A 458,528-nucleotide genomic window follows, 5' to 3' on the forward strand; every position below is an offset into this window, starting at 1 on the left:
GTCGGCCACTGGGTCGCGGCGGCCAGCAGTGCCTCCTGCACCGCGTCCTCGGCGGTGGCGAAGTCACCGAAGCGGCGGGCGAGCACGCCGAGGACCTGCGGCGCAAGCTCGCGCAGCAGGTCCTCGACGCGAGGATCGATGGTCAGTTCACAGCTCCTGTGGTGGCGCCGACATCACCGGGTGCACCTCGATCGGCATGTTCAGCGGGCGGCCACCCGGACCGGGGGCGGTGGAGATGTGCGCAGCCAGCTCCACCGCCCGCTGCGGGGTGTCGCAGTCGACGATCCAGAAGCCCGCGAGGAACTCCTTCGTCTCGGCGAACGGCCCCTCGGTGACCACCGGCGTACCGCCCTCACCGGCGCGGACGATCCGGGCCTGCTGCGGACCGCCGAGGCCCTGCCCGTCGACCCACTCCCCGGCGGCGGTGAGCTTCTCGTTGACCTCGCCCATGAACGCGATGTGCGCCTGGACCTCCGCCGGGGTCCAGGTGTCGATGCTCGGGAAGTCGGTCCCGGCGGCGCTGAACTGCATCAGCAGCATGTACTTCATCGTCTCGCTCCTCACACCTGCGCACCATCTTCGGTGCTCTCACCCTGAGGTAGAAGCAGACGGCACCGTTCTCGACACCCTGACCGAAGATTTTCAGGCGGCCTCGGCCACCTCCAGCACCAGGCTCTGCTCCGGGTGCAGTGCGGGCATCTGCAAACCCACCCGGGCCAACGCCGCCCCGGTCAGCACGACACCGTCGGTCAACCAGGCCGGCGCGGACCGGTCGATGGTCGCCGGCAACGGCACGTCCGAGACCGGCCCCACCCGGTAACGGCGCTCCGGGTCCAGGCCGGGCAGCCGGACCGCGCCGGGGGACGGCGTGGCGGAGGTGGCCAGCCGCGCCACCGCGTACACCGCTCGGGTCTTGTCGCGGTCGACCACGCCGTGTGCCCAGACGGCCGGGTCCGGGTGGTCGACCCGGACCACCCGGCCGGCGTGCAGGAGCGGGCGCAGCCGTTTGTGCAGTGCCACCCAGGCGGCCAGTTCGGTCTGCTCGGCGGCGCTGATCGAGGCGATGTCCCACTCGATGCCGTGGTGGCCGAAGAGCGCGGTGGCCGCCCGGAAACCGAGGTCGTGCACCCGGTTGGTGGTGTGCGAGCGCTGCGGGCCGATGTGCGTGCCGACCAGCTCCGGCGGCAGCAGCAGCCCGGTCCACCGTTGGATGCTGAGCCGTTCCAGGGCGTCGTTGCAGTCGCTGGCCCAGACCCGGTCGGTGCGGGCCAGGATGGCCAGGTCCACCCGGGCACCGCCGGACGAGCAGCTCTCGATCTCCAGGCCCGGATGACGGCTGCGCAGCTCGTCGAGGAGCCGGTAGACGGCCAGGGTCTGCCTGTGCACACCGGGTCGGCCATGGTGCCCGGCCTCGGTGAGGTCCCGGTTGTGGTCCCACTTGAGGTAGCTGATGCCGGGGTGTTCGGTGAGCAGGGCGTCGAGACGTTCCAGCACGTAGGCGTACGCCTCGGGGCGGCCCAGGTCGAGCACCTGCTGGTTGCGCCACGCCGGCGGCAGCCGCCCCGGTACGGCCAACAGCCAGTCCGGGTGCGCGCGGAACAGGTCGGAGTCGGGGTTGACCATCTCCGGCTCCACCCAGAGTCCGAACCGGAGGCCCCGGTCGGTCACGTGGTCGATGAGCGGTTGCAGGCCGTCGGGCCAGACACCTTCGTCGACGTACCAGTCGCCGAGGCCGGCGGTGTCGTCGCGCCGACCGCGGAACCACCCGTCGTCGAGCACGAACCGCTCCACCCCGATCTGCGCGGCCCGGTCGGCGAGGGCCCGCAGCCGCTGCAGGTCGTGGTCGAAGTAGACCGCCTCCCAGACGTTGAGGGTGACCGGCCGGGGGGAACGCGGGTGCCCGGGGCGGGCGCGCAGATGGGTGTGCAGCACCTCGCTGAGCCCGTCCAGCCCGGTGTCGGACCAGACCGCGTAGAGCAGGGGAGTCTCGTACGACTCGCCGGGGCCGAGTCGGATCTCACCGGGCGCCAGCAACTCGCCGCCGCCGAGGGTCGACTCGCCGGTGGGCCGGCGCTCGGCGACGGTGACGTGATCACCGCTCCACGCCGTGTGCACCGCCCACACCTCGCCGTGGCCGAAGCCGAACCCGGGGGTGCCCGCGACCAGTAGCAGGGTGGCGTCGTGCCCGGTCCGCCCGTGCCGGCCCTCGCGGATCCAGGCGCCGTGCTGCCACGGGTGCCGTTGCGGGGAGCGTTCCCGGCACCACCGGCCGGTGAGGTCCAGCAGTTCGGTCGCGACCGGTGGCACCGGCAGGACCGGGGTCAGCTCCCGCAGCTCGTACGCCGTGTCGCCGTCGTTGCGCAGCCGGTGCCGGATGGTCAGCAGGCCGTGCGGGTCGAGCATGATCTCGATGGTCAGGGCCAGCCCGGCGGCCGGGTCCGACGCCCGCACGCTCAGCAACGCCGCGCCGGGCTCGTCGTGCCCACCGTCGGCCGGGAGTACGCCCACCACCTCGCCGCCCGCAGCCAGGTGACCCGGTTCCGGGGCGATGTCGTGCAGGTCCCACCCGTCGAGGCGGAAGGAGGTGGACCAGTCCCGTCCGTCGCGGTGCCCGGCCAAGCCTGGGCGACCACTCCAGCCGGCGCTCGCCTCCGGCAGCAGGGACAGCACGGGCGGCTCGTCGAAGCTGCTCGGCACCACCGGCGGTACTGTCGCGTCGGTGAGCTGGCGAAGGCCGGCGTCGTCGAGGTCGCCGACGTCGCCGCCCCAGTGCACGACCCGGGGCATTCCCGGGCCGCGCGCGTCGAGCACCAGGCTGGTCCGCGCGCGGCGCAGGTGCAGGATCGTCATCCCTTTGAGGCTCCCAAGGTCAGGCCCCGGACGAAGTGCCGCTGGAGCATGAAGAAGATCACGAGGGTGGGGATCGCGACGAGGACGCTGCCTGCCGAGACCAGGTTGTTGTCGGTGAAGAACTCGCCGCGCAGGTTGTTCAGCGAGCTGGTCACCGGGAACTTGTCGCCGGTGCGCATCAGGACGGTGGCCCAGAAGAACTCGTTGTAGATCCAGGTCACCTCCAGGGTCGCCAGCGCGGCCAGGGCCGGCCGGCACAGCGGCATGGTGACCTGCCAGTACTGCCGCCAGATGCTCGCTCCGTCGACCATTGCCGCCTCGTACAGGTCGCGGGGGAGCGCCTTCATGTAGTTGCTGAGCACGAAGACGCAGAACCCGCACTGGAAGGCGACGTTGATCAGGATCAGGCCCCAGTAGCTGTCGTAGAGCAACTCGGAGTCGCTCATGAACTCCGGCAGTGGCACCTCGGTGAACATCCGGAACAGCGGGATGAGCAGCGCCTGTTGGGGCAGCAGGTTGGCCGCCGTGAACACCCCGAGCAGGATGATGTTGAGCTTCCAACTGAACCGGGCGATCACGAACGCCACGCAGGACGCGAGGAAGAGGGTCAGCAGCACCGCCGGCACGGTGATGTAGAGCGAGTTGAGGAAGTGCTGGCCGAACTCGGCCGTGCGCCAGGCGGTGACGTAGTTGTCGAAGGTCCAGCCGCCGAACGACACGTAACCGTTGGCGGCGGTGTAGTCGTACGAGCGCAGCGACGTCAGGACCGCCCAGGCGATCGGGAAGAGCCAGGCCAGCGAGACGGCGATGAGGAAGCCGTGCAGCAGCAGCCGCAGCGGGGTCAGCTTGCGCCGGCGGACCGGAGTGTCGACGCTCATTCCCGGTTCTCCCTCATCACGGTCGCCAGGTAGATGGTGATGAAGACCAGCGAGACGACCAGCATGATCGTCGCCAGTGCCGAGCCGAACCCGATCCGGCTCGCCTCACCCACCACGTTCTGGGTGACCAGCGCGGAGATCAGCTCCAACCCGTTGCGGCCCTTGTTGACCACCCAGACCAGGTCGAACGCGCGCAGTGACTCGATCACGGTCACCACCAGCACGATGATGTTGATGGGTCGCAGCACCGGGAAGACCACCCGGAAGAAGGTGCGGGCCTCGGAGGCGCCGTCGACGGCCGCGGCCTCCCGTAGCGACGGGTCGACGCCCTTCAGCCCGGCCAGGTAGAGCAGCATGATGTATCCGACGTGCCGCCACCCGGAGGCGACCAGGACCGCCCAGATGTTGACGTTCGAGTCGCCGTACCAGTCGACGTTGCTGTTGAACACCGCGTTGATCAGGCCCTGGTCGCGGGAGTACAGCAGTTGCCAGACGAAGCCGATCAACGCCAGCGAGAGCACCACCGGCAGGTAGAGCGCGGTCTGGTAGAAGCGGCTGCCGCGCAACTCCTTGTCGAGCAGGACGGCCAGGAACATGCCGAACGGTGTGGCGACCACGAACAGCGCCGCCAACCAGAGCAGGTTGTGCTGGATCGCCGGCACGAACGGCGGGTAGATGTTCACCACGTCGTCGTAGTTGCGGGCGCCGACGAACTCGATCTCGTTGAGGGGGCCGATGCCGTCCCAGTTGGTGCCGGAGAGCAGCACGGTGGCCGCCGCCGGTAGCCAGACGAAGCCGGTGACGAGCAGCAGCGGCACGAGCACCATCAGCGTGATGACCACGCGGTCGGTGCGGGACAGGAGCCGTAGCCGCCGACGACGACCACCCGTGGAGGTGGTCGCGGCCGGCGGCGGCACGGCGCGATCCGTTTGGATCAGGGGCAGGTCGGACACGATGTCCTCCCCCTTCCGCCGTCAGTCAGTGAAGATCGACTTCTTCTGGTTCTCGATGGACGAGACGAGCCCGCTGATGTCCTTCGGGTTCTTGATGAACTGCTGGATCGCCGGGATGATCACCGTGGAGGCGAAGTCCGGCCGGGTGTCCCGGTCGAGGAACTGGGCGATCTCGGTGGCCGACCCGACCAGCTCGGCTGCCTTCTTCTGCAGCGCGGTGTAGCCGCCGACGTCCGCGCCGCTGTTGGCGACGAGGACGGCCGGGTCGTTCTTGAGGTTGATGTCCGCTGCGGCCTTGCCACCGAAGTACTCCAGCAGCTTGCGCGCGTTGTCCTCGTTCTTGGGCTTGCGGGCCATCATGTAGCCGTCGATCGGGGCGTCCAACGCCTTGGCGCCGATGGCCGGGTCAATCTCGGGGAAGGTGAAGAAGTCGAGGTCGTCCTGCTCGTCGTTGCTGAACTGCTGGCCGACGAAGAGGCCGAGCAGGTACATGCCGCTCTTCTTCTGCTGCAACGACTGCGCGGCCTCCTGCCAGGTGCGCCCGAGGCTGTCCGGCTGGTGCAGCGGGAGCAGGCCGGCCCAGGTGTCGAAGACCTTCTTGACCTTGTCGGAGGTCCAGGCCTCCTTGCCGGCCATCAGGTCGATGTGGAACTGGTAGCCGTTGATCCGCAGGTTGAGGATGTCGAACGTGCCCATCGCCGGCCAGCCGTCCTTGTCGGCGAAGGCGATCGGGGTGAGTCCGTCGTTCTTCATCTGCGCGCCGAGGGCGGTGAACTGGTCCAGGGTGGTGGGCACCTGGTAGCCGTACTGCTGCCAGACCGACTTGCGGTAGAAGACCGCCCACGGGTAGTACGTCGCCGGGACGAAGTACTGCTTGCCGTCGTCGCCGGTGGATGCCTTCTTGAAGGCGTCGGAGTAGCCGGAGAGCTTGCCCCACACGTCGCTGATGTCGCCGGCCAGGCCCTTCTGGGCGAAGAAGCGCATCCGGTAGCCGGCGAACCAGGTGAACACGTCGTCCGGCTTGCCCTGCAGGTAGTTGTTGATGTTCTCCTGGAACGTGTTGTGGTCGACCGTGTTGATGGCGACCTGGACCCCGGACGAGGTCTTGAACCCGTCGGTGACCTTGACCAGGACGTCCTTGGGCTTCGGGTCGGACTGGTTCGAGCCGAGCGACACGTCCTTCGTGGACCCGCCGGAGCCGGAGTCGTCGCCGCAGCCGGCGAGCAGACCGGTGCCGAGCAGGGCTCCGGTGCCGGCCGCGCCGGCCAGCAGCGAGCGTCGGTTGATGCCGGCAACGGAGGGCGGTACGAGCCGAGCCAGGTACTCGGCCTGGGATTGGGGACGGGACATCTGTGCCTCCTGCGGATGAAGAGGGGCTAGTCCAAGGGCCATCAGAGGGTGGTGAAGGCGAATCCGTCGTCGTGATCACACATCGGGATCCACCGAGAATCCACATTGGCAAACACGAACGGCCATTGGGGCATCAAGCTACCCGTCCGCAGGCCGCTGTCAAGAGGGATGTTCGCCTCTGATAACCCAGTCGTGACACGGCTGTTACGAGGTAAACGTTGGAAAGAAAGTCGATGTTGGAACCTGTTGACTTGCGTGCTCGACCGGGTGCACCCTCAGCTGTCATGCGACGATGGCACGGCGACAGCATCTCCTTCGGCGGCGACTACAACCCCGAGCAGTGGCCCGAGCAGACCTGGTCGGAAGACGTCGAGTTGATGCGCCGGGCCGGGGTCAACCTGGTCTCCGTCGGCATCTTCTCCTGGGCGCTGCTGGAGCCCACGCCGGGCCGGTTCGAGTTCGGTTGGCTGGACCGGGCGCTGGACCTGCTGCACGACGGCGGCATCCAGGTCGACCTGGCCACCGCCACCGCCAGCCCACCGCCCTGGCTGGCCCGCGCACACCCGGAGACCCTGCCCCGCCGCGCCGACGGCGCGATCCTCTGGCCGGGCGGACGACAGGCGTACTGCCCCAGCTCGCCGGTGTTCCGGGAGCGGTCGCTGGCGCTGGTGCGGGCGGTCGCCGGCCGGTACGCCGAGCACCCGGCCGTGGTGATGTGGCACGTCTCCAACGAGTTGGGCTGCCACAACGTGCACTGCTACTGCGACGTCAGCGCCGAGGCGTTCCGTGGTTGGCTGCGGGAGCGTTACGGCGACCTGGACCGGCTCAACGACGCCTGGGGCACCGCGTTCTGGAGCCAGCGCTACGGCGACTGGGCCGAGATCAACCCGCCGCGCGCCGCGCCGACCTTCGCCAACCCCACCCAGCAGTTGGACTTCCTGCGCTTCTCCTCCGACGAGCAGCGCGCCCTGCTGCGCGCCGAGCGCGAGCTGCTGAAGACGATGGTCCGCCAGCCGATCACCACGAACTTCATGATCGGCCTGGGCGTCAAGCACATGGACTACCACTCCTGGGCGTCCGACGTGGACCTCGTCTCCAACGACCACTACCTCACCGCAGCCGACCCGCAGGCGCACCTCGGGCTGGCGCTCGCCGCCGACCACACCCGCGGCGTCGCCGGCGGTGCGCCGTGGTTGCTCATGGAGCACTCCACCAGCGCGGTCAACTGGCAGCCGCGCAACGTGGCCAAGCTGCCCGGGCAACTGCGCCGCAACAGCCTGGCGCACGTCGCCCGGGGCGCGGACGGGGTGCTGTTCTTCCAGTGGCGGGCCTCCCGGGCCGGCGCCGAGAAGTTCCACTCCGCGCTGGTGCCGCACGCCGGGCCGGACACCAAGGTGTTCCGCGAGGTCTGTCAGCTCGGCGCGGACCTCAAGGCCCTCGCTGAGGTACGCGGCAGTCGGGTCGACGCCGACGTGGCGATCCTGTTCGACTGGGAGGCGTGGTGGGGGGTCGAGTTGGATTCGCACCCCAGCGTCGACGTCACCTACGCCGACCGGTTGAACGCCCTGTACGGCGCGCTCTGGCGGGCCGGCGTGACGGCCGACGTCGTCCACCCGTCGGCCGACCTCAGCGGTTACCGGCTGGTCCTGGTGCCCACCCTCTACCTGGTCCGGGACGCCGACGTGGAGGCCCTGCACCGCTGGGTCGAGGGCGGTGGCACCGCGGCCGTCACCTACTTCAGCGGCATCGTGGACGCCAACGACCACATCCGGCTGGGCGGCTACCCCGGCGCGTTCCGTGAGCTGCTCGGCGTACGGACCGAAGAGTTCTTCCCGCTGCGCGAGGGCGAACAGGTCCGACTGGACGACGGGAGCACCGCCGACGTGTGGACCGAGTGGCTGCACGCCGAGGGCGCGCAGGTGCTCGCGTCGTACACCGATGGGCCGTTGCCGGGTGTGCCGGCGCTGACCCGGCACCGGGTCGGCGACGGCGCCGCCTGGTACGTCGGCACCCGCCTGGACGAGCCGGCCACCGACCGGCTGGTCGCCCGGCTCGTCGACGAGGCCGGAGTCCGCCCGGCCGCGCCGGCACCGACGGGCGTGGAGGTGGTACGCCGCCGTGACGGCGACCGCACCTGGCTGTTCGCGATCAACCACACCGACGCCGAGGTACGGCTACCGGTGCACGGCGTCGAGTTGTTGACTGGCGCACCGTGTGCCGGTGAGCTGACGGTGCCCGCCGGTGAGGTGGCTGTCATCCGTGAGGATCGGGCCTGATCCGCACGACGGGCACGGCGTGAAGGAGGTTCCCCAGATGCTCGCCCAGCAGCGGCAGACCGCCATCCTCGATCTGATCCGCCAGCGTGGCGGTGTGCGGGTGAGTCACCTGGTCAGCCGGTTCGGCGTGTCCGACATGACCATCCGGCGTGACCTGGAGGTGCTCGCCGAGCGCGGCCTGGTGGACAAGGTGCACGGCGGCGCGACGCTCGCCGGGCCGGGTTCGGCCGAGGAGCCTGGTTTCGCGGCGAAGTCGATCCGGCAGCAGGTGGAGAAGCGGGCCATCGCCGAGCGGGCCGCGCTGATGGTGGAGCCGGGGATGGCGATCGCCCTGTCCGCCGGCACCACCACCGCCGCGCTGGCGACGCTGCTCTCCGACGTACGCGGGCTGACCGTGGTGACGAACTCGATCCCGGTGGCCGACGCGCTCTACCAGAACCCGCGTGCCGACCAGACCGTCGTGTTGACCGGCGGCATCCGCACCCCGTCGGACGCGTTGACCGGGCCGGTCGCCGAGGCGGCGATCAGCGCACTCAACGTCGACCTGCTCTTCCTCGGCGTGCACGGGCTCAGCCCGCGCACCGGTTTCACCACCCCGAACCTGCTGGAGGCCGGCGTCAACCGGTGCCTGATCGGCGCCGCCCGGCGGCTCGTGGTGCTCGCCGACCACACCAAGTGGGAGACCATCGGCATCGCCACCATCGCCCCGTTGGAAGCCGCCGACGTCCTGATCACCGACGCCGGGCTGCCCGCCGAAGCCCGCACCACGATCGGCGAACAGGTCGGCGAGCTGGTCGTCGTGGAACCCGACTGACCGCACTCCCGCGCCTGTGCGTTTGCGTCGATCATGGAGTTGTGGTGCCCGAAAGGGGAGGCCTTTTGGACTTTGTCCAGCACCACAACTCCATGATCGATCTGGGATGGTCGACAGGGGTGCTGCTGGCCGCGCCCGTCTGGTTGATCACCGCGACGGTCTACGCACGGAGGCCGGCGCCGAGCGCGCCGGCCGAGTCGAGCGCCCCGCCCGCCTGACAGCAGCCGGCCACTCGCCTTTCGGCCACCACCTCTACCGGCGCTAGTGGTCGTTCAGCATGAACAGGAGCGTTCGATGCTCCAGATCCAGGAACACCACCCGCCACCGTGTCGACGGCGCTGTCTCGTTGTAGATCTCGCTGTGCAGCCAACGGGGCCTGGTCGGGAGGAACGGCACGAGGTCCGGTCGCACGTCCGTCGGCGTGTGTGAGTGGAGCAGTTCGGCCGGGTCGATGGAGGCGAACGGAACGAAGTCGAACTGCTCGGCCAACCTGTGCGCGTCCTCGGGACGCAGAACGATGACGCCCTGGTATTCCCAGTCCGTCGGGCCCGGAACCCGTGAGCACGGATTGCCCAACGCGCGCGCCTGCCAATGGATCTCCGAATACTCACCGACGAACGGAAGCTCCTCCGGCGACTCCCAGCGACTGACCCGTACCTTCGCCTCGTCGGCCTGCCGTTGCTCCCGGCAGCCACGCGTCTCGTCCACGGCAGCCGTGTCGCATCCGAGCACCATCAGCAGCACGACTGCCGCAGCGAGCGCGGCCGCACGTGCCCGATTCCCCGTCTTCATCGTCTACGAGGGTAGATGTCGATCTAGGGGTCGTCGACAGGCGAGCAGGCGTCGTCGTGGTCGGCCTGCCGCGCGCACCGGCGGCGGTCGGGCATGACCCGGTCGCAGAAAACCCAATGTCGTACGTGCTGCGCGTCCTCGGCCGAGACGGTGCTACCGCCGACGTCGACCTGCGGCATCGAGGCCAGCTCGCGAGCGAGCGTCCGGGCCAGGTCCAAGGCCCCGGCCAGGTCGGCGACCACCACCGGCAGATGAATCACGTACCGGGGCGTCGGCTCCACCATTTCGGTGTACGCCTCGACGGCGAAGCGCGGCAGCGGCGTGAAGAGCCCGCTGTACTGGTGCTCCCAGCCCGGGCTCATGCCTGACGCCGGTCGGACCAGGCGCTCTGCCAGTCGCGTAGCGCCCGCTTGATCCGCGCGTTCTCCTCGCCGAGCCGAGCGACATCGTGATGCAGCGTCGCCAGTTCCAACGCGACGCGGTGCAGAAACCGCCGTACCTCCCGGGGGTCGAGACCCCGGCGGCCGAAGCCGACAGTGGAGAACTGCCGGTCGCGCACCTGACTCGGGTGCAGCCGCGCCAGCCGCGTGCCGTCGTAGAGCGTGCCTCGGGTCATTCGTCACCTCGCGCGTCGTGAATCGGCGGGCGGGTCAGGGTCGCGGGAGCGCCCTTTCCCGTGGTAGTTATTCGTCAAGTCGGTTCGGAGCCGGGAATCGCACATCCCGACGCTCCAGTTGAGACCCGACGAGAGCCGGTATGCGACTGCCACTCGCGAAGCCGTCTCTCGTCACCTTCTCGGCTGTTGGCACAGCCGCGGTTGCCGTGTTAGCACCGGGCGTCCCCGGGGGCCGGCGATCACCCTCACCCGCAGGCCACGTTTCCAGTGGCTTCGGCATTGGTGCAACGACACCAACAGATTCCCTGACGGGATACTCCGAGAGGTGGTCATGGTCGCGAACAGGGAGCCGTTCGTCCGTACGCTTCGAGCTCAGTGGCTGGGCCAGCAGATGCGCGAGCTGCGCGAGCAGCGTGGGCTGACCCTCAAGTACGTCGCCCAGTACCTTGAGCGTGACTTCTCGTCGCTGGCCCGTTACGAGAGGGCAGAGTGGCCGTTCCGGCGGGATCTGGTCATCGCGTTACTCGACCTCTACGGCGTCTATGACGAGGGCGAGCGGGAGCGGATGATCCAGCTCGCCCAGGATGCCTGGCGCGTGGACCGCTGGGACAGCGGCTTCGACAAGACGATCTACGACACCTCGTTCATCGACTTCCCCTGGCTGGAGTCGAGAGCTGAACAGGTCTGCACCTATGCGTCACTGCTGATACCCGGCCTGCTTCAGACGCGTGACTACGCCGAGGCGGTCATCAGAAACGCGGAGCCAAGTTCAGCCGGCGAGGTGGAAATCCGAAGGTGGGTTCAACTACGGATCGACCGGCAGCGGCTCCTGGACGGGCCGTCACCGACCAGGCTGGCCGTCATCATCGAGGAGTCGGCGTTACGGCGGCCGGTGATGAGCAGGAGCGTGATGGCCGCGCAACTGAGCCACCTGGCGAGGTCGACGGCGAGACCAACGATCGAGATCCGCATCGTCCCACTGACCCTCGGGCTGCACGCCGGGTTGGACGGGACGTTCTGGCTCTTCAAAATGCCAGCTCCGTATCCCGATGTAGCCCATGCCGAAACGCTCGGTGGGCGCCTGTTCCTCGAATCGGGCAATGCTTTGCGATACGTCCGCGCGTACGATCGCCTGAGGGAGGCCGCACTCAGCGTGAGCGAGTCGGCGAAGCTGATAACAGCACTCGCGGAGGAGCTGTCATGAGCGAGTCCATGCCGAACGTGGCCTGGCACGTCAGCACCAGAAGTCCGGACAACGGCGGCAACTGTGTCGAGGCGGGGCCGGTGCTGGATGGGTCCGGTCGGGTGGCGGTACGCGACAGCAAGGATCGGGCGGCGGCCACCCTCGTCTACAGCGCCGATCGATGGACCGCGTTCGTCACCGGGGTGAAAGACGGCGTATTCGCCCGCACCCACCCCTGATCGACTCGGCTTCCTGGAAACCGGGGTGTCCCGGTCGCTCGGACACCGCAGTTCTCGGGAACCCGAGTTGATCACGGCGAGAACGGCCCAGCCGTCGATCATCTGGTGTGGCACCATCCGGCGGTGAAGTCGCACGAGGTGGCGGAGTTGTTCGACCAGGCGGTGCAGCGCCTACGTGGCGTCGTCGAGTCGGGCGACTCCGACGACGGGTCCGACCTGCTTCGTCGCGCCGCCGACTCGGGCGCGGAGGCCGTCGGGCTGGCTGTCGGCAAACTCTCGGATCCTGACCGTGTGGTTCGCGCGGCGGCCTGCGACCTGCTCGGCGCGACGAGTAGCCGGCACATGGACCTGCGCGAAGAGGTCGCTACCGCCCTGATCCGGTTGGCGGCGCACGAGTCCGACCCCGAGGTGCACTGGTCGATCGCGCGTGCCCTCGGCGACACCTTCGACGGCCGAGCTCTGCCGACCCTGGTGGCCCTCGCGGGCAGCCCCGACGCTGACGTGCGTTTCCAGGTCGCGGTGGCGGTGCCATCGGTGCTCGACGATCCGCCGGTGGCGGCCGGCGAGGCGGTGTTGATCACCCTCTGCACCGACTCCGATCCGCAGGTTCGGGAGTGGGCCACGTTCGGCCTGGGTTTCGTGAGCACCGCCGACGGGGCAGCCGTCCGCCAGGCGCTCTGGGACCGTACCCAGGACACCCACCCTGAGGTACGCGCGGAGGGCGCGCGGGGTCTGGCGCGGCGGCGGGACCCCCGGGCGCTTCCCCTGGTACGCGACCTGCTCGCCCAGGACGAGGTCCACCCGCTCACCTTCCGGGCCGCCGCGTACCTGGGCGACCCGTCGCTGGTACCACTGCTGGACGGCTTCGATCCCGGCGTGGACGCTGTCGCCGAGGCGCTGCGCGAGTGTGACCCGCTGCTGCGCGCCCGGCGTGACGAGTCGGCGTGGTTGCTTCTGCACGCCGTCCACCGGCGTCGGTCCGACCTGGAGGTCGCGGTCTTCGGTGAACGGTGCGACCTCGGCCTCTACCTCGACGTCACCGACGGAGCGGACCTCTCCGGCCACTGCTGGGTCGACGGGTTGCTCAGGCGGGCCGAGTACGACCCCGAGCGTGCGGCCGACCTGCTGATCGCAGACGTCACCTCGCCGATCCGGCGCGCTTCACAGCCATCTCACAGGGGTGCTGGATAGGGTGCGCGGTGAGTGAACGTCCGACTCCATCCTGGATCGGTCGGCTGTCGCACAGGAGTTCCGATGGTCTTCAAGAAGATGTTGAGCGCGTTCGGCGTGGGCGGTCCCAGCGTGGACACCGTGCTGACCAACCCCAACACCCGGCCCGGCCTGACCCTCGACGGGCAGGTCAACCTCGTCGGTGGCGATGCCGAGGCCGCCATCGAGCAGGTGGTGATCGGCCTGGTCACCCGGGTCGAGGTCGAAGGACACGACACCGAGTACGCGGGCACGATGGAGTTCCACCGGATGGTGGTCAGCGGCCCGTTGCAGCTCGCCCCGAAGCAGCAGCTCTCGATCCCGTTTCAGCTGCCGATTCCGTGGGAGACCCCGATCACCGACGTGTACGGGCAGCGCCTGCGCGGCATGACGATGGGCCTGCGTACCGAGTTGGCGGTGGCCCGCGCCGTCGACAAGAGCGACCTGGACCAGGTGGCGGTGCACCCGCTGCCGGTGCACGAGCGGATCCTGGAGGCGTTCCAGCGCCTCGGTTTCCGGTTCAAGAACGCTGACCTGGAGCGCGGTCACATCCGGGGCGTGCAGCAGACGCTGCCGTTCTACCAGGAGATCGAGTTCTTCGCCTCCCCGCAGTACGCGAGCACGATCAACGAGGTCGAGTTGACCTTCGTGACCAACCAGTACGGCGTCGAGGTCATCCTGGAGTGCGACAAGCGCGGTGGGTTCCTCAGCGCCGGGCACGACGCGTTCGGTCGCTACCAGGTGTCGCACGCCGACGTCGACCGTGTCGACTGGGCGCAGGTCGTCGACGGCTGGCTGCGTGAGACCACGTCCCGCTACGGCAGCCTCCGTTCGCAGTACGGCCCGAGCCACGGCCACGGCCACGGCCGGGGCGGCATGGGCATGGGCGGCATGGTGGCCGGCGCGGCGCTCGGCGTCGCGGGCGGCATGATCGCCGGCGAGATGATCGAGGACGCGTTCGAGGGCGACTTCGGCGACTTCGGCGGCGACGAGTAACAGCTCCACAAGCGACGACAGTGGCCTCCGGGCGTCCTCCCGGAGGCCACTGTCCTACGCGTGGCGCGTCAGTGCATGCTGCGCTCCCTGCCGGAGCGGCGCGCGGAGCCGGCCTTCGACAGACCACGGCTGACCAGGTAACCACCGGTCAGGATGGTCAGGAACAGCCACGCCTGGCTCGGGTTGTTGATGTTCAGCCCGTTGGCGGTGGTGCCCTTCCAGAACGCGGCGATGACCACGAGCGCGACCGCGGCGGCGTAGACCCAGAATTCCGTCGTCAGGAACGCCTGCTTGGTCTCCGTGCCCGGCGACGGCATCGGGTCTCGGTGCCCGTCCCGCATGGACGGCATCTGCTGGGTCTGCATGTCCCGCATCGAGGCGGGGTTCTGCGGGTCGTTCATGGGCCGGTTCATCGGCCGGGTGGAAGCAGCCTGCGTGCTCATCTGGTCCTCCTCAGGATGCGATGAGTCGTACCTGCCTTCCCTCGCCCCGCTACCGCGTTTCGGCCACGGCACGGTTCGCTTTCGTGGCGGGGACAACCCCCGACTACCCGAGGCCCCGGAGCAGGTAACACCGATCGCCGGCCGGAAAAATCCGGCCGGCGATCGGTTGTCGGGCAGGTCAGCGCAGGCCGTTGCGGATGGCCACGCTCACCAACAGGTCCGGGTCGTCGGTGATGATGCCGTCGACGCCGAGGTCGATGACCCGCTGCATCACCGTGGCGTCGTCGACGGTGTACGGGATCACCTTCAGGTCGTCCCGCGTCTGGAGGGTCTGGACGTCCGGTCCGTGGAAGTATGCCGGGTCCTCCCGCAGGTACCAGTCGGCCGAGGCGACAGTGCCCTGCTTCGGGTCGTGCACCTGCCAGTTGGCCGACACCGTGCCAGCGCCGGCGGCCCGGGTCAGCTTGCCCAGGTCCCGGTACTTCCACCAGTCCAGCCCGCCGGTCCACGGGCTCTTCACCGACGGGTTGCCGTACGCCGCCTGCAACGAGCACTCGTCGGCGACGGTCGCGCACTCGGCCGGGCCGTACTGCCAGACCAGCGCGACGGTGCCGATCCGCCGGTCGAGCTGGCGGGCGTAGGTGATGGTGCGCCAGTCGAACGACTGGATGGTGGCGCGGTTGGTGAAACCGGCGCGCTGGATCGCGTCGACCAGCTTGCGGGTGAAGCTGCGGTACGGCTCGGTGTCGTCCACCACCGGGCTGATCTTCGTCTCGATGTTCATCCCGATGTCACTGCGGCCACTGGCCTTCACCAGGGCGAAGACCTCGTCCAGGGTCGGGATCCGGGCACCCGGAGCGGGCACCTGCGCGGGCAGTTCCGGCAGCGTCTTCGTGCCGCAGTCGACGGTCTTGAGCTGCGCCAGGGTCAGCTCGTGCACGGGCTTGCCCACGTACGGGAACTTCGGGTCGTTGCGGCGCACCGGCTTGGTGTCGACGCAGTGCGAACCGTTGACCGTGCGGTCGTGCAGCACCACGAGCTTGCCGTCGGCGGTCACACCGGTGTCCAGCTCCAACGTCGAGATGGCCCGGTTGGACAGCGCGTTCGCGAACGCCGGCAGGGTGTTCTCCGGCCGGGTGGCCCGACCGCCCCGGTGCGCCTGGATGTCGAACGGTGACGCGTACGCCTTCGGCAGCCGGTAGCCGCGCTGCGCAAGCAGGCCGCGCAACCGGTCCGGGTAGTCGGTGATGATGCCGTCCACACCGTCGTCGATGAGCTTGGCCATGGTCGGCACGTCGTCGACGGTCCACGGGATCACCTTGATCCCGTAGCGGTGCGCCTGGGCGACCATCTCCTTGGTGACGTACGGCTGGTAGCCGGGGTCGGTGACAGTGCCGTTCTGCGGCATCCCGTGCACCGGCGAGAAGGCGCTGGCGCCGAAGCTGCGGATCGCCGTGATCGGGTCGCCGCCGAAGTCGTCGATGTCCAGCCCGCCCAGCCACGGCGAGGCGCCGGGCTTGCCGGTCTGCAGGAAGTCGTAGTTGGTCAGGGCGACCAGCGGCAGCTTCGGCTCGACCTGACGCATGCGCATCAGCGCACCCCAGTCGAAGCTCTGGATGGTGACCTGCTTGAGCAGGCCGGCGGCGCGGATCTCGGCCGCGGTGACCTGGACGAACTGCTCGCGGGGCGCGGTCTCGGTGGGCGCCCCGGCCTCGACCTTGGTCTCGACGTTGAGCTTCACGTCCTTCGCCCGGTAGCGGTTGACCAGCGCGAAGACCTCACGCAGCATCGGCATCCGGGCACCCGGGGCGGCAACCTGCCCCGGCTTGTCCGCGAGCGTCTTCGACCCGCAGTCCATCGTGCGCACCTGGGCCAGTGTGAGCGTGTTGATGTACTTCCCGACGTACGGGAACTCCGGGTCGCCGGGCGTCACCGGGGTGGTGTCGACGCACTTGGCGCCGCCGATCTTCCGGTCGTGGGTGACGACGGCCTGACCGTCCTCGGTGATCTGCACGTCCAGTTCGAGGGTGCTCACCCCGAGTTGGAGGGCGTTGCCGAAGGAGGCCAGGGTGTTCTCCACCCGCAGCCCGAGGCCGCCCCGGTGGGCCTGCACGTCGAATGTCCGGTCCGGCCGCGGCTTCGCCTGGGCGGGCACCGCGAGCCCGGTTGTCACCGTCGCGGCCACCAAAGCCGCGACGGCGGTACGGCGTACTGTGCGCACGCTGTCATCCCCTCCTGCCGGCGGGCATCTCCCACCGGTCGCCGGACAGCATGGACATCTCGCGCGGCGGGAAGGCGGCCAGCGGACGGCGCGACGGTGAACCGCCGTGGACGACCGCCGCTCACGTCGGGTTTGGCCGGCCGGTGGCCGGGCACGCAGTCAGTTCCACAGCTTCTGCGAGGTGATGGACGTGCGTGAGGACGACATGCGGCAGGACGCCGCCCGCGAGGCCGAGGATCGGATCGCCGGTGGCGTGTACGGCAAGGGCGCCCTCGACGAGGTGACAGTGCCCCGCACCGATGTGGAGAGCCAGATCCAGCGCGACGACCCGCTCGACCCGGCGAACGAGTGGATCGACCCACAGGTGTTGCGCGACGGTGGCCCCGTCGGCGGGCAGGGCGCGGTGACCACCACCGGTGGCACCGCCGGGCCGGCGAGCGTACGCCGGGTGGCCCGCCAACCCGAGCGGCATCCGGGCAAGGTCGCCCCGACGACCACCGGCGACGCCACCACCGGCGGCCTGAGCACTCCGATGGGTGGCGGCACCAGCGACCAGTCCACCTCGGCGACCGGCCCGGCGAAGTCCATCCGGGACAGGTCCCCGGACTGACCCGGCACAGCCCGACCAGCTGCGAATGATCATGGGGTTGACCTGGCCGTAGGAGATCGAAGGCCAGGTCAACCCCATGATCACCACAGGTGGGGTTGAAGGTCAGGCTGTTGGGCGGAGGATGCCCAGGCGTTGGGTGGCGCGGGTCAGGGCGACGTACAGGTCGCTGCGGCCCCGGGGCGACTCGGCCACCATCCGGTCCGGGTCGACGACGAGCACCGAGTCGAACTCCAGCCCCTTGGCCTGCGCGACGGTCAGCACCACCACCCGGCTCTCCAGCTCCGGATGCTCGCCGACGGCGGCCTCCGGCAGCGCAGCGGTGAGGGCCGAGCCCAACTCGCCCACCCGCCCGGCCGGCACGAGCACGCCGAGCCGGCCGTCGGTCAGCCCGGCGGCCTCGCGGGCGGCCTCGGCGACCAACTCGGCCGCCAACCGCTCGTCGGGCACCGTCCGGTCCCACGGGGGTACGCCGCTCTCGCGCACCGAGCGCGGTGGACGCAGCGCCGGGTCGATCTCGGCCAACACGTCAGCGGCGACCGCCATGATCTCGGCGGGGGTGCGGTAGCTGACGGTCAACTCGGTCAGCCGCCACCGCTGCGCCACGTACGGGGCGAGGGCGTCCGCCCAGGAGGGCGTACCGCTGAGCGCGCCGGTCTGCGCGACATCGCCGACGATCGTCATCGACCGGCTCGGGCAGCGGCGCATCAGCAGCCGCCACGCCATCGGCGACAACTCCTGCGCCTCGTCCACGATCACGTGGCCGAACGCCCAGGTCCGGTCGGCGGCGGCCCGCTGCGCGGTGGTCAGCCGGTCGGCCTCCTCCTGCCGTTCCAGCAGCCGGTCGGCGTCGATGAGGTCGGTCACGCCGAGGATCTCACCGCCCTCGGCCTCGTCCTCGACGTCAATCGAGCGGGAACCCCGGGCGATTTCCAGCACACCCTCGGCGTACTCCCGTTCCATCATCCGGATGCGGTCGCGCCGGGCGGCGGCGGCCCGTTCGTCCTCGCCGAGCAGTTCGGCGGCCTCGTCGAGCAGCGGCACGTCGGCCGGCGTCCAGCCACCCGGCTCGCGCCGCAGCAGCGCGCGCTCGTCCTCGCTCAGCATCGGCGCGGCGGTGGCGATCCGGTCCGGGTCGGCGTACAGGTCGGCGAGCAGCCGCTGCGGGGTGAGCACCGGCCACAGCCGGTCGAGGGCGGCCCGGATCTCCGACTCCTGCCGCAGTTCCCGCCGGATCTCGGCCCGGTCCGCCTCGTCGAGGAGGTTGTCCCCGCCCAGCGGGTCGGCGCCGATCCGCTCGGCGACCTGCTCGGCGAGCGCGTGCACGATCTCCACGTCGAACAGCGCGCGGGCCAGGTTGTGCGGCCGGTCGGTCCGGCGTACCCGATCCCGGGCGGCACGCACCGTCTCCGGGTCCAGGGTCAGCGTCTCCCGCTCGACCTCGATCTCCAGCGGCTCGTCCGGCACCCACTGCCGGTCCCGCACCGCCAGCGCCAGCACCTCGGCCAGCACCGCCCGCCCCTTCAGCGCTGCCGTCTCGGCGGGCTCGACGCGTTGGGCGCTCACCCCCGGAAAGAGATCGCCCTGGGTACGCAGCAGCACGCCGGTCTCGGCCAACGTCGGCAGCACCTGGGAGATGTAGCGCAGGAAGGTCGCGTTCGGGCCGACCAGCAGCACGCCCCGGCTGGAGAGTTCACGACGGTGCGTGTAGAGCAGGTACGCCGCCCGGTGCAGCGCGACAGCGGTCTTGCCGGTGCCCGGCCCGCCCTGGACCACCATGACGCCCGGCAGTTCCGCGCGGATGATCTCGTCCTGTTCGGCCTGGATGGTCTCGACGATGTCGCGCATCCGGCCGGTGCGGCCCGCGTTGAGCGCGGCGAGCAGTGACGCCTCACCGGTCAGCTCCTCGTGGCCGCCGGGGGAGGCGGTGTCGATGTCGAGCACCTCGTCGTTGAGCCCGGTGACCTTGCGCTGCCGGGTGCGCAGGTGCCGGCGTCGGCGTACGCCCTGCGGGTTCGCGGCAGTGGCGAGGTAGAACGGGCGGGCGGCGGGGGCCCGCCAGTCCATCAGCAGCGGATCGTAGTCGCCACTGGTGTCGAAGATGCCGATCCTGCCAATGTAGTGGCGGGAGTCGTCGTCGCCGTCGAGGCGGCCGAAACACAGCCCGTTCTCCACGGCGGAGAACTGTTCGACCTGGTCGGCGTACATCGCTACCGAGCTGTCGCGCTGCGAGCGGTCCTGAAGGGTGCCGCCGGTGTTGCGCAGCTCGGCCGTGAGCCGGTGAGCGGCCTGCTCACGCAGCCCGTCCAGCCGGTCGTAGAGCATCGAGACGTACTCCTGCTCGCGACCGATCTCGTCGTCGAGCGGCAATTCGCCGGAACCGCCGGAGTGCCTTGACAAGCCGTCTCCCTAAAGATTAGAATCCTTTGCAGGAACGGCTTTCAGCCGTTCTTTTTTGTGCCCTCGAACTGTTGAAGATAGCGCGCCCCGCCGGTTCGCACCAAGCCGGTCGGGTTGGCGCGCCGGTGATCGCGAGGTGGCGGCGGATGATCCTGCGGACCGGTCAACGGGTGGTCTTCATCGGCGACAGCATCACCGATTGTGGTCGACGCGACAACTACGCGCCCTACGGAAACGGCTATGTCAGCCTCGTGCGCGCCCTGGTCGACGCACGGCACCCCGAGCTGCGGCTGGAATGGGTCAACCGGGGTGTGAACGGCGACACCGTACGGGACCTGGCCGCCCGCTGGGATGACGACGCCATCGCCGAGCGCCCCGACTGGCTCGCAGTGCTGATCGGCATCAACGACATCTGGCGCCACTACGGTGACCGGCCGGATGAGGCCGTCGGCATCGAGGAGTACGAGCGCACCCTGCGCGACCTGCTCCGTCGGGCGGTCGACGCCACCGGATGCCGACTGATCCTCGGTGACCCGTTCTTCATCGAGGCCGATCGCAACGTCCCGCAGCGCGCCGACACCGACCGGTACGCGGCGGTGGTGGCCAGGCTGGCCGTCGAGTTCGACGCGGTGCACGTGGCCAACCAGGCGGCGTTCGACCGGGTGCTGGCGGTGAGCCCGGCAAAGCGCTGGGCCGACGACCGCGTACACCCGCACCTGCCCGGCCACGCGGTCCTCGCCGACGCCTACCTCGACGCCCTCGGCGCGCCCACCGCCTCCTGACCCGGGCAGCGGAACGCCGGGCCGACTGTCAGGTCGACCCGGCGTTGACACCGCAGGATCAGCTGCGGGCGGCCTCGTACAGCCGTTCCGGAGTGACAGCGCCGGCAAGCACCCGGCCGTCGTCGGTGAGCAGCACGCTGAACAGCTTGCTGGTGAGGAGCCGGCCGCTGCCCCAGTCCCCGTTGACGGCCGCCAGCCCACCGAGGAACTTCGACACGTCCACGTCCGGCGCCGAGCCGGCGGCCGGTGCCGCTGGCTTCACCGGGGCCTTCCCACCCGCGAGGGGCCCGTCGAGGCGGGCGACCAGCACTGTCGTCCAGCCGGAGCCCACCGCGCGGACCTTCGGGTCACCCGCCGGGTCGGCGCGACCGGGCTTGCCGGCCGTCGGCGGTACGGCGTGACCGGGCTTACCGGCAGTCGGCGCCTCGGCCTTCTCCTCGGTGACCGTCACGCCGGGCGGCGGGTTGAAGGTGAACTGGTCGGCGTCCGGGCGGCGGTAGTCGACCTCGGTGAAGGCCACCTCGAACGCCGGCCGGTCACTGCCCTTCGCGAGCACCTCGAAGCGCAGCGGCACGTGGCGCTTGGCGTCGATGGCGATCCGCAGCTGGTGCACCAGTGATGCCCCGTCCCGCGGTTGGAGCACCAGCTCGTACGCGTCCTGGCCGGCGACGGTGGCCGACCGGCCGACGCTGACCTCGGTGCTCGGGTCGACCGCGCCCAACGCCAGGTCGGCGGCCTGCTGCGGGGTGGCCGGCAGGTTGGCTGCCGCCTCGGGAGCCGGCTCTGCGGCCCCGGCGTCCCCGTTCAGGGTGCGGTGGGTGGCGGTGTTGGTGCGGCTCTGCCAGGTCCACAGGTCCCGGCCGTTGCGGATCACGTCCTGCTCGCCCAGGGTGTCCAGGAGCGCGACCCGTTGCCGATCCGGGCCGGAATACCACACCCGCAGGGTGTGCGTTCCGGTCAGCATGGTGGTCAGCTCGTTGCCGGGGACCAGACCGACGAGGGGCGGTAGGCCGAGGTCGGCGCGTTGCACGACGGTCCCGGACAGCCCCTCCAGCCGGGAGGTCTGCAGGTCGACCAGGAGCTGGGCTGCGGTGCGTGGTGGCAGGCTCGGCTCGGCTTCGGCGGCGAACGTGCCGATCGCCGCGCCACCGCCGATCACGGCAACGGCCGCGGTGGCCGGGACCAGCCAACGAAGGACGGGACGGCTCCTCAGGGCGGACATGGTGACACCTCCTGTACAACATCCTGCCTCCTTGGTGCTGTGAGCGTGCTGAGGAAGCCGGATCGTCCCGATTGACCCGGGTGGCACTCTTGGGTGGTGCGCTTGCTGGTGGTGGAGGACGAGGCCCGGTTGGCGGCTGCCCTGCAACGTGGGCTGCAGGCCGAGGGGTTCGCGGTGGACGTGGCGGGGACCGGCCCCGCCGGCCTGGACGCGGCCCGGTACGGCGGGTACGACGCGATGATCCTCGACGTGATGTTGCCCGGCCTCTCCGGCTACGAGCTGGTCCGGCGGCTGCGGGCGGAGCAGCACTGGTTGCCGGTGCTGATGCTCTCCGCCAAGGACGGCGAGTACGACCAGGCCGACGGCCTGGACTGCGGCGCCGACGACTACCTGACCAAACCCTTCTCGTACGTGGTGCTGCTGGCCCGACTGCGAGCGCTGCTGCGCCGAGGCGCGCCGGAGCGCCCGACGGTGCTCGCCGTCGGTGACCTGCGGCTGGACCCGGCCCGTCGACAGGTGACCCGGGCCGACGCCGAGGTGACGCTGACCGGGCGGGAGTTCGCGCTGCTGGACTACCTGATGCGCCGGCCGGGCCAGGTCGTCTCCAAGACCGAGTTGCTGGACCACGTCTGGGACGCGAGCGTGGAGACCGCGCCGAACGCCGTCGAGGTGTACATCGGCTATCTGCGCCGCAAGCTCGGCCGGGACCGGCTGGAGACGATCCGGGGTGCCGGCTACCGGCTGGCGACGTGACCGCCGACGGCCCGGCATCCACACGTCGGGCCAGGCTCGGCCGGATGCCGGTCCTCGGGCTGCGCGGGCGGCTCATGGCGATCGGAGTGCTCGGCCTCACCGTCGGGCTCGCCCTGGGTGGGGTGGTACTGCTCGGCGCGCTCGGCTTCGTGCTCCAGCGAACCGTCGACACCGAGGCGTTCCGGACCGCCGACGCGGTCGCCCTGCTCGCCGCCGAGGACGCGTTACCCGACCCGCTGCCGGTGGCCGGCGGTCAGGTGCGCGTCCAGGTCGTCGACGCGCAGGGGCGGATCAGGGCCGCCTCGATCGACGCCGACCGGCTGGTGCCGATGGTCCGCCCGGAGCGGCTGGACCACGACCGTCGGCAGCGACTGGAGGTGCCGGCCGAGCGGGTGGGGCTGGCCGGCCCGGTCCGGGTGGTCGCCGTACCCGTCGGCACGGCGGCGGACCCGCTCACCGTGCTGGTCGCCCGCTCGATGGCCGACGTGCGGCACAGCACCCACGTGGTGCGGACCATCCTGCTGGTCGCGTTCCCGCTGCTGGTGGCGGTGCTGGCCGCGGTGGCGTGGCGGGTGGTCGGCGCGACTCTGCGGCCGGTCGAGGCGCTGCGCCGAGGCGCGGAGGAGATCACTGGTCGGGCGTCCGCCGGCAGGTTGCCGGTGCCCGCGTCCGCCGACGAGATCCACCGGTTGGCGGTCACCCTCAACGGCATGCTGGACCGGCTGGAATCCGCCCGGATCCGGCAGCGGGCATTCGTCTCCGACGCCGCACACGAGCTGCGCAGCCCGTTGACCAACATCCGGACCGAGCTGGAGGTGGCCCAGCGCCTCGCCGACCGGACGGACTGGACAGCGGTGACCGCCAACCTGCTCGTCGACACCGACCGGTTGAGCCGGCTGGTCGACGACCTCCTGCTGCTGGCCCGCCTGGACGAAGCTCCACCGAGCCGAGGGGTCGACCCGGTGGAGTTGGGCGCGCTTCTGGCCGAGGTCGCCGCCCGCTACCCGTCACCACCGGTCCGGGTGGAGTCGCCGCCGGACCCGCTGTGGACGACCGGCAACACCGACGAGCTGCGTCGTGTGCTGGCCAACCTGGTCGACAACGCGGTCCGGCACGCGTACGGCAGTGTCGTGCTCGCGGCCGAGGCGACCTCTACGGCGGTGGGGCGTGTGGTCGGGCCGGGCGTCGGGGCGTACCACCTGGTGACGGTGACCGACGACGGCCCGGGGATCCCGGTCGCGGACCGGGAGCGGGTCTTCGATCGGTTCACCCGCCTGGACGACGGACGGGCCCGCGACGACGGGGGCGCCGGCCTGGGGCTGGCCATCGTCCGGGAGTTGGTGCGACGTGCGGGCGGCGGCATCGCCCTGACCGACGGGCCCGAGCAGCGTGGGCTGCGGGTGCGCCTGCTGCTGCCGGCGGCAGCCACCGAGGACCGCCGTGGGTCACATCCGGACGGACCGTGACGACATTGACAGTCCGTGACGGCGACGGACCCCCCCATCCACCCCACGACGATCCTTTGCTGTGCACCCGCGGATGCGACAGCTACGTAGTGTGATGCTTGCCGCGCGTCTGCCGGAACGCCCATCGCGACGTCTCACCTGTTCAACCGTGGTGGTGCGTATTGGTAAGCACAGCAAAGGCGGGTTGAGGCGTGCGATGGGGGTGCGTTGGGTGTGACGGGGCGTGACTGTGTGTTCGCCGGCAGGTGCGCCACGCTGAGTGAGGGCGGCAGGGGCGTGGTCGCAGGGCGCGGCTGGCAGGGCGTCGCTGGCAGGGCCGGCTGGTGAGGGCCCGGCGGCCGGGTCGGAGGTGGCCGGTCGGCGGCCGCCGGTGAGTGCGGCGGGGTCAGCGGCGGCGGGTGCAGACCTGCTCGGAGCTCGCGACGGTGTCGGTGGACCAGACGACCGCGACGGTGAAGCAGTAGTCGTTGGTGCGGTTGAGCGCGTAGATGACGTAGGTGGTGGTGCCGGCGGGCAGGGTCGCGAAGACGTTGCGGTCCTGGCCGGTGCGGCCACCCGCGATGACCACCGGGCCCTCGCTGCCGGCGGGGTAGGTCCAGTTCAGGGCGATGCTGTCCCGGGTGTCGCGCAACGTCACCGTGCCGGGTGGACTGCCTGGCGGCGCCGCGATACCGCCCGGCGTGGGCGGGGCACCGGTCGAGGCGGGTGCGGTGCTGGTCGGAGGTGCGGCGGTGGGGGAGCCGCTGGCCGGCGGCGGGGTCGGCTCGTCGCCGCCGACCCGGGCCACCCCGGCGATCACCGCGGCCGCGCCGAGTAGCACCACGACCACGCCGGCCACCAGCACCGGCACCAGCCGGTTGCGCTGCGTCGGCGGCGCCCGGTGCACCGGTACCGGCAGCAACCGGGACGGCGTGTACGGCTCGAGCGGCGCGTACGGCTCGGGCGGCCGGCGCAGCCGGTACACCCCGGACTGCTCCTCCGTGCCGCCGGCCAGCCCGACCACCGACGGGGGCACCGGAGCATCCGTGGGGTACGGCGTGGACTCGCTCGCCGGCTCCGGCGGCCACCCCGCCGACCCGACGGGTTCGTCGGCCGGCGTTCGGGGATTGGGAACGGACCCGCCCGCCGCCGTCGCGGTGTGCTGCGGCGGAGGTGTCGATGGCTGGTAGCCGGCCTCCGCCGGGCCGCTCTCGTGCGGTGGGACGCGGGCGGCCGGCACGACCGGGCTGTCCCGCGCGGTGGGTGGGTTGTGGGTGCAGGCGTGGTCGGGATTGGCCGCCGCCCGGGCCAGGGTCGCCACCTGCGCCGCCAACGGGTCGTCGGCCGGCAGGTGCTGCCGGCACAGTTCGCGGGCCAACGCCAGGTTGTCGTGTGCCTCGGCGAACTGCCCGCAGTCACGCTGCATCGCCCCGAGCCGCGCCAGCATCTTGATGCCGCTCGGATGCCCGTCGCCGTACACCTCGCGGTGCAGCTCCCAGGCGTCCTGGAGCCGGTCACGGGCCACCGTGCACTGGCCGCGGGCGTACTCGACGGTGGCCAGGTCGGCGTGCGCGGCGAGCACCCGCAGGGACTCGGGACCGTCCTGCGCGGTCAGCTCGATGATGACTTCCTGGTAGAGCCGGGCGGCGCGGGAGTGGCTGCCGACCCGGTGCAGCACCGCGGCCAGGGTCGCCGCGGCGGCCACCGTGCGCGGGTCGGAGCGGCCGTGCAGCCGGGTGGTGGCCGCGTACGCGAAGGCGGCCCAGCCTCGGGCCGAATGCGGCTCACCGAGGGCGACCAGCACCCGCGCCTGAAGGCTGGCCGCCTCGGCCAGTTCGGCGGTGGCGTTGGCCGGGCGGGGGTCGGCGTCGGTGAGCGCGTCGGCGAGAAGCTGCTGCGCGCCGGCCAGATCGCCAGCCGACACGAGGTCGTGCGCCTGATCAGTCAGTTCACCGAAGCCGGAAGACACGCCCCATCGTGCTCATTTGACGACGGTAAGTACAAGACCCGCGCCGGTGTCGATTGGTCAGGATCCGGTCAGGTGCTCGGCCAGCGTCTCGCTGATCCGCCGGAGCTGGTCCACCTGGGCAGGGCTCAACGCGTCGAACAGGTGCCGGCGTACCCCCTCGACGTGGCCGGGGGCGGCGGCCGCGAGGGTGGCGAAACCCTCGTCGGTGAGCAGCGCGATCTGCCCGCGCCGGTCGGTGGGGCAGTCCTCCCGGCGCACCCAGCCGGCAGCCTCGAGTCGGGCCACGGCGTGCGAGAGCCGGCTGCGTGACGACCCGGCGGCCTGGGCCAACTCGCTCATCCGTAGTTGGCGACCAGGCGCTTCGGAGAGCTGGACCAGGATCTCGTAGTACGCGTGCGGCATGCCCGCGTCGCGTTGCAGCTCGCGGTCGAGCGTGTCCATCAGCACCCGCGACGCGGTGAGGTACGCGCGCCACGTGCGCTGCTCGTCGGAGTCCAGCCAGCGGGTCATGACCGTCATCATAACCCAATTAGTTGAACGCTCAACAAACCCGCGCTAGCATCGGGCCATGGGTATCCACAGGCTCAACCACGCGGTCCTCTACGTCAGTGACCTCGCCCGCAGCGTCGCGTTCTACCGTGACGTGCTGGGCTTCCGGCCGGTGGCGATGACCCCGGACGGCTTCCGCGGCGCGACCTTCCTCCAGGCCCCCGACTCCACCAACGACCACGACCTCGGCCTGTTCGAGATCGGCGCCGGTGCCGGGCGGTCCACCGCAGGCCGGGCCACCGTCGGCCTCTACCACCTCGCCTGGGAGGTGGACACCCTCGACGAGCTGGCCGCCACCGCCGAGCGGCTCGCCGCCGCCGGGGCGCTGGCCGGCACCTCCGACCACGGCACGACCAAGAGCCTCTACGGCAAGGACCCGGACGGGCTGGAGTTCGAGATCGTCTGGCTGGTCCCCGCCGACCTGCTCGACGACGACGCCCTCGCTGCCCGCAAGCAGATCGGTCGGCTCCACCTGGACGCCGAGCGGCAGCGCTACGGCGGGCAGACCAGGGGCGGGGTGGGGATCTCCGTCCCGGTCTGATCGGCCTTAGGGTAGAACGGACCGATGCCGACCGACCGGACCACCGATTTCCTCCGCGAGCTGCTGGTCCGCCAGTTGACGACCTGGCTGCCCGCAGCCCTGCACCGCTCCCGGCGGGCCACCGTCGCGGTCGCGGGCGCGGACGTGGGCAGTGTGGAAGCCGCGCTGCGGCTGGTCGCCGCGCACGGCGACCAGGTGCGCGGCCGGCAGGTGACGGTGCTGGTGCTGGCCGACAACGCCGCCCTGCCGGCCCGACTCGGCCCGATCGAGGCGGAGTTGCCCGCCGAGGTCACCGTGCACCTGTTGTCCGGTGACCCCGACCGGCTTCCGGTCGCGGTGAAGGCCGCCGGGGCGGCCGGCGCCCCCCTGTTCTCCTTCGTGGACCTGCCCGGCGTGGTGACGCCGAAGCTGGTCACCGCCGCTACCAACGGCCGTGCCGGAGAGCTGCTGTTGCACGCCGGTGACAGCGCTCGCGAGGCGCTCGTCTCTGCCGGCTTCCCGCTGGTCGCCGAGGTGGCGCCGGTGCTGCCGGACGGGGAGGCGGCCGGTGTGGTCGCGTTCGGCAGCCGCTCCGACCGGAGCCTGGAGGCGGTCCGCGACGTGCTCTGGGCGGTCGGCGCGGATCTCGACGTGCACTACCGCGACCCGGCCGACCCGATGGGCGCGACTGTCGACGTGGCCGCCGAGCCCGAACTCGAACCGCTGGCCCGCGAGCTGCTTGCCGAACTGCGCCGGGGCGGTTCACGGCCGGTCACCGAGCTGCGCCGGCACACCCTCACCGCGACCGTCTACCGTGCCGCCGACGCCAACCGGGCACTCGCCGACCTGCTCGACGCCGGTGACGTGCGACGTGAACGCGAGTCCGGGCGGCTGGCCGGCGACGAGATCATCTCCCTGGCGCGCTGAGCGTCCCGCCCCACAGACGCCGAGCGGGGTGCCGGTGAATCACCGGCACCCCGCTCGACCCCCGGGATGTCTACGACCGGGACTTGTCCTGCTTCCAGGACAGCGGACCCGGCAGGTCGACCCGGTGCGCACGCGCCCTGGAGTTCCAGGACCAGCGCCCGATCTTGATGCTCCACGAGGAGAAGCCGTTCTCGGTGAAGTTCAGGATGATCGGACCGTACTTCTTGCGCTTACGAAACATGAGGCCCATCGGAGGTCTCCCCTCGTCACCGTTCCCTGCCGTGTCGCGATCGAACTTGCCCGAACGGGCAACTCTTGAAACCCTCTCGCCGTCCGCCCTGGACAGTGCCGACCCGGCATCCACAGTCCCTGTTGACCAGACGGGTGTCGCGGCACGTTCAGCGCCCCGGCGGTGGTCGCGACGTCGTGACGCGCGACGGTCAGCGGGGCTCCCAGGCGTCGGGCAACGCGGTGAGCTTGCGGACGTGGGCGGGCAGCCGACCGCTGACGATCTCGGCGAGGCTCACCTCGTCGACGACCCGCCGCACCGCGGCGCGCACTGCCACCCACAGGCCGGGCAGGTTCTCCGCCGAACCCTCGTAGCGGGTCTCCTCGGGGCGCAGCCCGCGTACCCCGGCCAGGGGGCCCTCCACGGCGCGCAGCACCGCGCCGACGGTCACCTCGCGCGGCGGACGCGCGAGGGTGTAGCCGCCCTCGGCGCCGCGCTGGGCCCGCACGATGCCAGCCCGGCGCAGGTCCGCCAGGACCGCCTCCAGGAACTTGCGGGGCATGTCCTGCTCGGCGGCGATGGCCTGGGTGGACAGCAGCGAAGGGTACGCGGTGGCGAGGCTCAGCGCTGCCCGTACCGCATAGTCGCCGCGCGCGGAGATCTGCACCCTGCCATCATGCCCGGCCGGCACCGCCTGCCGGCGCGGTGGGCGACCCGGGTCGCATGGCGTGACCGCCGTTCGTCGAGCCTCCGGCGCCGAACCGGCCTCCGTTGGCACCCGTGGGCTCGGTCGGCGGCCGGGGCCGGACCACCCGGGCGGCGGGTTGATCCCGCGCGGTGCGGAACGCGCCGGGGCTGACCCCGACCTCGCGGGTGAAGAAGCGGCCGAAGTTCGTGGGCTCGGAGAAGCCGAGATGCCGGCCGATCTGGGCGATCGGCTGGTCGGTCGCGGCGAGGAGTCGGCCGGCCTGCAACGCCACCCGCTCGTCGATGACCTGCTTGGCGCTGCGACCCCTGACGGCCAGGCAGGCGCGGGTCAGGGTCCGTACCGAGCAACGGAGGCGGGCGGCGTAGTCCTCCACCCGGCGGGTGTGCGGGTAGCCGTGCTCCACCTCCCGGCGGAACCGGTGGAACGTCTCGTCCTCGGGTCGAGGCGTCGACCGGTCGGCGTTCGCCAGGGCCAGCCGCAGCAGCAGCACGGCGAGTTGGTGGCGGAGCAGCGCACGGGCGGTGGGGCTGTGGGAGTGCCGTTGGCAGTCCACCGCCAGCTGGCTCACCTCGCTGATCACCGCGTCCTCGTCCTCACCGGCCAACTGCCGCCAGGTCACCGGTGTGTCCAACTCGACGCCGAAGCCGCGCAGCGCCTCTGGTTCCCAGGCGACCACGCTGGCGTCGAACTGTCGACCGGCGCAGCGCAGCACCTGGCCGGCGCGGACCCGCAGCAGCGTGCCGGGCCGGCAGGGCAACGGCTGGAAGTCGAGTTCCGCGTCGCCGTGCCCGCGCGTGGTGAGGATCAACAGCTCCCGCTCGACGATCACCGGCCGACGCCAGCGCGGGTCGGTGGAGAGGTCGGCCAACGCGAACGTGGCAATCTCGTCGGGGACGGGTGACGCCGTTCCGATCGGTGGCGCGGGGGAGGGACCGGTGGAGACCATCGCCTGCGACGGTAGCCCGAACCGCAGGTCATCGCATCCCGATCGACGCGCGCGGCGAAACCCGCGCGTCGATCCGGGCTTGTCGCGGTCCTGGTGACCGGGCTACGTTACCCGGCGGTAGCGCCGTCCGGTCCGCGGTCCGTCCGGCGCACCGTCGGCCACCCGAGCGGCCGGCGGCCCCGCCGACTCGCGATGGGATGGGCATGACTCAACTGTTCTCGGTCGAAGGCAAGACGGTCCTGGTCACCGGCGGTTCGCGAGGGATCGGCCTGATGATCGCCCAAGGCTTCGTCCGGGCCGGAGCGCACGTGATCATCTCGTCCCGCAAGGCCGACGTCTGCGAGGCGGTCGCCAAGGAACTCTCCGCCGAGGGGCGCTGCGAGGCCATGCCCGCCGACCTCGGCACCGATGCCGGCGCCGAGGCGCTGGCCGCCGCCGTGCGCGAGCGCTGCGACCGGCTCGACGTGCTGGTCAACAACGCGGGCGCCACCTGGGGCGCGCCGCTGGAAGACTATCCGGAGGCCGCGTTCGACAAGCTCTGGGCGGTCAACGTCAAGGCCGTCTTCCGGCTCACCACCGCGCTGCTGCCGGCGCTACGCGCCGCCGCCACCGCCGACGACCCGGCCCGCGTCATCAACATCGGGTCGATCGACGGCGTCCGGGTGCCGTTCATGGAGGTGTACGCGTACTCGGCCACCAAGGCCGCCGTGCACATGCTCACCCGCAGCCTCGCCCACCAACTGGCCAGCGAGCAGATCACCGTCAACGCGATCGCCCCCGGCCCGTTCGAGAGCAAGATGATGGCGTTCGCACTGGACGACCCGGCGAGCCGGGCCGCCATCGAACAGCAGGTGCCGCTGGGCCGCATCGGACGCCCCGAGGACATGGCCGGCACCGCCATCTACCTCGCGTCGCGCGCCGGCGCGTACCTCACCGGCGCGGTCATTCCCGTCGACGGCGGCATCACCACGCACGGCTGAACACCGGCCGGCCCGGGGCGGGCTGTCCGCGTACCCCCTGGATGTGTGCCGGGGCCGCGCGGACTCGGCAGATCCGCGCGGCCCCAGGGTTGGCCGGTGTTGCTCGTTCGGGCGGTCAGCGACCGGCGAGCAGCCGGTTCACCGCCGTGTCGACGTCCAGGTGCTCGGCCTCGCGACCGCGCGGAACGACGACGTAGGTCCGTCGAAGGAAACGCACCAGGACGCTGCGCGGCACCTCGAAGAGGGCGTTGCCGTCCGGTGACGAGAGGGCCAGCGCGACGAAGTCGCCACGCGGTGTGGCCCAGGGCCAGACCCGCACGTCCCCGATGCCGGCCGGCTCGTCCAGGCCGGTGACCAGAAGTTCGCGAGCGAACGACCAACTCACCGCCTCGCCCCCGGCCGATTCGGCATGGAACAGGACATGGACCGCATACGGGTCAGCAGGGTCGTAACGCAGACTGGCACGCACCGGCAAGGCGGTGGCGTCAGGTGCGACGAGCCTTAGCGACGTCTCGACCTCTACGGTCGTCGGTCGGATGACACTCATGGACGTTCTCCCCCCGGCACCGCTGCGGAACGCGCGTGTCCCGCTTTTCCCATACTCAGGTGCTACTCCTGGCTACGCTCCGCCATACGCTGACTTCACCCAGTGGTGGGAAGGGGGACGGAAAGGCCACGTGAATGTGAGGATTCATGTAGGATTTCCGGTTCTGCCCAGTGCGTGATCCCACCCGGTATCGGGTGGCTCAGTCGTCGACTTACTCCGGTAACGTCCAGTCGGGCGTTGCAGTGACGGGCCCGAGCGACACTGGGGGGTGAAATGGTGGCGAAGCGATCCTCAGTGGATCCGGCGACAGCGCCCGGCCCGCCGAACGTCGCGGTCCGAGTAGCCGAAAAGCGGGGGTACGAAGTGCCGATGGAGCAGCCCGAACGGGCCGATCGGCCGGGGCCCGATGCCGGCCGTGCCGGTGGGATCCTGGTCGTCGCGGACCGGTCACGCCGCCCGCGCTGGCGTGAACGGATCTCGATGACCCTCGACCTGATCCGCGCCAACCCCACCGGCCGCATCGCACTCAAGATCTTCATTGCGATCGCCGGGGCGCTCGTGGTGACCATCGGTATCGCTCTCATCCCGCTACCCGGCCCGGGTTGGCTCCTGGTGATCGCCGGGCTGGGCATCTGGGCCGTCGAATACCACTGGGCACGCCGGCTGCTCGGCTTCACCCGCCGACACGTCCACGGCTGGACGCAGTGGGTGACGCGACAGTCACTCGCGGTGCGAATCGTGCTCGGCTCCGTCGGTCTCGTCTTCGTGGCCACCGTGGTCTGGCTGTCCCTCAAGTACAGCCTCGGCATCGACGTGATCGCCGCCGCGATGCACTACCTCGCGACGCACTGACCCCCGGATTTCCGGTCCGGTTCCACGATCGGGTAGAGTCAGTGGCGCTGAGGGCGATTAGCTCAGTGGGAGAGCGCTTCGTTCACACCGAAGAGGTCGCTGGTTCGATACCAGCATCGCCCACTCTCAGTCTCTGCAGGTCAGAAGCCCGTTGCCGGAGTAGCCGGTAACGGGCTTCGCCGTATGCGCCGCTTACATTGGGAGCAGATTGGGAGCAGCGGTGTGCGGTGCTCGCGGCGATGACCCGAGGCAGGCGTGTTCTGACGCTGACCCCTTTCCGGACTGGATCGGGTCGGCGGCTTCTTGGGTTGCGGCGATGCAGGGTTTGGGGACGGTGTGGTCCGGCGGGCGGGCGGTCGCGGACCCTTGCTGGCTTTGGCCAAGGGCAGCCTCCCGGCAGAAACCACTCGATACGCCTACGTGGCGGACCTCAGTCTGGTCAAGTCGTTCAGTGGTCTCGCGGGCTACGTCTACGAAATCTCCTACGACGCCTACAGCCGGGTGCAACTGCAGACCCTGGGCGCAGGCTCGAACAGGGCCACCGTCACCAACATCTTCGACGACCACACGTCGCGGCTGAAGAACCAACTGGTGAATCGATCCACGACCCTGCCGAAGGAGGTCGACGAGCAGGCGTACGACTACGACCTCGTCGGGAACATCACCCGCAAGACCAGCAAGCGACTCGGCGCCACGACCCCGGCGGAGACGCAGTGCTACCGCTACGACGGCCTAGCCCGACTCACCGAAGCCTGGACCGGCACCGACGCCTGCGCGACCGCACCCACCGACGCCAACAAGTCAATGGTCGGCAATACCATCGGCGCGGGCAGCGCCTACTGGACCAGCTGGCAAATCGACCTCATCGGCAACCGCAGCCAGCAGATCCAGCACAACCTGACCGCCGGCGGCGCCGACACCAAAACCATCTACACCTACAACGGCAACGGACAGAACAAGCCCCACACCCTGACCTCCACCACCACGACCGGCGCGACCACCGCCACCACGTCGTACGCCTATGACAACGCCGGCAACACCACCGGACGCAACGCCGCCCAGGGCAACCAAACCCTCACCTGGGACGACGCCGGCAAACTCACCACGGTCACCGGCGGCACCAGCGGCAACAACACCTTCATCTACGACGCCGACGGCAACCTGCTGCTACAGAAGGAACCCGGCAAGAACACCCTCTACCTACCCGGGCAGCAACTCACCCTCAACACCGCCACCAACGTCGTCACCGGTAGCCGCTCCTTGGCGCTGCCCGGCGGTGGCACCGCCATCCGCACCGGCAGCGGCACGGCATATACCTTCGCCATCGCCGACCACCAGGGCACCCCGACCCTCTACCTCGACAGCACCGCCCAGAACCCCACCTGGCGGCAATACACCCCCTACGGCGCACCCCGAGGCGCCACCGTCGCCACACCCGACAACCGCGGCTTCCTCAACAAACCAATGAGCCCAACCGGACTCACCACCGTCGGCGCCCGCTCCTACGACCCCACCCTCGGCCGCTTCATATCCGTCGACCCACTCCAGGACGCTGCCCAACCACAACAGTGGAACGGCTACTCGTACGCCAACAACACACCCGTCACCTCCAGCGACCCCACCGGGCTGATCCCTGCAGACTGCTTGGAATTCGATTGCAGAGGCTACGACCCACGACCAATCGCGCCGGATGACAAGACTCGCGGTGCAGGCGGTTGCCCGCGCGGCTGCGGCACGACTGCCAACATCAACTGGGGGCGGATGAACGGGAAATCCTCCACCAAGAGTGGGCGTAGCAAGACAACGGACGCAGAAGATCTCGTGACTGCCTTCGCTGCTGGGAAGGGCGGCGAATACAGGTTCACCGACGACGACTTCTTCGCGGAGCAGTTGCGTAAGGACCGGTTCCTTCAGGACGGGTTGTCGTTGATTAGGGGTCAGATCGAGGCGGGCAAGACTGAAGGGGATTTCTATAAGAGTCTTGGCGAGTCGGATCAAATTCCAGGCGCGGTGATAGACTATTTCATTATCGCCGAGTACCTAATGGTGGGGGAGACTTCCGCGAATCTTGAACGTGCAATGGTTGGTTCCTATTACGTTACATGGACAACAAGTGGTGTCGGGTCGGATGGTCAGTTCGATGTTGAGCTTGTGATTACGAACCGCACTAGCGTAGCGTCGGGGACGCGCATTCCATACTTTGGTTACCAGGATTGGTATAATAAATACTTCTCCAACCCCATCCTTCCGATGCTTGCTAAGCACTACCGAACGCAAACCCAGACGGTCGTGCTTCACGAACGGGTGTGACCGGAATTCTGCCCAATATCGAATTGTTTGCAATCGGGAAATATTCAGAAGCGGGTCCTTAATGAGTAAGAGAGTAGTTTTCGCGCTCGCTGGCGGAACTCTGTTAATTGCGGCCACTTTTGGGATTCTTGGTCGGAACGTCTGGCAGCCCATTCGAGAAGACTCCCTGTGCGGTGTCTTTAAGTCTCCGCAGGGTGGTGCAGTGGAAATTTCCTCCAGCGGAGACGCTACGGTATCGAATGCAGTTTCCGGCCCGAGTGTCAATGGAGTCGCGAAGAGCGTTTCAGGTCGTGGGACTATCAAATTGGGAGAAAGTCCAGCTGCGGAGGGTCAACTGGCCATCGATATGGTAGATGCCAGAATGACGCTGGTGCTGAATGCTCACCGGACCTGGCGGGGTGACGTCGTTCTTTGGCATTATATCGACGATCCAGACATCAACAAGAGAGAGAATTTTTATAGGGTTTCGACATGTTGAATGACGTATTGGGTGATGAATTCTTTACACCCGCTTGCCTGAGTCGTAGTGTCGCCGCATTCACGACTAGCCTGGGAATTCGTATTCCGCATATCGCGCCGGACTGCCATTGAGGCGCGGTCTGGCGCCTTGCGCTTCTAACGCGCCAGCGGGGAAATTCTGGCGGGTGCCACGGTTGCCGGGTCAGGAAGTGTGCTGAGAGTCATGACACGGCTGACCTTCGCCTGGGAGTCGCCCGGCTCGTCAGGCTCGCGCTGACATAGCCGGTTTCCAATTCAGCAGCAGGAGCCTGATGTCGCTCTCGGGCAACGGCAGGGCCCATTTACGATGAACCTATTTGCGCACCGACCGGCCCCGGTCCGTGGATTGTCAATCCCTCGAGCGCCTCACCAATTGCTGTCGAAAGTGAGCCCCTGGCACGTTGCCCGAACGCGCGCCGACCCTCCTGTCTCCGACGCGGTGGAGGTTGCAGGGGCCTGCCGCTCTTGCCGGGAGCTGCGGCGCATCCTCGCACTGATCCTGCGTCGTCGAGGTCAACGTCGGTGCTGGCCTCGAAGACGTCCGGCGGCCATGCTGCATGGGCGTCGATCGCCGCCAGCGCCGCCCGCTCGTCCTCACTGGCCCCGTGGACCTCGAAGGACAGCGCGTCCGATCGGTCATAGCTCAGCGCGACGCAGGCGGCGGGGCCGTCGACCGCCAGCCGCGCCACGGCGTCCGAGATCAGCGTGAGGAATGCGTCCTCGATGGCCCGGCACGCTGCTCCGAGGTCGAACCCGGCCGGGGGCCGCTCATAGCGCACCTCGGACCTCCCGCCCGCGACCTCGACGACGCGGACCAGGCCGCGGTCGTCGTGCTCGGCCGTCAGGACCGAAGGTGCCCGGCCGTCGTGCTCGATTTCGACGCGGCTGATCCGCCCATCGGTGTATGCGTATGACTCCCGTCCCGAACCGTCCCGCGCGACCGTGTCGGCCGAGCGCATCAATCCTTCCGCGAGGCGGTACTCGTGCAGGTATATGGGCCCGTCCGTATCGAAGTGCGCCGCCTCGACCACGTCGCCGTCGTGGCTGACGAACGTCTCGTAGTACAGGCGACCGTGAAGAAAGCTGCTGTACTCCTCGATCACCACCGCGCGGCCCTCGGCGTCGAACCCGGTGCGCAGAACATCCCGATCCACCGGCGGCCTGGCGTGCAACCGGCGACCAGCCTTGAGCAGGTCCCGTTCGAAGTGCAACGGACGAAGATCAAGGCTCGGCCAGGTGTGCCAGTCCCAGCGCCCGACGAGCGCGGTCGCCGTGCTCTTTCGGGAGTCGTACTCGCCAGCGAGCTGGGCGAACCGCGCAGCAAGATCGGACATGTCCGGGATGCTGCTGGTCGCCTCGCCCGACTGGCTGCCGCGGACATCCGGATCTGCCGCAGGTCGCGCGCTTGCGGTGACCGTACGCTGGCCCCCGAGCGGGCCAGGCGGAAGCTCGAGGGTTGATGATCTGGCCTCGCTATCGGCCACCGCGCATCTCTGCCCAGTAGTGCCTGCGTCAGATGTAGTCCTCATCTTCGACGAAGTGCATGTCGGCGCCCGTCCCCACGTGCTTCAGGGCGGCAAACGAACTTGGTCAAGGGAGTTGGGTGCGTGCGGCGAGGGCGGGGTGCCGTTCGAAGCCGTGGACCGGGGGCAGGGGCAGCAGGCGGGCGACTTCGTCGTTCTTACGGCGGCTGCCCAATCCGGCGCTGAGCTGTTGGAGGGTGGGATGTGCTGCCAGCACGGCGACGTCGGACGGCTGCAGCTGCGGCATGTCGGCGATGGTCAGCTGAGTCAGGGCGGGTGCGGTCAGCAGCGGGGTCAGGTCGCTCAGGCCGTTCATGGTTTCCAGGTGCACCCGCGTCAGGTGCGTGCAGTTGCCGAACGACGGCAGGGCGGCGACCTGCTTGAGCGCCTGGAGGAACAGGTACTCCAACGTCGGGATGTCCGCGATGGGGGTGAGGTCGTGCAGGCCGCGAACCATCCACAGCTCCAGGTACTGCAAGGCCCCCACTTCGGGCAGCAGCGCAAGGTCGCGGGTTCCGCCGAGCTTGAGGTCCAGCGCCCGCAGCCGGGTCAACGGCACCAGCAGCGACAGGTTGGGCAGGGTGATCGAGCGTAGGGTCAGGCTGGTGATGGTGCGCAGGTGGCCGATGACTTCGATGTCCTTGCTCTGCCCCTCGAGGTAGAGGCGCTGCAGTTCGGTGAAGCGGGCCAGCGGAGCCAGCGACAGACGTTTCTTGGTCTGACCCAGTCCGAGGTACGTCAGGTCGGCGGGTAGGTGGTTCAGGCCAGCCAAGCTGACCAGGGTTCGGTAGCTGCGGTCGGCGTGGAACGCGCGGAGCGTGGGGAAGAAGCGAAGGAAGTCCAAGTCCGCCCCGGTGCCGTCAGCGAACGCCCGCAAGGTGACCGCGGGGTAATCACGCAGCCAATCCCCCAGGGTCTGGAAGTCAGCATCCGACAGAGGATGACCGAACTGCACCACTTCGCACCGTGGATCCAGCGGACGCAGCATCTCCTCGGTCAGCGGTGATTCGACCTCGCGGATCATCGGCTCAAACAAGCGGACCACGCCGACATCATGCCGCACCTGTTCCGGCCGGCTCCTGCGCACCCTCGCTCCAGACGGGCCGGCGCATATCCCCTACTGCCGCGAAGCGGATGCCATTCGTGCGCGGAAGCGACGTTGTCGGCTCCTCGTTCCGGTGTGGTCGGGATCTTGGGGTAGGTTCCGACGCCATGACAGAGGATCAACATGTACGCCGGGCCCGTCCGTTCTATTGGGGGGCCATCTACATCAGCGACGCCGATTGCGAGGCGGACTTTGATATTGATTTCCACAACGGCGAGGGCCCGGTGCTCTCAACGGCTTCCCATGTTGCTGTTGTGGTCGTTCATGCCGGGTCGGTCGACGAGGGGGAGGCTGACGTCATCCTTGATGTCCGGGTGACGTCTCTGCGGGTTAACGATTTGCCGTACGAAGTCGCCTTCGAGGTTCCGTCGGGACGGCTCTATATCGGTGATGCTGACGACAGCGACGAAATTGCGCTTCAGCCGGGTCGCTGGTTGCTGCAGTTCCAAGTAGACGACGCGGCTGAAGCGCAACACGTGGAGCTGGTGATGTCACCGCTCTGACCAGGCGTCGTCGGTTTGCAGTGCACAGATCTTGGCCCCGTGCTTCCTGATCGACCGATGCGGCTGCGGAAGCAAGCGCTGGTGCCAATCAAGGCACTGGACGGGTAACTCGCGATTGGTCGCCGGTCGCCGGTCGGTGGTCGGGTGCGGGCCCGGTTTTGGGGGAGCAGGTTGGGAGCAGCGGGGTGCCCTGAGCGGCCTTGAACTGCGCCCAACGGTGCCGAAGGGCGCTCAACCGCACCCACCGCTGCCTGCGGCTCTACGTTGCAGCAGGTCAGAACGGGTGCGGCGTCCTGTTTCACACCGAAGAGGTCGCTGGTTCGATACCAGCATCGCCCACTCTCAGTTTGTGCAGGTCAGAAGCCCGTTGCCGAGATAGTCGGTAACGGGCTTTGCCGCATGTGCCGCTTACATTGGGAGCAGATTGGGAGCAGCGGGTCTGGTCTCGGTAGTCCTACGGGGTTCACAGGGGGCAGTCCGATGCCCCGGTCGTTCGATCACTCCGTCCAGATGCCAGCTCCCGCCGCATCATGAGGGTTGCGAGTAACAGCAGCTTCGCGGCTGCACTGCAGCCAGGTGATCTGCGGCGCGCCCTGGCCGCGCGGTGCCACCGAAGTCGGCCGGGCGGAGGTCCAAGACGGGCCCGGCGCAAGGTATGGCGAAGCAGGGGCTGGCGTGCTCTGGTTGATCAGCAGGACACCCGCTGATTCGTATTGTGCATCGTGGTCATCACCTTCTCGATGTGCTGTGCGTTCGAGGATGAGGGTCCAGAGTGCGAGCGTCACAGCGTGAACCGTCCATGGTGTCTAGAAAGAAGGTGAGCCATCAGGTCCGGCCATTAGACGGGAAGTTGTGGTCCGGGCGGCGGGCGTAGATCGTGTCGGCCGTGTGCGCCAGCGTCAGTCTGCTGGCCTGACTGCACGCTCGCGGTACGACCCTCGAAGCTGGCCGGTAAGCCGACATCGACGACTGGACAACCGGCGGTCCCAGCGGCCGCCACAACGCAGCCGCGATCGTAAGCTGGGCCGTGCGCCGCCGTCATGCCCAGGGAATCGCATGGCCTTTCGAAGTGATCACCGTGCGGGTGTTGTCCGCGGCAGCTCACGAAGTTCGCGGAGGATGTCGCGGACCGCTAGTAAGCGCGGTGCGGCAGGGGCGAGTTCGTCGTGAAGTCGGTGTAGCAGAGCGACGCTGCGCACGGAGCTGACGGCGGGTAGGCGGCCAAGGGCGAGGCGGGCTGTGCTGACCGCGAGGTCGAGGTCACCGGCGGCGTTGTGGGCGAGGCTGAGCCAGGCGCCGTGGCGTAGCGCGGAGCGTTGCGGGGAGTCGGTGGGACTGGTGTGCGCGCGGGGGTAAAGCAGCCGTTCAGCTTGGCGAAGGAGTCTTGGCCGTTGAATCGGTACCCGCTCGGCCAGTACGACGAGGCCGCGACCGGTGATCGCGTCCAGTTCGACCCGATCGATGTACGACGCCCACCGGGGTAGCGGGGCGTCGGGGGCGGTGCCGAGGAGTGCGAGGGTGTTCTCGCGCATGTGGAAGAAGCTGGTGAGGTCGCCGGCGACGGCGTGGGCGAGGCTGCTGCGGGCGGCTACCAGTGAGCGGACGGCCGGCGGGGTCTTTGCCGCTGATTCTTGGGCTGCTGAGGCGAGTTGCAGGGCGTCGAGGGCGTGGCCTCGGTCTGCAGCTTGGTTGGACATGAGGGCCAAGATGCTGGCGGCGAGGCCGGGATCCCGAGCGGCGTGCGCGGCGCGTAGAGCGGTGAGGTACCAGCGTTGGGCGAGGCCATCCTCGTTGGCATCGAACGCCATGAACCCGGCGGTCTGGGCGAGCTGCGCTAGTGCGGAGGCGAGGCGGCGGCCGGCCTCCGCGTTGTAGGACGCGCGGCGCAGGAGCCGGGCTACGGCGCTGAATTGGTCACTGACGAATTCGCGGGCGGCGCCGCCCTGGTGGTCGTCGAGCTGTTGTGCGTGGGCGACGACGGTGTCGATCATGTCCAGTAGCGGCGGCGTGACGGGTCCGCCGTCTCCGGCAGCCGCGATCAGGTTTGGGTTTGGCTGGTGAAGCGCGCTCCAGGCGTGGGCGGTGAGCGCGGCGCCGGTGACAGCGATGACGGTGCAGATTGGGGGCAGGTTGGCGAAGAGGTCGCCTCGACCGAAGTGCTCACCGACGCCGGAAAGAGACGAGGACTCTGACCTGCCGTGATGAAGTTGAGCGGTGCGACGTGACCTCCCAGTAGAGGTCGAATTGGTCAGGCATGTCGTTCCGGGATCGCTGGCGTCGGCCGGTATCTCGAGTCGCCTAACGCTGTGCCTGTAGGTCTGCTGTAGATCGATCTGCGGCATTGTGGCGAGCCTGCTGGAGTCCGTCACGGTTCCGTCATCTGAGACGCCGATCCCACGGGCAGCGACGTGACGAGGCCCTTCAGTCTGGAGACCTCTTCGGCGAGTCCGAAGGCGTCAGCGCGCTGGCGCCGGCAGAGGTGGTAGAGCCGCGTCCGCTCATGTCGAAGAGCGGTCATCGACTGGAAGTCCAGCGCATGCCCCGGATACCTAAATGCTGTAGCGGCCGCCGGTGCTGCCCCGGTGGATGTGAGGGCCCGGCGTGGCCAGCCGTCGGCCTGCGGACCGGAGCCCGCGTGAGATCCACATTTGCGATAGGTACCTGGCTGTGCCAAGGTAGCAGCATGCAGTCCGATCCAAAGCTCGTTGCGTTGCGGCGCGGCCTGCTCGAACCACTCGTACTAGCTGCCGTCGAGTCCGAGCAGCGGTACGCGGCGGAGATCCTCGCCGCGCTACAGGAGGCAGGCTTCCCCGCCCAGGAGGGGACGCTGTATCCGCTGCTGAGCAAACTCCGGCGAGACGGGCTTGTGCACCACGAGTGGCGTGAGTCGCCGTCAGGGCCGCCCCGGAAGTACTTCTCCCTCACCGATACCGGCAGCGGCCAGCTCGCCGCGTTCCGCGAGTACTGGACCGAGCTGACCCGCATGATCAACACGATTGGACGATGACCCATGGACGAGCGGATATCCATCCGCCTCACCGGGCATGTCGCGGCCTTTCCAGCCACCAGCGAAGCACGCGACGCCCTGCGGCAGTACCTCGATGATGCGCGACGCGCGCTGCGATCCGACCCGGACGCTGACGAGATCGTCCGAGACCTCGAGTCCGCGATTGGCGACCGTTTGAGCACTCTCACGGGCTCGGGCGACGACTCGCTGACCGGTACCCAGATGGCAGAGATCCTGGCTGAGCTCGGGCCGGTGAGCCCAGCACGCCCCTCGCCGCCTTCCGCCGAGGGGAGGCCGCGTGGCCGGTTCTGGTGCCGGATCAACGAGGGCAAATGGTTCGGCGGCGTCTGCCTCGGCATCGCGGCATACGGCGGGTTCCGCGTCGACTGGGTACGAACCGTCGTGCTGCTGCTGACCATGCTCACCGGTGGACTACTCGCCGTGGTGTACCTGGTCCTGCTGCTCGTGCTCCCCGTCGTCCCGACGGTCACCGACTATGAGCGCCAACGGGACGCACTGCGATAGACCTGAACCGAAGCGCATGGCGAAGCGGGACTCCAAGCTCCGCTGTTGTCGATCAGCAAGCCACCTTGCCACACCCCACCAGGCCTGCCAGCGGAGCTCACCACTACCGAACATGCACTCTTCTGCCGCAGTGTGCGCGCGGATCTGCTGCAAAGCGTTCACGGGGAGGTCAGTCGAACCAGTTGAACAGCAGGTCACCAAGCCGACCCGGACGGTGGTAGGCGACATCGCGGCGTTCTTCGTCGGTAAGCAGCCGGAGGGACCGATCCTCGATCGGTTGCTCCAGCTCCGCCGGGGTGGCGACCCGCAACCCCGCTCGGCGATAGATCTCCCGGCCTGGGACGGCGGCGAACACCAGATTGATCAGATAAGGATCTCGCTGTTGAGCTGCAGCGGCCAGGGCGACGGTGGCGTTGAGAAGAACGCGCGACGGTTGGTGGTCACCGAGTCGCACACCGATCCGGTAGTAGTTCCGGCCGACTGTTGGATCCTCGACGAGGTGGTGACTGCGCCACCTGCTCCTCTGATGCTCTCGTACACCGGGGCCAGCCAGGTGGCACACAGCGCCGGGTCAGGCCGCGGTGTGGTCACTCCGGCTCTCAGCAGATCGACGATGGGCACGCAGGGCATCATCCCGCATCGCAGCCGTGTCTCCACAGCGAAGCCCGCAGACGAGCGCCTCCGGTTGGCGCCCGCTGCCGGGCATTCGGATCTGCCACAAATCGTTCGGTACCCAAGGTGAGGCGGCTACCCGGCAACCTGGGCGTCACTCGGCCCGGCGTTGACGCGGAACTGGAGTACGTCCATGGCCCGGGGCAACAGGATCGGTGGATCCGCTTCTCGCATCGTGAGGAGAGCAGAAATCGCGCCACGAGTGAGGGCCGCATCGATCGCCCGCTGCGTCTCGGGCGGAAGTGACTCCCAGGTGGCCTTGGCGGCACAGAGGTAGCAGCGCTCATCGGCATGTTCCGGGAGACAATTCGCATAGGGTTGGCCGCAGCCCGAGCATCGGTAGTCGATCATGAAGCAATTATCGTCCTGCGGGCGCGTCGAGTCGGGCTCCAGTCGCACTCGGCGCCCCGCCTGGTCCGCCTTCACGGTGGCGACCTCTTCTAACGCTGGCCCCCTAGTCAGGCTGAATCGTGAAGTAGTCACTCGATGCCCGGAGCGACGCGGACGAACGCACCAAACGGCACCACTCCGACGACCGGCCCGCACAGCACCTCGCCGACCCGCTCCGCGAACTGGACCAGAGGATCCTCCTGCAACGCCTTCAGGGACAGCCGCACCTGTCCACGGGTGGCGTCGAAGTCGAGCCCCTCGGCGGAAACCTGCCTGCGTGCACACCACCGGCGGAGGATTTGAGAAGCAGTCCCAGGTCAGCTCCGGGATCCTGATGAACCCTGTGCCAGGCGAATTGGCCGGATCTCCTTCGAGGCGGACGATGACGCTGAAGTGATGGATCTTTGAGATGACTCCCCGCACTGCCGTGCCGCGCTCCGGCTCACGTACAGACACGGCAGAGTTATAAGGCCGAGGTAGCGGTCTGCGGCGGCCCGGTGCGATCCCGGTTTGGGGGAGCAGGTTGGGAGCAGCGGGCTGCCCTGAACAGCCTTGAACTGCGTGCAACAGCTGATCGTCGTCGGACCGCCGGGGTCGGGAAAGACCGCGTGAACGGTCCTCAACTACGCCCACCACTACCTGCGGATTCTCGTTCCCGCAGGTCAGAGTCGGTGCGGCGTCCTGTTGCCCGCGGAGTGCTCCGCGGTTTTATGCAGCAGTCGGCAACGTTCTATGTCACCTGGTGGGGGTGTGCGCAGGTCAAGGCGGTAAGGAGCTGCCAGTTGCTCCGGCATTGCATGTGGGAGCAGATTGGGTGCAGGCTGGCGAAGGGGTCTCCACGCCCGAAGTGCTCACCGATGCCGGACAGAGATGAGGCGCTTTCACCTGTGGTGATTGAGATCGAGCGGTGCGGCGTGACCTCCCAGAGAAGACCGAAGTGGTCAGGGTTCGCTGCTTCCCGCCTGGCTGGTGCCAGCTGCCGTCGGGGACTCGCTGACGTCGGTCAAGAGGGGTGCCGCCGTAACGACGCATGGCTTTGACTCCCGCCGTGGTGGCGTCGATGTGGTTCCGAGGGATGAGACTCGAATCCCACCAGCAGCGCGATGACCAGTGCTTCCTGCTCGGTGACCTCTTCGGCGGATCCGAAGGCGTCAGCGTTGACGCCTCGCGGCGGCAGCAGAACGGTGTCCACACATTCCGATGAGCGTACATCGGCGCGCACGGTCAGGCAGTCGTTGCCGGCCACTGGGCGACGAATGCTGCGCCGGGAATCCTGGCGCCGATGAGCAGACCGATGAACTCGTCGAGCGTTACTTCGAGATCGTCGTGGCCGGTAAGTTCGTAGTGCTTGTTGACGATCCTGTCGTCAGCCAGGCGGACCGTGTCCAAGTCCGCCTCGCCGCTGAGCCAGATCGTGACCTGAGCGAGCCACGCCGAAGACCCGTTGTCGTCAGCGATGAGTGCCCGGATGGCGAGCGGGCGCCAGGAGATGTTCAGCAACATGGTTGCGAGCAGGTCGTCGAGGGTCAGCACACCAGGGGGATTCTCGCCGACCAAGTCGAATGACGTACCGGCGAACGGCCCGTCGGGGCTGAAGTAGGCGGCGACGAGCCCGTCGACGCCGGGAACGGCGAGCGCTTCACGGATCCGGGCTCGGACTAGATCCTCAGCCTGTACCGCGAAAGCATGCCACGTCGGAGTTCGTGGAGCAGATCACGTTCGACCGGTGATGAGGTTCGCGTAGGGTTCAACCCCTTTGTCACCGCCAGCCTCATGATCAACAGAAAAACCTTCCGTGGGGGTAAATGGATTGGGGCGCTGATGCGTAAACCCCGTGTGGAACGAGAACGGACGGACTTCGCAGACTTCTATCAGCGGTCCCGAGACAACTGCCTGCGCGCCGTACTAGCTGGTACGGGCGATCGCGCGCTGGCCGAGGATCTGGTCGCTGAGGCGTTCGCGCGAGCCTGGGCCTCCTGGCCGAAGCTGAGCCAGCATCCGGCACCGGCGGCGTGGGTGGTGCGCACCGCCCTCAACATCCGGGTGTCCTGGTGGCGGCGACGCCGGCGGGAGGTGGCCCTCGACGGCCACGAGCGACCGTCTCTCATCGAGGACGATCTCGACACGGATGACGCCCTGCTGGCGGCCGTTCGCCGGTTGCCGCGGCGGCAGCGTGAGGTGGTCGTGTTACGTATCTGGCTCGACCTGGACACCAGGTCCGTGGCTGCGGTGTTGGGCATCTCCGCCCAAACCGTAGCCGTCCATCTGTCCCGTGCCACCGCAACCCTGCGGGCGCAGCTCGCGCCCGCAGCCCGTGAGGAGATTCGATCATGAACGACGATGAGGTGTGGGACGCGGTGAAACAGACCCTTTCCGACGTAAAGATGGATCGCCCGGTCGAGGCGATCGAGCAGCGCGGCCGGGCCCGGCGACGCAAGCGCCAGGTGCTTGGCCTGGCCGCTGGCGGCGGCGTCGCGGCCGTGGCCGCCCTCGCGCTGGCCCTGCCGATGGCCACGGGATCCGGTACGGCCCCGGCTTCGACCGGCCAGGACAATCACGCCGGGGCCGCCTCCCTGGCACCGGCAGGCAACACCAAGCTCGTGTCCCTGGCAGCCAACCTCACCGCAGACAGCGCCTCACTGCCGGGCGACGCGTCGCTGATCATCGAGAAGGTCGATGTCCGTCGGGGCACCGTGCCGTCTCGTACCCGGTACCACCTGTACACCGACAGCGGCGAGTACTACTACACCGAGGTCAGGAGCGAACTCCCGCGGGTGATCGCTCGTGGCGAGAACCTCGGCAACGGCTTCCACACCCGGGGGGTGGCGGCGGCGCGGTACGCGGTAACCGGTGACCTCGCCGAGGCCCGGGAGCAAATGATCAACTCGGTGTACGACGAGGGAAAGCCCCCTGCCGACGCCGAGCAGGACCGAATGGAGATCCTTCGGCAGAAGGGGGTCGTAAACCCGTCTCCGCTTACCGATGAGGACCGGGAGAGCATCGCCGCCAACCACCTCTGGGTTAACAGCGTTGACGTGCTCTCCGCAGGGGGAGGCGACCCGAAGGTACGGGCTGGCGTGCTTCGCCTGATCTCCACTATCCCCGGTGTCACCGTCGTGGATTCGACGACCGGCGGGCAGCCCACCCTGACCATCACCGCGAGCGTGTTTGGGGACGACACCCAACAGGTGCTGACCATCAACGCCGAGAACGGGGTACCGATCAGTTCCACGATGGACTCCCCGGAGACGGGAACCTCCTTCGCGGGAACCTTCAAGGTCTCCCGCGTGACGGTGGCCGACATCAAGGCCGGCAGGTTCTGACCCTCGGTCCTGCACCGTGCGCGCCGTCCGCCCCTCTTGGACGGCGCGCACGGACCGCGCCTATCCGGGCGGCGCCGCTTGGTCGCGCTACATCTGGGCGATCAGTGGCTGTGCCTGCGCTTCGAGGCTGTACCCGTTCTCCCAGGGGAACCGGTCCTGCTGGTCGGGCCAGACGAGCTCCGCGGCGACCCGGCGCCGCGTCTTGCCGACCGTGTCACGGGGTCGGACCGTGGCCAGCAGTGCCTTGGCCTGGGCGGCGGACAGGCTCTTCTTCGCTCCACCGGGGATCAGTTCCAGCAGCAGTTGGTGCAGCTGGGACACCATCCGGGTGTGATCCTCACCAAGTGAGCGGCACCGGTCGACAAGGATCCGCAGCAGTGCCAGCTGCTCATCGTTGACCACTGGGCGCAGCCCGGCCATGCGGGTGCCGACCAGCGCGATGGAGTGGGCGTCGGTGGCATCAGTCTTGCGGCCCTGACCGGTCGCGAACACCCGCGCCCTGGCGGACAGCTTCGGTGGGACGTCGAGGACCTGTTCGCCGTCGACGAGGAGCCGGTTGGCGACGTGTCGGCCGATGCCCTGGCAGCCCTCGATCGCCCACCCGATTCGGCCATTGCCTGGCGTACTTTCTCATCGCCGCGTAACCGTCAATGCCGGTGTCGAAACGGCCACCACCGACGATGGTCTCGTCGCCGGCCATGACCTTGAACGTGGCGGAGCGCTTGTGCGGCTCCATCCCGATGACCACACGATCTGAAGTGCCACTCACCGCGTCCTCCGATGCTCGATCAGCAGTTGTCGAGCCGGGAGGGCAACGCTACTTCGAGCAGAGCAAACCCCTCTTGAGCCTCTCCCCGCCCGGGGGCGACGCCCGGGCCGCGCAGGCCAAATGAGAGCCACACGACCAGCGTGGGCAGCCGATGAGAGAGCGACAGCCCGGACGCCTGAACCGAAGCCTGGCCGGGCCACGGTCGAAGGTCAATGAAACAAGTAGCCGATGAGCGTGCGTTTCACCACGATCATTTCGGGCCGACCTGACGGCCGAGGGGAAGCGAAAAGTGCTGGCGCCCGGGCTCAGGCCCTAGTCGAGGCATCGGACGCGGACGGCGATGTGCTGTGGCTGACCGCCCGTGTCTCGGTGTATGACCTCAAGCTCGACTCGGTGCCGGTCCATTGAGACGGGGTCGTCCTTCTCGCCGGCCAGGCAGGTTGGATAGGTGCCGTCGTGGTGCGATGTCCCGTTCACGTCCTGCCAGCTTTCGGCGATCACTGAGTAGATCGTGTCGCCATCGAAAGGGCCCCGCGGGGCCCCGTCAGCCTCGAAGGCGATGAACTTGGTCTGGTCATTCGACCAGGTGACCGTCCCAGCGAGCAGCTCCGGCTTGGCGGTGTGCGGATCGTCGGCAAGCTGGGCTGCCCCGAAGCCGCCGATCAGCCCTATGGCGATCAGCGCTAGACACCAAGGGCGCCTGCGCGGTGATCTGGTTCCGGCTGGTCGACCAGCGTGGTTACGTAGCCTCGTTCTGCGAGGACGAGATCCGGCTTGGGGTCGACGAGAGCTCGGGGAATGGCTTCAACTCGGAGCAGCGGGTCGCCTCGAGCGCGTTCCAGGTCGGGCAGACGCACCGGACCGGCATCACCGTGCACAACGGCACGGCCCAGGTGACGGTCGACGGCACGCCCGCTGTGAGCATGCCTGTCACCGACCCGCAGTTGGTCGCGGGCCGGGTCGTGCTCGGAGTGCTGAACGATGCGACCGAAGGGGACGCCACAGTGGCCTTCGCGAACGTCGATCTTCGGTCACCGGTGGTGGGTCAACCGGCGCACTTCACTGATCCGACGAATGGCTCCAGCCAGTCGATGGTGGAGCTTTACTCGTACGATCCGGTCGCGCGTTCCGCGGTGGCTCAGCCGGTGCTCGTGATGGCCAGTGCGGACTACTGCAAGCAGTTCAAGATTGACGCGAGCGATATCAGGTGCAGCGACCCGTACCAGATCGTCGAGAGCCACACGAAGGTGACGATCCCGGTCCGGTCCGCGCCGAAGCTGACGTCGTGGGAGAACGTCGGCGGCGGGGACGGCATCGTCTCGGTGCACGCCGGCGCCGGTCACTCCATCTCTGCGTCCAAGTTCACCGAGTGGCTGGCCGGGAAGCAAGGTGGCCTGGTCGCGATCACGACCACCAATGGCGAGGTCACCACGCTGACCAAGATTGACAACACCTGACCCGGTTGCGTCGCGGTCCCGGTGACCGGCGTGTCTGGGTCGCCGACCCGCCCCCGTGCAGGCCACCGAACCGATCCCGCAGGAATCACCCGGCAGCGCACTCCTCGGCCCTCGCCTGGTCCTCCCGTTAGCGCGGTCGCCGTTATGGCGGCGTCAAAAGGCGGGCGGTGGCCGTAGCGGCTGCGTGAATTCGTCGATGGTGGGCAGCGGATCGGGGTTGGTATGGGCGTCGAGGGTTCGAGATGCGAGCCCTCAACGTCGCAGGAGGCGCGTGGTGACTGCCGATGGGGAATCATCGACCGCGGTAACGCGGGCACGGACACCGACCGGCGTCAGTGTCGCCGGGGGGTGGGCGGTGATGATCGCCGCAGCTCTGCTGGCCGCGGCGGCGTTCCCACCGGCCGACCTGCCGGGGCGGGCGTTCGTCATGGCCATCGCCGCCGGCGGCTTCGCGACGGTGGTGGCCGACCTGCGCGCGGTGGCGGCGGTGACCGGGCTCGGTATGGCGACGTTCGTCGGCTTCCTGGCCAACCGATTCGGCGATCTGACCGGCGCCGCCGACGGCTGGTCGTACGCCGCGGTGATTGTCTTTGCCAGCGTGCTCGGTGTCGGTTACCGGGTCATGCGGTCGGTGCCGCCGGCAACCGCCCGTGATGCGGCGGACGGCGCCGTTACGCCCGGCCCTCGGCCGCCGTACGCTGCCGTGCCGGTCGGGTCCGATCCGCGGGAGGGTGATTTCCGGATGTGACCGTGGCCGGTGACCGATGCCACGGTCACGCCGGCCTGTCAGCGGCTTGACCTTGACGCAGCGTCAACCCCGCATGCTGGTCGTCATGAGCACTCCGGTACCAACCAGCGGCATCGAGCAATCCGCGATACACGTTCACGGCCTGGAAAAGGCTTTCGGGCAGGTGACGGTGCTGCGCGGCGTGGGCTTAGACGTGGCGCGGGGCAGCATCTTCGCCCTGCTCGGCTCCAACGGGGCGGGCAAGACCACGGTGGTGAAGATCCTGTCCACGCTACTCAGGGCGGACGCCGGGACCGCCCGGGTCAACGGCTTCGACGTCGCGGCGCAGGCTGCCGAGGTGCGCGAGTCGATCAGTCTCACCGGGCAGTTCGCGGCGGTCGACGAGATCCTCACCGGACGCGAGAACCTCGTCCTGGTCGCCAAGCTCAGGCACCGCAAGAGCCCGGGCGCCATCGCGGACGACCTACTGCGCCGCTTCTCGTTGACCGAGGCGGGCAGCCGGCGGGTGGCGACGTACTCCGGTGGCATGCGCCGCCGTTTGGACATCGCGATGAGTCTCATCGGCAACCCACCGGTGATCTTCCTCGACGAGCCGACAACCGGGCTGGACCCGGAGGCACGCATCGAGGTGTGGCGGGCCGTCAAGGACTTGGCCGAGGACGGTACGACCGTACTACTCACCACCCAGTACCTCGACGAGGCGGAGCACCTCGCCGACCGGATCGCGATCCTGCACGAGGGCCGCATCATCGTGAACGGCACCCTCGACGAACTCAAGCAACTCCTCCCACCCGCGACGATCGAGTACGTCGAGAAGCAGCCGAGCCTGGAGGACGTCTTCCTCACCCTCGTAGGTGCAAAGAAGGACAAGGAACAGCGATGAACAAGCACTTTTTCGGCGACACCGTCGTTCTCCTGGGACGCTCGCTGCGCCACATCGCCCGCAGCCCGGACACCATCATCACCACCGCGATCATGCCGATCGCCTTCATGCTGCTCTTCGTCTACGTCTTCGGGGGCGCGATCGAGACCGGCACCGACTCGTACGTGAACTACCTGCTGCCCGGAATTATGGTCATCACGATCGCCTCAGGCATCTCCTATACCGCGTTCCGGCTCTTCCAGGACATGCAGGGCGGCATCTTCGAACGGTTCCAGTCCATGCCGATCGCCCGTTCGTCCGTGCTGTGGGCGCACGTCCTGACCTCACTGGTCGCCAACCTGATCTCGCTCGTCGTCGTCATCGGCGTCGCCCTGATCATGGGCTTTCGCGCGGGGGTGGGCGTGCTGGGGTGGTTGGCGGTCGCCGGCATTCTGCTTCTGCTCACCCTGGCGCTGACCTGGGTCGCCGTGATCCCCGGGCTCACCGCGAAGACGGTGGACGGAGCGGGCGCGTTCTCGTACCCGCTGATCTTCCTGCCGTTCGTCAGCTCGGCCTTCGTGCCCACCGAGTCCATGCCCGGCCCGGTGCGTGCCTTCGCCGAACACCAGCCGGTGACCTCCATCGTCAACGCGATCCGGGACCTGTTCGCGCGACAGCCGGTCGGCACCGACATCTGGATCGCCCTCGCCTGGTGCGTCGGCATCCTCGTCCTCGCGTATCTGTTCGCCAACGTCACCTACCGTCGCAGGATCTCGTGAGCTGGCGTACCGGACAGGGTGGGTGAGAGCAGGATTCAGGGCATGCTGACGATCAGTCAACTGGCCGCGTACGCGGGCGTCACGGTGCGAGCCGTGCGGCACTATCACCAGATCGGGCTTCTACGCGAGCCGGAGCGCGACGCGTCGGGCTACCGCCGCTACGGTGCCTCGGCGGTCGTGTCCCTGATCAAGATCCGCACTCTCGCCGACGCTGGCGTGCCGCTGTCGAAGATCAGCCAGTTGCTCGACGCCGATGCGGCGGCCTTCTCCGAGGCGGTGCAGCGGATCGACCAGCGCCTGTGCGAGGACATCGAGCGGCTGGAGGCCAGTCGCCGGCAGATCGCGCAGCTCAGCGCCGGGGACAGTCTGTCGCTGCCCTCGGAGGTGGTCGGGTACCTCGATCGGCTTCGGGCCATCGGGGTGTCGGAGCGGCTGGTGGAGGCCGAACGGGACGGGTGGATCCTGGTCGCGGCGCGCTGGCCCGATCAGCTCGTCGAGTGGATGCCCGCGAAACTCGCGCAACTTGACGATCCGCAGGTCGTGCGGCTTTACCTGGTCCTGTCGGAGATCTTCGACAGTGACCCGGGCGAGGAGGCGTTGTTGGAGGAGGCTGCCGACATCATGGCCGCACTGGCCGAGCAGGCGTACCGCTCCGGTGACATTCCCGCCGACGAGGACATGCAGGGCGACCTGCCGGACTTGCTCGACGCGCTCGCTGTCGAGACCGATCCACGGGCGGAGCGACTGCGGGACCTGATGCGCGCCCGCGGCTGGTCCGGGTGGACCCGGATGGAGCGGCTGACTGAGCCATCCGGCTGACCTTGCGAACAGCTTCTTCCAACGCCTCGGCCAATTCACCGGCCGCCGACCCGCGGTCGTTGCCCTGGCCGCGGGTGGAGTCATGATCGCATTGGCGCTGGGCGTGTTGGGCCTGAAGATCGACTACGACCAGGTCGCGCAGTTGCCCGCCAACACGGAGTCGGCACGCGCCCTGGACGACCTGAAGGCTGGTTTCCCCGCCGGGCCCTCAACCCGACCACCGTCTGTGTTCGCGCCGACAACAACCAGCGCCTCGGCCCAACGGCACTCACCGGCTACGCACAAGCACTGGCACAGGTGCGCGGGGTCGGGAGCCTGATGCCCGCACCCGACGGCAGTCCCGCCACTGTCAGCTCGGACGGCGCCGTCGCTCAGATCAACCTGCTGCTGAACACCAGCCCGTACTCCAATGCCGCTCTCGACCTGGCCGGTGACGACCTCCGGCGGGTGGCCCACGCCGAGGCCCCGGACGGGACGACCGCGCTGGTCACGCGCCGGCAACGACCCCCGTACCTCGGCAGCCTTGGCGGACGGAAGACCCGGGCTGGCGCAGCTTGGCGGGCCGGGCAAGGATGATCACTCGGGAAGGAGTGGGTAGGTGCTGCATCTGAGGGTGATCGTTCCGGTCGAACTGAGTGACATGGTGGTCGACCTGTTGTCGGGTGATCCCGCGGTCACGCACGTCGTCGTGCTTCCCGCGGCGGCGAAGATCCCGCCCGGTGACGTGGTGCTGTGTGACGTCGTACGGGAGGGCGCCGACCGGGTCCTGGTCGCGCTGCGAAAGCTGGGCGTCGACCGCAGCGGTGCGATAGCCGTCGAGAACGTCGACGCGGTGCTCTCCACCGCGGCCGAGCGCGCGGACCTCGCCGCCCCCGGCCTGGGCACCGACGCGGTGGTGTGGGACGAGGTCGCCCGCAAGACCGGCGAGGAGACCCGCCTGTCCGCCACCTACCTGCTCCTGATCACGCTGGCCACCGCCATCGCCGGGATCGGTGTGCTGCTGGACCAGCCGATCCTGATCGTCGGTGCCATGGTCGTCGGCCCGGAGTTCGGTCCACTCGCCGCGCTCAGCGTAGCGCTGGTCCGGTGGCGGATCGCGATCATCCGACAGTCCGCTGCGGCGCTGGTGACCGGCTTCCTGGTCGCGATGACGGCGACGGTGCTGAGCACCTGGGCGCTGACCGCCGCCGGACTGGTGAATCGGCAGACGCTGCTGGTCGAGCGCCCGATGACCGACTTCATCTGGCGGCCCGACGCGCTGTCGTGGGTGGTGGGTTTCCTGGCGGGGATCGCCGGGATTTTGTCGGTGACCTCGAACAAGTCCGGCTCGCTGGTCGGCGTCCTGATCTCGGTGACGACTGTTCCGGCCGCGGCGAACGTAGCCGTCGCGTTGGCCTACGATGTGCCGAACGAGGCGGCCGGTTCGGCTCTCCAACTGTTGATCAACCTAGCCGCGATCGTGCTCGCCGGTGTGCTGACCCTCAGCATTCAGCGGGTGTGGTGGGCGCGCGCCGCCGCACGGCGCGGCACCCCACCCGCAGACGGGCTCACGTCGGGTTGACAGAACCAGGGCATGTCGTCGCTCTGCTTCCCCACGAGCGGGTTCTCAGACTGGCCTCGCCCTGCGGTTCTGGGACTACTGGAGCATCCTGCTCTGCCGGCCGGACCCGCACGTCTGTCGCCGGACCGTCGTCTGTCGGGGTGCGGGGTATGGACCGTGAGCACAGGTTGAGGAGGTGGGGTCCCCGGGTGGCCGGGCGCCCACCATCACGGGGTACGCCCTGACCGCAGTGTGCGTGCGGTTGCTCGCGGTCGCCCCGCTACTCGGCGGAGCGGGCCTCGCGGTGGCGTGCGTGCTGATCGCGCCCGAGCGGGTCGGACAGGCGGTGCGCAGCCCGGCGAAGTCCGCGCTGCTGACGCACGCCGCCGATGCGGTCGGCCGGGGACGCGGCTTCGCCGTCCACAAGGCGCTGGATCAGCTCGGTGCCTTCACCGGACCGTTGCTGGTCGCCGCGCTGATCACCACGTCAGGAGTGGTGTGGCCGGCGCTGGCCGTGCCGGGCGCCGCGGCACTGGCGCTGTTGGTAGGGATCAGGACCAGGGTTCCCGACCCGGGCGTCTACGACCGTGGCGGCCCGACCGGAGAGCCGGCCCGCGCGGCCCGGCCCGGTGGGCGACTGCCGAGCGGCTTCTTCTGGTTCGCGGCCGCGGCGGGCGCCGCCACCGCCGGCCCGGCCACCTTCGGGCTGCTCTCCTTTCAGGCCAGCCAGAATGGGCGAGTTCGCCCAGACCAGGACCAGCACCGCCGCGCCCAACAGCAGCGCCCCGCCGACGGGCGTGAGGCCAGCGTGAAAACGGGACCAGCAGGCGTACAAGCCGCGTGAAGACCGTTGCGCCCGATCACCGGCAGGGCGTCTGCTGGTGCCAGCCGGGGTGGAGAAGCCCCGGCCTCATGGAGAAGGACGACGGTGGCCAGGTCGACGTGGCGCATCCCCGCGGGCGTGTACGCGCCTCCACCGGTTCGGTGGGCGGTCGGTGCGGTCCGGCGGCGGGGCAGGACCACCCTCCGCATCCCGGTCACGGACGCTGCTGACCCCGTTGCCTTCTCCGTCACGCGGCGGGCCTGTGACCGGTTCCGTCCCAGGCCCGCCGCGTGCACCTCATTCCAAGGACGCAGCCATGTACGACGACACCGTCGCCGGCACTGTCACTGTCACTGACCCCCGCAGATACGTCGAGGTCACCATGCGCAGCGACGGGAGCCTGAGCGCACTACGGATCGACCCCCACGCCATGTACGACCTGACCGCCCCGGAATTGGCCGACGCGTGCCTCGCCGCAATCGAGCGGGCTGACTCCATGCGCTCGCATCCGGGCCGCACCGGCCGGATCTGAGCGAGGAGTCAGATGTCCCAGCGATGCAGCAGCGAGGAGGCCGACCATGCCAAGCGCCTCAGCAGATGAGTCCCTTGCCCGTTCGAGAGGAAATGTGATGCCCGAGACCACCAGGACTGCCCTCGTCACCGGGGCCACCACCGGCATCGGCCGGGAGGTCGCCCGGCGTCTGGCCGCCGACGGCTGGCGAGTCCTGCTGCACGGCCGGACCGCTGCCGACGCGAGTGACGCCCTCGACGGCCTTGCCCAGGACGGGACCGACCCGGGACGGGTGGAGACGGTGTCCGCCGACTTCGCCGACCTGGCGACGGTCCGTGACCTGGCCGGCGTCGTCTCACCCATCCCCGGCGGACTGGATCTGCTGGTCAACAACGCCGCCCTGGTGGGCGTGGCCCGGCGTGCCGAGACCGTCGACGGCAACGAGATGTCCTGGCAGGTCAACTATGTTGCGCACTACCTGCTGACCCGACTGCTGATGCCGGCTCTCACCCGTCGCCCCGGTGCCCGGGTGGTGAACCTGTCGTCGAGCCTGCACCGCATGGGCAACCTCGACTGGGCCGACCTCAATCGCGCCGCCCGATACGCGGCGGTGCCCGCCTACGCGCAGAGCAAGCTCGGTATGACGATGCTCGCCACGGGGCTGGCCCGGCACGCCGATGCGGACCTGACAGCGGTCAGTGTCCACCCCGGAGTGGTTCGCACCCGGCTGATGTCGACGTACAGCCGCAGCGGCGCCCCCGTGGCCGACGGGGCCGAGGCGGTGCTGCACGCGGTGCGCATGGAAAATCCGGTCAACGGCGGCTATTACGAGGGCAGCCTGCCCGCCGCGCCGGCGCCGCTCGCCGCCAACCCGTCCGCGGTGCAGCGGCTGTGGCGGCTGACCGAACGGTCGCTCGACCTGGAGGTGCTCGATCGTGCGGCGTGAACCGGCTCACCTCCCCGAACGTCGATGCGGGTGCTGGCCACCGGCGCGCCCGGCGTGGCCGGCACCACGTCCGGGCGCACGACGGCGTCGCCGGTGCGCCTCTGGCCGGAGCCGGCAGTGACCCGGATGCCGTTCAGCCCTCCGTACCCGCCGGTCGAACACGTGCTTTCCCGGGAGCCGGGTACGGGTCCGACCCGGCCCGGTGCCCGGTCGACCCCGCCGGTCGGGTCCGCGCCGAACCGCGGCAGGCTCGCGACCGGTGGCTGGGGTGGCCCGGTCGGCCGGGAGTGGAGGGGCGGAGCTGTCGGCGGCTGGCCAGCGCTCGTCCCGGTCCTCGCCGTCCCGCCATTGCTGGTAGGTGTTGTGGCCTGCACGTCGATGGCCGCGACGTCGGAGCTTGCCGCCGGTGTGACGGCGGTAGCGGCGGCCGTCGTCCTCCTGGCCGCCGCCGGTGTCGCCGGCCTCTGGGCGCTGGCGATGGCGCGACTGTCCGTGCACGTCAACACCTACCAGGTAGCAGTCCGGCACCCCCTGCTGCCGGGCCCCAGCGCGACGGTGCCGCTGCGCCAGGTCCGCCGGATGTCCGCTGTTCACGTGTCGGCCCGGCCGTGGACCGTCTGGTGGTGCCCGTGGCCGGGCGGCTGGGGGAGGACGGCGGTGATCCGCACCGGGTCTGCGCTCCGGTTGGAGCTGACGTCCGGCCGCGCCTTCGTGGTCAGCGTCGACGAACCGGAGAAAGCGGTTCGGGCCTTTCGCAGGCTTCGCTGACCACCGCTGGCGCATCGGGTCCAACGACCCGACCACTCGACGGCGCGACGCTCGGGAAGGGCGTCGCGCCGTTGCGCGTGTGGCCCACGACGCGGTCACCGGCGAGGCTGACCCGGGACTGCGGCGAGGTCCGCGCGCCGCTCGCGCGCGACCCGGACGACCTCAATCTGCGCGTACGCGGGAGACGTGCGGGTCGAGGCGTGCACGCGGTGTCTCACGACACGAGCTCCGGGTCCGGCTGGTTGGTCACCTCCGCCCTGGGCAACCGCAAGGTCGAACCTCTGAGCTGACGCCAGTTCGGCAGGTGACCAGCCGTCGCCTGCCGAGCTGTACCACACGTCACGCAGCTCGGTCGGCGAGAACTGCAAATGGGGGAGCAGGTGGGGAGCAACACCGCGCCCTGAACGGCCTTGAACTGCACCCCCGCCGTCAAACGTCGCTCACCTGCACCCGCCCCTACCGGCCGCTCCACGTCTGCACAATTCAGAGAAGGTGCGACGTCCTGATGGTTCCGAGGTGGTCAGGGTTCGATCCCCCGGACGCCAACCCGTGTTGTGGATCGACCAGGACGAGTGCGGGCTGGGGCCAGAGCACGAGCGGATGAGCGAGACGCTGACGAACGCCCATCGCACGACCCTGAGCACCAGCTTGAAGCCGAGCACCTTGAGATCGTCACCGCAGGATCGACGCCGCTGCCGTGGGAACTGCGGCCCTGGCCGAATGACTCGACGCGCTTCTTCCTCGTGCCGGGCATGATCGCCGAAGTGACCGACTCCTGGCAGGGGAGGTTCTCGATGTCGATAGGGCACCGTGCACCGTGGTCTGTTACGCCCACTGAGCGGGCTCGCAATCCCGTGGATGCGGTTTGACGGCTGAGCCGACCCATCATGCGGACGTCGCCACCGTGGTGGTGGTCCGCGGACCTGCTGCGTGAGGGTCGTGTGCTTCTCCTGGGCCCCGCCGACCGCGCGGAGGTCCGCGACGCCGCGCCCGCGTGGACCGGACGGGTCAACATCGTCACCGCCCGCACGGACCGGGTGGACGTCTACGCGTAGCTGATCCGGCCCGACGGCTGCGTCGCCTGGGCCTTCCCCACGGCGCAGGATCTGGACACCACCGCGCTGGTGCGTGCGCTCGGCACCTGGTTCGGCCACCCGGCCTGAGCGGCGCATTAACGGTCGTCTCAGATTCGCTCGGTACGAAGTCGGCATCAGATAAGCGAGCTAACCCGTATGGAGGAAGCTAGTGATGGCAGTCAAGGCAGCGCCGCCGGGGGAAGCGCCGGCCGGTCGCTTGGCAGGCCGGTGGGTGCCATGGTTGGTGATCGGGTTGTGGGTGGCGCTGGCGGCGGTCATGGTGCCGCTGAGCGGGAAGTTGAGCTCGGTAACCACCGACAGAGCCGTGGATACCCTGCCGGCCAGCGCCGAGTCCACCAAGGTGGCGGTGCTGGAGGACAGCCTCCCCGGCGGTGAGGACAACACGTTCGTCTTCGTGTACCACCGCGCCGGCGGCATGACCGACGCCGACCGCGCGTCGGTCGAGCGCCACTACAACACACTTGCCAAGCGGTACCCGCCGAAGGCGGCAGCGGGCGGCGAGGACGACGAGGGCCCAGCGACGAGACCCTCCACCGACGGCGAGGCGATGATGTTCACCCTCGACGTGAGCACGACCTACGGCCCACCGGAGACCATCGTCGGCCCATTGCGTGAGGCTGCGAAGGACCGCCCTGCCGGCCTGGGACTCGACGTCACCGGACCCGCCGCGATCGACGGCGACATGGACGCCGTCTTCGACGGCATCGACCTGCAGGTCTTCCTCACCACGGTCGTCGTCGTCACGCTGCTGCTCATCCTCACCTACCGCAGCCCGGTGTTGTGGTTCATCCCGCTGATGGCTGTGGGCGCGGCCGCACTGACCGCGATGGCGACCGTCTACCTGCTCGTCAAGGGCTTCGGCATCGTGATCAACGACCAGAACTCGGCGCTGCTGACGATCCTGGTATTCGGCGTCGGCACGGACTACGCGCTGTTGCTCATCGCCCGGTACCGGGAGACCCTGCACCACCACGAGAACGTCCGGGTCGCGATGGTCCACGCGCTACGCGGCGCGGCGCCGGCCATCGTCGCGTCCGCGGCCACCGTGATCGCTGGCCTGCTCTGCCTGCTCGTCGCCGACCTGAACAGCACCAGCGGGTTGGGCCCGATCGGCGCGGCCGGCATCCTGTGCGCGCTGGTGGCCATGCTGACGCTGTTCCCGGCGGTGCTCGTGGTGCTCGGCAGGCGGATCTTCTGGCCGGCCATCCCGCGGTTCGACACGGCTGTCCAGGAGAAGCCGGGGCTGTGGGGACGGCTCGGCACCGCCATCAGTCGCCGCCGGTGGGTGGCGACGGTTGGCTCGCTCGGAGTCCTCGGCGTGCTCGCCATCGGGCTGGCGGGCAACACCGGCGCCCTGCGGGAGCAGGACCAGTTCCTGTCCGCGCCGGAGTCGGTCACCGGCTTCACCGTCCTCCGCCAGCACTTCCCGGAGCTCGGCGGTCAGCCGATGACGATCTTTACGCGGCCGGCGCACCAGGAGCGGGTGCTCGACATCGTCCAGGGCACCCGCGGTGTGGCCCTGGCCGTCCCGGGTCAGACCAGCGGAGGCTGGGCCGACATCTCCGTGTTCCCGACCGACGCGCCGGACACCGCCGCGGAGTATGACACGATCAAGCGGGTGCGCGCCGCCGTGCACGCGGTGGACGGGGCGGAGGCGATCGTCGGCGGACCGAGCGCGGAGAACCTCGACACCGAGGTCACCACAACCCGCGACGAGAAGCTGGTGATCCCGCTGGTGCTCACCGTCGTTCTGATCGTCCTCGGGCTACTGCTCCGAGCGATCGTGGCCCCGCTGGTCCTGATGGCGACCGTGATCGTCTCATTCGCCGCAGCCTTCGGCGGCAGCGTGTTCGTCTTCGACACGATCCTCGGGTTCGAGGGCGTCGACTATTCGGTGCCGCTGCTGGCATTCCTGTTCCTGGTGGCGCTCGGCATCGACTACAACATTTTCCTGGTCAGTCGGGCCCGGGAGGAGGCCGTGCGTCTCGGCACCGGAGAGGGCATGCTCAAAGCCCTCTCCGCCACCGGTGGCGTCATCACCTCGGCGGGCCTGGTCCTAGCGGCCACGTTCGCGGTCCTCGCCTCACTTCCGCTGGTGATGCTGATCGAGGTCGGGTTCCTGGTCGCCTTCGGCGTGCTGCTCGACGCATTGCTGGTGCGGTCGGTCCTGGTGCCCGCCCTCACCCTGCTGATCGGCCGGCGGATGTGGTGGCCGAGCCGGTTGTCCCGACCGGTGGAGCTGCCGGACGATCAACGGCCGCTCGTGAAGGGGCCTGCGCCGCAACGGTGAACGCGGCGGCACAGCCGAGATCCGGGACGGGCTCTTGCCCTTCCCGGATCTCGGTCGTGGCGCGGCGGCCGTCACCGTGTCTGCCGCCCTTTTTCTGCGCCGCCCGCTGCGGCGGGGCTTTGCACCGCGCGCCGTGGCGGTCCCGGCGCCGTGGCGCAGCGGGTCAGCGTGCCACCGTGTCAATCCCCGCGGTGAGCCGCGTGATCCGAGCGGGCGGGGCGGTGGCCGGAAGGATGATCCGCAGCAGCGCGCCACCGCGTGCGGACCGGGCGACGGTGACCCGGCCGGCGTGGGCGTCGACGACCCGCTGCACGATCGACAGCCCCAGACCTGATCCCGGCAGTGCCCGGGCGCTGTCGGCACGGTAGAACCGGTCGAACACCCGCGGTACGTCAGCGGCGTCGATGCCTGGCCCGGCGTCGTCGACCTCGAGGACCGCCCACACGCCCTCGGCACGGAGCCGGACCTGGACCGGCTGGTCAGCCGGCGACCACTTGCCGGCGTTGTCGATGAGGTTGAGCACCGCCCGCTGGAGCGCAGCGGGACGCCCGCTCACCCACACGGAGGTCACGTCGAGCGCGACCTCGATGTCGGGCACGCGGGAACGAGCCCGGGCCGCAGCGGCCACCACCACGTCGGCCACATCGAGGAGCTCGGTGCTCTCGTCGCTGACGTCGCCGCGCGCCAGGTCGGTCAGCTCGGCGGCAAGGGTGCTCAACTCGGCCACCTGGGCGCCGAGGTCGTTGAGCAGCCGGGTCCGGCTCTCCGCCGGCAGTGCGCTGTCCAGGGTGCCGCGACGATCGAGCCGGATCAGCAGCTCCACATTGAGGCGCAGGCTGGTGAGCGGGGTCTTGAGTTCGTGGGCGGCGTCCTCGGCGAGCAGCCGCTGGGCCCGCCGGGAGTCCCGGAGCGCGGCGAGCATGTCGTTGATTGACTGGATCAGCCGCCGGATCTCCCCGCCGCCCTCGTCCGGGATGTCGGCGTCGAGGTCCCGGGTCTGCGCGACACGAACCGCGGCGGCAGTCAGCCGGTCGATCGGTGCCAGCCCGGTCCGTGCCACGGTCCGCCCGACAAGGGCGCCCCCGGCCACGCAGAGCAGCCCGATCAGCAGCATGCCGAACCCGAACTGGTTGATCGGGCTGTCGTCGGCGACGCGTGCCACCTGAACCGCCCCGTCGCCCGCCCGAAGCGTATAGATGAGGTAGCCGTCGTCGTCGCTGTCGTTCGACTCCATCAGGTCGGCCGACGCGCCCTGCGCCACGCGCCCGGCGTGCCCGCTGACGGGGGGCAGCGCGGGTTGGCCGGCCGGCGTCCGGGTCGAACCGTCGGGCAGGATGACCCGCACCAGCCGACCGGATCCGGGATACGACGGTAGCGGGACCTGCGCCAGACCGGTCTGCTCCACGGTCGTCGCCAGGATGCGGGCGTCCGCGCGTAGCTGATTCTCGGCGTTGTCCCGCAGCTCCGAGTCCAGTAGCTCGCTGGCCACCTGGAAGGCCACGAACACGCTGACCGCGATGGCCGTCGCCGCGATCACCGTCAGCCGGGCCCGCAGGGACCGCCGACGCCACCATCGGATCAGCCGACGCGGTTCCCGGCCGGCGGGCCAGCTCACGGAGGAGTCTCCCGCAGCGTGTACCCCAGGCCGCGCAGCGTGTAGATCAATCGCGGCTCACCCCCGGCCTCCATCTTGCGGCGCAGATAGCTCACGTACACCTGAAGGTTGTTGGCGGTGGTGCTCATGTCGAAGCCCCAGATCGCCTCGAAGAGCGCGTCGCGGGTCAACACCCGGGTAGCGTTGCGCACGAGAACCTGGAGCAGGGAGAACTCGGTGCGCGTCAGATACAGCGGCCGCACACCCCGCCACGCCTCGAACCTGTCGGGATCGATCCGGACGTCGGCGAACGACAGGATCTGCGACTCGTCGTCGCCCGGCGCGCGGCGGCGCAGCAGAGCCCGGACCCGGGCCAGCAACTCCTCGGTGGCGAACGGCTTGGGCAGGTAGTCGTCGGCGCCCGCGTCCAGCCCCGCGACCCGGTCGGAGACCTGATCCCGGGCGGTCAGCATCAACACCGGCAGATCCCGACCCGCCGCCCGCAACCGCCGGCAGGTCTCCAACCCGCCGAGGCGGGGCATCATCACGTCGAGGATCAGCAGATCCGGCGCGTCTGCACCGATCCCGTCGAGCACGGCGAGACCGTTGGCGACGGTGCTAGTGCCATAACCCTCGACCTGGAGCACCCGCTCCAGCGACTCACGGATGGCCGCCTCGTCGTCGGCGATCATGATCTGCACGTCAGCCCGCCCCTCGAGGTCGATGCTTTTCGCTCATCCTCCCCGATCAACCTGAGGGCAGTATTAAAACCGCAACGTCAGTAGCTGACCGTGACTGCTTCTACCGATCATGATCCCCGGGAGGATGCCGAAGCACAGGGCGAAGGCCAGCGGGAGGAACAAGTCCCGCTGGGGCGGCCGGAATGCGGCAGACAGAGGCCGTGAGGGCGAACGACGCCTGGGCGATGCCCGCTTCGCGGATCTCGACCCTTAGGTGTCGGAGCGGGCGGTGGCGTGCCGCGCGCAGGGACCTGAGCGAGAATGGGCCAGTTCGGACTCTGCGCAACCCTGGAAGGATCCTCCCTTGGCCGGTGGACTCGTAGCCCTGCTGGATGACGTGGCGGTGCTGGCTCGCGCCGCTGCCGCGTCGATCGATGACATCGGGGCGGGTGCCGCGAAGGCCGGCGCCAAGGCCGCGGGCGTCGTCGTCGACGATGCTGCCGTCACGCCGCAGTACGTGCGGAGCCTGGCGGCCGAGCGCGAGTTGCCGATTATCAAGCGCATTGCCCTGGGGTCGCTGCGCAACAAGTTCTTCATCATCCTGCCGGCGGTGCTGCTGCTCAGTCAGTTCGTGCCCTGGCTGCTTACTCCGATCCTCATGCTCGGCGGCGCCTACCTCTGTTATGAGGGCGCGGAGAAGGTGTGGGCCAAGATCGCCCATCACGATGCCCACGGCGCGGGCGAGGAGAAGGTGCAGGACGAGACGACGCTGGTGTCCGGGGCGATACGAACCGACCTGATCCTCTCGGCGGAGATCATGGTCATCACTCTTAACGAGGTGATCGATGAGGCGTTCTGGTCCCGCCTGGCGATCCTGGCTGTCGTCGCCGTCGTCATAACCGCCCTGGTGTACGGCGTGGTGGCCCTGATCGTGAAGATGGACGACGCCGGGCTGCGCCTGTCGCAACGTTCCGGTGCCGTCGCCACGTTCGGCCGCGGTCTGGTGAGGGCGATGCCGGTGGTCCTCACCGTGCTGACGGTGGTCGGCACCGCGGCGATGCTGTGGGTGGGCGGGCACATCCTGCTGCTAGGCACGAACGAGCTGAACCTGCACTTCCTGTACGAGGCCGTGCACCACGTGGAGGTCGCCGCCCACGACGCCACGGGTGTTCTCGGCGGGCTCGTCGGCTGGCTCGTCAACACGGTGGCCAGCGCGATCCTCGGGTTGATCGTCGGAGCGCTGGTCGTGCTGGTCATGACTCTCACGCTGCACCGCCGCAAATCCACGGCTGCGGCTGCGTCTGCGACTACGACTGCGGCGGGCCCGACTCGTGCTGACGGCACCATCCCCGCGCCGCCGAGCCGTGCAGCTCGGCGGCGCGACGCTCCTGCGGACCAATCGCCGCGCGGATGACCGGAAAATCATCGCAACTCGACCACGGGGGTCAGGCGTTCTGGTGCTGAACCGCAGCGTGGAGCGCGGTGAGCCGCTGCGCGACGACGACTTGGTTGGCGGCTTCGTGTTGCGGCGCTTCGAGCGGTTTGCCTCCGCCGAGGCGCGCACATGGTGGGTCGGCGGCGTGTTCGTTCTGATCGGAGCGCATCCGGACAGCCAGACGATTCTGCCGCACCGGTCGAAATGATCCGGCCCCGATCGCACCGATGATCGCCGGGCTCGAAGAGCCGAACCTCACGGACGCGGAGTGCGCGAAAAGGGTGGCGCGGGTAGGGCGGTGATTGGGTAGCGTCCCGGGCGTGATCGAGCTTGTCGAGCGGCATACGGTTCTCGCCGTTGTGGTCGGGTCGCGGGCGTACGGGCTGCATGAACTGGCCTCCGACTACGACCGGCGCGGTGTGTATGTGGCGCCCACACGGGCGTTCTGGCACCTCGACAAGCCGCCCACTCACCTCGACGGTCCGGCGGTGGAGCAGTTCTCCTGGGAGTTCGAACGCTTCTGCGTCCTGGCCCTGCAGGGCAACCCGACAGTCCTGGAGGTGCTCTGGTCCCCGATGGTCGAGACGATCACCGTCGACGGGGAGTGGTTGCTGGCAGCACGGCAGGCGTTCCTGTCGAGGCGGGTGGCTGAGACCTACGGCAACTACGCCCGGGACCAGCTCAACCGAGTGGCGGCCCGCCGCGAGCGCACCGGCGAGACGAATCACAAGCAGTCCATGCATATGATCCGGCTGCTGGTCGCCGGGGCGCATGTGCTGCGTACCGGGGAAGTGCTGGTCGACGTTCGTCACCTGCGCGACCGGCTGCTCGCGGTGCGGCGCGGCGAGCTGCCCTGGGATGAGGTCGCCGCCTGGGCGGCGGACCTACTGGTCGAGCTTGCCGACGCGGCCGCCAGCACCGCGCTGCCTGATCAGCCCGACCGGGTTGACGTGGATCGGCTGCTCGCGGCTGTACGGGAAAGGAACCTGTAGTGACCACCGAAGTGCCGCCCTGGGCTGCCGAGGTGGCCTGCGCCCTGCCCCGTCCGCTGCTGTTCGCCACCGTTAGCGGTGCGCATCTCTACGGATTCGCGTCCATCGACTCCGATCTGGATCTGCGGGCCGTGCACCTCCTCTCGCCCGAGGAAGTCGTCGGGTTGCGCACCGGGCCGCAGACGTTGCAGCACATGGGCGTGCGCGACGACGTCGAGTTGGATGTGGTCAGCCACGATCTGCTGAAGTTCGTCAAGCTGTTGAACAGCCGCAACGGGTACGTTCTGGAGCAGCTGTTGTCACCGCTGGTGGTGGTGACCACTGTGGTGCACGCCGAACTCATTTCCCTGGCCTCGCGGCTGGTCACCCGTCACCATGCGCACCACTACCTCGGATTCGCGGCCACCCAGGAGAAGTTGTACGCCAAAACCGGGCAGCTCAAGCCTGCGCTGTACACACTGCGGGTCCTGCTCACCGGGATCCACCTGATGCGGACCGGCCGCATAGAGACGAACCTTGCCGTGCTCGGAACGAGGTTGTCGTACGTACCGGATCTCATTGCCGCCAAACGGGAGGCCGAGCATGGCGCGCTCCCCGCGGGCGTTGCAGGGTGGCTCGCCACCGACGTGTCGCGGCTGCGCGCCGAGTTGGAGACGGCCCGGGACATCTCGGTGTTGCCCGAGCGCGTAGATCCGGCAGCCGTGGACGCCCTGCACGACCTGGTGGTGCGCACCCGGCTGCACGGGCTCCCCAACCAGTGTCGTGAGTCAGCGGGCTGAGGTCCGCCGCAGGTCCGTCATCTGGGAGATCGATCCCACGGGCGACGTCCTGAGCGGGCACTTCAGGCTGGAGACTTCTTCGGCGGACCCGAAGGCGTCAGCGTTGGCGTCCCGCAGAGGCGGTAGGGCGGCTTCCGCTCGTAGCCGGTGAGCGGTTGCTCCGTGGTGTGAAGTGAACCGCCGAGGTGGCCCGGGCCTTGGTCGATGACCTCAGCCCGGGCTTTGTGTCGGACCTCAGTTAATGGCGATGTAGAGCCGCTGACCGGCAGGTCGGTAGCCGGCGCGCTCGTATATCCACCACGATTCCTCGCCAGAGGCCTCCAGCCAGGCGATTTCCGCGCCTGCGGTGAACAGCCTCCGGGTTGCCTCGGCGGTGATCGCGCCCGCCAGTCCCTGGCGGCGGTAGGGTTTGCGAACGGCGATGCCGGCCACCTCGCTTACCGCGCCGGTGGGCGGGACCGCCCCGCCACCTCCGGCGCAGGTGCCGTCGTCAGTGACGGCCATGACGGCCACGCCTCCGGCGCCCTGCTGGCGCCGGAGGCGAGCTACGTCAGCCTCGGTGGCCACCGGGTCGCCGCCGAAGGCTTCGTTCTGCGCGCTAATCAGCGCGGCGCGCTGAGAATCGGTGTCCGGTTCGTGCAGACCGAGGTGGTCGAGCGTGGGTGGTGTCTTCAACGTGTCGGGCATACAGAGCAGGTAAGTGTGCCGGGCTTCGACGCTGAAACCGGCGGCAGTCAAGAGTGCTTCCAGTCTTGGGGCGCAGCTGGTGACGTACTCCAATCGGGGTTTGCGGCCAGCCGCGTGGAAGGCTGCGACCAGGGCGGTGACATCGGCAGCTGTGATGGCAGTACCGGGACGTGGCGTCGCGTAATTGACGTAGGGACTGGTCGTTGTCGGATCCATCCCAATGACGAACGGCCCCACCTCTACGGGCGCGGGTCGGTTGGACAGGTTGGCGACGACGGACTGCTGAATGCGGACATCCATGATCAACGTGAACCTCGATGCATGAGGGAAGCTGCGGTGCGCGGAAAGAATCGTTGGACCGCTCAACCGTGATAGAGCCTCGCGACGATCATTCGTCGCGTGGTCAACACTCAGGCGGCCGCTCGGCCTACCCGGATCACAGGCGTCATTCCCTCATGCAGAGTGCCCACGCCGATCGCGTGGTCGGCTGCAAGGTTGCCGCAGCTGGCCTGAGCTTGTCAACCTTGATTACTGCCGCATCCGCAGTGCCGACGCTGAACTGATACGCGCGTTAGCTCGGCGAGAACGAGCTCCCACCTCCATCTCCGCCTCTAGCTGGTGAACGCTCGCTCTGCACTGTCCTCATCTGCCGCTGTCGCGCGTGGTAGCGCCTGGCGCGCCGTGCGCTGTCATGTCGAGAACAATCCACTAGGGCCTGTTTCATAAGGGCGGTCGAGCCGAGGCGGAGTCCGGACGGCGATCCGGCAAGGCGCGGTTTCGTCCGGATACCGGTGTTGTATCCGGACGAAACCGCAACGCCGCCGGGCGTCGTCCGGGCCCGCCGCAGGCCGGCCAGTTCTTATGAAACAGGCCCTAGATCATGTTTCTGATGCCAAGTTCGCAGACCGGCCTCAGCCGCGTCGTACACCTCAGGCTGGCGCACCGGCCGGCCGTCCTCCGCGGTCTCGCGGCAGTACGCCGCGTAGCCTCGGAGGTCGAACTTGTCACCTCGTGATGTGTTCCACCGACGACGGAAGTAAGGGTTCACTACAAAGGACCCTGTCCTGTCCTGACTTGGCCGCGCCGTCTCTGAGCGTCGAGGCTCAGCTACTGGGATCAATCCTCGCTGGGGTTGAGGAAAAGCTCGGCCAGCCGCGGCAGCCGACGTCGCATCTGGTCGTCGTTGTCGAAGTCGAAGTCCTCACCCATGTCGGGCTCGCGGGTCTCGTCGAGGCTGCCCGCAGCGTGTTGGCGGGCCTTCATCGCTTCGTAGAAGGCGTCGTCGTTACCACCCGTGACCTGCTCGTAGGCCTCGCTGGCTACGTAGTTCACCGACTCGGCGAACAGCGCGCCGTCGTCTTCCTCGGCTGCTGCTTGTCGTACCACGGGATGGTCAGCCAGTCCGTCGGGGGAGGCCAGGACACGGTCGTACCACTCGCGCCCGAGCGCGATGACTCCCGCCCGGAAATCGATGAAACTGTCGTCCGAGCATCCACCGCCGATCAGGTACGCAGCCGCCCACACGTCCCAGCGGTAGAGGGCGTCATGGAGCTGATCGAACAGCTCCTGGAACTCGAGGATGCCCTCCGGTGATGTCGCGGCCAAACGCGTCACCAGTGCCGCGGCAACGGCCTCACCGTCGTCGCCGGTCCGCCCGTCGAGACCCGCCCCGGCCGACTCCACGACCGCCCAAAACTCGTCAACGTCCACGGCGCGAGAGTCTCCCACGGCCAACCGACACAATTCATGCCCGTCGGCCCGGGCACCAGTCGCGAGCAGCCGCTGGCTTCCCGCACACGGTGACTGTTCACGTTTTCCGCGGCAGGACCGGTGCTCGGCAGCAAGATGTGGTGGTCGGTGAGGGCTGCGCGATGGTGTTCGTTCCGCCGGATGAGGTTCTCGACCGCGACCTGGCCGTGACGACCGCCGCAGTCCTGCCGCTCCACCTTGGCAGCGCCGGCGAGACGCACCGATCTGCCGCGGACGAGGTGCGGCGTTTGTGAGCGTGCTGCCCGATCGAGCGAAGTGGCCGCGGAAGCCGACACCGGTCAGGTGGCGGCGGACGGGCGGGGCTCGTCGAGGCGGGTGAGCAGGACGCGGCCGCCCTCGTAGACGCCGCCGTCGATGGCGAGGACGCGGCCGTCGGCGTACCGCAGCGCCTCGCGTACGTCGCCGGGGGCCACCCCGAAGTGCTTGGTGAGGGTGCTGTGCCCGTGCACCAGCACCTCGCCCCCGTACGTGTCGAGCATGGTGGCCACGGCGTCGTCCGGGCTGGCCGGCTCGCTGTCGCGGAACGCGCCACGGTCACTGATCAGTTGGCAGAAGGCGAGCCAGCCGGCGGCGTCCCGGCTGGTGAGCGCCGCCGCGATCCCCGCGTTGACGGCGGCGACGCTGTCGCCGAACTCCCGGTAGCGGGTGGTGTCGGAGTGCACCAGCAGGTAGCCGTCGACCACCGCCATGGCCGGCCGGGAGACGATCCACGAGATGTGCTCGTCACCGAGCCGGCGTAGGTCGTCCTCCCGGCCGCCGAAGCGCGCCCAGGCGCCCCGGAAGCCGTCCTGCTGCGGCCAACCGGGCACGGTGGTGGTGCCGAGGAGGTGCGCCGCGAGCAACTGCACCTCGTGGTTGCCCAGCAGCGCCTGCACCTCGCCGCCGGCCGAGGCGGCCTGCCCGGCCAGTCGGCGTACGTCGTCGATGACCCCGATGCCGTCGGGACCGCGGTCGACGTAGTCACCGAGCAGCCACAGCCGCGCGTCCGCGCCGGACCAGCGCCCGTCCGCGTCGGTGAGGCCGGCCCCGTGCAGCGCGTCGCGCAGCTCGGCGCGGTGGCCGTGCACGTCGGCGACCACGAAGAGCGGCGTCTGGTCCACAGTCACTCGGCGGATCCTACCCGCCACCCATCGACCGGGGTGTCCGCGCGCGGGCGAGGCGCGCCGCCTCGGGTGACGTTAGGTTGTGCGGATGACACGCATCGGATTTCTTGGTCTCGGTCGGATGGGCTCCCTGATGGCCGGCCGGCTGGTCGCCGCCGGCCACGAGGTGACGGTCTGGAACCGTACCGTCCACAAGGCGGCGCCGTTGGTGCAGGCGGGGGCCCGGGCAGCGGCGACCCCGGCCGAGGCGGTCGCCGACGCCGACGTGGTGATCACCATGCTGACCGGGCCGGCCGCCGTGGACGCGGTGCTCTTCGGCGAGCACGGTGCCGCGGCGGCGCTCGGGCCGGCCACGACGCTGGTCGAGATGTCGACCATCGGCCCCGATCACGTCGCCTCGCTGCACGACCGGCTGCCCGACGTCGACCTCGCCGACGCGCCGGTCAAGGGCAGCCTGCCGGCAGCCGCCGCCGGCGAACTGGCGATCCTCTTCGGGGGCGACAGCCAGACGCTGGCCCGGGTGCGCGAGGTGCTGGAGGTGCTCGGGAAGGTCCAGCACGTCGGGCCGCTGGGTGCCGGCGCGGCGGTCAAGCTGGTCGTCAACGTGGCCCTGTGCGGCTCGTTCGTGCTGGTCGGTGAGGCGTTGGCGCTGGGCGACCGGCTCGGGCTCTCCACCGACACCACCATGACGGCGCTGAGCGGCACCGCGCTCGGCTCACTGGTGCCGCGGGTACGGGCCAGGCTGGACGATCCGCAGGCACCCACCCAGTTCTCGTACGGGCTGGCCGCGAAGGATCTGAAGCTCGCGATCGAGGCCGGCGCGCCGGCGGAGGGCGTCATCGCCGCCGCGCACCAGCAGTTCGCCACCGAACTGCCGCGGCTCTCCGAGAGCGACATCGGGGAGATCGTCGCGGTGTTGCGGCGGGCCGCGGCCCGCTGAGGCCCGCGGGGCGGGCACGGCGGGATCATCCACGACGAGCGCTGCGACGGCGACCCCCTCGGGGGTCGCCGTCGTCGTCTCTCCCGGTCCACGGCGTTAAGTCATTGTCTAGCGAGGGTGGCCATCGTATGAATCGAAGGTGAACAACGGGGGGAAGAATCGTGGCACGGGTGCGTCTGGACGAATCCATCATCTCGCGATCGGCGCATGAACTCGTCGGCGCCTGGCTGCGCCGGAGCCCGGACGCGACCGCCGTGCGCGAGGCGGTCACCGGCCGGGAGCTGACCTACCGCGAGCTGTGGCAGGAGTCCACCCGGCTGGCCACCGAGCTCACCCGGCACGGTGCCCGCCGTGGCGACACCGTCGCGCTGGCGCTGGGGCGTTCCGCCGAGCTGATCGTCGCGATCCTCGCCGTCGCCCGCTGCGGGGCCGCCTACCTGCCCCTGGACGCCGGCAACCCGGCCGACCGCACCGCCGCCATCATCACTGAGGCCGAGGCACGCCTGGTCGTCACGGCCACCCACGGCGAGCCGACCGGCTGGACGCTGACGGCCGACCTCACCCGTGTGCCCGCCGGCGGTGCCGGAGCGACACCGACCACGTCGGGCGAGCCCACCTTCGACGAGGGGGCCCACGGCGACGAGGCGCTCTACGTGGCGTACACCTCCGGTTCCACCGGTCGCCCCAAGGGAGTGGTGGTGCCGCACCGCGCGGTGGTGGGGCTGGTCGACGGTGCCGAATACTGTCCGGTGGCGCCAGGCGACCGGGTGGTCAACCTCTCGAACCCGGCATTCGACGCGACCACCTTCGAGGTGTGGAGCACCCTGACCGCCGGCGGCACGCTGGTGGTCCTGCCCGCCGTGACCGAGGTGACCCTGGACGAGTGGGTGGAGCTGCTGCGCGCCGAGCGCATCACCACCATGTTCCTGACCACCTCGCTGTTCCACATGGTCGCGCGGGAACGCCCGGCCGCCTTCGGCACCGTGCGGAACCTGCTCGTCGGCGGGGAGCAGATGCAGCTCGCCGCCGCGCGCGCCGTGCTCGCGGCGACGCCGCCACGACGGCTGGTCAACGCGTACGGCCCGACCGAAACCACCACCTTCGCCGCGTACCACGAGGTGACCGCGGCCAACCTCGCCGACGTGGACCGGGTGCCGATCGGCCGGGCGTTGCAGCACACCACCCTGCACCTGCTCGACGACCAGCAGCGCCCGGTCGCCGCCGGAGCGACGGGCGAGTTGTGCATCGGCGGCCCGAAGGTGGCGCTGGGCTACCTCGGGCAGCCCGAACTGACCGCGCAGCGGTTCGTCCGGCTGCCCGACGGTGAGGTGGTCTACCGCTCCGGCGACCTGGCCCGCCGCACCGCCGACGGCGATGTCGAGCTGCTCGGCCGCCGCGACCGGCAGGTGAAACTTCGCGGGTTCCGCATCGAGCTGGAGGAGATCGAGCGGGCGGCCATGGCCACTGGGCTGGCCGACGTCGCCATCGTGGAGAAGGTCGGGGAGGGCCCGCAGGCTCTCCTGGTCGGCTTCGTGCTGCCCGCGCCGGGCACGGCACCGACCGCGTCGCAGTTGTCGGCGGCCCTGCTGGCCCGCGTGCCCCGCTACATGGTGCCGGCCCGGTGGATCGTCCTGGACGCCCTGCCGGTCGGCCAGACCGGCAAGGCCGATCGCGACGCGCTGCTCGCCCTCGTCAACGACGACGGCTTCGGCGGGGACGACAGCGGGGACCCGGTGCTGGCCGGGGTCACGGAAACCTGGCGTGACGTGTTGAGCCTCGGTTCGGTCTCCCGCACCGACACGTTCCTCGACCTCGGTGGCAACTCGATCCTGGCCATCCAGGCGGCGTCGCGCCTTTCCGAACGGCTCGGCGTCGAGGTGGAACCGCACGACGTGCTCCTCGCGACCTCGGCCGCCGACCTCGGCGACCGGCTGCGCGACCGTCAGCCCGTCGCCATCTGAGCGGCCCACTCCCAGCCACCGCCGTCACAAGCTCCGTCCGCGAGGCATCGCCGCGCACCGCTCCACTGTCTGTTTCCGCACCGGGGGGATGTCGTGACACCAACCACCCTGGCCCGAACCGACTCGTCGGTCGCGCCGCTGTCGTACGCGCAGGAACGCCTCTGGTACATCGAGACCGCCGCGCCGGGCACGCCCACCTACAACGTGCCGCTGCTGGTGCGCTGGACCCAGGCCGCCGACGCCGACGCCCTGGCCGAGGCGCTCGCCGCCGTCGCGGACCGGCACGAGGTGCTGCGCACCACCTACCGGCTGCACGAGGACCGGCCGGTCCAGGTCGTCGGCGACCCCGGTTCGGTGCCGTTGGAGGTCGTCGACCTGGCCGACCACCCCGAGGCCGGGAGCGCTGCCCGGCGGCAGGCCGACGAGCGGGCACGCGTCCCGTTCGACCTGGCCGGCGAGGCGCCCTGGCGGTGCACGCTGTGGCGCGGCGTGCCCGGTGGCGACCTGCTACTCATCACCATCCACCACATCGCCGTGGACGGATGGTCGCTGGCTCCGCTCTTCGAGGACCTGGCCGCCGCGTACGAGGCGGCGGTGGCCGGTGCGTCGCCCGCCTTCGAGCCGCTGCCGGTGCGGTACGCCGACTTCGCCGTCGCCGACCGCGCCGCCTTCGACGCCCGCGGCACCCGCGCGGTGCTCGCCGAGCGGGTGGCCGAGCTGACCGCCGTCCCCGGTGGACTGGTCTTGGGTAACCGCCGTGCCGGCGGTCGGGCCGGGCCGACGCGGGCCGGCGCAGAGCACCGCTTCACCCTGCCGGCGACGACCTGGGCAGCCACCTGTGAGCTGGCCGGCGCCCTGGGGGCCACGCCGTACGTCGTGCTGCTGGCGGCCTTTCAGACGGTGCTCGCCCGCTGGTCCGGGCGCGACGACTTCCTGATCGGCACGGTCGCCGCCAACCGACCCCGGTCCGAGCTGGAGCGGCTCGTCGGTTTCTTCGCCAACACCGTGCCGGTCCGCTGCCGCCCGGGTGCCGACCGCACGTTCGCCGAGCTGTGCACGGCGGTACGCACCGAGGCGTTCCGCGCCCTCAGCTATCAGCGCGTCCCGTACGACCAGCTGGTGGCGGCCCTGCCGGCCGGCTACGGCGACCCGGTGGACGTGGCGTTCGTCCTGCAGAACGCCCCCACCGCGCAGGGCCCCGCCAGGTGGGCGGCACCGCAGCAGCTCGCCACCGGGACCGCCAAGTTCGACGTGGCATTCGTGCTGGAGGAGGGCGAGGAGGGGCTGACCGGCCTCGTCGAGTACGACGTGGACCGTTACCGGCCCGACGTCGCCACGGCGCTGGCCGAGGGGTTCGTCAACCTGCTCGGTGCCGCCGTCACCGATCCGGGCCGGCCGGTGAGCGGGTTGCCGCTCTCCACTCCGGCGGCGGGGATGCCGGCCGGCACGTTGGTCGGCGAGTCCCGCACCCCGGCACACCGGACGGTGCTGGAGGCGATCGACACGCGGCTCACCGGGCTGGACCCGGACGCCTGCGCGGTCACGTGCGCCGGGGTGGACACCAGCTGGCGGGAACTCGACGGCACCTCCTGGTGGCTCGCGGACCGGCTCGCCGCGGCCGGCGTACCGGTGGGCGGCCGGGTGCCCGTCGTCGCCGACCGCGGTGGCGCGCTCGTCGCCGGCTGGTTGGGGGTGCTGCGTGCCGGTGCCGCGTACACGCCGCTCAACCCGGACACTCCCGTCGACAAGCTGGAGCACATCGTCACCGAACTCGGTGCCGCGGCGATCGTGCTCGACGCCACCGGCCGCCGCCTGGTCGACGCCGACCTGCTGGATCGGCTCGGGGTGCCGGTCGTACGCCTCGACGAGGCCACGGTCGCCGAGCCGCCGCCCGGGCGGCGCCCGGCACCGGTCGACGGCGACGACCCGGCGGTCATCATCTACACCTCCGGCACCACCGGCCGGCCGAAGGGCGCGGTCGTGCCGCACCGCAGCCTGCTCAACACCATCGCCTGGTGGAACGCCGAAACCGGGCTGGACAGCACGGACCGGCTGCTCTGCGCATTCTCGGTCTCGTTCGACCCGGCCAGCTTCGAGACCTTCCGGGCACTGGTCGCCGGGGCGCAGCTGATCATGGCCGACGAGGAGACCCGCCGCGACCCGCGCCTGCTGGCCCGGCTGCTGCACGGGCCGCACGGCGCGACCACGATGTCGCTGACGCCCAGCCTCTGCCGCGCCGTGCTGGACGCCGACGAGGAGACCGGCACCAGCCTGCGCCGGCTCTACATCGGTGGCGAGGCGTTGCCCCGGCACACCGTGGAGCGGTGCGCCCGGCAGTGGGGCGTGCCGGTGGTCAACGTGTACGGCCCGACCGAGGCCTCCTGCATCAGCACGTTCGCCCTCACCGATCCCGCCGACCCGCGACCGCCCGCGATCGGCCGGCCGTTGCCCAACACCCGCGCCTACGTGCTCGGGCCGCACCTGGAGGAGCTGCCGGCCGGGGTGGCGGGCGAGCTGTGCCTTGCCGGGGCCGGGGTGTCGTTGGGCTACCTCGGCGACCCCGAGCGGACCGCCGTCGCCTTCCCGGTGGATCCGTGGGACCCCGGTCGAAATCGGCGGATCTACCGCACCGGCGACCGGGTGGCGCTGCGCCGCGACGGTCTGCTGGAGTACCTGGGCAGGGTCGACGAGCAGGTGAAGATCCTCGGGCACCGGATCGAGCCCGGTGAGGTGGCCCGGCTGATGGAGGACCAGCCGGGGGTGCGGGCCGCCGCCGTCCATCCGGTCGGCGACCCGCCGCGGCTGGTCGCGTACGTCCAGCTCGACACCGACGGCATGGCGCTGCCCGGCCGGGACGACCTGGTCCGGCCGTTGCAGCGCTGGCTGCCACCGGCGGTGCTGCCGACCGATGTGTACGCGGTCGACGCCCTGCCGCGCACCGGTAACGACAAGGTCGACTTCGCGGCCCTCGCCGCCCTGCCGTCGACGCGGCTGGCCCACACGACAGTGGCGGCCCGCCGGCTGACCGCCGCCGAGGCGGCCGTGGCCGCGCTCTTCGGCGACGTGCTCAGCGAGAGGGGGGAGCACACCGACCCGCTCGGCCCGGACGACAGCTTCTTCACCCTCGGCGGTCACTCGCTGCTGGCGGTGCGCCTGCTCGCCGAGGCGCAGCGGCGTACCGGCCGGGCCGTGCCGCTGCGGGACTTCCTCACCGAGCCGACCGTCGCCGGCCTCGCCCGCCTGCTCGCCGCCGACGACACCGCCGTCGAGGAGGATGACGCCGAGACGAGCGGCGGCCCGGCACCCGACGAGGGCGGCTCGTACCCGGCGACGCCCATCCAGCAGCGGCTCTGGGCGATCAGCCGGTTGCCCGCGCTGGGAGCGGCGTACCTGTCGCCGCTGGTCGTACGCCTCACCGGTGCCGTCGACCGGGACCGCCTGGCGGCGGCGGTACGCGACGTGCTGGGCCGCCATCCCGCCCTGCGCTCCCGGTTCCGGCTGGTCCGCACCGAGCGGCGGGTGCGCTACCGCACCGACGGACCGCCGCCCGCCGTCATCCGCGTCGACGACGTGCCACCGGCCGAACTCGCCGCGCGGGTGCAGGACGCCTGCTGGGCCCCGTTCGACCTGGCTGTCGACGCCCCGGCCCGCGCGTACCTGCTCGGGTCCGGGCCGCGGACACTGCTGGTGCTCACCGTGCACCACATCGCCGCCGACGGCTGGTCCATGCAACTGCTGCTCGACCAGATCGGCGAGTCGTACCGGGCCGGCGTCGAAGGGCGCGCCCCGGTGCTTCCCCCACCGGTGCATCCGGCGGCGCTCGCCGGCGCGGTGGTCGGCGCCGAAGCCGACGGCCGGGTGGCCGCGGTGGTCGAGCGCCTGCGCGGCGCGCCCACCGACATCCATCTGCCACACGACCGGCCCCGGCCGTCCGTGCAGCCGGTCACCGGCGCCACCGTGTCCCGCCGGCTGACGGCGGAGCTCACCGAGCGGATCCGTGCGGCGACCCGCCCGCTCGGCGCGACCACCTTCATGACCACCGCGGCGGTGCTCGCCGTGGCGCTGGCCCACCGCGGCGACCAGCGGGACTTCCTCTTCGCCTACCCGTGGGGCGGTCGGGAGGCCCGCGAGGCCGCCGACGCCGTCGCCATGCTGGTCAACACGGCGGTGCTCCGCGTCGACCTGACCGGCGCGCCGACGTGGCGGGAAGTGTTGCGCCGGGTCCAGGAGGAGAGCCTCGCCGGCTACCGGGACGCCGATGCGCCGTTCGACGCCGTCGCCGCCGCCCTGCATCCCGACCGCGACCTGAGCCGCCCGCCGATCACCCCGGTCTACCTCGCCGCGGGCGACGTCACCCCGGCCCCGCCGTCGTTCGGCCCGGACGTCACCGCCGACGCCGTGCCACTGACCGCGACCCGGGTCAAGTTCGAGCTGGAGGTGGGCGCCGACGCCCTGCCGGACGGGCTCGTGCTGACCGCGGCGTACGCGACCGAGCTGTTCGACGAACGCTCGGTCGCCGATCTGCTGGACGACTGCGCCCGGTGTGCGTCCGATCTCGCCGCCGACCTGGATTCACCCGCACTGAAGGGAAACCCGCTGTGAACGACGAGAAGCCGGACCTGATGACCCAGGTGACCGCCGCCTGGGCGAACGCCCTGGACGTCCCGGTCGCCGACGTGCCGCTGGACACCAACTTCTTCGAGGCCGGAGGCGATTCGCTGCTGCTGATCGTCGTGCTCGAGGAACTGGAGGGGCTGACCGACCGCCCGCTGGAGGCGGCCGACCTCTTCCAGCACAACACCGTACGGGCCCAGACGGAACTGCTCGCCGACGAGGGCGGGGAACGGAAGCTGACCCTGCTCGGGGCACGCAACCGCGGCAGCCTGCTGGGCCGGCGTCAGGGCGCGGTCCACACCGACGCCGTCGCGGACCGTTGAGGGGGGACGACTGTCATGAGCGCAGACACCGATATCGCGATCGTCGGAGTGGGGTGCCGCTTCCCGGACGCCTGGACTCCCGGCGAGTTCTGGGGCAACCTCCGCAGCGGACACGTGTCCACCCGTGAGTTGAGCGACGAGCAACTGCGTGCGGCCGGTGTCGACGAGGCGACCCGGGCCGATCCCGACTTCGTCAGCGTCGGCGCGGCCCTGCCCGGCGCCGCCGACTTCGCCGCCGAATTCTTCGGCTACCTGCCGTCCGAGGCGGAGACGACCGATCCGCAGCAGCGGCTCTTCCTGGAGGTGTGCTGGGAGGCGCTGGAGTCGGCCGGGCACCCGGCCCGCCCGGACGGACCCGTCGTCGGCGTCTTCGCCGGTGCGAGCCCGAGCGCCTACATGCAGGCGTTGTTCGCGGCCAAGGCCGCCCGGGAAGGGTTGGCCGCCGCCGTCGACGACTTCGACCTGCACCTGGGCGGTCAGGTCGACTTTCTCACCTCCCGGGTGGCGTACAAGCTGGGCCTGCGCGGTCCCGCTGTCGGCGTACAGACCGCCTGCTCCTCGGCGCTGTACGCGGTGCACTACGCGGTCCTCAGCCTGCTGTCCGGGGAGTGCGACATCGCCCTGGCCGGTGGCGCGTCGGTCTCCGAGCCGGTGGCCGGCTACCGGTACGTGCCCGGTGGCCTGATGTCCGCCGACGGGATGTGCCGGGCGTTCGACGCCCGCTCCACCGGCACTTCGTTCACCTCCGGCGTCGGCGCGGTCGTGCTACGTCGGCTCGCCGACGCGCAGGCGGACGGCGACACCGTGCTCGCGGTCGTGCGGGGCAGCGCCGTCGGCAACGACGGTGGCGACCGCTCCGGCTTCACCGCGCCGAGCCCGTCCGGCGTGGCCGACGTGGTCGCCGCCGCCCTGAGCGTCGCCGGGGTCTCCGGTGACCAGCTCCGTTACGTCGAGGCGCACGGTTCCGGCACCTCACTCGGCGACCAGATCGAGCTGCGCGGGCTGGCCGACGGCATCCGTGCCACCACCACCCGCACCGGCTTCTGCGCCCTCGGCTCGGTGAAGGTCAACATCGGGCACTGCGGGTCCGCCGCCGGCATCGCCGGGCTGATCCAGGCCGTGCAGGTCGCCCACACCGGCGTGCTGCCCCCGCACCCGCTCTTCGAACAGCCGCGCAACCCGGGCACCCTCGCAGACAGCCCGCTGTACCTGTCCCGCGAGGCGGACGTGTGCGCCGATCCGGACCGGCACGTGCTGGTCAACTCGATGGGGCTGGGCGGCACCAACGTGGCGGTCGTGCTCGGGGCGCCGCCCGCGCCGACCCGCCCGGCGGCATCGGCCGGAGACGCGGTCCGTCTGCTGCTCTCCGCCCGTAACCGCACCGAACTCGACGCGATGTCGCGCCGGCTGGCCGACGCGCTGGACACCGGCGAACTGGCCGCCGCGGACGTGGCGTACACGCTGCGGGTGGGCCGGCCGGCGTTCACCGAACGCCGGGTCGTCACCGCCCCCGCCGAGCGGCTCGCCGCCGCGCTGCGGCTGCCCCGTCCGCCGGCCGTGCGTACCGTGCGGGCCGAGCGGCGTCGTCCGGTGCTGGTGCTGCCGCCCGACAACACCGCCGAGGCGGTGGTGCTCGACCGGCTCCGGGCCGCCCTCGGGTCCGCCCTGGAGATCACCGACCAGGCGGTCGTGCCGCCCCCGCCGGGACGCTTCACGCTGCTGCTCGGCGACGGCACGCCGGGCCGGGAGGGCCATCTGCTGCCCGACCGGCCGAGCGTCGACGACGTCGACGAGGCGCTCGCCGTTGCCTGGCTGCACGGGGTCGACGTCGACTGGGCGGCGGTGCCCGACCCGGCGGGCCGCCGGTTGCCGCTGCCCACGTACCCCTTCCGGCGCCGCCGCTACTGGGCGCTGGACCGCATCGGCCCGATGAACGCGCCGGCCGCGCCGGTGCCCGCGGCGGTGCCGGCCGACGGCGGCGACGCCGATCCGGTCGAGACGGAGCTGGTCCGCATCTGGCGTGAGCTGTTCGGCGTGGACGGCATCGGCCCCGACGACGAGTTCGGCGTGCTGGGCGGTTCCTCACTGCTGTCGGTGCGGATGGCGCTGGAGATCCAGCGCTCGCAGGGCGTCCTGGTCAACGTGCACCGCGCCGGCGGCAGCCAGGCGACCATCCGCCGGCTCGCGAGGATGGTCCGCGCGCTGCAGGGTGCCGGCGGCGCCGGCCGCGGGCCGGAGGAGATCGACGAGGTTGCCGACGGCGACGGTGCCCTCGTCGACACCGACCTCGAGATCGACCTCGGCCCGCTGGCCCCGGAGCCCGCCGAGCCGGGCACCGACGTGCTGCTCACCGGGGCGACGGGCTTCCTCGGCGCGTTCCTGCTGCACGAGCTGCTGGCCACCACCACCGGCCGGGTCTACTGCACAGTACGGGCCGCCGACGAGGAGTCGGCCCGCGAACGGTTGGCCGCCGCGGCGGAGAAGTTCGCCCTGCCGGTCCCGGATCCCCAGCGGGTGCACATCGTGCTCGGTGACCTGACCGACATCGCCACGACCTGTGCGAACTACCGCGACGGCCAGCTGGCCCGCCGTATCGGCTCGATCCTGCACTGCGCCGCGAAGGTGGTCTTCACCGAGCCGTACCGGGCGCTGCGCCAGGACAACGTGCTGAGCGTGGTGGACCTGGTGCGCTGGGCCCGCCGGCACGGCATCCGCGACGTCGGTTTCGTCTCGACGGTCGCCGCCACCCACTACGCCCTCGGTGCCGACGGTCGCATCCTGGAGACCCGCGAGCAGCCGCTGGACCCGCTGCAGGGCGGGTACGGCGTCACCAAGTGGGTGGCGGAGCGGATCCTCGAACGCGCCGAGCGCGACGGCATGCGGATCCGGGTGTTCCGGCCCGGCTTCATCCTCGGCTCCACCCGCACCGGCGCGTGCAACGACAAGGACCTCATCTGGGCCATTCTCGCCAGCGGCCTGGCCGTCGGCACGCACCCGCTCGACGACCGTGCGCTGCCGATGGCGCCGGTGGACCATGTCGCCCGCGCCATGGCCGAACTCACCGTCAGCAGGGGCGCGGCCGGTCGGGCCTTCCACCTGGTCGACCGGTACGCGGTCAGCCCGCGTCGCATGTTCCAGCTGCTGGCCGAGGCGGGGCTGCCGACCGCGGTGGCGCCGGCCGACGACTGGCAGCAGCAGGTCTCCGCGCAGGCCCTGGAGACGGGCAACAAGCTGCTGTCCACGGTGGCGCTCTACGAGCAGGAGGGCCACGAGCTGGGCGAGACGGGGCTCGAGGCGGAGGCCTGGCAGCCCTGGCTGGCCGAGCGTGGCCTGCGCCCCGCACCGTCGGGTGCGCTGCTGCGTACCTGCCTGACCTACCTCGCCGACCGTGACCCGGCCTTCGGCGAACTTCTGAACGACCTGCTCAAGAGGACGAACGACGGGGTGGAGGTGCGGTGACCATGACGCAGCGGGAACACCGGCTGGCGGTGCTCGGAGCCGGCACGATGGGAGTCGGCATCGCGACGCTGGCCGTCGGCTACGGCGTGCCGGTCGTGCTGGTCGACATCGGCGCGGACCGGCGGGCCGAGGCGCCCGCAAGGGTGAGCCAGCAGCTGCGGATGGCGCAGTTGATGGGGGGCCTGCGCCGCGACACGCCGACCGGTGAACTCACCGTCACCGACTCGCTCGACGCGGTGGCCGACGCGACCGTCGTGGTCGAGTCCATCACCGAGCGGCCGGAGTGGAAGGCCAAGCTGGTGGGGGAGGTCACCGCCGTTCTGCCCGCCGGTACGCCGGTGCTGACCAACACCTCCGGCATTCCCGTCGACGAACTGGCCGGGGCGGCGGCCCGCCCGGGCGACGTGCTGGGCGCGCACTTCATGAATCCGCCGTACCTGATCCGGGCCATCGAGGTGGTTCGTGGCCCGCGTACCACGCAGGCCGGCCTCGACACCGCGCTGGACCTGCTGGCCCGGTTGGAACGCGAACCGGTGGTCGTCGGTGACGGCCCCGGCTTCGTGATCAACCGGGTGTTGCAGCGAATGATCAACGAGGCGTCCCGGATCGTCCAGGACGGCATCGCCGATCCGGCGGCCGTCGACGCTCTCTTCACCGGCTGTCTCGGGCACCGCACCGGCCCGCTGGCCACCGGCGACCTCATCGGCCTGGACAACGTCGTCGACAGCCTGCAGGTCCTGTTGGACCGTACCGGCGACGAGGGCTACCGACCCAGCGAACTGTTGGTCGGCAAGGTGCGGGCGGGCGATCTCGGCCGGAAGACCGGCCGCGGCTTCCACGACTACCAAGGAGCGCGACGATGACCACCTCGACCGGGGACCGGACCACGGAGGCCGTGCAGCAGGAACTGCTGAAGTTCCTGGCCGAGCACACCCGCACCGACTGGGCGCCCGACACCGACCTCTTCGCCAAGGGTGGCGTCTCGTCGCTCTTCGCCATGCAGTTGCTGGTGCACATCGAGAGCACCTACGGCATCAGCATCACCGGCGACGACCTCAACCTGGACAACTTCCGCACCGTGCACCGGATGGCCGCCCTGGTTCATCGGCTTTGCGGGGAGGGCAGCGATGGCTGACGTACGCGCCGATCTGGAGGTCCTGGTCGCCGACCTGATCGCCGACCACGCCGGTGAGTGGGACCGGCGCGGTGAGATCCCGCTGGAGGTGATCCGCAAGGCCGGCGCCGCTGGTGTGCTCTGCGCCCAGGTCGGCGCCGAGCACGGCGGCCCGGGCCTGCGCAGCGTGGACAACGGCGAGCTGACCGCGTACGCCGGTGCCCTGTGCAGCTCGTTCCGGAGCCTGATGACCTCGCAGGGCATGGCCGCGTGGACCATCTCCCGGCTCGGGGACGCCGCTCAGCGCGGGACGTGGCTGTCCAGACTGTCCGGTGGGGAGCTGGCCGCGGTCGCCTTCACCGAGCCGAACGCCGGCAGCGACCTGTCCGCCATGGAGACGCTGATCGAGCTCGACGGCGACCAGGTCACCGTGACCGGCGCGAAGCGGTGGATCACCGGTGCCGCCTACGCCGACGTGGTGCTCGTCTTCGGCCGGTATGGAGCCGGCGCCGCCGCGGTCCTCGTCCCGACGACGGCCCCCGGGGTGACCGTGACCCGGGTGGCCCAGCCGCTGGGGTGCCGGGCCGCCGGGCACGCCGACGTGCGCCTCGACGCGGTGCGGCTCCCGGCCGCGCTGCTGCTGCGCGGCGCCGGCCAGCCGCTGTCGCTGCTGGTGACCACCGCGCTGACGTACGGCCGGATCTCCGTGGCCTGGGGATGCGTCGGCATCATGCGGGCCTGCCTGGCGGCGAGCGCCGCGCACGCCTCCGGTCGGCAGCAGTTCGGTGTCGTGCTGGCCGGGCACCAGCTCATCGCCCGGCACCTGGCGGAGCAGTACGTGGCCGAGCAGGTCGGCACCGGACTCTGCGCGCACGCCAGCGCTGCCTGGGACGCCAGTTCACCGGAGCTGGTCACCGCCGCGGTCGTCGCCAAGCACCGGACCGCCGGTGACGCGACCCGGGTGGCGTCCAGCGCCGTGCAGGTGCTCGCCTCGGCCGGCGCGCAGGACGGTCACGTCGTGGCCCGGGCGCACCGCGACGCCAAGTTGATGGAGGTCATCGAGGGCACCAGCGAGATCTGCCAGTTGATCCTCGCCGAGCACGTCCTCGCGACGAGCGGGGGTGGACGGTGACGACCGGCGACATCGGCATCGGCGCGATCCGCTGCCTGCTTCCCGAGGAGCGGACGGCGGTCACGGAGCTGCCCGAGCATGCCGCCCTGGGCGTGGCTGAGCAGGAGTTCGTCGCCACCAGCGGCGTGCGTACGGTCAGTGTCTTCCCCGACAGCGACCAGGGCGCCCATGCCGCCCGGGCGTGCCGGGAACTGGCCGCCGACCAGCCGGTCGACCCCGATGTGCTGATCCTGGTCACCGGCCGGGCCCCGGACGTGCTGCTGGGCTCGGACGCCTGCCGGGTGCAGCAGGACAGCGGTGTGCGCGCGCCGTTGGCCTTCGCCGTGGACGGGCTGGGCTGCGCGGGCTCCAGCGCGGCCTGGGCGATCGCCCGGGACCTGCTGGTCGCGGACCCGTCCCGGCAGTCCGTGCTGATCACGCACGCCAGCCTGCCGACCGGTGTCGACCGGATCCGCTACCCGGTCACCGTGATCGGCGACGGCGCGTACGCGATGACCATGGTCCGGGGTGGCCGCCCGGTGCTGCGGGCGCACCGGATGGAGACCGACGGAGCCTTCCACGACCTGTTCACTGTCGACTACAAGAGTGCGCCCTGGTACGAGTGGCGCGAGGAGTGCGCCTCGCCGGACCGGTACCGCTTCGAGCTGGCCATGCACAGCCGGGTACGGCTCGGCCGGCTGGTCGAGCAGGTGCTCGCGGACGCGGGCGTCGACCGGGGGCAGGTGGCGGCGACGGTGATGCAGAACGTGACCGCCAGCGCGTACGACTTCTACGCCGCGTTGTTGGGCCTGCCCATCCACCCGGTGTGCCGCCAGCACCTGACTGGGTTGGGTCATCTCGGTGCCATGGACGTGGTGCTCAACCTCGACCGCCTGCTCATGACCAAGGAACTCGGTGAGGGCGACCTCGTCCTGGTCTTGAACAACAGTCCCGTGGCCGCCTGGACGGCCACGCTGTGGGAAGTGTGAGGAACGCTCGTGAGCGACGTGATCAAGTGCCTCGTCTGGGACCTGGACAACACGCTGTGGCAGGGAACCCTGCTGGAGGACGGTGAGGTCGTGCTCGCCGACGAGATCCGCGATCTCGTCGTGGAACTCGACGCCCGCGGAATCCTGCAGTCGGTGTGCAGCAAGAACGATCATGACCAGGCGTGGGAACGACTGGAGAAGCTGGGCGTGGCCGAATACTTCGTCCTGCCGCAGATCGGCTGGGGACCGAAGTCCGAGGCGGTACGGTCGATCGCCGACCGGCTCCAGTTCGCGTACCGCACCATCGCGTTCATCGACGACCAGCCCACCGAGCGGGCAGAGGTCAACTACCACCTGCCCGAGGTGCGCTGCTACCCGGCGGAGCAGGCGCTGGCGCTGACCGGTCTCCCCGAGTTCACCCCCGCGGTGGTCACCGAGGACTCGCGCGGCCGCCGGGCGATGTACCAGGCGAACTTCCGCCGCGACGCCGAGCGGGCCGACTTCACCGGCCCGGACGACGAGTTCCTGCGTACGCTCGACCTGGCCCTGGAGATCCAACGGGCCCGCCCGCAGGATCTGGCCCGCGTCGCGGAGCTGACCGAGCGGACGAGCCAGATGAACGCCACCGGGGTGCACTACAGCGAGGAGGCGTTGCGGGACCTGATCGGCGAACCCGGGCACGAGGTGCTCGTCGTCTCGCTGAGCGACCGGTTCGGCTCGCACGGCGCGGTCGGGGTCATCCTGCTGGCCCGCCGGCCGCACGCCTGGCATCTCAGGTTGCTGGCCACCTCCTGCCGGGTGGTGTCGTTCGGCACGGGTTCGGTGATCCTGCGCTGGTTGACCGACGCCGCTGCCAGGGCCGGGGTGCACCTGGTCGCCGACTTCCGACCCACCGGACGCAACCGGATGATGGAGGTGGCTTACCGGTTCGCCGGCTTCACCACCGACTCGTGCGACTGCGCCGACGTGCCAGCCGCCGCCGACGTGCAGCTGCTGCACCTGCCGCCCGCCCCGCAGTCCCCACCGGGCACCATGCGGGTACGCGTCCCGGTGCCGTTCTCGACGGCCGCCGACACCGAGTGGGTGCGCGTCGATGGTTGAGCCGGGCAGGACGTTGTACGAGTGGTTCGTCGACTCGGTGCGGCGCGTGCCGGACGAGTGCGCGATCGAGGTCGGCGAGCGGCGGCTGACGTACCGGCAGCTGCGCGACGAGGCCGAGCTGGTGGCGGGCGCCATGCTCGCCCGGCACGGACGGGCGCCGGCCCGCGTCGCGCTGCTGGCCACGAGGGAGCTGTCCGCGTACGTGGGCTACCTCGCGGCCCTGCGGCTCGGGGCGGTGGTGACGCCGTTGAATCCGACCTTCCCGGCGCAGCGCAACCGCACCGTGTGCGAGCTGTCCGGGGCCGAACTGGTGCTGTCCGACGCCGAGGCCGCAGCCCGGCTCAGCGGCCTGCTGCCGGTGCCGGTGCTGCCGGTCGACCTGGCGCGCCCGGCCGGGCCGGCGCCGGTGGACCTGCCCGCCTACGACGTCTCCCCGGACGCCGTGGCGTACGTCCTGTTCACGTCCGGCTCCACCGGCCGGCCCAAGGGCGTACCGATCCGGCACCGGAACCTCGCGCCGTACATCGGCCACAACATCACCCGGTACGAGGTGGGGCCGGGGTGCCGGATGTCGCACACCTTCGACCTGACCTTCGACCCCTCGGTGTTCGACCTCTTCGTCACGTGGGGTGGTGGGGCCACCCTGGTGGTGCCGCAGCGCACCGAGCTGCTGACGCCGGTCGACTATCTGGTGGACAACCGGATCACGCACTGGTTCTCGGTGCCGTCGGTCGTCTCGGTCACCGCGGGGCTGGGCAACCTGCCGGCCGGGCGGGCCACCGAGCTGCGCTACAGCCTGTTCATCGGAGAGCAGCTCACGCTGCGGCAGGCCGAGCTGTGGCGGGCCGCCGCGCCGCACGCCGTGCTGGAGAACGTGTACGGCCCGACCGAGCTGACCGTCGCCTGTACCGAGTACCGGCTTCCCGACGCCCAGCGGGCGTGGCCGACGGTCTCCAACGACACCATCCCGATCGGGCCGGTGTACGGCTTCCTCGACCACCTGATCCTGGACCCGGACGGCCGTCCGGCCGACGACGGTGAGCTGGTCGTACGCGGTTCGCAGCGCTTCGACGGCTATCTCGACCCGGCCGACAACGTGGGCCGGTTCCTGCTGCACGACGCCGCCGGCACCCGGGTGTACGACGGCACCGGCCCGCTCACCGCGGCGCACTACTACCGCACGGGGGACCGGGTGCGCTGGGAAGGCGGTGAGCTGGTGCACCTGGGCCGGCTCGACAACCAGGTCAAGATCCGGGGCTACCGGATCGAGCTGGGTGAGATCGAGACCGCCCTGCGGCGGCATCCGGAGGTGAGCGAAGCCGTCGTGGTCGCCGAGACCCGCGACGGCGACAGCCGACTGGTGGCGTTCTACACCGGCGTCGGCGCCGAGCCACGCCAGCTACGGAGCTGGCTGCGCCAGCACGTGCCCACTCACATGATCCCGTCCCGTTTCGAGCCGCGGGCGTCGCTGCCGTTGAACGCGAACGGGAAAATCGATAGAAGTCAACTTGTGAGTGTCACCCCCGCGGCATAGGGCCACGTCACCTCACATCCGCTCCGAAAGGTGAGTTCGATGAACCTCCTGCGCCATGTCGTCCCCCCACCGGGTCCGATCCGGCGGCTGGTCAGCAGCAGCTTCGCGCGCAGCATCGGGCACGGCATCCTGCTCTCGGTCAGCGTGCTCTTCTTCCTGCGCTCGGTCGAGATTCCCGCTGCCCAGGTCGGCCTCGGCCTGACCATCGCCGCCATCGTGGGCATGCTGGCCAGCGTGCCGGCCGGACACGCGGCGGACGTGCTCGGCGCCCGCAACACGGCGGCCTTCTTCGTGGTGCTCCAGGGCGCGCTGATCTTCACGTACGCGCTGGTCGGCTCGTTCCCGGCGTTCGTGGTGGCGAGCAGTCTGGTGGTGCTCGCCGAGGCGTCGTCCAGCGCCTCCCGGGGCGCGCTGGTGGCGAAGGTGGTGCCGGCGGGTGAGCGCGTCGCGGCCCGCGCCTTCATGCGCTCGACCAACAACCTGGGCGTCTCGATCGGCGCGGTGGCCGGTGGGGTCGCCCTGCACTTCGACACCCGACCGGTCTATCTGGGGATGCTCTTCCTCAGCGGTGTGCTCTTCGTGGGCGCCGGCCTGGTCTACCTGACCTTCCCGCCCGTGCCCGGCGTCACCAAGCCGGCCGGCGGGGCGCGGCTGCCGGTGCTGCGCGACCGGCCGTTCGTGGTGATCTCGCTGCTGAACACGGTGCTGATGATGAACTCCGGCATCCTCACCGTCGGAGTGCCGATCTGGATCACGGAGCGGACCGCCGCCCCCACCTGGACCTTCTCCGTGATGCTCGTGCTGAACACGGCCATGGTCGTGCTGTTCCAGGTGCGGGTCAGCCAGGGCGCCGACGACGTCGTGGGTGGCGCCCGCGCGTTGCAGCGCTCTGGGGTGGCGCTGGCCGCCTGTTGTGCCTTCTTCGCGCTCGCCGCCGGCCGGGCGCCGTGGCTCGCGGTCGCCATCCTGATCGTCGGTGCCGTGGTGCACGTGCTGGGCGAGTTGCTCTGTGCCGCGGGCGGCTGGGCGCTGGCCTACGAACTCGCTCCCGAGCACGCCATCGGGCAGTACCAGGGGCTGTTCGCCACCACCACGCAGCTGTCGGCGGCGATCACGCCGGCCCTGGTGACCGCGCTGGTGATCGGCTTCGGCTGGCCCGGCTGGCTGGTGCTGGGTGGGCTGATGCTCGCCGCCGGCGCCCTGGTGCCCGCGGTGGCCCGATGGGGGCTGCGCACCCGACAGCGGTACGGCGTCGCTGCCGAGCCGGTCACCCCCACGCCGGCCACGTCCTGACCCGTCGCCCGGACGAGGAGTACGACCCGATGACGAGGAGTACGACGCGATGAACAACGAGTACTGGTACGAGTGTTACGGCTTCCCCGTGCGCGTCACCGCCGACCCGGCCGTCACGGCGGTGCTGGCGGACGCCTTCGGGCCGGTGCTGGCCGACCCGGACCGTCACCGGCACGCGGCCGGCCCGGTGGTCCGCCTGTCCGTGGCCGTGGTGAACAGCGACGCTCCCGCAGTGGAGCCGCCGCACAACCCGGGGGTGCTCAAGGCCGACATCATCACGATCGACGCCGGGGCCTCCCGCGCGACCGTCGACCCGGCGCGATGGACCGTCGAGCTGACCCTGGCCCGCCGGGATCTGGCGGACCCGGTCGTCTGGGGTCGCTGGATGCTGGAGCGGATCTTCCTCTACCTGGTGTGCCGGTCACCGCGGCACTACCCGATGCACGCCGGTGGCCTCCAGGTGGGTGGGCGTACGGCGTTGGTCTGCGGGCCGACCGGGATGGGCAAGTCGACGTTCACCACCTGGGCCATGCGGCGCGGCGCCACGCTGCTCGGCGAGGACATCATGGTCCGGCACCTGGACGACCCACCCGGTGTCTTCTGGGGATACCCGTACGCCGTCTATCTCGCGCCAGAGCTGCTCGACGGGCACCCGCAGCTCGCGCAGGCGCCCCGGGCCGCCGTCGACGGTGGCGCCAAGTACCGGGTCACCGTGCCGGCGGCGGTTCACCAGCGGACCGGCTCGGTGGCCGAGGTCGACGCGACCGTGGTGCTGAACCGGGGGGCCGACGAAATCCGCCGCCGGGAGTTCGACGACGTCGTCGAGCAGTGGCGCGACGACTACGCCGCGGGCAAGGACGACCCGGATGTGATCGCCGAGATCGAGGCCGACCTGCGTCGGTGCCTGGCCGACCGGCCGATCTGGGAGTTGTCGGCCTCGGCCGACCTGGACGCGGCGCACGACCTGGTCCTGAAGACCGTCTTCACGGGGAGCTGAGATGGATCTGAGCCTCTTCTACTTCGCCAACGACAGTTGTGCGGCCGACGCCGACCGCTACGAGATGCTGCGTGAGGGCGCCCGGTTCGGCGACGCCAACGGGTTCTCCGCGGTGTGGATGCCGGAGCGGCACTTCCACCCGTTCGGTGGGATCTATCCCAACCCCAGTGTCACGGCCGCCGCCGTCGCGGCGATCACGACGCGTATCGGCATCCGGGCGGGCAGTGTGGTGGCGCCGCTGCACCACCCGCTGCGCATCGCCGAGGAGTGGTCGGTGGTCGACAACCTGTCGGGCGGACGGGTCGGGTTGTCCTTCGCCTCCGGCTGGCACGCCCGGGACTTCGCGCTCCGGCCGGAGAACTACGACAACCGCCGCCAACTCATGATCGATTATCTGGAGCAGGTACGCCGGCTGTGGCGGGGCGAGGCGATCACCGCCCCCGACGGTGTCGGCAAGGAGCAGGAGCTGCGGATCTACCCGCCGCCCGTGCAGCGGGAACTGCCGGTGTGGGTGACCAGCGCCGGCGGGGTCGAGACGTTCCGTGCCGCCGGACGCAGCGGCGCGGGGCTGCTCACCCACCTGCTCGGTCAGAGCGTTCCCGAACTCGCCGACAAGATCGCCGCCTATCGGCAAGCGGCGGCCGAGCACGCCGAGCCGGGGCAGCGCCCCGGACACGTGGCGCTCATGGTGCACACCTTCGTGGGTGAGCGCGAAGACGAGGTTCGGGAGCTGGTCCGCGAGCCGCTGACCGCCTATCTGCGCAGCTCACTCGGCCTGGTGCTGGGCTCGCAGGCCGGCAGCGCCCGCAAGATCGACCCGGCGAAGCTGCGCCCGTCCGATCTCGACTTCCTGATCGACCGCTCGTTCGACCGGTACGTCGACGACGGCGGCCTGCTCGGGGCGCCGGAGAAGGCGCGCAAGGTCCTCGACCGGCTGGCGGAGGCGGGTGTCGACGAGGTGGCCTGCCTCATCGACTTCGGGGTGCCGACCCCGCAGGTCCTGAAGGGCCTGCAGTACCTGGGAGAGCTGTGTCCGTACGCGGCCGGCTTGAAGTCAGCCCTGCGATGACCGGACCGACGGCTGCGGCAACGTCCAGTGAGAGCCGGTTGAGCCCGACCCGTTTCCGGCAGGTGGCCGGGCACTTCGCCACCGGCGTGACGGTGCTGACCACCGGCTACCCCGGCGAGCTGCACGGCACCACCGTCAACTCGTTCGTCACGGTGTCGACCGATCCGCTCCTCGTGCTCGTCTCCCTCGTCACCGAGGGGCGGGCCCGGATGAGCGTCGGCAGGGCGGACGGCTTCGTGGTCAACATTCTCGGCGCGGATCAGGCCGAGACGGCCCGCCGATTCGCCCGTAGCGACCGGCCGACCGGGGCGGCGGCCTTCGCCGACCTGCGCTGGCGACCCGCTGCGGAGGGAGGAGCACCGATCCTGCTGGACGGCATCGGCTACTTCGCGTGCACCGTGACCGAGACCGCACCGGCCGGCGACCACACGCTGTACATCGCCGCGGTGCGGGACTTCGATCTGTTGTCCGACGCGGAGCCGCTGCTCTTCGTACGGAGCCGGTTGACCACATGTTGACGACACACTGTGGCCCGTCGATCGGGCACCGACCCCGTGTGGCACGGGTGTTCGGTGCCCGATCGGCGGTGCACACACCAACTGGAGGCGAAGGGCTACCGCGCCCTCAGCCGGCGAGCAGCATCGAGTTGTACGGGGCGGCGGGCCGCGTACCGTCGAGGTCGAGCGAGCTGTCGTCCCGGATGATCGCGTGGTGGAGCGCCCGCAGGTGCGGACTCGGGTCGAGACCGATTTCGTCCGCTAGGCGTGACCGGAACTGCTGGTAATTGTGGATGGCGGCGACCTTGTCGCCGACCCGGAACTGCGCGAGCATTAGTTGTGCCCGCAGTCTTTCCCGAAACGGAAATTCTTCGATCACGGAGGAGAAACGGTCGACGACGTGCGTGTATCGGCCGGCCCGCATCTCTAGTGCGATGAGATCCTCGATCGCGCCGGCCCGCTGCTGGTCGAGCCGTTGACGAGTTCCGGCCACGAATGCGCCGGCGGCGTCGACGAGCGCTGGGCCGCGCCACAGGGCCAGCCCCTCGTCGAGGAGCATCGCGGCCTCGCGGTGGTCGCCGGTGGCGGAGGCCGCCCGCGCCCGGTCGACCTTCCGCTCGAACAGGTTCGCGTCCACCTGGTCCGGGTCGAGCCGCAGTGCGTAGCCACAGGAGTTGCTGGTCAGCAGGCCCTCTGCTGACAGGGCGCGCAGGGTCCGTCGGATTGCGTGCACTCCGGTGTGGATCTGGGTCCGGGCACTGGACGGAGGCCGGCCACCCCAGAGTGCATCGATGGCCGAGTCGTACGTCACAAAAATGTTTGCATTGAGCGCAAGAAATGTTATTAGGCCCCGATTCTGAGCGCGGGTGATCCCGCCGCTTTCCTGTCCGTTTTGCAGAGATAGGGTGCCCAAGAGTGAAATACGCAACTAACCCCCCGATTCGTGGCGTCGATTCGCGTCAATCCTAGTTAAGCGCGATCGGAGTGTCGAGCGTCAGTCCTATTTCTGGCACAAGGGTGTAGCGCGGCGAAAGTCGCGGTTGGCCGATCTGTCGTGCGGGAGACGCCGCGCTGGCCGGACTCGCCTGACGGGTCGCCACGTGACCGACGAGATCGCGCCCCTCGACCGGCAGCTGGCACCGCTGGTCCGTCAGGCCGCACCCCCACCGGCGCCCTGTTCGGCGTCGGTACCGACGCCGCAGCCCAACTGCTCACGGCCGTCGGTGACAACCGGGAACGAGGCAGCCCTCCTGGTTGCGCAATCTCACTCACGTGCCGTTGGAATTCTGGCGACGCTACCGGGCGCTCGCCAGAGTCCGAGCTGCCGGGCAATCCGGCTCACCAACTCGGTGGCGACCACGTAGGCGGGGATGGACGCCTGTGGAAGGCAACGGACATCCTGCCCGGCGCAGCTGGCCGCTTGCGAAGTTCGGGAATCGACTGCCATCTGTCCAAGGCGACGGGGTCGGGTTCCGCCAGCGAGACGGCGCGGGAGGGCTGAGCCGCGCCAGGGGTTGTCCGCCGAGGGCGGCGTCGGCAAGGCGGTGGGCGCTGGCGGTGGCTTAGCCGTCGGGCCCGATGAAGCACCACGATCTGCGACCAGGCCCCGCTACAGCACTTGAGTTCAACCAACATTGAGGTCCTAGCGTCGTTGACACCAGTTCTCCAGGCGGATCCGAAGATCGGACCGCAGTCGACAGGAGTCATGCGTGCGTGCGATTCAGGTTGCCGAGTACGGAGGCCCGGAAGTCTTGATCTTGAAGGACCTGCCCGACCCGCAAGCCGGGAGGGGAGAGGTCATCGTCCGGGCGGAGGCCGTGGACACGATCTACCTGGAAACTCAGATCCGCGCTGGCTGGGGTGCGATGTTCGGTGTTACCCCGCCGTACGTACCGGGTGGCGCAGCGGCGGGAACGGTGGTCTCCGCCGGTCCGGGCGTCTCTGCGTCCTGGCGTGGCCGCCGGGTCGTTGCTGGTGCCGGGACGCGAGGCTCCTACGCTGAACTGGTTCGGACCGGCGTCGACCGGCTGGTGCCGATCCCGGACGGCCTGGGCGTGCGGGAAGCGGCTGGTCTCGCACACGACGGCGTGACCGCTCTGGGCCTGATCGACGGTGTCGGCGTCAAGCCGGGCGATCGGGTGCTGATCCTGGGGGCTGCGGGCGGCATGGGAACGCTACTCGTTCAGCTCGCACACCGTCTCGGTGCGCAGGTCGTGGGGGCGGCCCGTGGCGCGGACAAGCTCACGCTGGTTCGACGGCTCGGTGCCGACGCCGTCGTCGACTACGCCGGGGACGGCTGGACCGACGCGGTACGCGGAGCCCTCGGTGGTCTGCCTGTCGATGTGCTGCTGGACGGTGTCGGGGGAAAATTGGGCAGCGACGCCTTTCGGCTGGTGGCCGACGGCGGACGGGTCTCGTCCCATGGGGCGGCGAGTGGCGACTTCGCCACGATCGACCTTCACAGTGCACAGCTGCGCGGCATCCGTACATTCGGCATCGCGGACGTTCAGTTCGAGGCACCGCAGAAGGTGCAGCTTGCGAGCAAGGCCCTGACCGAGGCGGCAGAGGGGTGGATACGCCCGGTGATCGCACGCGAGTATCCACTGTCCTCCGCGGCTGAAGCGCACCGCGCGATGGAGGCGCGCTCGATCCCCGGCAAGGCCCTCCTCATTCCGTGAGGCGAGTAGCGGAGCACTGCCGTGGCCCTCGGCGAGCGGCACCGTGTGACTGGCTTCGATGCCGCAGCGAGGCGTTCCAGACGTCCGTGGGCCTGGGGCAGTTCCGCGCGGCGGGGAATCACCCGTTCAACGCGGGCCGGCCCGTCGCCAGCGAGCTCGCCGTACCACGTACCAGCCGCCGCTGAGGAGGAAGAGCGTGACGCTGAGTGCCAGCCAACGGGCCAGGTACGGATGTTGGTTCTGGCCGGTGGCGGCGAGATAGGTTTCGCGACCCTGCCGCAGGATGCCGGGGAGGTAGACCAGGAACAGCAGCCCGGTGGCGAGTGCCGGTACCCGGATGTGGTTCAGCGGTGATGGTCGGGCTGGCGCACGCCCGGTTCGGGGCGGCATCGGGTGGTGACGATCGGGCGGCCGGCCATCCGTACCGGTGCGGTCGGAGCGCCCGAGCGCACCGCGCAGCACCCGGTCGGCCGACGCGTAGACCGGAAAGAGGACGAGGTCGTGGGCGACGGCCGCCCCGACGAACCAGAGCAGCATCCGGCCAGCCGTGGCCTCTTCGGCGATTCGGAGTGCGACCCAGCCGGTAAGGGTGAAGCAGCCGATCATGGCGGCCAGGTGCAGTGGTGACGATCCGTAGGCCGCCCGGAATCGGGGAACGGTGTTACCCATTCACGCCGGTCCGAAAGGTGATGTCGGCGACCCATTTCGTGCAGTGCACACCGGGCAGAGCAGGGACGATCACCCGGGCGGGAAAGCCGTGGTCGGCCGAGAGATCGGCACCGTTGACCCGCAGAGCGAGCAGAGAGTCGCCGTCGAGCACCTGGTTGGCCTGGAGGATCGCCTGGTTGAACAACCCAGTCTTCTCCAGCGACCGGATCTGCGCCGACGCCGGATCGTCCACACCGACCAGGGCGGCGAGGTCGCGCAGTCGTACGCCTGACCAGGTTTGTCGCGTCGACCACCCCTCCACGCAGGCGATCGGCAGGCGGGCGGTGTGCTGGCCCATGGCCAGCAGACGGGGGCGGTCGAGGGTGACGAGGCGGTCGCCGCCCCGCACGGTCAACCGCCACCGTTGCCCGGTCTCCTCAGGCTGGATGCCCGCCGCGGCGGCGGTGCGGTTGATCGGGAAACCGTTCGGTCCGGTGCCGGGCTCACGTCCGCGGGGCAGCAGCAGCGCGGTGCGGCGCCAGCGACCGTCGAGGGTCTGCCCGATCGTGAGGGCGCCGAGAAGCACGGACAGGCCACCGACCAGGGCAACCGCGCCGCGTCGGCTCATCGTCGGTGCGCCGGGTGCGGTGGCCACCAGGTCGTCCGGATCGGGTGGCTCGGGCCGGGTCGCGGCCAGCGGGGTACGCAGCTCGGCCCACAGTGGCCCGCGCTGCCCCCGTCGGCGGCGGTCGCGCGGGGCCGGCCGGGATCGCAGTGCGCTGAGCATCCGGGGCAGCTTCAGCGTCACGTGCACCACGAACGCTGCGATGAAGACCCAGGCGCCGAAGTAGTGCGCGGTGTAGAAGTCGAAGCCGAACAGGTACGCATACTGGATGTTGAGCAGGCCGGTCGCGATCTCGAAGAGGATGCCGCCGACCAGCAGCAGCAGGGACAGCCGTTCGAGCACCTGGGCCAGGGAGCGGGCCGGCGGCCAGATGAAGAGCTTCGGGATCACCGACCAGAGCTTCGCCAGCACCACGGGGATCAGGATGATGCCGAGCGTCACGTGCAGCCCTTGGGTCACCCGGAACAGCCAGGACGGCCGGGTCGGCCAGTCGAACGGCGGCAGCCGTAACCAGCCCACCTCACGGGGCAGAGCCTGATCGAACTGAGGGCCGTAGGCGGCGTAATCGAGCAGCCCGGTGACGATCACCAGCGGCAACCCGATGAGGAGCACGGCGCCGTAGACGGCGGTGAGCCACGGACCCCGCAGCGGGCTGCGCCAGCGGTCCCCAGTCAGACCCGGGACCGGTGGGGGGTGCCGTTCCAGGGCCCGCCACCACCGCTGAGGGAAACCCGTCTGCCGGTCTGTCACACCCATACCCCGCGACGCTAGACGTGCCGGACACCCAATTTGGTGCATACGGTGATACCGATGGCCTGGCAGGCGGGCGAACCGGCCCCGCTCCGGCCGGGCGCGGTCTACGGTCACCGGGGTGCGGGTACTACTCACCGGCGCGGCCGGTTTCATCGGATCGCAGATCGCCGACCTGCTGGTCGCCGAGGGCCACGACCTGGTGGCGCTCGACGCGTTGCTGCCTCAGGCGCACGGCGGGGAACTCCCCGAGTGGTCCCGGCGGCACGACCCGGTGGTCGGTGACGTCCGGAATGCCAACCTGCTGGACCGGCTTCTGCCCGGTGTGGACGCGGTGTGCCACCAGGCGGCGATGGTGGGACACGGGCTGGATCCGTCCGACGCCCCCGACTACGTCAGCCACAACGACTACGCCACTGTGGTGCTGCTCGCCGCGATGCACCGGGCCCGTGTGACCCGGCTGGTGCTGGCCAGCTCGATGGTCGTCTACGGCGAGGGTCGGTACGTCTGCGCGACGCACGGCACCGTACGGCCCGGCTCCCGCAGCGTCGCCGACCTGGCCGCCGGCCGGTACGAGCCAACCTGCCCGGACTGCGCGGGCGCCCTCTCGCCGGCTCTGGTGCCCGAGGACGCGCTACTCGAGCCGCGAAGCACGTACGCGGCCACCAAGCTTGCCCAGGAACACCTGGCCGCCGCGTGGGCGCGGCAGACCGGCGGGAGCGTCTGGGCGCTGCGCTACCACAACGTCTACGGCCCTCGGATGCCGCGGGACACCCCGTACGCGGGGGTGGCCTCGATCTTCCGGTCCGCACTGGCGGCGGGCCTGCCGCCGAGGGTGCTGGAGGATGGCCGGCAGCGCCGCGACTTCGTCCACGTCACCGACGTCGCCCGGGCCAACCTGCTGGCGTTGACCGCCCCGCCACCGCAGGGCCTCGTACCCGTCAACGTCTGCTCCGGCGAGCCGCACACGGTCGGCGAACTGGCCGCCGCCCTCGCCGAAGCGATGGCGGGGCCGGCGCCGCTGATTCACGGTGGCGGCCGGGCGGCGGACGTCCGACACGTGGTCGCCGATCCCCGGCGGGCGGCGAAGCTGCTCGGCTACACCGCCCGGGTCGGGTTCGCCGAGGGGGTGACCGCCTTCGCCACCGATCCGCTACGGGAACCGGCCGCCCTCAGCGCTTGAGACCCGCAGTGCCGCCGGCGAGTCAGGACACCGTCCAGAGCAGGTGACTGACCGCGAGAGCGGTGACCACCTGCCCGGCCAACCAGACCCGTCGGGCGGGCGATGGAAGGTGGGCGGCGGCCACCAGCAGCCAGACCACGAACGGTAGCCAGATCCGTTCCACCTCGGCCTTGCTCAGTCCGGACAGATCAGCCGCGCCGACCGCCAGCACGGCGGCCAGCGGCAGCAGCACCGTGGGCCCGGCGCCCCGCAGGGCGTCAAGCCGGGCGATCATCCCGGCTCGGTCCGGCCCGCGCCATCGCATCGCAACGGTTCGCGCCGGACCGGCCGACGCGAGCGCGGTCCGAAGCAGTGCGGGCCCGAGCACCGGGCCCGCAGAAAGTAGAAGCGCCGCCATGTTCGCCCACACCCAGTACCCGTATGGGCGATCCGCGGCCCAGCCCTGGTGATACCGCTCAACCACCAGGTCGTACCCGTCCAGCCACCAGAAACCGGCCAGCGTGAACGTGGCCACCACCGTGCCGGCCCCGGCCAGTGCCGCGAGCGCCGCCGGCCACCGGTCCCGGGGCCGCAGCGCCACCACCGCCAGGGCCAGGACGCCGACCAGTACGAAGCCGTACGACAGGTAGAGGGCGAAGCCGAGCAACAGGCCCCCGACTGCGGCGGCGGCCGGTCCGCGCACCGCCAGCAGGGCCAGCCCCGCGGCGACCACCCCGGTGAAGATGCCATCGGCCGAGACTCCCACCCAGATCGCGCCGGGCAGCAGCACCAGAAACGGCAGCACCTGGCGGGCGGCCTCTTCCGCACCGAGGGCCCGCAGCGTCACCGGCACCGACACGGTGACGGTGGCTCCCACCAGTACGCATGCCAGGGCGGCGACGGTGGGGCCGCCGAGGCCGATCCGGTCCAACCCGACGAAGAGCAGCAGCGCCCCCGGTGGATGGCCGGCGGTGTGGGTGGACCACGCATCCGGCTGGAAATCGAGGATCCGGGCGCTGAAACCAGACAGCATGGCCGTGACGTCGGTGACCCGGGGCACCTCGTGCAGGTATTCGGCCTGCGGGGTGAGTCGCCGGGTGAAACCGGCCGACCAGCCGTCCACCAGCGCCAACGACATCGTCCACGCTACCGCCGCGAGGTAGGCCGCCATCAGTAGCCGGCCCCACCCGGCGGTGCGGGCCCATTGGACGCCCCAGCCGAGCACCCCGACGGCGACCAGCAGCGCGGCCGGTGTGCCCCAACCCAGGTGCGGACGCCAGGTGGCGTAGAGCGGCGCGGCGTCGGCATGCAGACCGACACCACGCGCGTTGAGCAGCACGCCCACCGCCACCGCGGCAGCGACCAACGCCACCTCGACGCCGAGCACCACCAGGTCGGCGTCGACGCGTCGGGCGGGCAGTTCCGGTCCCCGCCGCACGGGCGCGAGCACTTTCATGACGACCGGACGGTACGGCCACCTCCGGCCCGGTGGTGCGGGAACGGGCAGGACACCACCGTTCGAGAAGGGAGCGACGCCAGCAAGGATGCCGATGGTGTTATTTCGCCCATCTCGGGCGCCTTGGCGTCCTAGCGTTTCTGGTATGCCATCACCGATCGACGTGGTACTGCCGTGTCTTGACGAAGCCGCTGCGCTACCCGGCGTACTGACCGCACTGCCCCCCGGTTACCGGGCGATCGTGGTGGACAACGGCTCCCGGGACGGCTCACCGGAGATCGCTGCCCGGCACGGCGCCCGGGTCGTCCACGAAGCGCGCCGGGGCTACGGCGCGGCCGTACACACCGGTCTGGAGGCGGCCGAGGCCGCGCTGGTCTGTGTGCTCGACGCCGACGGCTCCTTCGACCCGAGACAACTCCCGGCGCTGGTCGCGCCGGTGGCCGGCGGATCGGCCGATCTGGTGGTCGGTCGTCGTCGGCCCGTCGCGGCCGGCGTCTGGCCATGGCATGCCCGAGCCGGCACCGCACTGGTCGCGGCGCTGCTGCGACACCGAGGCATACCGCTACGCGATCTCAGCCCGATTCGGGTGGCCCGCCGTGAAGCGCTGCTCGGCCTCGGAGTCACCGACCGCGCCTTCGGATACCCGTTGGAACTGCTCATCCGCGCCGCTGCCGCGGGCTGGAGGATCTGGGAACTCGACGTACGGTACTCGCACCGCGCCGCCGGCACCCGGAGCAAGGTCTCCGGCTCGGTGCGCGGCACGCTGCGCGCGACCCGGGACTTCGCCGGGGTCCTGCGCACGGTGGAGCGGTCGCGATGACCGTCCTGTTGGTGATGGCGAAGGCACCCGTGCCCGGGGCGGTGAAGACTCGTCTCTGTCCACCGGCCAGCCACCTGCAGGCGGCCCGGATCGCCGCTGCGGCACTGCTGGACAGCCTGGACACGGTACGCGCAACGCCCGGCGTGACACCCGTTCTCGCCCTCCAGGGTCGGCTGGCCGACGCCGAAGAGGCCGCCGAACTGACCGCGGCGATCGCCGGCTGGCAGATCCTGCCGCAGCGCGGCACCGACCTCGGCGACCGTCTCGCCAACGCCCACGCCGATGTGGCTGACGCCTACCCGGGTCGACCCGTGCTCCAGATCGGCATGGACACACCACAGCTGACCCCCGCGCAACTCGACGCGGCCGTCCACCGCCTCACCCTGACCGACGCCGTGCTCGGCCCTGCCATCGACGGCGGTTGGTGGGCGCTGGGTCTGCGCGACCCTCGGCACGCCGCCGCGCTGAGGACCGTGCCGATGTCCACCGCACTGACCGGACATCACACCATCGTGGCCTTGCGCAAGCAGGGTCTGCGCGTAGCTCGCCTACCCCTACTCCAAGACGTCGACGAGTGGCCCGACGCGCTGGCGGTGGCCGCAGGCGCTGCCCAACCGGAGAGCCGTTCAGAGCGGCACGCTACCTGCGACCGGTTCGCGCGCCAGGTCGCGGCGGTCCAGCGCAGCCTGACGCCCGGAATCCCACGATGAGCCGCAGCGTACGGGCCAGGCCGATCGAGGCATTCGGCAGCGCGTTGCGGCGCCGCACCGGCGACCACTGGCTGGTGCACGGCGACAACGGCTGGCGATGCCGCCTCCCGGTACGCCGGTGGCACGGCCCAGCCGAACCGGCGGTGGCCGCACTCGTAGCCCGGTGCACCGGCCCGGCGCTCGACCTGGGCTGCGGTCCAGGCCGACTCACACTGGCCCTCACCCACGCCGGGCTGACAGCGGTGGGAGTCGACATCTCCGCGCAGGCGGTCCGCCTGACCCGGGCCCGAGGCGCGATCGCTCTCCACGGGGACGTCTTCGCCCCGCTGCCCGCCGAGGGACGCTGGGCACACGTGCTCCTGATCGACGGGAACATCGGCATCGGCGGCGACCCCCTCACCCTGCTCGGCCGATGCCATGACCTGCTGCGCCCAGGTGGCACCGTGCTCGTCGAACTCGAACCCCCCGGTCCGGGACTGTGGCGCGGTGAGGCCCAACTGGCCCTCCAGGTCCCCGGCGATGGATCGCGCCTCGGGCCACCCTTCCGGTGGGCGCGGCTCGACACGATGGCGGTCGCCGGAGTGGCGTCGGCGGCCGGACTCACGGTCCGCGAGGTGTTCCGCCTCGATTGCCGCTGGTTCGGCGAGTTGACCGCGGACAGCCCTGGCGCGGTCGGCCCAGTTGATTGAAGTCAGTGCGGCGGCGCCCTGGCCGTGCGCATCGTTGACCTGGGCTTCTATCAGCCGCAGACATATTTCCCACGATCATCATCGGCGCTCACGCGGTGACGTGGCGGTGGAGGCGCAGAAGTCCGGTGCGGCGTCGCGACAGGCACGCCGCCATGAACCTGCGGCGATCCCGTCGAGGCCGCGCCGGCACGCCATCACATCGAGGTCGCGCGGCCGCACTACGGCAAGGACGACAAGGAATCGGCAGTGATGGCCCTCCGGCAGGCGTACGAGTCGGCCCCGGAGACATTCCGCTTCAACGGGTACGCCCGCCAGGTCACCTCGGACCTGCTCGATCGGCCCGCGTTCCAGTCGTGACGACGCCCGTGGCCCCGTGGTCAAGTCATCCGCCGGTGCGGTCGTGGCGGCTGGTGGTGATGACCGCCGCGGCGAAGCGCGACCCGATCGTGTGGGCCCTGTCCTCCTCCGGGTTCGGGTCGTGGGAGCCCCGACGGCTCGGCCATTGCTGACTCCGACGCCTCCGTGCGACCATTCATCGATGTATGTGGAACTCTCGCGCCGCGACAGATCCCGCCTATTGCTGATGGCGGCGGCTGCCATGGTCATCGCATCCCTGGGTTTCGCCGCCCCGGCGTCCGCCACGGTTCCCGACGGTCATTACTGCGGGTGGGTCACGCCGGACAGCCCACCGGGCAAGACCGACGCCAAGACCGTCGTGTACAGCGCAAGTGTCCAGTGCGACGGTCCAGTGCGTCGCGTGGACCTCACCGTGGAGTTGCTGTACCACGGGCTGGTCGGCGGCCCTGGCCAAACAGTGAACGGCCGGACAGAGGTTTGGCAGGACACCAACGTAACCCTGTTCGGTCTTGGCGTCGCCAACCCGGGCACGCTCTGCGAGTCGGGCTACTACTCGGGTCGAGCGACCGCCACCGTCCAGTTCCTCTCGGGGACTCCGGAGTTCATCACCAGAACGGCAGGGTCTCAGCCGGTATCGCTGACGTGCCCGCCACCGGATATCCCCATAACTCCGCCGAGCGGGGCGGTGACGGTCACCAACCCCGGCACCCAGAGCATGCTCAAGCCGGACACCGTGGCGTTGCAGATGCAGGCCACCGGCGGGAGCGGCTCGTACACCTGGTCGGCGACCGGCTTGCCTCCTGGGCTGGCCATCAACGCCTCGACCGGCCGGATCAGCGGCACACTCACCACCATAGGCAGCTACACCGTCACGGTCACGGCCGTCGGAGGCGGACAGGGCAGTACCACCTTCAGCTGGATCGTCAGAAAAGACTCCCCCTGCACGCGCTGCTGACCAGCTGCCGCTATCGCACCCGGCAGTCACCTCCGTCGTCGGTATCGGGCCGGTCCTGACCGTCGTTCACGCGTCCTGAGCGACCGCGTGCGGGCCGCCGCGTGATGCAGTCCCGGGCGGGGCCAGCGTTGCTCTCGCCTCGACGGCGGCCGACGGTCCGAGGATCTGTCGGAACGGCCCGTCACGAGGGCCGGGTGCACATGCTGACCCAGAAATCGACTGCTGACGATGATCGTGTTGGTGTGTTCGCTGGCGGCGTAGGCGACCAGGGGCCTGGTGGTGAGAAGCTCGCCGACGGCGATGACGCGGAACGCCCGGTCGCCGATGTCGGAAGCGCAATGGACGCAGCCCAATGCGAGCAGGGGAAGGCGCATGCGCCCGACGGGCCAGGGCAGCGCGATAGAAGGACGCGTAGACATGATCTCTCCAATGATCTGACAGAAGGCATGGGAACGAACCGACGGCGACGTCGGCAGCCCAGGCGCGGGGGAGGTGTCAGGTCTAGAGAGCAGGCGGTGTCACGCGGGGTGAGGTCCTCTCGTGAATGCGTCGGAGATGCGAACCTCGTTGCACGGTAGGCCGGAACGGGTCGGCGAGGCCATTCATTTTGGTGCGGTGTCGGGGCGGTGGCCGTCCACCGCCAGGCGGAGATGGTCGCACGCGTGCTGAAAGCGTCGCGGACGCCGACCGCGGCGGCTGAAAAATCGCGCCCAACTCGGTAACCAAATCGGTTCCCCAACCCGTCAGGTAGGTGACGGATCGCCACGGTGGGCGGTCGACCGACGAGGGGTACGGGACATGGGTGAGGTCCGTGGACGTTTCAGGGACGATCTGGCCCGCCACCCCGCGCCACCGTTGGGTGACCTGATCCAGCAGTCAGTGGTGCAGGGTCGCCGACTGCGCCGCCAGCGCCGCCTGGCGCAGTTCGGCGCCGGCGGATCGGCACTGGCGATGCTGCTGGTGATCGGCCTGGTCGCCGGGCCGCTCGGCGTCGGTACCGATGACGCCGGCCAGCCCGGCGGGCCGAACGTCGGCTCGCCGGGTGGGCTGGTCGACACCGCCACACCGCCCCCGACTGACGCCCCAGCCGGTGCCCGGCGCGGGTTTGCCGAGGGCACCGACGACGGGCAGGGGAACGTGCCCCGCCTCTCCAACCCGCCGAACCCCTTCACCAAGGTGATCGACACCGTGAGGATCGGGCCCGGGCCGGACGGTGAGCTGCGGACCACCACACCGCAGGGCGCTATGGAACTGTTGACCCGGCTTCTCCCCGAAGGGAAGACCGGCGGATACCGGAGCCTCCAGAGCAGCGGCGCAGGCCCCGGAATGCCATACATACAGCTCTTCCTCGATCGAGGCGAAGGGCTGGGCATGCTGCGGCTCTCGATCTACCAGGACAACCTCGGCGGCGACCCGCCTCCGGGGACGGTGGAGCTGACCGAGATTCCCGACAACTGCGTGCAGAACAAGATGGTTACGGTGTACCACCGCAGCGGACTCCAGATCGCTCTGGCGATCTCCACCTGTCTGGCCTGGGACGGCAAGGGATCCTCGCCGGCACCGCCCGCCCTCTCCGTGAGCGAGGCGATCGAGATCGCCGCCAACCCGAACTGGGGGACGAGACTGCCGGTCGAGTTCGTCACCAGTGGTGCCAAGAGGTTCGCGACGCTGGCCCGGTCGAATGGCTGACGAAGACTTCGTGGAGTTCGCGCAGGCGGCGGCGGGCCGGCTGCGCGACGCCGCGTTTCTGATGTGCCGCGACTGGCATCTCGCCCAGGACCTCACCCAGACGACGCTGGCCAAGGTGTACGCCAACTGGAGGCGGGTCCGTCGGGCCGACGACCCGCATGCGTACGCCCGCAAGGTTCTGCTGCGCTGCATGATCGACCAGCAGCGGCGTCGCTCCAGCCGCGAGTTGGCGATGTCGGCGCCGCCGGATCGGGGCGAGGAACATCCGGCCGAGCTGCGCATGACGTTGCTGGATGCGGTCGCCACCCTGCCGTTGCGGGACCGGGCGATCATCGTCCTGCGCTACTGGGATGACCTGAGCGTGGAGAAGACCGCCGAGGTTGTGGGCGTATCCACCGCCGTCGTCAAGAGCCAGAGCATGCGCTCCCTCGGCCGCCTGCGCGAGTTGCTCCGCGATACCCGTTCGGAGCTGTTCGCCGAGGAATGCCATTGACCGGCCGCGTCTGAGGTCGAGGTGCGGCGGATCCCGGTGGGTGTCGGGCCGCCGAGCGGCAACCATCGTGCCCGTGCTGCGGCGACGACGAGCGTGCCCCCACGCGTCGTCGCCCGAGGTGCGACCTGCGGTGGCAACTATCTGCGTCTGGAGGTTCCCGTGTCCGTGTCGAGCAGACCGTGCCACGGCCGGATTCGCGGCCGAGGCCGAGGCCCGATCGCTGTCGTGCCTGCGGTCCTGTCGGTGTTGGTGGTGATGGCCGGAGGGTGTCATCGGGCGGAACCCGGAGTCGGCCCCGGCGAGCGACACACGGCGAGCGCCGAGCCGGGCGGTTCGCACATGCTGTTGGGCGCGGGCGACCTGGGCTCGGACTGGCACCAGGACGACGCTCGAACCGGTCCGCCGCTCTGGCCGTGGGAGCAGGATGACTGCCCCGGCTATCAGAGCAGCGACTACGCGGCGAAGTCGCACAGGCGTGCTGCCACGGAGCGTCACTTCCGGCCGTCTGACGGCTCGCCGTCGGCCCACCACATCGTGGAGACGTACGAACCTGGGTGGGCGGAGCGGAGTGTCGAAGACGTCCGTCGGGTTCTCCTACGGTGCTCGAGCTACCTGGTCCACGCCTCGCGGGTGTCCTTCGACGTCGTCGATCCACGTTATCTGGGCGGCGTCGGCATCCTCGTCAGAGGCCGCATCGAGCGTGCCGGCATCACGAGTACCACCCGCTACTTCGTGATACTGAAACGAGGCGAGACGGTCTCGACGGTCAGCCTGCCCGACCCGGGCAGCCAGGCCGTGGTGGACTCGATCGCGACGAAGGCGGTGGCCCGTCTTGGCTGAGCGGGCAGGTCGGCAGCTGCCACGCCGCTGGGTCGTCTCCGCGGTCACCATGTCTCTCGCCGGCGTCGCGACCGCCGCCTTCGGTGCCACTCGCGGTCGCAACGGCGACGAAGCCGGCCCGGCGCAGCGTCCTTCTCCGGCCAGTCCGATTCCCACGACGCCGGCCGTCGACCGGATCGATGGGGCGAGAAGGCGCATCGAGGCCTACGTGGAGCGGTACGACGGCCACCTGGCGGTCGCGGCACTGGATCGACAAGGAACGGCTGCGGTGACCGTCGGTGCCAAACGGTTCGAGACGGCCAGCATCGTCAAGGTCAACATCCTCGCGGCCCTTCTGCTGCGGCAGAAACCGCCGGGCAAGGCCCTGAGTTCTGACACCAGACGGTTGGCCGAAGCCATGATCGTGTCCAGTGACAACGCCGCGGCGGTGACCCTGTGGCAGCGGATCGACGGCGCGCGTGGCCTCACCGCCGCGAACCGGTCACTGGGTCTGCGGGAGACCAAGCCCAACGCGCACTGGGGGCTCACCACGACCACTGCCGCCGACCAGCTTCGTCTGCTGACCGCGCTGACCTCGCCCACGGGACCGTTGACCCCGCAGGACCGTACCTTCGTCATGGGCCTCATGAAGAAGGTGATCCCCGAGCAACGATGGGGAGTCACCGACGCGCGGGAGCCGGGCAATCCTTCCGTCTATGTCAAGAACGGATGGGACACCGCTGACGTCGACGGTGGCCGCTGGCTCGTCAACAGCATCGGACGGATCGTCGAGGCCCGTCATGACTGGCTGATCGCCGTGCTCTCCGACCATCACGTGAGCCAGGAGGAGGGCGTCCGCGTCGTCGAGAAGGCCGCCACGTACGTACTCAAGGAGATGCGCGCCGCCACTGCGGCCGACCGTTGATCCCGGACGACGGATCAGCGACGACGGCGGGCCATCCACTGCCAGATGTGGGTGCCGTCGCGGCTCGGGTCGTTGCGGGCCACGTAGATCCAGGACCAGTGACCGGGAAACTGGTAGCCGTTCCACACGACGTGGTCGTACAGGGTGACCAGTGATCCCGGGATGAGGTTGTGGGCGTGGATCGTGTTGGTCTCGGGTGGCACGGTGTCGTCGTCGCGCGAGGTGACCAGCCAGGTCGGGGTGCGGATCGCCGCCAGCTCCGCGTCGGTGAGCAGCGGCGGGCCGTCCCCGCCGAGCGGCTCGACGACGCCGCAGATCGGCACTGACGCGGCGAACAGGTCGGGATAGGCGACTGTCATCTCCATCGACATGTAGCCGCCGTTGCTGCAACCGACCACATAGATCCGGTCGGGGTCGACCCGCTTGCGGCGTACGAGGTCCTGGACGATCTCGCGGATCAGCGGGGCGAACCGCGGGCCGTCCTCCATCCAGTACGAAGTGCTCTGCGGAGCGACGACGTACGCGCCGGAGAAGATCCGTTGAGCCTCCGGGGTGGCGAAGCCCAGCGCGCCACGGTTGGCGCGCAGCGTGGTCTCGTTGTCGTAGTAGTCGTCGGGCAGTGACGCACCCTCGCCGCCGCCGTGCAGCCAGAGGATCAACGGCAGTCGACCGAGGCGGGGTGATCGCTCGGGGGAGTACAGCCGGTACTTCATACCCGAGCGCGAGACGTGGTGGCTGAAGGCGTCCACTTCGGGGTTGGACAGCCGCCCCTGCACGAAGCGCGTGATGGTGACCGGCGAGCCGTGGCGCCGCACGAGCGGGGTGTTCTGCGTGATGGTGTAGACGAGGTCCAGCTGGACGTTGCGGCCCCTGCTGAGGATGTAGCCGAGGGTGCCACCGCCCGGTTGACCTTCGGCGTGGCTCAGCTCCAGCACGATGTTTCCGTGCCGGTCGAGCCGGGCTGCGGTCACCGTGCGGTCCAGGTCGTACTCGCTGAAGATCAGATCGTCGGGGGCGATCGGGATCGGGCTGGTGGCCTTGGCGTGCACGCTGAACGTGCCGGGGGTGAGCCCGGCGGGGTCGATCGGCCCGAGGCCGCCGGTGTCGAGGGTGACCGAGGTGACCTGCTCACCACCGTCGAGCGTCTTCGCGTCGAGGGTGAACCTCACGCTGGTGGGGTGGTGGACACCGGCGTGGGCGGCGGAGGCGGGCAGCGCCAGGCCGACAGCGGCACCGGCGCCACCGGCCAGGACGGTGCGGCGAGTGACAGACGCGGACATGCGGGCCCCCGACCTTGCGATGTCGATGTTCATCGATGGCATTTCAACCTAGCGCCGTAGAGATCCGCTGGCAACCGGCGCCACCACGGGGTGATTACGGCTTCACCGTCATTGCGGTCACTGGTCGCCTCCGTGGGGGCGGCTGCGGTAGTGAGCGGTATACCTCAGCGTCACATTCATGACTCTGAGGTATGCCGCTCAACCGCACATCGACCTTGCAGGCAGCCAATTCGGGTGGCGAGCGTGCTGCGCTGTGCCCGCAGCCCGTCTTGAGTGAGGACTTACTCGTCTAGTAGGTCGCCGTTACTGCTCGGCACGGACAAGGCTGGGCGAGTCGCCCTCTCCCGACACCTTCGCACTCACCAGCGAGGTGAGCACCGACAGCACCGCCGCACCGGATGCGATGCCACCGGCCGCAGCCCAGTCCGCCTGCCAGGCGTTGAACACGACGTCGGCGCCCCAGTAGAGCAGCAGACCCTGCGCGGCACTCTTCACCGCGCGCTCGGCGGTGGCCTTCCAGAACTTCGTGGTGAACATTGTGGTACCTCCATGGGTAGGTTCCTCGGCTGGTCCATAAGCCAAGAATGCCTGCTCAGGAGGGGTAAGTGCTTGTCGCCTTCCGGGCTCGCCGCCCTCGCCGAGGGCGGGGGTGACTCCCGTCCCGGACCGAGCGCGACCCACCGGTGGAGATCCGACGTGACGCGCCCCATCGGCGGGGCACATCTGCCGACGGACGTCACCGGAACGCGGAGCGCCTACGGTTTGCGGGCGAGGAGCCCGACGAAGGTGTGATAGGTGTCGGTCTGCGTCGGAGCGGGTGCATCCGGCTCCGGACGCCACTCGGCCAGCGGCACCAGCCCTGGCTCCAGCACCGTCAGCCCTTCGGCGAACGAGAGGATCTCCTCGTCCGTGCGCCAGCGGCCGGTGCCCAACGACTCGTTGAAGACCCGCTCGACCTCGCGGGCCTTGCGGGAGCCCTCCGGGTCCCGCTCACCCGGGTCGCGGAAGTGCGAGATCGCTACGTAGCTGCCGGAGGGCAGCGCGTCGATCAATTCCGCTGCCACCGCTCGCGGGTCCTCGTCGTCACCGAGGTGGTGCAGGATCGCGAAGAGCAGCAACCCGATCGGCCGCTCGAAGTCGAGAAACCGACGTACGTCCGGGTGATTGAGGATCTCCTGCGGCGCCCGGATGTCTGCCTGGATCACCGTTGCGGTGCCCTCCGCGGCCAGCAGAGCCCGCCCGTGCGTCAGGACGATCGGGTCATTGTCCACGTAGACCACCTGGGCCTTCGGGTTCTGCTCGGTGGCGACCTCGTGCACGTTGCCCTGGGTGGGCAGCCCTGATCCGATGTCGAGGAACTGGTCGATGCCCGCCTCGCCGACCAGGAAGCGAATCACGCGACGGAGGAAGGCCCGGTTGGCCTGGCCGGCTGCCGGCCCGTCCGGTGTGATCCGCAGCGCGTGCTCGGCGACCTTCCGGTCGACCTCGAAGTTGTCCTTGCCGCCCAGGAAGAAGTCGTAGACCCGCGCCACGCTGGGAACGCGAGGGTCGATGCCAGGGGGGACGGCATTGTCGCGGGTCACGGGCTTCTCCATTCACTTCGGATCGGCGCCGGCCGAGGTCTGTCGGCGGCGATGCCGGCGCTGCGGCGAGTGTAGCGATCGGGACGGTTGAATTTCCGCCCCGACTGGTACCGCTCCCAGCGAACCGTCCCCTCACCAGCGCACTCTTCGCGCGAAACGCTGAGCAGGCGTTCCAGCACGCATCGATCCGGTGGTGGGATGCCCGCCTCCCGGCGGACCCAGGGCTGAGCGTCACGCACGCGGTGGGGTGAGTCTGGTCGCCACGGCGTCGAGCACCCAGTCCAGGCCGGTCGCGAAGGACGTCTCGGAATCCACGTCCGTGCCGTGGTGCACCGCCTTGGCCAGTGCCGGGAAGCGGCCCGTGGCGAGCATTCTCGTCACGTGCGGGCCGGAGGCGCGCTGCCAGTCGTGCCTCGACAGGCCGGTGGCGCGCTCGGCTCGTAGGTTCGCGATTTCGCGCCTGATCGCGCCGGTGAAGTAGGCGCTGACAGTCTCCACGGCGCGCATGACGGTGTCGATGTCGGCCAGGCCGTCGAGGGTGGCAAGCGTTGCCTCGGCCACGGCCAGCCCGTTCGGTCCCAGCGTCGGGCGGCCGCCGAGCAGGTCGGCCAACCAGTTGTGCCGGAGTGCGGTCTGCCTGGTGCGGTGGGCGAGGATGCCCAGCGCCTCCCGCCAGTCACCGGGTTGCTCGCGGGGGAGGATCTCGGCGTAGATCTCGTCCACCATGAGGTCCAACAGCTCGCTCTTGGTGGCGATGTATCCGTACAGCCGCATGGGGCCGGCGTTCAGCCGGGCGGCGACCTTGCGCAACGACACCGCGTCGAGGCCGCCCTCGTCGGCCAGCGCGATGGCGGCGGCGACGATGCGTTCGCGGTCGAGCGGCACGAGGCGATTCGGCGGCTCCGGCCGGTCCCACACCGTCATGATCACATCCGTTCTCTTTGCCAGGCATCGTATGGGCCGATACGGTGTATCGCCATGAGGCACCGTATCGCCGTCGTCGGTGGGGGCCCTGGCGGCCTCACCTTCGCCCGTGTCCTGCACCGCCACGGCTTCCCCGTCACGATCCTCGAACGCGATCCCGCCCCCGACGCCCGCCCTCCGGGCGGCACCCTGGACCTGCACGAAGGGCTGGGCCAATCCGCGTTGGACAAGGCGGGGCTGCTGGCCGAGTTCCACGTGCTGTCTCGCCCCGAGGGGCAGGCCATGCGCATCCTGGACACGACCGGCACCGTCCTACGCGACTGGCGACCACGTCCCGACGACCGGGCCAATCCCGAGATCGACCGCGGACAACTCCGCGATCTGTTGCTCGGTCGTCTGGACGTCCAGTGGGGGCGGGGCGTGTGACCCAGGTGGTGCCGGGAACCCGAGACGGCGTGCTGGTGCAATTCGCCGACGGGCGAGAGGAGACGTTCGACCTCGTGGTCGGAGCGGACGGCGCCTGGTCCCGGGTCCGCCCGGCGGTCTCACCGGTGACGCCGCACTACACCGGCGTCGCCTCTGTCGAAACCTTCCTCGACGAGGTCGACATCCGCCACCCCGACCTGGCCCGACTGATCGGCGACGGCTCCGTGGCTGTGTACGGCGTGAACCGCGCCCTCGTCGCCCAGCGCAACAGCGGCGGCCACGTCAGGGTGTACGCCCAGTTCCGCGCGCCGATGGACTGGCACGCGAACCTGGACCTGGCCGACGTCGAGGCCGTGCGATCAAGCCTGCTGGCTCTGTTCGACGGCTGGGCCGATCCCGTACTCGACCTCCTCCGCCACGGCTCGGCGTTCGTCCACCGACCCCTCTACGTCCTGCCCGTGTCCCACACCTGGGCACACACCTGCGGGGTGACGCTGCTGGGGGACGCCGCCCACCTGATGCCCCCGTTGGGGGCGGGTGCGAACCTCGCGATGTGGGAAGGCGCCGAACTCGCCGAGTCCATCGCCACCGGGTCTGAAGACCTGGACGAGGTTGTCCGCGCCTTCGAGGGGCGGATGTGGGAGCGGGCCGCCAGGTGGGCGGCGATCACGACGGCCGGGCTGGAACGCCTCGTGAGCCCGGACCCGGCCGAAGCGCTCGCCCTGTTCGACCAGGTCCAGCCAGACTGACGGCCGCCCGTGCGCTCTGTCGGCTGCACCTGGACGCCGCCGGACACTATGGCGGCATGGGTAGATGGCAGCGCCCGTACTCTCTGGACGCCGCGACCGGCTTCGCGATGGTGGGCCTGGTCGGGCAGGCCGCTTTCGGCACGATCCTGTCGATCATGTACGTACGCGAGCGGCCGTTCCCCCTGCCCGTCGCGATCCTGGTCGGGGCGTGGCTGGCCGTCTGCTTCGCCGTCGGCGTACGGCAGGCGATGCTCGGGGTCTACGTCAGTGCGTTCGGTATCCGGTCCAGGACCATGCTGCGGACGACCACGGTCCCCTGGGCGTCGGTCGCGTCCATACACAGCGGTATCGCCACCATCGCGGGTCTGGACATGGGCCGCTCCGCGATCATCATCGAGCGGACCGACGGGGTGTCGGTTCAGACCGCGCTCCAGCGGGGTGACCTGCTGCGGCCGTTCACGTTCCGGCCCGAGGTGGGGCGGCTGGCCACCTGGCCCGAGCACTACGACGAGATCCTGACGACGTTGCGGGCGCACCAGCGTGACGCGCAGCCCGGACGCACCGCGCAGGCCAGTGGGCCGACTCGGTCGCTCACCGGCGGGGCCGGCACGACGAGCGCGTCCGCCCCGGTGGGTCGATCCCGCGCCGCCCGCGGTGGGCCCGGGGTCGATCGGCGGCGGGACATCCACGCGCTGGCTCGGCAACATCAGCGTGGCGCGCTCACCGACGCCGAGTACGCCGCGGCGCTGGCAAAGATCGAGGACGCAGGCGGTGCACAGTAGGCTGCCCGTCGAGGTCCGCCCCTGCCGGGTGCGCATGCCGGGGTGGCGTGAGTAGCCGCACCGCGCGGACCGTGATCGGCGTTCCGGCGATGGTAGTCACTGCGCCAGCCCGACCGGCTCTGCCCGGCGTTGTCCTTCCAGCGGGCCGGGCGCGGGTCGGATGCGTCGTTCTCCGACGGCCAGCACCAGCGCGACGACGCCGAGCAGGGCGCCGATGAGCACCGTGGCGCGCACACCGTGGTTCGGCAGCGCGAGCCCGCCAACGAACGCGCCGGCCGTGATGCCGACGTTGACCGCAGCGGAGACCGCGGCGGCGGCGAGGTCGGAGCGCCCGGGCGCCACCTGCAGCACGAGGCCGCCGAGCGCTGCGGTGAACGCGGCGAACGCCAGCCCGGCCAGCGCGATCAGGCCGACCGACACCAACGGCTGTCGGCCGAACGTGTAGAGCCCGAGCAGTGCCGCTGATTGCAGTGCGACGGTCGTGAGCAGAGCGAGCCACGGGCTGCGGTCCAGTAGTGCGCCGACGGCGAGGATGCCGAGCACGCTGGCGATGCCGCGCGCAAACAGGATGGCCCCGACTGACGAGGCGGAGAATCCGCTGACCTCGGTGACGAAGAGGGCGACGTAGGTGTAGGCGGCGATGGCCCCGGCGGTCGCCAGGATGGCCACCACCACCAGCAACCAGAAGCGTCGGACGTCGGGCGTCGCACCTCGGGCGGCGTGCCCCTCTTCCGGCCGTGTCGAGGGCAGCAGCGCGGCCACCACGACGAGCACGACTGCGCCGAGCCCGGCCACCCCCAGGAACGAGGCTCGCCACCCGGCGCGCTCACCCAGCCAGGTGCCGGCGGGCACCCCCAGGGCCAACGCGACGGTGCCGCCGGCGAACACGACAGCGACCACCCGCCCTCGTAGTGCGGGCCGGAACAGCTCGGCTGCGGCCGGCACCACCACGGCCCAGAACAGCGCGTGGGTCGCTGCGGTGACCATCCTGGCCGCCAGGAGCAGCGTGAAGGTGCTCGTCAGCACCGTGACCGCCGTGCTGAGGACGAAGCCGGCCAGGAGTGCCGACAGCAGCCACCGGCGAGGGACCCGGCGGACCAGCGCCGTCAACGGGACCGAGGCGACCATCACCACCGCGCCGTACGCGGTGACGAGCATGCCCACCTGCGACGGCGAGACGGCCAGATCCGCCGCCATCGGGAGCAGCAGCCCGATCGGCAGCGCCTCGGCGGTGGTGTAGAGGAACGTCCCTCCGGACAAGCCGATCAACGCCCCCACTGCCCGCCCACGATCCATCAGACCCTCCCGATGTTACCGGCTAAACCATCTATGATGGAAACAGGCTAGTGGTGTCCTTCGACGACGGTCAACTGGTAAAGTGGGTTTCGATGGAAACACTTGCGGGCGTCACGCGGATGCGCCTGGTGGGCGGCAACCTCGCCCTGGACTACCTCAACACCCGTACCGGGCCGCCCGTCGGGGCCCCGGACGACGACGTGCTGGCCGGCTACCCGGAGCTGGTCGCCTGGGGCTCGTACGCGGGCGGGCTCAGCGAGCCGGAGGCGAAGGTGTTGCGCCGGCTGTCCCACGACGATCCGGACGGCGCTCAGGTCGCCTTCACCCGAGCGCTGCGCCTGCGCGACGACCTCGACGAGGTGTTCCGGGCCGTGGCCTCCGACCGCAGCCCGAGCGCGTCCGTGCTGGCCCGGCTGCGAGACGACGAAGCGGACGCGCTCCGCCACGCACGTCTCGATCGAGGACGCACGTTCAGTTGGACCTGGCGAGACGACGCGTCGCTTGCCCGGCCGACGCGGCCGGTGGTGCACGCGGCCGTCCAGCTTCTCACCACCGGCGCACTGGATCGGATCAAGGGATGCGGAGGCTGCCGCTTCCTCTTCTACGACGAGAGCAAGAACCGCAGTCGCCGTTGGTGCAGCATGGACGACTGCGGAACGTCCGAGAAGATTCGCCGCTACGTCGCCGCGCGGCGTACCCGCGCGGCGGGCTGAGCTCTGCCAGACGTGGATCTCCAGGACTGGGACCAGGTGCTCGTCCTACCTGCCGTGACCGGCACGCCCCGCACATGCTGAGCGGTGCTACGCGCCGCCGACCTGCTGGGCCAGCTCTGCGCCGGGTGAGACCGGTGCGAGCTGGGGTTGCTGCCAGGGGTCTCCGGAGGCCCCGGCGGCGAGGTGACGCTCGTAGCTGGCCACCTTGAGGTCGATGAGATCGAGGCAGTCGCGCAGCTGCGCCAGCTGCTCGGTGATGCGGCACTGGTGCTCGCGTAGCAGATCGAGTCGTTCGGCCTCGTTGCCGCTGCCCTCGCGGACGAGTTGGGCCAAGCGGCTGATCGTCGCGAGTGGCATCCCGGAGTTCCGGAACTTCACGCAGTTCGTCAGCCACTCGACGTCCCAGGCGCTGTAGACGCGCCTGCCGGACGCGTCGCGCTGCACCTCGCCGGCCAGCAGACCCGCACGCTCGTAGAGCCGTAGCGTGTGCACGCTCAACCCGGTGCGCTGCGCCACCTGCCCGATGCTCAGCCCCTGGCCCACCATGGCGTCGACCGTATCTGCTTGACCTAGACCTCGGTATAGCACCTAGCGTCCGCAGCATGACCAGCGACACGGCCCACACCATGTTCGGTGCCCACAGCACGACCGGAGACGTCCTCGCCGGGATCGACCTCAGCGGCAGGACCGCCGTCGTCACGGGTGGCTACTCCGGCCTCGGTCTCGCCACGACCCTCGCGCTCACCCGGGCCGGGGCTCGGGTCGTCGTCCCGGCCCGCAGGCCGGAGGCGGCGCGGCGCGCGCTTGCCGGCGTCGCCGGGGTCGAGGTCGACCACCTCGATCTCGCCGACCTCGCCTCGGTCCGCGCGTTCGCCGAACGCTTCCTGCACCACCATTCCGTCCTCGACATCCTGATCGCCAGTGCGGGGATCATGGCCTGCGCGGAAACCCGGGTGGGACCCGGCTGGGAAGCGCAGTTCGCGACCAACCACCTCGGCCACTACGCGCTGGTGAACCTGCTGTGGCCCGCGCTCACCGCGTCCGGCCCGGCTCGCGTCGTCTCGGTCACCTCCGGGCACAACCCGACCTGGCGCATCCGGTGGGACGACGTGCAGTTCGAGCAGGGCTACGAAAAGTGGGACGCCTACACCCAGTCCAAGCTGGCGAACATCCTGTTCGCTCGCCACCTCGACCTGCTCGGCCGACCGCACGGTGTCCACGCCTTCTCGGTCAACCCGGGCTGGATCCTCACACCCCTGCAACGACACCTTCCCGTCGAGGAGATGGTCGCCGCCGGCTGGATCGACGCGGACGGGACCCCGACGCCAGGTCTGTTCAAGACCGCCGACCAGGGCGCGGCGACCCAGGTCTGGGCTGCCACGTCACCGCACCTCGACGGGTTCGGCGGCGACTACTGCGTGGACTGCGGGATCGTCGACGGCAGCCCCACCGACAGCAGCGAGGCAGCCCGACTCTGGGCGCTGTCGGCCGACCTGACCGGCCTCGACCTCGTGCACTGAGTCTCGGCCGTTCCGCCCGCTCCGCACCGGCGCACGACACTGCATGATGGCGTCCATGAACGATGGCGTACGCCGTGCCGTGGTCGCGGCGCTCCTACAGTTGGCTGACAGCACCGACTACCAGGACCGCGCCGACGCCGGCCAGGCCATGGCGAGCTTTGTGGATGTGGCCGGGACGCGCGAGCACTCCAGCGGCTTCTCCTCGACGCCGCCGACACGTTCGTCACCCACGTGACCGCGGAAGCCCTGCTGCGGCGGATGGATGTGGTCGGTCTGGAGGCGGTGGCGCGAGCCTTGGCCACCGCCGATGACAGTCACGCCCACTGGTTGGACGCCGCAGTCCGTGGGGTTTTCCTGGTCTACGCCACCCAGCGCGACACTGCGGTACAGATGTGCGGCGTGATGGTCGAGAGCGCCGACCCGGTGCTCCGCAAGGGCGCCGCTGAACTGCGTGACATCCTGACCGAGATCGACCCGATTCTCCACCCCGCAGGTGAGAACTGACCGCGAAGAGACCGACGGCGGACCATCAGGTGCGTGCCGCGCACGTTTTGCGGTCAGGCGCTCGCCGGTTGCTCGTCGGCCAGGTCGTGAACGGCGAGTTCCCGTCGGGCCGCCGCGACGAACCGCCGCTCTGCCGCCCAGAGTTCGTTGAAGCGCTCGGCGGGCAACGCGTCGGCGTCATGGGTGGCGCGGGCCGCGGCGAGCAGCCGCGCCTGCTGCACCATCGTGCGCGACGCCGCCACGATCTCCGGTCGTCCCGCGATCAGCCGAAGTTCCGTCTTGGTCGCCTCCAACTGCTCCTTGTAGCGGGTGCCCTGCTCGTCGAAGAACGGCATGAGGTCGTGCGGGCTGTGGGGGCGGGGCACGGCGGTGATTCGAGCGGAAGGCAGGAGTACGTAGGCCACGTACTCCCGGAATGCGGTCAGGAACGTGGTGTACGCGGTGAGCCTGATGTCCCGCCACTGCCGCTGATCGTCGCGGCGCCACAGCCGGTCCTGAGCGCGGGTGGTGAGCCAGCCGCCGAGGAGGACGGCGAGCAGCGTCGTCCCGGCGGCGAGACCGGCTTGAGTGAAGTCCACGAAACCTCCCCATCGACTGAGGTTCCTCACTGTCACACGCGGTGCCAAATCGCGAGGGGCCTGGCGCGTGGGGCGCGGCCTACTGCGCCGTGCCGGCGAGCAGCCACCGCCGGACGGGGATCTCCAGCAGCACGCGCTCGCCTCCGGGGCTGACCTGCCGGCCGACGTCCCATCCGTCGTACTTGCCGGCGAACGCTTCCACGACCGTGTTCGGGAATCCGTCTCGGTGCACCCGGGCGGTGCCCTCTGCCACCACCGGGGCGTTGCCGCCTTCCAGGGCCAGGGACACCCGTGGGTCGGCCGCGACGTTGCGGACCTTGACGCTGCGGCCGTCGCAGCCGACCCACCAGGTGCCGGCGACGTAGACGAACCAGACCGGCGTCAGGTGTGGGGAGCCGTCACGCCGCAACGTGCACAGCCAGACGTTCGACTCCCGGGCCAGGCGTGCCTGGACGTCCGTCGGTGGGGTGGCGAGTGGTTCGGTCACCCCATCAGTCGATCACGACCGGAGTGGGTGGGCCAGCGAAGGCGACGATCGAGGCTGCGGACGCTTGATTTGATAGAAGCCTGTGAATAGATTGGGTGCGGGCACCGCCGGGGTCCGGGTGATCGTTCCGCCGGCGGCTGACAGGTCCACCCCGAGCCGGGCACTTCGGTCGTACGCGCCGACCAGCCGCTGTGGTGCACCGCTGCGCCGCACCCACGGTGCGTTGCCGCGTCGCGTCCGTCCAGGATGCGCACTGCCGCGCCGCCTTTCCCACAGCTCGATGGCAGAAGGACCTTTCTCATGACGATTCTCCGTGCGCGCCCCGCCCTGACCCTGGCGGTCGTCGCCGGGCTGGCCGCCGCCGTGACCGTGACCGGCTCGGCCCTGCTCACCGGTCCGGCGACGGCCGCCCAGGGTTGCCGGGTCGACTACACGCCCAACCAGTGGCCCGGCGGATTCACCGCCACCGTCAAGATCGCCCCGGGGGACACGGCCGTCTCCGGTTGGACCGCCACCTGGACGTACGCCGGGGACGAGCGCGTCACGAACGGCTGGAACGCCACCGTCAGTCAGTCCGGACCGACGGTGACCGCCCACAGCCTGTCGTACAACGGCAGCATCCCGGCCGGCGGCTCGACCGAGTTCGGTGTGCAGGGCACGTTCGGATCGAGCGGCGGCGCGCCGACCGGCTTCACACTGAACGGCGTACCGTGCAACGGCGCCACGCCGCCTCCGACGACGCCGCCTCCGACGACGCCGCCTCCGACGACGCCGCCTCCGACGACGCCGCCTCCGACGACGCCGCCTCCGACCACGCCGCCTCCGACCACGCCGCCTCCGACCACGCCGCCCCCGGCCGGGTGTGCCGGCGCTGTGCTCTGTGACGGCTTCGAGAACCAGATCGGGTCGACGCCCTCCGGCGACTGGGCGGTGGTGAGCCCGGACTGTTCCGGTGCCGGCACGGCCAGCATCGACACGGCCACGACGCACAGCGGCAACCGCGCGATCCGGATCAACGGCGCGGCCGGCTACTGCAACCATGTCTTCGTCAGGTCCACCAAGAACCTCGGCAGCGTGGGCAGTGTGAGGTACGGCCGGATCTGGATGCGGCACACCACCGCCCAGCCCACCGAGCACACCACGATGGTGGCGATGGCGGACTCCGCCGACGGCAACAAGGACCTGCGGTTGGGCGGCCAGAACGGCGCGCTGCAGTGGAACCGCGCCTCCGACGACGCGACCCTGCCCGAGCAGAGCCCGGCCGGGGTGGCGCAGAGCCTGCCGCTTCCCACCAACCGGTGGGTGTGCGTGGAGTTCATGGTGGACGGGTCGGCCGGTCAGCTGCGTACCTGGGTGGACGGCGCCGCCGTCACCGGGCTGACCGCTGACGGCGCACCGACGCACGACATCGACGGCCAGTGGTACAACCGCACCTGGCGTCCGCAGCTCACCGACCTGAAGCTTGGCTGGGAGAGCTACGGCGGCGGAGCCGACACCCTCTGGTATGACGACGTAGCGCTCGGGTCCAGCCGGATCGGCTGCTGATCCGCTGACCGAGCCGGTCGAGCGTCGCGGCCCACTCGCGAGGCGTCGCGAGCGTAGGTCCGCGTCACCCGCTTGCGCGTGGTGTTGGGCTGAGTCATGCCAGGTGCGAACTCCGTCTCGGCTCGACCGTGGGCTTCGGCAGGCGGCCTAGTCGAAGCGGTCCGCCAGCTTGGTCAGCCTGCTGACGTACGCCGGCCAGTCGTAGCCGTCGGGGACGCTGGCGCTGTCGCGCCGCCGGCCGATCACCGTGTCGTGCTGCTCGCGCATCACGTCCATGTGGCCGGCGTGGCGGGCGAGATCGCACGTCACGTGGATGATGATCTGGTACAGCGTCGTGGCCTGCTTGCCGGGCTGCCACCAGGGCACGTGTCCCGGCGCGTGGAGTGGCAGCTCGTCGATCGTCTGGTCGGCGAAGACCCCGACCCGGCGATACAGGTCGATGAGCCCGTCCTTCGTCTCGTCCTCGCGGGCGTACCAGTCCGCCTGCGGGTCCTCGTCGAACGCCGACATCGGCACGAGGTCCTCGGGTGTCGGGAACTCGCGCCCGAAGGCGAGCCCGAAGTAGCCGGCTTCGACGTTGAGGCAGTGTTTGAGGGCACCGAGCAGGTTGTTGCCGGTCGCGGTGCGGGGGAGCCGGGCATCGCGTTCGCTCAGCCCGTCCAGCTTCCAGATCAGGGCCTCGCGTGTCTCCTTGAGGTAGTGGTGCAGCGCAGCCTTCACATCGCCCGGGTCAGCCATGCCGGCCAGTCTCTCGCAAGAAGGGCCAGCCCGTTGACCCGTGATCGACTCGCAAATGCGTTGGTGGCGTGCCGGGGCGGTGCCTACCATCCGGTGATGCGTTCGCACCTGCTGGCAGTGACACTCGAGGCCGCCGATCCGGTTCCTGCGGCGCGGTTCTGGGCCGCGCTGCTGAATCGGGACGTCGTCGACGACGCCGGTGCCGCCTTCCTTCCCGGCGACGACGCCCAGCTCGGTCTCCGGTTCGTCGCGGGCCGCGCGGGTCAGCTCGGCGCCAACCGGATGCACCTGCACCTGACCAGCGTCGATGTCGACGAGCGGCAGCACACGGTGGCGACCGCGTTGAAGCTGGGTGGCGACCACCTCGACGTCGGGCAGCTGCCCGAGGAGGGGCACACAGTTCTGGCCGACCCGGCGGGTTACGCGTTCTGCGTGATCGAGCCCGGCAACGCGTACCTCGCCGGCACCGGCTTCCTCGGCGAGTTGACCTGTGACGGCACGCGGGACGTGGGCCTGTTCTGGAGCCGGGCGCTGGGCTGGCCGCTGGTGTGGGACCAGGACGAGGAGACCGCGATCCAGTCACCGCGTGGCGGCACCAAGATCGCCTGGGGCGGCCCGCCCGTGGCGCCGAAGGAGGAGCCGAACCGGCAACGCTTCGAACTCGTTCCGGCCGCGGGCGACCAGCAGGCGGCGGTCGACGAGTTGGTCTCCCTCGGCGCCGCCCGACTCGACGTCGCCGAGGACGGCGCGGTCGTGCTGGCCGACCCGGACGGCAACGAGTTCCGGGTGAGGTCCCCGGCGGCGCCACGCTAGCGTCAACTCCCGCTGCGACGACCCGGACTGCGTGCGCAAGACCCTCCCCGGTTTCCCCCACACGCTGGCCGGGCTTCAGGAGGCCTGGCAGCGCCGCTGATCCGGCCTTACGCGTCTCCCGCCACGGCCGCGATCGCGGCGTGCGGGCGGACGTCGCCCTCCCCGGGCCGTCGGAGGCGTTCGACCTCCACGAAACCGGCCCGGCTGAGCCGTTCCGAGATCTCGTCGACCGGCCAGCGATAGGCGGTCACGACCTTGTGGTCGAAGGGGCCGACCTCGTCGTGGTCGAACATGCCCAGTACCAACGCTCCGCCCGGGGCCAGTGCTCGCCGGAACTCGGCGAGCACCCCGTCCAGTTCCTCGGGCGGCAGGTGGATCAGCGAGTACCAGGCCAGGATGCCGCCGACCGAGCCGTCGACGACGTCGAGGCTCTCCAACGACCCGAGGCGGAACTCGACGTCCGGGTGGGCCGCCCGCGCGTGGGCGATGAACTCCGGGACCAGGTCGATCCCCGACGCGTCGACGCCCAGCGAACACAGGTAGCCGGTGAGATGGCCGGGGCCGCAGCCCAGGTCGAGCACCGGCCCCGTCCGGGTCGCCAGGTGCCGCGCGACGAAGGCGAGGTCGTCCGCGTCGACCTGCTCGCGTGCGCCGAACAGCCCGATGTACAGATCAGCTACGGACGCGTACGCCTGCCGGACCTTCGCCTGCCGGACCTTGCCCCTGTCCACGCCCGGCACTATACGAGTCGCGCACGGCCGCCGTGCCCGACGCTCACCGTCCGGGAGTCGGGGCCGGTTCGCCTCGTCGAGCCGGCGCTTCGTCGGCGGTGCGCCACCAGCGCCGTGACGCCAGCGCGGCCAGCCCCGCCCCGGCGGCGTTGAGGAGGACGTCGTCCACCGAGGACACCCGGTCCAGCCGCAGCACGTACTGGGCGGCCTCGACCAGGACCGAGCCGGCCGCCGCGAGCGCCAGGATCCGCGGCACCGATGCCAGCGCCGCGAACCGCAGCGGGGCGAGGAATCCCAGCGCCGCGAACACCAGCAGATTGCCGACGACCTGGACCGTAGCGGTCAACGGCCCGCCGTCGGCGACGATCGTGAGCAGGTCCCGCAAGGGCACCAGGCTCATCCGACCGGGGACGACGCCGGCCTGGTCACCCGGCAGCATGATCATCCAGATCCACGGCACCGTGCCGTAGACGATGCCGACCTCGGCCAGCGACATCCGCAACGCCGCGACACCGGTGCCACGGCGACGGTAAGTCAGCGCCCACACCGTCAGCGCGGCCAACGGCAGCACGGCCATCGTGATGAGGACGACGCCGTTGAACGTACCGAACCAGCCGTGCCACCCCTCGACCATGCGGCACCCCCTTCCCCCGACCGGTGAAAGCTACCGCCCCGGATCAGGACGCGGGGCAGCGCGCCGGTGGCCCGTTTGCCGACACCGCACCGTGGGCAGAGAACCACCATGACGAATGAACGGGGCAAGGCTGTTGGCGGCTACTTCCTGCGACTTCTCGGCGGCGTGCTGGTCATCCTCGGCATACTGGGGATCTTCAGCAGTCTGGCCGAGGGCAATCCGGTGGGGTTGATCATCGCCGGCGCCTTCGTCGTCGGTGGAGCGGTCATGCTCAAGCGTTCCGGTGGGGCCACCCGGCCGGCCTCCACGACACCGGGCACCCGTTGAGACCAACTGCTAGCTCGTCATGCCGGCACGTACACCGGCGTCATCCAGCAGGCGCGGCGGCATCGGCTGCCCGGACGCGACCACCAGCTGAACAACGACCTGAGCGAGGTGGCGACCGTCATCGGGGGCGACGCCCCCGGGTCGGCTGACCGGCGCGGTCGCTGACGGCGGCCGGTCTCCGCCTCGCCCGCCCGGCTCGACAGGTGGCGAGCTCACTGTGGATATGCTCGTCGGCAGAGCCTGGTGTGTCCCGGGTGCCGGGGCGGGAGCTGATTCGAGGGCGGTCCATGAACATCGGCGAGATCGCCCGCCGGGCGGGGGTGTCCCGCAGCACCGTGTCGTACGTGTTGAGCGGGAAACGGGTCGTGTCGGAGGCGACCCGGCAGCGGATCCAGGCGGTCATCGACGAGCTGGACTACCGGCCGAACGCCAGCGCGCGGGCGTTGAAGGAGGGCCGCACCCGCACCCTCGGGTTGGTGATCCCTCCGGCGAGCCAGCGGCTGACCGACATGCAGTTGGGCTTCGTCGCCAGTGTGGTGGAGGCGGCCGCCCGCCACGACCTCGATGTGCTGCTGTCCCCGTCCGGTGGCGATCACGACCGGTCGTTCGAGCGGATCGTCACGGGTCGTCGGGTCGACGGCGTGATCCTGATGGAGATCCGACTGGAGGACGACCGGGTGACTCGGTTGTCCAAGGCCGGCCTGCCGTTCGTCACGATCGGTCGGACGGCCGAGCCGCACGGCATGAGCTGGATCGACATCGACTACGCCGGCCTGATCGCCCGGTGCGTGCACCACCTGGCCGATCTGGGGCACCGGCAGGTGGCGCTCGTGAACCGCTCCGCCGAGTTGGTGACCGCGGGTTACGGCCCCAGCCACCGCGCGCTGGCCGGTTTCCGGGCGGCTGCGGCGGAACGGGGCCTGACCGGCGTGGAGGTCTGCTGCGGCGACGACACCGCCTCCGGCGAGGCGTGCGTCGAACAGTTGCTCGCGACGCATCCGGACGTCACCGCGGTGGCGACCATCAACGAGGCCGCACTGCCCGGGATGCAGCGTGCGTTGACCAGCGCCGGGATGTCGGTGCCGGGTGACTTCTCGGTCACCGGGGTCGCCGCCCAGCACTGGGCGGAGGATTTCCGTCCCCCGCTGACCGCTGCGGACGTACCGATGGTCGAGATGGGTGCCGAGGCGGTGTCGCTGCTGCTGGAGACCATCGCCGAACGTGGAGGCGTACCCCGACACCGTCTCTACAACCCGCCCATCTCGTTGCGTTCCAGCACCGGGCCGGTCCCGGCCCGCTGAGTCCGTCCGGCCTACCCGACGGTGCTTCGCCGCTGCTCCTGCCCGGCGGCCAGGATGAGATAACTGCTGGCCGTCCAGGTGTACGCGCGGTCCCGGAGCCCGGCACCGGTCTCGGCGTCGAAGTTCTCCGCGAACCCGGACTTCTCGCACAGTGCGAGGAACCGTCGACTGATGTCGTCGGCGATCCTGGTCTGCCCGGCCCGCCGCAGGCCATCCTCGACCAGGACGGTGGAGGGCGCCCAGATCGGGCCACGCCAGTAGCCGTCGGCGACGTAGTGGGCCGAGTCGGTCGGCTCGGTGGCCAGCCCGTGCGTGGTGAGGTGGGTTTCGACGCCTCGCGCCAGGGCGGCGGCGACCGGCGCGGGCAGGTCGGCTCCGAGTGCGATGGGCATCAGGTCGAGCAGACTGCGGCTCGCCCGCCGATGGCCCGTGTGCGGGCTGCGGGCCATGAACCGTTCGCCGTCCCAGAGGTCGTGGAGCATGGCCGCGCAGATCCGGTCGGCCTCCCGGGACCACTGCTCGGCGGGCTCACCCAGCTCGGCGGCGAGGTCGGCCAGGCAGCGAAGCTGCGAGACCAGGAACGCGGCGAGGTCGGCCGTCTGCAGGACCCGGCCGTCGTCGAAGGTGGTCGCGTTGTCCCAGCCGCTGTCGTTGCCGTGCTGGTAGTGGGGCAGGTCCTGGCCGGGCGCTCGACGCGCGTCGAGCCAGAACCGGGTCCACCGGGCCAGCCGGTCGTACGTCTGGGCCAGCGCCGCCCGGTCCGGCGGCCGGGGCAGGCGTCGACGCAGGTGTCGCAGCGCCCAGCCGTGGATGGGGGGCTTGACGAAGTTGTGCAGGACCTCGGAGTGGGTGACCGAGTCGGGTAGGGCGCCTGCCTCGTCCTGGTGGTCGAAGGGCAGCTGGAACTGGTGCCAGGCCAGCTCCGGCTCCCCGGCGGCCAGGGCGATCGCGTTGAAGCAGTGGTCCCAGCTCCACACCTTGTCCATCCAGTGCTTGGACATCAGGACGGCCGGGCGGCCGACGAAGCCCGCCGGGGCGACGGTGGCCGACCACAGGACGTACGCGGCCAGTTCGGCGGCCGGCGTGTCCGGGCCACGCCATGGGGCGATCGCGTCGACGAACGCGGCGAACTCCGCGCTCCGGTCGCGACACAACTGCTCGAAGGGGACGGACCCGTCGTACGGGCGGCGGGCGGTCGCGTACTCCTCGATCGCGATCTCCCACTGTTGGTCGGCGGCGAGGTCCAGGGACCGGTCGGCGGTGCCGAGCGTCTCCACGCCGTCGGTGCGCGCGAGGGCGCCGGAGAGCACGGTGACCCGGTAGCGGCGACCGGTCTCGTACGAGGTGAACACGTGTGACCCGTCGACCGGGTCGAGGTACAGGTAGGTACCGCTGAACGGGGTCAGGGTGCCGGCGGCCGCGGCCACCCGCAGACCGAGCCGTCGCCCCCGGATCCGCAGGGTGTCCGGCCCGTCGTAGACGGCCTCGATCCGGTCGGCGCCGAGGCGCCAGGTCAGCAGCGCGGGTGTGGCGACGATCGTGGTGTCGGCGACCGTGGGGGCGAGACGCAGCACGGGGTGCAGCCCGGTCTGGTGGGAGACCAGGTGCAGATCGTCGGCGTACGTCTTCTCGGCTACCACCGGGGAGATGTTGAACCAGGATCCTCGGTAGCTGAACGGGATGTCCTGGATTCCGAACTCCGGACCGGACGGGGCGACGGTCATGGGTGGCGGGTGCCTTTCTGTGGTGCGGGTGGTCAGTCCTTGACGGCGCCGGCGGTCACGCCCATCGAGACGTAGCGCTGGGCCAGGACCAGCAGTACGGCGGCGGGGACGGAGGCGACGACGGCGGTGGCCATGATGGCGTTCCACTGCTGGTTGTTGTTGCCGATGTAGTGGTAGATGCCGAGGGTGATCGGCTGGTGGTCGCCGCCGCCGGTGAGGGTCGAGGCGAAGACGAAGTCCGACCAGGACCACAGGAACGCGAACAGCGACACCGTGACGATCGAGTTGCGGCTGACCGGCAGGACGACGGACCAGAAGGTCCGCAGTCGGCTGGCGCCGTCGACCACGGCGGCCTGGAGCAGTTCGTCGGGGATGCCGGACATGAAGGCGGTGAAGATCAGAACGGCGAACGGCACCGCGAGTGTCGTGTCGGCCAGGATCAGGCCGGGCACCGTGTTCAGGACCCCGAGACTGAGGTAGATGGCGTAGAAGCCCATCGCCATGATGATGCCGGGGATCATCTGCGCGATCAGCAGCACGAAGCTCAGCGCCGGGCCGCCGGGCGGTCGGAGCTTCGCCAGCGCGTACCCGGCGGGGGCGGCCAGCGCCACGGTCAGCGCGACAGTGCCGAGACCGACCAGGAAGCTGGTGCCGAGGTACGGCAGCTGTTGGTCGAGCACGGCCCGGTAGCCGTCCAGGGTGCCGTCGGTGGGGAACAGGTGCGGGGGACTGGCCCGCATGTCCTGGTCCCGGGTGAACGACACGTTGATCATCCAGTAGACGGGGAAGAGCATCAGCCCGGTCAGCACCAGGCCGACAGCGGTCTTCCACCAGGTCCGAGGCGTCGAGGTGGTCATCGCAGCTGCTGCCTCCGCTCGATCCGGACGTAGACGAGCCCGGCGATCAGGGCCATCACGATGAGCAGGTTGCCGACGGCCGCGCCCGGCCCGAACTCGGGCAGCAGATTGCCGAAGCCGAGCCGGTACGACCAGGTGGCGAGCGTCGCCGAGGATCCGGTCGGCCCGCCTCTGGTCATGATCCAGATGATGTCGAAGACCTTCAGCGTGTAGATCAACCCGAGCAGCAGCGTGATCGCGGAGACGGGTCGCAGCAACGGGAAGGTGATCGACCAGAACCGCTGCCACCCGGTCGCGCCGTCGAGGGCGGACGCCTCGTACACCTCGGTGGGGATGGCCTGTAGGCCGCTGTGGAGCAGCACCAGGTTGAACGGGATGCCGATCCAGATGTTCGCGATGATCACCGAGGTGAGCGACCAGCCCGGCGAGGTGAGCCAGTTGACCGGGTCGACGCCGACTACGCCGAGTGCGGAATTGACCAACCCCGAGTCGCTGTTGAGCAGCCACGACCAGGTCGACGCCGAGACGATCAACGGCAGCAGCCACGGTACGAGGAACAGCGCCCGCAGGGTGCGCGACAGCGGGAAGTGTTGGTGGAAGAAGAGCGCCAGAGCCATACCGATGGCGAACTGGAAGACGAGTGACGCGCCGGTGAAGACCACTGTGTGCGTCAGCGTCGGCACGAAGGCCGGGTCGGTCAGCACGGTCCGGTAGTTGTCCAGCCCGGCGAAGGGCGCGTCGCCCTGCACGAACGAGCGGACGGTGTACTCCCGCAGGCTCAGCTCGACGTTGCGGTAGAGCGGGTAGGCGTAGAAGGCCACCAGGTAAAGGGTCACCGGTGCCAGGAAGCCCCACGCGAGCCATCGGCCGGACCGGCGCTGTCGGGACGGGGTAGAGCCGGGTGGGGCGGCGGTCGCCGCCTCACCCTGGCCTCGTACGGCGGTGAAAGTCTCTGTCGTGGGGACCATGGGGTCGCTTCGGCTCGCCTACTTGCTCGTGGCGGCGGCCTGCGCGGCGGTCAGCGCCTCGGCCGGCGACTTCCCGCCGCTGAGCGCCGCCTGCACGGCGGTCCACAGTGATTCGGAGATCTTCGGGTACTTCGTGCCGAGGTTGTCGCCGGTGCGGCCCTTGGCCGCCCGGACCGCCTCGACCCAGACCCTGAGCTTGGGGTCCGCGGTCGCCTGCCGCTCCTGGACGTCGGCGACGGGTGCGACGTAGGAGAGGGTGGTGTCGGTGGTGAGGAGGTTGTCCGCACTGGTCAGGCAGGTGACGAGTTTCTGCGACGTGTCGTACCGTGCGGTGTTCTTCTGCACCGGGATGGAGACGAACTCGCCGCCGGTGGGCGCCGGGGCCGGCCCGCCCGCGCTGGCCGGGATCGCGATGGTGCCGTACGCGAAGCCGAGCTTCTCCGCGTTGGCGAGCTGCCAGGTGCCGTTCTCGGCGAAGGCGTAGTCGCCGGTGGCGAACTCCTGCCAACTCGTGGTCTGGGTGTTGTTGATGACCGAGTTCGGGGCGTGGCCCTGCTTGAGCCAGTCCGTCCAGAGGGTCAGCGCGGCCACCGCCTGCGGTGAGTCCAGACTGGTCAGTTGCGCGCCGGATCCCCAGAACCAGGGCAGGAACTGGAAGCTGCCCTCCTCGGTGCCGATCGCGGAGAAGGTGATGCCCTTCTTTCCCTTGGCCTTGACCTTGCCCAGCGCCTCGTTCAGCGACGTCCAGTCCTTGACGGAGGTGGGGTCGACACCGGCGGCGGTGAGCACGTTCTTGTTGTAGTAGAGAGCGAGGGTGTTCGCACCGATCGGCACTCCGTACGTCTTGCCCTCGCTCTGGCCCGCGCCGAGGAGGTTCTTCTCCATGGCCGAGACGTCCAGCTTGTTGTCGTCGGTGGTGGTGAGCGCGCCGGCCTCGGCCAGCGTCGAGATGACCGGGTTGTCGACGATCAGCACGTCCGGGGAGTTTCCCTGCTGGGCGGCGAGCAACGCCTTGTTGGTCAGATCGGTGGTGTCGTAGCCGGTCCGCTCGACCGTCACGCCCGCGGACGTGCCGCACTTCTTGAGCAGTGCGACCCACTCGGAGTCGTCGGCGAACTGGGGATACGGATCCCAGACGAGGTAGGCGCCGCCGTCGGCGGGCTTGTCCGAGGACGACGAGCAGGCGCTGCCGGTCGCTGCGGCCAGGGCTATCACGGCGACGGCGGCCAGGCGCCGCCGGCGGCTGAGTCCGGTCATGTGGTGCCTCACTTCGAGTCGATCGTCGGGGGTGGGGTGGTGTGACAGTCGCGGACCGGGCGGAGCCGGGCCATGAGGCGAATCGATTCGACGAATCGGTTCGCACGAAGATAAGGCGGTCCGTAACCGGTGGTCAAGAGACAGGCGGCCGGACGGGGAAACACAGTCTTCATCGAGCTGTCAATTCATTGACACGGTTCAGTGCCCGGTTCTACGATCCGTGCGAATCGATTCGCAAGTGCTGCCTCCGGAGAGCGTCCCCCACGCCCCACCAAGGAGCCGCCCGTGAAAACCCCGTCCCGCGGCAGGTCAGGACGAGCCGGTGCGATCGTCGCCCGACTCGTGGTCGGCCTTCTCGCCGCCACGACCGCCGTAACCGTCGTCCCATCCCCGGCCCAGGCTGCCAACGAGTCGATCAGTGTCGACTTCTCCTCGACCAGCGGTGCGCCGACCTACCGCGCCTCCGGCTGGATCTACGGCATGACCGAGAACGCCAGCGGTCCGGCCGACCACTTCTACCGCGACGTCAAGTTCCAGTACATGCGTGCCGGCGGCGCACAGCTGCCGGGGAGCGGCTGGGTCGGCGGAACCTACGACCGCCGCTGGAACTCCACGCTCGCCCAGGCGCGTCGGACCAACGCCCTCGGCGGGCAGTTCATCATCCTGCCGCACGACCTGTGGGGTGCAGACGGCGCGGGCATCTCCCGCTTCCCCGGTGACAACGGCAACTGGACCGACTACGACAACTTCCTGACCCGCCTGATCGGCGACGTCCGGGCGTCCGGCCTGTCGGTGCAGTGGGACATCTGGAACGAACCCAACATCACCATCTTCTGGAACCGCCCGATCTCCCAGTACCTCGAACTGTGGCGCCGGACCTACCAGCGCATCCGGGCGGAGTTCCCGAGCCAGCTCATCGTCGGGCCGAGCTGTGCCTGCGTACCGTCGACCACGCACACCTTCTGGAACCAGTACCTGGACTTCGTCCGCTCGACCAACACGGTGCCGGACATCGTCAGCTGGCACTCGCTGCCCGGTGACCCGGTCGCCAACGTCGCCGCCGCCAACGCCACCCTCGACCCGCGCGGCATCGCCCACCCGCGTCCGTACCAGATCAACGAATACGGCGCCCCCGACGAGCAGAACCCGGCCGACGGCGCCTGGTACATCGCCCGTCTGGAGCGGGCCAGGGCCGACGGCCTGCGGGCGAACTGGGCCAGCGGCGGCAGCCTGCACAACGACCTCGGCAACCTGTTGATCCGCAACTCGGCCGGGCAGCACCAGCCCAAGGGTGAGTGGTGGAACTACCGCTTCTACGCCTCCCAGACCGGGCAGATCGTCGGGGTGACCCCGAGTCAGTCGTACGACGCGTACGCCACGAAGGCCGCCGGCTCGGCGAAGGTGCTGATCGGTGCTGGTCGTACCACCGGGAACCTGACCGTCAACCTGCAACGCCTCGACACCACCGACGGCATCGTGCAGAACAACCAGGTCCGGGTGCTCACCCAGCGCATCCCGCACAACAACGGCGGTGCGGTGCAGGGGCCGGTGACGGTCTCGAACAGCGTGGTGAACGTGTCCGGCAACAACGCCACGGTGACACTGCCGTACACCAACCAGACCGACACCTACACGCTGACCCTGCTGCCTCCCGCCGACGGTGGCTTCCAGTCGGTGGCCGTGGCGCAGCACTCCCAGCAGTGCCTGAACAACGCCGGCCTGAGCACCGCCGACGGCAACGTCCAACAGCAGAACCACTGCGACGGCGGTGACCAGCAGCTCTGGAACTTCCGCCCGGTAGCCGGTGTGGCGAACACGTACACCGTGGTCAACCAGCAGAGTGGCAAGTGCCTCGACGTCAGCGGCGTGTCCACCGCCGACGGCGCGGCCGTGCACCAGTGGACCTGCCTGAACGGCCTCAACCAGCAGTTCAGTCTGCGCAAGGTGACCTACTCGGGCAACGACTCGCACGACTACCAACTGGTCGCCCGGCACAGTGGCAAGTGCGTCGACGTCAGCACGGTCTCCACGGCACCCGGTGCGCCGGTCCACCAGTGGCCCTGCAGGGCGGTCAGCGTGGGCAGCCCGTTGAACCAGACGTGGCGGGTCCTGGGGCGGTAGATGCCCTCGGCGGGGTGATGCGCTGACCGCGCGCCCGGCGGTCGGCGCACCTCCCACCCATGGCATTCATTGACATGAATAAAGCAAAGATCCTACCATTCGTTGCGAATCGATTCGCCGACTCCACCGCCGCCCGTCGCGTGTCGATCATCCCCCGCCTCTGCGACTCCGAGGAGCCACCTCGTGCGAACCCCGTCCCCCGGTGGGCCAGGAAAGGCCCCCGATCCCGTCCCGAGACGCCGTCGCGTCCGACGTCTGAGCGTTCTGGCCGCAGCCCTGGTCGGCGTGCTCGTCGGTTACGGCGTCACACCCGCCACCTCACCTTTCGCCACCGAAGCCGCCGCAGCCGTGTCCGCGGCGATCGAGCCGGGGCAGGCCACCACGATCGTCGGCACCCAGTCCGGTCGCTGCGTCGAGGTGCCGAACTCCAGCACCACCAACGGCACCCAGACCCAACTGTGGGACTGCAACGGCAGCGCCGGTCAGACCTGGACCTGGACGTCGAGCAGACAGCTCACTGTGTACGGCAACAAGTGCCTGGACGCCTCGGGCCGAGGCACCACCAACGGCACTCAGGCGATCATCTGGGACTGCAACGGCCAGAACAACCAACAGTGGAACGTCAACAGCAACGGCACCATCACCGGTGTGCAGTCCGGGCTCTGTCTGGACGCCAACGCCGCCGCCACCGCGAACGGCACCAAGCTGATCCTCTGGGCCTGCAACGGCGGCACCAACCAGCAGTGGACCTCGCCGAGCACGCCACCGCCCACCACCCCACCGCCGAGCGGCGCGCGCCCGTGCGACATCTACGCCTCCGGCGGCACCCCGTGCATCGCCGCACACAGCACGACGCGTGCTCTCTACGCGGCGTACGCCGGCAACCTCTACCAGGTGCGACGCTCGTCGGACAACACGACCCGCAACATTGCGGTGTCCGGCGCGGGCGGCACCGCCGTCGCGGCGACGCAGGACTCCTTCTGCTCCGGCACGACCTGCGTGATCACCGTCGTCTTCGACCAGTCCGGTCGCGGGAACGACCTCTGGTACCAGGGCTCCAGCGTCGTGCCGGGCTCGCCGCAGAGCAAGCCGGCGATCGCGACGTCGGAGTCGCTGACCGTGGGCGGAGCCAAGGCGTACTCGCTCTACATCAACCCGGGTAACAGCTACTGGCGCGACGGGCACCTCACCGGCGTGCCGACCGGCGCTGCTCCTGAGGGCATGTACATGGTCACCAGCGGCACCCACGTCAACAGCGGCTGCTGCTTCGACTACGGCAACAGCGAGACGACCAGGAAGGCCGACGCCGCCGGGGCGATGGACGCCATCAACTTCAGCAAGCAGTGCTGGTTCGGCGGCTGCTCCGGCAGCGGGCCCTGGGTGCAGGCGGACCTGGAGTGGGGCCTCTTCCCGGGCGGCAGCCAGACCTGGAACCCGAACCAGCGCGCGTTCACCAGCAAGTTCGTCACCGCGACGCTGAAGAACAACGGTACGACCCGCTTCGCCATCAAGGGCAGCGACGCCCAGTCCGGCAGTCTCTACACGCTGTACGACGGCTCGCTCCCGCCCGGATACAGCCCGATGAAGAAGCAGGGCGCGATCATCCTGGGCAGTGGTGGTGACTGCTGCAAGCCCGACGGCGGCGCGAACCTGAGCGCCGGCACCTTCTACGAGGGGGCCATGGTCGCCGGCTACCCGTCCGACGCGACCGAGAACGCGGTGCAGGCCAGCGTGGTGAGCGCCGGTTACCGCTGACCCCGGCGACGTCCGAACGAGTCGTGCGCCGGTCACCAGATGTCGTGGTGACCGGCGCACGGTGTCGACGCGGGCCCGGTCTCAGGCGATGGTGCAGGACGCGCCGTTGAGGGTGAACGAGGACGGTCTGGCGTTGTTGCCGCTGTGGGTGGCCTGGAAGCCGATGGTCACCGAGCCGTTGGCGGGGATGCCGCCGTTGTAGGAGACGTTCCGGGCCGTCACCTGCCCGGAGCTGGGCGAGTAGGTGGCGTTCCAGCCCGAGGTGATGGTCTGCCCGCTCGGCAGGGTGAAGACCAGGGACCAGCCGTTGACGGCGCTGGTGCCGGTGTTGGTGATGGTGATGTTCTCGGTCAGGCCGTTGTTCCAGGCGTTGACGGCGACGGCCACCCGGCAGGCGCCGTTGGTCGGCGGCGGCGTGGTCGGGGGCGGCGTGGTGGGCGGGGGCGTGGTGGGCGGCGGCGTGGTGGGCGGCGGCGTGGTCGGGGGTGGGGTGGTCGGCGGCGGCGTCGTGGGGTTGGTCAGACCGAAGAACTGCACGGCAGCGGCGGCCATACCGCCGGAGGGCAGGCTGTGCCCGGCGCCCTGGATGCTGTACGCCTCGACCTGGACGGTGCCGCTGGAGTCGGCGTACCGACGCCGGTTCCAGTTGGCCTGGGGTGTGTCGGTGGAGGTCGGCGTCTGGCTCAGGCCGAACACGTTCGTCCACTGCTCGATCGTCTCCTGCAGCAGTGAGTACGGGACGAGCGTGTCGCTGGTGCCGTGCCAGAGCTGCACGCGCGGGCGGGGCCCGGAGTAGCCCGGGTACGCCTGACGGACCGCGTCACCCCACTGCTGCGGAGTGCGGTTCATGTTTCCGCCGGTGCACTGGCTGCTGCCGGGCGGGTAGTCGGCCGCGTTGGCGAAGCAGTTGAACGGCACGCCCATGAACGCGGCGCCGGCCTTGAACACGTCAGGGTAGAGCGCCAGCATGTGGTTGGTCATCATGCCGCCGGACGAGCTGCCGGTGGCGTAGACCCGGTCCGGGTCGGCCGCGTACTGCTGTTGCACGTACCGGATCATCGAGATGATCGACACCGGGTCACTGCCCCCACCACGCCGCTTGGCGGCGTCCGACCAGGTGTCGAAGCAGTTGCCGAAGCCGGCCTGCTGGGTGGCGGACGGGTAGATCACGATGTAGCCGTAGCGGTCGGCGAGGCTGGCGAACTCGCTTCCGGAGTAGAAGCCGGGGCCAGATCCTCCGCAGCCGTGCATGGCCACCACCGTCGCCGGCTTGGCCGGGCGGTTGTCCGGTACGTAGACGTGCATGCGCATCCGCCCCGGGTTGTCCCCGAAGCTGGTCACCTCGGTCAGCGACGCCGCGTACGCGGGCCGGAGCGCGGGGACCACCAGGCCGGCTGTCACCAGCGGCAAGGCGAGGGCGAGCAGCAGTTTTCTCTTGATTCTCAACGGACGACTCCTTCGATTGCCGGTTCGGCTGGGATTGGTCGCGCGATCCGTCAGCGGGTGCGCCCGGTTCCCGCGTGATCGCGCCTGCCCGCTACCTGTGGCTTGCCCTGCCCGGCTCCGGACGGCATTGCGTGGCAATTAGTGTTCCCCTCGGGCCGACAAGTGTCAATCGAAACAACTCGATCGATAGCCGGTCCCGGGGGCGGGCGGGGCGGCAATCCGTCTACAGTCGTCACACCGTCCCTGAAGAGCACGGAGCGCCTGTGGCAAGCCCGTTCGACATCGACGAGATATATCCGGACGACGGAGACCACGAGCTCCGGCTGCCCCGACGACAGGTGGGCAACTCGCCCCAGGGGGTCGCCGTGACCCTGTTGGCGGACTACACGCTGCGGACTCGTGTCTCCCTCCCGTCCGCCGCCATCGTGGCGCTGCTCGGAGAGACCGGCGTGACGACGGCCGGGGCGCGCACCGCGATCAGCCGGCTGGCCCGCCGTGGCGTCCTGGAGGGCAGCCGACTGGGACGGCGCAGCTCGTACCGGCTCAGCCCCGCCGCGGCCGCCAGCCTCTCCGCCGGCGCCCACTGGATCCTCACCTCCACCACCTCGACGGTGCGATGGGACGGGTGCTGGACGGTCGTCGCCTTCTCGCTGCCGCAGGAGTTGAGTACGCAGCGCCGAGCCCTGCGGGCTCAGCTGCGGTGGCTCGGCTACGCGCCGTTGTACGACGGGCTGTGGATCTCGCCGCGCGAACTGAACGCCCCGGCCCGGGCTCGTCTCGAACAGCTCACCCTCGGTGCCGTGACGGTGTTTCGCGGCCGGCAGGCCCCGCTCGCGTCGGCTATTCATCGTGCCCCGATCGAGGCCTGGGACATCGAGGCGATCAGCCGGAGTTACGACGCGTTCCTCCGGCGCTGGACGCCGCTGCTGCCCGCTGTGGTGTCCGGGGAGGTCGACGGTGCCGCCGCGGTGCGGGCACGTACCGAGGTGATGGACACCTTCCGGCGGTTCCCCGCACTTGATCCGCAGTTGCCTGTGGAACTCCTCCCGAAGGGGTGGCTCCGGGGGGCGGCGCAGGAGTTGTTCGCGGCTGTCTACGACGGCCTCGCCGCGCCCGCCGAGCGACACGTTCGGGCGGTCGTCGCGCGGTTCGCCGACGGTACACAGCCCGACATCCGGGCACACACCACCGCCGACATGCTTGCCGGAGTACGTGTCGAGGCGAGCCTGGCGGAGCGGGGGCGCGGCGGGTCTGCTGGCTGACGACCGCCCGCTGCTGCGGCCGGTACGCGTCGTCGTCGCCCAGTCTCTCCTAGCTGTGAGCGATAACAGGACCACCGTCAGGCGTCTCCCGGTGGTCCGACGGTCCGGCCCGTCCGCAGGTGGCGCGACGAAAGGCAGAGATCCCCGCAGGCGGCCGGTGGTGGGCGATTCGAGGTGTTCCGGCGGAATGGCGTGAACGGCTCGTTACGACTTGACGAACGGCATGTTATCGCTCACTCTCGACATAGAGAGCGATCGCTGTGTTGGGTTCACCGGGCGAACCCTGCGGGTCGTGCCTCGGCTCCCGACGTCCCCTCCGGGCAGGCGGACGTCACCTCAGGGCTCCCGGCAGTGCCGGCGAACGCCTTCCCCAGCTGCGTGCGCCGGCACCAGGCGGCCGTCCTGACTGAAGTGGCACATCACCACCACCGATGCAACCACTGAGAAGGAACGACATGAAACCACGGAGAACGTTGCTGGCGGCGGCGACCCTCGCCGTCGCCCTCACCACCGGTATGACCGTGGCGCTGACTCCCGCAGCCGGCGCCGGCACGACGTTGAAGGCGGCGGCTGCGGAGAAGGGCCGTTACTTCGGTGCCGCCGTCGCTGTCAACAAGTTGTCCACCAGCGCGTACACGACGATCCTGAACCGTGAGTTCAACAGTGTCGTGGCTGAGAACGAGATGAAGTGGGCCTCCAACGAGCCGCAGCAGGGGGTGTTCAATCACTCCAGTGGTGATCGTCTGGTCAGTCACGCGCAGGCCAACGGGATGAGCGTGCGGGGTCACACCCTGCTGTGGCATGCGCAGCAGCCGGGTTGGGCGCAGGGCATGTCGGGTAGTGCGTTGCGCAACGCGGCGATCAACCACGTCACGCAGGTGGCGACGCATTACCGGGGGAAGATCCACTCGTGGGATGTGGTGAACGAGGCGTTCGCCGATGGTGGTTCGGGTGGGCGGCGTGACTCGAATCTGCAGCGGACGGGTAATGACTGGATCGAGGCGGCGTTCCGGGCGGCGCGGGCGGCGGATCCGGGTGCGAAGTTGTGTTACAACGACTACAACACCGACGGGATCAACGCGAAGTCGACGGGGATCTACAACATGGTGCGGGACTTCAAGTCCCGTGGTGTGCCGATCGACTGTGTGGGGTTCCAGTCGCACCTGGGTACGTCGTTGGCCTCTGACTACCAGGCGAATCTGCAGCGTTTCGCCGATCTCGGTGTGGATGTGCAGATCACCGAGTTGGACGTGATGACCGGTGGCAACCAGGCGAACATCTTCGGTGCGGTCACCCGCGCCTGCCTGGCCGTCTCCCGCTGCACCGGCATCACCACCTGGGGTGTGCGTGACTGTGACTCGTGGCGTGGCTCGGACAACGCGCTGCTGTTCGACTGCAACGGCAACAAGAAGGCCGCGTACACCGCCGTCCTGGACGCGCTCAACGGCGGCTCGACCCCGCCCACCACGCCTCCGCCGGGTTCCGGCGTGGACACCAGCGCCTGGTACGTCCTGCTGAACCGGAACAGCGGCAAGGCCCTGGACCTGTACGCCTCGGCGACCAACGACGGTGCGCGGATCAGCCAGTGGTCGCGGAACAACGGCAACAACCAGCAGTGGCAGTTCGTTGACTCGGGAGGCGGCTACTACCGGCTGAAGTCCCGACACTCCGGCAAGGTGCTCGACGTCAGCGGCTTCTCGACCGCCGACGGCGGCGCGATCGTCCAGTGGTCCGACCTCAACGGCACGAACCAGCAGTTCCGGATCGCCAACTCGTCCGACGGGTACCTGCGGCTGATCAACCGCAACAGCGGCAAGGCGGTCGAGGTGCAGGGCGCGTCCACCGCGGACGGAGGAAACGTCGTCCAGTACGCCGACTGGGGCGGCAACAACCAGCAGTGGCAGTTGGTCCGGATCGGATAGCGACCGGACAAGGTTGGTGCAAGGACAGCGGCCCGCCCCCACCCGGGGCGGGCCGCTGTTCGTGCCCGCTGAGGAGGTGCCGCTCGCCCGATCGGCGCCGCCCCATCGTCCATCGACTGTGAGCGATAACAACGGTGACGTCAAGTCACTGCTGCGTCCAGGCCCGAAGACCCGAGGGGCGTTGCCAGAGCCCATACCGCCAGCCGTGGGATCCCAAAGCGAATCGATGTCAATCGTTTGACGTATGACGTCGTTAGCGCTAATTTCACCCGCGGGCCAGGTGGCTGCCGGGAGCCAGATGGGCACCGCACACCCGGCGCGGGCCTGATCCCCGGTCGGTCCGTGGCCCGGGTCCAAGGTCGCTCGGCGGCGGCCAGATCCCATACCCCAGACGTGCTGACGCCACCACCAGTCGCCGGCACGCACGCCAGGGCACCCGCTTGCGTTCTGATCGTGGGTGACCCCGATCGAAGGAGTGCACCATGAAGGTCATCGGTGAGGCTCGTCCCGCCTCTCCACCAAGACGTCGCTGGCGGTCCGGGTTGGCTGCGGCGGCGGCCGCGGTCATGGCGGCCGGCGCGCTCGTCGCGGTCAACCCGGCGCCCGCGGCGGCGGCGACCGTGGACACCAACGCCTGGTACGTCCTGGTCAACCGCAACAGCGGCAAGGCGCTGGACCTGTACGCCTCGGCCACCAACGACGGCGCGCGAATCAGCCAGTGGACCCGCAACAACGGCGCCAACCAGCAGTGGCAGTTCGTGGACTCGGGGGGTGGCTACTACCGGGTGAAGTCCCGGCACTCCGGCAAGGTGCTCGACGTCAGCGGCTTCTCGACCGCCGACGGCGGCGCGATCGTCCAGTGGTCCGACCTCAACGGCACGAACCAGCAGTTCCGCCTGGCCGACTCGGACGGCGGCCACGTCCGACTGATCAGCCGGCACAGCAGCAAGGCGATGGAGGTGCAGGGAGCGTCCACGGCCGACGGTGGCAACATCGTGCAGTACGCCGACTGGAACGGCGCCAACCAGCAGTGGCAGCTCGTCCGTACCGACGGCGGCACGAACCCGCCACCGTCCGGTGGCAGCGGCTGTGGCAAGGCGCCGACGCTGTCCAGCGGCATCCACACGATCCAGAGCAACGGCAAGAGCCGAACCTTCACCCTGCGGGTACCGGCCAACTACAACAACAGCAACCCCTACCGGCTGATCTTCGCCTTCCACTGGCGGGGCGGCACCATGCAGGACGTCTCCTCCGGCGGCACCAGCGGAACGCCGTGGTCCTACTACGGGCAGCAGGAACAGTCGAACAACAGCGCGATCCTGGTCGCCCCGCAGGGGTTCGGCAATGGTTGGGGCAATTCCGGCGGTGAGGACATCACTTTCGTCGATGACATGATCAGCCGGATCGAGAGCAGTCTCTGTGTCAACCCGCGGCAGCGGTTCGCCCTCGGCTTCAGCTGGGGTGGCGGCATGAGCTACGCCATCGCCTGCGCCCGGGCCACCGTCTTCCGGGCCGTCGCGGTCATCTCCGGTGGACAGATCAGCGGGTGCAGCGGCGGGACGCAGCCCATCGCGTACTTCGGCCTGCACGGCATCTCGGACAACGTCCTGAGCATCTCCCAGGGGCGGTCGCTGCGCGACACGTTCGTCCGGAACAACGGGTGCACCGCCCAGAACCCGCCCGAGCCGGGCGCGGGTAGCCGCACCCACATCACCACCACCTACTCGGGCTGCCGGTCTGGGTACCCGGTGCAGTGGGCCGCGTACGACAACGGCCACATGCCCGGCCCGGTGGACGGCACCTACGCCGAGAGTGGCATCACGACCTGGACCAAGGGTGAGATCTGGAGGTTCTTCGCGCAGTTCTCCTGACCCTGGTCGCCGGCGAGGCCGGCGCTGACGTCGGCGGCAGCGTCCGCTCCCGTGCGGGGAGTGTGGCGCTGCCGCTCAGCGTTGCAGACGAACCGGCTTGCCCGAGCCGCTGCGGCGGACCAGCCAGGCCTCGGTGATGTGGGTGAACATCGCCTCGGCGGCACCCTCGGAGTCGTGGGCGGCGATGCGCTCGTAGATCCGCCGGTGGCCCTGGTTGGACGCCACGCACAGGGCGCGCTCGGTGCGGCCCATGTAGCTGGCGGTGTTGATGACCTGGCTCTCCAGCGCGCGTACGACACCGCGAGCGATGCGGTTGCCGGAGGCCTGCATGATCGTGTCGTGGAAGGCCCGGTCATGCTCGTGGTACGTCACGTGGTCGTCGACCAGTTCGTCCATCCCGTCGACCATGGCACGCAGCCGGTCGATGGTCTCCGCGTCGGCGAGCCGGGCGGCGACGTTCGCCATGTCGGACTCGAGCACCCGTCGGGTGACGACCAGGTCGTCGAGGATCGCGAGGCTGTCGTCCTCGGCGATGGTGGCCGCGAGGACCAGTTCGTCGAGCATGTCCCACTGTGAGGCCGGGGTGACCATGGTGCCGGCGCCCTGGCGGACCTGCACCAGCCCCTTCTCCTGAAGGATCTTGACTGCTTCTCGGACGACGGTCCGGCTCACCGAGAAGGTCTCGCAGAGGATGGGCTCAGGAGGCAGGGACGTACCCGACGGGTGTACGCCACGGACGATGCGCTGCACGAGTTCGGCGGTGACCGCCCGGGCGAGGTTTGTCGGTCGACGTACCCACGCCGGGCTTGCCGGATTGTTCAGCGCTGTCTCCTGAGCTGGCGTCATGTCCCCTCCGAATGACTCGCCGTGGCACGACGTCCCGGCCAGTCTACGGCCGAGTATTGACGTCACACGTCATACGAGTTACTTTCCGATCAACGATGGCAGACGGCAGGGTCGTCGGCCACCCCACTTTCAGAGGTGACAACTCATGAGACAGCGCGCAATATGGTCGGCCGTCTTCGTTGTTGGACTGGCCCTGACCGGCTGTGGAAGTGCTAGCGACTCGAGCTCGTCCAAGAGTTCCGAGGGCAAGTTGGTGGTGTGGGACTGGAAGTCCGGCGAGCCGTTCGCCAAATCGTATCTGGACAAGGCGAAGGCCGACTTCAAGCAGAAGCACGCGGACGTCGAGGTCGAATTCGTCGCGCAGCCCTTCGACCAGTACTACACGTTGCTCGGTGCGGCGATCCAGTCCGGTAAGGGCCCGGACGTCATGATGTTCAACGGCGGCGGCCAGATCCGCGACCGGGTGGACGCGTTGGTGCCGCTCACCGACTACGTGGCCGAGGACAAGCAGCGACTGGCCGGCTGGGAGGCGTTCACCAAGGACGGCAAGGTCTACGGCGGCCCGGTGACGCTGCAGGGTTACCCGATCTACTACAACAAGACGATCTACCAGAAGGCCGGACTCGACCCGGCCAGCCCGGCGACCACCTGGGACAAGTTCGTCGCGGACTGCGCCGCCGTCGCCAAGGCCGGCTCCAAGTGCTTCGCCCTCGGCAACAAGGAGGGCGTCGGCATCCAGTTCTGGCTCTCCAGCATGGGGTCGGTCACCCTCACCGCGGCGGAGTACGACGCCTGGATCACCGGCAAGCGCGACTGGAACTCGCCGAACGTGAAGCGGATCTTCGAGCTCTGGAAGGAGACCGGGGACAGGAAGATGAACACGGACGGGGCCAACTCCACCGCCATGTTCAACGACTCCTTCGCGGCCTTCCAGTCCGGCAAGGCCGCCCACGTCATGGGCCTCATGTCGGACGTCGGGCACTGGCAGGACTTCAACGAGTTCCTGACCCCGGAGAAGCTCGGCGTGATGAAGGCTCCGGTCGTCACCGCCGGCACCACCCCGAGTCTTCCGTACGACGGTGGCATCGGCTACGCGGTCGCCAAGTGGACCAAGGACCCGAAGGTGGCCGCCGACCTGGTGCGCTCCCTGACCTCGGCCGAGGCGCTGAAGGCCTTCTACGCCGACGCCGGGGCGATCGTCGCCGACACCACGATCGACGTGTCGCAGGCCGGCCCGGCCGCCGCCACCATCGTCGGCGAGCTGAAGACCGGTAAGCCGGCTCTGCACGTCGCGCTCTCCTCGAAGACGATCGACCTGATGGGGCGCCTGTCCCAGCAGCTGCTCAGCGGTTCGATCACCGTCGACGAGGTGGTGAAGCAGTTGGCCGCTTCCGACCAGGCCGGCTGACCCCGTGTCGATCGGAAACACGCAACCGTCGGTCCGCCTGGCTTCGGCCGGGCGGGCCGGCAGCCCGGCGCCCACACCCTCCGCACGCCGGGGTGGCACCCGTCCCCGTCGCACCCGCGGCGGTTCGGGGGCCGAGCGCTTCGCTCCCTACATCCTGGTCGCTCCGGCTGTCCTGATCATCGTGGCGCTGCGGCTCTACCCGCTGATCCTCGGCGTCAACTTCTCCTTCACCGGTGACGGTGAACAGAACGGGGAAGCGGTCGGGTTCGGCAACTACCAAGAGCTGTTCGGTGACCCGCTGTTCCGTACCGCGCTGGGCAACGTCGGTCTGCTGGTGTTGCTGCTTCCGGTGGCGGTGGCGATCCCCGGTCTCCTCGCCACGTTCATCTACCTTCGGGTGCCGGGCCACCGTCTCTACCGCAGCGTCTACTTCTTCCCCGCGGTGCTCTCACCGGTCATCGTCGGGGCGATCTTCAACCTGCTGCTCGCCTTCGACGGCCCGGTCAACGCCGTCCTCGGCTCGGCCGGGGTCAGCCCGGTGGACTGGCTCGGCGACCCGGACGTCGCGATGTTCGTGGTGGTGGGCGTACACATCTGGGCCACCTTCGGTATGGCCCTGGTGGTCTTCCTCGCCGGCTTCGCCACGCTCGACGCCGCGCTGCTGGACGCCGCCCGGGTCGACGGCGCGTCACTGCGCCAGGTCGTCTGGCACGTGATCATCCCGAGCCTCTCGCGGACCATCCAGTTCGTCTTCGTGACCACGATGATCGGGATGCTGACCTCCATGTTCGGGCTGCTGTTCGTCATGACCAGCGGTGGTCCGGAGGGCTCGACGTACCTGCCGGAGTACTACATCTGGATCCAGCAGGGCCAGATGAACCGGCCGGCGCTCGCGTCCGCCGCGTCCACGATCCTCTTCGCGATCATGCTCGTGGTGGGTCTGTTGCAGATCAAGCTGCTCGAACGATCGGGAAAGGTGGACTGATGTCCCGCGTCCGTCTGGGACGGTGGATGATCGCCATCCCGATGTCACTGCTCGCGGTGGCGACGATCTACCCGCTGCTCTTCACCGCCAACGTCGCGTTGAAGACCCGCCGGGACTACATCCTGGACCGGTTCTCCCTGACCAGCACCCTGCAGTGGGAGAACATCAGCACGGCGTGGACCAGCGTCGGCATGGGCCGATACTTCGTCAACTCGCTGGTCGTGGTGACGTCGTCGGTGCTACTGCTCCTCCTGCTCGGGTCGATGGCCGGCTTCGCGCTGAGCCAGTTGCGGTTCCGTGGCTCGTCGGCGTTGTTCCTGGGCTGCCTCGCGGGGCTCTTCATCCCGTTCCAGGTGATCATGGTGCCGCTCGCCCGGATCATGGCCGACACCGCACTGATCGACACGTATCCGGGTCTGATCCTCGTCTACGTGGCCCAGTTCCTGCCCTTCACCGTCTTCCTGATGACGAGCTACTACAAGGGCATCCCACCGGAGATCATCGACGCCGCCCGGATCGACGGCAACACCCTCTACGGCGTGTATCGCCGGATCATGCTGCCCCTGGGCACCCCGGCGCTGCTGTCGGTCGGCATCCTCAACGCCCTGTTCTGCTGGAACGACGTCCTCATGGCGCTGGTGATGATGCCGTCGGCGGAGAACCGGACGCTCATGATCGGGGTGACCTCGTTGCGAGGGCAGTACTCCGACAACATCCCGACCTTCGCCTCCGGGGTGCTGATCGCCGCGATACCCGTCCTTTTGGTCTACCTGTTCCTCCAGCGCCAAATTGCCGACGGCGTAGCCGCCGGTTCCACGAAGGGTTGACATGCGGATCACGGGATTTCGGACGCTCACCACGGTCCAGGAATGGGGGCGCCCCGTCGGCGACGCCAACGGCGTGTTCGCCGACGGGGTGGTCCCGGTCTCGATCGTCCTCGTCGACACCGACGAGGGCATCACGGGCGTCGGCCTCGGGCCGCACGTCGAGATCGAGCGGATCTTCGCTGCGATCGAGGGCGAAGACCCCCGTGCGGTGACGGCCCTGTACGACCGCATGCTGCGGCACACCTTCAAGGCCGGGCACGCGGGACCGGTGTTCGGCACCATCGGCGCCCTCGACACCGCACTGTGGGACATCAAGGCGCAGGCTGCCGGCGAGCCACTGTGGCGGCTGCTGGGCGGACGCGACCGGCGGGTCAACGCCTACGCCTCCGGCCTGGACATCGGGTTGACCGACGACGAACTCGTCGCGGCGTACGAGGTCTACGCCAGCCACGGCCTGCGGGCCGCCAAGCTCAAGGGTGGCCTCGACATCGAGCGGGACCGGCACCGGCTCGGCCTGGTCGGAGACGTCCTGACCGAGGCCGGGCACGGCCGGCGGCCAGGTCTGATGCTCGACGTCAACGAGGCATGGACCCGCAAGCAGGCCGTGCGGCACGTCTGCGAACTCGAACGCGCCCTCGACCTCATCTGGATCGAGGAGCCCGTCCGGCGTTGGGACGCCGAGGGGCACGCCGCCGTCAGCCGAGGAGTGTCCGCGTCGGTCGCCACCGGCGAGAACCTCACCGGGCTCGAACAGTACCGCCCGCTGATCGCCGCCGGCGCTGTCGACATCGTCCAGATGGCCGCCGTCTGGGGGGTCACCCACTTCCTGCGGGTGTCCGCCCTCGCCCACGCCCACGACCTGCCGGTCAGCCCGATCGGCAACAGCCCGGTCGGGCTGCTGCACGCGGCGACCTCGGTGCCGAACCACCTGACCAGCGAGCTGCAGGACCTGCACCGGCCGGCCGGTGTCTCCATCGACCTGCACGTCGAGGACGGCGCCTTCATCCTCGGCGATTCACCCGGGCTCGGTGTCCGCGTCGACGAGGAGCTGATCCGGGCCGGCAACCGCCGTCCGCAGGCGCAGACGGCCGACAGTCCCAACGTCCGGCCGGAGCGCGCCGGCCGCCGGCTGCTGGCCGGTGTCGACGGTATCGTCGCGGGCCGGCAGGTGCCCGTCGTGTCGCTGAACTCGCACAACGAGGTGGCGCCCACCGGGCGGTAGTGAGCTGAGCACCACGTCAGGAGGAGCGTGGGTGCACCGTCGCGGCGGTGCACCCACGACCATGCTCGGTCGGCACGACCGACGTACCGACCGTCGAGACGGAGGATCGATGAAGGCAGTCGTCTACCGGGGGGCGCGTGACCTCGGAATCGAAGACCGCGAACCGGTGCCACCCGGTCCCGGAGAGGTGCGGATCGACGTGGCCTACACCGGAATCTGTGGCACCGACCTGCACATCTACCACGGCGACATGGACACCCGGGTCGGTGACTCCGCGATCATCGGGCACGAGATGTCCGGGCGAGTCGCGGCGGTCGGCGCTGACGTCGACGGCGTGACCGTCGGCCAGCCCGTCACCGTGATGCCGACCCGCCCGTGCGGACAGTGCGCGGCCTGCCAGCGCGGCACGTCGCACATCTGCCACGCCATGAACTTCCTCGGTATCGACTCGGCAGGCGCCATGCAGTCGTCCTGGAACGTGCCGGCGGAGCTGGTCCTGCCACTGCCAGAGGAACTACCGCTCGACCACGCGGCGCTCGTGGAACCGGTCGCGGTCGCCGTGCACGACGTCCGGCGGGGACGTGTGTCCGCCGACGACCAGGTGGTCGTGGTCGGCGGTGGGCCGGTGGGGGTGCTCATCGCGACCGTCGCGCAGAGCCGTGGTGCGCGGGTGCTCCTGGTCGAGCCGGACCCTTACCGGCGTGAGGTGGCCGGCGGCGTCGGGATCGAGGCCGTCGACCCCGGTTCGACCGACGTCGTGGCACTCGTCAACGACCGCACCGACGGGGCGGGCGCCGACATCGCCTTCGAAGTGTCCGGTGCTGCCGCCGGTGTCACCACGGCGGTCGACGTCCTCACCACCCGGGGCCGGTTGGTGATGGTGGCGATCCACCCCAAGCCCCGCGAGGTCAACCTGCACCGGTTCTTCTGGCGCGAGCTGGAACTCCTCGGTGCCCGGCTCTACCAGCGAGACGACATGGTGGAGGCGATCCGGTTGGTCGCCTCGGGCGCGATCCCGGCACGACAGCTCATCTCCCGGGTCGAGCCGATCGACGCGGCCGCCGCCGCCTTCACGGCGCTCGAAGGCGGCGGCGTCATGAAGGTGCTGCTCGATCTACAGGGAGGTAGCAAATGACGGCGCTGTTCGACCTGTCCGGTAAGACCGCAGTGGTGACCGGGGCCCGGCGCGGCATCGGCCTCGCCATGGCCGAGGCCCTGGCCCTGGCCGGTGCTGACATCGTCGGCGTCTCCGCCCAGCTCGAAGCGAGCGGCAGCGAGGTCGAACGCCTGGTGCGGGCCGCCGGCCGCCGGTTCACCGCGCTGCGGGTCGACCTCGGTGACCGGGCCGCCGTGCACGGCTTGGCCCGGGACCTCACGGCTCTCGGGCCCGTGGACATCCTGGTCAACAACGGTGGCACGATCGCCCGCACTCCGGCCGCGGAGCACCCGGACGAGATGTGGGACCAGGTGATCGAGGTGAACCTCAGCAGCCAGTTCGTCCTGAGCCGGGAGATCGGCCGGACGATGGTCGAGCGCGGCCGAGGGAAGATCATCTTCACGGCGTCGCTGCTGAGCTTCCAGGGCGGCATCACCGTCCCCGGCTACGCCGCGTCGAAGTCGGGCGTGGCCGGCCTCACCAAGGCGTTGGCGAACGAGTGGGCGGCCCACGGGGTGAACGTCAACGCGATCGCCCCCGGCTACATCGCGACCGACAACACCCAGGCGCTGCGCGACGACCCCGACCGTAACCAGGCGATCCTCGCCCGGATCCCGGCCGCCCGGTGGGGCCGCGCCGACGATCTCGGGGGCGCCACCGTCTTCCTGGCGTCGGCCGCATCCGACTACGTCAACGGGATCGTGCTGCCCGTCGACGGCGGTTGGCTGGGCCGATGACCGGCGGGCCGGGGCCTCGGCGGGCCGGGATCGTCGACGCGCACCACCACCTCTGGGTCCGCGCCCGGCACCCCCAGTCGTGGATCGACCCGGTGACGATGGCGGCCATCGACGCCGACTTCGAGCCCGCCGACCTCGCGCCGCTGGCCCGGGCGGCCGGGGTCACCGCGACCGTGGTGGTGCAGTCCATCGCGTCGGAGGCGGAGACGGTGGACCTGCTGGGCATCGCGGCCGAGGACACCCTCGTCCGTGGAGTCGTCGGCTGGGTGGACCTGACCGCCGCCGACGTCGCCGCCCGCATCGACCGCCTGCGGGCGGCGCCCGGCGGGGAACGCCTCGTCGGCATCCGTCACCTCGTGCAGAGCGAGACCGACCCGGCGTACCTGGACCGTCCGGACGTCCGGCGGGGGATCGCCGCGGTGGGTGCGGCGGGGCTGGTGTTCGACCTGCTGGTCCGCCAGCACCAGCTACCCATGGCCACGCGCCTGGCGCACGACCTGCCGGAGGTGAGTTTCGTCCTCGACCACCTGGGCAAGCCCGCGCTGGACCGTCCGGAGATGACGGAGTGGACCCGCGACCTGCGGGCGTTGGCGGATGCGCCCAACACGACGGCGAAGATCTCCGGGCTGGTGACGGAGGTGGATCGGCCGTCCTGGACACCGGGAGACCTCCGACCGGCCGTCGAGGACGCGCTCGACGCGTTCGGGCCGGGCCGACTGATGTACGGCTCGGACTGGCCGGTCTGCCTGCTCGCCAGCTCGTACGCTCGCTGGGTCGAGGCGCTGGCGGAGCTGCTGGGAGACCACGACGCGGCCGACCAGGCGGCAGTCTGGGGCGGCACGGCACGCCGGGTCTACGGGCTGGAGGCGGCGTGAGGGCGCGGGCACTACCGCTCCGGCCGGAGGTACGCCTCACCGAGCTGGGCTTCGGCGCGGCCCAGGGCGGCAACCTGTACCGGACGACGACGGACGAGGAGTTCGCGTCGGCGGTCGACACGGCCTGGGAGGCGGGCGTCCGGTACTACGACACCGCGCCGCACTACGGGCTGGGGTTGTCCGAGCGCCGGCTCGGCGCCGCGTTGCGAGAGCGGCCACGTGACGAGTACGTGGTGTCGACGAAGGTCGGCCGAATCCTGGTGCCGTCGCCGCAGGACGCGCACCTGCGCGACTCCGACGGGTTCGACGTGCCGGCCAGCCACCGGCGGGTCTGGGACTTCAGCCGCGACGGTGTCCTCCGCTCGATCGAGGCCAGCCTGGTCCGTACCGGGCTGGACCGGGTGGACGTGGTCTACCTGCACGACCCGGACGACCACTGGGAGCAGGCGGCGCACGAGGCCGTACCCGCCCTGGTCGAGCTGCGTGACCAGGGCGTCGTGGGCGCGATCGGCGCGGGCATGAACCAGTCGGCGATGCTGGCGCGGTTCGTGCGGGAGACCGACGTCGACGTGCTGATGTGCGCCGGGCGGTACACCCTGCTGGAGCAGGGCGCGGCGGACGACCTGTTGCCGGCCGCCGAGAGCCGGGGGGTGGGCGTCGTCATCGCGGGCGTCTACAACTCGGGGCTGCTGGCACGGGAGCGGCCACCGGCCGACGCCGTCTACAACTACCGGCAGGCGCCGGCGGAGGTGATCGAGCGGGCGCGGCGGATCGCGGCGGTCTGCGAGACGTACGGGGTGACCCTGCCGCAGGCGGCGCTCGCCTTCGTACGCAGGCATCCGACAGTGGTGTCGACGGTCGTCGGGGTGCGCGACGGCGCGCAGGTGACCGAGACGGTGCGACGGTCCGAGACCGCCGTGCCCGACGAACTCTGGGGCGCGTTGGTGACGGCGGGGCTGCTCGCCGCGTCGCCAGGCCAGGACGACGCCTCCGGACGCGGCTGACAGGAAGACGTCCCGGTCGGGAGCGGCGCCGTTCATCGGACACCGGTCCCGACCGGGACGTCATTCGTTACCGCGACAAGCCGCAGCTCACAGCGCGGTGAAGCGCCACTGTTGGTTGGCGGCGCTGTGGCAGGTCCACTGCAACAGACGGGCACCGTCCGCGGTGGCGGCACCGTTGACGTCCACGCAGAGGCCGCTCAGCACGTTGCGCACCGTGTACACGCCGGAGGTTCCGGTCGCGGTCGCGGTGAACTTCTGCTGGTTGCCGTTGTTGCAGGTGGCCTGCTGGAGGAAGGCACCCGCCGCGGTCGAGCTGCCGATCACCTCGACGCACTTGCCGCTGTGCACCGCCTTGAGGTAGACCGCACCGCTACCGGCGTCGACGGCCTGCCACTTCTGGTTGTTGCCGCCGGTGGCAGCCCACTGGGTGATCTGGGCGCCGTCGGCGGTGGAGACCCCGCTGACGTCCATCAGCTTGCCGCTGTGCTGCGCCGTGAGCGTGTAGGTCTTGCCAGCCAGACCGCCGCCACCGTTGGTGGGTGTGCCGACGCCGTTGCCGCCGAACGTGTGCGAGTCCAGATCGAACGAGTTGTTGCTGTTCTTGAACACCATGTAGAGCGTGTGCGTCCCGCCGAGGGCGGCGACGCTCACCGGTGTCGTGGACTGGTAGTTGTCCCAGCCACCCGTGCTGGGCACCGTGGTGGTGGCCAGCAGGGTGCCGGTCGGCGAGTCGGCCCGCAGCTCGATCGAGCCGCCACCCGACGGCGACGACAACCGGTAGCTGACCGTCGAGATGCCGGACAGGCTCATCGGGCTGAACGAGATCCAGTCGTTGCTGGAGATGTCACCGATGCGCTTGGTGCTCTCCGCGGCGGCCTGGTCGACGACCCGGATGCCGGACTGGCCGCTGAAGTACTCGGACTGCTTGTGCTTCGGCTGCAGGATCGTCTGCGCGGTGCCGGTGAGCGGAGCCGCGCCCCCCGCACCTCCGCTGTCGGTGTAGCGGGCGTTCAGTACGTAGAACAGGTTGGCGCCGTCGGGGTGCCCACCGAGCAGGTCGGTGGAGATGGTGCCCGAGCAGCCCGGGTACTCGGTGGTCTCGTGGGCGTGGTCGTCGTGACCGAGCGCCGGGTTGAGGAACACCTTCGAGCAGTCGACGGTGCCGCCGTCCGGATCGGTCACGGTGATCTGGTACGGCACCCGGTCACCGAAGGTGAGCATGCCCCCGTTGGGCGGGGTGGTGATGGTGACCACCGGCGCGCTGTTGCCGACGGTGATCTGGACGTTGGCGAAGCCGGTCTTACCGGTGTTGTCGGTGACCTTCAGCTGCGCCGTGTAGTTGCCGTTGGCGGTGTACACCTTCGACGGGTTGGCCGCGGTGGAGGTGGTGCCGTCACCGAACGTCCACTGGTAGCTCAGCGTGTTGCCCGGGTCCGGGTCGGCCGTGCCGGCGCTGCTGAACTGGACGGTGAGCGGCGCGCTACCACTGGTCGGCGTGCCGGTGGCCTTGGCGATCGGCGACCGGCCGCCCTGGATGTAGTCGATCCGGTAGAGCCCGGAGTCGCTGTTGCCGCCACCGAAGTTGGTGCCCCACTCCAGCAGGTAGAGCGAGCCGTCCTTGCCGAACTCCATGTCCATCGGCTTGTTGAACCGCGTGTTGGGCAGGAACGGGTTGGTGCGGGTCACCGCCGAGGAGGAGTCGAAGTGCACCTCCTTGATGTAGTTCCGCGCCCACTCGTAGAAGAAGTGCACGCCGTCGTAGTAGGGCGGGAACTTCGTCGCGGACGGGTTCGACGCGTCGTACCGGTAGATCGGCCCACCCATCGGAGCGGAGCCACCGGAGCCCAGCTCCGGGAACGTCGGCGAGGTGCCGTAGCCGTACCAGATGTTGGGTGCGACGACCGGCTTCAGGCTGGTCAGGCCGGTGTTGTTGGGTGAGTTGTTGACCGGCGAGTTGCAGTTGAACTTCGAGCCGACGACGCCGGTGTCCGGGTTGAACGGCGCGTACGGCTGGTTGTCGCCGTGGCAGAACGGCCAGCCGTAGTTACCGGCCTGCTTGATCACGTTGAGCTCGACCAGGCCCTCGGGGCCCCGGTTGGTGGTGGGCGGGTTCCGGTCCGGCCCGTAGTCGGCGAGGTAGACCCAGCCGTTGGCCGGGTCGATCGAGAAGCGGAACGGGTTGCGGAAGCCCATCGCGTAGACCTCGGGCTTGGTCTGCGCGGTGCCCTGGGGGTAGAGGTTGCCGGTCGGGATGGTGTAGCCGCCGCTGGCCGAGGGCCGGATGCGCAGCAGCTTGCCGCGCAGGTCGTTGGTGTTGCCGGCGCTGCGGGCGGCGTCCAGGTTGGACTTGCCCGAGCGCCAGTCCAGCGGGGCGTAACCCTGCCAGTTGGGGTCGAGGTTCGGCGGCGTGTCGTCGCCGGTGCCGATGTAGAGGTTGCCGTCCGGACCGAACTTGATGTACCCGCCGGTGTGGCCGGGTTCGGGGAAGGTGCGGTCCCGGTACGCCGGGATGTCGATGATCGTCACACCGCTGGACGTGTTCAGCGTGTCACCGCTGACCGTGTAGCGGGAGACCCGGTTGACGTCGGTGCTGCTGCTGGCCGGCGAGTGGTACAGGTAGATGTACCCGTTGCTGGCGAAGTTGGGGTCCAGCGCCATGCCGGTGAGGCCGTCCTCGCCGCCGGTGTAGACGCTGAGCGTGCCGGCGGTGACCGTGCTGTTGGTGGAGGGCTTGAAGATCTTCACCTGGCCGCCGCGCTGGACGTAGAAGACCCGCCCGTCCGGTGCCACACCCATCGCCATCGGGTCGACGGTGTTGTCGTCCAGGGTGCGCTTCTCGAAGTTGCCCCAGACGGTGCCGCCGCAGTCCCCGGGCGCGTTGCCGGCCGCCCACTTGACACCACCGAGGACGTGGTTCTGGAAGTTCGTCTCGCTGTAGGAGGCGATGGCGTGGCCCATCGCGGTGGCCCACACCCGCCCGCCGCCGGCGTTGCGGCACCAGGAGATCGGATGATCCGGGCCCATCGCCCGGGATCCGGGGTTGTAGGTGCGCTCGTCGGCGGTCACCAGTACGTGCACGTTGCCGCGCGGGTTGGTGTCGAAGTTGTACCACTCCTCACTTCGGGTCCACCGGTCCGGCAGGCTGGTCGTCGACGGGTGCTTCTTGTCGGCGACGATGGCGGTGCCCTGCAGCACGCCGGGGGAGTGTTCGGGCATGTGGGCGCCGCCGTTGATGGTCTGGTCCCACCACGGGTACTCGGACTCGATGCCCATGTCGGTGGCGTTGTGGATGCCGACGATGCCCTTGCCGCTGGCGAGGTAACCCTCCACGGCCTGGCGCTGGGCCGCCGAGGTCCAGACCATGCCGGAGGTCTGGAACATGATGATGACGTCGAAGGTCGCCAGGTTGGCGGCGGTGAAGACGCTGGAATCCTCGGAGTGCACCACCTCGAAGTTGTTCGCGGCGGCCTGCTGCTGGAACATGCTGATCCCGGCGGGGATCGAGTCGTGCCGGTAGCCGGCGGTCTTGGTGAACAACAGTGCGCGGAAGGCCGGGGCCGCCGAGGCGGGTGGAGCGAGTCCGAGCGCCAGCAACAGGCCGGCGATCACTGAGATGAGCAATGTGTTGCGACGCATGCCGTCTCCTAGGTTGGGCGGGCGTGGGGGTGTGACCACGAGCACCACGCTGCGTCAGGTTGTGCCTCGACGCGTGGGTGGGCACGACGGTTCTGGCCTGTCCTCATGCCGTTCGCCGAAACGGCAGTCAGAGCCGCAGGACGTCACCCAGCGTGACGGTGGCGGTGGTTCTCGTCCCGTGGTCCACGAGGTCAGGATGAGCTAGAGATCCATGACTGTCAATGAATGGAGTGACGTCCGACGTCCTGCCCGGTTGGCGACGGATGCCATCGACTTCCTCGCTGCGGCATCGCTGCCGATCTGGCTGCCGGCCTTGGCGATCGGCCCCGGTCGAGGATTGCGGACCGGCATCCAAACATCTATCTTCATACGTGTGATGTTTCGTCGATGTCAAGAGAATGTTCGCGATAGAAGAACGTAAGCATCCGCCGCTACCTACGAAAGTTCGATGGCTGGCACCTCGAAGCCGCCGTAGCGTTTGATCGAACCTTATTGATGACTACTGTCTGTGAGGGCTTTCGGAATGTCAGACCCGCGGCCGGTGCCGTTACTCACCCTCCGGGGCATCGGCAAGTCCTTCCTCGGCGTACGCGTGCTCGACGGCGTCGACCTCGACGTGGCCCCCGGTGAGGTGCACGCCGTCGTCGGCGAGAACGGTGCCGGGAAGTCGACCCTGATGAAGATCGTCTCGGGCGGCTACACCCCGGACGAGGGCACCCTCGAGTTCGCCGGCGAGTCGCGCACGTTCCGTGGCCCGCGCGACGCGCAGCGCGCCGGCGTCGGCATCATCCACCAGGAGTTCAACCTTCTCCCGGAGCGCACCGTCGCCGAGAACGTCTACCTGGGCCACGAGCCGGTCCGCCGCGGTCTGGTCGACCGTCGGGCGATGCTCGACCGCACCACCCGACTACTCGCCTCGATCGGGGAGACCACGTTGCCGGCCGACGCCCGGGTGGGGCAGCTCGGCGTCGCCCAGCAGCAGGTCGTCGAGATCGCCAAGGCGCTCGCCCTGGACGCCCGACTCCTCATCATGGACGAGCCGACCGCCGCGCTGGCCGACCACGAGGTGGAGCTGCTCTACGGGTTGGTGCGGCGACTGCAGGAACGAGGCATCGGCCTGCTCTACGTCTCGCACCGGCTCGCCGAGGTCTTCGACCTGTCCAGTCGGATCACCGTCCTCAAGGACGGCCGGCGGGTGACCACCGTAGACACCGTGGACACCACCGCGGACCAGTTGGTGCGGCACATGGTCGGGCGGGAACTGTCCAGCTACTACCCGGACCGGGCCGCCTCCGAGGAGCGCGGCCCGGTGCGGCTCAACCTTCGCGATGCGGGAAACCGGAAGCTGCGTGACGTCAACCTGCAACTGCGCGCCGGTGAGGTGCTCGGCATCGGCGGCCTCCAGGGCTCCGGCCGTTCGGCGCTGGCCCGGGCGATCTTCGGGGTGTCCCCGTTCACCACCGGTGACGTGACGCTCGACGACCGGCCGGTCCGGCTGCGCTCACCGCGTACCGCGATGCGGGCCGGCATCGCCTACGTCACCGAGGACCGCAAGGGTGAGGGGATCGTCCCCCGGCAGTCGGTGCTCGACAACGCGCTGCTCGCCAGCCGCGCCGTGTTCGCGATTCGATCCGGGCATGCCGCCCGTACCGTCCGGGCGCGCGAGCTGCTCGCCGCCGTGGAGGTTCGCTCCGCCGGCGACGACCAGGAGATCCGCTTCCTGTCCGGAGGAAACCAGCAGAAGGTCGTGCTGGCCCGGTGGCTGGCGCTCAACCCGCGGATCCTGCTCTTCGACGAGCCGACCCGGGGCATCGACGTGGGTGCGAAGTCAGCCATCCACGACCTCGTCCGCCGCCTCGCCCGGGACGGTGCCGCCGTACTGATGATCTCGTCCGACCTGCCGGAGCTGCTGGGGATGAGCGACCGGATCGTGGTCATGCGCGACGGCCGTGTCGCGGGCGAACTGCCCGCCGGCGCGAGCGAGGAGGACGTCGTCGCCCTGGCGGTCGGGACCACGCGGCAGGCTGCCGCATGAGTGCCCTGTCGCTCCTGCCGGCCCGGCGTTCCGTACCGGGCGTCTTCGTGGCCCTGACCCTCACCCTGGCGATCGGCTGGCTGGTCGTCCTCGTCGACGGCGGTCAGCTCTTCAACCAGTCCACGACGGTGAGTCTGCTGCACGTCGCCGCCGGGCTCGGGCTCGTCGCCGTCGGTCAGACCCTGGTCATCCTGGGCGGTTCGCTCGACCTGTCGGTGGCGTACGTGATCAGTCTCAGCACCCTCGTCGCGGCCGAGACGATGAACGGCAGCGACGGCGCGCTGGTGCCGGCCATCGGGCTCGCGCTTGTCGTGAGCGCGGGCATCGGGCTGCTCAACGGGCTGCTCGTCACCAAGTTCCGGGTCAACGCGTTCATCGCGACGCTCGGCGTCGGGCTGCTGCTCAAGGGATACCTCGACAACGGCTACGACGGCCCGGCCGGCACCACCTCGCCCACGCTCGTGCAGTCCCTCGGCTACCAGCGCATCGGTCCGGTTCCGGTGTCGTTCCTGCTGCTCATCGCGGTGACCGCGGCGGCCTGGTTCGCGCTCTCGCGGACCCGCTTCGGGCACCACCTGGTCGCCGTCGGCGGCGACCCGGAGGTGGCCCGGCTCTCCGGCGTCCGCAACGACCGGATCCTGGTCACCGCACACGTGCTCTGCTCGATGTGCGCGGGGCTGGCCGGCATCTACCTCGCCAGTCGGCTCGGCTCCGGCGCCCCCCGGGTGGGCACCGAGGGCCTCTACGACCTGGAGTCGATCGCCGCGGTGGTGATCGGCGGGACCGCCCTCGCCGGTGGCCGCGGCGGCGTGATCGGCACCGTCGGCGGGGTGCTGCTGCTCGCCAGCATCGACGCCATCTTCAACCAGCTCGAAGTCGACGCCTTCTTCAAGCAGGTGATCCGGGGCGTCATCATCATCGCCGCGGTCGCCGTCTACGCCCGCCGGGCCATGCGAAAGGCGGCCTAGCATGCAGACCCTCCAGACCCGTTCGCTGCCGCTGCGGCTGCCCCGGGTGCGTCCCGGTGGCGTGCTGCCGATCCTCGCGATCCTCGCGGTGCTGTTGGTGCTCGTCGGCATCCGACAGCCCGACTTCCTGTCCCCGCCGTCGCTGATGTCGTTCCTCGGCCGTTCCGCGCCGATCATCCTGCTCGCCGCCGGCCAGTACTTCGTCATCGTCGCCGGTGAGTTCGACCTCTCCGTCGGCTCCCTGGTCACCGCGCAGGTCGTCATCGCCGCCCGGCTGATCGACAGCGACCCGGCTCGCACCTGGCCGGTGGTGCTGCTCCTGCTCGCCTTCGGAGCACTCGTCGGGTTGGTCAACGGCCTCGTCACGACCCGGCTGCGGGTGCCGTCGTTCATCACCACGCTCGGCATGTTCCTGATCCTGGTCGGAGCGGTCTACCTCTGGTCCGACGGTGCCCCGAAGGGCGGCCTCTCCGAGGAGTTCCGCCGGTTCGGCCGCCGCGCCTTCGAGGACGTGCCGCTGCTCGGCCGCGTGCCGTACGCGCTGCTGGTCCTGCTGGTCCTGGCGGTGGTGGCCGTGCTGCTGATGCGTTCCGACTTCGGGCGGACCCTGGTCGCCGTCGGCGACAACCCGCGCACCGCGGAGCTGAGCGGCGTACGCGTCTGGCGTACCCGGACGATCGCCTTCGTGCTCAGCGGCCTCGCGGCGGCGGTCGCGGCGATCCTCCTGGGCGGCTACAGCGGGGTGTCGTTCCAGGCCGGGGCCGGCCTGGAGTTCGGTGCCATCACCGCCGTCGTCCTCGGCGGGGTCGCGTTGGGCGGTGGGCGCGGCGCGGTCGTCGGCGCGATGCTCGGCGCGCTCACCCTCGAACTGCTGTTCGCCCTGATGAATTTCTACGGCGTCTCCGGCGCCCTCAGGTCGGCCGTCCAGGGCGGGATCATCCTGCTCGCCGTGGCGGTCTCCGCAACGCGTTCTTCGTCGAGATAAAGAGGAGCCATAGTGCGACGTTCCCTAGCGGCGCTGGCCGCTGTCACCCTGCTGTCCCTCACCGCCTGCGCCACCGACGAGCCCGCCGCCGGCCCGTCCGGCAGCGCCTCCGCCGCCGGCTCTGGCACCGGGGAGCAGTCGAAGTTCTTCGTGCAGGCCGACTACGACGCCGAGCTCGCGTTGCTCGACGCGGCACCGACGGGCCCGGCCGACAAGCCGTGGGAGCAGGTGCTCAACCCGAAGATGGTGGACACCGCCAAGTTCAAGAAGAACGGCCCGCACAAGATCTGCTTCTCCAACGCGGCCCTGAACAACCCGTGGCGGCAGGTCGGGTTCAAGACCATGCAGGCCGAGGTCGAGGCGCAGAAGAGCCGCATCGCGGAGTTCGTGCACGTCGACGCCGAAGGCAAGGACCAGAAGCAGATCGCGGACATCAACGACCTGCTCGGCAAGGACTGCGACGCGCTCATCGTCTCGCCGAACACCACCGCCACGCTCACCCCGGCCGTCGAGGCGGCCTGCCAGGCCGGGCTGCCGGTCGTCGTCTTCGACCGCGGTGTCAACACGAAGTGCCCGGTGACGTTCATCAACCCGATCGGCGGTTACGGGTTCGGCCACGTCGGCGCCGAGTTCGTCAGTCAGAAGATGAAGCCCGGTGGCGAGGTTCTGGCCCTGCGGATCCTGCCCGGCGTCGACGTCCTGGAGACCCGCTGGTCGGCGGCGAAGGTTTCGTTCGACAAGGCGAAGGTAGACGTCGTGGGTGTCGAGTTCACCGACGGCGACCCGGCCAAGACCAAGAAGATCGTCGACGACTACATCCAGCGGTACGGCACGATCGACGGGGTCTGGATGGACGCCGGCGCGGTGGCCGTCGCGGCGGTCGAGGCGTTCCAGGACGCGGGGAAGCCCGTCCCGCCGATGAACGGCGAGGACCAACTCGACTTCCTGAAGATCTGGAAGGACAAGAACCTCACCGCGATCGCGCCGACCTACCCGACCTACCAGTGGCGTACGCCGATCATCGCGGCGCTGCGGATCCTCGACGGCGAGCAGGTGTCCAACCCGTGGAAGCTGCCGCAGCCGACCGTCACGCAGGACAACCTGGACACGTACCTCGACGCGAGCATGCCGCCCCTGCACTACGCGATGTGCGGCTGCACCGACCTGCCCGGCTACCCGCAGCGCTGGAAGTAGGTTCCGATGTACGCCATCGGCGTCAACCCGTGGGTCTGGGCCTCGCCGGTCGACGACAAGGCCCTGGCCGAGCTGATCCCGCGGATCGCGTCGTTCGGCTTCGACGCGGTCGAGTTGCCGATCGAACAGCCCGGTGACTGGGACCCGGTCCGCACCCGGGACCTGCTGGCGGAGCACGGTCTCGTCGCCGCCGGCGTCTGCGCGGTCACCCCGCCCGGGCGGGACCTGGTGGACGCCCCGGCGGCGGTCGTCGAGTCGACGGTGGCGTACCTCAAGGAGTGCGTGGCGAACGCGGCGGCCGTCGGCGCGGGATGCGTCGGCGGTCCCGTGTACGCCTCGGTGGGTCGCACCTGGCGGATGTCGCCGACGGCTCGCGCCGCCTGTTACGCGGATTTCCGGCGGGCCCTGGCGCCGGTCGCCGAGCAGGCGGGCGAGTACGGGGTGAGCATCGGTGTCGAGGCGTTGAACCGCTACGAGACGAGCGTCGTCAACACGATCGAGCAGACGGTCGAGCTGATCGACGGTCTACCACCGAGTGTCGGCATCATGATCGACACCTACCACATGAACATCGAGGAGGCCGACCCCTACGCGGCCCTCGCCGCTGCCGGCCGGCACATCAAGCATGTCCAGGTCAGCGGCACCAACCGGGGCGCCCCCGGGGCCGACCACTTCGACTGGCCCCGGTTCTTCACCGTGCTGCGGGACACCGGCTACCAGGGCGCGATCTGCATCGAGTCGTTCACCGCGGAGAACGAGACCATCGCCACCGCCGCGGCGATCTGGCGTCCGCTGGCACCGTCGCAGGACCGCCTCGCCACGGACGGCCTGCGATACCTCCGGGAGATCCTCGGATAACGGCCCGGGCCCGCGTCCGTCGAGGCACAGCGCCCCCACCCCCACCACCACCCCTCACGTCAGGAGCACCGTCCCGTGTCCTCGTCCCCTCCGTCGCTACGCCGGCTGCTGGCCGGTGCCGCCGCGACAGCGTTGACGGCGCTGGTCGCGGTCGCCGTCTCGGCGTCCCCGGCCGCCGCGGCCACCACCACCCTCTACGCGTCGCCCTCGGGCACCGGCAGCAGTTGCACGGCCAGCCAACCGTGTTCGCTGACCGCCGCCCAGGCTGCGGTGCGGTCGCAGAACACCTCCATGTCCGGTGACATCGTCGTGGAGTTGGCCAACGGCACCTACCGGCTCACGTCGCCGATGCGACTCACCGCTGCCGACTCGGGCACCAACGGCTACCAGGTGATCTGGCGGGCCGCCGCCTCCGCCCGGCCGACGATCACCGGCGCCCGGTCGGTCACCGGGTGGTCGCTCGTCGACTCCGGAAAGAACATCTGGCGGGCCAACGTCGGCGCCGGCCTCGACTCCCGTCAGCTCTACGTCAACGGTGCCGTCGCCACGCGGGCTCGCACCGCGGTGAACCGCGCCGACTTCACCTTCACCACGAGCGGCATGCGGTTCAGCAACAGCGCGCTCAACTACCTCAACAACCTCGGCAACCAGAACCGGGTCGAGGTGGAGAGCGTCGGCTCGTTCACCGACCGGTACTCGCCGGTGCAGAGCATCAGCGGGAACTTCCTGACCATGCAGCAGCCCGCGTGGAACAACAACACCTTCGGGTTCGACACCCTCTCCAGCCCGCACCGCGCCGGCCCCTTCTACCTGACCAACGCGTACGAGTTCCTGGACTCACCGGGGGAGTGGTACCTCAACCCGGGCAACGGCCAGCTCAACTACATCCCGCTCGCCGGGCAGAACATGAGCTCCGTCAGCGTGGAGTTGCCGCAGCTCCAGTCCCTGGTCAACGTCGGCGGCACCTATGACGCGCCGGCCCACCACATCTCGTTCAGCGGGATCACCTTCACCGGCACCAGTTGGCTCGGCCCGAGCAGCAGCAACGGCTTCGCGGACCAGCAGACCGGGGCGCACATCACCGGTACGTGGTCCCGTCCGTCCGACGCGTTGACCTCCTGCCAGGCCGGCTGCCCCCAGTTCGAGGCCACCCGGCCGAACTGGAACCAGATGCCCGCCGCCGTGCAGGTCTCGGCCGCGAACACCATCACCTTCAGCGACTCCCAGTTCGTCAACCTCGGGCAGACGGCCATCGGCATCGGCAACGACGCCAACGCCCACGCCAGCGGTGTCGGCCTGGGCGCCAGCAACATCACCGTGACCCGCTCCGAGATCGCCCGCAACTCCGCCGGGGGCATCGTGGTCGGCGGCGTACGCGCCGACGCCCACCATCCCAGCGACCAGCGGATGGTCAACCGCAACATCACCATCAGCAACAACCGGGTGCACGACCTCGGCCTGGAGTACCGGGGTGTGGTCTCGATCCTGACCACCTACGTGAACACCGCGCTGATCTCGCACAACGAGGTCTACAACATGCCGTACACCGGTCTGTCGGTCGGCTACGGCTGGGGCGCCAACGACGCCGGCGGCAGCCAGCACTACGCGAACCGGGGCCTCTACAACTACCAGCCGCGTTACACGACGGCGACCACCGCCGCGAACAACCAGGTCATCGGCAACTACGTGCACGACGTGATGCAGCAGATGACCGACGGCGGGTGCATCTACACGCTGTCGGCGAACCCGGGCGGGACCATCAACGAGAACTACTGCCTGCGGACCAACGGCTGGTTCGGGCTCTACTTCGACGAGGGTTCGCGCTACTACACCGCCCGCAACAACGTGTTCTCCTCCACCGGCACCTGGGCCACCGCCAACTACTGGTACGCGGAGAACATGGGCAACTTCACCGTCACCAACAACTGGTCGACGAACAACAGCACGAACGTGACCAACGGTGATCGCGGCAACGTGGTCAACGGCAACGTCACGGTCTCCGGAGGCAACTGGCCGTCCGGCGCGCAGACGGTGATCAACGCCGCCGGCGTGCAGAGCGGCGGCGGCACCAACCCGCAGAACGTGCAGATCGTGGGTGTCCAGTCGGGCCGCTGCGCCGAGATCGGCAACTCCAGCACGACCAACGGCACGCAGGCCCAGATCTGGGACTGCATCGGTGGCGCCACCAACCAGCGGTGGACCCACACCGCCAGCCGGCAGCTCATGGTGTACGGCACCAAGTGCCTGGACGCCTCCGGGCAGGGGACCGCCAACGGCACCACGGTGGTGATCTGGGACTGCAACGGTCAGGCCAACCAGCAGTGGAACATCAACGCCAACGGCACGATCACGGGCGTGCAGTCGGGTCTCTGCCTGGACGCGAACGGGGCCGCGACGGCGAACGGCACGAAGTTGATCCTCTGGTCCTGCAACGGTGGTACCAACCAGCAGTGGCAGGTGCGGAGCTGAGGTAACGCGCTGTCCACGGTCCGGGCTGGGGGCCGTACCGCCCCGGCCCGGACCTGCGCGGGTCACCGCTCGTCGACCGACCCCACCGGGCGCGGGGGACGGGGCCGGAGCACGGCGTTCTCCACGCGCGGGATCGCCGTCACGTCGCGGTGAGCGTCCGCGCCGGGTCCACGACCAGCCCGGTCGAGGCGTCGTACCGTACCGGAATGGGGTCGGTGAGTTCCCCGACGAACGTCTCGTCGACGTGGTCGAGGAAACCGATGAGTGACCAGCCGTCGCCGGGTCCGGGGACCAGCCGCGGCGCGTACAGGTGCGGGTGCGTGAACGGGCGGGCGGACGCAATGTCCCACGGGCCGCGGACGGTCTCGCCGGTCGCCGCCCAGATCCGGTGGTCGTCGCGGCGAGCGCTGCTGGTGGCGTCGGTGGAGAACAACAGCAGGGGCTGCCCGTCGACGACAGCGACCTGGGGCACCTCCAGGTGGCCGAAGCCGGCCGGTGTCGACAGCGGCGGCTGGACGGTCCAGGTGACGAGGTCGGTGGAGGTGGCGTGGCCGACGACGCCACGGGTGTTCGTCGGTCCCGTGTTGGCCCGCGCGGTGATGAGCATGTGCCAGCCCTCCCCGTCCGGGTCGGGGAAGACCCACGGGTCACGCCAGGCCTGCTCGTACCACAGGTCTGTGTCGAGCAGTTCGTACCAGGTCGGGTCGGCCTGGACGACGGGTTCGGTGCCGTGCCGGTGCCAGGTGGTCAGGTCGTCGGAGACGGCCAGGCCGATGCGTTGGACGAGGCCGTCCTCGCCGCGGCTGACCCCGGTGTAGAACAGGTACCAGCGCCCGTCCGGGCCGCGGACCGTGCAGCCGGTCCAGGTCGCCAGATCGTCCCAACCGGGAGTGTCGGCGGGGACCACGGCATCGGCGACCAGGCGCCACGAGTGCAGGTCCGCGGAGACGGCGTGGCCGATCGTGGCACGGCGGTGGCGGCGGTGCGGGTCGTGCAGGGCACGGGAGGCGCGGAGGAAGAACACGTGCCAGAGGCCGTTGTCGTCCCGCGCGTACCAGCTGTCCCACACCCAGTGGTCGGGTAGACGAAGCATGGCGGGAAACCTAGCACTAAACCGTTTTAGCGTCGGCCTGGGCAGGTCCAGTGCGGTGGTCCGTGGCTGCGCGGACGATGACTCGGCGGGACCTGCGGTCATTCCGCCGGAGGGGCGAGGGACTTACGGCGGCGCAGGGGCATCGGCACGAGCGACGGCTCGGTGTCGCCGCCGTCCAGGAGCAGTTCGACCGCGCGTCGCCCCATCTGCTCGTGCGGCAGTGCCGTGGTGGCGAGACCGGGACGCAGCCATGCGGCGATCGGGTCGTCGTCGAACGAGATCACCGAGATGTCCTCCGGGACCGTCAGTCCGGCCTCGCCGAGCGCCTGGTAGGCGCCGAAGGCCAGGCGGTCGTTCATGCAGATGACCGCGCTGGGTCGGGTGGACCGGCCCAGTAGCCCGCGCATCGCGGCGTACCCGTGCTCGGGCAGCCACTCGGTGCAGAAGCACTCGGCCAGTAGTGAGACGTCGGCGTCGCCGAGCGCCTGCCGGATACCGTGCAGGCGCGCCCGGGCGGCGAGCGAGACCTCGGGGTCGTCCTCCTTGAGTCGGTTACGGCCGATGAGCGCGATCGCGTCGCGGTGGCCGAGTTCGAGCAGGGCGTTGGCGGCGGTGCGGCCGGCCCGGTCGTCGTCCGGGAGGACGCTGGGCAGGCCGTCGGAGCTGGTGGCGTTGAGCAGCACGACCGGACCGCCGAGGATGGCCGGGGGCACCGTCAGCCGCCGGGTGGCCATCGCCGCGTAGATCACCCCGTCGACCTGCCGGTCGAGCACGGCCTCGATGGCGTACTGCTCGAAGGTGGCGTCGCCCTGCGTCTCGGTGATGAGCAGTACGTGGTCCCGCTCGCGGGCCGCGTCGAGGGCGCCACGGATGAGGTCGCCGGCGAACCGGGTGGTGGCGACGATGTCGGAGACGAACGCGATGGTGGCGGTCTTGCGAGTGCGCAGGCTGCGCGCGGCGAGGTTGGGTCGGTAGCCGAGTTCCTCCGCGGCGGCGAACACGCGCTGGTGCGCCTCGGCCGAGAGTCGGGTGCCCTCCCGGCCGTTGAGCACCATCGACGCGGCGGTCTTGGACAGCCCGGCTCTCCGCGCGACGTCGGCGAGTGTTGCTCTGTTGCTGCCCATCAGTCCTCCGAATCAGGCGCGGTGCCATAGGCGCTGCTCCTGCCCATCATGATGCGTCGTCGCCCGAGATCTCGCGTCGGTCACGCCGGGAGTGGTGTGAACCCGACGTTTCCGCCCTGTTGCCAGGTTGTCCTTGACAGCTTCCCGTGCCACGCGCATGCTCTGCTAAATCAGTTTAGCGACCACTTCTGGTGCATCCAGAAGCGCCTTCGGTGGCCGTGCCGGGACCTCGTGGTGGCAGGTACGGGTGTCGTGCTCGGTCCACCGGCCGCGACGTACGCGTGGCGGCCGTCAGTCCGGCGCGGTGGTTCCGGTGGGGCCGTCGCGCGGTCGTGGGCCGCGGGGCGGGTGAATAGTCGAGGAGTCATGAAATGGCAGAACTGCTGACAAGTTTCCCGCGACGGAGAACTGTGCTCCTCGCGTCGCTGCTGTCGGTCGGGATGGCCGCGACGGCCTGCAGCGCGCCAGGGGAGGACCGGTCGTCGACCCCGAAGTCCGACGCCGCCGTCAAGACCGATCTCGGAACCGCGCCGATCACCCTGGAGATGTACGCGGAGACCGGCTTCCCCCTGGCCAAGGCGCTGGCCGACGAGTTCTCCAAGCAACACTCCAACGTCACGTTCAACATCCGCGAGGACCAGTTCACGGTGATCGTGGAGAACGCGCCGCGGGTGATGGCGTCGGACAACTCGCCCGACATCATCCGGCTCCCGACGATGGTCGACCTGGTCAAGGACGACCTGCTCAAGAACCTCGACCCGTACTTCACCGCGTACGGCTGGGACAAGTTTCCCGCCTCGCAGCTCATCCAGTTGCGCGTCGGCGAGAACACCCGGGGAACCGGGTCGCTGTACGGCATGGGGCTCGGCTACAGCGTCACCGGCGTCTTCTACAACAAGAAGCTGGCCACCCAGATCGGCATGACCCAGCCGCCGGCCACCGTCGCCGATTTCGAGCAGCTGTTGGCCAAGGCGAAGACCGCCGGGGTCCAGCCGATCATGCAGTTCAACAAGAACACGGCGGGCATCAACTTCCCGCACCAGGCGTTGCAGAACCAGTTCGGCGACCCGACCCAGGTCGCTGACTGGATCTTCCAGAAGCCGGGGGCCACGTTCGACACTCCGGCCGCGCTGAAGGCCACCCAGACCATCCAGAAGTGGGCGCAGGCCGGCTACTTCCCCAAGGACGCCAACGCCATCGACTACGCGGGGATGGTGGGGGAGTTCCAGAAGGGCAACGGCCTGTTCATGTTCAACGGCGACTGGGAGTCGGCCAACCTGGACAAGGGGATGCCCGGAAACGTGGGCTTCTTCCTGTTCCCGACGGAGGCCCCCGGTGGCAAGCACGTCGCCATGTCCGCCCCGAACACCTTCGGCGTCTCCGCCAAGGCCAAGAACCCCGACGCCGCCGCCTTCTTCCTGAACTGGGTCCACACCAACGCGAAGGCGCGCGAGATCGCGGTCACGGTCGGGGGCTCCAGCCCCGGCGGCCCGAGTGATCTTCCGGTGCCGGCCGCCGCCCCGAACACGGTGCTGGCCGAGACCCTGAAGGCGTCGCAGCAACTCGGCGCGGAGAACGGCGCGGTGGACTTCACCGCGAACGCCACCGGTGGCATCTTCGCCGCCGCGATCACCCCGGAGATGCAGAAGCTGATCGCCGGACAGCAGACTCCCGAGGGGTACGTGAAGGCCGTCCAGGCCGAGTACGCGAAGGAACTGTCCCGATGACGTCTGCCCTCGGCAGCGCACCAACCGGGCGGGACGACCGTCGCGCCCGTCCGACCCCCAAGCGGGCCCACCGACTCCGGTGGGCCCGCGCGGCCGGGACCGGCTGGTTGTACGTCCTGCCCGCCCTGGTGATGTACGCGGTGTTCGTCCTCCGCCCGCTCGTCCTGACGTTGCAGTACTCGCTCTACGACTGGAACGGGATCGGGGTGGCCCGCTGGGCGGGTCTGGACAACTACGTCACCGTGTTCACCGACAGCGACCTGCTCAAAATCATCGGCAACGCCGTCATCCTGATCGTCTTCTTCAGCTTCATCCCCGTCGCGCTCGGTCTGCTGGTGGCGAGCATGGTGCGTCGGATCACCACCGGCGCGTTCGGCACTGTCGTGCGGACCATCCTGTTCCTGCCACAGGTCATTCCCCTGGTGGCGGCCGGCATCGCGTGGAGTTGGCTGCTCTCGTCGAACGGTCTGGTCAACCAGGCGCTGCGCGCGGTCGGCCTGGGTGGCGTCGCCCGCGCGTGGCTCGGCGACTTCGACACGGCGCTGCCCGCCGTGGGCGTGATCGGGGCCTGGGTCCTGCTCGGCCTCTGCACGATCCTGTTGGTCACCGGCATGAGCAAGATCGATCCAGCGCTCTACGAGGCCGCCCGGCTGGACGGCGCGGGCCCGGTCCGTGAGTTCCTCGCCGTGACCCTGCCCAGCCTGCGCCAGGAGATCGGTGTCTGCCTCACCGTGACGGTCATCGCCGCCCTGGCCAGCTTCGACATCGTCTACATCTCCACCAGTGGCGGTCCCGGCCTGCAGACCACAGTGCCGGGCCTGGAGATCTACCGGCTGGCCTTCTCGCAGCGTCAGGTCGGGCTGGCCTCTGCGCTCGCCGTCGTGCTCATGCTGCTGGTGCTGGCCTGTGTGCTGCCGATCCAGCGACTGACCCGAGGGGAGAAGCCGTGAACCTGAGCCGCCGTGAACAGGTGACCGGTCGTGTCTTCCTGATCGCGCTGATCCTCGTCACCCTGTTGCCGTTCGTGAGCATGCTCTCGGCGGCGTTGCAGCCACGCGGCACGGTGCCCACCGGTCTGGCCTGGCCGTCCGACCCGCAGTGGGGGAACTTCGCCGACGCCTTCACCGCCGCCAACATGGGTGCTCTGCTGCGTTCCAGCCTGATCATCGTGGCCGGTGTCGTGCCGGTGTCCGTGCTCATCGCCACCATGGCCGGGTTCGGGCTTGGCCAGTTGCGGGTGCCCGGCGGTCGACTCGTCTTCGGTCTCTTCCTGCTCGGGCTGACGTTGCCGTTCGAGGCCGTGGTCACCCCGCTCTACTATCAGATGCAGGATCTCGGCCTGCTCAACACCCGTTGGGCCATCATCCTGCCGCTGATCGGCCTCTACATGCCGTTCGCGGTGTTCTGGATGCGGGCGCACTTCACCAACGTGCCGGTCGAGCTGTCCGAGGCGGCCCGGGTGGACGGCAGCAGCACGTGGCAGATGTTCTGGCGGGTCCAGATGCCGCTGGCCCGGCCGGCCATCGCCTCGCTGACGATCCTGATGTTCCTCTGGACCTGGAACCAGTTCCTCCTGGCCATCGTCCTCGTCGACGATGCCACCAAACGCACCATGGCCGGAGCGCTCGGCGCGTTCCAGGGTCAGTGGGGCACCGACCTGGTACTGCTGTGCGCCGGATCGCTGCTGATCCTCACGCCCACGCTGATCGTGTTCCTGATCTTCCAGCGACAGTTCATCAAGGCCCTGATCCAGGGGTCAGTGAAGGGGTAGGCAGTGGACACACAGCCGAAGATCCACGGCCATGTCGACGAAGGCTACGGCCGCGTCGCCGACGTGTTCAGCGACAACTTCGCCTCCCACGGCGAGGTCGGTGCCGCGGCAACCGTCTACGTGCGGGGTCGCAAGGTCGTCGACCTGTACGGCGGGGTGGCCGACACCCGCACCGGGCGGCCCTGGGACGCGCACACGCCGGTCGTCGTCTTCTCCTGCACCAAGGGAATCCTGGCGATCTGCGCCTACCTGCTGGTCCAGCAGGGCCGGCTCGACCTCGATGCTCCGGTGACGCGCTACTGGCCGGAGTTCGGGCAGCACGGCAAGGCGGACATCCCCGTGCGTTGGCTGCTCACGCACCAGGCCGGCCTGCCCGCGTTGGACCGGCCCATGACCCTGGACGAGGTTCTGGCGTGGGATCCGGTCATCGAGGCGATCGAGGCGCAGCCCCCGTTGTGGCAGCCGGGCACCGCGCACGGCTACCACTCGATGACCTACGGCTGGCTGGTCGGCGAGGTGATTCGCCGCATCACCGGTCGGCTCCCCGGCGCGTACTTCCATGACACCGTCGCGGAGCCGCTCGGTCTGCACACCTGGCTCGGGCTTCCCGCCGCCGAGAGCGACACCGTCGCCTGGGGGCTGGCACCCCCTCCGGATGCCGACCCGTTCGTGGATCCGGTCGCCGAACGCGGAATCACCATGGGAGGCGCCTTCGCCTTCCCCGCCGACGACGACGGTCTGGTCAGCTTCAACGACCCGTCCATCCGGGCCGCCGGCATTCCCGGCGCGGGCGCGGTGAGCACCGCGGACGGCCTGGCGCGCCTCTACGCGGCCTGCGTGTCGGACGTCCAGCCTGGACCCCTGCTGACGGCCGCGTCGGTGGACGACGCGGTCGTCGTCCGGTCGCGGGGCCAGCAGCGGCACGGCCCGCCGGACACCGGGCAGCGCTGGGGGACCGGCTTCCTGCTGCACTCGCCACCGGCCCGGCCACTGCTGGGCGAGCGCAGCTTCGGCCACGACGGCGCGGGCGGCAACCTGGCCTTCGCCGACGCGCAGCACCAGGTCGGGTTCGGGTACGTGGTCAACCAGATGCGCGGGATGGGCGACGAGCGGGCCAATCGACTGACCGCAGCCCTCCGCGCCTGCCTGAACTGATCCCCGGACCCCCTCCGGCCGGTCGCCGGGCGACGCCTCGCGATGATCACCGGGCGCTGGATCAGCGCTGCCGGATCAGCGGCGAGACGTCGCCCGGCTCCGCACTGTCAGTTGCCAGAGGTGGCGGGCTTTGCCTGGCCGAGGAGCCACCGCAGGATGCTGCTGTCCTCGTAGGTCGGGCCGAACGCCGCGTGGTAGTCCGGCAACGAGAACGCGGAGTCGGCGTACTCGGTGTAGCGCACGAGGTCGGCGGCCTGCTCGGGGCTCTTGCCCCGGGCCTCGTACGCCTGCCGCAGCAACGTGGTGGAGTTGCGCGCGCCCGACACGTTGAGCAGGTGGTCGTGCTCGCCGTGCGTGATCCAGACCGGCACCTCGGCGGTCGCGATGGCGGTCGCCTGTGTGGCGTTGACCGGGAAGCCGCCGGTCACCAGACCGCCGGCGAACAGGTCCGGCCGCTTGGCGAACGCCGCCCAGAGCAGTTGGGAGCCGTACGAGACAGTGGTCGCGTACACACGGCGGGTGTCCACCGCGAACTGGCCGACGAACTGGTCGAGCAGTTTGATCAGCAGATCCGCCTCGGCGGCCCCGCCGACCCGCTGGTGCTGGGGTGCCAGGACGATGACGTCCTCGGAGGTGCCGGTCCACTCCGGTTGCAGCCAGGCGGTGGCCGGGATGTCGGCGGCGAGCTGGACACCGAGGTTGTCACCGTCCCAGCCCATCCCGTGACCGGGCAGGACGACCATCAGCGGGTACGTGCGGCCGGGCTGGTAGTTCTTCGGCAGGTGGTAGTGGTACGGCAGCACCATTCCGCCACTGAGGTACGAGCCGTAGGTGAACTGGTCGACCAATTGGTTGACCGGCTTCTCGGTGACCGGCCGGGACTCGCGCGGGGTGGCCCGGGCGAGCACCGGGCCCTTGCCGGCGCCTCGGCCGGGCTGGGCGTGCACGTCCTTGCGTTGTACGACCCTGGTGGGCAGCTCGGGGTTCACCTTCACCGTGCAGAGGAAGGTCGGGCACTTGGAGACGATGACCGTCGAGCCGCCGGTGTCGGCGGGGTCGAGCTCGACGATGACGTACCTGCCCGGCGCCGACCGGCGATCGGTGCGCGTGTCGGGCACCCCGTTGGTGTAGGTGCGGGTGACGGTTCGGTCGGCGAGCTTTGGCAGGTCCTCGATGGGGTTGAAGCGGAAGTTGTAGACGGTGTCGCTCACCGAGAACGTGCCGGTGTCGAGGGTGCGGGGGTTGACCGTCGCCGCGTACTCGATCGCGACCGCGGAGACCTTCTGGCCGTACGTGTGGACGGTGGTGATCGGGGTGATGCTGCGGATTCCGTCATCGGTGCCGGGCTTGCCGCTCGCGCTGCCGTACGCCGTGCCGGAGGCGCTGGCCAGCACGAGGGTGGCGGCGAGCGGGATCAGTCCGTTTCGGAGTCTCATGCGAGTCCTTTCTCGGTGGTGGTGCGCTCAGCCGACGACCGTCGCGATGCGGCGGAGGGGATCGAGACCGTCGCTAAACTGATTTAGCAGAGCATCGATGGCGCGCCGCGCGGTGTCAATACTCGAAAGGCGCAGGGCTCGCCGCCGGGGCTGGGGCGGTCTGGGCTCCGGCACTGCAACAAACCTGCAAGCGCCAACCCTTGCCTTTGCGGAAACCGCTTTCCTACGATTGCATTACATCGATGTTTCCGTTGGAGGCCGGGCGGTCAGTGCCGAAAGTGGTGCTGCGAGCGCTCGGTGAAACCCTGATTCCACCAGGGCTTATGCGACTTCGATGAATTCTTCTGTGATTCACATCCGCCTATTCGTAAAGGTTTGGCGGTGTGGTCGCGACGACCGTCGAGGCGACGCCGTGGGCGGAACGATTGCGAAGGTGAGGCGAGATGAGACGACCAGTCGCGTTGCGACTTCAGGTGGCGCTGGCCACGGCAGCCGTGGGGATCGCGGTCGGGGTGGCCCTGCCCACCCCCCAGGCGTCGGCGGCGGTCGGCAGCGCCACCGGTTACGCCACCCAGAACGGCGGGACGACCGGCGGCGCGGGCGGTCAGACCGTGCGGGCCACCACGGGGACGGCGATCCACGCCGCCCTGTGCGGCCGGGCCAGTAGCAGCACCCCGATCGTCATCGAGGTGTCCGGGACGATCAACCACGGCAACACCAGCAAGGTCTCCGGGTCGAGCTGCAACACCGCGGCGGGCGTGATCGAGCTCAAGCAGATCAGCAATGTCACCATCCTCGGGGTCGGCAGCGGAGCCGTCTTCGACCAGCTCGGCATCCACATCCGCGACTCCAGCAACATCATCATCCAGAACGTGACCATCCGGAACGTCAAGAAGTCGGGCTCACCCACCTCGAACGGTGGGGACGCCATCGGCATGGAGAGCACCGTCCGCAACATCTGGGTCGACCACGTGACCCTGGAAGCCTCGGGTGGCGAGTCGGAGGGGTACGACGGACTCTTCGACATGAAGGACAACACCCAGTACGTGACGCTGTCCTACAGCATCCTGCGTAACTCCGGTCGGGGTGGCCTCGTCGGGTCCAGCGAGAGCGATCTGTCGAACGGCTTCATCACCTACCACCACAACCTGTACGAGAACATCGACTCCCGCACGCCGCTGCTGCGTGGTGGCACCGCCCACATCTACAACAACCACTACGTGAGCCTGCACGAGTCCGGGATCAACTCCCGGGCCGGTGCCAAGGCCAAGGTGGAGAACAACTACTTCCGCGACTCCAAGGACGTCCTCGGCACCTTCTACACCAACGAGCGCGGCTACTGGCAGGTCAGCGGCAACATCCTCGACAACGTGACCTGGTCCGGCGCCGGCAGCGACACGTACCCGGCGGGCCCCGACCTGACGTCCACCACCACCGTCAACATCCCGTACCCGTACAGCCTCGACGGAGCGAGTTGTGTGCCGGAGATCGTCCGGCAGACGGTGGGCGCCAACACGGGCCTGCGGGTGTCGAACGGCAGCTGCTCTCCGCAGACCCCACCGCCGACCACGCCTGCGCCGACCACGCCTCCGCCCACGACGCCCCCGCCGACCACCCCACCGCCGTCCGGCGGGACCAACCTGAGCCTCGGCGCCGGTGCTGACGGTTCCAGCAAGGCCAGCGGGACGAGCTACGGCAACGTGCGCGATGGCGACATCAACACCTACTGGTCGCCGGCCGGATCGACCGGCACGATCTCGATCAAGTGGGGCTCGGCCACCCGGGTGTCCCGGGTGGTCATCCGGGAGCCGTCCGGCACGCAGGGCTCGATCGGGTCCTGGCAACTGGTCAACAACGACAACGGGGCCGTGCTGGCCTCCGGTAGCGGGGCGGGCTCGATCACCTTCTCCGCGACGACGTTGAGCAAGGTCAATTTCAAGATCAACAGCTCCGGTGGTACGCCCCGAGTCGCCGAATTCGAGACGTACGCCAGCTAGGTCCCCCTTCGAACGGGGCTGGTCTGTGTTGAGCGGTATACCGCAGAGGTATGAATATGACTCTGCGGTATACCGCTCACCGCCGGCGGCCGCTCGCGCCTGCCTGCCCGTCAGGAAGCCTCGACCGAGAGGGTGTCCATGAAGGAGCTGACCGAGAAGACGGCTCGGCCGGGCCCCGCCGGGCCGTACCCGGGTGGGCTGGACAGCCCGTGGGCGTCCATCGTCGCCCGGTAGGCCTCCAACAGGCGGACGTGGTATTCGAGCGGTGCGCCTTCGGGGTTGGTCCGGCCGAGCGGTGTGGTGGGCTCCGGGCACCAGGTGGTGAACCTCGGAGTGATCCCGCGCGACATGAAGTAGTCGAGCCCTTCGGTGGTGGAGTCGATCGCCTCGCCCACGCTCGTGAAGCCGTGCGGGGCGGCCATCTCGACGCCCGCCACGAAGTTCGGGATCACGTTGCGTGGACCGAACACCTCGGCGGAGTCGAGGATGCGACGGTGCCACTCCTCCCGGCCGACGTAGCGCTCCTTGCCCGGGCAGTACAACTCGAACAGCCGCTTGTCCCACACCTCGTAGTTGGGGTGGTAGATGCGGATCCCGTAGTCGCGGAAGCGCTGCACGTCGGCTCGGGGCAGGGCCTGGGCGACGACCTTGCCGATCCACCGCCCCGGGAACCGCTCCTCGATGGCCTGCGCGTACCGGCCGTAGAAGTCCGCCTCGGCCAGCCCGTCGACCTGCGACGTGATGCTGCCGCCGGTCAACGTGTACGCCTGCGAGGCACGTTCGGTGTCGTACCGGTCGATGATCTCCAAGGCTTCCAGCACCTCGTCGACGGGTTTGACACCGGTGTACGGCCGACCGGCCTGTTTGTGCTGCCGCCAGTTGTGGTTGATGTCGCAGTACTGGCACTCCTCCTTCGCGCCGAAGTACTGGCAGACCCGGAACGCGGTGAGATAGATCAGATAGCCCCACTGGATCGTCGGGGCGACCTCCATCACCGACTTTCCGTTGGCGAGCGTGTGGCGGTAGTAGGCCGGCATCGGGGGCAGCCCGACGTCGGCGATCGCCCGCCCGTCCAGGAACAGGCGCAGCCGGCCGTCGCTGTCGGTTCCGACGCGGTACGGCGAGCTGGGGTTGGTGCGGACCGACACGACGGTACGACGAAGCTCGTACGGGCCGCCGGTGAGCACGATCTCCTCGGGCGGTCGGCGCAGCGCGGCCGTCCCCAACTCCGGGAGCGTCCGATGGTCGAAGGAGAAGATGAAGTACGACTTCGGTTTGACGCTGCCGTTCTCGTTGTCGGTCAGCGCCGCGTCGTCGAAGGCGAGCCCGCCGCGCAGCAGGTCCTCCTTGATGACCGCCTCTCGCGGCACCTGCGGAAAACGGCTCATCAACTCTTCGACGAGATCGGTGCGCGACGCCATGCGGTCCTCCTGAAGCGTGGTGCGCCGAACCGGGTGGCCGACGCCACCCGGTTCCGCCGGGTCAGCTCTGCTTGGTCTCCCAGAAGATCTTCGAGATCTCCTCGATCTTGCCGAGGAGCCGCTCGGCGACCTCCGGGTCGGCGGCGCCCTTCGCGCCCCCGGCGCCGGCCAGTTTGGTGGCCTCGTTGAAGAGGTCGTGCAGCTGGGGGTACTTCTCGAAGTGCGGTGCCTTGAAGTAGTCGGTCCAGAGGACCCAGAGGTGGTGCTTGACCAGCTCGGCGCGCTGCTCCTTGATGACCAACGCGCGGGTGCGGAACTCCGGATCGTCGCTGGCCTGGTATTTCTGCGAGATCGCCTTGACCGACTCGGCCTCGATCCGAGCCTGGGCCGGGTCGTAGACGCCGCAGGGCAGGTCGCAGTGCGCGCTCGCGACGGTGCGCGGGCGGAGAAGGCGTGGCAGGTGCATCAGATTCCCTCCGACAACAGGCTGAGGCGACGGACGGGAGGCTAAGACCTCAACCGTACTTCATGTCAAACGTCACGTCGTCGCGGTGCGTTGTCTCCGGACGAGGGTCAGCAGGGCGGCGTGGGTCCGCTCGTCGGCGGCGACGACCAGACCGTTCCCACCGGTGTGCAGCGGCTCGCCGTCGAGCCCGGTGACCACGCAACCGGCCGCCCGGCACGCGTCACTCCGGCAGTTCGGTGATCGCGGACCGACTGACCACCGCTGTCATGATCATCGGGGCGTCGCCGTCGCACTGGTTGACCGAGACCGCGACCCATCGACCATCGGCCGGTGTCGGCCCCCAGACCGTCAGGTCGCCGTAGCAGTCCATGTCGGACAGCGATTGGAAGAGAACCGGCATCGGTGTGCCGGCCTGCTTCCGGAACATGGGTACGTGCATGGACACCCTGCGGTGCGGGCCCCACCGGCGGTCCAGCTCACCCGTGACGAGGGCGAGGTTCGCCATCGCGGCATCCTCGGCCTCGTTCCAGTCGGCGCCGTACACACCGACGAGGTCGTCGCTCTCCCAGAGCGGAACGATCCGGAAGCCCGCCCCCCGGGTGCCGGTCCACTCCCCGGTGGCCGGGTCTCCCTCGCTGGCAGGGTCGCCGTCCGTGGGCAGCTCGGCGGCGAGCAGCGACTCGATGTCGGACACCGCCCGACCGACGTCGAACGCCTGGCCTGCCTTCGCCGTCATCGGGCGACTCGTCTCACCGCTCGCCCGTGCCCCGTTGTCCGCACTGTCCGCCTCCCCCAGCTCCGATCTCGGTCATCGCGCACCGCAGGCCGACCGTGCCAGGGCGGTTGCCCCTCTGCGCGCAGAGATCAGGAGACCGCCGCCCGCACCAGAGCGGTGATCTTCTTCTCCACCTCGGGGCTCCAGTTCTGCAGCGCGTACGCCACCGGCCACAGGTCTCCGTCGTCGAGGTTGGCGGAGTCCTGGAAGCCCAGGGTCGAGTACCGGTAGTTGAACTTCCCGGAGTCCTGGAAGAAGACCACGATCTTGCCGTCCTCGTTCGCGTAGGCGGGCATCCCGTACCAGGTCTTGGGCGACAGCTCCGGGGCGGCGGCGGTCACCGTCACGTGGACGCGCTCGGCGAGCACGCGATCTTCCGGCTCCATCTGTGCGATCCGGTCGAGGACCGCCTGCAACCCGTCGGCCTTCTTGGCGCCCTTCCTGCCCTCGGCGCGCAGCTCGGCGGCGCGCTCCTTCATCGCGGCGCGCTCCTCGGCGGTGAAGCCGTCGGAATCGGTGGTGGTGGTCTTCGCGGCCATGCTCGGGCTCCCTCTCGTCGGCCGGCTCGATGTGCTGCCGGCTGCCTGGGAAAAGGCTAGGCCGGACGTGCGTCCCAGGGCTTCTTGATTCCTGATCGGTGCGGCGCGTCGCGAACTGCCCGGATCGTCACGTTTGCTCACGTAAGAGGGCGCTGGCTAGGTTGGCGCTTTGCAGGACGAGCGTTCTACGGGGAGAGCAGGCATGAGCACCACCGCCGACCGGTTGGCGACCGCGTACTTCGACGCCATCGCGGCCCTCTGCCAGGTGACCCCGAAGGGCTGGTACGCCGAGCGGGGCACCGCCCGTGCGGGGATCACCCACGCCGGTCTCGCGTCGCTCAACGGCGTCTTCGACCTGACCACCGACCCGGATCTCGAGTCGCTCGACGAGTTGGCGACCGAGGTCGCCAGGCAGATTCCGCACTGGTCGATCATGGTTCGGGGTGAGGCGAGCACGGCAGTCGTCGACCTGGCGGCCCGGCACGGGCTGCGCGGACGCAGCGTCATGCCCTTCCTGGCCTGCGCCACTGACGACATCGCGTTCCGGCCTGACCCGCCGCAGCGGACTCCGGTGCGTCGGGTTGGCGCCGCCGAGAACGACAGGTACACCGACGCTCTCACCGAGAGCTTCGAGGCGCCCGAAGGCGCCTTCGGCTCGTTGATGGGCGGGGCGGTCCTCGACACCGACGGCATCACCGGCTACCTGGCCGAGGAGTCCGACCGGCCCGTCGGCACCGCCCTCGGAATGCTGACCTCCGGCGTGATCGGCGTGTTCAACATCGGCGTCGTACCGTCCGCCCGGGGTCGTGGCCTTGGCCGCACGCTCACCGAAACGGTGCTGCGCGATGGCATCGCGGCCGGCGCGGACGCCGCCTACCTGCACACCAGTCCGATGGGCCGGCCGCTCTACGAGTCGATGGGGTTCGTGCTCGTGGAGGACTGGACGATGTTCGCGACGCAGTGACGGCGCGATCGAACTGTTTCCTGATGGGGGAGAAGGCCATGAGCTTCAGCGAGAACGTGCGTTCGGCCTTCCGCCGGGGCGAGACCGACGCGGTGGTGCGGATGAGCGAGGCCGAGATCGAGCGGGCGCAGGCGGTCGGCGACCCGGCAGGTGAGGTGGAGGCCCGTTACAGCCTGGCCCGGGTCGCCATCCGCGGAGGCGACCTGCCGGGAGGGGAAGCCCGCGCGCGGGAGGCCCTGGAGGTGGCGCTGCGCTCCGGCGACCGCAGCCTCGAGGAACGGCCGAGGCACGTGCTGGCCGGCGTCGCGCGGATGTCCGGCGACCTGGCCCGCGCTCGGGACCTGTATCGGGAGAGCATCGCGCTCAACGAGGCGCTCGGCCAACCCCAGACGGTCAACTCCGAGTATCACAACCTGGCGTTCTGCGAGCTGGGGCTGGGCAACCTCGACGCGGCGCGGACCCTGTTCGCCGAGAACCGCGAGCGGGTGTTCCGCAACGGCTGGGCCGACTTCGTGCCGTACGTCTGCGTCGCCGGGGCCGCGCTCGCGTCGGCCGAGGGCGACCACTCGCGGGCGGCGCGGACGATCGGTGTCACGGACGCGGCGTTCGCGGCGATCGGCCAGGTGCCGGACCCGGACGACGCGGCCGACCTCGCCAGGATGCGCTCCGCCGCGATCGAGGCCCTCGGCGCCGCCGCGTTCGAGAAGGAGTACGCCGAGGGCCAGCGGCTCGAACCGCAAACAGCCTTCGGGTACGACAAGCGCTGACGCGAGCGATCCCGGCCGCGCCCCTATGACGCGTTCCGGGCGGCGGCGATGATCCGCCCACGCTCCGACTCGGGGAAGCGGTCGAGCATGGTCCGCGCGTCGTCGGCGCTCACGTTCGCGCCGAACAACTCGCTACCGGGTTCGAGGCGTACCCCCTCGCCCAGCCGGCCGGCGACGACCGGGTCGAAGCCGAGTGCGTCCACCAGGGACGCGACGGCGCTGACGTCGGTGGTGTCGTCACCGGCGATCACGATGGCCTTGCGGTCGGTCGTGCCCGCCGGCCGGGCCTCGTCCTCGAGATCGTGGTAGCCCATGTGGTTGAACGCCTTGACGACGCGTGAGCCGGACAGGAAGGCCTGCACTGTCTCACTCGACGAGGTACGCGGGTCGGTGAGGTCGTCGCGGATGCCGTCGATCTCCCACCAGTAGTTCATGGCGTCGACGACGAGCTTGCCGCGCAGAGCGTCGACGGGGACGCTGCGGTACTTACCCAGGGGCAGGGCCAGGATGACGACGTCGGCACGTGCCGCCGCGTCCACCGCCGTGGTGGCCTCCGCCCCCGGGGCGAGGACCTCGACGGTGAGCGCGATCTTCGCCGGGTCGCCGGAGCCGGCCACCAACACCCGGTAGCCGGCGGCGACGGCGAGGCGGGCCAGCACCGTTCCCACCTTGCCGGCCCCGAGGATGCCAAGGGTCGCGGGCCGGCTCCGGTCGTTGTCGTTCATGTCGTCCTCTCGGTGCTGATTGGTCTGATCAGGCCAGGATGTCGCGGACCATGGGGATCACCCTGGAGCCGTACAGTTCGACGGCGCGCATCCGGGCGCTCGCCGGTTGCGCTCCGGCCGAGTAGATGAGGTCGAACCGGCCGACACCGAGGCTGCGGATCGCACGGGCCATCCGGCGGGCCACGGTCTCCGGGGAACCGATGTAGAGGGAACCGTTCTCCACTTCGGAGTCGAACTCCTGCCGGCGGATCGGCGGCCACCCCCGCAGTTTGCCGATCCGGTCCCGCATGACGCGGTAGTGCGGCCAGAAGATCTCCTTGGCCTCCTCGTCGGTGTCGGCGATGAAGCCGGGCGAGTGCATCCCGACCGGGTGCGCGGTCGTGCCGAGTTGGTCGGCCGCCCGGCGGTACAGGTCGATGTAGGGCGCGAACCGTTCCGGGGCGCCACCGATGATGGCGAGCATGAGCGGGAGGCCGTACTGGGCGGTGCGGACGACCGACTGCGGCGAGCCGCCGACGCCGACCCAGGTGCTCAGGTGACCCGACTCGGTCTTCGGGAAGACGTCGGCGTTGTCCAGCGGTGCCCGCAGGGTGCCGCTCCAGGTCACCGGCTTCTCGTCCAGCAACTTCACGAACAGTTCGATCTTCTCCTCGAACAGCGTGTCGTAGTCGCGCAGGTCGTAACCGAAGAGGGGGAACGACTCGGTGAACGAGCCGCGACCGAGGATGACCTCGGCCCGACCGTTCGACAGCGCGTCGACGGTGGCGAAGCGCTGGAACACGCGGACCGGATCGTCCGAACTCAGCACTGTCACGCCGGAGGCCAGCCGGATCCGGGAGGTACGGGTGGCGATGCCGGCCAGGACCGTCTCCGGCGTCGACACCGAGTACTCCGGCCGGTGGTGCTCGCCCAGGGCGATGACGTCGACGCCGAGTTCGTCGGCGAGCACCGCCTCGTCGACGACCTGCCGGATCGCCGCGGCGTGGGAGACGAGCTTGCCGGAGTCGTCCTGCGGTACGTCGCCGAACGTGTCGAGGCCGAACAGAACGTCAGACATTGGTGGGCTCCTTTGCCAACAACTCGCGGACCCGCGGAGCGACCTCGCTGCCGAGCAGTTCGATGGTGCGCGCGCGTGCGTCGCGGGGGAGGTGCATGATGTCGTACTTCAGGTCGAAGCGGCTCAGCCGCAGGTCGCGGGCGACTCTGGCGATCTTCTGCGCCACCGTCTCGGGCGATCCGACGAAGAGCGCCCCGTTGTCGATTTCCGCCTCGTAGCGTGCGCGGTCCGGTTTGTAGAAGCCACGCTCCCGGGCGAGCGCCGCCGCGACCGGCTGCCAGTACCGCCACCACGTCTCCACCGCCTCCTCGTCGGTGTCGGCGACAAGGCCGAGAGAGTGCTGCCCGATTGGCTGCGGGGTATGCCCGAACTGTGCGAGCGCCTTGGTGTAGAGGTCCACGTGGCCGGCGAACCGCTGGGGTCGCCCGCCGATGATCGCGAGCATGAGCGGGAGGCCGTGCCGGGCGGCGCGGATCACCGAGTTCGGGCTGCCCCCGACGCCGATCCAGGTCGGGATGCCGCCGGGCCGCATCCGGGGATGCAGGCGCTGCTCGACCAGAGGGGTCCGCACGGTCCCGGACCAGGTGACCGGTTCGTCCCGCTGAAGTCGTAGGAAGAGATCAAGCTTCTCCTCGAACAACCGCTCGTAGTCGGCCAGGTCGTAACCGAACAGCGGGAACGACTCGGTCGCCGAGGCGCGGCCGAGGACCATCTGGGCGCGGCCGTTCGAGACGGCGTCGAGGGTCGCGAACTCGTGGTACAGGCGTACCGGATCGTTCGTGCTGAGCACCGTGACCGAGGTGCCGAGGCGGATCCGCTCGGTCGCCGTCGCGGCTGCCGCGAGCAACACGGGTGTCGCGGAGTCGTTGTGACCCTCCCGGTAGTGCTCACCCACGCTGAACACGTCGAGTCCGACCGACTCGGCGAGTCGGGCCTCGGTCACGAGCAGCCGTACGGTTTCGGCGTCGCTCAGGACGCGGTCGCCGTCGGTGGCCACCTCGCCGAACGAGTTGAGCCCCAGCTCGAAGTCCGCAGCTGCCATCGTCTCCTCCTCGGTGCAATCCGCCGGTGATCCACGAAGCGGACCTACCGGTTGACGTGTCAATGATGCTAACTTGGCGATTGACGCGTCAATTCCCGGGAGGGTGAGATGACGGACACCACACCGGGTCGGCGGGGCGGACGCCAACTCCCGACCGCGGAGGAGTTGCGGATCTGGCGGGACTTCATCGAGACGACGGCAGCGCTGAGCTCCCGACTCGAATCCCGTCTCCAGGGTGACTCCTCGCTCTCGACAGGGGACTACGCCGTGCTCCTCGCTCTCAGTGAGGCGGAGGGCCAGGCGATGCGCTCCTCCGAACTCGCCGCACACATCGGCTGGGAGCGCAGCCGCCTGTCTCACCACCTGGGGCGGATGGAACGACGCGGTCTCATCCGTCGCCAGGAGTGCGCGACAGTGCCCCGCGGGGCGGAGGTGCTGCTCACCAAGGCCGGCGCCGAGGCGTTCGGAGGGGCCACCTTTCCGCACCTGCGCGCCATCCGCGAGCTGTTCGTCGACGCCCTCACGCCGGATCAGATCGTCGCGGCGGGCGAGATCGCGGCAGCGCTCAAGAGGAATCTGGACGCCTTGAACGGGCTCACTGGAAACCGCAACCCTCAATAACTGCCAGTGATCGTAGGATTGCCTACAGCAACATCAGGGTGGTCCAATCCTCCAGAAACCCGCCACTCCGACTGACCGGCGGACTGGCGACGGCTGCGCCGCTCGGGAGGTACGCCCATGATCGAGACCGCCACCGCAGGAACCCGACCGACCCCACCGAACCAGCGGGCGGAGTCGGTGTTGCCGGAGCTGCGCGAGATGTGGTGGGAGACGGGGGTGCGGGCGCGGGCGGAGGCCGGTGTCTTCGCCGTGTTCGCGGAACTGCCCAGGCTGGTCCGGACAGCGCTGGGCATCAGCTGGCGCGCGGACCGACTCCGCACCGGCGTGGTGGCCGCCGCGACGGTCGGCGCGGGGGTGATGGCGGCCTTCGGGTTGTTGGCCACGCAGCGGGTGCTGGTGGAGTTGTTCGCCGGCGGACCGACCGCCGACAAGGTGCGGGCGGCGTTACCCGCACTGGCCGTGCTGGCGGCGACCGTCGCGCTCCGCGCCGGCATGGGCATCGCCACCGGGTACGCGCAGAACGGGCTGACGCCCCGGGTGAGCCGCGAGGTGGAGCGGGGCCTGTTCGAGGTGTCGACGGCAGTCCGGCTGGAGGCGTTCGACGCCGACGCGTTCGCCGACGACATGGAACGGGCCTCCCGGGGGACCGAGTCGACGATCGAGCTGGTGCAGGCTTCGATGAACCTGCTCGCCGGGTTGGCCGGGCTGCTCGCCGTGGCGGCCGCCGTCGTCATCATCCACCCGTTGCTGCTGCTGGCGCTGGTGGTCGCCACGATGCCCAACGCCTGGGCGTCGTTACGGTCCGGACACCTGCGGTACCAGACGTACACCGCCGGATCGGTGCGCCGGCGTCGACTGTGGTTGCTGCACAAGCTGATGGCCGAACGCGCCTCGGCCCCGGAACTGCGCTCGTACGGGCTGCGCGGGTTCCTGCTCGACCAGTACGACCGGGTGATGCGGGTGGAGACCGACATCCAACTCGCCCTCGCCCGCCGGGTCACCACGACCACCACCGTCGGGGCGATCATCGGCGGTCTCGCCACCGGCACCGTCTACGTCCTGCTGGGGTTGCTGCTCCTGGACGGGCAGATCCCACTCGCCGCCGCGGCGACCTGCGTCATCGCGGTGCAGTCCGCCCAGCGGTCCCTGGCCATCGCCACCTTCCAGGTCGACCACGTCTACACCCAGGGGCAGCACTTCGGTGACTACACGGGCTTCATGGCGCGGGCCGCCGCGTACCTACCACCGACCAGCACCGGACCCGTAGCCGCAGCCGACCCGGATCGGCTGCGGGAGTTGACCGTCAACGAGGTGAGTCTGCGCTACCCCGACCGGGACACCCCGGCCGTGGACGGCGTCACGTTGACGGTCATCGCCGGGCAGACGGTGGCGTTCGTGGGGGAGAACGGCTCGGGCAAGACGACCCTCGCCGCGATGATCGCCGGCCTCCGCGCCCCCAGCGAGGGCACCATCGAGTGGAACGGCCGACAGTTGTCGGACTGGGACGTCGGCGGGCTACGCGCCCGGATCGCCGTGGTGACGCAGGAATACCACAAGTGGCCGTTCACCGCCGCCACCAACATCGCCATCGGCGACGTCGACACCGAGGCCCGGCAGGACCGCATCGAGGCCGCCGCCGCACGCGCGGTGGCCCATCAGATGATCAACGAACTGCCCCACGGGTACGAGACACTGCTCGACCGCACCTTCGCGCGTGGCCAGGACCTCTCCGGTGGGCAGTGGCAGCGGATCACCGCGGCACGCGGGTTCCTGCGCGACGCCGAACTGCTGATCATGGACGAGCCGTCCTCAGCGCTCGACCCCCGCGCGGAGGACGCCCTTTTCCAGGCCATCCGGGACCGGAGAGGTCGTGCCACCACGATCCTCATCACGCACCGGCTCGCCAACGTCCGGCACGCTGACCGGATCTTCGTCCTGCACCACGGCCGGCTGGTCGAGGCCGGCACACACGACGATCTCGTCGCCACCGGCGGCAGGTACGCCGAACTGTTCGCACTCCAGGCCGCCGGCTACGACACCAACCCGGCCGAGGATTCCCGGCCGCCGTCGGCCTCCCGCTGACCACCAACGCCAGGACGGGCGGGCCGTCGCACCGGCCCGCTCCCCAGCGGTTGGTGGCTCGCCGTGACGGGCTGATCCCGCCGTCGGTCACCGACGGCGGGCAGCCCGGCGAACCCGTGGGGAACGGGCTCCCGAGGTGCGCCATCAACCCCCGGAGTCGCCATCCGATCTCAACTCCAGCACCACCACTGTGGTTTCGGACGATCGCCGTGCCGCGTGGGCCTCGAAGTTCTTGTCGGCCTCGCGAAAGCGTGGCCACAGTCGTGACCGCTCGTCGGCGGTGGCGGGCCGACCACGGACCAGCCGCTGCCCGTCGGCCAGCTCGACGGACGCGTCCGGGTGGGCCTGGAGGTTGAGCCACCAGGCGGGGGCACCCTCACCCCACCCGTTCATCGCCACCCCGACCAGATTCGGGCCATCCTCGAAGTACGCGATGATGACGCTGCGCTGCTGACCGGTGCGGCGGCCGGTCGTGCTCAGCCGCAGCATGCCCCAGCGGTGCTCGCGTGGTCGCCACAGCCCGACCCGGCGGCCGGTGAACCGGTACAGGCCCCGGTGCACCGACCAGGCCAGCCGGATGAACCACCGCGGCGGAAGCCACGGAGCCTTCGTGCCCTGGCCATCGGACATGACGACCTCCTCCGCCGACCGACGCTGATGGCCCGCAGGCATGCCGCGTGCGATTGATGACCACCACTGTGGACCGGGATCCTAAGTCTCCCGGCGCGAGCGCGGCTTGCGTCCTGTTGTCCGTGATCCGACCAAGGATCGAACCGATCGGTGCAAGCCTGGCCTCGGCGGCCGGGTGAGCTACCGCTGCCAGGCGTCGACGGTGCGTACGCCGTCGCGGACGACCCGGTCCAGGGTGGTGGGGTTGCCGCTGGTGCCCTCCCACCCCTGGTCGTTGAAGACCGTCACCGCCTTGTCGACCCGCGCGACGGCAATCTGGCTGGTCGCGGTCCTGCCGGTGCGGTCTCCGTTCAGGTTCGTCTCGGCCCACGTCCGGGTCAGCAGCAGCGCCTCGTCACCCACGCCGGGCAGGGCCTCGTTCTTGACGGTGCCCGGGCTCCCGGAGTGGTCGTAGGAGGGACACGCCTGCACCGCGGTGCGCAGACGGCTCATGTACGCCGAGGCGCCATCGCCGTCGAAGGTGAAGATGACCTGGTGGATCATCCCCTGCGGCGTGTTGCTGGTCGGCGCGCCGGCCTTCTGGTAGGTGACGGTCATCGCGGCGCTCGCGGTGACCTGCCGGCCCCCGGTGCCGAACTCGTTGCCGCACAGCTTCGGCAGGGCCTCCTCGACGGGCGTCGTCCGCCGGGGAGACTTCTGCAACTCGGTCGGCAACTCGACGAACGCCGACGTCGGGATCGTCACCGGAGTGCTGGCGCTCGGCGCGGGTGCGTCGGTCGGGTTCGCCGATGCCGAGGTGATCGTCGGTGCCGCCATCGACGGGGTCGAGTCCGGCGGGTCCTCGGTGGACGTGCAGGCAGCGGCGAGTGCGACACCACCCAGCAGCGGGATCAGCGCCAGGACGCTGCTCGTACGGGTGGTCGGTATCGATCGGAATCGGCTCATGATCCTCCCTCGGCTGTCCCTGGGCAGTTCCCGGCGACGAGCCGTCCGAAACGACCACACACCGCCATCGGACGCTAACCGGCCCGGCGGAAATCGGGGTGTCGCCACACCGGTCCGGCCGCTAGTCTGCCGCCATGACCAGCGTGATCGTCCTCTGCACCGGATCGTCGTGCGACGTCCAGGTTGGTGCACGGCGACGCCGGCGATCCGTCGCCCGCCCGCGCTGACCTGTTCTGCTGCGACCGGCGGATCGAGCCGCCGGTCATCAACTGGTCGCTCCCGGTCCGCCCGCATCTCCCCGTTCAACGGCTCGCGTGACAGCGCGGGTCCGAGGAGATCGGCGTACTCATGGATCTTGAAAGGTTGTTGTCCGACCGGCTGGCACCGGCGTTCGCGGAGGTGGCCGGTGCTCCGGTCGACCCGCTCGTGCGGCGGTCTCCGCGCGCGGACTTCCAGTCCGACGCGGCGCTGGCGCTGGCGCGGCGGCTCGGCCGCCCGCCGCGCGACATCGCCGCCGCGGTCCTGGAGCGCGCGGTGCTCGACGACGTCTGCGCGTCGGCGGAGGTCTCCGGGCCGGGTTTCCTCAATCTGACCATCGCCGACCGGGCGCTGGCCGACCTGGCCGCCGGGCTGGCCGGCGACGCCCGGCTCGGGGTGCCGTCCACGACCGCGCCGCAGACCGTGGTGGTCGACTACTCGGCGCCGAACGTGGCCAAGGAGATGCACGTGGGGCATCTGCGGTCGACGGTCATCGGCGACGCGGCGGTACGGCTGCTGGAGTGGCTGGGGCACCGGGTGGTGCGGGTCAACCACCTGGGGGACTGGGGTACGCCGTTCGGCATGCCACCGATCGGACGAAGGACTACGTCCTGGACTGGGAGCGGATGCTGTCGCTGGAGGGCAACACCGCGCCCTACCTTCAGTACGTTTACGCCCGAGTCCGGTCGTTGTTCCGGCGGACCGGAACGGACGCCCGGCTGGACGCGCCGGTCGTGCTCGCCTTGCCGGCGGAGCGGGCGCTGACGGTCGAGTTGCTCGGTTTCGCCGGGGTGGTCACCGAGGTGGAGCGGAGCCTCGAATTCCACCAACTCGCCGGTTACCTGCACCGACTCGCCACGGCGTTCAACGCGTTCTACGCGCACTGCCCGGTGCTGCACGCGCCCGACGAGCTGCGGGAGAGCCGGCTGCTGCTGGCCGAGCTGACCGCGCGGACGCTTCGGCAGGGGTTGCACCTGCTCGGCATCCGGACCCTGGAGCGGATGTGACGAGGCGGCCCGGTCAGCGGGCCCTCTTCGTCGCCCGTTTCCGGGGCGGCGTCAACAGGTCGGCGATCTGCGCGATGGCGGAGGGCACCAGGCGGTAGTACGCCCAGACCCCGCGCTTGTCGCGCTCCAGCAGGCCGGCCTCGGTGAGGATCCGAAGGTGATGACTCACGGTCGGCTGGGAGAGGTTGAGCGCCGCGGTGAGGTCGCTGACGGAGGCTTCACCGTCCGGTGCCGACTGGATCAGGCTGAGCAGCCGGAGTCGCGCCGGATCGGCGAATGCCTTCAGCACCCCGGCGAGGCGCTCGGCATCGGCCCGCTTGATCGGGTCGCCGGCGAGCGGCGAGATGGCAGGCATGGCAGTTTTCGCAGTTCCCACGCCTGCCATAGTGACACCAACACCATCGATAAGCCGGTAGAACCGACACCAGTACTCCGATGGCGTCCAGATGGCTGAACGGACCAGCCGAACGTGAGTCGAATCTCGACGTCCGTGGTGACGTAGGGACCGTGTGGGGCTCCGCCGCGCCCCACACGGTCCCTACGCCGGCGTACGCGTCGCCGGATCAGCCGGGCCGTCGGGTCAGCGGCGCGGCTTGGGTGCGATCCGAGGCAGCACGTACGGCGGCCCAGCAAAGATCAGATCGGACTTCAACTCGTTGTACGCCCGCTTGGGCTGGTAGTTCTCGTCGTAGATGGTGGCCAGGCCCTCCGGCGGGTCGTTGAACCAGTCCGGCACCCAGGAGTACTTGTCGCTGAAACCCCAGACCGTGTACGAAAGGCAGCTCCGCACGGCGAGGCAGGCCTTCATCAGCACGCTGAAGTTGGCGGCCGACGCCTGCAACCGGGGGTTGATCTCCTCCGAGTTGCCGGCCCGGACGGCCTCCGTCATCTGACTACGGACGTCGACCTCGGTGAACGCGGTGGCGACTCCGAGCCCGCTGAACTTCTTCAACGCGGCGGTCACCTGGAGGGTGTCGAAGTTGCCGTACTGGGTGCCCAGGTGACCCTGGGCGCCGACGCCGTCGATCGGGACACCCTGGGCGCGCAGGCCCTTGGTCATGTCGTAGACGAACTGCGTCTTGTCGTCGGCCGGGTTGCCGGAGCCGAAGGCCTCGATGTTGTAGTCGTTGTAGAACAGCAGGGCCTTGGGGTCGGCCGCCCGCGCCCAGCGGAACGAGTCGGCGATGTAGCCGGGCCCGAGGTTCTGCGCCCAGAAGCCCTTGTAGTGCAGGGTCGACGGGGTGTCCCACGGGTCGCTGACGGCCTCGTTGACCACGTCCCACTGCCAGATCTTGCCCTTGTAGCGGTTGACGACCGTGGTGATGTGCTTGCGCAGCAGCTCGCGCAGCTCCTGCTTGCTGATCGAGCCGTCGGCGACGCCGCTGGTCAACCAGGCGGGCAACTGGTTGTGCCAGACCAGCACGTGACCGCGCACGCTCTGCCGGTTGCGCTTGGCGAACTCCACGAACTGGTCGGCCGCAGCCCAGTTGTAGGTGCCGCGGGTGGGCTCCAGCACCTCCCACTTCATCACGTTCTCGGCGGTGACCGAGGCGAACTCGGAGGAGGCCAGCGCCCGGTACTGCGGGTCACCGGCGTCGTTGAGGGCATCCATGTTCACCGCGGTGCCGACGTGCAGGCCGTGGCGGAGACCCAGGGCGCCGAGGCTCTGCGCCGTCGGGTCGTACGGCCGACCGGCGGTGGCCGGCACGGTGTTCAACGCCGCGACGGTCGCGACGGCGACCACTCCGACGGTGGTCCACTGTCTCAGCTTCATGTGCCTTCCCTTCCAGACCCTTGATCGACAAATGTCGATCAATAAGGTGCGGGTCCGGTCTTGGCGGATGGGGGAGCGGGTTCAGGGTGGAGCGGCGGATGCGGGCCGGAGGGCCGGTAGTTCCGGCCGGTGACCGGAAACCTGCTCGAAACGTTAAGGCCGTCTATGTCCGGGCGTCAACGCTGAAAACTTCCGGAAATTCGTCATATGACCTGGGCGGGCTTGCGTGACAGCGCCGCGAAACTTTCGGCGGCCGGAGACGCGCTGCTCTCGGCGCCTTATCGGTCGGTCCGATGCCGTCGTCGAGCGGCGCACGCAGGCGTGCCGGCCGGGTGGCCGACGACGCCTGACGTCGCTACCGGGAGTTGATCGCTAGTCAGCGCAGGCCGGCGAAGAGGTCGTCCTCGGGCGTCGGCGCGCCCGTCCGGTCGCGGACCCGCAGGAAGGTCTCCACGCCCATCAGCTCGGTGAACCGGTCGCGGCCCAGTTGCAGGAAGAAGATGTTCTCGGTCTGACTGGCGTGGGCGGCCAGCGCGTCGAACTTCTGCCCGCCGTAGCTGTTCGCATCGACCCAGGTGGTGATCTCGTCGTCCGGCAGGCCGAGCTGCGGCATCGGCTCCGCCGCCTCGTCCGGCTCGGCCCAGTCGACGCCGAGCTCCCGCATGATCCGGCCGAACTGCTCGAACGCCGTACGCGGCACGGTGGTCCAGTAGACCTTCGCCGGACTGTCGGTCAGCTCGACGGCGGCCATGGTGATCCGGTGGGCCTGGATGTGGTCCGGGTGGCCGTAGAAGCCGTTCTCGTCGTACGTGACGATGACATCTGGTTGGTACTGCCGGATCAACTCGGCGAGCCGGCCCGCCGCCTCCGCCACCGGCGTCGTCCAGAACGCGCCGGGCTGGTCGTTGGTCGACCACCCCATCATCCCCGAGTCGGCGTAGTCGAGCGTCTCCAGGTGGCTGACCTTCAACACCGCGCAGCTGGCCTCCAGCTCGGCCCGACGCATCGCCACCACGGCGGCCGGGTCGTGCCCCGGGTCGCCCGGCTTCACCCCGCCGGGGCCGTCGCCGCACCGCCCGTCGGTGCAGGTCACGAGCACGGTCGTGATCCCCTCGTCGGCGTAGCGGGCCAGCACGCCGCCGGTGCTCGTCGCCTCGTCGTCGGGGTGGGCGTGCACCGCCATCAGGGTCAGAGGTCGCTCAGCCATGCCATCACCCTACGGTCAGGCACCCACGGCCCGCCGGGCCCTCTCGGACCTGACCGGGGAAGCGGGCCCGCATCCTATCCAGCTCGGCATCGGTCCAGCGAAGCTTGGGCAATCCGCCGTCCGGTACGGCACCGGCTCCTACATTCGACAGGACCAGCAGGTCGCAACAGTTCGGGACGTGGGAAAGGGGTCGATGACGGTGGCCGGTGCGGGATCGTTCACCGACGTGCGGCAGATCGATGCCGGGGTCCTGAACGTGGGGTACGTGGACGCCGGGCCGCCCGACGGCCCCGCCGCGATCCTGCTGCACGGCTGGCCGTACGACATCCACAGTTTCGTCGACGTCGTGCCGCTGCTCACGGCCGCCGGTTACCGGGTCGTCGTGCCGTACCTGCGAGGCTACGGCAGCACCCGGTTCCTCTCCGACGACACCAGGCGCAACGGCGAACCGGGTGCCATGGGGCTCGACCTCATCGCACTCATGGACGCCCTGCACATCGACAGCGCGAAGCTGGCCGGGTTCGACTGGGGTGCGCGTACGGCGGACGTCGTGGCCGCGTTGTGGCCCGAACGTTGCCGGGGGCTGGTCTCGGTGAGCGGTTACCTGATCGCCGGCCAGGAGTCGGGCCGGGCGCCGTTGCCGCCGAAGGCGGAACTGGCGTGGTGGTACCAGTACTACTTCGCCACCGAGCGTGGCCGGGAAGGCTACGACAAGAACCGTCGTGACTTCAACAGGTTGATCTGGCACACCGCCTCACCACAGTGGACCTTCGACGACGCGACGTTCGACCGCAGCGCCCCGGCGTTCGACAACCCCGACCACGTCGACATCGTGGTGCACAACTACCGGTGGCGGTTGGCCCTCGTCGACGGCGAGCCACAGTACGACGAGGTGGAGAAACGCCTGGCCGCCCAACCCAAGATCACCGTACCCAGCATTTCCATGGAGGGGGACGCCAACGGAGCGCCGCACGTGGAGCCCAGCGTCTACGCCAAGCAGTTCACCGGGCGCTACGAGCACCGGACCGTCGGCGGCGGCGTCGGACACAACCTGCCGCAGGAGGCGCCGCACGCCTTCGCGGACGCCGTACTGGACGTCTGACGGAGCCCGTCAACCTGGGCGGCCCGGCCGCTGCGGTTCCGGACGCTCCACGCGGACGGGATCGCCGCGAACGAGGTCGTCGTGGATGCGCCAGCGGGCGGTGGTGACGGCACGTCGTGCCACCTCGTCGCTGTGCTCGACGCGTTGCCGCAGCAGGTTCAGCGCGAGCCGCCGGTTGAGGCTGAACTGCCGGTGCTCGTCCGGTAAGGGCTGGGGGCCCGCCAGCAGAGCGTGCCGGTCCACGAGGCTCACGACCGCTCCCGCCCACCACGGTGGCCCCGCCGGTCGGTCCGGGTCGCGGGCCCGAGGTCGGCCGTCTTGTAGGTGACCAGCGGAATCGTGCTGGCGACCGGCGTGGCCAGTCGGTGCTCGACGAGGTCGGCGATCACCTGCTCGATACGCTTGTACGCGGTCGGCGCCTCCTCGAAGAGGAGTTGACGGTCACCACACACCACGAGTGAACCCAGCGGCGTGCGGCGTAGCTCCTCGACAGTGTGCTTGGCCCGACCCCGCCGCAGCGCGTCCGAGCGCGACATCTTGCGGCCGGCGCCATGCGCGACCGAGTGGTTGGCGTCCGGTCCGGCATGGGCGGCCACCAGGTAGGACGGCGTTCCCCGGGTACCGGCGACCAGGACGTCGCGGCCGTCACCCGGCGCTGCGCCCTTGCGGTGCAGGTAGACCCCGTCGCGGATCTCGACCAGGTTGTGGCACTGGTCGACGACCGGATCGGAGGGTTCGGCACCCAGCGCGTACGCGACCCGGGCGGCCAGGACCCGGCGGTTGAGCGAACCCCAGCGCACGGCGTCGTCGTGCATCGCCAGGTAGGCGGCGGGATCGGGAGCGGCACCGGCGCCATGGGCCTCGGTGTGCGTCCGCAGGATCCGCTCGCCCAGACCACGGGAACCGCTGTGCACGACGAGCACCAGATCGCCGGCGTCGAGCCCGAGACGACCCGCGTGATCCGGGTCGAGGACGGTGCCGACCCGGGCCAGCTCCACGAAGTGGTTACCTCGACCGACCGTACCGAGACCGTCGAGGTGACCGGCCGGGACGTCGCCGTCGACCAGTGCCCAGGCCGGGTCGTCGGCGTCGGGCATGCGATCGAGGTCGGGAAACCGTGCGGCCAGCCGCTCCGGTACGGCCCGCTTGAGCTTGATCGGAAACACGGCGATGCCGCAGCCGATGTCGGACCCCACCAGGAACGGGTACAGCACCGTCGACGCCATGGCCGCACCGATGGGAGCGCCCTTGCCCGGGTGCAGGTCCGGCATCCCGGCGACGTGGACCATGCCGGCGAGGGCGGCCACCTGCTGGCACTGGTCGAGTGCGTCGGACTCGATCCAGCTCGTGGGGGAGGCGAACACCGTGACGGTGGCGGGGTTGGACGAGGGCAGAGACTGGTGCTGGATCAAGGAGAGCTCACTTCTGACGGAGAGAACGTGGCAACGGACGAGTCACGCCGCCCGGGAAGGCGTCACCGGGGGCGGAGGGGGAGTGGTCCGTCAGTACGTCATGGGAGTCACTCTCGCGGAGCGCGCCGCGTACGACAAACGACTTTTCCTCGCGTCGTACGCTGCCGCGATGAGCGCACCGCGTCGCATCCTGATCTACGGCGTGTACGGCTCCGGCAAGTCCACCCTCGCCGCGCGGATGGCCGAACACCTCGGGCTGCCCTGGTACCCGGTGGACGACCTGCTCTGGGAGCCGGGCTGGGTCGAGGTGCCCGTCGCGCGGCAACGCAGCCGGATCGAGGAGATCTGCCGGCGGGACCGCTGGATCGTCGACGGGGCTTACCACGGCTGGCGGGATGTGCCGTTGGCTCGCGCGGACCTGGTCGTCGGCCTGGACTTCCCCCGGTGGTGTTCGTTCGGGCGGTTGCTGCGGCGCACCGTCCGCCGGGTGCTGACGGGCGAGCAGATCTGCAACGGCAACCGCGAGACGCTGGGCAGCGTGCTGTCTCCGGACTCGATCCTGGTGTGGCACGTCACCGCGTTCGGCCGGGCGCGGCGACGGATGCGCGCCTGGCGATCCGATCCGTCCGCGCCGCCGGTGGTGTTGCTGCGCTCCCCGGCGGAGCTGGACGACTGGCTGGCCGGTCTGCCTCGCCGATGAAGCCGGGTGGCACGGCACCCGCGATCAGGCGTCCTGGCCGTGCTTCGGGCCGGCCATCCCCGGCCAGGTCGCGCGCCCGTGGACGCAGGGCGAGGACGGGCTGTTGCTGGTGGCCGGGAAGCGGAAACGGCGCAGTTCCTCGATGACGAACCCCGAGGACGTGATGGCGGCGACGGTGTCGCGGTTGGTGTGGCACCCGGCGAACAGCTTCGGCCACAGTGTCGCGTCGACCAGTCGCTGCGTCCGGTGTAATCTGCCGGGCTTGTCGGCGGCGACGTGCTCGAAGAACCGCAACCCGCCGCCGGGGCGCAGCACCCGGCCGACCTCGGTCAACGCGCTCGCCTGGTCGGGCACTGTGCACAGCACCAACGCGACCACGGCGGCGTCGAACTCGCCGTCCCCGCCGGGCAGCCGGTCGGCCAACCCGTCGACGACAGTGACCGGAACCGGTGCGGTCGACGCCGCGCGTTCGGCGGCGGCCCGCAGACGCCGTTCCGGTTCGACAGCGAGGACCTGGGTCACCCCCGGCGGGTAGTGCGGGAACATCCGCCCGTTGCCCGCACCGATCTCGATCACCCGGCCGGACAGACCGGCGACCAGGTCCCGCCGGTAGGCCGCCGTGCCGGCCCGGTCCATGGCGGCGCTCAGCCGTTCGTAGACCCGGGCGAACACCGGGTGCGACACCTCGGCCACGGCCACCTCCAGGTCTCCGTCGAACTGTTCTCCGGCGATTGTCCTGCACCGGCGCACGCTTTCCGTCTTACTGGGTGGTGGTGGTGGTACGACCCAAACCCAGGGCAGACAGGACGTGGTTCGACCATGAAGATCGTCGTCATCGGGGGCAGTGGCCTCATCGGTTCCACGCTCGTGGACAGCCTCGGCGCCCAGGGCCACGAGGTGGTGCCGGCATCACCGAAGACCGGCGTGAACACCCTGACCGGTGAAGGGGTGGCCGACGCGCTCACCGGTGCCGACGTCGTCGTCGACGTGTCGAACTCGCCGTCGTTCGAGGACAAGGCCGTGCTGGAGTTCTTCGAGACGTCCACCCGGACGCTCCTCGCCGCCGCGTCCGACGCCGGGGTGGGCCACTACGTGGTGCTCTCCATCGTGGGTTGCGACCGGATCCCGGACAGCGGCTACATGCGGGCTAAGGTCAGCCAGGAGAAGCTCGTCGTCGCGTCCGGAACCCCGTACTCGATCGTGCACGCCACCCAGTTCTTCGAGTTCCTCCAGGGCATCGTCGACGCCGGCACGGACGGCGACACCGTGCACCTCGCGCCGGTGCTCATCCAGCCGATGGCCGCCGCCGACGTCGCGGCCGCGGTGGCCGGGGTCGTGGTCGGCGCGCCGACCAATGCCGTGGTCGAGGTCGCCGGCCCGGAGCAGTTCCGTCTGGACGAACTGGGCCGAGACCTCCTCGCCGCCCAGCAGGACCCTCGACCGGTGGTGGCCGACCCGGACGCGCGGTACTTCGGTGCCAAGCTGGGCGAACGTTCCCTCGTCCCCGCCGGCGGCGCCCGCCTCGCCGATACCCGGCTCGACGACTGGCGTACCCGGGCGTCCGGTGGCCGGTGACGTCACGTCGGTGTGACGGGCGGGTCGACCCGCCCACCGAGGCGCTGCACCAACTCCCGGGCCGCCTCGGTGAACGGCTCGTCGGATTCGCCCGGCAGATGCCCGCGGATGGGCGGGGGAACGCTGTCACTGGGCGGCGTCACCACGTCGCGGGGATCACGGTATCGGCGATCGACCCGGGCGGCCGGGCAGTCGACGTCGTCCGGAACCGACGGCCGGTGTGCGGAGAAGATCCAACCGCCGATGGGGTCGGTGTCGCTCCACAGGTTCACCCACCGCCAACCGACCCGGTGGCCGATCTCGTGTAGCGCCACGTCGTCCACGTACGCGGGGAAGAGCCGCGCGTAGAGGCGACGCAGCGGCGACCCGTGGGTGAGGAGGGCGATCTGGTCGCCGACCTGCGGAGGCAACTGGAGCACCGTCGCGGCGAGCAGAACCGAACCGTGGCTGTGCCCGGTGAGCAGCACCGCGTCGCCGCGCTCGACGAGGTACGTGATGCGACGGGCCAACTCCGGCACGGCTCGTTCGGAGTAGCAGGGCGGCGCGAACGGGTGGGCGGCCCGGGGCCAGAAGGTGCCGAGGTCCCAGAGGACGCCGATGTGCCGGCGGAACGGGGCGGTCCGGTAGGCGAAGATCCCCCCGATGATCAGGCCGAGGATGACCGCTGCGATCACCCAGCTCCCGAACGCGATGCCGAAGGTGATCGCGTCCGCCGGCAGCCCGAGGTTCCGTTCGAGAACGTCACTGGGGAACTGTCCCAGCAGGCCGATGGTGGTGGTGGCAGTGGTGAGTCCGGCGAGGCACCCGTAGAACACGGCCAGCGGCACCAGTTCCTCGGTGAAGCGGGCCCGGGCCATCGCGTCGCGGACCTGCCGCAGTCGGGGTCCGGCCTCGGCCGGGGCCTCCGGATAGTCGCGTGCCACGATCGCCGCCGCGGCGCGACGCCGGCTGCGGCGCGTGATCAGGATGACGAGGCCGGCGACGACCAGCGTGGCCAGCAGCGCACGGAGGAAGCCGTAGATCACCCAGGTGTACGCCCGGGGCGGGCCGGTGGCGATGCCCTCGCCGGTCGGCACGTCGCGGTCGAGGAAGTCGGCCACCCGGTAGACCAATTCGGCGGAGTACGCCACGGCCAGGCTGATCCCGGTGGCCGCAACCACGAGGGCACCCAGCCCGAACATCGGGGTGCCACCGCGCTTCCGATGGAGGAGCAGCACCACGCCCAGTGCGAGCAGCAACGCCGTCTGTACGCCGAACAGGCCGGCCAGGGTCGCCTCGTACCCGGGAAGCCCGTGTCCGTCGTCCCACCGGCGTGGCCCGGTCGGCAGGTGGGCCACGACGGCGATGGTGACGACGATGGCGACGGTTCGCAGCGCACGGGTGACCCGGTCGAGTCGCCGGTCGTCGGCGGCCCGGTCGATCACCGGCGGCGTGCACAGCAGGACCGCACAGCCCGCCAGGATCACCCCGGTAGCCACGGTCAGCGTGACCGTGATCGCGGTGGCGCCGCTCGCGGACCGGGCCAGCAGCAGGGTGAGGTCCAGCGTCGCGAACGCGGCAGCGACGTGGATGGCGCGCAACCGTCCTACCAGCGGCTCGGCATCCCACTGGCCGACCGTGCCGAGCCGCGATCCGCCGATCCCTTGATCGGGTGCGCGAAACCCTTCGAAGGTCCGCCCCGGGCGGTTGCTGATCCGCCAGATCAAGCCGATCGCGGCGACCGGTACCAACGCGAGCAACGCCAGTTGCGCCCCGACCGGCCGTCCTCCCAGCCACGACAACCAGCTGCGCCCCGCGAGGCAGCGCGTCGAGGGCAGGCACTTCCAGCCGACCAGATCCAGGGCGACGCCGGCCACGGCGAGCACATACAGCACGGTGAGGGTCAGCGCCAGCAACCGGCACAGGGACTTGACCAACGCCTCGGATCCTGGCCCCGCCGGGCGCATCCAGGTCGCGAGGTTGACCAGCATGAACGGCAGCAGGAAAACCACGGCGAGGGTACGGGCGACAGTTCCGGAGGGCAGGTCACCCCAGCGGTACGCCTCCAGGGTCACGCCGCGCGGGGCGGTGCTGTCCGAGCCCTGTGGTCGCGGCCGGTAGAAGCCACCGCTCTGGTCACCCGCCACCTGCGCGGTCTGCTGCAGGTCGAGCACCTGCGCGGCGCTCGCGCCGGAGACTCCGTGCACCCGCAGCTCCACCACGTCGCGGGGATTGTCCGGCCCGCTCAACCGTGCTGATCCATGCGACGTCCCCCCGGAGGCGCTCGGCCGCTGTTTGCCCCCGCGACCCGACCGGGGTGCGCCCCGCTGTCGGATGCCGGTGCCGCCGCCCGAACGACGGCGGACCGGTCTACCCGATCCGGACGGACTCAACCGCGGTGGGCGAAGAGGAGCTAGCGTTCAGGCACCTCGACCGGTCGCCGCCGCTTCGCGTCCGCCGGTCTGGGCCGTCCTCGCCACCTCGGTGCGGTAGGCACGTGGCGACAAGCCGGTGGCGCGCTTGAATGCCACGCTGAGGGCGCTCTCGGAGCCGTAGCCGACAACCTGGGCGATGCGGGCGACAGTGTCGGAGCTGTGCCGGATGCGATCCGCCGCCAGTTCGATCCGCCAGCCGGTCAGGTATTCCAGCGGTCCCACGCCGACCACCCTCTTGAAGCGGGCGGCCAGTGTCGACCGGGAGACGGCGGCCGCCCGCGCGATGGCGTCCACCGTCCACGCCTGCGCGGGCCGCGCGTGCAGCGCCCGCAGTGCGGGGGCGATCACCGGGTCGGCGAGGCCGGCCAGCCAGCCGGAGGTGAGCTGGGGGTCGCGGGCCAGGTGCAACCGCAGGACCCGGATCAGCAGGACGAGCGCCAGGTGCTCGGCGACGAGCGTGGATCCGAGTCGCGTCTGCCGTAGTTCGGCGTCGATCTCGCTGAGCGCCCACTGGACGGTGCTGGCCTCCGGGGTGTCGGCGGGCACGTGGATGACCGTCGGGAGGTTGTCCAACAGGAGGCTGCGCGCCCGTTCGCCCAGGGAGAAGGCACCGCCGATGAGGAAGACATCGTCGCCGTCACCGACGTGCGCCACACGGCCGTCGGCGGCGGCGAAGAACGGGTACGCAGGCTCGACGGGTACGTCGGGATCGCTGAAGAGGGTGTAGGCCACCGGCCGGGTCAGCAGGAAGCAGTCCCCCTCGCGGAGGCTGATCGACTCGACGTCGCCGGCGACCCGCAGCGAGCAGCGGCCGCGCCGGACGGCGTTGAACTTGGCCCCGGCCGGTGCCTCGAATGCGACGGCCCAGCGGCCGCCCGCGGCCAGGCCGGCGGACAGCTGACTCGTGGTGCCCAGTAGCGCCAGGACGTCTTCGAGGGGATCCATCCCTGCCTCCTGGACGTTCTCAAAAGTATGAAGGACTCTAGGCTATAGGCAGTCCGAGTCGGATGTTCCTAGCCTGGATTCCATGACAGCGAACCCACGCCTCACCACCCCGTTCACCGCCCGCAGCACCGCCGCCGAGATCCTCGACGACGTCGACCTGGCCGGGCGTCGGATGATCGTCACCGGGGGAGCTTCCGGCATCGGTGTCGAGACGGTGCGCGCGCTGGCCAGGGCCGGGGCCGAGGTCACCATCGCGACCCGTGATCCCCGACGTGCCGACGCGCTCGTCGAGGAGTTCGCCACAGCTGCCACCCGGGGCGTGGTCAGCGCCTCCGCGCTCGACCTCGCCGACCTGGCATCGGTCGACGCCTTCGTCGCGGGCTGGCAGGGTCCGCTCGACGTGCTGGTCGCCAACGCGGGGATCATGGCGATCCCGACCCGTCAACTCACCGCCCAGGGCTGGGAGCTTCAGCTCGCGACCAACTACCTCGGTCACTTCGCGCTCGCCCGGGGGCTGCACGACAACCTGCGGGCCGCCGGGGCGGCACGGGTCGTCGTGGTCAGCTCCGGCGCACACCTGGCCGCACCGTTCGACTTCGACGACCCGCAGTTCGAGCGGCGTCCCTACGACCCGTGGTCGGCGTACGGCCAGTCGAAGACCGCCGAGGTCCTGCTCGCGGTCGGCGTCAGCCGGCAGTGGGCGAAGGACGGGATCACCGCCAACGCCCTCAACCCCGGGTACATCTTCACCAACCTCCAGCGCCACATCGACGACGACACGATGCGCGCGATGGGCGCCATGGACGAGGCGGGGAACCTCATCGAGGCGGACTACTACAAGAAGGCCGACCAGGGGGCGTCGACCACGGTGCTGCTCGCCGGCTCGCCCCTGCTCGACGGCATCACCGGCCGGTACTTCGACGACAACCAGGAGGCGGAGGTCGTCCCCGGGGGCCCCGACGCCACCGGTGGGGTGGCCGCCCACGCGGTGGACCCGGCCGCCGCCGACCGGCTGTGGGCGTACGCCGAGAAGACGCTCGCCTCGCGCTGAGCACTGCATCGGCAGGATTGATCCGGCCAGGGCGGGGTAGGCGCCGCCATGGTCGCTGCCGGTCGGCGCGGGGCGGACGCGGGCGCTCCGGCCCGTGGCGGCGACGCCCGCGGGGGTGGTCTGGCGGGCAGGGCGGCCGGTCTGCGGGATCGTGCGGTGGACACGGTGCGGGAACGGTTCCGTCGGGTACGGGCCATCGGCGGCCTCGCTGTGCAGGCCGGGCTGGCGGCGGCGCTGTCCTGGTTCGTGGCGCACGAGCTGCTGCACATCTCGCAGCCGGTGTTCGCGCCGCTCTCCGCCGTCTCGACCCTTGCCGCGTCGGTCGGTCAACGGCTGCGTCGGACCGTCGAGCTGATCCTCGGTGTCACCGTCGGGGTGCTGATCGGCGATCTGCTGCTCGTGGTGATCGGCACCGGGTGGTGGCAACTCTCCCTGATCGTCCTGCTGGCGATCGTGGTGGCGCTGTTCCTCTCCGGCAGTGCTGCGGTGGTGATCCAAGCCGGGGCGACGGCGGTGCTCATCGTCACGTTCAGCCCGTCGATCCGCGACCTGGAGATTCCCCGGTTCGTGGATGCGCTCGTCGGGGGCGGGGTGGCGCTGCTGGTCACCGCCGTGCTCCTGCCGTTGAACCCGCTGCGGGTGCTCAACCGCGCCGCGCGGCCGGCGTTGGATCTCCTGGTCACCCAGCTCGACGCCACCGCCGGCGCGTTGGCCGAGCGGGATGCCGCTCGTGCCCGTGTCGCCCGGGGCAGGCTACGGCAGAACAAGGGCCAGCTGAGCGCGTTCGTGGAGGCGACCCAGGGTGCCCGGGAGGCCAGCACCCTGTCGCCGGTGCGTTGGCACCACCGGCACGGGCCGGTGGGTCTCTACGCGCAGGCGGCGGAGCCGATCGACCGGGCGATGCGCAACAGCGGAACGTTGATCCGCCGGGCGGTGACGTTGATCGAGGACGGCGAACCGGTTCCGGAGCCGCTGCCGAAAGCGGTGGCGGATCTCGCCGAGGCCGTCCGCGTGCTGAAGCGGCAGTTCGCCGCCGGTGCCGAGCCGGAACGTGCGCGGGAGCAGTCGCTGCGGGCGGTGCAGATGGCCGGGCGGGCCTACCGGGAGGGAGTCGGCTTCTCCGGCGCGGTCGTGGTGGCGCAGATCCGCACCACTGTCAGCGACCTCCTGGTGGCCACCGGGCTGACCCAGGAGGAGGCGAATCGCCTGGTCAGGCGCACGTTCGGTGAGCTGTGAGAGTCGGCGTCGACCTCGCTTGTGCCATCCTGAGCCATTAAGGGTTGCGCGCTGAGCCAAAGTGATGCCATCATGGTGTCATGGAGCTGAGGTCATACGTCGAGAACCTGCGTAACGAGTTCGCCGTGGCCGCGGAGGGCGTCGATGCGGACGGCCGCGCGCTGGCCGAGCGGCTTTTCGCCCAACTGGAGGCGGCCACCCGTCTCACCCTGCTGGAGGCGCTGTCCGACGCGGCCGACGAGATCACCCGCGACCTCGCGCCGGGCTCGGTGCACGTCCGACTGCGCGGGCGCGAGCCCGACTTCGTGGTGACCCCGGCCAGCCCGCCGGTCGACGAGGTGCGCGAGGTCAGCGCTCCGCCGACGCTCTCGGCGCCACCGCCCGCGCCGGACGGCGAGGACGGCGGCACCTCGCGGATCAACCTCCGGCTTCCTGACCACCTGAAGGCCAGCGTCGAGGAGGCCGCCGGGCGCGCCGGGCTCTCGGTCAACGCCTGGCTGGTGCGCGCCGTTGCCGGTGCCGTCGGGGCGGGCGACACCGAACGTCGTCCCTCCCGCCGGGTGGAGCCGCGCTCCGGCCAGCACTTCACCGGCTGGGCGCGCTAACTCCCCGTACCTCTTCCTTCTCCGCGCCGCCGACCAGCGGCGACATTCACCGACCACCTTTCGGGAGACCACCATGCCTGTTTTCGAGACGCCAGAGCCCATCTCCGTCCAGATCGAGGTGCCCGTCGGGGACGTCTGGATCAGCGCTACCGACCGCACCGACACGGTGGTGACGGTCCGGCCCCGGGACCCGTCGAGCAAGACCGACGTGAGCACCGCCGAACAGGCCACCGTCCAGTACGCCGCCGGAAAACTGCTGATCAGGGTGCCGAAGACGTGGCGGCGCTACGGCTTCGGGCCGGGGCCGTCGGTCGACGTCCTGATCGAGCTACCGACCGGGTCGCGGGTGCACGCCGAGTCGTCGTGGGCGGCATTCCGCTGCGAGGGCCAACTGGGCGAGTGCCGGATCAAAACCGGAAGCGGGATCCGGCTCGACGAGACCGGTCCGCTGGACATCGACAGCAGCCACGGTGAGGTCGCGGTGGAGCGGGTCGCCGGCTCCGCGCGGGTGAAGGCGTCGTCCGGCAAGGTGCGCATCGGCGCGGTCGACGGACCCGTCGAGATCAAGAACTCCTCCGGCGACTGCTGGGTCGGCCGAAGCGGCGGCGACGTCCGGGTCAACACCGCGTACGGCGACATCACCCTCGACATGACGACGGCCTCGGTGACGGCACGCACCGCCTACGGCAACCTCCGGCTGGGCGAGGTCGTCCGGGGAGCGATCGACCTGAACACCTCGTACGGGGCCATCGAGGTCGGCATCCGTCGCGGGACCGCTGCCTGGCTCGACGTCAGTTCCAAGCACGGCCGCGTGCACAACGCCCTGGAGAGCACCGACAGCCCGGCGCAGACCGACGAGACGGTCGAGGTCAGGGCGAACACCGCCTACGGCGACATCATGATCTGCCGCGCCTGACCCGCCATCACACCGACCGCGAAAGAGGAGACCATGACCAGCTCCACGAAGCCCGCGATCGTCGCGACCGACCTGCGGAAGTCCTACGGTCACAAGGTCGTGCTGGACGGTATCGACCTGATGATCACCGAGGGGACCATCTTCGCGTTGCTCGGCCCCAACGGCGCCGGCAAGACCACCACCGTGCAGATCCTCTCCACACTGGTCCACGCCGACGGTGGGCAGGCCCGTGTCTTCGGCCACGACCTGAACCGAGAGCCCGACGCGGTACGCGAACTGATCGGTGTCACGGGCCAGTTCTCCGCCGTCGACAACCTGCTCACCGGCCGGGAGAACCTGAGCCTGATGGCCGACCTGTGCCACCTGGACAGGGCGTCCGGCCGACGGCGGACCGACGAGTTGCTCGACCAGTTCGACCTGGCCGACGCGGCGGGCAAGCCGGTGTCCACGTACTCCGGCGGCATGCGCCGACGACTCGACCTCGCCATGACGCTGGTCGGTGACCCCCGCGTCATCTTCCTCGACGAGCCGACCACCGGCCTCGACCCGCGTAGCCGCCGGGCCATGTGGGAGATCATCCGCAACCTCGTCGCCGAGGGCGTCACCATCCTGCTCACCACGCAGTACCTGGAGGAGGCCGACCAGCTCGCCGACCGCGTCGCCTTCCTCGACCATGGCCGGCTGATCGCCGAGGGCACGCCGCGCGAGCTCAAGCGGCTCATCCCGGGAGGTCACGTCGTGCTGCAGTTCGCCGACCAGGACGGCCTCGACTCGGCCGCCCGTGCGCTGCCGGCCGCCAACCGGGACGACGCCGCGCTCACCCTCCAGGTGCCGAGCGACGGTGGGGTGGGGGCGCTGCGCTCCCTGCTCGACCAGCTCGACCGCGCCTCGATAACGGTGGCCGGGCTCTCCGTGCACACGCCCGACCTCGACGACGTCTTCCTCACCCTCACCGGTCAGCCCGACACCCGCGCCGGCCGACCCGACCACGAAAGGGCCTCCGCGCGATGAGCACCATCTCCCTCGCCGTCCGTGACTCGAGCACCATGCTGCGGCGCAACCTCCTGCACATGCGGCGTTACCCGTCGATGACCTTCCTGCTCATGGGCATCCCGGTCATCATCCTGCTGCTCTTCGTCTACGTCTTCGGCGGCACGCTCGGCGCCGGACTCGGGCCGTCCGGCGGCAGGTCCGAGTACGCCAACTACGTCACCCCGGGCATCCTGCTCATCACCGTGGTCAGCGCGGCGCAGGGCACCGCCATCTCGGTCGCGATGGACATGACCGAGGGCATCATCGCCCGCTTCCGGACGATGGCGATCTTCCGGCCGTCGGTCCTCACCGGTCACGTCCTGGGCAGCCTCGTGCAGACCCTGCTCAGCCTCGCGGCCGTCATCGGCGTGGCGCTGCTCGTCGGCTTCCGACCCACCGCGAACCCTGTCGAGTGGCTGGCCGCCGTCGGTGTCCTCGCCATGGTCACCTTTGCGCTCACCTGGTTGTCGGTCGCCCTCGGCCTGGTCAGTGACAGCGTCGAGACGGCCAGCAACCTGCCCATGCCACTGATCCTCCTGCCCTTCCTCGGCAGCGGGTTCGTGCCGACCGACTCCATGCCCACCGTGGTCCGGTGGTTCGCCGACTACCAGCCCTTCACCCCCGTCATGGAGACCCTTCGCGGTCTGCTCCTCGGCACCGGGATCGGTGCCAACGGGATCATCGCGGTCGTCTGGTGTTCCGTCATCACCGTCGTGTGCTTCCTCTGGGCCAAGACCCTCTACAACCGCAACCGGGCCGTCTGACCCGAGCGGCGCTCGACGTCCCGCCACCGCGCCAGCGCCGGCGGTTCGGCCCACCCGGGCCGGGCCGCCGGCTCTGCGTGTTCGGGCGATGCCCGCCGGTCGGCGGTGCGAGCGCGCGACCGACCCGGATTGCCGGAGATCGGTGTCCAGGTGCCTCGGAGCCGGCGACGTCACGGGACACGAGTGGATCGACCAGACGTGGGGCCGCACGAGCGAGCGGCGGGCCGGCAACGTCGAAACGTCGAATGTTATCGATAACACGGCTGCTGTGCCCAGTCGCGAGATCCGCCGGAATGCTCAGCTATGAGCTGTCGCGGTCGCCTGCGGCCGTTTCGCGGATCTGACCGTCGAAGCGGGGTGGCCCGATGATGTTATCGCTGACATCATGATCGAACGCGACACGGTCGCGGTCGGATGATCGTCTCGCGGCGTCCGATGCGTTGTGCCTGTCGCCCGGCCTGCCGAGGTTCCTCTGTTCGACGCCGGATCCGCGCGGCACTCCGTCCGGGGCCTTCGTGCCCTGGTCGAGGCCGCATTTGCGCGTTTTACCCCGGTCCGTTATCGACGCGCCCGAGTCGGCCCGCCTTCGCTGTTCCGTTACGGAGCTGTTGCGGGGGGATGTCTTGACGAGGATATATGTGAGCGTTAACACTATCCCCGTTAACGGTGGAGGTGAACATGAACCGTGTGGACGGAGCAGGCGACCGCTATGTCGTCGGTGTCGACTATGGCACCCTGTCCGGGCGAGCTCTGGTGGTCCGTGTCGGTGATGGTGCCGAGTTGGGGACCGCGGTGCACGAGTACGGCGACGGAGTTATCAGCACGGCGCTTCCGGGAGGTCGACAGCTACCTCCCGACTGGGCCCTGCAGAACCCGGAGGACTACCGCGACGTGCTGCGGTACGCCGTCCCGGCGGCGTTGTCCGCCGCCGGGGTGGATCCTGCCGCGGTCGTCGGCATCGGCATCGACTTCACCGCCTGCACGGTGCTGCCGACCAGCGCCGACGGCACCCCGCTCTGCGAGGACCCCGAGCTGCGCGATCGACCGCACGCCTGGGTGAAGCTGTGGAAGCACCACGCCGCGCAGCCGCACGCCGACCGGATCAACGCGTTGGCCCACGAGCGGGCAGAGCCGTGGATCGGCCGGTACGGCGGCAAGATCTCCGCCGAGTGGCAGTTCGCCAAGGGGCTCCAGATCCTGGAGGAGGACCCCGAGGTCTACCACCGTGCCGAGCGCTTCATCGAGGCGGCCGACTGGATCGTCTGGCAGCTCTGTGGCACCGAGACCCGCAACGTCTGCACGGCCGGTTACAAGGGCATCCTGCAGGACGGTCAGTACCCTTCCGAGGGCTTCCTGACCGCGCTCAACCCCGACTTCGGCGACTTCGTGGCCAAACTGGACGGTCCCCTGCTGCCTCTGGGCGCACGGGCCGGCTCGCTCACCGGGCGCGCCGCCGCCTGGACCGGCCTGCCGGAGGGGATCGCGGTGGCCGTCGGCAACGTCGACGCGCACGTCACCGCGGCGTCGGCGCAGGCCGTGGAGCCGGGCCGACTCGTCGCCATCATGGGCACCTCGACCTGCCACGTGGTCAACGGCGCGGAGGTCGCCGAGGTGGCCGGGATGTGCGGTGTCGTGGACGGCGGCATCAGCCCCGGCGCATGGGGTTACGAGGCCGGGCAGAGCGGTGTCGGCGACATCTTCGGCTGGTTCGTCGAGCACGGCGTCCCGGCCGGCCTCGCCTCGCACGAACGCCTCACCGAGCTGGCCGCGAGCCAGCCCGTCGGCGCGCACGGCCTCATCGCGCTGGACTGGTGGAACGGCAACCGGTCGCTGCTGGTCAACCACGACCTGAGCGGAATGATCGTCGGGATGACCCTGGCCACCCGGCCCCCGGACATCTACCGGGCTCTGTTGGAGTCCACCGCGTACGGCACCCGAATGATCATCGAGGCGTTCGTCGAGGCCGGAGTTCCGGTGAACGACCTGGTGATCGCCGGCGGTCTCACCAACAACGCGCTGCTGATGCAGATCTACGCCGACGTGACCAGGCGACCGCTGAACATCATCGCCTCGGCGCAGGGCCCGGCGCTGGGGTCGGCGATCCACGCCGCCGTCGCCGCCGGCGAGTTCCCCTCGGTCCACGAGGCGTCGCAGGCGATGGGCCGGGTGCACGAGGCCGTCTACCGCCCCGACCCCGACCGGGCACGTGCCTACGACGCCCTCTACGCCGAGTACCGGGCACTGCACGACCACTTCGGTCGCGGGGGCAACGACGTCATGCTCCGCCTGCGGGCGATCCGCAACGCGGCGGTCGACAGCGCCGTGGCCACACCCGAGACCGCGTTGGAGGTGGTCGCGTGAACGCCGAGGTGACCCGACAGATCCGTGAGCTGCGCGAGACCGTCGCCCGCCTGCACGCCGAGCTGACCCGTTACAACCTGGTCGCCTGGACGTCCGGCAACGTCTCCGCCCGGGTTCCCGGCCAGGACCTGCTGGTGATCAAGCCGAGTGGGGTGAGCTACGACGACCTCACCGCCGACACGATGGTGGTGTGCGACCTCGACGGCGTTCTCGTCGAGGGTGACTTCGCCCCGTCCAGCGACACCGCCGCCCATGCCTACGTCTACCGGGCCATGCCCGAGGTCGGCGGTGTGGTGCACACGCACAGCTCGTACGCCACCGCCTGGGCCGCCTGCGGGGAGTCGATCCCCTGCCACCTCACCGCGCAGGCCGACGAGTTCGGCGGGGAGATCCCGATCGGTCCGTTCGCGCTGATCGGCGGTGACGACATCGGCAAGGGCATCGTCGCCACGCTCTCCGGGCACCGCTCGCCCGCGGTGCTGATGCGCAACCACGGCGTGTTCACCATCGGCCGGGACGCCCGCGCGGCGGTCAAGGCGGCGGTCATGTGCGAGGACGTGGCCCGCACCGCGCATCTGGCGCACACCCTCGGGCAGCCGGTGCCGATGGCCCAGGCGGACATCGACGCCCTCTACGACCGTTACCAGAACGTCTACGGTCAACAACCAGTCGCACCGGCGGGTTCCTGACTCTTCCCCGATCACCGGGACCCGTCGGTCTGCACCACGACGCACCAGCACGCACCACCCGCGTACGCCGCTCTTCGGGCACCTTCGGCGGTCGACGCGGTTACCCACCACATCCAGCCAAGGAGATTCGATGGGAAAGATGCGAACGCAGTCCGTCCGGTGGCGCGCTGTCGCGGTCCTCGCCAGCGCGTTGCTGGTCGGCGGCGTGGCGGCCTGTGGCAACAGTGACACCGGTGGCGGCGGGTCCACGGACGATGGCAAGATCACGATGGGCTTCTCGCAGGTCGGTGCGGAGAGCGGGTGGCGTACCGCGAACACCACCTCGATCAAGGATGCCGCCGCCGCGGCCGGGATCGAGCTGAAGTTCGACGACGCGCAGCAGAAGCAGGAAAACCAGATCAAGGCGATCCGTAACTACATCCAGCAGAAGGTCGACGTGATCGCCTTCTCGCCGGTGGTGGAGTCCGGTTGGGACACCGTGCTCAAGGAGGCCAAGGACGCCGGCATCCCGGTCATCCTGACCGACCGCGCGGTCGACTCGGCCGACAAGTCGCTCTACAAGACCTTCCTCGGCTCGGACTTCGTCAAGGAGGGCCGGCTCGCCGGTGAGTGGCTGGTCGAGCAGAAGAAGACCGCTTCGGGCCCGGTGAACATCGTCGAGTTGCAGGGCACCACCGGCGCGGCACCCGCCAACGATCGCAAGCAGGGCTTCGCCGAGGCGATCGCTGCCAACCCGAACCTGAAGGTCATCGCTTCCCAGACGGGCGACTTCACCCGGGCCGGCGGCAAGCAGGTCATGGAGCAGTTCCTCAAGGCCAACCCGAAGATCGACGTGCTGTTCGCGCACAACGACGACATGGGTCTGGGTGCGCTCGAGGCGATCACCGCCGCGGGCAAGGTGCCGGGCAAGGACATCACCATCATCACTGTCGACGCCGTCAAGGACGGCATGCAGGCTCTCGCCGACGGGAAGTTCAACTTCATCGCGGAGTGCAGCCCGCTGCTCGGCCCACAGCTGATGGACCTGGCCAAGAAGGTCCACGCTGGCGAGGAGGTGCCTGCTCGGATCGAGACCGAGGAGACCACCTTCACCCAGGAGCAGGCGAAGGAAGCGCTGCCCAACCGTAAGTACTGATCGACGCCGGGGTCGCCGCGTTCGCGTGGCGGCCCCGCCGCGTCGCCCCCCAGCCGCAACGGACCGGGCCTGGCCCGCGACCCCGTGCCACGCCCGCCCGGACGACCGGGCGGGCGCACGGGAGCGTAGCGGCCCTTCCGTGTCGACAACCCAGAAGAGGTCTGATGGGATGACGGATAGCCCTCCGGTCCTGACGATGACCGGGATCAGCAAGTCCTTCCCCGGGGTGCGCGCACTCCATGACGTCAACTTCCGGCTCTTTCCCGGCGAGGTGCACGCCCTGATGGGCGAGAACGGCGCCGGCAAGTCGACCCTCATCAAGGTGCTGACCGGCGTCTACGACACCGATGAGGGCACGATCACCCTCGACGGCGAGCCGGTGTCCTTCACCGGCCCGATGCAGGCGACCGCCGCCGGGGTGAGCACCGTCTACCAGGAGGTCAACCTCTGCACCAACCTCTCGGTGGCGGAGAACATCTTCATCGGCCGCGAACCCCGGCTCCTCGGCGCCGTCCGATGGGGTGAGGTTCGCCGTCGCGCCCGAGCGTTGCTGACCCGCCTCGACCTCGATCTCGACGTCAGTGCGCCGCTCGGCTCGTACTCCCTGGCGATCCAGCAGATGGTCGCCATCGCCCGTGCGATCGACATCCAGGCCCGGGTGCTGATTCTGGACGAGCCGACGTCCAGCCTCGACGCCGGCGAGGTGGCGCAGTTGTTCCGCATCATGCGGCAACTACGCGACGAGGGCATCGCCATCCTGTTCGTGACCCACTTCCTCGACCAGGTCTACGAGATCGCCGACCGCATCACCGTGCTGCGCAACGGCGGGCTCGTCGGTGAGTACCTGACCACCGAGCTGCCCCAGCTCACCCTCGTCGAGAAGATGATCGGCAAGGAACTCGACGTGCTCGAGGGGCTGGAGGAGCACTCGCGACGGGACTTGGCCGCGCTGGAGGAGGGCACTCCGCTGCTGGCGGTGTCGAAGCTCGGCCGGGCGGGTGCGGTCGCGCCGTTCAGCCTCACCATCCACGCCGGCGAGGTGGTGGGCCTGGCCGGCCTGCTGGGCTCTGGGCGTACCGAGGTGGCGCGGTTGCTGTTCGGCGCCGACCGGGCAGACGGTGGTCAGGTCGCTGTCGACGGCACCTCGGGCAACCTGCGTACCCCCGCGCGGGCCATCGACCAGGGCGTCGGCTTCTGTTCGGAGAACCGCCGCGCCGAGGGCATCGTCCCCGACCTGTCGGTCCGCGAGAACATGATCCTCGCCATGCAGGCCGCTCGCGGCTGGATGCGGCCCATTCCGCGTCGTCGCCAGGACGAGCTGGTCGAGAAGTACATCAAGGCACTCAACATCCGGCCCGCGGACCCGGAGGTGCCGGTACGCAACCTCTCCGGCGGCAACCAGCAGAAGGTGCTCCTGGCCCGGTGGTTGATTACCGAGCCACGGCTGCTGATCCTTGATGAACCGACCCGAGGCATCGACATCGGCGCGAAGGCCGAGATCCAGAAGCTGGTGGCCCAGTTGTCCGACGGCGGCATGGCGGTGCTGTTCATCTCCGCCGAGCTGGAAGAGGTGCTGCGCCTGAGCCACAAGGTGGCCGTCATGCGGGACCGGCAGATGGTCGCGCAGCTCGCCAACGACGAGAGCCTGGACGCCGATCGCATCATGCAGACCATCGCCAGCGGATCCCACCGGGAGGAGGCAGACCGATGAACGCCACCATGGGCCGCTACCGGGCGGTGACCGGTCACCGCCTGTTCTGGCCCGTCGCCGTGCTCGTCGTCATGCTCGCCGCGAACACGATCTACCGGCCCGGGTTCCTGTCCATCGAGCTCAAGGACGGGCACCTGTACGGCTCACCGATCGACATCCTGCGGCTGAGCGCGCCGCTGATCCTCGTCGCGCTGGGGATGACCCTGGTCATCTCGACCGGGGGCATCGACCTGTCGGTGGGGTCGATCTGCGCGATCAGCGGCGCGATCGCCTGCATGTACATCAGTCAGCAGCCCGACCAGAACAGCCTCGCCGTGGTGCTGACCGCCCTCGCGATGGCGATGGGGGTCTCGCTCGTGCTCGGCGCCTGGAACGGGGTGCTGGTGGCCGTGATCGGGATCCAACCGATCATCGCCACGCTGATCCTCATGGTGGCTGGCCGGGGCCTCGCCCAGCTGATCACCCAGGGCCAGATCATCACCATCAACTCCGGGCCGTTCCGGGCGATCGGGTTGGGCCACCTGTTGACCCTGCCGCTGGCCATCTTCATCGCCCTCGCCGCGGCTCTGCTCGTCGCCGCGTTCACCCGCCGCACCGCGCTCGGCATGATCGTCGAATCGGTGGGCGGCAACGCGGAGGCGAGTCGACTCGCCGGCATCCGCTCCGGCCGGGTCATCTTCCTCGCGTACGTGATCAGCGCCGCCTGCGCGGCGGTCGCCGGTTTCATGATGACGGCCAACGTCTCCAGTGCCGACGGCAACGCGGTCGGCCTCTGGGTGGAACTGGACGCCATCCTCGCGGTGGTCATCGGCGGCACGTCCCTCGCGGGAGGCCGGTTCTTCCTCAGCGGCACGATTCTCGGCGCGTTGATCATCCAGACCCTTACCACTTCGGTGTACGCCATGAACATCTCGCCGCAGACCTCGCTGCTGTTCAAGGCGGTCGTCGTCATCGCCGTCTGCCTCATCCAGGCGCCGGCCTTCCGGGCCCGGTTCTCCCGCCGTCGGCGCCACGCCCCGCCGCCCACCAGCATCGCCGACAAGCCGAAGGAGCAGGTGCCGGCATGACCACTGGATCGCTCACCGCTGGGCGTACCCGGTTCCGCCTGCCACGGCGGCAGATACCGGTCCTGGCCACGCTCGCCCTCCTGCTGGTCATGTACGGCATCGGCGTATCGCAGTACACGGCGTTCTCGAACGTCCAGGTCATCTTCAACGTCTTCATCGACAACAGCTTCCTGCTGGTGGTCGCGATCGGAATGACCTTCGTGATCCTCACCGGCGGCATCGACCTGTCGGTCGGGTCCGTCGTCGCGATGACGGCGATGGTGTCGGCCTGGCTGCTCCAGGAGGGCCTGCCGGCGGCGCTGGTGCTCGTCATCGCCCTGCTCATCGGGCCGACACTCGGCCTGCTGATGGGTTGCGTCATCCACTTCTTCGAGATCCAGCCGTTCATCGTCACACTCGCCGGGATGTTCTTCGCCCGCGGCATGTGCACGTTCATCTCGGGCTCGTCCATCCCGATCACCGACGGGTTCTGGACCAGGATGTCGCAGGAGCGCATCGGCGACCCTCGGGGCAACTTCGTGTCGATCAGCGTGCTGATCGCCTTCGTCGTCGTCGCCGTCGCCGCGTACACGCTGGCCTACACCCGGCTGGGACGCAACGTGTACGCCATCGGCGGCAACCCCCAGTCGGCCCTGCTGATGGGCCTGCCGGTGGGGCGGACCCGGATCGCCGTCTACACGATCAGTGGCCTGTGCTCGGCGATCGGCGGGATCCTGTTGTCCTTCTACACCCTCTCCGGCGCGCCGTTGATCGCCGTGGGGATGGAGTTGGACGTCATCGCCGCCGTCGTCATCGGTGGCACGGTGCTGACCGGGGGCGGTGGCTACGTCTTCGGCACGGTGCTCGGCGTGCTCGTCCTGGGCGTGATCCAGACCCTCATCACCTTCGATGGGAGCCTCAACTCCTGGTGGACCAAGATCGTGATTGGCGGTCTGCTCTTCGCGTTCATCCTCCTCCAGCGCCTCATCGGCATTCGTTACAAGTGACCGTTCCTCTCCCGGAAGGCAACCCCATGGCACCACACAACGCACCCGAGATCTGGTTCCTCACCGGCAGCCAAGGCATGTACGGCGAGGAGACGCTCCGGCAGGTGGCCGAGCAGTCTCGCCAGATCGCGGCCGCGCTCGACGACTCGCCGCAGATTCCCGCCCGGGTGGTCTGGAAGCCCGTCCTGACCAACAGCGGCGAGATCCTGCAGGTCTGCCGGGACGCCGCCGCTCAGGGCGCCATCGGGGTCATCGCGTGGATGCACACCTTCTCGCCGGCGAAGATGTGGATCTCCGGCCTCGACGCGTTGCAGACGCCGCTGCTGCACCTGCACACGCAGGCCAACGTCCTGTTGCCGTGGAACGACATCGACATGGACTTCATGAACCTGAACCAGGCCGCCCACGGCGACCGTGAGTTCGGGTACATCCAGACCCGTCTCGGTGTGGCCCGCAAGACGGTGGCCGGACACGTCAGCGACCCTCGGGTGAGTGCCCGGGTCGGGGCGTGGGCCCGCGCCGCGCTCGGCTGGTCGGCGATGCGGTCGTTGCGCCTGGCCCGCTTCGGCGACAACATGCGCGACGTGGCGGTGACCGAGGGTGACAAGGTCGAGGCGGAGCTGCGGTTCGGGGTGTCGGTCAACACCTACGGCGTCAACGACCTGGTCGAGGTGGTCGACCAGGTCACCGACGCGCAGGTGGACGAGCTGGTCAAGGAGTACGAGGGCACGTACCGCGTCGTCGGGGAGCTGCTGTCCGGGGGCGAGCGACACGACTCCCTGCGGTACGCGGCCCGGCTGGAGCTGGGTATGCGTGCCTTCCTGGACGAGGGTGGGTTCCGGGCCTTCACGACGAACTTCGAGGACCTCGGGGGCCTGCGTCAGCTGCCCGGCATCGCCGTACAGCGGCTGATGGCCGATGGTTACGGCTTCGGTGGCGAGGGTGACTGGAAGACCTCGGTGCTGGTCCGGACGCTCAAGGCGATGTCGGTGGGTGTGGACGGCGGCACGTCGTTCATGGAGGACTACACCTACGACCTCACCCCGGGCGAGGAGTTGGTGCTCGGTGCGCACATGCTGGAGGTCTGCCCGACGATCGCCTCCGACGTGCCGAACGTGGAGATCCACCCGCTGAGCATCGGCGGGCGGGAGGACCCGGTCCGTATGGTCTTCGACGCCGCGCCCGGCCCGGCGGTCGTGCTCGGCCTGGCCGACATGGGGGAGCGCTTCCGGCTCGTGGCCAACGAGATCGACGTGGTCACCCCGCCGCAGCCGCTGCGCCGGTTGCCGGTGGCCCGCGCCGTCTGGCGCCCGCGCCCGGACCTGCCCGGCTCGGCCGAGGCGTGGATCACCGCCGGAGCGCCGCACCACACGGTGCTGTCCCAGGCGGTGGGGGTGGAGGAGTTGCACGACCTGGCGGAGATGAGCCGCACGGAGTTGGTCGTCATCGACGCCGACACGCAGACCCGCCGCTTCGCTGACGAGCTGCGCTGGAACCAGGCCTACTACCGGTTGGCACGCGGCTTCTGACCCATTCGCTTGGAGCGTCCGGAAACGGGTGGTCCATCCCTGCCGGCGGGCGGGGGTGGACCACCCGTTCGCGCGTGGCCCTGATGGGGAACGCGCGTCGGCCGTGTTACGCCTTGACTAACAGCATGTTATCGCTCACAGTCTATAGCCAAGATGGTCGATGTCTTGACTGTCCGGCCAGGCGCGCGTTCCACCCCCTCGGTTGCGGCACCTCGTCGCCGCGATGGTCGGGCTGGCGGTGTTAGCGATCACAAGGTCGGACGCGAGTCAGCTCGGTGCCCCGCCCGGTGCCGCGGACGCCGACCCAGACCGCTCGATTCGCGTCAGCAGAGGAGGATCATGCTTTCCATCGGTCGGGTTCCCCGGGGTGCGCCACGTCGACGCGGGTGGCTGTCGAGACTCGCTGTCGTCGCCATGACACTGGTGGTCGGTGGCGCGGCCGTGGCCGTCGCCGCGGCGCCCGCGTCAGCGGCGACTGTCGACACCAGCGCGTGGTACGTGTTGGTGAACCGCAACAGCGGCAAGGCCCTGGACGTGTACAACCTGGCGACGAACGACGGCGCGCGGATCACCCAGTGGGCGCGCAACAACGGTAACCAGCAGCAGTGGCAGTTCGTGGACTCCGGCGGTGGCTATTACCGGTTGAAGTCGCGGCTGTCGGGCAAGGTGCTGGACGTCTACCAGCGCTCGACCGCCAACGGTGCGGCGATCGTGCAGTGGTCCGACAACAACGGCACCAACCAGCAGTTCCGGCTTGCCGACTCCGACGGTGGCTACGTCCGGCTGATCAACCGCAACAGCAACAAGGTGATGGAGGTGCAGGGCGCCTCGACCGCCGACGGCGGCAACATCGTGCAGTACGACGACTGGAACGGCGCCAACCAGCAGTGGCAGCTCGTCCGCGTCGACGGCGGCACCGACCCCACCACGCCGCCGCCGACCACGCCGCCGCCGTCGAACGGCACGTACTCGAACCCGGTCGTCTGGCAGGACTTCGCCGACGTCGACATCATCCGGGTGGACAACGCCTACTACATGTCGGCGTCCACCATGCACTACTCACCAGGAGCACCGGTGCTGCGCTCCTACGACCTGGTCAACTGGGAGTTCGCCGGTCACTCCGTACCCCGCCTGGAGTTCGGCTCGAAGTACGACATGAGTGGCGGTAACGCGTACGTCGACGGGATCTGGGCGTCGACGTTGAACTACCGGCCCAGCAACCGGACGTACTACTGGGCCGGGTGCATCGACTTCGCGCAGACGCACATCTACACCGCGTCCGCCGTCGACGGCACCTGGAGCAAGCACACCACCATCCCGAACTGCTACTACGACGCCGGCCTGCTGTTCGACGACAACGACACCCCGTACATCGCGTACGGCAACGGCACGATCAGCGTGGCCCAGCTGTCCGCCGACGGGAAGTCCCAGGTCCGTGCCCAGCAGGTGTACCAGACGCCGTCGAGCATCGGGACGCTGGAAGGCGCCCGCTTCTACAAGCGCAACGGCGCCTACTACATCTGGCTCACCCGCCCGGCCAACGGCCAGTACGTGCTGAAGTCGACGAACGGCCCGTTCGGCCCGTACGAGCAACGTCAGGTGCTGCTCAACCTGCCCGGCCCGATCTCGGGTGGCGGTGTGCCGCACCAGGGCGGGCTGGTGCAGACCCAGAACGGCGACTGGTACTACATGTCCTTCGTCGACGCGTACCCCGGTGGTCGCATGCCGGCCCTGGCGCCGATCACCTGGACCGGCGACGGTTGGCCGGTCCTGCAGACCGTGAACGGCACGTGGGGCAGCTCGTACCCGAAGCCGAACCTGCCCGCGCCGCCCCGCGCGGTCAAGCCGCTCACCGGCACCGACACGTTCGCCGGCACCACCCTCGGCCCACAGTGGGAGTGGAACCACAACCCCGACAACAACAGGTGGTCGGTCAACAACGGGCTGAACCTGCAGACCGCGACCGTCACCGGCGACCTGTACGCCGCCCGCAACACGTTGACCCACCGGATCCAGGGGCCAACCTCGACCGCCACCATCGAGCTGGACTACTCCACCATGCGCGACGGTGACCGCACCGGCCTGGCGGTGCTGCGCAACTCGTCGGCCTGGATCGGAATCAAGCGGGACAACGGGTCCACCCGACTGGTCATGCAGAACGGCCTGACGATGGACGGCAACTGGAACACCACCAGCACCGGCAGCGAGGTGGCGAGCACCGCCGTCTCGGGTGGCCGGATCTGGTTGCGCGCCAACGCCGACATCAGACCCGGCTCCGGCCGGCAGGCCCGCTTCTCCTACAGCACGGACGGGGTCAACTTCACCTCGTTCGGCAACGCCCTGACCCTGGCGAACAACTGGCAGTTCTTCATGGGCTACCGGTTCGCCATCTTCAACCACGCGACCCAGGCGCTCGGCGGCGCGGTCACCGTGCGCCGGTTCGACCTGACGACACCGTGACACCACTCACACAACGAATGGTCTGACCAGCGGCGCTGGCAGACACGTGCCCGCCGGCACGTCGAGTCGGCGCCACCGCTGGTCCTCGCCGGCCTGCTCCACGCTCTGTCCAAGGGCGTAGGGCAGGCCGGCGTGCCATCGGGCATCGGCGCAGGACGACGGCCGGCGGCGTACCCCAGACAGGGGTTCGGTCGGGTGTCTCTGGTGCGTCGCGCGGTCCACCGACAGGCATGCCGTGTCCGGGGCGGTGGCTGGCGTAGACTGTCGGCGATCCAGCGCTGGTCACCTGGGATTCAGCACCGGCGTGGTGGCTGAGCGAGGGGGATCGGTCCGGGCCGCTCCAGTCGACGTCGACGAGCTGCGGCCCGGAGATGTAGCGGGGGGAGCGAAATGGCCGTCCACGGTCCCGCGATGACGGATGTTGCTCGTCTCGCCGGTGTCTCCCATCAGACGGTGTCGCGGGTGCTCAACGGGCACCCCAACGTCCGTGAGCAGACCCGGCTACGGGTGCGGGCGGCGATCGCCGAACTCGGCTACCGCCCCAACGGCGCGGCGCGCGCGTTGGTGACCGGTCGATCACAGGTCATCGGCGTGGTCGCACAGAACACCACGCTCTATGGTCCGGCGTCCCTGCTGGCCGCGTTGGAGCAGACCGCCGCCGAGGAGGGGTTCGCGGTCAGTGTCGGCAGCGTCCGCAACCTCGACCATCGGTCCATCTCGGCGGCCGTCGAGCGGCACCTGTCGCACCGGGTCGCCGGCATCGTGGTCATCGCGCCCGTGGAGTCGGCGGGTGAGGCGCTGGAGCGTCTGCCGAAGGACGTCCCGTTGGTCACCGTCGACGGTGACCCGAGCCGACCGGTGCCGTTGGTGACCGTCGACCAGGTGGCGGGCGCCCGTGCGGCGACCCAACACCTGCTCGACGCGGGGCACCGCACCGTCTGGCACGTCTCGGGGCCGTCCGACTGGTTCGACAGCGTCGGTCGGATCGACGGCTGGCGGGAGGCGCTGCTGGGCGCCGGCCTGGTGCCGCCGCCGCTGATGCCGGGGGACTGGTCCGCGTCCTCCGGTTACCGGTGCGGGCAGATGTTGGCGCGGATGCCGGAGGTCACCGCGGTCTTCACCGCCAACGACCACCTCGCGCTGGGCGTGCTGCGGGCATTGCACGAGTTCGGCCGGCGGGTGCCCGACGACATCAGCGTGGTCGGCTTCGACGACGTGCCGGAGGCGGCGTACTTCATCCCGCCGCTGACCACCGTCCGTCCGGACTTCGACGCCGTCGCGCGGGCGAGTCTGCAGATGCTGCTGGCCCAGATCGAGTCGGGCACCGGCGGCGCGTTGCGGCAGACGGTCGCCCCGACCCTGGTCGCCCGCGAGAGCGTCGCCCCACCGCGGCGCTGACGTCCGGCCGTGCCGCGGCGCTGACGACGTCCGGCCGTACCGCGCCGCATCCCTCCGGTCCGACGGCCGCCGTGGCTCGGGCCCGGCCGCAGTTGGGTGGCTCGCCCTGTCCCAGTGCGCCGCAGTCGGGCCTGCCCGCTGCCCGCCGGGTGCGGCCGATAAGACCCGGCTCAATCGCTCCGCAATCTCATCTATCGATGAGTAGCAATGCGATGCGGGTCAGGTATTGAACCTCGTGAAATGTGACCGTAACATGATGGACGTCTCTGTTAACGCTAACAACAATTGGCGTCCAGCTATCGGTCCACCGACCGGAGATCGTAGTCAGGGGCGGACGCCACCGACAAGGAGGTTCGATGAACCGCATCACACGAGGTCGACGCTGGGGGAGCGTACTGGCGGCCGGCCTGCTCCTCGCCGGCACCCTGGTCGGCCTCCGCGCCCCAGCGGCGCAGGCGCTGGACAATGGCGTGGCGCGTACTCCCCCCATGGGTTGGAATTCGTGGAACTCGTTCGGCTGCAACATCAACGAGGCGCTGATCCGGAGCACGGCGGATGCGATCGTCAGCAGCGGGATGCGGGACCTGGGCTACGAGTACGTCGTGGTCGACGACTGCTGGTTCAACCCGAACCGGGACTCTTCCGGCAACATCCAGGGCGACCCGACCCGGTTCCCCAGCGGAATGAAGGCGCTCGGCGACTACCTGCACGCCCGGGGCCTGAAGTTCGGTCTCTACCAGGTGCCGGTCGACAAGACCTGCGCGCAGTACTTCGGGTCCTACCCCGGAGCCACCGGCAGCCGGGGTCACGAGGTGCAGGACGCCCGCCAGTTCGCCGCCTGGGGTGTCGACTTCCTCAAGTACGACTGGTGCTCGCCGGAGGGCAGCATCAACGACCAGGTGACCACCTTCGCCAAGATGCGGGACGCGCTGGCCGCCACCGGCCGACCCATCGTCTACAGCATCAACCCGAACAGCATCCACGCCAAGACCGGCCCGCAGCGCAACTGGGGCGACGTGGCCAACATGTGGCGGACCACCGAGGACATCACCAACGCGTGGGACACCGGTCAGAGCAACGGCTACCCGATGGGCATCCAGAACATCATCAACGTGACCGTTCCGCTGGCCTCCTACGCGCGCCCGGGTGGGTTCAACGACCCGGACATGATGGAGGTCGGCCGCGGCGGCATGAACGACACGGAGATGCGCAGCCACTTCGCGATGTGGGCGATCATGGCGTCGCCGTTGATCGCCGGCAACGACGTCCGGAACATGAACGCCGCGACGCAGACCATCCTCAAGAACGCCAACCTGATCGCGATCAACCAGGACTCGCTCGGGTTGCAGGGGACGCAGGTGTCGTTCGACGGTACGCGTCGGGTGCTGGCCAAGCGGCTCGCCAACGGGGACGTCGCCGTCGCCCTCTTCAACCAGGGCGGCTCGACGACGACGATCTCGACCACGGCTTCCGCCATCGGTAAGTCCGGCTCGTCCTTCACGCTGGTGGACGCGTGGACCGGTGGCACCAGCTCCAGCAGCGGCACGATCAGTGCCAGCGTCCCGGCGCACGGCACGGTCGTGTACCGGGTCAGCGGTGGCGGGACGACTCCTCCGACGACTCCGCCGCCGACCACGTCGAGCGCGTACGCCAGCGCCGCCTCCGGCCGCTGCCTCGACGTGCCGAACAGCAACACCGCCAACGGCACCCAGCCGGTCATCTGGGACTGCAACGGCGCCGCCAACCAGCGCTGGACCAGGACCGGTCAGACCCTGCAGGCGCTGGGTAAGTGCCTGGACGCCCCCCTCAACGCCACGGCCGGCGCCAAGGTGCAGATCTGGGACTGCAACGGTGGGACCAACCAGCAGTGGACCCTCAACGCCAACGGGACGATCAGCGGGGTCCAGTCCGGGCTCTGCCTGGACGTCAACAACAACGGCACGGCCAACGGCACCACGGTGATCCTCTGGACCTGCACCGCGGCGGCCAACCAGCGGTGGTCGCAGCGGTAGCTCACCGAACCGGCGCTTCTACCGGTGCCCGCGGACGACTACGGTCGTCCGCGGGCATCAGCGTGTGAGGCGCCAGGCTGACCTCGGAGAGTGGTCGAGCGCTCACTCCCGGGAGATTGACTGCATGGCTACGCTCGCCTGGATGCTCCGTTACGAGACCGTGACACCGGTATTTCGAACCAGGTGTTGACGCAACCTATGTGAGCGCTAACACTACCCGAAAGATGACAGTTGGCCCCGGCAGTCGGCGGGGGAGTCCAGAGAGGAGAACCCCGTGCGCAGGAAATTCCTGGTTGCTCTCGGCAGCGCGGCGCTGGCGCTGAGCCTTGCGGCGTGCAGTGGCGAGGGCGCGGGCAGCGACGGCGACAAGAGCGGTGAGAAGCCCAGCGACCTCACCATTGGCGTGTCGATGCCGACCCAGACCTCGGAGCGGTGGATCGCCGACGGCAACGCGGTGAAGTCCAAGCTTGAGGCGAAGGGCTACAAGGTCGACCTCCAGTACGCCGGCGACGACATCCCCACGCAGTCGCAGCAGGTCGACCAGATGATCACCCAGGGTGCGGATGTCCTGGTGATCGCGGCGATCGACGGTACGGCGCTCAACAGCCAGCTGCAGGCCGCCGCGGCCGCGAAGATCCCGGTCATCTCCTACGACCGGCTGATCCGCGGCAGCAAGGACGTCGACTTCTACGTCAGCTTCGACAACTACAAGGTCGGCGTCGCCCAGGGCACCGCGCTGCTCGTCGGTCTCGGGCTGCTGAACAAGGACGGCTCGAAGGGCACTGCCAAGGGTCCGCTGAACGTCGAGCTCTTCGCCGGGTCGCTCGACGACAACAACACCCAGTACTTCTACGGCGGTGCGATGGACACGCTGAAGCCGTTCATCGAGGACGGCACGCTGGTCGTCAAGTCCAAGCAGACCACCCCCGAGCAGATCGCCATCCTGCGGTGGCAGCAGGAGACCGCGCAGAAGCGGATGGAGAACCTGCTCACCTCCAGCTACAACGACGGCTCGAAGGTCGACGGGGTGCTGTCCCCGTACGACGGCATCTCCCGTGGCATCATCACCGCCCTGCAGAACGCCGGCTACGGCAGCGGCGCGAAGAAGCTCCCGGTGGTGACCGGCCAGGACGCGGAGATCGCCTCGATCAAGCTGATCAACGACGGCGTGCAGAACTCGACCGTCTTCAAGGACACCCGACTGCTGGCCGAGCAGGCCGTCAACGCGTCTGAGGCGTTCCTCCAGAAGAAGCAGCCGCAGGCCAACGACACCCAGACGTACAACAACGGCGTCAAGGTCGTCCCGGCGTACCTGCTGCCGATCGCCACCGTCTACAAGGACGACATCAAGGCGACGCTGATCGACTCGGGCTACTGGACGGCGGAAGAGGTCGCCGCCGGCCAGGCCAAGAAGTAAAGCCAGTCGTCGGGCCCGGCGGTCTCCGCCGGGCCCGACGCCGTGGCGTACCACGTCCGACCTGACAGAGGACAGTGACCATGGACGACACCATCCTTGAGATGCGCCGCATCACGAAGACCTTCCCCGGCGTGACCGCGCTGGAGGACGTCACCCTCTCCGTCCGTCGCGGGGAGATCCACGCCATCTGCGGGGAGAACGGCGCCGGAAAGTCAACCCTGATGAAGGTGCTGTCCGGCGTCCACCCGTCCGGCTCGTACGACGGCGAGATCCTCTTCGACGGCAAACCGATGCAGTTCCGGGGCATCCGCGACAGCGAGGCCAACGGCATCGTCATCATCCACCAGGAGCTCGCCCTGGTGCCGTACCTGTCGATCGCGGAGAACATCTTCCTCGGCAACGAGCGGCGTGGCCGCAGCCGGCTCATCGACTGGAACCTGGCCAACGCCGAGGCGACGAAGCTGCTGGAGTCCGTCGGGCTGCACGAGAACCCCGTCACCCCGGTCATCCAGCTCGGCGTCGGCAAGCAGCAGCTGGTGGAGATCGCCAAGGCGCTGTCGAAGCAGGTGAAGCTGCTCATCCTCGACGAGCCGACCGCCGCGCTCAACGACGTCGACTCCGCGCACCTGCTCGACCTGCTACGGGCACTTAGGGACCAGGGCATCACCTGCATCATGATCTCGCACAAGCTCAACGAGATCATGGCGATCGCCGACGCGACGACCGTCATCCGGGACGGGCGCACGGTGGAGACCCTCGACATGAAGTCCGACGACGTGACCCAGCAGCGGATCATCCGGGGCATGGTCGGACGTGACCTGGACAGCTTCTACCCCGACCGTGAGTCGTCGCCCGGCGAGGAGGTCCTCCGCGTCGAGGACTGGACGGTGCGGCACCCGGTCCAGGACCGGATGGTCGTCGAGGGCGTCAACCTGTCCGTGCGCGCCGGTGAGGTCGTCGGCATCGCGGGCCTGATGGGCGCCGGGCGCACCGAACTGGCGATGAGCGTGTTCGGTCGGTCGTACGGGCGGGACATCAGCGGCCGGCTGTTCGTGCGCGGGCGCGAGGTGCAGGCACGTACGGTGGCCGAGGCGATCGACAACGGCATCGCGTACGTCACCGAGGACCGCAAGCACTATGGCCTCAACCTCATCGACGACGTCCGGCGCAACGTCTCCGCCGCCGCGTTGGACCGCCTGTCCCGCCTGGGCTGGGTGAACGGCAACGAGGAGATCAAGGTTGCCGAGGCGAGCCGCCAGGAGATGAACATCCGGACGCCCAGCGTCATGGCGGTGGTCGGCAAGCTCTCCGGCGGCAACCAGCAGAAGGTCGTGCTGTCGAAGTGGCTCTTCACCGACCCCGACGTGCTGATCCTGGACGAACCCACCCGCGGGATCGACGTCGGGGCCAAGTACGAGATCTACACGATCATCAACCGGCTGGTGGCCGCCGGCAAAGCAGTGATCGTCATCTCCTCCGAGCTGCCGGAGCTGCTCGGGATGTGCGACCGCATCTACACCCTCGCCGCCGGCCGGATCACCGGTGAGATGCCGGTGGCCGAGGCGACTCAGGAGAGCCTCATGGAGCTGATGACCAAGGACAAGGAGCTCGTCGGATGACCGACATCAAGACCCCTTCGACGGAGCGCCCGACGCCCCCGGACAGCGCGCCCGGCGCCGCCCTGCGCAGCGGGACGAGCGACCTGCGGGCGTTGGTGTTGAACAACCTGCGGCAGAGCGGGATCTACGTCGCCCTGGTCGTCATCGTCGCGCTCTTCGCGATCCTGACCGACGGGGTGCTGCTGAGCCCCGGCAACATCACCAACATCGTCCTCCAGTACTCGTACATCCTGGTGCTCGCGATCGGGATGGTCATCCTGATCATCGGCGGGCACATCGACCTGTCGGTCGGATCGGTCGTCGCGCTGACCGGAGCGGTCTCCGCCGTGCTGGTGATCCAGCAGGGCCATCCCTGGTGGGTGGGTGTCCTGGCGGCACTCGCCGTCGGCGTCGCGGTCGGTGCCTGGCACGGCTTCTGGGTGGCGTACGCCGGTATTCCGGCCTTCATCGTGACCCTGGCGGGCATGCTGCTGTTCCGGGGCCTCACCCTGCGGGTGCTCGACAACATCTCGCTGTCGCCGTTCCCGGCCGAATACCAGAAGGTCGCGGCGGGCTTCCTCAACGGCCTGCTCGGCGGGAACGGCTTCGACGCCTTCACGTTGCTGATCGGCGCCGTCGCCGTGGCGGGCTACGCGGTGAGCGGTTTCCGCACCCGCGTGGCGCGCATCCGCTACCAGCAGCACGTCGAGTCGTTCCCGCTGTTCGTCGCCCGGGTCGTGCTGGTCGGCGCGGTCATCATGTACTTCGCCTGGCAGTTGGCGCACGCCCGCGGTCTGCCGATCGTGCTGATCATCCTCGCGGTCCTCGTGCTGATCTACGGCCTGGTCACCCGGCGCACCGTCTTCGGTCGCCAGGTCTACGCGATCGGCGGCAACCTGTCGGCGGCGGCGCTGTCCGGCGTGAAGGTCCGGACCGTCAACTTCTGGATGTTCGTCAACATGGGCTTCCTGGCCGCGGTGGCTGGCGTCATCTACTCCTCGCGGTCGAACGGCGCCCAACCCGCCGCCGGCAACATGTTCGAGCTGGACGCGATCGCCGCGGCCTTCATCGGCGGCGCGGCGGTCACCGGTGGCGTGGGCACCGTGGTGGGCGCGATGGTCGGTGGTCTGATCATGGCGGTGATGAGCAACGGCATGCAGCTGATGGGCATCGACCAGTCGACCCAGTCGGTGGTGAAGGGCCTCGTCCTGCTCGTCGCGGTCGCCTTCGACGTCTACAACAAGCGTCGGGCCGGCACCGCCCGCTGACGCCTGGACCGTACGCACGTGTGCCCCCGCCCGTGATCCGGGCGGGGGCACAGTCGCTTGGCGGGGTGCCGTCCCTTGCGGTGCCGTTCCTCCAGCGGTGCCGAGGCCGACCGTCCGAACCGTTTCGACCGAGGGCGTCGCAGGCGGCCGGATGCTGGTCGGGGGGATGCCGCAACTGGCTCGCCGGGCTCGGGTACACCCTTCCCGGTGCGGCCCTGTAGAGCTGCCCCATATCTGGGCCGCGACCCCGCGAAGGGCTTGACCGGGACCGGCCCTGCGTTGGCCCGGGGGCCGGCCCGCCATGCGGGCGTCCAGAGCCGGCCCGCCATGCGGGCGTCCAGAGCCGGCCCGCCATGCGGGCGTCCATCGCCGGCCCGCCGTGCGTCCGCCGGGGGTGACCCAACGCGGGGCCGGCGCGCCGACCCGCCGTCGGGTATCCGTGGACGGGCCCACCGTCCGCCCGCCTGGGGAGCGGTCGGCGTCGTTGGGCGTGGCAGTTTCCGTAGATCTTGGACAGTTCCCGTTCGGGCTGAACGGAAACTGTCCAAGATCTCGCCCTGAGTGGCGCGGATGACCGTGATCGAGTGGGCCGTTTCGATTGACTGCCTGGTATATCCCTTTCCGGAGCGACCGGCAGTTGAACCGCGACCGCCCCACGAGTGGGGCAGGTCTACAGCGAGCCGCGCACGTCATCACCGCCCACCGCTACCCCGGTGTGGGGCGCTCGCCGGACTTCCGCGCTGGGGCTCGAGGTCGTCAGGCCCGAGGGCACGTCGTGGGCGCAGAGCCATGTGGTTACGGGGCCCTGGGGTCACAGTGTCGCAGGGCCGCGGGCCCCGGGCCCCGGGCCTCGGGCCCGAGATCGTGGGCCGGGGCCGGGGCCGGGGCCGGGGCCGGGGCCGGAGCGGGAGCCCGGGACGCGGGCGTCCGCGTGGAGCGGAGGCGTGTGGTGCGGTGTCCAGGGTCGGCGTGGGTCGTGGCGGGAGGGGATCCCGCTGCACCGCGAACGACGCAGCGGGATCACCCGGTCAGTGGCAGTTGCCGGTGCCGCTGTCGTTGTAGGTCTGCCCGGCCACCGGCACGAACTGCCAGTCGTAGCTGCCGGAGTGCAGGGTGAACTTCAGGACGCCCCACGCCGAGCTGTTACGTGCCTCGCTGTTGGGCTGGATGGTGCCGAAGCTGTAGTGTCCGGCGCCACCCATGCCGGCGACGAAGCTGCGCAGACCCCGGCTGGAATCTGCGCCGCCGGAGGGGTTCATCGGCGCGAACCGCTCGTACACGTGGTTGTGCCCCCACACCACGACGTCCGCGTTGTAGTCGTAGAGCGCCTGGTACAGCGGGCGCGTCGACGTCGACGGCGCGTGGTTGGAGCTGGACGTGAACAGCGGGTGGTGCCAGTACGCCAGCGTGCACGGCTTGCTGCTGGCGGCCAGGTCCGCGCGCAGCCACTGCTCCTGCGTCGATCCGGCCGACATGCTGATGTTCGAGTTCAGTGAGACGATGTGCCAGTTGCCGAGGTCGAATGAGTAGTAGCCGCGACCGCTCGGGCCGGCGGACGTACCGAAGTAGTTGTAGTAGCCGGTCGCGCCCGACGTGTTGTAGTCGTGGTTGCCCGGTGACGGCCGGGTGCGCGACTTGTGCCGGCCCCAGGTGGGCGCGTAGTAGTTGGTGAACTGCGACGCGGTGCCGCTGTCGTAGACGTTGTCGCCGGTGGTGAAGACCGTGCCGGAGATGGTGTCGAGCAACGCGGCGGTAGCGCTGTCGCCGGAGCCGGAGTCGGCGATGTCGCCCGCGCCGACGAACACCGGGTCGCCGGACGGAGGCGTCGTGGTCCCGGTGGTGACCACCAGTTGCGGGGCGTCCGCGCCACTCTCGCGGGTGTCGTAGTACGCGCCGTCGCCGCTGGCGGAGGTCGCACCGAAGCTGTACGTGCCGTTGCCGGTCACCGCCGAGGTGACGTCGACCTCGTACCAGGTGTTGCTGCCGACCGCACCGATCGTGCCGAGCGTGGCTCCGTCGATGGCCGGTTGGTTGTTCCAGGTCGTGCCGGTCTCCGACCAGGTCGTGTTGGACATCCGGCGGAACGTGCCACCCGCGTCGCTGCCGCTGTTGCCGCTGATCGTGCGCAGCCGCAGCTTGGCGGTGGTCACCGTGCCGCTGACGCCGCTCACCGTGAAGCGCAGGAACGAGCGCCGCACGGGCGAGTTGTCGACCACGATCTGCGTGGACGTGCCATAGCTGGTGGAGGCCGTGTCGCTCTGGACGTAGGTGTCGGCGACCGGCGTGAACGTCACGCTCGCTGCCGACGCAGCGCCAGCGCCGGTCACGACGACGGCGGCGGTCGCGGCGAGGACCACCGTGACCACCCCCAGCGTCACCGGCGGACGGGGGAATCGAATGTCCATCCAGGACTCCTTACCTCGTGGGAAGAGCGCAAGGAATGTAGGAATATCGATCGGCTGGCGGGCGACGGGCGGATGAACAGTACGTCCCGACAGGCGAACACCTCGCTGTTGGGAGCTCGTTCATCCGTCGCTCGCCCGGATGCCACCCGCGGTCCGTTGTGTCCTCTGCACCGAGTACGGACGATGGCTGCCCGTCGACCGTCGATCCGAGGAGATGCTCGTGTACCTGTCGACCGTCTCCCGGCCGGCCGCCGACCCACCGGAGTCGGGGCCACGGCGTCGACGGTTGGCGATGGTCAGCGGCAACGTCGTCGCCCTCGGTACGGTCAGTTTGATCACCGACGTCTCGGCCGAGATGGTGGCCGCCGTCCTGCCCCTCTATCTGGTGCTGGGTCTGCAACTCAGCCCGGTGGCGTTCGGCGTGCTCGACGGCCTGCACACCGGAGCGACGGCGCTCCTGCGGGTCGTCGGTGGCTACGCCGCCGACCGGTTCCAGCGACGCAAGCTGATCGCGGGTGTCGGCTACACGCTCTCGGCCGTCGCGAAGCTCGGGCTGCTGCTCGCCGGCCGGTCGATACCGGCGATCGGCGCCGTCATCGCCGTCGACCGGCTCGGCAAGGGTGTCCGCAGCGCTCCGCGCGACGCCCTGATCACGCTCTCCACCCCACCGGAGGCGCTGGGTAGGGCGTTCGGGGTGCACCGGGCGATGGACAGCGTCGGCGCCTTCCTCGGGCCCCTCGCCGCGTTCGCGGTTCTGCTGGTCGTCGGGCAGTCGTACGACGCGGTGTTCGTGACCAGCTTCTGCATCGCGGCCCTGGCGGTCGTGGTGCTCGTGCTCTTCGTCCGGGAGCGGCCACCGGGCGACGTGAAGGACGAGCCGAAGGTCTCCGTCCGGGAGGCTCTCGGGCTGTTCCGTGGCGGACCCGCCCGTCGGCTCGTGCTGGCCGCGGCGATGCTCGGGCTGGCCACCGTCGGCGACGGATTCGTCTACCTGTTGCTGCAGCGTCGGGAGGACCTCGGCCTGCGCTGGTTCCCGCTGCTCGCGGTGGGCACCAGCCTGGCCTACCTGCTGCTCGCCGCGCCGCTCGGCGTACTCGCCGACCGGATCGGTCGACTGCCCGTGGTGCTCGGCGGCTACACCGCCCTCGGTGCGACGTACCTGCTGCTGGCCGGTCCGGTCGACGGTTGGCCGCTGATCGTGCTGACGCTGACGCTCTACGGCGCGTTCTACGCGGCCACCGACGGCGTGCTCATCGCGCTCGCCGGTCCGGTCCTGCCGGCGCGGCTGCGGACCACCGGGATCGCGCTCGTGCAGACCGGGCAGGCACTGGCGTACCTCGTCTCCTCGGTCCTGTTCGGTCTTGCCTGGCAGGCGTTCGGCCCGGAGACCGCGATCCGCGCGGCGGCCGTCGCCGTCGCCGGAGTCCTGGTCCTCACGCTGCTCCTGCTGGTCTCCCCGTCCCGCCTGAACACCCGGAAGGTGCTCCGATGACCGCGATGTCGAGCCGGGCGAAACTCGCCGTGCTGACCGCCTCGGCCGTGCTGCTGGGCAGTGTGGCGGCCGGCTACGTGGCCATGGCGGCGGAAACCACCCCGACGCCGCCATCCGCCACCGGCGCCCAGACGGTCACCCTCACACCCGGACCGCGCCTGCTGGCGATCACCGACCGGCACCTGTCCACCGTCGCGACGGCCGATCCCGCGGGGTCGCGTACGGTCTCCGGCCTGGAATGCCTGCGGGTGTACGCCGCCGCCGGCACCGGTGTCTGTCTGAAGCCGGAGACCGCGTGGTCGTACCAGATGGTCGTGCTGGACGCCGCGCTGCGCGAGACCCGGGCGATCAGCGTGCCGGGCCTGCCGAACCGGGCCCGGGTCTCGTCCTCCGGACGGATGGTCTCGTGGACGACGTTCGTCGGCGGCGACTCCTACACCTCCAGCGGCTTCTCCACCCGCACCGGAATCCTCGACACCGCCAGCGGTGCCACGGTCGCCTCGCTGGAGGAGTTCGCGATCACGAAGGACGGTCGGAGCTACCGCCACCCGGACGTCAACTACTGGGGTGTCACCTTCACCGCCGACGACAACCGCTTCTACGCGACCATGTCGACCGGGGGTAAGAGGTACCTCGTCCGGGGTGACCTCGCCGCCCGTACGGTCGAGACGCTGAAGGAGAACGTCGAGTGCCCGTCGCTGTCACCGGACGGCACCCGGCTCGCGTTCAAGGAGGCGGTAGACGTCGACCCGGCGAAGGGCTGGCGGCTCTCGGTCCTCGACCTGGCGACCATGCGGGTCACCGCGACGGCCGAGACGACGAGCGTCGACGACCAGGCCGCCTGGCTGGACGGCGGCACGCTGGCCTACACGCTGCGGCAGGACGACGGTCGGCCGGACGTGTGGAGCGTCCCGGCGGACGGGTCCGGCGCGCCGAAACTCGTGATCCCCGGCGCCGAGTCGCCGTCCCCGCTGACCTGACGGTCCGGCCTCGTCGGGTGGTCAGGACACCTGAACGCCTTGGCGCGGACAGCATTCCGTCATGTCGGATTCCGCCTCGCAGCCATCGCCGTTCATCGACGTTACCGAGGCTCTTGACCATGACAAGGCTCAGCCGTCGCATCTTCGTCCTCAGTGGACTGGTCACCGCCGGAGTCGCGGTGACACCCCGCCAGGGTGCCCGCGCCGCGGCGCCGTACCCCTTCAAACTCGGTGTGGCGTCCGGTGATCCGGCGCCCGACAGCGTGGTCCTCTGGACTCGCCTGGCACCCTCCCCGCTCAACGCCGACGGGCAGGGCGGCATGGCCAACGCCGACGTGACAGTCGAGTGGCAGGTGTCCACCACCGACCGGTTCACCTCGCTGGTCGCCTCCGGCTCGGTGGTCGCCCGGTACGCCGACGCGCACTCGGTGCACGCGATCGCCGGTGGCCTCGCGGCGGACTCCGACTACTACTACCGGTTCCGGGCCCAGGGCCAGATCTCCCCGGTCGGGCGGACCCGGACCGCCCCGGCACCCAGCGCCTTCGGCCGCGACCTGGTGATGGCGTTCGCTTCGTGCGCGCACTACGAGGCCGGTTACTACACCGCGTACCGGCGGATGGCCGAGGACAATCCAGGGCTGATCCTGCACCTCGGGGACTACATCTACGAGGGAGGTGTCAACACCTCCGCGGTGCGCCAGCACGTCGGCGCCGAGATCGTGTCGCTGGCCGACTACCGCCGCCGGTACGCGCTGTACAAGTCCGACCCGGACCTGCAGGCAGCGCACGCGGCGGCACCCTGGCTGGTGGTGCCGGACGACCACGAGGTGGAGAACAACTACGCCAACATGGTCCGCAACGACAGCAGCCCCACGCTGACCGCCGCGCAGTGGACCGCCCGGCGGACCGCCGCGTACCGGGCGTACTACGAGAACATGCCGCTGCGCCCGGCCTCGGCCGCGAACGGCAACAGCATCCCGCTGTACCGGCGCGTCCGGTGGGGCCAGCTCGCCACCTTCCACATGCTCGACACCCGGCAGTTCCGCGACGACCAGGCGTGCGGGGACGGCTGGAAGGTCTGCGCCGACGCCGACCTGGCCTCCCGGTCGCTGACCGGGGCGACCCAGGAGGCGTGGCTGCTCGACGGGCTGGCCCAGCGCTACGGCACCTGGGACATCCTCGGCCAGCAGGTCTTCTTCGCCCAGCAGCTCGACGCGAACGGGGCGGCGAGCATGGACGCCTGGGACGGCTACCGGGCCTCCCGCAGCCGCATCCAGACCGGTTGGCAGCAGCGCGGGGTGCGCAACCCGCTGGTGCTCACCGGCGACGTGCACCGGTCGTGGGCCAACGACCTCAAGGCCGACTACGCCAACCTCTCCTCGGCCACCATCGGCACCGAACTGGTCTGCACCTCGATCAGCTCGACCGGCAACGGCAGCGGCAGCACCACGGTCCCGAACGCGGCGGCCAACCCGCACCTGAAGTTCTACTCGGACCGGCGCGGCTACGTCCGTACCACCATCAGCCGCAGCCAGGTCCGGGCCGACTTCCGCGCGGTTAACACGGTGACCGAGCACGGCGCGCCGGCCTCCACAGTGCGTTCGTTCGTCATCCTCGACGGCCAGCCCGGCCTGCAGGCCGGGTAAGAGAGAGAGCCACAATGAGCGCGATCACCGCACTGCTCACCGCGTCCCTGCTGATCCCGATCGTGGTTCCCGGACCGACCGCGATGACCGCCGAGGCGGTCACCTGGACCACCGCGAACAGCGTCGCCACCGGCGACCAGGACCTGCCCTCCATCGCCATGAACCGCAACGGTCAGGTCGCCGTGGTGTGGGAGGACGACCGGGACAGCAGCGCACCGGAGGACGACACCCACAGCGAGATCTACCTGCGACTGTTCCGCGACGGAACGCCCGCGTACGAGCTGAAGCTCTCCAACGCCGGCACCAGCGGGGCCGCCTGGCGGCACATCAGCCCGGACGTCGGGCTCGACGACAAGGGCAACGCCGTGGTGGTCTGGGCCGCCGACGGCGACGGCAACGGCTACTACAACATCCAGTACCGGGTGGTCTCGCCGACCGGCGCGGTGCTCGGCTCGGGCCAGGCCAACGCCTCCGACGCCGGGCAGCAGATCTGGCCGAAGGTCGCCGTCGACCCGGACGGCGCACCGACCACGGGCGCGGTCGGCTTCGCCGTGGTGTGGGAGGACGTGCAGGGGACCGCGCCGGCCACCGTCAAGGCCGCCGGCTTCACCGCGCCCACCACCAAGGGGTACGAGGTGACGGCCTCGCAGACGACGGGCAGCCACCATCGCCCCGACGTGGCGGTGTCCGCCTCCGGAGAGGCACTTGTGGTCTGGGACGAGGACGCCGACGCGAACGGGTCGTACAACATCGGGCTGACCCGGCTGGCCCGGTCCACCGGCGCGGTGGTGCTGTCCCGGCGGACGGCCAACGCGCAGAGCGGCGGCCAGCAGCGGCGTGCCTCGGTGGCGGCGAACTTCGCCGGTGACTTCACCGTCGGCTGGGAATCCGACCACACCGGCACCCGGGGGGTCTGGGCCCGGTCGTTCACCGCGGCCGGCACGGCCCGGCACGGGGAGGTCGAGGTCTCCACCGGGTCTGGTGCCATCGTGCCCAGCGTGGGCATCGACGACCAGGACAACGCCGTGGTGGGCTGGACGCTGTCCGGCACCAACCTGGACGTCTGGGCCCGGGGCCTCAACCCGGACGGCACGGCCGACGGTCGGCTGCCGGCCCAGGCGCTGAGCCAGACCACGACGGGTCGCCAGGAGCACTTCGCGCTCGCCGCGTCCCCCTGGGGAGAGGTGAGCGTCTGCTACACCGACGACAACGACGGGAACACCTTCGACCAGGTGCTCCTCGGCCTGGGTACGACGAACTCCACCTGGCTGATGTCCGCCGACGAACTGCGTCAACTGAAGGCGCGGGCGGGCGTCACGACGCACTGAGCCGACGGGCTCGATCGGTCCGGCTCAGTCGCTCGTACAGCACCAGGGCGGCGAGGGAGGCCGCCAGCAGCCCGAGTGCGGCCAGCGCGGGCAGGATCCGGGCCACCGGCAGCAACAGGAGGACGACGCCGATCGGGACCAGCTGACCCGGCGAGCCTCCGACGGTCAGCCGGAGGAACAGCAGACGGCCGACGAGGTAGAGCGCGGTTCCGCCGTAGAGCGCAGCAGTCGCCGGCCACCCCATCGGCTCCCCGCTGGGGTGGCCCGGCTGATCGGTCAGGCTCGCGAGGACCAGGTGGATGCCCAGGGCGAAGTAGACGACGCCGGCGACCAGCGGCAGGTGCGCCAGCGTGTACGCGTCCGACGCCAGCTGTTGGCGGCGTCGGGAGCGCGGCGACGCCGAGGTCAGCACCTTCGCGGCAGCCGGGGCGACGCCCACGAAGTAGAGCCACCACAGGGACACCGTCGCGGCGAAGCCGAACACCGCGGCCAGCAGCACCGGCCAGGCGATCATGGCCAGGCCCGTGCCGGCCCCGGCCGACAGCAGGGACTCGCCGAGCACGATGATCAGCACCAGGCCGTGGCGTTCGGCGAAGTGGGCCCCGCTGCGGACCTCCCCGGAACTGGCGGCGGTGACGATCCGGCCGCCGCCGTAGTCGACGACGAACGCCACGGTCCACAGCACGGTCTGCGCGGTCCCGCCGAGGACGGCTCCCAGCAGCAGCGGGATCCAGGCGAGGGTGGTCGTCGCGGCGAAGCGCCAGGCCTGCCGGCGGTACTGCGGGTTGCCGGACGAGGCGTAGAACATCAGGGTGAGGTGCAGCCCGCGGACCACGATGTAGGCGACGGCCAGGGTGAGCGGCGGGCTCAGCGCGCCGTCGTGGCGCTCCCACGCCTGCGGTATCACCAGCGCGGCCACGAAGATGGCGGCCATCGCCACGAGCATCCCGGCCAGCACTGGCTCGTTGTCCGCGCGGACCTGATTGCCGAGCCAGGCGTAGCAGCTCCACGCGTACCAGAACCAGAGCAGGAGCAGCAGCCCCTGGTAGAGGGTGAGCGGATCCAGCGACTCCGCCATGAAGCCGATGAGCCGCGTCAGCGCGAAGACCAGCACCAGGTCGAAGAAGATCTCGAAGGTGGTGGCCCGGTGTGCCTCCTCGACCAGCACCGGCCGGGACCGGTGGACGCGGCTCATCCGCTCATCCTGGTCTGCTGACCACCGTGTCCGGGGGCCAACGGCCAGCTACGACCGGATCAGCCGAAGAGCAGGTCGAGGTGCGCGTCCAGCGCGTCCAGCGCCTGCTCGGCCGTGTACTGCCCGCCGAGCAGGTAGACACCCAGCCCTTCCATCAGCGCCAGCAGGCCGGCCGCGGCGGCGTCGCCCCGGCCGGCGGGCAGGACGCCGGCGACGAACTCGGTGAGCTGTCGAGTCCCCTCGCGAAGGCCGGTCGCGGCGGCCGGACGCACCGCCGTGTAGGCGAGGAACGCGAGTGCCACCCGCCCGTCGTCGCGGGTGTGCTCGTCCAGCGGCAGCAGCGCGGCGAGCATCGTGCGCAGCAGCAGCCGGGGCGGCGGGTTCTCGCCCAGCCGGGCCACCGCCTCGGTGACCCGGATCTGGCTGCGCTCGCGCACCACGCTCAACGCGAACGCCATCATCTCGTCCTTGGTCCGGAAGTAGTGCTGGACCATCCCGGCGGACACGCCGGCCGCCGCGGCCACGTGTCGGAGGCTGACGGCCTCCAGGCCCTGATCGGCGGCGACCCGCATCAACGCGTCCGCGATGAGGGTGCGTCGCTCCTGGTGGTCGACCTTCTTCGGCATGGCCTCGATCGTCTCAGAGTGGGTGGCCCGGACACCCCGCCGGCGCGGCGGTCACCGGCTGGCGGTGGTGCTCGCCGGGGTGCCCCGGGCGCTGCGCAGCAGGCCGTCCGGGTCGTCGGCGTACAGTCGCAGCTCGTTCATCGGCATGGACCCGGTCTTCGGCAGGTCGAAGGTGAGCGGGCGACGCAGCAGGACGTCGATGCTGGTCTGGCTGCCGACCGAGATGGACACCACCCGCCGGTCGCCCTCCTGTTCGACCTGCACCGACCTGCTCGACGGCAGCGAGCGGTAGCGCTTGCGCAGGGCCTCGACGTCCTTCCATGGGATCCAGATGTCGATGCCCGAGCTGAGCCGCACCCGCAGGCCACGGTCGCCCACGACGTGCGGGTGGATCGTCATGCTGGCGTACAGGCCGATCATCCAGAGCAGACCCCAGATGCCGAGGCCCAGCACGATCCAGCGGGCGGGCCGCCAGGGCACCACATGGGTGACCACCACGTCGAAGATCGGGATCTCCACGACCGACAGGCCGATGAAGATGCCCAGGATCGGCTTGACCACGCCGAGGTAGCCGAACGGTTCGTCGCCGGGCCCCAGCGGCAGTGGGCGGCGTCGCGCCCACACGTACAGGCTGCGCCACGTCGCGGCCTCGGCCTTGGCCGCACGGCGCAGCAGCTGGCCCACCCGCGCCCTGGTCGGGGCCTTCGTGTCGCTCATCGTCGTCCTTCTCGATAGCTGTCGACGGTCAGTGGAGCGTGACGGTGCCGGCGCCGCCGTCCACTGTGACGACCTGCCCCGTGGAGATCGTCCGGGTGGCGTGGGGGACGCAGATGACGGCGGGAATGCCGTACTCGCGGGCCACCGTCGGACCGTGCGCCATGATCGCGCCGGTCTCGGTGACCAGCGCCGCGGTGGTGAGGAACAGCGGGGTCCAGCCGGGGTCCGTGGTCGCGGCCACCAGGACGTCACCGGGCTCGACGTGGGCGGTGCGCGGGTCGTGGACGACCCGGGCGGGTCCGGTCACCCGGCCCGCCGACGCGCCGACGCCGGCCAGCGTCCCGTCGCCGGCGGGCGCAGCCGGCAGGACCGCCTCGACATCGGTGCCGTCGGAGAGCAGCGCCACGGGCACCGTCCGGCGCCGTAGCTCCCGGCGGTGGGCGGCCCGCCGGGACGCGACGGTCGCACGCGGATCGACCCCCTGGTGTACGGCGGTGTGCACCTCGTCGAGGGTCAGGAACATGATGTCGTCGGGCTGGTCCAGCAACCCGGAGTCGTGCAGATCGGCCCCGATGAGCAGCAGTTGACGGCGCGTCTCGCGCAGGGGGTAGAGCCCGGCGAACTTGCCGGCCTCGCGCAGGCCGGCCAGGGACCGTGCCCGGCGCAGCAGGAAGGCGGCGATGGTGCCCCGCACCGGCCGCCGGCGGCGGGCCCGCCGGGTCAACTCCTCCAGCGCTGTCTGCGCTGCGGAGGCGGCCCGTTGGAAGCGTCGGTCGGGGCCCTGCTGTGCATCGGTGACCCGGAGGTAGTTCGCTACCGCCGCGAAGACCGGAGTGGGGTCTTCCTCCCAGCGCGGTACGCCGAGGTCGACCTCGGCGACGCCCCGGTGACCGTAGACGTCCAGGAAGGCGGTCATGCCGATGTCGGGCAGGGTTCCGCGCAGGTGGCGCGCGGCCAAATCGGCCGGCGGGGTGTCGAGGAGGAGTTGCCGGTGGTCGCCCGCGTGCTGGGCGAGCCGCCACAGTGCCAGGTCCATCTCGATGGTGACGTTGTGCGGCATGCCGCCCAGCACGGTGTGGATCTCGTCCGGGCCGGCGAGACCCTTGAGCAGCGCGGCCGGTAGCGCGGCGGCGAGCATGCCCGCGACGATCGGCCACATGATCGCGTCAGCGCTGTCGTCGGCGTCCTGCGCCTGCACGAAGCGCAGCCGATCGGCGGCGGTCCGCAGGTCGGCGGGGGCGGCCGATCGTGTTCTCAGCTGCTCGATCGCCTCGAACATCCGAATCCGCGCGGTGTCCGGGCGGGCCAGGGCCCGCACGATCCCCACCACCGCGCGCCGGGCCGTCCGCAGCGACCCGGCGCCCGACGCCCCGCCGCTCCTGGTGCCGCCGCTGGTCGGGGCGAAGCGGGGGTCGGCCAGTACGTGCTGCATCACCGCCTGGGCGCGCGGCCCGAAGTCGACCGCCATGAGCTTGACCAGCCGCCTGCGGGACGACCGGTCCCGAGCCAGGTCGGTCAGGTCGCCGTAGAGCCGGCCACCGATGTCGACGATCTCGACCCGCACACCCAGCGAGGCCAGCATGGCGGCGATCTGTGTCCGCAGGGTCGACATCCCCATCGGGGTGACCGGTTGCACCATGCCCTGGACGTGACCGAACTCCAGGTAGACCCGGGGGAGAGGTTTGTCGGTGGCCGGCGGTTGCGGAAACAGGCTGGTGATCGGACGGGACTGGAGGAGCCACTGGACGTCGTGCGCGTCGATCGCCCACTCGATGTCCTGCGGGCGGCCGAAGTGGGCCCGCAGCCGCTCGCCGGTGGCTCGCAGGTCGGCCAGGTGCGCGGACGTCAGGCACCCGGTGTCGTCCCGGGTCACGCCGTCGAGGACGTAGTGGTCCACGCTCGCCGCGCCGTCCACCACTGCCGTGCCGAGACCCGGCGCGGCGTCGACAGCCATCTCGTCGCGCCGGCCGGTCAGCGGGTTCGCGGTGAACAGCACCCCGGCCACCTTGGGTGTGATCATGCGTTGCACGACGACGGCCATCCGCGCCTGCCGATGGTCCATCTGCCGGGCGTCGCGGTAGGCGGTCGCGCGGTCGCTGTGCAGCGAATCCCAGCACTTTTCGATGGCGGCGATCAGTTCGGGGGTGCCGACGACGTCGAGCACGGTGTCCTGCTGCCCGGCGAAGCTCGCGTCGGGCAGGTCTTCCGTGGTGGCGCTGGAACGCACCGCGACCGGGCCCGCCCCGAGCCGCTCGTACGCGGCGGCGATCTCGGCGGTGGGTATCACGCCGAGCCGGTGTGCCTCGGTGGTGACGCAGAAACCTTCGGGGACCCGTTCGCCGCGCCGGATCAGCTCGCCCAGCCCGGCGGCCTTACCGCCGACCAGGTCGAGCAGTTCGGTGGTCGCCTCGGACAACGGGATCACGTGCATGGGCCCTACTCTCGTTGCAATACGACTGCATTGCATCTGACGGTACCCGGGTTGCGATGCGACTGCAATGCCACCCGTTCGGTGCCCGGTCCGCCGCCGAGACGTTGCCGGCGTCTGCCATGCTCGGGCCGGTGACGACCGGCCGCCCCGCCAGAGCCCGCACCCATCGCCGCCCGCGAAGCCGCATCCTCCTCGTCCTGCTCGCGCTCGTCGCGGTGGCAGCCGTCCTCGGCGTCGCGTTGGTCGTGGTGCCGATGCTGCGACCGGCGGGTCCGCGCCCGCTCTTCCAGATGCCCGTCGCCTGTGGCGAGACCTGGCAGCTCAGCACCTATCCCGGCCACGACGACTACGACGTCGACTTCTTCCCTGTCGAGGGCGAGGCGTGGGGGCGTCCGGTGCTCGCGTCCTATGCCGGAACGGTCACCGTGGCGGGCATCAACGGGTCGCTCGGTGGTCGTACGCCGGAGAACCCGGAGGGTCCGCGCGGGCGCGGCGGCGGTTACTGGGTGAAGATCGACCACGGCGGCAAGTGGGAGACGCAGTACCTGCACCTGCTCGAACCACCGCTGGTCGAGGTGGGTCAGAAGGTCGCCCAGGGCGAACAGATCGGGAAACTCGGCAGCACCGGCAACTCCGGTGCGCCGCACCTGCACTACGAGCAGCGGCGCGGCTGGGAGAAGGTCGAGACCCACTTCGACGGCACGCCGTCGGGGATCACCACCGACGACCGTGAACAGATCCTGCGGCGGGTGAGCAACAACTGCCCGGCCGTCTCGTGAGGACGGCGGTTTGCCCGGCGCGTCTCGGGGCACTGATTCGGGGAACAGTTCGGACGCAGGGAGGAGCTGGCCATGGCCAAGGGTGACGTCGACACGTACCACGAGGACGGGCAGTGGAAGAACAAGCCGGAAGGCAACGAGCGGGCCAGCAGCACGCATGACGTGAAGGCCGACGCGCAGGCCCAGGGCCGCGAGATGGCGGCCGACCGGGGCGTCGAACACGTGGTCAAGAAGCAGGACGGCACGATCGGGGAGAAGAACACCTACCCGCGCAGCCGCGACCCCCGGGACATCGAGGGCTGAGCGCCCTCGTCCCTCGTTTCTTCGGATCGACCCCCTCGGCAGGAGCCGACGGGGGTCGATCCGTTTCTGCTGGAGGCGTCGTCGCCTTCCGGCCGTTGTCCGCGTAGCGAGAAAATGGTCGTTTTGCGGGTTATAGTCCGAATCGGTACTGGAGTGAAGCCTGGGAGTGGTCATGTCGTTGTGGGGCCGGCACCGTCCGACCAGTGCCGGCGTGCTGCTCGTCGTTTTGATCGCGGGGGTGCTCGCGTTCGGACCACTGCCGGCGTCGGCGGCCGGCTCCGTCCTGTTCGACCAGCCGTTCCACAACAACACCGCGAACGGCATCGGCGCGGTGGCGGTGCCCGCCGTGCCCGGCACCGTCGCCACCAACGCCGCCTGCCTGAGCGCGGCTGGCAACCCCACCACCGGCCCGCTGCTGAGTTGCACCACCTCCACCGATCCGCAGGGGGCGGGCAAGCTGCGGCTCACCCCCGCGACGATCAACCGGCAGGGCGGGGTGTTCGGCGCGGTGAGCGTGCCCACCTCGCAGGGCCTGCACCTGACCTTCAACACCTACCAGTACGGCGGCAGCAACCCGGGTGCGGACGGCCTCGCCTTCGCGCTGGCCGCGGTGGACCCCGCCGACCCGAGGTCCCCGTCGACCCTCGGCCCGTCGGGCGGCTCGCTGGGCTACTCGGCGGCGTTCAACGGCGTGTCGGCAGGGCTCTCGAACGGCTACCTCGGTGTCGGCCTGGACGTCTTCGGCAACTTCAGCAACAGCACGTACCAGGGCACCGGCTGCACGAACCCGCCGTACATCTCCACCACGAACGGGCGCGTGCCCGGCCAGGTCGTGGTCCGTGGGCCGGGCCGAAACGGCGTCGGCTACTGCGCGCTGAACAGCACCGCCGGAAGCACCTCGGCTCCCGCCCTGCCGTTGCGGGCCAGCACCCGGGCCGCGTCAGTGGTGCCGGTCGAGGTCGTCATCAACACCACCTCGTCGCCATACACCACCGACTCCGGTATCACCACTCCCGCCGGCCAGTACCGGGTCAGGTTCACCCCGGTCGGAGGGCAGGCACGACTTCTGCAGGGCATGCTCCCGGTCGTGTCACCCAATCTGTATCCGTCGCCGACCTGGCTGAACGCCAGCGGCTACCCCCGGCAACTCGCCTTCGGCTGGGTGGGCTCCACCGGCTCGGTCACCGACTTCCACGAGGTCGACGAGGCCCGGGCGGTCAGCTTCAACCAGGTGCCGGACCTGAACGTCTCGCAGACCAGTGCCGTCGGGGCCACCCCGCAACCCGGCGATCCGGTCACCTACTCGATCACCGCGGGGGTCGACGCCGGGGCCACCGAGACGGCACCGATCTCGGTCACCCAGACCGTCCCCGCCGGTGTCGTACCGCGCGGCGCGTTCGGCTCCGGCTGGGTCTGCGCCGCGCCATCCGGGCAGACCATCACCTGCACCAACAGCAACGGCCCGTTCGCCGGCGGCACCTTCCTGCCGCCCATCACCGTCGTCGCGACCGTCACCGGCACCGGCGTGACCCCGGCGCAGATCCAGACCGCGACCGTGGCGACCTCGTCGTCGGTCGACGCGAACCCCGGGCTCGCCACCGGCACCACGCCGGTCGCCCCGGCGACCGCACCGACCGGCGTCACCGTCACCCCGGCCCAGAGTTCGGTCTCCGGTGGCCTCCCGGTCACCGTCGGCGGCAGCAATCTCACCGGCGCGACAGCGATCACCATCGGTACGGCCGCCGAGCAGCAGGCCGGCACGGCGGTGCTGCTGTTGCCGTGCACCTCCGGCCCGGCCGCCGGCTGCTTCACCGTGAACCCCGACGGCACGCTCGGCATCTCCGTCATGCCCGCCCGGTCCAGCCCGGCGACGGTCACGGTCAGCGTCGTCACCCGAGGTTCCGCCGGAGCGGCGAACTACGTCTACGCGTCCGCCCCGGGTACCCCAGCCACACCCACCGCCGTCGCGGGCGTCACCAGCGCGACCGTGAACTGGACCGCCCCGGCCAGCAACGGCAGCCCGATCACCGGGTACCTGATCACCCCGATCCGGGACGGCGTCACCCAGCCCACGCTCACCTTCGACGCCTCCACCACCAGCCGCACCCTGACCGCACTGACCGCCGGCTCGTCGTACGCCTTCCGGGTGGCGGCGGTGAACGCGTACGGCACCGGGGCGGCCAGCCCGGCCTCGGCGGCGGTGGTCCCGTACAGCCTGCCGGCGGCACCGACGATCACGTCGGTCAGCGCGGGGACCACCGCCGCCAGGTTGAGCTGGACCGCCCCGGCCAACGGCGGCTCGGCGATCACCGGGTACACCGTGACGCCCTACCTCGGCGGCGCGGCGCAGACCCCGCAGACCTTCAGCGGGACCGCCACGACCCAGACCGTCACCGGGCTCACCGGCGGCGCCACCTACACGTTCCGGGTGGCCGCGACCAACGCCGCCGGGACCGGCCCGCAGTCCGCCGCCTCCGCGTCGGTGACCGTCAACCCGGCACCGACGCTGACCTTCGCGCCACCACCGCCCGGCAAGGCGTACGACCCGTACGAGTACCAGTTCACCGTGACCGGCGGTACGGCTCCCTTCGCCTGGTCGGTCAGCGCCGGGAGCCTGCCCGCCGGGCTGACCCTCGACCCGGTCACCGGTCTACTCTCCGGCACGCCCACCGTGTCCGGGACCTTCCCGTTCACCGTGCGGGTGACCGACTCGTTCAACCAGTCCGCCACCCGAGGGGTCGAGCTGGTCATCAACCCACTCGGAGGGCTCTCCATCAGCGTCCCGGTGATCTCCACACTGGGCACCGTCGCCTCGGGTACGACAGGCGTCTCGGGCCAACTCGGCCCGGTGACCGTCACCGACGATCGAGGGCCGTTCTCCGGGAACTGGGTCAGCGTCGTCTCCAGCACCAGCTTCACCACGGGTTCCGGCTCGGGCGGCGAGACCATTCCCAACAGCAACATCACGTACGCCTCCGGAGCGGCCCTCGCCGCCACCGGGGTCGGCACCTTCGTCCCGCAACCCGGCGCGGTGCTGAACACCCCGCGTACGGCCGCCGGGTGGTCCGGCCAGAGCGGCGGGCCGAACTCCGCCACCTGGAACCCCACCCTGTTGCTGACGCTCCCGTCCGAGGTGGTGGTCGGCGACTACGTGGCGGTCGTGACCCATTCGGTCATCTAGGCCGTCGTGAAATCCGGTGGTGTCCGTCGTCGCCGCTTGCGGTGAAGTGGGCTTCAACAGCGATCCTTCATCAGGCGCCTGGCAGGCGGGAGATCCGCGAGCGCCTCGAAGGGGGACTCGAACGTGCTACCCGAACCACCGCGCACCGCTCAGCAACGGAAGCGGGACACGCTCGCCCGCTTCGACCACGACCTGGACGCGTGGGTCGCCTCGGCGGACCGGAGCGGCAACCCGTACCTGGTGCCGCTGTCCTTCCTCTGGGACGGTACGGCCTTCACCATGGCCACGGCCGAGTCTCGGCCGACAGCGCGCAACCTGCGGGCCTCCGGACAGGTGCGGATGTCGGTCGGTTCGACGCGGGACGTGGTCCTCATCGACGGCGTCGTGGAGACGTTCTCCAGCGAGACCGTGCCCGGCGAACTGGCCGACGCGTTCGCCGCGAAACTCTGGGATGCGCGGATCGGCCCGACCCCCTATGCGTACTTCCGGGTGACACCTCGTCGGATACAGGCGTGGCGGGAGGAGAACGAGATCGCCGGCCGTGAGTTGATGCGCGACGGTCGGTGGCTGGTCTGAGGGTGGCCGACGCGTCACCGCCCGGCCGTTCCGAGCGGAACGGCCGGGCGGTCTCCGAGGGCTCAGGCCGGCCGGCGCCGACGGACGAGATGCCGGCCACCGAGGGTGAGCAGCACCAGCGCGGCGAACCCGCCGACCGTGTAGACCAACCACCTCGGCCCTGCCGACGTCGCGACAGTCATCGGTGCCGCGACGGGCAAGCTGATCTTCCCGGTCGCGGTGCGCTCCACGATGCCGCTGGCGAGTTTCGCCTCCACGTCCCAGGTCCCCGCGGGCAGAGCCTGGTTGACCTCGATGCGGACCTGGCCGCTCTGGCCGGGCAGGATCGTCACACCGTTGGTCACCTTGAACGGGCCGGCCCGGACCGCGGCCTTGCTCAGCGACAGGGTGCCGGTCATGTCCAGCGCGCGTTGGCCGGTGTTGGTGACCTGCGCGGTGACCACCGGAAACTCGCCTGTTGCGGGCTCCGCGGCCAGCCCGTCGATGCGGAAGTCCGTCGGTGGCTCACCCCCCGGACCGACGTCCAGGTAGACGCGGATGCCCACCCGGTGGATCTGGGTGACATTGCCGGTGCGTTCCTTCGGGCTGGTGACCTGCGCCCAGATCGCCGCGTACCGCTCGCCCTTGGACGCCTTCTTCGGCACGGCGATCTCGACCGCGACCGGCCGTCGCTCGCCCGGGTCCAGCTCCATCGTGGCGGTGGTCAACCGGATCCATCCGCTGAGTTCGTTGCCGGTGCGTCCTTCGGGCACGGTGAAGGAGTTGTGCTCCACCGACGCCGCGCCGGAGTAGAACTCGATCTTCTGTGGCTCGCCGGAGGTGTTCCGCACCTCGACCCGGCGGTTGATCGTCGTGCCGGGGTTGAGGTGGTCGACGATGTAGACCTGGGCACGGGGGTCCTGCACCCGGCTCGCGGGGATGTCCAGCATGCGGATGCTGATCGCAGCTTCCTCGGCGGGTTCCTGTCGTTGCTCCCGCACGGCGACGGCCGGCGCCGCCGAAACCCCGAGCGCCACGACGGCGACCGAGGCCAGCAGCGCCAGCCGGCCGAGCGGCTCAGACCACCGAATGTGTCACCGTCCCGGTGTAGACACCCTGGACGGTGCCGACGGGCACGTTCACCACCAGGGTCGGGTTCCAGGTGGCGAAGTTGTTGCCGGTGCCGCCGGTGTGGGTCATCGCCGTCTGGGGCACGTTGATGATCACCTGTTGGGCCGCGGTCGGCTGGCCGGGCGTGAAGGTGCCGCCGCCGGCGGTCGCCGTCGGGGGACCGGACCAGTAGAGGACGTTGATGTTGGGGATCGTCTCTCCCGAGCTGCCGCCGCCGGTGGTGAAGTCTGTGGAGATGACGCTGGCGGTCCAGTTGGGGGTGAGCGACCCGCGCTGGTCGAGTACCGTGACCGGGCCGAGTTGCCCGGAGATGGTCGAGCCCTCGACACCGTGCCCGATGTTCGCCGTGGCCGGCACGGTGATGGACAGACCACCGGCGGCGTCGACGGTCAGGGTCACGATCGTGTCGCCGGTCGTGTCCGCGGCGGCCGGTCCGGCGAGCGCGACGACGGCGGCGACACCGGCCAAGCCCGCGAGAAGTTTCCTGCGCATCGAATCTCCTAATCCTCAAATCGCCCATACGGCTCTATTGAAGACTAACTACGCAGAACACGCATTAAGGGGCGAACTTCTCAGAGGTCACCCGGTGGCTTGGCGGTCATCGTCCGGGCGAGTGGACAAGCCGGCTTGCGGGGTCTCCGCGCACGGGTGCGGATGGGGCCAGGCGTCCGAGGTGCGCGACGCACCGGCGTGTCGCCGCCCGGGCGCGTGACAGTGGTCAGCCCGGCAGTGGACGGCGACGGGCGGTACGGTGCGGCGGACCGTCAGGCCGGCACGACGTAGGGGAAGGTGCTCGTACGGGCGGTCTTGGTGACCTCCGGGGTGAGGCCCGAGGTGGTGCCGGTGTTGAGGACCAGGGAGAACATCACCTCGGGCGCGTTGTCGGCCATGGCACGCCCGTTGCGGATCGCGAAACCGTAGTTCGCGGCCGTGCCGACCCGGTACGTCAGGAGGTCGGGATAGAGCTGCCGGGCGACGCTCCAGCCGTACGCCTGCGGGTCGGGTGCGGTGCCGTTCGCCGCGACGACACCCGCGACCGCATTGGCGATCTCCTCGCCGTCCTCGGCGAGGTCGCGACTGGGGTGGCGGACGTTGGCGGGGTCCGAGAAGTCGGTGTCGTGCGGCCAGAAGATCGGCCACATCATGGGGTGGCCGGCGCGGTTGATCTGGCGCCACCCCCCGGCGTCGGTGGCCAGGAGGGTCCGACACCACACGCCGATCTCGGTGCCGTCGCGCAGCAGTGGCTCGTCGTGGGACACCTCGAGGACGATCGACTCGACGGTCGTGCCGGCGAAGCTGTTCTTGGCCTGGTCGACGCGCCACGCCGAGTGGTTCACCCTCGACCCGTCCTTGACCGCGCCGTTGATGGTGGCGAGTTGGTCGAGGTCGACGTAGAACGGGTCGGTGATCCGCCCGGCCCAGATCCGGACGTTGCCACCGGTCGACACCTCGCCGGTCCGCCCCTCGGCGATGGGAGTGCCCATCGCGGCGTCGTCGCGGGCGTCCGATCCGGTCAGTTCGTACAGTTGGAAGGCCTGCTTGCCGTCGCCGTCGAGCTCACCAAAAGCGAACCGGTAGGTCAGGTCCTCCAGCTCCGTGCCGTTGATGTGGATCTTGAATTCGTAGCGGCCCTCGGCGTGGAAACCCCGCTTGATGTCAGCCCTGGTCACCGAGCTGTTGACGTCCATGACGAACACCGTGGCGCGGTCGCCGTTGAAGACGTAGAGGTCGTCGATGTACAGCTGGCCGCCCTGGGCGGCGAGCGGGGTGTCGAGGTGGTGCGACATGAACTCACTCCCGGAACGGCCGGACATCTGGTTTGTCCGAACGTAGCGGGCACAAGACTGACTGCGGCGACGGTTGGCCGCGCAGTCACCCGGGTGGCGGAGCGGCCCGGGCAGGGCGATGGGCCGCCCGAGACTGTGCTCGAACGGCCCACGTGGTGCCGGTGCCGTCAGATGCGAGACCACTTCTGGTTGGCTGCGCCGAGGCAGTCCCACAGGTGCAGCTTGCCGCCGTTGTTGGGGTTGGCCTCCCGCACGTCCACGCACTTGTTCGCGTTGAGGTTGACCAGGTCGCCGGCCCCGTTGAGGGTGAAGCGTTGGGCCGTGTTGCCGTTGCAACTGACCAGGTTCACCTCGGTGCCGTTGGCGGTGCCGGCCCAGGCCGGGTCCATGCACTTGCCCATCGCGCGGACCGTGCCGTCGGAGGCGAAGGTCCAGGCCTGCGCGGCGGTGGTGTTGCAGTCCCAGATCTGCAACTTGGCGCCCTCGACCGGGTTGGCGCTGGGGATGTCGATGCAGCGACCGCTCTGCGCGCCCCGGATCCGGCTGGTGCCGGGAGCGGGGTCGCCTCCGCCGGAGGTGTAGCTGGACACCCGGACGTAGTCGACGAGCATCTGCTGCGGGAACTGCGTGGAACCGTCCGGGTAGCCGGGCCAGTTACCGCCGACCGCCACGTTGAGGATCATGAAGAACGGGTGGTCGAACACCCACCGGTTGCCGCCGAGCCGCGCGGGGTCGACCCGGTGGTACTGCACCCCGTCCAGATACCAGGTGATGACGTTCGGCTCCCAGTCGACCCGGTAGGTGTGGAAGCCGTCGGCGAGGGGGCTGCCCAGCGTGCGGCTGCCGGTGATGCCGCCGCCGCCGGAGTAGCCGGGACCGTGCACGGTGCCGTAGACGGTGTTGGGTTCCCGGCCGATGTTCTCCATGATGTCGATCTCGCCGGCGTCGGGCCACCCGCCGCCGGTGCCGAGCATCCAGAACGCCGGCCAGATGCCCTGACCGCGCGGGATCTTGATCCGGGCCTCGAACCGTCCGTACGTCTGGGTGAAGGTGGCCGCCGACAGCAGTCGGGCCGACGTGTACTCGCAGCGCCCGTAGTGGCACTGGTAGTTGGCCGGGTTGTCCCGGCGGGCGGTGATGACCAGGTTGCCCTGGCCGTCGTGGACGGCGTTGCTGGTGCTGCTCGTGTAGTACTGCCGTTCGTTGTTGCCCCAACCGCCGCCGCCGATGTCGAACCGCCACTTGTTCTGGTCGACGGGCGTGCCGGCGGGCGAGTTGAACTCGTCCTGCCAGCTGATCGGGCCGATGGCCGCTTCGGCCCGATCGGGGTGCGGCGGGACGACGAGTGCCGTGGCGGTCGCGACCAGGGCGGCTGCCGCGAGTACGAGGGGGCGGAAGCGGAGTCTGGGGCGGGCTGTGAACACGGGAGGCTCCTCAGCGTGGGGGTGGTGGAGACGCGGAGAGCGCTCTCCATGCTGAAGCATGTCGATGCCCAATCCTTTCTGTCAAGAGTGTTTCCAATACGACGACCGTCCGTTACCGCCCGATGCCGCCCAGTGGGCGGCGGGATGTCGGAGTGCGGCGAGGACGCGAGGTCGATCGATGCCTCCGAGGTGGACGGCGGTGGCCCATCGATCGAGCTCGGCGAGGTCGACTGTTACTCGATGGCGGTCGAATCGACCTTTCCTATTGCCGTGGGGCGTCCAACCGGGACAGGATGGCGAGGCGTGCCGGAAACCTCCTCGTAACCTGCGCGCTGCTGGTCTCTGTCACAAGGAAGTGGGAGTCAGTCATGAGCGACGCTTCGACGGCGCTGGGTGTGCGCCTCTACCCGGACCTGGTCGAGCACGGTGGGCTGGCCCCCGCGCTCATCGAGACCGCCACCCGCCACGCGCTCGACATCGGCCGGGTGACCGCCCCCGAGCAGGGGCGCAGCCGGTTCACCTGCGCCGAACTGCACTCCGACCAGGGAGTGGTCTGCGTCAAGCTGGGCTCGCAGGCCCGATACTTCATGATCGACCTGCGGATCTCCGGCGAGGTCCTCGCCCGCGGCGACGTCATGGACCTGTTGCAGGTCGCCCAGGTGGCTGCGGCCTGGCGGGCCGGGCTGCCGTTCGCCGAGCTCACCGCCCGGTTCCCGTTCATGGAGGAGATCACGCAGCGCGCTGCCCCGGTGGCCCAGGTCAGCTGAACCCGCGCTGTCCTCAGCACCGCAGTCGGGGTGGCAGAGGTGACTCCACCCCGACGTCGGTCGCCGTACGCGGCTGAGCAGCTCCAGCAGGGTGGTCTTCCGGCACCGCTGGCAGCCTGGACGGTCGGCGCTGGTCGCCCAGTCAGTCGATCGTGGTCCGTGCCTCCACCGGCACCTGGAGGAGATCCAGGCAGTTGCGCCACAGCATCTCCAGCTGGGTCGGATCGTTGAGCAACTTCGCGAGCAGGACCCGCCCTTCGATCTGGGCCACGATGGACCGGGCGGCCTCCCGGACGTCGACCGACGGGCCGGCCAGGCCGCGATCCTTCGCCTCCACGACGACCTGCTCGATGAGGGTGATCTGCTCCTCGAAGATCTCCTGGAGCCGGCTGCGGATCTCCTCGGTCTGGTTGCTGAGTTCGAGGGCGAGGTTGCCGAACAGGCAGCCGGCGACCACGCCGGACTTCTGTTGGCCGACGCGCTGGATCTCCTCGGTCGCCACGAACAGGTCCCGTAGCCGCCGTAGTGGATCGTGTTCGGTGCCGAGCAGTTGCTCCCACTGGCGCCGTTGGGTGACCCAGTGCTCGTCGATGACGGCGCGGGCGAGGGCCTGCTTGGACTCGAAGAAGTAGTAGAAGCTGCCCTTCGGTACGCCGGCCGTTGCACAGATCTCGGCCACGCCCAGCGCCGAGTAGCCGCGCTGCTCGATCAGCGTGGCGGCAGCGTCGAGGATCTTGTTCCGCGCGTCACTGGTCCGTCCCATGCTTTGACGATACACGACCGGTCGGTTAGTTTTTAGTAGACCAGTCGCCTAGTTGGTCGTCCGGCCGGGCCTCCAGGTCCGGCCCCCAGGGCTTCGGCCAGTCAGGAAGGGCTTTCATGAGCACCAGTCAGGTACAGAAGGTCGTCGTGGTCACCGGTGCGTCCCAGGGCATCGGCGCGGGCCTCGTCGACGCCTACCGCAAGCTCGGATACGGCGTGGTCGCGACGTCGCGCTCGATCGGCCCGTCCGACGACCCGCAGGTCGTCACCGTCCGGGGAGACATCGCCGACGTGGACACCGCGCAGCGCGTGGTGGACGCCGCCCTCGACCGCTTCGGGCGTGTCGACACCCTGGTGAACAACGCGGGCGTCTTCGTCGCCAAACCGTTCACCGACTACACCGACGAGGATTTCGACCAGGTGACCGGGATCAACCTCGCCGGGTTCTTCCACCTCACCCGGCGCGTGATGCCGCACCTGCTGGCCAGCGGCGCCGGCCATATCGTCAGCATCACGACCAGCTTCGTCGACCAGCCCAACTCCAACGTGCCGTCGGTGCTCGCGTCGTTGACCAAGGGCGGGCTCAGCTCGGCCACCAAATCCCTGGCCATCGAGTACGCGGGTCGCGGCGTACGGGTCAACGCCGTCGCGCCCGGGGTCATCAAGACCCCGATGCACCCGGTCGAGACGCACGAGACGCTCGCCGGCCTGCACCCGGTGGGCCGGATGGGCGAGACCAGCGACGTGGTCGACGCCGTCGTCTACCTCGAGTCCGCCCCGTTTGTCACCGGCGAGATCCTGCACGTCGACGGCGGTCAGAACGCCGGTCACTGACCCGACACGATCCCAGAAAGGGGCAGACGATGCCGATCGTCACCATCCAGATCACCCGCGAGGGCAGCACGCCCGGCGCATCCGCGGCGACCGCCGAGGAGAAGGCCGCGCTGATCAAGGGCGTCAGCGAGTTGCTGCGCGACGTCCTGAACAAGCCGTTGACCTCGACCTTCGTAGTGATCGACGAGGTCGCGACCGAGAACTGGGGCCGCGGCGGCCTCCCGGTCGACCAGTTCCGGCAACAGCAGGGCGTCCAGGCGTCCGAGTAGCCCCGGCCCCTCGCCGGTGCGGCAGAGCTGCCCATCGGCGAGGGCGGGCCGCGTCGTCGGTGGACCGCACCGGCTGTTCGGAGGTGGTGAGCCAGCCACCCTTGATCACGATCCGCCGCCTCGGTGGCATGAACGGCGTGGTGCGGGGAAGGGTCACCCGTCACCGAACAGGAGGGCCGGGATGAGGGCCGTCGTCTACGCCGACGTTCGAACCGTCGCCGTGCGGGAGGTGCCCGACGCGACGCTGGAGGCGGAGACCGACGCCCTGGTGCGCATCACCTCCACCGCTCTCTGCGGCACCGACCTGCACATGTACGACGGACGAACCGGCGCGGACCCCGGGCTGGTGCTCGGTCACGAGCCGCTGGGCGTGGTGCAGGAGGTGGGCGGCGCGGTGCAGACCGTACGGCCGGGCAGCCGGGTGGTGATCCCCACGCACCTGTTCTGCGGAACGTGCGTGATGTGCGCGCGCGGATTCTCGGCGGCCTGCCTACGGGCCCGAGCCGAGGCGCCGGGCGCGGCCTACGGCTACGCCGGAATGGGCCCGTACCGGGGTGCCCAGGCAGACCTGCTGCGGGTGCCGTGGGCCGACGCGAACTGCGTACCGGTGCCCGGCGAGCCGGGAGACGCGTACGAGGACGACTTCGTGCTGCTCGCCGACGCGTTCGTCACCGGGTGGCACGCCGCCGCCACCCTGGCCGCGGTCGAGGCAGGGGACACCGTGGCCGTGTTCGGGGCCGGCACCATCGGTCTGTTGGGCGCCTACTCGGCGCTGCTGAGAGGCGCCCGCAGCGTCTACTGCGTCGACGGGATCGACGCCCGGCTCGACAAGGCGGGCGAGATCGGCGCCGTGCCGATCGACTTCCGCCGAGGTGACCCGGTCGAGCAGATCCGCGTCGACCGGGCCCGGGCCGGGTTGCCGCTCGGCGAGGAGAAACTGGGCGGAGTGGACAAGGTGATCGACGCGGTCGGGTTCCAGGCCCGCGACCGGGAACACCCCGAGCGGGAGCGCCCGGGTCAGGTCATCGCCGACGCGGCGCGGCTGGTCAACCCGGTCGGCGCGATCGGGGTCGCCGGCGTGTACCCGGACCGGGGCCTGCATCCCCGCCCCGGCGCGGACAGCCACGAAGACCTCGTCGCGCCGTGGGGGACGCTCTTCAGCAAGGGTGTCGCGGTGCGGTTCGGCCGCACCCACGACCGCCGCTACACGGTGCTGCTGCGCGACCTGGTCGTCGCCGGTCGTGCCCGGCCCAGCGTCGTCGTGACCCACCACGGCACTCTGGCCGACGCGCCGGAGCTGTACCGCCGCTTCGACCGCCGGGAGGACGGAGTGATCAAGGCGGTGCTACACCCGACCTGACCGCGCGGGTCGCCGCCGACTGCCGAACCTGACCGCGCGGGTCGCGGCCGACAGCCTGAGCTGACCGCGGGGGCGCGGGGCTCACTGTCCCAAATTCGCCCTGACGGGCGTTAAGTCGCGGCTCTCTCTCCTGGTGGCGGGCGTGTCGAGACGATCGCCGTCGATCCGGCTGTTCGGTAGAGGCGTGCGTCACATCGCGCGTCGAGGGGCGCGGCGGTGACCCGGAGTCGGAGCCGGGGCCGCCGCACGACCACGATCCTTCGATGGCGGCGAGCGCGCGGCTGCGTCATCATTGGCTCGGCCGGCGCGAATCGTCCCTGGTGGCGGGGCTCGTCAAGGCCGCTCGGCGGCCAGGACGCCCGGACCAGCATTTGACAACGTTGCCATCGGCGGGCGAAGGTGCCGTGAGTGGCTACGGGGGCGGCTGTGACGGGCGAATAGTGCGGCCCGTCTATATTTCCGGATTGTTACCTTTTCAACAGTCTCTCGCCTTGCGGATGACCCTCCGGCCGCAATACGTTGCCGTCAACAACAAAACCAAGTGAAGGTTCAACCTTCCGGAGGCAACCGATGACGTTGGCGAGGTGGTACGAGCTATGAGCGACGTGCCGATCCTCCTTGAGATGCGCTCCATCACCAAGGAGTTCCCCGGAGTCAAGGCCCTCTCCGACGTCAACCTGGTGGTGCGCGCCGGCGAGATCCATGCCATCTGCGGCGAGAACGGTGCGGGCAAGTCCACGTTGATGAAGGTGCTCAGCGGGGTCTACCCACACGGCAGCTACGACGGCAAGATCGTCTACCAGGGGTCGGAGAGCAAGTTCTCCGACATCCGGGCCAGCGAGAACGCCGGCATCGTGATCATCCACCAGGAGCTCGCGCTCATTCCAGGGATGTCGATCGCCGAGAACATCTTCCTCGGCAACGAACCGCGCAAGCGGGGCGCGATCGACTGGAAGGCCGCGAACCGGATGGCGCTGGACCTGATGGCCCGGGTCGGTCTGGAAGAGGACCCGGACACCCTGATCAAGGACATCGGGGTCGGCAAGCAGCAGCTCGTGGAGATCGCCAAGGCGTTCGCCAAGGACGTGAAGCTGCTCATCCTCGACGAGCCCACCGCGGCTCTCAACGAGGCCGACTCCCGGCACCTGCTGGACCTGCTGCGCGGGTTCCGCTCCCGCGGCATCACCTCGATCATGATCTCGCACAAGCTGAACGAGATCGAGGCGATCGCCGACCAGATCACCATCCTGCGCGACGGCCGGACCGTGGAGACCCTCGACGTCAAGGCGGACGGGGTCGACGAGGACCGGATCGTGCGGGGCATGGTCGGCCGCGAGCTGAGCAGTCGGTTCCCGGACCACACCCCGAAGATCGGCGACGTCTTCTTCGAGGTCCGCAACTGGAACGTCCGGCACCCGATCTCCGCTGAGCGACAGGTCTGCAAGAACGAGAGCTTCGTGGTGCGCCGCGGCGAGATCGTCGGCTTCGCCGGACTGATGGGCGCCGGCCGCACCGAACTCGCGATGAGTGTGTTCGGCCGCTCCTACGGGGTGTACGAGTCGGGCACCATCATCAAGGACGGCAAGGAGATCGTGCTGAAGTCGGTGGCGGACGCCATCGACAACGGGCTCGCGTACGTCAGCGAGGACCGCAAGGCGATCGGCCTCAACCTGCTCGACGACATCAAGTCGTCGACGGTGGCGGCCAAGCTGTCCAAGATCTCGCACCACGGTGTGCTGAGCGAGGTCGAGGAGTACCAGGCGGCCGAGGCGTACCGCAAGGAGTTGCGGACCAAGGCCCCGACGGTCGACGAGAGCGTCTCCAAGCTCTCCGGCGGCAACCAGCAGAAGGTCGTCCTGGCGAAGTGGATGTTCACCGACCCGGACCTGCTGATCCTCGACGAGCCGACCCGCGGCATCGACGTGGGCGCCAAGTACGAGATCTACGGCATCATCCAGCGGCTCGCCGACCAGGGGAAGGGCGTCATCGTCATCTCCTCGGAGCTGCCTGAGCTGATCGGGCTCTGCGACCGCATCTACACCGTGTTCGAAGGCGCCATCACGGGCGAGATCGCCCGGGCGGACGCGAACCCGGAGACCCTCATGAAGCAGATGACCTCGACCAAGAAGTTGGCTACCCGATGAGCCGTATCAAGGACCTTCAGAAGAACCTGTTCGGCGGCAGCAGCTCCAACGCCCGCCAGTTCGGGATGATCTTCACCCTGGTGGCGATCGTCGTCCTGTTCCAGATCCTGACCGATGGCCTGACCCTGCAGTCGAACAACCTGATCGCGCTGTTCCAGCAGAACTCGTACATTCTGATTCTGGCCATCGGCATGCTCATGGTGATCGTCGCCGGGCACATCGACCTCTCGGTCGGCTCGATCGCCGCCTTCGCGGGCATCCTGGTGGCCAAGTCGATGGCCGAGTGGTCGCTGCCCTGGCCCGCCGCCATCCTGTTCGGCCTCGTGATCGGCGCGATCATCGGCGCCTGGCAGGGCTTCTGGGTGGCCTATGTGGGGGTGCCGGCGTTCATCGTCACCCTGGCCGGCATGCTGCTCTTCCGCGGCGGCAACCAGTTCATCGGTAACGCCAGCACCATCCCGGTGCCCGAGGGCTTCCGGCAGATCGGCGCGGGCTTCCTGCCCGAATTCGGGCCGAACACCGGCTACAACAACGCGACGCTGCTGCTCGGCCTGGCCGCCGCGGTGGCGGTGGTGTGGCGGGAGCTCCAGGCCCGCAAGACCCGCCGGGAGATGGACGCCGACCCGGCCCCGATGTGGATCTCGATCCTGCGGATGGCCATCATGGTCGGGGTTATCGCCTTCGCGTCGCTGCGCTTCGCCAGCGGTCGGGTCGGCACCAGCTTCCCGATCTCCGGCATCATCCTGCTGGTCCTCGTGATCGCGTACTCCTTCTACACCCGCAACACGGCCGGTGGCCGGCACATCTACGCGGTGGGCGGCAACTCCCGGGCAGCCGAGCTGTCCGGCGTGAAGCTCAAGCGGGTCAACTTCTTCGTCATGATGAACATGTCCGTCCTGGCCGCCCTGGCCGGCATGATCTTCGTGGCCCGCTCGGCGGCCTCCGGTCCACAGGACGGCAACGGCTGGGAGTTGGACGCCATCGCCGCGGTCTTCATCGGTGGCGCGGCCGTCTCCGGCGGTATCGGCACCATCAGCGGCTCGATCGTCGGTGGTCTCGTCATGGCCGTGCTCAACAACGGCCTGCAGTTGATGGGTGTCGGCACCGACCGCGTCCAGATCATCAAGGGGCTGGTCCTGCTGCTGGCCGTCGCGATCGACGTCTACAACAAGAGCCAGGGGCGCTTCTCCGTCATCGGGAGCCTGATGCGACCGTTCCGTCGCGAGGACTCCGCCCCACCCGCCTCACCGCCGGACGCGGAGCGCGAGCCCGCCAAGGCAGCGGTGTCCGGCTGACGGCCACCGACCTCACCACCCGTCTCACCTCAAGAAAGGCAAGTCCTCACCATGCGTAAATTCTTTGGCACGTCGGTGGTCGCGGTCAGCGCCGCCGCCATGCTGGCCCTAGCGGGTTGCGGCTCCGGCCGCGACGGCGACAGCGGCTCCAACGGCGAGGCCGCCAAGGGCTTCGCGGCGAACTCGCTGATCGGCGTGGCCCTTCCGGCCAAGACCTCGGAGAACTGGGTCCTCGCCGGTGACCTGTTCACCAACGGCCTCAAGGAGGCCGGTTTCCAGGCTGACGTGCAGTACGCCGGCGCGTCGACCACGGTCGCCGACCAGCAGGCCCAGATCACCGCCATGACCACCAAGGGCGCCAAGGTCATCGTCATCGGCGCGACCGACGCCGCGCAGCTGTCGACCCAGGTCGCCGCGGCGCACGCCGCCGGCGCCAAGGTGATCGCGTACGACCGCCTGATCACCAACACGCCGGACCTCGACTACTACGTCGCGTTCGACAACTTCAAGGTCGGCCAGCTCCAGGGCCAGGCCCTGCTGGACGGCATGAAGGCCAAGAAGCCGAACGGCCCGTACAACATCGAGCTGTTCTCCGGCTCGCCGGACGACAACAACGCCGGTGTCTTCTTCAACGGCGCGATGGACGTGCTCAAGCCGGAGATCGACAAGGGTAACGTCGTCGTCGCCTCGGGCCAGAAGGACGTCAAGCAGACCGCCATCCAGGGCTGGAAGGCCGAGGGTGCGCAGGCCCGCATGGACCAGCTGCTGACCTCGACCTACGGCAACAAGGAGCTGGACGGCGTCCTCTCCCCGAACGACACCCTGGCCCGCGCGATCCTGACCTCGGTCAAGGGCGCTGGCAAGCCGATCCCGGTCGTCACCGGTCAGGACTCCGAGGTCGAGTCGGTCAAGTCGATCGTCGCTGGCGAGCAGTACATGACGATCAACAAGGACACCCGCAACCTGGTGAAGGAGACCATCAACATGGTCAAGGCTCTCCAGGCCGGTAACACCCCGCAGGTGAACGACACCAAGTCCTACAACAACGGCAGCAAGGTCGTCGACACGTACCTGCTCCCGCCGGTCGCCGTCACCAAGGCGAACGCGGCTGAGGCGTACGCCAACGACCCGAAGCTCGCGCCGCTCACCAAGTAATCACCGCACGGTAGGTAGCAACGCCGATGGGTCCCGGGTCTTCACGTCCGGGACCCATCGTCGTCCCTGCACCCCCGCACCAACCGGCATCGACCCGGAAGGAGGTCTGACCGTGGCGACACCAGTCCGGTCCAGGCCAACCGGCGTCGGCCGTAGCACCGACTCACCCTTGCCGTCGGTCCCCGGCGCCAGCCAGGAGGAGATCCGGCGGCAGAACCTCGGCGCTGTGCTGCGCTACGTCCACCTGCACGGGCCGACCTCCCGGGCCGAGCTGACCGGCCGCCTCGGCCTCAATCGCAGCACCATCGGCGCCCTCGCCGCCGACCTGGTCGCCAGTGGCCTGGTCACCGAGGACGTACCCACCACGGCCCGTCGCGCCGGCCGCCCCTCGCTGGTGGTCAGCCCTCGTTCCGACCGGGTCTACGCACACGCCCTGAGCATCGACGCGGACCGGCTGCGCGCAGCCCGGGTCGGCCTCGGCGGGCAGATCCTCGACCTGCGGGAGATCCCCCGACCCAGCGGCATGTCGGCGATCGACGCCGTCCGGCCGCTCGCCGACCTGGTCCGGGACATGGAACGCGCGATGGCCCCCGACGCGCTGCTGGTCGGCGGCGCGGTCGCGGTGACCGACACCACCCGCAACCCGGACGGCAGGATCAGGGTCGCGAGCGTCGAGGCGACCCTCGGGGCCGCACTCGAGGCCGAGCTGAGCACCTGCCCGAGCTTCGTGGCCGGCGACCTGGCCGACATCGCCGGCCTGGCCGAGCACGTACGGGGCGTGGCCGCCGGCGTCGACGATCTCATCTACCTGCACGGCGACGTCGGGATCAGCGCCGGCATCATCGTCGGCGGCCGGCTGATGATCGGCCACCGGGGCCACAGCGGCAAGGTCGGCCACATGGTCGTCAACCCGAATGGTCTGCCCTGCGGCTGCGGGTCACGTGGCTGCTGGGAGACCGAGATCTCCGAAGCCGCGTTGCTGCGGCACGCCGGCCGGGACCCGAGCGACCGCGCGGCGGTGGCCGAGGTGCTGCGCGCGGCGGCGGACGGCGACCGGACCGCCCGTGCGGCCGTCGCGCAGGTCGCCGACTGGCTCGGCTTCGGTGTGGCCAACCTGGTCAACGTGGTGAACCCCGACGCCGTGGTGTTCGGTGGGTCGCTTCGCGACATCTTCACCGCCGGCGCCGACGTGGTCCGCGAGCGACTGGACACCATGCCACTGCCGGCCTCCCGCGAGCACCTGCGGCTGCGCGCGGCGGCACTCGGCCGCGACGCCGTCCTGATCGGCGCCGCCGAGTTGGCCTTCGACAAGCTGTTGGCCGATCCGCTCAACGTCGGGGTCGCCGGTCAGCTGGATCCCGCCGACCGGGTCTGAACGGTTCCGACGGATGAGCGGCTGAGCCGCCGACGGACGCGCCCCCGGTGGCCGCAGCCACCGGGGGAGCGGTCGGTCAGCCGCCCGGACGCAGCACCCGGCCGGGGCCGGCGGCGTTGTCGGCGGCGGCCTGGGTGCGTTGCGCTCCGGTGACGCACACGTCGTCCCCGATGAACGCCTCGCGCCACACGTAGCCGGCGACGCAGGTGTGCGGGCCGTACGGGCCGCTGACCCAGCGACTCGCGGCGACCGCGTTGTCCGCGAGCACCTGGGATCGGGTCGTGCCGGTCACGCAGACGTAGTCGGACTGGTCGGCGTCGCGCCACACGTACCCGCTGACGCAGGTGTTGGGGCCGGACACCAGCCGGGCCGGGTTGCGACGGGACGCGGCGGCGGCGTTGTCGGAGGCGGCCTGGGTGCGCTGCGCTCCGGTGACACAGACGTCGTCCCCGGCGTACGCCTCGCGCCACACGTAGCCGGCGACGCAGGTGTGCGGGCCGTACGGGCCGTTCACCCAGCGGCTCGCCGCGGCGGCGTTGTCCGCCCACACCTGGCTGCGGGTGGCTCCGGTGACGCAGACCAGGTCGCCCGCGCGGGCCTCGCGCCAGACGTACCCCTGGAGGCAGCGGTTGACCACGTCGGTGGTCACCGTCACCGAGGCGGCGTTGCCGGAGAGCCAGTTCACGCCGATCTGCACGCCGCCCGCGTTGAGTGACTGGGCCGGACCGCCGCCGGGGCCGGTACGCAGCAGGGTGGGGGTGCCGTTGCGGACCTCGTGCAGCAGCACCGTGTCGGCCGGGATGCCGGCGCTCCAGCCGGTCTTCCGGCGGAACTCGACGGTGTAGTAGTGGAACAGGTCGGCCGGGTCGAACGGGATCCGGATCAGCTGCGGACCGCTCGCGGCGGGCACCTCCAACGGGGCCAGGGTGAGGGTGCGCGAGCCGACCCCGTCGGCGCCCATGGTGAAGATCCGGTTCTTCGGCAGCCAGCCCAACTCGTCACGGTTGGGTCCGTTGAGCCCGACCGCGCTGGTCCCGTAGTTCGCCGTCCCGAAGGCGTAGATGTGCATCGCGCTCATCTCGTCCCACGGGTCGTCGTACTCGCCCGGCTGGGACCACGGCGCGTTCTGGTAGGTGGTGTCGTTGGAGAACGAGTGGCCCAGGTTGTAGCCGTGCAGCATCTCGTGCGCGGCGAAGCCGACGTTCCAGGCGCCCGGGTCGAGCAGCACCCGACCGCCGGCCGCGCCGGAGTCCACCCAGTCGTTGAGCATGACCGCGATCCGGTTGCCGGCCGGCACCGCGTATCCGGCGGCCGCCGCGGTGTCCACGCAGCGCTGGGTCCGGGTCCACCTGTCGATCGACTGGAACTGCGCCAGGGTGTACGGCATCGTGTACCAGCCCCGGACCACCGAGCCGGCCAACGACACCCGACCGCCGGACTGGTCGGCCAGGTAGTCCGCCACCCCGCCGGTGCCGACGCCGGCCGCCGTGAGGAAGTTGGCGAAGTGCGACGGCGGCTGTGGCTGCGCCGGCTTGTCGCTGAACTTGCACAACAGCACCGACCAGGGTGTGGCGTTGCGGATCGGGCTGGCACTCGCCGGCGCGGCCGGCAGTGCCACCGCCCCCAGCACGGCGCAGGCGAGTGCCACGGCGGACGCGGCGACCCGACGGAGGACTCTGGACTTCACACGCACGCTCCTATCGCTACGGCCCACCGGACGTGGGCCCTGCGGTCCACATCGGAGCACTGTGGGTGAGTGGAACGGCACGTTGAGTCGCGTTGGCGACGGGCCGGAATCCGACTTCGCCGGCCGGCGTGGTGTCGGTGGTCGCCGTTAGGCTCGGCGACGTGGTGGTGCACCAACTCGATCGGGCCCAGGCGCGGCGGATCGCCATCCGTGCCCAACTGCTGGCCGCTCCGCGTCCGACCGACCTGTTGGCGGTGGTGCGGCAACTGACGTTGCTGCAGATCGACCCGACGGCTGCCGTGGCGCCGAGCGCGGACCTGGTCTGTTGGAGCCGGCTCGGCTCGTCGTACCAGCCCGCGCAATTACGTCAGGCCCTCGAACGGGACCGGACCCTCTTCGAGCACCAGGCCATGCTGCGACCGATGGAAGACCTGGGGCTCTACCTCGCGGCGATGGCCGCCTGGCCCGCTTACGAGCGGGCGCGCGAGTGGCTGCGCGCGAACGACTCGTTCCGGCGCGACGTGCTCGACCTGCTCGGTCGCTCCGGGCCTCTGCTGTCCCGCGACATCCCGGACACCTGCGTGGTGCCCTGGCCGTCGTCGGGCTGGACCAACAACCGCAACGTCACCCAGATGCTGGAGTTCCTGGTCGCCCGCGGCGAGGTCGCGATCTCCGGTCGTCAGGGCCGGCAACGGCTGTGGGACGTCGCCGAGCGGGTCTATCCGGCCGGCACCCCCGTCGTGGCGTTGGAGCAGGCGCTTCGGGTCCGTAACGAGCGCCGGCTACGCGCGTTGGGCATCGCCCGGGCGAAGACACCGATCCTTCCCGGGGAGCCGGCGGAGGTCGGCGACGCCGGTGAACCGGCGGTGGTCGAGGGAGTCCCGGGGGTCTGGCGGGTGGACCCGGCCGCGCTCGGGCAGCCGTTCACCGGGCGTACGGCGTTGTTGTCGCCGTTCGACAGGTTGGTGCACGACCGGGTCCGCCTCGAAGAGCTCTTCGAGTACGAGTACGTGCTGGAGATGTACAAGCCGAAGGCGAACCGCCGGTGGGGCTATTTCGCGTTGCCGATCCTGCACGGCGACCGGCTGGTCGGAAAGGTGGACGCCACGGCCGACCGCCGGCGTGGCACGTTCACCGTGCACGCCGTGCACGAGGACGTGCCGTTCACCGGGCAGGTGAGCCGCGCCGTGCACGACGAGCTGCGTGACCTGGCGTCCTGGCTGTCGCTGACTCCGGAGGGCCTGCCCTGACGGGTGATCGCCGAGGCCCCCGCGCCCCGACGAGCACCCGTCGTTGTCCACGCGGTCCGCGGTCGCCGCCTACGCGATCCGGCGGACCCGGCGCACGGCGAGATAGAGCAGCAGCAGGGCGAGGGCGACGAAGATGCCCGTCTCGATGCCCTGGAACAGCCAGAACCGGTCCGCAGGCTGGTACAGCTGCCAGTTGTACGCGCCCGGTTCGAGGCCCAGCTCGGCACCGCAGGCCCGACCGTCCGGGCCCTTGCCGCCCGGCGGGCACTGGATCCGGGTGTCCTCCGCGATCATCGTCCCGTCCGGGTTGCGGACGCCCTGGGTGAGGATCCAGTCTCCCCGGCTGATCTCTGGTGGTCCGTCCCCCTCGATCGGGAAGGTCTGGGTGCGGGCGGGCTGGTAGTGCGGCCGGGCCAGAAGCGCCACCGCCGCTCGTACACCGATGAACCCGGCGAGGGTGATGCCCATGGCGGGCAACATCCGCTTCCAGACGGTGCCGGCGAAGACGCCCAGCGCCACGGCGAAGAGCGTGTAGCCGATCGGGACGACGCCCTGGAGGTCGAAGACGATCATGCCGAGGCGACCTTCGTAAGCGGCCTGGGTCAGCGGCTCGACCCACCACGACATGCCCAGCCCGTAACCGATCGCGAGGAGCAGCACGGCGGCGGCGACCAGCCCGAACTTCGTCAGCGCCCAGCGGGTGCGGCCGACGCCCTGGGTCCAGACGAACCGGTGGGTGCCCTGCTCCACCTCCCGGGCGACCAGCGGGGCGCCCCAGAACAGGCCGACCAGCACCGGCAGGGTGATCAGCAGGACGGCCAGCAGGTTGAGGCTGCCGTACTGGTTGCTGAAGCGGTGGAAGCCCGCGTCGCATGCCTCGCGGGTCGTCACGGCCACGTCGGCGCGGGCAAGCTGGGCGACGCAGTCCGTCAGCCCGAGGTCGGCGAAGGTGTTCCGCATCGACAGGCCGATCGGCACCAGCGCGGCCGCTAACACGGCGAACGCCAGCAGTGTGAAGAGGGCCTGCTTGCGGTGTTGCCGCCAGGTCAACCAGATCATGCTGCCACCCCCCACGCGCTGTGACTGGTCTGCGCGGTGCCCTCGGCGAGATAGGCCAGGACGACGTCCTCCAGGCTCACGTCGCGCAGGGTCCAGGCCGGGTCGGTGACCGGCCCGTCGGTGCGCACCAGCAGTGTCGACTGCCGGTCGGTGTGGCTGGCCCGGACGACGGCGGCGACGCCCCCGATCGGGCCGCCGTCGTGCCGTGGCCCGACCAGTTGGCGGTGCTCGGCGACCAGGTCGTCGACCGCGCCGGTGAGCTGCACCTTGGCGGCGTTCAGCACGATCAGGTAGTCGCAGACGCGCTCCAGGTCGGCCAGCAGGTGCGAGGAGAGCAGGACGGTGGTGCCGGAATCCGCGACGCTGCCCATCAGCGACTGGAGGAACTCACGCCGGGCCAGCGGGTCGAGGCTGGCGACCGGCTCGTCGAGCAGCAGCAGCCGGGGCTGCTTGGCCAGCGCCAGGGCCAACGCCACCTGGGCCCGTTGCCCGCCGGAGAGCTTGCCGACGGGTCGGTCCGGTGGGATGCCGAGCTGCGCCAGCCGGGTGCGGGCCAGGTGCGCGTCCCACCGCTTGTTCAGCTTGCCGCCGGCGACGACCAGCTCGGATGCCGTGAAGTCCCGGTAGAGCGGGGTGTCCTGGGCGACGAAGCCGATGTCGGCGAGGCCGTCCGTGTCACCGTACGGGGATCTGCCGAAGACCCGGACCGCGCCCGCGTCGGGCTTGAGCAGGCCCACGGCCAGGTGTAACAGCGTGCTCTTGCCCGCACCGTTCGGCCCGACCAGCGCGGCGATCCGGCCGGCCGGCAGGTGCAGCGAGCAGTCCCGCAGCGCCCAGGTGCTGCCGTACCGCTTCCCCAGCCGGTCTGCCTCCAAGACATGGTCCATTCTCTGTCCTCTCGTTCCGCTCACGCGGGTTCCTTCTGCGGGGTGTCCTCGGCGAGGGTCGCGCGCAGCGTGGTCTCCACCAGGGCGATGACGTCCTCGGCGGTGAGGCCGGCGGCCTGCGCCCGGTGCAGCCAGGCGACCAGGTCGTCGCGTAGCTCGGCCTGGTTGGGCAGGGACGCGCCGGCCAGGGTGCGCTGGACGAACGTGCCCACCCCGGGTCGGCCACCGACCAGACCCTCGATCTCCAATTCCCGGTACGCCTTCAGCACCGTGTTCGGGTTGATCGCCAGGGATTGCGCGACGTCCCGGACCTTCGGCAGCTGGTCGCCCGGTGTCAGCAGGCCGACCCGCAGAGCCTGTTTCACCTGCTGCACGAGCTGCATGTAGGTGTTCACCTTCGACCGGCTGTCCAGTACGAACTCGATCACTCGCGCTGATCCTTCCTGTTGTCCTACGACAGTAGGACTAATAGACAGCTTCACCGGCGAGGTGGCCGCTGTCAAGGCCGGCGCGGCGCGCCCTGCCGGGACCGGCGCGACACCGGCGGCTGCCCGGCGTGCCGGCCGAGGTGGCACCGGTAGGCCACGAATTGGCACCGAGGGGTCAGCCGCCCCGGGGAAGGAACCGGCGGCAATTCAGGCGGAAAGGGGGAGGTGGGCGATGGTCACCAACGACCTGACGACGCCGGAGCCACTCCACTACGGGCACCCTGCGCCCGTGGGCGGGTGCGCCGCGTCCCTGGGGCGATGACGTCTCGGCCCGGTCCCGGAGCAGGCGTCCTCGTCAGCCCTGGCGCCGGGCGACCCGCAGCCGCATCACCGGCCGCCAACCCCCGAGGGATCTACGACCTCACGAACTAAGTCCGACGGCCCTCGTCGCGGGCGGGAATCTCCTGGCGTTGTTCGAGAGCGTCCGCCGGGTTGGCGTCGGCCGGCAGGGACGTCACTTCCTCCAGCGAGCCCGCCGGGAGTGCGCCCTGCTCGGCCAGGTCCGCCTCGGCCGCTTCGGGGTCGACGTCACCCGACACCCGGTCCGGCGGCCCGTCGTCGACGGCGCTCTGCCGTTGCTCCTGGGCATCCGCCTCCGGAGGAGGGAACGTGTCGCCCTGATCATCCCGGTACGTGCTCATCGGAGCCTCCTGCCCGGCGGGTGTCGACATGCCGCCGGGCTGCTGCCTACCCGCCGCGGCCGCCGACACGCGTAGCGGCTGCGTCATCTCAGCCGGCACCGGTCAGGCGGTCCCGAGCCACCGCGACCATCTGCGTACCGCGACTACCACCGTCGCCGGTCGGGATCGGACAAGATGGGCAGGCGGCCGGGGCGCGGCCGCGACGAGGAGGACGGGCGATGCGGGTACGCGGGCGGTTGAGCTGGGGGCGGCGTCCCCGGGTGGGGGCGGCGCTGGGGGCTCTGCTCACCGGCGTGGTCGCACCGGCGGTGGTGCTGACGCCGGCGGCGGGCGCAGCGGCGGTGGTGCTGACGCCGGCGGCGGGTGCACCGGCGATCGGTGCGCCGGTCTGCCAGATCCGCGACGACCGGCTCCGCGAGATCTCCGGAATGGTCGCCACCGACGACGGGTACGTGGTCGTCAACGACGGCGCCGACGACGAGGCCCGTCGCCGGATCTTCTTCCTCGACCAGCGGTGCGCTGTGGTCCGGGCGGTCTCCTACCCGTCCCGGCCCCGGGACACCGAGGACCTGGCCGTCGGCCGGGACGGCACCGTCTGGGTCGCCGACATCGGCGACAACGATCGTTCCCGTACGACGGTCGGGGTGTGGCGGCTGGCACCGGGGGCGGAGCAGCCGGTGCTGCACCGGATGACCTACCCGGATCGCCCGCACGACGCCGAGGCGGTGCTGCTCGACGCCGACGGCCAACCGCTGATCATCACCAAGGGTGGTAGCGGCACCGTCTTCCTGTACCGGCCGACCACCGCGCTGCGACCGGGGGCGACGACGCCGCTGGCCCCGGCCGGCCAGGTGGTCCTCCCGACGACCAGCACCAGCAACCCGTTCTCGTTCCTCGGGCGGGGTGTGGTGACCGGCGCGGCGACCGCGCCGGACGGGCGTCGGGTGGTGCTGCGCAGCTACGCCGACGCCTTCGAGTACGACGTCCCCGATGGCGACGTGGTCAAGGCGTTGACCTCCGGCACCCCCCGGACCACCCCGTTGCCGGACGAACCCCAAGGTGAGTCGATCACCTACAGCCGCGACGGTGGGTCACTGCTCACCGTCTCCGAATCCGCCGACCAACCCCCGGGAACCCGTCCGACGATCCTGCGCTACCCGGCCACGGCCGAGACGGCACCGGCCACGGCCCCGACGGGCTCCATCGGCCCGGTGTTGCCCACCAACGTCCGTCCGATCGCCGAGGACACCATCGGCCTGGGCGGCCGCACGTGGCCGCTGGTCGCCGTCGCCGGGACACTGCTCGCCCTGCTCGGGCTCGCGGGGGTGCTGCGGTGGAGGCACACCGCACGCCACTGAGCGGACGGGCCGGTGCGGCAGGATGATTCCCATGTCCACGCTGTCCGCGTTGCGTCACCCGATCATCGCCGCCCCGATGGCCGGCGGCCCGTCCACACCCGCGCTCGCGGCTGCCGTCTCCGCAGCCGGTGGGCTGGGCTTCCTGGCCGCCGGGATGATCGACACCGGCCGGCTGGTCGCCGACGTGGCCGAGGTCCGCGCCCGCACCGACCGGCCGTTCGGGGTCAACCTCTTCCTGCCCGACCCGGGCGGCGTCGACGAGGTCGCCATCCAGGCGTACGCCGAACGGCTCGCCCCGCAGGCCGCCCAGCGCGGGATCAGCCTGGGTGAACCGGTCGGCGGCGACGACGCGTACCCGGAGAAGCTGGCCGCCCTGCTCGCGGACCCGGTCCCGGTGGTGTCCTTCGTGTTCGGGCTGCCCGATCGGGCGGCGGTGGCCGCCCTGCGCGAACGGGGCACCGAGGTGTGGGCCACGGTCACCCGCCCGGACGCCGCGACGGCCGCCGCCGACCTCGGCGTGGACGCGGTCGTCGTGCAGGGCACCGAGGCCGGTGGGCATCGTGGCGGCCTGCCGGACGACGACGACTACGCGCTGCTGCCGTTGCTCCGGCTGACCGCCGCCCGCTGTGACCTGCCGTTGGTGGCGGCGGGGGGCATCGTCGACGGTCCCGCACTGGCCGCCGTGCTGGCTGCCGGCGCCACCGCCGCGCAGCTCGGCACGGCCTTCCTGCGGTGCCCGGAGGCGGGTAGTTCGCCGATGCACCGGGAGGCGGTGGCCGGCACCGCGCCGACCGCGTTGACCCGGTCGTTCACCGGCAAACGGGCCCGTGGCGTCGCCAACGACTTCCTGCGTCAGCACGACGCCGCGGCACCGAGCGGTTACCCGCAGGTGCTACATCTGACGCGTCCGCTGCTCGCCGCCGCCCGCCGCGACGGGGACGCGTCGGTCGCGAACGCGTGGGCCGGGCAGGCGCACGCGCTGGCCCGGGACCTGCCGGCGGCCGAGGTCGTCGCCGAGGTGAGCGCCGCTGCCCGGGCGGCGCTCGTCGGCCTGGTCGAGCGGTCGACCCGCTGGGGGTGACCAGCGCGCCGACAACCGGCCCGGGCGGGCGGGGCGGGACGGGCCGGAGACCCGTTAGAGTCTCGCCGTGATCGAGATCGGCGCGCAGGTCGACCTGTCCCACCCACCCGAGCGGGTCTGGCTCGCACTGACCGATCGGGAACTGCTCGGCCGGTGGTTCGCCGAGGCCGAGACGCTGGAGGGCATACCGGATCGGCTGCTGCTGCACACCGACGGGTTGCCCGGCTTCGAGGCGAACGTCGAGGTCGAGGTGACCGACCGGCAGGAGCCGGAACGTCTCGTGCTGGCCTGCGACGAGGCCGGCCGGCTCAGCGAGCTGACCTGCCTCGTCACGGCCACCACGCAGGGCTGCCGGCTGGAGGTGCGGGAGGTCACCACGCACGGCGGGTGGTCCGTCGAGCAGCAGAAGCCACGCGAGCAGCAACTCCGGCAGGCGCTCACCGTGCGACTGCCGGCCATCCTCGACTGGCTCGCCTTCCAGCAGGTCGACCTGCGGCGCGGCGACGGTGGGATGACCGCCGAACTGCCGCTGGTCGGCGCTTCCCGCAACGGGCCCGCCCGTGCCCGTCGGCGGACGGTGGTCGCCGTGCTGGTCGGGCTGGCCGTCCTCGGCGGGTCGGTGGCGTGGGTGGCGCTCCCGGTCGGCGGGAAGCAGAGCGCTGCGCCTCCCGCCCCCGCGTCCCCGTCGCCGTCCGTGACGGCCGTCGAAGTCGCCACCACCCCTCGCGCGACAGCCTCCGTGCGTCCGTCGCGGACGGCCACGTCGCCGACCGTCCGTCCGAGTCGGACCCCGTCGGTGAAGCCGACACCGACCGCCACGGCGGCGGTGCCACCACCACCCCCGCCGCCGTTGACCGCCCGCTACGAGACCGACTCCAGCCGGCTGTTCGGCTACACCGGCGAAGTGGTGGTCGGCAACCCCGCAGCCACTCCGGCGGCGAGTTGGGCCGTGGTGGTCACCTTCGCCGACGGCAGCATTGTCGACGACGTCGAGGGCGCGGAGGCGCGACAGGACGGCAGGACGATCACCTTCACCGGTGGGGCGCTGCCGGCGGGCGGAACGCAGACGTTCCGTTTCGACGTGCGCGACAACCGCCCCAAGGCCCGGGAGCCGGAGAGCTGCACGGTGGGTGGCAACCCGTGCGCCTAGGCTGCGGTCATGGCACTGCTGCACCGGGCCACACTGCGCCCCACGAAGCTCGACCTGCTGGCTGCCTGGCTGCCGGCCCAATCCTGGTTCGCCGGGCCGATCGGCGAACCCGCCGCGTTGACCGGCGCCGACCTCACCGGCCGGGGCGCATACCGCTTCGACGACCCGGCCGGTGAGGTCGGCATCGAGACGATGCTGGTCGGCACCGCCGACGGGCCGGTCCACCAGGTCCCGCTCACCTACCGCGCCGCGCCCCTGGACGGTGCCGAGGACTGGCTGGTCGGCACCACCGAGCACTCGGTGCTCGGCACCCGCTGGGTGTACGACGGCTGCGCCGACCCGGTGTACGTCACCGCGCTCGCCCACGCGATTCTCGCCGGCGGTGGCCAGGCGGAGCAGTACTTCGAGGTCGACGGCCGACGCGAGGTGCGCGAGCCGACGGTGACCATCGTGGTCAGCGGCGCCGGCGCGGCCGAGGTGCCCGCGATCGGCGCGGTGCGCCGGGTGGTCGACGAGGACCACACGCTCATCGACACCGAGGCCGTCGAGTTGGTCGTCGTCCGACGGCCGGGCACCGGGTCCGACGGGTCGGCCGGGGCCGTGCTGGCCGGTAGCTGGGACGGTCAGCCGACCACGGTGCCGCTGGCGTACGCCACGCTGCTCTGATCTGTCTTCGGGTGCGGTGGGCGGCCCGAGAGCGCCGGGCCGCCCACCGCGTTCACCACTGGGCCGGAGGCGGGGGCGGCGACACGGGTGGCCGGTCGTCGCAGGTGATGGTGTTGGGCAGCAGCCACGGTGCGAGCCAACCGCCGTCGTTGCCGCCGAGGTCGGTCACTGTGAACTCGGAACCGGCCGGGGTGAAGTGGAACGAACCGCAGTTGTTGACGCCGACCGCGCCGACGTTGCGGGCGTCCACGTTGGCGAACGAGGCGGACCCGGCCGTGCGGGCACTGACCACCGAGGTGCCGGTGCCGTCGACCCGGATGTCCCGGAACTGCACGTTGGTGATCGAGTAGAGGTCCTTCACCGGCCAGTCACTGACCAACATGATCGCGTTGTACGTGCTGTCGAGGTACGCGTCGCCGGTCACCTGGATGTTCGCGTCGATGCTGCGGTCCAGCGCGAAGATCCAGATCGCGCCCAGTCCGATGTTCCAGTTCAGCTCGTACGTGCCGGCGCGGGCGGTGGTGTTGTTGGTGATCCGCAGGTGCCCGGTGAACGGTTCCGCGCCGAAGCGGGAACCGGCGTGGATGCCGCTGCCCTCGCGGACCGGGTCGGCGACCAGGTTGTGCGAGACGGTGGTGTCGGTGCCGCCGTAGATGGCGATGCCGTTGGCCAGGGTCGGCGACTGCACGGTGTTGTGGTCGAAGGTGTTGCGCGCGTTCGCCGTCTTCTCCGACCACATCGCCAGGCCGTCGTCGCCGGTGTTGCGGACGAAGTTGTGTGCCACCACGGAATCGGTCACTCCGGTGTGGAAGTTGAGCGCGTCGGCGATCTGGTCGACGATGATGTTGTTGGTGATCCGGACGTTGCGCATCGGCCCGTCGAACCACACACCCACCTTCGTGTGGTGCAGGTAGAGCCCGTCGATGGTCGAGTCACTCATCGCGCCGCCGATGGCGTTGACCTGGTCGGTGTCGATGCGCTCCCGGACGTCGCCCTCGATGGCGAAGCCGGAGAGGTGGACGTTGCGGCTGCCGCCGTCGGCGGCGTCCCGGCCGTAGAACCCGACGCCGGTGTGCACCGAGCCGTCCGGGGCGGGCGTGGGCAGGGCGACCTCGCGGCCCTTGATGACGGTGTGCCAGTTGCCGGCGCCCTCGATGGTCACGTCGTCGACGATGACGTGCCGGTTGACCTGGTAGGTGCCGGGCGGGATGTAGACCTTGAGGTGGGTGCGCCGGGCGAAGGCGATGGCCTTGTCCAGGGCGTCGGCGGAGTCCCGTCGGCCGGTCGGGTCGGCCCCGAAGGCCAGCACGTTCGCCGCGAGCAGCCGGATACGCGGTGGGGCGACCAGTTCGGAGTCGAGCAGGTCGATGACCGTCCAGGCGGCGGCGGTGCCGGGTGGCGCGGTGAGCCGGATCCTGTCGCCGGCCCGGTAGGTGCGTCCGAGCAGGAGTCGCTGCTCGTCGTAGAAGTGGGTGGGCCTAAACGGCGTGCTGATGCTCGGGTACGGCGTGGTGGCCGCCGGCACGCACTGGCACTCGGTGATCCACCAGTCCGGGTGCAGCAGGCCGGCCTGCGGGTCGTTGGAGAACGGGTACTGGTTGTAGAGCCACGAGTACTGCGACGTGAGCGTCATGGTGCGCAGGTGCTTACCGTTCACGGCGACCCGTAGCGGCGCGGTGATCCCGCCGCCCTGCGGCGCGTCCGGGATGCTGTACCGCACGGTGATCCCGTTGGCCGCGCTGGGCAGGACGAACTCCACGTACTCCCCGGGGGTGAGCCGGACCGCCCGGCGGCCGGAGGCTTCCGCGGGCAGCGTGTAGGCGGACCGGTCGGGGCCGATGATCTCGCCGTTGGTGCGGGCGTTCTCGGCTTCCTGCTCGACGAAGCCGACGTTCGCGCCACGCCCGGCGACCAATGCCGGGTCGAGGGCGGCCCGGGTGACGACGGGCGTTGCGCCGGGCGAGACGGTCGGGCCGGCGACGGCCATGGTGGGTGTGACGACCAGCAGGGTGAGGCCGGCCGCGAGCGCGGCTGCGGTGGCGGCCGGACGGCCGGGGCGTCCCCGCGCCGGCATGATGGTCCGAAACATCGGTGACCCTCCTGGGTGGATGGTGGTGGGAGGTACGCCCGTGCGCCCCCGACGCCCGGCATTGATCGTCATGATGTCAGCACGAAACACCGTGCTGCAAGGTTGCAAGCGAACAACGAAAAGAAGCGACAATCAGGCCGCAAGAAATGGACGGTCGTCGAGTTGAGGTGTCGCGCGTCGTCTGCCTCGGCCAGCTCACGGCGGGCGTAGGCTGACCCCGTGGATCAAGAAGACCGGATCGCCCTGTTCCTCGACTACGAGAACCTCGCGCTGGGCGCGCGCGACCACCGTGGCGGCGCGGACTTCGACTTCCGGCCCATCGCCGACGCGCTGGCCGAACGAGGTCGGGTGGTGGTCCGTAGGGCGTACGCCGACTGGTCGTACTTCGACGAGGACCGTCGGATGCTCACCCGGTCGCACGTCGAGCTGATCGAGATCCCGCAACGGATGGGCGCGTCCCGAAAGAACGCCGCGGACATCAAGATGGCCGTCGACGCGATCGAGTTGGCGTTCGAGCGCGACTACATCTCCACCTTCGTGATCTGCAGTGGGGACAGCGACTTCACGCCGCTGGTCCACAAGCTGCGCGAGCTGAACAAGCGGGTCATCGGCGTCGGGGTCGAGGGGTCCACGTCGGCGCTGCTCCCGCCGGCCTGCGACGAGTTCCTCTACTACGACCGGCTGGAGGGTCTGGACATCCCGCCGACCCGCAGCCAGCGGGCCCGTCCCTCCCGGCAGGCCAGCGCGGACCAGCGCCCGCCCGAGCCCGAGCCCGAGGTGGACCGCCGTCCCGCCGGTGAGGAGCCCGGCCGGGACGTGGACACGCTCGCCGTGCTCGTCGCCCAGACGGTGGCCGGGTTGCAGGGCAGCGCCAACGGCGAGGTCACCGCGTCCCGGCTCAAGCGCACCCTGCTCCGTAAGGACCCGACGTTCAGCGAGTCCGACTACGGCTTCCGCACCTTCGGCGAACTGCTGCGCCACCTCGCCGAGCGCACCGTGATCGAGTTGGCCGAGGGGCCGGCGAAGGGCGACCCCGAGGTCTCGCTGCCCGAGCACGGCGACCGGGAGGTGGCGTTCGGTCTGCTCCGGGGCGTCGTGGCGGAACTGGGTAGTGGCGGTAACCCGGTGGCGTTGTCCGGGCTGAAGAACCAGGTGCGCCGGGCCCGCCCGGACTTCAGTGAGAAGAAGCTCGGCTATCGCAGCTTCCTGCAGTTCTGCAAGGCCGCCGCCACGGTTGGCGCGGTCGACCTGCGCTGGAGCCCGGAAGCCGACGACTACCTCCTGACCACGCAGACCTGACCGCCCACCGCCCTCTTCCGGCGGCCTTCGCGCGTTGATCAAGAAATGTGCGTCATCGGGAGCGCGGTTCGTGATGCGAACCTCTTGATCAGCGAGGTTCGGGGGTAAGGGTGGCGGGTAGGGACAGAGTGGGTTCCTGATTCGTTGGTCAGGAGCGGGAGAACCGCCCGTTATGGTCTCGAACCGTCAACACTTGGCCTGAAGTGCGCCTGAGTTGTCCCGCTTGCCCCGGTCCAGGCATACCTGCGCCGTACCCTCGGCGCGGGAATTGCTATACGGTCGGCGAATGAAGGTGGAGGAGCACTGGTGGAACGGAGACACGACCCCGCGCGGGCGCCGGGACGTGTACATCCGTACTGACGGGCAGGGTTGGGAGGTCCGCGCCCAGATCGGTGGGGCGTCGGGTCGTGAGCGGGTGCAGCAGTGCCCCAGCCGGGCCTCGGCGGCCATCCTCGCCGACGCCTGGCGCGGCACCCACCCATCCTGGCGCGAGCTGAAGCAGCGCTGATCCGGCACCGGGCCGGGTCGGCAACGCTCCCGGGCTTCAGCCCGGCGCGCCCGCCGACCGGCCCGGCGCTCGGTAACGTCGGTCCCGCAAGCGCTCAGCGGTAGCCGAGGATTTCTCATCTCCGTGATCAGGTGATGAGAAATAGGTCCCGGGGAGCGGATTCAGCTACTTTCCATCACTTGATCAAGGGCGACCGGCATGCCTCCGTGTCTCCGTCGACAGTCCGGGTACACGGAGGGCTGCCGGTCGCGCTCGATGGAGGTCGCCCATGTCGCAGGGCCCCGCTGAGGAGAACCCCAGGCTCGACGAGGAGTTCCGGGAGGCCGAGCGCCAGCTCGCCAACCTCACCACCACCTCGCCGGACGACGCGCTGACCGACGACGACGCGCGAGCACCGGACGACGCACCCTCCGAGGAAGACCCTCGCCCGGAGTGACTGCTCGCGACATCCTCGCGCTCAGGGGCGGGAGATCTCCCTGCGGCTGTGTGCGCCAGCGGTGGCCGGCTCCCGCCGGTGCGCGCCACGGGGGCGGGCGGACGAAGCCGTTTCCGGCCCGCGGCTCACCGACAACTCGTTGCCGCGCGACCCGAGGAACGGCCGTTCCAGCAGGTGGTAGCTGAGGGCGGTGCCGGCCAGGGCGATACCGATGCCGATCACGCCGACCGCGATGCTGGGCAGACCGAGCCAGTTGCTGCTCAGCAGCACGATGGGGAGGGTGTGCCAGAGGTAGAGGCTGTAGCTGATCCGCCCGGTCACCACCAGCGGTCGCCAGGACAGCAGCCGAGCCGGGCCCGGGCGGGCCTCGTAGCCAGAGATGATGAACAGCACGGCACACCCGACAGTCAGCGGGAGTGCGACGAGGCGGTAGGCCGGCGAGTAAGGATCACTGCCGAACACCGTCCACAGCGCGACGAACGTGAACGCGGCCACCAGGGCCGGGCGCCCACCGGTCCGGAGCCTCGGGATCGAGCCCCGGGCCAGCGGAAAGGCGATCGCGGCGCCGACCAGCAATTCACCGGTGTGGGCCAGCGGGCCGTAGTAGAACCACCAGGCGGGTTGGACAGCCGCGACGAGGTAGAGAGCCCCGGCGGCGAGCAGCGCGAGGTGTGCGGCGCGCGCCGCCGGCATGCGGCGGAGCCGCAGCACCGCCAGGGGCCAGAGCAGGTAGAAGTACCACTCCACCGAGAGAGACCACGTCATCGAGAAGGGGTCGATCGGGGTGCCCACCAGTGTGATCCACAGCGAGGACGCCTGGACCGCCGCCACGAGGGCGTGGCGCAGGGACGTCTCCGGCGAGAGGGCGCTGTCGGGTAGGAGCCAGGCCAGCGCGGTGATGCCCACCAGCGTCCCGACCAGCGGTGGGTAGAGCCGTCGTACGCGGTTCCGTAGGAAGCGCCCGTACGGCGGCACCCGCTTGACGAGCAGTGTGGTGATGATGAAGCCGCTGAGGACGAAGAAGAGGTCGACTCCGATGTAGCCACCCTCGAAGGCAGGGAATCGCTGCCCGATCCAGTGGACCGCACATACGGCCAGGATGGCGATGCCACGGATGCCGTCCAGGTGGTCCACGCGAGCCCGCACAGCAGGTGTGCTCCTCGGGGAGTCGAACCTGGTGACCCTGACATCGTTCACCGGAGGAGAATCGCACACTTTTCAGGCCCTATGGTGACTTATGCGTCCTTCTGTCCATTGGCGACCGCGCCTCACCTCACGCCGTGACACCGACGTCGACACCCGCCCCGTGGGCCTGCCCGGCCGGTACACGCCGGGCAGGCCCCCGGTCGCGAAGAGGGCTCAGCGCTTCAACGTGAAGGTGGAGTCGCCGGAGAGCCTGCCGCTCAACCGGGCCACCGAAACGATTTCCCCTCGGTGATCAGTCGGTCGACCTCAGCCCGCGCCAGACCGAAACCGTCAGCGATCAGTCGTGTCGGCCGGACCGGGATCCGTGCTCCGAAGCGGACCGCGACGTCGATCACGTCCCGGTCCAGGTGATCCGGTCCGCCGGTGTCGAGACGCCAGCGGTTGACGGCACGTCCTTGCCTAGACGACCTGGTTGGGCAGCACGCTAACGGCGCACGGCGGCACCGCTCCACTGGTTTTCGCGCGCACACCTCAGCAGCCCGGGTGGCGGGACACGCCTACCGGTCGGGTGTCAAGGCCCAGGTCAGGCGGCCGGGACCGGCAGCACCGCGCCCTCGGCCGCCGACCGGTGCGCCAGCTCGATCAATTCGACCGTGTAGACCGAGTCCCGGGGGTCCACCGGCATCGGCACACCGTCGCGCAGCGCCGCCGCCACCTGCGTGTAGAAGCTCTGGTACGACCCGGGCTCGGTGGTCACCTGCCGCAGATCACCGTCGACGCCGAGCATGCCGTACCGCTCCGGCGGGACCTCGCCCCAGCCCGGCTGGTCCGGCCGGCCGCCGTCGTGCAGCGCCGCCTCCTGCACGTCCAGCCCGTAACTGGTGTAGCCGGCCCGGTCGCCCAGCACCCGCAGACGGGGCCCGAGCTGGGCGGTCATCGCGCCCATCCACAGGTGCGAGTGCACCCCGTTGGCGTGGGTCAGGGCCACGAAGGCGTCGTCATCGACAGCCGCGCCCGCGCGGCGACGGTCCACCTCGGCGTAGACGCGGTCGACCCGACCGAAGAGCTGCACCGCCTGGTCGACGAGGTGGGCACCCAGGTCGAAGAGGGCGCCACCGGCCTCCTCGGGCCCGGCCAGCTCCCGCCAACCCGGCCTGATCGTCGGACGGAAGCGCTCGAACCGGGACTCGAAACGCAGCACCCGCCCCAACTCGCCCTTCTCCACCAGACGGCGGGCGGTCAGGAAGTCACCGTCCCAGCGCCGGTTCTGGAACACCGTCAGCGGCACCCCACGCTCGGTCGCCTCGTCGACCAGCGCGCGGCCCTCCGCGGCCGTCGCGGCCAACGGCTTGTCCACCACGACCGGCAGGCCGGCCGCGAGCGCCGCCCGCGCCATCGGCACATGCTGCCGGTTCGGTGTCGCCACCACGACCAGGTCCAGATCATCCGGCGTACGCCAGAACCCTTCGGCGTCGTCGACCAGGCGGGCGTCCGGGAAGAGCTGCCCGGCCTGCTCGCGCCGCTGCGGATCGCGGGTCACGATGGCGTCGAGCCGCAGCCCGGGCGTCGCGGCGATCAGCGGTGCGTGGAACACCCGACCCGCCAACCCGAACCCCAGCAGACCAACCCGCAGCTCCTCCGCCATGACCGTGCCCCCATCTCCCCGGCCCGCGCCCCGATGCGGCGGCGGTACCGCGCAGGAGAATCTACGCCCCGAGCGGGCCGGCCCGATCTCGGCCCGGTGCTGGTCAGGCCGGTGGGTCGGCCCGTAGGTAGGTGAGGACCGCGAGCACCCGGCGGTTGGTGTCGTCGCTGGGCGGTAGGTCGAGCTTCAGCAGGATGTTGCCGACGTGCTTGCCCACCGCCGCCTCGGTGACGTGCAGCCGGGCGGCGATCGACGCGTTCGACCGGCCCTCGGCCAGCAGCGCCAGCACCTCGCGTTCCCGGGCGGAGAGCGCGGCGAGCGGATCGCGCGGGCGGTGCAGAAGTTGCCGGACGACGTCCGGGTCGATGGCCGTGCCGCCGGTCGCGACCCGACGCAGCGTGTCGACGAACTCGGTGACCTCGGCCACCCGGTCCTTGAGCAGGTACCCCACCCGTTGGCCGTCGCCGCTGTCCAGCAGCGCCGCCGCGTACCCGGTCTGCACGTACTGGCTGAGCACCACGACCGGCAGGTGGGGTCGCTCGGCGCGTAACGCGACGGCGGCGCGCAACCCGTCGGCACGGCAGCCGGGTGGCATCCGGATGTCGGTCAGCACCAGGTCCGGTTCGTGCTCGCGGGCCGCATCCAGCAGCTCGGGCGCGGAGCCGACGGCGGCGCACACCGTGAAGTCGAAGCGGGTCAGCAGCGCGACCAGGCCCTCCCGCAGCAGCACCTCGTCCTCGGCGAGCACCACCCGGGTCAGCGACGGCACGGCAGCTCCACCCGGACCAGGGTAGGCCCGCCGGGCGGACTCGACAGCAGCAGCCGGCCGTCCACGGCGGCGACCCGGTCGGCGAGACCGGTCAGGCCCGTACCCAGGCTCGGGTCGGCGCCGCCACGGCCGTCGTCGGACACCTCGACCACCAGGTCACCGCCGCGCCGGCTGAGGCGTACGTCCGCGCGGGTCGCCCCGGAATGCCGGACCACGTTGCCCAGCGCCTCGGAGACCACGAAGTACGCGGTGGTCTCGACGATCTCCGGTAGCTCGGCGTCGAGGTCGGCGTGGACGGTGACCGCGACGGTGGACGCGTCGGCCAACTCCTGTGCGGCGCCGGCCAGACCGAGGTCGGTGAGGCTCTGCGGGCGGATGCCGTGCACCAGTTGCCGCAGCATCACCATCAGGCCCCGGGCCTGGTCGTGCGCCACCGCGAGGGGTCGGGCGGCGGGGGAGTCCTCGGGTACGTCCAACCGGGCCAGGCCGAGCTGGAGGGTGAGGCTGGTCAGCCGCGGCTGCGCCCCGTCGTGCAGGTCCCGCTCGATCCGGCGCCGTTCGGCCTCGTACGCGCCGACCAGGCGGGTACGGGAACGGGCGACCTCGCGCAACGCCGCCGCGTCGACCGGCCAGGCCAGCGCCCACCGGGCCGCGGTGGCCTGGACCGCGGCGATCAGACCGGCCGCGTAGCAGAGGACCGGCAGGAGCAGCACACCCACTATCGCGTACGGGACGGCTTCCCCGCTGGTCTCGATCGGCTGCCAGATCACCACCGGCTCGTTCGGGTCGCCGGCCAACCACGGGCTGGTGATCAGCCCGAGGTCGAACACCAGCAGCAACACGAAGACCCAGTACGTGATCGGGGTGACCCCGCCCAGCCAGAACAGGTACGCCACCTCCCGCCACCCGGCGGCCGTGCGGTACCGGGCGGCCAGGCCCGGCCACGGCGACGGGGGAAGTGGGCGGCCGTCCACGAGCCGCAGTCGCCACCGCTCGACGGCGGCCACCGGGAGGCTGACGATCGGCGCGAGCGCGAGCAGGCTGAGGCTGCCGACCGCCAGGAACAGCATGAGCGGAACGCCCGGCGGCCGGTCGTGCAGCAGCAGTCCGTTGACGGCGGCGAGCAGGGGTGCGCCGATGACGAGCAGCCCGACGGCGAGCACGCCCGCGATCGGCACCGTGCTGACCAGGTAGGCCAGCGCCCGCCAGGGCCAGGCACAGACCAGCCAGTCGCGGCGACGCAGCGCCTCGGACAGGTGCGAAGGACGTTCCGGGGTCATGCCACAGACGCTAATCGTGGGCGAGCGGCCACCCCAGCCGTCCAGATCCACTCTCCGAGGTATGCCCAGCACTACCGGCGAACGGTGGTGCCGGGTGTTCGGGAGACCGCTGGCGCGAATGCCGCGTCCGGCCGGCGTACGCCGTACGCCGGCGTTGTTAGGATGGCCGCACCATGGCGAGTGAGCGCAAGGCGACAGCGGACCCGGCCCGAAGTCTGGCCATCCTCTGGCGCACCAGGGAACCAGCCAGCCGCAGCGCCGGGCCCGGGCTCAGCGTCGACCGGATCGTCCGGACCGCGACCGACATCGCCGACGTGGAAGGGCTCGACGCGTTGACCATGCGTCGGGTCGGCGAGGCGTTGGGCGTCGGCACCATGTCGGTCTACACCTACGTGCCAGGCAAGGCCGAGCTCGTCGCCGTGATGATCGACAGCGCGTACGGCGAGATGCCGCGCCCTGCCGTCGAGGGCGACTGGCGGGCCCGGCTGGAACGGGTCGCCCGCGACAACCTGGCGCTCTACCAGCGGCATCCGTGGATGCTGCGGGCCGAGACGACCCGACCGGTGCTCGGCCCGCACCTGCTGGCGAAGTACGACCACGAGCTCGGCGCGGTCGCCGACATCGGGCTCACCGACGTCGAGATGGACGCGGTGCTCACCCTCGTGCTCGGCCACGTGAAGAGCGCGGCGCGGGCCGCCTCGGAGGTGGTCGACCTGGAGCGCGAGACCGGCATGACCGACGGTCAGTGGTGGCAGTCGCACGCGCCCTGGCTGGAGACCTTCATGACGGCCGACGCCTACCCGACCGCCTCCCGGGTCGGCACCGCGGCGGGCCAACAGCACGGTGCCGCGTACGGCCCGGAGTACGCCTTCGAGTTCGGTCTGCAACGCGTCCTCGACGGGATCTCGGTGGTGGTCGCCGAGCGGGCGACCGCCGGCTAGCGCGGCACCGCGGTCGGGGCCAGCCGGGCCAGGGTGCGCGCCGACGGGCTGCCCGGCTCGGCGTGGTAGACGACCAGCGACTGGGTGGTGCCGCTGATCGTGAACTTCTCGTAGCGCAGCTCCAACTCACCCACCTGTGGATGCTGGAACACCCGCAGTCCACCGCCCGCCCGGGCGCCGACGTCGTGCCGTGCCCACAACCGTCGAAACCGTTCGCTGCCGGCGGTCAGCTCGTCGACCAGCTCGGTGAGGCGTGGGTCGTCCATCTCGGGGCCGACCTGCGCACGCAGTCCGGCCACCGCGTTCGCCGCGACGGCCGTCAGGGCGGGGTAGAGCGCCGGCACGCTCGGGTCCAGGAAGACCGCGCGTAGCAGGTTCACCCCGCTCGTGAAGATGGGTGCCAACGCGGTCGCCAGCGGGTTGGCGAAGAGCACATCCAGATGCCGGCCGTGCACGAACGCCGGTGTCTCGGTCCACGACCCGACCAGTTGCCGGACTCCCGCCGGCACCCGCTCCGGCCGTCGCGCCGGACGGCGGGCCGGGGCCGGACCGCCCAGGCGGTGCAGATGGGCCGTGGCCTCCGCGTCCAGCAGCAGCGCCCGGGCCAGCGCGTCGAGCACCTGCGCCGACGGGTGCCGGTCCCGGCCCTGCTCCAACCGCAGGTAGTAGTCGGCGCTGATGCCGGCGAGCAGAGCCGCCTCCTCACGCCGCAGGCCGGGCACCCGCCGACGGCCGTGCGCGGGCAGCCCGACGTCGCCCGGCCCGATCAGCTCGCGCCGGGCACGCAGGTACTCGCCGAGCGGGCCGGCCGTGCTCATCAACCCATGGTAGGGGCGGGCCTCGGGGAACGCGCCCGCCCCCGGCTGCCAGGTGGTACGACTGGGGCGGCAGTTGACGTCAGGGAAGGCAGGCGATGACGAACGGGTTTGCCGGTCGGCTGCTCCAGCGACGCGAGAACCCCCGCCGGACGTCGTTCCTGGAACTCTTCTTCGACCTGGCGTCCATCTTCGCGCTGACCCGGCTGTCCCGGGCGTTGCTCGACGACGTCACCGTGGCTGGTGGCATCCAGACGCTGATCATGCTGGCGGCGCTCTGGTGGGTGTGGTTCGTGACGGCGTGGTCGGCGGACTGGTTCGACCCGCGTGCCCCGCTGATCGTCGTACTCCTGCTCTGGGTGATGTTCGGCGGCCTGCTGATGGCCTCCGCCGTGCCCACCGCGTTCGACTCGCACGCACTGGTGTTCGCCGTCGCCTACGTCGCCATCCACCTGGGCCGGGGCGCGCTGTTGCTCCCGGCGCTGCGGGGGCATCCGCTGCAGGTACGGAGCGCGCGGGTGGCGATCTGGTTCGCGATCTCCGGCGTGCTCTGGATCGTCGGGGCGGTCGTCGCCCCGGCCCGGGAGATCCTCTGGGCGCTCGCCCTGTTGCTGGAGTACGCCCTCGCACGACTGCGTTGGCCCTTGCCGTGGCTCGGGCGCAGCACCTGGCCCGACCTCCAGGTGAACGGGGAGCATCTCTCCGAGCGCTACCAACAGATCTTCATCATCGCGTTGGGTGAGCTGATCCTGATCGCCGGCGTGACGTACAGCGATTCTGGTCTGGACCGGGAGAGCACCCTGGCGTTCGCCCTGGCGTTCGTGACCGCGGTGGCTCTCGCCCGTCTCTACCTGGTGCCCGCCGGCACGCGGCTCGGGGCCGCCATCGTGGCGGCCGGGCCGCCCGGCAGCAAGCTGGCGCTGACGGCCGGCTACCTGCACCTGGTCATGATCGGAGGGGTCCTCGCCACCTCGGTCGCGATGGAGATGACGATCGACGATCCCGGCATCCGCGACCAGGGACAACTGGCCGTGGGCGTGATCGGTCCCGCGCTGTTCCTGACCGCCCGGATCCTGCTCGCGGCCGCGGTCGACAGCGGCCTGCCCTGGGCGCGCCTGATCGGCGTGCCGGCCCTCATCGTGGCCGGGCTGGCGACCTGGAACCTCCCGCAGCTGGTCAGCAGCGCGGTCGTCGCCGGGGTGTTGCTGCTGATCGTCCTGGTCGACGCGATGCCCATACCGTGGCGGGTTGCCGAACGGGCCGACGCGGCCAGCCGGCAGCAGGGGTAGCCGCCCCGATGTCGGAAGGAGCAGGACAGCACGGTGACGCACCGCGCGAGCACGACGTGGTGGAGTTGCGGGTGCACGGCGTCTCCGGGGCAGAGCCGAGAGTCATTCTGGACCAGGCACCGGTCCGGCAGGTCGCCGGCGACGACAGCGGGGGCTTCCACCGCGCCGAACGGTCCGACGGCGGCGGCCCGGACGGGGTGACGCTTGAGGCGTACCGCTGGGGTGACCTCCCCTCGGGCACCGTGGCCCGGACCGTCTCCCTGGTCTTCCTGCTGCCGTTCATGCTCAGCAACCTGGCGGTGTGGATGCGGCCCACGGCCCGCCACAGCGCCGCCGGGGTCACCGTGCTGTGCCGGCTCCTCGCGCTCGATCTCACCGTGCTGTACGTGGTGTCCGTCGCCGGGGTCGCTCTCGACCTGCTCGCCTGGCGGTGCCTCGGTCCGACCCGCTGCAGAGGCCCGTTCGACACGGTGTTCGGTCTCGACGGGCGACAGGTCGGGCTGCGGCTGGCCGTTCTGGCGCTCCTGCCGATCGCCGCCGTGGCGTTGCTCCGGCTGCTCGGCAGCCGTCGGCCCCGCCCGGCCGGCAAGCCCCTGTGGGTCGTCGAGCCACTGGTGGGGCGGCTGCGGGCGATCCACGTGGCCGCCGCGCTCGCCGTGCTCAGCCTGATACTGCTGGCGGCCCGTACGGCGGGCGGCGCGACGGCCATCACGACGGTGCTGCTGACGCTCAGCGTCGCGGTGCTGCTGGCCTGCGTCGGACTGGTCGTCGTCCCGGGCCTGCTGGACCGGGCGGCAACCATGTGGATGGTCACCCGCACCGCCAGCACCGTGCGCGCGGTGGCCGTCGGCCTGGTCGTGGCCACCCTGGCCACCGTCGCCCTGGACGAACGGGCCTGGCCCTCGTCGGTGGAACTGCCCGGCTACGACGGCATCGCGACCTGGGCGCTGCTCGGGGAGATGGCGCTGCTGGTGGCGCTGAGCGCGCTGGTGCTGTGGCATCACGGTCGCGGGGAACGCCGTAACGCGCTACCCCGAGGGCTGGGCGCCGCGGTGGTCGCGGCCTTCGCGGTCGGCCTGGGCGGAGCGTTCTCCGCCAACCTCGTCTACCAGAGCGGCAACGTGCTGGGCGGCTACCGCGGCGACGGCGGTCCGCCGCTGCCGTACCAGTGGACGATCTTGGCGTTCTTCCTGCACGTCATCGTCGGCGTGGTGGTGTGCGTCGCGTTGACCCTGCTGACCCGGCGACGGCGTCGGCGGGCGGCGGAGGCGATCACGGCCCGCGACTTCCCCACGGTGCCGCCGCGGGGTGTGGGGCGGCTGCGGCAGGTGACGGAGGCGGTCGCCCGGGCGAGGTTCGCCGACTGGGTGGGACTACTCGCCGTGGCGTGGGCCGCGCTCACCGTGATCGGCCTGGCCGCGGGTCTGTCGAGGCTGTTCGACCTGGCGCCGGACGAACTGGCGACGCGGATTCTCGGGCTTCCGGCCGGTGTGGTCGGCATGGGGCTCGCCCTGGGTAGCTACCTCGTGGTGGCCCTGGTGGTGGCCCTGCTCCTGGGTGGGGTGTTCGCCTACCGCACGACGTGGTTTCGCCGGCACGTCGGCATCCTGTGGGACCTGGGGACCTTCTGGCCCCGGGCGGCGCACCCGTTCGCGCCGCCGAGCTACGCCGACCGGGCGGTACCGGAGTTGGCGGACCGGATCACCCAGTTGACCGAGCGGCACGACGGGGTGCTGCTCTGTGGGCACAGCCACGGGTCGGCCCTGCTCGCCCTCGCGGTGCTGCGGCTGCCTCCGCGCGTCCGTGACCGGGTCGCGCTGCTCACCTACGGATCGCCGCTGGACCGCCTGTACGCCCGGCTCTTTCCCGCCTACCTCAACGAGGAGGTGCTACGGCAGGTCGGCAAGCGGGTCGAGTGGCGATGGCTCAACCTGTGGCGCGACACCGACCCCGTCGGCGGCTGGATCTTCGCCCCGCACCGGCCCGGTGATCCACTCCCGGACCCGACCGATCCGGCCGGCCGCGTCGACCGGCGGCTGCGGGACCCGACGGATCTGCTGCCAGCGCCGGGGGAGCGCCGTCCGCCGCCGATCCTGGGGCACCATCCGGGCGAGTCCGACCCGGAGTTCCGGGCGGCGGTGAGCGAGCTCGTGGGCCGCCTCCGTCGTTCTGGCTGAGGCTTCCTGACCAGAGGCCACAGCGCGTGGACTCGATGCGGCTCAGGGATTTTCGGGTGAGCGGTCGGTCTCCGCCACCGTCGCGCGCACCTTCCGCAGGGTGGCGTCCGGGGCGCGGATCGCGGCCCGCCAGCGGTCCAGCGTCCGGGTGAGCACCCGCACGACGAACTGCAACTGGTTGACCTGCTCGCGGAGCACGCCCAGCTCGGATCGGGCGCTCAACGCCTCGCCCTCCAACTGGGTGATCCGGGTCTGCAACGGCTGTACCAGGGTGAGGGCGGCCTCGGTGAGGGTGTCGGCGGCGTCGGCCTTGAACTTGCCGCGCTGCACCACCACGGTGGCGATCGCGGCGAGGCCGGTGCTTCCGCCGAGGATGCCGAGCACGCTGAGCGCCATCTGCACCCAGTGGGGTGCGGCTGGCGCCGGGGAGGCAATCACGTGACACCTGCCTGCAGGGATTCGCAACTTACGACTTCGCAGGCCCGGGCCAGGCGGCGCAGGTCGATGGCGATCTGCGTGGCCCGCCAGAGCGATCCGACCATCACCGCCATGACGAACGACGTCGCGACGAGGGATTGGCGACCCGACATGGCCACCAGGGCCACCGCGTACATGCCGGTGATCGTGCCGAGCACCAGCACCGACGCGAGTTCGAGGCCGAGCCCGGTGGAGAGCCGGCCGGGCCACAGGATGCCCAACATCCCGCCCACACCCACCGCGATCAGCCCGAGCTCCCAGGCCATCTGGATGGGCCCGGGCATGGCCGTCTGCACGGAGATCGGCCGAACGTCGAGGGTCATCATCAGAACGCCACAGACGGGCGCCGCGGCGAGGGCAGCGATCTCGTACGGTTCGTGTCGGGATCGGATACGGGAGATTCCCACGGCAACTCCTTGGTCGGGGACCGGCCTCTCGCGACGGCAACGGGCCCGTGCCGTCCGATCGCGACTGTGGAGCGGCATGCGGCGCTGGTGCGTTGCGGCTGGTCTGTCGTGAGGCGAGGAGGGAGCGACTCGACGTCGTTGGCTGCCGGTATCTGCCTGTTTAGCACCGATGACCAGTCATCGTCCACCATGGGTCAAGTCGCATTACCGCAGGTCAACCCCGCTCAGGCCCGGTTTCTGCGGATCGGGCCCGAGGGAGTGCGGCGACCCGGCCGCAGCACCAGCTCGGTAACCATGAGTGTCGTAAATTTTACCGAGGGTGATTGTGTTGCGGCCGGGTCGCCGATCGGTCAGCGGTCGAGCAGCGTCCGCAGCGCCTGGACCACCTCGGCCGGTGCCTCCTCCGCCATGAAGTGCCCGCAGGTGACCGTCCGGTGCTCCAGGTCGGGCGCCCAGGCCCGCCACACCCCGGCTGCGTCGTAGCCCAGCGCGGCACCCCAGTCCTGTTGGAGCACGGTCACCGGCATGCGCAGCTTGTTGCCGGCCTCGCGGTCAGCGGTGTCGTGGGCCACGTCGATGCCGGCCGACGCGCGATAGTCGGCGACGATCGAGGTGACCGCGTTACGGGACGCCCGCAGGTACGCCGCCCGCACGTCCGCCGGCAGGGACTCCGGATCGCGGGTCCAGGCGTCGAGGAAGTGGCCGAAGAAGGCGTCGGGGCTGCCACCGATCAACTCCTCGGGCAGTCCGGGTGGCTGCGCCATGAGGTACAGGTGGAACGCCACCGCCGCGGAGGCACCGTGCAGCACCTCCCACATGTCCAGGGTCGGCACCACGTCCAGCAACGCGAGCCGGCTGATCGCCGCCGGGTGGTCCAGGCCGGCGCGGAAAGCGACAAGCGCACCCCGGTCGTGGCCGGCCAGCGCGAACCGTTCGTGACCGAGCGCGCCGGCCAGTTTCACGACGTCGGCAGCCATGGTGCGCTTGGCGTACCCGGTGCCGTCGGTGTCGACGGGCTTGTCGCTGTCACCGTAGCCGCGCAGGTCGGGGCAGATGACCGTGTGGTCGGCGGCCAGGTCGGCCGCGACGTGCCGCCACATGAGGTGGGTCTGCGGGAAACCGTGCAGCAACACGACCGCTGGTCCGGACCCACCCACGGCGGCGTTGAGCGTCACACCGTCGGCGACGCTCACGCGCCGGTAGTCGAATCCGTTGATCTTGGGGTCCACGGGAGAACCTCTCTGCTGAGAAGTGCCGGCTGGGGCGGTGACCCCACGCCGTCGTACGTCGTCGAGCCTGCCCCGCGCTGATCAGCGGGCGGTCAGCGTCGGATCAGTGCGGGCCCGCCGCCGCGCCTAGATTGGTGCCATGACCAGGCAGCCGACGGCACCGGACGCCGTGACCTTCGGCGTCCTCGGGCCGGTGACCGCCGTGACCGGGCGTGGACCGGCAGCGCTGCGCGGGCACCGACACCGCCTGGTGCTGGCCCGGCTGTTGATCGCCCACGGGCGGGTGGTGCCGGTGCAGCGTCTGGTCGACGACCTGTGGGAGGTCGCGCCGGACGGCGCGGTGGGCGCGATCCGGACCTTCGTCGCCGACCTGCGCCGGGCCCTGGAGCCCGATCGGCCACCCCGACAGCCGCCCCGGACCCTGGTCACCGAACCACCGGGGTACGTGCTGCGGGTCGCCCCGGACGCGGTGGACGCCGGCCGGTTCGAGGCAGCCGTCGGCGAGGCGGGCACGCTGCTCACGGCGGGACGCCCCGCGCCGGCCCTGACCGCCCTGGACGAGGCACTGCGGCTCTGGCGAGGGCCGGCGTACGCGGACTGCGCGAACGAGGTCTGGGCGGCTGCGGAGATCAACCGACTGGACGAGTTGCGGATGCTGGCCGTCGAACGGCGGGCGGAGGCGCTGTTGGCGCTGGGTCGGCCGGACGAAGCCGCCGCTGACCTGCCGGCTCACCTGGCCAGCTATCCACTGCGAGAGGACGCCTGGCGGTTGCTCGCGGTCGCCCGGTACCGCGCCGGTCGGCAGGGGGACGCGCTGGCCGCACTGCGTGCGGCACGCAACGTCCTGGTGACCGAGCTGGGCGTGGACCCGGGGCCCGAGTTGCAGAGGCTGGAAGCCGACGTCCTGGCCCAGGCGCCGCATCTCACCCCGACCCTCGACAGCGTCGCCACTCCCCGGCTCCGACGGCCCGCTGGGCCGGCCCCGGCGCGGCAGCGCCCGTTCGTCGGCCGGGACGTGGAGCTGGACCGCCTGCGGCATGCCGCCGAGGCAGCGCTCCGACGGCGCAGGCCCACCCTCGCGCTCCTCAGCGGCGACCCGGGTGCCGGGAAGACCGCGATGGCCGAGACGTTGGCCCGGCGGCTCGCCGTCGAGGGCTGGACCACGGCATGGGGACGCAGCCCGGAGTACGAGGGTGGCCCGCCGGCCTGGCCGTGGACCCAGGTCACCGACGCGCTCACCGGGCTGACCGGCGAGGTGGCGGCCTCCGGGCCGGTCGACGAGTCGAGCGACCCCGCCGGCAGGCGGTTTCGTCGGCACCGGGCGGTGGCGTCGTTGGTTGCCGCGGTCGCCGACCGGGGGCCGGTGCTGGTGGTCCTCGACGACCTGCACCGCGCCGACGGTGACACCCTCGACCTGCTGACCGCCCTGCTCACCGGACCACATCCGACCACCGGACCGGTGCTCATCCTCGGCACCTACCGGGCCACCGAGATCAGTCCGGAGCTGACCGCCGCCCTGGCCCGCGTCGCCGGGCTGGAGCCGACCCGGGAGTATCTCGCCGGCCTGTCCGCGTCGGCGACGGGCGAGTTGGCCCGCGCCGTCGTCGGCGCGGCACTCGCCCCGGACTCCGCCCGGTTGATCCACGACCGCAGCGGCGGCAACCCGTTCTTCGTCCGCGAGCTGGCCCAGTTGTACGCGAGCGAGGGGGAGGCCGCGCTGGCCTCGGTGCCGCCCGGGGTACGCGACGTGATCCGGCACCGGCTGGCGCAGCTGCCCACGCCGACGCGCACCGTCCTGCGGCAGGCCTCCGTGCTCGGCCGGGATCTCGACCCGGAGGTTCTCACCTCCCTGGCGGGCGACTCCGCAGTCGTGCTGGACGCCGTCGACCGCGCCCTGCAGGCCGGTCTCCTCACCGAGCGGGAGCCCGACGGGCTGCTGCGCTTCACCCACATCCTGGTCCGCGACACGCTCTACGCCGACCTGTCCACGCCGCGCCGCGCCGCCTGGCACGCGGCCATCGCCGAAGGGCTGCGACAACGAACACCCGTCGAGCCCGCCGCGATCGCGCACCACCTGCTCCGCGCGGGCGGACGGGCCGCTGCCGCTCGTGCCGGGGTGTACGCCCGCACGGCTGCCGAGCAGGCCGAACGCGGCGGCAACCCGCACGAGGCGGCCCGCCTGTGGGGGCAGGTGATCGAGGCGTACGACCGCGCCGGCGACGTCGAGCAGCGCGAGCGGTTGACCGCACTGCTCGGTCTGGGGCGCGCGCTGGCCGTGACCGGGCGGCTTGCCGAGGCGCGAGGGCGACGTGCCGAGGCGATCACCGCCGCCGAGTCAGCCGGCGATCCGCTGCTGATCGAGGAGGTGCTGGCCGGCTTCGACGTACCCGCGATCTGGACGCGCAACGACGACGACAGGCTCTCCGGGCACATCGTCCGAGCCGCCGAGCAGGCCCTGACCGCTCTCGGCCCGACCGGCTCGGCGCGGCGCAGCCGACTGCTGAGCACCCTCGCGCTGGAGTTGCGGGGCACCCCCACCGACCGTGGTCGCCGGGCGGCGGACGAGGCCGAGACGATCGCCCGGACGGTCGACGACCCCGGGCTGCTGGCCTTCGCGCTCAACGCCCGCTTCCTGCACACCTTCCAGCACGTCGGCCTGGCCGCTGACCGGGCCCGCATCGGTGGTGAGCTGGTCGACCTGGCCGCCCGGCACCGGCTGGTGACCTTCGAGGTGCTCGGTCACCTCGTCCTGGTCCAGGCGTACTGCGCGCTGGCCGACCGGCCCGCCGCCGACGAGCACGCCCGCGCCGCCGACCGCCTCGCCGAGCGGTACGAGCTGCCGTTGGTCGCGGTCTTCACCAGGTGGTTCGCCGCACTGCGCCTGGCTCTCGACGGCGAGTCGGCCTCGGCGGCGGACGCCTACCGATCGGCGGCCGGCCACCTGCCCGCCGACGCCATGCCGGGCCTGACCCGTGGTCTGCTTCCGCTCGCGCTGCTCGGCCTGCGGTTGGCCGAGGCCGTCGACGACGACCGTCCGCGCTCCGAGGCCGACGGTCTCGACCGACCGGTTCCCAGCCTGGACGGGGCCGACTGGGCGGATGTGGACTGGGGGCCGCACGAGCCGTGGGTCCGGCCGTTGCTGCTGCTCGCCGACGACGACCGGGTTGCCGCGGCAGCGGCCGTGCGGGCCCTTCCGGACGGGCCGCACGATCTTCTCCGGGAGGTGCGTCTCTGCCTCGTCGGTCAGGCGGCGCGTGCCCTCGGTGACCGCCCCACGATGCAACGGGTCTACGCCGAGCTGCTGCCGGCGGCGGAGGAGGTGGCTGCGGGCAGCGGCGTGCTCACCTTCGGCCCGGTGGCCGGGCACCTCGCCGCCCTGGCTGGCGCGCTGGGCCGTGCGGAGGAGTCGGCCGCGCTTCGCCGGCGCGCCCGTGCGGTCACAGCTCGGGCCCGGGCCGCCAACCTCGCCCGATGATCGCCACCCGCCGCCGACCGTGACTTGCCGATTCTCCTCGGAACCCACCGGTGGGTGCGGTCAGATGGAACCACCGGCGCGTCCACCGCCGGGGGCGATCAAGGGGGGTACGCCGTGCAGGCGCTCGTCATGGTCGTGGTGCTGGGCGCGACTGTCCTGATCGGCACCACGCTCGGCGGACGGTACCGGGTGGCCCCGCCGATCCTGCTCATCGCGTTCGGGGTGCTGCTCGGCCTGACGCCTCCGCTGTCCGAGGTGACCCTGGAACCCGAGCTGGTACTGCTGATCTTCCTACCGGCGATCCTGTACCGGGAGAGCCTCACCCTCAGTCTGCGCGAGATCCGGGCGAACCTTCCGGTGATCGGGTCGCTCGCCGTGGTGCTGGTGCTGCTCACCATGGTCACGGTGTCGTTCACCGCGCAGGCGTTCGGGGTGAACCCCGCCGCCGCCTGGGTGCTCGGCGCGGTCCTCGCCCCGACCGACGCCGCGGCGGTCACCGGGCTCGCGAAACGGCTGCCCCGAAAGCTGCTCACCACCCTGCACGCCGAGAGTCTGATCAACGACGGCACCGCCCTGGTGATCTTCGCGGTGACCGTGGGTCTGCTCACCCAGAGGGCGGAGCCGGGCCCGCTGGGCATCGGTGAGGAGTTCGTCGGCGCCAGCCTCGGCGGCGTGCTGGCCGGTGTGCTGGTGGGGGCGGCCGTGGTGCTGGTCCGCAAACGGCTCGACGACCCGCTTCGGGAGGGCGCGCTGAGCGTGCTCACGCCGTTCGGCGCGTTCCTGCTGGCCGACTCGGTGCATGCCAGCGGTGTGCTGGCGGTGGTGGTCGCCGGGTTGGTGCTGTCCTACGCCGGTCCACGGGTGATCCGCGCCCGGTCGCGGGTCCTGGCGTTGGCGTTCTGGGACCTCTCCACGTTCCTGATCAACGGTGGGCTGTTCGTCCTTCTCGGCACCCAGATACCCCGCGCGGTGCGGGGCATCACCAGCACCTCGCCCGGTCGGGCACTGGTGGTCGTGCTCGTGGTCACGCTCGTCGTGATCAGCGTCCGCCTGTTCTTCGTCTACCTGATCTCGCAGGTCGCGAGGCTGCGGCGTCGCCGGCTCATGGACCCGAGCCAGGGGCCCTCGGCCTGGCGGGTGGGAACCGTGGCCGGCTGGTCCGGTTTCCGGGGTGCGGTGTCGCTCGCCGCCGCCCTGGCTGTCCCGACGGTGACGGTCGCCGGCCGACCGGTGGTCGAGCGCGACCTGATCATCTTCGTCACCGCGCTGGTGATCGTGCTGATCATGCTGCTCCAGGGCACCACCCTGCCGCTGGTCGTGCGCTGGGCGGGGCTGGTCGGCGACCCGGAACGCGCCCACGAGACCCGGCGCGCCCGGCGGCGGGCCACCGAGGCGGGTCTGGCCGCTCTGCCCCAGGTCGCCGCCGAGATCGGCGCCGGGGCGGAACAGGTCCGTCGGCTGCAAGCCGAATACCAGAGGCACCTTGCGGACGTCGACGAGAGCGGAGGGAGCACCGCCGAGGAGCGCCGACTGGAACGCCAACTGCGCCTGAAGGTCCTCGCCCACAAACGTCGGGAGGTCACCCGACTGCGCGACAACCGGGAGATCGACGACCTGGTGCTGCAGGAACTCCAGGCCGCCCTGGACAACGAGGAGATCCGGCTGCTGGGGCGCGGAGCCAACGAGTGAGCGTCAGCGGCTTCCGGCAGCAGCGGCTCAGAGCACCTGGGCGAGGAACCGACGGAGCCGAGGATGCTCGGCCCGTTCGAAGACCGCCTCGGGCGGGCCGGCCTCCAGCACCACGCCCCGGTCCATGAAGGCGACGGTGTCGGCGACCTGCCGGGCGAAGCCCATCTCGTGGGTGACCACCACCATGGTCATGCCCGCGGCGGAGAGGTCGGCCATCACCCCGAGCACGCCCTTGACCAGCTCCGGATCGAGCGCCGAGGTGGCCTCGTCGAAGAGCATCACCTCGGGCCGCAGCGCCAGCGCCCGGGCGATCGCCACCCGCTGCTGCTGACCGCCGGAGAGCTGCGCCGGTCGGGCGTCGGCCTTGGCGGCCAGACCCACCAGGTCCAGGTGGGCCCGGGCGGCGGCCTCCGCCTCGTCCTCGCCGAGTTTGCGGAGCCGGCGCAGCGCGAGGGTGACGTTGCGCAGCACGCTCATGTGCGGGAAGAGGTTGAACTGCTGGAAGACCATCCCCACCCGCTGCCGCAGGCCGTCCGGGTCGTCGCCCAGCACGCTGCGCCCGTCCAACAGCACGTCGCCACGGTCCGGCTCGATCAGCCGGTTGATGGTGCGCAGGAGGGTGGACTTGCCGGACCCGGACGGACCGATCACGCAGGCCGTCGCGCCCCGCGGCACCGTGAGGTCGACGCCGCGCAGTACCCGGTTCGGCCCGAAGGCGAGATGCACGTCGCGTACGTCGAGGCTGACCGAGGTGGTGGTGTCGGTGGTGGTGGTCATCGCCGGTCTCCCTGGATCGTGGCGGGCAACGGCAGTTCGTCGTCCTCGTCGTCCGGTGCGGTGGCTGGCCGGCCGTGGCGCAGCCGCCGGTCGATCCAGTTCACGACGTGCGTCAGCGGAACGGTCAGCGCCAGGTAGAAGAGCCCGGCCAGGAGCAGCGCGGACTCGTTGCCGGTGGTGGCCGCGTAGTCCTGCCCGATCCGGAACAGCTCCCGCTGGCTGGCCACCAGGCCGAGGAAGTAGACCAGGCTGGAGTCCTTGATCAGCGCGATGAGCTGGTTCACCCAGGCCGGCAGGACCCGCCGGATGCCCTGCGGAATGATCACCAGCCGCATCGCGTCGCTCCAGGAGAAGCCGAGCGCACGCGCGCCCTCCAACTGGGCGGCCTCCACCGACTGGATGCCGGAGCGGAAGATCTCCCCGATGTACGCGGCGGCGATGAGTGACAGCGCGAGGATCCCCAACGGATAGGGGTCCGGTCCCCAGACCTGCATGCCCAGCGGTGCCAGCCCGACGCCGATCAACAGGATCGTCGCCGCGGCCGGCAGCCCCCGGAACACGTCGGTGTAGACCCGCGCCGGCCAGCGCAACCACCGGCTGCGGGAGATCCCGGCGACGGCCAGCAGCAGGCCCAGCACCGAGCCGAGCAGGGCGGCGGAGACCGCCAGGATCAGCGTGTTCGGCAACCCGACGGTCACCATCTCGGGCAGCGCCTCGCCCATCGCGTCCCAGTCGAAGAACGTCTCCCACAGGGTGCTCAACGGATCCATCGGTCGTCTCTCCTACCGTCCTGCTCGCTCGTCACCGGGTACTCAGGAGGCGGGCGACGCGGACGCCACCGCCACCGTGCCGCTGCCCGGCGTGAAGTCCGCCGGGATCGGCCGGCCGGGGTAGTACTGGGCCTGCAACCGGCTCCAGGTGCCGTCCGCGATGACCTCGTCGAGGCCCTTGTTCAGTGCCTCGCGCAGCTTGTCGCCGCCCTTGGCGACGGCGTACGCGGTCGGTGCCGGGCTGAGCTGCTTGGCCGCCACGGTGATCTTGCCGTTGCTGTCCGCGGCAGACTTCTCGCCGATCTCCGCCGGGGCGATCCACGCGTCGGCGGTGCCGGCCTTGAGCTGGTTGATCGCGCCGTTGTAGTCCGGCACCCGCACCGGGTCGAGCTGCTTGCCGGTGGCGTAGTCGTCCTGCACGGTGCCCTGCACCACCACGACCCGCTTGCCGGCGAGCTGGTCGAAGCTGGTGATCGGCGAGCCGGCCGGGACGTCCAGGCCGAAGTAGCCGAAGTCGTAGCCGTTACCGAAGTCGACGGTCTTCTTCCGCGCCTCGGTGATCGTGATCGAGGAGCTGCCGACGTCGAACTTGTGGTTGTTGACCTGGGAGAGCAACGCGGAGAAGTCCGTGCCGACGAACTCGACGGTGAGGCCGAGCTTGCCGGCCACGGCGGTCAGCAGGTCGTTGTCGAAACCGGTGAACGTGCCGTCCTTGAGGTACACGTTCGGCGGGGCGTCGGTGAGGGTGCCGGCGCGCAGCACCCCCGGCCGTGCCAGGCCGTACGGGTTGGCGGTGGCGTCGGAAGAGTTGTCGTCGCCGCAGGCGGTGAGCGCGGTGGCGGCCAGGATCGTGGCCGCGCCCAGGGCGGTGGCACGGGTCAGGGCAGGAAGAAGTCGCACGGGTGTCTCCGAAAAGGTCGCGTCCCGGCGAGCACGGGTGTGCGTCGCCGACGGTGCGCCCGATGGGCGTACCGGTGGGGGAGGTTCGGGAAGAGCGCTGCGCTAGTGCGTGGTGCCGCGACGACACGCGGCGCTGCACATTCGCATCATGTCCACGTGCCGTCGCCGGGTCAGTGCCGGTGAGGGCCAACCGGCGTGGACATCCGCGACGTCGGTCGGTGGGGTGGTGTTGAGGATGCGCATGGCTCTCCCGGGTCTGTGCTGACCTGGGTGCCAGGCCACGCTTGCGCCGACGTCCTGTCGGTGCCTGGTCTTCACCCGGGGCACCCCACCGCGGAGGAGGGTTGCCGGCCAGCGAGCCGGGGCTTCGCGCTGGCACTCATGACCAGCGCCGAGGCTAGCAGCAGGCACGGGTGGGTCGTCCAGTCGTTATGACCACGCTCACCAGCGGAGACGGCCGACCGGCCCGCGCTGGTCGTCGTGAGTATCCGCACCGGCGGCGCGCCCGTCCGCCGGTGCGGCGAACCCACCCCGCGTCGGGACGGGTTTCGGGCCCGGAACAGGGGGGAAGCAGCGCCCCCGGGTTGGCGGGGGTGTGCCGGACCGGGCGTCACCGGGGGAGGGGACAGGGCATGGTCGGTGGCCGTCGCTTCCGCCCGGGTGGTGGCTTCGGTCGCCAACTCGACGAGTACGAGACCAGGGTCGGCGTGCCACCGTCCACGGAGTCACCCGCTCCACCCGCCGGCGGCCTGGTGGACAGCGCCGTCTACATCCGTGGGCACCGGTTCGCCTCGCCGTCCGGCCTCGCCGAGACGTACCGCTGCCTGCAGGAGCAGGACGGCGCGATGGCCTGGATCGGGTTGTACCGGCCCGACATCGAGCAGATCACCTCGCTGGCGCGGGAGTTCCGGCTGCACGACCTGGCGGTCGAGGACGCGATCAACGCGCACCAGCGGCCCAAGCTGGAACGCTACGGGGAGACCCTGTTCGTGGTGCTGCGCGCCGCTCGCTACGACGACCTTCGGGAGGAGGTCGAGTTCTCCGAGTTGCACCTGTTCATCGGGCCGGGCTTCGTGATCACCGTCCGGCACGGTGAGGCACCGGATCTGGCCGCCGTGCGGCGGCGCATGGAGGTCGAGGCGCAGGTGCTCGCCCGGGGGCCCGAGGCGGTGCTGTACGCGATCCTCGACCAGGTGGTCGACGGGTACGCGCCGGTCGTGGCCGGGCTGGAGAACGACATCGACGAGATCGAGACCCAGGTGTTCGGTGGCGACCCGAACGCGAGCCGGCGCATCTACGGCCTGAGCCGCGAGGTGATCCAGTTCCAGCGCGCCGCGCGACCCCTGCTCGCGGTGCTCGGCGCACTGGCCGACGGCGCGGGCAGTGCCGACACGGACGAGGAGCTACGCCGCTCGCTGCGGGACGTGACCGACCACCTGACCCAGGTGGTGGAGCGGGTGGACGGGTTCCGGCACCTTCTGCAGAACATCCTCACCGTCAACGCCACGCTCGTGTCGCAGCAGCAGAACGAGGAGATGCGGAGCCTCACGGCGGCCAGCTACGCGCAGAACGAGGAGCTGAAGAAGGTCTCGTCCTGGGCGGCGATCCTGTTCGCTCCCACGCTCATCGGCACCGTGTACGGGATGAACTTCGTGCACATGCCGGAGTTGAACTGGCGCTTCGGCTACCTGTTCGCGCTGCTGTTGATGCTGCTGGTCTGCGGCACCCTCTATCTGATCTTCAAGCGGCGCGGCTGGCTGTGAGCCGTCCGGCCGGGCTCACTCGATGCCGCGCAGGATGTGCCGTTCGTCCTCGACGTCGTCGTCGCCGGCACTGATCCGTCCGAGCAGGACGGCGGCGGCCCAGATCGTCAGGGGCGTGGCCGCCCCGGTCATGCCGCCGGCGGTCCGGTCGTCCCGGCTCTGGCTCCGCTCCGCTCGCGGTGGCCTGCGCTGAGCCTGCATAGGCACTGCCCCTCCTCGTCGAAGCCGCCGTGGGGCGGCGCGGCGTGAGCCCGCGCCGCCGGCCGGGCGAATCGCGCTCGGCAGGACGGCATCCATGTCGAACCATCCCACGTCAGAGCGCACAACCACCGCTTGTTTTCGGTTTCCCGACTGTCGCCCGCCAAACCGGACATTTTTGTCGAGGGTCAGGGCAGCGGGTGGGCGATGCCGCGGGCGTGGTCGGTGAGGGCCGCCCCGACCACGGTCGCGGCCAGCGGCAACACCTCCAGGCAGCGGCGCACCGCGGCGGCCATCAGCGCGTTCGGCACCCGCATGGAGAGCGTGCAGTGCGGCACCCAACGACCCGGCTGGTAGTGCTCGGTCAACGGGATGCCGGCGGCGGCGAGCCGGTCGTAGACCGTGCGGTGGTGGGCCAGCAGCTCCGGGGTGGGCGTCGGGCCGAGCCAGAGCACCCGACCGACGAACTGGCCGGCGTGTTGGAACTCGAGCCGCAGGGGAGCGGCCACCACCGTCCCGTGCAGGGCCGCGGCGACCTGTCCCGGGTCGAACCGGGGAGCCACCGCCAGCGAGACGTGCGGCCGGTGACGTTGCTCCAGCAGGGAACGCATGCTCTGCACGCCCTCGGTCTCCAGCGCGTCCCACAGCACCCGGATCCGGCGGGTGGCGTCCGGGTCCAGATACAACTCCACCGCCGCGACCATTCGATCACGGTAGCGGCCGAGGTTTGGGCGCCCGTCCGCGGCGGTATGTGTTCGGAAACCGACCAGGAGGCGTGCCCGGTGGACGTGAGTGATCTGTTGACCGAGACGTTCGACCGGCTGCCCGACCTCGTCCGCGCGGCGGTGGAGGGCCTCAGCCCGGAGCAACTGCGCCACCAGCCCGCACCGGGCCACAACTCGATCGGTTGGCTGGTCTGGCACCTCACCCGCGTGCAGGACCAGCACGTCGCCGAGGTGCTCGACGCCGAGCCCGTCTGGGTGAGCGGCGACTGGGCGGGTCGGTTCGGGCTCACCGCAGACCCCGCCAACACGGGCTACGGGCACTCGCCCGAGCAGGTCGCGGCGGTGCGGCCGGAGAGCGCAGCGGTGTTGATCGACTACTACGGGGCGGTCGCGTCGCGTACCGGCGAGTTCCTGGCCGGGCTGCGCCCGGCGGACCTGGACCGCATCGTCGACGAGGGGTGGGACCCGCCGGTCACCCTCGGCGTCCGGCTGGTCAGCGTCGCCGAGGACGACCTGCAACACGTGGGTCAGGCCGCCTACCTGCGCGGTCTGCTCGAGACCGGCTGACCGCACTGCGCCGGCTCACGGCACGATGACGGCCCGGCCCTCCAGCGTTCCGTCGCGCATCTGCTGGTACGCGTCGAGAGCGTCGTCCAGCGAGAACCGGGTGGTCTTCGGGCGGACCAGAGCACGGGCGCCCAGGTCCAGCACCTCGACCAGTTCCCCGCGACTACCCCAGTAGGTGGTCGCGATGCTCACCTCGTAGGGCACGGCGAAGAACGACACCGCCACGGTGCCCCCGCCGAGACCCACGATGGTCAGGTCGCCCACCGTGCGGGCCGTCGCCACGCCCAGGGCGAGGGTGGCGTCCGTACCGACGAAGTCCAGCACCACGTCGGCGCCGCGACCGCCGGTGGCCTGTCGGATCTCCTCCGCGGCGTCCGGACCGGACATGATCGCCCGGTCGGCACCGCACTCCTCGGCCAGCCGCAGCGCCTCGGCGCGGTTGTCCACCGCGAGCACGCGGGCGGCGGTGGTGGCCTTGAGGATCTGCACGCCCACGTGCCCCAGCCCGCCGACTCCGATCACCACGGCGGTGCTGCCGGGCGGCAACTTCGGCCAGGAGCGGCGGATCGCGTGGTACGGGGTGAGCCCGGCATCGGTCAGCGGTGCGGCGTCGGCCGGATCCAAACCCTCCGGCAGAGGTACGACGTGCCGCGCGTCCGGGACCAGCTCGAACTCGGCCATCCCGCCGTCCAGTCCGAGGCCCCCGCCTCCGCTCGGCACCGGCGCACCGGACGGGTTCTCGCAGTACGTGTCGACACCGACCCGGCACCGGGCGCAGGTGCCACAGCCCCACGCGCCGAAGACGGCCACCGGTTGCCCGACGGACAGCCCGGTGACCCCGTCGCCGAGGGCGTGCACCCAGCCGGCGTTCTCGTGGCCGAGGGTGAATGGTGGGTTCCAGGGCATGGTGCCGGGCTCGAACTCGTCCATCAGATGCAAGTCGGAATGGCAGGCGCCGGCGCCGCCGACGCGGATCACCACCTGACCCGGCCCGGGCGTCGGGTCGGGAACCTCGACCAACTCCGGCGTCGACTTCCAGTCCGGCAATCGCAGCGCGCGCATCCGGTGCTCCCTCGCTCGACGGCACCGTTGGCTGCCCACCCCACCGACGGCCAAACGGCCGGCGTCGTACACCCCCGGCACCTCACCCGTTTCGGGTGAACCGGCCTCACCCGGGCGCGGGTGATCCTGCGGAGAACCGTGGGGGAGGGGAACTGATGGGCGTGACGGCAGAGGAGTACCTGCAACAGTTGGACGCCGGCCGGCGCCCCGACCTGCCGGAGACGACAGCGGGCACGCTGCGGCTGGACGTGCGCGGCGACGGTTGCACCGACCACTGGTTTCTGACCGTCTCCGACCAGCACGTCCAGGTGAGCCGCTCAGCTGACGACGCCGACCTGGTGGTCCGTATGGACCGCTGGGTGTTCGACCGGATGGTCAAGGGTGAGCTGCATCCCGGCGCGGCCATGCTGCGCAACGAGCTGACCATGCAGGGCGACATGCGCCTGCTGCTGGTGCTACGGCGAATCTTCGCGGGGCCGGCCGACGCCCGCCATCCTCGGGAGCTGGGTCGGGCCGCCCTGGCGGCCCGGACCGCGCCTGCCGCTCGGGAGGGTAGGTCGTGAAGCAGGAGTTGCTGCACGTGATCGCCGGCAACGTGTTCGCGATCAGCGACGCCCAGGGCGACATCGAGGCCGACCCGCGAACACCCGTCGGCCTCTTCGCGTACGACACCCGTTTCCTGTCCCGCTGGGTGCTCAAGATCGACGGTGAACGGATCAACGCCCTGTCCCGTGACGACATGACGTACTTCGAGACCCGGTTCTTCCTGGTCCCCGGAGCGGCAAGCCACTACGTCGACGCCGACGTGTCGATCATCCGGCACCGTTCGATCCACGACTGTGCGCACGAGAGGATCACGGTGCTCAACCACTCGGCCGAGCCCGCCGAGTTCACCGTCCGGGTGGAGATGGGTAGCGACTTCACCGACATCGCCGAGATCGGCCACCTCCGGCGGCGGGTCGTCAAGGTCACGCCGGACTCGGCCAACCGCCGGTTGATACTGCGCTACCAGCGGCAACGGTTCGTCCGCCAGACCACCGTGCAGAGCACCGCCCCGGTCGAGGTGGACGAGGAGGGAATGACGTTCCGGATCCGGGTCGCCCCGGAGGGCACGTGGGAGACCGACCTGCACATCGCCATGACCATGGGCGGCGAAGGCGGCCAGGACGTCCGCGCCTCCCTGAAGTCGCACCAGCGGGCCGTGCGGGTGGGGATGCGCGAGGACCTGGCGGGCTGGATGGACCGGGCCCCGACGCTGGTCGCCGAACGCGACGGGCTGGAGGAGCTGTACCGGGGAACGTTGGCGGACCTCGCGGCACTGCGGTACAAGCCGTGGTCGTCGCGTGACCAGGTGCCGATCGCCGGTCTGCCGTGGACGATGTGGCTGTGTGGACGGCACAGCATCATCACCTGCCTGCAGACGATGGCGTTCACCCCCGAGCTGACCCCCGCGACGCTGCGGATGCTGGCGTTCCTGCAGGGTGCTCGCCTCGACGACGACCTGGACGAGGAGCCGGGCAAGATCCTGGCCCACCTCCGCTACGGCGAGTCCGGCGCGTTCGGCGAGCGGGCGAACGCGTTGTACTACGGCGCGGCGGACACCACCCCGCTCTTCGTGGTCCTGCTCGACGAGTACGAGCGCTGGTCCGGTGACGCGGACCTGGTGCGCGAGCTGCGCCAACCGGCCCGCATGGCGTTGGACTGGATCGACGAGTACGGCGACCTGACCGGGGACGGTTACGTGCGCTACCAGCGTCGCAACGAGCGCGACGGCGCGATCAACCAGTGTTGGAAGGACACGCCGGACGCGATCACCAGTGCGCGCGGCCAACAACCGGCCTTTCCCCGTGCCACCTGCGAGTTGCAGGGCTACGCGTACGACGCGAAGAGGCGCGGCGCCCGGCTGGCCCGGGAGTTCTGGGGCGAACCCGCGTACGCCGACCGGCTGGAGCGGGACGCCGCAGCTCTCAAGGAGCGCTTCAACCGGGACTTCTGGCTGCCCCACCAGGAGTACTACGCGTTGGCGCTCGACCCGTACGGCGAGCCCGTCGACGCGCTGGCGTCCAACATGGGGCACCTGCTGTGGAGCGGGATCGTCACGGACGACCGCGCCGGAGCCGTCGCCGAGCACCTCGTCGGGCCGCGGTTGTTCGGCGGTTGGGGGGTGCGAACCTTCGCCACCGGGCAGCGCCCATTCAACCCGATGGGCTCACATCTGGGCGCGGTGTGGCCGGCGGACAACGCCCTGATCGCCGCTGGGCTACGCCGCTACCGGTACGACGCGCAGGCGGCCACGATCACGGCCGGCATCTTCGACATGGCGCAGACCCTGGGTGGGGCCGTGCCGGAGATGGTTGCCGGACATGATCGCCGTCTGACGAAGTATCCCGTCCAGTTGCCGGCGGCCGGTCGTCCGCAGGCGTGGTCCTCCGGGGGGCTGCTGATGCTGCTGGCCACCATGCTGGGGCTGCGGCCCACCGGCGACAACCTGCTGGTCAACCCGGCCGTGCCCGAGGGATTCGGCCGGCTGGAACTGCTCGACATCCCGGGCCGTTGGGGTCACTCCGACGCCTACGCCAGGGACCGGACCACGGCGCACCGATCCGGCTCACGCGTGCACTGAGCGGCCGAGCAACGGCGCTCAGCCCATGGTCCGGGCGCCGTCGATCGACTCGCGCAGGATGTCGGCATGCCCTGCGTGTTGGGACGTCTCGGCGATCAGGTGCAGCAACACCCGGCGAACCGTCCAACTCGCGCCCGGCTCGAACCAGGGCGCCTGCGGCAGCGGGTGCGCCGCGTCCAGGTCGAGGGTGGCGAGCAGCTCGTCGGTGTGGTCAGCCACTTCCTGGAAGCGCTCGACCAGCCCGGCCAGGGTCTCGCCGGGCGCCATCCGGAACTGACCGACCCAGTCGATCTCGGCGCGCTCCATCGCCTCCGCGCCGCCCACCGCGAAGAGCATCCATCGGTGCTCGACGTTGGTCACGTGCTTGACGAGGCCACCGAGGCAGAGCTCGCTGGCGGTGGGGCGGGCTGCCGCCTGCTCGTCGGTGAGCCCGTTGACGGTGTGCAGGAGGAAACCCCGATGCTTACGCAGTGTCTCTAGCAGGTCGGCCCGCTCACCGGTGAGCTGCTCGGTGCTGGTCATGGCGCCACCCCTCGTCGCTGTGCGTTCGAACCTCGAAAGCCCGCTCGGTGTCACCGTAGGACGAGACACCGACACTTCCCGGCCCCGACACCCTCCGGTCCGACCGGAGGCGCACCAGCGGTTGCCGATCCACGTCCGTGGCTGTCCACTGAATGACATGGGTGTCATCAAGGTGGGCTCGTCGTCCTGGGCGGACCAGTCGTTGCTGCGGTCGGGGTGGTACCCGCGCTCGGCCAACACGCCGGCCCGCCGGCTCGGCTTCTACGCCGGCCGGTTCCCACTGGTCGAGGTGGACACGTCCTACTACGCGGTCCCCGTGCCCGAGACCACGCACGGGTGGGTCGACGCCACGCCTGACGACTTCACGTTCGACGTCAAGGCCTTCAGCCTCTTCACCGGCCACCCGACCCCGGTCGCCGCGCTGCCCCGGGACCTACGCCCGGCTGCCGGCCCGAGCCGGATCCGCCGACGCGACCTGCCGCCGCAGGCGTACGACGAGCTGTGGGCCCGTTTCCGCGCGGCTCTCGACCCGATCGCGGCGGCCGGCAAGCTCGGCGCGGTGATGTTGCAGTTCCCCCCGTGGCTGGTGCGCAGCGACGCCGCCGAGCGCCGGATCGTGGAGTTGGCGCAGCGCTGCCGGCCGTGGCGGGTCGGCGTGGAGGTGCGGCACCGGTCCTGGTTCGACGGCCCGGCGGCACCGGACACCCTGGATCTGCTGCGTGCGCACGACCTGTCCCTGGTCTGCGTGGACATGCCGCAGGGGCACCCGTCGTCGGTGCCACCGATCCTGACCGCGACGGCGCAGCCGGCGATCGTCCGGTTCCACGGCCACAGCGGGGCCTGGGGAGGCGGCGACAAGCAGGAGAAGTTCCGCTACGCGTACGCCGATGACGAGCTTCGGCACTGGGCCGGGCTGCTGGCCGAGTTGGCCACCGAGGCCGACGACCTGCACGTGCTGTTCAACAACTGCTGTGCCGGGCAGGCCCAACGCGACGCCACCCGGCTGGCGCAACTGCTCACCGAGACGATGATCGGTGACCGCGCCCGGGCCACGTCGGCCACCGGCTGACTGCCCCGGCGGTCAGGTCAGGAGCGCCGGCCCCGGGTGCGCAACGCGTCCTGCGTCGACTCTTCGATGTCGGCGTCGTCCGGGAAGGTCCTCCCGCTGGGCGCCGGATCGGGTGGCGCGCCCGGTCCGGCCATCGGCGTACGGGTTGGTTCCACCGGGCCGAAGCCGTGCCGTCCGGCGGGGTCGGTACGGCCCGTCGGGGCACCCGCGCGTCGCTCGCCGCGCCGGCCCTCGGGCACCGCGGTCTCCTCGCTGCCCTCGTCCATCGGCGAGTCCTCGTCCGTGCCCCAGGGCGCGTCGGCGGCGAAGCCGTCGCCGGTGCCCCACGGATGCACCGCCTCCGGTTCCAGCCGGTCGTTGTCGCCGCTGCGTCCCCTGTCCGCCGCCATGGCCACCCCGCTCGTCGGTCCGCCGCCGTCGGCGGACGGTGTGCCGTGCCTGTGCGCCCGCGCGTCGCCGCAGGCCGTCGTCGTCAGGCCGATGGCCCGCACGCTGCCGGAGAGCGCCCCGCCGTCGAGGTGGCGGCGGGACGCCCACCGGCCCGACGTTCAGCGTCCGGCCATCGCCATCGGCCGCTTGCCGTTGCTCATCCCGGCCATCTTGATCATGGTCTTCGAGGCGCCCCTCATCCCACCGGCCCGGCCGAGCATCCCCCGGAACACCTGTCCCGGCTTCTGCTGCTCGCCCATGTACGCGGTGACCACCACCAGGGTCCCGGTCAACGCCGGAATGGCCCACTGGAGCAGCTTCATCTGCCGCTGCGAGGAGGCCACGCTGGCCGGCGTCTGGTGGTTCGGCTCGGTGGCGCCGCTCACCGACGGGCCGCCCGCCTTCTCCAACCGCATGCCGACCAACCGGCTGTAGCCGGTCACCGCCAGCGCGCCGATCGTCAACGCGGTCTTGAGGGCGCTGACCCGGCCGACGCCGGCCTGGGCCGCCACCCGTGGGCTCTCGGTCACCAGTTCACCGACCGCGCCGGCCAGGTGAGCGCCGATCGCCGCCGCGTTGACCGGGGTCCACTTGGACCATCCCGCCGACGCGACCGGGAGTCGCTGAGTCGAGTCGCTGATCTTCGCCGCTGCGCCGTTGACGCCGAAGGCACCCATGAGGGAGCCGCCAAACCAGGCCGCCAGGCCCAGATCGTGCATCGAGCGCAATGCGGTGTGCCGTTCGGACATGTGATCCCCTTCCGCCGTGTCGGGCGGTGCGGCTTACCCGCCGCTCGCGCGGCTAACCCCGCCCCGGGCGGGCCGATCCGCGCCGTACCGGCAGGTGGGGGACGTTGCGGGCGTCGGTGGGTCGCCTCGCCGTCAGCAGGAGTCCTTCGCGCCATGGCGGGTACCTCCGCAAGCGACGCCGACGAGAGGGGAACGCGATGTCGCAGCCGGACGAGAGCCGGGAGAAGACCCCCAAAACAGACGCCGTGCTCATGCACCCCGACGACGACCCGCACCGGAACACCGCGGAGGTGGCGCCGCGCAAGGACCACGCCGCGATCCAGGTGGAGCGCGACGACGAACTGGTCCCGCTGGACCAGGACGAGTGAGCCGCCCGGTCGGGACGTCTCAGCGGGGCGGCAGGTCGTCGACGAACTCGGCGATCCGCCGCGCCAGCGGCGCGCCCGCCCGGACCCAGCTGAAGTGGTCCAGTGGCGCACCGGCCCGCTCCACTGTGTAGCGCTCCCGCATCACCGAAGCGCCGGTGAGCTTCGCGCAGAGATGGTCCATGGTCTCGTGCGGGGTGAACTGGTCGTCGTCCACACTGACGGCCAGCACCGGGGTCCGCACCGCGCGTACCGCCGCCTCGGTGTCCGTACCGTCGAGGCGTGGGAATCGGCCGGTCCGCGCGGTGTGGGCCCAGTCGCGGATGACGCCGCGCGCCTGCCGGCCGCCGAAACCCCAGCCTGGCCAGACCCGCAGCAGCGCCGCGGTGGCGGCGATCCCCTGGGTGTACGGCAGCACGCCGAGGCCCCGCCGGCCCGGGTAGCTCCGCCAGTACGGGATGCCGACCGCGATCAACGCCAGCCCGTCCACCCCGTCGTCGCCGTGCAGGGCGAGATGCAGCAGCGCGGCCTGCCCGCCCAGTGAGTGCCCGACCAGCAGCCGGCGGCGCCCGTCCAGCCGGGGCTTGAGCGCGGCCAGGACGGCGTCGACGTCGCCGGCCAGTTCCCGGTAGCCGTACCGGTCGGCCCGGCTCGGCGCGGGGGTGCTCGTTCCGGTACCACGCAGGTCGGCGACGACCACGGCCAGCCCGGCGGCGCGCAGTTCGGCGGCGAAGGGCCGGTAGTAGCGGGCACGGACCCCCATCGCGGGCCAGATCACCACCACTGGCGCGTCCGTCGTCCCGGTCGGCTCCGGATGGACCTGCACACCCAGCCGCCCGCCGTCGACGTCGACGAACTCCTGCGCGTACTCCGGCTCCCCGCTCATCGGCTCAGCTTACGACCCGACCCTACCGACGGGTAGCCATCGGTGGTCGGACGCGACGGAGGGCCCCGCCGGGTGGCGGAGCCCTCCGAGTGGGAACCGGTTCAGGAGACGGAGATCGTCCCGTTGCCGGCGCGTACGCAGGTCACCGCACGTGCGCTGGTGACGGCCGCGCCGCTCAGGCACTGGCCGAGCACCTGGTGCCCGGTGGCGTTCGGGTGCCACGACTCCTGGCAGGTCTGGAAGTAGCTCACGCAGGTGTTGGCGATCCGCTGGATGGCGATCTTGTCCTTGCCGGCGAGGCTGGTGACGAAGGTGCCGGTCGCGCCGTCCTGGAGCCGGATCGGGGTCGCCAGCGCGCCCGACGGGCTGCTCGTCTGCTCACACAGCCGGGCGCCGTTGAAGGCCTGCTGCACGTTCAGGTACACCAGGTCGTCGGCCGGGAACTCGGCGGCCAGAGCGTCCCGGGTGGACTTGACGATGCCGCCCAGACCCTGGGAGAAGCGGTGCCCCGGGGCCAGGCTGGCCCGGTGGATCGGGCACCCGGCCGCGTACCGCTCGGCGCCCAGGTCGCGGAACTTGTCCCGGGTGTCGTCCCGGCTGTCCTCCTCGTGGAACTGCTGGTTCAGGTCCAGCGGCAGCGGGTTCGTGTAGTCCTGGAACACCACCCGGTGCTGCCCGTCCGCGTCCACCTCGTCCAGGGTGGTCAGGATCTGGCGTACCGCTGCGGTGGTCTCCGCGGTCGCGGCGCTGAGCTGCGCGGCGGTGGCCAGGTCGGCGTCGCTGCACGGCTTCTGCTCGACCGGGCCGTTCAGGTACGCCCAGAACTCCCACCAGCCGGTCCAGGCGTCGGCGATGAAGCGGTTGGCGCACTTCTCCGCGACGCTGCCGAAGGTGAACGAGCTGTTGTTGGAGCCGAGGCCGATCAGCACCAGGTCGATGTCCTGGGTCTGCGCGACGGCGCGCAGCTGGCTCAGCTGCGAGGCAACGGTGCGACCGTTGGTGCGCGCCTGCGAGGCGTTGGCGATGTCGTGTGGCTGGCCGCCGGAGCAGGCCAGGTTGAACCGGTTCTGGATGCCCGGCAGGTTGGCCTGGTGCAGCGAGGCGTTCGCCGAGCGGTGGCAGAAGAACGCGTTGTTGTTCGCCGCCGTCCAGCCCGGGAAGCCCTGGCTGACCCCGTTGGCGTCGACCACCGGGGTGTACGCCCCGGCGCCCTCGCCGCTGATGAAGCTGTCGCCGAGTGCCACCGCTGCGGTGGGCAGCGCGGCGGACGCGGGTGCGGGCAGCGCGACGGCGGTCGACAGCGCCGCCATGGCGATCGTCAGTCCCGCGGCGAGCGCGGTACGCCGGAACCTGGGCATGGGCCCCCCATCCATCGAAAGATGAAAGATTCTCTGAGAGCGAGATCACATCACCCTCGTGCAACGGGCGTCAATGGCCCGTAACAGATTCGTTCGATGAAGGACACGCGCGCGGGCGCGGGCCCGCCTCGCCGAGACGGACCCGCGTACGCCGGGTGAGGGACGCCGGGCTAGCTGCCGGCCGGGCCGCCGCGGCGCTTCAGCGCCGTCGCTCCGGCGAGGTTCAGGCCGACACCCCACAGCAGCAGTACGCACAACCACTGCCCCCACCGCAGCAGGCTCATGTCCCCGGAGAGCAGGTTGCGCACGCTGCCGAACGGGGTCAGCCACGGCTGCGCGGCCGGCACGACGCCCAGCAGCGCGAACAGGCCCAACGGCAGCACGATCGTGCCGGTGAACGCGGCCACCGGCGACCGCAGCAGCAGGCCCAGCCCGGTGCCGACCAGGCCGGCGACGATCTGCACCAGCACGCTGCCAACGGCGACCGTCCCGGCGTGCCGCCACGGCTCGTCGGCTACGCCAGCCGGAGTGAGGGCCAGCGTCGCGGCGCAGATCAGCACTCCGGCGACGGCGATGACGACGGCCGGCAGCCCCACCGCGAGCACACTGGGCAGGACCCGGACCGGGCCGGGTTGGGCCGGCGATCCCGGTCGGATGCCGGGGTCGGCCCGCGCCCCGCGCAGGTCGCGGACGAGCAGGATGCCGAAGAGCGGCGTCACCACTGACATCAGGCTCTGCACGGTCTCGGAGAGCGCGGCGAACGTCCGGTCGGCGGGAGCCGCCGCCGCGACCAGCGCCACGGCGGCCAGCAGCCCCGCCAGCAGGGTGCCGGCCAGCAGCCAGCGCCGGGCGCGCGTGCCGAGGGAGCGCCGCAGAGCCGCACGTGTCGTCTCGTCCACCCTGATCGCCTCCCGATCCGTGCGCTCGACGGCAGCGATGATCGGGAGCGTACCGGCGACGGTGTCGCTGTGTGGTCCCATGATCACCCGATGGTTGTTTCCTGGCTCACGCCCGTGGGCCGACGCGCGGCGGGTCGCGCGGGGCCTCCGACAGTTGTCCTAGCCTCGGGCTAGGCTCGCTGCGGCGCGCCACGCCGGCTGATGTCGCCGGTGACCGGCAGCACACCGCCGAGACCGGGGAGTACGACCAGTTGACCGCAGAGCCTGACACCCTGTACGGGGCCGATGACCTCACCCACCTTGAGGGGCTGGACGCCGTCCGCAAGCGGCCCGGCATGTACATCGGTTCCACCGACAGCCGTGGCGTGGGTCACCTCGTCAACGAGATCCTCGACAACTCCACCGACGAGGGTGTCGCCGGTCACGCCAGCCACGTCGAGGTGATCCTGCACGCCGACGGCTCGGTGCAGGTCGACGACGACGGCCGGGGCATCCCCACCGACGTGCACGCCAAGTCCGGCATCTCCGGCGTCGAGCTGGTGCTGACCCGGTTGCACGCCGGCGGCAAGTTCGGCGGCTCCGGCTACAAGACCTCCGGCGGCCTGCACGGGGTGGGCGCCTCGGCGGTCAACGCGCTGTCCCGCCGGTTCGACGTGACCGTCCGCCGCGCCGGCAAGATCCACACGATGTCCTTCCGGCACGGCGTACCGGGGATCTTCGACGGCGACGGGCCCGACGCGCCCTTCACCGCCGGCCCCGGGCTCCAGGTCGTCGGCGCCGTGAAACGCGGCCAACGCACTGGCACGTCGATCCGCTGGTGGCACGACGCCCGCTACTTCGAGACCGGCGCCGCGCTCGACGTCGACGCGGTCCGGATGAAGCTGCGCAACACCGCGTTCCTGGTGCCCGGCGTGACCTACCTGCTCCGCGACCTGACCGGCGAGACACCCGCCGAGGAGCGGTTCCACTACCCCAACGGGCTCAGCGACATGGTGGAGTTCCTCGCCCCGGCCGGCGACCGACCGGTCTCCGGCACCCTGCTGGTCAACGGCGAGGGCACCTACCGGGAGAACGCCGCCGACGCCAACGGCGTCATGCAGTCCAACGTGCAGCGGCGCGCCGAGGTCGAGGTGGCGTTCCGGTGGGGCACCGGCTACGAGCGCACCGTCGAGTGCTTCACCAACACCATCCGCAACGCGCACGGCGGCACCCACCGCAAGGGCTTCGAGCGGGCCCTCGTCCGTTCCCTCGCCGACGCGGTCCGCAACACCCGCGGTCTGCTCAAGGCCAAGGAGGAGCCGCCCACCCTGGACGACGTCCTGGAGGGGATGACGGCGGTGGTGCACGTGCGGATCCCGGAGCCGCAGTTCACCTCGCAGACCAAGGACGAGCTGTCCACCACCGGCATCACCAAGGTCATCCAGACGCTGGTCGACGCGCACGTCAAGGCCTGGTTGGAGGACCGGCGCACCAAGGCCGAGGCGCGCACCGTCCTGCAGAAGATCGTCGACGCGGCCCGGGTCCGGCTCACGCAGAAGCAACAGAAGGACGCCGCCCGGCGCAAGACCGCCCTGGAGGGCGCGTCCATGCCGCCGAAGCTGGTCGACTGCCGCGCGACGGGCATCGACCGCAGCGAGCTGTTCATCGTGGAGGGTGACAGCGCCCTCGGGACGAGCCGCATGGCGCGCTCGTCGGAATACCAGGCGTTGCTGCCGATCCGGGGCAAGATCCTCAATGTGCAGAAGGCCAACCTCCAGCAGGTACTGGACAATGCCGAGTGCGCGGCCATCGTCCAGGTCCTCGGGGCCGGCTCGGGGCGTACGTTCGACCTCTCCGCGCTCCGCTACGGCCGAGTGCTGATCATGGCTGACGCCGACGTGGACGGCGCGCACATCCGTACGCTGCTGATCACCCTCTTCGCCCGCTACATGCGGCCGTTGATCGAGGCCGGTCGGCTCTATGCCGCGATGCCGCCCCTGCACAAGATCACCACCAAGGGGCGCAACCCGCAGACGGTCTACACCTACACCCAGGTCGAGATGGAGACGACGGTCGGCAAGCTGGAGAAGGCCGGCAAGCAGATCGTCACCCCCATCCCGCGCTTCAAGGGTCTCGGCGAGATGGACGCCGACGAGTTGTGGGACACCACGATGAACCCGGCCACCCGCGCGGTCCGGCGGATCACCCTCGACGACGTCGACGCCGCCGAGCGGATCCTCGAACTGCTGATGGGCGAGAAGGTCGAGCCGCGCCGCAACTGGCTGATCGACTCCGCCGACCGGGTCGACCGGGAAGCGATCGACGCATGATCACCTGTTGTGTTCTAGGGGAGAGCTGAGTCATGGCACGCCGCAAGGAAAACAAGGTCGACCTCTCCTCGTTCGACCAGGCCGGCGCGCGGGTCTTCGACAATCCGCTGGTCACCGAGGTCTCCGACTCCTACCTGGAGTACGCGTTCTCGGTCATCCACTCCCGCGCCTTGCCCGACGCCCGCGACGGCCTCAAGCCCGTGCACCGGCGCATCCTCTGGTCGATGTACGAGCAGGGCTACCGCCCGGATCGCGGGCACGTGAAGTCTGCCCGAATTGTCGGGGATGCGATGGGAAAGTACCATCCACACGGCGACACGGCGATCTACGACGCGATGGTCCGCCTCGCGCAGGACTTCTCGCTCAACGTGCCCCTCATCGACGGGCATGGAAATTTTGGATCTCCAGACGACGGCCCGGCTGCCAGCCGATACACGGAAGCCCGGATGTCCCGCGAGGCCATGCTGCTCGTCGGTGAGCTGGGCGAGGACACCGTCGACGTCGAGCCCAACTACGACGGGTCGCTGACCCAGCCGACGGTGCTGCCGGCGGCCTTCCCCAACCTGCTGGTCAACGGCGCGTCCGGGATCGCTGTCGGCATGGCCACCAACATGATCCCGCACAACCTCGCCGAGGTCGTCCAGGCCGCCCGCTGGCTGATCAACCACCCGGACGCCACCCTGGACAAGCTCATGGAGTTCGTCCCCGGCCCCGACCTGCCCACCGGTGGTGTGCTGCTCGGCCTGGACGAGGTGCGCCGGGCGTACGAGACCGGGCGCGGCGTGGTGCGGATGCGCGGCAAGGTGGAGATCGGCCCGATCGAGGGCAGCCGGGGTCGCCAGGCGATCACCGTGGTCGAGCTGCCCTACGGCGTCGGCGCGGAGAAGGTCATCGCGGCGATCACCAACGAGGTCACCAAGACCAAGCGGCTGACCGGCATCGCCGACGTCAAGGACCTCACCGACCGGGAGAGCGGCACCCGCCTCGTGGTCGAGTGCAAGGTGGGCGTCAACCCGCAGGCACTGCTCGCCGACCTCTACCGGCTGACCCCGCTGGAGCAGTCGTTCGGCGTCAACAACCTGGTCCTCGTGGACGGGCAGCCGCGCACGCTCGGGCTGAAAGCGCTGCTGGAGGTCTTCCTGGCCCACCGGTACGAGGTGGTCACCCGGCGCACCTCGTACCGGCGACGCAAGCGGCAGGAGCGGCTGCACCTGGTCGACGGTCTGCTGATCGCCTTGCTGGACATCGACGAGGTGGTCCGGCTGATCCGGGGCAGCGACGACGCGCAGGCCGCGAAGGACGGGCTGATGAGTCGCTTCGGGCTCTCCGACATCCAGGCGACCTACATCCTGGACACTCCGCTACGCCGGTTGACCAAGTTCGACCGGATCGAGCTGGAGGCCGAGCAGGAGCGGCTGCGCGCCGAGATCGCCGAGCTGAGCGCGATCCTCGACGACGAGCGGGTGCTCAAGAAGGTGGTCTCCGACGAGCTGGCGGCCGTGGTCAAGCAGTTCGGCACCGAACGGCGTACGACGCTTGTCGACGGCGACCTGAAGGAGGTGCTGGCCGCGTCCGCGCCGGCCGGCCCGCTGGAGGTCGCCGACGACCCGTGCCAGGTCATCCTCTCCGCGAGCGGGCTGGTCGCCCGGACCGCAGCCGAGTCGGAGGAGAGCGCCGAGGGGCGTCGACGCAACGGCCGGGTCAAGCACGACACGGTACGCGCGATCGTGCACTCCACCGCCCGTGGCCGGGTGTTGCTGCTGACCAGCGCCGGTCGGGCCTTCAAGGTCGACGTCCTGCCGCTGCCGGTGTTGCCCGAGCAGGCCGGCACCGTGTCGTTGCGGGGCGGCATGTCCGCGGCCGAGTTGGTGCCGTTGGAGGCGGGGGAGACCGTCGTCGGCCTAGCCCCGCTGGGCGGGCAGGCGGAGGGCTCGCCGGGGCTCGCCCTGGGCACCCGGCTGGGCGTGGTGAAGATCTGCGCGCCGGAGTGGCCGGTGCGTTCCGACGAGTTCGAGGTCATCGGTCTTCGCGACGGCGACGAGGTGGTCGGGGCGACCTGGCTGACCGACGGCAACGAGACCCTGACGTTCGTCACCTCGGACGCCGCACTGCTGCGCTTCTCCGCCGGGCTGGTCCGTCCGCAGGGCCTGAAGGGCGGCGGGATGGCCGGCATCAACCTGCCGGCTGGGGCGCGGGTGGTGTTCTTCGGGGCCGTGCGTACCGACGACCCGGGGCATGGCGAGCCGATGGTGGTGACCTCCACCGGGGCGACGGTCAAGGTGACGCCGTTCAAGGCGTACCCGGCCAAGGGTCGGGCGACCGGCGGCGTGCGCGCGCACCGGTTCCTCAAGGGTGAGACGGACGTGGCGGTCGCCTGGGTGGGCCCGCGACCGGTAGGCGCGACCGGCACGGGTGAGCCGGTCGAGCTGCCGGCGGCGGACCCCCGCCGCGACGGCTCCGGTTTCGCCGTGATGCTGGGCCCAACGGTGGTAGGCCACCTCATCGAACGCGACTGACCCCACCCCGGCCGCGCAACGTCGGGGACGTTGCTGCCTCCGACGTGCGGCAGGCAGCAGGTTCCCTGAAGCTGCGCGGATCTCGGCGCTCACAGCGTCGATGATCGTGCTCGATCCTGGATGGAGTGGCATCACCGACGTGGCGATACCACTCGATCCTTGATCGAGCACGATCATGCGGAGGCGCCGGCCCGCGGCACCGAGGGGAATCAGGCGACGTTGATCGGGCGGAACTGGACGCTTACCCGGGGGCCGACGGGTCGGGCGGTCTTCGGGATGGCGTGTTCCCAGGTGCGTTGGCAGGAGCCGCCCATCACGATCAGATCACCGTGGCCCACCGGGAAACGCAGGCTGTCGCCGCCGCCGCGAGGGCGCAGCAGCAGTGGCCGGGGCGCGCCGAAGGAGACGATCGCGACGACGGTGTCGGTATGCGCGGAGCGGCCGATGGTGTCGCCGTGCCAGGCCACGCTGTCCCGCCCGGAGCGGTAGAGGCACAGGCCGGCGGTGACGAAGGGTTCGCCCAGCTCGGGCGCGTAGTGCCGGGTCAGCTCCGCGCGTGCCGTGGTGAGCACGGGGTGGGGGAGTTGCCGGTCACCGTCGTACCAGCAGAGCAGGCGGGGCACGTCGACCTCGTTGTCGAACATGGTGCGGCGCTCGGCCCGCCAGGGCACCTCGGTGAGCAGGGTGTCGAGGACCGCGTCGGAGCCGCGCACCCAGCCGGGGAGGTGGTCGACCCAGGCACCCCGGGTGAGGTGGTGCCGGCGGATCTGACCGGGCAGCGGCCCCAGGGTCGGCCCGGCGTCGGTCAGGTCGAGCATCGACGGCTGGTAGGCGGCCTGCGTCATACGACCACCCTAGCAGCACTTTCGTACACCCGTTCTAGATTTGTGTCGGTCCGTCGGGCCGAGCGTGACCAGCGCCATCAGCCGCAGACGGCGGCCTGGCGTACCGCGTCGAACACCGCGTCCACGACCCGGGCCCGGCCCCGCCCGTCGATGGTCGACCATGCCTGTCCGGCGAGCGTCGCGCGCCGCTGCGCCGAGTTGAGCAGCCCGAGCAGGGTCCGCGCCGCCGCCGCACGGGTGGCCCGTCCGGCTACTCCGGCTGCGGTCAGCTCCGGCAGCTCGCCGAGACCGGCGGCCAGGCCGTGCCGCACCACGCGGGCGTACGACTCGCGTTGGTTGTCGACCACGCAGACCAGCGCGGCGGGTGCGCCGAGGCAGCAGAGTTCCCAGGTGGACGTGCCGGCGGCGCTGACCACCAGGTCGGCTTCGGTGATCAGGGTCGGTAGCGAGGTGGTGGGCGGGACCGGTCGGATGATCTGCCCACGGCCGGGGGTGACGTCCTCCACCTCCGCCTCGATCTCCGGTCGGCCGACGATGACCGTCAGGTCCATCGGGTGACCGGTGGCCACCAGCACCCGGGTCAGCACCGGAGCCGCACCGACGGCGTCCGTTCCGCCGAAGAAGGCCAGCACCCGGGGGCGGCTGACCGCCGTGGCGGGCGGGGGGACAGGCGGTCGGGCGGTGATCACGGAGTCGCGCAGCAGGGCGTAGGCGCTGCCGGCGAGCAGTCGGCCGGGCAGCTCCGGTAGCTGCGCTCCGAAGTTCTGGTCGAGGTAGAGGTCGGCGACCTGTCCGCGGCTGTCCCCGTCGATCACGGCGAGGGTGAAGACGCCGGCGGCGCGCAGGGCGCCTGCCCCGGCCGGGTCCAGCTCGTAGGAGTCGAGGACCATCACGTCCAGCTCGTGCCGGCGGGCTGCCTCGACCAGCCCGTCCGGCGTGTCCGGGCCCGGGTGCAGGGGGATGCCGCGTGCGGCAAGCTCGGCGGTGGCCCAGCCGAGCCGTTCGACGGTGCCGAACACCGCCACGTGGGCGCCTCGGGCGAGGAACTCCTCGGCGAGCGCCAGGCAGCGCGCGAGGTGGCCGACGCCTCGTCGTGGGCCCGCGTCGCAGCGCAACCCGACCCGCAGCGTGCTCAGGACTCCTCCAGCTGCTTCTGCCGGACGTCGGCGTTGAGCGCGCGCAGCTCGGGCTGCTCGTCGAGCCAGTCGGTGAGCTTGGCCAGCGGCACGCTGACGTCACCGAAGTGGTCGGTGATCGCGCTGACCACCGCCCAGTCCTGCTCGGTGTCGAGGGTCAGCCGCAGCGCGGAGCGGTCCGGGGTGAGTGTCACGCCGAGCACCCGGAACAGCTCCGGATGGGTGTACGCGTACGACGTCACGTGTACCCGGTGGTGGTCGGTGGCGAGCCGGCCGACGGTGCGCAGCGTCTCCGCTCGGATGATCTCGACGTCCAACCCTCGGGGCAGGGTGCGGGCGATGGACGTGCTGGCGTAGTCCAGCCCGGGGACTGCCCGGTACACCGAGGCGACCAGGGCGATGATCTCCGGGTCGAGCAGTGGGCAGTCGGCGGTGAACCGCATGACCGCGTCGCCCGGGTGCGCCGCGAGCGCGCCCAGGAACCGGTCCAGCACGTCGTCGACCGGCCCCCGGTGGCACGGCACGCCCAGCCGCTCGCACTCGGCCACCACGGCGTCGTCGACCGTGTCGGTGCTGGTCGCGACCACCAGGTCGGCCAGTACCCCGCTGTCGCGGGCGGCGCGGACCACCCGGCCCAGCACGGAACGCCCGGCGAGCGGGCGCAGCACCTTTCCGGGCAGCCGGGACGACCCCATTCGTGCCTGCACGATGCCGGTGATCCGGGGCACCGCCCCGGCCCGTTTCGTCGCCGCCGTCCCGGTCACTGCTGCTCCTCCTGCTTCGGCGCGAGCACGGCGGTGGCCCGCCGTCTGGCGGCACGGGCACCCCGCTTGGCCAGCCGCGCCGGGGTGATGGCGAGTCGGCCGACCCGGTAGCTGATCGAGCCGCTGAGCAGACCGATCGTCGTCTCGGCTCGGCGTAGCGCGCGTTCCCGTGAGGTGAGCAGTTCCTCGGTCCACGCGGTCAGCGCGGCCAGCCGGCTGATCTCCTCGCGCTGGCGCAGCCACGCCTCGCGTAGCTGCTGGTAGCTGCGCGAGCCGACCGGCGGGTCGGTCGGTGCGATCGTCTGCAACTCGGTGGCGAGGTTGACCCTGCCGTCGAGGTCCAGCCCGTGCAGCGCGGCGGTGACGGCGGCCTCGGTCTCCACCGCCTCGGTCACGGTCGCGCGGTCCAGGTCGTGACCGGCGAGGCCGCCGAGCACCACGGTCAGACCTGCCACGTCGAGAGTGGACGACCACGGGTGGGCGTACCCGCCGGTGAGCAGACCCGCCGCGAATCGCCACAGGCCGCGCGCCAGCACCACGTCCGCCGGCAACGTGCCGGTGGCCCGCCAGCTCGAGTCGAGCACCGCGTACCGCCGGCCGTCGACCACCACGTTGTCGGCACCGGCCAGCGCCGCCGCCCCGGCGATCCGGCCGTCGGCGTCGGCCTGGTCGGCGAGCCAGCCCGCGTACCCCTGCAGCAACGTGCGCAGGGTCGCCAGGTCGCGGCGCAGGGCCGCGTCGAGCAGCAGGGTACGCAGCAGCCGGCCGGACGGCACCGGCCCGGACAACGCGTCCGCGTCCCGGTACGCGGCCTCGCGGCTGGCGAACGGCGCGGCGACCGTGATCTGCGTTCCGCTGGTCGAGGCGAGCCCCCACCGCCAGCCCGACGGGCCGTGCAGCACCTCCGACACACCGATCCCCGGACGCCCGGTCTGGATCAGCGCCACCGGCAGGTCAATGTCGACGGCCGGGGGGTGGTCCCCGGTGTCGGGTGGCCGGTGGGCGAGCACCAGCCAACCCGGCGCGAGGTCCGCGGCGCGTCCGGCGTGCAGCGCGTCCACCGCCAGTCGGGCCGGGTCCTGAAGCACCGTGTCAGGTGTGGAACCGCCCGTGCACGCCCCGTGCAGCGCGGCGTCGAAGAGGCCGGAGCCGGCGTCCCGGTCGAGGTGGTCGGCGTCGAGCAGGGCGGTCGGGCTGCCGGCATCGGGGTACGCGGCCCAGCACGCGGTCGGCCGCAGCCCCGCCTCGGTGAGCCGTTCGCCCAGCTGGGTCCGGTTGGCCGGGTGGCCGCGATCCAGCACCCCGCCGATCACCCAGGCGGAGTCGTCCCGGGCGGCGTACCAGGGGGTGGTCGCGACGAGTCGGTGCAGGCCGAGCGGGTTGTCCAGGCGCAGGAGCAGCGCGCCACCGGGCCGTACGGCGGCGACCAGTCGGGCCAGCACACCGGCCCAGCCGAGCCGGGCGCCCTCCACCGACTCCACCGGGTCCAGTCCGGCCGCGGCGATCACCACGTCGTACGTCTCGTCGTCGGGCAACCCGGCCGGGCCACCCACCACCACGTGGGCGGCTCGGTGGGCCAGCGCGACCGCGTCCGGGTGGCTGCGTAGCAGGCAGGTCACCTCGGCGTGACCGAGTTGGTCGAGCAGGGCCGGATCGTGTGGCCCGGCCACCAGGACCCGGGCACCGGGAGGCACGAGCCGGGTGGCGAGCGCGGCGAGGGGCCCACCGTCGGCCAACCGCTGCTGCGGCAGGTCGGACCAGGCCAGCATCTCGCCGCCCGGCAGGGTGATGCGGCCGGCGGGTGCCGTCTCAGTCGTCACGGTCGTCCTCTTCCTCCTGGAGGTTCGCCCAACCGAGCAGCTCGCGCAGCTCGGCCGGCGTGCAGCGGTGGTCGGCGCCGAGTTCGGCGCGGGCGATCTGGACCGCGGTGGGCAGGTCGACCTCGGTGCCGTGCAGTTCCGGCCACTGGCGGCGGATGCGGGCGGTGCCGCCGAAGGTCGGGTCCTCGTTGGACAGGATCATCGGGTCCCCGTAGACCGCCGGTTCGCAACCCGCCGCGATGCCGTAGAAGATCGCGCTGGTCAGCCGGTTGGATGCTACCCGTCGATGCCGACGTAGCTCGGTCAGCTGCTTGTCGAGGAACTCCGGGTCGGTGTCCTTCCACCAGTGACCCCGGTAGCCGTGGCAGATCACCCGGAATCCGGCCCGCTCGTAGAGCCGGCGGACGTTGCGCATCCGGTACTCGTGCCAGTACAGGCAGACCGTGACCGGGCCCGGCTCGGTGGCCTGGATGAGGGCGATCAGTTTCCGGTGGTCGCCCTTGACGTGCTGCCCCTCCCAGCCGTGGAACGGGTACCAGATGGTTCCCTCCCGCTCCGCGGCCGGTGGCTCCTCCGGCCGCATGGCCAGCAGGTAGGTGAACGGCGCCCCGATGACGACCACGTTGCGTCGCCCGACCGACCAGGCCCGTCGGCGGGTCTGCTCCGACCAGAGCAGGCTCGGGGTGCGGTCGGCGTACGGGTGGCCGGGGGCCAGGCCGTCACCGATGTTCCAGCCGTGCTGCACGTACCCGTTGATCCGCGGCGGGTGCCGGTCGCCGAGGCCGGCGTAGCGGGCCAGCACGTGCGCGTGGCCGTAGAAGTGGTTGGCGTGGTGCATCAGGTTCCCATCAGGCGGCGGAACGCACCGGACCGACCCGCAGGGCCGCGGTCAGCGCGTCGATGACGCGATCCTGGTCGGTGTCGCTGAGTCCCGGGTAGAGCGGCAACGACAGCTGCTGCGAGTAGAACGACTCGGCCACCGGGCAGGACCCGCGCCGGTAGCCCAGGTCGGCGAAGACCGGGTGCCAGTGCACCGGGACGTAGTTGACCTGGACGCCGATGCCGGCCGCCCGCATCCGGTCGTACACCTCGCGGCGACGGCCGTCGAGCACCCGGATCGGGTAGAGGTGCCAGACCGGGTCGGCCCACGACTTCCGGTTCGGCAGCAGCACACCGTCCAGGTCCGCCAGCGCCTCGTCGTAGCGGGCGACCAGCGCGGTCCGTCGCGCCTTGAACTCGTCGAGGCGGCGCAGTTGACTGCGGCCCAGCGCGCAGAGCACGTCCGGCAGGCGGTAGTTCAACCCGAACTCGTGCACCTCCTGGTGCCAGCCGCCCTCGTCCGGGTAGCGCAGCTCGTCGCGGTCGCGGACCACGCCCACGCTGCGGAAGCGGCGGGCCCGCTTCAACACGGCCGGGTCGAGCGCCGCGACCGCACCGCCCTCGGCGGTGGTCAGGTTCTTCGTGGGGAAGAACGAGAACGTGGTCAGGTCGGCCAGCGAGCCCACCGGCCGGCCGTGGTACGTCCCGCCGATCGAGTGCGCCGCGTCGCCGAGTAGCAACGCGTCGGTGCCCACCATGGACTTGCGCAACGCGTCGTAGTCGGCCGGGTGGCCGGCGTAGTCGACCGCGGCGACGACCTTCGTCCGCGAGGTGACCGAGTCGGCGACCGCGGCCGGATCGAGGCAGAAGGTCTCGTCGTCCACGTCGGCGAACACGATCGTCGCGCCGAGGGCGACGGCGCTGCTGGCCGTCGCCACGAACGTCATCGGCGAAACGACCACCTCGTCGCCCGGGCCCACCCCCGCGGCCGCGTACGCGACGTGCAGCGCCGCCGTGCCGTTGGAGACGGTGGTGACACCCACCCCGCCGGTCCATCGGGCGAGGTCGGCCTCGAAGGCGTCCACCTGTGGTCCGGTGGTGAGCCAGTCGCCGCGCAGCACGTCGGCGACGGCGGCGATGTCCTCCTCGCTGACCGACTGCCGGCCGTACGGGAGCATCCCCGTCATGCGGTGATGCCGAGCATGTCGCGCAGTTGCTCGACGGTGAGCCACTCGTCGTTGGTGTCCGACTGGTAGGCGAATCCGTCCGGGACCGGGTCGCAGTCGACCGGCGGCTGGTAGCCCCAGGTGGCGATGGTCGGCTGGACGATGAACCGGCCGTCGGCGCGCAGCGTCCGCCGGCTGTCGTCGGGCGCGATCATCTCCTCGTGCAGCTTCTCGCCCGGACGGATCCCCACCTCGTGGGTGGTGGCGTCCGGGGCCACGGCCTCGACCAGGTCGAGGATGCGCATGCTCGGGATGCGCGGCACGAACAGCTCGCCGCCCTGCATCTGGTCGAACGAGTCCATGACGAACTGAACGGCCTGGTCCAGGGTGATCCAGAAGCGGGTCATCCGCTTGTCGGTGATCGGCAGGCTCTTGCCCTCGGCGGCGAGCCGGCGGAACAGTGGGACGACCGAGCCGCGGCTGCCCACCACGTTGCCGTAGCGCACCACGGCGAACCGGGTGGGGTGCTGGGCGGCGTAGTGGTTGGCCGAGACGAACAGCTTGTCGCCGACCAGCTTCGTCGCGCCGTACAGGTTGATCGGGCTGGACGCCTTGTCGGTGGAGAGCGCGATGACCTTCCGGACGCCGGCCTCGATCGCCGCGTCGACGACGTGCTGCGAGCCGGTGATGTTGGTGGCGATGTACTCGGAGGGGTTGTACTCCGCGGTGTCCACCTGCTTGAGGGCGGCGGCGTGCACCACGTGGTCGACACCGTGCATCGCCCGGGTGAGGCGGTGCCGGTCCCGGATGTCGCCGATGAACCAGCGCAGTCGCGGGTCGTCGCCCAGTTGCTGGCGCAGCTCGTACTGCTTGAGTTCGTCGCGGGAGAACACCACCACGCGGGCGGGGTCGGCCTCGGTGAGGATGTGCTGGAGGAAGGTCCTGCCGAAGGAACCCGTTCCTCCGGTGATCAGAATGGACGATCCATTCAACTCACTCAATTTGGTGCTCCCGTGTTCGTGGATGAACGAGCGGCCCTCGGCCGGCCGACCGGGGTGCGACGGTAGCCACGGCGGGTTAACTTCCCGGCGCTCGCCGGTTAACCGCGACCCCTGCCCCCGTGAATGCCGGGCACCGTCCAGGCGAACACTTCCGCGTAGCGCGCAACCGGCCTGACCGGTCCGGGTCGGGCCGTTACAGTGGCCGCGCGGGAGACTCGGCAGCCGTGTTCGTGGCCGGTTCCCGCGTTCATCCGACATCCGCACCGCCTGGTGCGGGCGGTTCATCCCGAGCGTCACCGACGCGGGCCCACCTGCCCGCGGAGTCCGCGCGGGCCGGATCCGGCTGGCAATTCTGGAGGCGTTGATGGCATCCGGTAGCGACGTGATCGAACGGCCGGAGGTGGCAGCGGCGACACCGGACGCCGCACCCGCTCGGCGCTGGGTGGTGCCGCTGCTGCTGGTCGTCGGTTGGGTGCTCAGCGTCGCCTGGCGGATGTGGCTGTCCCGGCACATCGTCCTGCCGATCGCACACACCGACGAGGACAGCTACCTCAACACCGCCCGTGCTCTGGCCGGCGGGCCGGGCGGCTTCAGCAGCGAGAACGACCTGCTGCGTCGGGTCGGCTACCCGATGCTGATCTCGCCGGCGTTCCTCGGGGACCGGGACTTCTCCGACAGCTACCGGATCGTCCAACTGATCAACGCGATGATCAATTCGACGCTGCTGCCGCTGGCGTACCTGCTCGGTCGCCGCCTGCTCCGGCTGCCCCGGTCGTACGCGCTGCTCGGTGCGGCCGCGGCGGCGACGCTGCCGGCCACCGCGTTCTACGCCGGCGTCGCGATGATCGATACGGTGATGGCGCCGCTGGTGGTCGCCTGGCTGCTCGCCGTGCACCGCTGGATCGACCGGCCCGGCCCGCTCGCCGCCGCCACCGTCGGTCTGCTGGTCGGCGGGTTCCACCTGCTGCACTCCCGGGGTCTGGTGATCGTGGCGGTGCACGCCGGGTTGGTCCTGCTGCTGTTCGTCCGCCGTCGGATCAGTCCGCCCGCGGTGCTCGCGGCGCTGCTGCCGGTGCTCGCCATGGCGCTGGTCAACGCGGCCGCCATCCGCTACCTCGGCGACAAGGTCTACCTGCTCGGCAGCACCCCCGGCGGTGGCACGGTCGAGGCGGTCGCCTCCGCGCAGGGTGTGGTCCGGGTCGGTGCCGCCGTCGCCACCCAGCTCTGGTACCTCGTGGTGATCACGTTCGGCATGGCCGGGGTGGCCTGGGCCGCCGCCGTCCGCGAGCTGTGGCGGCCACGGCACGGCGACGCGACCCGCTGGACGATGGGTGTGGCGCTGGTGGTGACCGTCGGGGTCGCCGGTGGCGCGTCGGTGATCCTGGCCGGCATCACCGGCAAGCCGCTGGACGCGATCTACGGCCGCTACGTGCAGATGCTGGCGCCGTTCTGGCTGCTGGTGGGGCTCGCGGTGCTCCTCACCGCCGGCCGCCGGGTGGTCCTGCGTCGGGCGGCCGTCGCGGTGGCCCTCCTGGTCGGCGGCGGTGCCCTGATCGCCGTCCGGCTCGCGTACGTGGCCAGTCGCGGCCACTACCTACGCTACGGCGGTTTCGGCGCACCGGACCTGATGGCGTTGACCGGGAGTTGGCGGGAGATGCGACCGGTGGTCGGGTCGCTGGTGGGTATCGCCGGCTGCCTGCTGCTGGTCGCCGCCGTCCTGGTGCCCCGGCTGCGGATGCCGGTGCTCGGCGTACTCGTCGTGGTCAACCTCGCGACCATGCAGGTGATCGACCAACACACGGTGCGGCCCGCCGTCGCGAGCAGCGCGCCGACACCCCAGGTCGCCGACCTCGGCGTACGCCCCGGCGAGCGGGTGTGGGCCTCGACCGGCGTCCACTACATCATGCGGTTCAACCTCAGCCACCAGGTGACCTGGACCGACGTCCGGTGGTTCGGCGACCAGGAGCCGCCGGCGGCGGCGCAGGTGGTGTTCGCCCGGTGGGCACCCGGCCAGGCCGACGACTGGGACGGCACCGCGTACGGCTTCGTCCGTCTCGGCGGCAACCCGGTGCAGCACTGGGCGGCCTGGCGGCGCGCCTGACCCGCCCCGACCCGGTGGACACCGTTGTTCGTGAACAGCGGATGTCCACCGGGAGCATGGCCGGTTAATGAATTCGGTCCGCCCTGGAAATATGTGCGCCAATCAGCGTTGGCGGCGGTCGGCTCGGGCCAGGGAAATCGGGATGATAGTGATTTCCCGACCGTCGGACAACTCCTGTCGTGGGGTGCCCTCGACAAAACGGAAACGCCGGTTCATCTGTCGTACGACGGTATTGTGCCCGAGTACCTCCCCGTCTAGGCGGTCCAGGTGCAGCCCGTCGAAGGCGTACTCGACGGCCTCCCGCATGACCCCCAGCCAGGCGGGCAGCGTCTCGCCCCGACCGTCCAGCCCGTCGGCGTCCAGGTAGAAGCCCCACGCCCCCGTCCGTGGGCCCTCCAACCGCAGGTCGAAGAAGGTGACCACGCCGCAGGGGCGGTCGTCTCGGACGTATATCAGAACCCGCCGGGACGGGTCGTCGCGGACCGCCGACCACCACCGGGCGTGCTCCTCGGCGGTGATCTCGTGGCTGGTCTTGCTGACCTGACGGTTGGTTTCCTGATTACGCCAGAACAACATCAGGTGAACGTCGTCCGCTGTCGCTTCGCGCAGCACGTGCGTCTCTCTTTCTTAGCTGTTCACGTCCGGTCCCGGCACCCTACCCGTGCCTACCGGCACCGCAGATATGCATTCGTTGGGTTGTAGACTCCGGCGCATGAACGAATTGAGTCGCGCGCAGATTCGCGACCTCATGGCTCAGGTGTTGAAGAACCAGGACAAGGAACTGCCCGCGGACGACGCGGCGCAGTTGCGGGAGATCGGCTTCCGGTCGCTGGACTTCTCCGAGCTGGCCCTGCGGGTGGAGGACGAGACGGGGGAGGAGCTCAACTTCGACGCGCCCGGCCTGCGCCGCATCGCCACCGTCGGAGACGTGCTCGACTTCCTCGTCGAGCTGCAGCACCAGTGACCGTCGCGACGGCGGGCCACCGGACACCGGCGGGCCCGGAGCCGGCTGGCGTCGACAACCGGCTCGTCGTCGGCGGCGCCACGCGGACCTGGCGCACGCTGCCGCTGCCGACGCTTCCCGACCCGGCCGCGGTGCTCGCCCACTCCGCCGTGCACGCGCTCACCGCGGCCCGGCAGCACGCCGTGTACGGCACCGAACTGCTGCTGAGCAGCGCGAGTCGGGTCGACGCGGCGATGCGTACCGAGCTGCTCGACGCCGGGTTCACCGTCAGCGTCCTCGACGACGATGGGGTGCACCCCAGCGTCCCGGCCCGGCCGCGAGCCGCCGAGCCCGGCCGGCTCTGGTTGCTGACCTCGGGTTCGACCGGGCGTCCCAAGCGGGTCGGGCACACCCTCGACACGTTGACCACGGTGCGGGCCGACCAGCCCGACCGGACGTGGCTCTGCCCGTACGCCCCCGGCACGTACGCCTGGTGGCAGGTCGTCACCCTGTCGCTGACCCAGCCCGGGCAGCATCTGGTGGTGGTCGAGCCCGACGAGTTGGACGACTGGCCCACGATCGCCGCCGCGCACGGCGTCGACGCCGCCTCCGGCACCCCCACCTTCTGGCGTCGCACCCTCTACCGCGACGCCGCCGCGTTGGCCCGGGTGCCGTTGCGCCAGATCACCCTCGGCGGCGAGCCGGTGGACCAGGCGATCCTGGACCAGCTCCGGGACATCTTCCCCGCGGCCCGGATCTCCTGGATCTACGCGTCCTCGGAGGTGGGGGCGTCCATTGTGGTGCACGACGGACGGGCCGGGTTCCCGGTCGACTGGCTGGACCGGGAGACCCCGGGCCGGCCAACGCTCTCCGTGGTGGACGACGAGCTGGTGGTCACCTCCCCGTTCCACGGGGCCGGTTTGGCCGGCCCGGTCCGTACCGGGGACCGGGTGCAGGTGCGCGACGACCGGGTGCTGATCACCGGCCGACTGGACTCCGACGAGATCAACGTGGGCGGCAGCAAGGTCTCCGCCGGCGTGGTCCGCGGTGTGCTGGCCGAGCATCCGTCGGTGGCGTGGGCCCGCGTCACCGGCCGCCGCGCACCGGTGCTCGGCCGGATGGTGGTCGCCGAGGTGGTCCTCGCCCCCGCCGACCAGCCGGACACCGACGAGGCCGCGCTGGTCCGCTGGTGCGCCGACCGGCTTCCCGAGCACGCCGTGCCACGTCGGATCCGCGTGCTGACCGAGATTCCCGTCAAGGAGACCCTGAAGAGCGATGTCTGACACCCAGCTCGTCCCACCCAGCTCCGTGGTCCTCGTCTCCGGGGGCTCCCGGGGGCTGGGCCTGGCCATCGTCACCGACCTGCTCGATGCCGGCGTACGGGTGGCCGCTTTCGCCCGCAGCGTCACCCCGGAACTGGAGAAGCTCGCCGCCGAGCACCCCGACCGGGTGCATGTCGGCTCGGTGGACGTCACCGACCTGCGCGCCGCGCAGAGCTTCGTCCGTGACGCCGAACAGCGTCTCGGCCCGATCGACGGTGTTGTCAACAACGCCGCGATGGGCCAGGACTCGCTGCACGCGCACACCGCCGCCGACGACATCGCCCGGATCATCGAGACCAACCTGACCGCCCCGCTGCAACTGACCCGGCTGGTGATCCGCCGGATGCTCGCCAAGGGGCTCCGCGGGCGGATCGTCAACATCACCTCGATCTGCGGGCAGCGGGGTTTCCCGGGTCTGGTCGCGTACTCGGCCACCAAGGGCGGCATGGATGCCGCCACGCGCTCGCTGGCCCGGGAGTTGGGCGGCCGGATGCTGGTGAACTCGGTAGCCCCCGGCTTCTTCGCCTCGGAGATGTCCGCCGTGCTCGGCCCGACCCAACTCGACCAGATCGTGCGCCGCACCCCGACCGGTCATCTGACCGAGCCGGAGGAGGTCACGCCGGTGGTGCGGATGCTGCTGCGCGAGCACACCAACATCAACGGCCAGGTCATCGTGGTGGACGGTGCCGCCGCCAGCTGACCTGCGGCCGGGTCTCCTCGCGGCTGAACCGGCGATGCCGGTCGGCGGCGCCCCGGCGGCCGCGTCGCCGGGGGCGGGCGGCACCGCCCTGCCGCGTCCGGTGCCGGGCCTGTTGGCCACCGCGGAGCAGCACCTCCGCATCGGGTCACCGGCCGCCCTGGCCGACGCGGTGACCCGCAGTCACCTCGATGACGGCCGCTGTGTCGGCTGGTACGGCCCACCGGTCCCCGGCTGGCGGGTGGCGATCGACGCGGAGCGCGCCGACGCGCCGGTGCCTCCGGCGCTGGCCCGCCGGTTCGGCACGGGTGAGTTCTGGGCCCGGTGGACCCGAGCCGAGTGCTGCTGCAAGCTGGCCGACGTGCCGATCGCGACCTGGTGGCGCTGGCACGGGCTGGGCGTCCCGGCGCACGGCGGCGCACTCTGGCGAACCCTGCGGCTTGCCGACCTGGTGCTCACCGTCGGCTTCGCCCCCACCCCCACCCCACCCCGCCCCACCCCCAGCTCCGTCGATCATGGAGTTGTGGTGCCTCACAAAGCGGATATTTAGTGTCTAAAAGTCCACCACAAGTCCATGATCGACGCGGCAGGGTGGGGCGGGGTGGGGTGCGGGTGGGGCGGGGTGGGGTGGGGTCAGATTTGATTCCAGCTCAGCGGGGTGCCGCGTGGGACGTCGGTGGTGAAGGTCCGGCCCAGCACCCGGTCGATCTCCACCGGCGCCAGCCCGCCGGCCGGTCGGATCGACCTGACGTTCTGGGCGGTCACCGGGTCGCCGGCCCGCACGTCCTCGACCACGAACAGCGAACGGCGGAACCGCAGCCCCTCCCGCTCGGCCGGGGTCGGGCCGATCGCGGTGCCACCCAGCGCCGCGTACGCGCGGCCCGACTCGGCGACGAGGGCGGTCAGCTCCGCCGGGTTCAGCGAGAAGTCCGAGTCCACACCGCCGTCAGCCCGGTCCAGCGTGACGTGCTTCTCGATGAAGCACGCGCCGAGCGCCACCGACGCGACCGCCACCCCGATGCCGGGCGTGTGGTCGGACAGCCCGACCGGCACGTCGAACGCGCCGGCCAGCACCGGCAGTCGGCGCAGGTTGCTGTCGGCCGGCGGCGCCGGGTAGGACGCGGTGCAGGCCAGCAGGACGATGCCCGCCGCACCACCATCCCGGGCGGTCCGCACCGCGGCGTCGATCTCGGCGACCGTCGCCATACCCGTGGAGATCACCATTGGTTTGCCCGTGCCGGCCACGAGCCGGATCAGCGGCAGATCCACCAACTCCGAAGAAGCGATCTTGTACGCGGGCGCGTCCAGCGACTCCAGCAACTCCACGGCGGTCGCGTCGAACGGTGACGAGAACACGGTCAGACCACGCTCGCGAGCCCGTTCGAAGATCGGGGCGTGCCACTCGTACGGGGTGTGCGCCCGCTCGTAGAGGCGGTACAGGTTCTCCCCGCCCCACAACTCGTGCCCGCTGGAGATCCGGAACGCCGGGGTGTCGACGTCGATCGTGATGGTGTCCGGCCGGTACGTCTGGAGCTTCAGCGCGTGCGCCCCGCTCGCGGCCACCGCGTCGACGATGGCCAGCGCGCGGTTCAGGTCGCCGTTGTGGTTGCCGGACATCTCGGCGACCACGAACGGTCGTTCCCCGGCCCCGACCGCGTGCGGTCCGATCTTGATTGTCGCCGTCATTCCGACCTCTGCTCGGGTACGCCCGCACCGTGGTGCGGTGGTGCTGTCGTCGTCCGCCCGGCGGGTGGACGACCTGGAAAACCAGGGCGCCGGGAGCCGACCCGGCTCCCGGCGTGTGGTGCGGTGGAGGCGTTCACGACAGGCGGCTCCCGGCCAGCGCGTCGCGCCGCTGCGTGGTCGTGACGCCCTCATCCGTCGTCGCGGCGCCCGCCCCCCGACCCGGGTCGTCGTCGGCGGTGACCGAACCGCTGCCGGTGTCGACGTCGCCCGCGGGGCTGGGGCGACGCAGGCGACCGGCGACCCGGTGCGCCTGGCGCAGAGCCGAGTACGCCAGCCAGTCGCCGCGCCCCACGAGGCGGTGCTTGAGCCCGGTCACGCCCGACGGCAGCGGATAACCGCCGGCGGGCAGGTACCGGCGGTAGTGCTCGGCGGCCCGGTGGAAGAAGTCCCGCCGCAGGTGTGGGTGCAGCCGGCCGTCGTTGCCCACCACCACCAGATAGTGGTTGATCATCAGTTGGAACAGCTCGGCCTGCAACCGCTCGTCCGGGTGCTTGCGGGCGACCCAGTCCAACAGTCGCTCGTACTGGGTGAACGCGTCGAAGTGCCGGCCGCTGCGGGTCGAGGTGATCGCGCCGTGCCGACCCTGCCGGTACAGGTAGCAGACCCGGTCCAGCACGGAGATCTTCTCGGCACCGATCAGCAGGGGGTGACTGAACGGGATGTCCTCGTACCAGCCGGGGAAGAAGCGCAGCTCCAGGTGGTCCAGGAAGTCCCGCCGGACCACCTTGTTCCAGGCGGTGTGCTGCACCCGCAGCAGCTGCGGCTGGTCGTCGAGACGGGTCACGCCCCCGATGCCGCGCAGCAGATGACTGCTCGCGTCGACCTCCCGCCGACCGTCCTCGTGCACCCGCAGGTGGTCCAGCATCAGCACGTCGGGCTGGTGCTGACGCAGCCGGTCCAGCACCGCCGCGATCGTGCCCGGCGGCAACCAGTCGTCGCTGTCGACGAACCAGACGTACCGGCCGGTGGCCACGTCGAGCCCGGCGTTGCGGGCCAGGCCCAGACCCACGTTGCTGCTCAGGTGCACGACGCGGACACCGTCGCGGCCGGCGGCGTAGGAGCGCAGCATGTCGCCGCAGCCGTCCGGGGAGGCGTCGTCGACGGCGATCATCTCGACCGTGTCCGACTCGCCCGCCGGGATGTCGGCCCGAATCGACTCCAGGCACTGGTACAGGTACGCCTCGACGCCGTACACGGGCACGACGATGCTCAGCAGCGGTGCGTGCGTCGGCTCATTGACCACGCCCGCCACCTTTGACGGTCCGGGTGGCCGAACCCGGAACCTGACGTGACCGCCGATGGTGGAGTCCCTGAACTCCCGCCCAGCGGAAGGTTAACGGCGGCCGGCCCGCAGTTCACCAGTCCGGCGGCCCGGGGCGCCGTCGGCGGGCGGGACGCGTCCGGTTCACCCGGGAGTGACCCGGTAGGGTGCCTCGGTGCGGCCCTGCCGGGCCGTCGCGGGCGTCGCCGTCGCGCCGTCCGACGCCGCGCCGAGGAGGATACGGACGTGCTGGTGACCCTGCCGAACTTCGGGATCCCGGCATGACCAGCGCCGCTGCGGTGTCGACCGCCCGGCCCGCCGCGCCCGCCCGGCTGCCCTCGCTGACCGGGCTGCGGTGGATCGCCGCGTTGCTGGTCTTCGGCTTCCACGCCGGCACCATGCGGATCATCGCCGAGCCGGACTACAAGGCGGTGGTCGACGCGCTGTTCACCCTCGGCCTGTCCGGGGTGCAGTTCTTCTTCATCCTCAGCGGGTTCGTGCTGGTCTGGTCGGCCCGGGTCAGCGACTCCCGGCGCACCTTCTGGCGGCGTCGAGTTGCCAAGATCTACCCGAACCACCTGGTGCTGTGGGGAGCCGCGCTGCTGGTCGCCTGGTGGTTCGCCGACCCGGTCCTGCCGACGGTCGCGCTGGAGAACCTGCTGCTGTTGCAGGCTTGGGACCCCCGGATGGGCTGGTTCTACAGCGTCAACACGGTGAGCTGGTCGCTCTCCTGCGAGTTCTTCTTCTACCTGTGCCTGCCGTTGGCGCTGCCGCTGCTGCGCAAGGCCCGTCCGAAGCTGCTGTGGGTGCTGATCGTCGCGCTGCCGCTGCTGATCCTCGCGCTCTGGCCCGCCCAGCAGTTGGTGCCGGAGGTGAGCCGGTGGTGGTTCACCCAGATCTTCCCGCCCGTACGGTCGCTGGAGTTCTGGTTGGGTGCGGTGGCGGCCGAGCTGATGCGCCGGGGCCTCTGGCGCGGCCCGGGGCTGACCGTCGCCAGCGTGATCTTCGTGGGTACCTGGGTGGCAGCCGCGCAGTGGATCCCCGCGGAGTTGTGGACCACGCTGCTCGCGGTCGCGTACCTGTTGGTGATCACCGCCGCCGCGGACGCCGACGTACGGGACAAGCGGTCGCCGTGGCGGTCCCGGCCGCTGATCTGGCTCGGCGAGGTCTCCTTCGCCTTCTACCTGGTCCACGTGCTGGTGATGACCAGCGTGCTGCGCTGGAGTGGTGACTGGGGGACCGGCTTCACGGGCTGGCGCGGCCCGGTCGTGGTGCTCGGCTTCCTGGTGGTGAACCTGGTCCTCGCCGGGCTGCTGCACCGCTTCGTCGAGACGCCGATGATGCGTCGGCTCGCACCGCGCCGCCCGGCCCGTCCGACGGCTGTCCCCCGACAACGCGCGGCCGAACCCGACGCCGTCGGCGCGCGGACCGACGCGGCCGGCGAGAGCGGGCAGACCAGCGGTCGATCAACGTACGTCGACTCGCGCTGACACCGTCCACCCTGCTCAGTGGGGGTTCGGCGCGGCGTGCGGCGACACGCCCGTGATCGGTGCGCGGAGGTCGGCACGACGGTAGCGTGGGGTCGTGCTCCCGGTCGCGTTCACCTGTCCGTTGTGGTGGGTGGCGCGCTGGGCGACGCGGGTGCTGACCAGCCTCGCCGTCGTCGCGGCCCTGGCGCTCGGCGCGGGCCCGGCCTCGGCCGCCGTGCCACCTCCGTTCGCCCTCGGCGCACTTCCGGCAAGCTGCCCGTGCACCTGCGCGCAGGAGGCCGTGCACGAGGCGCAGGGGGCGACCGAGGGGCCGGTCGAGGAGGCCTCCGCGGCGTGGTCGGTCGCCGCGCAACCCGCGCCCCCCGAGGCCGGCGTCGCGAGCGGGTCGTTGCCGGTGCGCACGGCCGGGTCCGACCGGCTGCCCCTCGTCCACGGCCCGAGCGGCCGGGCACCCCGGGCGCCACCCGGGCGCTGAGTCGCCTGGGCGCCACCCGGGCGCCGAGTCACCTGGGCGCCACCCGGGCCTGAGTCACCCCGGGCGCCACCCGGGCCTGAGTCGCTCGGGACGAGCGTCCCGCCGCCGCGCCTGTCGACCCACCAACTCCGCGCCCCACCGGCCCGTGCTCCGCCGTGGCCCGGTGGCCGGCGCGACTTCCCATCGCACTGCTCTCTCCCCGAGGTGCCGACCATGGAGACCGCTGTCTTCTACCAGTTCGTGACCGAGGTGCCGCAGGCCGCCGCCATCTGGTCCACCCTGTTCCTGCTCGCCCTGGGCGTGCTCGCCCTGTTGGTGGCCCGCCCCGAACGGGACCGGCCCTCGGACGATCCGCGCCCGGCCGCCCCCACCGCCCGGGAGGTGGCCGCCGCGGAGGCCGTCGACCGGCGTCGGTACGCCGAGGAGGTGGCGGTCGCCGCAACCGGCGCGGCCAGGACCGCGCAGCGGCGACGCGCTGCCTGGCTGACCGCTCAGGAGGAGATGGAGCGGGCCTGGGGCGGTTACGAGGAGGCGGACACCGCCGCCCGTCGCTTCGCCGGTGCCGGGGCGCTGCCCACCCCGTACACGCCCCGAACCCCGGCCGAGTACGCCGCCCGGGAGCGTTATCTGCACCGGGCGGCGATGGCGGCGTACTGGCGGGGCGACCTGACCATGACGCAGCTCGGCGACGTGTTCGCGCACCGGCGCGGCTGGGACCCCCGGCGGCACCCGGTCGAGCAGGAGGTGCTGCTCAGCCGGGCGATCCGGGACGCGAGGCTGGCCGACTACGAGACCGCGGCGGCCCGGGAGCGGGCTGCCTGGCGGGACGCGGAACTGGCTGCCGACTCAGCGTGCGTCCTCGCCACCGAGGCCTACGCGGCGGCGGCCCGGCTGCGACCGAACCCGCTATCCGCCCGGCGATCGGTGACCGGTGCGTTCCGACCGGCTGTCGTGGCACGGTGGCGCCCGGCCCGGGTGAGTTGAGCCCGATCCGTGACGTGAGCCGGCTCACGCTGACGGGGAATCGGGCGTCCGGCGCGATCGGCGCGATTCTTCCGGTGATTCTGGTCGCGTTCTCGGCGGCCTGTCCGGTTATCGCCCACAGGCGTCGCCGCATCCGCTTGTCCCATCGAGTCACGTCATCGGCAATACGCGCAGAAATTGCCGCCCCGATTTAGGTTTACGCAGGTGAACCTGGCTTGGCAGGGCGTGGAGTGACCAGTAGTGTCGTCCCGTCCGGTGCGGTAACCGATCGCAAGAGGCGACGCCGCGCCGACCCGCTCAATCGTGATGAACGAACCGGGGACCCACTAGTAAGTCCGGGGTGAATCCGCGAGCCACGGCCCGCGGTAGGGCGATCTTCCCGCCCGAATCCGTCAGCTAACCCGGTAGGCGGTGTCGGAAGGAGTTCCATCCTCGTGCAGCACCTTTCCACCCCTCGGTTGTTCCCTCGCCTCCACGGCGCAGCGGTGCCCCCGCTCATTCGTCCAGTGACGGTGAGCTGACCCCCCGGGTCATCGCCTGACCGCCCGGCCGCGCCGGGCGTTCCCCTGAGCGGTTCACCATCCGCGGACCACGGTCCGCGCGCTGGCGCCTGCCCGGATGCCGGTCCGGTCGCCGGTGTGCCGCTCTCCCCCCGATCCGTGGAGGACCCCGTGAAGCACACCCTGCAGCGTCAGCTCCGCCGTTTCGCCACCGAGCGCCCGTACCAGATCGTCGCCGCCTCCGCCGCGGCCCTCGCGATCGCCACCACCACCGGCGCCCTGCTCACCACCGCCGACGACGCACCCGCAAACCAGCGCACCGCGACCACGGTCGCCGAGATGCGCAGCGACGTCGCCGCCTCCCGCAGCGAACTGCGCGAGGCGTCCCCGTCGGCCAGCGCCGCGCCGACCACCGCCGCCCCGGCCACCAGCGCCGCCGCGCCGGTGGCCAAGGCCAAGGCCAACCCGGACCTGACCCGCAAGCCGACGCCGCCGAAGCCACCCGCGACCAAGGTGCTCGACTACGACTACGAGGCGCAGAACACGTACTACAACTGCGGTCCGGCGGCCACCCGTAACGCGCTCAGCGCCGCCGGTATCGACCGCACCCAGGAGGAACTCGGCGCCGAACTGGGCACCACCGAGATGGGCACCAACTCGGCCGAGGACACCACCCGGGTGCTCAACGCCGAGGTGAAGGGCTCCCCGTACCGGACCCGGATGTTCGCCGGCGCGCCCAGCCCGGCCCAGATGGACCGACTCCAGGCCGATGTCGTCAAGGCCATCACCGACGGCCGTGGCGTGGTCGCCAACGTCGTCGGCGACGCCACCGACACCGACGGCGGTTGGCACTCCTACGGCGGCGGGCACTACATCGCCGTCGTGGGTTACAAGGACAACGGCCGCACCGTCCGGATCGCCGACTCGGCGAACGCGGCCGACCCGTCGTACTGGATCACCACCATCGACCTGGCCAACTGGATCGCCAGCCGGGGCTACTCCGCCTGACCCGGGCACGCTGGATCGCCGCGGGCGCCGTCCCCCACAAGGGGCCGGCGCCCGCGGCGTCTTCGTCGGTGCCGTCGGTGTCTCGCCGGGAGTTGCGGGGATGACGACTCTCGTACCGGGCCGTGAACCGTGGGAGACTGCGGCCGTGGTGGATGAATCGGGTGGTCAAGCCGGTCGCGGGCCGGTCCTGCTGCTCCTGCACGGGATGGGTACGACCGGGGACGTCTGGTTGCCGTGGGCACCGTTGCTGGAGCAGCGCTGGACGGGGCGGTGGCTGGCACCGGACCTCGCCGGCCACGGCTGGGCGGGGCCGCTGCCGTCGTACACCTTCGCGGGGTTCGCCGACCGGATAGCGCGCGGCCTGGCGGCCAGTGACCGGCTGGTCGTGCTCGGGCACTCGCTGGGCGGTGTGGTCGGCCTCGCGCTGGCCGCCCGCGCCGCCGGCACGCCGGTGGACGCGGTGGTCGGGCTGGGCATCAAGGCCGTCTGGTCACCCGACGAGCTGACCCGCGCCGCCGACCTCGCCACCCGCCCGGTCAGCTGGTTCGCCACCCGAGCCGAGGCGGCCCGCCGCTACCTGCGGGTGTCCGGCCTGGCCGGCCTGGTCCCGCCGGACCACCCGGTGGTGGACGCCGGCCTGCGTCAGGTCGACGGCCGGTGGCGCCTCGCCATGGACCCGACCGCGTTCGCCGTCGGTGAGCCCGACCTGGCCGCGCTTCTCGCGGCGACCGACGTGCCGGTCGTGCTGGCGCGCGGGGAGCACGACCCGATGGTCACCGACGAACAGCTCAAGGAGTACGGCGTACCGGTCACCACGCTGCCCGGTCTCGGCCACAACGCCCACGTGGAGGACCCGGCGGCGGTGCTGGCGCTGCTCGACCCGTACCGCTGAGGAGCTACACCGGTGTGGGCGCGGCCAGCTCGTCCGTCGCCGTCAGCTCCCGGCGCGCGGCGGTGAGGAATGCCTCGGCGTACGACTCGGCCGGGAAGTCGCCCAGGTAGCGGCGGCGGGTGGCCCAGCGCGCCTCGGCCAGCGGGTCGGTGTCCAGCAGGTCCGTCAGCACACCGTCCACGTTGGACATGTCCCGGCGCAGCACGTAACCCGAACCGGCCAGCGGGAACCGCTGCACGAACCGGTCACCCGCGTCACCCATGTCGGTGACCGCGTACGGCTTGCCGGAGTAGAGGTAGTCCGAGATCACCCCGGACACGTCGGAGACCAGCGCGTCGGAGGCGTTGACGCACTCGGTGAGGCTCAGCTCCCGGGCCGCCGCACCGAACACGTGCTGCCGGCCGGTGCGGGCCCGGTCGGCGGCCAGCACCTCGGTCAGCCGGCCCAACTGGCGCGCCGACGCCGGGTTCTGCGCGGTGTACGGGTGAGCCCGCAGGATCACCGTCGCACCGCGCTCCAGCAGCCGGCGCAGCAACTGCTCGGCCACCGGCAGCGAGCAGTAGTCGGCGTCGGCGTGGTGCCCGGTCCAGGTGGGGGTGTAGAGCACCGTGGGGTGGGCCAGGCCCCGGGCGGGCTCCGGGCGTACCTGGATCGACTCGACCTGCGGGCGACCCACCACCACGAACTTCTCCGCGGGGATCTGCACCCCGGCGCGGGCGTACCTGTCGATCGCGGCCGGGCCGGCCACGAAGATCCGGTCGAAGATCCCGGACACCGGGTTGGCGCTCGGCGCCTTGTCGCTGTCGCCGTGGTGCAACTGCACGTGGGTGAGCTGGGTGAAGCGGATGCAGTGGCTGTTCTTCGCCCCGTGGTTGACGTAGAACGCCGCCCGAATGCTCGGCACCAGGGCCTCGTCCATGGCCCGCAGGGTGGGGCAGTAGACCACCGGAGCGTCGGTGGCCGCCGCGATCGGTGCCAGGAACTCCGGCTCGCGGAGCACGACCAGGAAGGGCCGGCCGATCCGTTGCAGGTACGGCAGCCACATGGTGACCTGGTATTCCGAGCCGGGCGGGGCGGAGAAGTAGAGCACGAACTCCGGCTGGTGCCGACGCAGCGCGCGGCCCACCGCCCCACCGCCGACGCCCGGCCGGAACCGCCGCCGAGCCAGGTCCAGGGCGACCGTCCCGGCGCCCGCACCGACCAGCAGACTGGCGACCAGTGGCACCACGGCAGGCACTGTCAGCGCGGCGGCGAGGGCCACCACGGCGAGCAGCCCGAGTAGCGCGGTGCCGAGCTGGTCGGCGACCAACGGCGTCCAGGCGCGAACCGGCAGGTTCGCCGTCCGCATCTCCAGATTGCCGGCGGTACGCAGCGGCCCCACCAGCAGCACCAGCCCCAGCAGGACCAGTGCGGTGGCGACCAGCGCCAGGTCGACACCGTCGTCCAGCCGACGCCAGTAACCCACCAGGACCGCGGCGGCGATCAGCGTCGTCTCCGCGACGAGGTCAGCACCGGGCCGGATGCGCTGCTCGACGGCCGAGGCGACCACGGCCGCGACGGCCAACGCCAGGCCCCAGCCGGTGCCGTCGGTGAGCGCCAGCACGACGAAGGCCAGCACGGCCAACCCGGTGCTCAGGCAGCGGGCAGCCAGCTTTCGGACCAGGTCGCCGCGCATGTCGCTCCGTTCGTGGTTCCGCAGCCGTGGGCGTCAGTTGGCCGACGCCACGTCGGCCGGCGTCTCGACCTGACCCGGCCCGGCCTGCGCCGGCACGCTCGGCGTGGCCCCGTCCCCGGGCGCCCGGCGTACGTCGATCACCTGGCCGGTCAGGTCGGAGATCAGCACGTCCAGGGACGACTGGGCGACGGCCTCCGCGGCGAGCAGCGTGTGCTCCGGCTCCTCGCCGAAGGCCCGCGTCCGCATCGGGGTGGCGGTCCGCTCCGGGTTGATGCAGTTGACGCGTACGCCGACGTCGGCCCACTCGTCGGCGAGCGCCTGGGTGAGGTTGACCAGGGCGGCCTTGGTGGCCGAGTAGAGCGCGTAGCGGGCCCGCCCCCGGGTGTAGGAGCTGGAGGTGTAGAGCAGCAACTGACCCTTGGTCTGCTGCAGATAGGGCAGCGCCTGGCGGGCGATGGTCACCGGGCCGACGAAGTTGACCTGGAGCACCCGGTCCATGGTCTCCTCGTCCATCTCGGCGAGTTCGCCCCGCTCCAGGATCCCGGCGGTGACCACCACGTGGTCGATCCGACCGGTGGCCTCGAACGCGGTCGTCAGCGCGGCCTCGACGTCCTCGGCCCGCTCCACGTGGGTGCCGGTGCTGGAACGGCTGAACGGGAAGACCTGGGCGCCGAATCGACGGGCCAGCTCGGTCAGCTCGTGGCCGATGCCGTAGCTGCCGCCGAACACCACGATGGTGCGGCCGGTCAGCTCCTCGCTGTAGCTGCGGTGGTCGGTCAGCCGGGGTGCCTGCGCCGCCGCGAGCTGGAAGAGCTTGTCGGCCAGGTGCACGTCGACCGGGTGGGTGACCTTGATGTTCTCGTCCGAACCGTCGATCACCTTGATCGGGGTGCCGGGCAGGTAGCGCAGCACCACGCCGCAGTCGTCGGTGGCGGCGAAGTTCGGGTCACCCTCGGCGATGCGGTACGCCTCGCGGATGGTGGGGGAACGGAACGCCTGCGGGGTCTGCCCCCGGCGCAGCCGGGACCGCACCGGGATGTCGGTGATGCAGTCGTTGTCGTCCACCTGGATGATCGTGTCCGCGGACGGGATGGCCACGTCCACGGCGTCGTAGGTCCAGAGCGCGTTGACGCACTCACGCACGATCCGTCCGCTGAGCAACGGGCGCACCGCGTCGTGGAAGAGGATGTTGCAGTCCGCCGGGCCGACCGCGTCCAGCGCGATCCGGGTGGTGGCGTTGCGGGTGTCACCACCCTCGATCACCTTGGTGACCTTGCGCAGGCCGGCCTTCTCGACGATCTGCTGGGCGTCGTCGACGTGACCGGACGCCATCAGCACGATGATCTCGTCGATCTCCGGTGCCGCCTCGAAGACCGCCAGGGTGTGCTCGATGATCGGCTTGCCGGCGATCTTCAGCAGCTGCTTCGGGATGCCGAGGCCCAGCCGCGTGCCGGTGCCGCCGGCCAGAACCACGGCCACCGTCCGCGAGGGCCGCCACGGCGTCGGGGTCTCCGCTTCGGCGTCCGGGCCAGTGGTCTGGTCCTGCGTCATTGCCGGATCCTCACTCTCAGGGATGCGTAAACGGAAGGTTCCGCCCGAGCGGCGACGGGATGAACCTTAACGCGCGGACCGCGCCGCCCCAACGCGGGCGACGCGGTCCGTGGCGTCGTGTCGATGCCGAAGGTGCTACTTGCTGTTCGCGTACGCCTCGTAGGCGCGGACGACCTCGTCGGTGGGGCCGTCCATCCGCAGGACGCCCGATTCCAGCCAGATCGTCCGCTCGCAGGTGTCGCGTACGGAGGAGAGCTGGTGGCTGACCAGGAACACCGTGCCCGCGCCCTCGCGCAACTCCCGCACCCGCTGCTCGCTGCGCTTGCGGAAGCCCTTGTCGCCGGTGGCGAGCGCCTCGTCGATGAGCAGCACGTCGTGCTTCTTGGCAGCGGCAATGGAGAACCGTAGCCGGGCCGCCATGCCGGAGGAGTACGTCCGCATCGGCAGGCTCGCGAAGTCGCCGCGCTCGTTGATCCCGGAGAACTCGATGATCCCCTCGGCCTGCTTGGCGACGTCGTCGGGATGCATGCCCATCGCCAGGCAGCCGAGGGTGACGTTCCGCTCTCCGGAGAGGTCGTTGAGCAGGGCGGCGTTCACGCCCAGCAGAGACGGCTGCCCCTGGGTGTAGATCGCGCCCCGGTTGACCGGCAGCAGACCGGCGATGGCCCGCAGGATGGTGGACTTGCCGGAGCCGTTGGTGCCGATCAGCCCGATCGCCTCGCCCCGGTACGCGGTGAAGGAGATCCCCTTGACCGCGTGCACCTCCCGGATGTTCGGCGCGGAGGTGCGCTTGACCAGTCGGCGCAGCGCGGCCACCGGCGTGGTGCCACCGCCGGCGCCCTGGTGCACCCGGTAGATGATGTGCGCGTCGTCCACGACGACGGTCGGGATGCGCTCCTGCGTCGAGGTCATCGTCGCGGTCGCCTCGATGGGCATGTCGAAGTGCTCAGCCACGGCCGTACTCCTGTTCCCCGCGCCAGAAGTAGATGAAGCCGCCGACCCCGGCGACCAGCGCCCACCCGGCGCCGACCAGCCAGAGCTGACCCAGCGACTCGTTGAGCAGCGGCGCCTCCTCGAGCAGCGTGTACCGCGCCAGCTCGATGTAGACCAGCAGCGGGTTGTACTGCACCAGCGTCGTCGCCCAGGCCGGCAGCCGCTCGAAGAGGCTGACGCTGTAGAGGACGCCGGAGCCGTACATCCAGGTACGCAGGACGAACGGCATGACCTGCTTGAGGTCGCTCGACTTGGAGCCCAACCGGGCCACCACCAGCACCACGCCGGCGTTGAACACCGCCTGCAGGATCAGGGCCGGCACCAGCAGCAACCACTCCAGCGTGATCGGCTCGCCGGTGACCAGCACGATGCCGATCAACACCACCATCGAGGCCAGCAGTTGCTGGAACTGCGTCATCGTGGTGGACAGCGGCAGGCTGGCCCGGGGGAAGTGCAGCGCCCGGATCAGCCCCAGGTTGCTGCTGATCGACTGGGTGCCGGCCAGGACCGCGCTCTGGGTGAAGTTGAAGATGAACAGCCCGGTGGTCAGGTAGGCGATGTAGTTCGGGATCTCGTTCTGCGCCAGCACCACCCCGAAGATCAGGTAGTAGACCGCCGCGTTGGTGAGCGGGGTGAGCACCTGCCAGAGCTGACCCAGCTTGGCGTTGCTGTACGAGGCGACCAGTTTGGCGTTGGCGTACGCGGCGATGAAGTGGCGGTACGCCCATAGTCGGCGGCTGTACTCGACGACGCTGGGGCGCTCACCGGCGACCCGTAGCCCGTGTCGAGCGGCCAGCTGCGCCTGGGTCAGGCCCGTGTCGGGGTCGACCAGCGCGGTGGTGGCCATGGAAATGGCGCTCCGATCTCTGTGCAGACGGGGTGGCTCGCGACGATGGGATCCTAGTGGGAAATGTGCGCGGGGCGCCGCCTCGTCGCTGCGAGGACAGTAGTCCGAAACACGTCGGGACGCAACCGTATCGTCGTTGCGTTACTCTGGTCCCCGTGACCTGCGATAAGAGCCCTGGATGACGACCGAGAAGAGGCGGGCCCCGGCCGGAGCGGCGGTGCTGCGCGACGAGATCACCGCAGCGATCCGGCGTGCGCTGATGCAGGAGCTCGCCGCCGTCGGCTACGGCCGGCTCTCCATCGAGGCGGTGGCCCGGCGGGCCGGCGTCAGCAAGACGGCGATCTACCGCCGGTGGAGCTCGAAGCTCGACCTGGTGCTGGAGATCGTCGCCGCGACGGCACACGGCAAGCTGCCGGCGCTGGACACCGGCACCCTGCGCGGTGACCTCGCCCTGCTGTTCCAGGCGGTGGCGCACGCGCTGCGGCACCCGCTGGCGTCGCAGATCATCCCCGACCTGCTGGCCGAGGCCGCCCGCAACCCGAGCATCGACGAGATCCTGCGCCGGGTGCTGCACGCGCGCCAACAGGAGATCGGCGGTCGCCTGGTCACCCGTGCGGTCCAGCGCGGCGAGCTGCCCGCTGACACCGACCCGGACGCGGCGATCGACCTGATCGTGGGTCCGCTCTACTGGCGGCTCGCCATCGCCCGGCTTCCCCTCACCGACGGATACCTCGACGACCTGGTCGAATCCGTGGCCGCCGGGCTCGGCGCCGACGGTGCCCTGTCCCGCCCTCGGGCGGCCCCGATCTCGGGTTGACCAGTCACCCGACACTCGGCCGCCTGCCGCGGCGGTCCGTCTGTCCGATTCCGCTAGGCTGCCCACTTGGCACCCGGCTGTCATCGATCAGACATCCGCTTTTCGCCCTCAATTCGCCGCCGGACGACAAGGACGCCCCGTGACGCAAGTCGAAGACGCTGTTGCGACTCCAGCGCCAGCCGACCAGAGGAACACCGCGAGCGCGGGTGCTCGACCCGGCGGTGGCAGTCGGCGCGGTCTGATCGGGCGGCTCAACGCCGCGGTGGCCGGCACACCCGTCGTGTTCACCGACGCGGCGGTGGTCAGCTTCGCCATCTGGACGCTGCTCTACCACCTCAACCTCGGCCTCAACCTGCGCCCGTCCGTCATCTTCCTGGTCTGGGTCGTCCTGCAACCGGTCGCGGCGTACGTGGCCTGGAAGCTGCGCCGTCGTGACGTGGCCCCCCGGCCCTCCGACGACGAGGCGGTGGCCAGCCCCGCCGACGCTTCCGTCGACCGTGCGTCGCTGCTGCGTCGTTACGCCCTGCCGGTCGTCAGCGCGGTCGGCGCCGCGAGCTTCGCCGCCTTCGGCAAGGGGGCGTTGAGCTGGTGGTTGGCGGCCGGGATCGGTCTGGTGTCGGTGGTCTCCGCCTGGCTGGCGCTGCCCCGGGCCGCCGGTAGGTCGGCCGGCGCGGTCGCCGCCGCGCCCGTCCGGGCCACCACCCCGGTGCAGGGGTACGTGGTCCTCGTCGTCTCCCTGGCCGCCGCGTACTTCGGCACGTTGATCAACCGGGTGTCCCTCGACGACGTCTTCTACGTCGGCAAGTCGGTCTGGGTGGCCGAGCGGGACACCATCCCGTTCAAGGACTTCCTGTTCACCGAGGGTGTGTTGCCGGGCGGTTCGGCGAACCCGCCGCTGCCCTCGTTCGAGGTGTTCGTCGGGGCGCTGGCCCGTGCGCTGCACGTGCACACCGCGTCGGTGCTGTGGTACCTCCTGCTGCCGGTGCTGGCCGTCTTCGCGGTCCTCGCCCTGTGGCGTCTCGTGCAGCGGTGGGCCCCGCGACGCCCGCTGGTCGCGTTCGGCGTCGCGGCAGCCTACATCCTGCTCGTGGCGTACTACGCCGACGCTCTGAACACCTACCACCTGCCCCGGCTCACCCAGGGCAAGAGCGTCTTCCTGCACGCTCTGATCCCCCTCACCTGGGTGTACCTCACCGACTACCTGGAGCACCGCTCACGGCGGGCGCTGGTCCTGCTCACGTTGCTCTCCGTCGCCAGCGTCGGCTACACCACCACCGCCGTGTTCCTCCTGCCGCTGCTCGCCGGGGCGGCCGGGGTGGCGCTGCTGGCGACCCGGCGACTGCGGGAGGCCGTCCTGTGCTTCCTGGCCGCCTCGGCCTACCCGCTGCTCTCCGGCGTGCTCGTCCAGGTGCTGCGCGGTGGTGTGGAGGAGGCCGCCGCGACGTACTCGCCGCTGCAGGAGCTGCGGACCATCTACGAGCTGACCCTGTGGCTCGGCGTCCTCGGTCTCATCGGCGGGCTCGCCGTCTGGTGGTCTCCCCTCCTGCTCCGCCGGGGTGTGCCACAGCAACTCGCCGTCGGTGCCGCGCTGGCGGTGACGGTCCTGATGGTGCCCGGAGTGTTGAAGCTCGGTGGTGACCTGAGCGGTCTCACGGCGGTGCTGTGGCGGGTGCCGTGGATCCTGCCGGTGCCGGCGCTCGTCGGCATCCTCGCGGTCATCCGCCTGCCCGGGCCGGCCCGGGTGAACCAGGTCCTCGCCGTCGCACTGCCCGTGCTCCTGGTGTTCGTCTTCTACACCCAGGGCAAGCCGATGTGGTACGGCGGGAAGGCCGTCGAGACCAGCCCGACCTGGCGGATGCCGCCCAACCGCAAGGCCGCCTCGTTCTGGATCAAGCAATTGGACCGTCCCGCCGGCCTGGTGCTCGCCCCGTCGTCGGTCATGCGGTCGCTTCCGATGGTCACCACGGAGGTCCGGGTGGTGCTGCCGCGGGACCTGTACCTCACCGACTACGGCCCGACGACGCCGTTCGCAACGGACCGTCTGCTGCTCGCGCAGTTCGCCGACGGCGAGCCCGTCGACAGCTCCGCGGTGGCCGGGGCGATGGACCGGGTGGGCGTGGGCATGGTCTGCGTGTGGAAGGGCAACACCGCCGTCCCCGCTGTCGCACCAACCCTGGGGCTGGAGCCCTTCGCGTCGCGCAAGGCGCCGGGGGCGATGGTCTGCTACCGCGTCGGCGCACCCGGCTCGGCAACCGGTGGATCCTGAGGACAGTCGCGTTGCAGGGTTTTGACCGGAATGGTGCTCGGATACCCGCTCGATACCACCGCGCCCGTTCGCGTTAAGGTCGCAGTCACGTCCGCCAGCCTCGCGCTGGCGTGACGTGGCGAGCGCCCGCCAGGCCCTTCAGTCTCGGCTCCTGGTGCGCGTGCAGACCCGAGCCCAGCCCGACACGAAGATCGTAGGGAGCGAACTCGCTTGTTCGGCACGTTGTCAGGTCGTATCGGAGCGGCCGCCAGCGCGGCGCTGCTGGTGCTGGCCTACCTGGTCATGCTCGTCGCCGGCGCATTCGGCTGGGTCGCGCTGTTCGCAGTCGCCGGGCTGGCCGCCGTGTTCGGCGACTTCTTCCTCGCCCGTCGGTCCCCGACATCGCACGTGCTGCTGGAGAAGGCGGGCCTGCACTGGTCGTACCGGCAACTGACCCGGGACCTCGCTGCGGTGCTGCTGGTCGTCGCCGAGGTGCAGCTCAGTGGCGGCGAACTGACCCTGCTGCTGGTGTTGCCGGCCGTGGTCTGGGTCGCGTCCGTCTTCGCCGGGGCGCTCTCCATCATGGTCGAGCGTCGTAACCCGACGTCCGCCCTGGTACGCAACATCGAGCTGGGTCCGCTGCGCTCCGCTCCCCGGCCGCCGGGCTGGGTGACGGCCGTCACCGGCGAACGGATGCCGCTGCTCAACCTGCTGCTGGTGCCGGCCGCCGTGGCCGCCGCGGTGCAGCACGACGCGACGCCGTTCCTCGCCGCCGGCGCGGTGGCGGTCGTCGCGACCGGTGCGGTGGCCGCCGCGCTCGCGCTGACCTGGCTGCGGGGCCGGGGTGCGCCGCAGGCGCCGCTGCTGCCCGCCGTCCAGCGCTGGCTGGACACCCACCGGCCCGAGGTCGCGCTCTACTTCGCCGGCCCGGCCAAGGACGTCTACCAGGCCAACATGTGGCTCGCCCCGACCGAGGCGCTCCAACAGCGCGCCGTGGTGCTGATGCGCAGCCGGGAGGCGTTCCAGGAGTTGGCCGACACCCGGCTGCCGGTGATCTGCGTACCGGCGGGGGTCGACTTCATGAACCTCGACCTCAGCGGCGTCCGCGCGGCGCTCTACGCCGCGAACGTCGGCGCGAACATCCACATGCTTCGCGAGCCCACCACGAAGCACGTCTTCGTCGGGCACGGTGACAGCGACAAGCAGGCCAGCGTCAACCCCTACAGCAAGGTGTACGACGAGGTCTGGGTCGCCGGTCTGGCCGGCCGGGAGCGGTACGCCCGGGCCGGCGTGGGGGTGCTCGACTCGGACATCGTCGAGATCGGCCGACCGCAGCTCGCCGGGGTGCACACCTTCGGCGCGGAGTCGGTGGACCGGCCGTTCACCGTGCTCTACGCCCCTACCTGGGAAGGTTGGCTCGACGACGACCCGTACCACACCTCGCTGGTGCTGATGGGTGAGCGGATCGTCAAGGGGCTGCTGGCCACGAGTCCCCGGGTGCGGCTGGTCTACAAGCCGCACCCGCTCACCGGCTCGCGGTCCAACGCCGCCAAGGCGGTGCACGAGCGGATCGTCGCGGCCATCCGCGCCGCGGGCGGCAACCCGGATGCGTCCTCGCTGGACGGCACCGCGCATCTGGTGGTCACCGGGCGTACCCCAGCCCTGTTCGACTGCTTCAACCAGACCGACCTGCTGATCAGCGACGTGTCCAGCGTGGTCTCCGACTTCGTGCAGAGTCAGCGCCCGTACGTGGTGGCCAACCCGGCCGGCCTGTCCGAGGACGAGTTCCGCCGGGAGTACCCGACGGCGCGGGCCGCGTACCTGCTCTCCAAGGACTGCGGTGAGCTGGAGAAGATCGTGTCGGTGACCCGGGCCGGCGACGACCCGATGACCGATGCCCGCCGGGACCTGAAGACCTACCTGCTCGGCCCCGCCGAGGCGAACCCGATGGACCGGTTCCAGGAGGAGATCAGCCGCCTCTGCCGCTGAACCGCACGGATGGCGTCGCGCGCCCGGCCCGACACCTCTCGGGCCGGGCGCGACCATGTCAGCCCAGCAGTGCGGCCACCGCCTCGGCGGCCGGGGTGTCCGCGGGCAGCGCCTGCGCCGCCACCACCGCGGCGACCGGCAGCGGACCGTACACGTGCGGGAAGAGTTGCCCGCCGCGCGACGGCTCCCAGCGCAGCGCGACGCCCAACCGGTCCTCCGCGACGCTGAGCAGCGTCAACCCGGTGGCGCCGGCGAAGTGCCGCCGCGCCGTCTCCACCACCTGGTCGCCGCCGGAGAGGTGGATGAACCCGTCCTGCCGGTCCACGGCCGAGCCGGCGAAGGCGCCGGCGGCGCGGGCGTCGTCCCATTCCGTGCTGGTCAACAGCTTGTAGATCACCTCGGCAGCCTACGGTGCCGGGGCGGGCGCGCCGAGCCGGTTTTCGTCGGTACCGCCGCGCTCGTCGCCCCCCGCCGGGCATGCTCAGGTCAACGGCCGCGGAGGGGATGGGCGATGCAGAGCTACGACGACGACTGGACCGACAGCCAGCGCGCGCTGTACGACGAGTGCTACCGGGCGGGCAGCGAGTGGGCCGAGGACCCGGACACCCCGTCCGACGACGTCCAGCACGTGATCAACCTGGCCGAGGCGGACGACGACGCCCTCCAGGATGCCGAGATCGACTATCCGCCCCTGGTCGACGCGGTCACCCAGGCCGGCGGCGTCACCGTCACCAGCGTGCCGGCCAGCCACGAGGACCCGGGCTTCCGCGGCTTCACCGACGGCGTCCGGGACGCCACCGCCGACGACGTCTTCGGCTTGTAGCGGCACATCGCGGTACGCGGCCTCCCGCTTCGCACGCGCTTCTGCCACCATTCGCAGAACGGCGTTGCGACGGACGGAGGCACTGGTGCGGATCCTGCTGGTGGAGGACGACCGCCGGGTCGCCGGTGCGCTCTCCTCCGCCCTGACCCGCCGTGGGTACGAGGTCGAGCACGCGGCCACCGTCGCGGCCGCGCTCTCCGCAGCCCCGTGTGACCTGGTGTTGCTCGATCTGACCCTGCCCGACGGGGACGGCACGGACCTGTGCCGGGAGCTGCGCCGCCGCAGCAGCCAGCTCGGCATCATCGCGGTGACCGCCCGGGGCGAGGAACGGGATCGGGTGCTGGGTCTGCGCCTCGGCGCGGACGACTACGTCGTCAAGCCGTTCTCGATGGTGGAGTTGCAGGCCCGGATCGAGGCGGTGCTGCGCCGGGCCGCGAACGCCGCGCCGGAGCGGCACCTCATCGAGGCCGGGTCGGTGCGCATCGACGTGGCCGCGCGGACGGTGACCGTGGACGGTCGCGCCGTCACGTTGACCCGCAAGGAGTTCGACGTGCTGCTCTCGTTGGCCCGCCAGCCCGGGGTGGCGGTGCCCCGCGATCGGATCCTGCTCGACGCGTGGGGCACCACCTGGGCCGACCGGCACACGGTCGAGGTGCACGTCGGGTCGCTGCGCGGCAAGCTCGGTGACGCCCGCCTGGTGGAGACCGTCCGCGGCGTCGGCTACCGACTGCGTGACGCGTGAGGGGCTGACGTGCGCCGTCGACTGGTGATCAGCTATCTGCTGCTGATGGTGCTCGTCCTCATCGCGTTGGAGACACCGCTGGCCGTGACCATGGCCAGCCGCGAGACCGAACGGGTCCGTGCCGACCGGCTCGCCGACGCCACCCGGTTCGCCTCGCTGGCCGGGCCGGCGTTACGCGACGGTGGGCCGGGCCCGATCGAGTCGGAGCTGACCAGCTACGACAACCTGTACGCGATCGCCGTCGCGGTCGTCGACCGGGACCGGAGCACCCCGGTCGCGTCGCCGAGGTGGCAGCCCGACCCGGGAACGGCGACGGTTCTGGACATCGCTCTGTCCGGGCAGCAGACCAGCGCGCCCGAGTCGGTCTGGCCCTGGACGACAGGCCCGGTGGTGGTGGCCGCCCCGATCAACGACGGTGGTGAGGTGCTCGGTGCGGTGGTGATCGTGACCCCGTCCGACCAGATCCGCCGAGCTGTCGTCGCGTGGTGGCTGCTGCTCACCCTGGCTGGTCTGCTCGCCGTGCTGGCCTGCGTGCTCACCGCGTTCGGGTTGGCCGGTTGGGTGCTGCGCCCGGTCACCGAACTGGACGCGGTCACCCACGAGATCGCCGAGGGTGACCGGGGTGCCCGGGTCCAGCACCGCCTGGGCCCTCCGGAGCTACGCCGCCTCGCCGCCAGTTTCAACCACATGGCCGACGTGGTGTCCGACGTGATGGACCGGCAGCGCGCCTTCGTCGCGCATGCCAGCCACCAGCTGCGCAACCCGCTCACCGCGCTCCGGCTGCGGGTGGAGGAGTTGGGCCCCAGCCTCACCGACCCGGACGGCCGGTCCGAGCACCAGCTGGCCCTGGAGGAGACCGACCGGCTGGCGTTGGTGCTCGACGCGCTGCTCACCCTCGCCCGGGCCGAACGGGAGGAGAACGAGCGGGTCACCGTGGACGCCGCCGCCGTGGCCGCGTCCCGGGTAGCCGCGTGGGCGCCGTTGGCCCGGCACCGTTCGGTCGCGTTGCGGTTGGCCACGACCGACGCGCCGGCGTACGCCCGGACCGTGCCGACCGCCGTCGACCAGGCGCTGGACGCGTTGATCGACAACGCGGTGAAGTTCAGCGGGGCCGGCGGGGCGGTGACGGTGACCGTGTCCCGCCGCGACGACGGGGTGGCGCTGGAGGTGCGCGACTCCGGGCCGGGCATGACCGAGAGTCAGCTCGGCCAGGCGACCGAGCGGTTCTGGCGAGCGCCGGACGCCCAGAACGTGGACGGCGCGGGGTTGGGCCTCACCATCGCCGCCGTGCTGGTGGACGCGTCCGACGGGCGGCTCACCATGCGCCCGGGGGAGTCACGCGGGCTGGTCGCCGCCCTGTGGTTCCCGGCGGCGGAACCCGACCTGTCGGCGGAGCCCCTGGACGAGGAGTCGACCGCCGACCTGCGGCCCGCCCCGGCGCGGTGACGGCCGGTCGTCAGGGTTTCGCCGCGCGGTACCAGGCGGCGGCCCCGGGGTGCAGCGACAGTGGCGCGGTGACGATCGCCGAGCGAGGGCTCATCCGCCCCGCCGCCGGATGCGCGGCGGCCAGTTCGGCCCGGCGTTCCATCAACAACCCGGTCACCTCGCGGACCAACCGCTCCGGCAGGTTGGCCCGGACGATGAGGTAGTTCGGGTCGGCGACGGTGGTGACCGCGTCCACCCCGTACACCGAGCGGGGGATGTCCCGGGAGACGTAGACCTGGCCGTAGCGGTCGCGCAGCGGCTCGGTCCACTCGCTGAGGTCCACGATCCGGGTGGCGCTGCGCCAGGCCAACTCCTCGATGCCCCGCACCGGCAACCCGCCGGAGAAGAAGAACGCGTCGATCCGTCCGGACCGCAACGCCGCCACCGAGTCGTCCAGCCCGAGCCGCTCCCGACGCACCTCGTCGCCGCCGAGCTGGGCCACCTCCAGCAGCCGGGTCGCGGTGATTTCGGTGCCCGAGCCGGGTGCGCCGACGGAGACGCGACGACCGCGCAGGTCGGCGACCGTGCGCACCGGACCGCCGCCCGTGGTGACCAGGTGCAGTTGGTCGTCGTACACCCGGGCGATGGCCTGGACCGTGGGGTTCTCCGCCGTGCTGGTGGGCAGCACGTCGGCCTGGGTGAAGCCCAGCTCGGCCGCGCCGGAACCGACAAGTTGGACGTTCTCCGCCGAGGCGGCGGTGATCACCACGCTGGCCCGCACGCCGGGGAGTTCCCGGTTGAGGATGGCCGCCAGCGACTGGCCGAACGCGTAGTAGACGGCGGTGGGGCTGCCGGTGGCGATCCGGATCGTCGTCGGCGCGGTCGGCGCGTCCCGGCAGCTGGAGACGGCCAGGTTCGCGATCAGCAGCACCGTCATCAGGGCGGCCGGCCCCGCGCGGTGTCGGCCGGGCCGGCTGGACGAGGTACTACTCACGCGGTGCACTGTGCGCCGTCGCACCGGCGTGCGCAAGCCCTCTGTGGGCCGTCGCACCGGCGTGCGCAAGCCCCCTTGCCGCGTTGCGCTCGGCGGGTGTGGGCCGGCGCCTCGGTCAGCAGGCCGGCCGACGTGCCGGCGGCGCGACCGCGGCCTGTGCCGTCGCCGGCCCGCGCGCCGGCTCCAGCGCCGCGCTGCTCAGGATCCGCGCCCGGTCCGGACCGTCGGCCACGCTGACCAGAAAGCAGCCGGTGCCCGGGCGGAGCCGGGCCGGCACGTCGAGCACGGCGGCGCCGCGGATCAGCACTGCGGCCAGCTCGCGGTCGGTGAGCCGCACGCCGAGGATGTGCCGGCGGACGTGCCGCCCGGCGGCCAGCAGCGCCGAACGCCAGGCCGCCGCCGCGAGTCGGGTCACCAACCGCCGGCGCGCCGGCGAGGCGCCGGGCAGCGGCCCGCCGAGCAGCTCACGCCGTCCCTGCCGCCAGCCCGCGTCCAACACCCGGGTGTACGCGTCCTGGTGCTCCTGGGGCACCCAGAGCCGGTGCAGCTCGTAGCGGCGGCGCAGACCGCCGACGACGACCTCGTGGGTGACGGGGACGTCTAGTCGGGCGAGCAACTGGCGCATCCGTTGCGCCGCGTCCTCCCGGTTGAACTCCACCCCCGGTGCGTGCGCCGGGCGTGCCGCCTTCGGCCGGGCGGTGGTCGGGGGTGGCGTGCACCGCAGCAGGCAGGCGGCCTCGAACGCGTCGCCCAGGGTCAGCCAGTCCAACGGAGATGGCGGCGCCGGGGAGCGGAGCCGGTCGAGCACGGCGGGTTCGGGGGTCAACGGAGGCTCCCTTGTCGGAGTCTGGGTGCCCCTACCGTGGCCCCTGCGCCGCCGTTACGGAACTGCTCCGGCCCAGGCTTGAGCAAATCTTGCGGCTGCCGGCCCTCAGAGGTCGGTGACCACCAGGTCCACCTGCCGTATCCGGCCTGGCGCGGTGGCCTGGTCCACGATGGTGTACTTCAGCTCGCCCAGCGTGCCGATCAGTTCGTCGGCGGTGCGCGGTCGGGCACCGGCGACGAGCAGGTCGCGTACCAGACGACCCTTGGTCGCCTTGTTGAAGTGGCTGACCACCGAGCGGACCGGCACGCCGTCGACCTCCCGCTCGTGCAGCACCCGCACGGTGACGGTCCGCTCGGCCAGCGTCCCGCGCGGCGTCCAGGTGGCCGCGTACGCGCCGGAGCGAAGGTCCAGCACCGGGCCTTTGCCGGCGGCGGCGTCCAGCACCGGCGTCAGCTCCCGACGCCAGTACGCCGACAACCTCCCGATGCCCGGCAGGCGAGCGCCGATCGGGCAGCGGTACGGGGGGATCCGGTCGGCCAGCCGGACCGCGCCCCACAGCCCGGAGCTGATCATGATCGACCGACGGGCGGCCCGCTGCGCCGCGGCCGGCAACGAGGCCAGCTCCAACGCCTCGTAGAGCACCCCGGTGTAGAGCCGCTCGGCCGGCGCGGTGGCCGCCTCCCGCAGTCGAGCGTTGCGGCGCAACTCGCCCCGCTGACCCTCGCTGAGCCCGAGCGCGTCCCGTGCGGCCTCCTGGTCCGGCCCGGCGCAGAGCGCCACCAGCGCGTCCAGCACCCGCTCCCGGGCCGGGTTCAGCTCGGGCAGCGAGACCCGGTCGGGGGACCAGCGTCGTCCGGTGCCGGCGTCGGCCTTCCCCTCGGAGGGCGGCAGCAGGATGAGCATGGGTCTCCTCGGCGGTGCAACGGCGGCGGCCCGGCCAGCGTACGACCTGCCACTACCGCCAGGGTCGTACCGGGGTGTCGGGGTGGTACACGCGATAGCCGCCGACCTCGCGCATCGGTGCGGCGTCGGCCCGGTCGGCGAGCAGTCGGCGCAGCCGCCGATCCATCGGCGAGTCGACCTCCACCACGTAGCCTGGCCGATCGGCCCGCCCGACCTGCCGCCAGTACGGCAGGTAGCGGTTCTGCCCGGGGGACAAATCGCCGTCGAGCACCCCGCAGACCACCGTCTCGTCGGTGTTGAAGATCAACCGGTTGCAGGTCCAGTAGTCCCCGTACACCTGGTGGGGGCCGTCGGCGCGCAGCGCGGCAGCCAACTCCCGGGCCTGGCGTTCCTCGGTCCGCGACGCCGCGGTGCCGGTTGCCGCGAAGAGCCCGGTGATCGCCAGCGCGGTAGCGGTCAGGGCAGCCAGCACGGCGGTGGACAGCGCCCCGGTGAGCCGGCCGAGCGCGCCGACAGTGCCCCGCCAACAGGCCACCGCCACCACCCAGAGGGGCCAGAGCACCGCCGGCAGCGACAGTTGCAGCACCGACAGGTACCGCGCGTTGTCCAGTGGACTGGTCGCGGCGAGCGGGCTGCGCACGTACGACAGCAGTGTCAACGTGGCACCCACGACCAGCGCGAGCTGCACGATTGGTCCCACCCGCGCCCCGCGCGCCGCCCCGGCCGCCCGGCGGTACGCGACCACCGCGACCACCGCGCCGGCCACCAGCAGCACCGGGTACAGCACCCCGAACCACTGTTGCCACCGCCCGCAGCCGTCGACCGGGCAGAGCCCGTGCGCCAGCGGTACCCCCTCCAGCAGGCCGCCCCGGATCCGGTCGGACCACGGCGGCAGCGGCCCGTCCTTGGTGCTGATCTCCCGGAACACCGACAGCGAGTCGTCACCCGGCCCGGCCCGCAGGTTGTCCAGCAGCATCGGGGCCACCCCGACGACGGCTCCCGCCACCAGCAGCAGACCGGACCAGCCGAGCAACTCCCGCCGCACCGCCCAGACCAGGGCCAGCCCGGCCACCGCCAGGTACGGCAGGATCAGCCAGTCCGACCAGAGGGCCAGCCCGACGAGCAGACCGAACGCGGTGACAGCGAATCGGCGGCGGCGGATCGTGCCGGCGGCCAACCCCACCGCGATCAGCAGCATCACCAGCACCGCCGGCTTCACCTCGGGCCGACCGCCGACCACGGTGAGCTGGTCGCGCACCACCCGCTCGCCGCCGAGCACCAGCAGGCCGACGACGAAGGTAGCGAACCAGGGTGTGCAGATCCGGCGGGTCAACCGGTGGATCAGGTAGAGGAACAGCGCGTACAGCACCAGCATCGGCAACCGCAGCACCGGCCAGCTCGGCCCGGCCACCGCCACCAGGGGCGCCGCCAGGTACGACTCCAGCATCCCCATGTAGTGCTGGCCGTACAGGAAGACCGGGCGTTCCCGGCCCTGCCCGATGTGCAGCGCGGCAAGACCGAACGTCGCCTCGTCGCTGTTCGACACCGGCACCGTGAACACTGTCAGGACCAGCCGGTAGACCACGCCGGCCAGCCCGAGCAGCAGCGCGACGAGCGCCGGCCGGTCGAGTCGTGGACGCCATCGCCCACGGTGCTGCTCTGGTTGCGACACGACCAACGCCCCCGTCGTCGTCCCGACCGGAGTGTTTCACGTCCGGCCGGGTCGCCGAGGTGGATCGGCGCAGCCGGGGCCGGGTCGGTTCGACGGTGGGCGGGCTGGTCGGCGCAGCCGGGCTGGCTCGCGTGGCCGTGGCTGTCGACGTGTGGCAGGGTTGGCGCGTGCCACCCACTCCCGCCGGCCAGTTGGCCGTTCCGAACCTGCACCGGGCTGCGCGGATCGAGGACGCCGTTCACCAGCTCGTGCAGCGTCGGCTGCGGCGCACCGGCTGGCGGGTCAACATCGTCGCGTACACCGGCTACGGCGCGCCGGGCTGGGTGCGGGTGATGTGCCGGGTGCTGCTGGGGCGTCCGGACACTCGCCAGCGGGGTCGGCTGGACAAGGTCCGCGGCTGGCGCAGCTTCACCACCCTGCCCAACAAGCACGTCACGGTGACCATCGAGGCCGGCGGGGTGCGGCACGAGACGCAGGCCGACCGCAGCGGCTTCGTCGACACCCTGGTCGAGGCCGACCTGCCGCCCGGCTGGGGCACCGTCCGGCTCAGCGTCCCGGACGCCGAACCGGTCGACGCACCGGTGCGCATCCTCGACCCGGAGGTCAAGTTCGGCATCCTCTCCGACATCGACGACACGGTGATGGTCACCGCGCTGCCCCGGCCGCTGCTCGCCGCCTGGAACACGTTCGTGCTCGACGAGCACGCCCGCGCCGCCGTGCCGGGCATGGCGGTGCTCTACGAGCGGCTCGTCACCGCGCACCCGGGCGCGCCGGTCTTCTACCTCTCCACCGGCGCGTGGAACGTGGCCCCCACCCTGACCCGCTTCCTGTCCCGGCACCTGTACCCGGCCGGGCCGCTGCTGCTCACCGACTGGGGCCCGACCGCCGACCGCTGGTTCCGCAGCGGCATGGAACACAAGCGGTCCACCCTGGCCCGGCTGGCCAAGGAGTTCCCCGACGTGCGCTGGCTGCTCGTCGGCGACGACGGCCAGCACGACCAGGAGATCTACCGGGAGTTCGCCGCCGCCCACCCGGAGAACGTCGCCGGGGTGGCGATCCGCCGCCTCTCCCCGACGCAGTCGGTGCTGGCCGGCACCCTGCCCGCCCCGGCCGGACGCCCGTCATCGGGGCCGGTGGGGCAGAAGTGGCTCTCCGCGCCGGACGGCGCCGGCCTCTGGCAATTGCTGCGCGACGCAGGCCTGGTCTGACCCCACCGGCCGGCGCGTGCCCGACGCCGAGATCCGTGCAACATCAGGGTTGTTGGTGTCTCCCGCATGTCGGAGGCAGCAACAACCGGGAAGTTGCTCGGATCCCCATGCCGTCGATCACCCAGGGCCGGGTCTGCCTGCCGGCGGCCGAGGGTTGCCGTACGGTCCCGTCGCGCCGCGGTGAGGTGATCTCGCACGGCGGGGACGCGACGGGTCAACCAGTCGTGCCGGCTCTTCGATCCAGCGGCGGGCTAGCCTACCGGCGGTGTCTCGAACCGCGCGAAGGAGTTGATGCTGGGATGACGGCACGGCGACCGATGCCCACCCAGGACGACGTGCTCGGCTACTTCGACACGCTGTCGAACTGGGGACGGTGGGGTGACGAAGACCAGCTCGGCACCCTGAACCACATCACCGACGAGGTCCGGCTGGCGGCGGCGCGGGCCGTCCGGCACGGCAGGAGCGTGTCCTGCGCGTGGGAGGTCGCCGTACCGAAGGACATGGAGCGGTCGACCACGACGTGCCCGTGCACTGCCGACATGCCGGGTGCCGAGAACATGCCGCCCGCCTTCCACGCCGACCGGCGCTGGGGGTTCTCGTCCGAGCGGATCGGCATCACGTTCCACGGCAACACCCTCACCCACGTCGACTCGCCGTGCCACATCTTCTGGGACGGCACCATGTACAACGGGCGATCGCACTCAATGGTCGACGCCGCGACGGGATCGGCGTGGGCGGCTGTCACGGCGGCGGCGAACGGCATCATCACCCGGGGCGTCCTGCTGGACGTCGCGAGGGCCCGCGACGTGCAGTGGTTGGAGCCGGGGCAGGGCGTGTTCCCCGACGATCTCGAGGAGGCCGAGCGTCGCCAGGGCGTACGGGTGCGACCCGGCGACGCGGTACTCCTGCGCACCGGCTACGGCCGGGCCCGGCACGAGGCCGGCGAGACCGGCGGTTTCACGCAGGCCGGGTGGCACGCGTCCTGCCTGCCCTGGCTGCGTGAACGCGACGTCGCGCTGATCGGCGCCGACACACCCCAGGACGTTCAGCCGTCGGGGTACGACGACGTGCTGATGCCGGTGCACGCGGTGAGTCTCGTCGCGATGGGTCTGTGGCTGCTCGACAACTGCGACCTGGAGGCGTGCGCGGCAACGGCTGCGGAGCTGGGCCAGTGGGACTTCCACCTCGCAGTCGCACCGGTCCGCTTCGCCGGCACGTCGGGCAGCCCGGTCAACCCGATCGCCACGTTCTGACCGCGGTTCGCCAGGGCATGCGAGGTAGGGGTGATCATGCCCAGCGGCCAGCGAGACGACATCCGTGGGCGCAGGTCGTACCGCTTGCAGGTGCTGTCGTGGCGGGCGGTGTTCCTGTCGCTCGAAGTCATCGCGGCGACTCAGGTCCTAAGGGCTTCCCACCTGGTCAGCCATGAGGTGTCGGTGGGCGAGCGAGGGGTCGCCGCGCTGCGCTACGGTCCGATCCGACCCGAGAGGCGGGGGATGGTGAGGGTTGCAGGACTCTGATGCCGATGAGGAACTGGGGCGTGTGGTTCGGCGGTGTGATGCTGTGGGCCCTGTTCGGCTTCATGATGGTGATGATCAGCAGGAACCCGGCGAACGGCTGGGGTGGGTTGTTGCTGGTCGCCGCGTTCTTCGTCGGCATCTGTCACCTCGTCACGCTCGCCACCATGTTCTCCTACGTGAAGGTGACCCCGTCCGCCCTCTTGGTGGTCAACCCGGGACTGTCGACAGTGATCCCGTGGAGTCGCGTGCAGCAGGTGGACGCCGAGCACGGTCTCGTCGTGCGAGTGCGAGACGCGGACGATGTGCACTGCTACGCGTTTCAGCCCTCCCTTGTGGGCCGGCTGGTGGGGTATCCCGGAGCCCATCGGGCGGTCGAGAAGATCGAGAGCTACGCGAATGCCCGGACAGCCGCCGAGGACCACCTGGAGCGAGCAGTTGCCTGGAAACGGCACCTCCTGTTCCTGGTGGGCGGCTGGTCGCTCTTCGCGCTACTCGTACCGTCGTTGGTCCGTGTCCTTTGAGGAGAAGTAGATGTCCCACGAGCAGGTGGCCGCGACCAGGGGCCGCATGTCCTATCGACTGCTCGTGCTGTCGTGGCGGGTGATCTTCGTGTCGATCGCCGTCATCGCTTCGACTCAGGTCCTCAAGGCTCATCACCTGATCAGCCATGGCGTTTCGGTGGGCATCGTCGCCCCCCTTGTCGCGGTCTTCGTTGTCTCTGTCTTAACGGCGATCGTGACGATGGCGATCCAAGCTGCCCACTTCTCGGTGAGCCCTCTCGGCAGAGGCATTCTCGAGCGGCAGATGCGGTTCAGCCGCATGTTTCTGGTGGATCTGGTGACCCTGCCGTGGAATCCGAGCGCCCGCCGGAAGTGACGTGAAGCCCCGGCCGTAGCGAGCCCACGGCAGCCGCCGTGTGTGGTTCCCCTTCGGCGGAGCACCGCCAGTCGACCCCGCTGCCTCAGACCATTCAGCCCTGGCGGAGCCAGATGACGCCCAACGGCGGGACCTGGAGCGCCGCCGACGCCACCATCCCGTGCCACGGCACGTCCTCGGCCCGTACCTCACCGAGGTTGCCCACCCCCGACCCGCCGTAGTGGTGCGCGTCGGTGTTGAGCACCTCGGTCCACGTCCCGCCGGCCGGCAGGCCGATCCGGTAGTCGTGCAGCGGCAACGCGGAGAAGTTGGCCACGCACACCAGCGTCGAGCCGTCCGGGGCGATCCGGACGAACGACACGGTGTTGTTGGCGACGTCGTCGCCGGCGATCCAGCGGAACCCGGCCGGGTCGGTGTCCTGTGCCCAGAGCGCCGGGGTGTCCCGGTAGACCCGGTTGAGGTCGCCGACGAGGCGCTGCACGCCGGCGCGGGCCGGGTCGTGCAGCAGGTACCAGTCGAGGCCGCGTTCCTCGCTCCACTCCCGGTCGTCGGCCAGCTCGGAGCCCATGAAGAGCAACTGCTTGCCGGGGTGCGCCCACATGTACGCCAGCAGCGCGCGCACGTTCGCCAGCCGCTGCCAGGTGTCGCCGGGCATCTTGCCGGCCAGCGAGCCCTTGCCGTGCACCACCTCGTCGTGGCTGATCGGCAGCACGTAGTTCTCGCTCCAGGCGTACGCCAGGGAGAAGGTGAGCTGGTGGTGGTGGTGCTGGCGGTAGATCGGGTCCTTCGAGGTGTAGAGCAGGGTGTCGTGCATCCAGCCCATGTTCCACTTGAAGCCGAAGCCCAGCCCGCCGTTCGCGGTGGAGCCGGTCACGCCTGGCCAGGCGGTGGACTCCTCGGCGATCATCATGACCCCGGCGTGGTGCTTGTAGACGGTCGCGTTCACCTCCTGCATGAGCGCGATGGCCTCCAGGTTCTCCCGACCGCCGTACTGGTTGGGCGCCCACTCGCCGTGGTTGCGGGAGTAGTCCAGGTAGAGCATCGAGGCGACGGCGTCCACCCGCAGCCCGTCGACGTGGAACTGGTCGCACCAGTAGAGCGCGTTGGCGACCAGGAAGTTGCGCACCTCGCTGCGGCCGAAGTCGAAGACGTACGTGCCCCAGTCGGGGTGTTCGCCGCGGCGCGGGTCGGGGTGCTCGTAGAGCGGCGTGCCGTCGAAGCGGGCCAGGGCCCACTCGTCCTTGGGGAAGTGCGCGGGCACCCAGTCGAGGATCACGCCGATGCCGGCGGCGTGCAGCCGGTCCACCAGGTAGCGGAAGTCGTCCGGGTCGCCGAAGCGGGACGTCGGCGCGTAGTAGCCGGTCACCTGGTAACCCCAGGAACCACCGAACGGGTGCTCCATCACCGGCAGGAACTCCACGTGCGTGAAGCCCAATCCGGTGACGTACTCGGTGAGCTGCTCGGCCAGCTCGCGATAGCCCAGCCCGGGCCGCCACGAGCCGAGGTGCACCTCGTAGACGCTCATCGGCTCCTGGTGCGGCTGCCGCTCGGCCCGGCGGGCCAGCCAGTCCGCGTCGTTCCACCGGTACGTCGAGTGGTGCACCACCGAGGCGGTGGCCGGCGGCACCTCCGCGTACGCGGCCAGGGGGTCGGCCTTGTCCCGCCACCGCCCGTCGGCGCCGAGGACCCGGTACTTGTAGCGGGCCCCGACCCGTGCGTTGGGCACGAACAGCTCCCACACGCCGCTGGAGCCGAGCGACCGCATCGGCCAACCGTCGTCGGGCGCCCAGCCGGTGAAGTCGCCGATCACCCGGACACCGCGGGCGTTGGGCGCCCACACGCTGAACGCCACGCCCTCGTCGAAGACCCGTGCGCCCAGCGCGTCCCACAGCCGCTCGTGCCGGCCCTCGCCGATCAGGTGCAGGTCCAGCTCACCGAGGGTCGGCGGGTAGCGGTACGGGTCGTCGTGGGCGACGCCGTCGACGTCCACCCGGTAGTCGAGCACGGTGCCCTCGACGGTGGCCTCGAAGACGCCCACGTCGTGCACCCGCTTCATCGGGTACCGCTCGTCGCCGACGAGCAGCACCACGTCACCGGCTCCCCGGCGCAGCGTGCGGATCGTGGTCGACCCGTCGGCGGGGTGCGCGCCGAGCAGCGCGTGCGGGTCGTGCGTCGCGCCGGAGATCAGCTGGTCCATCGGTCGTCCTTCGAGGCGGGAGCGGTCGGCGCGGAACGGGACGGGCGGGTGGCGGCCGCACGGGCCGTCGCCCGGGACGCCAGGGTGGCCGGCGTCGCCGCCACGCTGGCCGGGGTCTCCGGCGCGGTGGCGGGGGCCGACGGCGCGGTGGCGGGGGCCGACGGTTCGGTGGCCGGGGCCACCGGGGCGGTGCCGCCGGACAGGTCGTCCGGCACGTCGGCGACGGTGAGGTCGGCCGGCTCCGCTCCGGCCGGCTGCGGCACGGTCGGCGGGGCCGGGCGGCGCACGGTCAACACGTGCGCCGGTTGCAGGTACGGGTCGAGCCGTACCGCGTTGCGTTGACCCCAGTCGTAGCTGGTGCCGGTCAGTTCGTCGTGCACCGTGAACCGTTCGTGCCAGTCGAAGCCGAGCGCTGGCATGTCCAGCGTGGTGTTGCCCCACTGCACCTCGCGCGAGTCGAACGAGCAGACCACGATGACAGTGTTGCCGGTCTCCGGGTCGTGCTTCGACCAGCACAGCAACGCCGGGTTGTCGATCTCGTGGAACCGCAGGTTGCGGAGCTGGTGCAGCGCCGGGTTGTCCCGGCGTACCCGGTTGAGGGTGGTCAGGAACGGTGCCAGCGAACGGCCCTGCGCCTCGGCTGCGGCCCAGTCCCGGGGCCGCAGCTCGTACTTCTCGTTGTCCAGGTACTCCTCTGCGCCCGGCCGGGCCACGTGCTCGAACAGCTCGAAACCGGCGTACATCCCCCAGGAGGGGGAGAGCAGCGCGGCCAGCACCGCCCGGATCTTGAACATCGGCGGGCCGCCGTGCTGCAACGACTCGTGCAGGATGTCCGGCGTGTTCGGCCAGAAGTTGGGCCGCATGTGGTCGGCCGACGCGACCAGCTCCTCGCAGTACTCCCGCATCTGCGCGGCCGTCGTGCGCCAGGTGAAATAGGTGTACGACTGGGTGAAGCCGATCTTGCCGAGACCGTGCATGATCGCCGGCCGGGTGAACGCCTCGGCCAGGAACAGCACGTCCGGATCGACAGTCTTGACCTCGGCGATCAGCCAGTGCCAGAAGTCGAACGGCTTGGTGTGCGGGTTGTCCACCCGGAAGATCCGGATGCCCTCGCCGACCCAGTGCAGCACCACCCGCAGCACCTCGGCCCGGATGCCCTCCGGGTCGTTGTCGAAGTTGACCGGGTAGATGTCCTGGTACTTCTTCGGCGGGTTCTCCGCGTACGCGATGCTGCCGTCGGCCCGGGTGGTGAACCACTCCGGGTGCTCGGTGACCCACGGGTGGTCCGGCGCGCACTGCAGCGCCAGGTCCATCGCCACCTCCAGGCCCTGCGCCGCCGCCGCCTGGACGAAGGCCCGGAAGTCCGCCGGCGTACCCAGATCGGGGTGGATGGTGTCGTGGCCGCCCTCGGCGGCGCCGATCGCCCACGGCGAGCCCACGTCGGTCGGCCCGGCGGTGAGCGCGTTGTTGCGGCCCTTGCGGTTCACCCGGCCGATCGGGTGGATCGGCGGCAGGTAGAGCACGTCGAAGCCCATCGCGGCGACGCCGGGCAGCCGGTCGGTGGCGGTCGCGAACGTGCCGGACCGGCCGCCCGAGGCCCCCTCGGAGCGCGGGAAGAACTCGTACCAGGCGGAGAAGAGCGCCCGCTTGCGGTCGACCCAGATCGAGTACGTGTCACCGGCCGTGACCAGCTCCCGCACCGGGTGCTCCCAGAGCAGGTCGGCCAGGGCGAGCGCCGGGTCGACCCGTTGCGCCAGCGGCAGGTCGGTCTCGACCAGCGCGGTGAGCGCGTCGGCGACCTGGGGGCGGTCGGCGGCCGGCACGAGGTCCCGGGCGGCGGCGAGCACCCGCGCGCCCTCGGCCAGGTCGTTGGCCAGGTCGGTTGGCCCCTGCCCGGCGGCGATCTTTTTGGTCACCGCGTTCTGCCAGGTCAGGTACGGGTCCTGGAACGCCTCGACGGAGAAGGTCCATTCGCCGACGGCGTCCGGCGTGATGGTGGCGTGCCAGCGGTCCTGGCCGGGCTCACCGGGGCGCATCCGGGTGAACGGCCGGCTCGCGCCGTCCGGACCAGCCCACACCACGTTGCAGCCCAGCGCGTCGTGCCCCTCCCGGTAGGCGCGCGCCGACACCGGAACCGGCTCGTCGACCACCGCCTTGGCCGGGTACCGCCCGCACGAGACGACGGGGGAGACGTCTTCGATCGGGAACCGTCCAGTCACCCCGCCAACCTACTGCGCGAGATCCGTTCGCGCGCGGCCAAGCACCCCGTCGGTCCCCGCCCGCTCGTGCGCACACCAAGATCCGCGTACTTTCGGGGAAGCTGCTGCATCGCGGCGTGCTGAGACAGCAGTTTCCCCGAAGTTGCGCGGATCTCCGCAGGTTAGGGCCATCTGACCGGCCTCCTTGCCTTGATCCACTCGCGTTCCGTGAAACTGCGGTCTCGATGCGCCGTGGATGCCGCGGTTTCCTGCGAGGTGAGTGGATCAAGGCCGCCTGGGCGACTCGAACGGATCCGGCAGGCGGTTCCGGAGCGCGAACGGGTGGAGCGGTGGTCTCGGTCGAGCGGCCGAAGATCGTTGGCGTATCAGCAGCACCGCGCCCGGCGTGTCGCACCGCTCAGCAGCCAACGATCGCTCAGCCTTTGCGTGATCCGGGTTGACGCGAGAGTCAGGCGGGCGGGTCGGGGGCCACGGAAGGGCCCTTGCCCTGGTGCACCTCGATCCAGCCCCGCTCATCCAAGATGCGCACTGCAGATCTGATCGGCGTCGCACTGGCCTGGTACTGCTCGCCGAATTCCGCGATCGACGGCGCGATGCATCAACGTTCGCCGGATGGGCCGCTGTTCCCGGCCAATCCCGTTGCCGGCGCGCGCCCTCGGCTGGCGAGGAGTGGCGGTGGCTGCCGGCCGAGCACCGCGCCGCGTACCTCCGCGATGTGGCCCGCGCATGCGCCCTGGCCGGCGACATGCTGCGGGCTGGCCGGACGCTGCTCGACGCGGAACGCACCGTCCGCAGCGAGGTGCACGACCGTCCGGCGGTACGGAAGCTGGTCGCCGTCGTGTGGCGGTCCGCCGACGCGCCCGCCGGCGTCGTCCAGCTCGCCACCGCCCTCGGCGTCGCCTGACGGCCGTCACCTGTCCCGGTGCGGGATGGTGGCGCGCCGGTCCGGAAGAGTCAGTCAGCGTGGTGGCCGTCGGGACCGAGCACGGAGTCGACCAGCGCGGTCAGTCCCGCGTGCCACCGGGCTTCGGGCCAGTCGCGCAGGTGCTCGACCAGGTCGCTGCGGACGGCGGCGAGCAGGGCGTGGGCCAGATAGTCCGCCGCGTGCGGGCCGCGTACGTCCGCGACGAGGCCGGCGAGCAGGGTGTGCCAGTGGTCGTACGCCTCATTGCGGTACGGGCTGCCGCCTCCCGCGCTCTCGAGTGCCAGCGTGAGCACCCGGTTGTCGAGCTTGAAGCGCAGCATGGCCCGCAGCAGTTCGACGGTCTGCTCCGCCGCGGGCCGGGTGGGTGACGCCGTGAGCGCATCCTGCAACCGCAGCCCCCGTTGCTCGTAGAGGGCGCGGATGAGCCCGATCCGGTCGCCGAAGCGCCGGAACAGGGTGCCCTTGCCGACGCCGGCGGCGGTGGCGATGTCGTCCATCGACACCTGATCGGGGTCGGCTGCGGCGTCGAAGAGGCGCCCGGCGGCGGCCAGCACCGACTCCCTGTTGCGTAGCGCATCGGCCCGCACCGGGCCCCCTCTCGCCAAACGGACTGGCGGTCCGTATAGTCGAAGCGGACCGGCGGTCCGAATCTTATCGCGACCGTCCCGGACGACGAAAGGACGATCATGTCGGACAACCCCGCCGCGGTGTTCCACCGCGGCATGGAGCTGCTGCTCGCCAAGGACATGGCCGGGTTCATCGCGCTGTTCGCCGAGGACGCGGTGCTGGAACTCCCGTTCGCGCCGCCCGGCCAGCCGCGCCGCGTAGCCGGACGCGCCGACCTGCACGAGTACCTGATCAACTATCCGGACCTGCTCGACGTCCGCGAGATCCACGATCGCACCGTGCACGAGACCAGGGACCCCGAGGTCGTCGTCGTCGAGTTCGTCGCCTCCGGTGTCGTCGTCGCCTCCGGTCGGCCGTACGAGCTGCGCTACATCGCCGTCCTGACCATCCGTGCCGGGAAGCTGGTGCACTACCGCGACTACTGGGATCCGATCGCCGCACAGGAACTGCTCGGTGGCGGCCTGGTGCGCTCATGATGCTGGTCATCGGTGGCACCGGGACCACCGGCCGCATCGTCGCCGCCAAACTTGCCGAACGCGGTCATCCCGCCCGGATCGCCAGCCGACGCCCCTCCGCCGGAGGATTCCGCTTCGACTGGTACGACCCGACCACCCACCCGGACGCTCTGGATGGCGTGCGCGCGATCTACACCATCCCCCCGGTCGGCGAGGTCGACCCGGCACCGGTCATGCTGCCCTTCCTCGAGCGGGCACGTGCCGCCGGTGTCCGCCGGGTGGTGCTGCTCAGCTCCTCGGCCGTCCCGCCCGCCGAGCACGGACTGGGCCTGGTGCAGGCGCGGCTGGGTGAGCTGTTCGGGGAGTGGGCGGTGCTGCGGCCCTCCTGGTTCATGGAGAACTTCGTCGGTGAGCAGCCCTACGCGGTCAGCGCCCGCGATCATGGCGAGATCGTCAGCGCCACCGGCACCGCCCGGGTCGGCTTCGTCGACCCGGCCGACATCGCCGAGGTGGCGGTGCGGGCTCTCACGGACCCGACGCCGCACAACACCGACCACATCATCACCGGACCGGAGGCGCTCAGCTACGACGCCGTCGCCGCCGTCCTCACCGAGGTCGGTGGTCGGCCGGTCCGGCACCGTGCGATCGACGCGGCGGAACTGGCCGTCCGCCACAGCGCGAACGGCATTCCGGTGGACTACGCCCACTTCCTCGCCAGCCTGGACACCGCGATCGCGGCGGGCGCGGAGGACCGGACGACCTCGACCGTGGCGGACGTGACCGGTCGTACGCCACGATCCTTCCGCGACTTCTGCCGGGACCGCCTGCGCGGCGACGGTCTCGGTGCCTGACCGACGCTCCGTGGGCCGTCTAGCTTGATCTTCAACCTGCGGGGCGGTGCCATCGACCCTGGTCGATCATGAGAACAGCCGTCGACACTCCCGAAGATCAAGCTAGTTGCGTCGGTGGTAGTGGTTGCGGCGGGGGAGTTGTTCGGGGTCGAGCCAGGCCGGCGGGACGAACTCGGGGTGGCCGTCGCCGCCAAGCTGGGCGGCCCAGTCGCCTCGGTGCAGGTGGCGGTGGTGGTGGCCGCAGAGCAGCACGGCGTTGGCGAGGGTGGTGTCGCCGCCGTCGGCCCAGTGGTGGATGTGGTTGAGTCGGCCCGGGGCGCGGTGGCGGCGTTGCCGCTGCCCCGTTTCCCCGGGCCGCTCTCCGAACCCGGCGTGCGACTTTCACCGCACCGGGCTCTCCACGAGGTCATGCCATCTGGTCGGTGATCTGTAAGGGCCAAGGGGATGGGATCGTGTTGCCTCGCAGCCGGTATCGGCTGACTCGTGTTGAGGCGATGTTGAACAGTTCGATCCCGTCCAGGGCGATGGGACGCCAGCCAGTAGGGCCGCGTAACCATCGCCGGACGTCTCTCCAAGGCATGCGTTGGCGGCGCATCACCCAGTGCACGACGCGCCACCAGACGAAGGTCTGGAGTTTGTCGAAGGTGTGTTTGGCCACCGCGTGTTTGAAGTAGTTCGCCCAGCCACGCTGGATCTGGTTGATCCGGATCAGCGTTGCCCGGTACTCGGCCTGGGACAATCTGCGGGTCAGAGTTCGGATCTTTGCCTTGAAATCGCGGACTGGCCTGTCTGCGATGAAGGTGTAGACGTAGCTCTTATCCGTTCCCCGTTTACGCATCCACTTGATATGGAAGCCGAGGAAGTCGAACCCGTCGCTCATGTGCACCACCTGGGTTTTCGCCACGGACAGGCGAAGTCCCACAGGTGCCAGCACCCTGCTCACCTCCTCGCGCACCGTTTCGGCGTTGGTTTGGGTACCGAACACCAGCACGACGAAGTCGTCCGCGTAGCGGACCATCCGCCAGGTGCCCAGCCCGTTGCGACGCCGGGTCTTGCGGCGCTCGTGGCTCCATGACCGCCACTGAGCGTCGAAGTGCTCATCGAGCACGCTCAGAGCGATGTTGGCCAGCAGCGGTGAGAGAATGCCCCCTTGAGGAGTGCCGGTGAGGCTGTCCTCCCGATCACCGGATCTGGTCATGACTCCGGCTTTCAGGAACGCCTTCACCAGGGCCAGTACACGTTTGTCCGAGATCCGTAGACGCATCCGATCCATCAACGCGGTGTGGTCGATGGAATCGAAACACGCTTCGATGTCGGCATCCAGGACCCACTGATAACCCTTCGTGCCCAACATCTGAATCTCGGCAATCGCGTCGTGCACTCGCCGGTTGGGCCGGAAACCGAACGATGACGGCTTGAAGTCCGCCTCGAAGATCGGCTCCAACACCAGCTTCAGCGCCGCTTGGACCACCCGGTCGGTAACCGTCGGGATCCCCAACTTGCGGACCTTGCCCGACCCGCGCTTCGGAATCAGTTGCTGCCGCACCGGCAACGCCTGAAACTCTCGCGCTTTCAACCGCTCTCGAATGCGTTCCAAGAACGCCTGTTCACCGACCCGCTCCCGAATGTCAAAGACGGTTGAGCCGTCCACACCCGCAGAACGGGCCCCGGCGTTGCCCGCGACCCGGTCGAACGCCATCATCAGCGTCGCCGGGTCATACACCAGGTTGTACAGATCATCGAAGCGACGGCACGGATCGGCCGTCGCCCATTGGTGCAATTTGGTCTGCATCCGTCGTACCCGCGCCTGCGCCAACCCGGCGTCAGGCCACGCGCCCGGAACATTCACTCCGGGATCTTCGACCATCACAGTCCCTTCCTTGCTGACCTCGCTGTCGCCCTTCGCCATGCGGCCGGCTCTCCCGACCTCGGACTACTACGGCGACTCCGCCCCGTCACGGCCGGATCGGCCGACGGTGGACCCAGCCCCACCCGCGTTGGCCACGCGGTATCAGGCACGTCCGTGACGGTTCCCGTGTTCACTGACCGATCGATCGTCGAAGGAGGCGCCTGGCTCTACCCCCGCGGCATCGCCACGACTACCCCGCGGCACTTCGTCGTGGCCTCCAGCCGGCCGTCCACATCACCGACCCGGAGTTCCCCGCCCATCAGGGGCGGGTACGCACCGCGCCCAGCCATCTGCCAGATTCCCAGCTGGTGGTCCATTAGGGGGCTTCACACACCAGTTCCTCACGTACACCTCTCCGACTCGCTAGCCGAACCCGCACCATCTGGCAGTACTGGCACGCCTCGGCGTCGTCAGGGGCCGCTTGCCGCCAGGCCCGGCACCTCCCGAACCCGGCTGCCCCTCAGCTTCACCGTCCTGCCGCGACAGGACGGCGGTGGTGGTCTCTCACCTCCACTCGATCAATCAGCGCCTCACGGCGCACGTGGCCGTCGCACCAACGCGGCGGGCGGTCGCAACCGGGGAACGCGCAACCCCGGTCGCGCAGCACCAGGGCGCGGCGCAGCGGGCCGGTGATGAGCCGGCGTTGCCGGCCGACGTCGAGGACCTGGCCGGTGCCGCCGAGCACGGCGGGCAGAATGCTTGCGTCGCAGGCCAGGCGGCGCACGGTGGCGGGGGTGAGGTGCTGGCCGATGTCGAGAGCGCCGGTGCCCAGCTGTCGGGTCAGCTCGTCGTAGCTGGTGGTGACGACGACCTGGGTGAGGTCGCCGCCGCTCTCGGGTAGCTCACCGGTTCGCAGGGCCAGTCGGCAGACGTCGGCGAGGGCGTCGTGGCGGCGCTGCCCGGCGGTGCGGGTGTCGTCGGGGCCGGTGGGCCCGGTCAGCGGGTCGATGGCGGCGCGCAACGCGGCGGCGGCCTCGGTGTCGAGGATGCCGGCGAGGCGCAGCCGGCCGTCGGACTGCTCGCTGATCGTGACGTGCCGGTCCCCGGCGGCCCGCGACTCCTGCGCCCGCAGCGCGGCCTCGGCGGCGGCGTCGGCGACGTCCGGGGCGACGTGGTCGAGGATGCGGGTGCCGAGCCTGCGCAGCAGGGCGGCGTCGAACTGCGCCGCCCACCCGACGAGGACGCCGACGGCCTTGTCGGCAGCCTCCGTGCCGGCGCTGACCCGGACGGTCTCAACCGTGTTGGCGATGACCCGGACCTGCTCCACATCGACCGACCCGCCGGCCAACGCGTCCCGCACGCCGTTCGGCGCGGATTCGAGCGTCGCGGCCAGCTCGACCAGCCGGCGGGCGACACCGACGCCGAGGCGTAACCGGTCACGTAGCCACACCGCCGTCGAGGAGGCGCCCTGCGCCGTCGCGGTGCCGCGACCGTCCAGCTCACGCACGAGGCTCAGCTTGACCGCGGCGAGCCGTTGCTCGATCCGGTGCGCGGCGTCCAGTGCGGCGACGAGATCGTGCTCGGTCGCTGCCCAGGCGGACGTGTCGAAGCAGGCCGCGACTGCCGCCTCCGCCTGCTCCAACGCATCGATCACCATTAGATACTAGAACATCTGTACGACACTTTCCGACGCTGACGCTGACGCTGACGCTGACGCTGACGCTGACGCTGACGCTGACGCTGACGCTGACGCTGACGCTGACGCTGACGCTGACGCTGACGCTGACGCTGACGCTGACGCCGACGCCGACGCCGACGCCGACGGCGGTGCGCCGGAGCGGGTCGCCCCACCGCCGAACGCGCCGAGGTGACGTAGCCTCGGACCATGATCAAACCGGTGAAGCTCGCGGTTGTTGGTGTCGGGAACAACACCTCGGCGCTGGTGCAGGGGCTTGCTCTCTACCGCCAGAGCGGCAGCCTGGTCGGGGTCCGCAGCCCGATGGTCGACGGGCTCGGGGTGGGGGACATCGACGTCGTGGCGGCCTTCGCCACCTCCGAGGAGAAGATCGGTCGGGACCTGACCGAGGCGATCTTCCTGCCGCCGAACAACTTCCCCCGGCTGGACTGCGACCTGCCCAGCGCGGGTGTGCCCGTCACGAAGGGCCTCGTCGACGCGAGCGAGGTGCCGCGGGTGGCGGCGGCGCTGGCCGGGGCGGAGGTGCTGCTCTACTCGGCACCCAGTGGCCGGCCAGCGACCGCCCTGGCGTACGCCGAGGCCGCCCACCGGGCGGGCGTCGCCTTCATCAACACGACCTCCGACCCGGTCGCCCGGGATCCACACCTGCTGGACAGCTTCGAGGCGGCCGGGCTGCCGCTGATCGGCGACGACCTGGCCAGCCAGTTCGGCACCTCGGTGCTGCACGACGCCCTGCTGCGGCTCCTGCAGGAGCGGGGCCTCACGCTCGTCAGCTCCTACCAGGTCAACCTGGGCGGCACCGAAGACTTCCGCAACCTGGTCGAGAACCCCAACACCAAGAAGCAGTCCAAGCTCAACGCCCTGTCGGACGCTGCCAGCGTCGAGGTGGCCCCGCTCGGGTATCTGCCGCATCTCGGTTCGCAGAAGGTGGCGCACCTCAACCTGGAGGCGCAGGGCTGGGGTGGGACGGCCGTGAGCCTCGACGTGAAACTGACGGTGCACGATCCGAGCGGTGCCGCCGGGGTCAACATCGATCTGATTCGGCTGGCGGCCATCGCCCTGCGCACCGGGCAGGGCGGCTATCGTGCCGAGGCGGCTTCGCTGCTCAAGTCCCCGCCCGGTACGGCGATCTGAGGTGAGTTCCGCGGCACGCGGCTCAGCCCGACCGGATCGGCCGCGATGCGGTCACGACGCGAGTTCGCGCGCGGCCCGCCACAACCAAAACGGGTCCGGGACCACTCCTAGTGTTTCGGGAGGCCGGGTTGCGCACTGAACGAGAGTACGTCGAGTACGCGCAGGCACGCATGCCGTGGCTGCGACGACTGGCGTACCGGCTGTGCGGGCAGTGGTCGGCCGCCGACGACCTGTTCGCCACCCTGCCGGACGATCCGCCGCCGTTGCCGCCCGGTCACCTGGACGGCGCGCTCACCCGGGCCCGCCGCTCGGTTCGGCGCCGCCGGCTCGGCGTCGCCTCGGTGTGGGTGGTCGCCGCGCTGGTCCTGGCCGTCCTGATCGTGCCCGGTGTGCAGGGTTCCGTCCAGCCGGCGGCCCCGTCGACGAGGCCGAGCCTGCCGGACCGTCTCGCCGGGTACTCACTCCTCACCAGCACCGTCGCGAAGGCTCCGCCCGGCCGCGCGATCGCCCTCTACGGCTACGGCAACGGCGAGACGTTCAGCATGTTCCAGTCACTGGTCGTCGGGGCCGACGGAAACACCTATCGGCGGGTCGACGCCAGTGAGCAGCGGAACCGGCCCTCGGCGCTCCTCGCCCCGGACGGCACTCACGTGCTGCTCGGCGACGACCGCGGTGCGACCGACGACCTGATCCTCGAGGACCTGACCACCGGGAGGCGTCGATCCGTCCCGCTCGGCGAAGCGGTCGGCGTGCGGCTGCTGGCGTGGTCCCCCGACGGCGGTCACGTCGCGTACAGCGCGGCGCCGCTCACCAACTCCGGTGAGTTCGGCAGCGTCAACGTCGTCGAAGCCGAGGTGGCCCGCACCGGCACGCTCTGGCTGCTCGACCTGTCGACCGGACGCCGCACCCAGGTGCCGACGATCAAACCGGCGTGGACGGCGGCGTTCGCGCCGGACAGCCGCCGCCTGGCCGTGCAGGTCGGCCAGACGGCCCACCTCATCGACCTGGACGGGCGCGAGTACGGCAAGGTCCGGATCCCGGCCGGACGTGAACTGGCGGCCGGGGTCGGCTGGTCGCCGGACGGCCGGTTCCTCGCCACCGAGCAGTGGATCACGGATGGACCGTTCAACGGCACCACCGGCGGAGACACCGGCCGCCACGGCACCTTCCTGTGGAAGGTCGGCGACGTCGACTTCCTGCCCGTCACGGACGCCCGCACACCACCGGCGGCGGTCCAAGACGTCGTGCGGCTGCTCGGCTGGCGCTCGGCGGACACGATGGTCGTCGCGACAAGTGACTCAGCGGGTCACCTGGCCCTGGCCGAGGTGCAACTCGGCACCGGTACCCGACGGACGCTGTCCCGCTTTGACACCGGCCGTACCTGCGAGTTGGGCATGCAGAACTGCGAGGTCTTCGACCTGCACCTAGCTGCCGGCCTGCTGCCCGAGCTGACCGTCCGCGGCGCCGGCCGTCCACAGCGCGGCCCCTGGCCGACGCCGGTGAACGTCGTGTTCGCCGTCGCCGTCCTGGGTGCCGGGTACCTGCTGTGGCGTCGGACGGGTCGCTGAGCGCTAGCCCGTCGCCCCGACCGAGCGGTACACCTCCAGGGTCTGTCGGGCGATGGAGTCCCAGGAGAAGTGCTGCACGGCGCGCTGCCGGCCGGCCAGGCCGAACCGCTCGGTACGCGCCGGGTCGGCGAGCAGCGTGTTGATCGCCGCCGCCAGGTCGGCCACGAAGCGGTCCGGGGCCAGTGGAGTTCCGGACCCGTCGGTGGCCTGCTCGATGGGGACCAGCAGGCCCGTCTCGTCGCCGGCGACGACCTCGGGGATGCCACCGGTGGCGGTCGCCACCACCGCCGTCTCGCAGGCCATCGCCTCCAGGTTGACGATGCCCATCGGCTCGTACACGGATGGGCAGACGAAGACCGTCGCGTGGGTGAGCACCTGGATCACCTCGGGCTTGGGCAGCATCTCCGCCACCCAGACCACGCCGGAGCGGTTGGCCCGCAGCTCCGCGACCAGTTCTTCCACCTCGGCGGCGATCTCGGCGGTGTCCGGCGCGCCGGCGAGCAGCACGAGCTGGGTCTCCGCCGGCAACTCCCGGGCCGCCCGCAGCAGGTACGGCAGCCCCTTCTGCCGGGTGATCCTGCCCACATAGACCACGCTGGGGCGGGACGGGTCGATGCCGAGCCGATCCAGCACGTCGGTGCCGGCGTCCGGGGCGTACTGCACGGTGTCGATGCCGTTGTAGACCACCCGGACCTTCGACGGGTCGATCTGCGGGTAGGCGGTCAGCACGTCGGTGCGCATCCCCCCGCTGACCGCGATGATCGCGTCGGCCGCCTCGTACGCCGTGCGCTCGATCCAGGAAGAGAGCGCGTAACCGCCGCCGAGCTGCTCGGCCTTCCACGGCCGCAGCGGTTCCAGGCTGTGCGCGGTCACCACGTGCGGCACCCCGTGCAGCAGCTTCGCGGTGTGTCCGGCCAGGTTCGCGTACCACGTGTGGCTGTGCACCACGTCGCTGCCGGCCGCGCCGGCGGCCATCTCCAGGTCCACGCCCATCGTCCGGAGCGCGGCGTTCGCGTCGGCCAGGCCGGGCGGTTCGGCGTACGCGGTGACGCCCGGCTCGGTGCGCGGCAGGCCGAAGCAGTGCACGCGTACGTCGGTGCGGCGGCGCAACTCCCGGGCCAGGTATTCGACGTGCACGCCCGCGCCGCCGTAGACCTCCGGCGGGTACTCGCGGGTGAGCAGGTCGACGCGCAGCGGGGTGGGTTCCGTCATGACCCCGCACCCTAGTGCAGAAGAGTCCCCGTACGAGTGGTGAAGTGCGACGCGGGTGGATAGCGTCGGGGCATGGCTGCCAAGGTGCTCGCGATCGTCCTGGCGGGTGGGGAGGGCAAGCGCCTGATGCCGCTCACCACGGATCGGGCCAAGCCGGCCGTCCCGTTCGGCGGGATGTACCGCATGGTCGACTTCGTCCTCTCCAACCTGGCCAACGCCGGCTATCTCAAGATCGTCGTGCTGACCCAGTACAAGTCCCACTCCCTCGACCGACACATCACCAAGACCTGGCGGATGTCCACCCTGCTCGGCAACTACGTCACCCCGGTGCCCGCGCAGCAACGTCGTGGCCCGTGGTGGTTCGCCGGCTCGGCCGACGCCATCTACCAGAGCTTCAACCTCATCAACGACGAGCAGCCCGACTACGTGATCGTCTTCGGGGCCGACCACATCTACCGGATGGACCCCCGGCAGATGGTGGAGGACCACATCGCCTCCGGCGCGGCGGTCACCGTCGCCGGCATCCGCCAACCACTGTCGATGGCCGACCAGTTCGGTGTCATCGAGGTCGGCGAGGACGGTCGGAAGATCCGCGCGTTCCGCGAGAAGCCCACCGACGCGGTCGGCCTGCCCGACGCGCCGGACGAGATCTACGCCTCGATGGGCAACTACGTCTTCACCACCCGGGCGCTCTGCGAGGCGGTCGAGCGTGACGCCGCCGACAAGAGCAGCAAGCACGACATGGGCGGCAGCATCATCCCGATGCTCGTCGAGCGGGGCGAGGCCAACGTCTACGACTTCCGCGACAACGAGGTGCCGGGCAGCACCGACCGCGATCGCGGCTACTGGCGCGACGTGGGAACGCTCGACTCGTTCTACGACGCGCACATGGATCTGATCAACGTGCACCCCGTGTTCAACCTCTACAACTTCGACTGGCCGATCTACACCGAGCAGCCGCCGTGGCCGCCGGCGAAGTTCGTCCACCAGTGGGGTGAGCGGGTCGGCCGGGCGGTCGGCTCGATGGTCTCCCCGGGCGTGGTGATCTCCGGGTCGCTGGTGGAGAACTCGATCGTGTCGCCGAAGGTCCGGGTGCACTCCTGGGCGCACGTCGAGGGCTCGGTGCTGATGGAGGGTGTGGAGATCGGCCGGCACGCGGTGGTCCGGCGGGCCATCCTGGACAAGAACGTGTTCGTCCCGGAGGGCGTCGAGATCGGCGTCGACCTGGAGAAGGACCGGCAGCGCTACACCGTCTCCGACAACGGCATCGTGGTGATCGGCAAGGGCCAGAAGGTCGAGCCGTGACCGATTCGCACTTCCCGAGGAGGATCCCGCAGTGACCCACCCCCGTGCCGGCCAGCCCGCCGAGCCCGCCGATCTGGTCGACGTGCCGCGCCTGGTGACCGCCTACTACGCCGAGCACCCGGATCCCACGGACCCGGCGCAGCAGGTCTCCTTCGGCACCTCCGGCCACCGCGGCTCCAGCCTGCGCAACGCGTTCAACTCCGACCACATCCTGGCGGTCACCCAGGCGCTCTGCGACTACCGGCGGGAGCAGGGGCTGGACGGCCCGCTCTTCCTCGCCCGGGACACCCACGCGCTGTCCGCGCCGGCCGCCGTGGACGCGTTGGAGGTGCTCGCCGCCAACGGGGTCACCGTGCTGGTCGACAGCCGTGACGGCTACACCCCGACCCCGGCGCTGTCGCACGCGATCCTCACCCACAACCGGGGGCGGACCAGCGGGCTCGCCGACGGCATCGTGATCACCCCGTCGCACAACCCGCCCGACGACGGCGGTTTCAAGTACAACCCCACCAACGGCGGTCCGGCCGACACCGACGTCACCCGGTGGATTCAGGACCGGGCCAACACCATCCTCGCCGCGGGGCTCAAGGAGGTCCGCCGGATCACCCACGCGCGGGCCAGGGCCGCGGACACCACCGGGGAGTACGACTTCCTCGCCCACTACGTCGACGACCTGCCGGCGGTGATCGACATCGACGCGATCCGCGACGCCGGGGTGCGGATCGGAGCGGACCCGCTCGGCGGGGCGAGCGTGGCGTACTGGGGTGAGATCGCCGAGCGGCACCGGCTGGACCTGACCGTGGTCAACCCGACCGTCGACCCGACCTGGCGGTTCATGACCCTGGACGGCGACGGCAAGATCCGGATGGACTGCTCCTCGCCGAACGCCATGGCATCACTGATCGCCGCCCGTGCCGACTACCAGATCTCCACGGGCAACGACGCGGACGCCGACCGGCACGGCATCGTCACCCCGGACGCCGGCCTGATGAATCCCAACCACTACCTGGCGGTGGCGATCGGTCACCTGTTCCGTACCCGTACCGAATGGGGTCCGGCCGCCGCGGTGGGCAAGACCCTGGTCTCCTCGTCGATGATCGACCGGGTCGCCGCCGACCTGGGCCGACCGCTGCTGGAGGTGCCGGTGGGCTTCAAGTGGTTCGTGCCCGGTCTGCTCGACGGCGCGGTCGGCTTCGGCGGCGAGGAGAGCGCCGGGGCGTCGTTCCTGCGCCGCGACGGTTCCACCTGGACCACGGACAAGGACGGCCTGCTGCTGTGTCTGCTCGCCGCCGAGATCCTGGCCACCACCGGGCGTAGCCCGAGCGAGCACTGGGCGGAGCTGGCCGAGCGCTTCGGCGCGCCGTCGTACGCCCGGATCGACGCCCCGGCCACCCGGGAGCAGAAGGCCGTGCTCGGCAAGCTCTCCCCGGAGCAGGTCACCGCCACCGAGTTGGCCGGTGAGCCGATCACCGCGACGTTGACCACCGCCCCCGGCAACGGCGCTGCCATCGGTGGACTCAAGGTCAGCACCGAGTCCGGCTGGTTCGCCGCGAGGCCTTCCGGCACGGAGGACGTCTACAAGATCTACGCCGAGTCCTTCCAGGGCCCGGACCACCTGAAGAAGATCCAGGAAGAAGCCAAGAACCTGGTGGACCAGGCCCTAACCCAGGCCTGACCCCACCCACCACCCCTGCGCACGCCTCCACCTCCGCCCCACCCAAGTCGACCATGAAGTTATTGCCATGTGACGCGGCGTGTCGTGGCAATAACTTCATGATCAACAAACTCGGGTGGGGCTGGGGTGGTGCTTCAGCAGGGTGGGGCTTCAGCAGGGTGGGGGGTCGGCGGGTGATGGTAGTTCCGTGCCGCTGCGTCGGCGTAGCTCCTCGGGGAGCAGTTCGCGGAGCTGCTCGGGGAGGAACGGCAGGTCGAGCAGCGTCATCTTCAACTGGTTGCGCTCCTGGTAACGCAACGGGTCGAAACGGACCACCAGACCGGCGTCGCGGCGGTACGAGATGTCCACCGTCCCCTCCGTCGCCGCGTCGCGGAACACCAACCCGTCCATCTCCACCACGACCGGCGACGAGTTGGGCTGCAACTCCAACCGGATCTTCTCGTCCGGCGAGAGCACGACCGCCCGGGAGATGCCGGCCATCGGCGCCGCCGGAGTGATCACCAGCGAGTCCGCGGCGGGGGAGATCAGTGGGCCTCCGGCGGCGTAGCTGTACGCCGTCGAGCCGATCGGGGTGCTGACCACCACGGCGTCGCTGCGGTAGTAGCCGTACTGCTGGCCGTCGATGGCGAGCGTGACGCTGACGAAACCGGCCCCCGGCTGGCGGACCAACGCGATGTCGTTGAACGCCACGACGTCGTCACCGCACACGTCACAGGCGAGGCAGGCGTGCGACTCGACGGTGAAATCCTTCGACAGCAGCCGGCTCAGCGCCTCGGGCAACTCCGGCGGCTCGATCTCCACCAGAAACCCCAGACGACCCAGGTGTACGCCGAGCACCGGCTTCGGGTCGCGGATGGCGGAACGCAGCGCACCCAGCATGGTGCCGTCACCGCCGATGCTGATCAACGCGTCGGCGCGGGTCGCGACCTCGTCCGCCGGCACCGGCTCGACGCAGGACGGGACGCGGTGCTGGTCCTCCTCGCGCACCATCAGCGTCTTGTGATGGCGGGTGGCCCACCGTTCGATGATCCCGACCACCTCGGTGACATCCCGGGTGGGGTGCAGCACAAGTCCCAGCCCCGACACCCGTACAGCTCATCACATCGGTGGCGGGCGCACCCGGCGTACGCCGAAGGTGCGCCGACGGTCCGCAGACCGCCGGCGCACCTCTCCGCCGTCAGGGGCGGGGTTGACCGGTGAGGTGGGTCAACGAGCGGGCGACCAGGTCATCGCGGGCCGCCGGGGGGAGGCCCTCCAACCCGAAGCCCAGGTACACCGTGTCGCCGGTGACCACCACCGAGCCCTCTTCGAACGCCTGCTGGCTGCGCGACCAGTCGTTGGCGTTGCCACCGGAGCCGGCCGGCGGCCCGGCCACCGTCCAGCCTCCCAGGTCGGCGGACTCGAACGAGGTCTCCGCGACGGTCGACCCGTCGACCACCACCCGGGCGTCGTCCAGGAAGACGCCAAGGCCCTGGGTGGCCCAGTCCGAGGTGTACGTGATCGACACCTCGACCTGCTTGCCGGCGTACGCGGTCAGGTCGACCACGAACTCCTTCCAGCCGCTCGACGTCCCGGTCGCCGCGTTCCAGCTTCCGGTGCTGCCGGTGGGGGAGCAGTCCGCGCCCTGGTAGTGGGCCAGGAACGGGTGCAACTCGTCCCAACCCGAGGCGCAGCTCTCCCCGGTGACCGTGCTGGTCTTGCCGTTCACGTCCGGCAGGGTCGTCCAGTCGTCGCTGCCCACTTCGTGGGCCTCGACGAAGAGGAAGTCCCAGTTCTGCTCGATCTCGTACGAGGTGAAGAAGCGCAGCTCCCCGCTGCTCGCCCCGCTGAGGTCGACGGTACGGGTGAGTCGCTTGTACGACTCGTCGGCCTGCCCGCTGTGCAGGTACCACTCACCCGTACGCGGATCGAACGGCGCGCCACCCGGTCGCGTCCAGCCCACCGGCGCGGAGCTGGCGAACTGCGGGAACTCGTCCGGAGGCAGGAAACTCGACGTGGTCAGGAACGACGCGGTGTGCCCCTGGTTCTCCGCCGAACCGGGCGCGTTGAGCTGCCCGTCGAAGCCGGCGAACGCGTCGTCGCGTCCGGCGACCGGGAACGGGTCGCCCTCTGTTGAGGTGCCGCCGTCGCTGACGTAGGTGTACGCCCCCAACCAGTACTGCTGGAAGTCGTTGAGCAGCGGCAGGCAGATGGGATCGTCGGCGTCGGTGCACTCCGGCGGCGCGTCGGGGTGGTAGACGTACGAACCGTTGGCGCCCTGGGCGAACAACGCGTACTGGCCGCTGACCAGGAGCTTCCCACCCTCGTTCAGGTAGTCCCGGACGGCCAGTTCGGTCTCCAGCGCCGCCTTGGCCGTGGTGCCGGCGACCTGGCCGGGGGAGCGCAGGATCACGTCGTCACCGGTCTCCCACACCACGGCCTTGTAGTGCGACAGCACACCGAGCGGGTGTGGTGCCTTGCGGCCCATGGCGTCGAAGTCGTACACGTCGCTGCTGCGCCCGGCGGCGCTCAGCGACGCCGCGACCTCGTCGGCGTACTTCGCGGTGGTGCCGGTCTGTGCGGGGCTGAGACCGGTGACGTCCTCCATGGCGAGGACCAGCACGTCACCGCCGACGTCGGTGTGCACCTGGTAGGTGAAGTGTTCGCTTGCGACCACGCCGGACCGGGGTTTGTTGCCGGTGAACCAGACCTCCACCCGGTCTCCCGGCTTCGTGCCGCCGACCGTGCCGCGAAGCTCCGCGTAGTAGTCGTCGTGCGTGTCGCCGTACCGCTCACCGCCGCGCCACTCGCGGACCGCGACGGTCTTCGGTCGCCCGCCGTTGACCGTGTAGTGCATCTTGACGTTCTTCAGCGCCCGCCGGGTGATCGCGGCGACCTGCTGGGTGCGCCCGTACGACGTGTCGAAGGCGTCCACCACGAAGTCCGGGGTGCTGCGGCCGACCACCGAGACCGGCTCGTCCGGGTCCGCCGCCGACTTGGCCACGGCCAGCGCGAAGGGCAGGTTCTTGTTGACCTCGCCGGCGATCAGTTCCTCGTCGTCGGGGAAGATGAACCCGCTGACGCAGTCCTCCGGGCGCCACTCGTCGTCCGGGTCGACCGCCGAGGCGGCCTCACAGGTGGACATCTCGGGGGTGAAGCCCAGCGTGCCATACCGGATGGTGGCGTGGGTGTCGGTGTCACCGTTGGTGGTGTACAGCTCGGCGGAGATGTCCGGGTCGTAACCGGGCACCGCCGGGTGCGCGTCGTCCCCGACCATCGCCTTGTAGATCTCGTCGTCCGGGCTGGGAGTGCTTACCTGCCAACCGATGCCGTAGAGCAGCAGCTCGGCCGCCGAGTGGTAGTTGACGAGGAACTCGAACCCGACCCGCTTGAAGAGTCGATCCAGGGCTACGGTCTCCGGCTCCGAGTTGGGCCCCGGCCCCCGGTAGGTCTCGCTGTTGGGGTCGGGCGACGAGCCCTCGTTGTCGTACCCCCACTTGTAGGCGAAGTTGCGGTTCGGGTCGACGCCGTCGCCGGGGCCGATCTGGCCGTCGCCATCGTTGTCCCGCAGGTTCTTGCGCCACAGCCGGTTGCCGGGCGTGAAGGTGTAGTCGTAGCCGTCCGGATTGGCCACCGGGATGAACCACAGCTCGGTCGTATCCAGGAGTTTGGTGATCTCCCGGTCGCTGCCGTAGCTGTCCAGCACGTGGTGCATCAGCCGGCGGGTCATCTCCGGCGTGATCCACTCCCGGGCGTGCTGGGCGCCGACGTAGAGCACCGCCGGTCGCTTCCCGTCCGCGACGGTCCGCGCGTTCTTGGTGACCTTCACGGCGAGGATCGGCTGCCCCTGATGGCTGCGACCGATCGTCTGCACCTTGGTCAGCTTGGGGTAACGGGCCGCGGCGGCGTTCAGTTCGTCCCGGATGCCGCCCGGCTCCCCGTAGGGGCGAAACGACGACCAGCCGGCCGCCGCCTGCTCCCGCAGCGCCTGCGACGCGTCCTTGCCGCGCACCTTCTTCACCGACAACGGGACGCCCTGGTCGGTGAGCCGCTTCGCCTGCCGGCGGCTGAGCACCGTCTCGACCGCTGTGCGGCCGGCCGCGTCCGTCTTCGCGTCGTGGCCGAGGTCGACCCCCGCCGCGCGTAGCTGGTCCCGCTGTTTCGCGTCGACCGTGCCGACGTACACCTCCAGGCCGTCGCGGGCGGTCGGTTCGGACGGTGGCTTCGCGCTGGCGGGTGGGGTCAGTGCCAGTGCGCCGAGCAGGGTGACCACGCTGGCGATCGCCAGTCGTCTCGGTCTCATCGCGCCTCCTTGGGTGAAGGACCTGTAGGCGCGAGCCTTCTGCTGCGGGGTGATCGATGTCAATAGGTCGAGAGGCGCGAGGTGGCTGACCGTGTCGGCGTCGATGCCTCGCGTGACGATCCTGGCGTCGGGTTGGTGCGGTCGGCCGGCCGGCCGATTCAGGACCTTGGCGCGCGCGATGGTCCGGAGTCGACAAGGGTGCGGGTGGAAACGGCAGGCCAAGAATGTGAATCAGGCATCGAGCGGTGACTGTTCCGATACGCTCCGCTGCCATGGGGACAATCCATGTACCGGTCACCCGATCGGCGCCGCGCTCCCGTCCGCGCGCCGACGGGGTGCCCCAGTTCGTGCAGAACCTGGCCGCCGGTGCCGCCTGGCTGACGGCCGGTGCCGCCTGCTTCGTTCTCGACCCGGCCCTGGAAACCGACTGGCACCGCGAGGCCACCGTGGCCCTGAGCCTCCTCGCCATCCTCTTCGGCACCTGGGTGTTCTGGCGACACGGGGGCACCCGGATCACGGCGGTGGGGATCTACAACCTCGCCTTCGCGGTCTTCGTAGGATTCGGCGGCTTCTACCACAGCATCAATAACGTGATGACCGATCCCGGTATCCCGTTGTTCACCATTGTCGCCGTCTGTTTCTTCGGCAACGTGCTGACGTGGATGCTGTTCTGGGGGGACGGCGGCCCGGCCCTGAAGGCGCGCTTCGACGCTGCCCGGGTGGATGCGGGCACCGCAGGGTGGGCGTTCACCTTCGGGCTGGTCCTCCTCGCCGTCGCCGTCATCGCCTCGCTGGTCGCCGCCGAGACCGAGTTCACCGCGAAGCCGGTCGGCTTCGTCGGCGTCGTGTTACTGGCGGCCGGTCTGCTGCGCGGCCCGCTGGGTCGATGGAAGGTGCTGTGCGGTTCGGTGTGCGCCGTAGCCTTCACCGTCTATTTCTTCTATCTGTTCAACGGATTCGGACGCATCGTCCTCGGGTCCCTCGCCCTGGCCCTGCTGGTCATCCTTGCTCATGGCGACAGGCGGCGTTACACCAAAGCGCTCGTGGTCCTCGGCGGAATACCGGCCCTGCTGTTTCTCGCCGCTCTTCGCGCCGGTGGGGCGGCCTCGGATGTCGACAGCGATGGCTTCGGATCGGCCGTCAGCCCGATGTCCGCGTTTGCCGAGCTCTGGCAGATGAACACCATCGGGATCCTGCCCCGAGGGTGGGGCGAAACCTTCTTCGCTGCCGCGGTCGCCCTGGTGCCCCGCGCGTTCTGGCCCGACAAGCCAGTCGGCTTCGGTTATGAACTGGTGCCTTACCTCGCGCCCGGACTGGCCGGCACCGGCCATTCGGTGGCGGCCCTCTGGTACGGCGAGTGGCTGTTCAATTTCGGTGTCGTCGGCATGGCGGCGATGATTCCGGTGACCGGTCTCGCCGTGTCTGCCATCGATCGGCTTCTGGCTCGTGCGTCGTCGCGGCCGTTGACCACGCCCAAGGCGCTCGGCAGCTACGTCGCGGGAGTTCTTCTCGCCGTGGGCCTCTTCGATCTGGTCTGGGTGGGTGGCTTCACCTACATGACCCGCACCGGGCCTCGGTTGGTGGTTCTGGCCATGCTGGTAATGGCGACGGCGTGGCTCGCCCGTCGGCCGACCGAGCCGGAAATGATGCTCGGGACGATCGCCCGCGCCCGACGTGGATACGCCAACATTGAACGCCCGGCCAAGTAACTGATCGTACGGAAACTCGTTGTTTTATTGCGCCAGCGCATGCCGTAATGCATATTCTTACCCAGGGGAGTAATTGTGTCAGGCCGCCTTTTCACGTCCGAGTCAGTCACCGAGGGGCATCCTGACAAGGTTGCTGACCAGATCAGCGACGGCATCCTGGACGCGTTGCTCACCATCGACCCCCGTAGCCGGGTCGCCGTCGAAACCCTCCTCACCACCGGTCAGGTGCACGTTGCCGGCGAAGTGGCGACGACGGCGCAGGTGGACATACCCGAGATCGTCCGCCGGCTTATCATCGACATCGGATACGACTCCTCGGCCAAAGGATTCGACGGCGCTTCCTGCGGTGTGAGCGTCTCGATCGGCAAACAGTCTCCGGACATTGCCCAGGGCGTTGACAGCGCGATCGAGATGCGATCCGGTTCGTCCAGCACACTGGACACCCAGGGCGCCGGTGACCAGGGCATGATGTTTGGCTTCGCCTGCTCGGAAACCCCGGAGCTGATGCCTCTGCCGATCGCGCTCGCGCACCGACTGGCACGTCGACTCGCTGCCGTACGTAAGAACGGCACCATTCCCTATCTTCGTCCCGACGGCAAGACGCAGGTCACGATCGAGTACGAGGGAATGCGTCCGGTCCGTCTGCACACGGTGGTCGTCTCCACCCAGCACGCCCCGAACATCGCCCTGGAGTCGCTGCTCACGCCGGACATCCGGGAACAGGTCATCGCCCCGGAACTCGAGGGTCTCGACCTGGACACGGACGGATACCGGCTGCTGGTCAACCCGACCGGCCGGTTCGAGGTCGGTGGGCCGATGGGCGATGCCGGCCTGACAGGGCGAAAGATCATCGTCGACACCTACGGCGGCTACGCCCGGCACGGCGGCGGCGCGTTTTCCGGAAAGGACCCGTCCAAGGTGGACCGGTCCGCGGCGTACGCCACGCGGTGGGTGGCCAAGAACGTGGTGGCCGCGGGTCTGGCCGAGCGCTGTGAGGTGCAGGTCGCCTATGCCATCGGCAAGGCACACCCCGTCAGCCTCTCCGTGGAGACCTTCGGCACGGAGAACGTGTCCGTGTCGACGATCAGAAAGAGCATCACCGAGGTCTTCGATCTGCGTCCGGCGGCGATCGTCCGAGACCTGGACCTGCTCCGCCCGATCTATCGACAGACTGCGGCGTACGGACACTTCGGCCGTGAGTTGGCCGATTTCACCTGGGAAGGTGCCAGCCGTGCGATCGCCCTCAAGTCCAGTGCCCTCTGAGCACGGCTACCGGGTGCTGGCTACGTCGGCGTACTTCGAACCCGGTTATCGGGCCGGCGGTCCGGTGCGATCCCTGACCTCCATGGTCGACGGGTTACCGTCGGACGTACGCCTGACGCTGGTCACCAGTGATCGTGATCTCGGTTGTCGGGAGCCGTATGCGGGCCTGTCCGGACTGTGGACGACACGGTCCCGGTCCCGGGTCTTCTATCTGAACCGCCGTAGCCCGCGGCACTGGTTGCGCATCTGGCGCGATCAGCGGTCGGCCGGCCCGTTCGACCTGCTCTACGTCAACAGCGTCTGGCAGCCGACCTTCTCGTTGCTGCCGGTGCTGGCGACCATCCTGGGGTTGGTTGCCGCGAAGCGGATCCTCATCGCACCGCGCGGAGAGTTCTCGCCCGGGGCACTCCGCATCCGGTCGCACAAGAAGAGGCTGTTCCTGGCCCTCTGGCGTCGGCTCCTGGTTCGGCGCGACGTCCTGTGGCACGCGACGAACGATCGCGAGGCCGCCCACATCCGCGCGCTCGTTCCCGGCGCGCGGATCGTGCTACGCGAGAACCAGACCCTGCTACCGGTGGACCCCGCACCGCCGGTGCAGCACGAGGACGCTCACCTACGACTCGTCTTCATCAGCCGCATCACGCCGATGAAGAACCTCGATCTGGTGCTGCGGGCCCTGAGGTCGGTCACCCGACCGCTGAGTCTCGACATCCACGGGCCGGTGGACGACCCGTCGTACTGGCGGGAATGCCAACGGCTGTGCGATGAGCTACCCGCCACGGTGACGGTCCGGTACCGCGGTCCGGTGCCTCCAACCGAGGTCCGCGCCACGTTCACGCGATACGACGCCTTCGTCCTACCCACCCGTGGGGAGAATTTCGGGCACGTCATCGCCGAGAGTCTGTCCGCCTCGTGTCCCGTGGTCTGCTCGGCGGAGACACCGTGGACGGATGTGCTCGAAGGCGGCGGCGGTGTCGTCCTCCCCGCGAACTCCGCCGCCGAGCTGAGCCGGGTCATCGAGCGCATGGCGGCCGACGGTGTCGCCGAGCGTCACGCGAGGCGGGTCGCGGCCGGCGAGGCCTACCGCGCCTGGCGGGCCGGGCAGTCGACGCACAGCGTGATCGATCTCGTACGCACCGACACGCTCGCCGAGGTGACCGGTTCACCAGCGCAGGAGCGCGCTGTACGCGTACCGGGCGGCACGACCGCCGTCCGGGAGAGGAGCTGACGCATCGTGGCGGAGGTGCTCTTCATAGTGGAGGTGCCCACTCCCTACCGGAATCCGGTCCTCGACCATCTGCACCTCACGGGTCTGGACGTGCACGCTCTCTATCACCGGGGCGACGCGGGTCGTGGTTGGGGCGCGGCCGTGCCGGCTCATCCGCACGAGGTGGTCAATGGCGGGGCGGCGTCGAGATGCGTGACTCTGGTGCGTGCCGCGCTCCGTTCCGACCTGAGAGTCGTCTGCTGCTTCGGCTACGCCCGGCTCGCGAACGTTCTCGCCGTACTCGCCGCCCGGCTGCGCGGCGCCCAGGTGGTGCTCCGGTCCGACAGCAACTGGCTCGACGAGCGGCGACGGCCCGCAGTGCGACGATGGGGAAAGCGACTGCTGCTGCAGGCGATCTTCGGACGGCGGGCCCGGGTGTGGACCGTGGGAGCGCAGAACGACCGGTACTGGGCGGCGTACGGCTTCGGCAACCGACACCTGATCCCGTTCGGTCTGCCCAGGCCCCCCGTCGCGAGCCAGGAGCAGGCCGCGGCGCTGCGGACCCGGCACGCCCTCGGCGGCGGTCTCGTCATCCTGTTCGTGGGGCGACTCGCACCTGCCAAGGGACTGGATACCCTGCTGTCCGCCTTCGCGCTGTTCGCCGATTCCGCGGCGCGGCTGGTGATCGTGGGACAAGGGCCGCAACGACCTCTGGTCGACCACGCCGCCGCCGCTGATCCGCGCATCCGCGTCCTGGGCGCGCTGCCGCAGGACGAGCTCGGCCCGATCTTCGCGGCGGCCGATCTCTTCGTGCTGCCGTCGCGCTACGAGCCGTGGGGTCTCGTTGTCGCGGAGGCACAGGCCAACGGCGTGCGGGTCGCCGTCAGTGACGTCGTCGGATGTCATGCCGATCGCGTCACCACGGACAACGGTTGGGTGTTTCCCGCAGGTGCGGCCGACCGGCTCGCGGAGGTGTTCGTCGAGGCCCGCGACCTGAAAGGTCTCCGCCGGATCCGCGTGCCGGCGACCCCGGCCTTCAATGCCGGCCCGGCCATGGCCGCTGACCTCGTGGCGATGGGCGCCCAGGTGACTTCGAGAAGGGCACGCCCCGTGCCGGAGTACGAGAACGAAAGGTGTTGAGTTCGATGAGACGTCCGTCGGTGCTGGACAGGGTTCGCGCGCGTGTGCCCGGCGTACCACGCAGCGGCCGGGAGGTGCTGACCTCGCTGCAGGTGCTGTCGACCCTGCGGGCGAAGGGTTGGCACAGGTCGGTCGCGGGCGGGGCGCCGAGCGGGTCGGACGGCGGGCCACGCCCCTGGTTGACCTACGCGGCGATGCACTGGCTCGCCACGCACGTCGGCGCCGATCGCCGCGTGTTCGAGTACGGTGCGGGCTCCTCGACCGCATGGTTCGCCGACGCGCTGCGGGTGCGGGAGATCGTGGCCGTCGAACACGACGCCGAGTGGTTCCGCCGGGTCCCGCAGCCTCGCCACGGGCGGGTGGTGCACGTGCCCTGCGACGGGACCTGGTGGGAGGCGGACGGCGCCGCCCCCTACGTACGGGCCATCGAGGCAGGCGCACCCTGGGACGTGATCATCATCGACGGGATGGCGCGGACGACCTGCTCCCGCCTGGCGCACGAGTACCTGACGCCCTCGGGACTGGTGGTGCTCGACGACACCGATCGCCCGACGACACGTCCGGCGGACGACGCCCTGACCGCTCAGGGTTTCGGCCGGCTGGACTTCTGGGGCTTCAAGCCCGGGTTGGGTGTCGACGCCTGCACGACGGTGTTCAGCCGCGACTTCAACGCGTGGATGGTGCCGGCGACAGACGCCGTCCGCTAGTGCTGGCCCGGCTCGGGGGAAGGAGGCGGCGAGAATGGCTGAACGGGTACTGATCGTGTCGCAGGACCACGAGGGGCATCGGTTGATGTACGTCCGGCTCCTGGCGGCCGCTGCTCTGGACCGCGGCGACAGCGTGGTGCTCGCCCTCACCCGGCCCGGCCTCCGGTCCACGGAGCATCGGCTGCACCTCGCCGCCGTGGCCGACCGCTGCCGACAGGTGACGCTGGCGGATCCGTCGCTGACCGTCACCGGTCTGCGCCGCCAGGCGAGGCGGTACGGCTGCACCCGGGTCCTGGTTCCCGACGGCGACCGGTTCGCGCTGCGCCTCGGGATGCGGGGCTGGCCGGCGGGCCCGCCGATCGTCGTACTGGTCACTCAGGACCCGCGCTGGAACACCGACAACCGGCCGTTGGTGCGGGCCCGGTTGAAGGCGAAGGATCTCATCCTGCGGCGCACCGAACGGCTCCCCGGTGTCCGGCTGCTGTACCTGTCGGACCACTCGGAAGCGGGTCGGAAGGCTCGTCCGGCCGTCGCGCCCGACCCGGTGTTCTTCGACGCGGACGACCAGGACCCGGCTGCTTTGCGCGGCGAGCTCGGTCTCCCCGAGCACCGGTTCGTCTTCCTCGTGGCGGGCAAGGTGTCGGCCCGCAAGAACCTGCCCCTGGTGCTCCGCTGCCTGCTGCGACTGGCGGACCGGCCGGTGGCCCTGTTCGTGTGCGGGCAACTGGATCCGTCGGTGCGTGCGGAGGTGGAACCGCTGCTCGGCAGGGCCCGAGCCGCGGGGCTGCCGGTGATTCTGGACGACCGGGTGCAGACCGATCACGGCATCAACTGCGCGGTGCAGGCGAGCGACTGTGTCATGGTGGCGTACTCCAGCGACCAGCCCAACTCGATGATGGTCAAGGGCATTCGAGCGGGACGGCAGGTGGTCGTCGCGGGGTCCGACCAGTTGGTGACCTGGGCGCAGCATCTCGGGCTGAGCCTCTGCGGGCCGCTGACCGAGGAGTCCGTGACGGGGCTGATGGAGAAGGCGATGGCCGCGCCGGCGCCTGCACCGCGGGTGGACCTGGGCAGCGACGCGTTCGTCGAGGCGTTCCTGTCATGATCGGCCGCGGCGGCCTCGCGGCTCAGACCGTGACCCTGGTCGTCGCGGGAGCCGGTTCCCAGGCGCTGTACGCGGTCCTCGTCGCGCTGGTCGCGAGTCGGGCGGGACCCGCCGCGTTCGGCATGGCCGCCGGCGCGATGGGCATCGGGGGGATGCTGGTCGGAGTCGTGGACTTCGGCTTCAACGCCTTCTCGGTGCGGGAACTCGCCGCTGGTCGGATCAGTGAGGAGAGCTACTGGAATCGGCTGCGGGTGCTGTTCGCCGTGGCCGTCGCCGGCGCACTCGTCATCTCGGTAGCGGCATTGGCGACTCCGTGGCCGGAACTCGGTCTGGTGGTCGCCCTGGTCCTGCTCAGCCGGACGGCGATCAACGGCGTGGTCGTGCCGCTACGAGCTACCCGTCGGGTGCTGAAGGTCGCCGCGGTTCTCCTGTTGGAGCGCCTGGTGGCGCTCGTCCTGGCGGTCGTGCTCCTGGTGACCACCGGCGTCGGCGCGCTGCCGACGCTGTGGTGGTCACTGGTCGGCGGTGCGTTCGCCGCATTGGCTGCCGGCATCCTGCTCGGCGGACCACGCCGACTTCGCTGGGTGCCCACCGGCCTGACCGCACCGTGGCGGGCGACGGCGGGGTACGGCAGGTTCTCGTTGGCCGTCAGCGCCACCTCGCTGGACGTCACGTTGCTCGCGGCGACCGGCGGCAGCGCGCAGGCGGGCATCTACAGCGCGGTGTCCCGCTGGACCCAGCCCGTCCAGTTCTTCGCCCAGGCATATTCGTCCGCCGCCGCACCCGCCATCGCCCAGGCGCCCTCCTCCCGGGTCGCGCTGCAGGCGGTGCGCAGATCCCTCTGGCTTCTCTGCGGAGCAGTCGTCACGTGTGCCGTTCTGGTCCTGCTCGCACCCACCGCGGTCTCACTGGTGCTCGGTGACACCTACCGGCAGTCCGCCGAGGTGTTGGTGGTGCTGTCGATCGGTGCCGCGGTCGTGGTGGTGAACCAGCCACTCGCGACGTTCCTCCAGGCCCGGGGCCACGAGAACGTGGTGGGGATCTGCACGGTCGGCACGGTGTCGCTGCAGTTGGTCGGGGTCTGTGTGACAGCCGGCCCGTTCGGCGCACAGGGCGCCGCCTGGTCGTACGGGGTGGGTCAGATCGCGCTGACCGTCCTGCTCGCCACGTACGCTTCGCTGCTGGTCCGGCGGCATCGGCGCGACGGCGCCCAGCAACCCGACCCGGGCGTGCGTGAGCCGGTACTGGCGGCGGATGCTCGGGGCACCGGCACCTGAACCCGCCTGGTGTGTCGACATTAGCCCTTTTGGTGACGTTTCGAAGCATCCTGCTCGCTCGTTGGGCCGAGTGCGGCCATCGACACCGCCGGCAGCGGCCGGCTGCACGCGAGCCACCAGTAACGAACGGAGCGACAGTGACTTTTTTGACCACCGGACGGCGGGTCCTCATCACCGGCGGAACGGGTTCGTTCGGCCGGACGATGGTCCGCCGACTTCTCGATCGGGACGTCGCTGAGATCCGGGTGTTCAGCCGGGACGAGGCCAAGCAGGACGAGATGCGCCGACTCCTCGGCGACGAACGCGTCCGCTACCACGTCGGGGACGTACGCGACTACGACTCGGTGTTGCGGGCCAGCCGTGGCATCGATCACGTGTTCCACGCGGCTGCCCTCAAGCAGGTGCCCTCCTGCGAGTTCTTTCCGCTCGAGGCGGTGCGGACGAACATCCTCGGCAGCGCGAACGTCGTCGAGGCAGCCGAGCGCAACGGTGTCGGCTCGGTGGTGGTGCTGAGCACGGACAAGGCCGTCTACCCGGTCAACGCGATGGGCATGAGCAAGGCGATGATGGAGAAGGTCGCGCAGGCGCACGCCCGCAACAATCCGAACAGCGCCACCACCGTCTCCTGCGTCCGGTACGGCAACGTCATGTACTCCCGCGGCTCGGTGATCCCGCTGTTCATCGAGCAGATCAAGGCCGGGCGGGCACCGACAGTCACCGACCCGACGATGACCCGCTTCCTGATGTCCCTCGGCGAGTCGGTGGAGCTGGTGGAGCACGCCTTCCAACACGCCCGCCCGGGTGACATCTTCATCCGCAAGGCGGCTGCCTGCACCATCGGTGACCTGGCCGAAGCGGTCTGCGAACTCTTCAACGTGCCGGCGAAGCTGGACGTCATCGGCGTCCGGCACGGCGAGAAGCTCGACGAGACGTTGGCCAGCCGGGAGGAGCTGACGCAGGCGGAGGATTTCGGCGAGTTCCTCCGGGTGCCGCTGGACGCCCGCGATCTGAACTACTCGCTCTACGTCTCCGAGGGAGAGCTGGACGAAGGGCCCGTCGAGGACTTCAACTCGTCCAATGCGCCTCGGTTGGGCGTACCGGAGATCATCGAACTGCTGAAGAGGTTGCCGGAGGTCCGCGCCGAGCTGGCCCTGCGGGACCCGGTGCTGGCGTGCTGAGACTCGCGTTGACCGGGGCCGGCGGATTCCTCGGCTGGCACGTGCGGGTGCTCCTGCGGGCGCTCGGTTGGCCGGAGCCGGTAATCATCACGCGCGCGGACCTGGCCGACCCTCGGGTGGTCGGTGCCAAGCTCTGCGGTGTCGACCGGGTGCTGCACCTCGCCGGCGTGAACCGCGGCGATCCGGCAGAGGTCGCCGAAGGTAACCGCCGCATCGCCGCGCAACTCGCCGCCGGCCTACGCGCCGCCGCGGATCCGCCGACCTGCGTCGTGTACGCGAACTCGGTGCAGGCCGGCAACGGCACACCGTACGGCGACGCCAAGGCGGACGCCGCGCGGATCCTCGCCGACGCCCGGGTGCCGCTGGACGACGTGCTGCTGTCCAACCTCTACGGCGAGCACGGCCGCCCGCACTACAACTCGGCGGTGGCGACGTTCTGCCGCGTGCTCGCCGAGGGTGGGCAGCCGGACGTCCACACCGATCGTGAGATCGCGCTGGTGCATGTGACCGACGCCGCGGCCCGGCTCGTCGGCGTGCCGGCGGGTGGTTCCTGGGATCCGGCCATGCCGGCGTTGCGGCTCGGCGTTCGTGAGCTGGCCGAACGTCTGGCCGGGCTGGCCGCCACCTACCGCACCGGCGAGATCCCGGTCCTGACTGACCGGCATCTCGTGCGGTTGTTCAACACCTACCGCTCGCACTGCTTCCCGACGCACTACCCGCTGGTACTGCCGCGCCGCGCCGACGTCCGCGGGGAGTTGGTGGAGACGGTCAAGGTGCACGGCGGCGCCGGGCAGACGTTCAGCTCCACCAGTCACCCGGGCGTTACCCGGGGCGAGCACTTCCACCTGGCGAAGGTGGAGCGGTTCGTGGTGTTGCGCGGCACCGCGGAGATCAGCCTGCGTCGGGTCTGCGACACCGACGTGGTGCGCTTTCCGGTCTCCGGCGACGCGCCGGTCGCCGTCGACATGCCCACCATGTGGGTGCACAAACTGGTCAATATCGGCGACGACGAACTGGTCACCCTGTTCTGGACCAACGAGCTGTTCGACCCGGCGCGTCCGGACACCTGGCCCGAACCGGTGGAGTCGCGGATTCCGAAACCCGCGGTGGTCGCCGCGTGAGGGTCGGCCTGGTCAGCCAGTGGTATCCGCCGGAGGGTGTGTTCATCCCCGGCAACCTGGCACAGCACCTGGCCGCGCGCGGCCACCACGTCCGGGTGCTCACCACCTACCCGAGCTATCCGCACGGGCGGCTCTACCCGGGCTGGCGGCAACGCTGGCGGCATGTCGAGATGCAGGGCGCCGTCGCGGTGCGACGGGTGCCCGCGTACCCGAGCCACGACACGTCGGCGCTGCGCCGAGCGGCCAGCCACCTCACCTTCGGCCTGAGTAGCGCGCTCGCCGGCCCGAGCTGGCTCGGTGGGGTCGACGTCACGTACGTCTACCATCCGCCGCCCACGGCGGTCGCCGCGGCAGCGCTCGTCCGGGCCGCCCGGCGTACCCCGATCGTCCTGCACGTGCAGGACATGTGGCCTGATTCAGTCCTGCATTCCGGGATGTCCCCGACCGGTCTCGCCGGACGAGCGGTGGCGGGTGGTCTGGACGTCCTCATGCGGTCGGCCTACCGGTTGGCGGCCGCGATCGTGGTGATCTCACCGGCGATGGCAGCCCTCGTGGTGGAGCGGGGTGCCGATCCGAGCCGCGTGCGTGTGGTGTGGAACTGGACCGACGACGTTCTGTTCCGGCCCGTGGCACCGACGGACGCGGCCCGCGCCACGCTCGGACGACGGGACCGGTGCACGGTGATGTTCACCGGCAACCTCGGTCTGCTTCAGGGCGTGGACACGGCCATTCGCGCGGCGTCCGCCGTCCGGGACCGGGTGGACCTTGTTCTGGTCGGATCGGGTGCCTACGAGGACGAGGCCCGCAGGCTCGCTACCGAGCTGAACGCTGACAACGTCCGTTTCGTTGGTCGCCGCGCCCCGACGGAGATGGCAGACCTGTACGCGGCGGCCGACTGGCAGCTGGTGTGCCTGCGGGATCTGCCGGCGCTACGCGGCACCGTCCCGTCGAAGCTGCAGGCCGCTTTTGCCTGCGGCGCTCCGGTGATCGCCGCGCTGGGCGGGGACGCCGCCGCTCTGGTGGATTCGGCGGGAGCTGGGCTGGTCTGCCCACCGGGGGACTGGGCGGCGCTCGCGGACCGCATGCGGCAGGCGGCCGACACGGCCGCGGCCGACCGCGCCGCGATGGGCCAGCGAGCACGCCTGGCCTACCAGGAGCGGATGTGTGTGCGGGTCGGCGTCGACCAGTTCGAGGACATTCTGACGAAGGTGGCAGCAGGGAAAGGACGGCCATGACCCGTGTGATGACGCTGGTGGGTACCCGGCCGGAGATCATCCGGCTCTCGCGCGTGATGGCGAGGCTGGACGACGTGGTGGAGCACGTGCTGGTCCACACCGGCCAGAACTGGGACAGCTCGTTGTCCGAGATCTTCTTCAAGGAGTTGCGGATCCGGGAGCCGGACCGGTTCCTGCGCGTGGACACCTCGACGCTCGGTCGGGTGCTCGGCGGCGTGCTGGTCGGTGTGGAGGAGGCAATCGCTGAGCTTCGGCCGGACGCGCTGCTCGTGCTCGGTGACACCAACAGCTGCATCGGCGCGCTGATGGCCCGCCGGCTGCGGGTACCCGTCTACCACATGGAGGCCGGCAACCGTTGTTTCGACCTCAACGTGCCGGAGGAGACGAACCGACGTCTGGTGGACCACGTCGCCGACTTCAATCTCGTCTACACGGAGCACGCCCGGCGGAACCTGCTGGCCGAAGGGCTGCACCCGCGCCGGATCCTGCACACCGGTTCACCCATGCGAGAGGTGCTCGAGCACTACCGGACGGACATCGAGGCCTCCGCGATCCTGCGGCAGCTGGAGCTGACGCCGGGCCGGTACTTCCTGGTCAGCGCGCACCGCGAGGAGAACGTGGACAGCCCGGACCGGTTGGCCCGGTTGCTGGAATGCCTCCGCGCTGTTCGTGACCGCTGGCACTTCCCGGTCCTGGTGTCCACCCACCCCCGGACCCGCAAACGGCTGGAGTCGTTGGCGCCCGGCGCGGCGGCGCTCGACGGGATCGCCTTCCACGAGCCGTTCGGTCTGCTCGACTACGTGCACCTGCAGACGAAGGCCTACTGCACGTTGTCGGACAGCGGCACGATCAGCGAGGAGTCGGCGATCCTCAACTTCGCCGCGGTGACGCTGCGGGAGTCGATCGAACGCCCCGAGGCGTTGGACGCCGGCGGCATCATCATGACCGGTCTCGACCCGCATGGTGTGGTGGAGGCGATCCAGGTGACCGTCGACCAGGTCCGCGCCGAGGGAGTCCCCTGTCCGGTCGACTACCAGGTTCGGGACACGTCCCGCCGGGTGGTCGACTTCGTCCTGTCCACGGTCCGCCGGCACCACGACTGGGCGGGCATCCGCCGCTGAACGGCGGGACACGCAGCGGGCCGGCGACCAAGGTCGCCGGCCCGCTGCATGTGTGACACAGCCCTACCGGGCCAGCGGCACGTGGATCGTTCCCTCCCTGGTGCCTGCCGGGGTGCACAGCGCCGCCAGGTGGGCGATCAGCTTCTCCGCGTCGTCGTACGGGTCGAGTCCGCCCACGTCGAGCGGGTCGAGTGCCGGCACGGTGACGTGTGAGATGAGCGGATGGAGCGGACGGTCGTCGACCTCGCCGGTGCCGAGCAGGTCCTCGTGGAGTTTCTCGCCGGGCCGAAGCCCGGTGTAGACGATCGGCACCCGACTGTCGGCCTGCTCGGCCATCTGCCTGGCCAGGTCGGCGATGCGTACCGGCGCGCCCATGTCCAGTACGAGGGCCTCTCCGTCCCGGCCGATCTCGGCGGCCTGGAGCACCAGCCGTACCGCCTCCTCCAGCGTCATCAGGTAGCGGGTGACGTCCGGATGGGTCACTGTCAACGGACTGCCCGTCTCGATCTGGCGTTGGAACGCGGTGACCACCGAGCCGCGGCTGCTGAGCACGTTGCCGAAGCGGACACTGAGGAAGGTGCCGGGGAACCGGCCCGCGGCGTGCGCGGTCAACCGTTCGGTGATGCGCTTGGAGTAGCCGAGCACGCTGATCGGGTCGGCGGCCTTGTCGGTGCTGATGTTGACGAACTTGGCGACGTCGCGGCAGGCGTCCAGCACCGAGAGAGTGCCCCACACGTTGGTCATCACCGCTTCGCCGGGATTGCGCTGCAGGAGCGTGAGGTGCTTCAGCGCCGCGGCGTGGAAGATGACGTCCGGCCTACGCTCTCGGATGATGCGCCGGACACGCTCGTCGTCGCGCAGGTCGGCAAGGATCAGCTCGGGGCCGTCGAGCATGGCCCGCCCGTTCAGCGACATCTGTAGGGCGTGCAGGGCGGACTCGTCGCGGTCGAGCATCATCAGCTCGCCGGGGTCGGTCTTCAGGACCTGACGACACAGTTCCGAACCGATCGAGCCGCCGGCGCCGGTGACCAGCACCCGCAGACCGGCGAGACCGTCGCCGTTCAGCGTGAGGTCGCCGACCACCTGCCGACGTCCCAGCAGGTCACTGATCTGCACGTCCCGTACGTCGGTGACGGTGATCCGGTGGTCGACCAGTTCGCGGACCGGCGGCAGCACCTTGAAGGCCGCTCCGGTCTGCAGGGTGGCCTCGCGGATCTGGCGGATCAGCGCGGCGTCGGCGCTGGCCACCGAGAAGATGACGGTGGTGGCGCCGGTGCGGCGGACCGCCTCGGCGAGGTCCGCCCGGCCGCCCAGCACGCGGACGCCACCGAAGCGCAGGTTGCGCTTGTCGGGGTCGTCGTCGAGCGCGCCGACCGGCAGGTACCGGCCGCGTGGATCGCCGAGCATCGCGCGCAGGAGCCCCTGACCGGCATCACCGAGGCCGAACAGCAGCACCGGCGTGGCGGAGCGCACGTCGGGCCGCATCGCGAGGTCGTGCCGGTGCCGGTACGCGGAGCGGGCGGCGAGCATCAGCAGCAGCGTCAGTGCTCCGCCGATCAGCGGAGTGCTGGCCGGCACCGGTCGGTTGGCCGACGGCAGCAGCCCGATCAGCAGGATGGCGATGGGGGTGGCGACGTTACCGGCGAGCCCCCGCACCTCCTGAAGGCTGCCGAGCGGGTGCCGGCCCGAGTGGAGCCGGCGTACCGCAGCGATCGCCACGTACATCAACGCCGCGACACCGCCGATGCTGGCCGCGCGGCTCAGCTGTCCGGTCGGCGGGTGGAACTCGTAGCGGGTCCAGACGGCGGCGACGAAGCCACCCACCCAGGCTGCGGTGTCGGTGGCGAGGAAACCCAGGGCGCGGCGGCGCGCCCTGACCCGACGGACCCGTTGTTCGGCAGGCTCGGTCCTCTCGGTGTCCTGCGGCATGTCTGACTCCCGTCTCCGACCGGTTGGCCCCGCAGAGCAGGGGGTTTGAGGCTCTTTATCCTTTTTACACTTCTATGGAATGATTTGCGGAGTAAACGGCCGGAGATGGAGCTGCGGACCGACCAGCTCAGTGCGCCGGTACGCCCTTGACCACCACTCCGTCGGGTACGTCCCGCACCACGCAGGCGCCAGCGCCGACGGTGCTGTCCCGGCCTATCCGGCGGCCCTGCAGCACCGCCGCCGTGGTCCCCACCAGCACGCCCTCCTCCAGGTGGCAGTCACCGGAGATCGCGGCGAGTGGATTGACCGAGACGAAGTCGGCCAGCACCGAGTCGTGCCCCACCGTGCTGTTCTGATTGAGGTGCACGTGCCGGCCCACTGTCACGTTGGTGGTGATCCGGGCACCGGCGAAGACGACCAGGCCGGGCCCGTACCGCGTGTCCGGCCCGAGCGTCGCGTCCGGATGGACCAGGCTCCCGGCCGGCGTGCCGTATGCGTCGACCCGCGCGGCGACCGCTCGTCGCACCTGTGGGTCGCCGATCCCGATGACGTGGTGGAGATCCGCCGGCGCGTCACGTAGCCACGCGAGCCCACCCAGGTACGGCGCCTCCAGGCGCTGAACCCGCTTCAGGTTCTCCTCCGACGGCCGGTCGTCGACGAAACCGACCAGGTCCCACTGTGGCCCTCCGGCGAGCGCGGCCGCCCGTGCGATGGCCAGCGCCTCCCGGCCGTGGCCGCCGCAGCCCACGATGACCAGTGGCGTCACCCGCAGGTCGCTCCCGTCCGAACGGCCAGGAACCCTTCGATCGCGCCGAACACGGTGGCGACCTGTTGCTCGGTGAGGCCGCTGCCGCTGGGCAGGGTCAACCCCTCGGCGAAGAGATCGTCCGCCGCCCCGGTGAGCAGGCTCTCGAAGTCGGCGTACGCGGGCTGTCGGTGCATCGGCTTCCACACCGGCCGCGTCTCGATGTTCTGAGCGGCGAGGTGGGCGGCGAGATCGGCGGCCCGCCAACCGGAGCTATCCGGCCGTACCCGGATGACGGTGAGCCAGCAGTTGGACTCGACGTCCTCGGCGCCGACCAGTTCCACGCCGGGCACCGAGGCGAAGAGCTTCGCGTACCGGTCCCGCAGCAGGCGACGGCGACCGATCATTCCGTCGAGCCGGGCAAGTTGGGCCCGGCCCAGCGCGGCCAGCAGGTTGCTGAGGCGGTAGTTGTAGCCGGTCTCCCGGTGCTCGTAGTGCGTCACGGGCTCCCTGGCCTGGCTGGCCAGGTGTCGGGCGCGGGCCAGCAGCGACAGGTCGTCGGAGACGAGCATCCCGCCGCTGGACGTCGTTATGATCTTGTTGCCGTTGAACGACAGTGCGCCGACCTGACCGAACGAGCCGGCCGCCCGGCCGTGCTCTGTCGCCCCGAGCGCCTCCGCCGCGTCCTCGACGACCGGCACGCCCGCATCCCCACACACCGGCAGCAACGCCGGGTAGTCGGCGCAGCTACCGAACATGTCGACAGGCACGACCGCGCCGACTCGCTCGCCGCGGGCGCGCAGCCGGTGCAGCAGCTCAGTCAAGAGCGGCACGTCGATGTTGCCGGTGCGCGCGTCACAGTCGACGAAGACCGGCCGGGCGCCGGTGTAGCGCACGGCGTTCGCGGTGGCCACGAACGTCAGCGTCGGGACGACGACGGCGTCACCGGGCTGGACGCCCACCCCGAGCAGGGCCAGGTGCAGCGCCGCGGTGCCCGAGCTGACCGCCACCGCGCCGTTGGTGCCGACCCGCGCGGCGACCTCGTTCTCGAAGGCATCCAGGTCGGGACCGACGGGTGCGACCCAGCCGGACCGCAGCGCCGCGATGAGATACGACTCCTCCAGGGGCCCGACATCGGGATGGGAGAGGTGCACTCTGTCCGTCATCGGCGTTCGCCCTGCCGTACCGTCACCGCGGTGCGAAGCCCCGTCGGGACGGTCCGCAACGAGGCCGTGGCACCGCCCGGACTGCCGAGAAATGTCGGAGCAGTGGCCACACCGGCGGCCGAGATCCCCTCCCGGCGCAGCACAGTGCGGACCGTCGCGGCCAGGATCGTCAGGTCGAGTCCGAGACAGCGGGTGTCGACGTACTCCACGTCGAGGTCGAACTTCGTCTCCCAGCTCAGCCCGTTTCGGCCGCGTACCTGGGCCAGGCCGGTAACGCCCGGACGCACCTCGTGCCGGCGAGCCTGCTGAGGTGAGTAGCGGGGCAGGTACTCCGGCAGCAGCGGGCGAGGGCCGACGAGGCTCATCTCGCCCCGCAGCACGTTCCAGAGCGTGGGTAGCTCGTCGAGGCTGGTGGCACGCAGCCAACGTCCGAGCGGCGTCAGCCGGTCGCCGTCTTCGACGAGGCCGCGGCGCGGGTCGGGCGCACGCATCGTGCGAAACTTGATCAGCTCGAACGGCACGCCGTGACGGCCTGTGCGGAGCTGCCGGAACAGCACGGGACGCCCCAACCCGACGGCGATCAGTAGCGCCACCGTGGCGATCACCGGCACGAGCAGTACGAGCAGGATGACAGCCGCGACGACGTCGATCACCCGCTTGCCGCGATCGGGTCGAACCCCCCGCCGAGGACCTTCGACGGTACTCACGCCAGGAACCGGCACCTTCCCCACCTCCTGCTCGGACAAACGCCACTTATGGGTTTACCAGCCACACGAGTGCGATATAGCGCAAACAATCACAGTCGGTGTTGATCCCGTCGGAACAACGCAGACCGGGACGGGAAGACACGGGTGTCAGCTGGTGGTGGGGTGGAACGGCTCTCCAGCGCGAAACTGTCGACCAGTCGGCCCAAACTGTTGGCCAGTCGGCGCGTCAACTGCCGCGCTTGCGCACGGCGGCGAGCGCGCTGTCGAGCCGCGGCGCCAGCGTCCGGGAGTAGGTGGCGGTGAGGTGGTTGCCGTCCCGGTAGACCAGCACGCCGCCGATGACGGCGGCGCAGCGGTCGGTGGGGCAGATCGCGTCGTTGAGGTTGACGAGATGCACGCCCTGCTGACCCTCGGCTGCCTGCTCCTGAGCGACGCCCCCACCGGCCGCCAGCACCTCCGCGCGGGACGGGGCGCACCGGGTGAGCTTGTCCGGGTTGGCCGAGACACACTCGACAGGGTCACGACGGTGGTACGGCGTGTCGCGCAGCACCACCACCGGGATCCTGGCCTCGGTCATCTCCTGCCAGGTTTCGCGTAAACCGTCCGCCAACGTCTCGTTGACCCGCTGCGTGATCGGTTTTCCGTCGCGCACCGGCAGATAGAGCGAGTTGCTGACCAGCAACAGCTCGGGCGGGTCGGCGCGCAGCTGGTCGCGGACACGCCGGTTCCACTCGGTGCAGCTCTCGTACGGCCGCCCCGCCAGCGCTACCTCCGCCTTGAGGAACGGGCATGAGGACTTGGTGTGTGAGACCACCCGCCACTTCTGCTTGGCGGCGACCTCCTCAAGGGCGGGCAGCCACTGTGCGGCATGGGAGTCGCCGGCGAGGACGACGGTGAAGGTCGCGTCTCGGACGCCGTAGACACACGTCAGCGGGGTACTGCTGTTCTGCTGGACGTGACAGCCGGTTCGCGCCGTGGTCGGCAGGTCCTTCGGCGCTACCAACGGGTTCGGAACGATGGACGCGACCTGGTCGACGGGTTCGCCCGCTTTGTCTCCTCTGGGTGACTGGCCGAGGACGGCGGCGCCGGCCGGCCCGACCGGCGCCGCGTCCGCTGATGGGCTGGGCCCAGCCACCGTTGGCAGCGCCGAGACGGGCGGGGGCGGTTGTGCCGCGGGCCAGACGGTGAGTTGGAAGAGGAGCCCGGCGATCACGGCCACGCCCGTGCAGACGGCCCCGACGCGCAGCGCCTGCGCCGGTTGCCATTGCAGCGTCTGCGACCGGCGGATCGGGTTCTCCACGAAGTGGTAGGTGAGGACCGCCGGCACGACCGAGGCCGTCACCACGGCCAGGCGCGCGGTCGCGCTCAGCTCACCGAACCGGTAGTCGGCAATGACCAGCAGCGGCCAGTGCCACAGGTACAGCGAGTAGGACAGCGCGCCGACCGCGCGCATCGGCGGCAGCCCGAGCAGCCCTGCCGGCCCGGCGCGTCCGGCCGCCACCGCGAACGCGATGATCACCGCCGTGCCGCCGGTGGGCAGCAACGCGACGTACCCGGGGAACGCCGACGTGGCGTCCAGCAGGAACGCCGAGGCGACCACGGCGGCGAGGCCGGACCAGGCGAGCAGGACCGCCAGCACGCGCGGGGTGCGATGCAGAACGCCGCCGGCGATGGCCACCGCGCCGCCAAGCGCGAGCTCCCAGAGCCGAGTGGTGGTCACGAAGTAAGCCGGCGCGGGATCGGTGGACGTCAGATAGATCGACCAGGCGAAGGACGGCACGGCCACGACGGCGAACCCGAGCATCAGCACGCCCCGGCGCAGCCGTCGCCGGCCGCCGAGGACGGCCAACCCGAGCAACAGCAGCGGCCAGATCAGGTAGAACTGCTCTTCGACGCTGAGTGACCAGTAATGCTGCAGGACGCTGGGGGCTTGATCGACGAACATGTAGTCCACGGACTGCTCGGCGAGCCGCCAGTTCATCACGTACAGGGCGCTGCTCACCACATCCCACGCGGTGTTCGAGTAACGCACCCTCGGCAGGAACAGGTACGTGAGCAGCAGGGTGACCAGGAGCACCAGGCCGGCGGCGGGCAGCAGCCGTTTCGCGCGTCGGGCGTAGAAGCCGAGCAGCGAGATACGCCCGGTGCTGTCGAGTTCATTGACGAGCAGACCGGTGATCAGAAATCCGGAGATCACGAAGAAGACGTCCACGCCGACAAAGCCGGCGGGAACGAACTGACTTCCGGCGTGACCCGCGAGTACCAGGATGACCGCGAGAGCCCGCAGCCCTTCTATGTCGCCCCGGAAGGACGCCGCCCGTGCTGGGGCCATCGGTCGGCTTCGTGTCTGCGTCATCGTCCCAACCAGAAATAGAGTATTGTTCCCTTTTGACGTCGAATCGAGGCCAACGTCCGGTATGGTTCCGCTGCGGATCAACGAGGCGGGCCGCGCGAGGGTGCGCTCAGCAGGCAGTCCGGGTTCGTTGCGCGGACTGTCTCGTCCGTCGAGCGGTGGCGCGTCGGCCACCCCATGGGCGGCCGGAGTGGTGACGTGACGCGGGTGTCAGCCGTCAGAACCGGCATCGAGCCGGCGGGTGAGCAGAATCCGCAGCGGGATCGACTCCCCGTCCCGGCCGCCCTCGCCGACGATCAATGGCGCCGGGCTCGGCTCGGTCTGTGCGCCGAACAGCCGGGCTCGTAGACCTCCCGGCACGGTCAGCAGGTGGAACCGACCGTCCACGTCGACCGCCCGACTGCGGGCCTGGTCGACGTACCAGCCGAACAGCCGGGTCCGGTACCGGCCCCGACCGTCGTAGGAGCGCGCGACGAGCCGGGTCGGCCGCAGCCCTCGTCGATTCGCCTCGGCCACGAACCAGCTGACGATCTTCGCGGCCTCGGCGTGCTCGGCATCCCGCCGACGGGCGTCGGCCGCCGCGTGCGCCAGCACCGCCTGCCGCTGCCGATCCCGCCACTCCCGGCCGTCGCCCTCACCCACGACGCCGACGGTACGCGACCCGACTCAGTCGAGTACGGCCCGCAAGGTGTGCCGCGCGATGTCGGCCATCACCGGGTTGGTCTCGACGTAGTACGGCAGCGCGTTGATCGCCTGCGCCAGGGCCCAGCCGCGCCCCCGCTCCCAGGTCGCGTCGTCCACGTCCAACGCCCGCCGGTACGTCTCCCGAGACCCTGCGTCGAGCAGGTTCCACGCCGGCATCAGGTCCACCGCCGGGTCGCCCACGCCGACCGTGCCCAGGTCGATGACCGCGACCAGCCGACCGTCGCGGCACAGCAGGTTGCCCGGCATCAGGTCGGCGTGGATCCACCTGTCGGTGGGATCGTCCCGGCGCGCGTGCCGGCACCGGTCCCACACCGCGGCGAGCGCGGCGGTGTCGGTGAGTGCGCCGCTGACGGCCAGCGCGGTCCGCACACCGGCATCCTGGTCGGCCAGGGGCCCACCCCGACCGGATCCCGTCCAGGACCGCCCCCCGGTGTCGATGCCGCGCAGAGCCGTCACCACGTCGGCCAGACTGCGGGCGAAGGCGTCGAGGTCGCCGACCCGGTCCCGCTCGGCCGTCTGGCCGGGGATGAACCGGTACGCCGCCCACGACCCCGCGTACCCCTCGCCCGGCTCACCGAGCCCGAGCGGTTCGGGCACCGCGACCGGCAGGTGCGCGGCGAGCATCCGGGCGTGCTCCTGCTCCCTCCGTAGCTCGCCGCGCAGATCCGGATAGGCGCTCGGCCGCAACGGAAACCGCAGCACGAGATCGGGGCCGAGGCGGAACAGCGCGTTGACCGTGCCGGCCGAGGGGAGTGGACGGACCGGCAGGCCCCGCCACCGGGGAAACTGCTCGGCCACCAGCGCGGCGACCGCGTCCACGGCGACGTCGACCTGATCCGCGTGCATCTTCACCGCGAGATCATCGCCCCACACCCCGCCAGCACGCGAGCCAGTTTCATCCTCCTGCTCCACTGGTCGCTCTCGCCGCCCGGATTGCTCCGGCCGCCCTTTGGAGCTGAATCGTTGGCGACATCAACGCGCGATTCGTTTACGGCATCAGCTCCAAAGGGCCAGCCAACCGGCTTGGCTGCCTGGCCGCTTGGCTGCCTGGCTGCCTGGCCGCCTGGCCGCTTGGCTGCCTGGCTGCCTGGCCGCTTGGCCGCTTGGCTGCCTGGCTGCCTGGCCGCTTGGCCGCTTGGCCGCCTGGCCGCCTGGCCACCTGATCGAGGGCCGAGTGTGTTGATCAGTCAGGCCAGCCCGGCGCGGCGCAGGGCTTCTGCCATCGCGTCGTTGGCCGGCGCCGGCCCGCCGCCGTGACCCTGCTGCTGACCGCCGCGTCGGCTCTGACCGTCGCGTCGGCTCTGGCCGCCGCGCTGGCCCTGCGTACCAGGTCCGCCCTGCTGGCCACCGCGACCACCCTGCGGTCCGCGCTGCGCCGACCCGCCGCGGCCCTCCTGGCTCGTCCGACCACCACCACCGGCGGCAACGGGCTCGTCGTCCAGGCGCAGGGTCAGCGAGATGCGCTTGCGGGGTACGTCCACGTCGAGCACCCGGACCTTGACCACGTCACCGGACTTCACCACCTCGCGGGGGTCCTTCACGAAGGTCCGCGACATGGCCGAGACGTGCACCAGTCCGTCCTGGTGCACCCCGACGTCGACGAACGCGCCGAACGCGGCCACGTTGGTGACCACGCCTTCGAGCACCATGCCCGGCGTCAGGTCGCTGATCTTCTCCACCCCCTCCACGAAGGTGGCGGTGCGGAACTCCGGCCGAGGGTCGCGGCCCGGCTTCTCCAACTCGGCGAGAATGTCGGTGACGGTGGGCAGACCGAACCGGTCGTCGACGAAGTCGGTGGCCCGCAGCCCGCGCAGGATCCCGCTCTTGCCGATCACCGAGCGCAGGTCCTGACCGGTGCTGGCGAGGATGCGGCGCACCACCGGGTACGCCTCCGGGTGCACGCTCGACGAATCCAGCGGGTCGTCGCCGTCGGGGATGCGCAGGAAGCCGGCGCACTGCTCGAACGCCTTCGGCCCGAGCCGGGCCACCTTCTTCAACTCGGTACGCGAGCGGAACGGCCCGTTGGCGTCGCGGTGCAGCACGATGTTCTCGGCCAATCCTGCCCCGATCCCGGAGACCCGGGTCAGCAGCGGCGCGGAGGCGGTGTTGACGTCCACCCCGACGGCGTTGACGCAGTCCTCCACCACCGCGTCCAGCGAGCGGGACAGTTTCACCTCGGACAGGTCGTGCTGGTACTGGCCGACGCCGATCGACCGTGGGTCGATCTTGACCAGCTCTGCTAGGGGGTCCTGGAGGCGGCGGGCGATGGAGACCGCGCCGCGCAGCGACACGTCCATCCCGGGCAGTTCCTGCGAGGCGTACGCGGAGGCGGAGTAGACCGACGCGCCCGCCTCGGAGACCATCACCTTGGTCAGGTTGAGCTGCGGATACTTCTTGATCAGGTCGCCGGCCAGCTTGTCGGTCTCCCGCGACGCGGTGCCGTTGCCGATCGCCACCAGCTCCACCCCGTGCGCCCCGGCCAGCCGGGCCAGGGTCTCGATCGAGGCGTCCCACTGCCGACGGGGCTCGTGCGGGTAGATCGTGTCGGTGGCGAGCACCTTGCCGGTGGCGTCCACCACGGCCACCTTCACACCGGTGCGCAGACCCGGGTCCAGACCCATCGTGGGTCGGGTACCGGCCGGCGCGGCCAGCAGCAGGTCACGCAGGTTCGTGGCGAAGACGCGTACCGCCTCCTCCTCGGCCGCCTGCCACAACCGCAACCGCAGGTCCGCGCCGAGGTGGATGAGGATCCGGGTGCGCCACGCCCACCGCACGGTGTCGGCCAGCCAGCGGTCGGCCGCTCGACCGGCGTCGGACACGCCGAACCGTCCGGCGATGGCCGCCTCGTACCGGCTGGGGCCGGTCGGTACGGCGTCGGAGTCGCCGGCCTCCTCCGGATCCATGGTCAGGTCGAGCACGCCCTCCTTCTCGCCCCGGAACATGGCCAGGATCCGGTGCGAGGGCAGCTTCGGGTACGGCTCGGAGAAGTCGAAGTAGTCGGCGAACTTGGCGCCGGCGGTCTCCTGACCGTCGCGTACCCGGGAAACGAGCCTTCCCCGCGACCACATCTGCTCCCGCAGCGTGCCGATCAGGTCGGCGTCCTCCGCGAAGGTCTCGATGAGGATCGCCCGCGCGCCCTCCAGCGCCGCGGCGGCGTCCGCGACGCCCTTGTCCTCGTCGACGAACCCGGCGGCGGTGGCGCGCGGGTCCTGGGTGGGGTCGGCCAGCAGCGACTCGGCCAGCGGGGCCAATCCGGCCTCGCGGGCGATCTGCGCCCGGGTCCGCCGCTTGGGCTTGTACGGCAGGTAGATGTCCTCCAGGCGGGACTTCGAGTCGGCGGCCATGATCTGCGCTTCCAGGGCCTCGTCGAGCTTGCCCTGGGTGCGGATCGACTCCAGCACCGCGGCCCGCCGCTCGTCCAACTCGCGCAGGTAGCGCAGCCGCTCCTCCAGGGTGCGCAGCTGGGTGTCGTCGAGCAGGCCGGTGGCCTCCTTGCGGTAGCGGGCGATGAACGGCACTGTGGCGCCGCCGTCGAGCAGCTCCACGGCTGCCCGCACCTGACGCTCGGCCACGCCGAGCTCGTCGGCGATCCGCTGATGAACAGACTGGGTCACGATCTCGATCCGCCTTCGGGAGTGGGTACCGCCTGCATTCTGCCGGGCGGCCCCGGCCGCTGTCGCCGCGCCCGGCCGGAGCGGAGGAGCGAACCGCCGCGCCCGGCCGGGTGACCCGGCGGCGGTCCCGCCCGGCCTGCGCTAGCGTGGCGATCATGGAAACACCTGCGGAGCCGCGCGCCCGGCGGCTCTTCGGCGGCAGCGCCCGGGCCCTCGGCGACCTGACGGCCAACCCGTTCCGCGCCGACCGGGACCGGATCGTCGGCTCACCGTTCTTCGCCCGCCTCGGCGGTGTCACCCAGGTGATCAGCCCGGTCGGCTCGGGGCTGCTGGTGCACAACCGGCTCACCCACAGCCTGAAGGTCGCCCAGGTGGCCCGGGCGATCGCCGAGCGGCTGACGGCCGATGACCGGTGGCGCGGCCTGCTGGACAAGCTCGGTGGCTGCGACCCCGACGTGGTGGAGGCCGCGGCGCTCGCCCACGACCTCGGCCACCCCCCGTTCGGGCACCTGGGGGAGCGGGTGCTGGACCGGTTGGCCCGCCAGCGACTCGGCCTGAACGACGGGTTCGAGGGCAACGCCCAGTCGTACCGCATCGTCACCAGCACCGAGATCCGCGGCGCGGCCACCACCGGGTTGGACCTGACCGCCGCGGTCCGCGCGGCGATGCTGAAGTACCCGTGGACCCGGCTGGACCACCCCGACCCGCACCCGCGCACGATGGACCCGCCGCCGCGCGGGGCCACCCCGCCGCCGGACGACCCGGACAGCGGTTCGTCGAAGTTCGGCGCGTACCGGACCGAACTGGACGACCTGCGCCAGGCCCGGGAGCCGTTCGCCGGGCGGATCCCGGACTGGCAGCAGACCGTGGAGGCGTCGGTGATGGACACCGCCGACGACATCGCGTACGCCATCCACGACGTGGAGGACTTCTACCGGGTCGGTGTGCTCCAACAGGGTTCGGTGTCCGCCGAGTTGATGGCGTGGCAGCGCGAGAGTGGGCACTTCCGGGCGATCACCGATGCGGCGTTGGCCACGGCGGCGCGGCGACCCGGAGCGGCGATCGAACGGTTGCGGCGGCAACTGCACCGCAAGGACGCCTGGATAGCCGACGACGACGCGTTCGCCGCCGCCGTGGAGCACGTGCGCGAGGAGTTGGTCGACGGGCTGCTGGCGATGCCGTTCGACGGCTCGATCGAGGCCGAGCAGTACGTGGCGCGGTTCTCCGCCCGCTGGACCACCCGCTTCGTCGAGGCGATCACCGTGACCGACCAGCCGTCGGTGCGCTCCGGGTACGTGCTGCTGGGCTGCGCGCAATGGCACGAGGTGCAGGTGCTCAAGTTCGTCCACCACCGGTTCGTGCTGGCCCGCCCGGACCTCGCCCTGCACCAGCGCGGCCAGGCCCGGCTGCTGGGCACCCTGGTCGAGGCGCTCTGGGAGTGGCTGCTCGACCCGGAGGAGGAGTCCCGGCTGCCCCGCCGACTGCACGACCTGGTCGAGTTGGCCGAGGCCGAGCTGCACCCGCGGATCCCGGACCGGATCGGTCGCGCCCGGGGACGTGCCATCGTGGACTTCGTCGCGCAGCTCACCGACGGGCAGGCGGTGGCCATGCTGGACGTGCTCTCCGGCCGCTCCGGCGCCCTCTGGACCGACGCCTTCGTGCTCTAACCCCAGCTCAGCTGAAAGGAAGGGCCCCTTATTAACGCTAGGCGTTAATAAGGTGCCCTTCCTTTCAGCTCAGGCGACGGCCTGCCACCAGCCGTCGACGGCGGGCGGCTCGTCGACCACCACCCGCTCGCCGGGGCGGGGCACGGCGAGCCGTACGTCGCGGGCCTTCGCCTCGGCCCACAGTCGGTCGACCGGCTCGGACCAGTCGTGCAGGGCCAGGTTGAACGTCGCCCAGTGCACCGGGACGAACAGCCCGCCGCGCAGGTCGACGTGGGCGTCGACCGCCTCCTCGGGGAACATGTGGATGGTCGGCCAGGCCCGGTCGTACGCGCCGATCTGCATCAGCGTCACGTCGAACGGCCCGTGCTCGGCGCCGATCGCCGCGTACCCGTCGAAGTAACCCGAGTCGCCGGTGTAGAAGGCCTTGCGGCGGGTCCCGGCTACCACCCAGGAGCTCCAGAGCGTGCCGTCGCGGCGCAGCCCCCGGCCGGAGAAGTGCTGGGCGGCGGTCGCGGTGATCTCCAGCCCGGCGACCCGGTGCGACTCGGACCAGTCCAGCTCGATGATCCGCTCGGCGGGTACGCCCCAGCGGTCCAGGTGCGCCCCCACCCCGAGCGGTACCAGGAACGGCGCGGACTGCGAGGTGAGCAGCGCCCGAACGGTGGGCATGTCGAGGTGGTCGTAGTGGTCGTGCGAGATCAGGATGGCGTCCAGCGGGGGTAGTTCGTCGATGCCCACCGGTGGTTCGTGCAGTCGGCGCGGACCCACCAGCCCGGAGGGGGAGCACCGCTCGCTCCACACCGGGTCGAGCAGCACCCGCCGCCCCTCGATCTCGATCAGCGTGGAGGCGTGCCCGTACCACACGATGTTCAGCTCGTCGGCGGCGTCAGCACCCGCCCGTTCGCTGGGCCGCAGCAGCGGCACGGGTGTGGTCGGACGTCGTTTCTGCTTGCCGAAGATCAGCTCGCGGAGCAGGTTGCGGCCCGGCTCGGCGACCATCGTGCGGGTGCCGGCCTGGTTGTGGAATGTGCCGTCGTGAAACTGGGGCGAGCGGGCCGCGCGTTCGGCTCGGGCCCCGCTGAGCCGGCCGCCCAGCGCGGCCGGTACGTCCCGGGCAACCCAGGCCAGGCCGGCCAGTGCGGCCAGCCCGGCCGCGCCCCGCATCCGCCGTCCGAGTGACCGTTCGACGTCCGTGTTCTGCGCTCGTGCCATTGCCGTCCCTCCGACGTGTCCGCCCTACACGGTAGTCACCCGGACCGACCCGTGCCCCGGCGGTCGCCACGCCGGGCCGGTCGCCGGCGCCGGCGACCGACCCGGGACGGTCGCTAGCCGCCGTTGCTGGGCCGCCGTGCGGTGATCCCGAACGTCGTGCCCACGCCCGCGATCCGGTCCACCGCGGCCAGGAACTTGGGGCCCATGGAGGCCCGGGCCTGCACCGCCGGGTGGGTCGCGCCGAAGTCCTCCGGGTTGGCCTGCCCGTCGGCGAAGAGCGCGTACGTGAGCACCGCCGCCCCGGAACGGTCGAAGATCACTCCGGCCTCGTGCCGGGCGTCGGCGAACCAGCCGGCCTTGGTGGCGATCCGCGCCCGGTCGTCCGACGACATGGTGCGCCGGATGCCGTCGGTGAACGCCACCGGCGAACGAAGGAGCCCCAACAGGTACGTGGTCGAGGCGGGGGAGAGCAGCGTGCCGGCGACCAGGGCGCGCAGCAGGTCGTGCGTTTCCCGAGGGGTGCTGGTGCCGAGGAAGAACCGGTTCGGGTTGGCCACCGGCTCGACCTGGGTGTTCGGGAAACCCTTGGCGACCAGGATGGAGTTGATCTCGGCGGCCGGGGCGACCAGACCGCACAGCCGTACCGCCGTGTCGTCCGAGACGGTCAGCAGGTTGGCCAGCACGTGCCCGAGGGTGACCAGGCTGGGGTACGCGCCGTCCAGACTGAAGATGCCGTCGCCACCCGGCACGACGATCGCGGCGCTCACCTCGACCTGCTGGTCCAGGGTGAGCAGCCCCCGGTCGACCTTGTCCAGCACCGCCGTCGCGACAGCGATCTTGTTGACGCTGTACGCCTCGATCCGCCGGTCCGCGTCGGCCTCCACCGCGACCACCGGCGGGCCCGCCGGGTCGGCGACGCTGACGTACGCCTGCCAGTTGCCGCCGGCCTCGGCGCTGTGCTTGGCGAAGACGGCGGCCACCCGGCGGGCGGCACGGGCGGGAGTGGTCGGGGAGGCCTCGGTGCTCTCGGCGGCGCTGGCCGTGCCGGCGGTGCCCAGCACCGTGCCGGCGGTGGCCACCGTGCCCAACCCGAGCGCGGTCCTACGGTTCAGTCGCATGGTCAATCGTCTCCCCCATCGTGGTACGCCAGGGCGCTTGCTGGCCCACCACACTAGGCGAGTTGATCGATGCACGATGCCCCCGAACGCAGTCCCGAACAGGTCAGCCGAACCGTCGGCGCAGCACGGCGCCGACCGGACCGGGCACGTGTCGGGCGAGCTGCCGCAGGTCAGGCAGATGGCCACCGCGGACCGCTTCACCGGCCGGATTCGGCGCGAAGACCGAGCCGTCGTGCGCGGCGACCGGCCGTCCACTCAGGCCCGCCGCCCGCATCATCGGCCCGACCAGAACGTCGTAGACCCCCGGCAGTACGGTGAAACCGGCTCGCAACAGCACGTTGAGCCGGCCCACGGAGACCTCCCGGCGGGGCCGGTCCACACAGTGCACGATGGCCCGGGCCACCCGCTGCGGGCTCGCCACCGGTGGCGGAGGCCGCCCGATCCGACCCAGATAGTTGGCCGCCTGCTGGTACACGGGAGTGTCCACGCTGCCCGGGTTGACCAGAGACAACCGGATCCGAGGGTTGTCCCGCAACTCCTGCTGCACCGTCCGGAGCAGACCCTGCAACCCCCACTTGCTCGCCACGTACGCGCTCATGTAGGGGGCGGTGATGTGCCCGAGCACCGAACCGGTGACGACGACCGTACCGGCGCCGGCCGCCCGGAAGTGCCGCAGCGCCACCCGTACCGACTCGGCGGTGCCGAGCAGGTCGGTGCGTACCACCTGGTCGAAGACCCGCCCGGGCAGTTCGTCGAAGCGCCCGTAGGCCATCACCGCGGCCGTGTGCACCCACACGTCGACGCGCCCGAAGCGGTCCAGTGCCGCGTCCGCGAGCGCGTCCAGCGCGCCCGGTTCGGTGACGTCGGTCGGCACGGTCAGCACGTCGACGGCGGCGCACTCCCCGCGTACCTCGGCCAGGGTCGTGGTGGCGCGGGCGGCCAGCACGAGACGGTCGCCGCGCTCGGCGAACGCCCGGGCCGCCGCCCGGCCGATCCCACTGGTCGCGCCGACGACCACCACCACCCTGCTCACGGTGCCAGCACGACCTTGATGCAGCCGTCCTCCTTCTTCTGGAACATCTCGTACGCCTGCGGCGCCCGGGACAGCGGCAGCCGGTGGGTACGCAGGTCCTCGACGCCCAGCGGGTCGTCGTCGCGGGCCAGCAGCGGCAGGATCTCGTCGGTCCACCGGCGCACGTGGCACTGCCCCATCCGCAGTTGGATGCCCCGGTCGAACATCTCCATCAGTGGCATCGGGTCGGCCTCCCCGCCGTACACCCCGGAGACCGACACGGTGCCACCGCGGCGAACCCCCTTGACCGCGGCATGCAGAACGGACAGCCGGTCCATGCCCGCCCGGTCGGTCATCGTCTGGGCCAGCTTGTCGGGCAGCAGCCCGACGGCGGCGTGGGCCAGTTTGCCCACCGGTGAACCGTGCGCCTCCATGCCGACCGCGTCGATCACCGCGTCCGGGCCGCGCCCGTCCACCAGGTCGATCAGCGCGCCCGGTACGTCGGACAACTCGCGGACGTCGAGCACCTCGATGCCGTGCCGCCGCGCCAACTCCAGCCGCTCCGGCACCAGGTCCAGCCCGATCACCCGGCCGGCGCCGAGGTGACGACCGATCCGTGCGCAGAACTGCCCGACCGGGCCCAACCCGAAGACGGCCAGGGTGCCGCCGGGCGGGGTGTCGGCGTACCTCACCGCCTGCCAGGCGGTCGGCAGGATGTCGGACAGGTACAGGTAGCGCTCGTCCGCGCCGGTCTCCGGGATCTTGATCGGCCCGAAGTGGGCCTGCGGCACGCGCAGGTACTCGGCCTGCCCGCCCGGCACCGACCCGTACAGCGACGTGTAGCCGAACAGGGCCGCGCCCTTGCCCTCGCCGGTGACCTGGGTGGTCTCGCACTGGGCGTAGAGCTGGCGTGAACACATCCAGCAACTCCCACAGGCGATGTTGAACGGCACCACCACCCGGTCGCCGGGCTTGAGGCCGGTCACCTCCGACCCGACCTCCTCGACGATGCCCATCGGCTCGTGGCCCAGCACGTCACCAGGCTTGAGGTACGGCCCGAGAACCTCGTACAGATGCAGATCAGAGCCGCAGATCGCCGTCGAGGTGATCTTCACGATCGCATCGGTCGGCGCCTCGATCCGAGGGTCCGGCACCTCCTCGACCCGTACGTCCCGCTTGCCCTGCCAGGTCAGCGCCCTCATGTCCGTCGTCCCCTCTCCACGCCGTCTCAGGGGACTGCTACCCGGCGCTGGGCACTTGAACCGGAACTCCCGGACGAGCCGCGACGGGGTCAGCGCCGGGGTGAGCGTCCCCGGCGGAGGGATCAAGCCTGACCGCCCGGAGCCGGGGACGATCGCCCCTGCCCCACCGCAACCAACGACCGCCGTACCCCCGGGAAAGCGCGGGATACGGCGGTCGGTACGGCGGACCTCAGGAACCGGGGGTGTTATTGGCACCCTTCGTGGTGGCCGTGAGGTAGTCGCGGTTGAGTCGGCCGATGGTGTTCAGCGGGATGCCCTTCGGGCAGGCCGGGGTGCACTCGCCCGCGTTGGTGCAGCCGCCGAAGCCGGCCTCGTCGTGCGCGTCGACCATGCCGATCACCCGGGTGTACCGCTCGGGCTGGCCCTGCGGCAGCAGCGAGAGCTGGGTGAGCTTGGCGGCGGTGAAGAGCATGCCGGAGCCGTTCGGGCAGGCCGCCACGCAGGCGCCGCAGCCGATGCAGGCCGCCGACTCGAAGGCGGCGTCGGCGTTGGCCTTCGCGACCGGGGTGGAGTGGGCCTCGGGGGCGCTGCCGGTCGGCGCGGTGACGTAACCGCCCGCCGCAATGATCTTGTCGAAGGCGCTGCGGTTGACCACCAGGTCCTTGACCACCGGGAAGGCGCTGGCCCGCCACGGCTCGATGTCGATCGTCTCGCCGTCCTTGAACTGCCGCATGTGCAGCTGGCACGCCGTCGTGCCGCGCTGCGGCCCGTGCGCGTCACCGTTGATCATCAGACCACACATGCCGCAGATGCCCTCGCGGCAGTCGTGGTCGAACGCCACCGGGTCCTCGCCGGCGAGGATCAGCCGCTCGTTGAGCACGTCGAGCATCTCCAGGAACGACATGTCCGGGGACACGTCGTCGACCGGGTAGGTCACCATCCGACCCTTGTCCTCAGGGCCCTTCTGGCGCCAGATGCGCAGGGTCAGGTTCACTTGTAACTCCGCTGCGTGGGGTGGACGTATTCGAACTTCAGGTCTTCCTTGTGCAGCACCGAGGGCGCACCGTCGGCGGTGAACTCCCAGGCCGCCACGTACGCGAACCGGTCGTCGTCGCGCTGCGCCTCACCGTCGGGGGTCTGGTGCTCGGCCCGGAAGTGGCCGCCGCAGGACTCCTCGCGGTGCAGGGCGTCGATGCACATCAGCTCGGCCAGTTCGAAGAAGTCGGCGACGCGGCCGGCCTTCTCCAGCGACTGGTTGAGTTCCTCGCCGGTGCCGGACACCTTGACCCGCTGCCAGAACGCCTCGCGCAGGTCGCGGATCTCGCCGATCGCCTTGCGCAGGCCGGCCTCGCTGCGCTCCATGCCGCAGTGTTCCCACATGATCTGGCCCAGCTCCCGGTGGAACGAGTCCACGGTCCGGTCCCCGTTGACCGCCAGGAGCCGCCGGATGCGGTCCTCGACGTCGGTGCGGGCTTCGATCGCCGCCGGGTGGCTGGCGTCGACCTTGTCGAGACTGCCGGAGGCCAGGTAGTTGGCGATGGTGGTGGGCAGGACGAAGTAGCCGTCGGCGAGGCCCTGCATCAGCGCCGAGGCGCCGAGCCGGTTCGCGCCGTGGTCGGAGAAGTTCGCCTCACCGATGACGAACAGGCCGGGGATGTTCGACTGGAGGTCGTAGTCGACCCACAGGCCGCCCATCGTGTAGTGCACGGCGGGGTAGATGCGCATCGGCACCTCGTACGGGTCCTCGCCGGTGATCCGCTCGTACATCTCGAAGAGGTTGCCGTACTTGGCCTCGATGGCCTTGCGGCCCAGCCGGTTGATCGCGTCGGCGAAGTCGAGGTAGACGCCGAGCTTGGTCGGGCCGACGCCCCTGCCCTCGTCGCAGACGTTCTTGGCGGCCCGGGAGGCGATGTCGCGGGGGACCAGGTTGCCGAAGGAGGGGTAGATCCGCTCCAGGTAGTAGTCCCGCTCGTCCTCGGGGATGTCCCGCGGGCTGCGGTCGTCGCCCTTGGCCTTCGGCACCCAGACCCGGCCGTCGTTGCGCAGCGACTCGCTCATCAGGGTCAGCTTTGACTGGTGGTCGCCGGAGACCGGGATGCAGGTCGGGTGGATCTGCGTGTAGCAGGGGTTGGCGAAGTACGCGCCCTTGCGGTGTGCCCGCCAGGTGGCGGTGACGTTGCAGCCCTTGGCGTTGGTGGAGAGGTAGAAGACGTTGCCGTACCCGCCGGAGGCGAGCACCACGGCGTCGGCCATCTCGGTGCTGATCTCGCCGGTGACCATGTCGCGGACGACGATGCCGCGGGCCTTGTCGTCGACGATGACCAGCTCCAGCATCTCGTGCCGGGTGTTCATCTCCACGTTGCCCAGGCCGATCTGCCGCTCCAGGGCCTGGTACGCGCCGAGCAGCAGCTGCTGGCCCGTCTGGCCCCGGGCGTAGAAGGTGCGCTGCACCTGGGCGCCGCCGAAGGAGCGGGTGTCCAGCAGGCCGCCGTACTCGCGGGCGAACGGCACACCCTGGGCGACGCACTGGTCGATGATGTTGACCGAGACCTCGGCCAGGCGGTGCACGTTCGACTCCCGGGAGCGGAAGTCGCCGCCCTTGACGGTGTCGTAGAACAGCCGGTGTACGGAGTCGCCGTCGTTGCGGTAGTTCTTCGCCGCGTTGATGCCACCCTGTGCCGCGATGGAGTGTGCCCGGCGTGGGCTGTCCTGGTAGCAGTAGGACTTCACGTGGTAGCCCTGCTCGGCCAGGGTCGCCGCGGCCGAGCCGCCGGCCAGGCCGGTGCCGACCACGATCACCGTCATCTTGCGGCGGTTGGCGGGGTTGACCAGCTTGGCCTCGAAGCGCCGGGTCTCCCAGCGCTTCTCGACCGGGCCGGCGGGAGCCTTGGTGTCGGCGATCGGGTCGCCCTCGGTGAAGAGTTCCATGTCAGGACACCAATCCGGTGAGTACGGCGAACGGGACCACCAGGTATCCGGCGCAGAGCAGCACGGCGAAGACCAGCGCCGCGACCCGGGCCCGACGCTCGCCACGCGGCGTCTGCTGGCCGAGGCTGCGGAACGCGCTGAACGCGCCGTGGCGCAGGTGGAAGCCCACCGTGACGATGGCGAGCGTGTAGAAGAGCGTGACGTACCAGCGCTCCGGCGCGAAGTCGGCGACGACGTTGCCGTACGGCTTGCTCTCGTCGCCGACCGGGTTGAGCGTGCCGGTGGTCAGGTCCAGGATGTGGTAGATCACGAAGAGCAGGATGATCACTCCACCCCAGCGCATCGTGCGGGCCGCGTAGCTGCCGTTGACCTTCTTGCGGTGGGCGTACTTGACCGGGCGGGCGGCACGGGCGCGCCGGGCCAGCACGGTGGCGGCGACGATGTGGGCGACGACCGCCACCACCAGCACGCTGCGCAGGATCCAGAGGAACCAGACCCCGGGCAGCAGTGGCTTGCCGATGTCGCGCAGCCAGTGCGCGTAGTGGTCGAACGAGGTCTCCCCCGTGAACACCTTGAGGTTCCCGAGCATGTGGGCGATGAGGAACAGCGCCAGCACGATGCCCGTCACCGCCATGACGGCCTTGAGGCCGACGTTCGAGCGGATGGGCGACCGAGTTTTCGTCATTACCACGAGACCGACGCTAGGAGCACTTTGATCAGTCGTCCAATGCATCAAACTCGTAGTGTTGATAGCCGTAAGCTATTTAGATGCAGCTCCATCAGCTCCGGTACTTCGTCGCGGTGGCCGAAGTACGACATTTCACCCAAGCCGCCGACATCGTCGGCATCACTCAGCCTTCTCTCAGTAAGCAAATTCACGCTCTGGAGGCCGACCTCGGGGCACCTCTGTTCGAGCGGCTAAGGGGCAACATCGCGCTCACCGCGGCCGGCGAGGTGCTGTTGCCGTTGGCCACCCGGATCCTCGCCGACGTGGAGACCGCCACCCGGGAGGTGCAGGAGTTGGCCGGGCTGCGTCGCGGCCGGGTCCGACTCGGGGCCACCCCGAGCCTGGCCACCTCGCTCGCCCCGCCGGTGCTGCGCCGGTTCCGCGACGCACACCCGACCATCGACCTGCGTGTCGAGGAGGGCGGCTCCCAGGACCTGGTCCGGGACCTGCTCCGCGGCGACCTCGACCTGGCGTTGATCATCATGCCGGCGCAGGGGGCCGACCCCGGGCTGCGGGTCGACCCGATCCTGCGGGAGAGCCTGGTGGTGGCCTCGGTGGACGAGGTGCCGACCGCATCACCGACCGGCGAGCTGCGCATCACCGACCTGCGGGACCAGCCGATGGTGATGTTCCGGGAGGGCTACGACCTGCGGGACGCGACCATCCAGGCGTGTCGGGACGCGGGCTTCGAGCCCAGTTTCGCGGTGGACGGCGGCGAGATGGACGCGGTGCTCAGTTTCGTCGAGGCGGGCCTGGGCATCGCGCTGGTGCCGGGCATCGTGCTGGCCCGCCGACCGGGTGTGCGGATCACCCCGCTCGCCCCGCCCGGGGTGCGGCGGACCATCGCGGTGGCCCGCCGCCGCGACATCGTGCCCACCCACGCCGGGCGGGAACTCCGGCGCATCCTGCTCGACTACATCCAGTCCGCGATCGACCGGGGCGAACTGCCGCCCGGCGTCGAGCCGCTGACCTGACACTGCCCCGGCCGCCGCAGGCCGCCGTCGCGACCGGGGCGCCGCGACCGAGGCCCGGCCCGCCGCGACGGGGGGACCGGCCGACCCGGTCAGCGGCCCTCGGCGTCGTCCATCGCGCGGTAGATCCGCTGCTCCGAGACGGGGTACGGGGTGCCCAACGCCTGGGCGAACACGTTCACCCGCAACTCCTCGATCATCCAGCGGATCTGCCGGACGGCGGTCTCCTGCCGGCGGGCCGGCGGCAGCGCGGCGAGCAGGTCGGCGTACTCCTTCTGCACCGCCGCGATGCGGTCCTGCTGTTGGCGGTCGCGCTGCGGGTTGCCGCCCAGCCGCTCCATCCGGCGCTCGATGGCGGTGAGGTAACGCAGCAGGTCGGGCAGGCGCGCGTACCCGGTCTCGGTGACGAAACCGCGGTGCACCAGCCCGGCGAGCTGGTTGCGGATGTCGGCCAGCGCGGCCACCACGGCGAGGTTGCGGGTGGCGCCGAGGCGCTGCTCGACGGCGTACGCGGCGGCGAGGACCTTGCGGACCCGGTCCATCACCTCGACCACTGTGTCGACCAGGTCGGCGCGGACCTTCTCGCGGAGCGCCGCGAACCCGTCGGCGTCCCACGCTGGGCCGCCCGCCGCGCCGATCAGCCGGTCGATGGCCGCGCCGGCCGCGTCCTCGATCAGCTCCTGCACGCCGCCGTGCGGGTTGCGGCTCAGCGCCAGCTTCGCCTCGTTGGTGAGCCGCCCCTGCAGGAACCGCGCCGGGGACGGCACGGTGAGCCGCAGCAGCCGGCGGGTGCCGGCCCAGTGCGCGGCCTCCGCCTCGGCGGGGGAGTCGAACACCTTCACCCCGACCGTGGCGCCCTCGTCGACCAGCGCCGGGTACGCGGTCACCGCGTAGCCGGCACGGACCTGCTCGATGGTCCGGGGCAGGGTGCCGATGCTCCACTCGCGCAGCCCGGTGCGGGCCACCTCCGGCGCGGCGGCCGCCACGACCTGGCGTACTTCCTGGCGGAGCTGGCGTTGCAGGGCGGGTAGGTCCTTGCCCTCGGCGACCGGCTTCTCGTCGTCGCCGAGGACCCGGAAGGTCACCCGCAGGTGCGCCGGGAGCTTGCCCGGTTCCCAGGCGTCGCGGGGCACCGTCACACCGGTCATCCGGCGCAACTGCCGGGTGAGCGCGTCCAGCAGCGACTCCTCGCCGGGGGTGATCGCGGCCAGGGCGGCCCGGGCGTAGTCCGGCACCGGGACGAAGTTGCGGCGGATCGCCTTCGGCAGCGTACGGATCAGCGCGACCACCGTCTCCTCGCGCAGCCCCGGCACCTGCCAGTCGAAGCTCTCCGCCGGCACCTGGTTGAGCAGCGGCAGCGGGATGTCCACGGTGACGCCGTCGTCCGGCGTGCCCGGCTCGAAGCGGTAGGTCAGCGGCAGGGTCACCCCCTGCGTCAGCCACTCGTCCGGGTAGTCGCCCTCGTCGACTCCCGGTCGGCCGTCGTTGACCAGCAGGTCGCGGGTGAAGGTGAGCAGGTCGGGCTGCTCACGGCGGGTCTTCTTCCACCAGCTGTCGAAGTGCCGGCCGGAGGACACGTCGGCCGGGATCCGCTGGTCGTAGAAGCCGAAGATGGTTTCGTCGTCGACCAGGATGTCGCGGCGTCGAGCCCGGCTCTCCAACTCCTCGATCTCGGCGAGCAGCCGCTTGTTGTCCGCCCAGAACTGGTGGTGGGTCTGCCAGTCGCCCTCGACGAGGGCGTGCCGGATGAACAGCTCCCGGCTCAACGTCGGGTCGATCCGCCCGAAGTTGACCTTGCGGGAGCTGACCAGCGGGACGCCGTACAGGGTGACCTTCTCGTAGGCCATCACCGCGGCCTGCTTCTTCTCCCAGTGCGGCTCGCTGTAGCTGCGCTTGACCAGGTGCTGCGCCAGCGGCTCGACCCACTCCGGCTCGACCCGGCCGGCGATGCGGCCCCACAGTCGGGAGGTCTCCACCAGTTCGGCGGCCATCACCCAACGCGGCGGCTTCTTGAACAGCGCCGATCCGGGGAAGACGGCGAACTTCGCGCCCCGCGCGCCCAGGTACTCGTGCTTCTGGGCGTCCTTGAGGCCGATGTGCGACAGCAGGCCGGGCAGCAGCGACTGGTGCACCTTCGGGGTGTCGATCTCCTCCGGCAGGTCCGCGCCGCCCCGTCGGCCGGCACCCCGGCCGGCGTCCGCGCCGTCGGAGGTGTCGCGCGCCGGCCGCCCACCGCGCCTCTCGTTCTCCGCCGGGGTACGCAGCACCTGCCGCAGTTGGCTGACGATGTCCTGCCACTCGCGGATCCGCAGGTAGTTCAGGTACTCCGCCTTGCACATCCGGCGGAACGCGCTGGAGGACAGCTCCCGCTGCTGCTCGCGCAGGTAGCGCCACAGGTTGAGGTAGGCGACGAAGTCCGACTCCTTGTCGGCGAACCGGGCGTGCGCCTGGTCGGCCTGGGCCTGCTTCTCCGCCGGCCGCTCGCGCGGGTCCTGGATGGAGAGCGCGGCGGCGATCACCAACACCTCGGTGGCGCAGCCGTTGCGTTCGCCCTCGACCACCATCCGGGCCAGACGGGGGTCGACCGGAAGCTGGGCCAGGCGTCGGCCCAGCGTGGTGAGCCGCTTCGCGGGGTCGGTCTCGGTCGGGTCCAAGGCGCCCAGCTCGTGCAGCAGGTTGACGCCGTCGGTGATGTTGCGCTTGTCCGGCGGGTCGATGAACGGGAAGGCGGCGAGGTCGCCAAGCCCGATCGCTGTCATCTGGAGGATGACCGACGCCAGGTTGGTCCGCAGGATCTCCGGGTCGGTGAACTCGGGTCGGGACAGGAAGTCCTGCTCGTCGTAGAGGCGGATGCAGATGCCGTCCGACGTACGCCCGCAGCGGCCCTTGCGTTGGTTGGCCGACGCCTGCGAGATCGGCTCGATGGGCAGCCGCTGCACCTTGAGCCGGCTGGAGTAGCGGGAGATGCGGGCGGTGCCCGGGTCCACCACGTACTTGATGCCGGGCACCGTCAGCGAGGTCTCCGCGACGTTGGTGGCGAGCACCACCCGCCGGTTGGCGTGCGCGGCGAAGACGCGGTGCTGCTCGGCGGCGGACAGCCGCGCGTACAGCGGCAGGATCTCGGTGCCGAGCAGGGACCGCTTCTTCTGCACCAGCTTGCCCAGCGCGTCGGCGGTGTCCCGGATCTCGCGTTCACCGCTGAGGAAGACCAGGATGTCGCCGGGGCCCTCGGCGGCCAACTCCTCGACGGCGTCGCCGATTGCCTGGATCTGGTCGCGGACGTTCTCCTCGTCGCCGTCGCCGTCCTCCTCGCCCTCGGCGACCTCCAGCAGCGGGCGGTAGCGCACCTCCACCGGGTAGGTGCGTCCGGAGACCTCGACCACCGGTGCCGGCACCCCGTCCGGCTCGTCAGCGGTGGGCGGCCCGGCGAAGTGCCGGGCGAACCGGTCGGTCTCGATGGTCGCCGAGGTGATGATCACCTTGAGGTCGGGTCGCCGGGGGAGCAGCTCGCGCAGGTACCCGAGAATGAAGTCGATGTTGAGGCTGCGCTCGTGTGCCTCGTCGATGATCAGTGTGTCGTACTGGCGCAGCATCCGGTCGGTCTGCAACTCGGCCAGCAGGATGCCGTCGGTCATCAACTTCACCAGGCTGCGCTCGCTGACCTGGTCGGTGAAGCGCACCTTGTAACCGACCACGTCGCCCAGCTCGGTGCCCAGCTCGTCGGCGATCCGGTCGGCCACCGTCCGGGCGGCCAGCCGCCGGGGCTGGGTGTGCCCGATCAGGCCGTGCACCCCGCGCCCCAGCTCCAGGCAGATCTTCGGTAGCTGGGTGGTCTTGCCGGAGCCGGTCTCGCCGGCCACGATCACCACCTGGTGATCGCGGATGGCGGCGGCGATGTCGTCCTTGCGCTCACTGACCGGCAACCCCGCCGGGTACGTGATCACGGGCACTGCCGCCCGACGGGTGGCGAGTCGCTGCTCGGCCCGGGCCACCTCGGCGGTGATCTCAGCGAGGGCCGCTTCCCGGCGCTGCGGGTCGCGCAGCTTGCGGGCACCGTCGAGGCGCCGCTGGAGCCGGCGCTGGTCGCGGAACATCAGAGGGGTGAGGCGGCGGTGCAGCTCGCGGACCGGGTCGGTCGCGACGGAGGCGGTTGGATTCTGCATGTCGTGCCCAAGGATAGGCAGCCCGGCGGCGCACCGCCCCTGGGTTACCGCGCTGCTGGTCCGTCGGCGGGCCTAGAGTGGGCGACCGACACCGAACGCTGGGGGGCGGAATGGGCATGCGGGACACCGACCGGGCGTTGGTGCAAGCCGCCACGGCGGTCGCCAAGCTGCGCTGCCGCAGCCAGCAGCACACCGTCGCCTCGGCTGCCCGCAACGCCGACGGGCGGGTCTTCACCGGAGTGAACGTCCGCCACGCGTCCGGTGACGTCTGCGCCGAGCTGGTCGTGATCGGCACGGCCGCCACGCAGGGCGTCACCGAGCTGGAGACGATCGTCACCGTCGCCGACCGGGGCCGCGAGGTGACAGCGCCGTGTGGCAGCTGCGCGCAGGTGCTGCGCGACCACTTCCCGGCGCTGCGGGTGATCGTCGGCCCGGTGGACGACCTGCGGGTGGTCCCGCTCGCGGACCTGCCGACAACTGCCGGGAGCGGCACGGCCGGCTGACCGGCGCGCGCCTGCTGACCGGCGCGCGCCTGCTGATCGGCGCGGCGTCAGTCTCCGGAGGCCGCCTCCAACATCGACCGGGGCACCGGCACGCCCTCGAACCGCAGGTTGCCCTCCGGCAGCAGCCAGGTCGTGACCCGCGCGACGAGGTGGCCGGCACGTACGGCCGGGTCGCTGGCGTAGAGGGTGCGCGCCTCGTCCGGTGCGATGGACAGCACGACGAACCCTCGTAGGTGCTCGTCGTCGCCGTGCAGGAACGGCCCGGCGGCGAGCACCAGCCCTTGCTCCACGAGGCCCGCCTGGTGGGCGAGGTGTGCGTGCTGCAGCCGATCGATCGCGTCCTGCGGCAGCTCCGGCGGATCCGACGGTCGGGCCAGGAGCACGACCGTGTGCTGGTCGAATCGCATACTCACACCCTATGGCCCGAATGTCCCTCTTCTGGTTGTCAACCGCCATCTGTCCTCCGGCGGCCGGTGACGGCGGTTCGCCGGGTATGCCGTTCGGGCTCGCGGCACCTTCTCGTTCGCTCGTCGGCTGCCCGGGGCGGCATCGACACCCACCGGTTAGGTCCCTTTCCGCAGGTCGGCTAAGGTTAGGCGAACCTAAGCCCGATCGTGCAGGAGATTCGTGACCGCCCTCGCCAGCCGGCCGACCCGGAGTCGGGCCAGCACTCGAAACGGGCGTCGGGTGGCCGTCACCGCCGGGGCCGCGCTGGTCCTGCTTCTCACCGTGCTGGCCAGTTTCGCGTTCGGCAGTCGGCAACTCGGCATCGACCAGGTCTGGCACGCCCTCGTCGCACCGGACGGCGGTGACGCCAGCACCATCGTCCGTGAGCTGCGGATGCCGCGTACCGCGCTCGGCCTCGCCGTCGGGCTCGCGCTCGCCGTCGCCGGCGTGCTGTTCCAGGCGCTCACCCGCAACCCCCTCGCCGAACCCCGCATCCTCGGCATCAGCGCCGGCGCGTCGTTCGGCGTGGTCCTCGCCATCTCCGTCTTCGGCATCAGCACGCTCGCCGGGTACGTCTGGTTCGGTATCGCCGGCGCACTCATCGCCGGGCTGCTGGTCTTCGCCATCGCCACCAGGGCCCGCGAGGGCGCCAGCCCGGTCACCCTCGCGCTGGTCGGTGCGGCGCTCGACGCCAGTCTCGCCTCCGGGGTGTACGCGCTGCTCAGCATCGACGCCCGCACCTTCGAGGAGTACCGGTTCTGGGTGGTCGGCGGCCTGTCCGGCCGGGACCTGTCGGTCAGCGCGCAGGTGCTGCCCTTCGTCCTCGCCGGGCTGGTGCTGGCCGCCCTGGCGGCCCGAGGCCTGGACGCGCTGGCCCTCGGCGACGACGTCGCCCGAGGTCTCGGCCACCGGATCGGGCTGGTCCGCCTCGGTGGTGGCCTCGCCGCCGTGCTGCTGACCGGGGCCGCGGTGGCGGCTGCCGGGCCGGTCGCCTTCGTCGGGTTGGCCGTGCCGCACCTCGCCCGCGCCCTGGTCGGCGCGGACCACCGCTGGACCCTCGCCGTCTCCGCCCTGCTCGGGCCCGCGCTGCTGCTCGGCGCCGACATCGTCGGCCGGGTCGTCGCCCCACCCGGCGAGATACCGGCCGGGATCGTCACCGCACTGGTCGGCGCGCCGCTGCTGGCCGTGCTGGTCCGCCGCGCCCGGGTGGTGACCGCGTGACCACCACCCACCGTTCGGCCGCCCCCGCCGACCCGCCCGGCCAGTCGGGCTCGGCTGGCTTGCCTGGCGCGGCCGGTCCTGCGGGTCCCGCGGCCGCTCCTGCTGGCCCTGCGGGTCCCGCGGCCGCTCCTGCTGGTTCCGTCGGCGCGGCTGGCCCCGCAGGGCGCGCTGGCTTGTCGGCCGTCGCGGCCGCCGGCTCGGCTGCGGACGACCGGGCCCGGCTGCCCGGGCGGGCGCTGCTGCGGATCGGCCCGGTCAGCCTGCTGATCCGCCGCCGCGCGGTGCTGGTGGCCGCCGTGCTGACCGTGCTGCTCCTGCTGGCCGTCGTGCTCAGCCTCTCGCTGGGTACCCCGTACGTCGCCCCGGCCGACGTGCTGCGTGCCCTCTCCGGGGCCGGCACGCCGTACGACCTCGTGGTCTTCGATCTTCGGCTGCCCCGGGTGGTGCTGGCCGCGGCGGCGGGCGCGGCGTTCGGCGTGGCCGGCACGCTCATCCAGAGCGTGGCCCGTAACCCGCTCGCCAGCCCGGACGTCATCGGCATCACCCAGGGTGCCGGCCTCGCCGCGACGGTGGCCCTGACCAGCGGCATGGCCGCGGTGCTGGTCGCACCCACCGCGCTGCTGGGCGGGCTGCTCGCGGCGGTGCTGCTGTTCGCCCTCGGTGCCCGGCACGGGCTGGCCGCCCAGCGGTTCGTGCTCGCCGGGGTGGCGGTCGCGTTCGCCTTCCGGGCGCTCACCGAAGTCGTCATGCTCACCGCCGACCCGATCGACGGGCTGCGCGCGCAGATCTGGCTGATCGGCACCCTGGCCGGCAAGGGCTGGACCGAGGCGGCCTGGATCGCCGGCACCCTGCTGGTGTTGCTGCCGGTGCTGGCCTGGGCCGGCTGGGCGTTGAACAGCACCGCCCTGGACGACGACACCGCCCGGGGCGTCGGGCTGCGCCCGGTGGCCCGCCGGATCGGCCTGGCCGGCACCGGAGTGCTCGTCGCCGCGATGGTCACCGCCCAGGTCGGTGCCGTCGACTTCGTGGCGCTGGTCGCCCCCCAGGTGGCCCGCCGGTTGGTACGCGCCGAACGGCCACCGCTGGTCTGCGCCGCCCTGCTCGGTGCGTTGCTGCTGGTGCTGGCCGACCTGGCCGGTCGACGTCTGCTCGCACCCACCCAACTGCCCGCCGGTGTGCTGACCGCCGCGATCGGCGGCCCGTACCTGATCTTCCTGCTGCTGCGCGGCCGTCGGCGGTCGTCGTGACGCCTGAAGGAGTCGTGTGATGCTCTCCACCCGCGACCTGGTCGCCGGCTACGACGAGCGGACCGTGCTCGACGGGCTCGACCTGGACCTGCCGACCGACGCGTTCACCGTGATCGTCGGCCCGAACGCGTGCGGCAAGTCCACCCTGCTGCGCACGATGGCCCGGCTGCTCACCCCGCGCAGCGGCACGGTGCTGCTCGACGGCACCGCGATCCGCGACCTGCCGACCCGGGAGGTGGCCCGCCGCCTCGGCGTCCTGCCGCAGAGCCCGCTGGTGCCCGAGGGTGTCACCGTGGCGGACCTGGTCGGGCGCGGCCGGCAGCCCTACCAACGCTGGTGGCGACAGTGGTCGTCGGAGGACGGCGCGGCGGTCGACCAGGCGATGGCCCTGGCCGACGTGACCGACCTGGCCGACCGCCCGGTGGACAGCCTCTCCGGCGGTCAACGGCAACGCGTCTGGATCGCCATGACACTCGCCCAGGACACCGACGCCCTGCTGCTGGACGAGCCGACCACCTTCCTCGACCTGGCCCACCAGGTGGAGGTGCTGGACCTCCTGCACCGGCTGCGCGTCGAGCGGGGCCGCACCGTGGTCGCCGTGCTGCATGACCTGAACCAGGCCGCCCGCTACGCCGACCACCTGGTCGCGATGCGCGCCGGCGCCGTGGTGGCCGCCGGACCGCCCCGGGAGATCCTCACCGCCGACCTGGTCCGCGACGTCTTCGGGTTGGCCTGCGTGGTCGTGCCCTGCCCGGTGACCGGCGCGCCGCTGGTGGTGCCCGCGTACACCGGCGGCTCGGTCCGTGCGACCGCCGAAACGGAGGGCTCTGTTGCCGGGCCCGCTGGCGGCGGCTATGTTGCCGGGTCCGCTGGCGGCGGCTATGTCGCCGGGCCCGCTGGCGGTGGTGGCTCTGTTGCCGGGCCCGCTGGCGCGGGAGACCGTGATTCGTCGACGGCGTCCGTGCCGGACGCCCGACCCGCCATCGGCGACGCGGCCACCCCGCTCGCCGACTCGTACCCCTCGAAAGGACTCTGATGCGTCGTCTCGTCGCCGCTCTCGCCGCGGCCGCCGCCCTCGGCGTCGGACTCACCGCCTGCGGTGAGAGCGACCCGGTCGCCGGCTCCACCACCGGGGAAACCCGGGAGATCACCCACGCCATGGGCACCACCAAGGTCCCGGCCGAGCCCAAGCGTGTCGTCGTTCTCGACACCGACAAGATCGACACGGCGCTCTCGTTGGGCATCACTCCGGTAGGCGCCGCCACGGCCGGTGAGGCCAAGAGCTGGCCCACGTACTTCGGCGCGGACAAGCTTGCCAGCATCAAGGAGGTCGGGGTGCTCACCGAGCCCGACCTGGAGGCGATCAACGCACTGAAGCCGGACCTCATCCTCGGCAGCAAGTTCCGCCAGGAGAAGTTCTACGACGAGCTGGCCGCCATCGCCCCGACGGTGTTCACCGACAAGGTGGGCATCACCTGGAAGGAGAACCTCCTCCTGGACGGCAAGGCACTCGGCCGCGAGCAGCAGGCCAAGGACCTGCTCGGCGCATACGAGAAGCGGGCCAAGGAGTTCGGCGCGACCCTCGGCGACGCCGCCACGCGCAAGATTTCCATCGTGCGGTTCCTGCCCGGCAACATCCGGGTGTACGGGCCGGACTCGTTCTCCGGCATCGTCATCGGCGACACCGGCCTGGGCCGCCCCGAGCGTCAGTTGCTCGCCAACAAGGAGGACAAGCGCTTTGACCTGGTCAGCCCCGAGCGGGTCAACGAGGTCGACGGCGACGTCATCTTCGTGACCGCGTACGGCGAGAAGGCCGCAGCCGAGCAGAGCAAGGTCACCGGCGGGACCCTCTGGAAGGGCCTCAACGCGGTCAAGGCCGGCAAGGCGTACCCCGTCTCCGACGAGATCTGGATGACCGGCATCGGCGTCGGCGCCGCCAACAAGATCCTCGACGACCTGGCCAAGTACGTCCCCGCCGCCTGACCCAGCCCAGGCACCCCCCGCGACACCCACGAGATGGTGGCCTCCCGCACGTGGGAGGCCACCATCTCGTGGGTGTGCGGATCTCGTGGCGCCTGGCACCGCCCGCGTCCTGGCGGCCGTCGGTCGGCCCGCCCACGTCATGGCGGGGAACATGGCCAACCAGGCCAATACGGATCGTAACCACCCACGCCTTCGCCCCGTTGTGTCAGCGACGCGAATTCGGCATGGGGTGGGGAGCGAATGACACGAACGGCCGTGCGACCGGAAGCCAATCCCCGGGCCGCATTCCGAGGTGATGTGGAAGGGCTACGTGCCCTCGCCGTCGTTCTGGTGCTAGTGGGACACGCCAGCCAGCAACTGGTGCCCGGCGGCTTCGTCGGCGTCGACGTCTTCTTCGTCATCTCCGGATTCCTAATCACCGGCCTGCTGGTGGCCGAGGTGAACCGGACGGGCCATCTCTCGCTGATCGGTTTCTACGGCCGGCGTGCCAAGCGACTGCTTCCGGCCGCCGTCGTGGTCCTCATCGGAACCCTGCTGCTCACCTTCGCCTTCCTGCCGCGCACCCGCTGGTCGGCCACCGGCTGGGACGTGGTGTTCAGCGGGCTGTACGCCATGAACTGGCGGCTCGCCGAACAGTCCGTCGACTACCTGGCGGCCAACCGGGCGCCCAGCATCCTGCAGCATTTCTGGTCTCTCGGCGTCGAGGAGCAGTTCTACCTCGTGTGGCCACTCTTGCTGGCCGCTGCGGTGTGGCTCGGTCGGCGCCGGTACGCCCGCACCGGATACCTGCTCATCGCTCTGACGCTGGTCGCGGTGCCGTCCTTCGCTTGGTCGGTATGGCTGACCGAAGACAATCCCGCCCGCGCATACTTCGTGACCACCACCCGGATGTGGGAGCTGGCCCTTGGCGGCTTCCTGGCCCTGCTCGCCGGACACCTAAAGGCTCGCCGGACACCTAAAGCGCCTGCCTCGGCTGGCAGCGGCCGCGCTCGCCTGGTGTGGCCTCATTGCGATTGTGGCGTCCGCCGCACTTCTGACGGAGAGTTCCGCGTTCCCCGGGTATCTGGCGTTGGCCCCCACCCTGGGGACGGCAGCGGTCATCGCCGGCGGCTTGGCCGCCGGCGGCATCGGCCCGGCCGTGCTGTTGGCGCTAGGGCCGGTACGTGCCATCGGAGCGATCTCCTACTCCCTCTACCTCTGGCACTGGCCGCTGCTCGTCGTCGCCGAGGCCCGGTTCGGAGAACTCAGCACCGTCACCGGCCTCGCCGTTGCCGCGCTTGCGGTGGTGCCGGCCGCGCTCACCTACCGGTTCATTGAGAACCCGATCCGGATGTCGACGACGCTCGCTTGGGAACCTGCGCGGTCACTGCAACTCGGGGCTCTCTGCACCGGAGTGGCCCTTCTGGCGGGACTCGCCTTCCAGTTGACCGTTCCACCGACGAGTTCGCCGATGCCACCCAGCTTGGCCGTGCCGACGGTGGGCGGCACCGGGGTCCCCGTGGCCGCGTCACCCGCGGTTCTCGGTGCAGCCGCTCTGGGCGGATCCCCGGCCAGCAGCGACGCCGGGCTTGCGGTGGACCGCGTGGGCCCGTTCGTGCCGGATCCGTTGGTGGCCGGCAAGGACGGCCCCGACGCGTGGCGTGACGGCTGCCATACGGATCAGCGCAGCAGCGCGGTCAGGGCGTGCCAGTACGGGGACCCGAGCGGATCGTTCACAGTGGCTCTCGCTGGGGACTCCCACGCGGCCCAGTGGCTTCCGGCGTTGCAGCGGGTAGCCGATTCGAAGAAGTGGCGTCTCAAGAGCTACACGAAGTCGTCCTGCCCGTTCATCGACGGCGTTGTCGCCTTGGACAATCGGCCGTACCCCAGTTGTACTGAGTGGAACGACAAGCTCCGTGCGCAACTGACCGGGGCTGAGCGACCCAACGTACTTGTGGTGAGCACATCTTTCTATGTGATGATCCAGAACGGCGAGAGGGTCACGAGTCAAGCGCAGGCCGCCTTCGCGGAAGCGCTCCGGCGGACGTGGGCCGCGATGGCGGCAGCCGATATCCCCGTGATCGTGTTACGCGACACCCCCTACCACGACCGGGACATCGCAGAGTGCGTGTCCGCCAATTCGAAGAACTTGACCCGCTGCGCATCCCCCCGCGACAAGGTCCTCGCGGGAGGCGGTGGCCCGGCCCACGAAACGGCCGCTCGTGACAACAACAAGGTGTACCTGGTGGACCTGAACTCGGCTATCTGCCCGCGCGAGCGGTGCTCGCCGGTTATCGGCGGCGTGCTCGTCTATCGCGACAACAACCACATCACCGCCACGTACGCCGCCACCCTCGCGCCACGGTTGGCCACGGCGCTCGACCGCGTCCTTGGCTGAGACTGAAGCTCAGGCTCGCCGCAATCTCCGCGGCGGCCGGAGAGACGAAAGTCGTCGACAACGGCGACATCGCCCGTGTCGAAGTGGGGTCTGGTCCAAGCTGGACGCGGTCGGGCTGCGTCGACCACCAGACCGCCGCCCGAGCGACATGCCGGACCGGTTCAACGGCGGCAGACGCTCAGGCGGCGGTGGGTGTCAGGCGGCGGTGGACCAGATGGCGCGGAACGCGGCTGCCTCGCCCGACAGCCATCGCTCGATCTGGTCGGGCTTGGCGTCGGCGGGCATGCGGTGTGCCTGGCCGCGACGGACGTCGACCAGGACTGGCTCGGCGTGTGGCAGCACCGCGTCCATGTGCCGGGCCATCAGGTGCAGGGTGGCGAGCACCGACTCCTCACTCGGCGGAGTCTCGTCGAAGTGCAGGCGGATGGCTTCGGCGCGACCGTCGGAGTGGCGTACCCCGAAGTGGGGGTTGATCTTGACGGGGAGGTCTCCCAGCATGGCCAGGGCGTCGCGGGTCTGGGCGAGGTCGACGGCGGCTGGCTCGCCGAGGGAGTGCAGCCAGGCCGTGGCGCCGGGGACGAGCGCCTGGTAGAGCGGACGCCACCGTGGCTTGACCACGTCGACCACCCCGGTCAGGTGCGTGCCACCGGTGTGGAAGGCGATGTCGGCCTTGAGCGCCTTGACGAACTGGCCGTGCGGGTTGAAGCCGGACCGGCTCGCGCGCTGCTTGCGCAGCCCTCCCACGAAGGTCGCCTTGGTGGGGCCGGTGCGGTCGACGTAGCGGGTGAAGCCGAGCAGGGTCGCGTAGGGGGTGAGGGGGGTGGAGGCGGGCGCGGTCATGGGCGTCCTCCCAGGTCAAGAACTCGATTAGTACATACATTCTAATCGACACCCCTGACATCGCCCAGCGAATCTGGACGCTGGAAGTGTCCGGTCCGGCCGAAGGTGGCCAGTCCACGGGAAGTTGGCCAACGGCGTGGCCACGTCCGGCTGAAGATGGCCAGCGGTACGGTGCCGGGATGCTTCGCGCGGTGCCTGGCTCCGGTGGTCCGCTGACGGCTGAGTTCGAGATCGGCTACGTGGGCGCCGACGGAGCCGAGCCTCGTGCCCCCTTGATCAACTCGGCTGAGGTGCGGTTTGAGCTAGGTAAGCCGGTGCGAGTCTTCTCGTCGCGTAAGCGGCAGCGGCACTTCCCGGGCCTGTGGTGGTCGTCAACGACCGGTGGGCATGTCGGCTACGAGTCCTGGCTGGAGCGGGACCACCTGATGTTGTTGGATTTCGATCCTGCGGTGGTCGGCATCGCTTCGCAGCCGTTCTGGCTGTTCTGGGACGAAGATGGCCGCCGTCGTTCGCACGCGCCGGACTACTTCGCTCGTCTCGTCGGAGGCCGTGCGATGGTTGTCGACTGCCGTCCAGCGGAGCGGATCAAGCCGCGCGACGCCGTAGCGTTCGATGCGATGCGGCGGGCATGTGAGCTGGTCGGATGGGACTATCGCCTCGTTGGAGTGCCTGACCCTGTGCTCAGTACCAACGTGCGCTGGCTAGCCGGTTACCGGCATCCGCGTTACCGCGTGCCCGGCATCGTAGCGGCGCTGCGCGAGGTGTTCGTCAGTACCGCGCCACTGATGGCCGGGGCGGAAGAGGCCGGTGATCCGATCGTGGTCCTGCCGGTCCTGTTTCACCTGCTGTGGTGTGGTGACCTAACCGCCGGCCTGGGCACGGTGCTGCACGACGCCACGCCGGTGACCACTGTTGGAGCGCGGTGATGGCATCCGGACGGATGCCGATGCTACGCATCGGTGAATGGGTGCGCTTCGACGGCGATGAGCACCAGGTGGTCGCGTTGGCGGGCACCTCGGTGCGGCTGCAGTCCAGGTCCGGAGCGGCGCAAGTCATACTCTTGCCGTTCCTGCTTGCCGCGCCGGACTTTGAGCTTGTCGATGGACCTGCAACACCGGTGGTGGAGCCGTTCGGGCTGCTTGACAGCTTGCCGGATGACGTGGCGGAACGGGCCCGCTGGTGGCAGCGGCATGTGGTCGAGGTGATGACCGGGCTACCGTCCGGCGCGGAGCCACGCAGCCTCCCACGGCCCGGATTCGACCCAGCGATTTCGACCCTGGCCCAGCGCGAGCAGGCCAAGGCGGAGGAGTTGACCGCCGCCGGCAGGCCGGTTTCGGCGCGCACGGTGCGCCGGATGCGGGTTCGCTATGCCGAGCAGGGAGTCTGGGGCCTGGTCGACCAGCGCGCCATCAGGACGAGAGACATCGTTGGCAGAGCGGATCCGCGTCTTGTCACGGCGATCCGCGCGGAGTTGGATGCGCAGACGCATGCCTCGACCGGCACCCGGGACCGGTTGATGCTGCAGGTCGTCGCCGCACTGGCCGCCGAACACGGCGGCGCCGTGGTGCCGGTTCCGGCTCGCAGCGCCTTCTACGAACTGATCGCGGCGTTGTCGGTGGGTCGGCACTCGTTTGGCGCGGCGACTACCCGCCGGTCGTTGGCGAACCGGCCCGATGGGCCGTTCACACCGACGGCCGCCACCCGGCCGGGTCAGCTGGTGCAGATCGACTCCACGGTGCTGGACGTGATGGTCGTGCTGGACTCTGGGGTGCTCGGTCGGCCCGATCTGACGATGGTCATCGACGTCGCCACCCGCACCATCGCCGCGGCGGTGCTGCGCCCGTCCGGCACCAAGGCCGTTGACGCGGCGCTGCTCCTGGCTCGGATGCTCGTCCCGGAACCGATGCGGCCCGGCTGGTCAACGGCGCTGCGTATGTCTGCGTCCAGACTGCCTCACGCCCGGCTCGTCGGCGTTGACGCACGGCTGGAACTGGCGGCGGCCAAGCCCGTGATCGTGCCGGAGACGATCGTCATCGACCACGGGCGAGTGTTCGTCTCCGAGGTGTTCACCCGGGCCTGCGCCAACCTAGGAATCTCGATCCAGCCGGCCCGCAAGGGCACCCCGACAGACAAGCCAATCGTCGAGCGGCAGTTCTCCTCGATCAACACCTTGTTCTGCCAGCACGTCGCAGGCTACACCGGGGCCAACGTCACCCGGCGCGGCGACCGGGTGGCCGACGAAGCGGTCTGGAGCCTCGCCGAACTGCAGGACCTGCTCGACGAGTGGATCGTCGCCGGATGGCAACGCCGCCCGCACGAGGGCCTGCTCGATCCGCATGTCCCGGGCCGGGCGATCAGCCCGAACGACGCCTACGCCGCGTTGGTCGCCACTGCCGGCTACCTGCCGATGACTCTCTCCGGTGAGGACTACCTGGAGCTGTTGCCGGTCGAGTGGCGGCAGATCAACGAGTACGGCATTCGCATCGAACATCGCACCTACGACAGTCCCGACCTGGCGCCCTGGCGGCGCCAGCATTCCGGCAGAACCGAACGCGGCGGCCGATGGGAAGTGCACTATGACCCCTACGACCTATCCCACGTCTTCGTCCGTACCCCGAACGGGTGGGTCACCGCATCATGGACCCACCTGCCAATGATCTCCGCGCCGTTCGCCGACTTCACCTGGCGGCACGCCCGCCGCCTGGCCGCTTCCCGGGGGCTGCCCGACGACAACGAGACCGAGGTCGCCCGCGTCCTGGACGAACTGCTCACCCGCGCCGCCATCGGACCGGCACCGGACCGGGCCAGCGCCCGCATCACCGCCCGCACCCGTGCCGCCAGGCGGCGACTACCCGACGCGCAGATCATCGAGCTGCCTACCCCACTGAACGGCGAGGAACAGGCCAGCGCCGAAGTCATTCCGTTCGGCATCTTCGACGCCGACGCCGAAGCCGAAAGGTGGCCATGAGCCAACGTCAGCACCTGCGTCTCGGCCCCGCCCTCGACGACTCCGGCGAGGCAGCCGATGAGCCGCTGACCACCAAGGAAGGCTGGTCCCGCTTCGTCGGCCATCGGCCTACGCCACCGACCAGCGACGACGACGCCCGCATCGAATACCTGTCCGAACTGGTCATGGTCAACACCCCGACGATCATCGAGGTGATCGCCTGCGCCCGCCGGCTGGTCATGCTCAACCGGCGACAGGTCTCCGCACGCCGCGGACTGATCGTCACGGGCGTCCCGGGCACCGGCAAGACCACTGCCATCACAGCACTGGGACGCACCCACGAACTCGCGATCCGGCGCAAACACCCCCGTGAACTCGGGCGGCTGCCGGTCATCTACGTCACCGTCCCGCCCGCGGCCACCCCGCGCATGCTGGCCGTCGAGTTCGCTCGCTTCCTCGGCCTGCCGCTGACCAACCGCGCGAACCTCACCGAGGTCGTCAACGCCGTTTGTCTCACCGCGACTCACGTCGGCGTCGACCTGGTCCTCGTCGATGAGGTCCACAACCTCAACCTCGCGACCCGGTCCGGGGCGGAAGTCTCCGACCAGCTCAAATACTTCGCCGAACGGCTGCCCGCGACGTTCGTCTACGCCGGCGTCGACGTCGAACGCGCCGGCCTGTTCGCCGGCCCCCGCGGGCGGCAGATCGCCAGCCGGTTCACCACGATCCCGACCGCCGGATTCGCCTACGGCACACCGGAACAGCGCGCTGCCTGGCGGGCCCTGGTTTCCGGGATCGAAACCACCTTGCCGCTGCGCAAGCATCCGGCCGCCAGCCTCGCGAAGCTGGACGAATACCTGCATCGGCGCACTGCCGGAATGATCGGTAGCCTGTCGCACCTGATCCGAGGCGCCGCCATAGACGCGATCCTCGACGGCACCGAACACATCACTCGGGCACATCTTGCCGCGATCCGGCTCGACCATGCCGCCGAAACCTACGCCAGCACCCGCCCCAGCCCAGCGACCTCGGCCGGCGCGGCCGCGACCGCTTGAGATCCCGGCTGCCCCGGCTGCCCATCCCGCTGCGGCCTGCACACCACGAGACGCTGGTCTCCTACGTCGCCAGGCTCGCCGCCGTCCACGCCCTGCCCCACGAAGACCTATGGACCTGCCTCAGCGCACCAACGGGGTCCGGCAGGCGACGTTTGATCGTGCTCGACCGACTCGTCGCCGCCACCGGCTACCCGGCCACTGGCCTCGAACACGCACTACCCGAACTACGCGACCCTGCGCCGGACTGGAAACAATGGCGGCACTACCCACAACGAGCCTGCCCGCTCTGCACCGCCAGCCACCGCGGCGGCATCGTCCGCCGCCTATTCGCCCACCACGAGATGCTTTGCGCCCGCCACGGCTACTGGATCGGCTCCACCGAGTTCGGCATCGACCACCAGCCCCGCCCGGTCGGCACGCTGCTGCCCGAACTCACCGCCGCCCAGCAACGACACAACCGGCTGGTCCGCCGGCGCGGCTGGAAACTCGCCCTGCACGCCATCGCCGCCTCTCAGAACGTCTGCGTCGACCTGCGTTTCTACGGTCCATCACCGCAGCACACCATCCACGACCAGCGCATCAAGACCCTCATCCCGACCGCCCACGCCTTCACCGGACCCCGCTACATCGCCGCGTTTTACCCCGAGATCGTTCGTCTCGCCGAACTGTTCTGCACACCCGGTTGGCGCCCGACCGCCCGCACCGCAATCGACCAGTTCGCCGCCACAACCTCATCCGGCACCCGTGGTCACACCGGCGACCGCGACGCCATAGCGTCGAAGATCGCGGACGCGATCGGGTACCCGCTCGATGCGATCCTCAGCAACAACGGTCACCTGATCAGTTCTGGCTGGCCGGCAGCATGGGCTACGGCCCCTACTACGAACCTGACAAGACCTTCCCGGATACCCGCGCGCAGACCCTCGACGGCACCCCGCCACCCAACCTGAAGCAGCGCGAGGCCACACACCTCCGACGAGCCGTCCGTGAGTTCGCCAAGAACAACCTGCTCGTCGCCGCCTGGAACCTTCCACCCCTCAACATCCGCGAGATCCGAACACCAGACATCCCGCCGATCCTCAGTCGGGCGTCAGAACCAACCCTCGCCGAACTCCTCGACCTTCCGAAGGGCGAACGGAACCAGGCAGCGATCGCCTCCCGCCGAGCCGATGACAGCCGATCGGAACGCCACGAGTCATAACCGAACGGCGGGCCGACCCTCTAGAAGCCCAGAACCTGCTTGGCGTCGGTCGTGACCTGCGCGGAGGCGACCTGAGCCCAAGAGGTGAACAGCGAGCGGAAGTAGGCGCCATACTTCTCCGCCACTGCCGGGTCCTGCTCGACGACGTCCAGTTCGTTGACGATGCTCAGGTCGACGAAGGGCTGCAGCGCCACGGGGTCCAAAAACTCGACCTCATTGGTGAATCGGTTCCAAACCTCACCAGTGTCGGGTAGCCGCCGCCAGGTCCGGTCCCGGTCGCAAGCGCCATACAGGTAGACCAGCTTCTCCGCCGGCGCGCCGATGAGATCCCGCAGCGTCATGCGGTCGGCTGGGTCAAGCAGCACGAGATCGAAACCGTCCGTGCCGTACACCGCGTGCGCCAAGCCGGCCAACTGCACGTCTGCGCCCAATCCCAGCCCGCCGAGGCGGTCGTGGACACGCGACAAATGGGCGTAGAGTGTGCCGCCCGGATGACCGACCGTCTCGGCTCCGTGCTGACGCAGCCATGCCCGCATGTCCTGCTCGGCACTCATGCCATGATCGTAGGACCGTTCGTCAGCGTCGTTGCTCCGTCCGCCTGCGTGGTTCGTCACAGCTGCCGACCACATCCGCACTACAGTCCGGGCGGGGTGCTGATCGGCTTGGAACACAGCACGTCTGGAAGCGGCAGGTATCCCAGCGCCTGCCAGAACCGCAGCGCCTCCACATTGTCCGGCATGACCAGCAGGTTCACCCTCGGACACCCCAGGGCCGCGAAACGGGTCTCTAGCTCACCGATCAGGCGGCTGGCGATGCCGTGGCGACGATGCGCCGGATCTACCGCCAGCCGAAGGACCCATCCCCGCCGACCGTCGAAGGTGCCCAGCACCACCCCCGCCACAGTGTCGTTGTGCTCGGCGACCAGGAACAGCTGCGGATCGCGCACCAGCTTGGCCGCAAGCTCTGCGCGGGGCAGCACGTCACGGCCCGCCGATTTCCATACCTCGGTGACGCCGTCGTAATCCGCCCAGGTGAACTGCCGTATGTGAATCACAGCATCCATCCTTGCCGCAGCCGGCACGGAAGCGGTTGGGTCAGTGACATGGCTCGCATCGCCTACAACAGCCACGACGCGGCAGCGTTCGAGGCCACCCGCCACCTGTCCGACCAGGCGCTCGCCGGCTGGCGTGAAGCGGTGACCCGTCACCTCAACCCTCAGCCCGGCACCCGCCTGCTCGACCTCGGCGCGGGCACCGGCGCGTGGGCGCAGACCTTCACCGACTGGTACAACGACATCGACGTCATCGCCGTCGAACCGGCCGAGGCCATGCGAGCCCGCTGCCTGCACCCTCAGGTGCTGGCCGGAGACGCTGCCAACGTCCCGTTGGCCGCCAGCAGCGTCGACGCGGCCTGGCTGTCCACCGTCATCCACCACGTGCCAGACCTGACCGCTGCCGCACGTGAGCTGCGCCGCGTTTTGCGTCCCGGCGGCCCGGTGCTGATCCGTTCCGCATTCGGTGGCCGCCACCACGCAATCACGCTGTTCCGATTCTTCCCCGAGGCCATCCGCGTGTTGAACACCTACCCCAGCGTGCACGACGTCGAAGCCGCCTTCGCCACCGCTGGCTTCACCACGACCTCACTCGAACAGGTCCCGCAGACCACCGCACCGTCGCTTCGCGACGTCGCGGCCACCATGCGCCGGGAAGCACACACGCCCCTACAACTGATCACCGACGATGAGTACGCCGCCGGTCTGGCTCGACTCCACCTCGCCGCTCAAACCGAATCCGGCCCGGTCATCGACGCACTCGACCTTCTCGTCCTTCGATAGAACGCCGTCCTCAGCGGCCAATCCAAGATCCGGCGACTCGGAGAAAGGAATTGGCCAGGTTCGTCCGGACGGTCGTCTCCGAGGCTCTCCGGACAGACTTGTCCCGCCCCAGATCAGCCTCATAGGCAGTGGCCAACTTCGAGCGGACCGGACAGGAAGTTCTCTCTCGAAGGGGCCGTCGACCCGGTCAGCGGGCGGTGACCGGATCGCGCACGGTGACGCCGGTCAGGTCGGCGACGACCCAGTCGGCGTCCAGCGCGTCCAGCGTGTCCGGGGCGAAGGTGGTGGCCACCGCGATGACCCGCATGCCCGCCGCGCGACCCGACTCGATGCCCGCCGGGCTGTCCTCGATCACGACGCAGTCGGCCGGCGGGCAACCCAGGCGCGCCGCCGCCATCCGGTAGCCGTCGGGGGCCGGCTTACCGCGAGCCGTGTCGTCGGCGGTGATCAGCACCTGAGGGACCGGCAGTCCCAGGTGACGCAACCGGATCTCGGCGAGCCGCTGCCACGCCGAGGTCACCACCGCCCACCGTCGCGGGGGCAACGCGGCCAACAGCCGCGCTGCCCCCGCGACCGGCCGGAGGCCGGCGGTGTCCTGCTCCTCGCGCCGGACCAGGTCCGCCACCTCCGCCGCCAGGTCGAGGTGGGGAGCCATCAACCGGACGGTGTCGGCCAACTGGAGGCCGTGGGAGACGCGCAGCAACTCGTCGACGTCCAGCCCGTGCCGGCCGCACCAGTCGCGCCACTTGCGCTCCACGCAGACCTGGGAGTCGACAAGGGTGCCGTCCATGTCCAGCAACAGCGCGCCGCAGGCGACGGTCACCGTACCGCCGGCCGTGGTGATCGTGAGCTGCACCGTCGTACCGATCCCCGCGGTCAGCGCTCGGCGCCGACGAACCGTTGACCCATTCCGCGGGTCTGCACGAGCTCGGGGTACGCCCGGCTCGGGTCGCCGTACGTGTTGCCGGCACGGTCCGTGCCGCGGGCCAGGAAGATCTGGTGCTTCTGCCCCACCCCCTCGTGGTTGAACCGGACACTCGTGCTGATGTAGCGCATGGTGAACCCACACCGCCGCAGAGCGCTGCGGTTGACCTCGCTGCTGTGTACGAGGGCCCCGGAGTGGATGCTGAACTGGTTGGGCTGTAGCTGCACCGGGACGGCCCGGGTGGCGTCGACGCGACTCTGGTCCAGTTCCTCGTCGAAGACGCTGGTGTCGTCCGTGACGCGCCGGTAGTTGCCCGTGCCGTCGACGTGGCTGCCGGGGATGACCTTCATGCAGCCGTTCTCCAACGTGGACGGGTCGATCGCCAACCAGATGGTCATGGCCTGGCCGGCCGGCTCGATCATCTCCCGCCAGAAGTATCCGTCGGTGTGCCACGGCACGCTCTTGCCGTCGCCCGCCGGTTTGCAGAAGAAGTGGGACGTGAACAGGGCGATGTCCGGCCCCACCACGCTCTCGACCACGTCGAGCACATCCGGGTCGAGCAACCACCGGAACAGTTCCGGGTCGGTGAAGTGGGGCACGTCCATGTCCTCCGGCCGTTCCCCTTCGGGCAGGGCGGCGAGCTTGCGTTCGAAGTGGTTCTTGAGATCGAGAAAGGTGTCCGGCTTGAGTAGTCCGTCGCCGATGACGTATCCGTCGGTGCGGTACGCCGCCACCTGTTCCGGGTTGAGCCCTCGCTTGCTGGTGCTCATCGCGTTGCCATCCTCTCTGGCGCCAGCATCGACGCCGTCGTCGTCACCTCCCGGTCTGGGAGGAAGTCGTCGCGCACCCGTCGGTGCGCCCGTTCCCCGATCTCCCGGCGGTCCACCGCGTCGCTCAGGGCGGTGGCGATGATCTGGCCCAGGCCCCGCAGGTCCGCCGGATCCGTCAACAGGAAACCGTCGACCCCGTCGGTGATCTGCGCTCGGATGCCGCCCACGGCACTGCCCACCACCACCCGTGACTTCCACATCGCCTCCGCCACGGTGAGGCCGAAGCCCTCGGCGAGGCTCTTCTGCACGACCACGTCGGATGCGCGCTGGACCGCGTTGACCAGCAGCGCGTTCTCCGTCGGGTCGGTCATGGGCAGGCTGACCAGACTCACCCGTCGCCGCTGCGCCGGCGACAGCTTCCGCCAGTGGTCGAGGCAGTCCGCGTACCAGAAACCCTGCTCGACGTCGTCGGCGATCGCGGCGGGGTCCGGGCCGACCAGGGCGAGGTGTCCCACCGGTACGTGGTCGGTGACCGCGGTGAGCACACCGGCCATGTCCTTGAGCCGGTCCCACCGGGACACCTGGGTGACCAGCGGCTCGCCGAGTTGACGGGCGCCGTCGGAGATCACTGTCGGCATGGACCGGAGTCGGACGTCTCCCGCGGCGGTCTCCAGCAGCAGCGGCGACCTCGCCGGTTCGCCGGCCGGGTCGAGACCGCACTGCGCCAGGCAGGCGCGGACGGTGTCGGCCGGGAGGTCGACGTTCTTGGCGTCGAACGGGGAGATGAACGGCGGTTGGACGCGTACGGCGTGGTCGCGCAGCCGGGCCGGGACGTGGTCGGCCACCGAGAAGATCAGCGAGTCGACCTCGTCCAGCAGTTCGGTCAGGAAGTCCCACCCGCGCTCCGAGGCGTCGGTGGGCTCGTCGACGCCGACGTGGCAGCGCCAGTGCACCGACGCGACCCGGCCCGCCAGCGACGGGACCAGGCCGGCGGTCTGGTGGTCGTGCAGGATCACCACGTCACGGTGGTCGACGGCCTGGACGAGGCGGTCGGCGGCGGGCGCGAGGGCACGCAGGTACGCCGCACGCTCGGCCGGCCCGAGCGGACCCCCGTCGCCGTCGCTGCCGTACAGGGCCACGCCGAGCCGTTTGGTGATCCGGAAGAACGCGTCGTCTCCGCTGACCACCGCCCACTGGGAGCGCACACCCAGCTCGCCGTAGAGGGGCAGCAACGTCCGCAGCATCTCGGCCACGCCACCGCCGGTCGGGGTGGAGTTGACGTGCCAGAGCGTGCCGCCGTCGAGCCGGTCCTGGATCTCCGCGGCGGCCCGCCGGAGCCGGTCGGCCCGCTGTGGACCGATGAGCCGTTCGAGTGAAGCGAGCACCGGCCTCGACCGGACTGGGTTGATCGTCAACATCGGGCCACCTCCGTTCGGCTACGCGGTCAGCTGGACCGGTTGGGCCGCCTGCCCGACGCGTTGCTTGAGCAGGCCGACCAGGATGTGGTTGACCGAGAGCATCAGGTCCTCGAAGTGGAAGTTGTTGTCGTTGCGGCCCGTCTGCCCGGGGAACCGGGAGGTGCCGGGCACGACGAGGCACACGTCGGCCAGTTCCCGGCAGCGACCGCCGTCGCCCTTGGTCATCGCGAAGGTGCGCGCGCCGGCCTTCGTCGCGGCCTGCAGGGCCCGCACCACGTTGGGGGAGTTGCCACTTCCGCTGTACGCCATGACCAGGTCGCGCTCGGTGGCGAACGGTTCGAGCGACGCGGAGAACATGCTGTCTGGGCCGAGGTCGTTGACCAGCCCGCTGAGCTCCGCCGAGGAGCCGCACAGGTTGACGAAGGTGAGCCGTCGTACCGACGCCGACACCGGCCGGCTCTTGTCCTCGGAGACGAACGGATGGTGTTTGAAGTCGCAGTAGGCGTGGTCGAGGGTGCCGGCGTTGCCGCCGTTGCCCATCGCGTACACCGTGCCGCCCTCGTCGTAGGTGCGGAACAGCATCTCCGCGGCGGCCACGACGGCGTCGACCGGGAACTGGTCGATGATGGCGCGCTTCTCCGCCAGGTAGAGCTGGATGTCGTCGACGGTGCTCATACCCGCGCCCCCGCGTGCTCGACCTCGATGCGACCGTTGCCGCGGTTGGTGTCGTCCGCCCAACGGATCACGTCGTCCAGCTCGGGGGTGGAGACCTCGACGGACGTGTAGTCCGACTCGGCGATCACCCGGTGCAGCACGTTCGCGGCCGAGGACCAGCCCGACCTGCGGGAGTGCACAGCGCGCGGCAGGGTGTCGGTGTCGATGACGGCGTCGGTGTCCGCCGGGGCCAGCGTGCCGTTGAGGACCGTCGCCTGCCCGTCGACGACGTAGTTGGTCTCCACCTTCTGCTGGTGCGACTGCAACGACGACTGGTGCCCGGCGGTCATGTGGATCTGCTTGAGGGCGTACGGGATGTCGCCGAGGTTGTTGGTGTACCAGACCTCGTGCCCCCACGGCTTGTCGACGCGGTAGGAGTCGACGTCGCGGCAGTGGGCAGTTGTGGTCGGGGAGACCGGGACGTCCCAGGACTCGTGCACCGGACCGGTGGTGGATCCGGCCTCCACCACCACCGCCGGCTCGACGCCGACCTGGGCGAAGCGGTAGGTCGCGCCCGGCTCCGCGTGCCAGCCCCGCAGGTAGCCGTACTCGCGGTGGCCACTGCCGTCGGCGTGCCGTGACTCGACGCGGACCCGTCCGCCGATCACGATGAAGCTGCGGTGGTCCGCGGGGTGGCACCGGTACGGCGAGCTGGCGCCGAGGACCAGTTCGTGTTCGACGAAGAGGTAGGGGGCCCGGGGGAGGTCGTGGGCGAGATTCTTCGGCGGGTCGAATCGCGTCATCGCTGGCTGTCTCCGATCTCGGGGGAGTTGGTGGTCGCGGCCCGGATCCGGCTGGCCACACCGGTCGCGTCCAGTTCGTAGCGTTCGTAGAGTTCCTCCGGGGAGCCGGCCTGTCCGTAGTCGTCGACTCCCCAGGCGTGGAACCGGACGTGCCGGTCGAGGCCCAGCACGATCCGGCCGACCTCGTCGATGAGGCCGCCGCGGTTGAAGTGGTCCTCGAAGACGAGGACGTGCCGGTGCTTCTCCAGGAGGTCGGTGGTGGCGGGCACGTCCAGGGGGAGGGACGAGGCGTTGACCACGGTGGGCCGCGGACCGGTCGGGGCGAGCAGTTCGACCGCGTCGAGCACCACGGGCACCATTCCGCCCATCGTCACGACGGCGACGTCCGTACCGTGGCTCAGGACGTCGGGATGCCCGGACCGGAACTGGTAGTCCTGGTCGTGCACCTCGCGTTGGGGCTGCCGGCACAGCCGCAGATAGATGGGCCGGTCATGGGTCACCGCGTACGCCAGCATGGCCCGCGTCTCCACGCCGTCGGCCGGTTGGAGCACCTCCACGTTGGGCAGGCTGCGGATCAGGGCCAGATCGCGCAGGCCCATCTGGGTGGGGCCGTCCTTGCCGATGGCGAGCCCGGCGTGTGTGCCGACCAGCACCACACCGGCGTTGTTGAGCCCCACCGACTGGAAGATCTCCAGGAACTTGCCGGTCAGGAAGTGACCGAAGCTGGCGACGAACGGCCGGTACCCCTCCTGGGCCAGGCCCGCCGCTACGCCGATGGCGTTGGCCTCGGCGATGCCGATCTCGAAGAACCGGTCGGGGAAGGTCTTCTTGAACTGCGTCGTCTTGGTCGCCGAGGCGAGGTCACAGTTGACGACCAGGACTTTCTCGTGGTCCGCGGCGACGTCCACCAAGGCGTCCCCGAACCAGTCGCGCGTCGCTTTCACACGCTCACCCGCCCCAGGTAGCCCATGGCGTCCTCGTACACCTCGGGCGTCATGGTGCCGCTGTGGGAGCCGTTGAGCAGGATCTGTCCGGGGCCGAGATGGCCCTTGCGGGTGTGCGCGATGATCACGGACGGCTGCATCCAGTTCTCCCGTGCGTTGGCGACGGCGTCCCGGATAGCCAGGTGGGAGTGGCCGTTGACCTCCTGCACGTGCCAGTGGAACGACCGCAGCTTCTCCGGTAGCGGATGCAACGGCATGATTTCTTCGAGCGTCCCGTCGTTCTGGCTCCGGTTGTAGTCGACGAGCAGCACCACGTTGCCCAGGCCTCGGGCGCCGGCGTACATGATGGCCTCCCACATCTGCCCTTCCTGCAGCTCTCCGTCGCCGACGAGGCAGTACACGGTGGAGCCGTCGCCCCGCAGGCGTCGCGCCTGGGCTCGTCCCAGGCCGACCGACAGGCCCTGGCCGAGCGCGCCGGTGCTCACCGCCACGAGATCGAGCCGGGTGCGGTCGGGGTGCCCCTGCAGTCGGCTGTCGATCCGGCGCAAAGTGCCGATCTCCGCGGTGTCGAGGTCACCGGCGACCATCAGGGCGGCGTACCAGGTCGGTGCGGCGTGACCCTTGGAGAGGATGAAGACGTCGTTGCCGGTGGTGTCCATCTGGTCGAACTTCAGCACGCTGACCAGGTCCGCGCAGGAGAGTGACGAGCCCACGTGGCCGGAACCGGCGAGGTGGATCATCTTGAGCAGATGTGCCCGCACGTCGTTGGACAACTGCGCGAGACGGGAGAGTCGATACGGCAGTTCGAATTCGTCGTCCACCAGATTCGGGTGACGGTCCGGTGGTAGAGCGTCGAGATAGGTCATGCTGGCAGTCAACGGATTCCGCCCTTCGCAACGAGGTGAGGCAAGGTCGTCGGACCTCCCCGATATTCCGATTTCGGGCAGCATTCGACGCGCTTTCCGGTTCGGGAAAAAGTGTCGCCAGAATGCGTGCCGAATTGGCCGCGCGGATGATGCGCAGCTCTGTCGGTCGCATGGTTTCCGTGCGGTTGCCAGGCGGTCGTGGCGCCCGCCCAGCGCTATGAAGAGGCGAATCAGCGCCTCGTAGTGCGAAACTTAATGACACCCCCGGCATAGACATTGTTGAGTATCTTCCGGTCACGAGATTTCCACAGAGCGCCATAGGCGTCAAGCGCTCGGCCACAAAAACATCGCCCGATCGGCTATTTTTCCTCAAACAGTGATCCGCGTCACACTGGCATTGGCGCAATTCCCATTGGATCCCCCAGTTGTTTATCCAGGGATACATCGACGTCATTTTCTGGAAACACGGGCCACGCCGAGGAGATCAATTCGACAGGGCTTTACGCGCAATGTTCGGCGAACGCCAAGAATGGTGTCGGGCCGCTGTGCTGCGGCCTGGGCGCACACCCTGTTCACGACCGCCGGCATGCTCCACGACGGTCCTTGATGGTCAGTCCAGAGCCACCACGGCGTGCGGCGCGTAACACTCCTCAAGCTGGTCGACCTCGTCCGGTGACACCTCGATGTCGAGAGCGCCCAGCGCCTCGTCGAGCTGCCGCACGTCCGTCACGCCGATGATCGGGGCGCTCACCACGGGCTGCCGCAGCAACCATGCCAGCGCGATCTGCGCCCGAGGCACCCCACGTCTCCGGGCGACCTCGCCGAGTCGGGCCGCGACCGCCCGGTCCGAATCCTCGGTCCGGGCGTACAGGCTGTGGCCGAAGGCGTCGTCGGCCGTGCGCCGGGTGGTGGCCGTCCAGTCCCGGGCCAGCTTTCCCCGAGCCAACGGACTCCACGGCAGCGTGCCGACTCCCCGGGCCCGGCAGAGCGGGAGCATCTCCCGCTCCTCCTCGCGGTAGATCAGGTTGTGGTAGTTCTGCATGCTGACGAACCGGGACCAGCCGTGCTGCTCGGCGACCTGCAACGCGGTGGCGAACTGCCACGCGTACATCGAGGACGCGCCGAGATAGCGAACCTTGCCAGCTCGTACGACGTCGTGCAGGGTCTCCAACGTCTCCTCGATCGGGGTCGCCGGATCCCAGCGGTGGATCTGATACAGGTCCACATAGTCGGTGCGGAGCCGGCGCAGGCTGTTGTCCAGTTCGGCGAGTATCGCCTTGCGCGACAGCCCACGCTGGTTGGGCCCCGGACCCATCGGGCCGAAGACCTTGGTGGCGATGACCACGTCGTCGCGCCGCGCGTACTCGCCGAGGGCGCGGCCGAGGATCTCCTCGCTGGAGCCGTCGGAGTAGACGTTGGCGGTGTCGAAGAAGGTGATGCCGGCGTCGAGCGCACGGCGGATCACCCGCCGGCTCTCCGGCTCGGGCAGCGTCCACGAGTCGGCCCCACGGTGTGGTTCGCCGAAGCTCATTCCGCCCAGGCAGAGCTGGGAGATGGTGAGCCCGGTCGAGCCGAGCCGCGCGTACCGCATCGTCGAACCTCCTGTCACCGTGCCCGTGGACCGTGTCGCGCGGGCCGCCGGGTCACCGCACCGCCCGTGGCAGCGCGCCCAGCACGAGCGCGGCGCCGACCGCCATGATCGCGAAGACCATCGCCATTCCGAACGCGTCGGTCAGCGGCCCCACCACGATCGGCGCCGAGATGGCACCGACCCGGGACAGCGCCGAGACCATGGACGCCGTCCGGGCCGGGGGGATGCCGTGCCGCGCGCTGAGCTGGTCGGCCGAGCCGAACAGCAGGGGGAAGGCCGGCCCGGCCCCGAAGCCGGCCACGGCGACCGCGGCCAGCGCCCACCACACCGGAGCGCCGACGAGTGTGCACACCAGGCCGGCGCCCACGGCCGCCACCATGGTGGCCCCGCTGACCGCCGCGACCTTCGCCTGGCCGACCCGGGACACCGCCACGTCCAGCAGCAGGCGGGAGGCCAGCAGGCCGGCGCCGAAGAGCACCGGTGCGGCGGCCGCCACCTGCGGTGTCGCGTCGAACCCACGGCTGAGCAGGAGCCCGGTCCACTCCTGCCCCGGACTCTCCACGTAACTGGCGGCCACCGCCGCGAGCCCGAGCACCGGCAGCACGTACCGCAGCCGGCCAAGGGATCGCCCCGGACCGTCGCCCGTCGGGGCCGGCGTGGACGGGCCGTTGCCCGTCGGGGCTGAGTCGGACGGGCCGTCGACCGGCGGGGTCGGCGTGGGCGGGCCCCCGGCCACCATGCCCTTGCGGCCGAGGGCGATCGCGAGCTGGGCGGCCAGCGCCACCGTGGCGGCGATGCCGACGTGCAGGGCCACCGGCACCCGGAGCCCGGCGGCGACCGTTCCGAGCACGCCTGCCCCGGCCAGCGAGAGCGACCAGGTGGCGTGCATCCTGCCCATCAGGGTCGTCGCGCGGTGCTGCTGCACCCGGACCGCGAAGGCGTTCATCGCCACGTCGTGCGCGCCGTCGAGGACGCCCAGCAGTAGCAGGGCACCGCCCAGCAGGATCAACTGCGGGGCCCACGCCACGCCGACCGCGAGCAGCGCGTAGCCCGCGCCGGCGAGCAGCGTGGCCGACCGCTCGCCGAAGGCGCGGGCGAGCAGGGGGGCCACCAGCGAACCGAGCAGCCCGCCGATCGCCGCAGCGAAGAGCACCACACCGAACTGGGTCTCGCTGGCGGACACCCGGTCGGCGATCTCGGGAAAGCGGGTGAGCAGGCTGCCGTAAAGTGCGCCGTTGACCGCGAAAGCGACCGCCGGCACGCGCCAGTCGCTGCTGGTGCGGCCGTGCAGGCCGTCCGCGACATCGACGCTCATGTGGCTAACTTATACGTATCAGAGGACCGGCACAACGCAGGGAGGTTCTCCAGTGCCCAGCGACCCACCCCCACGGATGCGAGACGTCGCACGAGCCGTCGGTGTCAGCCAGGCCACGGTGAGCAACGCGTTCAACCGGCCCGACCAGCTCAGTCGCGAGCTGCGCGACCGGATCCTGGCCGCGGCACGGGACCTCGGTTACCCCGGCCCCGACCCGATCGCCAACACGTTCCGCCGGGGCCGGACCGGCGCGGTCGGGCTGATCATCCACGAGCCGCTGCAGTACCTCTTCGAGGACCCCGCCGCGCGCCTGACCATGGCCGGCGTCGCCCGGGTCTGCGGCGAGCACGGCTCCTCACTGGTGCTGGTTCCCCGCGCCGAGCCGGGCCTGCCGGACGTCGTCCCCACCGCGCTCGTGGACGGCTTCGTCGCCTTCTGCGACCCGCTGGAGCCCGAGCGGCGGAAGCTGCTGCGGGCCCGGAGGCTGCCGGTCGTCGGGCTCGACGCCCCAGTGACGCCGGGGGAGCCGTACGTCGGCATCGACGACCGGGCCGCGGCCCGCGCGGCGGCGGCCCATCTGGTCGACCTCGGCCACCGCCGGATCGGCGTGATCAGCTTCGCGCTGGCCCGCGACTCGAAGACGACCGTGGTGTCCGCCGGGCTCGACGCGCCCACCGGGTACGTCGCCAACCGGGCCCGCCTCGACGGCTACCGGGACGCGCTCGGCCCCGCGCTCGCCGACGGTGGCGGCGGGATCGTCGTCGTGGCGGCGCGCGGGGTCGAGGAGGCGGACGGGGCCGCCGCCGCGGTGCCTCTGCTCGAACACGCCGAGCCGCCCACGGCGATCCTGGCGATGAGTGACCGGCTGGCGCTGGGCGTCATCGCCGAAGCCACCCGTCGCGGTATCGACGTTCCCGGTGACCTCTCCGTCGTCGGCTTCGACGACGTGCCGGCAGCGGTGGCGGCCAGCCCGGCCCTGACCACCGTGCGGCAACCGCACGCCCGCAAGGGGGCGGAGGCGGTCCGCATGCTCCTGCGACCGGCGCCCACCCGTACGGCCCTGATCCTGCCGACCGAGATCGTCGTCCGTGCCTCGACGGCGCCACCGAAGACGTAGCCGCTGCCGACTCAGAGTTGGCCGACGTCGGTGATCCGGACGACCGCGGCACCTACCTCGTCCGACGCGACCAGGTCGATCTCGGCGCTGATGCCCCAGTCGTGGTCACCGTCCGGATCGTCGAAGATCTGCCGTACGGTCCACCGCTCCCGACCCTGCTCGATCATCAGCAACGCCGGCCCACGGGCGTCCGGACCGACCCCGATCGAGTCGTACGCCTCGAAGTACGGCCCCAGCGCGTCGGACCACGCGTCGTAGTCCCAGCCGTCCTCGGCGTCCAACTCGGCGAGCAGATCCCAGCGGCGCAGCGCGGCCAGCTCCACCCGGCGGAACAACGCGTTGCGCACCAGCACCCGGAACGCCCGCGCGTTGCGGGTCACCGCCGGTGGCCGATCGGTCAGCGCCGCGTGCGCCTGGGCCACCTCGGCGACGTCGGACGGGTTGCGCAGCCGCTCCCACTCGTCGATGAGGCTGGAGTCGACCTGGCGGACCAGCTCGCCCAACCACTCGATGAGGTCGATCAGTTCCTCGGTCTTGGCATCCTCGGGCACGGTCTGGCGCAGCGTCTTGTACGCGTCGGCGAGATAGCGCAGGACGAGACCCTCCGAGCGGGTCAGCCCGTAGAACTGCACGTACTCCGTGAAGGTCATGGCCCGCTCGTACATGTCGCGGACCACGGCCTTGGGGGAGAGCTGGTGGTCGGCTACCCACGGGTGGCCCTGCCGGTACATCTCGTACGCGGCCTCCAGCAGCTCGGCGAGCGGCTTCGGGTGGGTCACCTCCTCGAGTAGTTCGAGGCGGGCCTCGTACTCGATGCCCTCGGCCTTCATCGCGGCGACCGCCTCGCCGCGCGCCTTGAACTGCTGCGCGGAGAGGATCTGCCGAGGGTCGTCGAGGATCGACTCGATCACGCTGAGCACGTCGAGCGCGTACGACGGGGACTCGGCGTCGAGCAGCTCGATGGTGGCCAGCGCGAGCGGGGACAGCGGCTGGTTGAGCGCGAAGTCGAGCTGGAGGTCGACGGTGAGTCGGATCCGCCGGCCGGTCTCGTCCGGCTCGGGCAGCTCCTCGACGACCCCGCCCGCCCGCAACGCCCGGTAGATGGCGATCGCCCGACGGATGTGCCGACGCTGCGCGGCCGGCTCCTCGTGGTTGTCGGTGAGCAGGTGACGCATCGCGCTGAACGCGTCCCCGGGCCGGCCGATGACGTTGAGCAGCATCGAGTGGCTGACCTGGAAGCTGGAGGTCAGCGGCTCCGGCTCCGCGTCGACCAACCGGTCGAACGTGGGCTGGCCCCAGCCGATCGAGCCCTCCGGCGGCTTCTTGCGGACCACCTTGCGGCGCTTCTTCGGGTCGTCGCCGGCCTTGGCGAGGGCCTTCTCGTTGTCGATGACGTGCTCGGGGGCCTGCACCACGACCCGGCCGATGGTGTCGTAGCCGGCCCGACCGGCCCGCCCGGCGATCTGGTGGAACTCCCGGTTCTTGAGCAGCCGGGTGCGGACCCCGTCGTACTTGGACAGGCCGGTGAACAGCACGGTGCGGATCGGCACGTTGATGCCGACGCCGAGGGTGTCCGTGCCGCAGATGACCTTGAGTAGGCCGGCCTGGGCGAGGGTCTCCACCAGTCGGCGGTACTTGGGCAGCATGCCGGCGTGGTGCACGCCGATGCCGTGCCGGACCAGCCGGGAGAGCGTCTTGCCGAAGCCCGCGGTGAACCGGAAACCACCGATCGCCTGGGCGATCATGTCCTTCTCGGCGCGGGTGCAGACGTTGACGCTGGTCAGCGCCTGGGCGCGTTCCAGCGCGGCGGCCTGGGTGAAGTGCACCACGTACACCGGAGCCTGCTTGGTCTCCAGCAGTTCCTCGAGCGTCTCGTGCAGCGGCGTCATCGCGTACGAGAAGATGAGCGGGACCGGCCGCTCCGCCGAGCGCACGACGGCGGTCGGCCGCCCGGTGCGTCGGGTCAGGTCGTCGACGAACCGGGTGGTGTCCCCCAGGGTGGCGGACATCAGGATGAACTGGGCCTGCGGCAGCTCGATGATCGGCACCTGCCACGCCCAACCCCGGTCGGGTTCGGCGTAGAAGTGGAACTCGTCCATGATCACCTGGCCGACGTCGGCCTTCGCACCCTCGCGCAGCGCCAGGTTCGCCAGGATCTCGGCGGTGCAGCAGATGATCGGGGCGTCGGCGTTGACGCTGGCGTCACCGGTCAGCATGCCGACGTTCTCGGCGCCGAAGACCTCGCAGAGCGCGAAGAACTTCTCCGACACCAGGGCCTTGATCGGCGCGGTGTAGAAGGTCGTCCGGTTGTCGGCGAGGGCCGCGAAGTGCGCCGCGATCGCCACCAGGCTCTTACCCGAACCGGTCGGAGTGTTCATGATCAGGTTGGCGCCGGAGACGATCTCGATGACCGCCTCCTCCTGATGGGGGTAGAGGTCGAGGCCGCGCTCCTTCGCCCAACTGGCGAACGCGTCGAAGAGGGTGTCGGGGTCGGCGCTTCTCGGTAGCGCGGCGGTGAGCGTCATAGCCTGTCCATGGTGCCTGGATCATGCCCCGGTACGCCAACCCGGCCTCGGCCGGCCCCTGCGCGGGGTGGCCTTCGCCGGTCAGCGCCGCCGGTAGATCAGGTCGGCGACCGGTCGGCCGGCCCTGATCGCCCGCCGCTCGAACTTCGTCACCGGGCGGTGCGCCGGACGTGGCGCGAAGCCACCGTACGCGTCCACCAACTCCGGATCCGCCTCCAAGGTCTCCCGCATCGCCTCGGCGTACTCGGCCCAGTCGGTCGCGCAGTGCAACGTGCCGCCGGAACGCAGCCGCGACCGCAGTAACGCCACGTGCGCCGACTGGATGATCCGCCGCTTGTGGTGGCGCGTCTTCGGCCACGGGTCCGGGAAGAAGATGTGCACGGCGTCCAGCGCGCCCTCGGGTAAGCCCTTGACCAGGGACAACGCGTCGCCCTCTGCCACCCGTACGTTGCTCAGGCCGCCCCGCTCCACCAGGTCGAGCAGGTTGGCGATTCCCGGCGTGTGCACCTCGACCGCAAGATAATCTCGGTCCGGGTCAGCGGCGGCCATCGCGGCGGTGCTGTCGCCCATGCCCGAGCCGATCTCCAGCACGACCGGCGCCCGGCGACCGAACAGGTCGGCTAGGTCGACGGGTACGACCGGTCCGTCCGGCACATCCAGGCCGTACGTGGGCCAGAGCCGGTCCAGCGCGTCGGTCTGCCGGTCGCTCATCCGACCCCGGCGGGGGTGGAACGTGCGGATCGTCCGGCTCACGGGCGGGACGGCGGGGTCATGGTCGGTGGTGGTCACAGCGACCCGAGCGTACGCGACGCCGTCGGCGGATCGGATGTGATGTGCGACCGGAAATGAGAGGATCCAACTGGTACGGCAGGTCGGGTGCTCCGCTGCCCGACACGGCCGCACGGCGTCGAGAGGGGGCATCGTGACAGTGACCCGTGGCGGCGTGATCCTTTCCGTGCTGACCATGCTCGCCGGTCCTCTGCTCGCCGCTCCTGCGGCTGGTGCTGCGGTGCCTGCCCAGCCCGTTGCCGTCGCGCCCGCACCGCAGCCCGGAGGGCCGCCGGGTGGCGCGCCCCAGCCGGCGCCGGTGGACATCTTCGTCGAGGTGAGCCCGAGCACGGTGCAGCCCGGCTACCTGGTCGGCATCCGGGCCAGTTGCCGGGACAACTCGGTAGGTGCCACGGTCGTCTCGGACGCGTTCGGCGCGGTCGGTGTGCAGCCGCAGCACGGGGTGCTCACCGCCGCGCCGATGGTGCGCGAGCGCACCCGCCCCGGCAACTACCGGATCAAGCTGGAGTGCCGCGACGGCGAAACCGCCTCGACCATGCTCCAGGTCGTCAAGAAGGTGCCGTCCCAGCCCAGTCGGGGTCCGGCCACCGGCTTCGGTGGGGGCGCCGGCGGAGTCACCGGCAAGCTGCTGTTGCCCGTCGGTGCGGCGCTGACCATCACCGGGTTGATCCTCGCCGTGGTGGCACTGCGTCGGCCGCGTCTGGTCCGTGGCGCTGGGCGCTGAGCCGGCCATGGCGATCTTCCGACCCGCGTCGCCGCCGCCCGGTCCCCGCCCGTCCCCCGGGCCGCGCCCGTCGTCGGGCCCACGCCCGTCCGCCAACCCTCGCCCAACGCGCGACGATCGCTTCGACGTCCGCCGGCTACCGCTGGACGACAGTCCGCTGAACCCCGAGCGTCCCAATGTGGCTGCTCGCCCGCCGACCGCAGTCACGCCCCGGCGCAGCCGACCCTCCGGCCGTAGCCCGTGGTCGGTGCCGCTGGCCGTGGTGCTGGTGCTGGCCGGGGTCTTCGCCACCGGGGCAGGGCTGGGCCGTTCGGTCGGGCCGTTCGACTTCGCCCCGGCCGGCGGCGACCGACCGGCCCGCAGCGAGTCCGTCGGGTTGTCGGCCAGTCGTCCGGTGCGCCTCAGCGTCCCATCGATCAAGGTGGCGGCGCCGGTGGAACCCGTCGGGCAGGCACGGGACGGCTCGATCGCCGTACCGCCGTTGGAACGGCACAACGAGACCGGCTGGTACGACCGTGGGCCGACGCCCGGCGAGCCCGGCCCGGCCGTGATCGTCGGGCACGTGGACACCAAGACCGGCCCGTCGGTCTTCTACGACCTGGGCAAGCTGAAGCCCGGCGACCTGATCGAGGTGGCCCGCGCGGACGAGTCGGTGGTGGTGTTCCGGGTCGACACCGTCGAGCACTTCCCGAAGGACCAGCTGCCCGCCGAACGGATCTACGGCCACGACGGGCCGCCCGGCCTGCGGTTGATCACCTGTGGCGGGCAGTTCATCGGCGGACGCACCGGCTACGCCGACAACGTCATCGCCTTCGCCACCTTCCAGTCCACCCGCAAGTCCTGAGGCCGCGCTCAGCCTGAGTGGGCGGCCCCTGGGGTGCAGCGCGCTACTCGGCCTCGGCGACGAACACGCCTTGGCCTTGCTGTCCGTAGACGAGGTTGCGGTCATGCAGCTCTTTGACTGCGCGGTACGCGGTTGACCGTGCGACGTTGTAGATCTCGCCGATCTCCGACACAGATGGCAACTGGTGCCCAGGTCGGTATTCACCGGAGCGGATCTTCTGCTCGATGTCGTCCGCAACGCGGCGGTAGTGCGGTGGTCTGGTTGGCATGATCGACTCTCCTGGACTTCAGCGGAGATCATGTTTCCAGCCCGGGCCCGAACAGGACAAGGCGACAATCCAGCAAAGTGGATACAGTGAGAACTTGACTACACTGAGACAGTGGATACAGTGAGACAGTCGGGTAGTTCTGGACTTCAGCACTCCGAGGTATCCGGCACGTCCCGGGGAGCACGACGTCGGGCTCTGCCCCCGGGGCGGCTACTTCGGGACGCATGGAGGTGTCGCACATGCCCATCGACGAGCCGGTGTCCAGGGCGACCGAGTTGTTCGTGGCGAAGCGCGTGCTCGACGCGCATTGGACTCGGACGGTCGATCGGCCCTGGCAGGCAGGTGGCTGCCGAGAGTGCCGAGGTCACGGTGACTGTCCGCAGCTAGATTGGTCGCTGGAGCTCCTGGCGGACGTCGCCGCAGTCATGTTCCAGAAACAGTGACCACTCGGCCCCGCAGTCTGCCGGCACACGTCAACGCCTTCGCAGTCTCCGGTCCTCCCGCGAGTCCTGAGGCCGGCTCAGCCGCTTGATCCACTCGTCTTCGCCGAAGTCGGGGTATCCCAGCCGCCCGGACACCCCCAGTTCGGCGATCCCGAGTGGGTCAAGCGCCGGGGCGAGCGGCCTTGGGGATGGTGGACTGGCAATCGCCGGGCATCAGCTCAAGAAGCCCAGGAGTTGACGGGTGGTCTCGTCGGGGGCCTCTTCCGGGATGAAGTGCCCGACCGGCACCGGCTCGCCGCGAACGTCGTCGGCCCACTCCCGCCAGATCGCGAGCGGGTCGTCGTAGAGCTTTGCGACCTGGCCGCGTTGACTCCAGAGAAACAGCACCGGGCACCCGATCCTGCGGTGTCCTCGATCCGCTTCGTCCTGCTGGTAGTCCAGGGTTGCGGCGGCGCGGAACTCCTCGCAGATCGCGTGTGCGGGTGGGTGGTGCGCAGGGCTCGGGAGCGGCCAGGGCTGGGTGACGTGGCGCGGCGGTGTCAGGGCTGGGGGACCTGTAGCGCGACGTCGAACTCCAGGAGGCTGGCACCCGTGGCGACCGGAGGGCGGGGCTTGTCGCCGGGCGCGCTGGCGTGGGCGGCCCGAGCGGGGCCGGCGGCCCACGCCTGGTACGCCTCTTCGCTCTCCCACTTGGTGTAGACGAAGTAGCGGGTCTCGCCGGCCACGGGGCGGAGCAACTCGAAGCCGAGGAAACCGGGGGAGTTCTCCACGGTGCCGGCTCGGGCGGCGAACCGCTTCTCCAACTCGGCGCCGCCACCGGGCGGGACCTCGATTGCGTTGATCTTCACGACTGCCATCTGCCCACCCTAGCCAGGCTCAGAACGTCTCGACCGCCGGGACCAGGTCCACGTCGACAACGATCGGCGCGTGGTCGGAGGGGCCCTTGCCCTTGCGAGCCTCCCGGTCCACGTACGCCGAGCGGACCGCACGGGCGAACGGCGCGGACGCGTACACCAGGTCGATTCTCATGCCCTTGTTCTGGTGGAACATCCCGGCCCGGTAGTCCCAGTAGGTGAACGGGTGTGGCCCCTTCATCGGGGTGGGTACGACGTCGCTGAGACCCAGGTCGCGCAGCGCGGCGAGGGCCGCCCGTTCGGCCGGGGTGACGTGCGTGGAGTGGGTGAACACCGCCGGGTCCCAGACGTCGGCGTCGGTCGGGGCGACGTTGAAGTCGCCGCTGACCGCCAGTGGGAGGCCGCCGGCCAACTCCGCCGCCAGCGCGTCGCGCAGCGCCGCGAACCAGGCCAACTTGTACGCGTAGTGCGGGTCGTCCGGCGTCCGGCCGTTGGGCACGTACACCGACCAGACCCGGACCCCGTCGCAGGTCGCGGAGATGGCCCGGGCCTCCGGGGCGGGGAAGCCGGGCTCGCCGGCGAACCCGACCCGGACGTCGTCCAGCCCGACGCGGGACAGGATGGCGACCCCGTTCCACCGGCCGTCGCTGTGGCTGGCCACCGAGTAGCCCAACTCGCCCACCTCGGTCACCGGGAAGGCACCGTCGGGGCACTTGGTCTCCTGCAGGCAGACGACGTCCGGCCCGGTGTCGGCCAGCCACTCCAACAGTCGGGGTAGGCGGGCCTTCACCGAGTTGACGTTCCAGGTCGCCAGGCGCATGCCCCCAGCCTGCCGCATCCGCCGCCGCGACGCCGGGTCAGCCGGCCGGGGTGTCGCCGGGACGGGTCTGTTCGGCCAGGAACCGCTCCAGTTCCGCGCCGAGTTCGTCGGCCGTCGGCAGTGGTCCGGCGTCCGGGGCGAGCAGGCTCTTCTCGCCCCGACCTCGGGCGAACGCGTCGTACTGCTCCTCCAGGGCCTGAACGAGAGCGGCGGCGTCGTCGGTCTGGGCGACCTGCCGGTCGATCTCCACCCGGACCACCTCGGCGGCCGAGCGCAGCCCGTCGCCGGGCAGCAGCAGGCCGGTGCTGCGCGACACCGAGGTGAGCAGCACCTCGGCAGCGGCCGGATACTCGGTCTGCGCCACGTAGTGCGGCACGTGGGCGGCGAAGCCCAGCGCGTCGCGACCCTGCTCGCCGAGGCGGAACTCCAGCAGGTGACCGACGCTGCCGGGCACCTGGACGCGTTGCAGCCAGGGCTCGTAGCCCGCGATCAGCTCCGGTCGGGTGGCGTGCGCGGTCACCCCGGTCGGACGGGTGTGCGGCACCGCCATCGGGATCGAGTTGAGCCCCACGGTGAGCCGGACGTCCAACCGGGCGGCGAGCCCGGCGACGGCGGCCACGAACCGCTCCCACTGCAGGTCCGGCTCGGGGCCGGTGAGCAGCAGGAACGGGGTTTCGTCGTCGTCGTGCAGCAGGTGCAGCTCCAGCTTGGGCGCGTCGACGCTCTCCCAGTGGTCCTCGACGAAGGTCATCACCGGTCGTCGCGATCGGTAGTCGAAGAGCTGGTCGACGTCGAAGGTGGCGATCGGCCGACCCTCCAGCGAGGTGAGCAGTTGCTCGCGCGCCAGCCGGCTGGCGTTGCCGGCGTCCACGAACCCGGTGAGGGCCTGGATCAGGACCGGTTGCCCGAGGTCGGGCAGATCGTCGGTGAGCTGGTAGAGCTCGTGTGGGTCGAGCACCGGTGCGGACCTCCCTGAAATGTGCCTGCGGGGCGCCGTCGCGACGGAGGGCACCCGTTCGGGCAACGTACCCGCCATCCTGGTGCATTCCTTCTCCGGGCGATCCGTTGGCCGGGTGGTGGACCTGACCGGACTAATCGCCTGTTTACGCCGCTAGGCCGAGCCTGGCAGCCGATCGGCCGAGGAATGGTTCGGCCCAAAGGCCGAGTTTGTCGATCATGTCAGGCTCGGAGAGTGAATGTCCTATCCTGTCGCGAGCCGTGTCGGTCCGCGCGCTACGCCAGCTTCATCCGGTACGCGAGGTACGCCCCCCGGGCGCGTCGACCCGCCCAGGTCGTCCACCAGTACGGGTCCGATCTGTGTCGAGCGCCACGTGATCACCGTGCGTGATCAGGGTTTTCACCTGCCTAGCCTCGGCTGATGCGTGACGACGGCACCCTCGACGACCCGTACGCCCCGAGTACGCCCACTGCCGATACGGAGGATGGCACCTCAGCCGAACGGACAACCGCCGCGAGCCGGCTCCGGGCATACGCCCGGGACCTGACCGGTCGACGCCGGGCCCAGGTGGCACTCGCCACCGGAGTGGTCTGCTGCCTCGGCCTGGCCGCCGTCGCACAGGTCCGCGACGAGACCGCGGACGCCGCGACGCGGAGCGGGTCGCCCTCCAGCACCGAACTGGCGCAGCGCGCCGAGCCGCAGGGTGCCTCCCGTGGCCTCGACCGGGCGGCTGCGCCGAGCACCCCTGCCGCGGCCTCGTCCACAACGGCGACCCCTGCCGACCCGGACACCACCACAGGGGCCCGCAAGGCCGCCCCCGCTCGCCCCACCAAGCCGGCACCCGTCGTGGGGCTGGACGAGGACCAGATGGAGAACGCCGAGGCGATCGTCCGTACCGGCCGCAAGATGGGGGTGCCCCGCCGAGGGCTGGTGATCGCGGTGGCCACCGCCATGCAGGAGAGCAACCTCTACAACGTGGCCAGCGGCGTGCTGCCCGAGTCGCAGGACTACCCGCACCAGGGCGTGGGCTGGGACCACGACTCGGTCGGGTTGTTCCAGCAGCGGTCGAGCAGCGGTTGGGGCCCGGTGGGTCGGCTGATGGACCCGGAGTTCGCCACCCGGCAGTTCCTCACCGCGCTGGAGCAGGTGCCCGGCTGGGAACGGATGCGGCTGACCGACGCTGCCCAGGCGGTGCAGGTCTCTGCCTACCCCGAGCACTACCAGCAGCACGAATGGCGGGCCACCCGGGTCGTCGACTCCATCGTGCCGGCGGGGCGGTAGCCTACCGACCACTGTGGACGGTCAGGGTTGAGGCTGTCGGATCCTGGGTACATGTGTTGCGGGTTAGGGGTACACATGACGCAGGGGATCATCGACAGGAGGACGCCATGTCACTGATGCAGCGAATCACCACGTTCCTGAGATCGCCGAAGGGGCAGCAGTTGGTGGAGCGAGGCCGTCGGGAGATGGCCAAGCCGGCCAACCAGCAGAAGCTCAAGGGGCTGGCGGCCCGGCTGTCCAACCGCCGCCGCTGACCGCCCCATCGGCCGCCCTGTCCGCCATCTCCATCCCTGGGGAGACCCGGTGACCGACACCCCACCCGTCGGCGGCCAGCCCGCCGCCCCCACTCCGCAGCCGTCCGTCAGCCTGCCGGCCGGGCCGGTGGACGCCCCCGAGGGTCCGCCGGCCCGCCTCTGGGACCGGATGCGCGACGACCCGCAGTACGCGCCGGAACACCTCGCCCTGGAGGCCGTACGCCGGCTCGGGCCGGAGGCCGCGCAGTGGGCCGCCCGGGCCCGGGCCGAACAGCCCGGCGTGTCTGCCGACGTCCTCGCCGACCAGGCGGTCCGCAAGTTCGTCAACCTGGCCCGGTTGTCGGGCGCGGTCTCCGGAGCGGCCGGCCTGCCCGGAGCCGTGATCGACGTGGGCGTGCTGGCCTGGACCCAGGCGCGGATGGTGCTGCACATCGCCGCCGCCTACGACGTCGACCCACTGCACGGCGACCGGGCCACCGACCTCTTGGTGCTCCAACGCGTGCACAAGGTCGCCGAGAGCGCCCGGCTGGCCCTCGGCGTGGCCGCCGGCCGCGAACGCGCCGACGCGCTCTTCGGCCTGGGCGGCCAGCGCCCGATCGGTCGGGTCATGGTGCAGCTCGGCATCCGGCTGGCCCAGATGGCGGGTGTCCGGGCCGCCAAGCGGATGGTCGCCAAGGTCATCCCCGGTGCCGCCATCGTGCTGGGCACCTGGGCCAACTCGTCGGCCACGAAGGACCTCGCGAAGCGGTCCCGGGCCCTCTACCGCTCCCGGGGCGTCGCCGTCCCGGAACCCCGCAGGCGCTGACCGTCGACCGGGCTGGTCAGTTCGCCAGGCCGGAGGAGCGCCAGGTGACCTCGGCGATGCGGCCCTGGCCGGTGGCGTTGGGGTGGAACCAGTCCAGCGGATTGAGCAGGTCCAGAGTGAACCGGACCTTGTGCACCGCGCCGCCGTCGTGCCGGCAGCGCGAGCCGTACGCCCGGCAGGCCGCCACCAACTCGGTGTTGTACGCGTCGATCCGCTCCCGCACGGCGGCCCGGCGCGCCCGGTCGGCGGGCGCCGTCGAGGTCGCCTCGGCGAGCAGGGCCGGGCAGATGCCCCGTCGCCACGCGCGAACCGCTCGGGAGTCGCCGTGCCCGACCTCCCACAGCCGGTACAGGTCGGGGATGCTCACCACCAGCACCCGGGCCTTCGGGCGGCCGGTCTTCAGCACCCGTAGGCCCCGGTCGACGTCGGCACGGAACTCGGCGACCGGCGTCATCGCGTCCACCCCACCCCGGCAGACGTCGTTGGCGCCGATCAGCACCGTGACGTAGTCGGCGCGGTCGCGTACCGCCGCCTGGGCCTGGCCCTCCAGCGCGTCCGCCCGGGCGCCGGGACGGGCATGGTTGTACGTCCGGTCGCGGATCGCCGAATTCTGCTCCAGCAGCCGCCGGTAGTGGCTCTGCACCCGCAGGCCGTCCCCGGTCGACCAGGAGTTGCGCTCGCAGGACGTGAGCACCAGGCAGGACGCGAAGCCGGTGGTGATCGAGTCTCCGAGCGCGGCGATGCCGCCCGGCCCGCTCGACGGCGGGGCGCTCTTGGTGGGGCGGGGTGTCGCTGAGGTGCCACCCTCGCAGGCCAGCGCGACCAGCGCCGCGAGACAGGCCAGGGCGGTGACCCCCCGTCGAGGCATGACGTCCCCTCCCGCAGCGCAGAGCGACAGCGCGGTAACTCTATGCGTAGGACGCGGTTTGGCGGGAAGCAGCTGTCGGGTATGCGGCAGAGCGCCGACAGCGGTGCCAGCGAGGTGCTATAAGCCCCGCCAGGGTGCCCGCTGGCCGTGCAGCCACCAGTGCAACGCCCGGGTGATCCGGGGCAACACCAGATAGGTCATCAGCGGGGTCAGGCAGAGCGTCATCAGCAGCACCCGCGCCGCCAGCGGCACCGCGCCGAGGAAGTGACTGGTCAGCACTGTGGCGCTGAGGCTCAGCGGGAAGAACGCCAGCCAGATGGTCACCGCCTGCTTCCACCTCGGCGGCGACGGCGGGGCGATCGGCGCCACCGGGTCCACCGAGTGTTCCACCGGAGGGTCGAACCAGCCCTCGATCCCGGTACGCCGTTCGACCCGGGTGTGCTCGACGATGCCCTGCGCCGAGCTGAGCCACCAGTGTCGCTGCGGGGACTCCTCCCACCGCCGCAGCGTCTCTGCGTCGGCGAAGCGGTAGAGCATGTGCCAGTCCGGCGAACCGGGGCCGCTCTGCACCCAGCCGGCGCCGAGGAACCCGGGGAACGCCTCGGCGAGCGCGGTGCCGGCCCGCATCCAGGCCACCATCTCGCTCGACCGGCCCGGGTCGACGCGACGGGCGATGGCGACGGTCACCGGCACGGCGAGGGTCATTGACATAGGCCCATCCTGCGGTTGGCGGAGCCGCGACGCGAACGGATGTAATCGAGCACACCGACGCACTCCGGTGCCGCCCGGCCGTGCAGGGCATCGGGCGGTCGCTGTCGGGGGTCGATGCTCTACTCGGAGCATGGACGACGACAGTGCGATCCTCGTGCTCGGCGCGACGGGCACCACCGGGCGACGGGTGGCCGACCGACTGCGGGCGCTGGGCGCCCCGGTCCGCGCCGCCTCCCGCAAGGGCCCGGTGCGCTTCGACTGGTCGATCGAGTCGACGTGGGCGCCCGCGCTGGCCGGCGCGTCCCGGGTCTACCTGATGGCACCGGACGGCCAGCGGGTCGAGCCGGCCCTCGTTCGGCTGGCTCTGGACCAGGGGGTGCGGCACGTGGTGTTGCTCTCCAGTCGCGCGATCGAGGCGATGGGTGACGAGCGTCTGCTGGCCGCCGAGCGGACGGTGCGTGAGATCGGCGTCGACTGGACGATCCTGCGGGCGGACTGGTTCGACCAGAACTTCGACGAGGGGGTGTTCCGGGAGTCGGTGCTGGCCGGTGCCATCACCGTTCCGGTCGGTGCGGCACGCCAGGCGTTCGTGGACGCCGACGACATCGCCGCCGCCGCGGTGGCGGCCCTCACCGAGCCCGGGCACGCCGGCCAGGTCTACGAGGTCACCGGGCCGCGGGCGATCACCTTCGCGGAGGCTGCCCAGATCATCAGCCGGGCGGCGGGCCGGCCGGTGCGACACCTCGGCGCGGCTGACGACTACCGGGCCGCGTTGGCTCCGCTGGGCATCCCCGCCGAGGAGATCGAGCAACAGATCGTGGCCTTCACGGCCCTGCGCGACCTCGGCCACGCGGAGCCCACTGACACCGTGCGTCGGTTGACCGGTCGTGACCCGCGCGACTTCTCGGCGTACGCCGCCGAGGCGGCGTCGCGCGGCGCCTGGCGCGACTGACCGAGGTGTCCGAGGCCGGTTAACGCCGACGATCGGGGGTAGGTCCCTGGGCATGACGAGATCGCAGCCTCGGCGTGCCCGTGGCACGGTCGGGCACGCTTACAGCGCGCTGAACCTCCGGCTCACCCTCGCTGGCTTCGGGCTGGTGATCATGGTGGTCTTCGCGGTGTTGGCGTTCTGGGCCGGCATCGCCTGGCTCGGCGTGGTCTGCGCGATCTTCGCTGTGGTCGCCGTGGTCGACCTGGTCGTGATCCAGCGCCGCCGCGCCGCCCGCCGCCGCGAGGAGCCGGGCGTACGACACTCGTTGTTCGAGTGACAGGAGGACGAGATGCCCCACATCGCCACCACCAACCCCGCCACCGGACAGGTGCTCAAGACCTACGAGGCGATGTCCACCGAGCAGCTCGACGGTGCCATCGAACGCACCGACCTCGCGTACCAGCAGTTGCGGGCGACGACCGTGGACCAGCGCGCCCGGTGGATGAACGCCGCCGCGGACCTGCTCGACGCCGAGCGCGACGAGACCGCCCGGATCATGACCACCGAGATGGGCAAGACCTACGTGGCGGCGCAGGCCGAGGTGACGAAGTGCGCCACGGCCGCCCGCTTCTACGCCGACAAGGCCCCCGCGTTCCTCGCCGACGAGCCGGCCGACGCCGCCGCCGTCAAGGCGACCCGGGCGTTCATCCGTTACCAGCCGATCGGTGTGGTGCTCGCGGTGATGCCGTGGAACTTCCCGCTCTGGCAGGTGATGCGTTTCGCGGCACCGGCCCTGATGGCCGGCAACACCGGCCTGCTCAAGCACGCCTCGAACGTGCCGCAGACCGCCCTGCTGCTGGAGGACCTGTTCCGACGCGCCGGCTTCCCCGAGGGCGCGTTCACCACCGTCCTGGTCGGCTCCGACGCCGTCGAGGTGATCCTCAGCGACCCCCGAGTACGCGCCGCCACGCTCACCGGCAGCGAGCCGGCCGGTCGCTCCATCGCCCAGATCGCCGGACGGGAGCTGAAGAAGACCGTCCTCGAACTCGGCGGCAGCGACCCCTTCGTGGTGATGCCCTCGGCCGACGTGGACCGGGCCGCCGAGGTCGCCACCACCGCCCGCTGCCAGAACAACGGTCAGTCCTGCATCGCCGCGAAACGGTTCATCGTGCACACCGACGTGTTCGATGCCTTCGCGGAGAAGTTCGCCGCGAACATGGCCGCGCTACGGGTCGGTGACCCGATGGACCCGAGCACCGACGTGGGGCCGTTGGCCAGCGAGCGGGGCCGCGACGAGGTGCACGCCCAGGTCCGCGACGCGGTCGAGAACGGCGCCACAGTGCTCTGCGGCGGCGAACTACCGGGTGGCGACGGGTGGTTCTACCCGCCGACCGTGGTCACCGACCTCACCCCGCAGATGCGGATGTGGACCGAGGAGGTCTTCGGCCCGGTCGCCGGGCTGTTCCGGGTCTCGTCGTACGAGGAGGCGATCGAGGTCGCCAACGGCACCAGCTTCGGGCTCGGCTCGAACGCCTGGACCCGGGACCCGGACGAGCAGGAGCGCTTCGCCACCGACCTGGACGCCGGGAACGTCTTCGTCAACGGCATGACCACGTCCTATCCGGAGTTGCCGTTCGGTGGGGTGAAGAACTCCGGTTACGGGCGGGAGTTGTCCGCGCTGGGTATGCGGGAGTTCTGCAACACCAAGACGGTCTGGGTGGGCGAGGGCGCCGCCTCGGCCGGAGCCGGCGCGCACGCCGAGTAGCCCGCAGGCATCAGCCGACGCCGTCGTGGGTAGGAAGTGCGCCCATGACGTCGTTCGGTTTTCACGCCTCCCACGAGCAGATCGGTCCGCGCGCCCTCCTCGAGGCGGTGATGCACGCCGAGCGGGCCGGCTTCGACGCCGCCATGTGCTCCGACCACTTCTCCCCGTGGAGCGCCCGGCAGGGCGAATCCGCCTTCGCCTGGTCCTGGCTGGGGTCCGCGTTGCAGGCCACCGGCCTGCCGTTCGGGGTGGTCAACGCGCCCGGCCAGCGGTACCACCCGGCGATCATCGCGCAGGCCATCGGCACTCTCGGCGCGATGTACCCGGGCCGCTTCTGGGCCGCGCTGGGCACCGGCGAGGCCAGCAACGAGCACATCACCGGCGACCCGTGGCCGCGCAAGGACGTCCGCGCCGCCCGGCTGCGCGAGTGCGTGGACGTGATCCGCGCGCTGCTGGCCGGCGAGGAGGTCAGCCACGACGGCCTGGTCCGGGTGGACCGGGCCCGGCTGTGGACCCGCCCGGAACAGCCGCCCGCGCTGGTCGGCGCTGCCGTCAGCGTGGCCACCGCCCGCTGGTGCGCCGAGTGGGCGGACGGGTTGATCACCGTGAACGCGCCGACGGCACACCTGCGCGAGATGATCGACGCGTACCGGGACGCCGGTGGGCGCGGACCGCTGCACCTGCAGGTGCACGTCTCCTGGGCGCCGGATCAGGCGCAGGCCGAGGCCATCGCGTACGACCAGTGGCGCAGTAACGTCTTTGCCCCGCCGGTCTGCTGGGACCTGGAGACCGTCGAGCACTTCGACGTGGTCTCCGCCGACGTACCGGCGCAGCGGGTCGCCGAGGTGGTCAACGTGTCAGCGGACCTGGGCCGGCACGTCGGGTGGCTGGAGGAGTACCTGGAGCTCGGCTTCGACCAGATCGCCCTGCACCACGTCGGGCAGGAGCAGCGCGGCTTCATCGACGCGTTCGGCACCGAGGTGTTGCCGAAGCTGCGCCCGACCGGCTGATCGAGGCTCGGATCCGTCGGGCCCCTAGGCTCGTACCCCATGGAAAGCCTGTTTCCGGTCGTCGTCTTCCTGGCGATCGCCACCCTGGGCGCCGCGCTGGCCCGCCGGCTCGGCCTGCTCGCACCGATCGTGCTGGTCGTGGTCGGTCTGGCGCTCTCGTTCGTGCCGGGCTTCCCGCAGATGCACCTCGAACCCGAGTTGGTGCTGATCGGCATCCTGCCGCCGTTGCTCTACGTGGCCGCGCTGGAGACCTCGGTGCCGGCGTTCAAGAACAACATCCGGCCGATCCTGCTGCTCGCGGTCGGCCTGGTGCTGTTCACGGCGTTCGTGGTCGGGTTGGTACTGCACCTGCTGCTGCCGCAGCTGCCGTTCGCGATCTGCCTCGCACTCGGCGCGGTGGTCGCCCCACCGGACGCCGTGGCCGCCACGGCCGTCGCCCGCCGGGTCGGGCTGCCCCGCCGGGTCGTCACCATCCTGGAGGGCGAGAGCCTCATCAACGACGCCACCGCGCTGGTGCTGCTGCGGGTCGCGACGATGGCCACCGTCGGCTCGGCCGTCGGCACCACCGAGGTCGCCCTCGAGGTGCTGCGGGCCACCGGCGGCGGCATCCTGATCGGAGCGCTCGGGGCGGTGGTGTTCGGCTTCCTGCACCGGCGGATCAGTGACCCGCTGCTGGACAACGCGCTGTCGCTGATCATCCCGTTCGCGGTGGTGTTCACCGCCGAGCATCTGCACGCCTCCGGGGTGGTCGCGGTGGTCGTCACCGGTCTGGTGCTCGGCCACCAGCTGCCGCAGCTGATGTCGGCGGCGTCCCGGTTGCAGGTCGGGGCGTTCTGGCGGCTGGTCCGTTTCCTGCTGGAGGGTCTGGTCTTCCTGCTGGTCGGGCTCCAACTGCGGGAGGTCCTGCGCGATCTCGACGAGCCGGTCGGCTCACTCATCCTGATCACCTTCGCGGTGCTCGCCACCGTCTTCCTGAGCCGGTTCGTCTGGCTCTTCCCGGCCACCTATCTGGCTCGGCTGGTGCCCCGGGTCCGGCAGCGCGACCCCCGGCCGTCCCCCAAGGTCCCGATCGTCATCGGCTGGGCCGGCATGCGCGGTGTGGTGACCCTGGCCGCCGCACTCGCGTTGCCGCTGACCCTCGCCGACGACGAGCCGTACCCCCGGGCGTTGCTCATCTGGTTGGCCTTCGCGGTGATCGTCTTCACACTCGTCGGCCAGGGTGCCACGCTGCCGTTGGTCGCGCGTCGGCTGCGGCTGCCCCCGGACGACCCGGTGCAGGACGCGTTGTCCGCGGCCGGCGTGCAGCAGCAGGCCAGCCGGGCCGCTCAGGAGCGCCTCGACGAGCTGGCCGACAGCGCGCCGGCGGCGGTGGTGGACCGGCTGCGTCGAGCGGTGGAGGACCGCACCAACATGGCGTGGGAACGGCTCGGTGGCACCGAGCGGGAGACGCCGTCGCAGGCGTACGGTCGGCTACGGCAGGAGATGATCGACGCCGAGCGGGAGGTGTTCCGGGCCGCCCGGGACTCCGGTCGGATACCCGAGGAGGTGCTGGTGCAGGCCTATCGTGACCTGGACCTGGAAGAGTCGTTGCTGCGGGAGGTCGAGAAGTGAGTTGTCAGCACCTGACCGAGGCGGGTGCCGTCGAGGCGCGTACTCCGGACGAGTGCGCGGACTGCGTCGCCGTCGGCGACACCTACTGGGTGCACCTGCGCACCTGCCTGAGCTGCGGGCAGGTCGGCTGCTGCGATTCGTCGCCGAACCAGCACGCGAGCAAGCACTACGCGTCCACCGGACACCCGGTGATCCGCTCGGCGCAGCCCGGCGAGTCGTGGCGCTGGTGCTACGTCGACGAGGAGATCGGCTGACCGCTGGCCGGGAGCGGCCGGACGCGGTTCGCCAGGGCCCGTCGGGTCAGCGGCGGCACGGCCAAGCCGGTGCCGGCGAGCATCCCGGCCAGGGCCAGCCAGCCGACCGGACCTCCGTCGAGGATCAGCCAGGTCAGCAATGCCGGCCCGGCCGCGCGGGCCAGGCCGGAGAGCAGTGTGTCGACCCCCTGGTAGGCGCCGATGGCGTCCGGGGCGGCGAGGTCGTAGGCCAGCGCCGCCCCGGCCCCGCCGTGCCACAGATCACCGAGTGTGTAGACCGCTGTCGCGCCCAGTAACAGGCCGATCGCGGCCACGGTGGGCACGACGGCGGTCGTGGCCCAGAGCAGCATCCCGGTCGCGAGCACCAGGCCGGCCCGACGCATCGTCGCCGCCGCCGGCAACGCGTGCCGGGCGCTCCCGCTCAGCCGTACCGCGAACAGCACGGTGAGCAGCGTGTTGACCAGCAGCACGGCGGCGACGGTCACCGGGGGCGCGTCGGTGCGGGTCACCACCCACAGCGGCAGAATCAGCGTCAGCGCCACCCAGTGCAGGGAGAGCACCGCCGAAGCGCCGGCGACCGCGAGGAAGCGCCCGTCGCGCACCGCACGGCCCGGTCGCGGCCGGACCGGCCGCCGGACCGGCGGATACGACGGCAGTCGCATGATCAGCGCCGCCGACAGCAGATACGTCGCGACGTTGCCGAGCACCAGCAGTCGGTACGCCCACCCGGTGTCCGCCACCAGCGCGAACGCGGCCAGCCCCGCGCCGAGCGTCACGCCCAGGTTCGCCACCGCGCGAAGGGTGGCAAAGGCGTGCACCCGGCCCTCCGGGCCGCCGACCGCAGCGACCAGCGCGGCGCGGACGGCCAGGTTGCCGGAGACCAGCAGCGCGTCCACGGTGGCCACCAGCAGGAAGACCGGGAACGAGCCGACCAGCAGGTACGCGGCCGCGACAGCGGCCTGTGCCAGTTGGAGGACCGCACGCAGCGCCCGGGGATCACGCCGGTCGGCGAGGCCGCCGAGCGGCACGCTGGCGGTGAGCCCGACCAGGCCGGCGACAGTGAGCCCCAACCCCACCTCGGTCGGAGTCAGCCCCACGGAACGGGTGAGGTAGAGCGCCGCAGCGGTCACCCACAGCCCGGTGCCGACCGTGTTGGCCAGGGTGGCCAGCGACAGGGTGCGCAGCCGACCGGGCGGCGGTAGCGGCGACAGCGACCGCCGTCGGCCACGAAACCCCGCCCGGATGCCCATCCACCGACCGTAGGGCCGCCGCTCGCGCACCGATGCCCCGTACAGTGCGGCACCTGTCACATTCCGTGTCCTGGTCATCGACTGGTGTCGGGCGGACCGAGCCCGAAAGCTACGTCGCCTCGGCACGCCGATCGCCCGCCGCCGGGCGTCGTTCGGCTGGGGCGGTGTCCGCCCGGACCCAGACCGCAGCCGTCACCTGGCGTCCGTGATCGGTGCCGGCCGTCCTACCTGGCGGCCTGAACGGAGCTGACGAACCAGGCGCCTGATCCGACATCGACAGGCTCGTCGACCCAGGGCTGCACGATGACGGCGACGTCCGAGGTCACCGGCCACGCGTCCGCAATCCACCCCTGTGGCGTGACGTCGACGTGTGCGCGCAGTGGCTCAACGACGCCCGGCGGCAGAACCCACGAGTTCTCCAGGAAGCCGTCCGCGCCGAACTTCTCGATCATGGTGACCACCACCATTCCACCCTAGCTGCGACGACCTGCCGCCTGCTGGCCGTCCAGCCCTTGCCGCCTGCTGGCCGTCCAGCCCTTGCCGCCTGCTGGCCGTCCAGCCCTTGCCCCCTGCTGGCCGTCTGGACCCGGACCGGTGGGCTCAGCGGGTCACGTGGTCGGCGAGGCGTTCGGTGGCGAGACAGGAGACGAGGCAGCGTTCCTTGGTGTCGCCGCTCAGCCGGGCGGTCCAGTCGGTGAGGCCGCCATCGCCGATCTCCAGGCTGCCGTCCAAAAGGGTGATCCGTAGGGCGCAACCGATGTAGTAGCCGCGACCGCGCCGGCGCTCCGGCTCGTCCACGAGCGGCACCACACCGGCATCGAGTGCCGGTCGGACGGTGTCGGCCAGCCGTTCCCGGACGACGTCGTCGTCGAAGGTGGTGACGTGCAGCCGGGGCGCGGCCGCCGGCACCAGCTCGCTGAGGACGGTCTGCCAGTAGGTGAGGTGGCGGTTCAGCAAGCGGGCCTGGGTGTCACCGGAGCCGGTGTCCCGGGCGCTGGACACCAGGGCGAAGAGCCGGAAGTGCGCCGACGCCCCGCTGCCGAAATCCTGCGCCCGCAGCACGCGATGGGCAGCGGCCAGGTGCACCTCGCGCTGTCGCCGGCGACGCAGTGCCGCCTCGACGGCGAGGGCATTGGTGGGATCGCTCAGCACCTCGCTGGCACGCATCGTGGTGACGATCCTGTTCTGGCTGATCGGTGCGACCGCCGAGCAGGTGCCGACCGGTACCACCGGCGACAGCTCCACACCGGAGACGTCGGCGGGCAGCAGGTGCCACATCCGGGCCTCCACCCGAGCGAGTACGCCCGGATCCACGCCGGCCGGGCGGACGAACCGATCCTCGCGCCAACGGCGTACCACCTCGGACGGGCGCACAGTCGCGGCGCGGTCGCGGGCCACGCCCAACAGCAGACTGCGCAGGTCCGCGCCGGACAGCCCGGCCAGTGCGGTCCGCGTTCCCGCCGGCATCGCCGCCCACACCCGACGCTCCGCGTCGGTCAGTTCGCCGCGATCCATGGCCATCACCCTGGACGGTGTGGCGGGGCGGGTCCACCGGTTTAAGAGTGCGGGCGTTCAGCCGAGCCGACGGATGAGGAGTTGCCCGGGCCAGGGGTCACGTCCCGGTCGCGCGACAGTGAACGCCTCGGTGGCGGTGAAGCCGCAGCCCTCGTAGAAGCGGACCAGCGCCCGATCGTCGCCGCCGTAGCAGTCCACCCGCAACAGTCCCAGCCCTCGCGACCGGGCCAGGTCCGCGGCGTGCCCCAGCAGCCGCGCCCCGATCCCCATGCCGGCATACTCCCGGTCGGTGACCAGCAGCCGCACGTACAGCTCCGGCTCGGCAGCCGGGGGCACGGTACCGCTGGCGGAGCCGACCACCAGCGCACCGACCGGGCGGTCAGCACACATCGCCAGGTGCAGGCCGCCGCCCGATGCCCAGTCGTCGGCCTGGGCGATGCGCCGCGGATCTGTCGAGGCCGGCTCGGTGCCCCACTGGCCGGTCCGGCCGCGCGCAGCCAGCCAGGCGGTAGCGCTGTCGAGTAGCCGCAGCACGGTCCCGGCGTCGTCGGGGCCAGCGGGGCGGATGGTGATGCTCTGCTGGTCGGTCATGCCCGCCATGCTGCTACACCCTGCCCGGGCGGGTGCCGACCTGGGTCCTCGCCGTGGTGGATCTGCCGACCCGGGTCGGACGCGCACCACATGATCATGTTAGATCCGCAGTCGGGCCAGCGGTTGCGCGAGGGCGCGTTGCGGTGTCGGGCGGGCTGCGGTGTCGGGCGGGTAGCGGTGTCGGGCGGGTAGCGGTGTCCGGTCAAGGGTGATTGCGGCGTCCGGTCAAGGGCGGGTTGCGGCGTCCGGTCAAGGGCGCGTTGCGGCGTCGGTTGGGGTGTCGTGTCCCGGAACTGTTGTGTGACCTGGTGATTGCCGCCCCCGTGGTGGCGGGCTCATGCCGGGTGCGTGGAGTGTGGTCACGTCCGTCGGTGGTAGTGATTTCGGCGGGGAAGCTGGTCTGGGTCCAGCCAGGCGGGTGGCACGAATTCGGGGTGGCCGTCGCCGGCGAGTTGGACGGCCCAGTCACTGTGATGGAGATGGCGGTGGTGGTGGCCGCAGAGCAGAACGGCGTTGTCGAGGCTGGTCGGGCCGCCGTCGGCCCAGTGCCGGATGTGGTTGAGTCGGCCCGGGGCGCGGTGGCGGCGTTGCCGCTGCCCCGTTTCCCCGGGCCGCTCTCCGAACCCGGCGTGCGACTTTCACCGCACCGGGCTCTCCACGAGGTCATGCCATCTGGTCGGTGATCTGTAAGGGCCAAGGGGATGGGATCGTGTTGCCTCGCAGCCGGTATCGGCTGACTCGTGTTGAGGCGATGTTGAACAGTTCGATCCCGTCCAGGGCGATGGGACGCCAGCCAGTAGGGCCGCGTAACCATCGCCGGACGTCTCTCCAAGGCATGCGTTGGCGGCGCATCACCCAGTGCACGACGCGCCACCAGACGAAGGTCTGGAGTTTGTCGAAGGTGTGTTTGGCCACCGCGTGTTTGAAGTAGTTCGCCCAGCCACGCTGGATCTGGTTGATCCGGATCAGCGTTGCCCGGTACTCGGCCTGGGACAATCTGCGGGTCAGAGTTCGGATCTTTGCCTTGAAATCGCGGACTGGCCTGTCTGCGATGAAGGTGTAGACGTAGCTCTTATCCGTTCCCCGTTTACGCATCCACTTGATATGGAAGCCGAGGAAGTCGAACCCGTCGCTCATGTGCACCACCTGGGTTTTCGCCACGGACAGGCGAAGTCCCACAGGTGCCAGCACCCTGCTCACCTCCTCGCGCACCGTTTCGGCGTTGGTTTGGGTACCGAACACCAGCACGACGAAGTCGTCCGCGTAGCGGACCATCCGCCAGGTGCCCAGCCCGTTGCGACGCCGGGTCTTGCGGCGCTCGTGGCTCCATGACCGCCACTGAGCGTCGAAGTGCTCATCGAGCACGCTCAGAGCGATGTTGGCCAGCAGCGGTGAGAGAATGCCCCCTTGAGGAGTGCCGGTGAGGCTGTCCTCCCGATCACCGGATCTGGTCATGACTCCGGCTTTCAGGAACGCCTTCACCAGGGCCAGTACACGTTTGTCCGAGATCCGTAGACGCATCCGATCCATCAACGCGGTGTGGTCGATGGAATCGAAACACGCTTCGATGTCGGCATCCAGGACCCACTGATAACCCTTCGTGCCCAACATCTGAATCTCGGCAATCGCGTCGTGCACTCGCCGGTTGGGCCGGAAACCGAACGATGACGGCTTGAAGTCCGCCTCGAAGATCGGCTCCAACACCAGCTTCAGCGCCGCTTGGACCACCCGGTCGGTAACCGTCGGGATCCCCAACTTGCGGACCTTGCCCGACCCGCGCTTCGGAATCAGTTGCTGCCGCACCGGCAACGCCTGAAACTCTCGCGCTTTCAACCGCTCTCGAATGCGTTCCAAGAACGCCTGTTCACCGACCCGCTCCCGAATGTCAAAGACGGTTGAGCCGTCCACACCCGCAGAACGGGCCCCGGCGTTGCCCGCGACCCGGTCGAACGCCATCATCAGCGTCGCCGGGTCATACACCAGGTTGTACAGATCATCGAAGCGACGGCACGGATCGGCCGTCGCCCATTGGTGCAATTTGGTCTGCATCCGTCGTACCCGCGCCTGCGCCAACCCGGCGTCAGGCCACGCGCCCGGAACATTCACTCCGGGATCTTCGACCATCACAGTCCCTTCCTTGCTGACCTCGCTGTCGCCCTTCGCCATGCGGCCGGCTCTCCCGACCTCGGACTACTACGGCGACTCCGCCCCGTCACGGCCGGATCGGCCGACGGTGGACCCAGCCCCACCCGCGTTGGCCACGCGGTATCAGGCACGTCCGTGACGGTTCCCGTGTTCACTGACCGATCGATCGTCGAAGGAGGCGCCTGGCTCTACCCCCGCGGCATCGCCACGACTACCCCGCGGCACTTCGTCGTGGCCTCCAGCCGGCCGTCCACATCACCGACCCGGAGTTCCCCGCCCATCAGGGGCGGGTACGCACCGCGCCCAGCCATCTGCCAGATTCCCAGCTGGTGGTCCATTAGGGGGCTTCACACACCAGTTCCTCACGTACACCTCTCCGACTCGCTAGCCGAACCCGCACCATCTGGCAGTACTGGCACGCCTCGGCGTCGTCAGGGGCCGCTTGCCGCCAGGCCCGGCACCTCCCGAACCCGGCTGCCCCTCAGCTTCACCGTCCTGCCGCGACAGGACGGCGGTGGTGGTCTCTCACCTCCACTCGATCAATCAGCGCCTCACGGCGCACGTGGGCGGCGCACCAGCGGGGCGGGCGGTCGCAGCCGGGGAACGCGCAGCCACGGTCGCGCAGCGCCAGGGCACGGCGAAGTGGGCCGGTGATGAGCCGGCGCTGCCGGCCGACGTCGAGTGGTTGACCGGCGCCGCCGAGCACGGCTGGTAGGACGGCGGCGTCGCAGGCGAGCCGACGCACGGCCTCGGGGGTGAGCTGAAGGCCGGTGTCGAGGGTGCCGGCGCCCATTTGCCGGGTCAACCCGTCGTAGCTGGTGGTGACGACGACCTGGGTGGGGTCGCCGCCGTGCTCAGGTAGCTCACCGCTGCGGAGCGCGAGGCGGAACACGTCGGTGAACGCGTCGTGGCGGCGCTGCCCAGCGGTCCGGTTGTCGTCGGGCCCGGTGGGCGCGCTCAGCGGGTCGATGGCGGCACGCAGCAGGGCGGCCGCCTCGACGTCGAGGATGCCGGTGAGGCGTAGCCTGCCGTCAGTCTGTTCGGAGAGGGTGAGGTGCCGGTCGCGCGCGCTGCGGGATTCCGCTGCTCTCAGCGCGGCTTCGGCCGCGGCGTCGGCAATCTCGGGGGCGACGTGGTCGAGGATCCGGGTGCCGAGTCTGCGTAGCTGGGTGGCGTCGAACTGCGCCGCCCAGTCGACGAGGACACCCACGGCCTTGTCGGCGGCCTCAGGGCCAGCGGCGGTGTGCACGGTCTCGACCGTGTCGGCGATGACCCGGACCTGATCCACGTCGACCGCACCGCCGGCCAACGCGTCCCGTACGGCGGCGGGAGCGGCGTCGAGCCCGGCGGCCAGCCCGACCAGGCGGCGGGCGGCACCGACCCCGAGCCGCAGACGGTCCCGTAGCCACACGGCTGTGCAGGACGCGCCCTGGGCGTTCGCGGTGCCGCGACCGTCCAACTCACGCACGAGGCCCAGCTTGACCGCGGCCAACCGTTGTTCGATGCGGTGCGTGGCGTCCAGCGCCGCGACCAGGTCGCGTTCGCTGGCGGCCCAGGCGGCCGTGTCGTAGCAAGCCGCCACTGCGGCCTCGGCCTGCTCCAACGCATCGATCACAACCAGAGACTAGAACAGGTGTACGACAACTTTGGCGCTTCTCGGGTGGGTAGGGGACTGCTCTCAGCGTCCGCCCGCTGCCGCCCGCCGCCCGCTGGCCCGCTGCCGCCCGCCGCCCGCTGGCCCGCTGCCGCCCGCCGCCCGCTGGCCCGCTGCCGCCCGCCGCCCGCTGGCCCGCTGCCGCTGCCGCCCGCTGGCCCGCTGCCGCTGCCGCCCGCTGGCCCGCTGCCGCCCGCCGTCACCGCCCGCTGCCCGCCGCTGCCCGCCGCTGCCCGCTGCCGCCGGCCACAGAGCGTCGACCCCGCCGTTGACTGGCGTCTATGATCCACCGAATCTTGTACCAGGATGGGGGCTGGGCATGATCAATGCGGTCTTCTTCGATGTCGGCGGGACGATTCTCGACGAGTCCCGCGAGTTCGCGGCCTGGGCGGATTGGCTCGGTGTTCCACGGCACACGTTCTCGGCGGTCTTCGGTGCGGTGGTCGCCCGAGGTCTGGACTACCAGGAGACGTTCCGGGCCTTCCGCGCCGACTTCGATCTCGCCGCCGAGATTGATCGCCGGGCGAGCGCTGGTCAGTCGGAGACGTTCGGCGAGGAGGACCTCTACCCGGACGCGCGAGGGTGCCTGGCCGCGTTGCGGGACCAGGGTCTGTTGGTGGGCCTGGCCGGTAACCAGCCGGCCCACGCCGAGTCGATCCTCCGCGCTCTCGACCTCGGTGTGGACGTGGTCGGCACCTCGCACGGTTGGGGTGTGGCGAAGCCGGCGCCGGCGTTCTTCGAGCGGGTCGTCCGCGAAGGCGGCGGCGACGCGTCGTCGATCCTGTACGTGGGCGACCGGCCGGACAACGACGCCCGTCCGGCGCTGGCGGCCGGGATGAAGGCCTGCCTGATCCGGCGCTCCCCGTGGGGTCACATCCTCGACATCCCGACCGTGGCCGAGCAGTGCCTGTTCCGGATCGACTCGCTCGACGAACTGCCGGGTCTGGTCGCCAGGCACAACGCGGCAACTGCTTAAGGGCGCAAGGCACAACGCGGCACGTGTCTTGGGGTGCGAGGCACAACGCGGCATGCGCTTAGGGGCGCAAGGCACAACGCGGCACGCGTCTTGGGGTGCGAGGCACAACGCGGCATGCGCTTAGGGGCGCAAGGCACAACGCGGCACGCGTCTTGGGGTGCAAGGCACAACGCGGCATGCGCTTAGGGGCGCAAGGCACAACGCGGCACGCGTCTTGGGGTGCCAGGCGCAGCGCGGCACGCGCTTGGGGCGCGAGGCCTGTGGTGGCCGCCCTCGGGGGGAGGGGCGGCCACCACAGGAGCGGCGTCAGGTCAGCGAGCAGGCCGAACCGTTGACGGTCACCAGGCCGGGACCCGGGTTGGCGCTGCCGGCGGTCGTCGCGTTGAAGCCGAACGTCACCGAACCACCGGGTGTGATCTTGGCGTTGTACGACTCGTTGCGCGCGGTCACCGTCGCGCCGGACTGGGTGACCTTCGCCAGCCACGCCTCGCGGACCCGCTGGTCGCCGGTGAACGCGAAGCGCACGTTCCAGCCGTTGACGGTGGTGGCCCCCGTGTTCTGCACGGTCAGCTGGGCGGTGAACCCGGTGCCGCCCTGCCAGGTGCCGTAGTTGGTGTAGCGCACCGAGCAGGTGGTGGCCGGCACCGCGCCGGAGTCACCCTGGTCGGCCAGGAACGAGGCGATCCAGGTCAGCGCCGAGTTCCAGTTGATCGCCACCTCGTTCGTCGAGTACGAGTTGATGTCGTCGACGTAGCAGAACATCGGTTCGCAACCGGCCAGCAACTGCGCCACGAACGGGTCCTGGAGGGCCGCGTTCGGGCCACCGGCGATCGAACCGGCTGGCGGCCGGGGCAGGCTCGGGTCGAGCTGGTGGCCGAAGATCCGGCTGTGCTGGTTCTGCGCGGCGTGTTCGCCCCAGCCGGTGACGTACGAGATGTTCAGCGCGTTGCGACCGAGGATGTAGTCCATCGCCTGCACCGCGCCGTCGCGGTAGACCGGGTCGCGGGTCAGGTCGAACGCGGTGGCCAACACGACGGCGTTGTTGATGACGTTGCTGTTGCCGCCCCAGAAGTAGCTGTTGGCGTCGCCGGGCATCGGCAGCCCGTACGCCTGCCGGCGCAGCTCGGCGAGGTACGCGTCGGCGGCGGCGGTGACCGAGGCGCGGACCCGGGCCAGGTCGGCGGCGGGCAGCCCGTTCGGCACTGTGGCCAGGTCGAGGCGGCCCAGCGCGGCGACGCTCTGCCAGCCGAAGCCGCGCGGGTCGAACACGTCGCCGGTGT

General features: G+C 70.5%; 409 protein-coding genes, 1 tRNA gene, 9 pseudogenes and 2 riboswitches (2 of these 421 running past the window's edge). Of the genes and pseudogenes, 233 read left to right on the plus strand and 186 right to left on the minus strand.

Annotation, left to right across the window (positions count from 1 at the left end; all coding sequences use genetic code 11):
- The 6 genes from O7614_RS10220 to O7614_RS10245 all read right to left on the minus strand — a co-directional run.
- A protein-coding gene (locus O7614_RS10220; protein WP_278142211.1) for a sigma-70 family RNA polymerase sigma factor crosses the window boundary here: on the minus strand, positions 1-146 show its 5' portion. The gene continues 1,126 nt to the left of window position 1, outside the view; only the first 146 of its 1,272 coding nucleotides appear in the window; the start codon lies at positions 144-146; the stop codon falls past the left edge of the window.
- Position 147: 1 nt separating this feature from the next.
- A complete protein-coding gene (locus O7614_RS10225; protein ID WP_278138218.1) occupies positions 148-549 on the minus strand; it encodes a YciI family protein in 402 nt (133 codons plus the stop codon).
- 93 nt (positions 550-642) lie between these two features.
- The gene (locus O7614_RS10230) at positions 643-2,850 is read right to left on the minus strand and encodes an alpha-galactosidase (protein ID WP_278138219.1); all 2,208 of its coding nucleotides are present in this window, start codon (positions 2,848-2,850) and stop codon (positions 643-645) included.
- Positions 2,847-3,728 carry a carbohydrate ABC transporter permease gene (locus O7614_RS10235; RefSeq protein WP_278138220.1) on the minus strand — a complete coding sequence of 294 codons (882 nt, stop codon included), beginning with the start codon at positions 3,726-3,728 and terminating at the stop codon, positions 2,847-2,849. The genes O7614_RS10230 and O7614_RS10235 overlap by 4 nt, the downstream gene beginning before the upstream one ends.
- Entirely contained in the window at positions 3,725-4,681 is a 957-nt protein-coding gene (locus O7614_RS10240; protein WP_278138221.1) for a sugar ABC transporter permease, read from the minus strand. Before O7614_RS10240 ends, O7614_RS10235 begins: the two co-directional genes overlap by 4 nt.
- 21 nt (positions 4,682-4,702) lie before the next feature.
- Positions 4,703-6,031 (minus strand): ABC transporter substrate-binding protein, encoded by a 1,329-nt coding sequence (locus O7614_RS10245; protein ID WP_278138222.1) that lies wholly within the window; start codon positions 6,029-6,031, stop codon positions 4,703-4,705.
- Positions 6,032-6,315: 284 nt separating this feature from the next.
- Here O7614_RS10245 and O7614_RS10250 point away from each other — a divergent pair, with 284 nt between their 5' ends.
- From O7614_RS10250 to O7614_RS10260, 3 genes are all read left to right on the plus strand, one after another.
- Positions 6,316-8,307, plus strand: a complete 1,992-nt coding sequence (locus tag O7614_RS10250) for a beta-galactosidase (RefSeq protein WP_278138223.1) — start codon at positions 6,316-6,318, stop codon at positions 8,305-8,307.
- 37 nt (positions 8,308-8,344) lie between these two features.
- Entirely contained in the window at positions 8,345-9,121 is a 777-nt protein-coding gene (locus O7614_RS10255; protein WP_278142212.1) for a DeoR/GlpR family DNA-binding transcription regulator, read from the plus strand.
- A gap of 92 nt (positions 9,122-9,213) precedes the next feature.
- Positions 9,214-9,339: a hypothetical protein gene (locus O7614_RS10260; protein WP_278138224.1), complete on the plus strand. Its 126-nt coding sequence runs from the start codon at positions 9,214-9,216 to the stop codon at positions 9,337-9,339.
- Positions 9,340-9,382: 43 nt separating this feature from the next.
- On the opposite strand, the gene O7614_RS10265 is transcribed toward O7614_RS10260, so the two are convergent.
- The 3 genes from O7614_RS10265 to O7614_RS10275 form a co-directional block, all read right to left on the minus strand.
- Positions 9,383-9,913, minus strand: a complete 531-nt coding sequence (locus O7614_RS10265; RefSeq protein WP_278138225.1) for a hypothetical protein — start codon at positions 9,911-9,913, stop codon at positions 9,383-9,385.
- A gap of 23 nt (positions 9,914-9,936) precedes the next feature.
- The gene (locus O7614_RS10270; RefSeq protein ID WP_278142213.1) at positions 9,937-10,197 is read right to left on the minus strand and encodes a hypothetical protein; all 261 of its coding nucleotides are present in this window, start codon (positions 10,195-10,197) and stop codon (positions 9,937-9,939) included.
- Between the two features lie 74 nt (positions 10,198-10,271).
- The gene (locus O7614_RS10275) at positions 10,272-10,529 is read right to left on the minus strand and encodes a DivIVA domain-containing protein (protein ID WP_278138226.1); all 258 of its coding nucleotides are present in this window, start codon (positions 10,527-10,529) and stop codon (positions 10,272-10,274) included.
- A gap of 331 nt (positions 10,530-10,860) precedes the next feature.
- On the opposite strand from O7614_RS10275, the gene O7614_RS10280 reads away from it, so the two are divergent.
- From O7614_RS10280 to O7614_RS10295, 4 genes are all read left to right on the plus strand, one after another.
- Positions 10,861-11,733: a helix-turn-helix transcriptional regulator gene (locus O7614_RS10280; protein ID WP_269683640.1), complete on the plus strand. Its 873-nt coding sequence runs from the start codon at positions 10,861-10,863 to the stop codon at positions 11,731-11,733.
- A complete protein-coding gene (locus O7614_RS10285; protein ID WP_278138227.1) occupies positions 11,730-11,951 on the plus strand; it encodes a DUF397 domain-containing protein in 222 nt (73 codons plus the stop codon). Before O7614_RS10280 ends, O7614_RS10285 begins: the two co-directional genes overlap by 4 nt.
- Before the next feature lie 123 nt (positions 11,952-12,074).
- Positions 12,075-13,142, plus strand: coding sequence for a HEAT repeat domain-containing protein (locus tag O7614_RS10290; RefSeq protein WP_278138228.1), 1,068 nt, complete (start codon positions 12,075-12,077; stop codon positions 13,140-13,142).
- 63 nt (positions 13,143-13,205) lie between these two features.
- Complete coding sequence (locus O7614_RS10295; RefSeq protein ID WP_278138229.1) at positions 13,206-14,156, plus strand: sporulation protein; 951 nt, start codon at positions 13,206-13,208, stop codon at positions 14,154-14,156.
- 68 nt (positions 14,157-14,224) lie between these two features.
- On the opposite strand, the gene O7614_RS10300 is transcribed toward O7614_RS10295, so the two are convergent.
- Together O7614_RS10300 and O7614_RS10305 are read right to left on the minus strand one after the other, a co-directional pair.
- A complete protein-coding gene (locus O7614_RS10300) occupies positions 14,225-14,599 on the minus strand; it encodes a hypothetical protein (RefSeq protein WP_278138230.1) in 375 nt (124 codons plus the stop codon).
- Positions 14,600-14,777: 178 nt separating this feature from the next.
- Positions 14,778-16,820: a glycerophosphodiester phosphodiesterase family protein gene (locus O7614_RS10305; RefSeq protein ID WP_278138231.1), complete on the minus strand. Its 2,043-nt coding sequence runs from the start codon at positions 16,818-16,820 to the stop codon at positions 14,778-14,780.
- A 190-nt stretch (positions 16,821-17,010) separates the two neighbouring features.
- Here O7614_RS10305 and O7614_RS10310 point away from each other — a divergent pair, with 190 nt between their 5' ends.
- Positions 17,011-17,430: a hypothetical protein gene (locus O7614_RS10310; RefSeq protein ID WP_278138232.1), complete on the plus strand. Its 420-nt coding sequence runs from the start codon at positions 17,011-17,013 to the stop codon at positions 17,428-17,430.
- A 102-nt stretch (positions 17,431-17,532) separates the two neighbouring features.
- Here O7614_RS10310 and O7614_RS10315 read toward each other — a convergent pair whose 3' ends face one another.
- Complete coding sequence (locus O7614_RS10315) at positions 17,533-19,827, minus strand: ATP-binding domain-containing protein (RefSeq protein ID WP_278138233.1); 2,295 nt, start codon at positions 19,825-19,827, stop codon at positions 17,533-17,535.
- A 146-nt stretch (positions 19,828-19,973) separates the two neighbouring features.
- On the opposite strand from O7614_RS10315, the gene O7614_RS10320 reads away from it, so the two are divergent.
- Positions 19,974-20,609 carry an SGNH/GDSL hydrolase family protein gene (locus O7614_RS10320; RefSeq protein ID WP_278138234.1) on the plus strand — a complete coding sequence of 212 codons (636 nt, stop codon included), beginning with the start codon at positions 19,974-19,976 and terminating at the stop codon, positions 20,607-20,609.
- Positions 20,610-20,667: 58 nt separating this feature from the next.
- Here the strand turns inward: O7614_RS10320 and O7614_RS10325 are convergent, their stop codons facing one another.
- Positions 20,668-21,831: a sigma-E factor regulatory protein RseB domain-containing protein gene (locus tag O7614_RS10325; RefSeq protein WP_278138235.1), complete on the minus strand. Its 1,164-nt coding sequence runs from the start codon at positions 21,829-21,831 to the stop codon at positions 20,668-20,670.
- A gap of 96 nt (positions 21,832-21,927) precedes the next feature.
- On the opposite strand from O7614_RS10325, the gene O7614_RS10330 reads away from it, so the two are divergent.
- Together O7614_RS10330 and O7614_RS10335 are read left to right on the plus strand one after the other, a co-directional pair.
- Positions 21,928-22,584, plus strand: a complete 657-nt coding sequence (locus O7614_RS10330) for a response regulator transcription factor (RefSeq protein ID WP_278138236.1) — start codon at positions 21,928-21,930, stop codon at positions 22,582-22,584.
- 74 nt (positions 22,585-22,658) lie between these two features.
- Positions 22,659-24,050: an ATP-binding protein gene (locus O7614_RS10335; RefSeq protein WP_278142214.1), complete on the plus strand. Its 1,392-nt coding sequence runs from the start codon at positions 22,659-22,661 to the stop codon at positions 24,048-24,050.
- Between the two features lie 385 nt (positions 24,051-24,435).
- Here the strand turns inward: O7614_RS10335 and O7614_RS10340 are convergent, their stop codons facing one another.
- Positions 24,436-25,998 (minus strand): tetratricopeptide repeat protein, encoded by a 1,563-nt coding sequence (locus tag O7614_RS10340; RefSeq protein ID WP_278138237.1) that lies wholly within the window; start codon positions 25,996-25,998, stop codon positions 24,436-24,438.
- A gap of 57 nt (positions 25,999-26,055) precedes the next feature.
- Positions 26,056-26,517 carry a MarR family transcriptional regulator gene (locus O7614_RS10345; protein WP_278142215.1) on the minus strand — a complete coding sequence of 154 codons (462 nt, stop codon included), beginning with the start codon at positions 26,515-26,517 and terminating at the stop codon, positions 26,056-26,058.
- A 49-nt stretch (positions 26,518-26,566) separates the two neighbouring features.
- Here O7614_RS10345 and O7614_RS10350 point away from each other — a divergent pair, with 49 nt between their 5' ends.
- Both O7614_RS10350 and O7614_RS10355 read left to right on the plus strand, forming a co-directional pair.
- Positions 26,567-27,088 carry a VOC family protein gene (locus O7614_RS10350; protein ID WP_278138238.1) on the plus strand — a complete coding sequence of 174 codons (522 nt, stop codon included), beginning with the start codon at positions 26,567-26,569 and terminating at the stop codon, positions 27,086-27,088.
- A 24-nt stretch (positions 27,089-27,112) separates the two neighbouring features.
- Positions 27,113-27,994, plus strand: a complete 882-nt coding sequence (locus O7614_RS10355; protein WP_278138239.1) for a hypothetical protein — start codon at positions 27,113-27,115, stop codon at positions 27,992-27,994.
- Between the two features lie 70 nt (positions 27,995-28,064).
- On the opposite strand, the gene O7614_RS10360 is transcribed toward O7614_RS10355, so the two are convergent.
- The 3 genes from O7614_RS10360 to O7614_RS10370 all read right to left on the minus strand — a co-directional run bounded on the left by O7614_RS10360 (position 28,065) and on the right by O7614_RS10370 (position 29,878).
- Entirely contained in the window at positions 28,065-28,244 is a 180-nt protein-coding gene (locus O7614_RS10360; protein ID WP_124770697.1) for a DUF4236 domain-containing protein, read from the minus strand.
- Positions 28,245-28,434: 190 nt separating this feature from the next.
- On the minus strand, positions 28,435-28,890 hold the full coding sequence (locus O7614_RS10365) for an Rrf2 family transcriptional regulator (protein WP_030333674.1): 456 nt from the start codon (positions 28,888-28,890) through the stop codon (positions 28,435-28,437).
- Between the two features lie 7 nt (positions 28,891-28,897).
- A complete protein-coding gene (locus O7614_RS10370) occupies positions 28,898-29,878 on the minus strand; it encodes an AraC family transcriptional regulator (RefSeq protein WP_278138240.1) in 981 nt (326 codons plus the stop codon).
- A gap of 203 nt (positions 29,879-30,081) precedes the next feature.
- Between O7614_RS10370 and O7614_RS10375 the strand changes: the two genes are divergently transcribed.
- Complete coding sequence (locus O7614_RS10375) at positions 30,082-30,858, plus strand: glucose 1-dehydrogenase (RefSeq protein ID WP_278138241.1); 777 nt, start codon at positions 30,082-30,084, stop codon at positions 30,856-30,858.
- A 115-nt stretch (positions 30,859-30,973) separates the two neighbouring features.
- Here the strand turns inward: O7614_RS10375 and O7614_RS10380 are convergent, their stop codons facing one another.
- Complete coding sequence (locus O7614_RS10380; protein ID WP_007457244.1) at positions 30,974-31,405, minus strand: SsgA family sporulation/cell division regulator; 432 nt, start codon at positions 31,403-31,405, stop codon at positions 30,974-30,976.
- Positions 31,406-31,678: 273 nt separating this feature from the next.
- On the opposite strand from O7614_RS10380, the gene O7614_RS10385 reads away from it, so the two are divergent.
- From O7614_RS10385 to O7614_RS10395, 3 genes are all read left to right on the plus strand, one after another.
- Positions 31,679-32,257: a TIGR02611 family protein gene (locus O7614_RS10385; RefSeq protein WP_278138242.1), complete on the plus strand. Its 579-nt coding sequence runs from the start codon at positions 31,679-31,681 to the stop codon at positions 32,255-32,257.
- A 51-nt stretch (positions 32,258-32,308) separates the two neighbouring features.
- Positions 32,309-32,380 (plus strand) — tRNA-Val (locus tag O7614_RS10390).
- 252 nt (positions 32,381-32,632) lie between these two features.
- The gene (locus O7614_RS10395; RefSeq protein WP_278138243.1) at positions 32,633-34,567 is read left to right on the plus strand and encodes an RHS repeat-associated core domain-containing protein; all 1,935 of its coding nucleotides are present in this window, start codon (positions 32,633-32,635) and stop codon (positions 34,565-34,567) included.
- A gap of 800 nt (positions 34,568-35,367) precedes the next feature.
- Here O7614_RS10395 and O7614_RS10400 read toward each other — a convergent pair.
- Both O7614_RS10400 and O7614_RS10405 read right to left on the minus strand, forming a co-directional pair.
- Complete coding sequence (locus O7614_RS10400; RefSeq protein WP_278138244.1) at positions 35,368-36,399, minus strand: hypothetical protein; 1,032 nt, start codon at positions 36,397-36,399, stop codon at positions 35,368-35,370.
- 256 nt (positions 36,400-36,655) lie between these two features.
- Positions 36,656-37,633 (minus strand): hypothetical protein, encoded by a 978-nt coding sequence (locus O7614_RS10405; protein WP_278138245.1) that lies wholly within the window; start codon positions 37,631-37,633, stop codon positions 36,656-36,658.
- A 167-nt stretch (positions 37,634-37,800) separates the two neighbouring features.
- On the opposite strand from O7614_RS10405, the gene O7614_RS10410 reads away from it, so the two are divergent.
- A complete protein-coding gene (locus O7614_RS10410) occupies positions 37,801-38,196 on the plus strand; it encodes a hypothetical protein (RefSeq protein WP_278138246.1) in 396 nt (131 codons plus the stop codon).
- Positions 38,197-39,269: 1,073 nt separating this feature from the next.
- Here O7614_RS10410 and O7614_RS10415 read toward each other — a convergent pair.
- Entirely contained in the window at positions 39,270-40,538 is a 1,269-nt protein-coding gene (locus O7614_RS10415; RefSeq protein WP_278138247.1) for a hypothetical protein, read from the minus strand.
- 341 nt (positions 40,539-40,879) lie between these two features.
- On the opposite strand from O7614_RS10415, the gene O7614_RS10420 reads away from it, so the two are divergent.
- Both O7614_RS10420 and O7614_RS10425 read left to right on the plus strand, forming a co-directional pair.
- Positions 40,880-41,203: a PadR family transcriptional regulator gene (locus tag O7614_RS10420; RefSeq protein ID WP_278138248.1), complete on the plus strand. Its 324-nt coding sequence runs from the start codon at positions 40,880-40,882 to the stop codon at positions 41,201-41,203.
- Between the two features lie 3 nt (positions 41,204-41,206).
- Positions 41,207-41,728: a PspC domain-containing protein gene (locus O7614_RS10425; protein ID WP_278138249.1), complete on the plus strand. Its 522-nt coding sequence runs from the start codon at positions 41,207-41,209 to the stop codon at positions 41,726-41,728.
- 169 nt (positions 41,729-41,897) lie between these two features.
- Here the strand turns inward: O7614_RS10425 and O7614_RS10430 are convergent, their stop codons facing one another.
- From O7614_RS10430 to O7614_RS10440, 3 genes are all read right to left on the minus strand, one after another.
- Positions 41,898-42,182, minus strand: a complete 285-nt coding sequence (locus O7614_RS10430) for a hypothetical protein (protein WP_278138250.1) — start codon at positions 42,180-42,182, stop codon at positions 41,898-41,900.
- A gap of 697 nt (positions 42,183-42,879) precedes the next feature.
- Positions 42,880-43,017 (minus strand): hypothetical protein, encoded by a 138-nt coding sequence (locus O7614_RS10435; protein ID WP_278138251.1) that lies wholly within the window; start codon positions 43,015-43,017, stop codon positions 42,880-42,882.
- 997 nt (positions 43,018-44,014) lie between these two features.
- Positions 44,015-44,437, minus strand: a complete 423-nt coding sequence (locus O7614_RS10440; RefSeq protein WP_278142216.1) for a DUF6308 family protein — start codon at positions 44,435-44,437, stop codon at positions 44,015-44,017.
- A gap of 126 nt (positions 44,438-44,563) precedes the next feature.
- On the opposite strand from O7614_RS10440, the gene O7614_RS10445 reads away from it, so the two are divergent.
- The gene (locus O7614_RS10445) at positions 44,564-45,124 is read left to right on the plus strand and encodes a sigma-70 family RNA polymerase sigma factor (RefSeq protein ID WP_278138252.1); all 561 of its coding nucleotides are present in this window, start codon (positions 44,564-44,566) and stop codon (positions 45,122-45,124) included.
- Between the two features lie 11 nt (positions 45,125-45,135).
- Positions 45,136-46,113: a hypothetical protein gene (locus tag O7614_RS10450; protein ID WP_278138253.1), complete on the plus strand. Its 978-nt coding sequence runs from the start codon at positions 45,136-45,138 to the stop codon at positions 46,111-46,113.
- 87 nt (positions 46,114-46,200) lie between these two features.
- Here the strand turns inward: O7614_RS10450 and O7614_RS10455 are convergent, their stop codons facing one another.
- The gene (locus tag O7614_RS10455; RefSeq protein WP_347404397.1) at positions 46,201-46,719 is read right to left on the minus strand and encodes a transposase; all 519 of its coding nucleotides are present in this window, start codon (positions 46,717-46,719) and stop codon (positions 46,201-46,203) included.
- 391 nt (positions 46,720-47,110) lie between these two features.
- Between O7614_RS10455 and O7614_RS10460 the strand changes: the two genes are divergently transcribed.
- The 14 genes and pseudogenes from O7614_RS10460 (at position 47,111) to O7614_RS10525 (ending at position 59,522) form a co-directional block, all read left to right on the plus strand.
- Complete coding sequence (locus O7614_RS10460; RefSeq protein ID WP_278138254.1) at positions 47,111-47,290, plus strand: hypothetical protein; 180 nt, start codon at positions 47,111-47,113, stop codon at positions 47,288-47,290.
- Positions 47,291-47,754: 464 nt separating this feature from the next.
- On the plus strand, positions 47,755-48,339 hold the full coding sequence (locus O7614_RS10465; protein WP_278138255.1) for a hypothetical protein: 585 nt from the start codon (positions 47,755-47,757) through the stop codon (positions 48,337-48,339).
- 358 nt (positions 48,340-48,697) lie between these two features.
- Entirely contained in the window at positions 48,698-49,087 is a 390-nt protein-coding gene (locus tag O7614_RS10470; protein ID WP_278138256.1) for a hypothetical protein, read from the plus strand.
- Between the two features lie 85 nt (positions 49,088-49,172).
- Positions 49,173-49,970, plus strand: a complete 798-nt coding sequence (locus tag O7614_RS10475; protein ID WP_278138257.1) for an ATP-binding cassette domain-containing protein — start codon at positions 49,173-49,175, stop codon at positions 49,968-49,970.
- A complete protein-coding gene (locus tag O7614_RS10480; RefSeq protein ID WP_278138258.1) occupies positions 49,967-50,728 on the plus strand; it encodes an ABC transporter permease in 762 nt (253 codons plus the stop codon). The genes O7614_RS10475 and O7614_RS10480 overlap by 4 nt, the downstream gene beginning before the upstream one ends.
- Before the next feature lie 42 nt (positions 50,729-50,770).
- Positions 50,771-51,547, plus strand: a complete 777-nt coding sequence (locus O7614_RS10485; protein WP_278138259.1) for a MerR family transcriptional regulator — start codon at positions 50,771-50,773, stop codon at positions 51,545-51,547.
- Between the two features lie 318 nt (positions 51,548-51,865).
- Positions 51,866-52,123, plus strand: coding sequence for a hypothetical protein (locus O7614_RS10490; RefSeq protein ID WP_278138260.1), 258 nt, complete (start codon positions 51,866-51,868; stop codon positions 52,121-52,123).
- A gap of 22 nt (positions 52,124-52,145) precedes the next feature.
- Positions 52,146-53,108 carry a DUF389 domain-containing protein gene (locus O7614_RS10495; protein WP_278138261.1) on the plus strand — a complete coding sequence of 321 codons (963 nt, stop codon included), beginning with the start codon at positions 52,146-52,148 and terminating at the stop codon, positions 53,106-53,108.
- Positions 53,109-53,310: 202 nt separating this feature from the next.
- Positions 53,311-53,817 (plus strand): annotated as a pseudogene (locus O7614_RS10500) (MFS transporter); the annotation flags it as partial.
- 409 nt (positions 53,818-54,226) lie between these two features.
- Positions 54,227-54,442 (plus strand): YbaB/EbfC family nucleoid-associated protein, encoded by a 216-nt coding sequence (locus tag O7614_RS10505; RefSeq protein WP_278138262.1) that lies wholly within the window; start codon positions 54,227-54,229, stop codon positions 54,440-54,442.
- A 97-nt stretch (positions 54,443-54,539) separates the two neighbouring features.
- Positions 54,540-55,367 carry an SDR family NAD(P)-dependent oxidoreductase gene (locus tag O7614_RS10510; protein ID WP_278138263.1) on the plus strand — a complete coding sequence of 276 codons (828 nt, stop codon included), beginning with the start codon at positions 54,540-54,542 and terminating at the stop codon, positions 55,365-55,367.
- A 24-nt stretch (positions 55,368-55,391) separates the two neighbouring features.
- Positions 55,392-56,135 carry a hypothetical protein gene (locus O7614_RS10515; RefSeq protein ID WP_278138264.1) on the plus strand — a complete coding sequence of 248 codons (744 nt, stop codon included), beginning with the start codon at positions 55,392-55,394 and terminating at the stop codon, positions 56,133-56,135.
- 887 nt (positions 56,136-57,022) lie between these two features.
- Positions 57,023-57,298: pseudogene (locus O7614_RS32215) on the plus strand (hypothetical protein).
- Positions 57,299-57,383: 85 nt separating this feature from the next.
- On the plus strand, positions 57,384-59,522 hold the full coding sequence (locus O7614_RS10525) for an MMPL family transporter (RefSeq protein WP_278138266.1): 2,139 nt from the start codon (positions 57,384-57,386) through the stop codon (positions 59,520-59,522).
- A gap of 163 nt (positions 59,523-59,685) precedes the next feature.
- Here O7614_RS10525 and O7614_RS10530 read toward each other — a convergent pair whose 3' ends face one another.
- Positions 59,686-61,137, minus strand: coding sequence for a HAMP domain-containing sensor histidine kinase (locus tag O7614_RS10530; RefSeq protein WP_278138267.1), 1,452 nt, complete (start codon positions 61,135-61,137; stop codon positions 59,686-59,688).
- Entirely contained in the window at positions 61,134-61,808 is a 675-nt protein-coding gene (locus O7614_RS10535; RefSeq protein ID WP_278138268.1) for a response regulator transcription factor, read from the minus strand. Before O7614_RS10535 ends, O7614_RS10530 begins: the two co-directional genes overlap by 4 nt.
- 352 nt (positions 61,809-62,160) lie before the next feature.
- On the opposite strand from O7614_RS10535, the gene O7614_RS10540 reads away from it, so the two are divergent.
- From O7614_RS10540 to O7614_RS10555, 4 genes are all read left to right on the plus strand, one after another.
- Positions 62,161-63,210 (plus strand): DUF808 domain-containing protein, encoded by a 1,050-nt coding sequence (locus O7614_RS10540; protein ID WP_278138269.1) that lies wholly within the window; start codon positions 62,161-62,163, stop codon positions 63,208-63,210.
- Between the two features lie 43 nt (positions 63,211-63,253).
- Entirely contained in the window at positions 63,254-63,439 is a 186-nt protein-coding gene (locus O7614_RS10545; RefSeq protein ID WP_278138270.1) for an ATP-grasp domain-containing protein, read from the plus strand.
- A gap of 112 nt (positions 63,440-63,551) precedes the next feature.
- Entirely contained in the window at positions 63,552-64,223 is a 672-nt protein-coding gene (locus O7614_RS10550; RefSeq protein WP_278138271.1) for a nucleotidyltransferase domain-containing protein, read from the plus strand.
- Positions 64,223-65,002, plus strand: coding sequence for a nucleotidyltransferase domain-containing protein (locus O7614_RS10555; protein WP_278138272.1), 780 nt, complete (start codon positions 64,223-64,225; stop codon positions 65,000-65,002). Before O7614_RS10550 ends, O7614_RS10555 begins: the two co-directional genes overlap by 1 nt.
- 234 nt (positions 65,003-65,236) lie before the next feature.
- Here O7614_RS10555 and O7614_RS10560 read toward each other — a convergent pair whose 3' ends face one another.
- The 3 genes from O7614_RS10560 to O7614_RS10570 all read right to left on the minus strand — a co-directional run bounded on the left by O7614_RS10560 (position 65,237) and on the right by O7614_RS10570 (position 68,565).
- Positions 65,237-65,989 (minus strand): GNAT family N-acetyltransferase, encoded by a 753-nt coding sequence (locus O7614_RS10560; RefSeq protein WP_278138273.1) that lies wholly within the window; start codon positions 65,987-65,989, stop codon positions 65,237-65,239.
- Between the two features lie 816 nt (positions 65,990-66,805).
- The gene (locus O7614_RS10565) at positions 66,806-67,399 is read right to left on the minus strand and encodes a DUF4240 domain-containing protein (protein ID WP_278138274.1); all 594 of its coding nucleotides are present in this window, start codon (positions 67,397-67,399) and stop codon (positions 66,806-66,808) included.
- 338 nt (positions 67,400-67,737) lie between these two features.
- Positions 67,738-68,565, minus strand: a complete 828-nt coding sequence (locus tag O7614_RS10570; RefSeq protein ID WP_278138275.1) for a metallophosphoesterase — start codon at positions 68,563-68,565, stop codon at positions 67,738-67,740.
- An 85-nt stretch (positions 68,566-68,650) separates the two neighbouring features.
- Between O7614_RS10570 and O7614_RS10575 the strand changes: the two genes are divergently transcribed.
- The 15 genes from O7614_RS10575 (at position 68,651) to O7614_RS10645 (ending at position 89,585) form a co-directional block, all read left to right on the plus strand.
- Entirely contained in the window at positions 68,651-69,502 is an 852-nt protein-coding gene (locus O7614_RS10575) for an NAD(P)-dependent oxidoreductase (RefSeq protein WP_278138276.1), read from the plus strand.
- 161 nt (positions 69,503-69,663) lie between these two features.
- Positions 69,664-71,463: a non-ribosomal peptide synthetase gene (locus O7614_RS10580; protein ID WP_278138277.1), complete on the plus strand. Its 1,800-nt coding sequence runs from the start codon at positions 69,664-69,666 to the stop codon at positions 71,461-71,463.
- A 93-nt stretch (positions 71,464-71,556) separates the two neighbouring features.
- On the plus strand, positions 71,557-76,065 hold the full coding sequence (locus tag O7614_RS10585; RefSeq protein WP_278138278.1) for a non-ribosomal peptide synthetase: 4,509 nt from the start codon (positions 71,557-71,559) through the stop codon (positions 76,063-76,065).
- A complete protein-coding gene (locus O7614_RS10590) occupies positions 76,062-76,400 on the plus strand; it encodes an acyl carrier protein (protein WP_278138279.1) in 339 nt (112 codons plus the stop codon). Before O7614_RS10585 ends, O7614_RS10590 begins: the two co-directional genes overlap by 4 nt.
- Positions 76,401-76,415: 15 nt before the next feature.
- Complete coding sequence (locus O7614_RS10595; RefSeq protein WP_278138280.1) at positions 76,416-79,859, plus strand: thioester reductase domain-containing protein; 3,444 nt, start codon at positions 76,416-76,418, stop codon at positions 79,857-79,859.
- 2 nt (positions 79,860-79,861) lie between these two features.
- The gene (locus O7614_RS10600; RefSeq protein ID WP_278142218.1) at positions 79,862-80,722 is read left to right on the plus strand and encodes a 3-hydroxyacyl-CoA dehydrogenase family protein; all 861 of its coding nucleotides are present in this window, start codon (positions 79,862-79,864) and stop codon (positions 80,720-80,722) included.
- Positions 80,719-80,994: a phosphopantetheine-binding protein gene (locus O7614_RS10605; protein ID WP_278138281.1), complete on the plus strand. Its 276-nt coding sequence runs from the start codon at positions 80,719-80,721 to the stop codon at positions 80,992-80,994. Before O7614_RS10600 ends, O7614_RS10605 begins: the two co-directional genes overlap by 4 nt.
- Positions 80,987-82,105, plus strand: coding sequence for an acyl-CoA dehydrogenase family protein (locus tag O7614_RS10610; protein ID WP_278138282.1), 1,119 nt, complete (start codon positions 80,987-80,989; stop codon positions 82,103-82,105). The genes O7614_RS10605 and O7614_RS10610 overlap by 8 nt, the downstream gene beginning before the upstream one ends.
- On the plus strand, positions 82,102-83,073 hold the full coding sequence (locus O7614_RS10615; RefSeq protein ID WP_278138283.1) for a 3-oxoacyl-[acyl-carrier-protein] synthase III C-terminal domain-containing protein: 972 nt from the start codon (positions 82,102-82,104) through the stop codon (positions 83,071-83,073). The genes O7614_RS10610 and O7614_RS10615 overlap by 4 nt, the downstream gene beginning before the upstream one ends.
- 9 nt (positions 83,074-83,082) lie before the next feature.
- On the plus strand, positions 83,083-84,174 hold the full coding sequence (locus tag O7614_RS10620) for an HAD-IIIC family phosphatase (protein WP_278138284.1): 1,092 nt from the start codon (positions 83,083-83,085) through the stop codon (positions 84,172-84,174).
- Positions 84,167-85,708 (plus strand): amino acid adenylation domain-containing protein, encoded by a 1,542-nt coding sequence (locus O7614_RS10625; RefSeq protein ID WP_278138285.1) that lies wholly within the window; start codon positions 84,167-84,169, stop codon positions 85,706-85,708. The genes O7614_RS10620 and O7614_RS10625 overlap by 8 nt, the downstream gene beginning before the upstream one ends.
- 39 nt (positions 85,709-85,747) lie before the next feature.
- A complete protein-coding gene (locus O7614_RS10630) occupies positions 85,748-87,001 on the plus strand; it encodes an MFS transporter (protein WP_278138286.1) in 1,254 nt (417 codons plus the stop codon).
- 49 nt (positions 87,002-87,050) lie between these two features.
- Positions 87,051-87,998, plus strand: a complete 948-nt coding sequence (locus tag O7614_RS10635) for a hypothetical protein (RefSeq protein WP_278138287.1) — start codon at positions 87,051-87,053, stop codon at positions 87,996-87,998.
- Between the two features lies 1 nt (position 87,999).
- Positions 88,000-89,067, plus strand: a complete 1,068-nt coding sequence (locus O7614_RS10640) for a MupA/Atu3671 family FMN-dependent luciferase-like monooxygenase (RefSeq protein ID WP_278138288.1) — start codon at positions 88,000-88,002, stop codon at positions 89,065-89,067.
- Between the two features lie 38 nt (positions 89,068-89,105).
- Complete coding sequence (locus O7614_RS10645; protein WP_278138289.1) at positions 89,106-89,585, plus strand: flavin reductase family protein; 480 nt, start codon at positions 89,106-89,108, stop codon at positions 89,583-89,585.
- 106 nt (positions 89,586-89,691) lie between these two features.
- Here O7614_RS10645 and O7614_RS10650 read toward each other — a convergent pair whose 3' ends face one another.
- The gene (locus O7614_RS10650; RefSeq protein WP_278138290.1) at positions 89,692-90,492 is read right to left on the minus strand and encodes an AfsR/SARP family transcriptional regulator; all 801 of its coding nucleotides are present in this window, start codon (positions 90,490-90,492) and stop codon (positions 89,692-89,694) included.
- A gap of 781 nt (positions 90,493-91,273) precedes the next feature.
- Here O7614_RS10650 and O7614_RS10655 point away from each other — a divergent pair.
- A complete protein-coding gene (locus O7614_RS10655; RefSeq protein WP_278138291.1) occupies positions 91,274-92,242 on the plus strand; it encodes a zinc-binding dehydrogenase in 969 nt (322 codons plus the stop codon).
- Positions 92,243-92,368: 126 nt separating this feature from the next.
- On the opposite strand, the gene O7614_RS10660 is transcribed toward O7614_RS10655, so the two are convergent.
- Together O7614_RS10660 and O7614_RS10665 are read right to left on the minus strand one after the other, a co-directional pair.
- The gene (locus O7614_RS10660) at positions 92,369-92,911 is read right to left on the minus strand and encodes a hypothetical protein (protein ID WP_278138292.1); all 543 of its coding nucleotides are present in this window, start codon (positions 92,909-92,911) and stop codon (positions 92,369-92,371) included.
- Complete coding sequence (locus O7614_RS10665) at positions 92,904-94,271, minus strand: molybdopterin-dependent oxidoreductase (protein ID WP_278138293.1); 1,368 nt, start codon at positions 94,269-94,271, stop codon at positions 92,904-92,906. The genes O7614_RS10660 and O7614_RS10665 overlap by 8 nt, the downstream gene beginning before the upstream one ends.
- A gap of 115 nt (positions 94,272-94,386) precedes the next feature.
- Here O7614_RS10665 and O7614_RS10670 point away from each other — a divergent pair, with 115 nt between their 5' ends.
- Positions 94,387-95,448: an NAD-dependent epimerase/dehydratase family protein gene (locus O7614_RS10670; protein ID WP_278138294.1), complete on the plus strand. Its 1,062-nt coding sequence runs from the start codon at positions 94,387-94,389 to the stop codon at positions 95,446-95,448.
- Between the two features lie 22 nt (positions 95,449-95,470).
- Here the strand turns inward: O7614_RS10670 and O7614_RS10675 are convergent, their stop codons facing one another.
- Entirely contained in the window at positions 95,471-96,883 is a 1,413-nt protein-coding gene (locus O7614_RS10675; RefSeq protein WP_278138295.1) for a hypothetical protein, read from the minus strand.
- Positions 96,884-97,028: 145 nt separating this feature from the next.
- Between O7614_RS10675 and O7614_RS10680 the strand changes: the two genes are divergently transcribed.
- From O7614_RS10680 to O7614_RS10720, 9 genes and pseudogenes are all read left to right on the plus strand, one after another.
- Complete coding sequence (locus O7614_RS10680; protein ID WP_278138296.1) at positions 97,029-97,703, plus strand: glycosyltransferase family 2 protein; 675 nt, start codon at positions 97,029-97,031, stop codon at positions 97,701-97,703.
- The gene (locus tag O7614_RS10685) at positions 97,700-98,413 is read left to right on the plus strand and encodes a TIGR04282 family arsenosugar biosynthesis glycosyltransferase (protein WP_278138297.1); all 714 of its coding nucleotides are present in this window, start codon (positions 97,700-97,702) and stop codon (positions 98,411-98,413) included. Before O7614_RS10680 ends, O7614_RS10685 begins: the two co-directional genes overlap by 4 nt.
- Positions 98,410-99,102: a class I SAM-dependent methyltransferase gene (locus tag O7614_RS10690; protein ID WP_278138298.1), complete on the plus strand. Its 693-nt coding sequence runs from the start codon at positions 98,410-98,412 to the stop codon at positions 99,100-99,102. The genes O7614_RS10685 and O7614_RS10690 overlap by 4 nt, the downstream gene beginning before the upstream one ends.
- Before the next feature lie 42 nt (positions 99,103-99,144).
- A pseudogene (locus tag O7614_RS10695) lies at positions 99,145-99,469 on the plus strand (XRE family transcriptional regulator); the annotation flags it as partial.
- A 171-nt stretch (positions 99,470-99,640) separates the two neighbouring features.
- Positions 99,641-100,414 carry an Ig domain-containing protein gene (locus O7614_RS10700; RefSeq protein ID WP_278142219.1) on the plus strand — a complete coding sequence of 258 codons (774 nt, stop codon included), beginning with the start codon at positions 99,641-99,643 and terminating at the stop codon, positions 100,412-100,414.
- A 798-nt stretch (positions 100,415-101,212) separates the two neighbouring features.
- Entirely contained in the window at positions 101,213-102,103 is an 891-nt protein-coding gene (locus O7614_RS10705) for a hypothetical protein (protein ID WP_278138299.1), read from the plus strand.
- On the plus strand, positions 102,096-102,596 hold the full coding sequence (locus tag O7614_RS10710) for a SigE family RNA polymerase sigma factor (protein WP_278138300.1): 501 nt from the start codon (positions 102,096-102,098) through the stop codon (positions 102,594-102,596). Before O7614_RS10705 ends, O7614_RS10710 begins: the two co-directional genes overlap by 8 nt.
- A gap of 630 nt (positions 102,597-103,226) precedes the next feature.
- Positions 103,227-103,436, plus strand: coding sequence for a hypothetical protein (locus O7614_RS10715; protein WP_278138301.1), 210 nt, complete (start codon positions 103,227-103,229; stop codon positions 103,434-103,436).
- The gene (locus O7614_RS10720; RefSeq protein WP_278138302.1) at positions 103,429-104,340 is read left to right on the plus strand and encodes a serine hydrolase; all 912 of its coding nucleotides are present in this window, start codon (positions 103,429-103,431) and stop codon (positions 104,338-104,340) included. The genes O7614_RS10715 and O7614_RS10720 overlap by 8 nt, the downstream gene beginning before the upstream one ends.
- A gap of 14 nt (positions 104,341-104,354) precedes the next feature.
- On the opposite strand, the gene O7614_RS10725 is transcribed toward O7614_RS10720, so the two are convergent.
- The 4 genes from O7614_RS10725 to O7614_RS10740 all read right to left on the minus strand — a co-directional run bounded on the left by O7614_RS10725 (position 104,355) and on the right by O7614_RS10740 (position 108,127).
- Positions 104,355-105,620: a PHB depolymerase family esterase gene (locus O7614_RS10725; protein ID WP_278138303.1), complete on the minus strand. Its 1,266-nt coding sequence runs from the start codon at positions 105,618-105,620 to the stop codon at positions 104,355-104,357.
- Positions 105,621-105,923: 303 nt separating this feature from the next.
- Positions 105,924-106,157 carry a holin gene (locus O7614_RS10730; RefSeq protein ID WP_278138304.1) on the minus strand — a complete coding sequence of 78 codons (234 nt, stop codon included), beginning with the start codon at positions 106,155-106,157 and terminating at the stop codon, positions 105,924-105,926.
- A gap of 218 nt (positions 106,158-106,375) precedes the next feature.
- Positions 106,376-107,203: an SAM-dependent methyltransferase gene (locus O7614_RS10735; protein ID WP_278138305.1), complete on the minus strand. Its 828-nt coding sequence runs from the start codon at positions 107,201-107,203 to the stop codon at positions 106,376-106,378.
- A 231-nt stretch (positions 107,204-107,434) separates the two neighbouring features.
- Entirely contained in the window at positions 107,435-108,127 is a 693-nt protein-coding gene (locus tag O7614_RS10740; RefSeq protein ID WP_278138306.1) for a TetR/AcrR family transcriptional regulator C-terminal domain-containing protein, read from the minus strand.
- Positions 108,128-108,181: 54 nt separating this feature from the next.
- On the opposite strand from O7614_RS10740, the gene O7614_RS10745 reads away from it, so the two are divergent.
- Genes O7614_RS10745 through O7614_RS10755 form a run of 3 tightly spaced genes read left to right on the plus strand, consistent with a single transcriptional unit; the run spans position 108,182 to position 110,084 of the window.
- Positions 108,182-108,553 carry an NAD(P)-binding protein gene (locus O7614_RS10745; protein ID WP_278138307.1) on the plus strand — a complete coding sequence of 124 codons (372 nt, stop codon included), beginning with the start codon at positions 108,182-108,184 and terminating at the stop codon, positions 108,551-108,553.
- Positions 108,554-108,582: 29 nt separating this feature from the next.
- Complete coding sequence (locus O7614_RS10750; RefSeq protein ID WP_278138308.1) at positions 108,583-109,302, plus strand: FAD-dependent monooxygenase; 720 nt, start codon at positions 108,583-108,585, stop codon at positions 109,300-109,302.
- A gap of 56 nt (positions 109,303-109,358) precedes the next feature.
- On the plus strand, positions 109,359-110,084 hold the full coding sequence (locus O7614_RS10755) for a hypothetical protein (protein ID WP_278138309.1): 726 nt from the start codon (positions 109,359-109,361) through the stop codon (positions 110,082-110,084).
- Between the two features lie 96 nt (positions 110,085-110,180).
- On the opposite strand, the gene O7614_RS10760 is transcribed toward O7614_RS10755, so the two are convergent.
- Positions 110,181-111,380: an MFS transporter gene (locus O7614_RS10760; protein WP_278138310.1), complete on the minus strand. Its 1,200-nt coding sequence runs from the start codon at positions 111,378-111,380 to the stop codon at positions 110,181-110,183.
- 92 nt (positions 111,381-111,472) lie between these two features.
- On the opposite strand from O7614_RS10760, the gene O7614_RS10765 reads away from it, so the two are divergent.
- On the plus strand, positions 111,473-112,093 hold the full coding sequence (locus O7614_RS10765; RefSeq protein ID WP_278138311.1) for an ABATE domain-containing protein: 621 nt from the start codon (positions 111,473-111,475) through the stop codon (positions 112,091-112,093).
- An 87-nt stretch (positions 112,094-112,180) separates the two neighbouring features.
- On the opposite strand, the gene O7614_RS10770 is transcribed toward O7614_RS10765, so the two are convergent.
- A complete protein-coding gene (locus O7614_RS10770) occupies positions 112,181-112,639 on the minus strand; it encodes a MerR family transcriptional regulator (RefSeq protein ID WP_278138312.1) in 459 nt (152 codons plus the stop codon).
- Between the two features lie 56 nt (positions 112,640-112,695).
- Between O7614_RS10770 and O7614_RS10775 the strand changes: the two genes are divergently transcribed.
- The 3 genes from O7614_RS10775 to O7614_RS10785 are packed head-to-tail and all read left to right on the plus strand — an operon-like array spanning position 112,696 to position 114,117.
- Entirely contained in the window at positions 112,696-113,613 is a 918-nt protein-coding gene (locus O7614_RS10775) for an oxidoreductase (protein WP_278138313.1), read from the plus strand.
- 55 nt (positions 113,614-113,668) lie between these two features.
- The gene (locus O7614_RS10780; protein ID WP_278138314.1) at positions 113,669-113,848 is read left to right on the plus strand and encodes a hypothetical protein; all 180 of its coding nucleotides are present in this window, start codon (positions 113,669-113,671) and stop codon (positions 113,846-113,848) included.
- Positions 113,845-114,117, plus strand: coding sequence for a hypothetical protein (locus O7614_RS10785; RefSeq protein ID WP_278138315.1), 273 nt, complete (start codon positions 113,845-113,847; stop codon positions 114,115-114,117). The genes O7614_RS10780 and O7614_RS10785 overlap by 4 nt, the downstream gene beginning before the upstream one ends.
- Positions 114,118-114,170: 53 nt before the next feature.
- On the opposite strand, the gene O7614_RS10790 is transcribed toward O7614_RS10785, so the two are convergent.
- Positions 114,171-114,695 (minus strand): hypothetical protein, encoded by a 525-nt coding sequence (locus O7614_RS10790; protein WP_278138316.1) that lies wholly within the window; start codon positions 114,693-114,695, stop codon positions 114,171-114,173.
- A gap of 79 nt (positions 114,696-114,774) precedes the next feature.
- Complete coding sequence (locus tag O7614_RS10795; protein WP_278138317.1) at positions 114,775-115,182, minus strand: TIGR03618 family F420-dependent PPOX class oxidoreductase; 408 nt, start codon at positions 115,180-115,182, stop codon at positions 114,775-114,777.
- A 300-nt stretch (positions 115,183-115,482) separates the two neighbouring features.
- Between O7614_RS10795 and O7614_RS10800 the strand changes: the two genes are divergently transcribed.
- Complete coding sequence (locus O7614_RS10800) at positions 115,483-116,727, plus strand: cellulose-binding domain-containing protein (protein WP_278138318.1); 1,245 nt, start codon at positions 115,483-115,485, stop codon at positions 116,725-116,727.
- 147 nt (positions 116,728-116,874) lie between these two features.
- Here O7614_RS10800 and O7614_RS10805 read toward each other — a convergent pair whose 3' ends face one another.
- The gene (locus O7614_RS10805; protein ID WP_278138319.1) at positions 116,875-117,465 is read right to left on the minus strand and encodes a DinB family protein; all 591 of its coding nucleotides are present in this window, start codon (positions 117,463-117,465) and stop codon (positions 116,875-116,877) included.
- 96 nt (positions 117,466-117,561) lie between these two features.
- Here O7614_RS10805 and O7614_RS10810 point away from each other — a divergent pair, with 96 nt between their 5' ends.
- On the plus strand, positions 117,562-118,278 hold the full coding sequence (locus O7614_RS10810; RefSeq protein WP_278138320.1) for a VOC family protein: 717 nt from the start codon (positions 117,562-117,564) through the stop codon (positions 118,276-118,278).
- 107 nt (positions 118,279-118,385) lie between these two features.
- On the opposite strand, the gene O7614_RS10815 is transcribed toward O7614_RS10810, so the two are convergent.
- A complete protein-coding gene (locus tag O7614_RS10815) occupies positions 118,386-119,009 on the minus strand; it encodes a class I SAM-dependent methyltransferase (RefSeq protein WP_278138321.1) in 624 nt (207 codons plus the stop codon).
- Between the two features lie 43 nt (positions 119,010-119,052).
- Complete coding sequence (locus O7614_RS10820) at positions 119,053-119,643, minus strand: VanZ family protein (protein ID WP_278138322.1); 591 nt, start codon at positions 119,641-119,643, stop codon at positions 119,053-119,055.
- A gap of 108 nt (positions 119,644-119,751) precedes the next feature.
- Here O7614_RS10820 and O7614_RS10825 point away from each other — a divergent pair, with 108 nt between their 5' ends.
- Together O7614_RS10825 and O7614_RS10830 are read left to right on the plus strand one after the other, a co-directional pair.
- Positions 119,752-119,970, plus strand: a complete 219-nt coding sequence (locus O7614_RS10825) for a hypothetical protein (RefSeq protein WP_278138323.1) — start codon at positions 119,752-119,754, stop codon at positions 119,968-119,970.
- Positions 119,971-120,257: 287 nt separating this feature from the next.
- Complete coding sequence (locus O7614_RS10830) at positions 120,258-121,271, plus strand: LacI family DNA-binding transcriptional regulator (protein WP_278138324.1); 1,014 nt, start codon at positions 120,258-120,260, stop codon at positions 121,269-121,271.
- 11 nt (positions 121,272-121,282) lie between these two features.
- Here O7614_RS10830 and O7614_RS10835 read toward each other — a convergent pair whose 3' ends face one another.
- The 4 genes from O7614_RS10835 to O7614_RS10850 form a co-directional block, all read right to left on the minus strand.
- Positions 121,283-122,995 (minus strand): trehalase family glycosidase, encoded by a 1,713-nt coding sequence (locus O7614_RS10835; RefSeq protein WP_278138325.1) that lies wholly within the window; start codon positions 122,993-122,995, stop codon positions 121,283-121,285.
- 32 nt (positions 122,996-123,027) lie between these two features.
- Complete coding sequence (locus tag O7614_RS10840; protein ID WP_278138326.1) at positions 123,028-123,852, minus strand: carbohydrate ABC transporter permease; 825 nt, start codon at positions 123,850-123,852, stop codon at positions 123,028-123,030.
- Positions 123,849-124,688, minus strand: a complete 840-nt coding sequence (locus O7614_RS10845; protein WP_278138327.1) for a sugar ABC transporter permease — start codon at positions 124,686-124,688, stop codon at positions 123,849-123,851. Before O7614_RS10845 ends, O7614_RS10840 begins: the two co-directional genes overlap by 4 nt.
- A 150-nt stretch (positions 124,689-124,838) precedes the next feature.
- The gene (locus tag O7614_RS10850) at positions 124,839-126,077 is read right to left on the minus strand and encodes an extracellular solute-binding protein (RefSeq protein WP_278138328.1); all 1,239 of its coding nucleotides are present in this window, start codon (positions 126,075-126,077) and stop codon (positions 124,839-124,841) included.
- Positions 126,078-126,362: 285 nt separating this feature from the next.
- Between O7614_RS10850 and O7614_RS10855 the strand changes: the two genes are divergently transcribed.
- Together O7614_RS10855 and O7614_RS10860 are read left to right on the plus strand one after the other, a co-directional pair.
- The gene (locus O7614_RS10855) at positions 126,363-128,198 is read left to right on the plus strand and encodes an RICIN domain-containing protein (RefSeq protein ID WP_278138329.1); all 1,836 of its coding nucleotides are present in this window, start codon (positions 126,363-126,365) and stop codon (positions 128,196-128,198) included.
- A 183-nt stretch (positions 128,199-128,381) separates the two neighbouring features.
- On the plus strand, positions 128,382-129,953 hold the full coding sequence (locus O7614_RS10860; protein ID WP_278138330.1) for an arabinofuranosidase catalytic domain-containing protein: 1,572 nt from the start codon (positions 128,382-128,384) through the stop codon (positions 129,951-129,953).
- Between the two features lie 81 nt (positions 129,954-130,034).
- Here O7614_RS10860 and O7614_RS10865 read toward each other — a convergent pair whose 3' ends face one another.
- Entirely contained in the window at positions 130,035-131,399 is a 1,365-nt protein-coding gene (locus tag O7614_RS10865) for a PHB depolymerase family esterase (protein WP_278138331.1), read from the minus strand.
- Between the two features lie 263 nt (positions 131,400-131,662).
- On the opposite strand from O7614_RS10865, the gene O7614_RS10870 reads away from it, so the two are divergent.
- From O7614_RS10870 to O7614_RS10880, 3 genes are all read left to right on the plus strand, one after another.
- A complete protein-coding gene (locus O7614_RS10870; protein WP_278138332.1) occupies positions 131,663-132,661 on the plus strand; it encodes a PaaX family transcriptional regulator C-terminal domain-containing protein in 999 nt (332 codons plus the stop codon).
- A gap of 455 nt (positions 132,662-133,116) precedes the next feature.
- Positions 133,117-134,583 carry an endo-1,4-beta-xylanase gene (locus O7614_RS10875; protein WP_278138333.1) on the plus strand — a complete coding sequence of 489 codons (1,467 nt, stop codon included), beginning with the start codon at positions 133,117-133,119 and terminating at the stop codon, positions 134,581-134,583.
- A gap of 482 nt (positions 134,584-135,065) precedes the next feature.
- Positions 135,066-136,454: an RICIN domain-containing protein gene (locus O7614_RS10880; RefSeq protein ID WP_278138334.1), complete on the plus strand. Its 1,389-nt coding sequence runs from the start codon at positions 135,066-135,068 to the stop codon at positions 136,452-136,454.
- Between the two features lie 75 nt (positions 136,455-136,529).
- Here the strand turns inward: O7614_RS10880 and O7614_RS10885 are convergent, their stop codons facing one another.
- Positions 136,530-137,300: a FadR/GntR family transcriptional regulator gene (locus O7614_RS10885; RefSeq protein ID WP_278138335.1), complete on the minus strand. Its 771-nt coding sequence runs from the start codon at positions 137,298-137,300 to the stop codon at positions 136,530-136,532.
- 253 nt (positions 137,301-137,553) lie between these two features.
- On the opposite strand from O7614_RS10885, the gene O7614_RS10890 reads away from it, so the two are divergent.
- The 8 genes from O7614_RS10890 to O7614_RS10925 all read left to right on the plus strand — a co-directional run bounded on the left by O7614_RS10890 (position 137,554) and on the right by O7614_RS10925 (position 145,514).
- Positions 137,554-138,708 (plus strand): extracellular solute-binding protein, encoded by a 1,155-nt coding sequence (locus tag O7614_RS10890; protein ID WP_278138336.1) that lies wholly within the window; start codon positions 137,554-137,556, stop codon positions 138,706-138,708.
- A gap of 4 nt (positions 138,709-138,712) precedes the next feature.
- Entirely contained in the window at positions 138,713-139,693 is a 981-nt protein-coding gene (locus tag O7614_RS10895; protein ID WP_278138337.1) for a sugar ABC transporter permease, read from the plus strand.
- Positions 139,693-140,520 (plus strand): carbohydrate ABC transporter permease, encoded by an 828-nt coding sequence (locus tag O7614_RS10900; protein WP_278138338.1) that lies wholly within the window; start codon positions 139,693-139,695, stop codon positions 140,518-140,520. Before O7614_RS10895 ends, O7614_RS10900 begins: the two co-directional genes overlap by 1 nt.
- 1 nt (position 140,521) lies before the next feature.
- On the plus strand, positions 140,522-141,742 hold the full coding sequence (locus O7614_RS10905; protein ID WP_278138339.1) for a mandelate racemase/muconate lactonizing enzyme family protein: 1,221 nt from the start codon (positions 140,522-140,524) through the stop codon (positions 141,740-141,742).
- 109 nt (positions 141,743-141,851) lie between these two features.
- The gene (locus O7614_RS10910) at positions 141,852-142,877 is read left to right on the plus strand and encodes an alcohol dehydrogenase catalytic domain-containing protein (RefSeq protein WP_278138340.1); all 1,026 of its coding nucleotides are present in this window, start codon (positions 141,852-141,854) and stop codon (positions 142,875-142,877) included.
- Positions 142,874-143,635 (plus strand): SDR family NAD(P)-dependent oxidoreductase, encoded by a 762-nt coding sequence (locus O7614_RS10915; protein ID WP_278138341.1) that lies wholly within the window; start codon positions 142,874-142,876, stop codon positions 143,633-143,635. Before O7614_RS10910 ends, O7614_RS10915 begins: the two co-directional genes overlap by 4 nt.
- Complete coding sequence (locus O7614_RS10920; RefSeq protein ID WP_278138342.1) at positions 143,632-144,510, plus strand: amidohydrolase family protein; 879 nt, start codon at positions 143,632-143,634, stop codon at positions 144,508-144,510. The genes O7614_RS10915 and O7614_RS10920 overlap by 4 nt, the downstream gene beginning before the upstream one ends.
- On the plus strand, positions 144,507-145,514 hold the full coding sequence (locus O7614_RS10925) for an aldo/keto reductase (RefSeq protein ID WP_278138343.1): 1,008 nt from the start codon (positions 144,507-144,509) through the stop codon (positions 145,512-145,514). The genes O7614_RS10920 and O7614_RS10925 overlap by 4 nt, the downstream gene beginning before the upstream one ends.
- Positions 145,515-145,601: 87 nt before the next feature.
- On the opposite strand, the gene O7614_RS10930 is transcribed toward O7614_RS10925, so the two are convergent.
- A complete protein-coding gene (locus tag O7614_RS10930) occupies positions 145,602-149,150 on the minus strand; it encodes a ThuA domain-containing protein (RefSeq protein WP_278138344.1) in 3,549 nt (1,182 codons plus the stop codon).
- A gap of 523 nt (positions 149,151-149,673) precedes the next feature.
- Between O7614_RS10930 and O7614_RS10935 the strand changes: the two genes are divergently transcribed.
- The 6 genes from O7614_RS10935 (at position 149,674) to O7614_RS10960 (ending at position 157,659) form a co-directional block, all read left to right on the plus strand.
- A complete protein-coding gene (locus tag O7614_RS10935) occupies positions 149,674-151,185 on the plus strand; it encodes a sugar ABC transporter ATP-binding protein (RefSeq protein ID WP_278138345.1) in 1,512 nt (503 codons plus the stop codon).
- Positions 151,182-152,153: an ABC transporter permease gene (locus tag O7614_RS10940; RefSeq protein WP_278138346.1), complete on the plus strand. Its 972-nt coding sequence runs from the start codon at positions 151,182-151,184 to the stop codon at positions 152,151-152,153. The genes O7614_RS10935 and O7614_RS10940 overlap by 4 nt, the downstream gene beginning before the upstream one ends.
- A 1-nt stretch (position 152,154) precedes the next feature.
- On the plus strand, positions 152,155-153,138 hold the full coding sequence (locus O7614_RS10945; RefSeq protein ID WP_278138347.1) for an ABC transporter permease: 984 nt from the start codon (positions 152,155-152,157) through the stop codon (positions 153,136-153,138).
- 12 nt (positions 153,139-153,150) lie between these two features.
- Positions 153,151-154,332 carry a substrate-binding domain-containing protein gene (locus O7614_RS10950; protein WP_278138348.1) on the plus strand — a complete coding sequence of 394 codons (1,182 nt, stop codon included), beginning with the start codon at positions 153,151-153,153 and terminating at the stop codon, positions 154,330-154,332.
- A 6-nt stretch (positions 154,333-154,338) separates the two neighbouring features.
- Positions 154,339-155,190: a sugar phosphate isomerase/epimerase family protein gene (locus tag O7614_RS10955; protein ID WP_278138349.1), complete on the plus strand. Its 852-nt coding sequence runs from the start codon at positions 154,339-154,341 to the stop codon at positions 155,188-155,190.
- A gap of 75 nt (positions 155,191-155,265) precedes the next feature.
- A complete protein-coding gene (locus tag O7614_RS10960; RefSeq protein ID WP_278138350.1) occupies positions 155,266-157,659 on the plus strand; it encodes a ricin-type beta-trefoil lectin domain protein in 2,394 nt (797 codons plus the stop codon).
- Between the two features lie 139 nt (positions 157,660-157,798).
- Here the strand turns inward: O7614_RS10960 and O7614_RS10965 are convergent, their stop codons facing one another.
- Both O7614_RS10965 and O7614_RS10970 read right to left on the minus strand, forming a co-directional pair.
- Positions 157,799-158,854 (minus strand): family 43 glycosylhydrolase, encoded by a 1,056-nt coding sequence (locus O7614_RS10965; RefSeq protein WP_278138351.1) that lies wholly within the window; start codon positions 158,852-158,854, stop codon positions 157,799-157,801.
- Complete coding sequence (locus O7614_RS10970) at positions 158,851-159,876, minus strand: LacI family DNA-binding transcriptional regulator (RefSeq protein ID WP_278138352.1); 1,026 nt, start codon at positions 159,874-159,876, stop codon at positions 158,851-158,853. The genes O7614_RS10965 and O7614_RS10970 overlap by 4 nt, the downstream gene beginning before the upstream one ends.
- Before the next feature lie 371 nt (positions 159,877-160,247).
- On the opposite strand from O7614_RS10970, the gene O7614_RS10975 reads away from it, so the two are divergent.
- The 4 genes from O7614_RS10975 to O7614_RS10990 are packed head-to-tail and all read left to right on the plus strand — an operon-like array spanning position 160,248 to position 164,529.
- Positions 160,248-161,603, plus strand: a complete 1,356-nt coding sequence (locus tag O7614_RS10975) for an extracellular solute-binding protein (protein WP_278138353.1) — start codon at positions 160,248-160,250, stop codon at positions 161,601-161,603.
- The gene (locus tag O7614_RS10980) at positions 161,600-162,553 is read left to right on the plus strand and encodes a sugar ABC transporter permease (protein WP_278138354.1); all 954 of its coding nucleotides are present in this window, start codon (positions 161,600-161,602) and stop codon (positions 162,551-162,553) included. The genes O7614_RS10975 and O7614_RS10980 overlap by 4 nt, the downstream gene beginning before the upstream one ends.
- Positions 162,550-163,374 (plus strand): carbohydrate ABC transporter permease, encoded by an 825-nt coding sequence (locus tag O7614_RS10985; protein ID WP_278138355.1) that lies wholly within the window; start codon positions 162,550-162,552, stop codon positions 163,372-163,374. The genes O7614_RS10980 and O7614_RS10985 overlap by 4 nt, the downstream gene beginning before the upstream one ends.
- A gap of 3 nt (positions 163,375-163,377) precedes the next feature.
- Positions 163,378-164,529: a serine hydrolase domain-containing protein gene (locus O7614_RS10990; RefSeq protein ID WP_278138356.1), complete on the plus strand. Its 1,152-nt coding sequence runs from the start codon at positions 163,378-163,380 to the stop codon at positions 164,527-164,529.
- 107 nt (positions 164,530-164,636) lie between these two features.
- Here the strand turns inward: O7614_RS10990 and O7614_RS10995 are convergent, their stop codons facing one another.
- Positions 164,637-165,965 (minus strand): hypothetical protein, encoded by a 1,329-nt coding sequence (locus tag O7614_RS10995; RefSeq protein WP_278138357.1) that lies wholly within the window; start codon positions 165,963-165,965, stop codon positions 164,637-164,639.
- 443 nt (positions 165,966-166,408) lie between these two features.
- Between O7614_RS10995 and O7614_RS11000 the strand changes: the two genes are divergently transcribed.
- Entirely contained in the window at positions 166,409-167,962 is a 1,554-nt protein-coding gene (locus O7614_RS11000) for a pectate lyase (protein ID WP_278138358.1), read from the plus strand.
- A 110-nt stretch (positions 167,963-168,072) separates the two neighbouring features.
- Here O7614_RS11000 and O7614_RS11005 read toward each other — a convergent pair whose 3' ends face one another.
- From O7614_RS11005 to O7614_RS11025, 5 genes and pseudogenes are all read right to left on the minus strand, one after another.
- Positions 168,073-169,383, minus strand: a complete 1,311-nt coding sequence (locus tag O7614_RS11005; protein WP_278138359.1) for a radical SAM protein — start codon at positions 169,381-169,383, stop codon at positions 168,073-168,075.
- A 61-nt stretch (positions 169,384-169,444) separates the two neighbouring features.
- Complete coding sequence (gene sodN, locus O7614_RS11010; RefSeq protein WP_278138360.1) at positions 169,445-169,849, minus strand: superoxide dismutase, Ni; 405 nt, start codon at positions 169,847-169,849, stop codon at positions 169,445-169,447.
- 72 nt (positions 169,850-169,921) lie between these two features.
- Positions 169,922-170,079: pseudogene (locus tag O7614_RS11015) on the minus strand (phosphatase); the annotation flags it as partial.
- A complete protein-coding gene (locus O7614_RS11020; RefSeq protein ID WP_278138361.1) occupies positions 170,070-170,585 on the minus strand; it encodes a hypothetical protein in 516 nt (171 codons plus the stop codon). The gene O7614_RS11020 and the pseudogene O7614_RS11015, both read right to left, overlap by 10 nt.
- 128 nt (positions 170,586-170,713) lie before the next feature.
- Entirely contained in the window at positions 170,714-171,163 is a 450-nt protein-coding gene (locus O7614_RS11025; RefSeq protein WP_278138362.1) for a hypothetical protein, read from the minus strand.
- A gap of 202 nt (positions 171,164-171,365) precedes the next feature.
- Between O7614_RS11025 and O7614_RS11030 the strand changes: the two genes are divergently transcribed.
- Positions 171,366-172,127: a GNAT family N-acetyltransferase gene (locus O7614_RS11030; RefSeq protein ID WP_278138363.1), complete on the plus strand. Its 762-nt coding sequence runs from the start codon at positions 171,366-171,368 to the stop codon at positions 172,125-172,127.
- Between the two features lie 38 nt (positions 172,128-172,165).
- The gene (locus O7614_RS11035) at positions 172,166-172,894 is read left to right on the plus strand and encodes a tetratricopeptide repeat protein (RefSeq protein ID WP_278138364.1); all 729 of its coding nucleotides are present in this window, start codon (positions 172,166-172,168) and stop codon (positions 172,892-172,894) included.
- 23 nt (positions 172,895-172,917) lie between these two features.
- Here the strand turns inward: O7614_RS11035 and O7614_RS11040 are convergent, their stop codons facing one another.
- The 3 genes from O7614_RS11040 to O7614_RS11050 are packed head-to-tail and all read right to left on the minus strand — an operon-like array spanning position 172,918 to position 175,718.
- Positions 172,918-173,619 (minus strand): NAD(P)-binding domain-containing protein, encoded by a 702-nt coding sequence (locus O7614_RS11040; protein WP_278138365.1) that lies wholly within the window; start codon positions 173,617-173,619, stop codon positions 172,918-172,920.
- A gap of 28 nt (positions 173,620-173,647) precedes the next feature.
- Positions 173,648-174,676: an LLM class flavin-dependent oxidoreductase gene (locus O7614_RS11045; protein ID WP_278138366.1), complete on the minus strand. Its 1,029-nt coding sequence runs from the start codon at positions 174,674-174,676 to the stop codon at positions 173,648-173,650.
- Positions 174,669-175,718 (minus strand): LLM class flavin-dependent oxidoreductase, encoded by a 1,050-nt coding sequence (locus tag O7614_RS11050; protein ID WP_278138367.1) that lies wholly within the window; start codon positions 175,716-175,718, stop codon positions 174,669-174,671. The genes O7614_RS11045 and O7614_RS11050 overlap by 8 nt, the downstream gene beginning before the upstream one ends.
- 108 nt (positions 175,719-175,826) lie before the next feature.
- On the opposite strand from O7614_RS11050, the gene O7614_RS11055 reads away from it, so the two are divergent.
- Both O7614_RS11055 and O7614_RS11060 read left to right on the plus strand, forming a co-directional pair.
- Positions 175,827-176,339 (plus strand): MarR family transcriptional regulator, encoded by a 513-nt coding sequence (locus O7614_RS11055; protein ID WP_278138368.1) that lies wholly within the window; start codon positions 175,827-175,829, stop codon positions 176,337-176,339.
- A gap of 198 nt (positions 176,340-176,537) precedes the next feature.
- Positions 176,538-178,421, plus strand: coding sequence for an ABC transporter ATP-binding protein (locus O7614_RS11060; RefSeq protein ID WP_278142220.1), 1,884 nt, complete (start codon positions 176,538-176,540; stop codon positions 178,419-178,421).
- A 144-nt stretch (positions 178,422-178,565) separates the two neighbouring features.
- Here O7614_RS11060 and O7614_RS11065 read toward each other — a convergent pair whose 3' ends face one another.
- Positions 178,566-179,051, minus strand: a complete 486-nt coding sequence (locus O7614_RS11065) for a nitroreductase/quinone reductase family protein (protein ID WP_278138369.1) — start codon at positions 179,049-179,051, stop codon at positions 178,566-178,568.
- Between the two features lie 180 nt (positions 179,052-179,231).
- Positions 179,232-179,996, minus strand: a complete 765-nt coding sequence (locus tag O7614_RS11070; protein ID WP_278138370.1) for a hypothetical protein — start codon at positions 179,994-179,996, stop codon at positions 179,232-179,234.
- A gap of 348 nt (positions 179,997-180,344) precedes the next feature.
- Here O7614_RS11070 and argS point away from each other — a divergent pair.
- Positions 180,345-181,261 (plus strand): annotated as a pseudogene (gene argS / locus O7614_RS11075) (arginine--tRNA ligase).
- 13 nt (positions 181,262-181,274) lie between these two features.
- Here argS and O7614_RS11080 read toward each other — a convergent pair.
- The 3 genes from O7614_RS11080 to O7614_RS11090 all read right to left on the minus strand — a co-directional run bounded on the left by O7614_RS11080 (position 181,275) and on the right by O7614_RS11090 (position 184,242).
- Positions 181,275-181,616 carry a metalloregulator ArsR/SmtB family transcription factor gene (locus tag O7614_RS11080; protein ID WP_278138371.1) on the minus strand — a complete coding sequence of 114 codons (342 nt, stop codon included), beginning with the start codon at positions 181,614-181,616 and terminating at the stop codon, positions 181,275-181,277.
- Positions 181,617-181,841: 225 nt separating this feature from the next.
- Positions 181,842-183,035, minus strand: a complete 1,194-nt coding sequence (locus tag O7614_RS11085; RefSeq protein WP_278138372.1) for an endo-1,4-beta-xylanase — start codon at positions 183,033-183,035, stop codon at positions 181,842-181,844.
- A 376-nt stretch (positions 183,036-183,411) separates the two neighbouring features.
- Positions 183,412-184,242: a PIG-L family deacetylase gene (locus O7614_RS11090; RefSeq protein WP_278138373.1), complete on the minus strand. Its 831-nt coding sequence runs from the start codon at positions 184,240-184,242 to the stop codon at positions 183,412-183,414.
- Positions 184,243-184,420: 178 nt separating this feature from the next.
- Between O7614_RS11090 and O7614_RS11095 the strand changes: the two genes are divergently transcribed.
- Positions 184,421-185,344: an alpha/beta hydrolase gene (locus O7614_RS11095; protein WP_278138374.1), complete on the plus strand. Its 924-nt coding sequence runs from the start codon at positions 184,421-184,423 to the stop codon at positions 185,342-185,344.
- Positions 185,345-185,353: 9 nt separating this feature from the next.
- On the opposite strand, the pseudogene O7614_RS11100 reads toward O7614_RS11095, so the two are convergent.
- Positions 185,354-185,536, minus strand: a pseudogene (locus O7614_RS11100) (peptide chain release factor-like protein); the annotation flags it as partial.
- 56 nt (positions 185,537-185,592) lie between these two features.
- Positions 185,593-186,756 carry an RNA ligase RtcB family protein gene (locus O7614_RS11105; protein WP_278138375.1) on the minus strand — a complete coding sequence of 388 codons (1,164 nt, stop codon included), beginning with the start codon at positions 186,754-186,756 and terminating at the stop codon, positions 185,593-185,595.
- A 169-nt stretch (positions 186,757-186,925) separates the two neighbouring features.
- Between O7614_RS11105 and O7614_RS11110 the strand changes: the two genes are divergently transcribed.
- On the plus strand, positions 186,926-187,456 hold the full coding sequence (locus O7614_RS11110) for an adenylate kinase (RefSeq protein ID WP_278138376.1): 531 nt from the start codon (positions 186,926-186,928) through the stop codon (positions 187,454-187,456).
- A gap of 24 nt (positions 187,457-187,480) precedes the next feature.
- On the opposite strand, the gene O7614_RS11115 is transcribed toward O7614_RS11110, so the two are convergent.
- Positions 187,481-188,149 carry a class I SAM-dependent methyltransferase gene (locus tag O7614_RS11115; RefSeq protein WP_278138377.1) on the minus strand — a complete coding sequence of 223 codons (669 nt, stop codon included), beginning with the start codon at positions 188,147-188,149 and terminating at the stop codon, positions 187,481-187,483.
- A 126-nt stretch (positions 188,150-188,275) separates the two neighbouring features.
- Between O7614_RS11115 and O7614_RS11120 the strand changes: the two genes are divergently transcribed.
- Complete coding sequence (locus O7614_RS11120; RefSeq protein WP_278138378.1) at positions 188,276-189,031, plus strand: NAD(P)H-binding protein; 756 nt, start codon at positions 188,276-188,278, stop codon at positions 189,029-189,031.
- A gap of 2 nt (positions 189,032-189,033) precedes the next feature.
- Here the strand turns inward: O7614_RS11120 and O7614_RS11125 are convergent, their stop codons facing one another.
- On the minus strand, positions 189,034-191,259 hold the full coding sequence (locus O7614_RS11125) for a hypothetical protein (RefSeq protein WP_278138379.1): 2,226 nt from the start codon (positions 191,257-191,259) through the stop codon (positions 189,034-189,036).
- 171 nt (positions 191,260-191,430) lie between these two features.
- Positions 191,431-192,390, minus strand: a complete 960-nt coding sequence (locus tag O7614_RS11130; protein WP_278138380.1) for an AraC family transcriptional regulator — start codon at positions 192,388-192,390, stop codon at positions 191,431-191,433.
- 82 nt (positions 192,391-192,472) lie between these two features.
- Here O7614_RS11130 and O7614_RS11135 point away from each other — a divergent pair, with 82 nt between their 5' ends.
- The 19 genes from O7614_RS11135 to mmsB (O7614_RS11225) all read left to right on the plus strand — a co-directional run bounded on the left by O7614_RS11135 (position 192,473) and on the right by mmsB (O7614_RS11225) (position 217,625).
- Complete coding sequence (locus tag O7614_RS11135; RefSeq protein ID WP_278138381.1) at positions 192,473-193,441, plus strand: SDR family NAD(P)-dependent oxidoreductase; 969 nt, start codon at positions 192,473-192,475, stop codon at positions 193,439-193,441.
- A gap of 48 nt (positions 193,442-193,489) precedes the next feature.
- Positions 193,490-194,677, plus strand: coding sequence for an FUSC family protein (locus O7614_RS11140; protein ID WP_278138382.1), 1,188 nt, complete (start codon positions 193,490-193,492; stop codon positions 194,675-194,677).
- Positions 194,678-194,757: 80 nt separating this feature from the next.
- Complete coding sequence (locus tag O7614_RS11145; protein WP_278138383.1) at positions 194,758-195,282, plus strand: hypothetical protein; 525 nt, start codon at positions 194,758-194,760, stop codon at positions 195,280-195,282.
- Positions 195,283-195,355: 73 nt separating this feature from the next.
- A complete protein-coding gene (locus O7614_RS11150; protein WP_278138384.1) occupies positions 195,356-196,198 on the plus strand; it encodes a DUF4097 family beta strand repeat-containing protein in 843 nt (280 codons plus the stop codon).
- A 33-nt stretch (positions 196,199-196,231) separates the two neighbouring features.
- Entirely contained in the window at positions 196,232-197,209 is a 978-nt protein-coding gene (locus O7614_RS11155) for an ATP-binding cassette domain-containing protein (RefSeq protein ID WP_278138385.1), read from the plus strand.
- Positions 197,206-197,994, plus strand: coding sequence for an ABC transporter permease (locus O7614_RS11160; protein WP_278138386.1), 789 nt, complete (start codon positions 197,206-197,208; stop codon positions 197,992-197,994). Before O7614_RS11155 ends, O7614_RS11160 begins: the two co-directional genes overlap by 4 nt.
- A 678-nt stretch (positions 197,995-198,672) precedes the next feature.
- Positions 198,673-200,355 (plus strand): ribulokinase, encoded by a 1,683-nt coding sequence (araB, locus tag O7614_RS11165; RefSeq protein ID WP_278138387.1) that lies wholly within the window; start codon positions 198,673-198,675, stop codon positions 200,353-200,355.
- Positions 200,352-201,044, plus strand: a complete 693-nt coding sequence (locus O7614_RS11170) for an L-ribulose-5-phosphate 4-epimerase (RefSeq protein ID WP_278138388.1) — start codon at positions 200,352-200,354, stop codon at positions 201,042-201,044. Before araB ends, O7614_RS11170 begins: the two co-directional genes overlap by 4 nt.
- Positions 201,045-201,183: 139 nt before the next feature.
- A complete protein-coding gene (locus tag O7614_RS11175) occupies positions 201,184-202,179 on the plus strand; it encodes an ABC transporter substrate-binding protein (protein ID WP_278142221.1) in 996 nt (331 codons plus the stop codon).
- A 169-nt stretch (positions 202,180-202,348) separates the two neighbouring features.
- Positions 202,349-203,890 (plus strand): sugar ABC transporter ATP-binding protein, encoded by a 1,542-nt coding sequence (locus tag O7614_RS11180; RefSeq protein ID WP_278138390.1) that lies wholly within the window; start codon positions 202,349-202,351, stop codon positions 203,888-203,890.
- Positions 203,887-204,957 carry an ABC transporter permease gene (locus tag O7614_RS11185; protein ID WP_278138391.1) on the plus strand — a complete coding sequence of 357 codons (1,071 nt, stop codon included), beginning with the start codon at positions 203,887-203,889 and terminating at the stop codon, positions 204,955-204,957. The genes O7614_RS11180 and O7614_RS11185 overlap by 4 nt, the downstream gene beginning before the upstream one ends.
- The gene (gene yjfF, locus O7614_RS11190) at positions 204,954-205,943 is read left to right on the plus strand and encodes a galactofuranose ABC transporter, permease protein YjfF (RefSeq protein ID WP_278138392.1); all 990 of its coding nucleotides are present in this window, start codon (positions 204,954-204,956) and stop codon (positions 205,941-205,943) included. The genes O7614_RS11185 and yjfF overlap by 4 nt, the downstream gene beginning before the upstream one ends.
- A gap of 26 nt (positions 205,944-205,969) precedes the next feature.
- Positions 205,970-207,472, plus strand: a complete 1,503-nt coding sequence (gene araA / locus O7614_RS11195) for an L-arabinose isomerase (RefSeq protein ID WP_278138393.1) — start codon at positions 205,970-205,972, stop codon at positions 207,470-207,472.
- A 339-nt stretch (positions 207,473-207,811) separates the two neighbouring features.
- Positions 207,812-209,932: a family 43 glycosylhydrolase gene (locus O7614_RS11200; protein WP_278138394.1), complete on the plus strand. Its 2,121-nt coding sequence runs from the start codon at positions 207,812-207,814 to the stop codon at positions 209,930-209,932.
- A gap of 411 nt (positions 209,933-210,343) precedes the next feature.
- Positions 210,344-211,330: a LacI family DNA-binding transcriptional regulator gene (locus O7614_RS11205; protein ID WP_278138395.1), complete on the plus strand. Its 987-nt coding sequence runs from the start codon at positions 210,344-210,346 to the stop codon at positions 211,328-211,330.
- A 356-nt stretch (positions 211,331-211,686) separates the two neighbouring features.
- Positions 211,687-213,342 carry a ricin-type beta-trefoil lectin domain protein gene (locus tag O7614_RS11210; RefSeq protein ID WP_278138396.1) on the plus strand — a complete coding sequence of 552 codons (1,656 nt, stop codon included), beginning with the start codon at positions 211,687-211,689 and terminating at the stop codon, positions 213,340-213,342.
- A gap of 274 nt (positions 213,343-213,616) precedes the next feature.
- A complete protein-coding gene (gene chvE, locus O7614_RS11215) occupies positions 213,617-214,759 on the plus strand; it encodes a multiple monosaccharide ABC transporter substrate-binding protein (RefSeq protein WP_278138397.1) in 1,143 nt (380 codons plus the stop codon).
- Positions 214,760-214,839: 80 nt separating this feature from the next.
- The gene (gene mmsA / locus O7614_RS11220) at positions 214,840-216,378 is read left to right on the plus strand and encodes a multiple monosaccharide ABC transporter ATP-binding protein (RefSeq protein ID WP_278138398.1); all 1,539 of its coding nucleotides are present in this window, start codon (positions 214,840-214,842) and stop codon (positions 216,376-216,378) included.
- On the plus strand, positions 216,375-217,625 hold the full coding sequence (gene mmsB / locus O7614_RS11225; RefSeq protein WP_278138399.1) for a multiple monosaccharide ABC transporter permease: 1,251 nt from the start codon (positions 216,375-216,377) through the stop codon (positions 217,623-217,625). Before mmsA (O7614_RS11220) ends, mmsB (O7614_RS11225) begins: the two co-directional genes overlap by 4 nt.
- A gap of 1,028 nt (positions 217,626-218,653) precedes the next feature.
- Here mmsB (O7614_RS11225) and O7614_RS11230 read toward each other — a convergent pair.
- Positions 218,654-220,030, minus strand: coding sequence for a DNRLRE domain-containing protein (locus O7614_RS11230; RefSeq protein WP_278138400.1), 1,377 nt, complete (start codon positions 220,028-220,030; stop codon positions 218,654-218,656).
- A 220-nt stretch (positions 220,031-220,250) separates the two neighbouring features.
- On the opposite strand from O7614_RS11230, the gene O7614_RS11235 reads away from it, so the two are divergent.
- From O7614_RS11235 to O7614_RS11250, 4 genes are all read left to right on the plus strand, one after another.
- Positions 220,251-221,522 (plus strand): MFS transporter, encoded by a 1,272-nt coding sequence (locus tag O7614_RS11235; protein WP_278138401.1) that lies wholly within the window; start codon positions 220,251-220,253, stop codon positions 221,520-221,522.
- Complete coding sequence (locus tag O7614_RS11240) at positions 221,519-222,502, plus strand: hypothetical protein (RefSeq protein ID WP_278138402.1); 984 nt, start codon at positions 221,519-221,521, stop codon at positions 222,500-222,502. Before O7614_RS11235 ends, O7614_RS11240 begins: the two co-directional genes overlap by 4 nt.
- Positions 222,503-222,621: 119 nt before the next feature.
- Positions 222,622-224,148, plus strand: a complete 1,527-nt coding sequence (locus O7614_RS11245) for an alkaline phosphatase D family protein (RefSeq protein WP_278138403.1) — start codon at positions 222,622-222,624, stop codon at positions 224,146-224,148.
- A 14-nt stretch (positions 224,149-224,162) separates the two neighbouring features.
- Complete coding sequence (locus tag O7614_RS11250) at positions 224,163-225,476, plus strand: hypothetical protein (RefSeq protein ID WP_278138404.1); 1,314 nt, start codon at positions 224,163-224,165, stop codon at positions 225,474-225,476.
- On the opposite strand, the gene O7614_RS11255 is transcribed toward O7614_RS11250, so the two are convergent.
- The 4 genes from O7614_RS11255 to O7614_RS11270 are packed head-to-tail and all read right to left on the minus strand — an operon-like array spanning position 225,463 to position 230,445.
- On the minus strand, positions 225,463-226,671 hold the full coding sequence (locus O7614_RS11255; RefSeq protein WP_278138405.1) for a low temperature requirement protein A: 1,209 nt from the start codon (positions 226,669-226,671) through the stop codon (positions 225,463-225,465). The genes O7614_RS11250 and O7614_RS11255 overlap by 14 nt on opposite strands.
- Positions 226,672-226,730: 59 nt before the next feature.
- Positions 226,731-227,297 carry a TetR family transcriptional regulator C-terminal domain-containing protein gene (locus tag O7614_RS11260; protein WP_278138406.1) on the minus strand — a complete coding sequence of 189 codons (567 nt, stop codon included), beginning with the start codon at positions 227,295-227,297 and terminating at the stop codon, positions 226,731-226,733.
- Positions 227,298-227,348: 51 nt separating this feature from the next.
- The gene (locus O7614_RS11265) at positions 227,349-228,014 is read right to left on the minus strand and encodes a hypothetical protein (protein ID WP_278138407.1); all 666 of its coding nucleotides are present in this window, start codon (positions 228,012-228,014) and stop codon (positions 227,349-227,351) included.
- A 28-nt stretch (positions 228,015-228,042) separates the two neighbouring features.
- The gene (locus O7614_RS11270) at positions 228,043-230,445 is read right to left on the minus strand and encodes a PEP/pyruvate-binding domain-containing protein (protein WP_278138408.1); all 2,403 of its coding nucleotides are present in this window, start codon (positions 230,443-230,445) and stop codon (positions 228,043-228,045) included.
- A 119-nt stretch (positions 230,446-230,564) separates the two neighbouring features.
- Between O7614_RS11270 and O7614_RS11275 the strand changes: the two genes are divergently transcribed.
- The 4 genes from O7614_RS11275 to O7614_RS11290 all read left to right on the plus strand — a co-directional run bounded on the left by O7614_RS11275 (position 230,565) and on the right by O7614_RS11290 (position 235,284).
- Entirely contained in the window at positions 230,565-231,224 is a 660-nt protein-coding gene (locus O7614_RS11275; RefSeq protein WP_278142222.1) for a M23 family metallopeptidase, read from the plus strand.
- A 72-nt stretch (positions 231,225-231,296) separates the two neighbouring features.
- The gene (locus tag O7614_RS11280; protein ID WP_088990612.1) at positions 231,297-231,527 is read left to right on the plus strand and encodes a DUF2188 domain-containing protein; all 231 of its coding nucleotides are present in this window, start codon (positions 231,297-231,299) and stop codon (positions 231,525-231,527) included.
- A 172-nt stretch (positions 231,528-231,699) separates the two neighbouring features.
- Positions 231,700-234,708, plus strand: coding sequence for a fibronectin type III domain-containing protein (locus O7614_RS11285; protein ID WP_278138409.1), 3,009 nt, complete (start codon positions 231,700-231,702; stop codon positions 234,706-234,708).
- Between the two features lie 123 nt (positions 234,709-234,831).
- Entirely contained in the window at positions 234,832-235,284 is a 453-nt protein-coding gene (locus O7614_RS11290) for a pyridoxamine 5'-phosphate oxidase family protein (RefSeq protein WP_278138410.1), read from the plus strand.
- 62 nt (positions 235,285-235,346) lie between these two features.
- On the opposite strand, the gene O7614_RS11295 is transcribed toward O7614_RS11290, so the two are convergent.
- From O7614_RS11295 to O7614_RS11310, 4 genes are all read right to left on the minus strand, one after another.
- Complete coding sequence (locus O7614_RS11295) at positions 235,347-236,300, minus strand: hypothetical protein (RefSeq protein WP_278138411.1); 954 nt, start codon at positions 236,298-236,300, stop codon at positions 235,347-235,349.
- Positions 236,301-236,340: 40 nt separating this feature from the next.
- Complete coding sequence (locus O7614_RS11300) at positions 236,341-236,886, minus strand: hypothetical protein (RefSeq protein ID WP_278138412.1); 546 nt, start codon at positions 236,884-236,886, stop codon at positions 236,341-236,343.
- A gap of 272 nt (positions 236,887-237,158) precedes the next feature.
- Positions 237,159-238,181 (minus strand): DUF4331 family protein, encoded by a 1,023-nt coding sequence (locus O7614_RS11305; protein WP_278138413.1) that lies wholly within the window; start codon positions 238,179-238,181, stop codon positions 237,159-237,161.
- Positions 238,182-238,348: 167 nt separating this feature from the next.
- Positions 238,349-239,605, minus strand: coding sequence for a family 16 glycosylhydrolase (locus tag O7614_RS11310; RefSeq protein WP_278138414.1), 1,257 nt, complete (start codon positions 239,603-239,605; stop codon positions 238,349-238,351).
- Positions 239,606-239,973: 368 nt separating this feature from the next.
- On the opposite strand from O7614_RS11310, the gene O7614_RS11315 reads away from it, so the two are divergent.
- Entirely contained in the window at positions 239,974-240,372 is a 399-nt protein-coding gene (locus tag O7614_RS11315; RefSeq protein WP_278138415.1) for a hypothetical protein, read from the plus strand.
- A 142-nt stretch (positions 240,373-240,514) separates the two neighbouring features.
- On the opposite strand, the gene O7614_RS11320 is transcribed toward O7614_RS11315, so the two are convergent.
- Positions 240,515-241,135: a TetR/AcrR family transcriptional regulator gene (locus O7614_RS11320; protein WP_278138416.1), complete on the minus strand. Its 621-nt coding sequence runs from the start codon at positions 241,133-241,135 to the stop codon at positions 240,515-240,517.
- 116 nt (positions 241,136-241,251) lie between these two features.
- Here O7614_RS11320 and O7614_RS11325 point away from each other — a divergent pair, with 116 nt between their 5' ends.
- The 8 genes from O7614_RS11325 to O7614_RS11360 all read left to right on the plus strand — a co-directional run bounded on the left by O7614_RS11325 (position 241,252) and on the right by O7614_RS11360 (position 249,566).
- Positions 241,252-241,968, plus strand: coding sequence for an SDR family oxidoreductase (locus O7614_RS11325; protein ID WP_278138417.1), 717 nt, complete (start codon positions 241,252-241,254; stop codon positions 241,966-241,968).
- 29 nt (positions 241,969-241,997) lie between these two features.
- Complete coding sequence (locus O7614_RS11330; RefSeq protein ID WP_278138418.1) at positions 241,998-242,237, plus strand: 4-oxalocrotonate tautomerase family protein; 240 nt, start codon at positions 241,998-242,000, stop codon at positions 242,235-242,237.
- A gap of 181 nt (positions 242,238-242,418) precedes the next feature.
- Positions 242,419-243,597 carry an alcohol dehydrogenase catalytic domain-containing protein gene (locus O7614_RS11335; RefSeq protein WP_278138419.1) on the plus strand — a complete coding sequence of 393 codons (1,179 nt, stop codon included), beginning with the start codon at positions 242,419-242,421 and terminating at the stop codon, positions 243,595-243,597.
- Positions 243,598-243,860: 263 nt separating this feature from the next.
- Positions 243,861-244,142: a hypothetical protein gene (locus tag O7614_RS11340; protein WP_278138420.1), complete on the plus strand. Its 282-nt coding sequence runs from the start codon at positions 243,861-243,863 to the stop codon at positions 244,140-244,142.
- A gap of 51 nt (positions 244,143-244,193) precedes the next feature.
- Positions 244,194-245,741 (plus strand): multiple monosaccharide ABC transporter ATP-binding protein, encoded by a 1,548-nt coding sequence (gene mmsA / locus O7614_RS11345; RefSeq protein ID WP_278138421.1) that lies wholly within the window; start codon positions 244,194-244,196, stop codon positions 245,739-245,741.
- Positions 245,738-247,036 (plus strand): multiple monosaccharide ABC transporter permease, encoded by a 1,299-nt coding sequence (gene mmsB, locus O7614_RS11350; protein ID WP_278138422.1) that lies wholly within the window; start codon positions 245,738-245,740, stop codon positions 247,034-247,036. The genes mmsA (O7614_RS11345) and mmsB (O7614_RS11350) overlap by 4 nt, the downstream gene beginning before the upstream one ends.
- A 51-nt stretch (positions 247,037-247,087) precedes the next feature.
- Positions 247,088-248,191, plus strand: coding sequence for a sugar-binding protein (locus O7614_RS11355; protein ID WP_278138423.1), 1,104 nt, complete (start codon positions 247,088-247,090; stop codon positions 248,189-248,191).
- 169 nt (positions 248,192-248,360) lie between these two features.
- Complete coding sequence (locus O7614_RS11360) at positions 248,361-249,566, plus strand: ROK family transcriptional regulator (RefSeq protein WP_278142223.1); 1,206 nt, start codon at positions 248,361-248,363, stop codon at positions 249,564-249,566.
- 76 nt (positions 249,567-249,642) lie between these two features.
- On the opposite strand, the gene O7614_RS11365 is transcribed toward O7614_RS11360, so the two are convergent.
- Positions 249,643-251,253 (minus strand): hypothetical protein, encoded by a 1,611-nt coding sequence (locus O7614_RS11365; protein ID WP_278138424.1) that lies wholly within the window; start codon positions 251,251-251,253, stop codon positions 249,643-249,645.
- Between the two features lie 137 nt (positions 251,254-251,390).
- Between O7614_RS11365 and O7614_RS11370 the strand changes: the two genes are divergently transcribed.
- Positions 251,391-252,503 (plus strand): crosslink repair DNA glycosylase YcaQ family protein, encoded by a 1,113-nt coding sequence (locus tag O7614_RS11370; RefSeq protein ID WP_278138425.1) that lies wholly within the window; start codon positions 251,391-251,393, stop codon positions 252,501-252,503.
- Positions 252,504-252,572: 69 nt separating this feature from the next.
- Here O7614_RS11370 and O7614_RS11375 read toward each other — a convergent pair whose 3' ends face one another.
- The 4 genes from O7614_RS11375 to O7614_RS11390 all read right to left on the minus strand — a co-directional run bounded on the left by O7614_RS11375 (position 252,573) and on the right by O7614_RS11390 (position 255,578).
- Entirely contained in the window at positions 252,573-253,562 is a 990-nt protein-coding gene (locus O7614_RS11375; protein WP_278138426.1) for a transporter, read from the minus strand.
- A complete protein-coding gene (locus O7614_RS11380) occupies positions 253,559-254,449 on the minus strand; it encodes an ABC transporter ATP-binding protein (protein ID WP_278138427.1) in 891 nt (296 codons plus the stop codon). The genes O7614_RS11375 and O7614_RS11380 overlap by 4 nt, the downstream gene beginning before the upstream one ends.
- A gap of 20 nt (positions 254,450-254,469) precedes the next feature.
- Positions 254,470-254,877, minus strand: a complete 408-nt coding sequence (locus O7614_RS11385) for a GntR family transcriptional regulator (RefSeq protein ID WP_278138428.1) — start codon at positions 254,875-254,877, stop codon at positions 254,470-254,472.
- A 428-nt stretch (positions 254,878-255,305) separates the two neighbouring features.
- Positions 255,306-255,578 (minus strand): hypothetical protein, encoded by a 273-nt coding sequence (locus O7614_RS11390; protein WP_278138429.1) that lies wholly within the window; start codon positions 255,576-255,578, stop codon positions 255,306-255,308.
- A 218-nt stretch (positions 255,579-255,796) separates the two neighbouring features.
- Here O7614_RS11390 and O7614_RS11395 point away from each other — a divergent pair, with 218 nt between their 5' ends.
- From O7614_RS11395 to O7614_RS11410, 4 genes are all read left to right on the plus strand, one after another.
- Positions 255,797-256,936: a hypothetical protein gene (locus tag O7614_RS11395; RefSeq protein ID WP_278138430.1), complete on the plus strand. Its 1,140-nt coding sequence runs from the start codon at positions 255,797-255,799 to the stop codon at positions 256,934-256,936.
- 31 nt (positions 256,937-256,967) lie between these two features.
- Positions 256,968-258,017: a nitronate monooxygenase gene (locus O7614_RS11400; RefSeq protein ID WP_278138431.1), complete on the plus strand. Its 1,050-nt coding sequence runs from the start codon at positions 256,968-256,970 to the stop codon at positions 258,015-258,017.
- Positions 258,018-258,084: 67 nt separating this feature from the next.
- Positions 258,085-259,167 (plus strand): SRPBCC domain-containing protein, encoded by a 1,083-nt coding sequence (locus O7614_RS11405; protein ID WP_278138432.1) that lies wholly within the window; start codon positions 258,085-258,087, stop codon positions 259,165-259,167.
- 9 nt (positions 259,168-259,176) lie between these two features.
- Positions 259,177-259,833, plus strand: coding sequence for a hypothetical protein (locus O7614_RS11410; RefSeq protein ID WP_278138433.1), 657 nt, complete (start codon positions 259,177-259,179; stop codon positions 259,831-259,833).
- 52 nt (positions 259,834-259,885) lie between these two features.
- On the opposite strand, the gene O7614_RS11415 is transcribed toward O7614_RS11410, so the two are convergent.
- Positions 259,886-261,922 carry a glycosyl hydrolase family 28-related protein gene (locus O7614_RS11415; protein ID WP_278138434.1) on the minus strand — a complete coding sequence of 679 codons (2,037 nt, stop codon included), beginning with the start codon at positions 261,920-261,922 and terminating at the stop codon, positions 259,886-259,888.
- Between the two features lie 219 nt (positions 261,923-262,141).
- On the opposite strand from O7614_RS11415, the gene O7614_RS11420 reads away from it, so the two are divergent.
- The 3 genes from O7614_RS11420 (at position 262,142) to O7614_RS11430 (ending at position 264,165) form a co-directional block, all read left to right on the plus strand.
- Complete coding sequence (locus O7614_RS11420) at positions 262,142-263,221, plus strand: NYN domain-containing protein (protein ID WP_278138435.1); 1,080 nt, start codon at positions 262,142-262,144, stop codon at positions 263,219-263,221.
- Positions 263,222-263,507: 286 nt separating this feature from the next.
- Positions 263,508-263,729 carry a hypothetical protein gene (locus tag O7614_RS11425; protein WP_030335934.1) on the plus strand — a complete coding sequence of 74 codons (222 nt, stop codon included), beginning with the start codon at positions 263,508-263,510 and terminating at the stop codon, positions 263,727-263,729.
- A 268-nt stretch (positions 263,730-263,997) separates the two neighbouring features.
- Positions 263,998-264,165, plus strand: a complete 168-nt coding sequence (locus O7614_RS11430) for a hypothetical protein (RefSeq protein WP_278138436.1) — start codon at positions 263,998-264,000, stop codon at positions 264,163-264,165.
- Positions 264,166-264,186: 21 nt separating this feature from the next.
- Here the strand turns inward: O7614_RS11430 and O7614_RS11435 are convergent, their stop codons facing one another.
- The 5 genes from O7614_RS11435 to O7614_RS11455 form a co-directional block, all read right to left on the minus strand.
- On the minus strand, positions 264,187-265,311 hold the full coding sequence (locus O7614_RS11435) for an acyltransferase (protein ID WP_278138437.1): 1,125 nt from the start codon (positions 265,309-265,311) through the stop codon (positions 264,187-264,189).
- A 257-nt stretch (positions 265,312-265,568) separates the two neighbouring features.
- Positions 265,569-265,841 carry a DUF1062 domain-containing protein gene (locus O7614_RS32220; RefSeq protein ID WP_347404344.1) on the minus strand — a complete coding sequence of 91 codons (273 nt, stop codon included), beginning with the start codon at positions 265,839-265,841 and terminating at the stop codon, positions 265,569-265,571.
- A 53-nt stretch (positions 265,842-265,894) separates the two neighbouring features.
- Positions 265,895-266,956 (minus strand): Gfo/Idh/MocA family oxidoreductase, encoded by a 1,062-nt coding sequence (locus tag O7614_RS11445; protein WP_278138439.1) that lies wholly within the window; start codon positions 266,954-266,956, stop codon positions 265,895-265,897.
- A gap of 103 nt (positions 266,957-267,059) precedes the next feature.
- Positions 267,060-267,725, minus strand: a complete 666-nt coding sequence (locus O7614_RS11450; protein WP_278138440.1) for a response regulator transcription factor — start codon at positions 267,723-267,725, stop codon at positions 267,060-267,062.
- On the minus strand, positions 267,713-269,005 hold the full coding sequence (locus tag O7614_RS11455; RefSeq protein ID WP_278138441.1) for a sensor histidine kinase: 1,293 nt from the start codon (positions 269,003-269,005) through the stop codon (positions 267,713-267,715). Before O7614_RS11455 ends, O7614_RS11450 begins: the two co-directional genes overlap by 13 nt.
- Before the next feature lie 173 nt (positions 269,006-269,178).
- Here O7614_RS11455 and O7614_RS11460 point away from each other — a divergent pair, with 173 nt between their 5' ends.
- The gene (locus O7614_RS11460) at positions 269,179-269,946 is read left to right on the plus strand and encodes a TetR/AcrR family transcriptional regulator C-terminal domain-containing protein (RefSeq protein WP_278138442.1); all 768 of its coding nucleotides are present in this window, start codon (positions 269,179-269,181) and stop codon (positions 269,944-269,946) included.
- Here O7614_RS11460 and O7614_RS11465 read toward each other — a convergent pair.
- Positions 269,943-270,764, minus strand: a complete 822-nt coding sequence (locus O7614_RS11465) for a helix-turn-helix transcriptional regulator (RefSeq protein WP_278138443.1) — start codon at positions 270,762-270,764, stop codon at positions 269,943-269,945. The genes O7614_RS11460 and O7614_RS11465 overlap by 4 nt on opposite strands.
- Positions 270,765-270,859: 95 nt before the next feature.
- On the opposite strand from O7614_RS11465, the gene O7614_RS11470 reads away from it, so the two are divergent.
- Positions 270,860-272,050: a low temperature requirement protein A gene (locus O7614_RS11470; protein WP_278138444.1), complete on the plus strand. Its 1,191-nt coding sequence runs from the start codon at positions 270,860-270,862 to the stop codon at positions 272,048-272,050.
- Positions 272,051-272,058: 8 nt separating this feature from the next.
- Positions 272,059-274,227, plus strand: a complete 2,169-nt coding sequence (locus tag O7614_RS11475; RefSeq protein WP_278138445.1) for a hypothetical protein — start codon at positions 272,059-272,061, stop codon at positions 274,225-274,227.
- Positions 274,228-274,269: 42 nt separating this feature from the next.
- On the opposite strand, the gene O7614_RS11480 is transcribed toward O7614_RS11475, so the two are convergent.
- The 3 genes from O7614_RS11480 to O7614_RS11490 all read right to left on the minus strand — a co-directional run bounded on the left by O7614_RS11480 (position 274,270) and on the right by O7614_RS11490 (position 276,340).
- Positions 274,270-274,665 carry a hypothetical protein gene (locus tag O7614_RS11480; protein WP_278138446.1) on the minus strand — a complete coding sequence of 132 codons (396 nt, stop codon included), beginning with the start codon at positions 274,663-274,665 and terminating at the stop codon, positions 274,270-274,272.
- On the minus strand, positions 274,662-275,111 hold the full coding sequence (locus tag O7614_RS11485; RefSeq protein WP_278138447.1) for a hypothetical protein: 450 nt from the start codon (positions 275,109-275,111) through the stop codon (positions 274,662-274,664). The genes O7614_RS11480 and O7614_RS11485 overlap by 4 nt, the downstream gene beginning before the upstream one ends.
- A 350-nt stretch (positions 275,112-275,461) precedes the next feature.
- Positions 275,462-276,340: an alpha/beta hydrolase gene (locus O7614_RS11490; protein ID WP_278138448.1), complete on the minus strand. Its 879-nt coding sequence runs from the start codon at positions 276,338-276,340 to the stop codon at positions 275,462-275,464.
- A 139-nt stretch (positions 276,341-276,479) separates the two neighbouring features.
- On the opposite strand from O7614_RS11490, the gene O7614_RS11495 reads away from it, so the two are divergent.
- Both O7614_RS11495 and O7614_RS11500 read left to right on the plus strand, forming a co-directional pair.
- Positions 276,480-279,815 (plus strand): AfsR/SARP family transcriptional regulator, encoded by a 3,336-nt coding sequence (locus O7614_RS11495; protein WP_278138449.1) that lies wholly within the window; start codon positions 276,480-276,482, stop codon positions 279,813-279,815.
- 114 nt (positions 279,816-279,929) lie between these two features.
- Complete coding sequence (locus O7614_RS11500) at positions 279,930-281,504, plus strand: Na+/H+ antiporter (protein WP_278138450.1); 1,575 nt, start codon at positions 279,930-279,932, stop codon at positions 281,502-281,504.
- A gap of 27 nt (positions 281,505-281,531) precedes the next feature.
- Here O7614_RS11500 and O7614_RS11505 read toward each other — a convergent pair whose 3' ends face one another.
- From O7614_RS11505 to O7614_RS11515, 3 genes are read right to left on the minus strand one after another with little or no spacing between them, the layout of a single operon-like run.
- Positions 281,532-282,281, minus strand: a complete 750-nt coding sequence (locus tag O7614_RS11505) for an amino acid ABC transporter ATP-binding protein (protein WP_278138451.1) — start codon at positions 282,279-282,281, stop codon at positions 281,532-281,534.
- Positions 282,278-283,051 carry an amino acid ABC transporter permease gene (locus O7614_RS11510; protein ID WP_278138452.1) on the minus strand — a complete coding sequence of 258 codons (774 nt, stop codon included), beginning with the start codon at positions 283,049-283,051 and terminating at the stop codon, positions 282,278-282,280. The genes O7614_RS11505 and O7614_RS11510 overlap by 4 nt, the downstream gene beginning before the upstream one ends.
- A 42-nt stretch (positions 283,052-283,093) precedes the next feature.
- Complete coding sequence (locus tag O7614_RS11515; RefSeq protein ID WP_278138453.1) at positions 283,094-283,951, minus strand: ABC transporter substrate-binding protein; 858 nt, start codon at positions 283,949-283,951, stop codon at positions 283,094-283,096.
- A 275-nt stretch (positions 283,952-284,226) separates the two neighbouring features.
- Positions 284,227-284,338, minus strand: a riboswitch (SAM riboswitch).
- 245 nt (positions 284,339-284,583) lie between these two features.
- On the opposite strand from O7614_RS11515, the gene corA reads away from it, so the two are divergent.
- A complete protein-coding gene (gene corA, locus O7614_RS11520) occupies positions 284,584-285,714 on the plus strand; it encodes a magnesium/cobalt transporter CorA (protein WP_278138454.1) in 1,131 nt (376 codons plus the stop codon).
- Between the two features lie 15 nt (positions 285,715-285,729).
- Here the strand turns inward: corA and O7614_RS11525 are convergent, their stop codons facing one another.
- Positions 285,730-285,921 carry a hypothetical protein gene (locus tag O7614_RS11525; protein WP_145784350.1) on the minus strand — a complete coding sequence of 64 codons (192 nt, stop codon included), beginning with the start codon at positions 285,919-285,921 and terminating at the stop codon, positions 285,730-285,732.
- Between the two features lie 179 nt (positions 285,922-286,100).
- Complete coding sequence (locus O7614_RS11530; RefSeq protein WP_278138455.1) at positions 286,101-286,616, minus strand: 2'-5' RNA ligase family protein; 516 nt, start codon at positions 286,614-286,616, stop codon at positions 286,101-286,103.
- A gap of 78 nt (positions 286,617-286,694) precedes the next feature.
- On the opposite strand from O7614_RS11530, the gene O7614_RS11535 reads away from it, so the two are divergent.
- Positions 286,695-287,204 (plus strand): DUF664 domain-containing protein, encoded by a 510-nt coding sequence (locus tag O7614_RS11535; RefSeq protein ID WP_278138456.1) that lies wholly within the window; start codon positions 286,695-286,697, stop codon positions 287,202-287,204.
- Between the two features lie 15 nt (positions 287,205-287,219).
- Here O7614_RS11535 and O7614_RS11540 read toward each other — a convergent pair whose 3' ends face one another.
- Positions 287,220-288,266: an NAD(P)-dependent alcohol dehydrogenase gene (locus O7614_RS11540; RefSeq protein WP_278138457.1), complete on the minus strand. Its 1,047-nt coding sequence runs from the start codon at positions 288,264-288,266 to the stop codon at positions 287,220-287,222.
- A 155-nt stretch (positions 288,267-288,421) separates the two neighbouring features.
- Here O7614_RS11540 and O7614_RS11545 point away from each other — a divergent pair, with 155 nt between their 5' ends.
- Positions 288,422-288,829 carry an SCP2 sterol-binding domain-containing protein gene (locus O7614_RS11545; RefSeq protein WP_278138458.1) on the plus strand — a complete coding sequence of 136 codons (408 nt, stop codon included), beginning with the start codon at positions 288,422-288,424 and terminating at the stop codon, positions 288,827-288,829.
- Positions 288,826-290,889, plus strand: coding sequence for a glycogen debranching N-terminal domain-containing protein (locus tag O7614_RS11550; RefSeq protein WP_278138459.1), 2,064 nt, complete (start codon positions 288,826-288,828; stop codon positions 290,887-290,889). The genes O7614_RS11545 and O7614_RS11550 overlap by 4 nt, the downstream gene beginning before the upstream one ends.
- A gap of 18 nt (positions 290,890-290,907) precedes the next feature.
- On the opposite strand, the gene O7614_RS11555 is transcribed toward O7614_RS11550, so the two are convergent.
- Entirely contained in the window at positions 290,908-291,411 is a 504-nt protein-coding gene (locus O7614_RS11555; protein ID WP_278138460.1) for a DinB family protein, read from the minus strand.
- A 157-nt stretch (positions 291,412-291,568) separates the two neighbouring features.
- On the opposite strand from O7614_RS11555, the gene O7614_RS11560 reads away from it, so the two are divergent.
- Positions 291,569-292,480 carry a DUF72 domain-containing protein gene (locus O7614_RS11560; RefSeq protein ID WP_278138461.1) on the plus strand — a complete coding sequence of 304 codons (912 nt, stop codon included), beginning with the start codon at positions 291,569-291,571 and terminating at the stop codon, positions 292,478-292,480.
- Positions 292,481-292,497: 17 nt separating this feature from the next.
- Here the strand turns inward: O7614_RS11560 and O7614_RS11565 are convergent, their stop codons facing one another.
- Both O7614_RS11565 and O7614_RS11570 read right to left on the minus strand, forming a co-directional pair.
- Positions 292,498-292,869 carry a hypothetical protein gene (locus tag O7614_RS11565; RefSeq protein WP_278138462.1) on the minus strand — a complete coding sequence of 124 codons (372 nt, stop codon included), beginning with the start codon at positions 292,867-292,869 and terminating at the stop codon, positions 292,498-292,500.
- Positions 292,870-293,028: 159 nt separating this feature from the next.
- Positions 293,029-293,658 carry a hypothetical protein gene (locus O7614_RS11570; RefSeq protein ID WP_278138463.1) on the minus strand — a complete coding sequence of 210 codons (630 nt, stop codon included), beginning with the start codon at positions 293,656-293,658 and terminating at the stop codon, positions 293,029-293,031.
- 197 nt (positions 293,659-293,855) lie between these two features.
- Here O7614_RS11570 and O7614_RS11575 point away from each other — a divergent pair, with 197 nt between their 5' ends.
- Positions 293,856-294,026: a hypothetical protein gene (locus O7614_RS11575; RefSeq protein WP_278138464.1), complete on the plus strand. Its 171-nt coding sequence runs from the start codon at positions 293,856-293,858 to the stop codon at positions 294,024-294,026.
- Positions 294,027-294,045: 19 nt separating this feature from the next.
- On the opposite strand, the gene O7614_RS11580 is transcribed toward O7614_RS11575, so the two are convergent.
- The 3 genes from O7614_RS11580 to O7614_RS11590 all read right to left on the minus strand — a co-directional run bounded on the left by O7614_RS11580 (position 294,046) and on the right by O7614_RS11590 (position 297,247).
- The gene (locus tag O7614_RS11580; RefSeq protein ID WP_278138465.1) at positions 294,046-294,909 is read right to left on the minus strand and encodes an alpha/beta fold hydrolase; all 864 of its coding nucleotides are present in this window, start codon (positions 294,907-294,909) and stop codon (positions 294,046-294,048) included.
- A 101-nt stretch (positions 294,910-295,010) separates the two neighbouring features.
- The gene (locus tag O7614_RS11585; RefSeq protein ID WP_278138466.1) at positions 295,011-296,267 is read right to left on the minus strand and encodes a hypothetical protein; all 1,257 of its coding nucleotides are present in this window, start codon (positions 296,265-296,267) and stop codon (positions 295,011-295,013) included.
- A 170-nt stretch (positions 296,268-296,437) separates the two neighbouring features.
- Complete coding sequence (locus O7614_RS11590; protein WP_278138467.1) at positions 296,438-297,247, minus strand: hypothetical protein; 810 nt, start codon at positions 297,245-297,247, stop codon at positions 296,438-296,440.
- A 170-nt stretch (positions 297,248-297,417) separates the two neighbouring features.
- On the opposite strand from O7614_RS11590, the gene O7614_RS11595 reads away from it, so the two are divergent.
- Both O7614_RS11595 and O7614_RS11600 read left to right on the plus strand, forming a co-directional pair.
- Positions 297,418-299,475, plus strand: coding sequence for a DNA topoisomerase IV subunit B (locus O7614_RS11595; RefSeq protein ID WP_278138468.1), 2,058 nt, complete (start codon positions 297,418-297,420; stop codon positions 299,473-299,475).
- A 32-nt stretch (positions 299,476-299,507) separates the two neighbouring features.
- Positions 299,508-301,991 (plus strand): DNA topoisomerase IV subunit A, encoded by a 2,484-nt coding sequence (locus O7614_RS11600; RefSeq protein WP_278138469.1) that lies wholly within the window; start codon positions 299,508-299,510, stop codon positions 301,989-301,991.
- 209 nt (positions 301,992-302,200) lie between these two features.
- On the opposite strand, the gene O7614_RS11605 is transcribed toward O7614_RS11600, so the two are convergent.
- From O7614_RS11605 to pseB, 7 genes are all read right to left on the minus strand, one after another.
- A complete protein-coding gene (locus O7614_RS11605; RefSeq protein ID WP_278138470.1) occupies positions 302,201-302,836 on the minus strand; it encodes an alpha-ketoglutarate-dependent dioxygenase AlkB in 636 nt (211 codons plus the stop codon).
- 77 nt (positions 302,837-302,913) lie between these two features.
- Positions 302,914-303,972 carry a spore coat protein gene (locus tag O7614_RS11610; protein ID WP_278142224.1) on the minus strand — a complete coding sequence of 353 codons (1,059 nt, stop codon included), beginning with the start codon at positions 303,970-303,972 and terminating at the stop codon, positions 302,914-302,916.
- On the minus strand, positions 303,969-304,700 hold the full coding sequence (locus O7614_RS11615) for a glycosyltransferase family protein (protein ID WP_278142225.1): 732 nt from the start codon (positions 304,698-304,700) through the stop codon (positions 303,969-303,971). Before O7614_RS11615 ends, O7614_RS11610 begins: the two co-directional genes overlap by 4 nt.
- Before the next feature lie 32 nt (positions 304,701-304,732).
- The gene (locus O7614_RS11620; protein ID WP_278138471.1) at positions 304,733-306,556 is read right to left on the minus strand and encodes a class I SAM-dependent methyltransferase; all 1,824 of its coding nucleotides are present in this window, start codon (positions 306,554-306,556) and stop codon (positions 304,733-304,735) included.
- Positions 306,546-307,394 carry a hypothetical protein gene (locus tag O7614_RS11625; RefSeq protein WP_278138472.1) on the minus strand — a complete coding sequence of 283 codons (849 nt, stop codon included), beginning with the start codon at positions 307,392-307,394 and terminating at the stop codon, positions 306,546-306,548. Before O7614_RS11625 ends, O7614_RS11620 begins: the two co-directional genes overlap by 11 nt.
- A 10-nt stretch (positions 307,395-307,404) precedes the next feature.
- The gene (locus O7614_RS11630; protein WP_278142226.1) at positions 307,405-308,553 is read right to left on the minus strand and encodes an aminotransferase class I/II-fold pyridoxal phosphate-dependent enzyme; all 1,149 of its coding nucleotides are present in this window, start codon (positions 308,551-308,553) and stop codon (positions 307,405-307,407) included.
- A 5-nt stretch (positions 308,554-308,558) separates the two neighbouring features.
- The gene (gene pseB / locus O7614_RS11635) at positions 308,559-309,542 is read right to left on the minus strand and encodes a UDP-N-acetylglucosamine 4,6-dehydratase (inverting) (protein WP_145784310.1); all 984 of its coding nucleotides are present in this window, start codon (positions 309,540-309,542) and stop codon (positions 308,559-308,561) included.
- 364 nt (positions 309,543-309,906) lie between these two features.
- Here pseB and O7614_RS11640 point away from each other — a divergent pair, with 364 nt between their 5' ends.
- Positions 309,907-311,643 (plus strand): hypothetical protein, encoded by a 1,737-nt coding sequence (locus O7614_RS11640; RefSeq protein ID WP_278138473.1) that lies wholly within the window; start codon positions 309,907-309,909, stop codon positions 311,641-311,643.
- 102 nt (positions 311,644-311,745) lie between these two features.
- On the opposite strand, the gene O7614_RS11645 is transcribed toward O7614_RS11640, so the two are convergent.
- Positions 311,746-312,255, minus strand: a complete 510-nt coding sequence (locus tag O7614_RS11645) for a GNAT family N-acetyltransferase (RefSeq protein WP_278138474.1) — start codon at positions 312,253-312,255, stop codon at positions 311,746-311,748.
- A 100-nt stretch (positions 312,256-312,355) separates the two neighbouring features.
- Between O7614_RS11645 and O7614_RS11650 the strand changes: the two genes are divergently transcribed.
- The 4 genes from O7614_RS11650 to O7614_RS11665 are packed head-to-tail and all read left to right on the plus strand — an operon-like array spanning position 312,356 to position 315,155.
- A complete protein-coding gene (locus O7614_RS11650) occupies positions 312,356-312,607 on the plus strand; it encodes an acyl carrier protein (RefSeq protein ID WP_091401397.1) in 252 nt (83 codons plus the stop codon).
- Positions 312,604-313,869, plus strand: a complete 1,266-nt coding sequence (locus O7614_RS11655) for an AMP-binding protein (RefSeq protein WP_278138475.1) — start codon at positions 312,604-312,606, stop codon at positions 313,867-313,869. The genes O7614_RS11650 and O7614_RS11655 overlap by 4 nt, the downstream gene beginning before the upstream one ends.
- The gene (locus tag O7614_RS11660) at positions 313,862-314,608 is read left to right on the plus strand and encodes an SDR family NAD(P)-dependent oxidoreductase (protein WP_278138476.1); all 747 of its coding nucleotides are present in this window, start codon (positions 313,862-313,864) and stop codon (positions 314,606-314,608) included. Before O7614_RS11655 ends, O7614_RS11660 begins: the two co-directional genes overlap by 8 nt.
- Positions 314,592-315,155 carry a hypothetical protein gene (locus tag O7614_RS11665; protein ID WP_278138477.1) on the plus strand — a complete coding sequence of 188 codons (564 nt, stop codon included), beginning with the start codon at positions 314,592-314,594 and terminating at the stop codon, positions 315,153-315,155. Before O7614_RS11660 ends, O7614_RS11665 begins: the two co-directional genes overlap by 17 nt.
- Positions 315,156-315,238: 83 nt before the next feature.
- Here O7614_RS11665 and pseI read toward each other — a convergent pair whose 3' ends face one another.
- Positions 315,239-316,291 carry a pseudaminic acid synthase gene (gene pseI, locus O7614_RS11670; RefSeq protein WP_278138478.1) on the minus strand — a complete coding sequence of 351 codons (1,053 nt, stop codon included), beginning with the start codon at positions 316,289-316,291 and terminating at the stop codon, positions 315,239-315,241.
- Between the two features lie 133 nt (positions 316,292-316,424).
- On the minus strand, positions 316,425-317,594 hold the full coding sequence (locus O7614_RS11675) for a glycosyltransferase (RefSeq protein WP_278138479.1): 1,170 nt from the start codon (positions 317,592-317,594) through the stop codon (positions 316,425-316,427).
- Positions 317,595-317,893: 299 nt separating this feature from the next.
- Between O7614_RS11675 and O7614_RS11680 the strand changes: the two genes are divergently transcribed.
- From O7614_RS11680 to O7614_RS11700, 5 genes are all read left to right on the plus strand, one after another.
- Positions 317,894-319,102, plus strand: coding sequence for an acyltransferase (locus tag O7614_RS11680; RefSeq protein WP_278138480.1), 1,209 nt, complete (start codon positions 317,894-317,896; stop codon positions 319,100-319,102).
- Between the two features lie 94 nt (positions 319,103-319,196).
- Entirely contained in the window at positions 319,197-319,577 is a 381-nt protein-coding gene (locus O7614_RS11685) for a hypothetical protein (protein WP_278138481.1), read from the plus strand.
- Positions 319,578-319,790: 213 nt separating this feature from the next.
- The gene (locus O7614_RS11690) at positions 319,791-320,561 is read left to right on the plus strand and encodes a hypothetical protein (RefSeq protein ID WP_278138482.1); all 771 of its coding nucleotides are present in this window, start codon (positions 319,791-319,793) and stop codon (positions 320,559-320,561) included.
- A 284-nt stretch (positions 320,562-320,845) separates the two neighbouring features.
- Positions 320,846-320,987: riboswitch (cyclic di-AMP (ydaO/yuaA leader) on the plus strand.
- A gap of 233 nt (positions 320,988-321,220) precedes the next feature.
- A complete protein-coding gene (locus O7614_RS11695) occupies positions 321,221-322,069 on the plus strand; it encodes a C39 family peptidase (RefSeq protein ID WP_278138483.1) in 849 nt (282 codons plus the stop codon).
- A 145-nt stretch (positions 322,070-322,214) separates the two neighbouring features.
- On the plus strand, positions 322,215-322,961 hold the full coding sequence (locus O7614_RS11700; protein ID WP_278138484.1) for an alpha/beta hydrolase: 747 nt from the start codon (positions 322,215-322,217) through the stop codon (positions 322,959-322,961).
- A 4-nt stretch (positions 322,962-322,965) separates the two neighbouring features.
- Here O7614_RS11700 and O7614_RS11705 read toward each other — a convergent pair whose 3' ends face one another.
- The 4 genes from O7614_RS11705 to O7614_RS11720 all read right to left on the minus strand — a co-directional run bounded on the left by O7614_RS11705 (position 322,966) and on the right by O7614_RS11720 (position 328,027).
- Positions 322,966-324,636 (minus strand): CDP-glycerol glycerophosphotransferase family protein, encoded by a 1,671-nt coding sequence (locus O7614_RS11705; RefSeq protein WP_278138485.1) that lies wholly within the window; start codon positions 324,634-324,636, stop codon positions 322,966-322,968.
- A gap of 33 nt (positions 324,637-324,669) precedes the next feature.
- Positions 324,670-326,187, minus strand: a complete 1,518-nt coding sequence (locus O7614_RS11710) for a bifunctional cytidylyltransferase/SDR family oxidoreductase (RefSeq protein ID WP_278138486.1) — start codon at positions 326,185-326,187, stop codon at positions 324,670-324,672.
- A gap of 135 nt (positions 326,188-326,322) precedes the next feature.
- Entirely contained in the window at positions 326,323-327,123 is an 801-nt protein-coding gene (locus O7614_RS11715; RefSeq protein ID WP_278142227.1) for an ABC transporter ATP-binding protein, read from the minus strand.
- Positions 327,124-327,133: 10 nt separating this feature from the next.
- Positions 327,134-328,027, minus strand: coding sequence for an ABC transporter permease (locus O7614_RS11720; protein ID WP_278138487.1), 894 nt, complete (start codon positions 328,025-328,027; stop codon positions 327,134-327,136).
- 178 nt (positions 328,028-328,205) lie between these two features.
- Between O7614_RS11720 and O7614_RS11725 the strand changes: the two genes are divergently transcribed.
- The 3 genes from O7614_RS11725 (at position 328,206) to O7614_RS11735 (ending at position 333,078) form a co-directional block, all read left to right on the plus strand.
- A complete protein-coding gene (locus O7614_RS11725) occupies positions 328,206-328,844 on the plus strand; it encodes a TetR/AcrR family transcriptional regulator (RefSeq protein ID WP_278138488.1) in 639 nt (212 codons plus the stop codon).
- 139 nt (positions 328,845-328,983) lie between these two features.
- Positions 328,984-331,110: a DUF6077 domain-containing protein gene (locus tag O7614_RS11730; RefSeq protein ID WP_278138489.1), complete on the plus strand. Its 2,127-nt coding sequence runs from the start codon at positions 328,984-328,986 to the stop codon at positions 331,108-331,110.
- 210 nt (positions 331,111-331,320) lie between these two features.
- Positions 331,321-333,078 carry a CDP-glycerol glycerophosphotransferase family protein gene (locus tag O7614_RS11735; protein WP_278138490.1) on the plus strand — a complete coding sequence of 586 codons (1,758 nt, stop codon included), beginning with the start codon at positions 331,321-331,323 and terminating at the stop codon, positions 333,076-333,078.
- A 58-nt stretch (positions 333,079-333,136) separates the two neighbouring features.
- Here O7614_RS11735 and O7614_RS11740 read toward each other — a convergent pair whose 3' ends face one another.
- Entirely contained in the window at positions 333,137-333,475 is a 339-nt protein-coding gene (locus tag O7614_RS11740) for a DUF952 domain-containing protein (RefSeq protein WP_278138491.1), read from the minus strand.
- A gap of 114 nt (positions 333,476-333,589) precedes the next feature.
- Here O7614_RS11740 and O7614_RS11745 point away from each other — a divergent pair, with 114 nt between their 5' ends.
- The 3 genes from O7614_RS11745 to O7614_RS11755 all read left to right on the plus strand — a co-directional run bounded on the left by O7614_RS11745 (position 333,590) and on the right by O7614_RS11755 (position 336,089).
- Positions 333,590-333,901: a hypothetical protein gene (locus O7614_RS11745; RefSeq protein ID WP_278138492.1), complete on the plus strand. Its 312-nt coding sequence runs from the start codon at positions 333,590-333,592 to the stop codon at positions 333,899-333,901.
- Positions 333,902-333,986: 85 nt separating this feature from the next.
- The gene (locus O7614_RS11750) at positions 333,987-334,643 is read left to right on the plus strand and encodes a response regulator transcription factor (protein WP_088990531.1); all 657 of its coding nucleotides are present in this window, start codon (positions 333,987-333,989) and stop codon (positions 334,641-334,643) included.
- A 9-nt stretch (positions 334,644-334,652) separates the two neighbouring features.
- Positions 334,653-336,089, plus strand: coding sequence for a HAMP domain-containing sensor histidine kinase (locus tag O7614_RS11755; RefSeq protein WP_278138493.1), 1,437 nt, complete (start codon positions 334,653-334,655; stop codon positions 336,087-336,089).
- Positions 336,090-336,099: 10 nt separating this feature from the next.
- Here O7614_RS11755 and O7614_RS11760 read toward each other — a convergent pair whose 3' ends face one another.
- The 4 genes from O7614_RS11760 to O7614_RS11775 form a co-directional block, all read right to left on the minus strand.
- Positions 336,100-337,005, minus strand: a complete 906-nt coding sequence (locus tag O7614_RS11760; RefSeq protein ID WP_278142228.1) for a TAXI family TRAP transporter solute-binding subunit — start codon at positions 337,003-337,005, stop codon at positions 336,100-336,102.
- A 172-nt stretch (positions 337,006-337,177) separates the two neighbouring features.
- Positions 337,178-337,888, minus strand: a complete 711-nt coding sequence (locus tag O7614_RS11765; RefSeq protein ID WP_278138494.1) for a hypothetical protein — start codon at positions 337,886-337,888, stop codon at positions 337,178-337,180.
- A gap of 105 nt (positions 337,889-337,993) precedes the next feature.
- Positions 337,994-338,791 carry a peroxide stress protein YaaA gene (gene yaaA / locus O7614_RS11770; protein ID WP_278138495.1) on the minus strand — a complete coding sequence of 266 codons (798 nt, stop codon included), beginning with the start codon at positions 338,789-338,791 and terminating at the stop codon, positions 337,994-337,996.
- A gap of 52 nt (positions 338,792-338,843) precedes the next feature.
- Positions 338,844-340,463 carry a hypothetical protein gene (locus tag O7614_RS11775; RefSeq protein ID WP_278138496.1) on the minus strand — a complete coding sequence of 540 codons (1,620 nt, stop codon included), beginning with the start codon at positions 340,461-340,463 and terminating at the stop codon, positions 338,844-338,846.
- A gap of 167 nt (positions 340,464-340,630) precedes the next feature.
- Here O7614_RS11775 and O7614_RS11780 point away from each other — a divergent pair, with 167 nt between their 5' ends.
- From O7614_RS11780 to O7614_RS11795, 4 genes are all read left to right on the plus strand, one after another.
- Complete coding sequence (locus O7614_RS11780; protein WP_145784254.1) at positions 340,631-341,671, plus strand: phosphatase domain-containing protein; 1,041 nt, start codon at positions 340,631-340,633, stop codon at positions 341,669-341,671.
- 299 nt (positions 341,672-341,970) lie between these two features.
- A complete protein-coding gene (locus tag O7614_RS11785; protein ID WP_278138497.1) occupies positions 341,971-342,924 on the plus strand; it encodes a cyclase family protein in 954 nt (317 codons plus the stop codon).
- A 272-nt stretch (positions 342,925-343,196) separates the two neighbouring features.
- Positions 343,197-343,712 (plus strand): hypothetical protein, encoded by a 516-nt coding sequence (locus O7614_RS11790; protein WP_278138498.1) that lies wholly within the window; start codon positions 343,197-343,199, stop codon positions 343,710-343,712.
- Positions 343,713-343,722: 10 nt separating this feature from the next.
- Positions 343,723-344,067 carry a hypothetical protein gene (locus O7614_RS11795; protein ID WP_278138499.1) on the plus strand — a complete coding sequence of 115 codons (345 nt, stop codon included), beginning with the start codon at positions 343,723-343,725 and terminating at the stop codon, positions 344,065-344,067.
- A 94-nt stretch (positions 344,068-344,161) separates the two neighbouring features.
- Here O7614_RS11795 and glgB read toward each other — a convergent pair whose 3' ends face one another.
- The 3 genes from glgB to O7614_RS11810 all read right to left on the minus strand — a co-directional run bounded on the left by glgB (position 344,162) and on the right by O7614_RS11810 (position 349,078).
- A complete protein-coding gene (gene glgB, locus O7614_RS11800) occupies positions 344,162-346,264 on the minus strand; it encodes a 1,4-alpha-glucan branching protein GlgB (RefSeq protein ID WP_278138500.1) in 2,103 nt (700 codons plus the stop codon).
- Entirely contained in the window at positions 346,252-348,483 is a 2,232-nt protein-coding gene (locus O7614_RS11805; RefSeq protein ID WP_278138501.1) for an alpha-1,4-glucan--maltose-1-phosphate maltosyltransferase, read from the minus strand. The genes glgB and O7614_RS11805 overlap by 13 nt, the downstream gene beginning before the upstream one ends.
- A 448-nt stretch (positions 348,484-348,931) precedes the next feature.
- Positions 348,932-349,078 carry a GntR family transcriptional regulator gene (locus O7614_RS11810; RefSeq protein ID WP_347404398.1) on the minus strand — a complete coding sequence of 49 codons (147 nt, stop codon included), beginning with the start codon at positions 349,076-349,078 and terminating at the stop codon, positions 348,932-348,934.
- Between the two features lie 120 nt (positions 349,079-349,198).
- Between O7614_RS11810 and O7614_RS11815 the strand changes: the two genes are divergently transcribed.
- The gene (locus O7614_RS11815) at positions 349,199-349,387 is read left to right on the plus strand and encodes a hypothetical protein (RefSeq protein WP_278138502.1); all 189 of its coding nucleotides are present in this window, start codon (positions 349,199-349,201) and stop codon (positions 349,385-349,387) included.
- A gap of 50 nt (positions 349,388-349,437) precedes the next feature.
- Here O7614_RS11815 and O7614_RS11820 read toward each other — a convergent pair whose 3' ends face one another.
- Complete coding sequence (locus tag O7614_RS11820; RefSeq protein WP_278138503.1) at positions 349,438-349,995, minus strand: TetR/AcrR family transcriptional regulator; 558 nt, start codon at positions 349,993-349,995, stop codon at positions 349,438-349,440.
- A 99-nt stretch (positions 349,996-350,094) separates the two neighbouring features.
- Here O7614_RS11820 and O7614_RS11825 point away from each other — a divergent pair, with 99 nt between their 5' ends.
- Together O7614_RS11825 and O7614_RS11830 are read left to right on the plus strand one after the other, a co-directional pair.
- Positions 350,095-350,511: a nuclear transport factor 2 family protein gene (locus tag O7614_RS11825; protein ID WP_278138504.1), complete on the plus strand. Its 417-nt coding sequence runs from the start codon at positions 350,095-350,097 to the stop codon at positions 350,509-350,511.
- Entirely contained in the window at positions 350,508-351,341 is an 834-nt protein-coding gene (locus O7614_RS11830; protein ID WP_278138505.1) for an NAD-dependent epimerase/dehydratase family protein, read from the plus strand. Before O7614_RS11825 ends, O7614_RS11830 begins: the two co-directional genes overlap by 4 nt.
- Before the next feature lie 102 nt (positions 351,342-351,443).
- Here O7614_RS11830 and O7614_RS11835 read toward each other — a convergent pair.
- The 3 genes and pseudogenes from O7614_RS11835 to O7614_RS11845 form a co-directional block, all read right to left on the minus strand.
- Positions 351,444-351,644 (minus strand): annotated as a pseudogene (locus O7614_RS11835) (HNH endonuclease); the annotation flags it as partial.
- A 103-nt stretch (positions 351,645-351,747) separates the two neighbouring features.
- Positions 351,748-353,250, minus strand: coding sequence for a group II intron reverse transcriptase/maturase (ltrA, locus tag O7614_RS11840; RefSeq protein WP_278137201.1), 1,503 nt, complete (start codon positions 353,248-353,250; stop codon positions 351,748-351,750).
- Between the two features lie 466 nt (positions 353,251-353,716).
- Entirely contained in the window at positions 353,717-354,844 is a 1,128-nt protein-coding gene (locus O7614_RS11845; protein ID WP_278138506.1) for a DUF222 domain-containing protein, read from the minus strand.
- Between the two features lie 231 nt (positions 354,845-355,075).
- Here O7614_RS11845 and O7614_RS11850 point away from each other — a divergent pair, with 231 nt between their 5' ends.
- Together O7614_RS11850 and O7614_RS11855 are read left to right on the plus strand one after the other, a co-directional pair.
- The gene (locus tag O7614_RS11850; protein ID WP_278138507.1) at positions 355,076-356,020 is read left to right on the plus strand and encodes an inositol-3-phosphate synthase; all 945 of its coding nucleotides are present in this window, start codon (positions 355,076-355,078) and stop codon (positions 356,018-356,020) included.
- Positions 356,021-356,148: 128 nt separating this feature from the next.
- Entirely contained in the window at positions 356,149-357,588 is a 1,440-nt protein-coding gene (locus tag O7614_RS11855) for a hypothetical protein (protein ID WP_278138508.1), read from the plus strand.
- Positions 357,589-357,591: 3 nt separating this feature from the next.
- Here the strand turns inward: O7614_RS11855 and glgA are convergent, their stop codons facing one another.
- Positions 357,592-358,800: a glycogen synthase gene (gene glgA / locus O7614_RS11860; protein ID WP_278138509.1), complete on the minus strand. Its 1,209-nt coding sequence runs from the start codon at positions 358,798-358,800 to the stop codon at positions 357,592-357,594.
- Positions 358,801-358,872: 72 nt separating this feature from the next.
- On the opposite strand from glgA, the gene glgC reads away from it, so the two are divergent.
- Together glgC and pgm are read left to right on the plus strand one after the other, a co-directional pair.
- On the plus strand, positions 358,873-360,105 hold the full coding sequence (glgC, locus tag O7614_RS11865) for a glucose-1-phosphate adenylyltransferase (RefSeq protein ID WP_278138510.1): 1,233 nt from the start codon (positions 358,873-358,875) through the stop codon (positions 360,103-360,105).
- A gap of 31 nt (positions 360,106-360,136) precedes the next feature.
- On the plus strand, positions 360,137-361,780 hold the full coding sequence (gene pgm / locus O7614_RS11870; RefSeq protein ID WP_278138511.1) for a phosphoglucomutase (alpha-D-glucose-1,6-bisphosphate-dependent): 1,644 nt from the start codon (positions 360,137-360,139) through the stop codon (positions 361,778-361,780).
- A gap of 150 nt (positions 361,781-361,930) precedes the next feature.
- Here pgm and O7614_RS11875 read toward each other — a convergent pair whose 3' ends face one another.
- A complete protein-coding gene (locus O7614_RS11875; RefSeq protein WP_278138512.1) occupies positions 361,931-362,866 on the minus strand; it encodes an NAD(+)/NADH kinase in 936 nt (311 codons plus the stop codon).
- Between the two features lie 91 nt (positions 362,867-362,957).
- Positions 362,958-366,062 carry a M14 family metallopeptidase gene (locus tag O7614_RS11880; RefSeq protein WP_278138513.1) on the minus strand — a complete coding sequence of 1,035 codons (3,105 nt, stop codon included), beginning with the start codon at positions 366,060-366,062 and terminating at the stop codon, positions 362,958-362,960.
- Between the two features lie 272 nt (positions 366,063-366,334).
- On the opposite strand from O7614_RS11880, the gene O7614_RS11885 reads away from it, so the two are divergent.
- The 11 genes from O7614_RS11885 to wecB all read left to right on the plus strand — a co-directional run bounded on the left by O7614_RS11885 (position 366,335) and on the right by wecB (position 379,125).
- Complete coding sequence (locus O7614_RS11885) at positions 366,335-367,771, plus strand: hypothetical protein (protein ID WP_278138514.1); 1,437 nt, start codon at positions 366,335-366,337, stop codon at positions 367,769-367,771.
- Between the two features lie 75 nt (positions 367,772-367,846).
- Positions 367,847-369,034: a methionine adenosyltransferase gene (gene metK, locus O7614_RS11890; RefSeq protein ID WP_278138515.1), complete on the plus strand. Its 1,188-nt coding sequence runs from the start codon at positions 367,847-367,849 to the stop codon at positions 369,032-369,034.
- Positions 369,024-370,262 carry a glycosyltransferase gene (locus tag O7614_RS11895; protein WP_278138516.1) on the plus strand — a complete coding sequence of 413 codons (1,239 nt, stop codon included), beginning with the start codon at positions 369,024-369,026 and terminating at the stop codon, positions 370,260-370,262. The genes metK and O7614_RS11895 overlap by 11 nt, the downstream gene beginning before the upstream one ends.
- Before the next feature lie 6 nt (positions 370,263-370,268).
- A complete protein-coding gene (locus O7614_RS11900; protein WP_278138517.1) occupies positions 370,269-371,381 on the plus strand; it encodes a glycosyltransferase family 4 protein in 1,113 nt (370 codons plus the stop codon).
- Positions 371,382-371,386: 5 nt separating this feature from the next.
- Positions 371,387-372,088 (plus strand): class I SAM-dependent methyltransferase, encoded by a 702-nt coding sequence (locus O7614_RS11905; protein ID WP_278138518.1) that lies wholly within the window; start codon positions 371,387-371,389, stop codon positions 372,086-372,088.
- A 34-nt stretch (positions 372,089-372,122) separates the two neighbouring features.
- Positions 372,123-373,193 (plus strand): hypothetical protein, encoded by a 1,071-nt coding sequence (locus O7614_RS11910; RefSeq protein WP_278138519.1) that lies wholly within the window; start codon positions 372,123-372,125, stop codon positions 373,191-373,193.
- Positions 373,190-374,470 (plus strand): oligosaccharide flippase family protein, encoded by a 1,281-nt coding sequence (locus tag O7614_RS11915; RefSeq protein WP_278138520.1) that lies wholly within the window; start codon positions 373,190-373,192, stop codon positions 374,468-374,470. The genes O7614_RS11910 and O7614_RS11915 overlap by 4 nt, the downstream gene beginning before the upstream one ends.
- A 137-nt stretch (positions 374,471-374,607) precedes the next feature.
- Positions 374,608-375,648: a polysaccharide biosynthesis protein gene (locus tag O7614_RS11920; protein ID WP_278138521.1), complete on the plus strand. Its 1,041-nt coding sequence runs from the start codon at positions 374,608-374,610 to the stop codon at positions 375,646-375,648.
- Positions 375,642-376,769, plus strand: a complete 1,128-nt coding sequence (locus O7614_RS11925; RefSeq protein ID WP_278138522.1) for a capsular biosynthesis protein — start codon at positions 375,642-375,644, stop codon at positions 376,767-376,769. The genes O7614_RS11920 and O7614_RS11925 overlap by 7 nt, the downstream gene beginning before the upstream one ends.
- Complete coding sequence (locus O7614_RS11930; RefSeq protein WP_278138523.1) at positions 376,766-378,004, plus strand: glycosyltransferase family 4 protein; 1,239 nt, start codon at positions 376,766-376,768, stop codon at positions 378,002-378,004. The genes O7614_RS11925 and O7614_RS11930 overlap by 4 nt, the downstream gene beginning before the upstream one ends.
- The gene (gene wecB / locus O7614_RS11935) at positions 378,001-379,125 is read left to right on the plus strand and encodes a UDP-N-acetylglucosamine 2-epimerase (non-hydrolyzing) (protein WP_278138524.1); all 1,125 of its coding nucleotides are present in this window, start codon (positions 378,001-378,003) and stop codon (positions 379,123-379,125) included. Before O7614_RS11930 ends, wecB begins: the two co-directional genes overlap by 4 nt.
- A gap of 63 nt (positions 379,126-379,188) precedes the next feature.
- On the opposite strand, the gene O7614_RS11940 is transcribed toward wecB, so the two are convergent.
- The 8 genes from O7614_RS11940 to O7614_RS11975 all read right to left on the minus strand — a co-directional run bounded on the left by O7614_RS11940 (position 379,189) and on the right by O7614_RS11975 (position 390,344).
- Positions 379,189-381,054, minus strand: a complete 1,866-nt coding sequence (locus tag O7614_RS11940) for a nucleoside-diphosphate sugar epimerase/dehydratase (RefSeq protein ID WP_278138525.1) — start codon at positions 381,052-381,054, stop codon at positions 379,189-379,191.
- 127 nt (positions 381,055-381,181) lie between these two features.
- Positions 381,182-381,820 carry an acetyltransferase gene (locus O7614_RS11945; protein ID WP_278138526.1) on the minus strand — a complete coding sequence of 213 codons (639 nt, stop codon included), beginning with the start codon at positions 381,818-381,820 and terminating at the stop codon, positions 381,182-381,184.
- Positions 381,817-382,965 carry an aminotransferase class I/II-fold pyridoxal phosphate-dependent enzyme gene (locus O7614_RS11950; RefSeq protein WP_278138527.1) on the minus strand — a complete coding sequence of 383 codons (1,149 nt, stop codon included), beginning with the start codon at positions 382,963-382,965 and terminating at the stop codon, positions 381,817-381,819. The genes O7614_RS11945 and O7614_RS11950 overlap by 4 nt, the downstream gene beginning before the upstream one ends.
- A complete protein-coding gene (locus O7614_RS11955; protein WP_278138528.1) occupies positions 382,962-383,672 on the minus strand; it encodes a sugar transferase in 711 nt (236 codons plus the stop codon). Before O7614_RS11955 ends, O7614_RS11950 begins: the two co-directional genes overlap by 4 nt.
- Positions 383,673-383,898: 226 nt before the next feature.
- The gene (locus O7614_RS11960; RefSeq protein ID WP_278138529.1) at positions 383,899-386,199 is read right to left on the minus strand and encodes an acyltransferase family protein; all 2,301 of its coding nucleotides are present in this window, start codon (positions 386,197-386,199) and stop codon (positions 383,899-383,901) included.
- Between the two features lie 36 nt (positions 386,200-386,235).
- Positions 386,236-386,667, minus strand: coding sequence for a hypothetical protein (locus O7614_RS11965; RefSeq protein WP_278138530.1), 432 nt, complete (start codon positions 386,665-386,667; stop codon positions 386,236-386,238).
- A gap of 24 nt (positions 386,668-386,691) precedes the next feature.
- The gene (locus O7614_RS11970) at positions 386,692-387,576 is read right to left on the minus strand and encodes an aminoglycoside phosphotransferase family protein (RefSeq protein WP_278142230.1); all 885 of its coding nucleotides are present in this window, start codon (positions 387,574-387,576) and stop codon (positions 386,692-386,694) included.
- A 341-nt stretch (positions 387,577-387,917) separates the two neighbouring features.
- Entirely contained in the window at positions 387,918-390,344 is a 2,427-nt protein-coding gene (locus O7614_RS11975; RefSeq protein WP_278138531.1) for a Tex family protein, read from the minus strand.
- A gap of 155 nt (positions 390,345-390,499) precedes the next feature.
- Between O7614_RS11975 and dgt the strand changes: the two genes are divergently transcribed.
- Positions 390,500-392,011, plus strand: a complete 1,512-nt coding sequence (gene dgt, locus O7614_RS11980) for a dGTP triphosphohydrolase (RefSeq protein ID WP_278138532.1) — start codon at positions 390,500-390,502, stop codon at positions 392,009-392,011.
- Positions 392,012-392,080: 69 nt separating this feature from the next.
- Here dgt and O7614_RS11985 read toward each other — a convergent pair whose 3' ends face one another.
- From O7614_RS11985 to O7614_RS12015, 7 genes are all read right to left on the minus strand, one after another.
- Positions 392,081-393,223 (minus strand): MBL fold metallo-hydrolase, encoded by a 1,143-nt coding sequence (locus tag O7614_RS11985; protein ID WP_278138533.1) that lies wholly within the window; start codon positions 393,221-393,223, stop codon positions 392,081-392,083.
- A gap of 113 nt (positions 393,224-393,336) precedes the next feature.
- Positions 393,337-394,341, minus strand: coding sequence for a serine hydrolase (locus O7614_RS11990; RefSeq protein ID WP_278138534.1), 1,005 nt, complete (start codon positions 394,339-394,341; stop codon positions 393,337-393,339).
- A 103-nt stretch (positions 394,342-394,444) separates the two neighbouring features.
- Positions 394,445-395,374 (minus strand): SDR family NAD(P)-dependent oxidoreductase, encoded by a 930-nt coding sequence (locus tag O7614_RS11995; protein WP_278138535.1) that lies wholly within the window; start codon positions 395,372-395,374, stop codon positions 394,445-394,447.
- The gene (locus tag O7614_RS12000) at positions 395,371-396,555 is read right to left on the minus strand and encodes a zinc-dependent alcohol dehydrogenase (RefSeq protein ID WP_278138536.1); all 1,185 of its coding nucleotides are present in this window, start codon (positions 396,553-396,555) and stop codon (positions 395,371-395,373) included. Before O7614_RS12000 ends, O7614_RS11995 begins: the two co-directional genes overlap by 4 nt.
- Before the next feature lie 229 nt (positions 396,556-396,784).
- Positions 396,785-397,549: a succinate dehydrogenase/fumarate reductase iron-sulfur subunit gene (locus tag O7614_RS12005; RefSeq protein WP_278138537.1), complete on the minus strand. Its 765-nt coding sequence runs from the start codon at positions 397,547-397,549 to the stop codon at positions 396,785-396,787.
- Positions 397,546-399,483 carry a fumarate reductase/succinate dehydrogenase flavoprotein subunit gene (locus O7614_RS12010; RefSeq protein WP_278138538.1) on the minus strand — a complete coding sequence of 646 codons (1,938 nt, stop codon included), beginning with the start codon at positions 399,481-399,483 and terminating at the stop codon, positions 397,546-397,548. The genes O7614_RS12005 and O7614_RS12010 overlap by 4 nt, the downstream gene beginning before the upstream one ends.
- Position 399,484: 1 nt before the next feature.
- On the minus strand, positions 399,485-400,168 hold the full coding sequence (locus O7614_RS12015) for a succinate dehydrogenase cytochrome b subunit (RefSeq protein WP_278138539.1): 684 nt from the start codon (positions 400,166-400,168) through the stop codon (positions 399,485-399,487).
- 83 nt (positions 400,169-400,251) lie between these two features.
- Between O7614_RS12015 and O7614_RS12020 the strand changes: the two genes are divergently transcribed.
- Positions 400,252-401,184 carry a LysR family transcriptional regulator gene (locus O7614_RS12020; RefSeq protein ID WP_278138540.1) on the plus strand — a complete coding sequence of 311 codons (933 nt, stop codon included), beginning with the start codon at positions 400,252-400,254 and terminating at the stop codon, positions 401,182-401,184.
- A gap of 89 nt (positions 401,185-401,273) precedes the next feature.
- On the opposite strand, the gene hrpA is transcribed toward O7614_RS12020, so the two are convergent.
- The gene (gene hrpA, locus O7614_RS12025; RefSeq protein ID WP_278138541.1) at positions 401,274-405,344 is read right to left on the minus strand and encodes an ATP-dependent RNA helicase HrpA; all 4,071 of its coding nucleotides are present in this window, start codon (positions 405,342-405,344) and stop codon (positions 401,274-401,276) included.
- Positions 405,345-405,460: 116 nt separating this feature from the next.
- On the opposite strand from hrpA, the gene O7614_RS12030 reads away from it, so the two are divergent.
- Positions 405,461-405,847 carry a cytidine deaminase gene (locus O7614_RS12030; RefSeq protein ID WP_278138542.1) on the plus strand — a complete coding sequence of 129 codons (387 nt, stop codon included), beginning with the start codon at positions 405,461-405,463 and terminating at the stop codon, positions 405,845-405,847.
- 47 nt (positions 405,848-405,894) lie between these two features.
- On the opposite strand, the gene O7614_RS12035 is transcribed toward O7614_RS12030, so the two are convergent.
- Positions 405,895-406,254, minus strand: a complete 360-nt coding sequence (locus O7614_RS12035) for a YciI family protein (RefSeq protein ID WP_278138543.1) — start codon at positions 406,252-406,254, stop codon at positions 405,895-405,897.
- A gap of 220 nt (positions 406,255-406,474) precedes the next feature.
- Here O7614_RS12035 and O7614_RS12040 point away from each other — a divergent pair, with 220 nt between their 5' ends.
- The 6 genes and pseudogenes from O7614_RS12040 (at position 406,475) to O7614_RS12065 (ending at position 413,122) form a co-directional block, all read left to right on the plus strand.
- On the plus strand, positions 406,475-407,515 hold the full coding sequence (locus O7614_RS12040; RefSeq protein WP_278138544.1) for an iron ABC transporter permease: 1,041 nt from the start codon (positions 406,475-406,477) through the stop codon (positions 407,513-407,515).
- A gap of 173 nt (positions 407,516-407,688) precedes the next feature.
- Positions 407,689-408,762, plus strand: a complete 1,074-nt coding sequence (locus tag O7614_RS12045; RefSeq protein ID WP_278138545.1) for an iron ABC transporter permease — start codon at positions 407,689-407,691, stop codon at positions 408,760-408,762.
- Positions 408,763-408,781: 19 nt separating this feature from the next.
- Positions 408,782-409,546: pseudogene (locus O7614_RS12050) on the plus strand (ABC transporter ATP-binding protein); the annotation flags it as partial.
- 251 nt (positions 409,547-409,797) lie between these two features.
- Positions 409,798-410,745 carry an iron-siderophore ABC transporter substrate-binding protein gene (locus O7614_RS12055; RefSeq protein WP_278138546.1) on the plus strand — a complete coding sequence of 316 codons (948 nt, stop codon included), beginning with the start codon at positions 409,798-409,800 and terminating at the stop codon, positions 410,743-410,745.
- A 240-nt stretch (positions 410,746-410,985) separates the two neighbouring features.
- Complete coding sequence (locus tag O7614_RS12060; protein ID WP_278138547.1) at positions 410,986-412,062, plus strand: acyltransferase; 1,077 nt, start codon at positions 410,986-410,988, stop codon at positions 412,060-412,062.
- Positions 412,063-412,195: 133 nt separating this feature from the next.
- On the plus strand, positions 412,196-413,122 hold the full coding sequence (locus O7614_RS12065; protein ID WP_278142231.1) for an SGNH hydrolase domain-containing protein: 927 nt from the start codon (positions 412,196-412,198) through the stop codon (positions 413,120-413,122).
- 195 nt (positions 413,123-413,317) lie between these two features.
- Here the strand turns inward: O7614_RS12065 and O7614_RS12070 are convergent, their stop codons facing one another.
- Complete coding sequence (locus O7614_RS12070; RefSeq protein WP_278138548.1) at positions 413,318-413,962, minus strand: hypothetical protein; 645 nt, start codon at positions 413,960-413,962, stop codon at positions 413,318-413,320.
- 179 nt (positions 413,963-414,141) lie between these two features.
- Here O7614_RS12070 and O7614_RS12075 point away from each other — a divergent pair, with 179 nt between their 5' ends.
- The 4 genes from O7614_RS12075 (at position 414,142) to O7614_RS12090 (ending at position 418,914) form a co-directional block, all read left to right on the plus strand.
- Positions 414,142-414,888, plus strand: a complete 747-nt coding sequence (locus tag O7614_RS12075; RefSeq protein ID WP_278138549.1) for a TnsA-like heteromeric transposase endonuclease subunit — start codon at positions 414,142-414,144, stop codon at positions 414,886-414,888.
- A gap of 14 nt (positions 414,889-414,902) precedes the next feature.
- Entirely contained in the window at positions 414,903-416,930 is a 2,028-nt protein-coding gene (locus O7614_RS12080) for a Mu transposase C-terminal domain-containing protein (RefSeq protein WP_278138550.1), read from the plus strand.
- A gap of 164 nt (positions 416,931-417,094) precedes the next feature.
- The gene (locus tag O7614_RS12085) at positions 417,095-417,964 is read left to right on the plus strand and encodes an ATP-binding protein (RefSeq protein WP_278138551.1); all 870 of its coding nucleotides are present in this window, start codon (positions 417,095-417,097) and stop codon (positions 417,962-417,964) included.
- Entirely contained in the window at positions 417,961-418,914 is a 954-nt protein-coding gene (locus O7614_RS12090) for a TniQ family protein (RefSeq protein WP_278138552.1), read from the plus strand. Before O7614_RS12085 ends, O7614_RS12090 begins: the two co-directional genes overlap by 4 nt.
- 271 nt (positions 418,915-419,185) lie before the next feature.
- On the opposite strand, the gene O7614_RS12095 is transcribed toward O7614_RS12090, so the two are convergent.
- Both O7614_RS12095 and O7614_RS12100 read right to left on the minus strand, forming a co-directional pair.
- The gene (locus O7614_RS12095; protein WP_278138553.1) at positions 419,186-419,719 is read right to left on the minus strand and encodes a DUF6817 domain-containing protein; all 534 of its coding nucleotides are present in this window, start codon (positions 419,717-419,719) and stop codon (positions 419,186-419,188) included.
- An 80-nt stretch (positions 419,720-419,799) separates the two neighbouring features.
- On the minus strand, positions 419,800-420,228 hold the full coding sequence (locus O7614_RS12100) for a GNAT family N-acetyltransferase (RefSeq protein ID WP_278138554.1): 429 nt from the start codon (positions 420,226-420,228) through the stop codon (positions 419,800-419,802).
- A gap of 39 nt (positions 420,229-420,267) precedes the next feature.
- On the opposite strand from O7614_RS12100, the gene O7614_RS12105 reads away from it, so the two are divergent.
- Positions 420,268-420,999 (plus strand): class I SAM-dependent methyltransferase, encoded by a 732-nt coding sequence (locus O7614_RS12105; RefSeq protein WP_278138555.1) that lies wholly within the window; start codon positions 420,268-420,270, stop codon positions 420,997-420,999.
- 187 nt (positions 421,000-421,186) lie between these two features.
- Here O7614_RS12105 and O7614_RS12110 read toward each other — a convergent pair whose 3' ends face one another.
- From O7614_RS12110 to O7614_RS12150, 9 genes are all read right to left on the minus strand, one after another.
- On the minus strand, positions 421,187-421,855 hold the full coding sequence (locus tag O7614_RS12110) for an HAD-IA family hydrolase (RefSeq protein WP_278138556.1): 669 nt from the start codon (positions 421,853-421,855) through the stop codon (positions 421,187-421,189).
- 20 nt (positions 421,856-421,875) lie between these two features.
- A complete protein-coding gene (locus tag O7614_RS12115; protein WP_278138557.1) occupies positions 421,876-422,694 on the minus strand; it encodes a phytanoyl-CoA dioxygenase family protein in 819 nt (272 codons plus the stop codon).
- Positions 422,691-424,112 carry a glycosyltransferase gene (locus tag O7614_RS12120; RefSeq protein ID WP_278138558.1) on the minus strand — a complete coding sequence of 474 codons (1,422 nt, stop codon included), beginning with the start codon at positions 424,110-424,112 and terminating at the stop codon, positions 422,691-422,693. The genes O7614_RS12115 and O7614_RS12120 overlap by 4 nt, the downstream gene beginning before the upstream one ends.
- An 18-nt stretch (positions 424,113-424,130) precedes the next feature.
- Positions 424,131-424,787 carry an SIS domain-containing protein gene (locus O7614_RS12125; protein ID WP_278138559.1) on the minus strand — a complete coding sequence of 219 codons (657 nt, stop codon included), beginning with the start codon at positions 424,785-424,787 and terminating at the stop codon, positions 424,131-424,133.
- Entirely contained in the window at positions 424,784-425,569 is a 786-nt protein-coding gene (locus O7614_RS12130; RefSeq protein ID WP_278138560.1) for a hypothetical protein, read from the minus strand. The genes O7614_RS12125 and O7614_RS12130 overlap by 4 nt, the downstream gene beginning before the upstream one ends.
- Positions 425,566-426,513 carry a transketolase C-terminal domain-containing protein gene (locus tag O7614_RS12135; RefSeq protein WP_278138561.1) on the minus strand — a complete coding sequence of 316 codons (948 nt, stop codon included), beginning with the start codon at positions 426,511-426,513 and terminating at the stop codon, positions 425,566-425,568. The genes O7614_RS12130 and O7614_RS12135 overlap by 4 nt, the downstream gene beginning before the upstream one ends.
- Positions 426,510-427,379, minus strand: a complete 870-nt coding sequence (locus O7614_RS12140) for a transketolase (protein WP_278138562.1) — start codon at positions 427,377-427,379, stop codon at positions 426,510-426,512. The genes O7614_RS12135 and O7614_RS12140 overlap by 4 nt, the downstream gene beginning before the upstream one ends.
- Positions 427,380-427,989: 610 nt before the next feature.
- Positions 427,990-428,970 carry an aldo/keto reductase gene (locus O7614_RS12145; protein WP_278138563.1) on the minus strand — a complete coding sequence of 327 codons (981 nt, stop codon included), beginning with the start codon at positions 428,968-428,970 and terminating at the stop codon, positions 427,990-427,992.
- Positions 428,971-429,022: 52 nt separating this feature from the next.
- On the minus strand, positions 429,023-430,285 hold the full coding sequence (locus tag O7614_RS12150; RefSeq protein ID WP_278138564.1) for an MFS transporter: 1,263 nt from the start codon (positions 430,283-430,285) through the stop codon (positions 429,023-429,025).
- Between the two features lie 52 nt (positions 430,286-430,337).
- On the opposite strand from O7614_RS12150, the gene O7614_RS12155 reads away from it, so the two are divergent.
- Positions 430,338-431,402, plus strand: a complete 1,065-nt coding sequence (locus O7614_RS12155; protein ID WP_278138565.1) for a LacI family DNA-binding transcriptional regulator — start codon at positions 430,338-430,340, stop codon at positions 431,400-431,402.
- Between the two features lie 11 nt (positions 431,403-431,413).
- On the opposite strand, the gene O7614_RS12160 is transcribed toward O7614_RS12155, so the two are convergent.
- Positions 431,414-433,927 (minus strand): DEAD/DEAH box helicase, encoded by a 2,514-nt coding sequence (locus O7614_RS12160; protein ID WP_278138566.1) that lies wholly within the window; start codon positions 433,925-433,927, stop codon positions 431,414-431,416.
- An 81-nt stretch (positions 433,928-434,008) separates the two neighbouring features.
- Positions 434,009-434,638, minus strand: a complete 630-nt coding sequence (gene trmB / locus O7614_RS12165) for a tRNA (guanosine(46)-N7)-methyltransferase TrmB (protein ID WP_278142232.1) — start codon at positions 434,636-434,638, stop codon at positions 434,009-434,011.
- A gap of 208 nt (positions 434,639-434,846) precedes the next feature.
- Between trmB and O7614_RS12170 the strand changes: the two genes are divergently transcribed.
- Together O7614_RS12170 and O7614_RS12175 are read left to right on the plus strand one after the other, a co-directional pair.
- On the plus strand, positions 434,847-435,440 hold the full coding sequence (locus O7614_RS12170; RefSeq protein WP_278142233.1) for a hypothetical protein: 594 nt from the start codon (positions 434,847-434,849) through the stop codon (positions 435,438-435,440).
- 178 nt (positions 435,441-435,618) lie between these two features.
- Positions 435,619-436,284, plus strand: coding sequence for a class F sortase (locus O7614_RS12175; RefSeq protein WP_278138567.1), 666 nt, complete (start codon positions 435,619-435,621; stop codon positions 436,282-436,284).
- Between the two features lie 43 nt (positions 436,285-436,327).
- On the opposite strand, the gene O7614_RS12180 is transcribed toward O7614_RS12175, so the two are convergent.
- Positions 436,328-436,552, minus strand: coding sequence for a GntR family transcriptional regulator (locus O7614_RS12180; protein WP_269680043.1), 225 nt, complete (start codon positions 436,550-436,552; stop codon positions 436,328-436,330).
- 239 nt (positions 436,553-436,791) lie between these two features.
- Here O7614_RS12180 and O7614_RS12185 point away from each other — a divergent pair, with 239 nt between their 5' ends.
- On the plus strand, positions 436,792-436,995 hold the full coding sequence (locus tag O7614_RS12185) for a hypothetical protein (protein ID WP_278138568.1): 204 nt from the start codon (positions 436,792-436,794) through the stop codon (positions 436,993-436,995).
- A 213-nt stretch (positions 436,996-437,208) separates the two neighbouring features.
- Here the strand turns inward: O7614_RS12185 and O7614_RS12190 are convergent, their stop codons facing one another.
- From O7614_RS12190 to O7614_RS12205, 4 genes are all read right to left on the minus strand, one after another.
- Entirely contained in the window at positions 437,209-437,382 is a 174-nt protein-coding gene (locus O7614_RS12190) for a hydrolase (protein WP_278138569.1), read from the minus strand.
- Positions 437,383-437,534: 152 nt separating this feature from the next.
- Positions 437,535-437,852: an antibiotic biosynthesis monooxygenase gene (locus tag O7614_RS12195; protein ID WP_278138570.1), complete on the minus strand. Its 318-nt coding sequence runs from the start codon at positions 437,850-437,852 to the stop codon at positions 437,535-437,537.
- A 19-nt stretch (positions 437,853-437,871) separates the two neighbouring features.
- On the minus strand, positions 437,872-438,669 hold the full coding sequence (locus O7614_RS12200; protein ID WP_278138571.1) for an exodeoxyribonuclease III: 798 nt from the start codon (positions 438,667-438,669) through the stop codon (positions 437,872-437,874).
- A gap of 37 nt (positions 438,670-438,706) precedes the next feature.
- The gene (locus O7614_RS12205) at positions 438,707-439,627 is read right to left on the minus strand and encodes a PAC2 family protein (protein ID WP_278138572.1); all 921 of its coding nucleotides are present in this window, start codon (positions 439,625-439,627) and stop codon (positions 438,707-438,709) included.
- A gap of 420 nt (positions 439,628-440,047) precedes the next feature.
- On the opposite strand from O7614_RS12205, the gene O7614_RS12210 reads away from it, so the two are divergent.
- From O7614_RS12210 to O7614_RS12220, 3 genes are all read left to right on the plus strand, one after another.
- Complete coding sequence (locus tag O7614_RS12210; RefSeq protein ID WP_278138573.1) at positions 440,048-440,908, plus strand: peptidase M23; 861 nt, start codon at positions 440,048-440,050, stop codon at positions 440,906-440,908.
- A gap of 107 nt (positions 440,909-441,015) precedes the next feature.
- Entirely contained in the window at positions 441,016-441,162 is a 147-nt protein-coding gene (locus O7614_RS12215) for a hypothetical protein (protein ID WP_165435705.1), read from the plus strand.
- A gap of 49 nt (positions 441,163-441,211) precedes the next feature.
- On the plus strand, positions 441,212-441,967 hold the full coding sequence (locus O7614_RS12220; protein ID WP_278138574.1) for an EcsC family protein: 756 nt from the start codon (positions 441,212-441,214) through the stop codon (positions 441,965-441,967).
- A gap of 16 nt (positions 441,968-441,983) precedes the next feature.
- Here O7614_RS12220 and O7614_RS12225 read toward each other — a convergent pair whose 3' ends face one another.
- Both O7614_RS12225 and O7614_RS12230 read right to left on the minus strand, forming a co-directional pair.
- The gene (locus O7614_RS12225; protein WP_278138575.1) at positions 441,984-442,835 is read right to left on the minus strand and encodes a GDSL-type esterase/lipase family protein; all 852 of its coding nucleotides are present in this window, start codon (positions 442,833-442,835) and stop codon (positions 441,984-441,986) included.
- A 117-nt stretch (positions 442,836-442,952) separates the two neighbouring features.
- Complete coding sequence (locus tag O7614_RS12230; protein ID WP_278138576.1) at positions 442,953-443,546, minus strand: antibiotic biosynthesis monooxygenase; 594 nt, start codon at positions 443,544-443,546, stop codon at positions 442,953-442,955.
- Between the two features lie 130 nt (positions 443,547-443,676).
- Between O7614_RS12230 and O7614_RS12235 the strand changes: the two genes are divergently transcribed.
- From O7614_RS12235 to O7614_RS12260, 6 genes are read left to right on the plus strand one after another with little or no spacing between them, the layout of a single operon-like run.
- Complete coding sequence (locus tag O7614_RS12235; RefSeq protein WP_278138577.1) at positions 443,677-444,498, plus strand: NmrA family NAD(P)-binding protein; 822 nt, start codon at positions 443,677-443,679, stop codon at positions 444,496-444,498.
- A 52-nt stretch (positions 444,499-444,550) separates the two neighbouring features.
- Positions 444,551-444,814 carry a DUF6343 family protein gene (locus O7614_RS12240; protein WP_088990477.1) on the plus strand — a complete coding sequence of 88 codons (264 nt, stop codon included), beginning with the start codon at positions 444,551-444,553 and terminating at the stop codon, positions 444,812-444,814.
- 12 nt (positions 444,815-444,826) lie between these two features.
- Positions 444,827-446,242, plus strand: coding sequence for an NADP-dependent succinic semialdehyde dehydrogenase (locus O7614_RS12245; RefSeq protein WP_278138578.1), 1,416 nt, complete (start codon positions 444,827-444,829; stop codon positions 446,240-446,242).
- A gap of 44 nt (positions 446,243-446,286) precedes the next feature.
- On the plus strand, positions 446,287-447,252 hold the full coding sequence (locus tag O7614_RS12250) for a TIGR03885 family FMN-dependent LLM class oxidoreductase (RefSeq protein ID WP_278138579.1): 966 nt from the start codon (positions 446,287-446,289) through the stop codon (positions 447,250-447,252).
- Positions 447,253-447,291: 39 nt separating this feature from the next.
- Complete coding sequence (locus O7614_RS12255) at positions 447,292-448,863, plus strand: Na+/H+ antiporter (protein ID WP_278138580.1); 1,572 nt, start codon at positions 447,292-447,294, stop codon at positions 448,861-448,863.
- A complete protein-coding gene (locus O7614_RS12260; protein ID WP_278138581.1) occupies positions 448,860-449,117 on the plus strand; it encodes a UBP-type zinc finger domain-containing protein in 258 nt (85 codons plus the stop codon). Before O7614_RS12255 ends, O7614_RS12260 begins: the two co-directional genes overlap by 4 nt.
- Here the strand turns inward: O7614_RS12260 and O7614_RS12265 are convergent.
- From O7614_RS12265 to O7614_RS12295, 7 genes and pseudogenes are all read right to left on the minus strand, one after another.
- On the minus strand, positions 449,093-450,367 hold the full coding sequence (locus O7614_RS12265; RefSeq protein ID WP_278138582.1) for an MFS transporter: 1,275 nt from the start codon (positions 450,365-450,367) through the stop codon (positions 449,093-449,095). The two genes, O7614_RS12260 and O7614_RS12265, sit on opposite strands and share 25 nt — an antisense overlap.
- A gap of 224 nt (positions 450,368-450,591) precedes the next feature.
- On the minus strand, positions 450,592-450,819 hold the full coding sequence (locus O7614_RS12270; protein ID WP_278138583.1) for a hypothetical protein: 228 nt from the start codon (positions 450,817-450,819) through the stop codon (positions 450,592-450,594).
- 148 nt (positions 450,820-450,967) lie between these two features.
- Positions 450,968-451,882, minus strand: a complete 915-nt coding sequence (locus O7614_RS12275) for a hypothetical protein (protein WP_278138584.1) — start codon at positions 451,880-451,882, stop codon at positions 450,968-450,970.
- Between the two features lie 57 nt (positions 451,883-451,939).
- Positions 451,940-452,473 carry a GNAT family N-acetyltransferase gene (locus O7614_RS12280; protein ID WP_278138585.1) on the minus strand — a complete coding sequence of 178 codons (534 nt, stop codon included), beginning with the start codon at positions 452,471-452,473 and terminating at the stop codon, positions 451,940-451,942.
- Positions 452,474-452,832: 359 nt separating this feature from the next.
- Positions 452,833-453,033, minus strand: a pseudogene (locus O7614_RS12285) (HNH endonuclease); the annotation flags it as partial.
- A gap of 103 nt (positions 453,034-453,136) precedes the next feature.
- A complete protein-coding gene (ltrA, locus tag O7614_RS12290) occupies positions 453,137-454,639 on the minus strand; it encodes a group II intron reverse transcriptase/maturase (protein WP_278137201.1) in 1,503 nt (500 codons plus the stop codon).
- Between the two features lie 466 nt (positions 454,640-455,105).
- On the minus strand, positions 455,106-456,233 hold the full coding sequence (locus tag O7614_RS12295; protein ID WP_278138586.1) for a DUF222 domain-containing protein: 1,128 nt from the start codon (positions 456,231-456,233) through the stop codon (positions 455,106-455,108).
- Between the two features lie 18 nt (positions 456,234-456,251).
- Here O7614_RS12295 and O7614_RS12300 point away from each other — a divergent pair, with 18 nt between their 5' ends.
- A complete protein-coding gene (locus O7614_RS12300) occupies positions 456,252-456,557 on the plus strand; it encodes a hypothetical protein (protein WP_278138587.1) in 306 nt (101 codons plus the stop codon).
- Between the two features lie 34 nt (positions 456,558-456,591).
- A complete protein-coding gene (locus tag O7614_RS12305) occupies positions 456,592-457,248 on the plus strand; it encodes an HAD family hydrolase (RefSeq protein WP_278138588.1) in 657 nt (218 codons plus the stop codon).
- A gap of 306 nt (positions 457,249-457,554) precedes the next feature.
- On the opposite strand, the gene O7614_RS12310 is transcribed toward O7614_RS12305, so the two are convergent.
- Positions 457,555-458,528 carry the 3' portion of a glycoside hydrolase family 9 protein gene (locus tag O7614_RS12310; protein WP_278138589.1) on the minus strand. Its footprint extends 1,636 nt past the window's final position, so 974 of the gene's 2,610 nt are visible here — the last part of the coding sequence; the start codon falls outside the window, past its right edge; it ends in the stop codon at positions 457,555-457,557.

Source organism: Micromonospora sp. WMMD961 (assembly GCF_029626145.1).
Taxonomy (GTDB): domain Bacteria; phylum Actinomycetota; class Actinomycetes; order Mycobacteriales; family Micromonosporaceae; genus Micromonospora.

Bases quoted from the DNA above. Each gene is read 5' to 3' on its own strand.
- O7614_RS11080 (WP_278138371.1), bottom strand. From the start codon at position 181,616: ATGCCTGCCATCTCGCCGCTCGCCGGCGACCCGATCAAGCGGGCCGAT.
- O7614_RS11305 (WP_278138413.1), bottom strand. From the start codon at position 238,181: ATGTCGCACCACCTCGACACCCCGCTCGCCGCCCAGGGCGGCCAGCTG.
- O7614_RS10490 (WP_278138260.1), top strand. From the start codon at position 51,866: ATGCCCGCACCCGACGGCAGTCCCGCCACTGTCAGCTCGGACGGCGCC.
- O7614_RS10675 (WP_278138295.1), bottom strand. From the start codon at position 96,883: ATGAAAGTGCTCGCGCCCGTGCGGCGGGGACCGGAACTGCCCGCCCGA.
- O7614_RS11495 (WP_278138449.1), top strand. From the start codon at position 276,480: ATGACCAGGCAGCCGACGGCACCGGACGCCGTGACCTTCGGCGTCCTC.
- O7614_RS11505 (WP_278138451.1), bottom strand. From the start codon at position 282,281: ATGACCACCACCACCGACACCACCACCTCGGTCAGCCTCGACGTACGC.
- O7614_RS11785 (WP_278138497.1), top strand. From the start codon at position 341,971: ATGACGGCACGGCGACCGATGCCCACCCAGGACGACGTGCTCGGCTAC.
- O7614_RS11950 (WP_278138527.1), bottom strand. From the start codon at position 382,965: ATGACGGACAGAGTGCACCTCTCCCATCCCGATGTCGGGCCCCTGGAG.
- O7614_RS11400 (WP_278138431.1), top strand. From the start codon at position 256,968: ATGTCCACGCTGTCCGCGTTGCGTCACCCGATCATCGCCGCCCCGATG.
- O7614_RS12055 (WP_278138546.1), top strand. From the start codon at position 409,798: ATGCGTCGTCTCGTCGCCGCTCTCGCCGCGGCCGCCGCCCTCGGCGTC.
- O7614_RS11000 (WP_278138358.1), top strand. From the start codon at position 166,409: ATGAGACGACCAGTCGCGTTGCGACTTCAGGTGGCGCTGGCCACGGCA.
- O7614_RS10510 (WP_278138263.1), top strand. From the start codon at position 54,540: ATGCCCGAGACCACCAGGACTGCCCTCGTCACCGGGGCCACCACCGGC.
- O7614_RS12065 (WP_278142231.1), top strand. From the start codon at position 412,196: ATGCCACCCAGCTTGGCCGTGCCGACGGTGGGCGGCACCGGGGTCCCC.
- O7614_RS11355 (WP_278138423.1), top strand. From the start codon at position 247,088: ATGCGTAAATTCTTTGGCACGTCGGTGGTCGCGGTCAGCGCCGCCGCC.
- O7614_RS10375 (WP_278138241.1), top strand. From the start codon at position 30,082: ATGACTCAACTGTTCTCGGTCGAAGGCAAGACGGTCCTGGTCACCGGC.
- O7614_RS10680 (WP_278138296.1), top strand. From the start codon at position 97,029: ATGCCATCACCGATCGACGTGGTACTGCCGTGTCTTGACGAAGCCGCT.
- O7614_RS12215 (WP_165435705.1), top strand. From the start codon at position 441,016: ATGTCACTGATGCAGCGAATCACCACGTTCCTGAGATCGCCGAAGGGG.
- O7614_RS11630 (WP_278142226.1), bottom strand. From the start codon at position 308,553: ATGCTCCCGTACGGCCGGCAGTCGGTCAGCGAGGAGGACATCGCCGCC.
- O7614_RS12140 (WP_278138562.1), bottom strand. From the start codon at position 427,379: ATGACCTATCTCGACGCTCTACCACCGGACCGTCACCCGAATCTGGTG.
- O7614_RS11005 (WP_278138359.1), bottom strand. From the start codon at position 169,383: ATGGCGTCGCGCACCGATCTCGTCGAAGAGTTGATGAGCCGTTTTCCG.
- O7614_RS11050 (WP_278138367.1), bottom strand. From the start codon at position 175,718: ATGGCAGCTGCGGACTTCGAGCTGGGGCTCAACTCGTTCGGCGAGGTG.
- glgA (WP_278138509.1), bottom strand. From the start codon at position 358,800: ATGACGGAACCCACCCCGCTGCGCGTCGACCTGCTCACCCGCGAGTAC.
- O7614_RS11725 (WP_278138488.1), top strand. From the start codon at position 328,206: ATGACGACCGAGAAGAGGCGGGCCCCGGCCGGAGCGGCGGTGCTGCGC.
- O7614_RS11060 (WP_278142220.1), top strand. From the start codon at position 176,538: ATGTGGTGGGAGACGGGGGTGCGGGCGCGGGCGGAGGCCGGTGTCTTC.
- O7614_RS12030 (WP_278138542.1), top strand. From the start codon at position 405,461: ATGCGGGACACCGACCGGGCGTTGGTGCAAGCCGCCACGGCGGTCGCC.
- yjfF (WP_278138392.1), top strand. From the start codon at position 204,954: ATGACCACTGGATCGCTCACCGCTGGGCGTACCCGGTTCCGCCTGCCA.
- O7614_RS10345 (WP_278142215.1), bottom strand. From the start codon at position 26,517: ATGACGGTCATGACCCGCTGGCTGGACTCCGACGAGCAGCGCACGTGG.
- O7614_RS11825 (WP_278138504.1), top strand. From the start codon at position 350,095: ATGTCGGACAACCCCGCCGCGGTGTTCCACCGCGGCATGGAGCTGCTG.
- O7614_RS11320 (WP_278138416.1), bottom strand. From the start codon at position 241,135: ATGGGACGGACCAGTGACGCGCGGAACAAGATCCTCGACGCTGCCGCC.
- O7614_RS10875 (WP_278138333.1), top strand. From the start codon at position 133,117: ATGAAACCACGGAGAACGTTGCTGGCGGCGGCGACCCTCGCCGTCGCC.
- O7614_RS11410 (WP_278138433.1), top strand. From the start codon at position 259,177: ATGGCACTGCTGCACCGGGCCACACTGCGCCCCACGAAGCTCGACCTG.
- O7614_RS11745 (WP_278138492.1), top strand. From the start codon at position 333,590: ATGCAGAGCTACGACGACGACTGGACCGACAGCCAGCGCGCGCTGTAC.
- O7614_RS11210 (WP_278138396.1), top strand. From the start codon at position 211,687: ATGAACCGCATCACACGAGGTCGACGCTGGGGGAGCGTACTGGCGGCC.
- O7614_RS12145 (WP_278138563.1), bottom strand. From the start codon at position 428,970: ATGCGGTACGCGCGGCTCGGCTCGACCGGGCTCACCATCTCCCAGCTC.
- O7614_RS10910 (WP_278138340.1), top strand. From the start codon at position 141,852: ATGAAGGCAGTCGTCTACCGGGGGGCGCGTGACCTCGGAATCGAAGAC.
- O7614_RS10780 (WP_278138314.1), top strand. From the start codon at position 113,669: ATGAACGATGGCGTACGCCGTGCCGTGGTCGCGGCGCTCCTACAGTTG.
- O7614_RS11910 (WP_278138519.1), top strand. From the start codon at position 372,123: ATGGCTGAACGGGTACTGATCGTGTCGCAGGACCACGAGGGGCATCGG.
- trmB (WP_278142232.1), bottom strand. From the start codon at position 434,638: ATGAGCGACCGGCAGACCGACGCGCTGGACCGGCTCTGGCCCACGTAC.
- O7614_RS11565 (WP_278138462.1), bottom strand. From the start codon at position 292,869: ATGGCGGCGGACAGGGGACGCAGCGGCGACAACGACCGGCTGGAACCG.
- O7614_RS10830 (WP_278138324.1), top strand. From the start codon at position 120,258: ATGAACATCGGCGAGATCGCCCGCCGGGCGGGGGTGTCCCGCAGCACC.
- O7614_RS10285 (WP_278138227.1), top strand. From the start codon at position 11,730: ATGAGCGAGTCCATGCCGAACGTGGCCTGGCACGTCAGCACCAGAAGT.
- O7614_RS11180 (WP_278138390.1), top strand. From the start codon at position 202,349: ATGACGGATAGCCCTCCGGTCCTGACGATGACCGGGATCAGCAAGTCC.
- O7614_RS11300 (WP_278138412.1), bottom strand. From the start codon at position 236,886: ATGCGCAGGAAACTTCTCGCGGGCTTGGCCGGTGTCGCCGCCGTCGTC.
- O7614_RS10755 (WP_278138309.1), top strand. From the start codon at position 109,359: ATGGGTAGATGGCAGCGCCCGTACTCTCTGGACGCCGCGACCGGCTTC.
- O7614_RS11795 (WP_278138499.1), top strand. From the start codon at position 343,723: ATGTCCCACGAGCAGGTGGCCGCGACCAGGGGCCGCATGTCCTATCGA.
- O7614_RS11530 (WP_278138455.1), bottom strand. From the start codon at position 286,616: ATGGTCGCGGCGGTGGAGTTGTATCTGGACCCGGACGCCACCCGCCGG.
- O7614_RS10710 (WP_278138300.1), top strand. From the start codon at position 102,096: ATGGCTGACGAAGACTTCGTGGAGTTCGCGCAGGCGGCGGCGGGCCGG.
- O7614_RS10300 (WP_278138230.1), bottom strand. From the start codon at position 14,599: ATGAGCACGCAGGCTGCTTCCACCCGGCCGATGAACCGGCCCATGAAC.
- O7614_RS11250 (WP_278138404.1), top strand. From the start codon at position 224,163: ATGAGCGCGATCACCGCACTGCTCACCGCGTCCCTGCTGATCCCGATC.
- O7614_RS11990 (WP_278138534.1), bottom strand. From the start codon at position 394,341: ATGCGACTGAACCGTAGGACCGCGCTCGGGTTGGGCACGGTGGCCACC.
- O7614_RS10940 (WP_278138346.1), top strand. From the start codon at position 151,182: ATGAGTGCCCTGTCGCTCCTGCCGGCCCGGCGTTCCGTACCGGGCGTC.
- O7614_RS10665 (WP_278138293.1), bottom strand. From the start codon at position 94,271: ATGGGTGTGACAGACCGGCAGACGGGTTTCCCTCAGCGGTGGTGGCGG.
- O7614_RS10470 (WP_278138256.1), top strand. From the start codon at position 48,698: ATGATCGCCGCAGCTCTGCTGGCCGCGGCGGCGTTCCCACCGGCCGAC.
- O7614_RS10325 (WP_278138235.1), bottom strand. From the start codon at position 21,831: ATGTCCGCCCTGAGGAGCCGTCCCGTCCTTCGTTGGCTGGTCCCGGCC.
- O7614_RS11375 (WP_278138426.1), bottom strand. From the start codon at position 253,562: ATGATCTGGTTGACCTGGCGGCAACACCGCAAGCAGGCCCTCTTCACA.
- O7614_RS11130 (WP_278138380.1), bottom strand. From the start codon at position 192,390: ATGGATCCCCTCGAAGACGTCCTGGCGCTACTGGGCACCACGAGTCAG.
- sodN (WP_278138360.1), bottom strand. From the start codon at position 169,849: ATGCACCTGCCACGCCTTCTCCGCCCGCGCACCGTCGCGAGCGCGCAC.
- O7614_RS10505 (WP_278138262.1), top strand. From the start codon at position 54,227: ATGTACGACGACACCGTCGCCGGCACTGTCACTGTCACTGACCCCCGC.
- O7614_RS10625 (WP_278138285.1), top strand. From the start codon at position 84,167: ATGGTTGAGCCGGGCAGGACGTTGTACGAGTGGTTCGTCGACTCGGTG.
- O7614_RS12070 (WP_278138548.1), bottom strand. From the start codon at position 413,962: ATGACCGCGCCCGCCTCCACCCCCCTCACCCCCTACGCGACCCTGCTC.
- hrpA (WP_278138541.1), bottom strand. From the start codon at position 405,344: ATGCAGAATCCAACCGCCTCCGTCGCGACCGACCCGGTCCGCGAGCTG.
- O7614_RS12210 (WP_278138573.1), top strand. From the start codon at position 440,048: ATGCGTGACGACGGCACCCTCGACGACCCGTACGCCCCGAGTACGCCC.
- O7614_RS10975 (WP_278138353.1), top strand. From the start codon at position 160,248: ATGGCAGAACTGCTGACAAGTTTCCCGCGACGGAGAACTGTGCTCCTC.
- O7614_RS11660 (WP_278138476.1), top strand. From the start codon at position 313,862: ATGTCTGACACCCAGCTCGTCCCACCCAGCTCCGTGGTCCTCGTCTCC.
- O7614_RS10575 (WP_278138276.1), top strand. From the start codon at position 68,651: ATGACACGCATCGGATTTCTTGGTCTCGGTCGGATGGGCTCCCTGATG.
- O7614_RS10915 (WP_278138341.1), top strand. From the start codon at position 142,874: ATGACGGCGCTGTTCGACCTGTCCGGTAAGACCGCAGTGGTGACCGGG.
- O7614_RS11245 (WP_278138403.1), top strand. From the start codon at position 222,622: ATGACAAGGCTCAGCCGTCGCATCTTCGTCCTCAGTGGACTGGTCACC.
- O7614_RS12200 (WP_278138571.1), bottom strand. From the start codon at position 438,669: ATGCGCCTGGCGACCTGGAACGTCAACTCGGTGAAGGCCCGCCTACCC.
- O7614_RS11885 (WP_278138514.1), top strand. From the start codon at position 366,335: ATGGGGACAATCCATGTACCGGTCACCCGATCGGCGCCGCGCTCCCGT.
- O7614_RS10745 (WP_278138307.1), top strand. From the start codon at position 108,182: ATGAGGCACCGTATCGCCGTCGTCGGTGGGGGCCCTGGCGGCCTCACC.
- O7614_RS11240 (WP_278138402.1), top strand. From the start codon at position 221,519: ATGACCGCGATGTCGAGCCGGGCGAAACTCGCCGTGCTGACCGCCTCG.
- O7614_RS11140 (WP_278138382.1), top strand. From the start codon at position 193,490: ATGGTCGCTGCCGGTCGGCGCGGGGCGGACGCGGGCGCTCCGGCCCGT.
- O7614_RS10730 (WP_278138304.1), bottom strand. From the start codon at position 106,157: ATGTTCACCACGAAGTTCTGGAAGGCCACCGCCGAGCGCGCGGTGAAG.
- O7614_RS10355 (WP_278138239.1), top strand. From the start codon at position 27,113: ATGCCGACCGACCGGACCACCGATTTCCTCCGCGAGCTGCTGGTCCGC.
- O7614_RS10255 (WP_278142212.1), top strand. From the start codon at position 8,345: ATGCTCGCCCAGCAGCGGCAGACCGCCATCCTCGATCTGATCCGCCAG.
- O7614_RS10805 (WP_278138319.1), bottom strand. From the start codon at position 117,465: ATGGCTGACCCGGGCGATGTGAAGGCTGCGCTGCACCACTACCTCAAG.
- O7614_RS11540 (WP_278138457.1), bottom strand. From the start codon at position 288,266: ATGCGCGCGCTGCGATTGCCGGACTGGAAGTCGACGCCGGAGTTGGTC.
- O7614_RS10935 (WP_278138345.1), top strand. From the start codon at position 149,674: ATGTCAGACCCGCGGCCGGTGCCGTTACTCACCCTCCGGGGCATCGGC.
- O7614_RS11940 (WP_278138525.1), bottom strand. From the start codon at position 381,054: ATGCCGCAGGACACCGAGAGGACCGAGCCTGCCGAACAACGGGTCCGT.
- O7614_RS11555 (WP_278138460.1), bottom strand. From the start codon at position 291,411: ATGACCAGCACCGAGCAGCTCACCGGTGAGCGGGCCGACCTGCTAGAG.
- O7614_RS12275 (WP_278138584.1), bottom strand. From the start codon at position 451,882: ATGGATCGCGGCGAACTGACCGACGCGGAGCGTCGGGTGTGGGCGGCG.
- O7614_RS11205 (WP_278138395.1), top strand. From the start codon at position 210,344: ATGACGGATGTTGCTCGTCTCGCCGGTGTCTCCCATCAGACGGTGTCG.
- O7614_RS10260 (WP_278138224.1), top strand. From the start codon at position 9,214: ATGATCGATCTGGGATGGTCGACAGGGGTGCTGCTGGCCGCGCCCGTC.
- O7614_RS11150 (WP_278138384.1), top strand. From the start codon at position 195,356: ATGCCTGTTTTCGAGACGCCAGAGCCCATCTCCGTCCAGATCGAGGTG.
- O7614_RS10235 (WP_278138220.1), bottom strand. From the start codon at position 3,728: ATGAGCGTCGACACTCCGGTCCGCCGGCGCAAGCTGACCCCGCTGCGG.
- O7614_RS10335 (WP_278142214.1), top strand. From the start codon at position 22,659: ATGGCGATCGGAGTGCTCGGCCTCACCGTCGGGCTCGCCCTGGGTGGG.
- O7614_RS11035 (WP_278138364.1), top strand. From the start codon at position 172,166: ATGAGCTTCAGCGAGAACGTGCGTTCGGCCTTCCGCCGGGGCGAGACC.
- O7614_RS10380 (WP_007457244.1), bottom strand. From the start codon at position 31,405: ATGAGTGTCATCCGACCGACGACCGTAGAGGTCGAGACGTCGCTAAGG.
- O7614_RS12280 (WP_278138585.1), bottom strand. From the start codon at position 452,473: ATGACCGACCAGCAGAGCATCACCATCCGCCCCGCTGGCCCCGACGAC.
- O7614_RS12240 (WP_088990477.1), top strand. From the start codon at position 444,551: ATGACGAGATCGCAGCCTCGGCGTGCCCGTGGCACGGTCGGGCACGCT.
- O7614_RS12150 (WP_278138564.1), bottom strand. From the start codon at position 430,285: ATGAGCGTCGATGTCGCGGACGGCCTGCACGGCCGCACCAGCAGCGAC.
- O7614_RS11135 (WP_278138381.1), top strand. From the start codon at position 192,473: ATGACAGCGAACCCACGCCTCACCACCCCGTTCACCGCCCGCAGCACC.
- O7614_RS11265 (WP_278138407.1), bottom strand. From the start codon at position 228,014: ATGAGCGACACGAAGGCCCCGACCAGGGCGCGGGTGGGCCAGCTGCTG.
- O7614_RS11145 (WP_278138383.1), top strand. From the start codon at position 194,758: ATGGAGCTGAGGTCATACGTCGAGAACCTGCGTAACGAGTTCGCCGTG.
- O7614_RS11155 (WP_278138385.1), top strand. From the start codon at position 196,232: ATGACCAGCTCCACGAAGCCCGCGATCGTCGCGACCGACCTGCGGAAG.
- O7614_RS11460 (WP_278138442.1), top strand. From the start codon at position 269,179: ATGGCGAGTGAGCGCAAGGCGACAGCGGACCCGGCCCGAAGTCTGGCC.
- O7614_RS10725 (WP_278138303.1), bottom strand. From the start codon at position 105,620: ATGTCCGCGTCTGTCACTCGCCGCACCGTCCTGGCCGGTGGCGCCGGT.
- O7614_RS11905 (WP_278138518.1), top strand. From the start codon at position 371,387: ATGAGACGTCCGTCGGTGCTGGACAGGGTTCGCGCGCGTGTGCCCGGC.
- O7614_RS10360 (WP_124770697.1), bottom strand. From the start codon at position 28,244: ATGGGCCTCATGTTTCGTAAGCGCAAGAAGTACGGTCCGATCATCCTG.
- O7614_RS10690 (WP_278138298.1), top strand. From the start codon at position 98,410: ATGAGCCGCAGCGTACGGGCCAGGCCGATCGAGGCATTCGGCAGCGCG.
- O7614_RS10945 (WP_278138347.1), top strand. From the start codon at position 152,155: ATGCAGACCCTCCAGACCCGTTCGCTGCCGCTGCGGCTGCCCCGGGTG.
- O7614_RS11880 (WP_278138513.1), bottom strand. From the start codon at position 366,062: ATGAGACCGAGACGACTGGCGATCGCCAGCGTGGTCACCCTGCTCGGC.
- O7614_RS11445 (WP_278138439.1), bottom strand. From the start codon at position 266,956: ATGGCGGAGGAGCTGCGGGTTGGTCTGCTGGGGTTCGGGTTGGCGGGT.
- O7614_RS12000 (WP_278138536.1), bottom strand. From the start codon at position 396,555: ATGAGGGCGCTGACCTGGCAGGGCAAGCGGGACGTACGGGTCGAGGAG.
- O7614_RS11055 (WP_278138368.1), top strand. From the start codon at position 175,827: ATGACGGACACCACACCGGGTCGGCGGGGCGGACGCCAACTCCCGACC.
- O7614_RS12305 (WP_278138588.1), top strand. From the start codon at position 456,592: ATGATCAATGCGGTCTTCTTCGATGTCGGCGGGACGATTCTCGACGAG.
- O7614_RS11690 (WP_278138482.1), top strand. From the start codon at position 319,791: ATGGAGACCGCTGTCTTCTACCAGTTCGTGACCGAGGTGCCGCAGGCC.
- O7614_RS11185 (WP_278138391.1), top strand. From the start codon at position 203,887: ATGAACGCCACCATGGGCCGCTACCGGGCGGTGACCGGTCACCGCCTG.
- O7614_RS12020 (WP_278138540.1), top strand. From the start codon at position 400,252: ATGCAGCTCCATCAGCTCCGGTACTTCGTCGCGGTGGCCGAAGTACGA.
- O7614_RS12230 (WP_278138576.1), bottom strand. From the start codon at position 443,546: ATGTCAATGACCCTCGCCGTGCCGGTGACCGTCGCCATCGCCCGTCGC.
- O7614_RS10225 (WP_278138218.1), bottom strand. From the start codon at position 549: ATGAAGTACATGCTGCTGATGCAGTTCAGCGCCGCCGGGACCGACTTC.
- araB (WP_278138387.1), top strand. From the start codon at position 198,673: ATGAACCGTGTGGACGGAGCAGGCGACCGCTATGTCGTCGGTGTCGAC.
- O7614_RS10515 (WP_278138264.1), top strand. From the start codon at position 55,392: ATGCGGGTGCTGGCCACCGGCGCGCCCGGCGTGGCCGGCACCACGTCC.
- O7614_RS10900 (WP_278138338.1), top strand. From the start codon at position 139,693: ATGTCCCGCGTCCGTCTGGGACGGTGGATGATCGCCATCCCGATGTCA.
- O7614_RS10835 (WP_278138325.1), bottom strand. From the start codon at position 122,995: ATGACCGTCGCCCCGTCCGGTCCGGAGTTCGGAATCCAGGACATCCCG.
- O7614_RS11270 (WP_278138408.1), bottom strand. From the start codon at position 230,445: ATGCACGTGATCCCGTTGTCCGAGGCGACCACCGAACTGCTCGACCTG.
- O7614_RS10685 (WP_278138297.1), top strand. From the start codon at position 97,700: ATGACCGTCCTGTTGGTGATGGCGAAGGCACCCGTGCCCGGGGCGGTG.
- O7614_RS12130 (WP_278138560.1), bottom strand. From the start codon at position 425,569: ATGACGCGATTCGACCCGCCGAAGAATCTCGCCCACGACCTCCCCCGG.
- O7614_RS10965 (WP_278138351.1), bottom strand. From the start codon at position 158,854: ATGACCGCAGGTCCCGCCGAGTCATCGTCCGCGCAGCCACGGACCACC.
- O7614_RS11970 (WP_278142230.1), bottom strand. From the start codon at position 387,576: ATGCACGCGGATCAGGTCGACGTCGCCGTGGACGCGGTCGCCGCGCTG.
- O7614_RS11465 (WP_278138443.1), bottom strand. From the start codon at position 270,764: ATGAGCACGGCCGGCCCGCTCGGCGAGTACCTGCGTGCCCGGCGCGAG.
- O7614_RS11510 (WP_278138452.1), bottom strand. From the start codon at position 283,051: ATGGATCCGTTGAGCACCCTGTGGGAGACGTTCTTCGACTGGGACGCG.
- O7614_RS11715 (WP_278142227.1), bottom strand. From the start codon at position 327,123: ATGCCCATCGAGGCGACCGCGACGATGACCTCGACGCAGGAGCGCATC.
- O7614_RS12250 (WP_278138579.1), top strand. From the start codon at position 446,287: ATGACGTCGTTCGGTTTTCACGCCTCCCACGAGCAGATCGGTCCGCGC.
- O7614_RS11455 (WP_278138441.1), bottom strand. From the start codon at position 269,005: ATGACCCCGGAACGTCCTTCGCACCTGTCCGAGGCGCTGCGTCGCCGC.
- O7614_RS10445 (WP_278138252.1), top strand. From the start codon at position 44,564: ATGATCAACAGAAAAACCTTCCGTGGGGGTAAATGGATTGGGGCGCTG.
- O7614_RS10880 (WP_278138334.1), top strand. From the start codon at position 135,066: ATGAAGGTCATCGGTGAGGCTCGTCCCGCCTCTCCACCAAGACGTCGC.
- O7614_RS11985 (WP_278138533.1), bottom strand. From the start codon at position 393,223: ATGGCACGAGCGCAGAACACGGACGTCGAACGGTCACTCGGACGGCGG.
- O7614_RS11230 (WP_278138400.1), bottom strand. From the start codon at position 220,030: ATGGACATTCGATTCCCCCGTCCGCCGGTGACGCTGGGGGTGGTCACG.
- O7614_RS11340 (WP_278138420.1), top strand. From the start codon at position 243,861: ATGGCGGCGAGCGCGCGGCTGCGTCATCATTGGCTCGGCCGGCGCGAA.
- O7614_RS11020 (WP_278138361.1), bottom strand. From the start codon at position 170,585: ATGACGGCGAAGGCAGGCCAGGCGTTCGACGTCGGTCGGGCGGTGTCC.
- O7614_RS12195 (WP_278138570.1), bottom strand. From the start codon at position 437,852: ATGGCAGTCGTGAAGATCAACGCAATCGAGGTCCCGCCCGGTGGCGGC.
- O7614_RS11025 (WP_278138362.1), bottom strand. From the start codon at position 171,163: ATGGCCGCGAAGACCACCACCACCGATTCCGACGGCTTCACCGCCGAG.
- wecB (WP_278138524.1), top strand. From the start codon at position 378,001: ATGACCCGTGTGATGACGCTGGTGGGTACCCGGCCGGAGATCATCCGG.
- O7614_RS10770 (WP_278138312.1), bottom strand. From the start codon at position 112,639: ATGGTGGGCCAGGGGCTGAGCATCGGGCAGGTGGCGCAGCGCACCGGG.
- O7614_RS10265 (WP_278138225.1), bottom strand. From the start codon at position 9,913: ATGAAGACGGGGAATCGGGCACGTGCGGCCGCGCTCGCTGCGGCAGTC.
- O7614_RS10425 (WP_278138249.1), top strand. From the start codon at position 41,207: ATGGACGAGCGGATATCCATCCGCCTCACCGGGCATGTCGCGGCCTTT.
- O7614_RS10820 (WP_278138322.1), bottom strand. From the start codon at position 119,643: ATGGTCGAGGGGTGGCACGGCTGGTTCGGTACGTTCAACGGCGTCGTC.
- O7614_RS11850 (WP_278138507.1), top strand. From the start codon at position 355,076: ATGATCAAACCGGTGAAGCTCGCGGTTGTTGGTGTCGGGAACAACACC.
- O7614_RS12015 (WP_278138539.1), bottom strand. From the start codon at position 400,168: ATGACGAAAACTCGGTCGCCCATCCGCTCGAACGTCGGCCTCAAGGCC.
- O7614_RS12120 (WP_278138558.1), bottom strand. From the start codon at position 424,112: ATGTTGACGATCAACCCAGTCCGGTCGAGGCCGGTGCTCGCTTCACTC.
- O7614_RS10460 (WP_278138254.1), top strand. From the start codon at position 47,111: ATGAGCGTGCGTTTCACCACGATCATTTCGGGCCGACCTGACGGCCGA.
- O7614_RS11315 (WP_278138415.1), top strand. From the start codon at position 239,974: ATGAGCGACGCTTCGACGGCGCTGGGTGTGCGCCTCTACCCGGACCTG.
- O7614_RS11760 (WP_278142228.1), bottom strand. From the start codon at position 337,005: ATGACGGTGCTGCTGATCGCGAACCTGGCCGTCTCCAGCTGCCGGGAC.
- O7614_RS10705 (WP_278138299.1), top strand. From the start codon at position 101,213: ATGGGTGAGGTCCGTGGACGTTTCAGGGACGATCTGGCCCGCCACCCC.
- O7614_RS11090 (WP_278138373.1), bottom strand. From the start codon at position 184,242: ATGGCTGAGCGACCTCTGACCCTGATGGCGGTGCACGCCCACCCCGAC.
- mmsA (WP_278138421.1), top strand. From the start codon at position 244,194: ATGAGCGACGTGCCGATCCTCCTTGAGATGCGCTCCATCACCAAGGAG.
- O7614_RS10905 (WP_278138339.1), top strand. From the start codon at position 140,522: ATGCGGATCACGGGATTTCGGACGCTCACCACGGTCCAGGAATGGGGG.
- O7614_RS11110 (WP_278138376.1), top strand. From the start codon at position 186,926: ATGAGCGCACCGCGTCGCATCCTGATCTACGGCGTGTACGGCTCCGGC.
- O7614_RS12225 (WP_278138575.1), bottom strand. From the start codon at position 442,835: ATGCCTCGACGGGGGGTCACCGCCCTGGCCTGTCTCGCGGCGCTGGTC.
- O7614_RS11470 (WP_278138444.1), top strand. From the start codon at position 270,860: ATGACGAACGGGTTTGCCGGTCGGCTGCTCCAGCGACGCGAGAACCCC.
- O7614_RS11030 (WP_278138363.1), top strand. From the start codon at position 171,366: ATGAGCACCACCGCCGACCGGTTGGCGACCGCGTACTTCGACGCCATC.
- O7614_RS11710 (WP_278138486.1), bottom strand. From the start codon at position 326,187: ATGACGCAGGACCAGACCACTGGCCCGGACGCCGAAGCGGAGACCCCG.
- O7614_RS11160 (WP_278138386.1), top strand. From the start codon at position 197,206: ATGAGCACCATCTCCCTCGCCGTCCGTGACTCGAGCACCATGCTGCGG.
- O7614_RS10295 (WP_278138229.1), top strand. From the start codon at position 13,206: ATGGTCTTCAAGAAGATGTTGAGCGCGTTCGGCGTGGGCGGTCCCAGC.
- O7614_RS10800 (WP_278138318.1), top strand. From the start codon at position 115,483: ATGACGATTCTCCGTGCGCGCCCCGCCCTGACCCTGGCGGTCGTCGCC.
- O7614_RS11045 (WP_278138366.1), bottom strand. From the start codon at position 174,676: ATGTCTGACGTTCTGTTCGGCCTCGACACGTTCGGCGACGTACCGCAG.
- O7614_RS12100 (WP_278138554.1), bottom strand. From the start codon at position 420,228: ATGGATGCTGTGATTCACATACGGCAGTTCACCTGGGCGGATTACGAC.
- O7614_RS11545 (WP_278138458.1), top strand. From the start codon at position 288,422: ATGGGCGTGACGGCAGAGGAGTACCTGCAACAGTTGGACGCCGGCCGG.
- O7614_RS10245 (WP_278138222.1), bottom strand. From the start codon at position 6,031: ATGTCCCGTCCCCAATCCCAGGCCGAGTACCTGGCTCGGCTCGTACCG.
- O7614_RS10955 (WP_278138349.1), top strand. From the start codon at position 154,339: ATGTACGCCATCGGCGTCAACCCGTGGGTCTGGGCCTCGCCGGTCGAC.
- O7614_RS11680 (WP_278138480.1), top strand. From the start codon at position 317,894: ATGACCAGCGCCGCTGCGGTGTCGACCGCCCGGCCCGCCGCGCCCGCC.
- O7614_RS11640 (WP_278138473.1), top strand. From the start codon at position 309,907: ATGGCATCCGGTAGCGACGTGATCGAACGGCCGGAGGTGGCAGCGGCG.
- O7614_RS12255 (WP_278138580.1), top strand. From the start codon at position 447,292: ATGGAAAGCCTGTTTCCGGTCGTCGTCTTCCTGGCGATCGCCACCCTG.
- O7614_RS10595 (WP_278138280.1), top strand. From the start codon at position 76,416: ATGAGCGCAGACACCGATATCGCGATCGTCGGAGTGGGGTGCCGCTTC.
- O7614_RS11255 (WP_278138405.1), bottom strand. From the start codon at position 226,671: ATGAGCCGCGTCCACCGGTCCCGGCCGGTGCTGGTCGAGGAGGCACAC.
- O7614_RS10775 (WP_278138313.1), top strand. From the start codon at position 112,696: ATGACCAGCGACACGGCCCACACCATGTTCGGTGCCCACAGCACGACC.
- O7614_RS11605 (WP_278138470.1), bottom strand. From the start codon at position 302,836: ATGACGCAGGCCGCCTACCAGCCGTCGATGCTCGACCTGACCGACGCC.
- O7614_RS11590 (WP_278138467.1), bottom strand. From the start codon at position 297,247: ATGGGACCACACAGCGACACCGTCGCCGGTACGCTCCCGATCATCGCT.
- O7614_RS10370 (WP_278138240.1), bottom strand. From the start codon at position 29,878: ATGGTCTCCACCGGTCCCTCCCCCGCGCCACCGATCGGAACGGCGTCA.
- O7614_RS12080 (WP_278138550.1), top strand. From the start codon at position 414,903: ATGCCGATGCTACGCATCGGTGAATGGGTGCGCTTCGACGGCGATGAG.
- O7614_RS10610 (WP_278138282.1), top strand. From the start codon at position 80,987: ATGGCTGACGTACGCGCCGATCTGGAGGTCCTGGTCGCCGACCTGATC.
- O7614_RS10635 (WP_278138287.1), top strand. From the start codon at position 87,051: ATGAACAACGAGTACTGGTACGAGTGTTACGGCTTCCCCGTGCGCGTC.
- O7614_RS11830 (WP_278138505.1), top strand. From the start codon at position 350,508: ATGATGCTGGTCATCGGTGGCACCGGGACCACCGGCCGCATCGTCGCC.
- O7614_RS10250 (WP_278138223.1), top strand. From the start codon at position 6,316: ATGCGACGATGGCACGGCGACAGCATCTCCTTCGGCGGCGACTACAAC.
- O7614_RS11475 (WP_278138445.1), top strand. From the start codon at position 272,059: ATGTCGGAAGGAGCAGGACAGCACGGTGACGCACCGCGCGAGCACGAC.
- O7614_RS10885 (WP_278138335.1), bottom strand. From the start codon at position 137,300: ATGACGCCAGCTCAGGAGACAGCGCTGAACAATCCGGCAAGCCCGGCG.
- mmsB (WP_278138399.1), top strand. From the start codon at position 216,375: ATGACCGACATCAAGACCCCTTCGACGGAGCGCCCGACGCCCCCGGAC.
- O7614_RS10810 (WP_278138320.1), top strand. From the start codon at position 117,562: ATGCGTTCGCACCTGCTGGCAGTGACACTCGAGGCCGCCGATCCGGTT.
- O7614_RS10350 (WP_278138238.1), top strand. From the start codon at position 26,567: ATGGGTATCCACAGGCTCAACCACGCGGTCCTCTACGTCAGTGACCTC.
- O7614_RS12180 (WP_269680043.1), bottom strand. From the start codon at position 436,552: ATGCCAACCAGACCACCGCACTACCGCCGCGTTGCGGACGACATCGAG.
- O7614_RS12125 (WP_278138559.1), bottom strand. From the start codon at position 424,787: ATGAGCACCGTCGACGACATCCAGCTCTACCTGGCGGAGAAGCGCGCC.
- O7614_RS11335 (WP_278138419.1), top strand. From the start codon at position 242,419: ATGAGGGCCGTCGTCTACGCCGACGTTCGAACCGTCGCCGTGCGGGAG.
- O7614_RS12235 (WP_278138577.1), top strand. From the start codon at position 443,677: ATGGACGACGACAGTGCGATCCTCGTGCTCGGCGCGACGGGCACCACC.
- O7614_RS10535 (WP_278138268.1), bottom strand. From the start codon at position 61,808: ATGATCGCCGACGACGAGGCGGCCATCCGTGAGTCGCTGGAGCGGGTG.
- O7614_RS11425 (WP_030335934.1), top strand. From the start codon at position 263,508: ATGAAGGTGGAGGAGCACTGGTGGAACGGAGACACGACCCCGCGCGGG.
- O7614_RS10995 (WP_278138357.1), bottom strand. From the start codon at position 165,965: ATGAGACTCCGAAACGGACTGATCCCGCTCGCCGCCACCCTCGTGCTG.
- glgB (WP_278138500.1), bottom strand. From the start codon at position 346,264: ATGGACCAGCTGATCTCCGGCGCGACGCACGACCCGCACGCGCTGCTC.
- O7614_RS10660 (WP_278138292.1), bottom strand. From the start codon at position 92,911: ATGGGTAACACCGTTCCCCGATTCCGGGCGGCCTACGGATCGTCACCA.
- O7614_RS12185 (WP_278138568.1), top strand. From the start codon at position 436,792: ATGCCCATCGACGAGCCGGTGTCCAGGGCGACCGAGTTGTTCGTGGCG.
- O7614_RS10280 (WP_269683640.1), top strand. From the start codon at position 10,861: ATGGTCGCGAACAGGGAGCCGTTCGTCCGTACGCTTCGAGCTCAGTGG.
- O7614_RS11325 (WP_278138417.1), top strand. From the start codon at position 241,252: ATGAGCACCAGTCAGGTACAGAAGGTCGTCGTGGTCACCGGTGCGTCC.
- O7614_RS11705 (WP_278138485.1), bottom strand. From the start codon at position 324,636: ATGCGCGGCGACCTGGTCCGAAAGCTGGCTGCCCGCTGCCTGAGCACC.
- O7614_RS11415 (WP_278138434.1), bottom strand. From the start codon at position 261,922: ATGTTTCGGACCATCATGCCGGCGCGGGGACGCCCCGGCCGTCCGGCC.
- O7614_RS11175 (WP_278142221.1), top strand. From the start codon at position 201,184: ATGCGAACGCAGTCCGTCCGGTGGCGCGCTGTCGCGGTCCTCGCCAGC.
- O7614_RS10760 (WP_278138310.1), bottom strand. From the start codon at position 111,380: ATGGATCGTGGGCGGGCAGTGGGGGCGTTGATCGGCTTGTCCGGAGGG.
- O7614_RS12105 (WP_278138555.1), top strand. From the start codon at position 420,268: ATGGCTCGCATCGCCTACAACAGCCACGACGCGGCAGCGTTCGAGGCC.
- O7614_RS11390 (WP_278138429.1), bottom strand. From the start codon at position 255,578: ATGAGCACGTACCGGGATGATCAGGGCGACACGTTCCCTCCTCCGGAG.
- O7614_RS10270 (WP_278142213.1), bottom strand. From the start codon at position 10,197: ATGGTGGAGCCGACGCCCCGGTACGTGATTCATCTGCCGGTGGTGGTC.
- O7614_RS11575 (WP_278138464.1), top strand. From the start codon at position 293,856: ATGTCGCAGCCGGACGAGAGCCGGGAGAAGACCCCCAAAACAGACGCC.
- O7614_RS10480 (WP_278138258.1), top strand. From the start codon at position 49,967: ATGAACAAGCACTTTTTCGGCGACACCGTCGTTCTCCTGGGACGCTCG.
- O7614_RS11720 (WP_278138487.1), bottom strand. From the start codon at position 328,027: ATGGCCACCACCGCGCTGGTCGACCCCGACACGGGCCTGACCCAGGCG.
- O7614_RS11790 (WP_278138498.1), top strand. From the start codon at position 343,197: ATGAGGAACTGGGGCGTGTGGTTCGGCGGTGTGATGCTGTGGGCCCTG.
- O7614_RS11085 (WP_278138372.1), bottom strand. From the start codon at position 183,035: ATGAAGCTGAGACAGTGGACCACCGTCGGAGTGGTCGCCGTCGCGACC.
- O7614_RS10600 (WP_278142218.1), top strand. From the start codon at position 79,862: ATGACGCAGCGGGAACACCGGCTGGCGGTGCTCGGAGCCGGCACGATG.
- pseI (WP_278138478.1), bottom strand. From the start codon at position 316,291: ATGACGGCGACAATCAAGATCGGACCGCACGCGGTCGGGGCCGGGGAA.
- O7614_RS10630 (WP_278138286.1), top strand. From the start codon at position 85,748: ATGAACCTCCTGCGCCATGTCGTCCCCCCACCGGGTCCGATCCGGCGG.
- O7614_RS10385 (WP_278138242.1), top strand. From the start codon at position 31,679: ATGGTGGCGAAGCGATCCTCAGTGGATCCGGCGACAGCGCCCGGCCCG.
- O7614_RS11625 (WP_278138472.1), bottom strand. From the start codon at position 307,394: ATGCACCACGCCAACCACTTCTACGGCCACGCGCACGTGCTGGCCCGC.
- O7614_RS11260 (WP_278138406.1), bottom strand. From the start codon at position 227,297: ATGCCGAAGAAGGTCGACCACCAGGAGCGACGCACCCTCATCGCGGAC.
- O7614_RS12115 (WP_278138557.1), bottom strand. From the start codon at position 422,694: ATGAGCACCAGCAAGCGAGGGCTCAACCCGGAACAGGTGGCGGCGTAC.
- O7614_RS11280 (WP_088990612.1), top strand. From the start codon at position 231,297: ATGGCCAAGGGTGACGTCGACACGTACCACGAGGACGGGCAGTGGAAG.
- O7614_RS10970 (WP_278138352.1), bottom strand. From the start codon at position 159,876: ATGGGCAGCAACAGAGCAACACTCGCCGACGTCGCGCGGAGAGCCGGG.
- O7614_RS11430 (WP_278138436.1), top strand. From the start codon at position 263,998: ATGTCGCAGGGCCCCGCTGAGGAGAACCCCAGGCTCGACGAGGAGTTC.
- O7614_RS10560 (WP_278138273.1), bottom strand. From the start codon at position 65,989: ATGGATGTCCGCATTCAGCAGTCCGTCGTCGCCAACCTGTCCAACCGA.
- O7614_RS10605 (WP_278138281.1), top strand. From the start codon at position 80,719: ATGACCACCTCGACCGGGGACCGGACCACGGAGGCCGTGCAGCAGGAA.
- corA (WP_278138454.1), top strand. From the start codon at position 284,584: ATGGTCGGTGGCCGTCGCTTCCGCCCGGGTGGTGGCTTCGGTCGCCAA.
- O7614_RS10840 (WP_278138326.1), bottom strand. From the start codon at position 123,852: ATGACCACCTCGACGCCTCGGACCTGGTGGAAGACCGCTGTCGGCCTG.
- O7614_RS11580 (WP_278138465.1), bottom strand. From the start codon at position 294,909: ATGAGCGGGGAGCCGGAGTACGCGCAGGAGTTCGTCGACGTCGACGGC.
- O7614_RS11275 (WP_278142222.1), top strand. From the start codon at position 230,565: ATGCTCGGGCCGGTGACGACCGGCCGCCCCGCCAGAGCCCGCACCCAT.
- O7614_RS12060 (WP_278138547.1), top strand. From the start codon at position 410,986: ATGACACGAACGGCCGTGCGACCGGAAGCCAATCCCCGGGCCGCATTC.
- O7614_RS11650 (WP_091401397.1), top strand. From the start codon at position 312,356: ATGAACGAATTGAGTCGCGCGCAGATTCGCGACCTCATGGCTCAGGTG.
- O7614_RS12035 (WP_278138543.1), bottom strand. From the start codon at position 406,254: ATGCGATTCGACCAGCACACGGTCGTGCTCCTGGCCCGACCGTCGGAT.
- O7614_RS11120 (WP_278138378.1), top strand. From the start codon at position 188,276: ATGAAGATCGTCGTCATCGGGGGCAGTGGCCTCATCGGTTCCACGCTC.
- O7614_RS11915 (WP_278138520.1), top strand. From the start codon at position 373,190: ATGATCGGCCGCGGCGGCCTCGCGGCTCAGACCGTGACCCTGGTCGTC.
- O7614_RS10410 (WP_278138246.1), top strand. From the start codon at position 37,801: ATGACAGAGGATCAACATGTACGCCGGGCCCGTCCGTTCTATTGGGGG.
- O7614_RS12265 (WP_278138582.1), bottom strand. From the start codon at position 450,367: ATGGGCATCCGGGCGGGGTTTCGTGGCCGACGGCGGTCGCTGTCGCCG.
- O7614_RS11560 (WP_278138461.1), top strand. From the start codon at position 291,569: ATGGGTGTCATCAAGGTGGGCTCGTCGTCCTGGGCGGACCAGTCGTTG.
- O7614_RS10825 (WP_278138323.1), top strand. From the start codon at position 119,752: ATGACGAATGAACGGGGCAAGGCTGTTGGCGGCTACTTCCTGCGACTT.
- O7614_RS10920 (WP_278138342.1), top strand. From the start codon at position 143,632: ATGACCGGCGGGCCGGGGCCTCGGCGGGCCGGGATCGTCGACGCGCAC.
- mmsA (WP_278138398.1), top strand. From the start codon at position 214,840: ATGGACGACACCATCCTTGAGATGCGCCGCATCACGAAGACCTTCCCC.
- O7614_RS12010 (WP_278138538.1), bottom strand. From the start codon at position 399,483: ATGGAACTCTTCACCGAGGGCGACCCGATCGCCGACACCAAGGCTCCC.
- araA (WP_278138393.1), top strand. From the start codon at position 205,970: ATGGCACCACACAACGCACCCGAGATCTGGTTCCTCACCGGCAGCCAA.
- O7614_RS12095 (WP_278138553.1), bottom strand. From the start codon at position 419,719: ATGAGTGCCGAGCAGGACATGCGGGCATGGCTGCGTCAGCACGGAGCC.
- O7614_RS10485 (WP_278138259.1), top strand. From the start codon at position 50,771: ATGCTGACGATCAGTCAACTGGCCGCGTACGCGGGCGTCACGGTGCGA.
- ltrA (WP_278137201.1), bottom strand. From the start codon at position 353,250: ATGGCGAAGGGCGACAGCGAGGTCAGCAAGGAAGGGACTGTGATGGTC.
- mmsB (WP_278138422.1), top strand. From the start codon at position 245,738: ATGAGCCGTATCAAGGACCTTCAGAAGAACCTGTTCGGCGGCAGCAGC.
- O7614_RS10740 (WP_278138306.1), bottom strand. From the start codon at position 108,127: ATGACGGTGTGGGACCGGCCGGAGCCGCCGAATCGCCTCGTGCCGCTC.
- O7614_RS10700 (WP_278142219.1), top strand. From the start codon at position 99,641: ATGTATGTGGAACTCTCGCGCCGCGACAGATCCCGCCTATTGCTGATG.
- O7614_RS12160 (WP_278138566.1), bottom strand. From the start codon at position 433,927: ATGACGCTCACCGCCGCGCTACCGAGAAGCGCCGACCCCGACACCCTC.
- O7614_RS10320 (WP_278138234.1), top strand. From the start codon at position 19,974: ATGATCCTGCGGACCGGTCAACGGGTGGTCTTCATCGGCGACAGCATC.
- O7614_RS10850 (WP_278138328.1), bottom strand. From the start codon at position 126,077: ATGACCGGACTCAGCCGCCGGCGGCGCCTGGCCGCCGTCGCCGTGATA.
- O7614_RS11065 (WP_278138369.1), bottom strand. From the start codon at position 179,051: ATGTCCGATGGCCAGGGCACGAAGGCTCCGTGGCTTCCGCCGCGGTGG.
- O7614_RS12085 (WP_278138551.1), top strand. From the start codon at position 417,095: ATGGTCAACACCCCGACGATCATCGAGGTGATCGCCTGCGCCCGCCGG.
- O7614_RS12270 (WP_278138583.1), bottom strand. From the start codon at position 450,819: ATGATCGAGAAGTTCGGCGCGGACGGCTTCCTGGAGAACTCGTGGGTT.
- yaaA (WP_278138495.1), bottom strand. From the start codon at position 338,791: ATGCTCATCCTGCTGCCGCCCTCCGAGGGGAAGGCCGACGCCGGCACC.
- O7614_RS12245 (WP_278138578.1), top strand. From the start codon at position 444,827: ATGCCCCACATCGCCACCACCAACCCCGCCACCGGACAGGTGCTCAAG.
- O7614_RS10415 (WP_278138247.1), bottom strand. From the start codon at position 40,538: ATGCCGCAGATCGATCTACAGCAGACCTACAGGCACAGCGTTAGGCGA.
- O7614_RS11200 (WP_278138394.1), top strand. From the start codon at position 207,812: ATGCTTTCCATCGGTCGGGTTCCCCGGGGTGCGCCACGTCGACGCGGG.
- O7614_RS10475 (WP_278138257.1), top strand. From the start codon at position 49,173: ATGAGCACTCCGGTACCAACCAGCGGCATCGAGCAATCCGCGATACAC.
- O7614_RS11585 (WP_278138466.1), bottom strand. From the start codon at position 296,267: ATGCCCAGGTTCCGGCGTACCGCGCTCGCCGCGGGACTGACGATCGCC.
- O7614_RS10525 (WP_278138266.1), top strand. From the start codon at position 57,384: ATGGCAGTCAAGGCAGCGCCGCCGGGGGAAGCGCCGGCCGGTCGCTTG.
- O7614_RS11380 (WP_278138427.1), bottom strand. From the start codon at position 254,449: ATGGACCATGTCTTGGAGGCAGACCGGCTGGGGAAGCGGTACGGCAGC.
- O7614_RS11285 (WP_278138409.1), top strand. From the start codon at position 231,700: ATGTCGTTGTGGGGCCGGCACCGTCCGACCAGTGCCGGCGTGCTGCTC.
- ltrA (WP_278137201.1), bottom strand. From the start codon at position 454,639: ATGGCGAAGGGCGACAGCGAGGTCAGCAAGGAAGGGACTGTGATGGTC.
- O7614_RS10980 (WP_278138354.1), top strand. From the start codon at position 161,600: ATGACGTCTGCCCTCGGCAGCGCACCAACCGGGCGGGACGACCGTCGC.
- glgC (WP_278138510.1), top strand. From the start codon at position 358,873: ATGGCTGCCAAGGTGCTCGCGATCGTCCTGGCGGGTGGGGAGGGCAAG.
- O7614_RS11600 (WP_278138469.1), top strand. From the start codon at position 299,508: ATGGCACGCCGCAAGGAAAACAAGGTCGACCTCTCCTCGTTCGACCAG.
- O7614_RS10765 (WP_278138311.1), top strand. From the start codon at position 111,473: ATGGAAACACTTGCGGGCGTCACGCGGATGCGCCTGGTGGGCGGCAAC.
- O7614_RS10640 (WP_278138288.1), top strand. From the start codon at position 88,000: ATGGATCTGAGCCTCTTCTACTTCGCCAACGACAGTTGTGCGGCCGAC.
- O7614_RS10275 (WP_278138226.1), bottom strand. From the start codon at position 10,529: ATGACCCGAGGCACGCTCTACGACGGCACGCGGCTGGCGCGGCTGCAC.
- O7614_RS10400 (WP_278138244.1), bottom strand. From the start codon at position 36,399: ATGTCCGATCTTGCTGCGCGGTTCGCCCAGCTCGCTGGCGAGTACGAC.
- O7614_RS10230 (WP_278138219.1), bottom strand. From the start codon at position 2,850: ATGACGATCCTGCACCTGCGCCGCGCGCGGACCAGCCTGGTGCTCGAC.
- O7614_RS11395 (WP_278138430.1), top strand. From the start codon at position 255,797: ATGCGGGTACGCGGGCGGTTGAGCTGGGGGCGGCGTCCCCGGGTGGGG.
- O7614_RS11070 (WP_278138370.1), bottom strand. From the start codon at position 179,996: ATGAGCCGATTCCGATCGATACCGACCACCCGTACGAGCAGCGTCCTG.
- O7614_RS10420 (WP_278138248.1), top strand. From the start codon at position 40,880: ATGCAGTCCGATCCAAAGCTCGTTGCGTTGCGGCGCGGCCTGCTCGAA.
- O7614_RS11330 (WP_278138418.1), top strand. From the start codon at position 241,998: ATGCCGATCGTCACCATCCAGATCACCCGCGAGGGCAGCACGCCCGGC.
- O7614_RS11570 (WP_278138463.1), bottom strand. From the start codon at position 293,658: ATGTCCGAACGGCACACCGCATTGCGCTCGATGCACGATCTGGGCCTG.
- O7614_RS11040 (WP_278138365.1), bottom strand. From the start codon at position 173,619: ATGAACGACAACGACCGGAGCCGGCCCGCGACCCTTGGCATCCTCGGG.
- O7614_RS10930 (WP_278138344.1), bottom strand. From the start codon at position 149,150: ATGCGTCGCAACACATTGCTCATCTCAGTGATCGCCGGCCTGTTGCTG.
- O7614_RS12075 (WP_278138549.1), top strand. From the start codon at position 414,142: ATGCTTCGCGCGGTGCCTGGCTCCGGTGGTCCGCTGACGGCTGAGTTC.
- dgt (WP_278138532.1), top strand. From the start codon at position 390,500: ATGGAAACACCTGCGGAGCCGCGCGCCCGGCGGCTCTTCGGCGGCAGC.